This is a genomic window from Halomonas sp. DP8Y7-3 (assembly GCF_019801675.1).
Taxonomy (GTDB): Bacteria; Pseudomonadota; Gammaproteobacteria; order Pseudomonadales; family Halomonadaceae; genus Halomonas; species Halomonas litopenaei_A.
This window is the reverse complement of the sequence record NZ_JAHVIO010000004.1, coordinates 286,278-741,659: the sequence shown is the minus strand read 5'-3', so window position 1 is coordinate 741,659 and position 455,382 is coordinate 286,278. Positions and strand designations below refer to the sequence as shown.

The following is a 455,382-nucleotide window of genomic DNA, read 5'->3' as shown; positions in this document are numbered from 1 at the left end:
CGCGCATCGCTGTCGAGCACGTCCAATACCGCACACAACTGTCCCAGCACCACCTCTTCGGTGCGACCCGCATCGCGCTCTTCGAGGGTCTCGCCGAGGCAAAGCACCGGCGTCAGGCCCTGATGGAGCGCCGCCTGGACCCGGGCCAGCACTGCGGCGTCATTTTCTCCGAACAGCGTGCGCCGCTCAGAATGGCCCACCAGCACCATCTGTGCACCAACGTCACGCAGCATGGCGCCACTGACTTCACCGGTATAGGCGCCATCTGGCTTGTCGCTCAGCGTCTGACCAGCGACACGCACGGAGGATGGAAGTGCCTCTCGCGCCGCTCCGACATAGGGAAAAGGTACAGCCAGCGCTACGGTAACCGCCTCGGGCAGGTCGGCACGGGACAGCGCTTCGGCGAAGCTGTCGATCAGGCTACGCGAGCCGTTCATCTTCCAGTTGCCGGCAATCAGCGGTGCACGCATGGATCATCCTCTTTCAAGGTGGGCCGAAATGGTATAGGAGAGGCCCTGTCAAGACAACAATCATGACCGACACGCCGACCCAGCACCTGGGGCCAAGCAGCGGCCCCGATAGTGTCAGAACTGGCGTCAGCGTGCCGCCGCAAGGGGCAGGGTCAGCTCACCAGCCCACGCACATCATCGGCAAGGCGACGTGCCAGCCCCTCAACGTCCAGATGGGGGCGACCCTCGACCATGACGCGAATCAACGGCTCAGTGCCGGATGGACGCAGCAGCACTCGCCCTTCAGCCCCCAACTCCGCCTCTACGGCCTTGGTCGCAGCGTCCAGGCTAGGCTCTGCCATCACGGCCTTGGCATCAACACCCGCGGGCAATCGCACGTTGACCAGTGACTGGGGGGCTTTCTCGAAACCGTACAGCAACCGCGACAGCGGCTTCTCCTCGCGCACCATGTACGACAACACCTGCAGCGCCGAGACGATACCATCCCCCGTCGTCTGCACATGACGGCACACGATATGACCCGACGACTCGCCGCCAAGCAACCAGTTGTTGGCCGCCAGTCGCTCCATCACGTAACGGTCGCCGACCTTGGCCCGCTCGAACGGCACACCCATGCCTTCCAGCGCTGCCGCCAGCCCAAAGTTGCTCATCAGGGTGCCGACCACTCCCCCACCCAGTTCGCCTCGCTCGTGGCGGTCCTTGGCGATCAGGTAGAGCATGTCGTCGCCATCGATTTCATGACCATCGGCATCGACCATCAACACGCGGTCGCCATCCCCATCGAAGGCCACCCCCAGATCCGCCCCCTGCTGAATCACTGCGGCGCGCAACGCCGCGGGATGGGTCGAGCCGACCTCACGGTTGATATTCAGGCCATCTGGCTCGGCGCCTACCAGGGTCACCTTGGCACCCAACTCTTTGAATACCGCAGGAGCGATGTGGTACGTGGCCCCATGGGCACAGTCGAGGACGATCCGCAGCCCATGCAGGTTGACGCGGTCCGGAATGGTCGACTTGCAGAACTCGATGTAGCGCCCGGCAGCATCATCGACGCGACTTGCCTTGCCCAGCTCATCCGGCGGCACGGTGGTCAGCGTCTCTTCCAGGGCTTTTTCGATCCGCTCTTCGATCTCGTCACCCAGCTTCGCGCCTTCGGCCGAGAAGAACTTGATGCCATTGTCCTGATAAGCGTTGTGGGACGCCGAAATCACGATGCCGGCATCCGCCCTGAAGGTACGCGTCAGGTAGGCAATACCGGGCGTCGGCATTGGCCCCAGCAACATGACGTCAACGCCGGCTGCCGACAACCCTGCCTCGAGGGCCGACTCGAACATGTAGCCGGAGATCCGCGTATCCTTGCCAATCAACACGCGCGCCCGCTGCCGGCGCGGCTCGAGCACGCGCCCAGTCGCCCATCCGAGCTTGAGCATGAAGTCAGGGGTGATGGGCGCCTGCCCGACGGTGCCGCGAATTCCGTCCGTGCCAAAGTAGCGTCTAGCCATGGTGTTCTCCTTCCTCGAGAACGGCCCAAGTCATGTTCACCGCGTCCACATGGGGCCCCACATCGTGAACGCGCAATATGCGAGCACCGCGCTCGACCGCCAGCGCCGACAAGGCCAGGCCGCCCGGCAGACGCTCTTCGACAGCGCGATCGAGCACCTTGCCGATCATGCTCTTGCGAGACATGCCGACCAGCAGCGGAAGCCCCAGGGCTTCTAGACGCTCCATGCGGTGCAATAAGCGAAGATTATGCTCTACCGTCTTGGCGAAACCAAAGCCCGGGTCCAGCAAGATACGTTCCCGACGCAGCCCAGCAGCCTCACATTCTGCGACACGGGATTCCAGGAAGCGCGCGACTTCTTCCTCGACCGGTTCCGCGTAGCTCGGTGCGTCCTGCATATCGCCCGGCTCACCCAGCATATGCATCAGCACTACTGGCAACCCCGTTCCGGTCGCCGCTGCCAGCGCACCTTCGCGCCGCAGGTTGCGCACGTCGTTGATCATGCCTGCGCCAGCCAGTGCGCTTTCCCGCATTACCTCAGGCGTCGAGGTATCCACCGACACCAGGGCGTCCAGCTCGCGCACCAGCGCCTCAACCACGGGAACAACGCGATCCATTTCCTGCTGGGCGCTCACCGGAGCGGCCCCCGGTCGGGTCGACTCGCCACCCACGTCAATGATGGCGGCACCTTCCGCCAGCATCTGTTCAGCGTGACGCAGGGCATCATCGATCACCATGTGGCGCCCGCCGTCAGAGAAAGAATCAGGCGTCACGTTAAGAATGCCCATGACGCGGGGAAAGGTGAGATCGAGCCGATGACGGCCGCAGGGCAGCACGGCGGGATAACGAGATTCCATCGGTGAAAAAGTCCTGGCTGGAGACATGGTAAGACACGAGATGAGGGCCACTATCGCAGCATCGTGCGACAGCTGCCCCTGCAACGCCAGAGGCGCCCCGTGGGGCGCCTCTGTCAGGGGCAGAGCATCAGCTGCCGGCGGGGCCGCCGAGGGGGTCGGAGGGACGACGACCGGGACTGTCATCGTCTTCCTCGTCACCTTCTTCGCTGTCAGCACTGGGCTGATCATTGTCGGCAGTGGCAGCGGGATCGCCGGTCACCGGAGACCCACCACCGGAGCCAGGCTCATCCCAGTCCTTGGGTGGACGCGGATCACGACCTTCCATGATGTCCTTGAGCTGATCGGCATCGATGGTCTCGTACTGCATCAGCGCGTCGGCCATGGCATCCAGCTTGTCGCGATTGTCCTCGAGGATCTGTTGTGCCTGCTCGTAGCAGCCATCGATGATCTTGCGGACTTCCCGATCAAGGCGCGTGGTGGTGTCGCCGGACTTGAGCTTGCCGCCGCCCTGACCCGGGCCGCCGAGGAACTGATGCGACTCGTCCTCGTCGTACATGATCGGACCCATCTCTTCCGACAGACCCCACTTGGCCACCATGTTGTGGGCAAGCTCAGTGGCGCGCTTGATGTCGTTGGATGCTCCCGTCGTGACGCCATTCGGACCCAGCGTCATTTCCTCGGCGATACGGCCGCCGAACAACGAGCAGATCTGACTGATAATCTGCTGCCGCGACAGGCTGTAGCGATCCTGTTCCGGCAGGAACATGGTCACACCCAGCGCACGCCCACGAGGAATAATGGTGACCTTGTACACCGGATCATGCTCGGGCATGACCAGACCGATGATGGCATGGCCGGCCTCGTGGTAGGCGGTATTCAACTTTTCCTTTTCGGTCATGACCATGGAGCGGCGCTCGGCGCCCATCATGATCTTGTCCTTGGCCAGCTCCAGCTCCTCCATACCCACCAGACGCTTGTTGCGGCGGGCCGAGAACAGGGCTGCCTCGTTGACCAGGTTGGCCAGGTCGGCACCGGAGAACCCGGGGGTACCACGAGCGATGAAGGTCGGCTTGACGTCATCAGCCAGCGGCACCTTGCGCAGGTGGACGTTGAGGATGTGCTCACGACCGCGAATATCGGGCAACGGCACCACCACCTGACGGTCGAAGCGACCGGGGCGCAGCAGGGCCGGATCCAACACGTCGGGACGGTTGGTGGCAGCGATCACGATGATGCCTTCGTTGGCCTCGAAGCCGTCCATCTCGACCAGCAACTGGTTCAAGGTCTGCTCACGCTCATCGTTGCCGCCACCCATGCCGGCACCGCGCGAGCGACCCACGGCGTCGATCTCGTCGATGAAGATGATGCAGGGCGCCTGCTTCTTGGCCTGTTCGAACATGTCGCGAACACGGGAAGCACCGACACCCACGAACATCTCGACAAAGTCAGAGCCGGAGATCGAGAAGAACGGGACCTTGGCCTCACCAGCGATGGACTTCGCCAGCAGGGTCTTACCCGTACCAGGCGGGCCCACCATCAGCACACCACGGGGAATCGTCCCGCCCAGACGCTGGAACTTGGTGGGGTCGCGCAGGAAGTCGACCAGCTCCTCGACCTCTTCCTTGGCCTCATCGCAGCCAGCAACATCCGCAAAGGTCGTCTTGATCTGATCCTGGGACAGCAGCTTCGCCTTGGACTTGCCGAAGCTCATCGGGCCGCCTTTACCGGCGCCGCCACCCTGCATCTGACGCATGAAGAACATGAAGATGGCCAGGATCAGCAGGATCGGGAAGCTGGCAATCAGCAGCCGCGTCCATAAGCTCTGCTGTTCGGGCTTCTTGCCCACCACAGTCACGTTATTGGACAGCAGATCATCCATCAGCTTCGGATCTTCCGCCGAAGGGCGAATCGTCTGGAAGCTGGAGCCATCGTTGCGCTCACCGCTGATCGTGTAACCATCGATGGTCACACTGCGTACTTGTTCATTTTGCACCTGCTGGACGAACTGTGAGTAGTTCATCTGGTTCGGTGCATTCTCGACGCTGAAGTTGTTGAACACCGTCAGCAGCACCGCCGCGATGACCAACCACAGAATCAGGTTCTTCGCCATGTCGTTCAAGGGACCACCCTCAATTGCAAGAATCTGTCGGCCTATGGTGCCTAAGGGTTCGACACTACATGAGCCAGCCTTGTTCAGCCAGCCTGTTGCGACCGACCCAAGGTGTCACTGCGCTGATTTCAGCGAGCGCCACCAGCAGTATACCTCTGCCCCGCCGTGAATTTGGCCTCATAGCGAGCACATCTGACATTATCGCAGCATTAGTCGAAAGCTATCGCAGCTGCCTTTCGTCGTCCCGAATCTCGCCGCCACTCGCTGAGACCGACGCCTGTGTCCGGAGCCTGCTACTGGAGCGAGGGCGTGGCAGCCGGCTGCCGCTACCCCTTGAACCCCTGCGCCAGCAAGTACACCTCCCGGGAGCGCGCCCGCGAGGCACCTGGCTTGCGCGTAACAACCTTGCGGAAGGCACCACGCAGCTCCTTCAGGTACTCGTCAAAGCCTTCGCCCTGGAACACTTTCGCCAGAAAGGTGCCCTCGGGACGCAGCGTCTGCCTTGCCAAGTCCAGCGCCAGCTCCACCAGGTACATGGCCTGCGGCTGATCGATCGCCGCCATACCACTCATATTGGGGGCCATATCCGACATCACAAGGTCCACCGGGCGATCTTGCAGGCGCGCCAGCAACTCATCGAGCACACTGTCTTCGGTAAAATCTCCCTGAACGAAATCGACGCCCGCCAGGGCATCCATCTCCAGGATGTCCGAGGCGATGACAACGCCACTGTCCCCCACTCGCTCGGCCGCTATTTGACTCCAGCCGCCTGGAGCAGCGCCCAGGTCAATCACCGTCATACCGGGCTTGAGCAGCTTGTCCTTGTCATCCAGCTCAACCAGCTTGTAGCTCGCCCTGGAGCGATAGCCATCCTGCCAACTTTGCTGGACATACTGATCGTCGAAGTGCTCCTTCAGCCAGCTCGCACTCGTCTTGCTGGACGAGGGCTTCTTGCTGGAGGATTTCTTGCTGGAAGGGGGACGAGAGGCTGCCACTACACCACCTGAGAGAAGTTGCCGGGGACGATGTCCTGAAGCGGCTGACCGAGACCAATGGATGGGATGGTCTACAGGCTGCTCCGTTCGGAGTGCCGCTCACCTGGACAGAGAATGACCATGAAGCGCGGTATCGGTTCGGACGACGCCCGGGTCGAAGGCGTATCGATGGGGGTGTCCGGTAAGCGCCGACAGCGATTGAAAAAATGGATGCCGGGGGCGCCATCGACGACAATCGACAGGCGACATCGCTTTCACCGCACGGGGTTTACCCGTACCATGTGCGGTCACGCGCCCAACGGCCAATACGGAATGAAGCAAGATACCATGAGCTTGTCACAGGCACAAAAGAAAGCAATGCGCAGCATCGGCCACCACCTCGACCCGGTGGTCACGGCCTCGGAGAACGGCATTTCCGAGGGCCTGTTGGCCGAGCTCGAACGCGCCCTCAATGACCATGAACTGGTCAAGGTGAAGCTGGCGATTCCCGACCGCGACGACCGCACCGCCGTGCTGGACGAACTGGTCAACCAGAGCAAGTCCGAGCTGATCCAGAAGATCGGCAAGGTCGCCCTGCTGTATCGCAAGAACCCCAAGGCCAACCCGAAGCTGTCCAACATCACTCGCTTCGAGAACCACCACGGCCGCCACTGACAACTCAGGCTACGCGGGCAACTGCCAAGGCGCCTACGGGCGACTGAAATGGACGCCGAATGGCGACAGAACACCTTGGCAGTCGTCCTTTCAGACATCCATTGCCCGTGATGCCACTCGACCAATACCAATGGTGTTGCTCACTGCTCCGTACAAAGCTCTTCGCATGTCAGCGAGACGAGACGCCTTCTCTACTTTCCATCTGCACAAACTCTCTTGCCCACCACTGGCCCTCCCGAGCCCCTCTCATCGATTCATCTTGCCCAAGAGCAGTGGACACCCCGTTAAGGCAGTAGTCTGAACGCGTTGATCCATGCCAAGGCAAGCCCCGTAGCCAGCCCTGTACTCTAGGAAGACGACTCCCCACCCCTAGCGGAAGATAGCGACTCCCCGAAGAAGCGTTCGAGCAACATACGTAGCTTGCCACCCTCCTCCTGTCCAAGCATAGGGAAATACAGAAAATAGGTATGCTGCTGTTCGCCCCCATCTTCCAGGCAATGAACGGTAATAGCAGCCTGCCATTCTGATAGTGAGTACCCTGATACGAAGCTCATAGGAATTTTCTTGTAGCAGTATGGTATTGCCTTTCTCAGATACAACTGCTGGCCTTCGAATCGTACGACTGGAGCTAGGCCGCTATAGAGGCCTGCGATCATGATACCCACCAGCAGAAGGCAACCACCCCAGGAGAACTCAGGCATCACCACTTGAAGATACTTATTTACATCGGGTTTCTGGTTTGCTTGCACCCATAAGAAAAGCAGCATACAAGCGGCTCCACCTAGCACAAGCCATTTACTTAATGTCGTCGTATAAACCTCTGTACTTCTTTGCACTGACATCCTGTCGTCCATCTTTTTGCTCCGCTAAATCATAACGATGACACAGATAAAGCTAGAGAAATTCCAGCTCCATGGTGGCCGTACCGCCGCGTTGCGACCATAGGAACCTAGGTCTTGGCCGGCCCCAAGTGCTGATCAAGAAGCGCCAAGAATTTCTGGTGCTGACGCTCACCAAGCCCGCTACAAGATAGCCTGACCTCGTGGCTGATTTCTCGCCCCTGCTTCTCACTTCGACCTCGGATAACAACTTTTTTACCCTGAATGGTATAGTCATCCACCCCGGCATAAGGAATTGTCCGCACGCCCGAGATGAGCCCAGAAGAGGATCGCACATCAAAGGATTCTTTACCGAAACGTGCGTAAGGTACCATCGCATAGCGGATGCCCTGCCCAAACGTCGCGAGCATCGACAGAAACACCGGCCACCATGAAATTTGCTGCACCACATATGGATGAGCACTCAACACGATCCATAGCGCCACAACAATTATCAAGATACCGGTTCCGATCAGCCAGTTGGCCATCAAAGCGGAATACACTTCATGCTCGGCCTGTTCCGCCACACGATCGTCCATGACACTTCACCCCAGCTTCATATCTCTGCCGTCATTGGCTAGGTAAAGATTTCACCCCAGTATCAGCAGGCAGGCCAGCAGAAGGGGATAAAGACAGGCTAAGGAAGTGCGGCAAAGCCAACCACATAAGAAATTTCTTACATTTCACCAAAAAAACCGCCCCGCCAGGTTGCCTGGCGGGGCGGTGTCGTTGGAGCGGGAGAGTTGCGCTTAGATGTGCTCGACGCCGGTTATCTCGTACTCGACTTCGCCGCCAGGAGTGCGCACCAGCACCACTTCACCTTCTTCCTTGCCGATCAAGGCGCGGGCAATGGGTGACGTGACGGAGATGCGACGCTCCTTGATGTCGGCCTCATCCTCACCAACGATGCGGTAGGTCACCTCTTCGTCGGTATCCAGGTTCAACAGCTCGACGGTCACGCCGAAGATCACCTTGCCCGTCTTCGGCAACTTGGTGACATCGATGACCTGGGCGTTGGACAGCTTACCCTCGATCTCTTGAATACGGCCTTCGATGAAGCCCTGCTGCTCGCGGGCAGCATGGTACTCGGCGTTTTCCTTGAGGTCGCCATGCTCGCGGGCTTCCGCGATGGCAGCGATCACTGTCGGGCGAGCCTCGCTCTTGAGCTGCTCGAGCTCTTCACGCAGGCGTTGCTCACCGGCGACGGTCATCGGGACCTTGTTCATGTATTCGCTCCTGCATGCAGTTCCTGTAGCCGCCGCACGGTAACGGCATTGCCGTACTCGAGCGCCAAGCAAACGGCACTGGCCCCTGCCAGCGTCGTGGCATAGGGAACCTTGTGGGCGAGTGCGGTGCGGCGGATCACCGAGGAGTCGTTGATGGCCTGGCGGCCCTCGGTGGTATTGACGATATAGGCGATCTCGTCGTTCTTGATGGAATCGACGATGTGCGGCCGGCCTTCGTAAACCTTACTGACGACCTCAACGGGCAGACCAGCCTGTTCAAGGGCTGCCGCCGTTCCTCGGGTCGCACAGAGTGTGAAGCCCAATGTTACCAGAGAACGAGCCACTTCGATAACACCCGCCTTGTCCGGCTCGCGTACCGACAGGAACGCCTTGCGATCACCGGTCAGCGGCGGGATCGCCTCGCCAGCACCCAGCTGAGCCTTGTAGAAGGCCTCGGCAAAGGTCTCGCCAGAGCCCATCACCTCGCCGGTGGACTTCATTTCCGGCGACAGGATCGGATCCACACCGGGGAACTTGTTGAACGGGAACACCGCTTCCTTGACGCTATAGAAATGCGGCACGATCTCCCGCTCGAACCCTTGCTCCTTGAGGCTGACGCCAGCCATGCAGCGGGCGGCAACCTGCGCCAGCGAGGTGCCGATGCACTTGGATACGAAGGGCACAGTGCGCGAGGCACGCGGGTTGACCTCGATGACGTAGATTTCGCCGTCCTGCCAGGCCAGCTGGACGTTCATCAGACCCTTCACGCCCAGCTCGACGGCCATGCGCTTGACCTGCTCGCGCATCTCGTCCTGCACGTCCGCCGGCAGCGAGTACGGCGGCAGCGCACAGGCGGAGTCGCCCGAGTGCACACCGGCCTGCTCCACGTGCTGCATGATGCCGCCAATCACGACCTGATCGCCGTCGGACACTGCATCGATATCCACCTCGACCGCCGCACTGAGGAAATGGTCGAGCAATACCGGCGAGTCATTGGAGACCTTGACCGCATGGGTCATGTAGTTCTCGAGCTCGCTGGCGTCGTAGACGATCTCCATGGCCCGGCCGCCCAGCACGTAGCTCGGGCGCACCACCAGCGGGTAGCCGATTGCTTCGGCCTTGGAGAAGGCCTCATCGAAGCTTCTGGCGGTGGCATTGGGGGGCTGCTTCAGACCCAGCTTGTCGATCATCTGCTGGAAACGCTCGCGGTCCTCGGCACGGTCGATCGCATCCGGGGTAGTACCAATGATCGGCACGCCAGCAGCCTCGAGGGCACGGGCAAGCTTCAGCGGGGTCTGGCCACCGAACTGGACGATCACGCCGACCGGCTTTTCCTTGTCGGCGATCTCGAGCACGTCCTCCAGAGTCACCGGCTCGAAATACAGACGGTCAGAGGTATCGTAGTCGGTGGACACGGTCTCGGGGTTGCAGTTGACCATGATGGTCTCGTAGCCGTCATCGCGCATGGCGAAGGCGGCATGGACGCAGCAGTAGTCGAACTCGATACCCTGGCCGATACGGTTCGGACCTCCACCAAGCACCATGATCTTCTGGCGGTCGCTGACCTCGGCCTCGCACTCTTCCTCATAGGTCGAGTACATGTAGGCGGTGTCGGAGGCAAACTCGGCGGCACAGGTGTCTACCCGCTTGTACACCGGGCGGATACCGGCATCCTGGCGTGCCTTGCGCACATCGTCCTCGGAAACGCCAAGCACCTTGGCCAGGCGCGCGTCACCGAAGCCCTTGCGCTTGAGACGATAGATCTCGCCAGCATCCAGCGAGGACAGCGAACGACTGGCCAGATCCTGCTCGATCTTGACGATATCTTCGAGCTGCACCAGGAACCAGGGGTCGATATTGGTCAGTTCAAAGACGTCTTCCACGCTCATGCCGGAACGCATGGCGTCGGCGATGTAGAAGATGCGCTCGGCACCGGCAGCCTGCAGCTCGCCCTTGATCAGCGCCATGTTGTCGGCGCTGAAGTCGGTCACGATGGGGTCGAGGCCATCATTACCGGTCTCCATGCCGCGCAGGGCCTTCTGCAGAGACTCCTGGAAGGTCCGGCCGATCGCCATGACCTCACCCACCGACTTCATCTGGGTGGTCAGACGGTCATTGGCCTGGGGAAACTTCTCGAAGGTGAAACGCGGGATCTTGGTGACGACGTAATCAATGGACGGCTCGAACGAGGCCGGAGTGCGCCCGCCGGTAATATCGTTCTGCAGCTCATCCAGGGTGTAGCCCACCGCCAGCTTGGCAGCGATCTTGGCAATCGGGAAGCCGGTGGCCTTGGAGGCCAGCGCAGAGGAGCGCGATACACGCGGGTTCATCTCGATGACCACCATGCGCCCGGTCTCGGGGTCCACGCCAAACTGGACGTTGGAGCCGCCGGTCTCGACGCCGATCTCGCGCAGCACCGCGAGAGATGCGTCACGCATGATCTGGTATTCCTTGTCCGTCAGCGTCTGCGCAGGCGCCACGGTAATGGAGTCACCCGTGTGGACTCCCATGGGGTCAAAGTTCTCGATGGCACAAACGATGATGCAGTTGTCGTTCTTGTCGCGAACGACCTCCATCTCGTATTCCTTCCACCCCAGCAGCGATTCGTCGATCAACAGCTCATGGGTCGGAGAGAGCTCAAATCCGCGATGGCAGATTTCCTTGAACTCTTCCTTGTTGTACGCGACGCCGCCGCCAGAGCCGCCCATGGTGAAGGACGGCCGGATGATAGCCGGGAAGCCCAGTTCGCTCTGAATCTCCCAGGCCTCGTCCATGCTGTGAGCAATCTTGGCCTTAGGGCACTCCAGACCGATATTCTTCATCGCCTTGTCGAAGCGGTCGCGATCCTCGGCCTTGTCGATGGTGTCAGCATTGGCCCCGATCATCTCAACGCCATACTTTTCCAGGACACCGTGACGATCCAGGTCCAGTGCGCAGTTCAGCGCGGTCTGACCCCCCATGGTCGGCAGCACCGCATCGGGGCGTTCAGCCTCGATGATCTTCTCTACCGCCTGCCAGGTGATCGGCTCGATATAGGTAGCGTCGGCCATGGCGGGATCGGTCATGATCGTCGCCGGATTCGAGTTGACCAGGATGACGCGGACCCCTTCTTCACGCAGGGCCTTGCAGGCCTGGGCGCCGGAGTAGTCGAACTCGCAGGCCTGACCGATGACGATCGGGCCTGCGCCGATGATAAGGATGCTTTTCAGGTCTGTACGCTTGGGCATGGTGCTTCCCGCAAGAAAATTGGACGATGAACCGGAGTCTGGGTGAGCGCCTTAACGACGGCTTTGCATCATGTCGATGAAGCGGTCGAACAGCGGCGCCACATCGCGGGGGCCTGGGCTCGCCTCGGGGTGACCCTGGAAGCTGAAGGCCGGGCAATCGGTACGCTCGATACCTTGCAAGGTGCCGTCAAACAGGGAGCGGTGGGTCGCTCGCAGGGTGTCCGGAAGCGATGTCTCGTCGGCGGCAAAGCCGTGGTTCTGACTGGTAATCATCACATGCCCGGAATCGAGATCCTGCACCGGGTGGTTGGCACCGTGATGACCATGATTCATCTTGACCGTGGCTGCCCCACTGGCCAGCGCCAGCAGCTGGTGACCCAGACAGATACCAAAGACAGGCACCTGGGTGGTCAGAATCTCGCGGATTGCCTCAATGGCATAGTCACAGGGCTCGGGGTCGCCGGGGCCGTTGGACAGGAACACGCCATCGGGCTTCATCGCCAGCACCTCAGCCGCTGGCGTCTGCGCCGGCACCACCGTCAACTTGCACCCGCGGCTGGCCAGCATACGCAGAATGTTGAACTTGACCCCATAGTCGTAGGCCACCACATGGAAGGGGCGCTCGCCGGCAGCAGCGTTAACGTAGCCTTCGCCCAGCTGCCATTCGCCTTCATTCCATTCGTACGCTTCGCTACAGGACACCACCTTCGCCAGATCCATGCCCTTGAGCCCCGGGAAGGCACGCGCGGCTTCCAGCGCGCACGCTACGGCGTCATCGCCCTCGGCCTCGCTGCCCGCCAAGATGGCGCCATTCTGGGCCCCCTTGTCGCGCAGAATGCGCGTCAGGCGGCGCGTATCGATATCTGCGATACCGACGACATTCTGACTGGCGAGATAATCGGACAGGCTCTGGGTGGAGCGGAAGTTACTGGCAACCAACGGGAGGTCGCGGATGACGAGGCCCGCGGCGGCGATGCTGGAAGACTCGATGTCTTCGGGATTGATGCCGGTATTGCCAATATGAGGGTAGGTCAGCGTGACGATCTGTCGAGAGTAGGAAGGGTCGGTGAGAATTTCCTGATAGCCGGTCATGGCCGTATTGAACACCACTTCGCCACTGGTCTGCCCGTCTGCACCAATGGCCGTGCCGTGGAATACGCTGCCATCTTCCAGGGCCAATATTGCGGGTTTGTTCAACGCTACGTCCTCCCAAAGCTCGTCAAGGTATCCACGACCGCTGCCACCGCCCGTGACAGCCTGTCGCCAGGCCATTCGGCACCGACCCGGCCCGCCGCATGACAAGCACACGAGGGGCCGGGCCGTAAAAAAGCGGGACGAAACCCGGTGTTTGACCGGTTTCATCCCGCTTGTTGTCATTCGCTCGGAATGCACGGCCGCCACACTACGCCAGCAAGCGTCGTTAAATGCGCTTTCTGGGCGGCACTTTCATGCCCGGCTCGGCCAAAATTTTTGGAATGTTACAGCATTCAGAGGTATCTGACTACCCCCGTTCACGCATCAACCCCCGGCAGCCTTTGCCACCGAACGTTGCGACCAGACAGACTTACTCAAGCCCCAGCACATCGTTCATGCCATAGCGTCCGGCATCGCGCCCGGCCACCCAGCGCGCAGCGCGCACAGCACCGCGGGCAAAGGTCATGCGGCTAGACGCCTTGTGGGTAATCTCGATGCGCTCACCTTCCGTCGCAAACATAACGGTGTGCTCACCGACGATATCCCCTGCACGCACGGTAGCGAAGCCAATCTCCTTGGCATCACGGGGGCCGCACTGGCCGACGCGCTCGAATACACCGTGCTCCTTGAGATCACGATCCAGAGCGGCGGCAACCACCTCGCCCATGCGCAGCGCCGTGCCGGAGGGGGCATCCACCTTGTGTCGATGATGGGACTCGATCACTTCGATGTCGTAACCTTCATCGCCAAGCGCCTTCGCCGCGGTTTCCAGCAACTTCAGCGTCAGATTCACACCGACACTCATGTTGGGCGCAAACACCATGGCGACCCGGTCGCGATAGCTGTCGAGCTCGGCCAGCTCGTCATCGGACAAGCCCGTGGTGCCAATCACGATCGCCTTGCCATGCTGGGCGCAGAACGCCAGGTTGGCCAGCGTCACCTTTGGCGCGGTGAAGTCGATCAAGACGTCAAAATCATCGACGATAGCGTCCAGGGAATCGACCGCAGTCACCTCCAGCCGACCGATACCCGCGAGCTCTCCCAGGTCTGCGTTCGTCAGCGAACTGCCCGGCTCAACGATACCACCGGCGAGAGAAGCCGCTTCATCCTGGGCGACGGCGTTGACCAGGGAGCGACCCATGCGACCGGCGACGCCGACAATAGCAATACGAGGGGCGGTTGAACTCATGCAAACTCCAGCGCTGACCAATGATAAAACTGCAAGAAACTTGGCGCAGTATACCAATGCCACACCACAATGCCTTGCCCACGCTTCAATGAGGCCTCCATGTTGCCCAAGCCCCTGCCCCCACACTGCCTGGCCATCGGACTGATCATCCTGTCGTCGTGGCTCAGCGGCTGCACTACCCAGGTCGCCTCAGCCAACCTTCAGGGTGATGCCCCCGCGCCGGCAGCGCTCGAGTTCTGCGGCACCCTGGCGCTACCCGGCGAATGGCAGCCGCTTGATGATGTCTCGCCAGTGCCCCTGGGCGGGCTGTCCGCCATGGCCTGGGACAGCGATGAACAGCGCCTGTATCTGCTATCGGATCGTGGACGCCTGCACCAGGCGACCCCCGTATTTCGCGATGGCAGGCTGGTTGACCTCACGGCGCTATCGAGCCACCGACTGACGGGCCGAGACGGTCGCCGGCTGGAAGGCAAGGCGGCAGACGCCGAGTCCTTGGTCCTGATAAATGATCGCGACAACGTTGCAGGCAATACGCAGCTGCTGGTGGGCTTTGAACAGGATCACCGCGTCGAGGGCTTCACCACCATGGGGGTATCAAGCGGACGGATCATACGCTCGCCATTGACGGCCAGCGCTGCTGACAACGAGAGCCTGGAGGCGCTTGCCTGGGTGCCCGGCATCGGCCTGCTCGCGGGACTGGAAGCCCCACCGACCGACATGCCACAGCCTCCCTCCGACGACGTCTCAAGCCGCCATACGCTGCTGTTCAGCCTGCCCGGCGACGACACACCGGTCACCCGCTGGCACTACCCCTTGGCATCTGCACCTGGCAGCGCACTGACAGAGCTACTGACACTCGAAGACGCTGCCAGCACTCGCTCGCCCCGTCTGCTGGCCCTGGAGCGGGCGTTCTCCCCACCTCACCCCCTGACCATCACCCTGAGCCTGATCGAACTGCACCAACCCCCGACCGTCGACGTCACACGTCTTGCCAGCCTGTCTGCAGGAGACGGCTGGCGAATCGACAACATGGAAGGACTGGCAAGGCTGCCAGAAGGCAGCATCCTGATGGTCAGCGACGACAACTTCAGTGCACTTCAGCGCAATCTGCTGAGCTGCTTCCGCCTGCGGCAGGACCTCGCTGACACTCCCCTTCCAGCGGGACCACCAATGTCTAGCGACGGGCCACCAGCAGGTGATGATTGAAGCCCTCTGGCCCCCACAACCAAGCTGACTCGGCATCAGGAAATCGCAACGGCTCGCGCCGGACCTGCGAAAAGCCCACGCGCTGCAGCGTTTCGACCACGGTTCTGCCGGGAATGGCCACATGGTCCACCGGCAACCAGGCAGACCCCGAGCGCACCTGACCCGCCACGCGACTCCAGGGAGCCGGACGCTGCCCCGGCGCCACCCCAGGGTCATAGCGATAGCTGGTCAAGGCTTCCAGCCGCGCCATTCGCTCCGGATCGAACACATAGTCATGGGTGATATCCAGCCACACCAGCAGGCCGCCAGGCTTCAGCGCCTCGAAGAGATTGCGACACGCACGAGCCAACTGCTCTGGATCCTGAATGAAATGAAAGGCAAAGACGCTGACCAGGGTATCGAAGGGCGCCTCGGGCAGGGCTAGCGGCTGATAGGCATCCTCCACACGGAACGTCGTGCCGAGCCCACCATGGCGCTTTCTGGCCAGGGCTATCTGCGCGGGGCTGATATCGACGCCCACCACCTCACTCGCACCCTGACGACGCATATCTGCCGCCAGGTCGCCGTTGCCACACCCCACATCGAGCACCCGCTTGCCGACAACCCCTTCCTCCAGCCCCAGGTAGTGCAGCACCGACCCGGTAAAAATACAGTAGCGGGGATCTTGAGCCAGCTGGTCGTAGCGCTCGGCCAAGGCGTCGGAAAAACCGTCGCCAGATGACGCCATGGCTGGCCCACCCGCATCAGCCACGGAAGAAGAGGGTGCAAATGACTCTGAGTCAGTGGCTGGGCCTTGCTCTGGCTGTCGGTTTGTAAAGGAAGAAGAACAGATACCTGACATGACGAGCTCCATGGCCATAAACGCCGATGAGCCACCTTTACCGCCCGCCAGAGATAACGTCACGTCACATTTAGCTACAAACGCATACGAAAGCGAGATTTGCGCATTACCGCACAACTAACGAAGTGTACTTACCCCATTCGACATCCCGGCTCAGCATCCGTCCTGGGCACTGTGTGGCGCCGTTGGCGCATGTCCCGCCGCAACAGCAGCACAATGGCGGCAACGACCAGCACACTCCCAGGCAACCACAACCAGGACATGCGCGTCGGCATCTGCACGAATAGCAGCCACATCGAGACAAAAGGTACGAGATAGCCATAGGCAGTGACCCCTGCTGGGGTCAGCGTGGCCGTAGCATACTGCTGCAGCCAGAACGTCATGCCACTGGAGAACAGACCGAGATACACCAAGATCCCGAGATCTCTGGAGGTCATCTGTAGCAAAGCGGTCGAATCCCCGGCCGCGACACCCAGCATGCCGATCAGCAGCGCCCCCAGCACCAGGCTCCACAGCGTTCGCACCCCCGCATGGGGCGATAGCCAACCTCTGGCCAATCCCAGTTTCGACAGCACCGGATACAGCGCAGAAGCGATGCAGCCCAGGAAGAAGACCAGCTCCCCCGTACCTAGGCGCATATTGGCAAAGGCCCCCCCTGCCTCGGCCCACGCCAGCGCGATGGCGCCTGCCGCCCCCAGCAACAGCAGCCCCAGCAGCGATAGCGCAGGATCCTCGACGCCCACCAGTCGCCCGAGGCAGTACGCCAGCAGCGGTACGCTCACGAACAGGGTGGCCATGGACAGGGCACTGGTCAGGTGCGCCACCCAGAACATGGCGCCGAAGAAACCTGCCAGACACAGCCCCATCAGCCCATACAGCAGCAGCCCGGGACGACTGGGGCAAAGGCCTGGCGCCCGCCACACCAGCGGCAACACCGCAGCCGCTGCAATCACGAAGCGTAACGATGTCAGCGCAAGCGGCGGCAGTCCTTGACTGAGCAGCCCGACGGCCGGGAATGACAGCCCCACCAGCAATGCCCACAACACCATGCCAAGATGGGCAGGCAAGGCGCCAGCCCTCCAGGAAGACCGGGCTAGCGAGCTCATTGGCGCTCCTCCAATGTCAGCAACAGTTGACGCAGCCCATTGGCCAGGGCCTCTGCTTGCTCATCAGCGAGCCCTGAGCGCATCTGTGCCAGCGACTCCAGGTAGGCGTCGAGCAGGCCGGGGATCATGGCTCTACCCGCCTCGCTCAGCCTCACCAGCACGCTTCGGCGATCGCTGGGATGCGCCACCCGCTCCACCAACCCCCGCTCCACCAGGCGGTCGAGGCGATGTGTCATGGCCCCTGAGGTCAGCACCACAGCCTCGCACAGCTCATTGGGTGTCAAACCGTCAGGAGCATCCCGTCGATACAGAGTGGCGAGCAGGTCGAACTCACCCTCTTTCAGGCCGTGCTCGCGAAACACCGCATTCACTCGACGATCCACGTGCTTCAGCACTCGGTAAAGACGCGTAAAAATCCCCATATCCGCGGGATCCTGGGCAGGCAGCGCGCGCCGCCACTCGTCCTGAAGCCGGTCTATGGCATCTTTTTCGCCCGCAACATCCATATTGGCCGAACCTGCCGCTGGACCGATGCCCCTGTTGCCACCTGATGGTCCTGTCTCTGTCTCAGCCTCTGTCATGACCGCTCTCCATCGCCGCTCGAACAGCTATCTTTATACAAAGTATCTTTATATAAAGATAGATAGTCCGAGCCGTTTTGCCAAGGGACCGTCACCACGTTGCTGTGCCTCGCACTGCAAAGACGGATGACCAGCGACAGCACCAGCTACCTTTTCAGCAACGACATCTCGATCGCACGGGGGAGGTAGCCATGATCATCAACTGCGTAGCCTATGAAGAGGGTCGTCGGCTCTGCGACATTGATGCCAGTGAGGTGGCCGCCCACCTTGCCCATCCCCATCGCTTCGTGTGGGTCGCCCTGCATGATCCGGACGCAGACGAACTGGCCACCTTCCAGGAGGTATTCGGGCTGCACGAACTGGCGGTGGAGGATGCCCTGGCAGGCCACCAGCGCCCCAAGGTGGAAGAGTATGGGGATGCCTTGTTCGTGGTGACCCAGATGATGTCGGCGCTACAGGAGGAGATCCAGTTCGGCCAGCTGGCCATCTTCGCGGGTCCTGGCTATGTGCTGTCGGTACGCCAGCACCACCATCGCGGGTTTACCGATGTCAGGCACCGGTGCGAGCGAGAGCCAGAACTCCTCAAACAGGGGCCGGCCTTCGTGCTGTATGCGCTGATGGATGTGGTGGTAGACCGCTATTTTCCGATTCTCGAGAGCCTGGAGGCAGAGCTTGAAAGCATCGAGGAACAGATGTTCGTCAAAGGCAACGCAAGAACCAGCCTGAAACGTCTCTATCAGCTCAAGCGCAGCATCATGTGCGTCAAGCATGCGGTGAACCCGCTGGCCGAAGCCAGTGCCCATCTATTTGGCGGACGCGTGCCCGCGCTCTGCCAAGGCACCCAGGATTACTTTCGTGACGTCTACGACCACTTGCATCGCATTGAAGCTGCCGTCGACACAATCCGCGAGACGATCACCACCGCCATTCAGGTCAACCTGGCCATGATTGCCATCGACGAAGGAGAGGTGCAGAAACGCCTGGCTTCATGGGCGGCCATTTTCGCCGTGGCGACCATTCTTGCGGGCGTCTGGGGAATGAACTTCACGCATATGCCAGAACTGGACTGGCGCATGGGCTATCCCATGGCACTGGGGGCCATGGGACTATGCTGCGGCGCGCTTTATCGTCACTTTCGACGAGCCGGCTGGCTATGACAGCTTACTACTGCCAGTGAATGCTCAGCGTCTCCTTGCTGGCCATACGCTCCAGGTGGCTGGCCACCACACCCTGCAAGCGTGCCAGCTGCTCCGCGTCCTGAGCCTCAAGGTCCACCTTGAGCTGCGTCTCGGACGCGCTCATCAGACACTCGCCACCAGGGAAGACCACCCGCCCCGACGCCGCATCCACCTCGAGCTTGTGCGCCCAGTGCTTGCACAGCCGATTGATCAAGCGCTGCCCGGATGACGTCTCGACGATAGCCTGGGAATCCACCATACTGTTCACCGTTTTTACGAATACGAATACGTCGCAGTAGAATAACGCCGACTCACGCGCCACGTCAGGCAACACAGCGTTGCCTTTTCTGCGACGGAAGACACCTGGATCGCCCCCAAGCCATGTATGCAGGGCACTCGGCCGTCCTTTACCACCTGAGAACCCAGTCTCGATGAAACCTTTCATGATGTTTGGCCTAGCGGCCCTGTCCCCGTTCGCGGCTGCAGCCGCTATGGCCGATACCACTACCGTCACGGATGTGGCCGGACGCCAGGTCACTCTCGAGACCCCGGTTGAGCGAGTCATTCTTGGCGAAGGCCGCCAGATCTATCTGCTGGGCGCACTTCAGCCCGACGCTCCCTTTGCTGGCGTGGTGGGATGGCGTGAGGACTTCTCCCAGGCCGACCCGGATAGCTACTCCCGCTACGCCGAGAAGTTTCCCGAGTTGCTGGAGCTGCCGACGTTCGGCGGCTTCAAGGACGGCACCTTCGACGTCGAGCAGGCCGCCTCGCTGTCTCCCGACGTGGTCCTGATGAACCTGGAAGCTCGCGCCGCTACGGAAGACGCAGGCTACGATGACAAGCTGGCAGAGCTCGACATTCCGATCGTCTACGTGGACTTCCGCGAGGATCCGCTGGCGCATACGATCCCCTCCATGCGCCTGATGGGCGAGCTGCTCGGCAAGCAGCAACAGGCCGAGGCCTTCATCGACTTCTCGGAAGAACAGCTGGCCAAAGTGACCGATGTGATCGCGGAAGCGGATCCCGAGCGGCCCAGCGTGTTCATCGATCGCGCCGGTGGCTACTCGGATGACTGCTGCATGAGCTTCGGGCCCGGCAATTTCGGTGAATACGTCGAACTGGCGGGGGGCAGCAACATCGCCGACGGCATCATCCCCACCACCTTCGGCACCCTCAACCCGGAGCAGATCATTGCCGCCAATCCTGACCACGTGGTGGTCACCGGTGGCAACTGGGATGCCTATGTGCCTGGCGGCAACTGGGTTGGCATGGGCCCTGGCGCTGACATGGACGCGGCTCGCACCAAGCTGGAACGGCTGACGCAGCGCACTGCAATGACCGGCATCACTGCCGTGGAGCAGGGTCAGTTCCACGCCATCTGGCACCAGTTCTACAACAGTCCCTACTACTTTGTGGCAGTACAGCAACTGGCCAAGTGGCTCCACCCCGAACTGTTCGAGGACCTGGACCCCGAGGCGACCTTCCAGGAGCTGCACGAGCGCTTCCTGCCCACCGACTACGAGCCCGGCTACTGGATCACTCTGGATGAGCAATGACAGTACGGCGGTCGTCGATCACAGCGGTCGCGACGCCTATCGTTCACTGGTCCTGCGCCGCCAGATCATTCTGGCGGCGCTGGTGGCAGCCCTGGCACTCAGCCTATGTATCGACCTGGCACTTGGGCCAGCCCGCTTCACCCTCGCCGAGGTAGTCGCGGCTCTGCTGACGCCAGACCAGGTCGAGGCACAGGCGCGGGTCATCGTCTGGGAAATACGCATGCCTGTCGCCTTGATGGCCCTGGTCGTCGGTGCCAGCCTGTCCATTGCCGGCGCCCAGATGCAGACCATCCTCAGCAATCCTCTGGCCAGCCCCTTCACCCTGGGTATCTCTGCCGGAGCCAGCTTTGGCGCGGCCCTGGCGCTGGCCTTCGGCGTTGCCATCATCCCGGCGGCACTGGACTACGTCATCCCCATCAACGCCTTTGTCATGGCCATGCTCACGGCGTTCCTCATTCATGCGCTTAGCCTCAAGCGTGGCGTCACTATCGAGACCATCGTGCTGCTAGGTATCGCCATGGTCTTCATCTTCAATTCACTGATGGCGCTGATTCAGTTCTTTGCCAGCCAGCAAGCGGTATCTGCCGTCGTCTTCTGGACCATGGGCAGCCTGACCAAGGCAACCTGGCCCAAGCTATGGATCGCCCTCGGCGTCTTGCTGCTGGTGGTGCCGCTGCTGGCCCGTCACGGCTGGGCGCTGACGGCGATGCGTCTGGGCGACACCAAGGCGGAAAGCATGGGGCTGAAGCCTCGACGGCTGCGCCTCGAAGTGCTGGTGCTGGTATCCCTGCTGGCAGCGGTCTCCGTCGCCTTTGTCGGTACCATCGGCTTTATCGGTCTGGTCGGGCCCCACATCGCCCGCCTGCTGGTCGGTGAGGATCAACGCTTCTTCCTTCCGGGATCCGCCTTGTGTGGCGCCCTGATCCTGTCCATTGGCTCAGTGCTGTCCAAGGTGATCCTGCCAGGCACGGTCATACCCATCGGTATTATCACCTCGCTGGTGGGAATCCCCTTCTTCCTGTTTCTCGTGCTCAACCATAAGAAGGCCTCATGGTAAGCCTACGTCTTGATCGTCTTTCGGCGCGCTACGGTCGGCGCCAGATTCTTGCCGAGATCACTACCCCGACCTTCCATGGCGGCCAGGTCGTGGCGCTGCTGGGCCCTAACGCCGCTGGCAAGTCGACCCTGTTTCGTCGCGTCTTCGGCGTACTTAAGGGATCCGGACAGGCCATTCTGGAAGGCGCGCGGCAAGATCGCCCGATGGCCTACATGACCCAGGACAACGGCGCCAGCGCAGTGCTGACCGTCTATGAAGCGGTGTTGCTGGCTCGCATGCAAGGGCGCGGCATGAAGGTGCAGCCACAGGACCTGACCCAGGTCGAACGAGCCCTGGCGGAGCTCGGCATCGCCGACCTGAGTGAGCGGGATATCGGGGATTTGAGCGGTGGCCAACGCCAGATGGTCAATGCGGCACAAGCCTTGGTGCAGGAACCCGAGGTACTGCTGCTGGATGAACCCACCTCTGCGCTGGACTTGCACCGTCAGGTCGGGCTTCTGACCATCCTGCGGCGCCTGGCCAGTGAGCGCGAGATGCTCATCCTCGTGGCCATTCACGACCTGGGACAGGCACTACGCTTCACCGACCAGGCCATGCTGCTGGAACAGGGCCGTCTGGTGGCATGTGGTGCCACCAAAGACGTTGTCACCAGCGAGCTGCTGGAGCGGGTCTACCGCATCAGAGCCAGGGTTGAACCCTGCTCCATGGGGGTGCCGCAACTGATTGTCGAAGACGCTATCTAGGGAAGTGCTAGATTCGCCCGGCTAGCCTACTTCAACGTGTCAGGGCGCCTGCGGCGAAAGCCTAGGCGGCGCCCTTCCATCGCGGCCAGAGCCGCCCCGCCCAGCATCAGAGGCAGCGCCAGCAGAAAGCCCGACGATAGCGGCTGGCCAAATAGCCAGACGTCTGCCAATACGGGCCAGATCAGCGCAATGTATTCAAAAGGCGCCAGTCGCGACACTTCCGCGAAACGCAGCGCCAGGGTCATGCAGATATGAGCCGCGCCACCGAACAGTCCCGACAGGATCAATAGCGTCAGCGTTTCCGTCGGCAGCGCCACCCAACCCAATGGCCACGTCGCCAGTCCCGCCAGGGTGCACGCCAGCACGAAATAGAACGCGATGGCACCAGCGCCTTCAGTGCGCGAGATACGTCGCACCGTCACCAGCGCAGCAGCCGTCAACGACGCCCCCAACACGCCTAACGCATAACCGGATAGCTGGCCGGCCTTGTGGCTGTCACCGATATCCGGGACAACCAGCACGGCGACCCCAGCGACAGCCAGCATCAGCGCCAAGGCCCGCGGAAGGGTGAAGCGCTCCCCCAGCATCACGACACCGCCGATGGCCATCAGCACGGGGGCGAGCTGTGCCAACAAGGTTGCCTCTGCCACCGGCAATCTGGCCAACGCAGCGAAGGTGGCAAACATCGACGCAGCGCCAAGACTGGAACGCAGCAGGTGGCCACCAGGGCGGCGAGTGGCCAGTCCTTTAGGAAATTCGTGACGCCAGGCCAGGAACACCACGATAGGCAGTAGCGCGAAGGCGGAGCGGAAGAACACCACCTGTCCCAGCGGCACGTCGTCACTCACCCATTTCACGCAAATCAGCATCGCCGCAAACAGCAGGCCGGAGCCAATCCGCAGCACGATGCCCGCAAGCGGCCGGTCCTGATTACCCATGGCTTATGCCTTGGTGAATGCGCAGGCTTATGCCCTGTTTTAAGCGCTGGTTTAAGCCCTGATTCAGGCCCTGGCTCATGTCCTGATCCATGTGTCCCCACGTCCTTTTGTGCCTGTCTGACAAACGCCAACCCCCAGCGCATGGCGCCGGGGGTTGGCGGGTCACATCAGCCCGGGTAGTCCCGGGTCGCTGGCCAGCAGCGACTTACAGCTTCATATCTTCAAAGAACTTCTTCACACCGTCGAAGAAGCTCGACTTCTTCGGCGAATGCTGGGCATTGCTGCCACCGAGGCTGTCCTGGAAGCTGCGGAGCAGGTCTTTCTGCTCTTCGCTGAGATTAACCGGTGTTTCCACCACCACGCGGCACAACAGGTCACCCGCGGGGCCTCCGCGAACCGGCTTGACCCCCTTGCCACGCAACCGGAACAGCTTGCCTGTCTGGGTTTCTGCCGGAATCTTCAGCTTGACGCGCCCATCCAGAGTGGGCACTTCCAGCTCTCCACCAAGGGCCGCATCAACAAAGTTGATCGGCACTTCACACTGCAGGTGACGGCCATCCCGTTCGAAGATATGGTGCGGCTTGATCGCCACCTGCACGTACAGATCGCCAGGCGGGCCACCGTTGACCCCAGCCTCGCCCTCACCGTTGAGGCGAATGCGATCACCGGAATCGACGCCAGCCGGAATCTTGACCGACAGGGTGCGGGTCTCGCGCACGCGCCCTTCGCCATGGCACTTGTGGCACGGCACCTTGATGTGCTGGCCGCTGCCATGACAGGTCGGACACGTCTGCTGCACGGCAAAGAAGCCCTGCTGCATGCGTACCTGACCATGACCGTGACAGGTGGGGCAGGTCTCCTTGGTGGAGCCGGGCTCCGCACCATCACCGTCACAGCGCTCACACTCGACGTGGCGAGGCACGCGAATGTCCACACTGGTACCGGCCACGGCACTTTCGAGGTCGAGCTCCAGGTTGTAGCGCAGATCGCTGCCGCGCTGCGGGGCGTTGGGGTTGCGACGACCGCCGCCACCGCCAAAGATGTCACCGAAGACATCCCCGAAGATATCGCTGAAGCCGCCAGCCCCGGCGCCGCCGAAGCCACCACCGCCCTGACCGTCGACGCCGGCATGGCCGAACTGGTCATAGGCCGCGCGCTTCTCGCTGTCGGTCAGTACCTCGTAGGCCTCGGACACTTCACGGAATTTCTCCGCCGAGGTGTCATCGTCCGGGTTGCGGTCCGGGTGGTACTTCTGTGCCAGCCGCCGATAGGCCTTCTTGATGTCCTTCTGATCGGCACCGCGCTCGACACCCAGTACCTCGTAGTAGTCTCGCTTGGACATGGGTCTGTCCGCCTCCGTAGCGATCCTCAGCAACACCAACGCGGGAGGCAGGCTCCCGCGCTGGTGTCATCCGAGGTTCAGATGTCGTGGTTACTGCTTTTTCTGGTCGTCGTTGACTTCTTCATACTCGGCGTCGACCACGTCATCTTCCTTCTTGGCGCCAGCGCCTGCCTCGGCGTCGCCCGCCTGCTGGCCGGCATCTGCCTGCTCGGCGTACATCTTCTGCGCCAGGTTGCCGGAGGCCTCGGTCAAGGCATCAAGCTTGGCCTGGATGGCGTCCTTGTCATCGCCTTGCAGGGCTTCTTCGAGTTCCTTGATGGCGCTCTCGATAGCCTGCTTCTCTTCCTCGGACGCCTTGTCACCGGCTTCCTCGAGGGTCTTGCGCGAGGCGTGGATCATGCCATCGGCCTGGTTGCGCAGTGCGACCAGTTCTTCGAACTTCTTGTCCTCATCGGCATGGGCCTCCGCATCGCGGACCATCTGCTCGATCTCGTCATCGGACAGGCCGCTGGAGGCCTTGATGACGATGGACTGCTCCTTGCCGGTCGCCTTGTCCTTGGCGGACACATTGAGGATACCGTTGGCATCCAGGTCGAAGGCGACTTCGATCTGCGGTACGCCACGCGGTGCCGGCGGAATATCGGACAGGTCGAAGCGGCCGAGTGACTTGTTGCCGCTGGACTGCTTGCGCTCACCCTGCAGCACGTGAATGGTCACGGCTGTCTGGTTGTCATCGGCAGTCGAGAACACCTGGGTCTTCTTGGTCGGAATGGTGGTGTTCTTCTCGATCAGCGCCGTCATCACGCCACCCAGGGTCTCGATGCCCAGGGTCAGCGGCGTCACGTCGAGCAGCAGCACGTCCTTGACGTCACCGCCAAGCACGCCGCCCTGAATCGCAGCACCCACGGCCACGGCCTCGTCCGGGTTGACGTCCTTGCGAGCGTCCTTGCCAAAGAACTCGGCCACCTTGGACTGCACCATCGGCATGCGGGTCTGGCCACCGACCAGGATCACGTCGTCGATCTCGGAGGCAGACAGGCCTGCGTCCGACAGAGCGGTCTTACACGGTGCCAGCGAACGGCTGACCAGCTCTTCCACCAGTGACTCGAGCTTGGCGCGGGTCACCTTGACGTTGAGGTGCTTCGGGCCGGTGTTGTCAGCGGTGATGTAAGGCAGGTTGACGTCTGTCTGCTGCGCGCTGGACAGCTCGATCTTGGCCTTCTCGGCAGCTTCCTTCAGGCGCTGCATCGCCAGGTTGTCCCCGGACAGGTCGATACCGCTGTCGGCCTTGAACTGATCGACCAGGTAGTTGATCAGCTTGAGGTCAAAGTCCTCACCGCCCAGGAAGGTATCGCCGTTGGTGGCGAGCACTTCGAACTGGGTCTCGCCGTCGACGTCAGCCACTTCGATGATGGAGATATCGAAGGTACCGCCACCCAGGTCATAGACCGCGATGGTCTTGTCACCGCGCGACTTGTCCATGCCGTAGGCCAGGGCAGCAGCGGTCGGCTCGTTGATGATGCGCTTGACTTCCAGACCGGCAATGCGGCCGGCGTCCTTGGTGGCCTGACGCTGGCTGTCATTGAAGTAGGCCGGCACGGTGATGACCGCCTCGGTCACGGCTTCGCCAAGATAGTCCTCGGCGGTCTTCTTCATCTTCTTCAGCACTTCAGCGCTGACCTGGGGCGGCGCAAGCTTCTTGCCCTTCACCTCGACCCAGGCGTCACCGTTGTCGGCTTCGGCGATGGTGTACGGCACCATCTTGATGTCCTTCTGGACAACGTCGTCCTTGAAACGACGGCCAATCAGACGCTTGATCGCGTACAGGGTGTTTTCCGGGTTGGTCACCGCCTGACGCTTGGCCGCCTGCCCCACCAGAGTCTCGCCATCATCGGTGTAGGCGATGATGGACGGAGTGGTGCGTGCGCCTTCTGCGTTTTCGATTACCTTGGCGCTGTCGCCGTCGAGCACGGCCACACAAGAGTTAGTGGTACCAAGGTCAATGCCGATGATGCGTCCCATAGGAAATCCTCGAATTCGTGTATTGCGTAACTAAAGTTCGTGTTGCGGCGTTAACCGCGGGGTTGCCGACTATCTGGGGGGCGTTATCGCCGTTTTCAAGTCCCCATCCGCTTTCCGGCGCGACAACCCTTAACGTTTTCGGGCGTCCGGCTTAGCCGGCGGCCTGGCTGACGACCACCATGGCCGGGCGCACCAGTCTGCCGTTGAGCACATACCCCTTTTGCATCACGTCCATGACGGTGTTGGGCTCAAGTTCGGGGTTGGGCACCATGGCCATGGCCTCGTGGAACTGCGGATCAAACGGCTCGCCATGGGGTTCAACGATGTCGACACCAAACTTGCCCAGCACGTCGAGCTGCATCTTGAGGGTCATGGAAACCCCTTCGCGATGCGCTTCAGAGGCATCTTCGCCCATGGCCTCAAGGGCTTTCTCGAGGCTATCTACCACCGGCAGAAGGTCCTTGATGAACTTCTCCAGCGCGAACTTGCGGGCCTTTTCAGCCTCGGCTTCTGCACGGCGGCGAACGTTCTGCGCCTCTGCCGCTGCACGCAGCGCCTGATCCTTGGCATCGGCCACGCTCTGCTCGAGCTCCTCGACCCGTGCGGCCAGCACCTCAGCCTCAGGATTGTCACTGCCTTCCACGGCGTCGCCCTGGGCGTCATCCTCAGCCAAGTCGATGATGTCATCCAACTCGCCTTCGATCGCTTCGGCAGTCTCTGCAGACTGCTGCGGATCGCCTTCCTGTTCCTGGCGTGCGAGTTCGTCATCCAGCGGGGTCTGGGGATCTTTGGCCATGTGCAGCCTCCTGAAGCATTCCAACAATCGCGGTGGCACCGCCTGTAAAGTGATTGACCGCAAGGAAGCGTGACATCGCCTGCTTCCCTCGGCCGCAAACTGCAGGGATATATGGGGCTGGCCAGGACAATCTCAAGGGCCCCGAAGGCTGATCTGACTCACACGAACAGCCATTCGCCAATGACGGCGCCGACATCGGCACGTCGGCGTGCATTGTCGGCGTGCCTCAACTACTGTATAAAACACCAAGTCATGGATAGATAACCAGTACCCGTCTACCGCCCTCCCGGCACGGATGCGTCCATCCTTCCATCCTCACCGGGATCAAGCATTGAGCACCTACCGCTACCTGCTCCAGGTAGCGTCACCCGGAGGCCCGCATGCTGACCGAACTCTCGATCCAGGATTTTGCCATCGTCGACCACCTCGAGCTTGAGCTTGACGGTGGCATGACCGCTATTACCGGGGAAACCGGTGCAGGCAAGTCCATCCTGCTCGGCGCCCTCGGGCTCTGCCTGGGTGAGCGTGGCGACGCGGGCAGCGTCCGTCACGGACAATCTCGCGCCGACCTGAGCGCACGCTTCGATATCAGCGGCCTACCCAATGCACGCACCTGGCTGGAGAGCCGTGAGCTGTCTGCCGATGACTGCCTGCTGCGTCGGGTCGTGACCAAGAGCGGTCGCTCCAAGGCCTGGATCAATGGTCAGCCGGCTACCATCGCTGACTTGAAGTCTCTGGGCGAGACCTTGATCGAGATCCATGGTCAGCATGCCCATCAGGCGCTGCTGGCAGAGGACACCCACCTCAGGCTGCTGGATGACCTGGCCGGCCACCGCGAGTCGGTGGCACGCCTGGCCGAGCTCTACCGTGAGTGGCAGGCCACCCGCCGCCAGCTCAAGCGCCTGGCCGACGACAGCGACGACATTCGTGCGCGTCGGCAGCTGTTGCGCTACCAGGTGGAAGAGCTCGACCAGCTGGGCCTGGGCGAGGAGGAGCTCGACAGCCTGGAACAGGAACAGGAACTGCTCGCCCACGCTGAAACGCGCTTGGCAGAGACCCAGTTTGCACTGGATTGCTGTGACAATGACGAGGGTGGCGCACTGCCGTTGCTGCACCAGGCCACCCAGCGCCTTGCGGCCTTGCCGGGCAGCAACCAGGGGGCACTGGCTAACGCTCTGGCGCTGCTGGGGGATGCCAGCATCCAACTGGAAGAGGCCGGAAGAGAGCTTCACCAGGTCATGGCAAGTGTCGAACTCGACCCTGAGCGCCTGGCATGGGTCGAGCAACGACTGGCTGAAACCCACCGAATCGCCCGCAAGCACCATGTGTTGCCAGAGGAGATCGTCTCCCTGCATCAGCGCCTGTCCACCGAGCTGGAAGGCCTTGAGGGTGGCGACGAGGACCTGGAAGCACTGACCGAAAAGGCCGATGCCCTCAAGGCAGAGTGGCGACAGTTGGCGGAAAAGGTCAGCGGTGAACGCCACAAGGCGGCGAAGCGCTTTGGCAAGGAGGTTCAGCAGCAGCTGGCCTTCCTGGCTATGGGCAAGGCGCGCTTCGAGGTAGAAGTCAGCCAGCGAGATGCCGCCGCCCCCGAAGGCATGGACCGGGTGCGCTTCTTGATTGCAGCCAACCCCGGCCAGCCACCCAGACCCCTGGCCAAGGTCGCCTCGGGGGGCGAGCTGTCACGCATCAGCCTGGCGATTCAGGTCATCGCGGCACAGCACTCGACCATTCCTTGCCTGGTGTTCGATGAAGTGGATGTCGGGGTATCTGGCGCAACGGCCGAGATCGTGGGGCAGCTACTCAAGCGTCTTGGCGAAGGTGGCCAGGTATTGACGGTCACACACCTGCCACAGGTCGCCGCACAGGCGCACCACCATCTGCATATCGAGAAGAAGGCCCGCAAGGACAGCACCTCGACGCATATGGCGCTACTGGACGAGGCCGGACGAGTGGGCGAGCTGGCTCGCATGCTGGGAGGGGTCAAGCTATCCGATCAGACGCTCGCCCATGCCCGCGAGATGCTCGACGCCAGCCAGCGCGCCCACCATTGACCGGCGGACACACTGCGCACATCCGTCGACAAAAAACAGGCAGACACAACAAAGCCTCCACCCTGGGGCGGAGGCTTGAACACCTAAGCTCAGGCAAGGAGCGCCAATCTTAACGCTTGGCGATACCTTCCTGACGAGTGGCCTTGGAGCCTTTCGGTCTGACGTAGAGGACCAGCGCATGGTCCACGAGCTCAAAACCGTGCTCTTCCGCAATTTCTTGCTGGCGACGCTCGATGGTTTCATCGAAGAACTCGATGATTTCGCCACTTTCCAGGCACACCATGTGGTCATGATGCTCTTCCTGAGAGAGCTCAAAGACCGCATGGCCACCGTCGAAATTGTGTCGTATCACCAGGCCCGCTGACTCGAACTGAGTCAGGACACGATATACCGTGGCCAGGCCTACATCTTCGCCAGCTTCGAGCAACGTCTTGTACACGTCCTCGGCACTCAGGTGGTGCTGATCGGTGGCAGATTCGAGGATCTGCAGGATCTTAACGCGCGGCAGGGTGACTTTCAGTCCGGCCTTGCGCAATTCATGGTTCTTGTCGGCCATGGTTGCTCTTCGCAGTATCAGGTAGGGTCGGGTATGATCGACCGACCCCACGATAGTGAAGAACAGGCGCAAATGCAAAAGCTGACCGGAATTGTCACCCTTTCACTGGCCCTGGCACTGACCAGTGGCTGCACCTATTTCAGCGTGTACAAGCGCGACCTGGCCCAGGGCAACCTGGTGACCAACAATATGGTCGAACAGCTGCGCCCAGGCATGTCACGCCAGGAGGTCATCAACCTGATGGGCTCTCCGCTGCTGGAGGCGCCGTTTAACGCCGAGCAGTGGGACTATGTCTATCGACTGGATGAAGCCTACGGAGATGTGATGCAACGACGCGTCACGCTGACCTTTGCTGGCAACAACTTGGTCAACATCGAGCGCGATGGCGACTTCAGCATGGACCCGGACGTCGCCGGCAAGCATAGCTACGGTGTCGGACCGACCAGCGGCGGGGCCGATGACAACCCCGACGGCGAGGCCAACATCGAACCTATCTACAACCGCACCGTCGATCCCGAGCGGGAGTAAGCCCTCGAACGGATCGGCTGCAGCCCCGACGCACAGGCCCGCGACCGCTGATCATCTCAGCGGTCGCGGGCTGCGCGCTGCGCGCGGGCCTGTTTCGGATCAATCTTCAGCGGGCGATAGACTTCGACACGGTCTCCGTTACGCAGCACGTGCTGCGACGGGTCACGCAGCGTCTTGCCAAAGATGCCAAGGCTGGCATCGGTGAAGGTGTCTGCAGGCAATTCAGGAAACAGCGCCGGCAGATGTGCCGCCGCCACGGCTTGAGTGGCCGTCGTCCCAACCGGAAGTCGCAGCGCCACCAGCCTCTGCTTGTGCGGCAAGGCAAAGGCGACCTCGACCGTGATGCGCTCCTGTGCCGTCGCGGGAGCGTCAGCGTCCATACAGCTCATCAGCACGACGAGTGAAGGCATCTACCTGCTGGCCGGCAATCTGCTGAAAGACCTTGCCGAACGCCATGCCCAACAGCCGACTGGAAAACTCGAAGTCCATTTCCAGGCTGACCTTGCACACGTTGTCGCCCATAGCAGTGAACTTCCAGCGCCCGCTCATGCGCTTGAACGGCCCTTTTACCAACGACAGCTCAATCCGCTCCGGCTCGTGAAGGTCATTACGGGTCACAATGGTCTGCTCGATCCCGGCCCTGCCCAGGGTCATCTCCCCCACCAGGTGTGAAGGCTCTTCCTCAACCAGGCGGGCACGGCGACATCCCGGCAGGAACTCAGGATAGCTTTCGAAATCGTTCACAAGATCGAACATCTGCTTGGGAGTGTGCCGCACCATGGCGGATCGATTGACGGTTGGCATTGACCTCTCCGCTGACTTCCAGAAGCCCAGGGCGTATCATGAGCGGTTGTTTCGGCCTTGAATGGTATCACGCTTCCACCGCCGGACTGGACTCCCTCTTCGAGGAGCAATACCGAGGAGTCATCCAGCCACCAGGCTCGACGGTGCCGTCGTCGCCTTGCTGCAGCGGCAGGAATGGACAGATGCATCAGAGGCCACCCCGATGACGATAACGTCCTCGGGACCGACTCAGAGATCAAAGAGGTTCCATGGCCAGCAAGAAGGGAAAGGACAAGGGTCCTGGCAACAACACCATCGCCCAGAACAAGAAGGCACGCTTCGAGTACCACATCGATGAGACCTTCGAGGCCGGCCTGGCGCTGGCGGGGTGGGAAGTCAAAAGCCTGCGCGCCGGCAAGGCCCAGCTCACCGACACCTACATCTTGGTCAAGAATGGTGAGGCATGGCTATTGGGCAGCCATATCATGCCGCTGAACACGGCCAGCACCCACGAAGTGGCAGACCCCACACGAACACGGAAGCTACTGCTGCACCGCAAGGAGATCGCCAAGATCTTTTCGCGCACCCAGGACAAGGGACATACCTGCGTCCCACTCAAGCTGTACTGGAAAGGCAGCCGGGTGAAATGCGAGCTTGCGCTGGTAACGGGCAAGAAGCTGCATGACAAGCGCGCTACCGAGAAAGACCGGGACTGGCAGCGGCAGAAAGGTCGCGTAATGAGGGAACAAAATCGCGCCTGAAGCGTCAGATCTGGCACTTCCCGCAGTATCTTTGGTACACTGGCGGGGCGTTACGGGGGCGACATGGTTTCGACGCCGATGACAACCCCTGAGGTGCATGCCGAGAGCGTGATGTATCTCGTAAATCCAACATCACGATTAAATAGTCGCAAACGACGAAAACTACGCTCAGGGCGCGCTGGCAGCTTAAAACCTGTTAGCTTCTTGTCCTACCCGGCGGCGACGCGCTCATCCGTTGCCAATGGGCTATGAGCCAAGATAGGTGAGATCGCGGTTGGCGCTGTCCTCTCGTCAATCGCTAAACATACGAGGAATCGCGTTTCAGGATCCTGCCCGTCGGAGCCTGAGGCGTTAAACAAAATGACGGAACTAAGCATGTAGAGCCAATGGGCGAGTGTCGGCGGACGCGGGTTCGATTCCCGCCGCCTCCACCAAATCAAGGTTTCAGGACTTTTCAGAAAGCACCAGAAACCGCATGAAAAGGGGCCTTTGGGCCCCTTTCTTGTGTCTGGACGTTCCACAACGTTTCTTGACATGCCCCCACCAAAGGGGGCATTTATGGGGGCACATAGCCAAAGCCGCTACCCTGATGCCCCCAAAATCGTCAGCAACTGCGCCAACAGGCGCTTAGCGGGCCAATGACCTGCCCCCCATAGTTGGGGGCATCTGGCTCTACAGAATGGGGCATATGGCGATTACCACCCCGAGGTGCCCCCAATGAGCCGCCAGACCAACAAGCTATCAGCCACTGCCGTGAAGATGGCAAAGCCGAGAGCAAAGGCATTCAAGATGGCCGATGGCGGTGGCCTGTATCTGGAGGTCTCCACCAGCGGGAGCAAATACTGGCGAATGAAGTACCGCCACGCTGGTAAGGAGAAGCGGCTGGCCATTGGCGTCTATCCCGATATCTCCCTGGTAGCCGCACGCGAGGCACGAGACGCAGCCAAGCGCCAGCTTGCTCAGGGCATTGACCCAAGCACCGCCAAGCGCATCGCTCGCCAGCAGGGTGAGCAAGATGCGGCCAACACATTTATGGCCGTGGCCGCCGAGTGGCTGGAGAAGGTTCACCAGCATGACGTGGTGCCTGCCCACTACCAGCGAAACAAGCGCCGCCTGGAACGCGACGCCTTCCCTGTCATCGGCAAACGTCCTCTCTCTGAGATCACGCCGCCTGAACTTCTGGCATGTCTGCGCCGCATCGAGGAGCGCGGCCATATCGAGACAGCCCATCGAGTGAAGACGCTGTGCGGCCAGGTGTTCCGCTATGGCATTTCTACAGGGCGCGTGGAGCGTGACCCTACGCCTGACCTGCGTGGGGCCTTGCGCCCTCACAAGGCCAAACACTACGCCGCCGTGACCGATCCCAAAGAGGTGGTGGGCCTGCTGCGAGCGATTGAGGGCTACGGGGGGCAGCCAGTCACCATTGCTGCCTTGAAGTTGGCACCTCTGGTCTTCACCCGCCCAGGTGAGCTTCGGCAAGCACTGTGGAACGATATTGATCTGGAGGAAGCCACGTGGACGTTTAACGCCAGCAAAACAGGGCAAGCCCATGTCGTGCCACTGCCGACCCAAGCCGTGGGCATCCTGCACGACCTGCATGGACTGACCGGACGTGCTGAGTACGTTTTCCCAGGCATCCGCAGCAGCAAGCGACCGATGAGCAATAACACCATCAAGGCCGCACTCGACCGGATGGGCTTCAAAGGCGAGATGACGGCGCACGGCTTCAGGGCGATGGCGCGCACCATCCTGGCTGAGCGCCTGAACTACCCCGAGCACTACATAGAACAGCAATTGGCGCACGCCGTGAAGGACAGCAACGGACGCGCCTACAACCGAACCTCTCATCTGGAGCAACGTCGAGAGATGCTGCAAAGCTGGGCCGATTACCTGGACGCCCTGCGCACTGGTGCCGACAACGTGGTGCCGATCCGCGCTGGAGCCTGAGGCAAGCGGCAGCGGCCGCACCCTGTTGACTGGCTAGGGCCGATCACCCGAAAGCGTGGCAACTCCACCATGCCCGCCAGTCATCTTTTAATGGAGTAAGCGCGAAGGAGTAGCGCAATGGTCTTATCACCATGGCTGGTAGCCCCAGATATGGACTACGGAGAAGTGGCCTGCATCTTGGGCGGGTATGATCCGGCAGAAGCTAGCGAGCTTATTAAACATGGCCCTGAATTTGAATATCAAATTGCCGATGTTTACGAGTGGAAACGGCAGATGCTGAAAGCTGTCGGCAGAGGTGATTTGAAGTCGGAACTGATTCTCCTTTACGGATACTCGCCTCATGGTGATCGATCGGAAAAGACATGGTTTAGAGGAGATACTGAAGACATTTTACTTGGAGTATTTCCACACAACGAAGTTAAGATGCAGCTTCAAAGGCCAGAAGTGAACCGCTGGTTAAAGGCATCGGGTATTGATGATGTCGACATTCCATTACAGCTGCGATCCATGCCTTTACTCCCAGAGCCTGGAAAGCACGAGGGGCCGAACAGTGCGAGCAGCGCCCCACTTCACCATCGTCGCCGTCAGACCTATCTGACATTGATAGAGGCACTTGCACTTGAGGCTTTAGGCGGTGAGATACCCACTGAGCCATACAAAGCTGCCAGCATGCTTCAAGTCCTGCTTGAGCGCCACGGGCTCAGGCTGGACAAAGACCCGATAGCAAATACCGTGAAGGAAATACATGCCGCCCGAGAGGATCGGGACAGCGAGAAAGCCTGATTCGATATAGCCATATCTGGAGCCCATAAGGAACGCCGATCATTCCATTTGGGACAAAGCGTTAGAGAAGCACGTCACAGTGCCCATGCAACCCATCGCATAGGGCACCGTGATATGCCAGACACTACCAGCAAGTCCGCACTACTCCGCCGCCCCGAGGTACTGCAACGCTGCGGTATCTCTAACTCTACTCTTCACCGCCTGATCAATGCTGGCGACTTTCCGCACCCGATCCAGCTTAGCCCCCGAGCTGTAGCCTGGATCGAGGAGGAAGTCTCCATCTGGATCGACCAACGCATTAAGGCCAGCCGTTCTCAAAGCGGTACGGCATGATGGCAACCACAAGAAGCAAGGCGCGAATCCCCGAGAGAAAACAAACTCATACGAGTAGGCTACGCCAACCACACTTTCAGCACAGCAACATTGAGGTCGCGCTCGCAGACGCGCTGACCCGTTACGGCGTGGCAATAGAGCCTAAAGCCTCCGGACGCTTTGAGCGCTTCGATACGCCGGACAAGCCCAGGGGCAATGCCAACGGCTGGTACCGCATCCACTCGCCCCAGGCGGCCAGCTTCGGTATCTGGCACATGGACCTGGTAGAGACAGTGACACTCGACGGCCCCAGCGATCCAGAGGCGGTAGCAGCGGCCCGACTGGAGGCCATGCGGGCCCGTGAGCAGCGAGACGAAGAGCGACGCCAGCGGGAAGCCGAAGCCAGGGCGAAAGCGGCCCAATGGTGGGCGCAGTCTCGCCCCGCTGACCCTACTTTTCCCTACCTGACCACCAAGGGCCTACCGCCCTATAACCTGCGCCAGCGTGGCGACATGCTGTTGATGCCGCTTTTCCTCGATGGGGAGTTGGTCAACTTGGAGCGCATCTTTCCGGATGGTGCCAAGCGCCCATTGCCTGGTGGTCGTGTTCGTGGCGCTGCGAGCCTGATAGGCCAATTGGCTGGTGCTGAGCATGTGCTGGTAGCCGAGGGCTGGTCAACGGCTGCTGCCCTGCATGAAGCCATGGGCTGCCCGGTCGTGGTCGCCCGCAATGCCGACAACCTGGCCCCAGTCGCCCGCCGCCTGCGTCAGCAACTACCCGAGGGAGTGGCCATCACCATCGGCGGCGACGATGACCGACACCTACCGGCCCAGGGCCTGCCCAACAAGGGGCGTGTGTCGGCACGTCATGCAGCCCTGGCCATTGATGCTCGATTGCTCATGCCAACGTTCTGTGACGGCTGTGAGGGCTGCTCTGACTTTGCCGACGTGCGTCAGTGCAGGAAAGGAGGTCATCACCATGGCGAGTAACTGCCCAGACACCTTTGACCTGTTCGGTGACGCCTCTGAATCAGTGTCTGATACCGGACGCCTGCAAAAAGAGGTGTCCCATGTGTCCCACGTGTCCCATTCCAGTAATGACGGGGCTTCTAGCCGGGACACGTCCGAAAAAAGCGGTGTCCCGAGGTGTCCCATTGGCCACGAGGAGAGCGCCGTAAACGATGACGACGCGCCCGAGGCAGTAGGCGAACCCAAGCGCCCCAGCTTCGCCACGCACCTTACTCGCACGCAGTACGGCCCACCTGGCCTGCATTACCACGGCCAACGCCAGCCCAGGGGTGACGGCGATCCGGAACCTTTCGACATTTGGGTATGCAGCCCTATCGAATGTCTGGCAGCCACCCACGACGAGCGCGGCGACAACCACGGACTGTTGCTGCGCTTTAAGCCGCCCTATGGCGCTTGGCGAGAGTGGGCGATGCCGCAGCGACTGTTGAAGGGTAGTGGCGAAGAGATGCGCGGTGAACTGCTGGACATGGGGGTAAGGATCAATCCAGACGCCCATCGCTGGCTGACTAAGTGGCTCGCTCAAGCTGCGCCCAAGTCCGAAGTCATTGCCGCCACGCGGGTAGGCTGGCACCAATTGGAAGGTGGCCGAGTGTTCGTAATGCCGCGACGGAGCATTGCTGCCGGGGCTCTGGGCAGCCAGATCACCTTCCAGAGCGAGAACGCGGGGCAAGGTGACTGCGCCACCGCTGGCACCCTGGACGGCTGGCGCAGCCGCATAGGTGCCCTGTGCAGCGGCAATCCACTGCTGGTGCTCGCAGTCTCCGCCGCCCTGGCCGGCCCGCTGCTGTACCTCACCCACCGCCAAACCGCTGGCATTCACCTAGTGGGGGATTCGTCCAACGGCAAGACCACCGCCCTGGAAGTGGCTGCAAGCGTCTGGGGCAGTCCTGAGTTCAAGCGCACCTGGCGTGCCACAGGCAACGGCCTGGAAGGCATTGCAGCCGCCTTGAGCGACACCGCCCTGGTGCTGGACGAGATAGGGGAGGCTGACGGCAGGGAGGTAGGCGCTACCGTCTACGCCTTGGGCAACGGCACCGGCAAGGCTCGCGCCAGCCGCACGGGCAACGCCCGGCGACCTCAGCGCTGGCGTATTGCGGTGCTGAGCAGCGGCGAGCACACCCTGGCCGCCCACATGAGCGAGGCAGGAAAGCGCCCTAAGGCCGGACAAATGGTGCGACTGCTGGATATTCCTGCCAAGCGCCAGCATGGGGCCTTTGACGACCTGCATCACCTGCCTGACGGCCGGGCCTTCGCCGATCACCTGAAAACAGAGGTGACACGCCAGTACGGCCATCTTGGTCCCGCCTTCATCGAGCACCTGGTGATCGAGGGCCGCGACCTGGCTGGAGAGGTGGACAGGTTCGCTCAATTGGACGGGTTCACCACCACCAACCCGCTACAGGGACGTGCCGCCAAGGTGCTCGCTATGATCGGGCTAGCAGGAGAACTGGCCATCGAGTATGGGCTGGTGGGCTGGCAGGAGGGAGAGGCCATGGGGGCTGCTATAGACGCCTTCCAAGCCTGGTCTGCTGGCCAAGGTGGGGTGCGCACAGAGCACGAGCAAATTCTGGCCAGCGTGCGAGGGTTCATCGAGCGTCATGGCGATGCACGCTTCAGTAGCGTGTCCGCTGATCCCCTCCAATCACCCACGGTTTACAACCGGGCTGGCTGGTGGCGTGACGATGCAGAGGGGAGAACGTACCTCTTCAGCGGCGATGGGCTGGGCGAAGCGCTTCGAGGCTTCGACCTGAAGCGAGGCACCGAAGCCCTGGAGACCGCTGGCTGGCTGGTCGAGCGAGAGAGTGATAAGCGCTCCATTCGGATTTGTATCAGCGGGAGTCGTCGTCGCGTCTATGCCATCCGCCCATTTGAGGGCGAGGAGGAGGCCGCAGCATGAGCCTAAGTAACGTTTATCAAGCTCTGTCTGGGACACCTGGACACCATACAGGTCCCAGACGTGTCCAGCCGCAAACCCGCATGGTTGAGGTTTTTGGACACATGGGACACGTGGGACACCACAAAATGCAGGATGGTGGAAAGGATGCCCCAGGCAGGAGTGTCGAGGTGCTGCTAGCTGCTCTCTCTGATGCTGGTAGACACCTTGGCCACGACCTGGTGGGCCAAGTTCGGGCAAGGCTGATGATGATGGATCGTCAGTCCCGCGCCGAACTAGCTGCCGCCATTGATGACGCCTTCGAGGTGGCCCCGGACCTGACCAGCGCCCGCCAGCAGGCTCGCCGAATGCTAACCAATGCGAGCGCCCGGCAGGCAGCTATGGCTGTGTGGCCCGCCTACCCTGAACCGGAGGAGTCGGCATCCAACGTCGAGCATATGGCCCCCTGGCTGGCACTTATCGACCAACACTGTGCCCTGGTGCCCGACGATCACCGCTACCTGATTCACCACCTGTCAGGGCTGCCGGCTACCGAGGCCATGCGCCTGGCCCATCGGTATGTTGTGGCATGGACGAATGCCGCCAGCACCGAGCCTTCTCCACACCGCCAGGCGAACGCCGGCAGACGCGCGGCCAATCGCTGGATACGGGAGGGCCGCCCATAAGCGCTGAAGTCGCGATCCGAGAAGCCACCGGTTGCTGGCCAGCCTGCGCAGCATGAGGGCTGCCACATTACCCGAGGCCGAGCATGTGCTGGCCATTCAGGAGTATGAGCCCAACCATGGCTCCCTGAAGGGCTACACGGCGGTGCTGGAAGCGGTCAACGCCCGGATGCCTGGCTGCAGGCTGGCCAGTTTCATCTGGGCCTGCCTGAAAACCCTAACCGGCGTGGTGAACCTCCTGCTTAAAAACACCACGCCGCCCCCCCCTGCCGCCTGACCTGGAAGACCTGGAAGACCTGGAAGACCGCACAGTGACCGACACCATTACCCGCGACAGCCCGGCCCACCACGACTTTCGCATTGGATTTCTTGCATGGGTATTGATGTGCCAGACAGCTGTTCAGAAAATTCCCATACTCTCTCACGCTCTTCCTGAAGAGCCTCTTGGCCAATACGCGAGATTGATGAATACTCTACTTCACCCTGCATAACTCGAATATTGTATAAAATATATACGGCTGCCTCGTACATTTTTAAAATTAAACATAAGACATCTCCTATTCTTTTGTTTTCACCATAAATAACATTTCTAAGCTCCTGACTCGCTCTACTAAAAATATCTATGTGAAGCTTTATATACTGGAGCGGCCGACGCTCCTTTTGACTTACCTCACCCTTAACTATGAGCTCCTTGTCAAAAACGAAAACGCCGTCAAATTGACGCGGCCCAACAAGCTTCTCAAACGAATGTGTTCTTTTAACTTCATTATAGCTATTTTCAAGCTGTTTCATGGCCTCAATCCCGTCTTCCAGCATGCCCTTCACTTCTGAAACCCACCATTCCTTGGAAGATTTTATAGCACGCTCCTCGCGACGCTTGTTGAGAGCATGATTACAGAATGCACCTATAATAACGCCAAAAACACCAATCAATCCAGCCGCCAAGCTAGGTAACAGATCGGGCCACATAGATGGTTTGGAAACACTAATTGACACCACCTCTGGAAAAATTATCATTTGACAACCCTTTCCAATCAATAATTTAATCTTTAGAAGCCATCGGGAGATAAGATTTACATCCCCCTAACCGGACATTACGCTGATCGCTTACTGCACTGTGAAAGCTACCACAGGCTATCTAATATGGCTTAAACATAATCCCTTTTCGGGCATAAAGCCGTCAGGCGCCGACGAGGTGAGGCGGACCGTGTTCAACCTGGCTGATCTGGCCCGGGCGCTAGGGGCCAGCGAGGAGGACTTGCTAGCCCATGCCGAGAAGATGGGCCTCAAGGCTCAGCTACGCACAACCTTGCCCAACCCGTTGCGCTGACCACCCACACGGCCCCGGCAAACGCTGGGGCCTAGTTTTTCTCCACTATAAAAAAGGTCAATCCATGAGCCGTAACCCGAGACGCCTGGCCGACCCCATACGCCTGCTCGTGAGCGTTGGGCGTGAAGAGGTGGAAGCCGTCGATAGCCGGATGGAGCAAGGCCGCTACCACCGGCACCGCAACCGTGCCAAGTTCGTGCGCCTGGCCATCGAGAGGGAGCTAGCGCGATGCCAGTCTGATGATTTTAATGGTCCCTAGAAGGGCAGTGAAGGTTTCTGCGGCGTCACTAAACGAGGCTCCACCAGGATTTTTCTGTCGCCACCACCCGCCTACCGGAGGATGGTAAAATCGCTGGGGCCATAGCATCCGGACACCGGCTGCCCAACATTATTCTTATACGCACGAAATAACGAGACTTTTTTGGCGATTACGCGCCTACGCCCTCACCTGATCACCACGCCCAAAACAGGTTCTCACCCTGGTTCGCAGCGGTGCGCGCAATCGGTACTCAGCGGGCAGGATATTGAGAAATGTTAAGGTTGGGCCGCCGGTCCAATGTTAAGGTCATTAGCTGTTGGCGAACGCCGACATTGAGCCACGAGGAAAGTCGGGTCCTTCCCAGGGCCGGATTAGGCGTTCACGGGGGCGGGTAGCCGTGGAATCCAGCATTTTTTGCACGCCCCTACACCACTACCAGCGTCCACAGCCCGCATGACTGCTGCGTTTCGTATTTCTAGGGTGGTGCATGTGCAATTGGTGCAGAGAGTCGGGCACTTGCACCCCACTACCTCATAAAACCTCAGTTCAGCATAGCCTTAGGCGAATACATGCGGTAACGTAAATGTGCATTAGAAAATCTTGATCCAACATAACACCTAACTTTCTAGCTAATCGGATCGCAGGGGAGGGGCTGGTTCGCCAGCCCATGAACATAAGAAGGAACACATCATGGGTCAGCAACGCTTGGTTGCTTCGATGGGTGCTTGCTTGATGGCCAGCCTTTTGGTGGGGTGCTCGTCACCTCAGCCACGAATGGCCAGTCAACAGAACTATGAGTACGTCGCCGATATTGGGGCCGCGTACAACTATTGCGTAGGTAACCGGCTTGTCTCGCCCGAACTGGCAGGAAACACGCAATACCACATCACCAACTACCTACAGTACGCGGTGTATAACCAGGCCAAGCTAGAGAGAATAATTGCAGAGAAGGCGTCAGCACAAGGCCCAGCCTCGTGCGCTAAGATGCAAGCCTTTGTGACGCGACAAGAAAACATCCGTCAAGCCAACAACCGGATGGCAGAGCAGCAACGTCAGCAGATCCAGCAAGCCACACAGGCCATGCGACAGGACCAGGCATCGTGCAATACGATTGGTGGTCAGACGTTCTGTACCCAATACTGAAAAGAAAAGGGCCCCAGTTGGGGCCCTTGTAAAATGTATTGGCTCACAGCCGCCCACGCTCACCTCCGGGTTAGACGCGCATTCTTGTTTCTAGACCCTTTCCACCTCTCTATCTGGCTGTAGCCTCTGTAGCCGAGAAATGCCCCAAGCGCCCCTAAGACGAAAGTCCCGCTGATGGCGTTTCCCATTGCTGCAATACCCATGCTCGAACCCAGGAAAGCACCAAAAAGTGCGCAACCAATTGCTGACCCCACATGCCACCTAGTGAATCTCGCCACAACGTCACTCCCTGAAAGCGTTGAGAGAAGGATAGAACACATGGCCAAACCGGCCTAGCCAAAAGCCGCGAATCCGTCACAGACCATAGCCCGGCGTTCTACGGCAAGGGCAGCAATGGGTACCGACATTGTCAGAATCGCGCTCGACGCGCTGGCCGCGAAGCAAACCGACTTGAGTGCCGATTCTTCACCACAACCACCAGGAATCGAGAACGACAGTTGCCAAATGCGCTAGGGGTAATAGGAAAGTCTGTCACATTGTGCCGCAGACCGGCGAGGACCCTTCGATGAATCGCTAACCCAGTTTTTCCCGTTGGCCAGGATCACCAGCAACTGTGGCTTGAGCGACCGCCGCCCCACCCCGAGATGAACGGTGCTGCCGAGAATCGACTGGCGAGTGCTGAAGGGGGCAGAAATGCACGGAAGGGGGCACATATGGGGGCATGTATGAATTAAAAACATGCAACATCGCAACAATATCAAACATCTGAGTAGACTTTTAGTTGGACGCCGCCTCCACCAACACCAGAGAAATGCCACCCTTAGCGGTGGCATTTTTCGTTTTAACGGCACGCCCCAGGGCGAGTGTCGGCGCTTTCTACACACCCCGGGTTCGATTCCCGCCGCTTCCACCAACACCGACGAAAGAACCTCCCACCGGGAGGTTTTTTTGTGTCTGTGGGTATCAAAGACCGACCCCAGGGCGAGTGTCGGCGCTTTTCACACACCCCGGGCTCGATTCCCGCCGCCTCCACCAACACCAGAAAGATGCCACCCTTAGCGGTGGCATTTTTCGTTTAACAGCGCACCCCAGGTCGAGTGTCGGCGCTTTCTACACACCCCGGGTTCGATTCCCGACGCCTCCACCAACACCGACAAAAGAACTTCCCCCAGGGGGGGGGACTGCAGGCATCAGAGACAGGCCGCAGGAGAATGTCGGCACGTACACGCCCCTTCCCATGCCCTGAGTTCGTCTGCCAGCGCTTCTGCCAGGCATTACACAGGGCCCCGCTTGTGTGGCAATGCCAAGATCTGCAGAATCTCGCTTTATTTCCCATCATCAGGAGCCTACCGATGGACCGCCTTTTTATTTACGGCACACTGGGCCCAGGGCGCCCCAACGAACATGTGATGCAGCGGATTGGCGGGCAATGGGTGGCTGGCACTACCCGTGGACGGCTGCTGGAGGCCGGCTGGGGAGCCGCCATGGGCTATCCCGGCATGGTGCCGGACGCACAAGGTGAGCTGATCAGCGGTCATGTCTTCGAATCAGACAATTTGCAGCACCACTGGCAAGAGCTCGATGAGTTCGAGGGACCTGAGTACCAACGCGTACTGGTCACCGTCACTCAGCAAGACGGCAGCCAGGTTGACGCTTACATCTACGCACTTCGCGACCACGACTAGGTCATCCCGAAGCCTGCCTCTTTAGACCTCTACACCATTGACGGATAGCGAGCGCTCCCCAATGGAGCTCGCGTGGAAAGATTTGCAATGAGACACCTGTCCCCAGGTCAATAGATGGCCAAAACTTAAGACTGCCTTAAGGCCACCTCCGTCATACTGACGACGTTGGCAACGTGCCGGGCGAGGATCTGGGGTATGCGAGCATTATTGGTGGAAGACGACCCGTTGCTGGGTGACGGCATCAAGGTCGCGCTGGAGCGCGAGGGCTACGCCGTGGACTGGTTTACCCAGGGCTCTCAGGCGCTCCGGGCCATGGCGTGCGAACCCTTTTCGGTCATGGTTCTGGACCTGGGTCTACCGGACTGCGATGGGGTCGATCTACTGCGTCGCCTGCGCCTTACCAGCTCTCTGCCCGTTCTTATCTTGACCGCTCGAGATGCCATCGAGGACCGCATTCAAGGACTGGACGCCGGTGCCGATGACTACGTGCTCAAGCCATTTGACCTGCAGGAGCTGCTGGCCCGCCTGCGTGTCATCACGCGGCGCGCCGCCGGGCGCGCCAGCTCGACCGTCGACATTGGTTGCCTGTCCATCGATGAAGCTCGACACCTTGTGGACTGGCAGGGACACCAGGTCACCCTGAGTCGACGAGAATTTGCCCTGCTGTCTGAACTTGCCAGGCACCCTGGCCAGGTGCTGTCGCGGCCCCGGCTGGAAGGACTGCTGTATGGCTGGGGCGAAGAGCTCGAATCCAATGCACTTGAAGTGCATGTCCACCACCTTCGCAAGAAGCTTCACAAGGAAATGATCACCACAGTGCGCGGTATCGGATACCGCCTCAACACCGATTTCCTGGCGCCTTCCCCATGATGTCGATTCGTCGCTACCTGTTCAGAACCCTGGCGCTGACGCTGACCCTGGTGACCATTCTTTCGGTCATCGCCGCCTGGCTGATCTCGCAGAACGAGCTGGAAGAAATTCTTGATGCGCAGCTGGCCATCACCGGTCGCGGGTTGATGAGCATGCTCCCCGCCGAACCTGAGGCGGAAGATTACGAGCGCCTGGCACAGTGGATGGATCAACGTAAAGCAAGCACCAGGCTCTACGCCGAAAGCGGTGCGGTACGCAGCCTCGACCAGGCTGACGGACAGACCTTTCACCATGAAGAACGCAAGGTCGGCTTTGGCCTGTGGAACGATGCCGGCAAGCCCCTGCTGATCGGCCCAGGCTGGCATGATGCCAAGACTCAGATGACCGCTCCCGTCGAGCAAGGCTTCCGCTGGCGCTCGCTGGAGGCATCGCGTTGGCGAGTGTTCGCCCTGCACGATGACTCCCGCGGGCTATGGTTGCAGATCGGCATCGAGCGGGAGTTTTTCTCCGATATCATCGAGAGAATTGCCCTTAACCAGCTGTGGCCGATGGTCTTGCTGATGCCCCTTTGCCTATTGCTGGTGCTGCGCCATATTCGCCGCGGCCTGACGCCGATCCGTCGCTTGTCCGAGCAAGTCGAGCACCGTGATTCCGGCGACCTGGGCGAAATCCTGCTCGACGTACCCGATGAATTAAAAGGCTTGAGGGGCGCCCTGAATGACTTTCTGAAACGCCTGAAGGCCGCCCTGGAGAAGGAGCGACGGTTCACCGCCGATGCGGCGCACGAGCTACGCACCCCGTTGGCCGCCATGAAGATCCACCTCGACAATGCCATCGCTGGCGAGAGCAACGCCCTGCCCAAGGCACGTCAGGGCGTCGAGCGCCTGCAGCGCGTGGTCGAGCAGCTACTGGTGCTCGCCAGAGTCGATCGACACTCGAGTGCAGCACATGAGCAGGTGGATCTCCGCGCCCTGCTGCAGGACCTGGCCGCGGAGCTCTGGCCGCTGGCCCAGGCCCGGAATCAAATCATCGAGCTGGTCGATCTGCCCCACGTCTTCGTTGCCGGTAACGCCACAGAGATTGGCATCATGGTGCGCAACCTGATGGACAATGCGTTGCGCTATTCTCCCGACAACAGCACCGTTCATGTGACCCTGGAATCGGCGTCCTCCGGCCCGATACTGTGCATTCTCGATAGTGGTCCAGGCATCGCCGAGAGCCACCTCAATCGCGTGAGCGAACGCTTCCACAGAGCCAGCGACTCATCGGTGACCGGCAGTGGTCTTGGGCTCTCCATCGTCACCGCCATGGCACGTCAACAGGGCGTGAGCCTGTCACTCTCCAATCGGTCCCAGGGCGGCTTGTGCGCTCGCCTGGCATGGTCGTAGATCAGCTCAGGGGCGCATCATGGCGCCCCCGTCACAACGGACAACACCGCACTATTAGACGGCGAAGTATGTAAGGCATTCCTCCCTTCTTGAGCGGCACACAACACCCGTTTTCTACAAAAATGTGCACAATTCCCGCCTCTCCTGGCACGTCCTTCGCTCAACAAGTCTTTGCCCTACGCGCCAGGCCATGCTAATCAATGAGGGTGTGTTCGAAGGCTTTCCCACAAGAGACCGCCTCTACCTCATGCCTCCCCTTTTCATCAGCTACCCACAGGTAGCCCAGGCCATCCAGGGTGAACATATTCCCTGGCTCGTGGTGCTGTCTTGCCTGGTGGCGCTGGTGTCGGTCTACTCTGCCATGGCCGTGGCAGAAAGGGTCAATGCCTCCCGCTGGAAGCACCGCCGTCAGATCTGGTGGCTTGCCGGGGGCACCATGATGGGACTTGGCATCTGGAGCATGCACTTCACCGGCATGCTGGCCTATCGCCTGCCCTTTCCTGCCCATCATAGCCTGGGCCTGACCCTGGTTTCTCTGCTGCCCGCTATAGCAGCAGGGCTCATTGCGGTTGCTGCCATGGCACGCAAGGGACTTTCCACCGCGCACAAGGTGGCCGCAGGCTGCATTCTCAGTGCGGGAATTGCCACCATGCATTACACCGGCATGGCGGCCATGCAGCTACCTGCGAGCATGCGCTTTTCGCCGACTCCGCTGGTCTTGTCTCTGCTGATTTCTCTACCGTTCGGCATCGCCAGCATTCATTGCTTTCACGCCGCGAGAGACCTACCCCGTTTTCACGGCATTCGTCTCGGCAGCCTCATCGCGGCAACCTTGGCATCGCTGGCCATTTGCAGCATGCACTACTCGGCCATGATGGCCGTGCACTTCTTGCCCGAACCAGGCTGGGAGGCGATTCCCCACAGTGCTGGCCATGACGCTATCGTGGCGATCGCCGTTATCGTGCTTGCCTCGTTGTTCGCATTGACAACGCTGGCGTCGGTGCTGGTCGATCGCAAACTCCAGGACAGCGCCGCCCGCATGCAGGTGTCCCGGCGTCAGCTGGTGGATGTCATCGAGTCGATGCACGATGGCGTCGTGCTGCTCGACCAGCGCGCGCGTATGGTGATGTGCAACCACGCCTTCGAGACGTTGACCGGGGTGCCGCACACCGATCTCCAGGGCCACTCGCTGCTGCGCCTCAATACCCTGCTGCGCTTCGATCACTATCGCGGCAACATTCTGCGTTCGCTGAAAGAGAATGGCGCCTGGATCGGCGATGTGGAGGTTCGTCATCGTGCCGGCCATCGCTTTCCCGCACGCCTGAGCATCAACCGCGTGCGCGCCGAAGAAGACAGCGCAGGCCACTTCGTGGCGACCCTCAGTGATACCACGGCGCACCACAATGCCCAGCAGCGCATCCGCTATCAGGCCTATCACGATGCCCTGACGACACTGCCCAACCGCAGTTCGCTGCAAGAACGCATCCATGCGCTGCAGCTGGCCAGTGATGTCAGCGGGCGCCATATCATGCTGCTGCTTGTCGATATCGATAACTTCAAGGGCATCAACGACGCCCTGGGGCAGGCCACCGGCGATCGCCTGCTCAAGGCCCTGGCCGCCAGATTGAAGCCCTGGGCCAGACAGCCGAGCGATCTGGCACGCCTTTCCAGCAACGAATTCGCCCTGCTCTATGACGGACTGTCAGTGACGCCAGAGAGTGCCATGGACCAAGCTCGCAGCAAGGCCCGGCAGGTGCTGGAAAGCCTCAACGGCGACTACTCCCTCGCCGGAGAGCGTCACAGTTGCCACGTCAGCGGGGGCTTCCTGCTGTTTCGCGGGGGAGAGCTTGGCGTCGGCGAGCTGCTCAAGCGGGCAGGACTGGCGCTTCTTGAAAGCAAGTGCGAAGGGGTACAGCGCCCCTGTGCCTTTGAAGCCTGCATGGTTGAACGACTGGACGCACGCCTCAGGCTGGAGCGACAGCTCAAGACCGCCGTCGAGGAAGATCAGCTACGACTTCACATGCAGCCACAGGTGGATGATCTGGGCAACATCCTCGGCGCCGAGATGCTGCTGCGCTGGGAACACCCCGAACGCGGCCTGATCTCCCCCAGCACCTTCATCAGCCTGGCGGAGGAAACCGGCCAGATTGTCGAGCTGGGCAACTGGGTGCTGCACCAGACCTGCCAGCTGTTGGCCGAGTGGCAGCAGCATGAGCACCGACGACATTGGACCCTGTCGGTCAATGTCAGCGCGAGAGAGTTTCAACGCGCTGATTTTGTCTCCGGGGTCAAGGCAGCCTTGGCCAAGACCGGTGCCCCCGCCCGCCAGCTCACCCTGGAGCTCACCGAATCGCTGATGCTGGGAGAGGCCTATCCGGTGATCGATACTCTGGGCCAGCTGCGTGATCTCGGAGTGCGCTTCGCCATCGATGACTTCGGCACCGGATACTCTTCTCTGGCGTATCTCAAGCGGCTTCCCCTGGATACGCTCAAGATCGACGTTGCGTTTGTTCGCGACCTGACCGAAGACCCTACCGCAGCCCCCATCGCCCAGACCATTATCGCCCTCGCCCAGACCCTCAAGCTGGGCGTCATTGCGGAAGGCGTCGAGACCATTGCACAACAGGAGCGACTGCTGGAGCTTGGCTGTCGCTCCTTTCAGGGCTACCTTTACTCGGTCCCGCTTCCGCTCAAGCAGTTCCTGGCACTCGCGACACGCCCCTGCTTGCCGATGACCGAACCCGCGCCAAGTCAACAATAGGGCCGCCTAACTGGCATCACGACAGCGCCAAACTTGCAATACTGTCACCAATTGGCAAGATGGACACCTTGACCCGAGGCGATACCATCCCCCATGAACGACCCCCTCAACCACGACGAACGCGCATCGCTGATCTCTCCTGAAAGCCACGTCGAGGGGTTTCGCAAGGCAAGGGATGCTCGCCGCACCGAGCTCATCGAAGACTATGTCGAGTTGATCTCGGATCTGATCACCGACGGCGGTGAAGCGCGTCAGACGGATATCGCCCGTCGCCTGGGCGTGGCCCAGCCCACGGTGGCCAAGATGCTCAAGCGCCTCGACGAGGAAGGCCTGATCATCAAGCGGCCCTATCGCGGCATCTTCCTCACCGAGAAGGGGCAGGCCCTGGCGGATGCCAGTCGCGAACGCCACCAGATCGTCGAAGCGGTGCTGATCAAACTCGGCATCACTCCCGAAACCGCCAGGGTCGACGCCGAAGGCATTGAACATCACGTCAGCGCAGAAACGCTGGCGGCCTTCGAGCGCTTCCTCGAGCCCTGACAGTCTTCAACGCTGCCAAACCCTGCGCCCACGCCTGGCGTCGGCCCAAATATAGTCAACGTCCATTGATGCGATTGAGGCGCGCCTCTTGACGATTGCCCTGTATCTCGCCAAAACTTAGCCTTGTCTATAAATGATAGCCAAATGGCACGTTGGCGCGATACTCGCGCTTGCCCATCATCAAGGGAGTCCTGTTCATGCGTCGTTCGGCCCTTCTGCTTCCGCTGCTGACGGCTACCAGCCTGTCGAGTATCGGCCTTGCCCATGCTCAGGATGACGCCGCTGGGGAGGTATCGCCCCTCGCCACCGTCGTGACCATCGGGATGCTCAGTGATCTGGTCGAGCAGGTGGGCGGAGACTGTGTTGCGGTCAATACCATGATGGGTCCGGGCATCGATCCACATCTCTACCAGGCGAGCGCCCGGGACGTGCACGACCTTGATGAGGCTGAGCTGATTCTTTACAGCGGCTTTTCGCTGGAGGGTCAGCTGGGCAAGGTCTTCGAGCGATTCTCGCGCATCAAGCCCACCGCTGCCGTCAGTGAGCAGGCGATTACCGACGATCAGGTTATCCACACCCAGGACGCCTACGGCGTGGACCCCCACCTGTGGATGGATGCAGCGCTCTGGGCCCAGAACATCCCGACCATTGCCGCCCTGCTCAGCGAGCAGCGCCCTGACTGCGCTGCGGCGATCGATGCGCGTGCAGAGGCCTACCAGGCATCGCTGCTCGCGCTCGATGAGTGGATCCAGGCCAGTATCGACAGTATCCCAGCCGATCAACGCATCCTGCTGACCGCCCACGATGCGTTTGGCTATTACGGCCGCGCCTATGGCATCGAGGTTGCCGGCATTCAGGGGCTTTCCACCGCCACCGAGACCGGTGTCGCCGATATCCGACGCATGGCAGACAAGGTCGTGGCCCAGGGGGTACCCGCCATGTTTGTGGAAAGCACCATCAACCCACGCACGGTGCAGGCGGTCATCGACGCGGCTGCCGACCAGGGCCACCGTATCGCTATCGGTGGACAGCTTTACTCTGATGCCATGGGCGATGAGAACACCCCGGAAGGGACCTATATCGGCATGCTGAAGAGTAATACCGAGCAGATTGTCGCGGCACTCGGTGGACACACCGTTGCCTGGCCAGACCGCCTCGCCGACTGGACCGAGCGAGTGGCACAAGCCACCCAGATGCCCAGCGAACCTTAAGTATGTAGCGCGCGTCGCCCTGCCAGACGGGGCGACGGCGACAGGAGCGACCCCATGAGCCAGCAGCTGCACGAACCGAACCTTGCCCTGCACGTAGAGGACCTGACCGTCAGCTACCACGGCAAGCCCGTATTGTGGGACATCGACTTTGACGTGCCGCCCGGCGTGATGGCCGCCATTGTCGGGCCCAACGGCGCCGGCAAGAGCACGCTGATCAAGAGCATCCTCGGCCTGGTCCCGAGCATCGCTGGCCACGTCACCCTGCACGGCCACCCCTACCGCCAGGCCCGGCGCCGCGTCGGCTATGTGCCGCAGCGCTCGACGGTGGACTGGGACTTCCCCACCACGGCGCTGGACGTCGTCACCATGGGGCTTTACGGACGCCTGGGATGGCTCAGGCGTCCGGGGCGACGCGAGCGACGTGAGGCCATGGCAGCGCTCGAGATGGTGGGCATGGAACGCTTTGCCGAGCGCCAGATCAGCCAGCTTTCCGGCGGCCAGCAGCAGCGGGTGTTCCTTGCCCGTGCCCTGGTGCAGAACGCCGATGTCTATTTCCTTGATGAGCCCATGGCCGGCGTCGACGCGACCACGGAGCGCGCCATCGTCGATATCCTCAGGCGCCTGCGCGATCAGGGAAAGACGGTCATCGTGGTGCATCACGATCTGCAGACGGTTCGCAGCTACTTCGACTGGATGCTGATGCTCAATGTCCGCGTGATCGCCCAAGGTCCGGTGGATGAGGTCTACACCGCCGACAACCTGCGGCGTGCCTATGGGGGCCAGATTGCCCTGCTTGACGATGTCACCAGTGCCATCCCCGGCCCACGCGCCCCGGCCAATTCTGAGGAGGTGCCGGGATGAGCCTGGCCAGCCTCCTCGGTGACTACACTCTGCAGAATGTGGTGCTCGGTGCTGCCATGCTGGGACTGGTGAGCGGCGTGCTGGGCTCTTTTGCGGTGCTGCGCAAGCAGAGCCTGCTCGGCGATACCCTGTCCCATGCAGCGCTGCCAGGGGTCTGCCTGGGCTTCATCATCGCCGGGGGCCGTGAAATGGGCAGCATTCTTGCTGGCGCGCTGTTCACTGGCTCCCTGGCTGCCCTGGTGATGCTGCTGCTGACCCGCATGAGCCGGCTCAAGACCGACGCCGCTCTGGGCATCTCGCTGAGCGTCTTCTTCGCTATCGGCGTAGTGCTGCTGACGTACATTCAAGGCACGGGCAACGCCTCCCAGGGCGGCCTGGATGCCTTTCTGTTCGGCCAGGCGGCGGCCACGCTGAGAAGCGACCTGTGGATCATGGCTGCCGTGGGCGGCGTGGCCCTGGCCTTGGTCGCCGGCCTGTGGAAAGAGTTCAAGCTGGTGTCCTTCGATGCCCAGTTTGCCGCGACCCAAGGCATGCCAGTGTCGCTGCTGGATGGGTTGATGACGATCATGATCGCCCTGGCGGTGGTCATTGGCCTGCAGATGGTCGGCGTGGTGCTGATGGCTGCCATGGTCATCGCCCCTGCCGTTGCCGCCCGTCAGTGGGCCAACCGGCTCGAGTCGATGGTGGCATTGTCGGCGCTGTTCGGCATTCTCGGCGGTGTCGTGGGCGCCGTCATCAGCGCCACGGGCCCCGGCCTTGCGACGGGTCCGCTGATCATCCTGAGCCTTTCCAGCGTGGTCCTGGTGTCCCTGCTATTCGCCCCCAGACGTGGCTTCTTGTGGGAGATCCTCAAGCTGCGACGTGACCGACGCCAGCTCCGCTACCAGCGCGTGCTGACCACGCTTTACCAGCTGGCAAGCCACCACGCAGACCGCCACTATCGCTCAGAAAAACGCATGCTGGACACCTACCTGGGCGCAGATAGCCGCAGGGCTCTTGCCCGCCTGATGGCTCGCGGACTGATCATCGAGCAGGATCCTCCCCCCCATGAGCCCGGCAACAACAAACGCTGGGTACTGACGCCAGCAGGCTGCCAGGAGGCAGAACGCATTCTGGCGACGCTCGGGCAGGAGCAAGCACACTAATGGCCACCCTATTCGACAACATCCCACTGATGATCATGCTGGTCGGGGCGCTGGTGGGCATCGCCTCGAGCCTGGTCGGCACCTTTCTGGTGCTGCGCGGGACCAGCATGCTGTCAGACGCCATCGGTCACTCTATCGTGCTCGGCATCGTGGTCGTCTGGCTGGCGACCCATCAAGCCAACGGCCCGGTGCAGATCATCGGCGCAGCACTGACCGGCATCCTTACCGTCTTCTTGACCGAACTGCTGGTCTCGACGCAAAGGGTCAAGAAGGATGCCGCCATTGGTCTGGTGTTTCCCGTGCTGTTTTCGCTGGGCGTGCTGCTGATCAACCTTTACGCCAGCGACGTGCATATCGACGCCCATACGGTGCTGCTGGGGGAAATCGGCTTCGTCTGGCTCGATACCCTGACCATCGGAGGCGCGGAGGTGCCCCGCGCGCTGATCTCCATGGGCGCCATGACCTTGCTCAACCTGCTGTTCGTGGCGGCCTTTTACAAGGAGCTGAAACTCGCCACCTTCGACGAGGCCCTGGCCAAGGCATTAGGCTTCGCCCCCACGGCACTGTTCTACGTCTTGCTGATGTTGACCAGCGGTACCGCCGTCGCAGCCTTCGATGCCGTGGGTGCGGTGCTGTTCGTGGCCTTCGTCATTGTTCCGCCATCCGCGGCGTATCTGCTCACCGACCGGCTATGGAAGATCTTTGTCTATGCCTCGCTGATCGCGGCCGCCTCCAGCGTCTCCGGCTATATGCTGGCGGTGGCATGGGACGTGTCGATTGGCGGCATGATGGCCGTCATGACCGGCGTCTTCCTGGCTCTGGCCTTTCTGCTCGGTCCGCGCTATGGCCTGTGCGCCCAGTGGCTGAGCCGTCGCCGCCAGCGCGACCTCAACGAAAGCCGTACCCTGATGGTGCACCTCTATCACCACGAAGATGGCCCCGAAAAGGCAGTGGAAAACGTGACCCAGGCGCTGCGCGAGCATCTTATGTGGACACCTGCCAGGGCGCGTCGCGCGGTTGAGTTATCCCGCCAGCGCCAGCTTATCGTGCAGGAGGGTGAGCGCTTGCACCTCACCCAGGCGGGCCGGCATATGGCGCGAGAGATTCTGGAGCCAGGCGCCAAGGACGGCAGCTGATACCAGGCAGCGACGTCAACGGGGCAGCCAGAGGCTGCCCCATTGATCTAACATAGCGCCACCTATGAGTGCGCCGAGCCCACACTGCCCCCGCCACAGACGTAGAGATTCTGCCCGGTCACAAACCCGCTCCCGGGCGACATGAAGAAGCCGACAGCATTGGCCACGTCCTCGGGTCGACCAATTCGGCCCACGGGGATAGCCGCCAGCACCTTGGCCGTCACCTCCGCTCCCGGTGGATGGTTCTGGCGAAACATGGCGGTCTCGATGGGGCCAGGGCTGACCATGTTCACGGTAATGCCAGCCGGCGCCAGCTCCAGCGCGAGGCTTCGCGTAACCCCCAGCATGCCTGACTTCACCAATGAGTAGGCTGTACGGCCAGGGCGACCGAGAATCATCCGACTGCCGATATTGACGATGCGCCCCCCACCGAGGGCACGCAGTGCAGGCAGTACCTCCTGTATGCAATGCAGACAGGCCTCACAGTGAATATTCACCATCGCCCGCAGGCGCTCGAACTCCAGTGCGTCGATATCGGCAACGTAGGGAAACCCTGCGGTGTTGACCAGACCACTTACCGGCGTCTTGGCAACGACACCACGAACGGCCTCCCTCAGCGCCTTGGCATCCATCAGGTCGACCAGGATATCGACGGCACCTAGCGACGGATCGGATGCCTCCAATGACAGGTTGTATACCCGGTGACCATCGTCACGCAGGCGCCTTATCACCGCGCCACCGATGGCACCTGAACCACCGGTCACCAGGGTGACCGGCGAAGACGGGGGGGTTGGTATCGTCACGATCGACACTCCTAGGTAAGAGAGGAAACATGGAGCATGGGAAAAGAGGTAACGTCGTGGCGCTGGCCACGTTGCGCTGACAGATAGGCCGCCTCGAGCACCCACATGGTCCGCTCCAGGTCGGCGAGGGACGCCACCGGCGGTGCTTGGCAGAGGTAGCGCGCCAAGGTGGTGCGGGCGTAGTCGGCAAAATGGCGTTTGAAGGTCCACTGGGCCGGCAGGTGGAAGGCACGAGCACCACGATCATCCTCGACCCACAGCCGGTCACCGCTCAACCGGGCCAGGAAGGACTCGTGCTCCAGCTCGAAGGCAAAGCCCATATAGGCCGCGTTGTCGACTGGCTGGTTGTAGCCCACGCGGACATCGCAGTGCCGCCCGCGGCTGAAATCAAGACGAATGCAAGCATCATCTTCCACCGCTAACCCCAGGCAGTCACTCGACATCCGCGCTTCTACCGATTCAAGTTCATGCCCCATGCGTGACAGCACGAAATCGATCGGGTGATGCCCCAGGTTCATGGCTGCCCCACCTCCCGCGCGCTCAGGATCCACCAGCCAAGGAGAAGACGCAGAGTGCTGCAAAGGCGTTCGCGCCTGAACATCGAAGCGCATCGAACGAATACCCGCATGATCGCCGGGCGCCAGGGCATCCAGGGTGGCGGCCATGTCACTCAGACGATAATGAAACGGCACCGAGACAAAGAGCTCGCTAGACTCGGCCCGCTGGCGCAGGGTGGTGACGCTGACCCGATCGACGCCGCCGGGTTTTTCCAGCGAGAAAGGCATGTGATGGTCAATCAGCTGACCCGCGAGCGTCGGCAGCCGAGCGTGTTCACCAAAGGCGAAGACAAAGTCAGGCCGGGCCGACTCGCACAAGTCATCGATGCTGCCATAGCACGGAGCAGCAAGTGAGGACTCCAGGGGCGACACCAGTTCGCGCTGATCTTCATAGAAGCCGACGAACTCCGCCCCCGTCGCCTCGATGCCCGGCCGATACATGGGAAAATGCCAATGGGCAGGATTCACCACCGCGACGCGCGGACGTCGCCCCGATAGCGGCCATTCTCTGTTCATTGATGTTCCTCCGGCAGCACGGGGGAGATCCCAGCGCGACGCTGTTGCATCACCAACACGATGGCTAAGACAGCCCCGGCGAGATTGGCCCAGTGCGCCCCGTCGAAGAGAGCCACAGGAAGCAACAGGCCAATACCAGCGGTGGCCGCAAGTACCCGAGCAAGGCCTGACAAGGGGGTCATCAAGAAGCCGACGAAGGACGCCGTGATCAACCAAACGCCTGGCAGGGCGGTCGCCACGGTCAGCGCGACTTGCCAAGGCGAGCCCACCAACAACAGCGACGGCGAATAGATGAACAAAAATGGAATGATGAAGGCCACCCACCCTAGCCGCAGCGCCTCGAAGGAAGTGCGTACCGGGCTGCCTTTGGCCATGGACGCCGCCACATAGCTTGCTACCGCCACAGGTGGTGAGAGCATCGACATCAGGCCGAAGTAGAGCACAAACAAGTGAGCGGCAATCGGTTCCACTCCCAGGCGAACGATCGCCGGTGCCGCCAGGGTAGCCAGCAGCACGTAGACTCCCACCGTGGGCATTCCCATCCCAAGCACAATCGATACCAGGGCCGTCACCAGCAGTAGAATCAGCAGGCTGCTGCCGCCGAGATCCAACAAGTAGACCGAGAGCGCAAACGCCGACCCTGACACATTGATCAAGCCAATGACGATCCCCGCGGCTGCGGTGATCACCACGATGTCCATCATGGCGAGGCCCGTTTCGGCCAGCGCCTTTCCCATGTCGGAAAAGCGCGGCCGACGATCATCGCCGGCAATCGGCAACAGCTTCAACAGCACCAGCGTAAGTGCGGCCAACAGCGCCGACTCTTCAGGCGTACGGTTGAAACTGAACATGCACACCAACAGGACAACAAAGGGCGTCACATAGACCAGTGCTCGACGCCTCAGCCCGCTTGCCTTGCGCTCGGCGGCGTCCACCGGGGCGATTCGGTCACGCCCGGCGACCAGGTCCACGTAGAACATTACCGCGATGTAGTACAACAGCGCGGGCACCAGCGCATGAACCAGCACGGTGCCATAGGAAATCTGCAGGAACTCTGCCATCAGAAAGGCCGCGGCCCCCATGATCGGCGGCAGCAGCTGCCCGCCGGTGGATGAGACCGCCTCGATTGCCGCGGCCTGCTCCGACCGATAACCGGCACGTTTCATCAGAGGGATACTGACCACCCCAGTCGCTACGATATTGGCCACCGCACTGCCGGAGACCGAGCCGAAGAAAGCGGAACCGACGACCGCAGCCTTGGCCGAGCCTCCGCGATAGCGGCCCACACTGCGCATTGCCAAATCAGTGAAGAAGTCGCCACCGCCAAACCTGGCGATCAGGGTGCCAAACAGGATGAAAGCGAACACCGTGCTTGCCGAAATGGACAGAGGCAGGCCGAGGATGGCGGTGGAGTCCGTCGAGAGATAGGCAAAGATGCGCTCCCAAGCAACGGAGCGCCCCTGCAAGATGGCCGGCATACTTCCGGCAATGTGGGTCTGAAAGAGAAAGAACAGCACCACTGCCGCAAGAAAGACCCCCGCCACCCGATACACCGCGATCACCGTCAGCGTGGTAAGCAGTACACCCACGATCACCGTATCTGTGCGCATCATGGCAGATGCCATCAGCAGGTCTTCGTAGTGTCGAGCGGCGTAAAGGGTGGTCGCCAAGGCAATGATCGCAAGCCCGCCCTGGGCGAGAGCCAGAAAGGCGCCCGGCCAAGTGCGACCCAGCAAGCTGGGGGCTTGCTTGACCGCTGACAGGAAACACATGGCCAAGCCCAAGCCGAGGACCACCAGCAAGTATTGTTCGTTGTAAAACAGAAGGCCTAGCGAGCGAGGAACATCTGTCACCCAAGCCAGACCACACAGGGTCAGAAGACTCGCTAGCAGGCGCACCGCTCGTGCCTGCCAGCCCGTAGGTTGGACATCATTCATGGTGTTCTCCTGTACCACCGATACGGCGAGAGTGCGCTGTTACTGATGCGCGTCGCCCTGCCACAACTCCACTTCACGCAGGTAGCGCTCGGTGCCTGGGTGTACCGGGATACCGACATCTACCGCGAGAGCGTCCAGCGGCATGTCCGCAAAGGCCGGCACGGCCTCAGCCAGGGCCGCCTGGCGAGTATGCAGCGTCTTGACCAGCTGATAGGCAGCCTCGTCGGACGTGTGGACGGAGCCCACGATGACGAACGGCGTAGTAATAATGTCGATATCTTCACTGGCATAATCGCTCTCGTCGGCCTTGAGCGTACGAACCAGGGCCCCGGGGACATGTTCGGCCAGGAACTCGCCAAACTCAGGGTCATCGCCGAGGCCCAGATAACGCAGCCCACCGACCGAGGCATTGAGCTCAAGCTCCCGCCCTGAACCCACGGAGTGCGACACCACGTCCACTCGCCCTGCGGAGAAGTCATCCAGCGATTTAAGGGCGTTGGGGACCAGTACCGGTGAAATGTCGTCTCGGCCGAGCCCGCCTGAGGCAAGATAGGCCTCCACCACCGCCCCGTTGTTGCGCTGCTGGGTGAACCCCCAGGGGACATCGGCCCCTTGCAGGTCGGTGATCTGGTAATAGGGGGAGTCAGCTCGGACGAAGAAGCTGAAATCGAGCGGGTAGACGGTGGCAATGATCCTCAGGTCATCCACCGGGGAGGAGAACTCACCCATCCCACGATAGGCAAAGGCAGCGGCAATCGCGGTGGCGAAAGAGGCATCCAACTCGCCGCTGGCCACCATGGGCAACGTCACGGGGGGACCACCTTGGGGGACCACGGACACCCGCTCTCCGCTTTGCTCCCCCAGTTCTCTTGCCAGGGCGGCACCGCTGGCATACGCCAGCGTACCTTGGGGCAAGGTGCCGATGGCAATACCATCGGCCTGCACCAGTGGGCTCGCGACGAGCAGGCAGGTGGCGAGGATCTTGTTGTTCATTTTTTGTTCTCCGTCAGAGTGGCGTGCCCTTAGGTTAGGTGAGGCCAACGAAGATAAAAAATGACAAATAGCGCGATAACGTGACCTCTAGCTCAACTCATCGCGAGAAAGCTGGCCGCAGATGTCGATCAACGCCCTGGCAGCAAAGTCGCCGCGCCAGTCACGGCCGGTAATCACGCCTAGCGGGGCCTGGAGCAGGTCGGTCTCGAGCGCGAGTTCCACCAGCTCACCCCGGCACAGACGATCGGCAACCATCAATTCCGAGGCCGCCCAGATCGCATCGTCATTCATGGTCAAAGCAAGGCTCAAATTGACGTCTACCGTCTCGATACGATGCTGGGGCAAGGCCAACCCTCTGGCCTTGAACATCCGCGCAATCTCCGTCCAGGTAACGGTTTCCCGGGTTGGCAACAGCAGAGGGAAGCGCTCGCTGGTCAACACATCGTCCAGGCGCTGTTGCCGCGCCAGCAGGGGGTGCCCGGCGCGCACCACAAACAGGTAGCGGTCTACCAGCAGTTGCTGGAAGACCAGCTCAGCCAGGTCCTCAGGGGGAGGCAAACGGCCAAACATCATGTCGATATCGCCGCGTCGCAGCTTGTCCAGCATATCTGGGCGCACGCCAGAGGCGATCTGAACTTGTACGCCGGGACATTCACGCGCCAACCGTGACAGCGCTACCGGCAGCACCTTGGCCGCAAAGATGGGCAGGCTGCCGATCTTGAGTACCGTCACCCCCTCTCCGCGATAGCGTGGCAGCTGCTCGAAGCCCGCCTGAAGCGTGGATAGCGCCAAGTTGATACGCTCGATCAAGCGTGCACCTTCGGGAGTGGGCTGAGTTCCTCGACGCGAACCGGTAAACAGCACGATACCGGCAATCTCTTCGACTTCACGCAGCGTCTTGGACACGGCAGAGGGAGTGATATTCAGCGCTTGAGCCGCCTGCGCCGCGTTACGCGTGCGAGCCACTTCCACCACGCAGCGCAGGTGCCTCATGCTGAGATTACGTAGTTCGATGGCAGCCCCTCCTGACAGGAACGGCTGCAGTGCGATAACCGCTCGCGCAGCCTTCAAGCAGGTGGCCAGTACCTGGGGGCAGCCAGGTTCCGGCCTGCTAGATCTTGATATCGTAGTCCACGTACTTGTGCATCAGCTCGTCGTAGGTGCCGTCTTCCTTGATCTCGGCCAGGGCCTGATTGAACTGTGCGGCCAGGTCTTCGTCGCGAGGACGAAACGCCACCGCCACACCGTGGCCAAAGTAGGACTTGGGCTCACGGATCAGCTCGGAGCTGACTACTACCTCGCTGTCGGCTTCGTCCACCTGCAGGTTGGCCAGCGCCAGCGGGTAGTACATGAAGGCACTGTCCAGGCGTCCGGTCTTGACGTCCAGCGCCAGGTCCTCGGCGGTGGCATAGCGACGCACTTCCATGATGTCGCCGTAGGTATCGGTGATGAAGCGATCACGAATGGTGCCGCGCTGCACGCCAACGGTCAGGCCCTCCAGGCTCGCACGGTCGTCGGGATCCACTTCACTGCCGCGCAGCGTCACCCATACGCTGGGGTTGGAATAGTAGGGCTCGGAGAACAACACCTGCTGGCGACGCTCTTCAGTGATCGCCATGGACGACATGATGGCGTCGTACTTGCGGGCCATCAGCCCCGGGATGATGCCATCCCAGCTTTGCTCGACCCATTCACATTGACGCTGGATGCGCCGACACTTCTTCCCCAAGCTCTACCTCGAAGCCCGTCAGGGTGCCATCAGGCAAGCGGTACTCGAAGGGCTCGAACGGGATATCCACCCCCAGCTTGAGCGGCTCGTCGGCCTGGGCCGTTGTCACCAGGGTCGAAGCCGACAAAGCGGTGAGCCCCAGCAGGGCACTCAATAGCACAGGACGAGAAAACGATCGCATCCGTAAGTTCCTTTTTGCGTTATGGTTATTGGTCTATGCCTTGTGGGCACAAAGAGTCTGCCACTCTCTGTCACCCTCGCCAAGTTGCCTGCGACATGCTGACAACCACCGGTCATCATCGATAAGGAACGACAATGCTCAACGGCCGCGCTCTGGCGTATCTGTGCGAAGTACAGCGACGTGGTTCCCTGCGGGGCGCAGCCATCCACCTGAATGTGGACGTCTCCGCCATCAGTCGCTTGATCCGTCGCCAGGAAGAAGAGCTTTCGATCCCATTGCTGACCCGCCACCCAGATGGCGTCACCCTGACCGAAGCCGGCCGCCTGCTGGTGGAACACCATCGCGCTCGATGCGATGCCGAAACGGCAACGCTGTCGCGCCTGAGCGCGCTTCAGAGCCTGGATAGCGGTGAGGTCAGAGTGGCCGTCGGCGAGGGCTTTATCGCTGATCTGGTCAATGCCCCCTTGCAGACCTTCATGACGGCGCATGCTGGCATCGACATTGTGGTGGTCATGGCTGGCGTCAACGAGGCCATGGCGTTGGTCCGTGACCGCGAGGTGGATCTGGCCCTGTTGTACGCGCCACCCATGGACCCGCTGCTGCGTTGTCATGTGGAGCGCCGCCACCCTCTGGATCTGATCGTGCCTGCCGACCATCCACTGACTCGGCGCCAGGCACCATTGACCCTGGCCGAAATCAGCGATTGGCCACTGGGGCTGATGGACAGCCCCTTTGGCATGCGCCAGATGGTCGACCAGGTCGCCCATCAGGAGCGCCTCCATCTGCGTTCACGGCTGCATACCAACTCGGTCACCGTCCTGAGGAATTTCGTCAGGTCCGGTAGCGGCGTCACCTTTATGCCCGAGTTGACCGTCGCCGATGACATCGCCCAGGGGTTGATTCAGGTGCTGCCGCTGGCACATCCGGTGCTCAACGGGGCCCGCGCTCAGATCGTCAGTCGTCAAGGCCGGCCATTGCCGGTGGCGGCAGAGGCCTGCCTGGCGCATCTGCGTCGCGGCATGCGCTTCTTTGCCGATGATGCGCCACGCCTGCTGGCCCCACATCGCCAGAGCGGCGTTGCCTGAGGGCCCGTCCGACGTGCTGCCAAACGCCAGACCATGCTGGCGTTGCCAAAAGATCAACGCCTTGGGGTTTGATTAGTCAACGCGACAACGCCTAGTCTCGTTATCGATAGACAGCGTTGCCGCACAATAACACCACAACACCGGAGTCCCTCATGAGCCTGTTTCGTCCACTGCCCCTGCTTGCTGCCCTGACCACCGCCACGACAATGGGGTTGACCGCCGCCTCAGCGCTGGCTGCAACCACCGTCAACCTGAGCTATAACGGCGCTCCCGACCCGGACAAGAACGCGGTGCACGTGTTCGCCACCAACTTGAAGGAACTGGTCGAGGAAAAGACCGGAGGCGAGCTTGAGCTCAAGCTGTACCCCAACAGCATGCTGGGTGAAGAGCAGGAGCGCATGGAGCAGACCATGGCGTCGCCGAGCCTGAACATTGCGTCCTTCGCCGGCATGTCGCCCATCGTCCCCGAAGTGTTCGTCAGCGCAATCCCCTTCCTGTTCCAGGATTTCGATGACGCTCGCCAGTTCTTCGACGAAGGCAGCTACTGGAAAGCGGTTCAGGAAGACCTGGAGGGCCGCGCCGGACTGGAACTGCTGGCGGTAGTCGAGGAAGGCGGCTTCCTGGCCTTCACCAACGACAAGACGCCAATCGCCGAACCGGCGGACTTCGAAGGGCTGCGCTTCCGCGCCATGGACCCCAGCCAGGTCGCACTTTATGAGGCCTTCGGCGCGTCCGGCACGCCCATTCCCTGGACCGAGGTCTACATGGCGCTGAAAACCGGCGTCGCTGACGGCCAGATGAACCCGCCGATGTATATCATCCTCGGCAGCCTCTATGAGGTTCAGGACTACCTGACGCTAGCCAACATCCAGTACTCCGACCAGTTCCTGGTGGGCAACACCAGCATGATCAATGGCTGGGACGAGGCGACCCAGACTGCCTTCCGTGAGGCGGTCGCCGAAGCCAACCAGCTTGCTCGCGAACAGAACCAGGCCAAGGTCGATGAGCGCATTGCCTACCTGGAAGAGCAAGGCATGGAGGTCATTCGTCCTAACCCAGAGCAGCTGGAAGCCTTCCGCCAGCAGGGCCAGCCGGCTTATCTTGAGTGGCTGAAGGACCAGAACATCGAACAGCGCTATATCGACATGGCGCTCGACGACGCCGGACTTCAACTCAGCGCCCAGTAGCCCTGAGCACTTAGTACTGAACACCGGGCAGCGTCGACGACCGTCTGGCTGCCCGGCACACAGTGCACTGACCCAGACTCTCTTAACACGTGCTCTGAACAAGTGCTTTGAATAGGTGCTCTGAACAAGCGCTCTGATATTAGCGGCTCAACGTTAAGCGCTCTGATATCGGTATGGCGACATGAGTGCTCTGACGTGAGTGCGCAGGCCTGAGCGCAAGACGAAGAATGCTCCAGCACGTACAACGGCCTCCGCTCCAGGAGGCCGGTTCATCCTGTTTCACCAACCTGTGGGAGAGCCTCCCCATGTCCTGGTCCCTTGCCCAAAGCCGGCCCGTCATGGCGCTGCGGCGACTATCGCTATGGAGCGCGAGTGCACTGCTGCTCATTGATCTGCTGGCCATGCTGTATGGTGTGGCCGCGCGTTATCTAGCCGGCGGGGCCCCCATCTGGACCGATGAACTGGCCCGCTACCTGATCATCGGCGCGGTCATGCTGGCCCTTGGCAGCGTCTGGATTGAAGGCGGTCATATGCGGGTCGCGCTGATCGAGCGGCTGATTCCACGCACCCTGGGGCGCATCCTCTCGGTCTACCAGTGGCTATTGACCCTGGCACTTGCCGCTGGCGGAGCCTGGTTCAGCTTTCACTACGCGCAATCAGTGGCCATGTTCCAGAGCCAAGGCCTGGGCATCAGCCGGGCCGTGCCGGTCATGTCCGTGCCGCTCGGCTTTGCGCTGCTGACCCTGATGGCGCTGTGCCATGGTCCATTCCCGCTACCGACCCAGGACGGCGACGCCGACGCCGCTCAGCACGACCGGGGGGCCACGTCATGACGCTTGCCATGCTGGCGGTCTTTGTCGTCCATGTGCTGCTGGGCCTGCCTCTGTTCATCTCGCTGCTGGCCACCGCCGTGGTCGGTTTCGCCTTCGTCGACCTGTCGATGATTCCCCGCATGATGCCCCAGCAGTTCTTTGGCGGCATCGATGCCTTCTCATTGATGGCCATCCCACTGTTCATCCTCGCCGGCAACCTGATGAACGCCTCGAAGCTGACCGACCGGCTGATGGCGCTGGCGCGTCTGTTGGTCGGCCATCTGCGCGGCGGCATGGGCCACGTCAATGTGGTGTCCAGCGTGTTCTTTGCGGGGGTCAATGGATCGGCGGTCGCCGATACCTCGGCACTGGGCTCTCTGCTGGTCCCTGCGATGCGCAAGGAAGGCTATTCGACGGCCTTCGCCGCTGGCCTGACGGCGGGCAGCTCACTGATCGGGCCGATCATCCCGCCCAGCATCTTCATGATCCTCTATGCCTCGCTGACCAACACCTCGGTGGGCGATCTGTTCCTTGCCGGTGTGATACCCGGGCTGTTGCTGGGTGCCGCCTTCATGGCCATGAATGCTGTCTACGCGCGTCGCAAGGGGCTGCCCAAGGGTGATGGCTGGCCCGGTGCGCGCCAGCTGGGGGTGGCTGCCCTTGGCGCCTTGCCTGCCCTGATGGCCCCCTTCCTGATTGTCGCCGGCATCGTCATGGGATTGGTCACACCCACGGAATCAGGAGCGCTGACCGTGGCCTACGTGGCCCTCTATGGAGTGCTGGCTGGCAACCTGAATCTATTGGCGCTGTGGCGTGCGTTTGTCGACACGACCCGCCTCACCGCCGCCATCTTCGTCATCATGGCTGCCTCCAGCACGGTCAGCTGGCTGCTGTCCTACGCCCAGGTGCCCTACCAGTTCGTCGAGCTGTTGACCCCCTACGTCGATAGTCCGGTGATCATTCTGCTGTTGCTCAGCCTGATCACCTTCATCACCGGCATGTTCATGGAAGAGGTCTCGGCGCTGATGCTGCTGACACCGATCTTTGCGCCGGTGGCCATGATGGCAGGCATCGACCCGGTCCACCTGGGTATCATCATCACCCTCAACATCACCATCGCGCTGATCACGCCGCCGATGGGCGCCTGCGTATTCGTCGCCGCTGCCGTCAGCCGGCTGGAGATCACCGCGCTGTTTCGTACCATCTGGCCCTTCGTGGTCATCGCCCTGCTGGTCCTGGTGGCACTGATCCTGGTGCCCTCCCTGACCCTATGGCTTCCGACCGCTCTGGGATGAGAACCTCCATGACCTCCAACGAAGGCTGCAACGAGACCTGCAACGAGAGCTGCAACAACGGCATCAATAACAGCGGTGACGACCGTCATCCCTGTGCACATCCCGAGACCCCAGCCATGGCGATTCCTCTATCCGCTGAGCCTTCCTGGGCCCAACTGCGCCAGATTCCCATTCAGGGGCTGGATGAGCCCCTGGTGCCCATGAGCCTGGCCCCATCACCGGTCAAGGTATTTCCCGCCTACGCCCGCCTGGGAATTCCTGGCGCCATCAACGAGTGCTATCTGCGTGAAGGCGTCTATCGCCGCGTGCTGGCGGCGGCGCGCTCGCTGCCTGACGGCGTAGGTCTGATCGTGCTGGACGGCTGGCGTCCGTGGCGAGTTCAGCAGTACCTGTTCGACACCTTGATGGAAGCCATTCGCGGCAACCATCCAGACATTGATGAGGCTGAGCTGCTAAACCGTACCCGTGAGTTTGTGGCCGAACCCAGCACCCGTGCCGATGCGCCGAGCCCGCACCTGAGCGGCGGCGCCGTCGACGTGACCCTGTGCGATGCCGATGGCCTGCCGCTGCCCATGGGCACCTTGTTCGACGAAGCGTTGCCGGCCTCCCACACCGCTTTTCTGGAACACAAGGCCACGCTGACCGATGACGAGCGCGCGGCGCGGGACAACCGTCGCCTGCTGTACCACGCCATGACCGCTCAGGGATTCACCAACCTACCGAGCGAATGGTGGCACTTCGACTTCGGCGACCAGCTGTGGGCCCATTACGGCGGCCACGATCAGGCGCTGTACGGCCCCGCCGAACTGGACACCATCGAGAATCGCTGGCGGCGGCAGTTGTAGCGAAAAGCGGTAAGGGAAAGGGAAAGGGAGAGTGGGCAGGAGAAAGGAAAACGTTGAGGGGCAACACGGGATAACTGGCTGCGCTGGACATCTCGAACTGTGGCGCTGACGATACGCTACTTCAGCGGCTCAGCCGCCCCTCATCATCGATCACCCTGACCTTGGTCGGGCGAGAGCGAGACCATTTCCAGAACACCAGGTTGACGTCACGGGCACCGGCCCCCGTCGCCTGCGACGGTACTCGTATGCCGACAATGCCTTGCCGAATCAGCTCGTCGGCAATCTCCCAGGCGAGCACGCTTTGACGTGCGAGCCTCTTCGCCAGCCAGGCCTCGTGCATCCAGCTGTCCACGTCGGGATGGACGAGGGCACAGACATCCCGATCACACAGGTCAAGCAGCGGACCACAGTCGACCTCATAGGTACACAGCGTCAGCGGCTGTGTCTTGAAGGGCATTCCCTGTTGCACTTCCAACCAGGCGGTCTCGAACCGCGCTGAGGTGTAGAGTGCGGGTTGGCCAACACGGTTCCAGCGCCCGCCATTCAGCGCCGCCCCATCTCCGGATTCAGGTGCGTGCTGCCAGAGAGGGTTGTGCCCTCGATACACCAGTCCTTTGAAGTGAAAGCCGTGACTCCGCAGGCTCACGCATAGCCCCCCTCGGCGATATGCGACAGATACGCGCGTACATCATCGGCTCGACCTCGCCTGACCAGTTCTTCCGCCGTCATATCGCCCAGGGCCGCAATCGGGTAGCTGCGAAACCACGACCAGGCTGCGCTGATCGAGCCAGCCCAGGGCTCGATGCGTTTGAGTATTTCATAGGCCTGGCGCAACCGCTGTTGCGTCGAGACGGCCTGCAGCCGCTCCTTGCGAACGATGGCGCTCTGGCTGAGCCCGATGGCGCGAGCAAATTCGCTTTTCGTTATATGAAGCGCCTTGGGCAAGGCATCGGCGCTGATATAGCCCTCGGCATTCACCGCTTCACGAATCTCAAAGGACATATCTGACACCCATTACGACATAAATATATGTCAATATAGGTGACAAATAGGGAAGCGTCAAAACCCGCCTGCGTTCTCCCCGGCCACCCGCATTGAGCTCGCGTCTCGCCGACGCCATCGCCCGCTACACCGCCAGCACCAGACTGACGTCGTGAATCAGCTGGACGTCATTGAAGGGACCTGCCGGGCTTTCCTCGGGGATCAGCCGAAACGCGCGCTGCTCTTCCCGCGGCAGCCCCTGGTACTCGGCGATGACCTGAAACAGCCAGATTTCCTGATCCCATTCGAGTGCGCTGTCGGCCAGGTACTCAAGGGCACTGACATCTCCCGGAATCCCTCCTTGCGCGGCGCCACGATCCACCACGTCCAGGTAGAAGCGCTCTACATCCTGCTTCAGCGCCTGCTGGCGGGCCTCCACCAGGCTTTGTTCCTCCACCTGGGCGGGGCCGGCGGCCTCGACGATCTCGGGGCGGTGAACCGCAACCGGCAAGGCGTGCAGCAGGCTGGCGATCGTGTCGCTGTCGTGATGGTGGTCCAGGGCCACCGAACCCGCTGCCTGCAAGGGGCTTGCCCGATTGAACAGCTCTGGCACCTCGCTTCTGCGGGTGTAGTTGCCGGGAACAAACCCCGGATGCTCGCGCAGGAAGGCGGCCATACCGGCCACCAGTCGGCTCTGCTGCTGCTGCTGGCGAAAGCGCGCCATCAGCTCGATCAGCCGCCCCTGCACCTCACGCAGGTTGGTGTAATGCAGGCTCAGCTGCTGTTGCAGCTGGCTGATCAGCAGCTTGCGCAACGACCCATCACTGCCCACCAGTTCGATCAGCTCTTCGAAGTCGATCAACGCCATGCCGTCGAGCAGACGCACGATCTGCTTCTGGGCACGGTCGTTCTCGCGGATCTTGTCGTTGAGGCGGCTGACAAAGCCAAAATCGCTGTTGAGGCGCTGCCACAGACTGTCGATGGCGTCGGCGAAGCGGCCGTTGAGGTCGTCCACCTCCTGGCGCAAGCGCAGCATCAGGGGCCCCTGCTGGTAGTGCTCACCGCGATTGACCGCTTCACGATAGCTCTGCACCAGGTTGCGAATCTGCTCAAGGGTCTCACCGACGTCGGCGTTAACGTGGCGGCGGGTCTCATCGGCCAGCATCTCGGCGATCAGCTCGCGCACCTTGGGGGTCAGCTTGACCGCTCCGTGCTCATCCGGGCGCCACAGGATGCGCGCCGCCAGCAGCTTGCGCAGAGCGCCGTCAGTCAGCGGCTCCAGCGGCACCTCGTCACGGGAGTAGCCCTGCATCAGGACGTCGGCGTAGCGTCCCAGCAAGGAGAGACGCTCGGTGCCGGTGGCCATCAACCGGCTTTCGAGCGTGTGTTCCTCGCTCATAGCAGGGACTCCTGACGGGCCGGTGCCTCATCATCCACCGGCAGGCTTTCTTCGTCGCGAATGAAACGTACCAGCTCGACCAGATAATCGATCTTGCCGGTTACCAGATAGACCTGACGATCGGCGTGGGGCTGCAGCAGGTAGCCGTGTTCCTTGAGTCGCTTGAACACCTGCTTCATCTGGGCGTCGAGCTGCTCGCTCTGGGAACCGAAAAAAGGATCGGTGGCAAGGCGCTCCAGGCGTTCGCGCAGGCTCTGGTTGTCCTCGCAGCGAGCGCTGAACTCCGCCGGCTTGAGCACATCGCCAGGCGCCGCCAGGGCATCCTGGCCCAGCGCTTCCTGTACCAGTTGCAGCCACTCCAGCAGCGGCAGCAGGCTGTTGACGGTATCGCCCAGCTGGCGCGACAGCTGCTCGCGGGCGTCTTCGTTTAGCTGCCGCCAGGCCAGGAAGTGGACGCTGCGGTCCTCGTTGCTGGCCAGACGGCGATTGAGCGGACGCAGGTAGGTGTCGATCTGCTCGCGAACGTCGTCGTCTTCAAGTTTGCGAAAGGCGCTCTCGTCGCTGATCGCGCAGATGAACTCGCCGGCCAAAAGGCGCTCCAGCAGGGGGCCGTGTTCGATCATAGGGTGAGCTCCTCTTCACTGCGCTGCTTGAGTCGCTGGGCCAGCTTGCTGAGCCGGGGTTCGATGCGCTTGAGTCGACGGCGGCGAGGATCACTGGCGTCACGGTCGATCAGGTAGCGGTTGTGGAACAGCAGCAGCACATCGGACTCCGGGTTGGGGAAGGCGCCGACGATGTGAATGTGATTGCTGTCACAGGCCTCGAACAGTTTTTCGACGTTGTGATAGGCCAGGGTGCCGATCTCGTCGATGGGCCAGTGCACGCTGATCTCGGCCTGGCCGCGCAGCAGGCGGGTGAAGGCCAGCAGGAACTTGCACAGGATCAGGTAGGCCATGCCGTGGCTCGACGACTCGAGCAACTGGCGGTCGTTCTTGATCACCAGGTCGGTGCCGCCTTCATTAAGGTGCAGCTCCAGGCGCAGCAGGCTCTCGAAGCTGTACTGCTGGTCGCTGCGCAGCAGGTCGACCACATCGGCCAGGGCATTGAGGTAGTCGTCTCCGGGCAGGCCACCGGCGTCCTGCCAGTCACGATAGTCCTGGGCGAAGCGCTTGAGCGGCTCCCAGAAACCCAGCTCGTCGATGGTGGACTGGATCTTGACCTCGGCCTTGGTGATGCCTTCCAGGCGCAGGTCGTCGGCCACCTCTTCGGATAGCCGTCGGCTCTGGGCGCTGATGCGTCGGTTGAGGTCGCGAAAGACGGTGAAGAACTTGTCGAGGTCCGCCCCCAGGTTGCGTCCCTGCTGCACCAGCTGCTGTTGCTGGTCTTCGAGCAGGGTAAGCATCCCGCGCAGCAGCGGCAACAGCTGCCGAGGACCGACGTCGGCGCTACCCTGGAGCTCATCGCGGAGCTTGTCGCGCTCGGCGCTCAGGGTATCGATAAAGCCAGCGCTGGCGCCCTTGATCAGCTCCCCCTCGACCTGCTCGCACCCCTTGCGCAGGGCATCCATTTCGGTGGCACGCTCGCTTAGCGCTCGGTGGGCTCGCTCGATACGCTCGTGCACATCCCCGGGTGCCTGACTCTGGGGCGCCGGAGCTGGGTCCAGCGGCAGCTGCTCGACCTGCACCAGCAGCGGCTTGAGGGCGTCGATGATGCCGCTCTCGGTGCTGCGCCGGGTGGACAACTCCGCCAGCGCCTGCTGGTGGGCGCTGCGGGCAGACTGGAACTCGGCCTTGCGCTGCTCGCGCTCGCGCTCGGCGGTCTCCTTGTCACGTATCAGACGGGTTTCCTTCTCCACCAGCTGCGGCTTGCGCTGACCCCAGTCCAGGCGCATGAAGCGGCGATAGTCCTCCAGCTGCTCCTGACGGCCGGCGGTGTCGCGGATGCGCTGATCCAAGGCGGCAAGCCGCGCCTTGGTATCCCTGAGGGAGTCCAGGTCCACGCCCTGCTCCTGCAGCTCACGATCGAAGGCGGCCTCGAGCTCCTGGCGCTGGCGCTGGTGCTCCTGCTTCTGGTCGCTCAGGTACTGCTTGTGCTGGCGGATCTGGTCGTCGATGCCATCCAGGCGGCTCTGGGCATCGGCCTTCACCTCCAGTAGCTGCGCCTGATGGGTCTTGGCCAGAGTGTCGAGGGCATCACCTTTTTCCTGCTTGAGGTCATCATGACTCGCCTGCTGAGCGGCCAGTGACTCCTCCAGCGCCTGACGCCGGGTCTTCTGCTGGCGCGCATGGCGCTCCTGCAGTTGGCTGCGCGCATCCCGGGCGTAGTCCACCTCCGACTCGGCGCGCTTGACCTCCATGCGCGCTCGCCGCACGGCGTCCTCGGCAGACTGTACCCGCTCGTTGCAGGCCTTCATCTGACGCTCGGCGGCCTGTTCGGCGTTCTCTGCGCGCACCAGCGCGGCCTCGGCCTGCTCGATGGCGACGACCAGGCTCGCCTCATCCTGAGCGTACTCCGGCACGTCCACCGCGGCCAGGTCGAGCCCGACGCCGAACAGCTCATCGTGGTCGTGTTCACCGACCTTGGGTGACAGGTCGCGACGCTCCAGCAGCTCAGGCGCGATCACCTTGCCCAGACGTTGTTCCCAGCCCGGTCGGTGATAGCGCAGGAAGTGGCGCAGCGTGCCTTGCGCGGGATCACGCTGCTGGTGCAGCGCGTGACAGTGTGCCTCGGCCTTGGCCAGCTGGTGACGGGCGTCGTTGAGCTCCTGCTCCGCCTGGTCTCGACTGCGCTTGAGCGTGTCGTACTCTTCGCGCAGGGCACTCAGGGTTTCCCCGCTGGCGTCACGATCGCTCTGGGCCTGGTCGAGGCGCGCCTGGGCGAGCTCCGCTTCCTGCATCTCTTCTGCTGTGGCGGCACTGGCCGACAGCTGCGCCTTCAGTTCGGCTACCCGCTGAAGCCCTGCGTCGAGGCGTTCACGGTAGCTGTCATCGAGCTCCTGGCGCTGGGACTGGTAGCGTTGCTCCAGCTCGCTTTGCTGCTGCCACTGCTGATTGCGCAGCTCTTCCCTGGTCTCGCCCAACTCGTCGATACGGGCCTGGGCCTCCTCCTGCTGGCGGGCCAGCTCATCGGCGAGCTCACGCAGCCGGCCCTCAAGCCGTGACTGGTGCTCCTGAAAGGCGGACTGCATCACCGCCAGGTGCTCGCGCAACTGCTGACTCTGGTCGCGCCACTGGGGCAGCGACTGGACGTCTCGCTCAAGCGCCGGCATGTCGGCTTCTTCGAAGGCCTCGAAGGTGTCCTGCAGATCCGACAGCTCCCGCTGAGTCTGCTCGAGCTCGCTGGTCATCTCGCTAAGACGGTCATTCAAGGCGTCGCGCAGGTGGCCATATTCCGCTTCACGCTCCTGAAACTCCTGCTTGCGGCGAGCGATCTCCGCCTCGGTGTCGGCCAAGGTGCGCTCGGCGCGGTGGCGGTCAGCCTCGAGCTGGGGCTTCAACTGCCACAAGATGGTCTCGCGCTCGGCCACCTCATGGTCCAGCTCATCCAGCTTCGCCAACGCCCGCTCCAGCGGCTCCAGGCGTTTGGACTGACGCATCTGAGCGATCCACTCCCGCGCCTTGGTGCTGCGGATGCGCGTCACCGGCAGTTCGACGCCGTCCTCCTCGAAAATCGCCGCCAGCATGGTCTTGAGGGTGTCCATCTTGCCCTCTTTGGCGTGCACCGCACTGATCAACTTCTCCATATGGCGGATACGACGCTCAGGCTTGACCAGGCTGAACTGGGCGGCCATCTGGCGCAGTCGCAGACTGTCCTTGCGGTTGCCCTGCTGATGGGTGAAGTCGTTCTGGATGACGGAGCGGTACTCCGAGGTGGCCGTCAACTTGGCGGACATCGGCACGTTATCTCGCCTCAACTGGCTGGCCCAATCGCTGTAGCCGAGTGCTGTCACGCCACCGTTGGCTTCCACCAGATAATGACCGGGCTGATACGGCGCGCCAATAAAGCGGTACTCGATGCCGCCATCGGACTTGCGCGTCAGCACCGCCTGACAGACATTGCCGGCCTCGCGACGATACTCGTAGATCAGGTAGCTGTTGCCGTGGGGTAGATAGAAGGCGTCGAACTTCTTGCGGGTCTTGGGTACCACCTTATTGGGCAGCTCACCGTAGAACACCGGCACCAGACGCTGGAGCGTGGTCTTGCCCGAGGCATTGGTGCCACAGATATTGGTGTGACCATCGACATCCAGTTCGACCACCCCTTCCAGGTGGCCGTGGATCATCACGATGCGCAGCAGGTGAGCCATGGAGTTTCCTTGTTCGCTTGTCCGTCAGGGGGAGTATTCTGCCAGAGACCGCCCGCCCTGACAGTTCGACCAGAGTTGCCCCGGAGCAAGCTTTCGCCTAAAAGAAGTATCCCCACTATCGTCTGCCCACTACCGGAGCACCCATGAACTTCGCCACCCTCGGCCCTGAAGACAGCAACCACGCCTTGGTCCTGGCCCGCTATCTTGAGCTCCGGCGTCAGGATCTTGGGGGTAAAGACAGCCCACGCTCGCCGACCGTCCAGCTGGTAAACGACTTCCCCCAGGCCTTTCAGGACCTGGTGGACGGGCATCACGACTATGTGTTGCAGGTCAGCGCCCATTTCAGTCACGCCGACTGCGTCGGACGCTTCATGCACCGCGCCTTTCCCGTGGATAGCTTCATTGCCCCAAGCCGGCCCTTGGCACTGGTCGCACGCAAGGACGTCGCCAACCCTACAAGCGTCCTGCGTCAACCGGCGACCCGTCACTACACCGACCTAACGGGACTGGAACAACGCGACGCCCCCACCATCGTCGCCGCCCTGGAAGGCCTGCTCGACGGCCAAGCCGACGCCGCCATCGTCGCCGAGCAGGCCCTGGCCCTCTACCCGGATCAACTGCGACTGATGCGCCCCCTGGGACCAGCGCTGGACACCTGGATTCTGTACGCCAACCGACCGCTCATGGATGAGGTGCAGCAAGAGCCGGCATTGGGAAACAGTGGCGCCCTACGGGAGCATTTCAGAACGACGTTTGCGCGAAAAAAACCGACATGATGCATCAACCTCGATAACGTATGCGGTGTGGCAGGTACTTGCCGCCGCTTTCCCGATGGAAGCGCTGACGTCATCAGCCGAGCGGTACCAGGCGCCCGCAGCGCAGCACCCGGAGCTTATGCGGTATCGGTGAGGAGTTCGAGCAGCGCGTAACGCAGCAAGTCGGCGGCGCAGGCATTTATGCAGTGTTTCCCTATGGTGGAGAGTCACACAGGGGGAAGGGCCCACTTCATCACTATCATCCTCCGAACTCCCAAGCCCCGTCGTTGAGTTAGAACTCCTTCAGGCCACCGATACGTGTCGACGCTTAGTCCCCACTTGTCCCCACCTGACCAGCCATGACGCCCCCCTAGGAGATAGGGGAACCCACAGATCGGAATAATTTGTGGGAAATCGCTCACAAGGCACTGTCAGGCCGAATGGTAAGCTTGCTTTGCGAGCACCCTTGTCGCACGAATATCGTGATGGAGCGAAACCATGGAAAGGTTTTATCGACTCAGCGTACCCATTATTGCCTGCCTCGTGATGACCGGGTGTGACAGCAGTGCTTCGCAGGAAGGAATCGGAGGCCACAGGGACGCCGGCTCACCGGTTAACCAAGAGGCCGTTGCGGCACTCATCCAGAAAACCATGGATAACATGGTCTTTGTTGAAGGCGGCAGCTTCCAGATGGGAGATTTTGGGCCGCTTATGCCCAATTCTGGCGGAAGAACCTATACAGCGGATAGCGACAATAAACCCGTGCACGAAGTGACGCTGGACAGCTTCTCCATTTCCGCCGTCCAGGTATCCTACGCTGACTACGACATCTATACCGAGGCGATGGGGTTGCCAAGGATCAATACCGAAGGTATTGAAGTGGAGTATCGTGCTTCTGACGTGCCCGCCGGTGTGGATTGGTATCAAGCCAGAGACTACTGCGAATGGCTGGGTGAACAGACCGGACTTCCCTTCTCACTTCCTACCGAGGCGCAGTGGGAATACGCAGCACGCTCGCGAGGGCAATTCCTACCATTTGCCACCACTGATGGTTATATCAACCGTGGGACGAACTATCCTTCTCGGGCAGAAATCCTTGCCAGTACTCCGTCCCCACTAATAGGCCCCCAGTCAATAAAACTTATCCCTCCCAATCCATTAGGTCTATACCAAATGGGGTTGAATGGATTCGAGTGGGTTAGTGATTGGTATGATGAAAACTACTACAGTGTTTCCCCCACGAGAAATCCGACCGGACCAATAATGGGAACACAGAGAGTTCAACGTGGCGCTGATTTTGGAGAAGGAAACAGCTCTAATTTATTGATAAATCGTCGAAAGAAGAATCCGGACTTATCTTATAACGACCCAAGAGGATTATCTAGCCACAGTGCTTACCGAGTAAACACCGTAAGATGTGCCATCAATAAACAAACTTATTAACAGACACCAACCACCAAATACGACAAGCACTGCCATGTCAACTTATTAAAAAACTTTCTATCAAAGTAACGACTCATTGATAGAACAAGGTCTACCGAAAGTATACGGCATGGGATCATATTGTAACTACACATTGTGTGGTATTTTCACAAGCTCTGGAGAAAAATCTTGAAATAGGCTCTTGAGATGAGTATGTGAAACTATCATTTCTTACGATCGGCATTCCCACCCTAGTCTTCTCCCACAAACGAGCCTGCAAATGAATAAACTCTCTAGCATAGTGCGAAGATAGCGGCCTTGGTAGGCCTCTCTCACCACGCCCCATGAACTCCTCGACTATTCTCTCGCCTTCTTTCCAGGGAATTAGTTCACCTATCCGAGACGTTACTCTTTGCATGACGTTTCGATACTCGTTAACCGATTGGATCAAACGTAATACGTTCATTACCGCTTCCTTTCGGTCATTCATAAAACCAAAAAGACTTGGATCTTCCCACCACCCTTCTAAATCTCGATTTGCTGGATGATAACGATCAAAAGCATTTGTTTGCATAAGCCAATATATTACTATTCCTTTAGCATCTGGTGTGGCATGCTTCATCACATCATTACCCTCGTTTATGCTCTCAGAAAGTTTTCCTCTTGCTGAAGCATTTTCAATATCTACTCTTGTTTTTGCGAGTGTTCTAGCAAGGTCATCAATAATGTCTGATGCCTCTTCTCTGAGGTATTCGCTCAGTCGCCCCCCTTCAATTGCAGCCATGGTAACAATACTAGTTATCGCATGAAAAGCGCTTTCGTCAATAAACAGCAATCTTGAGTAATCAATATTCTTCAGCTGGTAAATTACCCATTTCACGAACTCATATATCAGTCCAGCATCCACCTCAAAATCAACTTTACCTTTAATCCCTGGCCCGAAACACACTCCTGCCTGGGCCGTTATACGAAACTTGCCACTATCATAGTAGACCGAAAAGTTTGCGGCAGCTCCGGCCCCCAGCAACCCAACAAGGCTCGGTGCGCTTTTTGCAAAAGGTTTAAACTTATTGCCTTCTTCGGGGTTCTTCCATTCAAGCTGCACCCCGAAGGTTGCGATCGCTTGGCCTCCGGCAAAGGCCGCCATCCCCCCGGCGATTTCACTATTGTCCAGCTGGGGTGCCCCTGACTGACGCACCACCGACCGCTGCTCGCCGGGTAGTCCTCGTTGGGCAAGCTGTCCTTGTACCCCACGAGTCTGCAACTGACCATCCCGCATATCGACATTCAAGCTCAGCTCGGCGGCTACGCTGGCTCCAATCCCTCCACTACAGGTGATAAACGCATGCGACCGTATCATCCCCAGGTCGATGATCCCGGCTTCATTGGGAAGCTCACAGGCCAGCATCAGGCCACCAGCGGGAGTATAAAAATCCAATGATGCCTTGGCTTCCGCCAGGACCAATTCTGCTTTTGCGTCAGCCTTGAGGGAGGCTTTTCCTTGAAAGGGGTTGAACTCTCCGCTCATACCACTTGCACCTGATGTCCAGCGCATCAACTGGGCTTCAGCAGATAGCTCAACACGCGAGCTATCCTTATCGTGTTCCTCACCCTCAAGCAATTCGTACTTCGCAGACAGGTTTTCGTTGATCGCCTCAGACCACTTGAACAGATCAACTGTCTCTTTTTCCTTCTTCAGCCAATCTTCAAACCACGGAAAATCTGCTTTCACCTTAGCTTCACCACTGACATTCACCATCTGGCGCACTAGCTTGTCAGTATCGACACGTCCGTTGGTGAGCACCGTCTGGCTAGCATTACCGCCACCACCGCTTAACGGTATCTCTTCAGATATCGCTCTGATAATATGAGACCTGGCGTACACCAGTCTGAAGTGTTCAGTTCTTGAAGCTCTTCGTTGAATAGGGATTAGCTCCATCACCTTGTTCGTTTCGCTACTTAACTCCGTCAGCGGCTCAATCACATCCTTCAGCGCACGATTTTTCTCGTCCACCTTGCGTTGCGCTGTCAGGACCTGTTGCCGCAAGGACTCTCTGTCCATAACGAACTGTTGATCACGGATGTCCGACATCATCAACGCAATATAGTTACTAGTGGCAGCGGATAGCTCATCAAGTGCATGTTGATGCTCCTCCACCACGGTTTCCATTAACCGGCACTCCTCAATAAAGTGCGCAGCTCCCTCGGGTGACACGCTCACCAACTTATCTCGCCCCACCGCATAAAACAGCAGCGGCGAGCCTCCAATCGCAACATCACGCCCTTGCGGCATCAGGCGGGTTTGGGCATTACCATCTTCCGTATCAGCGGGTAGTGTCGAAGCCTCTGTCATGTCACACGCCTCCCTGCGCATCAAAAATGTCATCCAGGTCATCAAGCCGGTCTAGAACCGTGATGCTCAGGCGCTCTGGTTGACGGGTAACTACCTTCTGCGTGCGTCCCTCTTCGTCACTACGACCTTCGACAGTCCTGCCCTCTGCAGTCACGATCCGGTACTTTGCGAAACGCAGGGGCAAATTCGTCTTCTTGTCACGCAGAACGAAAAACTCGGAAAATATTCCTTGAGGCTCGGGCAATGGAGCCAGCAACTGCTGCAAGCTTGTCGGCCCTGCAAAGCTATGCTGCGCGCCCTTCAGGTCCACCAGTCCCGGCCCGTGGATCTGAATATCCCCATCCTTGAGGCGGATATAGCCTCCGCCGCTGGTCAGCAGGATTTCCTCTTCGGCAGCGATATGCACGCTGTCCTCGGTGGAGGTGATGGTCAGCTGCTTCTCGGCGGTCAGGGCCATCTCATCTGACTGGGCCTGGATATCGACCTTGCCTTGGGCGGCGAACAGCTTGATGCCGGCGCGCTGCACGAACAGCGAGAGCGCCTCGGATATCGCACCCAGCAGGCTCCTGCCCGTGGCCAGGTTGATGTCCTCACCACTGGTGACGCTGAGCGACTTACCCTGGACAAAATGGGTGGACTGCGGGGTGCTCGCGGCGATGCCCGCAGGAGACGCCAGGTGCAACCAGGACTGCTTCAAACTCCCGGCCTGGCCGCGCCCGCCAAGGCTTGCCGTGCGTGCGCTTCCGCCGTCGAACGCGTTGGCCTGGGTGGCCTCACCCGCCACGCCCTGGGTGTCGTCGGCGGCTTGCTTCAGGTTGGCGCGGGCGGCCAAGGCGTCGGCGCTGTGCTCCACCGCACTCTGACTGAGGCTATCGGCCAGTTGCCAGGCGCTGGCGAGCTCTTGATACGCCGGGGCCAGGGCGAGCTGTTCACCGTTCGCGCCCAGTTGCCCCCAGGTCGTCAGCAGCAGTCCCTGATGGGCGCGTACAGCGCCAAAGGCGTCGCTTCTCAGCTCGAAGCCGGTACCGCGAAAGTCGCCGCGGGTGTTGCCCTGCTGGTGGATCAGGTAGCCCAGGTTCAGCTGAGTCTTGGCGTGCTCGGAATTAAGACGAACCCGCTCCTGGTCGGTGGCGTCATCGAATACCAGCTCGTTGTACGTGTTACCCCGGTAGGTCTTGGACTTGAAGCCGGATAGCAGACCGTTGGAATGCCACTCGGGCTGTTCATCACCGTTATAAACGCGCCCGGTGATCAGCGGGCGGTCCGGGTCTCCTTCGAGGAAGTTGACGATCACTTCCTGGCCGATACGCGGGACAAAGACACCGCCCCAACCGGCGCTGGCGTTGGCCTCGCTGACTCGCAGCCAGCAGCTCGACTGGGAATCCCGCTGCCCCAGCCGATCCCAATGGAACTGCACTTTCACCCGGTTGAGCCGGTCGGTGTGGATTTCCTCACCCTCGGGTCCCACCACGATGGCGGTGTGGGGTCCCCCCATGACAGGTCGAGGATGATCCAGCGCCGAGCGGTAGGGCTGGGTCAGGCGCTGGGCCTCCAGGTCCATCAGGTAGTGGCCGGTACCGGCACGCTGGTAGTCGTCACAATGAAGACTGTCGTCCTCAAGTCCGTGGGCCCGGCGGGCATCCAGCAGTTCCTGTTGCAGGCTGCCGGGCAAGGTGTGGAGGTGGGCCGAGACCGGCAGGGCATTCTCAGCGAACAGGCTGAGGCCCAACACCAGGAATTCGCGTTCGGTAGTCTCGCCGCGGTCATGTTGAGCGTGCTGGGTCAGTTCGAAGAAGCGACCGACCTGAAGCTGGCGGGCGCCGCCACTGCCAAAGAAGCGCTTGGCGCGAGATTCCAGGGCCGCGAGCCGATGCTCGGTCAGCCGCTCGCCGTGATAGTGGTCATGGTAGTAGTACTCGCCGGGGGCGTCGTAAACCTCCTCGTCCGAGAGGTTACCCTGCTTGTCGCGGGACAGCAGGTCAGTGCGCTTGACCAGGCGAGGCTGCTTGTAGTCGTAGGTGGCAAGGCTGACCCTTGTCGCCTGCTGCTGGCGACGTCCGCCCCATTGGGTAAGCGCGTCTTCGGTCTCGGTGGCGGCCTGGCGATGAAAGCGAATCTGGCGCGGCGCGACCGCCTGGCAGGTGGCCACATCGTCGGTGATCACCAGACGGTGAAGAGCGGTCTCACCGCTTGGGCTACCGGCGCTCTGGCTGTTGTTGAGGCTGCTGTTGTGGCTATCGTTGTGGCCAATGTGCTGGCCATCGCCCTGAGAATGCTCGAAGTAGTAGAACAGGCCTTCCTGTTCCATCAGGCGGTTGACGAAATGGTAGTCGCTCTCGCGGTATTGCACGCAGTAGCTGCGCGCCAGGTAGTCGCGACGTACGTCGATGCGCCAGCCGCCCCGGGCGATATCATGGCCAGAAAAGACGTCTTCGATGATCTCAAGGACGCTCTTGTCCTGAAAGATGCGGCTGTCGCGTCCCAGGTTCAGCATCGCAAGCCAAGGCACCAGGGTCAGCTGGTAGTAGAAGACGCCGCCATCCTCGCCCAATAGCGCCGCGGTCTCGACCAGACCGGACAGCGACCGGTAGCGCCCGTCGGCCTGACGAATCGCGATGGTGGCGGGCTGGGCCATCAAGGACTTGAGCTCGATATCGCCTCGCTGGGCGATCACATCGAGGCGATAGCAGAACGGGCGTGACATCTGCTCCTGCCCGACCAGACGGTGGGGGATCAGGACTGGGCCCGCTAACGTGGCACCGTGCAGTTCAAGCTGGAGCAGCCGCTCGTTCTGTAACAGCGGAATATCGAAAGAGGCGCGTAGCGCCTTCCACCAGGAGGGATCGCTCATAAATGCCAGCCTTGCTGGCATCGGCACAGCGTTCGATGGCAGGCCATCGACAAGGGATCAATATCCAATCTAGCGCACGTAATGGGCATGAAAGATCCTCTCCTGGCAACATCCATGTAGTCACAGGAGAATCCTACCCAAGCCCTCGACGTGAGCCATCAAATCGCAATGACTTTCCGAGAAAGCGACAATTTTTTATTAGAAGAACCTACAAACTTCACAATAAAACGCACGGAATAGCCGCTCATGAAAAGCAGCTATTTATCCTTTTTTCGCTCCCGTCGCTCACTCATCATCACATCATCGATGCAGGAATTATCGTCTAACGACCACCGTTTTTTCGATGGCCTTGCCCCCGTCGTAACAGCCAGAGAACGGCTCAGAGTACAGACCAGAGCACCGGACAGAGTACAGACCAGAGCACCGGTAAGAACACCGGTCAGAGCACAGGCCAGGGCACGAAGATCACGCCAAGCCCCAACGCCACCAGCACCAACCTGACCCACCAGCGGAAGCGTCCGATCAGTCCGTAGGACGTCAGCCCCAGGCCAAGCAGCACGCCAAGGGTCGTGCCCAGGGCAAGGACAATCCCACCGCCAAGATCCAAAAGCGCCGGATGCGCCACCATGGCCAATGGGATCAGGTACAGACCGACCCCCAGCGCCATGGCCTTGGCCGCGACCTTGAGCCAGTTTTCATCGGCCATGCCAGCAGCGATGAACACCGCCCCGCACACCGGCGGGGTGATGGTGGAGAGCAGCGCGAACCAGAATACGAACAGGTGAGCCGTCAGCAATGGCAACCCCAGCTCGGTCAGCGCGGGTCCAGCCACCGACACACAGATGACATAGGCCGCAGTGGTCGGCACTTCCATACCCAGTACCAGGCAGGCAAGCGCGGTCAGCAGCAGCGCCGGCCATAGCTGCCCACCGGACAGCGACAGAATGGCAGAGGTCACCTTGACCCCCAGCCCGGTGAGCGCCAGCACACCAATGACCAGGGAGGCGCACAGAATTATGGCTCCGATGACGGCAATCTGGCGACCGGCCGTCAGCGCTGCCTGGGCCAGGCGCGCGCGAAACTCCGCCCCCGACACCTTGAGCTCGGCATTCATGGCCAACAGGGCAAGCCCTGCGAAGATCGCCACGCTGGCAGCATACTGGGGCGTGTTGCCGCCGTGAAAGATACGTTCCAGCAGGATCGCGAAGGGCACCGCAAAGAACAGTGCCGTCGTGACCACCTCACGCAGCGCCGGGCGATCTTCCGCAGCCACAGGTTTCAAGTCATGGCGAGTCGCGAAGGCATTGATACCGATCCACACCGTGGCGAAGTAGAGAAACGCCGGCAGCAGCGCCGCGCCCATGATCTCGGTGTAGGGAGTCCCGGTCAGCTCGACCATGACGAAGGCGCCAGCCCCCATCAACGGCGGCATGATCTGGCCACCGGACGAGGCTACCGCTTCGACCGCACCGGCCAGCGAGCGCGGGTAGCCAAGCCGGGCCATGGAAGGAATCGTGATGGCGCCGGTGGAGGCCACATTGGCCGACGCCGAGCCCGAGATCGACCCCATCAAGGCGCTCGAGATCACCGATACCTTGGCGCCACCTCCGGTCAGACGACCCGCCGCGGCACCTGCGAGGTTCATGAATCCTCGACCCGCTTCACCGGCATTCAGCACCGCACCGAAGATCACGAAGATGGCGACCACCGACACGCTGACCCCGGTCAGCTTGCCCCACAGGCCACCCTCGGCAATGGTCAGAGAGCCCACCAGGCTTGCCATGGGCAGCCCCGGATGACCGAACTCACCGGGTAGATACTGGCCCAGGGCCGCGTAGCCCAGCGCCAACGCCGTCACCAGTGGCAATGGCCAGCCGATCGCACGCCGCGCGGCTTCCAGCGCGACGACGATTAACAGCACGCCCACCGCCATCTGCAGCGGGGTATCGATAAAGCCATACTGGCCGCTCAGGGCATCCTCGTTGATGACGATGAACAGACAGGCAGCGACACCCAGCGCCGTCAGTGCCAGGCCGCTGGCATGCTGCCAGCGAGTACGGGCGGAAAACACCAGTACCCATGGCAGCACCAGCGCCATGTGCAGAGGGCGACTGATCAGCGCCGGAGTCAGGCCATGGAAGATCAGGCCAAGGTGGAACACCACCGACAGGGTTCCCAGGCCCACCCACACAGGCGTGAGGGTGCGTCGGGCGTCGTTGTCGGTGGCCGAGCGGGCGGCATCGCTTGAACTCATGACATCACTATTTCAGCAGGGACGGTGCCATTACCCGAAGTGATCTTCGCGGCAGTGGCCAGGCCAGTTTTACGGAAAGACGATAAAGAGGAGCCAGGAAAACGCGTATTCGCCACGCAGCCGGGAATGGCATTCATGGCGAATACGCTGTCAGCTCAAGGAATGATCAGCGCTGAGCGTCAGGAATCTGAACGCCGGATTCCTCGTAGTAGCGAAGCGCTCCGGGATGCAGCGGTCCCTCGAGGTTAGCCAGCATCTGGGGAGAAATGGCCTGCCACCAGGGGGACGTCTTGGCCATCGCCTCTCGCCGTTCCCAGAAGGTCTTGGTGAGGGTGTAGGCGGTCTCTTCATCCATCGCGCTGGTGGTATAGGCCACCACCGGTAGTGACGTGGTCAGCACGTCTTCATCCACACCCGCATAGGTACCGGCGGGAATGATCTGAGGCGCAGCTCCGGTTGCCTCCACCTCGGCCTCGCTGAAGGACACCAGTCCGACATCGTGGCTCGCCGCTGTCTCGATCACATTGGGCGCGGGGAAAGAACTCGCGGTGGCAAAGGCGTCGATCTGGCCATTCTTGAGCGCATCGGGAGCGCTGCCCACGTCGGCGTCGTCGACCTCGACCTGGTCGGCAAGCTCGAACAGGTCCAGATAGCGCGCAGCCTCTCTGGCGCCGAAGGAGCCCTGGCCGATCAACAGGTGCTTGCCAGCCAGTTCATCCAGCGACAGGGTGTCCTGCTCGCCGGCCACCACAAAATGCATGGTCAGTGATGGAATCGGGAACAGCGCGCGAATCTCCTGGAAGCGCGGATGGTTGCGGTTCTCGAACGGGCCGCTGGATTCGCGTGCCTTGCTGACCAGGCCCGGGGGCGAGGTAAAGACATAATTACCGGGCCGCGCCATCACTTCCATGACGTTCTGCACCGATCCCTGGCTTTCTTCCAAGGTGAGCGTGACCTCACCCTCGGTACCGGCCTTGATGGCTTCGGATAGCTCGACCCCCATCTGGTAATAGGCGGTGCCGGCAGACGCCGACTTGTAGGTCAGGCGAGTCTGCGCACTGGCGGTGCCAGCCGCTAGACCGCTCAGCAGAAAGGTACCGGCCAGCACGGCCGTCAAGGCCCTGGAGCCTCGGCTACGAAGATGACGCATGGGGTGGTGTCTCCAGTCGACAATGGGCGGGGCCAGCACCTCTTCTTTCCTTTATAGTGCCGCGCCAGGTACACACCTGCCGGGCTTGGCCGGCCAACAGCATATTCGACTGACGCCCTTCTCGCCATGGCAGGGCCAAAATGCCGACCACGCCTGACTAAGAGACACCTCTGAATCACGAATGAGGGAGACACCCTACGGAAACGCGCATCAGAGCTTTTTGCAGAATCAGGCATGTCGAGTAAGCCTGCTATCGCTCACCAGACTTAAGCAGGTCTCTCTCTTTCCCCCACCTCGGTGGGGTTTTTTTTGCATGTCATCGATGAGCCTAGCCGGATTTCCTGGAAGTCCTCGCGCAGCGCCAGCCAACCACCTGCCTCGCCCATAAGGCGCCGCTGGTGGCTAACGCTGCCGCTACGGCAAGGCTGAAGGCGGTCGTGGGGGGAAGAGTATCGGCACTGAGTGCGAGGACGGCGCTGAAGGCCACCAGGCTCAACATGCCCAGCTGGGTGCTGGCCAGGGTGGCACGCGCTGCCGCTGCTCCGTAGCGCTGGTGCAGGGTCAGGGCGATGGTCAGCATACCGATCGGGAAGCTCAGCACCATGCCCGATACCGCGGGTGACCAGGTGCCGACCAACAGCGTGGCGAGACACACGATGGCGCCCGCCAGAGAACCCCGTAGCAGTAGATCGACCCAGCGTACCGGCGCCGATACCGACACCGATGCCAGGTGAAGCGAGCGCAGCCGTCGCATGGCCATGGCCAGACAGGCAAGAAACACGATCAGTGCCAGTCCCACACCACCGGGTAGCGCATTGGCGACCGCTGCTGCCACCCACCACAGGCCCGCGGAAATACCGGCGCTGGCCCAGGCTCCAAAGCGACCCGACGCCAGCACAAAGGCCAGACAGAAGGCCAGGGTGGCCAGCATGGCGTGCAATGACCCCAGCGCGGCATCTGCGACCAGGCCACCTGGCTGCTCCCTCAGCATGAAGAAGTAACCTGGCCCCAGCACGATCGGGGTGCCGGCCAGTACCCCGCCAATCCCGGGGCCCAGGCGGACGGCGGCCAACGAGACACCGATCACAACTGACGCGGTCGCCAGCCACTTGATCAGCAGAAGAGTCACCATGAAGGGGCTCCCGTGGACGATGGCTACATCACGTCGCCACTGTTGGGCCCAAGCGTCTGGCCAAGATACAGATCACCGTCCGGCGACGCCGCCAGCATCAGCGCCGAAGGCGCCACCTCCTCGGCTCTGCCGAAACGCCCGAGGGGCAATTCGGCTTCCTTGTCGGCGATCCACTCCGGGCTCAGCCCTTCCAGCATCGGGGTCAGGATAGGGCCAGGGGCAATCGCATTGGTCAGCACGTTGTAGGGAGCAAGGTCCCGGGCCATGGACTTGGTCAGCCCCAGCACCCCGGCCTTGGCCGCGCAGTAGTGAGACAGCCCCGTGCCGCCCTTGAGCGCCAGCTGTGAAGCCACATTGATGATGCGTCCGTTCCTGCGCTCCACCATGTGTGGCGCCACGGCCCGACTGACCAGAAAGACCCCGCGCAGGTTGATGCCAATCATGCGGTCAAAGGTGTCCGCACTCATCTCCAGAAACGGCGTTTCGTCGAGTATTCCGGCGCTGTTGACCAGCACGTCGATGCGTTGATGGCGGCCGATCACCTCAGCGACCATGGCCGCCACCGAGGCCTCGTCGGAGACATCCACGCGGTGGACGCTGGCCCGCGCATCGAGCTCATCGGCCAGCTGGGCGCAGGCATCGGCGTTACGATCCGCCAGCGCAACGACGGCGCCCTCGGCGTGAAACAGCGAGGCAATGGCGCGACCGATACCGCTGCCACCTCCCACCACCAGAGCCACCTTGCCTTCAAGCTTGAGTGTCATGAAACGATCCTCCTCTGGGGAAAGTCGGGGGTGAGCTGGCCCACCCCCGCAAGGGTGTCAGCTGGGCCAGCGCACGGTCAGGCCGCCGTCGACAATCAGCTGCTGTCCGGTGACGTAAGAGGCGTCATCGCTGGTCAGAAAGCGCACCGTGCGGGCGACCTCATCGGCGTGCCCGACACGTCCAGCGGGAATCACCTTGCCTGCCGCCGCCAGGCCTTCCGGCCCCAGGGAGTTGACCGGGTCCAATGACTGCGGGCTCTCGATCAATCCGGGAATCAGGGTGTTGACGCGAATACCTCGTGGGGCGAGCTCCACCGCCAATGACTTCACCAGCCCCACCAGGCCACTCTTGGCGGCGGCATAATGGGCATGGTCATCCCAGCCATACACGCCCCCGGCGATGGAGGACACCGCGACCATGGCGCCAGGCCCGGTCATCACCCTGGCGGCGGAGCGGAAGATCCGCATGACCCCGGTCAGGTCCACCGACAGCATGTCATTCCAGGCATCGTCGGTGAGGTCTTCCAGCGCGGCCTGGCGCAGGATTCCCGCGCCTGCAACCGCAATATCCAGTCGCCCAAAGTGCTCGACGGCGGCCTGGGCGAGCGCATCACACTGCTCGCCATCACGTACGTCCACCGCCACCGCCAGGCACTCGCCGCCGGCTTCTCGCACCGCGGCAACGGTGGTCTCGACATCATGGGGGTCGCCCGGATAATAGCCAGCAACCACCTTGACCCCCGCCTTGGCATAACTGACCGCCAGGGCTTGCCCGATGCCACTGGCCGCACCAGAGATCATGGCGACCTTGCCTTCCAGTCCATCGTCACGCATCAAGCGACTCATGCTGCCACCTCCTTGAGAACATCCTCTTCGCGGTGATCGACCTGACGCGTACCGAACATCAATAGACCACTAAGCAGCAGCGGCAGTGAGCCGGCCAGAATCGCCGCCCAGGTCATGCTGACACCAGCGGTCAGCAGCAGTGACACCAGCCCGGAACCAATGATCGCCCCCACCGGCGCCATGACGTGGGCGACGTTGGCGCCGGTGCCACGCACGTGAGCCGGAAAGGACTCCCCCATGTAGAACAGGATGGCGGCGAACGGGCCGAGCAGGAAGAACAGGGTGACCGCGTACATGGCATAGACGAAGCCATCGGTCGCCGGCCCCAACAGCATCAGCATGCTGGCGATGCCCCCGAGCAGAAAGCCCAGCAACACGGTATTGCGACGCCCGATACGATCACCTACCCAGCCATGACTGAGGTAGCCGACAAAGCCCACGGCGTTCGCCAGGATCAGGACATACAGGGAACTCTCGAAGCTGACACCCTTGGCCTCGACCAGCACGGTGGTACCCAACACCGCAAACACCTGGATCGCCATCCAGCTGAACAGCCAGACCAGCGAAAGAGAGATGGTGTGGCGACGCAGCTCTGGCGAGAACACGCCCTTGAGTCCCAGGTTCTCGCCATTGTTGACCTCGATGTCGTGTTCGGCCGCAAGGCTCGCCGCCCCGCTGTCGTCACCCGCCTTGCGCCGGCGCTCGACTTCCTTGATGGCGGCGAAGACAGGGGATTCCGGCAGCTTGATCGCCATCACGATGACAATGATCGAGGCACAGGCGGCCACGAAGAAGCTTCCTCTCCAGCCCACGATGGGCAGCAGCAATGAGGTCATCCCGGCGGCGAGCAGGGCACCCACCGGCCAGCCGCTCTGCACCAGGCTATACATGAAACCGCGCCCCTTGGCCTTCTTGTAGATCTCGTTGAGGTAGACGGCATTGACCACCTCTTCAGAAACCGCAAAGCCAGAGAAGGCGCGGATGATCATCATGGACGCCGCACCGATGGCGATCCCCGACAGACCCGAGCTGACCGCGCCCCCGATCACCAGAAAGATCAGGGTCTTCTTGCGACCGAAGCGATCGAGCATCGTGCCGACCACCAGAGAGACCAGAAAGACCCCGATGGTGGCCCAGGTATTGACGGCAGTGGCCTTGGCGGTGGTCCAACCGAAGTCCTCGGCGATCACCGGCAGCAAGGTGCCAAACAGGGTGTAGTCGTAGACCGACGCCACCCAGGCGATAAAGCAGACCAGAGAGGCATAGCCAATCTGTTTCTTGGTTATGACCGCGTTCCAGGGGGCTTCTGCGTCGGCGGGAGCCGTGCCAGGGGCACTGGAGGACACAGTAGAGGTTGGTTCAGTCATCGACGTCACCCTTTGTTCGTTATCGTTGTGGTGTGAAGGTCAGGCGGGGCGAAACGTGAAGGCTTGGAGGCTCGCCCGGCAACGGCGCCGAGCGAGAGCATCCCTTCGGTTCGTTCAGGTTCTGGGGTGGCGCTTGGCGAAGTCGTCGGCGATTTCGTCGAAGGTGCAGAAGCGCACGCCCTCGTGGCTCTGCATGTGCTCAATCAGGCGCTCGAGCATCATCAGCACCTGGGGACGCCCGGACACATCCGGGTGAATGGTCATGGTGAATACTGCGTAGTCATTCTCGCGGTAGACCCAGTCGAACTGGTCCTGCCACATTTCGCCCAGCTGCCGCGGGCTGACAAAGCCGTGGCTGTTGGGAGACTTCTTGATGAACATCATCGGCGGCAGGTCATCGAGGTACCAATTGGCGGGAATCTCGATCAGATCCGTTTCCTCACCCCGCTCAAGGGGCTTCATCCACTCCTTGGCGGACTTGGAGTAATCGATCTTGGTCCAGGAGTCGCCTACACGCACGTAGTACGGATGAAAGTCATTGTGCATCAGGCTGTGGTCGTACTTGATGCCCCGCTCGAGCAACAGCTCGTTGGTCACCGGACTGAACTCCCACCATGGAGCGACATAGCCAGTGGGGCGCTTGCCGGACAGCTTGGTCACCAGCTCGATGCTGTGATCAAGGACATCGCGCTCCTGCTCGCGGGTCATGGCGATGGGGTTCTCGTGGCTGTAGCCGTGCACGCCGACTTCATGACCCGCGTCGACCACTGCCTTCATCTGCTCGGGGAAGGTCTCGATGCTGTGGCCGGGAATGAACCAGGTGGTCTTGAGGTTGTAGCGTTCGAACAGCTTGAGCAGTCGAGGGGCGCCGACCTCGCCAGCGAACAGCCCGCGGGAGATATCGTCCGGTGAATCTTCGCCGCCATAGGAGCCGAGCCAGCCGGCCACGGCATCCACGTCGACACCAAACGCACAGAGAATTTCTTTCTTGGCCATCGTGTAAACCTCGTCTTGTCACTTGGAGTTATTGAGATCTGTTGGCGAAACCGGCCACGCCATGGGCATCTGGACACGGGATAGAGCGCAGCTCACCGCTCCAGAACATCGCCTTTCAATTGAAGACTGGATACAAAGGTCATTTTTGTCAAGACGATGGCTTTCCGCTTTCGAGGCGTAAGGGATCCATCGACAGACGCTCTCATCCACCGCAAAGAACGCACTAACGCCTTTTTTCTCAACAAAATAGAAACAACAGGAAAGAAGCACCGGGAATCTTGGAACCCGCAAGAAATACAACTAAAGTCGAAAGAAGAGGAAGCGTAAGAACGGATAAAAACGCAGAACGTCATTTTTTTGGTCATCGCATTCCGATGACATTTTTGAGCGCCCCAGCATGACGCAGCCGCGGCGAGCATCAGTGGAAGCTGAAGGGGGATAGCGGGAGAGGGAGAGAGAGGGAGAGGGAAAAGAGAAAGCCACAGGGGCTGAGCCACAGCCCCAGAAGCGGCCAGCGACAGCAGAACGAGAGGTCAGCGGCTGCCGGTCATGCTAGAGAGATAGCGACGCCGGAGACCCGACGTCAGCAGCAACAGGGGAGATCGCCACCGCCAGGGATCATACGATGCGCTGCAGGTAAGGCGGCAGTTCAGGTTCAGGAAACACTGACAGCACCTTGAGGCGACGACGGGTGCGCTCGGCCGCCGCCTGGAGGTGGGACTGCAGGCTGGAGGCGGCGGCGTCGAAGGCACCAAACAGCAGGTGATCGATCACCAACTTGTGCTCCATCAACAGGGGCTCGTCCCGGGGCACCCCCAACACCTGGAAGAACATGCGATTGACGATGACCGGCAACTGGCTCTGGGCAATCATCTCGCCGGCCTTGCGATTGCGGTAGTGACGCAGGCAGTGCTGATGCAGATCCTGCTCCAGCCGCGCAAGGGTCGCAGCGCTCTGTTGTTCAGGCGCATCGATCAGCTGCTGCACCCGTGCCTGCATGGCCTCGAGCTCGTCACGCGCCAGATGCGGCCCCGAAGCCTTCAGTGCCGCCGGCTCAAGCAGGATCCTGATCTCGTAGTCCTCGGCCACGGCCTGTGCCGTCAGCGGGCCTGCCAACCAGTGCGAGTGGCGATCCTTCTCGATCAGTCGCTGGCTACGCAGCCGCCCCAGCACCTCGCGTGCCACCGTCCTGCTGACCCCATAGTGCTCGCTGAGGGTGGTTTCCACGATGCGAAAATGGCCAAAGGCGAGGCACGTCGCCACCGCCTCTTCCACTGCAGCGTAAATCCGCTCAGCCGCGGGCCTTGTGTCTACCACCGGCGCCTGGTCGTCACACAGCCCCAAGCGCTCAGCCGTCAACGGCTCCCGGGCGGGGGACACGGCCCCAGGGTGCGGCGTTGCCACAAAGCCACGCCCTTCAAAGCGGCTGATCACCCCTTGTTCGTGCAGCAGCTCCAGCGCCTTGCGTACCGGCCCGCGACTGGTCCCGAACAACCGTGCCAGCGGTCCTTCCAACAACACCTGATTGGGCGCGACACGGCCTGAACGTATGGCGTCCCGCAGCGAATCCTGAATCATTGCATAGCGCGGCGGGCGCCCCCCACCGTGCGTGCTGGTCTTTTCTGCCGTATTCAGACGTCGCCCTCCCTGTCATTGGCGATCCACCCTGCCGCAAGGCAGCCCCATAGTCTGGCAGCTCATGCCACCCCTTTCGACCCGCTCAAAATGACACCTGTCGACGAAAGCAGCCCGGCCATCCACGCCCGATCCCATCTGGAGCGCTCGCGCCGGGGCTCTACTATGCCGAAAAAACAGCCTATTGCATTTACTTTCCGTACCAAATGCGGCTTAAGGCTAGAGGCAAAGCTTGTCAAAAAATGGTTTTTGTATCCATACTGCATTTACGCGACCTTGAGAGATCTCCTCCCCTCTCCGGCGCTATCGCTCCCAACAACAACCTTTCACACCCAGGTGCGATACCATGACAAGCACTCAACACACATCGCCGCCCCCTGCCCCTTCGACGCGCTCCGGTACGTCATCTCAAGCGACGACGCCCTCCTCGGCCAACGCCAGCGATCATCTGCTGGAGGCGGCGATCCTGCCGGTATGGCTCAATCAGCGCACCATCGGCTTTCTGGGCTTCATCTGGCTCTGGATCGGCATGGCCGTCATCATCGCCACCTTCCAGCTAGGCGCTGGCGGTGTCGCTGGCCTGCCACTGGTCCAGGTGGTCGCCATCATCTTCCTGGCCAACCTGGTCCTGGGCGTGGTGATGAGCCTGACGGCCGATATCGGGACCGAGCACGGCCTGTCGTTCGCGGTCTATCTGCGCGCTCCCTTCGGCCTCAAGGGCACCCACCTGCCCGCCGTATCACGCGGCATCGTCGCGGCTATCTGGTTCGGCGTCCAAACGTACCTGGGGGCGCTGGCCCTCAACGGCATCGTCGAATACCTGTGGGGCCTCGACAACTGGGTGCTCTGGTACCTGCTGTTCGCCGTCGTGCAGATCGTCAATACCGCCCTCGGTATCCGCGCGGTAGAGCTGCTGGCGTCGATCGCCGCGCCCTGCATCGTGGCCATCTCGGTATGGATGTACTTCACCCTGGACGTACTGGCCGAGACCCAAGGCATCAACATCTGGACCTTTGCCGGCGATCAGGACGTGGCGGCGCTGGGACTGTTCTTCGCCAACATGGCTTTCTGGTCGGCGCTCGCCGTCGATATCCCCAACCTCACCCGCTTTCTGAAGACCGAGGCGGGTGCCAGAAGCTTCTTCCAGCGCAACCGCAACGTCTTCGTGGCGCAGTTCCTGGCGCTGCCCGCCACACAAGCCTGGATTGCACTGATCGGCGGCGTCTCCTTTATTGCGGCGGGCGACTGGAACCCGGTCACCGTCATCCAGGGCCAAGGCGGCGGCTTCACCCTGATTGCGCTGCTGGCCATGGTGATCCTGGCCCAATGGTCGACCAACAATGCTGCCAACCTGATTCCGGCGGCCCTGACCTTCGTCAATGCCGGGGCGCCAAGGGTCAGCTATCCGGTCGCGCTGGTCATCGCGGGGGTGGTCGGCACCGCGTCAATGCCATGGCTGATTCTCGATAACCTGTTCACCTTTCTGAGCTACTACGGCGCCGTGCTGTCTGCCGTCGGGGGCATCATGGTGGCTGACTACTATCTGCTGCGCCGGCGTCGCCTCAATGTACCCGCGCTGTTTGATCCTGCAGGGCAGTTCCGTTTCTGTGGTGGCTTCAATCCCGCAGGGCTGATTGCCTGGCTCGCCGGTGGCACTCTCGCGCTGATCTTTCTCGAGTATGCCTACGCCGTGGGTTTCGTCACCGCCCTGGTGGTCTATGTGGTACTGATGAAGGCCTGGATCCTGCGCCGGTACCCTCAGGAGGAGATCCGCTCAGGCTTTGATGACCGCTTCCTGGCCACCTCGGTGGGACGCAACTGGGTCTATACCGAGCAGGGACGCTTCGAACGCCTGGAAACCGGTGACATCCCCGACTCCGCGCTCAAGCGCGAGGATCGCTGAGTCGTCGTCTGGTGCCGCCCGCGGCGGCGCCCACCAACCGCAACAGGAGACGTGCATGCCTGCCTCCCCCTTCACCGCCCTGGCCATCGGCGAGGCCATCCGACGCGGCGAACTCGATCCGGTCGCGCTGACCCGCCAATGCCTGACCCGGGCCGCCGACAGTGACGCCGTCTTTATCTCGCTGACCGAGCAACGCGCTCTGGTGGAGGCCGAGGCCTGTGCCCAGCGTCAGCGCTCGGGCACCCTGCGCGGACCGCTCGACGGTGTGCCGCTGGCCTGGAAGGATCTGTTCGATATCGCCGGCACCGCCACCACCGCCGGCGGCAAGGTGCAGGGCAAGACGCCGGCCGCGCGCGACGCCGAGGCGGTACGCCACGCAGCCGGCGCGGGCATGGTCGGCATCGGCAAGACCAACCTCACCGAGATCGCCTACTCGGGGCTGGGCCTGAACCCGCACTTTGGCACACCGCACCATACGCCAGCCGGCGCCGAGCCACGGGCGCCCGGCGGCTCGAGCTCAGGCTCTGCGGTGGCGGTCGCAGCAGGCATCGTGCCCGCCGCCATCGGCACCGACACCGCGGGCTCATTGCGTGTCCCGGCGGCCTTCAATGGGCTGGTGTCCTATCGCCCCTCCCAGGCCCGCCACTCGCGCCAAGGCGTGACACCGCTGGCCGACAGCCTGGACACCATCGGCGTCATCGCCACCACCCTCGAGGACTGCCTGGCCATCGACGACACGATGCGCGGAAGCGCGCCGCTGGCCCGCGCCGCCGCCGCGCCCGAACAGTCGGTGATCGTGCTCGATACAGGCTGCCTCGACGACCCGAGGGTATCCCGCGCCGTGGGCGACAATCTGGAGGCCTGCGCCAGCCGCCTTGAGGACGCCGGCTTCCACATCATCCGTCGCCGCGTGGCCAGCGTCGCCGACACCCTGGAGGCCATCGCCCGCCACGGCTGGCTGGGCGCGGCGGAGGCCTACACCGAGTATCGCGCCTTGCTGGAAGGCCCCGATGCCGAGGCCATGGACCCCCGGGTACGCAAGCGCCTGGCGGCCGCCCGCCAGATGCCCCCGGACAGCGTGGTCAGCCTGTACCGCCTGCGCCGGGCGCTCAAGACTCGGCTGCGCGAGGAGCTTGCCGGCGCGACCCTGCTGACGCCCACGGTGGCGCATGTGGCGCCCTTGCTCGCGCCGCTGGAAGCCGACCCCGAGCACTTCGCCGAGGTCAATCTGGCGACGCTGCGCCTGAGCATGGTGGCAAGCCTGCTCGACTCGCCAGCGGTGGCGCTGCCCAGCGGACGTGACGACGACCGCCAGCACACCAGTCTGCAGCTGAGCGGACCCTGCGGCGAGGACGAAGCACTGCTGCGGGTGGCCCTTGCCGCCAGCTCGGCGCTGACGGCCTAAATTACATTCATTCGGCGCCGACGGCGCCATCGGAGGTTGGCATGTGCGGACTGTGCGGTGCATTCGGCGGCGAAAGCCACTGGAGCACCACCATCGAGGACCCCGAGCAGGCCCACTTCGCGCGCAGGCGCGCCCGTGCCTACCGGGTCACCCTGATCAATCGGGTACTTGCGCCGAGTCGCATTACCATCGAGGACTTCCAGGCGGCCAGCTTCGTGTTGGCAAACGCCACCGGCAAGCGCGATATCGTGCAGGACCTGGGTGGCGTCTGGCAGCAGGCCGAGCAGATGTGCGGACGCCAGCTGGACCCGTTGGATGCCGATTTTCTGGCGTCTCTTGCCTGACACCATCGCGCGACACGAGACTCCCTTATGAGCGAGAACACTCCCCTGCTCCCCGTCCATGTGATCTCCGGATTTCTCGGTGCAGGCAAGACCACCCTGCTGAAGTCGGTCCTGGCCAGTGAGGCATTTGGCGATAGCGCAGTGCTGATCAACGAATTCGGAGACGTGGGGCTCGACGACCGGCTGATCGGTGATATTGCCGAAGACGCCGTACTGCTCTCCAGTGGCTGCGTCTGCTGCACCATCCGCGGCGAGCTGTCCGAGGCGCTCAGGCGCTTGCTGACTCGACGCCAGGACGGCGACATACCACCGTTCAAACGAATTATCCTGGAGACCACAGGCCTGGCCGATCCTGGCCCGATCGCCTCCACCATTACCGCCGATCCTGTCTTGCGACACCACCTGCGTCCCGGCACCAACCTGACGCTGGTGGATGCCGTCAATGCCGTCGACAGCCGCGCCGCTCACCCGGTCTGGGAGGCTCAGGTCGCCGTGGCCGACAAGCTGGTGATCAGCAAGACCGACCTGGTGGAGCACCATGCGCTGACACAGCTCGAATCACTGCTGGATGCGCTCAACCCCGCTGCTCAACGGATGGGCAGGGAAGCCCTCGATCAGCCCAGTGATAGCCTGTTTGCCAGCGGCCCACACCTTCAGCGGTTCACCCCTGGGCAGGTCAAGGACTGGCTGGGGCCATGGCGCAACCCCGTCCGACATGACCCCAACCATCTCGGCAACATCCGCTCCTTTCGACTGGGCCTGGAAGGCGACGTGGACTGGACGTGCCTGGGCATCTGGCTGTCCATGCTGCTTAATCGCCATGGCAGTGACATCCTCAGAGTCAAGGGGGTGCTTCACGTGCACGGAGATGACCGCCCGGTCGTGCTGCATGGCGTCCAACACACGATTCATCCGCCTGAGCATGTCGAGACGTGGCCGGCGCACGACCGTCACTCGGAGCTGATCTTCATTACCCGCGACATCGATGCCGAGCGCGTGACACAATCGCTGACGACCTTCATGGAGCGCATCAGCGATCACCCCAGCCCAAGGATTCAGCATGCCTGACACCCAGCACGACGCCCCCTATGTGCAACGTGGCCCCGTGACCCTGCGTGTGCTTGGCACCTCAGTGACGCTGCTCGAGAGCATTCGCGAGCGCGCCCGAGAAGATCTCGGTCTGCGCCTGGAGTTCACGGTGATGGACGGCGTAGCCGCCCAGAGAGCTGGCGTGCTGGCCCCCGACAGCTTTGATATCTACGATCAGTGGTTCCACAACGTCGACTTCGTATGGCCCGCAGGCGCCATTCAACCGATCGAGCTGAGCCGTCTGGAACACTGGGAGTCCATCAACGACCTGCCCAAGACCGGCCGCCTGACGCCCCATGCCCCAAGAGGTGCCGGCGGCAATCCGGTGGACCGCCTCTACGTCCAGCCCGACGGCAGCTGTGGCCCACGGCCGACGGAACACATCACCATGTTGCCCGTCAGTCACAACGTCGACAGCTTTGGCTACCGTCTAGACATGCTGCCGGAGGGACTCTCCGACGCAGAAGAGAGCTGGGCCTGGCTGCTGGACCCGCGCTGGCGCGGCATGGTCAGCCTGCAGAACGACAGCGCCATCGGCGCCATTGACGCGGCTCTGGCCGCCCAGGCAGCGGGCTTGGTGACCTTCGAGGACCTGGGCAACCTGAGCGTCAATGACATCGATACGCTGATTGACTGCCTGATCACCCTCAAGGGAAAGCAGCACTTTCGCACCTTCTGGAGCAACCAGGATCAGGCCTCCTCGGATATGGTGCGCGGCCGCGTCGGCATCGAGAGCCTGTGGTCGCCAGCGATGACGGCGCTAAAACAGCGTCAGATCAAGGTGCGCATGGCAGCGCCACGGGAGGGGTACCGTGCCTGGTACGGCGGTATGTCGCTATCTCGAGGTGTCACGGGCAGAACCCTGGACGCCGCCTACGACTACCTGAACTGGTGGCTCTCTGGCTGGCCCGGCGCGGTGATGGCCCGTCAGGGCTACTATATTTCCACGCCGGAGCTGACACGCCCTCACCTGACTACCGCCGAGTGGGACTTCTGGTATGCCGGCAAGCCGGCGGCAGAGGAACTCGCGGGCCCTTCAGGGCCGTGCGGCATGATTCACAAGGGCGAGGTACGCGACGGCGGAGATTATCTGACCCGCATGAGCCGTATCGCCGTCTGGAACACGGTCATGGACGAACACAACTACCTGGTCAGACGCTGGAACGACTTTATGTCGGCGTGAGCCTGTCGCTAGCCCAGCGCCTTGACGATCAACTGAACCCCCACCACCGCCATGGCCAGTATCACCAGCCGGTAGAATAACCGCTCGTTGACCCGGTGTTGCAGCCACAGGCCAGACCTGATGCCGAACCAGGCCACGGGCACCAGCGCCAGCGACGCCCAGATGCTGGTGAGGTTGATCTCGCCCAGCCACAGGTAGGGTGGCACTTTCATGGTGTTGACGGCGGCAAACACCAGAGTGGTGGTGGCGATGAAGGTGGTCTTGGGCAGTCGCCTGGGCACCAGGTAGAGGTTCATCGGCGGCGCCCCGGCATGGGCAATAAAGCTGGTGATGCCGGTGGCAATGCCCGCAGGCCAGGCCCAAAGGGGGGCGATCGGCTTGGAAGCCGCCGGCTTGAGCACCATGTAGACCACGAACAGCAAGGAAATCACCCCGAGCAGCAGCCTGACGTGATCCTCATCGAGACGGCCCGCCACCAGGGTCGCCACTACCACACCGATCGCCATGCCGGGTATCAGCCGCTTCACCTCGGCCATATCCTGATGCCCCCACCAGGCCTTGACCGCCAGCCCATCCATCACCAGCAGCAGGGGCAACAACAGGCCGGCAGCAGCGATGGGGTCGATGGCCAAGGCCATCAGCGGTACCGACAGGGTGCCGAACCCTCCGGCAAAGCCGCCCTTGGAAATACCGGTCAAATAGGTGGACAGGATGATCAGGCCCCAGGCGAGCCAGGAGTAATCGGGAAGCATAGCGATCCTTGCGCACGACGACGCCGAAGCAAGCCTGCTTCGGCGTCTTTATCAGGGGTCGGGGCAACCATGCACCCCAGGCCCCAGCATGCCACACCATGCTCACCTATGGCAGCGGGCAGCGGCGTTTCGCTTGCTGGCTGAGCCGCGAGGCGCTTGCCTGCTGGCGTTACTTGGCGGCCTGCATCGCCAGGGCGGTATCCAGCATGCGGTTGGAGAAGCCCCACTCGTTGTCGTACCAGGCCATGACCTTGACCAGGCGGCCGTTGACGCGGGTGTGGTTGGCGTCAAAGGTCGAGGAGGCCGGATCGTGGTTGAAGTCGATCGACACCAGCGGCTGGGCGTTGACGTTAAGTACCGGAGAATTGGCCGCCGCCTTGGCGACGATCTCGTTGATCTCTTCCTTGGTGGTGTCGCGTGAGGCAGTGAACACCAGGTCGACCAGCGACACATTGATGACCGGCACCCGCACCGCCAGGCCATCCAGCTTGCCATTCAGCTCCGGCAGCACCTTGCCCACCGCCGCCGCGGCGCCGGTCTTGGTCGGGATCATGGAGTGGGTAGCACTGCGCGCGCGGTAGGGGTCCGTGTGGTACACGTCGGACAGGTTCTGATCGTTGGTGTAGGCGTGAACGGTGGTCATCAGACCGTTCTCGATGCCCACGGCATCATTCAACGCCTTGGCCACCGGCGCCAGGCAGTTGGTGGTGCACGAGCCATTGGAGACGATGATGTCGCTGGCCTTAAGCACGCTGTCATTCACGCCGAAGACAATGGTGGCGTCGCCATCGGGGCTAGGCGCCGACACCAGCACCTTGGCGGCACCAGCGTCAATGTGCTTGCCGGCATCGGCACGCTTGGTGAACAGCCCCGTGCACTCCATCACGATGTCCACGCCAAGGGTTGACCAGGGAAGGCTGGCGGGATCACGTTCGGACAGGATAGCGATACGATCGCCGTCGACGCTCAAGCTTTCCTCGTCATGTTCTACCTTGAAAGGAAAGTGTCCATGGGCCGTATCATGACGCAGCAAGTGGGCGTTGAGGGACGGATCGCCCAGGTCGTTGATGGCCACGACCTCGATACGATCCCGGTAGCCGTTCTCGTAGAGCGCGCGAAGCACATTGCGGCCGATGCGACCAAATCCGTTGATGGCAACCTTGAGAGTCATAGCGAAAATCCCCCTGAGCGGCGAAAAACAATCTTGCGTGAAGGCCATAGAGCTCGACGGTAGGCGGGATTGATGAAGTTGCACATCCCCCGCAAGGACGTCGTCAGTGGGCACCAATGTGGTACAGACAGCGCCGGGACTCAAGCACTATTTTGCTAAACTTACAACATTTTCAGCAAAACATTGATAGAGGACACTCTAATAGTTCCCGTAATTCGCCAACTTGCTTGCGATTCAGCTCTAGAACCTTAGCGGTTCATACCTTAGTCGCACGGCATCTTCGTAGTAATATTACCTTCAACACACTATGGTATCCCTGAACATGGTGACACCATTCACCCCGCCTTTCATCGGAGGCCTCGCATGTCTCAGCCCGTCAAGGAAGTCAGCCGTGTACTCCCGGCTCGTAAACGCATCGCTCTGGTCGCCCACGATGGCAAGAAGCAGGAGCTGATGGACTGGGCCTCACGCTGGAAGGACACCTTGACGGCGCACCAGCTGGTCGGCACCGGGACCACGGCCGCCCGTCTCAGCCACACCCTGGGACTGGACGTGGAAGGGTTGATGAGCGGTCCGCTGGGCGGTGACCAGCAGATTGGCGCCAGGATCACCGAACAGGCGTTAGACCTGCTGATCTTTTTCTGGGATCCGTTCTCGCCGCAGCCTCACGACCCTGACGTCAAGGCGCTGCTGCGTCTTGCTGCCCTTTGGAACGTGCCGGTGGCCTGCAATCCCTCCAGCGCCGACTTCATGATGAGCTCCCCCTGGCTCGGCCAGGACTACGAGATGAGGATACCCGACGCCCAGGCGTGGATTTCTTCTCGTAGTGACAACAACTAATTCGTATCGAGGATTCATCCGTGTTCCAACTGACCCGAAGCGTGACCTGGCAATCGCTGCTGAAGCTGCGTGAAGAAACCGCCAACGACCGCATCCGTGACTACTTTGCCGCTGATCCCAAGCGATTCGACAAGATGAGCCTGCGCGTGGGTGGGCTCTTTCTCGACTACTCCAAGCATCAGATCTCCGACAAGGTGCTCGACAAGCTGATGGAGCTGGCAGAACACTCTGCCCTAGTGCAGCGGCGCGCGCAGATGTTCTCCGGCGATATCATCAACGTCACCGAGGACCGGCCGGTCCTGCATACCGCATTACGCAACCTGGGCGACACGCCGGTCATTGCCGACGGCAAGGATGTGATGCCCGAAATCCACGCCACTCGCGAGCAGATCAAGCGCTTCTCTGAGGAAGTGCGCAGTGGCGCCTGGAAGGGCTACAGCGGCGAGCGTATCCGCGACATCGTCAACATCGGCATCGGCGGCTCGGACCTGGGGCCCAACATGGCCAGCCGCGCGCTGCTCAAGTACCGACAGGCGGACCTGAACTTCCATTTCGTCTCCAACGTCGATGGCGCTCATATTCAGAAGGTGCTGAGAAGCCTCGATCCGGCGACCACCTTGTTCATCGTCTCCACCAAGACCTTCTCGACCCAGGAAACCCTGCTCAACGCGCGTACTGCCCGTCGCTGGTTCATCGAGAATGCGGGTGATGATGCCGACATCGGCGCTCACTTCATCGCTGCCTCGACCAACCGTAAAGCGGCCGTGGAATTCGGCATCCGCGAAGAGAATGTCTTTGAGTTCTGGGCCTGGGTCGGCGGACGCTACTCGATGTGGTCGTCGATCGGCCTGCCTATCGCGCTGGCTATCGGCTACGACGGCTTCATCGAGATGCTCGAAGGCGCCTACGAGATGGACCAGCATTTCCTGTCCGCGCCGCTGTCCGACAACATGCCGGTGCTGATGGCGCTGATCGGCATCTGGTACATCAACTTTGTCGGCGCCGAAACCCAGGCCATCGTGCCCTACGACCAGGCGTTGCATCAGCTGCCCGCCTTCCTGCAGCAGCTCGACATGGAATCCAACGGCAAGTCGGTGGATATCTTCGGGCGTCCCGTGGACTACAAGACCGGGCCCATCGTCTGGGGTCAGACCGGCTCCAACGGCCAGCATGCCTTCTTCCAGCTGCTGCACCAGGGCACTCGCTATGTGCCCATCGACTTTATCGCGTCGCTCAAGCCGGAACCCGGCGTCGAGGACCACCACTTCGCCCTGCTGACCAACATGCTGGCTCAGGCCAACGCCTTCATGGAAGGCAGTAGCCAGGGCGGCGACCTGGATCCTTACAGCTGTCCAGGTAACCGACCCTCCAGTGTGCTGCTGCTCGATGAATTGACGCCGCGCAACCTGGGCGCCTTGATCGCTCTTTACGAGCACAAGGTGTTCGTCCAGGGAGTGATCTGGAACATCAATTCCTTTGACCAGTGGGGCGTCCAGCTCGGCAAGCGGATTGCCGGTGAGATCAGCGAAAAGATCGACGAGCGCAGCCAGGACTTCGACGCCTCGACCCAGGGACTGCTGGGTCTGGTAAGAGAACACTTCAGCGCGGCAGAAACACCCAGGAACAAGCACGCTGAGAAAGCGACCAAGACGTCCCGCAAGGGCGCATCGTCCAAGCACGACGCAGCAACGAAACCCTGACGACAGCAGACCTTCAAGCTCGCTCCAGACACCCTGCGGGGCGAGCTTGACTGCGTTCAGTCTTCGCCGCGCTTCGCGCCAACCGCCGCCGTGCGTCGGGCCAATACGCTGCGTGCACGGGCATCTCCTGCCCAGGCCGCCCCAAGCCACAGTGGAACACTCACCGTCAGATAGGCCAAGGCCAGGCCGGGGCGCCCTGCGATGACCAGTTCAGCCACTTCCAGGCTGAACAGGGAAAAGGTAGTAAAGCCACCACAGAAGCCTGCCACCGCCCAAGGGTGCAGACGCGCCAGACGCCGGCTGCCACTCAGACCCGCGTGGGTGGCAAAGCGGGCGATCAGCCAGGATCCCAGCACATTGACCAGCAGGGTCGCCCAGGGAAACGGAGAAGCGACAAGCCCTGCCACCATCATACCGACGCTGAGGCGACACACCGCGCCCAGGGCGCTCCCCACCCCGACGGCCAGATACAGCCATGCCACTTCGCGGCGGATCCTCATGGGAGCGCCTCCCTGCCCAGCAGCAGGCCATCGATGAGACTACCCAGCATCCATCCGGCGGCCACCGCCGACAAGCCGACGATCAAGGTCACGCCCACGTTTGCGATGGCCGCCATCAAGCGCCCTTCTCGCAACAAGTCGAGGGTTTGCAGGCTGAACGAAGAGACCGTGGTGAAGCCACCCATGACCCCAGTGAGTAGCATCAGCGCCAGCGTTGAACCGGTCTCCAGCAGGCTTGCCAGCAGACCTATCACCAGGGCACCGAGCAGATTGACCAGCATGGTGCCCCAGGGAAACCGGCTGCCCCAGGCCGAGGCTGCCCAGCGGCTGACGAACAGCCGCCCCATGCCACCCAAGGCTCCTCCCAGCGCCACACTGGTCAGCGTCCACCCATCCATCGCCTTGCGCTCCGACAAAAGCGTCATGGTAAGCCAGTGGCTGCCCTTTGTCGTGGCGACACACCAGCAGATCCGGGGAGCGATTTACTACGCAAAACCGGCACGGCACAGAACGTTTCTGTCAAAGCAGGCTCTCAATGCAGGTGCCCGCCTGGCAGGGACGCGAAAAAAAACGCCGCCCGGGAGGGCGGCGAACTTGTGCTTGCCTAGCAGGGATGAAGCGCATGGGATGCGTTCACCGTCAATATGGCACAGAATTGGCAATACGTACAAGTTTTGTACATCATTGATGACGTACAAGCGCTGATCGAACATGTTAGCCTGCGCCAGAATCGCTCGATCATGCCCTCGCCTGTCCTCAGGCTCCATCAATTACAGGAGAAGGTTTGCGTGATGCCCTCACGACTCTGCTCTCGACTCTCACGCGTGCTGCTGCTCGCCCTGATATTGTTCGCTGGCCCAGCCTTTGCTCAGCAAGCGGATGGAGATGGCACCGCAAACGCTTCTGGCGACGGCCCAGCCTATTCGACCCTGGCTGACCTGCTGGAAAACGAGCAGTCTCGTAGCCAACTGATCCAACAGCTGCGCCAGATGGCGGAGAACGCCCCGGAACAGGCTCAAGCTGCCGGCGGCGCGGCCATCGATACCGCGGCCGATGCGACCTTGCCAAAACAGCTGGCCGATATGACCAGCCGCGTCGTCACCGAATTTGGCTTTCAGTTCGAGAACCTGGTCAATATCTTCGGAGCCATGGTGAATGGCGCCTTCTCGGAAGGTGAGCTCAACTACGAGCTCTTCACCGAAGCGGCCATCAATCTCGGACTGGTGATTCTGGCCACCTTCGTCATGTTCGTGGTCATCCGACGACTGGTCAGGCCGCTGTTCACCCGCCTGAGCCAGTATTCACAGAATGGCCAGACGCTGAATCCGACCATTCGGCTGGTGCTGTGTGTGGTCCTGGCCGTGATCGTCGACGCCGCCGTGGTCGGGCTTGCCTACGTGGGCGGCAACCTGGCCGCCACCTTCGCGATTGGTGAAACCGGAAGCCTGTCGACAAGGGCATCGCTGTTCCTGAACGCCTTCCTGGTCATTGAGCTGCTGAAGGCGGCTGTCCGCATGTTGTTCGCCTCCCGCTACGAGGGGCTACGCCTGCTGCCGATTTCCGCCGAAAATGCGTCCTACTGGAACCGCTGGATCGCGCGCCTGATCGGGCTGACCGGCTACGGCCTGATGGTCGTGGTGCCGCTGATCAACACCTATCTTTCCTACAGTGTCGGCGAGGGAATTGGCGCCCTGATCATGATCGGTGCCTACCTGTATGCCATCACCGTGGTACTGATCAACCGCACCAAGCTGCGGGATGCGCTGTTCGATTCTGCGGTGCGTTCCAGCCTGGCCGCCTCCGGCGTGGCACTGCGTATGCTGGGTCGTACCTGGCACCTGTGGGCCATCATCTACTTCTCGGTGGTGCTGGTACTGACCCTGACACGTCCCGAGGACGCTCTGCCATTTGTCTTGATGGCCACGCTGAAGACTCTCGGCATCGTGCTGGCGGCCATGCTGATCTCGCGGCTGCTGGTACAGGCAGTAGGACGCCGCATTACCCTGTCCAGCGAGCTCAACAAGAAGCTGCCGCTGCTGGAAACCCGGCTTAACTCTTACGTGCCCACCCTGCTGCGCATCGTCAACGTATTGATCCTGATCGTTGCCGCCATGGCGCTGCTCAATGCCTGGGGCGTGTTCGACATGGCCACCTGGTACGCGTCAGAAGCCGGGCGCCTGCTGGTCAGCCAGGTCATCAATGTGGTCATTATCCTGGTGGTGGCTGCCGGCACCTGGATCGCTCTGGCCAGCTTCATCGAGCACAAGCTCAACCCCTCCACTGGCCGTGGCGTGCCATCTGCCCGGGCCCAGACCTTGCTGTCGCTGTTCCGCAATGCCCTGGCGATTGCCATCGTCACCATGACGGCAATGATCGTGCTGTCGGAGATCGGCATCAATATCGGGCCATTGATCGCCGGTGCCGGTGTGCTGGGTCTGGCTATCGGTTTCGGTGCGCAGAAACTGGTTCAGGACATCATTACCGGTATCTTCATCCAGGTAGAGAACGCCATGAATACGGGTGACGTGGTGACCCTGGGCGGTATTACCGGTACCGCAGAAAAGCTCAGCATCCGTTCGGTGGGTATTCGTGACCTGCACGGCACCTATCACCTGGTTCCCTTCTCCAGTGTGGATGTGGTGTCCAACTACATGCGTGGCTTTGCCTACCATGTCGGCGAATACGGTGTGGCATACCGCGAAAACGTGGATGAAGCGATCGTTGCCCTGCGCAATGCCTTCGACGAGCTGTCGTCGGACGACCAGTGGAAGACGGAAATTCTCGAGCCTCTCGAGGTGGCGGGTGTCATCGCCCTGGCCGATAGCTCGGTGAACATTCGTGTCCGCATCAAGACCACACCAGGCAACCAGTGGGCCATCGGGCGCGCCTACAATCGCCTGGTCAAGATGCACCTGGACGAGGCGGGTATCGAGATTCCCTTCCCTCATACCACCGTCTATTTCGGCGAAGACAAGCAAGGCAAGGCACCTGCCGCCAACCTGCGTCTGGTCGAAAAGGACGTGGTATCCACCGGCAAGGAGAAAGATACCGCGCCACTACCTGGAGAAGAAGGCAGCGTCGACGCCCCTCGCGAGCACGAGACCCGCGAGTACGCTGAAACCAATGCCAAGTTCCGCGGTGACTATGACCCGGAAGGCAATTGACCTGATCTTCAGTAACAGCGAGGGCGGCCCATGGGCCGCCCTCTTTTTTTCGCTGCTGGTAACGCCTACCCCACACGTGGCTCCTGGCATCTCCCACCTGGCGCCAGGCGGCTCGCCTGTCCCATACGGTTCCTGGCAGCACCTGGCGGCTCGCCTATCGCTGGAACCACTCCCATGCAGCTCCTGACAGCTCCTGGCAGCGCTCATCCGGCACCTGAAGATGGCAGGCCTCCTGCCACGAGCTCGGGCGCCTTGTGTGACGCTCGGCCATGTTCAGCGCGACCGCCAAGGACCCACAAACGCCAGGGGCGGGACCTATTGGCCCCGCCCCTGGCTGTCGTTCTGCGGCGTCGGTCGCAGTCCTGGGATCAGGCCTGCTGGGCGTCGCTAGGTTGCGGTAGTGACGGCAACGACTTGTCGAGAAGCTCGACGCTCTGACGATAGTAGAGCTGGCTCTTGTTGTGTTCACCCAGGTTGGCATAGAGCCGTGCGAGTTCTGCACAGACCACGCCGCTCGGCCGCTGACGCTGGCTCGCCTCGAAGTACTCCTGGGCCTTGCCCCAGTACGCATTGCGCAGGGCCAGTCGACCAAGGGTCAACAGCAGGTCCGGATCATTGGGGCGTTCCTGCAGCCATTTCTCGGCGGTGACCAGTTGGCGCGAGGCATCCACACCCAGCAAGCCGTAGCGCAGCACCAGACGGCTGTCCCAGTTGGATTTGAGCGAATGGCGCAGCAGTTTCTCGGCAATCACCTGCTCGTTGCAACGCACCAGCGTCTCGGTGTACAGCACCAGCAAGTCGACGTTGCTGCGCAGGTACTCCGGCATGTCGGACCACAGGTTGCGCACTCGCTCGATATCTTCGGGGTTGCGCGTTTCCTGGAGAATCAGCTCACGATAGGCCTGCAGCTCCAGTGCCTCACGCTCTTCCCGGGAGATCAGCTGCTGGTCAGCCAGGCGCGGCAGCAGGCGACGCAGGCCATCCCAGTCGCTGACGCTGATGTACGCGGCTTTCAGCTGCTTGAGTACCTGCGGGTGACGCGGCAGGTGCCGGTCGAGACGCGTCAGAATCGCCAGCGCCTCTTCGTACTGCTGACGGTCCAGCATCAGCTGAGCCTGCATCATACCTACCGCAGGATCGGCCCCATCGGTCGAAATATGTGCACGCTTGAGCAGCGTATCGGCCTGGTCGTAGCGTCCCTGGTAGTGAGCCGCCAGCGCCGCGGACAAGTAGTTGACCAACGGCGTGCTGGAGTCGTCCGCCGCCTTGACCAGGGCCTTCTCAGCTCGCTTCCAGCGACCTTCCGCCAGCGCAACCAGCCCGCGCACGGTACGCTTCATGGCGGTGCGATTACGGGCCCGAGAATTCCACACCTTGAAACGGCTGACCGGGCGACTCATGCGCACCAGAACGCGCAAGGCAAAGTGCACAATGATGAACAGCGCCAACAGGATGACCAGACCGAACCAGAAGGAGGTCTGGAAGGAGGTGTCCCCCACCCTGACCAACCAATAGCCAGGAACGGACATCATCAGCTGGCCGAACAGCGCCCCGACCGCAAGGCCAACGACGATGAGCAGGATCAGCTTTCTCATGCGTTACCTCCCTGGCCGGATGCACCCGCCTCGAAGCGCTGCTCGATAAACCTGGCCAGCGCTTGCTGGGAGGCACTGATGTCGGGAAGCTCGGGGCGAATGGCCTGGCTCTTCAGCTCACCCAGGCGTGCAATCACAGCCTGCACCGCCTCGTTGTCGCCATCGTAGTAGCCTTGAAGCAAGGTGATGGCCTTGTCGAGGCTCGCTTCGTACAGCCCGGTTTCTTCCTTCAGCAGCGCCAGCTGCGACTGCTCCAGAACCAGACGCAGGCTTTGACGCAGGTAGGATTCCTGCTCGGGGGTGATCAGCGCCTCGAGAGCCTGGTCATGATGACGGACCGTCACCAGCTCCTTGAGTTCTTCCCCGACCCGAGCGAGCTGCTCCTGCCAGGCCCCTGCCGGCGCCTCCTCGATGGTGGTATCCGCCGTGAATTCCTCGATGTCCTGGGCCAGCGGCAATCCGGCGATCTGCTCCTGCTGGGCGTTCAGGGCCAGGTAGAGCCCTGTGCGGTCCACCTTGGGCACCGACTGCAACGCGGCAAGCTCTTCGGCAATGGCACGACGCACCGGCACCAGCGCCGGGTTATCGGCCTCTTCCAGGCGCGCGTCTGCGGTCCGCAGCAGGGCAGCGGCACCTTCCACGTCGCGCTCCAGCTGCAGGCGCTGGTTGGCCAGCCTCAGCAGATAGGCAGCCTCGGCATGAAGCCAGTCGCGCTCATCTGCATTCTGTTCCTTGGAGAGTTCCGCCAGCACGCGGTCCAGCGTCTGATTGACGTCGGACTTGTAGTCCGCGAAATCACTCTTGATCCCGTCGACCGCCTGCCCCATGGTCTCGCGGCGCTCGTTGAGCCCGCTTTCCAGCTGTGATGACAGCTCCTGGACATCGCTCAGGCTCGGCGTGTTCTGCTTGAGCTGATCGATCCGAGCCGACATGGCCTGCTGAAGCTGCCACCCCTTGAAACCGACAAAGGCCACGCCAGCGATCAACAGCAGCACCAACACCAGCGCAACGACACCGGCCTTGCCTCCACCGGAACCGCCCGAAGAGGTCGATGTGGCGCTGGTCGATGCCGCGCCTCCACCGCTACCGGCGGAGCCACCCTTGGCGCGGCCACCGGACGAGCCAGTGGACGCAGAGGAAGTCGCACCCGTCGCGGCAGCCTTCGTCTTGGCTGAGTCCGATGCGCTTGAACTCGATGCACTAGAGCTAGAAGCAGACGTCTTGGAGCGGGAGTCGCTCGACTGGGTGGAGGCAGACGCGTCCGCGCTTTGCGGCTTGGCATCAGCGGCTGGCTTGGCTGCCGACGTGGTAGCACTGGAGGCCGCATCTTTCGACGCTGAGGTCGCCTTGTCGCCAGCGCTCGACGCGGCCGCATTGTCAGAAGAGCCACTCTTGCTGCTGGCCGACGCGGCGGTGGAAGACGGCGAAGCGGACCCGGTCGAGCTGCTGTTGTTCTTGTCGCGACGCCTCGAGCGCCGCTGGGCGCCTCCCCTGCCGGCACCACCCTTGGCGGGTTCCGTGCCTGAGGTCGCGGCCTGTGCTCCTTGCTTGCCGGAGGCGGACGCCGTCTGCTGCTCGTCCTGATCGTGCTGTTGGTTGCTCATCTGTCGCTAGCCCTTTTCGAGATCTTCATTCGCCATCCTCTGGGTCGCAGGTCCTTGCTACCGCAGCTGCCAGCGCCGCAGGAGACGCGCCAGACGCCACGACCGGGACGCGAAACCCCAGCGTTTTCGCCAGTGTAGCCAACCGCTGGCTGGAAACGACCAGCGGTCGTTGAAAGGTGGCCTCTGAACACCATCTTGCCAGATGTTCCAGGATTTCTCCGCTACTGACCACCAACGCCCCGTAGTCCCCTGCAGCCAGCCGCTGCGCGGCATCCTCTGCCAGCGGCAACAGACAGCGCCGATACACTTCAACCCGCGTCAACCGCGCCCCTCGCTGAGCAAGCGTCTCACCCAGCAACGACCGCCCTCCTTCACCTGCCACCAGCAACACTCGCTGCTGATCAAGCCGCTTGAGCGACGGAAGTGCCAGCAAGGCCTCACTGGTTTCTTCCCCGACGGCCGCAGTGGGCAGACGTACCCTCACGCCCAAGGCCTGATACAGCAGCGCGGCCGTCGCCTGCCCCACGGCATACAGCTCGAGCCCTTGCGGCAGCTGCGGCCAATATCGGTCGAGCGCCTCGACCAACTGCTCGGCGGCGGCGGGGCTGATAACTATCACCTTATGAAAGTGATCGATGTCGAGCCAGGCCGTCCTTGCATCCGCCGTCTCTGGCACAGTTTCCTGCCGCATCACCTCGAGCCGAAGCGTTGACAGCCCGAACGCAGCGACGGCTTCTGCCAACACCTGGCCGCGAGCGCCCGGTCGAGTCAGCAACACCGGTGCAGACATCAGCGCGGCCCGTACACCTCAGCCAGAATATCGCTGGCTCCCTGTTCGAGCAGCTGCTCGGCCACACGAATACCCAACGCCTCCGGTTCATCTACCGAGCCGCGACCCTCGGCCCGCAGCACGCGCGTGCCGTCCGGGGTACCCACCAAGGCACGCAGCCACAGCGTCCGGCCATCATCTTCGTAGATAGCGTGGCCGCCGATGGGGACCTGACAGCCCCCTTCAAGCCGCGTATTCATAGCACGCTCGGCACGCACTCGCGTCGCCGTCTCGATATCATCAAGCGGCGCCAGCAATGACACCAGCTCGGTATCATGCATACGGCACTCGATCCCCAGGGCGCCTTGCCCACAGGCAGGCAAACACACCTCGGGGGGCAGCTCCTGGGCGATACGGTCTTCAAGGCCCAGGCGCTTTAGGCCGGATGTCGCCAGCAGAATGGCGTCAAACTCACCGCCGTCAAGCTTGGCCAGGCGGGTCTGCACATTGCCACGCAGGCTGATCACCTCCAGATCGGGGCGCGCTTCGCGCATCTGCAGCCCGCGCCTCAGGCTGGATGTGCCCAATCGAGCCCCCTCGGGAAGGTCCTCGAGGCAACCGTAGTCGTTGGACACAAACGCGTCGGTGGGCTCGGCCCCTTCGAGAATCACCGACAGCCCCAGGCTTTCGGGGAACTGCATCGGGACATCCTTCATGGAGTGCACGGCAATGTCCGCTCGTCCGTCGAGCATCGCCTCTTCCAGCTCCTTGACGAACAGTCCCTTGCCGCCGACCTTGGCCAGCGGGGTATCGAGGATCTTGTCCCCACGCGTCGACATGGGTACCAGCTCGACTTCAAGGTCAGGATGAATCGCCATCAGGCGATCGCGGACATGTTCGGCCTGCCACATGGCCAATTGGCTCTTACGCGTCGCGATACGCAGCCTGGACATCTGTTGCACGTTGCTACTCCCTGGTCGGGCTCGCGACCACATCGCCGCGTCCGCCATATTAAGTGAATGGCGTCATCATAAAGCACGGCCCCCGTCAGTAAAATCGACCTGAGCCAGCCTTGCCGTCCTTTTTGCCGCCATCTTCGCCTTCGCCCCGGTCTCAGCCCCCTGGGTCCGAGACTTTTGTTGTCGGGCTCGATATCGCCCTCGCTCGTTGGCCGACTTTCGTTACCGGGCCCGATACCGCCCTCGCCTCGTTGGCCGACTTTCGTTACCGGGCCCGATACCGCCCTCGCCTCGTTGGCCGACTCTGGTACACTCTGGCCCATACCTCGACAGCGGCTCCCGACACTGTCCTCGCCTGCAGGCCCGACGTCGCGCCCGTCGCCATCGCATCGTCATTCAGGAAGTCCTTCAATGAGCCAGACCACCAATCAGTCCTGGGGCGGACGCTTCAGTGAACCCACCGATGCCTTTGTCGCCCGTTTCACCGCCTCGGTCGACTTCGATCAGCGCCTGGCACGCCACGACATTCAGGGCTCCATCGCTCATGCCACCATGCTGGCCCAGGTAGGGGTGCTGAGCGAACAAGAGCGTGACGCCATCGTGACCGGCCTCAAGGAGATCGAGACCGAGATTGCCGAAGGCAGTTTCGAGTGGTCGGTGGCACTGGAAGACGTGCACATGAATATCGAGGCGCGCCTGACGCAGAAGATCGGCATCACCGGCAAGAAGCTGCATACCGGCCGTTCGCGTAACGACCAGGTGGCGACAGATATTCGCCTCTACCTGCGCGAAGAAATCGATCTGGTCGCCAGCGAACTGGCACGGCTGCGTGCCGGGCTGATCGAGCTGGCCGACGGCGAAGCAGATACCATCATGCCGGGCTTCACGCACCTGCAGACGGCCCAGCCGGTCACCTTTGGTCATCACCTGCTGGCCTGGCAGGAAATGCTGGCGAGGGATCATGAGCGCCTGCTGGATTGCCGCAAGCGGGTCAATATACTGCCCCTGGGCGCCGCCGCGCTGGCGGGTACCACCTACCCCATCGATCGCCACCTGACCGCTCAGCTGCTGGGCTTCGAGCGCCCCGCCGAGAACAGCCTGGACGCCGTCAGCGATCGTGACTTCGCCATTGAATTCACCGCCTTCGCCAGCTTGCTGCTGATGCACCTGTCGCGCATGAGTGAAGAGCTGGTGCTGTGGACCAGCGCCCAGTTCGACTTCATCGACCTGCCGGACCGTTTCTGCACCGGCTCGTCGATCATGCCGCAGAAAAAGAACCCCGACGTGCCTGAGCTGGTGCGCGGCAAGACCGGCCGTGTCTATGGTCATCTGATGGGCCTGCTGACGCTGATGAAGTCTCAGCCGCTGGCCTACAACAAGGACAATCAGGAAGACAAGGAGCCGCTGCTCGACACCCTGGACACCGTCAAGGGCTGCTTGCGCGCCTTTGCCGACATGGTGCCGGCCATCGAGTCCAAGGGCGATTCCATGCGCGAGGCTGCACGCAAGGGCTTCTCGACCGCCACCGACCTGGCCGACTACCTGGTACGCAAGGGCGTCGCCTTCCGCGACGCCCACGAAATCGTGGGTCAATCGGTCGCCTATGGCATCGAGAGCGGCAAGGACCTGTCGGACATGAGCCTCGACGAACTGCGCCAGTTCTCCGATACCATCGGCGACGATGTCTTTGATGTGCTGACGCTGGAAGGCTCGGTAGCAGCCCGCAACCATATCGGAGGCACCGCCCCCGACCAGGTCCGCGCCGCTGCCCAGCGGGCTCGCGATGCGCTGAAGGCCATCGCCACTGACCAAGGAGCCCGCCAATGAGCCGCGCTACCTCTGCACTGCTGCTGATACTGCTGCTGGCGATGACCAGCTTGGCCGGCTGCGGACAAAAGGGCCCGCTGTACCTGCCAGGCGACGAGGAGGCCGCAGAGCGCTACGGCCCTCGCGACAGCGTGGACCAGGACGACCAGGGTGAAGATGGCAACGCCCAGGGCCAAGGTCAGGATCAAGACGGCAACACTGAAGGGAGCGACGGCTGAGCATGGATCACTTCAACTATCGCGAGGGCGAGCTCCACGCGGAAGCGGTCCCCCTTGCGCGCATCGCTGACCAGGTGGGCACCCCCTGCTACGTCTATTCACGGGCCACCCTGGAGCGCCACTTCAAGGCCTATCAGGAAGCCCTTGGTGATCATCCACACCTGATCTGCTATGCCGTGAAGGCCAACAGCAACCTGGCCGTACTCAACGTTCTGGCACGCCAGGGAGCCGGTTTCGACATCGTCTCCGAGGGCGAGCTAGAGCGCGTCCTGGCGGCGGGCGGGGACCCCGCCAAGATCGTGTTTTCCGGGGTTGCCAAGCAACCTGGCGAAATGGCTCGCGCCCTTGAGGTCGGCATCAAGTGCTTCAATGTCGAGTCCCGTCCGGAACTCGAGGTCCTCAACCAGGTGGCCGGTCGTCTCGGCAAGGTCGCCCCGGTCTCGCTGCGGGTGAACCCGGACGTGGACGCCGGAACCCATCCCTACATTTCTACCGGCCTCAAGGACAACAAGTTCGGCATCGCCGTCGACGACGCCCTTGAGGTCTATCGTCTGGCGGCGACGCTGCCTAACCTGCGCATCGAAGGCCTCGACTGCCATATCGGTTCACAGTTGACCGAGATCGCCCCCTTCCTGGACGCCCTGGAACGCCTGCTGGTGCTGCTCGACCGTCTGCGCGAAGAAGGCATCGAGGTGTCCCACCTGGACCTGGGCGGTGGCCTTGGCGTGCCCTACCGTGACGAGACGCCCCCGGCGCCCTTCGACTATGCCTCGAAGTTGCTGGAGCGCCTGTCTCGCTGGGAAGGTGGTGAACGCCTGACGCTGCTGTTCGAGCCTGGTCGCTCGATCGCCGCCAATGCCGGCGTGATGCTGACCCGCCTGACCTATCTCAAACCAGGTGAAACCAAGAACTTCGCCATTGTCGATGCGGCAATGAACGACCTCATTCGACCGTCGCTGTATCAGGCATGGCAGGCCATCATTGAGGTCGATACGCGCCAGCAGCGCGACAGCGATATCTATGATGTGGTCGGCCCGGTATGTGAAACCGGCGACTTCCTGGGCAAGGAACGCCGTCTCGCCGTGGCGCCGGGAGACCTGCTGGCGGTGCGTTCGGCCGGTGCCTATGGCTTCGTCATGGCCTCCAACTACAACAGCCGGCCGCGCCCCGCGGAAGTGCTGGTGGATGGAGACAGCTGGCAGGTCGTGCGGCAGCGAGAACGCATTGAAGACCTGTGGGCAGGTGAATCACTGCCCGACGCCGCCGGAGAGTCGCGCTGATGCTGCTGCACTTCACCAAGATGCATGGCCTGGGCAATGACTTCATGGTCATCGACCTGGTCACCCAGCGCGCGCGTATCGAGACGGAAGACATTCGCCGCCTCGCCGATCGCCGCTTCGGCATTGGCTTTGATCAACTGCTAGTGGTGGAACCGCCGCGAGATCCCGACATGGACTTTCGCTATCGGATCTACAACGCCGACGGTAGCGAAGTGGAAAACTGTGGCAACGGAGCGCGCTGTTTCGCCCGCTTTGTGCGCGACAAGCGCCTGACCCATAAACGCCAGATCCATGTCGAGACCGCCGGAGGGCCACTGGTCCTTGACGTGCACGACGACGAACAGGTCAGCGTGGACATGGGCGCACCGCGCTTTGCTCCTGCCGCGCTGCCCTTTGACGCCGACGCTGACCAGTTGCTGCATACGCTGGAGGTGGACGGAGAGACCCTGAACATCGCCGTCGCCTCCATGGGCAACCCTCATGCCGTCATCCGCGTCGATGATGTGGCAAGCGCCCCGGTGGAGCGCCTGGGCCCGCTGATCGAGCATCATCCGCGCTTTCCGCGCCGGGTGAATGTCGGCTTCATGCAGATTCTGTCGCGCCAGAGCATCCGTCTGCGGGTGTTCGAACGCGGCAGTGGCGAGACGCTGGCCTGCGGCACCGGCGCCTGCGCCGCAGTGGCCTGCGGTATTCGCCAGGGTCTGCTGGATAGCCCGGTATCGGTGGCGTTGCCTGGCGGCAACCTGAGCATACGCTGGGCCGGAGAAGACCAGCCGCTGATCATGACCGGGCCTGCCGAGCGAGTGTTTGATGGTCGCATCCCGCTACGTTGATCTCTTACGTATTGGACGCTCCCCGACTACGCTAAGCTGCCAGCATGGCTGACACTTTGACACCGACCGTTACACAGGGAGACGCGCATGCCCCAAGCCGCCCCAGAGCCTCGCAAGACGCTGGATCCGGACCGGGTCGCCGAATGGCTGGCGCGCCATCCGGACTTTTTCGTTGGCCGTGAAGGCTTGCTGCAAAGCCTGAAGGTGCCTCATCCGGAAACTCAGGGTGCGACCTCTCTGCTCGAGCGTCTGGTCTACGATCTGCGCAAACGCGCAGAGGGTGCTGAACTGCGCCTGGAACAATTGCTCGACTCGGCTCGACACAATGAAGCCCAGTACCGTCGAACCCGAGAACTGGTGCTGGCGCTGCTCGAGGCCCAGGACAACGATGCCCTCGGTCAGGCGCTGGCGACCCAGCTGAGCGAGCGTTTCCAGACTCCGGCAGTAGCAGTCTGGTGCCCCGCCAGCTTGACCGATCGCGACCCGCGCCCACCTCAGGCGCCGCGCCACGTCCTCGACGAGCACACGGGTCAGCGCTTGACCGCTTTGCTCGATGGCCGCGCCAGCCGTTGCACACGCCTGACGCCCACCGACTGGAAGCGACTGGTGCCCCATGCCAAGGCACCGACCAAGTCCGGTTCCTGCGCGATCGCCCGCATGACCCTCGGCGAACCCCAAGGCTTCGTGGTGTTGGCCAGCGCCGACCCGGACCACTTCCGCGCCAGCATGGACACTCTGTTCACCGAGTATCTGGCCGATGTGCTGGTACGGTTGAGCGTCCGACTGAGCGAGCATGATGGCGGCTGAGCCTCCGCTTGATCGTGCGGTGGCGGACTTCTTGAGCGAGCTTGCCCGCACGGCCAGCGGCGCCACGGTCGACGCCTACCGACGAGACCTGGCCGCCTATCTGGATTGGCGGGCACAGCAGAGCCTGTCAGCGCCTGAGGATGACCTCATCACGGCCAAGGAACTGCGTCGATTCCTGGCCTCCGAGCGCAGCCGAGGGCTGGCTGCACGCAGCCTCAAGCGCCGCCGTGCCGCACTGTCGCGGTTCTGTGGTCATCTGGTGGACAGCGGACAGCTGGCGTACAACCCGGTGGGCCTGAGTCAGGGCCCCAAGGCGCCCAACGACCTTCCTCGCCCCGTCGATGTGGACCTTCTTGCCCGCTTTCTCGACACCCCCCATGACGGCTCGGTGCTGTCGGTGCGCGATCAGGCCATGCTGGAGCTGCTTTACTCCAGTGGGTTGCGCTTGGCGGAGCTATCGGCGCTGGATCTGGGGGATGTGCATGGCGCCAGCGTCAGGGTCGTCGGCAAGGGCAACAAGCCGCGCCAGGTACCCGTGGGGTCCCGCGCCAGAGCCGCCATCGAGCAATGGCTGACATTGCGAGGATCGCTGGCTGCTGATGGCGAGCGGGCCATGTTCGTCGGACAGCACGGGAAACGCCTGGGTCATCGCGCCATTCAGGCACGCCTGGTCACTCAAGCGCGCCGTCGCGGCCTCCCCGAGCACCTCCACCCTCATCGACTGCGTCACTCCTTTGCCAGCCATCTTCTCGAGTCCAGCCAGGACCTGCGTGCGGTTCAGGAACTGCTCGGCCACGCCAACCTGTCGACCACCCAGGTCTATACCCGCCTGGACTGGCAGCACCTGTCGGAGAGCTACGATCGCGCCCACCCCAGGGCTCGGCGCAGGCCGGCCAGCACCGCACCAGACCCTGATGACCCTGACCTTGTTGGAGAGACACCGTGCTAGCGCCCGCAAACCTGTCTCGGCTGGAAGCCATCACCTTTGATCTGGACGATACGCTGTGGGACAACGCCGGCGTCATGCAGCGCACCGAGCACGGCCACGTCGACTGGCTGAATACCCAGCTTACGGCGTGGCAGGCCCGCCGAGGCGAGCCTGCCACCGACCCCATCGATCTTGAGCGCTATCTCGCGGCACGCCAGGCCATGGCTCGGCAGCACTGGTCCCGACGCGGCGACTTCAGTTGGCTGCGCGAGCACAGCCTGGTTCAGCTGCTGGTCGAAAACGGCCTGGATCAGGACAGCGCCCGCGAGTGGGCGGCACGGGCCATGCAGCAGTTCCATCAGCTGCGCATCGACGTCACGCCCTTCCCCGGGGCCGACGCCATGCTGGAGCGTCTCGCCTCACGCTACCGGCTCGGCAGCATCACCAATGGCAATGTGGCCTTTGAGCGCCTGGCCATTGCACGGCATTTTCATGAACGCATCGCAGCTGGTGAAATGCTGGCCCCAAAGCCCGACCCACGCCCTTTTCTGGCCATGCTGGCGAGGTTGAACGTGCGCCCTGAACGAGCACTGCACGTGGGAGACTCATGGGAGGAGGACATCCTGCCTGCCAGACGGCTAGGCATGCAGGCCGCCTGGATCGCGCCGACACAGACGCAGGTAACGGACCTGCCTGCCGGCGTCATTCACCTGGCCTGTGTCACCGAGCTAGAGGCCCTGCTGTCCGGAGGGGGCGTGTTCTCACACCGAGAGCTCTCGAACCGTGGCTGCTGAACCACACCCCCCGCAGGCTCAGCCCTGGTCGAGCCACCCATCCAGACGTCGATGGGCGTCTTCAACCCCCTGACGCTTGAGTGCCGAGAATAACTGGACGCTGACCAGGTCTTCCCACTCGCGCAGACGAGACCGCACCTGCTGCAACGCATTCTTGGCCGCGCCCTGCTTCAACTTGTCTGCCTTGGTCAGCAGGATATGGACCGGGAGATCTCGCTCGTCCGCCACATCCAGCAGCGCAAGGTCAAATTCGGTCAGCGGATGCCGCACATCCATCACCAGCACAAGCCCGCGCAGTGATTGGCGCTTCTGCAGGTACTCCGCCAGGTGACGCTGCCACTCCAACTTTACCTTTTCAGGCACCTTGGCGTAGCCGTATCCCGGCAGGTCCACCAGACGCCGGTCCACGTTGTCGCCCAGCGAAAAGACATTGATCAGCTGTGTGCGTCCCGGCGTCTTGGACGTCCTGGCGAGCGCCTTCTGCTGGGTTATCGCATTGATGGCGCTAGATTTTCCCGCATTGGAACGACCCGCAAAGGCCACTTCCACACCGCTGTCTTCAGGGCAGCGGGCAAGGGTAGGGGCGCTGGTAAGAAATCGGGCCAAGGAGTAATTGAAAGCCATGAGATGGAAGAAATCCTGACGGTGGTCAAAAGTAGGGGCGAGGGCCCTGGCATTCCCGCCCTCAGGGTGTTTGGTTATAGTAAGCTTTGAGGCGGCTGCGACCCGGAGACCCATCTTACCATTGTGCTGCTGTTGCCAGCGACCGGCCTCAGCGCGGGCGCTTCCTCCTGCAACTCGGGCATGCCTCAAGGCCACGCCCCGCAGGACCGTGAAAACATCATAACGGCATAAGTGAACTAGCGATGAGACAGTTACTGGCAAGCCTGGCAATCTCCATCGGCGTCGTTGGCGCCGCCCATGCCGATCTTCAGAGTGACGCAGACGCCGCCGCTGGACGCGACAAGGCAACCGCCTGTGCCGCGTGTCACGGCCAGACCGGCGCCAGCATCGCGCCAACCTTCCCCAACCTGGCAGGACAGCAGGCCTCCTATCTGGCCAAGCAGATCCTCGATATTCGTGATGGCCATCGTCTGGTACCCCAGATGGCTGGTCAGGTGGACAACTTCAGCGACCAGGACGCCTGGGACGTGGCCGCCTTCTTCGCCGGCCAGGAGCCGGTGGTGGGCCAGGCCAAGGACGACGAGGCCTTGCTGGAACGCGGAGAAGCCCTCTATCGCGCGGGCGATCTCGCCAAGGGCATACCCGCCTGCAGTGCCTGCCATAGCCCCACCGGCAGTGGTATAGGCTCCGCGGTCTATCCGGCACTGTCCGGACAGCACGCGGGGTATGTGGTCACTACGTTGAAGGCCTTCGCCTCCGGTGATCGTGCCAACAGTCCTGGCGGCATGATGTCGGATATCGCCGCCAAGATGAGCGACGCCGACATGGAAGCTGTGGCCAACTACGTGCAAGGACTGCACTGACCGTCTTTCTGGCGGATCAGCGGGGCGGCTCTTGAGCCGCCCCGCTTGCGTTTGGCGACACTCAGCGGCAACCCCATGGCCATTCGGGATATTCGGGAACCCTTCTAACGTTGTAGACTCAAAACAGCGTTCGCTTTGTGGCTTCAGCCTCAGGGGAGCAGAACTGCTGCTCGCCGGTCGCGGAAGTACACCGTCTATTTCAAGGAGACATACTGACATGCTGAAGTCACTGATGATGGGCCTGGTAGGCCTGGGCCTGTCCACCATGGCTGCTGCTGCCCCGGTCACTGAAGGCAAGGACTACACCGTTGCACCCAACACCGTTCAGCTGGGCAGCGATGACAGCAAGATCAACGTGACCGAGGTGTTCTGGTATGGCTGCCCTCACTGCTACGCGCTGGAAGATCCGCTGAACGCCTGGGTGGCAGACCTGCCAGAGGACGTAGAATTCGAACGCATGCCGGCCACCCTGGGGGAAACCTGGGTCAAGCACGCTCGCGCCTTCTATGCTGCCCAACAGCTGGAGATTCTCGACGAGGTCCACGAGGATTTCTTTGACGCCATCCACCAGGAAGGCGAGCAGCTGACCGACCCGGACGATATTGCGGCCTTCTTCAGCGACTACGGCGTCAGCGAAGAGGATGCCCTCAAGGCCCTGGATGGATTCGGCGTCAAATCGCAGATCAACCGCGCCAGCGCGACCATGCGTAACCTGCAGCTGATGGGCGTTCCGGCACTGATCGTCGATGGCCGCTACATCGTATCGCCCAGCAACGCTGGCAGCCTCGACAATATGCCGCGCATCGCCGAAGCGCTGGTGGAGCAGGTTCGCGAAGAACGCGAGGCCGCGCAGTAATGAGCTCCCTGGCCGAGGAACATCACCCTACCCTCGAAGGAGGTCACCTGAGACTGGTGACCTTCAACCTTCAGGTGGGCATTCAAACCTCGGCCTACCACCATTATCTGACACGCAGCTGGCAGCACCTGTTGCCACATCCCCAGCGGCAACGTCGCCTGGACATGATGGCTGAGGTGCTGTCGCACTTTGACATGGTGGGACTGCAGGAGGTGGATGGGGGCAGCTTTCGCTCGAGCCAGGTGAATCAGCTGACCTACCTGGCACGGCAAGGAGGCTTCCCTCACCACTACCAGCAGCTGAACCGCAATCTCGGCCGTATCGCGCAACATAGCAACGGCCTGCTGTCGCGCCTGACACCTAGCCGTATCGAGGAACACCGACTACCGGGAACGCTTCCCGGCCGCGGTGCCATCCACGCTCGCTTCGGTGAGGGCCCCGAGGCGCTACACCTCTTTGTGGCACACCTGGCCCTAGGCCAGCGCACCCAGAACCTGCAGCTCGACTACTTGAGTGAATTGATCCAGCCCCTCAAGCATGTGGTGGTGATGGGCGATCTGAACTGCACACCAGAGCGCTTGCATGCCCATGATCGATTCTGCGCATCGTTGCCGCTGCATCCGGTGCATCCGCCGCTGAGCTACCCGTCCTGGCGCCCCAGTCGTGCGCTGGACCATATTCTGCTGTCGTCCTCTCTCGAGGCCGACGAGGTCGAGGTCCTCGACCGGCTGTTTTCCGACCATCTGCCCGTCGCGGTGGATATTCGCCTGCCAGATCCCTGCCTGAAGGCCATTCGCGCCTGCCATTCCCAACAACTCGCCTGAACCGAGCATCACACGACCGATACCGCGGCAAGGCTCGACTTTCGATGCCATGACAGTGCTACCTTGCCTGCCGTATAGTCAGCGTTGATGCGCGCCACCCTGTGCAACGGGTCCCGCGTGCAACACTATCCAAGACGCCAGGCCGCTCCGCGCTTCCCCGCGCGTGGATGCGCTGCCTGAAACAAGATCGCCCTGACACTATCTTGCGAGCTCACATGTCCACAACCTCCGGCTTGCCGGGGCCACTGGCGGCCCTCGACGCCTTGATCGAACGCCTGGGTAGAGGCCTCTCCTGGCTCATTCTGGCGATGATGATCATTCAGTTCCTGATCGTCATTCTGCGCTATGCCTTCAGCGTCAACAGCATTCCCATGCAGGAATCGGTGATGTACATGCATGCCACCGTCTTCATGCTGGCGGCGGCCTACACCCTGCGGCATGGCGGACATGTGCGCGTCGATATCTTTTACCGGGCCATGTCGGCACGTAAAAAAGCCCTGGTCGATCTGCTGGGCACGCTGTTCCTGTTACTTCCGGTGATGGTGTTCGTCATCGCCACCAGCCTTGGCTACGTCGGCAAATCCTGGGCCATTTTCGAGGGTTCCCCCGATGCCGGCGGCATCCCCGGCGTGTTCCTGCTGAAGACCCTGATACCGGCCTTTGCGCTACTGATGATCCTGCAGGGGATCGTTGAAATCTGCCGCAATTCTCTCATCCTTAGCGGGCGCCTGACCCCGGACGAAGCCCCCCACGATGCCAACGAGGAGCACCTGTAAATGCTGGAGTTCATGCCACTGGTGCTGTTCGCGGTCATCTGTACGGTCCTGATGTTCGGCTATCCGGTCGCGCTGTCGCTGGCCGGCACCGCGCTGGCCTTCGCCGGTCTTGGCTTCGGCCTCGAGTCCATCGGTATCGACGCCAATTTTGATGGCAGCTATCTCAACGCCTTCCCCAATCGACTCTACGGCATCATGACCAACACGACGCTGTTGGCGGTGCCGCTGTTTGTCTTGATGGGCGTGCTGCTGGAAAAGTCCCGGGTCGCCGAGACCCTGCTTGACGCCATGGCACTGCTGTTCGGCTCGCTGCGCGGGGGACTGGGCATCTCGGTGACCATCGTCGGCATGATGCTGGCGGCCTCCACCGGGATCGTCGGTGCCACCGTCGTCACCATGGGGTTGATGTCGCTTCCCACCATGCTGAAGCGTGGCTACAGCCAGTCCCTGGCCACCGGCACTATCTGCGCTACCGGCACGCTAGGACAGATCATTCCCCCGTCCATCGCCCTGGTCCTGCTCGGTGACGTGCTCTCCAGCGCCTATCAGCAGGCCCAGCTGTCCATGGGCATCTTCAGTCCCAAGACAGTGTCCGTCGGCGATCTGTTCATGGGTGCGCTGGTGCCAGGCCTGATTCTGGTGCTGGTCTACATCGTTTACGTGAGCCTGGTGGCGATGTTCAAGCCCAGCGCAGCACCCGCGGCTGATCGCCAGGAGCTGATGGCGGAAATGGGCCATACCTCGGGCCTGGGTCTACTGTTGCTCAAGGGGCTCGTACCACCCATCGTGCTGATTGTCGCGGTACTGGGTTCTATCCTGACCGGCCTGGCAACCCCCACAGAAGCGTCCGCCGTTGGTGCCTTTGGTGCTTTCGTGCTGGCCCTGGCCTATCGTCGCCTCGACATGGCCACCCTCAAGGAAGTGCTGCGCTCCACCACCCATGTCACCACCATGGTCTTCCTCATTCTGATTGGGGCGGCCCTGTTCTCGCTGGTATTTCGTGCCTACGGGGGTGAGGAACTGGTGACTCACCTGTTCGAGAACATGCCTGGCGGCGTCGTCGGTGCCACCATCATCGTGATGCTGGTCATCTTCCTGCTCGGCTTCATTCTAGACTTCATCGAGATCACCTTTGTGGTTGTGCCGATCGTCGGCCCCATTCTGCTGGCCATGGGCCTCGACCCGATCTGGCTCGGTATCATGATCGCGATCAACCTGCAGACCTCGTTCTTGACGCCACCGTTTGGTTTCGCGCTGTTCTACCTGCGCGGGGTCGCTCCGGAATCCGTTCCGACGTCTGCCATCTATCGTGGTGTGATTCCGTTCATCGTACTGCAGCTGGGAATGCTGCTGGCGCTGGCGTTCTTCCCGGGCCTTGCCACCTGGCTGCCGGAGCAGTTCTAACTCGGGATGTGCTGTTCAAGGAGGCCGGGAGAGCGCGGTCACAAGCGGCTCCCGGCTCTTTCCGGCGCTTTCAGACAGGAACATGGGGCATCATCATGGCCATGGGCGTGCGCATACCGCACGCAATGGCGCCCGCGTTGGCGATGCGTGGACGGCGCCAGTCACGTGCACCACGGCGCGGCATCTATAGTAGCTGCATCGCCATAGCGACCCTTGCCTACACGCTATATCAAAGGGCTATAGCCAAGAGCTATATCCAAGGGCTATATCCAAGAGCCCTATCAAAGGGCTATATCAACAAGACGCATGACCGAGCATCATGACGCTGCCGACATCCCGGCAGCGCCATTCACCCGCTGGCCCTACCCCGGCCGGCAGGTCCCGACAACGCCAACACCATATAAAAGGGGACTTACATGCAACGCAGCTCAATCGCCAAGGCCATTACCCTCGCCAGTGCCACCGGCCTTATGCTGATCGGTGCCCAGGCACAGGCTCAGGACACCTTCGAGTGGAAACTGGTAACGTCCTGGCCCAAGAACTTTCCCGGCGTTGGCCAAGGCCCGGAGCGCCTGGCCAAGCTGGTGGAAGAAATGTCGGACGGTCGACTGACCATTGAAGTGTTCGGCGCCGGCCAGCTGGTTCCCGGCTTCGAGGTCTTCGACGCAGTAGCGGAAGGCACCGCGCAGATGGGCCATTCCGCGTCGTACTACTGGAAGGGCAAGGCACCCGCTGCCCAGTTCTTCGCTGCCGTTCCGTTTGGCATGAATGCTCAGGAAATGAACGCCTGGCTGCACTATGGCGGCGGCCTGGAGCTGTGGAACGAGCTCTACGACGACTTCGGGGTAGAAGTCATGGCGGCCGGCGCCTCCGGGGTGCAGATGGGCGGGTGGTACAACAAGGAGATCAACTCGGTCGCCGACCTGGACGGTCTCAAGATGCGTATGCCTGGCCTCGGTGGCGAGGTCATGAACCGCATGGGCGTGGCCATCGTCAACATGCCAGGCGGCGAAATCTTCACCTCGCTGCAATCCGGCGCCATCGACGCCACCGAGTGGATCGGCCCCTATAACGACCTGGCCTTTGGCCTTCACCAGGCCGCCGAATACTATTACTACCCGGGCTGGCATGAGCCCACGGTCATGTTCGAAGCCATCATCAACGATGACGCTCTGGCAGAACTGCCTGCCGACTTGCAGGCGATCCTGCGTAGCGCGGTTCGCGACGTCAACCAGGACGTACTCGACGAGTACACCGCACGTAATAACGACGCCCTGGCAACGCTGATCAACGAGCACGACGTTCAGCTGCGCAAGCTGCCTGATGATGTCCTTGCTCAGGCTCAGGAGATTTCCGCCGAGGTCGTGCAGGAACTCGCCGACTCCAGCGATATCGCCGGCCGCATCTACGAGTCCTATCGCGAGTTTCAGGACAAGGTCGTGAATTACCACGCCATTTCCGAACAGGCCTACTACAACGCCCGTAACCCGGACGGCGGCACCAGTCTCGGCCAGGAGTAATCCGCGTCGACCATCGCCGTCAGCGGTGATATCGACAGCAGAAGGGCTGCCATTCGGCAGCCCTTCTGCTATCCCCGGCTAGGCCGGGGCTTCCGTCAAGCCTGGGTTTGGCTAAAGGGCTTGGCTAAAGTGCCCGGCTATAGGGCTTGGTGGTAGGTCCTGGTCCAGGCTCAGGCGCCACACGAGAAGTAGCTGTCCGCTAACCACAGTACCAGCGCATAGCGCCCCCCCTTGCTCACCAGAATCCACACCAACGCGCGCCACCAAGGTAGCCGCGCGATTCCCGCCAGCACGGTCAGTGGATCTCCTATTACCGGCACCCAGGCCAGCAGCAGACTGGCTTCTCCCCCCTTGCGATACCAGCGCTGCGCCCGCGCCAGTCCCTGCGGTGATGCCGGAAACCACCGCCGATCCACGTAGTGGGTGGCATAGCGCCCCAGCCCCACGTTGATCAAACTCCCCAAGGTGTTGCCCAGCGTCGCCACCCACCACAGTGCCAACGGCGACTCGCCACGGCACCACAGTGCCGTCAGCCACACCTCGGAGCCGCCCGGCAGCAAGGTCGCACTGGCCATCGCGACCACAAACAGACTGAACATGGCTCCCTCGACCTGGTCTCTTGTATCCTGTGGGTCCTGCTGACTTTCCGGTGCCGTTCATGTCCCAGCTCACAGCCATTCCCCACACTCTGACCATTGCCGGCTCTGACCCGTCCGGTGGCGCAGGTCTGCAAGGTGACCTCAAGACGCTGTCGGCGCTAGGCACCTATGCCACCAATGTGATTACCGCGGTGATCGCGCAGAATACCTGTGGGGTCCGCGAGGTGCACCCGGTGACGGCCGCCAGCATCCGCGTTCAGCTCGACCACTTGCTCGATGATGTCCGCGTCGACGCGGTCAAGATCGGTATGGTGGCAAGCCGCGACGTCGCCGAGGTGCTGCGCGAAGCGCTCGAGGCCCGGCGTCCGCGCTGGATCGTGCTGGACCCGGTCATGGTCGCCAAGAGTGGCGATATTCTGGTCGACGAGGCGGGGATTAGCGCCGTACGCGACATTCTGGTGCCGCTGGCTGACGTCATCACGCCCAACCTGCCCGAGGCTTCCGTATTACTTGACCGGCCCATCCCCACCAGTGCAGATGACATGGAAGCCATGCTGCCAGCACTGACCGCGCTATCGGCGCCCTATGTCCTGCTCAAGGGAGGCCACCTCGACGGTGACAGCTGCCCTGACCTGCTCGCCTCGCCCACCGGGGAGCGGTGGCTACCAGCGCCACGCATCGATACTCAAAACCTGCATGGCACAGGCTGCGCGCTGTCGTCTGCCATCACCGCCAAACTGGCCCACCTGCCGCACGACGCCCAGGAAGCCCAGATTATCGACGCCATCGGCGATGCCAAGCGCTGGCTGCACCAGGCACTGGATGCCAGTCGCCGGCTGTCCGTGGGGCACGGGCGGGGCCCGGTTCACCACTTCCACGCCTGGTGGTAGCCGCTACCTTCTGTTGTCGTTCAGGCTTAGGGATCAGATCATCATGCGCTGACAGCAGTGGTACCTCGGAGCGCTTGCGCGAATCGGCATGCCCACCCATGCTGAAGGTTCCTCCACTGGCGTTCTGAGGGCAGAGCCATGACTCGCTCCCTGCTGTTTGCCTGTGACCTGTCAGCCGAAAACCGCTCCGCCTTTGGCCGTGCCATTCGCCTGGCCAACGACATGGGCGCACGCCTGGACGTACTTCACGTCCTTGACCCCTATCTGCCACGGCGGGTGCTGCGTGACCTGGAAGGTGCCGTCGTCGATGACATCCATGCCATCGCCACGGATCTACGTGAAGACTATGCGCTGAATGAGCCGCCGCTGTTGGTACAGACCGTGACCGGGGCTCCCTACGCCGAAATCATACGCGAGGCCCACGAGCGCAGCGCCGAGATGATCATTCTCGGCACTCACCGCAAGCGGGGTCACCCTGACCTGATCGGTGGCACCACCCTGGCCAGAGTGTTGCTCAGCGCACCCTGTCCGGTGCTGACCGTCAGCCAACCGCCCTCTGCCCCATGGACTGACATCCTCGTGCCGGTCGACTTCTCGCTGACCTGCCGACGCACGCTACGCGAAACCCTGCGTCATTTCCCGGAGTCACGCCTCGAGCTTCTGCACGCCTGGGACGTGCCTGGCGAGCGCGAGCTGGGCTCCGACGCGGAGTTTGCCCAATGGCGCGACCGGGAAGTCATTCGCCTGCGACACCAGCTCGAACATGAAATTGATCAGCTGATGGCAGAGTTTGAACGAGTGCCTGAGCTGGAGCTGGTACTGGAGCAAGGTGATCCACTGGATGTACTGATCGCCCATCTCCGGCGCCAACCTCCTGACCTGCTGGCACTGGGCAACCGCAGTCAGGCTGGACGTCGCAGCCAGATCACCAAGCGCCTGCTGGCAGAGCCGCGCTGCGACATCATGCTGTGTCGAGCCTGGTAATCGCCGACGGGTAAGGCGCAGCAAGATATACAAAACCTGTACAAGCAACGCATCCTTTGCCATGATCTGTACAACATCGTGCCAGAGGACGTGTCTCATGCCCCCGCGCCAGCCCCAGCAACATCCGCTCACTCGACTGATTGCCGCCATCAGCCTCATGACGTGTCTGACACTGACCATGGCGCTGCCCCCCAAAGCCGAAGCCCAATCCACCACCGCGAACGCACCGCAGGTACAGGTCAAGGGCGCCAGCTTTGCGCGAACGATTGAAGGTGATCGGCGCTACGACATGCTCGGTCATGGCCTGTTCACCTATATGGTGTGGGACGCCTACGCCGGCGCCTACTACCAGGCCGCAGGCTTTCCTCGACCGGCGCCGCTATCCGATGTCCCGAGACAGTTGGTGCTGCATTACTTCCATGCCATCGACGCCGAGGACTTCGCCGAGGCGACCACTCGCACGGTGCGCGAGCAGGTCAACGAGGTGAATTTCGACAGCGTGCGCTCAGAGCTATCTCGCCTGACAGACAGCTATCGCGACGTTCAGCCTGGGGATCGCTACGCCTTGCGCTGGAGCGGCGAGCAGCTCACCCTCTCGCTCAATGGAACGCCGCTGTTCCAGAGCCCCAACCTGGAACTGGCCATCGCCATGTTCGCCATCTGGTTGGGCAGCGATCCGTTGGACGATGGCTTCCGTGATGCGCTTCTCGGGCGCTGATCGGCGCCTTCTGCCTACCCTTACCTCTCCGTGCTAGGCTGATGCCCTTTTCAGCCAAGGCACTCGCATCATGAAAGCTCTGATTCAGCGCGTCAGACGCGCCAGCGTCGATGTCGACGATCGCACCATTGGCGCCATCGATCACGGCCTCCTGGCCCTCGTAGGCGTCGAGAAAGGCGACGACGAGGCGGCGGCCGAACGGCTACTGCACAAGCTGCTGCACTACCGTGTGTTCGGCGACGACGATGACAAGATGAATCTCAACCTCCAGCAGGCCGGCGGCGGGCTCCTGCTGGTGTCGCAATTCACCCTTGCGGCTGACACACGCAAGGGCCTGAGACCCAGTTTTTCCAGCGCAGCCCCTCCTGCGGAAGGCGAACGCCTCTTCCACTACCTGCTTGATCTGGCGAACCAGCGCCACAGCCCCGTCGCCTGTGGACAGTTCGGAGCCAACATGCAGGTAGCGCTGGTCAACGACGGTCCGGTGACCTTCCTGCTGGAAAGCTAGGGGTCGTGACACGTCGCAATACGCTGACATGACCGTCGTCGAAAACGTCGCTTGATGTTCATGGAAACATTTACCACAATCATCTGTATACAATAACAACGGATGATCGTATCCATGACACACCAGCGACATGTCGCCAGCCGCTCGGTCTTCGACTTCCACGGCAGGCCCCCCATGAGCCGTGCCCTGCCGTTATCATTGCAGCACATCCTCGCCATGATCATGGGCACCATTACCGTGCCCATCATCGTGGCAGGCACCGTGGGTGCATCGGTGGCCCAAACACTGATGCTGATTCAGGTCTCCCTAATGGCGTCAGCGGTGTCCACGTTAATCCAGCTGTTTGGTGTCTGGCGCTTCGGCGCCCGCTTGCCGACCATCTTTGGCGTGGGCTTCGCCTATGTCCCCACCTTGACGGCGGTAGGCGCACAGTTTGGCCTGGAAGGTATCCTCGGCGCCCAGCTGTGTGGCGGGATCGCCATGCTGCTGGTGGGCATCGGCATTCGACCGCTGCGGCATCTCTTCCCGCCGGTGGTCGCCGGCGTGGTGGTGCTGGTCATCGGCCTATCCTTGTATGACATCGCCATCCACTACATGGCCGGAGGACGCAACAGCCCCGACTATGGAGGCGGACAGCAATGGCTGGTTGCCCTGGTCACGCTCGCCGTCGTATTGGGGGTGTCCCAATTCGGCCGAGGCTTTATCAAGCTGGCGGCGATCATCTGCGGCATCGTGGTCGGCTACGTTCTGGCACTGGCCCTTGGCATGGTCGATTTCACTGCCGTGACGCAGGCCGCCTGGTTCAGCGCCCCACGCCTGCTACCGGTATCGCTCGACTTCGCCCCTGCCGCCATCCTGTCCATGGTGATCATCTGCGTGGTCAACTCGGTCCAGACCATTGGCGACCTGTCGGCAACCACCATCGGTGGCATGAACCGTGAGCTGGGTCATCGGGAACTCTCGGGAGGACTGCTTGGCAACGGGATCTGTACCCTGGTTGGCGCGCTGTTCGCCGCTCTGCCGACAGCGTCCTTCAGCCAAAACGTCGGCATTGTGGCCATGACCAAGGTCGTCAGCCGTTCCGTACTGGCACTGGCAGCGGTATTCATGCTGGCGGCGGGGCTGATTCCCAAGTTCGGGGCGCTGATGACCACCATTCCCTATCCCGTGCTGGGGGGCGCTACCATCACGGTATTCGGGATGATCACCATGACAGGCATCCAACTGCTGACGCGGGATGAGTTGTCAGGCCGCAACATGACCATCGCCAGCCTGTCCCTGGCACTGGGGCTCGGCCTGGCCGCCGCGCCTGAAGCGATGCAGGCCCTGCCGAGTACCTTGCAGCTCGCTCTGGGCAGCTCACCGATTGTGGTGGCGGCCCTCAGCGCCGTCACCCTCAACCTGGTGCTGCCGCAGACCAGCCTGGCAGACGAGCAGGCAGAACGGCAGCGCATGGCGGCGCGAATGGATGCACAGGATGCGGCCTCGCCCGGACACACCGAGGAGGTCCCCTCAGTCTCCGCTCGCTAGCGCGTCCTGCATCTCCTCGAGTGCCTCTTCGGCGGCCAGCCACTCGGCCTCAAGGTCGTCGAGGCGGGCCTTGAGCTCGCCCTGGCGGCCCAGGCATTCGGTCAACTCCTGCTTGCGAGCGGTATCGGTGTACAGCGACGCGTCCCCCAGCCGTTCCTCGACCTCGGCGAGCTCAGCCTGCACACCCTCCATGGCCTTTTCCGCACGATCACGCTCGCGCTTCAGGGGCCTTAGCTTCTCTCTCAGCTCGGCGGCGGCTCGGCGAGAGGCCTTGCGGTCTTCCTTGGGTGCTGCCTGCGCGGCGTCCGCCTTGTCGGCCTTCTCTTCCCGGGCGATGCGCCGGGCCGTCTCCAGGCGCGTCTTCAACCAGACGCGATAGTCCTCGAGGTCACCGTCGAAGGGCTCTACCCGATGGTCCGCCACCTTCCAGAACTCGTCCACCGTGGCCTTGAGCAGATGGCGGTCGTGGGACACCACGATAACCGTGCCATCAAAGGACGCCAGCGCTTCCGTCAGCGCTTCGCGCATCTCGAGATCAAGGTGGTTGGTGGGCTCGTCCAACAGCAGCAGATTGGGCTTCTGCCAGGCGATCAAGGCCAGGGCCAGGCGCGCTTTCTCGCCCCCGGAGAAGGTATCGACCTTGGCAAAGACATCGTCGCCTGGAAACCCGAAGCCTCCCAGGAACTGACGGATGTCGCTGTCAGCGGCCTTGGGCGACAGACGCTGGACGTGCGTGAACGGCGACGCCTGCAGATCGAGGCCTTCCAGCTGGTGCTGGGCAAAGTAGCCTACGGCGAGGTGTTCGCCGGGCACACGCCGCCCCTCCAGCAGGGGCAGGTCGCCGGTCAACGACTTGATCAGGGTGGACTTGCCTGCGCCATTGGGCCCAAGCAGACCAATACGCTGGCCCGGCAACAGCGTCAGCTTGACGTTGGACAGCTGAACGCGCTGACCGCCGTCCGCCTGCTGATAGCCTAACGCGGCATCGTCGATCACCAGCAGTGGGTGGGAGGTCTTGTCTGCCGCCGGCAGGGTGAAATGAAACGGAGAATCGACGTGAGCAAGGGCGATATCGCCCATGCGCTCGAGCATCTTCAAGCGGCTTTGCGCCTGCCGTGCCTTGGTCGCCTTGTAGCGAAAGCGAGCAACGAACTTTTCGATTTCCTCCCGCCTGGCCTGCTGTTTCTCGGCCTGGGCCTGCTGCAGCGCCAGCTTTTCGGCGCGGGTGCGCTCGAAGGTCGTGTAATTGCCCCGATACAGCACCAGCTGGCGACGATCGAAGTGAACGATGTGGTCACAGACGGCATCGAGAAAGTCGCGATCGTGAGAAATCAGCAGCAGAGTCCCCGGGTAACGCGTCAGCCACTGCTCCAGCCACAGCAGGGCATCCAGGTCCAGGTGGTTGGTAGGCTCATCCAGCAGCAGCACGTCAGAGGGCATGAACAGGGTGCGCGCCAGGTTGGCGCGCATTCTCCAGCCGCCGGAGAATGCCGACAGCGGCTTGTCCAGGTCCTGCTGAGCGAAGCCAAGGCCCACCAGCAATTGGGCGGCACGGGCCGGCGCGCTGTAGCCATCCAGCGCCTCGATGGCCCCATGCAGCTCCGCCTCGCGATGATGGTCACCCTCCGTCTGGGCGGAGGCCAGAGCCGCTTCGGTGCGGCGCAGCTCGGCATCGCCATCCAGCACGTATTCCACGATGGGCCGGGTCAGCGCCTCGACCTCCTGGGCCATATGGGCGATGCGCTGACCGCCGCTCATTTCAATCGCGCCCTTGTCGGCGCCGATCTCGCCCAGGATCAGCCCGAACAGGCTCGACTTGCCGGCGCCATTGGGCCCCACAATACCGGCCTTGTGCCCCGCATGCAGGGTCAGGTCGGCACCTTCGAACAGTGGCTCGGCGCCACGTTGCAGGGTGACTTGGCGCAGTGCAATCATCATGGCTCCATCGAACTAGGCCCGTCGGGCCTGTTACCCGCGAGCATCTGACTGAAAATAAGGAAGGATGTCATCTTGCCCACCGATTCTACCGAATTCGCCGCGCAGCTGCGTCCCCGTCTAGCCTCAGACCCGCTATGGGAGTTTGCCCTGGCTCTCTATGCCAGGCCGGGGGTAGAGCCGTCGTGCCTGATCCTGCAGGACGAGCACGGCTGGGATGTGTGTGAGCTGATCTGGCGCTGCTGGCTGTTTCGCCATGGTGCCACGACAGGCCCGGTTCCAGCGGACGTCAGCGAGTGGCAGCAAACGGTGACGGTTCCATTGCGCCAGCTTCGTCGCCAACTCAAGCGTGCCGCCCAGCACGAACCGAGCATCGCGAGTGTGCGCTCAAGCATCCAGCGCGCAGAACTCGAAGCGGAGCGTCAATGCCTCGAGATGCTCATGAAAATTAGCCTTGAGGGGCTTGCTTTTACCCCCTTGCCAGAGCCAAGACCACGCCTTGAAAAAGTTCTTCTTTCTTGCAGCGAACGACAGAAAAAAACGCAATTTACGGCCCTGAGAAGCATGGAAAGCCAGCTTGACCCTCTTCCTTCAGCGCGCTAGCCTGAACTTAACTGCATGAGAATTACTGCATTTTTTGCAGAATCTAACCCGCTGAAGCCAAAGCGGTGTAGCGCGTTGTTCAGTGCGCGCTCAACCTGCCCCTAGCTCCAACACCTGCAGAGGAACCACAAGAATGAAGGCAACACAATTGTTGACCACCGCCAGTATCGGCGCACTGATGCTGGGTCTTTCCTCCACTGCCATGGCTGACAACTGGCGCTACGCCCACGAGGAGTACGAGGGCGATGTCCAGGACGTCTTTGCTCAGGCGTTCAAGCAGTACGTTGAAGACAATTCCGACCATTCCGTCCAGGTCTATCGCTTTGGCGAGCTGGGCGAATCTGACGACATTATGGAGCAGACCCAGAACGGTATCCTGCAGTTCGTCAACCAGTCCCCCGGCTTCACCGGCGCCCTGATTCCAGAAGCCCAGATCTTCTTTATCCCCTACCTGCTGCCCACCGATGAAAGCACCGTTCTCACGTTTTTCGACGAGAGCAAGGCGATCAACGAGATGTTCCCCGAGCTCTACGCAGAGCATGGGCTAGAACTTCTGCAGATGTACCCGGAAGGGGAAATGGTGGTCACCGCCGACGAGCCGATCACTTCACCGGAAGACTTCGATAACAAGAAGATCCGGACCATGACCAACCCCTTGCTGGCGGAGACCTACGACGCCTTTGGCGCCACGCCGACCCCGCTGCCCTGGGGCGAGGTGTATGGCGGTCTGCAGACCGGCATCATCGACGGCCAGGAAAACCCGATCTTCTGGATCGAGTCTGGCGGTCTGTATGAGGTGTCTCCCAACCTGACCTTCACCGGACACGGCTGGTTCACCACCGCCATGATGGCCAACCAGGACTTCTACGAGGGCCTGTCAGACGAAGACAAGCAGCTGGTCCAGGATGCGACCGATGCTGCCTACGACACCACCATCGAGCACATCAAGGGGCTTGCCGAGGAGTCGCTGGCCAAGATCCAGGACGCCTCCGACGAGGTCACCGTGACGCGTCTGGACGAAGAACAGATCCAGGCCTTCCGTGATCGCGCTCCTCAGGTTGAGGAGAAGTTCATCGAGATGACCGGCGAAGGCGGTCAGACGCTGCTTGACCAGTTCAAGGCCGACCTCGAAGCGGTGCAGGGCAGCGAGGGTTAAACCTCGTCACCACGAGACCGCTCCCAAGGGGGCAGCCGCAGTCTGGCTGCCCCCTTTTGTTTGCACGACTGCCGGTCTGCGTACACATAGCGTTGGAGGCGCTATCGGCATCAGCGCCTCGCGGCCACTACGCTGCTGGCAGGGCTACAGTGAAGACCCGTGTCTCTCACCCGGTACCCCCCGACCAAGGATTGCCACATGACCGACGAAGAATCCGAAAAGCATTATCACTCGGGGCTGCCTGGTTTTCTGGGCACCATCGACAACGCGATCAGCAAGCTGGAGGCCGCCATTCTGGCCGTCGGCGTGCTGCTGATGGCAGCTAACACCATCATCAACGTGATCGGGCGTTTTGTATTTGGCGAGAGCATCTTCTTCAGCGGTGAGCTCAACCGAATCCTGATCATCATGATCACCTTTGCCGGCATCGGCTACGCCGCGCGCCATGGCCGACACATCCGCATGTCTGCCATCTACGATGCCCTGCCGGTAGGTGGGCGCCGCGTCCTGATGGTGGTCATTGCCCTGTTCACGTCACTGGTGATGTTCTTTTTGCTCTACTACTCAGTGATCTACATCCTCGACCTCTACGACAAGGGGCGCATCCTCCCCGCGCTGGGAATTCCGATTTTCTGGATCTACCTGTGGGTCCCGCTGGGCTTCTTGATCACAGGCATCCAGTACCTGCTGACGGCCATCAAGAATCTGACGTCCCACGACGTCTACCTGTCGACAGGCGTAGTGGATGGCTACAAGGACACGGAGACCGAAGTATGAGTGATGTGACGGTAGCCGCAGGAGAAATGGCCCAATGACAACGATAATGGTCACAACCATGATTGCCCTGCTATTGCTGGGCTTTCCCATGATGATTCCGCTGATTACCGCCGCGGTGATCGGCTTCTTCATGATGTTCAACGGGCTGGATCAGATGGATACACTGATTCAGCAGATGATGGCCGGCATCAGACCAGCCTCACTGATCGCGGTGCCGATGTTCATCCTTGCCGCCGATATCATGACCCGCGGTCAGTCGGCGGAGCGACTGATCAATATGGTCATGGCCTTTATCGGCCATGTGAAAGGTGGACTGGCGGTGTCCACCGCCGCCTCCTGCACGCTATTCGGTGCAGTATCGGGCTCTACCCAGGCGACCGTGGTGGCCGTCGGCTCACCGCTGCGTCCACGCATGCTCAAGGCGGGATATTCGGACTCCTTCACCCTGGCCCTGATCATCAACGCCAGTGACATTGCTTTCCTGATCCCGCCGAGCATCGGCATGATCATCTATGGCGTCATTTCCGGAACATCCATCGGCGAACTGTTCATCGCAGGCATTGGTCCTGGTCTGCTGATTCTACTGATGTTCTCTCTCTACTGCGTGGCCTACGCGGTGATTCGCGATGTACCGACAGAACCCAAGGCGTCATGGGGCGAGAGACTGGCGTCCGTCAGACAGGCGCTATGGCCCCTGGGCTTCCCGGTCATCATTGTCGGCGGCATCTACGGCGGCATTTTCAGCCCCACCGAAGCGGCGGCTGCCTGTGTGCTGTACGCCGTGTTGCTCGAGTTCGTGGTGTTCCGTTCGCTGAAGATGGGCGATATCTATGCGATCGCCAAATCCACGGGGCTGATCACCGCCGTGGTGTTCATTCTGGTGGCCGTAGGCAATGGTTTCTCATGGATCATCTCCTTCGCCCAGATCCCCCAGGCCTTGCTGGAGGCAGCGGGTATCAATGAGGCGGGGCCCACCGGCGTGCTGATTGCGATCTGCGTGGCCTTCTTTGTGGCCTGCATGTTTGTGGATCCGATCGTGGTGATCCTGGTGCTCACGCCCATTTTTGCGCCAGCCATCGAGGCGACCGGCCTGGATCCCGTGCTGGTCGGCATCCTGATCACCTTGCAGGTGGCCATAGGGTCGGCCACGCCACCGTTTGGCTGCGACATATTTACCGCCATCGCGATCTTCAAGCGCCCCTATCTGGACGTGATCAAAGGCACGCCACCGTTCGTGTTCCTGCTGATCCTGGCAGCAGCGCTGTTGATCATGTTCCCGCAGATTGCGCTGTTCCTGCGTGATATTGCCTTCCGATAGCACAGCTACGGCTCAAGGAGAAACCGATGTTCAATCGTATCCTGGTGGCGGTAGATGGCTCCAAAGGCGCCATGAAAGCACTGGAAAAGGGCGTGGGTCTGCAGTACCTGACCGGCGCTGAGCTTTATATTCTGTGCGTTTTCAAGCATCACAGCCTGCTCGAGGCCTCGCTGTCGATGGTCCGTCCCGACAAGCTGGACCTGCCAGACGACGCGCTCAAGGAATATGCGTCCGAAATCGCCGTTCACGCCAAGAACCATGCGGTAGAACTGGGGGTTCCGCTGGAAAAGGTGCGTGCCTTCGTCAAGGGTGGCCGCCCCTCACGCACCATCGTGCGCTTTGCGCGCAAGCGAGACTGCGATCTGATCGTCATTGGGGCCCAGGGCACCAACGGCGATGCCAGCCTGATCCTCGGTAGCGTCGCACAGCGCGTTTCCGGCTCCGCCCAGTGTCCTACCCTGGTCGTCTAGTCGGTCATCAGACGGCAAGCCAAGCACGACAAACAAGACCCGGATCCCTGATCCGGGTCTTGTTCGTATGGAGTAGACTGCGACGGATGCGGAACCCTTTGCCGCCTGATACAGTCACACCAACGACATTCACACTGCGGCCGACGCCGCCAGACAAGGATTTCCATGAAGACACTGCTGACTTCCGCTTCGCTGATCGCCCTGCTGGGTGCCGCTCCGCTGGCCTTCTCTGCACCGGAAAGCAACCAGGAGAAACTCAGCTACAGCCTGGGTGTGACCTTGGGCCAGAGCATCAAGCAGGACGTGGAAGACCTCGATACCGACGCCTTCAGTGACGCCATCAACGATGTGTTCGCCGGCGGTGACCTGGACATGACCGACGAGGAAATTGCGGCGGCGTTGACCAAGTTCCAGGAGGACGCCATGGCCAAGCGCGCGGAGGAGCAGCAGAAACGCGCCGAAGAAATGGCTGAACAGGCAGACGCCAACCAGGAAGAAGGCGCGGCCTACATGGCTGACAACGCCGAGAAAGACGGCGTGACCACCACCGATTCCGGCCTTCAGTACAAGGAACTGGAAGAAGGCGACGGTGAGTCACCTGAAGCGGGTGACACTGTCCAGGTCAACTACGAAGGCAAGCTGATCGACGGCACTGTCTTCGACAGCTCCTACGAGCGTGGCGAGCCGGTCTCCTTCCAGGTCGGCCAGGTCATTGAAGGTTGGCAGGAAGCCCTGCAGATGATGAACGTGGGCGATACCTGGGAAGTCGTCATTCCGCCGGAGCTTGGCTACGGCGCCCGTGGACAGGGACCGATTGGCCCGAACGAGACCTTGATCTTCAAGGTCGAGCTGCTGGATATCAATCCCAGTGATGAAGGCTGAGGCGGTGCGCCCAGCTCGCCGGACCAACGCCAGCCTCCTCGGGGGGCTGGCGTTTTTTTTGGCGATGCCTGCGCTGGCACAGCCCCCAGCGCTCCCGGCGCTCGGTCTATCAGCCGAGCATACCGCCACCATTGGCGTGTCTTCCGGGGGTTACATGGCGGAGCAGCTGGCAGTGGCCTGGCCCTCACGCTTCGAGGCGCTGGGCCTGGTCGCCAGCGGACCGTGGGGATGTGCCCTGGGTGAACTGGGGGTAGCCCTCGGTCAGTGCATGGGGCAACGGCACGGTACAGCGGACTTGGCAGCCATTGATCGGCGCCTGCAGGGCTATCGTGAGCAATCGCGGGTAGGTGACGCAGACGATCTTGCCGAGCTGCGAGTGTACCTGTGGCACGGCGACAAGGACGGCACCATCGACCCCGCGGTAGGCCACGCAGCCGTTACTCAGTGGCAAGGCTGGCTGACTGACGAACGCCAGCTTCAGGCCGTCTTTCATCCCGACGCCGGACATGGGTGGCCCACCACCGTGGAGAGCGACATCCCTCTGGCAGACTGCAGCGAAGGAGGCCCCCCTTACCTGCTGGACTGCCATACCGATCTGGCCGGAGACTTCCTCACCTGGTGGCTTGGCGCGCTCCAGCCAGCTGAGTCAGCCGAGCCACCTGAGTCAGCCGAGCCAGCCGAGCCAGCCGAGCCAGCCGAGCCAGCCGAGCCAGCCGAGTTTGCGGGGTTTGCGAGCGACGCGCGACTTATCGCCTTCGATCAGCGCGAGTTCGACGCCAAGGGCCTGGCGGATACCGGTTTTCTGTACCTGCCCGAGGCCTGTGAACAGCAGCAGAACACGTGCAAGCTCGTGGTCGCCTTCCACGGCTGTGAGATGGCGGTGGACGACACCGACGACGAGGCGATCCAGCCGCCCGCCTTCGCCAAGGCTAGCGGTTTGAATCGCTATGCCGAGCGCCTCGGCCTGGTCGTGCTGTATCCCCAGGCGGAAGCAAGCTTGGCCAACCCGAAAGGGTGCTGGGATTGGTGGGGTTTCAGCGAGAGCACCTGGCAACAGGATCCGCTGCATGACAGCCGCGATGGCCGACAGGTCAGCGCGCTGATGAGCATGATCGATCGACTGCAGCAACGCCCTTGATGCACGTCATCCGCTCAACGCGCATCACCCCAAAGGCTGCTGGCTTATTCGGTATGCGCTTCAGCGAAAGCACCTGGCAACAGGACCCGCTGCATGACAGCCGCGATGGCCGACAGGTCAGCGCGCTGATGAGCATGATCGATCGACTGCAACAACGCCCTTGATGCACGTCATCCGCTCAGCGCGCATCACCCCAAAGGCTGCTGGCTTATTCGGCCAGCGCTCGATCAAGGGCTGCCTTTAGCGGGCCTGGAGTCGGTGAATGCAGGACACGCTCAAGGATCGTACCGTCTGGCTTGACCAGATACAGGGAGGCGGTGTGATCCACGGCGTATTCCATCTGCGAGTCTGGTGTCTCGACCTTGCGCCAGACAACGCCATAGCGCTCGCCAATGTCCGCTAGTTCGGCGGCACTCCCTGTGGCTCCGACCATGTCGTCACCGAAGGCGGCGAGATACTCCTCCAGTCGCTCCAGCGTATCGCGTTCGGGGTCTACCGAGATCATGACCGGCACCACTCGACGGCGTAGCTGAGGGGGAAGCGATAGGCGCGCCTGACGCACGACGGCGAGGCTGATGGGGCAGACATCAGGGCACCAGCTGTAGCCAAAGAACAGCACGGCGACCTGGTCATCCTGCAATGCTGACAGCGAAAACGTGCCGGTGGTGGCAGGAAGTTCGATGTTGCCGCCGACAGGCCCCGACGACGGCGTAACCTGCCAGGGTCTGAAGCTCCAGAGCAAGGCTGCCGCCACCACCAGCCCCCCCGCCAGCCCAAGGGCCCAGCGACGCCGCGCAGAAATTCGGGAGGTCATGGCAGGCTACGCTCGACTTCCAGGTCGAAAAAACTGCCCACGCGTCCTCGTGGCGTATCGAAGCTGACCCGGGCACGCCAGACCATGGTCTCGCGCGTGCAGATGCCCAGCTGCCCCTCACCGGTGAACCGACTGACGCCGTTCTCGTCTGGTGGCTCGGCGGACAGCGTAAAACGGTGCTCGCCCATGTCCATATCGACCCCTTCGAATGACACCCTCACATTGTCAGCAGCTACACCGTCGATGCGAACCGCCAGAGGCAGCGCGACGAGAGGCTGAATACTGCTGTCAGGCGCGATGGCAAGAGAGACGCTTTCCCCCTCTCCGAGGCTGGCCGAACAGGGCCCCTGGTGCAGATCGCACCCTGGGGCTGCGGGGTACCAGACCGTCTCCTGATGATCGCCAAGTTCGTAGCGCAACAGGTACCATAGGGCAACCAGCAGCGTGACCACGGTAACGGTGATCAGCATGCGCAGTCGTGGACGACGTGCGCCACGCGAGGATGAGGACTGGCGCGAATCCATGTTGGAGGACGACCTCCAGAGCAGAATGGGTGTCACCTTAGCTTATCAGCAAAATCCCGAAGCCCCCTGCGCGACAATGTCGCAGTTATCAACGCGCTGGACTGTCAACAACGCATCACCACGTCGCCTCGGGCGTCATTCGAACAAGGATCGTACATGGCTTCCATCACCGCGGCCCTTGGCCCTCTCTTCCTGCTGATATTGCTGGGTGCTCTGCTCGGGCTTGCACGTTTCCCCGGTGGCGACTTCTGGGCACGCATGGAACGGCTGATCTACTTTCTGCTGTTTCCTGCCATGCTGGTCGCCACTCTGGCACGCGCAGATATCAGCCAGGTTCCGGTGGTTCGGCTGGCCGTGGTCCTGCTCGGCACCATGCTTGCCCTATCCTTGCTGCTCTGGTGGTGCAAGCCGCGCCTTGGCCTTGACGCCGCCGCCTTTACATCGGTCTTTCAAGGGGCTGTTCGCTTCAACACCTATGTCGGAGTGGCAGGCGCGGCCGCCTTGCACGGCAGCCAGGGCGCGACCGTCGCGGCGGTAGCGCTGGCGCTGATGATTCCGACCGTCAATGTCCTGTGTGTGCTGACCTTTATTGCCGCCGGAACCCTGGGACGTTCCGGGCTCTGGCGCTCGCTGTGGGCACTGGCCCAGAACCCTCTGATTCTGGCGTGCCTGATCGGCATTGGACTCAACCTGTCTGGCATCGGGCTACCTGGCTGGTCGGCAGGTACGCTGGAACTGCTGGGTCGAGCTGCGCTTCCCCTTGGTCTGGTGGCTGTCGGCGTGGCACTTCGTCCCCAGGCACTGCTTCGCCGGGACCTGGGCCTGTGGGTATCGAGTCTGGCCAAGCTCATCCTCATGCCAGCACTGGTCCTCGCACTTGGCTGGGTCTGCGGGCTCGATCCGGTCAGCCTGAATGTGGCGCTGTTGTTTGCGGCGCTGCCTACTGCCACCTCTGCCTATATTCTCGCGCGCCAACTCGGTGGGGATGCTGAGTTGATGGCCGGGCTGATCACGGCGCAGACCCTGGCCGCGATGCTGACGCTGCCACTGTGGATGCAGCTGACCTGAGCCGTACTGGCGCGCCTCATCCATATAAAAAAGATTCTCGTTTGTGTTGACGAAGCGAATGAGAATGACTTACGCTTACTTCGTCGGCGTTGATGAGTCGCCGACACCAGATACAGGCATTGCCAGTCGCTATCTGGTTTCTCCTCCTCATTGCTAGTCACGGTCCTTTCGCCGCTTCCCCTTGGAAGCGGCTTTTTCTATTGTGGCCTATGGCCATTCCGCGATCGGCCAGGCCAACGCGATGGCATCAGCAGCGCTGGCCGCCGCCTTAAATAAAAAATATTCTTGTTTGTATTGACGCGATCAATGAGAATGATTTACGCTTACCTTGTCGGCGTTGATGAGCCGCCGACACCAGATACCAGGCGTTGTTCGTCGCTATCTGGTTTCTCCTCCTCATTGCTAGTCACGGTCTTCGCCGCTCCCCCTTGGGAGCGGCTTTTTCATTTCCCCTTTTTGTTTCCCCCTTTCCAGACCAACGCAGACCAACGACAGTCAGCCAGAGATCAACGACGCTCAGAAGGCATGAATAAAAAGAATTCTCGTTACGCTTGACGGGGAAAATGAGAATGATTTACGCTGATGTTGTCAGTGTTGATGAGCCACTGACACCAGATACAGACTCTGCCAGTCGCTATCTGGTTTCTCCTCCTCATTGCTAGTCACGGTCCTTTCACCGCTCCCCCTGGAGCGGTTTTCTTTTGTGCTCCGCCTACCCTCGAGACGCTCTCCGTCAGCTACCCGCGTTCATCTGTCGTGACTCGCGACCATGGGCAGGCCAGGGCCCGGCACCCGACAGGCGCTGTCGCAGCAAGGTCGCCAGGGCGTCTACGGCTGGCCATGACGCCGCCGCAATCCGCCTGCTGAAGTACAGACACGCGTGTGAGTGACTCAGCTCAGGAAGCCCGTCTCGCTCATCCAGTACTCGCATTCTGGGCGTCAGCCGCTGGCGGTCGAGAATGCTCACGGCCAAGCCGACTTCTACGGCCTTCTCGACGGCATGGATACTGGTACTGGTAAAGACGGCGTACCAATCACGCCCCTGGCTGTCGAGGGCCTCTACACCGAGAGAGCGGAATGGGCAGTCCAGAGGGTGCAGAGCAAGCGGCAGCGGCGCGTCATCCGTGAGACGAAATTCACGCGAGGCAGCCCACACCGGGGCGGTCTGCCACAGTGACTCTCCCGCTCCCAGCTGGTGGGGTCGGTCCAGCGCGACGGCCAGCGACAGCTCGCCGCGTTCCAGGCGACGCGCCAACTCTCCACTCGGCGCCGTCACCGCCTCCAGCAAGACATTGGGATGGCTGGCCAGGAAATCAGGCAGGATCTGCTCCACCAAATGCGGCGCATAGCCTTCAGGCATCCCGAAACGCACCCGACCACTCAATCCCTGTCCTGTCAGCCTGGCCACCAGGCTATCGTGCTGGCGCAGCAGTTCACGCGCTTCTTGGAGCAAGGCTTCACCCGCCGGCGACGGCGATACGCCCCGTGGGCCGCGTATCAACAGCCGCGCGTCCAGGCGTTCCTCCAGGCGTTTGATCTGCATGCTCAAGGCACTGACAGTGCGATGACGCAGAGCCGCAGCACCCGCCAGACTGCCCTGCTGGGCCACCGTGACAAAGCTGCGCAATGCTTCAAGATCCAACGATGGGCCCTCTCCCATACCTCCTCCAGGGTTAAGCAACATTGAAGTCAGCGTGCAAAAGCTTTCGCTACTCGAAAGTCTAGCATCTGGGCAGACTAAGCCAACGCTGACTCATCCACCGATGCCTGGAGGAGGTAACGATGCAAAGACCCACCCTTTCGCTAAACGTCGGGCACCGCGGCCTTCTCACCGCCCCCAGCACGACCGTCGGAGCTTGCTGTCTCGCAGCAGGTTTCGTGCTCTGCTGGAGCAGTGGCTTCGTGGGCAGTCGTCTGGCGGTGGAGCTGAACACTCCTGTGTTGGGCCTCTACAGCTACCGTTTCGCTCTGGCTGCGGCGCTGGCCTGGGTCGTGGTGGCCTGTCTCAGGCGACGCCCCGGATTGCGCCCGAATCGACAACAGGTTCAGCATGAACTGCTGACCGGCAGTCTGACCGTTGGCGTCTATCTGCTGGCGATGTTGATCGCCGTGGCGGAAGGGGTGAGTGCTTCGGTGGCTGCATTGATCGGAGCCCTGCAGCCATTGGCGGCTGCCTTGCTGGCCAAGCACCTGCTCCATGAGAAAAGTGAGAAGGCTCAGTGGTGGGGCATGGGACTGGCCACCTTGGGCGCCGCTGCCATGCTCACCGGTGACATGCAGAGTGCCGGTGGCGCGCCCTGGTGGGCCTATCTGCTACCGTTGCTCGCGGTGGCGGCGGTCTCTCTGGGCAGCGTGCTGACACCCCCTGACACCTCACGCCCGGGCTCCCAGCATGCGCGTCCTGAGCCACTCTCCCTGGTGCTGCGGCTAGCCCTGCAGCTGAGCGCTGCCACGCTGGTCTTTGTGGTCGCAGCACTGCTGTTGGAGCCAGGCGTGCCCACGCCTCCACCACTGACACTCGACAGCGGCGTGGCGCTGATCTGGCTGGTGCTGCTGTCGACCTTCGGAGGCTACGGCTTTTTCGTCGCCAGTCTCGGCCGCTTCGGGGTCACACCGACCTCGGCACTGATCGCGCTGACGCCCGCAGTGACACTGGCATTGAGTGTCGTCCTGCTCGGCGATCGTACCGACATGCTTGGCCTGAGTGGCCTGGTCGTGTCGTTGCTCGGTGCCCTGTGGGCGCTGGCTGCAGGGCGCCAGCGTCCAGGGCGAGGAGCCGATGCGCGGCTTACTCGGCGCGGCGGTAAATCAGGTCCCAGACACCGTGACCGAGCCGTTCGCCCCGCGCCTCAAACTTGGTCAACGGACGAAAGTCGGGACGCGGCACATAGGGTGTCGTCTCCTCGGTCGCCGTATTGACGTAGCCCGGCGCCTCATCCATGACCTCGGCCATCCACTCGGCGTAGGCCTCCCAGTCGGTCGCCATGTGCAGGGTGCCGCCCGGCTTGAGCCGCTGGCGCACCAGCTCCACAAAGGCTGGCTGAACGATACGCCGCTTGTGGTGCTTCTTCTTCGGCCAAGGGTCCGGGAAAAACAGCTGGAGGGTGGTCAGGCTGGCTTCCGGCAAACATTGCTCGAGCACCGCCAGGGCATCCTCGCGATACACCCTGAGGTTGGTCAGCCCACGCTTGTCGGCTTCATCCAGCAACTTGCCGACTCCCGGCGCATGCACTTCAATGCCGATAAAGTCAGTATCCGGATGAGTTTCAGCCTGCTCGACCAGTGATGCCCCCATGCCAAAGCCGATTTCAACGACTCTAGGGGCGCTGCGTCCAAACAACGCGTCGAGGTCCTGGCGCCCTTGATCCAGCGTCAGGCCAAGCTTCGGCCATACCTCTTCCAACCCACGCGTCTGCGCCTGGGTCATGCGCCCGGCCCTCAGCACATAGCTCTTGATACCGCGACGATGCAGCGGTGCCTCGGGCCCTTCGGGGCCAGTATTCTTGCCCTCTTGCGGGCGGTCTTGATCGGTCATGATGGTGTCTGGCGGCGTGAAAAGTGACTGGTGAGCAGCGCTTCTGCGGAAAGCGCTGCCGCCACTGCTGCACTGGCAACATGACGACAGCGCGTTCCCAAGGCCGGCTTCACACGTTGATGCGTCCAGCGAAAGGTGAGGAGGCTTCAGCGTTGCGACGAGGCATGCGCCCGGCAAGAAACGCCTGGCGCCCGGCCTGTACCGCGTGCTTCATGGCTTCGGCCATCAATACCGGCTGGCGCGCGTGGGCAATGGCGGAATTCATCAGCACCCCGTCGCAGCCCAGCTCCATGGCTAACGCGGCTTCTGATGCGGTGCCAATGCCGGCATCCACCAGCACGGGCACCTTGGCCTGCTCGATGATCAACCGCACATTGTAGGGGTTTTGAATGCCTTGACCGGAGCCGATCAGCGAACCCAGGGGCATCACCGCGCAGCAGCCGATCGCCTCGAGCTCTCGGGCAACGATGGGGTCATCGCTGGTGTAGACCATGACGTCGAAACCATCGGCTACCAGGGTTTCAGCCGCCTTGAGGGTCTCCACCACGTTGGGATACAAGGTGTTGTCATCGCCCAGCACTTCAAGCTTGACCAGCTTGTGACCATCCAGCAGCTCACGGGCAAGGCGACAGGTGCGCACAGCGTCCTTGGCGTTGTAGCAACCTGCCGTATTCGGCAGCAGGGTGTAACGCTCAGGTGGGACGACGTCGAGCAGGTTCGGCTCGCCGGCTTCCTGGCCCAGATTGGTGCGGCGCACCGCAAAGGTGACAACATCCGCGCCACTGGCGGCGATGGCATCGCCGGTCTCGTCAAAGTCCTTGTACTTGCCGGTCCCGACCAGCAAGCGTGAAGAAAAGCTGTAGCCGGCGACCCGTAGCGGGCTGTCCTGAAAGATATCGGTCATGCTCTGGTCCTTACTCGCAAAGCGATTCTGGGCCGCCGTCGAGCGGCGCACCATGAGAGTGAAGCGGGATGGCTCGCCTCAACCACCTCCGATAGCGTGGACGATCTCGATCCTGTCGCCATCGGCCAGCGGCGTCTGCGCGTGCTGGCTGCGCGGCACGATATCCTCGTTGAGTTCGACGGCGATACGCCGACCACCCAGGCCGAGCGCGTCAATCAACTCTGCCACGGTCTGTTCGCGGTCGAGGGCGTGGGGCTCACCATTGAGCTGGATCTGCATGGCCACCTCATTTTCAAGATGTCGCGGGGCCCACATTGTAGCGACTCACAGCGTCTCGGGGTACGGTTGGGGGCAGATTCCTTGCAACTGTCCCGGCCGCCGGCAGACGCTTCACGCCTCACCCACAGAGAGACCCCCTAATGCCTGATCGCCACTGGTGGATCACCCTGGCCCTGTCCGGGGCCTGCGTCGTCGGCCTCGGGGCCTTCGCCGCCCATGGTCTGCACGACCGCTTGCCCGAGCGCCTGTCGGCGGCCTTTGTCACCGGCGTGCGCTACCAGGCATGGCACACCCTGGCCGCCATGGCCGTGCTGGCATGGCGGTCGCAGTTCCCGATCCCTGCTCAATTACTGGCCCTGAAACTGTGGCTCGTGGGGGTGCTGCTGTTCTCGGGGTCGCTCTACGCCATGGCCATGGCGGGACTGGCAGGTGCCGGGCTGGGCCCACTCGGGGTGATCACCCCCATCGGCGGTACGCTGTTGCTGCTGGGATGGCTGGCCCTCGCCTGGGGACTTTGGCGCCAGCCCCGCTGATCATCAGTCAGCGTCCGGCAGCACGTAGGTCGCCGTCACATGGGCCACCGGCGCCTCATCTCCATCAGAGAACAGCTCTACCTCCCCCACCGCCAGACGTCGCCCAAGCTTGATCAACCGGGCATTGGCGATAAGGTCGCGATCACCCCGCGCGCGACGCAGAAAATGGCAGTTGAGGTTACTAGTGACGGCCATGGGTTCTGGGCCTATCTGTGCCAGGATGGCCACGTACAGACACACGTCGGCCAGGCCCATCATGGTGGGACCCGACACACTGGCACCGGGCCGCAAATGCTCGTCCTCGATGGCCAGACTCATGGTCGCACGCATCTCGGACACGGCCTCGATGGTGCCACAGCGCTGTGGGAAGACATCATCGAGAAAATCCTCGATGGCGGCGGCGGTCATCACGGTCATGGCTCTCTCCCTGAAAGCAGTCCAGCGACTTCACCATACCCCAAGGCGCGACACCATACCTCAACGCCCTTGCCACCAGGGCACAACGCAGCACCCCCGGAAACAGGGTTCCGGGGGTGCTGGTGATGCGCTCGACAACGTCTTGAGCGTCTTACTTCGCCTTGTGGACCTGGCGCCAGTGGTGCAGCAGCGGCTCGGTGTAGCCGGCAGGCTGCTCACGCCCCTTGAAGATCAGATCGCTGGCGGCCTGGAAAGCGCTGGAGTTGGCAAAGTCCGGGCTCATCGGCGTGTAGGCCGGGTCGCCTTCATTCTGCCCATCCACCACCTTCGCCATGCGCTTGAGCGTCTCTTCCACCCGCGCAGCATCCACTACGCCGTGATAGAGCCAGTTAGCAATATGCTGGCTGGAAATACGCAGCGTGGCACGATCTTCCATCAGGCCCACGTCATGAATGTCCGGCACCTTGGAAGCACCAACGCCTTGCTCGACCCAGCGCACCACGTAGCCAAGAATACCCTGGCAGTTGTTGTCCAGCTCCTGCTGAATCGCCTCATCGGACCAGTCCGCGGAGGTGACCACCGGTATCGTCAGCAGGGCCTTGAGCAGCTCTTCACGCTGCTCGCTTTCATCCAGTTCCTCGAGTTCGCGCTGCACCTGGGCCACGTCGACCTGGTGGTAGTGAAGCGCGTGCAGTGCCGCCGCCGTCGGAGACGGCACCCATGCGGTGTTGGCACCGGCCTTGGGATGACCAATCTTCTGCTCGATCATGGCCGCCATCAGGTCCGGCATGGCCCACATGCCCTTGCCGATCTGAGCACGACCACGCAGGCCACAGGCCAGTCCGACCAGCACATTGCTGCGCTCGTAAGCCTGGATCCAGTCGGCACCCTTCATGTCACCCTTGCGCAGCATCGGGCCCGCTTCCATGGCGGTATGCATCTCGTCGCCGGTGCGATCCAGGAAGCCGGTGTTGATGAACACCACGCGACTGGTGGCTTCATTGATGCAGGCCTTGAGGTTCACCGAGGTACGCCGCTCCTCGTCCATGATCCCCATCTTGAGGGTATGGCGAGCCATGCCCAGCAGGTCTTCGACGCGTCCAAACAGCGTGTTGGCAAACGCCACTTCCTTCGGACCGTGCATCTTCGGCTTGACGATATAGACAGAGCCGGTGCGCGAGTTGCGCGGCTGATCATCGCTCTTGTTGAGGTCATGCAGCGCAATCAATGAGGTCATGATGGCGTCGAGAATGCCCTCGGGCAATTCGTTGCCGTCAGCATCCAGCACGGCCGGGTTGGTCATCAGGTGACCGACGTTGCGCACGAACAGCAGCGAGCGGCCGGGCAGCGTCAGCTCGCCACCATCCGGCGTCAGGTACTGACGGTCCGGGTTCAGGCGACGGGTGAAGGAACTGCCGCCCTTCGACACCTCGGCCGTCAGGTCTCCTTTCATCAGACCCAGCCAACTGGCATAGACCCCCACCTTGTCCTCGGCGTCCACCGCCGCAACCGAGTCCTCACAGTCCATGATGGAGGTCAGCGCGGCCTCGACGACCACATCTTTGACATGAGCCGGATCGGTCTTGCCGATGGGGTGACTGTCGTCCACCTGAATTTCCAGGTGCAGGCCGTGGTGGGACAGCAGCACAGCGCTGGGCGCAGCGGCATCTCCCTGATATCCCACCAGCTTGCCGGGCTCCTTCAGACCGGTCTCGCGTCCACCTTCCAGTGAGACGACCAGGTGGCCGTCGCGCAGGAAGTACTTCACCGCATCACGATGTGAGCCTGTGGCCAGCGGCGCCGCCTGGTCCAGCACATTGCGAGCGTAGGCCACCACCTTTGCCCCACGCTTGGGATTGAAGCTCGAGCCTTTCTCGCAACCGTCCTCCTCGGAGATCGCGTCTGTGCCGTACAAGGCATCATAAAGGCTGCCCCAACGCGCATTGGCCGCATTCAGGGAGTAGCGAGCATTGTTGACCGGAACCACCAGCTGCGGGCCGGCTTGAGACGCGATCTCGCGGTCCACGTTCTCGGTTGTGACCTCGACCTTGGCAGGCGGGTCCACCAGATATCCGATGTCCTTCAGGAAGGCTTGATACGCCGCCATGTCACTGACCGGGCCGGGGTGCTCGCGATGCCAGGTATCAAGCTTGAGCTGCAGGGCATCACGTTCGGCCAGCAACTCACGATTCTCGGGCGCCAGGTCGTGAAAGATCGCGTCTACGCCTTTCCAGAAGTCCTCGGGATCAATACCTGTGCCGGGCAGCGCCTGATCATTGATGAACTGGTCCAGCTCGGCGGCCACCTGAAGGCGATGGCGAGTAATGCGTTGCGTCATGGGGTCTAGCTCCTCGTTGGGCCTTGGGTGCCCCCCTGGCACCATCCGGCCGGACAGGATGAAAGGTGACTGCTCCCGAAAGATTTTGTGGAAAATAATTCCACATGTAAACCCAAACGCTTCGTCTTTCCCCCAAGGCTAGACCAAAAGATAAGCCTGCGACGTAACCAATGATTAGGAAACAGTGGTGCCGAACAGGCGCAATCGCTAGCATGGAATGAGCAAGGATGCGTTAACAGGAAGGTTTTCAGGCCTGCCGATGGGCTGCCTCACGCTGTGCCGGACCAGATGGATGACGGCAACCACCGGCCCCATCTCGCTGTCTTACTCAGACAGGGACTGGGCAGGCAAGCGAGGGGCAGCGCGCTGGTGGCTCCCACCCAGCGTACCCGATGACTTTGTTAGCTTCGGGCTCCCGCCACACGGCCGCACCTTCCCGCGGAGGATGCCATGACCGATTACACCCCACTCGAAGACATCGAGACGCTGACGACCATCGTCAATCAGGGGGGCCGACTGTCCGCGGCTGGCGCCACCCCGGCCCTGGAGCAGGTGCTCGAACAGTACCTGTCGCACTATCGCCTCGATGCGATACTCGACGACCGGGTCACCCTGCATGCGGGCAATATCGAGACCCCGCGCTTTCGCCTATGGACGCAGGTCTGGCGTCCACGAAAGCCCAGGGGCACCGCGGTAGTGGTCCACGGTTATTACGACCACCTTGGCCTTTATCGGCATCTGCTCAAGCTGTTGCTGGAGCTCGAACTGACCGTGGTGCTGTGGGATCTACCTGGGCACGGCCTGTCCAGCGGTGAGCGTGCCGATATTGAAGACTTCGCGGACTATGGTGACTGCCTGCGCGCCCTTCAGCAGTACCTGGGGGACCATGGCCTCGCCTCTGGCCCCTGGATTGGGCTTGGACAGAGCACCGGAGGGGCGATCCTCGCCACCGACGCTCTGAGCCGCGGTGACGACGGTCACTGGTCTGCGCTGGTGCTGCTGGCACCGCTGGTCAGGCCCTGGGGATGGACCCGGGCAGCATGGGTCCACCTGCTGGTCAGCCCATTCGTCGATAGTGTGCCAAGAAAGTTTCGCCCCAATACCAACGATGATGATTTCGCGACCTTCCTTCGGGAGCAGGATCCCCTGCAGCCGGTCCGCTTACCTACCGGCTGGGTCACTGCCATGCGTCGCTGGATGCCGCGCCTGATGCAACTGCCGCCCTGTCAGCTGCCGACCCTGATCGTGCAGGGTAAAAAGGACATGACCGTGGATGGCCCATGGAATCTGGCCGTGCTCGGCAAGAAGTTCCCCCAGGCCACGGTGCATTGCCACGCCGAAGCGAGACACCACCTGGTAAATGAAGCCGAGGACATACGGCTGGAACTTTTCGAGGAAGTGCGTCACTTTTTGGAGCAACAGCTCAGCGCAGAGCCCCCCGTGAAAAGGATGTCACGACGATGCCCAGACGCCTGACCCAGAGTCGGTTCCTCCCCAACGTCTTTGCCCGCCCATCCAGCACCCGTCATTCCTTCAGCACTCTGCGATGGCTGACGTGGCTGGTGGCGCTCTGGCTCAGCGGCTGCGCGGGAGCGCCGGAGCGCCCCGATAGCTTGCGTCAGGCGCTGCTGGGACTTGGCCACCATGCCGCCGAGCAGGTCGCCCAGGCTCCTCCCCTGGCGGAGACGCCGCTGATCGATCAGGTGCTGCTGCTGTCGCCGCCCAATGTGGATGAACGTCTGTCATTGAGCGTCGCCCGCGTGCAGGAGAGCCTGACCCGCGGCCTGCTGGCCATCGACGATGGCCCCCAGGTACTGGACTGGCAACCCGGTGATACCCCCGCCGCGGACACCCAGCAGTGGCTGATCGATAGCCGCCTGATTGCCGATGGCCCGCGCCTGCGTCTGTCAGATCGAGAGCTGGTGCCCTATCGCTTTGAGCTGCGCCTGAGGCGGCCTGGCGACGGCGCGGCACTGTGGTCGACGGTGCTGAATGGCGCCTTCGACGCCGACGCGCTGTAATCACACCGGGCCATATCCCACGACATGCTCATGCTCGTGGTGGCATTCTGGCCCCACTGGTCAGGTGCCCCCCGTGTCCGGCTAACCTCGCTTGAGCAGACGGTCCAGTTGGCGGTAGCCAATTGCCTCGATCAGTTCGTCATGCCCTGGTGCGTCCTTGGCACCGAGATCGGCCAGCGTCAGCGCTACCCTCAGGACGCGGTGGTAGGCCCGGGCCGACAGTCGTAAGCGCTCCAGCGTCTGCGCCAGCCAGGCGCGCTCGGTGGCATCCAGGGCACAGGCGTTTTCCAGTGCCCTGCCCGATAAGCGCGCGTTCAACCCTCCCCGCGCCATTTGCCGCTCCCGCGCTGCCATCACCCGCGCCCGCACCATGGCGGTGCTTTCGCCAGGCTGCTGAGAGGTCAACTCTTCAACCGGCAGTCCCGGCACTTCGACCTGCAGGTCGATGCGGTCCAGCAGCGGGCCAGACAGCCGCGACTGGTAACGCTGAATCTGTGACGCCGTGCAGCTGCAGTCCTGGCGTGGATCCCCCAGGTGGCCGCAGGGGCAGGGGTTCATGGCAGCCACCAGCTGGAACCGAGCCGGAAAACGACGCTCGTGACTGGCTCGGGTGATGTGAATCTCTCCACTCTCCAGTGGCTCCCTGAGCACTTCCAGCACCTGCCGGCTGAACTCAGGCAATTCATCGAGAAACAGCACGCCGCAGTGGGCCAGGGAAATCTCGCCGGGACGCGGCCTCGACCCGCCTCCCACCAGGGACACCGCGCTGGCAGTGTGGTGGGGAGAGCGAAAGGGACGACAGCCAAAGCCTTCTGACAATGGCAGCGCACAGACGGAGCGAATGGCCGCCACTTCCAGGGCCTCATGATCTTCAAGGGGCGGCAGGATGCCGGGCAGGCGACTGGCCAGCAATGTCTTGCCAGTCCCTGGCGGACCGGCGAACAGCAGGTTATGACCGCCAGCGGCCGCTACCTCCAGGGCGCGACGCGCTTGATACTGTCCGCGCACATCACAGAGATCCAAGGCTGCCTCGACCGGCATCGACGATGCTGCCGCAGTACACGTCTGTAGCGGCACCCGTCCACTCAAGTGGGCGATGACATCCAACAGGTGGTCGGCGGGAAGCACCTCAAGGCCGCTGACCAGCGCAGCCTCCTGGGCATTGGCGGCAGGCAGGATCAATCGCCGCCCAGCCCGAAGGGTAGCCATGGCAAAGGGGAGCATGCCGGCGACAGGGCGAAGACGCCCATCCAGCGCCAGCTCTCCGGCACACTCAATACCGTCCAGCGCCGCCGCAGGCAACTGCCCCGATGCCACCAGCAGTCCCAGCGCAATAGGCAGGTCGAAACGTCCCCCTTCCTTGGGCAGATCGGCAGGGGCAAGATTCAGGGTGATACGACGCAAGGGGTAGTCGAGACCACAGGTCGCAAAGGCACTGCGCACCCGCTCGCGACTCTCTCTGACGGCGGTTTCCGGCAGTCCCACCAAGGTCATTCCGGGTAGGCCGTTGGCCAGGTGCGCCTCGACCTGAACTTCTGGAGCATCCAGCCCCACCCCGGCACGGGTCGTGATGATGGCAAGCGTCATGGGCTCCCTGCCTGACGGCTGACGTTATGGCTGTCAGTAGACCACGATCATCGGCCCCTCGCCGCCTGCGCACGCCAGAAACAGCCGGGCCGGCATATCCCTATGCCGGCCCGCTACATTCGCCAAGTGCTCTGGTAGAGATCACGCCGATGGCGTTTCACCGCCCTTGGCCGCGCCGTCCTGACCTTGGGTCGCAGGGGGTACGGGGATTTCGGCAGCTTCCTCGCTGACCGCGGGCGTTGCATCGACACCTGTCTGGCCCGCCGCTGCGCGCTCTTCGACCAGGCTCTCCAGGGCTGCGACCTGTTTCTCGAGGGCCTCGACGCGTGAGCGGGTACGCTGCAGCACATCCATCAGGATGTCGAAATCTTCACGTGAGACCAGCTCCAGGCGGTCGAAGGCGCCACGCACCACCTGTTGCACGCCCTTCTGGATGTCTTCCGGGGCCTGAGAAGCGCCCTGCAGACGCTCTCCAATCTGCTGGGCTAAACGGCTGATGCGATCCTGACTGATCATGGGGCTCTCCTTGTGCATCAAAACGGCGACTCTATTGCCGACAGCATACGCAAGCCTGACGCCCAACGCATGTCTCTTGGCTGCCTACGTTGGCTACAACGCTGGCGGGCCAGGTTGGCTAACGACGACGGTCCTTCCCGCCGTCACGACGGAACGTCGCGCGCTCACTGATGGCGCACGCGCCTCAGCGCCAAGCACCAAAGTAGTGCATCGTCATTGATGCAGTGCCGCAATTTACCCCCGCTATGCAGCCTCCCGCATATCCAACACGCCCTCAATTAACTCCAAGTTCATGTAATAAAAGATATTAGGAATAAAGTGGCACATTTCCCGCTATGACAACGTATCCATGCACCGAGCGGAAACAAGCCGCCACCCATGCACGTAGGGAGCCATGCCATGAAACTGATCACCGCCATCATCAAGCCTTTCAAGCTGGACGACGTTCGTGAAGCGCTGGCCGACAACGGCGTCCAGGGCATCACCGTGACAGAGGTCAAGGGATTTGGCCGTCAGAAGGGCCACACAGAGCTCTACCGCGGCGCGGAATATGTCGTGGACTTTCTGCCCAAGGTCAAGGTCGAGGTGGCCGTCGACGAAGCTCGCCTGGACAGCGTGCTGGAAGCGATCTGCAACGCCGCCAACAGCGGCAAGATCGGTGACGGCAAGGTCTTCGTCACGCCGCTGGAAGATGTCATCCGCATTCGCACCGGCGAACGCGGTTCGGACGCGGTCTGATGTCCGCCCCTGCCCTGACTCCCGATAATAAATAGCGAGACACTCTCATGGTTGATATCAGTGAACTCAGCTACGCGCTGGACACCTTCTACTTCCTCATCTGCGGCGCCCTGGTCATGTGGATGGCAGCCGGTTTCGCCATGCTCGAGGCCGGGCTGGTCCGGGCCAAGAATACCGCCGAAATTCTGACCAAGAATATTGTGCTGTTCGCCGTGGCCTGCACCATGTATCTGCTGGTGGGTTACTACCTGATGTATTCGTCCGACGGTGGCGGCATCATTCCCAATCTGGGCTTTCTGATCGGCACTGAGAACAGCGTCGATGCCGTGCTGGCCGGTGGCGAAGATGCCCCCTACTACTCTGCTCGCGCTGACTTCTTCTTCCAGGTCGTGTTCGTGGCCACCGCCATGTCCATCGTCTCCGGTGCCGTTGCCGAGCGCATGAAGCTGTGGGCCTTCCTGGCCTTCGCTGTGGTCATGACGGCCTTCATCTATCCAGTGTCTGGCTACTGGACCTGGGGCGGCGGCTGGTTGTCTGAAGCAGGCTTCTCCGATTATGCAGGCTCTGGCATTGTTCACATGGCGGGTGCCGCTGCCGCCCTGGCGGGTGTGCTGGTCCTCGGCCCGCGTAAGGGCAAGTACGGCAAGAACGGCGCGATCTACGCGATTCCTGGCGCCAACATGCCGCTGGCCACACTGGGTACCTTCGTCCTCTGGCTGGGCTGGTTCGGCTTCAACGGCGGCTCCGAGCTCAAGGTTTCCGACGTCGCTTCTGCCAACAACATGGCCCAGGTACTGGTCAACACCAATGCGGCTGCCGCAGGCGGCGTCATTGCAGCACTGATCCTGGCCAAGATCTGGTTCCGCAAGGCGGACCTCACCATGGCATTGAACGGTGCCATCGCCGGCCTGGTCTCCATCACTGCCGACCCGCTGTCCTCCAGCGCCCTGGGCGCCACCCTGATCGGCGCAGTAGGCGGCATCCTGGTTGTGGTCGCCATCGTGGTGCTCGACAAGCTGCGCCTTGATGATCCGGTCGGTGCCATCTCTGCCCACGGTGTTGCAGGTATCTGGGGCGTCCTGGCGGTACCGCTGAACAACGCCGACGCCACTTTCGGTGCCCAGCTGCTCGGTATTGCCGGCATCTTCGCCTGGGTCTTCACCGCCAGCCTGGTCGTCTGGCTGATCATCAAGGCGATCATGGGTGTCCGTGTCAGCGAAGAAGAAGAATACGAAGGCGTCGACCTTGCCGAATGCGGCCTCGAAGCCTACCCCGAGTTTAACGTCGCCAAGAAGTAAGCCTGAGCTTACCCGCGACTCCAGTGAGCTGGCGTGCTCCACCTGGCCCCTTCGGGGGCCTTTTTTATTGCTGGTTGCCAGGGGTATGCTTTGTCACACTAGTCAGGTCAGGCGCAACGGCGCGCCGCCCACGGGTTAGCGACGGACATGCCGCACGCCGCCCCTACACGGACAGGATGAGGAAACCGCCATGAAACTGGTGACCGCGATTATCAAGCCTTTCAAGCTCGACGACGTGCGCGAGTCGCTCTCCGAGATCGGCGTTCAGGGCATTACGGTGACAGAGGTCAAAGGCTTTGGACGACAGAAGGGCCACACCGAACTGTATCGAGGCGCGGAGTACGTGGTGGATTTTCTGCCCAAGGTGAAGCTCGAAGTCGCGGTGGATGACAGCATGACGGAACAGGTCATCGAAGCCATCGTGCAGGTCGCCAACACCGGCAAGATTGGCGATGGCAAGATCTTCGTCACTCCTCTGGAGCAGGTCATCCGTATTCGTACGGGCGAGACCGACAAGGACGCGGTCTGACCGGCGATGGCAGCTTTCTTTACGCCACCCCCCTGGAGCAGGTCATCCGTATTCGTACGGGCGAGACCGACAAGGACGCGGTCTGACTAGACCGGCAGGGACGCCGTCATTGCGACGGCTTCCTGGGGATTCCTTCCCGATACCGCTCGCTGCCGCTTACCCCCGGCGTCGCAACGGCTCTAGCAGGTCGCTCAGGCCGTTGTGGTCGATCTCGTGCATCAATGCCAGCAGACGTCCAATCTCTCCGGGGGGAAACCCGACCCGAGCAAACCACGCCAGGTAGGGCCCGGGCAAATCGGCGATCAAGGTGCCCTGATGCTTGCCGAAAGGCATCGGCAAGGTAACCAGGCGTTCCAGGTCCTGAGGATTCATCGCTGCTCCTGAGCGGGTGGGTAAGGGGAAGACGCACAGGGTACCGGCCTGCAGGCGGCGTCGCCATCGATTCGCTCCCCATTGAAAGTCTTCCCCTTCGACGCCATGGTCATTCCTAGGTATCGACAAGGAGGACGACATGACCACACTCGTGATAGGTGCCAACGGCCAGATCGGCCGCCAGGTCTGCGCCATCGCTCACCGTCAGGGACATCCGATTCGCGCCATGGTCCGCCGCGCCGAGCAGCGCGACTGGTTCGAGCAACAGGGGATCGAGACGGTCGTCGCCGACCTGGAGGACGACTTCGCCGCCGCCTTCGATGGTTGCGATCAGGTGCTGTTCACCGCCGGCTCAGGTCCGAACACCGGGCCCGACAAGACACTGTTGATCGACCTCTACGCCGCTACACGGGTGGCGGACGAGGCCAGCCGCCTGGGGCTGGACCGCATGCTGATGGTCAGCGCCATGCGAGCCGAGCAGCCGCTGCAAGCGCCGGAGAAACTCAGGCCCTACATGGCCGCCAAGTTCGCCGCCGATGCTTATCTGCGCAGCAGCAAGGTGGACCATATCATTGTCAAGCCAGGCCGGCTCACCGACGACGACGCCACCGGCCGGGTGGCCACGTCACTGGACGAGACCGGGGGCAACAACCAGATATCCCGAGCCAACGTGGCCCTCGCCCTGGTCCATCTATTGGGGCAGAGAAAGATCCGTAACCACGAAACGGTGCTGCTGGACGGCGAACGCGAGATCGCCGAGGCGCTCGGCGACTGACCACCGCCACACCGGCCAGTCCAGGCGATTCAATCCGCCAGCTCCAACGACGACGCCGATGGCAAGTGGCCATCGGCGTCGTCGTTTACGGCGTCCTGTCGAGGTGCCTTACTTCTCCACGAAGGCACGCTCGATGACGTAGTCGCCGGGCTCGCCCATGCGCGGGGAAATATTGAAGCCGAGCTCGTCGAGCAGTGCGCTGGTGTCATCCAGCATGGCCGGGCTGCCGCAGATCATGGCCCGGTCCTGCTTGGGATCGATGGGCGGCAGGCCCTTGTCGTCGGTCAGCTTGCCAGTGCGGATGTGATCGGTCAGGCGGCCCATGGTGTGGAAGTCTTCACGGGTCACGGTGGGGTAGTAGACCAGCTTCTCGCTGATCTCCTCGCCCAGGTACTCGTGAGCCGGCAGCTCCTTGGTGATGAAGTCGGCGTAAGCCAGCTCATTCACGTGACGCACACCGTGCACCAGCACCACCTTCTCGAAGCGCTCGTACACTTCGGGGTCCTGAATCAGGCTCAAGAACGGCGCCAGGCCGGTGCCGGTGGAGAGCATGTAAAGGTTACGCCCAGGCAGCAGATCGTCGCATACCAGGGTACCGGTAGGCTTGCGGCTGACCATGATCTGGTCGCCCACCTGCAGGTGCTGCAGACGTGACGTCAGCGGACCATCCGGCACCTTGATGCTGAAGAATTCAAGGTGGTCTTCATAATTGGGACTTGCCACAGAGTAGGCACGCATCAGTGGCTTGCCATTGACCTCAAGCCCGATCATCACGAACTGGCCGTTCTTGAAGCGCAGGCTGCGCTCACGAGTGGTGCGGAAGGTGAACAGGGAATCGTTCCAATGGTGAACGCTCAGCACCTCTTCCAGGGCAAACTTGCTCATGCCAACTCCTTAAAAGCGTGGGCTTATACGTTTAAAGAATAAGCCTTGATATCAAATCTTGCGGATAATTCTAAGACCGGCCATATTATCTGTTAAATGAATTGTATGGATATGTCTTATCTATTTCTTTGATATAGACAGTCTTCATCGGGAATTTTTGCTATCCGCGGCGGGTGCCTGATCCCCCCTCAAGGAGCCTCAACCATGCGCTACACCCTTCGCCAGCTGGAGGTCTTCGTGGCCGTCGCCCAGCACGAAAGCGTGTCTCAGGCAGCCCGCGCCCTGTCCCTGTCCCAATCCGCGGCAAGTACCGCCTTGGCAGAGCTTGAGCGACAATTCGACTGCCAATTGCTGGATCGCATCGGCAAACGGTTAAAGCTCAATGCCCTGGGCTTCCAACTGCTGCCCAAGGCGGTGGCCTTGCTCGACCGCGCCGAAGAAGTGGAAGAACTGCTCCGGGGACAGCAGGGCATCGGTACTCTGGATGTGGGCGCCACCCTGACCATCGGCAACTATCTGGCGACCCTGCTGATCAGCGACTTCATGCAGCGACATCCCGGCAGTCGCGTCCGCCTGCAGGTACGTAATACCCGATCCATCATTGATGCGGTGCGCCACCACCAGCTCGACCTAGGCCTGATCGAAGGGCAATGTGAAGAAGATGACGTTATCACCCAGCCCTGGGTCGAGGATGATCTGGTGGTGTTCTGCTCGCCCCGCCACCCCCTCGCCAACACGGGGCCAGTGGAACTGGACCGTCTGCTGAGAGAGCCCTGGATCATGCGAGAGGAAGGGTCAGGAACGCGCCTGACCCTGGAGCAGGCGGCACGTCATCGTCGTGGACGCTTTACCATCTTGCTGGAGCTGGAGCATACCGAAGGGATCAAACGTGCGGTGGAGTCGGGCCTGGGGATCGGTTGCGTCTCACGACTGGCGCTACGCGACGCCTTTCGGCGTGGCAGCCTGACCCCGTTGCCCACACCGGAGCTGGATCTCAGTCGTCAGTTCACCTTTATCTGGCACCGGCACAAGTACCTCACGGCCGGCATGCGGGAATTCCTTAGACAGTGCCGCCACATGACAGAGGGCATCCAGCGCAGCGACCAGATCGATCTGCCCCAGATACCGTGACGGCGCCCCACGTCGCGCCGTGCCGGTTGAACGGCCGCGACGTGGGGCCTATTTCAGCGCAGATCATCCACCGCATCGCTGATACGCGCACTGTCTGCCTTGGTCAGGTCCTTGGACAGCGTGTGTATGACCAACTTGGCAGTCGGAGCATCGAGCTTATCGCGCAGATGACCAAGGAAGCGGGGGGGCGCTACCATGATCAGCTTCTCCATGCTGTTATCCACTCGGGCCTTGTACAACCGATCGGCCACTTCTCGTGCGAACAGTACTTCGTGGTGATGCGTTGCGACGTCCTCGCTACCCGCTTGGCGAGATGACGTTGCACTGGACTCATGAACATCGCCGCCCTTGTCGGTCACTAGATCCCCCTCATGCAGCCGGCCTTCGGCATGCACGAGACTCTCCAGCTCTTCAAACCGGCGCCCTTCACGGGTGAAAATCCGCGCCCGTGACGCATCGGCTACCACGATATAGGTCGTCATGATCAGTCCTCGCCTCCCTGAGCTCTGTCACTCCGGCACAATGACCGGTACAGAATCACCATGGCAACGGACCTCAGATGCGTCAACTGATGGTTTTCGGCGACACCTGCGTCGCCCATCTCGGACACTGACCACAAGGACACTATTTGGGGTAGGATGCAGCGACTTGGCCCGCCGGCGAGCCAAGTGAGCACACACTCTCCCCCGCCGAGCAAAGATTCATATCTGTGGATAGTCCAAAACGGGCTACCTGCTGGAGGACCCAGACCATGCGCCAGTTCCTGCTACCCCGCGCCCCCCTGGCCCGGCGCACCCTGCTTTGTTGCCACCTTCTGGCCCAACTCGGTGTTCTTGCTGCCGGCCTGTGGTGGCTGATACCACGCTCTCCATGGGTCACCATGTCGAGCTGGAGTGACAGCTGGCCACCTCTGGCCGTGGGCGCGGGGGTCACCCTGCTGACCATGCTGGCCCTGCGTCTGCTGGCGGAGCTGTGGTTACTGCCCCACCACCTGAGTGCCCAGCGCCCCGGCTTTGCGCCAGGCGCCGTAGTGACGCGCTCCTATGACCGGCGTCCGGCGGTACACGATGGCGACAAGGCCTGGACATCGCAGGCACGCTCCATCGAGGACGACGACGCCGTCGTCGGCAGCGCGCGGGTGACCCGCGAGGCCGAGCCCCTCGCCCAACGCAAGCAACGCGAGCCGGGGCTGGATTTCCATCGTGCCACGCAGGAAGAGCCCGCCGGACGACGCCAGGAGCCAAGCCTCTAGCGCGCCGCCAAAGCGGCTGTCAGCATCCTCGCCATAACCGTCGCCGCCATAGCCGTCGGCACTGACAGACGAGCAGTACGCCCAGCAGCGCACCTAGCGTGTTGGCCAGCATATCCCAAGGGTCTCCCCCCAGGCGGCCAGGCACCGGGATCTGCGCAAGCTCGATCAGCACCCCGTAGCCGACGGCCAGCCCCACCGATAGCCACGCCCTGTCACAGGCCAGCGCCACCAACGCCGCCAATCCGGCATACGCCAGCAGGTGGTTGGCCTTGTCCCATGGCAGGTCTTCGGGCAACTCGCTGGCCGGCATCAAACTGCCCCAGGCGATGACCGCCGCTAGCAACAACGCCATCCCCCACCACCCGCCTGAATGACGCGGGCGCTGGCGGGTGGCGCCACTAGCGTCAGCCTGTCGCGATGTTGGCATGGTAGGCCGGGCTCAATTCATGCAGCGCGTCCATGAAGGCAGTCACGTTGCTCGGGTCGGTAAACTGGTTGATCCCGTGGCCCAGGTTGAAGATGTGACCAGGCCCTTCGCCGTAGCTATCGAGAATACGGCCGACTTCGGCACGAATCGCCTGGGGAGTGCCAAACAACACGTTCGGGTCCATGTTGCCCTGCAAGGCCACCTTCCGGCCGACCCTGCCGCGCGCATTGGAAAGCTCTGTGGTCCAATCCAATCCCAGCGCATCCGCCCCGGTGTCCGCCAGGTCCTCGAGCCACTGCCCGCCATTCTTGGTAAACAGGATCACCGGCACCCGGCGACCGTCATGCTCCCGCTCCAGTCCCGCCACGATCTGCTCCATGTACTTGAGCGAGAACTCGCGATAGGCCGGCGTCGACAGCGTCCCTCCCCAGGTATCGAAGATCTGTACCGCCTGTGCACCGGCACGAATCTGCGCATTGAGGTAGTCCGTCACGGCATCCGCCAGCGTATCCAGCAATTGATGCATAACGTCGGGGGTGGCGTAGAGCATGCTTTTGACGTGACGGAAGTCCTTGCTGGAGGCTCCCTCGACCATGTAGGTCGCCAGCGTCCAGGGACTCCCGGAGAACCCGATCAGCGGCACCCGACCATTGAGCTCACGCCGAATGGTGGAGACCGCGCGCATCACATAGTCGAGATCTCGCTCGGCATCCGGCGCCTGCAGCGCAGCCACGTCAGCGGCGGTTCTCACCGGCTTGCGGAACTTCGGACCTTCTCCAGTCTCGAAGTACAGCCCAAGGCCCATGGCGTCGGGGATCGTCAGAATGTCCGAAAACAGGATGGCGGCATCCAACGGAAAGCGTTCCAACGGCTGCAGCGTCACCTCACAGGCACGATCGGTATCGCGGCACAGGTCCATGAAGCTCCCGGCCTCGCCACGCACCCGCTTGTACTCGGGCAGGTAGCGACCCGCCTGGCGCATCATCCATACCGGTGTCCGGTCCACTGGCTGCCGTGCCAGAGCGCGCAAAAATCGATCGTTCTTCAGTTCCATGCAGGCATCATCCAACAGGAGATTTGCCCGCATTGTACCGCAATGACTGGCTGACGAGAGGCCCCTGCGACCGTGTGTCGTGGCTTACCCGAGTGCTTCCCGTGAGCCCAGCGCGAGTTCCTGATAGACTAAACGCCCCTTGACGGCCCGACCGTTGTCTTGACTTCGAGGTACCTCGTGACGATCCGCTTCATCGCCGCCTCCCGCCTACCCACCCCCTGGGCGACGTTCACCATGCACGGCTTCGAAGATGAAGCCACGGGCAAGGATCATATTGCCCTGACACTGGGCGATATCGACGATGGCGCCCCGGTGCTTGGTCGCGTGCATTCTGAATGCCTGACGGGGGACGCCTTGTTCTCGATGCGCTGCGACTGTGGCTATCAGCTGCAAGAGGCGCTCAAGCGTATCGCTCAAGAGGGGCGCGGGGTGATCCTCTACCTGCGCCAGGAAGGTCGCGGCATTGGTCTGCTCAACAAGATCCGCGCTTACCATCTGCAGGATCAGGGCGCCGACACGGTGGAGGCCAACGAGCGGCTGGGATTCGCTGCCGACTTGCGACGCTATGACCTGTGCGTCCCCATGCTCGACCACCTTGGCGTGCAAGGCCTCAAGCTGATGACCAACAATCCCAGAAAGGTCGATGCCCTGACCCAGGCCGGGGTGCAGGTGGTGGAGCGCGTAGCCCTGACCACCGGGCTGAATCCCCACAATGAGCACTACCTGTCGACCAAGGCTGGCAAGCTTGGACACATGATGGCCCTTGGTGATTTCACTCAAGCAGACGACGTGGACATCGAAAGAAAGTCCTGAGGTTGTAAGGAACCTGAAGGCGGCCCCGACAGAGGATCAAACGTCAACATGGCGTTCCATGGATTCCTACTGATGAGGTGTCACCATGAAATTCAAGTACCTGCTGCCCCTTGCTGCCATCGCCGCTCTTCCCTTGACCGCACAGGCTGATGCTCGCGCCACCGATCTCGCCAGGGCGCTCAACAGCGAACCCCTGTCCATGCGCGACGCGATGGCCAAGCCGGGGGACGACATCATCAATGCGCATATCGCCAGTGACAGCACCGAGGCCCTGCGCAAGGCTCGCCTCCGCCTACAGTCCCGTCATGTCGACATGACCAACTTCATGCTGAACCTTGATTTAAGCCGAGCTGCTACAAAGTAAGGCTTTATTTTCAACACCCTAAAGACATACGACCGTTTTAATAGAAACCGTCAATCAGCATCATTGAAGACCTTGGCTGGCACACAGTACCGCTGCCCAGCATACTCACTTCAGCGTTCGGCGGGGCCAGCAAGCGCTCACACTGTGAGCTACCTTCAGGCTCCGCTGTAACGGCAAGGAGAGACATCATGAAACGCGCTCTACGACTCGTTACCGTCACCGCTGTTCTCGCCGTCGTCCTGCCCGCTACGGCCATCGCAGCGCCACCCAAGTACGCTCTGGCGCAGCTGGACACAGTGGACGGAGATAGCACACAGCATCAGCTCCGCACCCGTATGCCGGCGATGATCGAGGCACAGCAGCCTAGCCAGGTGCAACGCTATAGCTGAGAGCCCTGATCTTTCTCCGTAAGAGCGGGTCCGTAAGAACGGGTCCGTAAGAGCGAGTCAGCAAAAACGAGCCCGGAGAAGCGAGTCCTGAAAGTCGCGCCATGGAACGAAGCGGAGTTAGACCAAGGTTGAAAAGGTATTTGACAGTTAGTTAGTCTGTTAATATTATGTCGCCAAGCAATAGCCATCCCCATCAGCGACCGACAGGTTCGACGCTACACCTGACCAAGGCGGTGGATGGCTAAGCACTCGTGACAGCCAAGACACGGTAGGCCCAGATGGGCCAAAAAATGCCGGAAAAATTAAAACGACCGTTTTATTTTAAACAGGTCGACCAATGAGAAGGGGGCCAAGCGGCCCGCAAGGAGAGACATCATGAAAGCCAAGATTACCGCCACAGCCCTGCTGATCGCTGCTGCCCTGCCACTGACGGCAAACGCTGATCCTGCCACTGACCGCGCGCAACACATCAACGCCGAGCCGCTGGCACAGGTATCAGGCGCCGCTGTCGATGCAGCACACCAGGTCGGCAACACCCATATTGCCGACAACGGCAGCAATGCCATGGCCAATGCCCGCCTCGAGCTACTGCGTGAGCAAGACAAGCGCACCGACTTCGCCATGAGCGAGCATGACCTGGATCTGGCTCGTCAGGCCACTACCGGTTAACGTTTTCGGCGGAAATTAAAACGACCGTTTAATTAAGGCCAGATCACCGTGTCATCGAGTCGACGACATCGATGGTGACGACACACGATCACCGGTGAGATGGCCTCTTGATCCATGGTTGCGCCGATCGTTTCGGCGTGAACAACAAACGAAAGCCGCGACTCGCTGACCATAGACATGGGATGGGTCACGGCAGCAACACCACTCACGACATCACTGACACAGTTTGACCGATAGAAGCTCCCTGGAGAGCTTCCACAGGAGAGAGACCATGAAAGCCAAGATTGCCGCTACCGCCCTGCTGATCGCCGCCGCCCTGCCGCTGACCGCCCAGGCCGATAATGCCAGTGAGCGTGCCCAGGCGCTTAACGCTGAGCCGCTGTCCCAGCTCACTGCTGACGCCGTGAACGTCGCCAATCAGGTGGGCAACACCCATATCGCCGACAACGGCAGTGACGCCATGGCCCACGCCCGTCTTGAGCTGCTGCGCGAGCAAGCCAAGCGCACCGATTTCGCCATGAGCGAGCACGACCTGGACCTGGCTCGTCAGGCCACTACCGGGTAATGTTTTCGGCTGAAATTAAAACGACCGTTTTATTCAGACCAAGAAATGCCACAGCCTCGGTGCCCACGGCATCGAACTGACCGACAGACGATCTGTCGAGAGCTTCCACAGGAGAGAGACCATGAAAGCCAAGATTGCCGCTACCGCCCTGCTGATCGCCGCCGCCCTGCCGCTGACCGCCCAGGCAGACCGGGCCAGCGAGCGTGCCCTGGCCGTTAACGCCGAGCCGCTGTCCACGATTGATGCTGGCGCACTTGAAACAGCACACCGTGTTGGCAATGCGCATATCGCTGACGACGCCAGCAACGCCATGGCCAATGCCCGGCTGGAACTGCTGCGCAACCAGGCACGCCATACTGACTTCGCCATGAGCGAAGACGATCTGGACCTGGCTCGCCAAGCCACCACTGGCTGATCAGGAGATGTTGCCGAGCGAAGCTAACCGCTCGATACCTGACCCTCCTGCTCCGCTAAGCGCAAAGGCCCCGCCCACCTGGATGTTGCCAGGCAGACGGGGCCTTTTGCTGTACTGCTCTCGGCCATCGCCTGCCTGCAGGGCGCCAGCAGCGATGTTCGATATGTCTTCAGCGCTACCCTGGCGCCACGCTGCCAGCGTAGACCTGAACCAGCACGTTACTCGCGGTACGTCACTTCATCCCTCACCCCGTCACTGCGGGGCTGCCACAAGAGCTTCAACAGCAGCGCCAAGGACAGCATCACGGCAATGCCACTGACAGCGCCCATCCACACCGTGCCACTGATTCCTGCCACAAAGAACGCCACTAGCCCGGCGATGCCGGCGGTCATGGCGTAGGGCAGCTGGGTCCGCACATGGTCGATGTGGTCGCAGCTTGATCCCGCCGACGAGAGAATGGTGGTATCGGAAATGGGCGAGCAGTGGTCACCAAAGATGCCTCCGCTCAGCACCGACGCGATCGCCAACGCCATCGGCAGATCCATGGCCGCGGCTACCGGCATGGCAATCGGGATCATGATGGCAAAGGTCCCGTAGGACGTGCCGGTGGTGAAGGCCACCACGGCGCCAATCAAGAACAGCAACACCGGCACCAGGCTGGGCGGAATACTGGCCTCGGTCAGACTCACCAGATAGTCAGCTGTGCCCAGCTCCGATGTGACGCTGCCGATGGACCAGGCCAACGCCAGAATGATGTACACCAGCGTCATGCTCTTGATGCCTTCCACGACGATATCCATCGCCTCGCGGAAGTCGAACAGGCGCTGGCTCATGCCCATGGTCAAGCCGACCATCACCGCCACCAGGGTCGCGATCAGAATCGACTGACCGCCGTCGGCGCTGCCGACCGCTGTCACCAGGTCGTTGTTCGGGAAGTCACCGGTCCACAGAAACAGCGGTGGAATCATGGCCAGCAGAACACCGATAGGCACCAGCATGTTGCGCTTGCGGGCAGTATCCTGTGGCGCCTTGAGCTCCATCGCATCGGTATCAGAGGGCGGCTTGGCGGTGTCCTCCATCAGTTTTCCGGTCTCACGGGCACGGCGTTCCGCCCGCGCCATGGGGCCAAAGTCCCATTGGGTGATGACAATGAAGAAGATCATGCCCAGCGCCAGCCAAGCGTAGAAGTTCAGCGGAATCGACGACAGATAGATCAGGTATTCCGAGCCACTCAACTCCATCTCGCCAAGCTGGGTGCCAATCAGGCCCATGACAAACACCACCCAGGTGGATACGGGGCCCAGCAGGCACATCGGCGCCGAGGTCGAATCGACGATATACGCCAGCTTTTCGCGGGAGACCTGCATGCGATCGGTGATGGGACGCATCACGCTGCCCACTGTCAACGCATTGAAGTAGTCTTCAAAGAAGATCAGCATGCCAAGCCCCAGGGTGCTGCCTTGTGCGCCTCGCGCACTGGCCACCTTGCGGGAAATGGCGCGGGCAATGGCATGGGCCCCGCCGGTACGCTGCAGGACACTGATCAGCACGCCGAACAGGCCACAATAGATCAGTACGGTGGCATTCCACTCGTCACCGATACTCGGCACGATGAAGTCAGAAAAGCTGTTATAGAGGCCGGCTGCGGGATTGTAACCAGCCAGCATGGTGGCCCCGAGCCAGACACCGCAGAACAGTGCGGGTATGACATTGCGTGTCGCCAGCGCCAGCAGAATCGCCAGCAGCGGCGGCAGCAGGGATAAGAGTCCGAAGGACATCGGGAGTCTCCTGGGTTCTTGTCGGTCTTGGCCCGAGGGGGCAACACCATGGGAGGTGGCGTCGCGCGGGCAGCGGGGCATCCTAGGCGCTAACGGCACAAACGGCAACCGCGCTGTCCCATCCCCGCAACCCATCCTCTTTAGGTGCAAGTCGACACGCCGTTCAACCAGGCTGACGAGTCTCCACCTCGACCCCTTTCATGCCCTCCTCAGTGTAGCGCTCCCCTGCCACGGCCTCCCGGTGAAACCAGTCGTTGAGACTCGCCAGATCGGCGTCACTCAAGGACAGCGACAGCGCTCCTAGATTCTCGTCCAGGCGGTTCAGCTTGCGGGTGCCGGGGATGGGGATGATGGCGTCGTCCTGAGCCAGTAGCCAGGCGAGTGCCACCTGGGCGGGGGTGGCACCTCGCTGCTGTGCCAACCCTTCCAGCCGATCCAGCAGGGCGATGTTACGGGCCAGGTTCGGCGCCGAGAAACGCGGTGCGTGGCGTCGAAAATCGGTCTCGCTGATGTCAGCACGACGTCGAATCTGGCCGCTGAGGAAACCGCGACCCAGCGGTGAGTACGCCACCAGTGACACCCCCAACCGCTGGCACGCAGGGAGCACGCTGTCCTCCACTCCGCGACTCCAGAGTGAGTACTCACTCTGGACCGCAGCAATGGGATGCACCGCCGCAGCCCGCTCCAGGGTGGCAGGTGACACCTCACACAGCCCCAGCGCACGAACCTTGCCCTGGGTGACTAGCTCGGACATGGCGCCGACGGTCTCTTCGATCGGCACCTCGGGATCGAGACGGTGGGCGTAGTAGAGGTCAATCGTGTCAATCCCAAGGCGTGCGAGAGAAGCCTCACAGGCAGCGAGAACATACTCTGGGCGCGTGTTGATCGACCGGGCGTAGTCGCCAGGCCTGCGCACGATGCCAAACTTGGTGGCAATCACAGCGCTGTCTCGCCTACCGTGCAGCGCCTTGCCCAAAAGTTGCTCGTTATGGCCCTGGCCGTAGGTGTCGGCACTGTCGAACAGGCTCACGCCTCGCTCCAGGGCCTCGTGAATCAACCGGGTGGCGTCACGGTCATCACTGGCACCATAGAATTCGGACATGCCCATGCACCCTAGCCCCAAGGGCAGAACGTGCAGGTGGTCACCCAGTGAACGTGGGGAATGTGAGGGAGAGGTCATCGCAGGCTCCATTACGTAAGGCGGATCACGTCAGACACGTTGTCTGACCTGTTGCATGATCCTGGCCGTGGGCCCGCGGGAGAATTGCTGATAGATTGATACTTGCAGCGTATCAATCCCTGGCGTCCACGTGACACCTCCCGGTCATCCACGATGGATCGACCGCCGGGGGGCAGTGGCGTCCTTGCTTCTCTTCACTAACCTGACGAGCGCCCCATGCCGCCCAGCAGACAATGGTTCAAGCGTTGCGACCGGCTAATCAGCTTTCTCGCCGTTGCCGATACTGGGCACTTTCGCCAGGCCGCCGACAGGCTGCATCTCACTCAGCCTCCGCTGACGCGCCACATCCAGGCGCTGGAACAGGAGCTGGGCGTCACGCTGTTCACCCGCACCACTCGTCAGGTGCGCCTGACCCCGGCAGGAGAGCGCCTTGCTCGCCGGCTGCGCCCCTGCTTTGAGGAAATAGAAGCCGCCTGGCACGACGCCAGCGCACCTACCGACCAGCCCTGCCCCATTGCCATCGGCATGACGCCCGCAGTGGATGATGGCCTGCTGCCCTCCCGCGCATGGCTCGAGGCGCACCTGGACCAGACCGTGGACATCGAGCGCCAACCGTCCAGCAGGCTGCTGTCACGCTTGCTGAAGGATGACGCGAGGCCGCTATCCTTGGCCCTTGTCGGTCTGCCCATCACCCTCCCAGAGCCATTGGAGTGCCACATCGTCGCCGACGACCCGCTATGGGTGTTGATGTCCGACGCCCTTGCCGAGCGGCTTGGAGAGGACCGGGACGTGGATCTTTGCAGGCTGAGCGACCGTCCCCTGTTCTGGTTTTCCCGCAGGGACAATCCGGACTACTTCGACCACTGCGAGCGCCTGTTTCGCATTCACGGCTACCAGCCCCAGCGACTGCGTGAGCCCGACGACCATCACCAATTGCTGGCGCTGGTCGCGGCAGATGAAGGCATCGCCCTGGCGCCCCAGAGCTTTCTGGTCACCCAGCGGCAGGGCGTGACCTCGCGACCATTGTCGCCTCGCTGGAGCGACCTGCGCACTCGCCTCGCCCTCGCCTGGAACCGACATGACGACGCGTCCTGCCGACTGGCACAGCGCCTTGTGGCGGCCCTGCAGAGCAACTGAGGCGTAAGCAGAGCGACTGAGGCGCGAGCAGCACGGCTCAGCCGCGTCGTCCAGGTACGGTCAGGCCTGGCCCCGGGCCTGCCGGATGCGCTGATAGGCATTGCCGATCTCGACGGTGCGGGCCTCGGCGACCTCGCGCATGCTGTCCGGCAGTCCCCGGCTGGCCAGCTTGTCAGGATGGTTTTCGCTCATCAGCTTGCGATAGGCGCGCTTGATTTCGGCATCGCTGGCCTCCGGGCTGATACCCAGCACCTTGTACGCGTCCTCCAGCGGGCTCTGGCTTTCCTGAGTGGCGCCCGCCCCATGGGAGGCTCCACCGCGCAGCATGGCCTCGATCTGGGCTATTTCCGCCTCACTGCAGCCAAGGCCGCGGGCCACCCGCATCAGCATGTTGTGCTCGGCTGGGTGCAGCACACCGTCTGCTGCAATGGCCGACAACTGCACCTGCAAAAAGATCTGTCGCAGCGCACCGCGACCACGGGTCAGGCGTGCCACTCTGGCGATCTCGGCATCCAGATCGAAGTCACTGGCCCGTCCGCGTTCGAATGCGGCACGGGCACTGGCCTTGGTGCTTTCAGGCAAGCGCAGGCGCACCAGCAGTTGCTCGAGCACCTGACGCTCTTCCCCGCTGACCTGACCGTCTGCCTGGCACACGGCGCCCATGACGGCGAAGGTGGAGTCCATGAACTGGCGCTGCATCTCGGCCAGACCCTTGCCGAGCATCACGCCGCCGCGCAGACGTCCGCCCAACCACCAGCCGATGCCGCCACCGATCAACATGCCCAGCGGGCCTCCGGTCAGCAGCCCAATTACCGCCCCGATAACAATGATGGTCAGCATAATTCCTCTCTGTCGGAGCCGTGTTTCAGTCCACGGCGTGCTGTCTGCTCAGGTGGCGCTGGCAGGTGCTTGAACGGTCATCGACTCGCCATCACGCCCACCCACCACCATGGGGGTACGCGAGGCAGGATACCACCGCCACCCGGACGCGGGCGAAAGCGTGCGCCGCCCACCTTTTCATCGAATGGTCATGGGAGTCACCGATACTGGCCGCCAGGTTAACGACGAATGCACTGCCCAGGACGTCTTATGCGACTTTCCTTCACTCGACTCGCCATTGTTGGCGCTATTGTTTCGGCTTGCGCCAGCGTCAGCGTGGCGTCCCACGCCGTGGCGCCGACCCACTGCGCACTGACGCCATCGATCTCTATGTTGCCGGTCTCTGTGCTACCGACCCATATGCGATCGGCCCCCATGTAGGGGGCCGATCGCGTCGTGCTCTGAAGGGACGGTAGGCTGACTCAGCCGAGGCGCTGCCGAATCGCCGCTTCAATTCCCTCAGCGTCCAGACCGCAGTCTCGCAGCAATTCAGCCGGCTTGCCGTGCTCAGCAAAGACATCCGGCAGGCCCAGGTTGAGCACCGACACAGAGACCCCTTCGGCCAGCAACAGCTCATTGATGCCGCTTCCGGCACCGCCCGCCACGACGTTCTCCTCCAGGGTCACTACCAGCTCGTGAGCGCGGGCCGCCTCGAGCACGGCGTCCCGGTCCAGCGGCTTCACACTGCGCATATTGATGTGGCTGGCATCGAGCCGCTCCGCCACTTCGGCAGCAGGACCATTCAAGCTGCCAAAGGCCATCAACACTACGCCCTGGCCCTGGCGACGCGGTTCGGCCACCCCGATCGGCAGCGGCTCAAGGTGATCGGGAATCGCCACGCCTGGCCCCGTACCGCGCGGATAGCGCACCGCCGCTGGACCCGGGTGGTGATAGGCCGCACTGAGCATGGCGCGGCATTCTGCCTCGTCAGCCGGGGCCAGCACCACCATGCCGGGCACACAGCGCAGGTAGGATAGATCCAGGGCACCGTGGTGGGTGGGACCATCCTCCCCGACCAGGCCTGCGCGGTCGATGGCAAAGGTCACGTCCAGATCCTGCACCGCCACATCGTGAATCAATTGGTCGTAGCCACGCTGGAGGAAGGTGGAATAGATCGCGACCACGGGCTTCATGCCTTCGCAGGCCATGCCGGCGGCCAGGGTCACCGAGTGCTGCTCGGCAATGGCCACGTCGTAGTAGCGATCCGCATACTCCTTCGAGAAGCGGATAAGGTCAGAGCCTTCGCGCATGGCCGGCGTGATGCCGATCAGGCGCTCGTCTGCCGCGGCCATGTCGCAGATCCAATCGCCAAAGACACTGCAGTACTTCTTCTTTGGCGGCGCGGGTGGCGTTGCCACCTCAGCTTCCCGAGCCTTGGCCGCATCGGGCGTCTCGAGCTTGGTAATGGCGTGATAGCCAATAGGATCGGACTCCGCCGGCAGGAAGCCACGGCCCTTGCGCGTCTTGACGTGCAGAAACTGCGGCCCCTCGAGATCACGCATGCTGGTCAGGGCGGCACTCAAGGCATCAAGGTCGTGACCATCGATCGGCCCGACATAATTGAACCCCATCTCCTCAAACAGCGTGGCCGGGCTGACCATGCCCTTCACGTGTTCTTCCGTACGGCGTGCAAGCTCCAGGGCACCCGGCAGATGAGACAGCACCTTCTTGCCGTTCTCGCGCATGCTCAGGTACGGCTTGCTGACCAGAATGCGGGCCAGGTAGCTGGCCACACCGCCGACATTCTCGGAAATCGACATTTCATTGTCGTTCAGCACCACCAGCAGATTGGCATCCACATGGCCGGCATGAGCCAACGCCTCGAAGGCCATGCCGGCGGTCAGGGCGCCGTCACCGATCACCGCGCAGACGCGACGATCCTGGCCCTGGGTACGTGCCGCCAGCGCCATGCCCAGAGCCGCCGATATCGAGGTACTGGAATGGCCGACGCCAAAGGTGTCGTACTCCGATTCGGCTCGCCGCGGGAAGGCCGCCAGGCCACCGTAGCGGCGTATGCCGGTCATCGCTTCGCGACGACCGGTCAGGATCTTGTGCGGGTAAGCCTGATGACCCACATCCCACACCAGGCGGTCATGGGGCGTACGAAAGGCATGATGCAGGGCGACGGTCAGTTCGACCACGCCAAGGCCGGCACCAAAGTGGCCGCCGGAAACACCAACGCTGTAGAGCAGGTAGGCGCGCAGTTCATCCGCTACGCGCTTGAGCTGGTCTGCGGTCATCGCACGCAGCGCAGCCGGGGTATCCAGAGTATCGAGCAGCGGCGTTGCCGGCCGCTCGGTGGGAATCGTGTCGAACAGCTTCATGGTAGCCCTGTGGTCGTCAGTGATCGCGTTCGATCATGTAGCGGGCGAGCCCTGCCAGAGGCGCCGCCGACTCGCCCAAGGGGGCGATGGCCTCGAGCGCCTCATCGATCAGTGCCGTCGCCTTGGCCCGAGCTCCCTCAAGCCCGAGCAGGGCGGGATAGGTCGGCTTGTCACGGGCCGCATCGGCACCCGACGTCTTGCCCAGCGTATCGGTGTCACCCGTGACATCAAGCACATCGTCATGTACCTGAAAGGCCAGGCCGATAGCGGCGGCATAGACATCCAGGGCGGCCAGGCGCGCGTCGTCTGCGGGCACCGCGATCAAACCGCCAAGCCTGACGGCGGCGCGAATCAGCGCGCCGGTCTTGTGGCGATGCATGGTTTCAAGGCTGGACAGGTCCGGGCGTTCGCCCACTGCCGCCAGGTCCAGCGCCTGTCCGGCCACCATGCCATCACGCCCGGACGCTTGCGCCAGCGTGGCCACCAATGCCCCCAGGCGAGGAGACGTAGAGCTGGCGAGCAACTCGAAGGCCAGTGTCTGCAGGGCATCGCCGGCAAGAATCGCAGAAGCCTCATCGAACGCCTTGTGCACCGTGGGCTGACCGCGGCGTAGGTCGTCATCGTCCATGGCCGGCAGATCGTCATGCACCAGCGAGTAGGCATGCACCAGCTCAATGGCCGCAGCAGGAATGTCGAGATCGTCGTCGTTGGCGCCCAGCGCCCGACCGGCGGCATAGACCAGAATCGGGCGAAGCCGCTTGCCGCCGACAAGCAGACCATGGCGCATCGCCGCTTCGAGTCTCGGCTCGACCGACTGGCGACCCACGAACAGCGTCTCCAGGCAGCGATCGACTCGCGCCCTGTCGGCGGCCAGACGGGCCAGCATGGTATCAGCGTTCACCCGCGTCCTCCCCGATATCAAAGGGCGACAGCTGCATCCCCCCCTCGGCGTTCTCCGTCAGACTGCGAACCTTGAGCTCCGCATCGTCCAGGCGTTGCTGAGCATGGCGGGTCAAGGCCACGCCCTGCTCGAACGCCTTCAACGACTCCTCGAGCGACAGCTCCCCCGACTCCAGCCGTTCCACCAGGTGCTCCAGTTGCCCCATGGCCGCGGCAAAGTCCTGAGGCTCGGCATCTTGCTGTGATGGCTGGCGGTCCTGCGTTGCCATGCGCCCCTCCAGACAGTGGGCCAGGGACTGACCCGAAATGGCTTGGTCACGGCCATCGCCGACCGTGCGGGACACCGTGACGCCATCGCCAGGCACCCGGTCACCCTAAAGGGCGACAGTATACACGCTCTGCCCCTGGGGTCGTCTGCCCCGCGTTCCTTGCGCCTTGGTCGAAGACGTCACCGCGTTGGCCAGCGTACATGCACAAGACTCATGCTGCGGTGCAAGGATTTTCAACGTGGCAAAGGCTGCATGTGGTAGGCTATCGACCCTGATTTAGCGCCTTCTCCGCCAACCAGCCGCTGGCTGCCGCCACTTCCAAGAGGTTGATTCGACCATGGCCAAAACGTCCCTGGACAAAAGCAAGATCAAGATCCTGCTGCTCGAGGGCGTCCACCAGAGTGCAGTGGACAATTTTCTCAATGCCGGATACACCAACATCGAGCATCTGCCGACCTCGCTGGACGAGGCCACGCTGATCGAGAAGATCCGGGACGTGCACTTCATCGGTATCCGCTCCCGCACTCAGCTCAATGAGCGGGTGTTCGCGGCAGCCGAAAAGCTGGTCGCGGTTGGCTGTTTCTGCATCGGCACCAACCAGGTCGACCTGGGTGCGGCACTGGTGCGCGGCATCCCGGTATTCAATGCGCCCTACTCCAATACTCGCTCGGTGGCGGAACTGGTGCTGGCCGAAGCGATCATGCTGCTGCGCGGTATTCCCGAAAAGAATGCGCGCGCCCACCAGGGCGGCTGGCTGAAAAGTGCCAAGAACAGCCACGAGGCTCGTGGCAAGACCCTGGGCATCGTCGGCTATGGCAGCATCGGGTCGCAGCTGTCGGTACTGGCAGAAGCGCTTGGCTTTGACGTCATCTACTACGACGTCATCACCAAGCTGGCGATGGGCAATTCTCGCCAGGTCGCCAGTATGGAGGAGCTGCTGGCCCGCTCCGATGTGGTCAGCCTGCACGTGCCGGACCTGCCGTCCACGCGCTGGATGATCGGCGAAGAGCAGATCAGCCTGATGAAGCCTGGCGCCATCCTGATCAATGCCGCCCGCGGCAGCGTGGTGGTGATCGAGGCGCTGGCCGAGGCCATCAAGGAAGGCCGCCTCAATGGCGCCGCCATCGATGTCTTCCCGGTCGAGCCGAAGGGTAACGACGACATCTTCGAAAGCCCGCTGCGGGGTCTGGAGAACGTCATTCTTACCCCGCACATCGGCGGCTCCACCCTGGAAGCCCAGGAAAACATCGGCGTCGAAGTGTCTGAGAAGCTGGTGACCTTCTCCGACAATGGCACCAGCATCACCTCGGTCAACTTCCCCGAGGTGGCCCTGCCGGCCCATCCGGACAAGCACCGCCTGCTGCACATCCACGAGAACGTGCCTGGCGTGATGTCCGAGATCAACCGCGTGCTGTCCGAAAATGACATCAACATTTCCGGCCAGTACCTGCAGACCAATGAAAAGGTCGGCTACGTGGTCATCGATGTGGACAAGGCCTATGGCCCCCAGGCCCTGGAGGCGCTGCGCGAGGTCAATCACACCCTGCGTACCCGGGTTCTCTATTCCGAGACCAACTACGCCGACTAGGCCGCCGGACGCTGTTCCAGCTCGACGACGCCGCGCTCCTTCGGGAGGGCGGCGTCTTGCTGTCGTCCCAGGATGAGCGACAGACGACATTTCATGCCAACAAGACCTATCCTGATCTCTCCCCGCTGAGCGCTTCACAAGGATGCCTGATGCCGACCGGACTGGCCTACCTGATCGTGGTACTGGTGTGGGCCTCGACGCCCCTCGCCATCAAATGGAGCGCAGAAGCCGGCGCCCCCATCGGCAGCGTCATGCTGCGCATGGGGCTGGCGCTGGTGGCCGGCATCGTGCTGCTGCTGGTGTTGCGCAGAACACTGCGCACAGACCGCCGCGCGCTGGTCAGCTACGCCGCCGCCATTCCGGGTGTGTTTGGCGCCATGGCGCTGAGCTACTATGCCTCCCAGTTCTTGCCATCGGGCATGCTCTCGGTGATGTTCGGCATGGCCCCTCTGATCTCTGGCATCATCCTGCAAGCGCTGCCGGGCAGCACGCGGCTGAAGCGCTGGCACTGGATTGGCTGCGGCCTGGGAGTGACAGGCCTGGCGGTGGTCTTTCTCGACAGCCTCGCCCTCGGCAGCGGCCAGCAGCTGGTGGCCCTGGTCATGATGCTGTCCGCCGTCACGCTGTTCAGTGGCAGTGGCATAGCGGTCCAGCGCATCTCTGCGGGACTTCACCCTCTCGAGCAGACCGTCGGCGCCCTGGCGGGCTCCATGCCGTGCTTTCTGGTGCTGTGGCTAGCCAGTGGCGAGCCCCTGACCATCCCCCTGAGTGACCGCGGCCTGTGGGCAGTGCTCTATCTCGCCCTGTTTGGCTCCTTGATCGGTTTCCTCTGCTACTACCTCATTCTGTCGCGGCTGCACGCGGCCAGCGTTGCATTGGTCACGCTGATCACTCCGGTTCTGGCGCTATCTCTTGGCATGCTGTTCAACCAGGAGACCCCTTCAGCCTCCATGCTGGCCGGCGCCGCGCTGATTCTCGTCGCGCTTGGCGCCTATCTGTTCGGTGACCGCCTGAGCCGCCGTCGGGCGGCTCGGCATCACGGCGACACTTGACCCTTATGAGCGTCGGCTTGACAACTCATCAGGCCACGGCCATTTTGTACACAATAAATGACAGCGATTGCGTACCAGGACTGTGCACTCATATCGCACATCTGCTGTCATACACGGCCACCGTCGGTTCCATGGAGGTGCAGTCGGACACAGACCGCGCACACCTCCATCGGTAGCCATCCTTGAAGGCACCTGAACCAGGTATTCGGCCAGACGCCATGCGGTGACGGCTCCTGGCAGCGGTTCGTGTCATGTGCACTACCGCGTGCCGAAAGCGCCTCACCCTGCCTGGGTAACCCTTCGCTTCGCGAAGGAGGAATGCATGCATTCACACACACCCACGACATGGATCCGGCAACCGCTGGCCACCAGCGACCCCGCCGCTACAGCAGGCGTCGTGGTGCAGGGCTCACGTATTGTCGAGAAGCTCGGCGCGGGCCAGGTGCCCAGCGTAGCCGTCGACGAGGTGTTCGATGCCTCCCGGCACGTGCTGCTGCCCGGACTGGTCAATACCCATCACCACTTCTACCAGACGCTGACACGGGCCTACTCGCCTGCGCTCAACAAGGAACTGTTTCCCTGGCTCACTACCCTGTACGACGTCTGGGCCCATCTGGATGAGGCTCAACTGGCGCTGGCCAGCGAACTCGCCATGGTGGAACTGTTGATGAGCGGTTGCACCACCGTGGCGGATCATCACTATGTGTTTTCCGGGGCCCTGGAACATGCCATCGACGTACAGGTCGAGACAGCTAATCGGCTGGGGGTGCGGGCAGCGCTGACGCGAGGCTCCATGAGTGTGGGTCGCGATCAGGGCGGCCTGCCACCTCAATCCGTCGTCCAGGACGAAGCCACCATTCTCGATGAGAGCACCCGCCTGATCGACGCCTATCACCAGCGCGTCGATGGCGCCATGATTACCGTGGCATTGGCACCTTGCTCCCCTTTCTCGGTCAGCCGCGAACTGATGATCGACAGCGCCCGCCTGGCCGAGGCCAAGGACGTTCGTCTGCATACCCACCTGGCCGAAACCGAAGACGAGACCCACTACTGCCAGAAACTGTTCGGCATGCGTCCGCTGGATTATCTGGAAGATACCGGCTGGCTCAGCGATCGCACCTGGCTGGCCCATGGCATTCACTTCAACGACGACGAGGTCAGCCGACTCGGCAAGGCGGGTACCGGTATCGCTCACTGCCCCTCTTCCAACATGGTCCTGGGCTCCGGCATGTGCCGAACGCTGGAGCTGGAGGCCGCCGGAAGCCCGGTAGGGCTTGCCGTGGATGGCTCGGCCTCGGCGGACCATTCCAATCTAGCCGAAGAGATGCGCCAGGCCATGCTGATCGGCAGGCTACGTTATTCCCCCAGCCAGGTGCGTCACCAGGACGTGATTCGCTGGGCCACAGAAGGCTCCGCCCGCTGCCTGGGCCGAACCGACATCGGCGGACTTGACGCTGGACAACAGGCGGACCTGGCGCTGTTTCGCCTGGACGAGCCTCGTTTCTCCGGCGCAGAAAACCCGCTTGCGGCGCTACTGCTGTGCGGCGCACATCGGGCCGATCGCGTCATGGTGGCCGGCCGCTGGCGAGTCGTCGACGGGCTGCCCGTCGACGTCGACCTGGGCGCACTGCTGGCCCGTCATGGCGAGGCGGCGGCGCGGCTTCGCCAAGCGGTCTAGCCAGCAGGGCAACACGGCAAGATCGATACCGACACCACGGAGCCCTGCTGCGTGGCATCGTTCTTGCAACGCCATTGTTCACCACCGCTGCATCACGGCAGTCAGTCACCAGGACTGACACCTGATGCGGTGGACCGGACTCATCGCCCAGGCCAGGGGACGGCCTGGCACTACAACGACAACAGGAGAGGATCCCGCCATGCATACGCAAGAATCCACTGGCGATAACCGCGACCGGCCCACGGTTCGCTCCACCCACGACGTCAATGCCATGCCGCCACTGGGAAGGGCGATACCGCTTGGCTTGCAGCATGTGCTGGCGATGTTCGTCGGCAACGTGACCGTTCCCATCCTGATTGCCGGTGCTGCGGATCTGCCGGCGGATCAAACCACCTTCATGATCCAGGCGGCGATGTTTGTCGCCGGTGTCGCCACCTTGGTGCAGTCACTCGGTATCGGCCCCATTGGTGCTCGACTGCCTATCGTGATGGGCACCAGCTTCGGCTTCGTGCCGGTTCTGATTCCCATCGCCGTAGGCATGGGCCTGCCAGCAGCGCTCGGAGCTGCACTCTGCGGCGGTATCGCCATGGCCCTGGTAGGCCTGTTTCTCCCGGTCTTTCGCTTTCTGTTCCCGCCAGTGGTCACCGGCACCTTTGTGGTCATGCTGGGTACACTGCTGATGCCGGTGGGCTTTGCCTACTGGGGTGGCGGCTTCGGCGCGGCGGACTTTGGCGCCACCCATCACCTGCTGCTGGGCGCCCTGGTACTGATCGTCACCTTGGGCCTGCACCAGTATGGACGCGGCATCTGGTCCGAAACGGCACCGTTGATCGGCCTGGTCGTCGGTTACGTGGCGGCCACCAGCTTTGGCTTGATTGATTTTTCAGGCATCGGCACAGCTGACTGGCTGTCCCTTCCTGTGCCCCTGGCCATCGGCATCGAGTTTCATCTGGCTGCCGTTCTTCCCGTGGTGCTGCTGGCCATCGTCACCTGCGCCGAATCCATCGGTGATATTGTCGGCACCACTGCCGGAGGCCTGGACCGGGAGCCGACGCCCAAGGAACTGTCCGGTGGTGTCATGGCGGACGGCATCTCCAGCGTGTTCGCCGCCATCTTCAACGCCTTTCCGCAGATCAGCTTCAGCCAGAATGTGGGCATGGTCGCCCTCACCGGCGTCGTCAGTCGCTACGTGGTCGCCATTGGCGGTGCCTTCCTGCTGCTGGCCGGGCTCATCCCCAAGCTGGGCGCGATTGTCTCCAGCATTCCCAACTCCGTGCTGGGTGGGGCCGTGTTGATCATGTTCGGCATGATTGCCAGCGCCGGCATCAAGATGCTGTCTCACATCGACTTCAACAAACGCAACATGGTGATCATCGGCGTATCGCTTTCCGCCGCGGTGGGTCTACCCGCCCAGGAGGGGCTTTACGCCAACCTGAACGAGAACCTTCAAGCCATCATTGAGTCGGGGCTGATTCCTGGTGCGCTATTCGCCATCATCCTCAACCTGGTTCTACCGAAAAGCGACCGAGTGTTCCGTGACGACGTCTAAGCCTCAGCGCCATCACCGGCAGCGACCGAACTGAACCGGCCCTGCTCACGACATCCTTCTCCCGCGCAGAAACAGCACCCACGAGCCCCAACCAGGGCCCGTGGGTGCAGCCACGTGTCCAGACTCAGCAGCTTCTGACGTCACGGTAGCGATGCCGCCGGTAGACCTTGACGCGCTGGCCCTGCAGCGTCGTCATCCCTTCCCATTGGAAACCTGCATGCTGAGCCACTCGCGTCGATGGCACATTGGCAGGATCAATGACCGCCACCAATGACTCGCTGTCGGTGACCGTAAAGGCATGGGTGACGACAGCACGCGCCACTTCAGTAGCCAGGCCCCTACCCCAATGACGCACCGCATAGCGATAGCCAATCGCCAGTTCCTGCTCGCCATCCAGGGTCTCGTGATCGAAACCGCAAAACCCCATCAGGGCACGGGAGACCGGATGCACCACGGCCCAATAGCCAAACCCCTTCTGCCTGTACGTCTGACGACACGCCTCGATAAATGCCTGACTACGCGCAACGTCGCAGACCCCACCGAGGGAATAACGCATGACCCTGGGATCTGCCAACAGCCGGCTCAAGGCGGGCAGGTCGTACGCTTCGAAGGGGCGCAGGCGGCTGCGCGGCGTGGCCAGCACGTCGCCGCTCATCGGTATCGGCGGTTGCTCGTCATTGTGCATGCGGGCTCCGTATCGTCAGGCATGCCATCGAATCTACGCCATCCTGGCAGCGCCTGACCATGGTCTAGCACGAGCCTCTGGGTCTGGCCTCCCTCACGATCTATCACCACCGGGCTCGATCACTCGCCCGATGATCGCGTTCCTTGGTCTAGCCCTTTGGTCGAAGCACGCCCCGACAACCGGTGCTCCCGCGCTAGTCTTGCCAGGTTCGCCCTCGTTGGAGCCACCACGATGTCCGCCTCACCCTCTGCGCTACCTGCCAACGACGACGCTGCCGTCGTCCGCCACGACGACCGCGGGATCGTGCACCTGACCCTCAATCGTCCCGCCAGCTTCAATGCACTGTCCCAGGACATGCTGACGGCGCTGGATGATGCCTTTACGACCATCTCCCCCAGCCCTGACCTGCGTGCCGTGGTGATCGCCGCAGAGGGCCGGGCGTTCTGCGCCGGCCACGACCTGAAGGAGATGCGCGCCCTGGAAGATGAAGACGCCTACCGCCAGCTGTTCGCCCAATGCTCGCGGGTGATGCAGCGCCTGCAGGACTGCCCGGTCCCCGTCATCGCCCGGGTTCAAGGCCTGGCCACTGCCACGGGTTGCCAGCTGGTCGCGAGTTGCGACATGGCGGTCGCCTCCAGCAGCGCGCGCTTCGCCGTATCTGGCATCAACGTGGGTCTATTCTGCTCGACACCCGCCGTTGCCCTGACCCGCAACATCGGCCCCAAGCAGGCGGCTGAGATGCTGTTTACCGGTGACTTCATTGATGCCGAGCAGGCGTTGGCGTGGGGATTGATCAACCGTGTCGCCGAACCCGACGCGCTCGATGACTGCCTTGAGGCACTGCTGGATAACCTGCGCGCCAAGAGCCAGGTGGCGCTGTTTACCGGCAAGTCGATGCTGGCCCGCCAACGGGCACTCCCCTTGGGCCAGGCCTACGCCTATGCGGGGGAGGTCATGGCGGCCAACATGATGGCCGAGGATGTGGCAGAGGGCATCGACGCTTTTGTCGCCAAGCGCCGCCCCCGCTGGACACATCGATAAAGGGCGCTCGACTCACGACGTTCTCCTTTCATCCTTCACTTTTCACCCAAGGACTGGTTATGGAAGCGTTTTCCGTAAACGCGACAAGACGCTGCACCTGCAGGTATGCTAGCCCTTCAGCAACAGGTTCATGGCTAGCCCCAGGAGAAGACAGGTGACGGAGAACAAGCGCAGAGCAGCCGGGCGACCGGCCACCGGCAAGACCAGCGGAGGCCATAGCCAGTCGCTGGTGCGGGGACTCAATCTGCTGGAGCTGCTGGCCATGCGCCCCGGCGGGCTGGCCCTGTCCGATATTGCCGAGCAGGCCGACCTGGCCCCCTCTACGACGCACAGGTTACTGCAGGCACTGCTGAGCCAGGGCTTCGTGACACAGGACGAAACCCTTGGCGTGTGGCGCATCGACGTCAAGACCTTCCGCATCGGCAACAGCTTTCTCGAGGCTCGCGACTTTGTTGCCACCAGCCGCCCTTACCTGCGCAGGCTAACCAGAGACACCGGCGAAACGGCCAACCTGGGCGTACGCGATGGAACAACCGCGGTATTTCTGGCCCAGAGCGAATCCCCCCAGATGATGCGCATGATCACCCGCCTGGGCTCTCGTGCACCGCTGCATGCCTCGGGCGTGGGCAAGGCACTGATGGCCTGGCTGCCCGATGATGATCTAGAGCGGGTCCTGGCAGAACGTGGACTGGACCGCGTTACCGTCAATACTCTGTCGAGCCCTTCGGAGCTGCGCCGCGCCATGGCCGAGATTCGTCAGCGTGGATACGCCTGCGACCGCGAGGAACATGCCATCGGCCTGCACTGTGTGGCGGCCTGCATCCATGACGAACTCGGCACGCCTCTGGCCGCCATTTCGGTGTCGGGTCCGGTAGCACGCATCCCCGATGAGCGACTGGACGCGCTGGGCGAAAGAGTGCGCGATACCGCTGCCGAGATTACCGCACAACTGGGCGGGCGCGTTCCCGAGGCCGACGAGTTCAAGCCCTGATATCTCTACCGGCATCATTCCGTCATCCTCCACAGGAGCTGTCATGAGCGACGCCTGGCGTCAGTACAAGAGCGCTCCACCCGCCGGTACCGTGCTGCTGGAATGCTCCCGCCTGCCCCCTGGTGACAGTCAGTGCCTGTCCCTGGAAAGCGATAGCGGTCGGTTTCCTCTGATCATCGCCCGTGATGCCGGCGGAGAGGTGCGCGCCTACGTCAACGCCTGCCCCCACCAGTACCTGCCCCTGAACGGGCGCAGCGACACGATAATGAGTCGGGACGGCGAACTGCTGATCTGCACCCATCACCAGGCCTGCTTTCGCCTCGACAGCGGTGAAGGCATCTCCGGCCCCGCCCAGGGCGAAGCGCTGGACCCGGTACCCGTGGTTGAGAAAGATGGCTGGTGGGTGATAGGTGAATGAAAACGCTATCCGCGCTTTCACACCGAAGAGCGACCCGCCACAGTGATCATGACGCCACCCTTAGGACGTGGCTTCGCAGTGACGCATCAAGAATGCGAGCCCTCCGTCTGGCGGCGGAGCTGGACCTGGAAGATTGGTGCCTAGCCGCAGGCTTTGTGCGAAATCTGGTCTGGGATAAGCTTCATGACAAGCTGACGCCCTCCCCTCTCAACGACCTTGACCTCATCCACTACGCGCCCACCAGGACGTGCCAGAACAGCGACGCGGCCATCCAGCACTTCCTTGAACAGCAATCCCCCTTGCCTTGGTCGGTCAAAAACCAGGCAAGAATGCACATTCGCAATCATGACGCCCCCTATACGTCGACCGCGGATGCCATGAGCTATTGGGTGGAGCTGGAAACAGCGGTTGGCGTCAGGCTCTCACGCGATCAAGAGATCGAACTGATTGCCCCCTTCGGACTGGCGCCACTTTTCGCCGGCACCATTACACTCAACCCGAAAAGCGGCAAGGCAGACGCTTTTCGCCAGCGCGTCGAGGAAAAGGCCTGGCTTGCCCATTGGCCGAAGCTGAAGGTCCAGCAGCACCCGTGACGCTACGCCGTCTGCCCGATCTCTCACCAAGTGAGGCTGATCATCACGGCGAGGGAGCGCCGTCGTAGGTCTCCCCTCTCAAGCACAGGTCAGCCATAGATAAGGCACAGATCAGCCACAGATCAGGCAAAGATCATTCCCCAAGAGAGGAATCACACCCCTGCTCCAGCTGATCGAGCCGGTCTTCAAGCCGCCCGACCAGACCCATCAGGTCGCGATATTCCTCGGCGCTGAGCGTGGCCACGACATCGGCTTCCCACTGCCTAGCCTCGGGAATCAGCGTGGACAACAGCGCCCTTCCAGCCGCCGTCAGGCGTAGGTGCTGCACCCGCTGGTCATGATCCGCGGGTTGGCGCAGGATGAACCCTCGCTCCTCCAGCGCCTGCACCGCGCGAGAGATACGCACCTTGTCCATGCCCGTGGCCTGGGCGATCTGCTTGGCCGACAGCTCATCCAGATGGGACAGCCACGCCAGCACCCTCCACTGGGCAATGGTCAGCTGGTAGCGCTCTGCGTACATCTGCGCCAGCGCCTGGCTGAGCCTGTCCGCCAGGCGATTCAGCCGATAGGGAAGAAACTGCTGCAGATCCAGCCTAGCAATATCGGTATTGGTAGCGGTATCGCGCTCACGCGAGCCCATGGCGTCTTCCCCGGAGGATACGTTCGGCCGCCGACGTGAACGCCAGCTTATGGATGAATACCGAACGATAGCCGGGATAGGCAGGAGCAGCAATGCGGTGACACCCCTGTAGTGACACCCCTGTAGTGACATCCGTGTGGTGATACGAACGTGGCGCTTGCGACCGTCACTCATGATGCCATCCAGTATGCCCCCCTGAGTCGGCGGGCTTAACACCCGACTCAGCTCACCACGACGCGATCCCGGCCTTCCCGTTTACCGACATACAGCGCCTTGTCGGCCCGCTTCAAGAGCGCATCCAGGTCCGTATCCCCTGGTCGCATGTCGGCAATGCCGATCGTCACGCTCAAGGCCAGCATGCTCATGTCGGAACGCGAGGCGAGCCCGGCGATAGCCTGCTGCAGGCGGGCAGCCACCTGTTTCGCATCGTCAAGGCGAGTGTCCGGCAGCGCCACCACAAACTCTTCGCCGCCGAAACGCCCGATAATGTCCTGTGGGCGCAGCGACTGCTGACAGGCCTCGGCAATTTCGATGAGGACCTGATCCCCCTGGCTGTGGCCCCAGGTGTCGTTGATGACCTTGAAGTGATCGACATCCAGCATGAACAGGCTAAGCGGAATGCCTTCCACGCGGGAGCGCTGAAATAGGGTCTGGGCACGCTTCATGAAGTGGCCTCGGTTAGCCAGGCCGGTCAATGCGTCCTGCTCGGCCAGCCGCCTCAGCTGTGACTCCAGAGAACGCCGATGGGCCATTTCCCTGAGCAGCTGCCGATTGTGGCCGCGCTCCTCATGCAACAACGCAAACTGCTTGCGCTGCAGGTATTCCACCCGAAGCAGCGCAAAGAATCCCACTACATTGGCCATGATCAGCAGCAGCGTGATGCGCAAGATGACCACCGCAGAGACATCCGTCGCCAGCACCACAGCCACCAGAAAGCCCACGCTGAGGTACAGGCTGGCGCCGGTCACCACCGTCAACAGGTTAGGAATCAGCAGATAGAACGCCATGATCGCCACGATGACCGCCAGCATCTGCGTCGACAGCGTATCAGGGCGCAGCGGAACGATAAGGATAATGCCGGTCGCCAATATCCAGAGCGGCAGGGCGTGCAACCACAGGCGCTGGCTGTAGTTGCCCCAACGCCCTATGGCCATGGCCAGTGCCAGACAACAGCCGACGACAATGGCCCGCATGATGACCAGCGCATAAAAGGCAACGCTTTGACCGACATAAAAATAATCGGAAATGGTGAACATACCAAAGATCATCGCCGCCACGACAATCGCCAGGCGCGACTCAAAGCGAACCCTTGGTTTTATGGTGCGGCGATATACATCTTCACGGTCACGCTCGCGAAACTGCCCGGTCATCCAGTACACCTGGTGATCGGTTCTCTCTCTGAACTCAGGTGCCATCAATGACATCTCATCTCCCTGTCTGCCTCCCCGCCTATACCTGGCAGGTGTTGCCGGCGTCGCCTTGCCGGTCGGCAGAACGCGAGCCTGCAGCTCGTGCAACAGCCTGAGCGGCTGCTGTCCCCAGCAGAACCCCTAAATCATTATTTTATTAAATTAAACAAACGCTTATATTAAAATACAAACCATTGAAATTACACAAGTAAAGATCACCTGCAGTGAAAACCAACATCGATTTTAGGCCGTTAATCGTATCCGTACAGCGATGGTTGAACGAGACCGAAGTGCACTTTAGCCGCCGTGTTATCACGTCTTCACCACCGACAAAAATGTGCTTGTTCAGCATGAAAAAGTCCCGCTAGCAAGACGTTCTGCCGGAAAGTGGAAGCGCATAAACTTCACGCTCAGCTTGTGCGAGCCGTGTCGGAGAACACTCTTTGGGCGTATTCCACTAAAGTCACGTGCCAATTAGTTTCTTTTGAAACTATATTAAAAGGACATCAGCAGTCGTCTCTTCGATGGAGGTGTCTTTCATGTCTCCCCGCCCTGGACGAAGCTCTCTGACCTACCAGAGTGGCTTTCGTAACCACTTCACCAGCGAGGCACTGCCTGGCGCCCTGCCCCAAGGGCAGAATTCGCCCCAGCGATGCCCTTACGGGTTGTACGCCGAGCAGCTCACCGGCTCGGCCTTTACCGCGCCACGTAGCCACAACCTGAGAAGTTGGCTCTACCGCATCCGCCCGTCGGTGGCCCAAAGCGCCTACCATCCATTGGATAGCGGTGATCTTGCCACCGCGCCGCTATCACGGCCCGCCGCAGACCCCAACCAGATGCGCTGGGACCCAGCCCCTATGCCCGAGGCGGTCACCGACTTCATCGACGGCCTGACCACCATCGCGGTCAATGGCGACGCCGGCACCCAGACCGGCTGCGGCGTCCACCTCTATGCCTGCAACAGCGACATGACCGAGCGCTTCTTCTACAGCGCCGACGGTGAGCTGCTGATCGTGCCCCAGCTCGGCACCCTGCGCCTGCGCACCGAGTTCGGCACCCTGGACGTAGGGAATGGCGAGATCGCGCTGATCCCCCGCGGGGTCAAGTTCCAGGTACGCATTGTTGAGGGCGACCAGGCCCGAGGCTATGTCTGCGAAAACTACGGCAGTCCGCTGGAGCTGCCGGGGCTTGGCCCTATCGGGGCCAACGGCCTGGCCAATCCGCGCGATTTCCTGTCCCCCGTCGCCGCCTATGAGGAGGTCAGCGGAGACATCGAGCTGGTGGCCAAGTTTTCAGGCAGGTTATGGGCGGCACGGCTCGACCACTCGCCACTGAACGTGGTGGCCTGGCACGGCAACCTGGCGCCCTGCAAGTACGACCTGGCCAACTTCAACACCATCAACACGGTGAGCTTTGACCACCCGGACCCATCGATCTTCACCGTGCTGACTTCTCCGTCGGATACCCCGGGCATGGCCAATATCGATTTCGTGATCTTTCCGCCACGCTGGATGGTGGCCGAAAACACCTTCCGCCCGCCCTACTTCCATCGCAACCTGATGAGCGAATTCATGGGCTTGATCCATGGCGAGTACGACGCCAAGGCTGGGGGCTTCCTGCCCGGCGGCGCCAGCCTGCATAACTGCATGTCGCCCCATGGCCCCGACGCCGAGAGCTTCGAGAAGGCCTCGAACGCATGCCTGGAACCCCACTACCTGGGCGCGACTCTGGCCTTCATGTTCGAGAGTCGCTACGTGTTCCAGCCCACTGAAAAGGCTCTGGCCGCCGACTTCCGCCAACGCAACTACGTGAGCGTATGGCAGGGACTGCGCTCCCACTTCGACCCGAACCGGCCCTGAGCCACGCGACAACAAGGAATCCTGCGATGAAACTGGCTAGCCTCAAGAGCGGACGCGACGGCGAACTGGTGGTCGTCTCCCGTGACCTGACTCGCGCCGTGCGCGTTCCCCAGATCGCCACCACCCTGCAACAGTTGATGGAAGATTGGGACACCAACGCGCCCCAGCTCGAGGACATCTACCGGCGGCTCAATGACGGCGAGCTGGATCAGGCCTTCGAGCTCGACCATCACTCACTGCACTCGCCGCTGCCACGCACCTACCACTGGGCCGATGGCTCGGCCTATCTCAATCACGTACAGCTGGTACGCCAGGCGCGCAACGCCGAGATGCCAGAGACCTTCTGGAGCGACCCGCTGATGTACCAGGGCGGCGGCGACCGCTTTATCGGTCCCTTTGACGATATCGAGGCGATCAGCGAGGACCATGGCATAGACTTCGAGGGTGAGCTTGCCGTCATCACCGACGACGTGCCCATGGCGACCAGCCCCGAGCAGGCGGCCGGACATATCAAGCTGATCATGCTGGTCAACGACGTCAGTCTGCGTGGCTTGATTCCTGGAGAGCTGGCCAAGGGCTTCGGCTTCTTTCAGGCCAAGCCGGCCTCGAGCTTCTCGCCGGTCTGCGTCACCCCGGACGAGCTAGGCGAGGCCTGGCGCGACGGGCGCGTGCACCTGCCGCTGACGGTTCACCTCAACGGCGAGATGTTCGGCGCGCCCGAGGCCGGGCCCGACATGATTTTCAGCTTCCCCCGACTGGTGGCCCACGCCGCGCGCACCCGCCACCTGGGTGCCGGTGCGGTGATCGGCTCCGGCACCGTGTCCAACCCGGACCCGGATGGCGGTCCCGGCAAGCCGGTGGCCGACGGTGGCGTAGGCTATAGCTGCCTGGCCGAGGTACGCATGGTGGAGAAGATTCTCCACGGTGACAGCACGACACCCTTCATGCGCTTCGGCGATCGCGTGCGCATCGAGATGTTCGACGACAGCGGCCACAGCATCTTCGGTGCCATCGACCAGCGAGTGGTGAAGTACACACCCTGATCCCACCAGCGGATACTCCACATGCAGCTCTACGGCTATTTCCGCTCTTCGGCGGCCTATCGGGTGCGTATCGTCGCCAACCTCAAGGGCATCTCCCTCGACTATCATCCGGTCGACCTGAGCAAGGGCGAGCAGCGGAACAGCGCCAGCCTGGCGCGCAACCCCCAGGGGCTGGTGCCGACCCTGATCACCGATGATGGGCAGCCGCTGACCCAGTCCCTGGCGCTGTGCGAATATCTGGACGAATGCTATCCCGATCCGCCGCTGCTGCCCGGCGATGCCGCACAGCGGGCGCGCATCCGCGCCCTGGCCCAGGTCATCGCCTGCGATATCCATCCGCTCAATAACCTGCGGGTGCTGACGCATCTGACCGGCGCGCTAGGCCTGTCCCAAGACTCCCGGCTGGCCTGGTACCGCCACTGGGTCGCCACGGGGCTGACAGCGGTCGAGACCATGCTTGAGCCTCATAGAGGCAGGTTCTGTGTTGGCGATCAGCCGACCCTGGCCGACGTCTGCCTGGTGCCTCAGGTGTTCAATGCCGAGCGATTTGACTGTGACCTGTCCGCCTATCCCGCGATACAAGCGATCTGCGAGCAGGCTCGCTGTCTACCAGCGTTCGCCAAAGCGGCACCCGAGGTTCAGCCCGACGCGCGCTGAGATCGGCTACACTACTCGGCTACGCTGCTCCGCTATCTTAGCCAGCTACCTTAGCCAGCTACCCTGGTCAGCCACCCGAGGCCCCACCAGGCGCTGCCGGTATGGCCGAGCAGCCCGCCATATCATCGTGAAGGGAGCGTCGCGCGGCGCTCCCTTCGCGTTCCCTGACACTTGCCATCGCCGATCTGGAGCTGCACGTGCTGAACCCGACATCCCGCGCCACGGTAGGCCTGCTGGCCGCGCTGACCGCTCTGGGGCCGCTGGCCACCGACATGTATCTTCCCGCCATGCCCGCCATGCGTGAGGCCCTCGGTACCGGCGCCGACCAGATCCAGTTGACCCTATCGCTGTACCTGATTGGCTTTGCCATGGCGCAACTGCTGTGCGGCCCACTGTCGGACCGTTTCGGCCGCAAGCCGATTCTCGCCGCCGGCATGGGTATCTTCCTGCTGGCAAGCCTGGCCTGCGCGTTCGCCCCCAACATCGAGACACTGCTGGTGGCGCGCTTCTTCCAGGCCCTGGGCGGCTCTGCCGGACCGGTGCTGGGCCGGGCCGCAGTACGCGACATCCACGGCCCCTTCGAGGCCAGCCGTATCCTTTCCTACATGGCCAGCGTCATGGCCCTGGCCCCGGCGCTGGCACCGGTGGTGGGCGCGGGCCTGCTGGTGTGGTTCGGCTGGGACGCGATCTTCCTGGCACTGGCGTTCTACGCCCTGGCCATGCTCGGGCTGATCGCGATGATGCCGGAGCCGCTGCCCAAGGATCGCCGCCAGTCGATCAAGCCCTCGGCACTGGCTACCACCTTCCGCTCATTGCTCGGACAGCGAGACTTTATCGGCTATACCCTGGCCAACGCCGCGGCTTTCTCCGGCCTGTTCGCCTTTCTATCAGGCTCATCCTTCGTGCTGATCGACTACATGGGTGTCAGTCCCGATGTCTACGGCTATCTGTTCGCCGCTATCGTGCTGGGCTTCTTTATCGGCTCGATGGCAAGCGCCAAGCTCAGCCGTCGGCGTAGCCGACACCAGCTGCTGACGGTAGCAACGCTGATCGCTGCCCTGGGCGGTATCACCATGGCCTTGCTGTCAGTGGCCGGGGTGCATACGCCCTGGGCGGTCATCGTCCCCAACATGGTCTACATGGTCGGCTTCGGCATCATCATGCCGCAGACCATGGGAGGCGCCCTGGCGCCCAACCCCCATTGTGCGGGCTCGGCCTCGGCGCTGTTCGGGTTTATCCAGATGAGTATCGCCGCCGCCGCAGGCGCGCTGGTCGGCCAGTTACACGACGGCACCTCCCATAGCATGGCGATCGCCATCGGGCTTTCCGGGATGCTGGCGCTGGTCTGCTACCGCTGTATTGTGACCAGACCTCCTGCGGCTCCAGTAGGCACGGCCGCCACCGAGAACTGACCAGCAGGCGCTTACGCCAAGCGGCCCCGTGGAGGTGAACTGACCCGACGGGGCCGCTGGCATTGCGGCGCTGCTACTGGCGCCAGGCGCGCACGAAGGTCCAGGTGCCGATGCCCCAGGCGCCATTGACCAGAAAGCCAATGGGAAACACGGCAAGATCGATACCGCGCCCCTTGAGCGGAAAGACCACCAGCATCGCCACCAGCGTCAGCGCGATACCGCCGAACAGGCCCGCCTTCCACCAGCCTCCGCGCTCAATACGTGCTGCCGCAAACACCAGCATCATGACCAGGCCCCAGACACCGCCCCAAAAACTTGCAGAAAACCAGGCGGGGACGTCGAGAGGGGCGACCGGCGTCATGGAATAAGGTGAAAAGGGGATCACTCCGTAGGCATTGAGCAATCCCACCACAGGTTGGTGGAAGCAGATGACGGCAAGAAATCCGGCGGCGAAGGCAAGGGCAAGATGGCGGGACATGGCGACTCCTCCTGAGAAGCGTGGACAGGGATCATTCTCTGACACCAGCAGCGTCCGGCTGGTGTTCATCAGACTCCCACGGCGGCCTATATCGCTCAAGGGCCATCAGGAAAAGCGCCGCGTCCGCCATCGTGGCGGGTTGGCTCCCCATGCCTCACTGTGCATGTCTTCAGCGGGCGCTAGCCACCTGGCTGAGGATAGAGTCCCCCCTCGCCGATCAACACGGCCTGGCCGGCAATCTCGATGCTCACCTTGTCCTTGTCATCGCGCTGGGCGCGCGCATGGATCAGGCTAGACCGCCCCATCGCATCGCCCTGATGGATTCGCCAGTCGGCGCTCTTGCCCTTCATTTCTGTTCCTAGAAAACCTGCCAGTGCGGCCGCAGCGCTGCCCGTTGCCGGGTCCTCGACAAAGCTGCCCCCGTGACGGGAGAACATTCGCGCGTGAAGCGTGCCGGCGCCCTTCGCCTGTCTGGCGTTGTCGGCACTTACGTAAAAATAGACCTGCTCCACGCCGCTGGGCGAAACGTGAGAATGCCAGACACTCGAGGCCAGCTGAATGCCCGACAGGGCATCGACACTGGCCAACGGAACCAGGTGGAACGGCAGCCCACAGGACGCCTGGACCGGATCACCCGCGATGTCATCCGGGGCGAGACCGGCAAGCTCGGCCGCGTTGGCTTGTCCCAGGGTACTGGTGCCAACCTCCGGGGCACGGGCAGTGCGAAAGCGCGCCAGATCGCCTTCATAGGTCACCTTCAGGGGCCCTGCGGCAAGGTCCAGCACCAGTTCGCTGCGGGCGTTATCCACCAGTCCCTGGGCCGCCAGCAGGTGCGCCGTGCCAATGCAGGGATGCCCGGCAAAGGGCAGCTCCCTGTCGGGGGTAAAGATGCGCAGTGGAAAGTGAGCGCCGGCCTGGGCCCGCCCGACGAACACCGTCTCGGCCAGGTTGAGTTCATTGGCGATCGCTTGCATGCGCTCCGCCTCAAGGCCATCGGCATCGAGAAATACCGCCAGGGGGTTTCCGGCGAAGGGCCGGTCGGTAAACACATCGAGCAGATAATAGCGGGTCAAGGACGGTAGCATCGGCGACTCCACGGGAAGCAGGTTGGACCAGCAACAGGCAACATTCACCCGGGCCAGGTAGCGCCTTCCAGCATACTGGCCTGGGCCGCTTTCTCGCCAGCACATGGCGCGCCACTTTTCTCTACGGCAAAGTCAGCGCCAGGCCACGGCAACGGGGGCTATCAGGGGTTCCGAGCTGACCCCAGACAGCTGAGAGGCTTATCGAGGCTGAACTGACTGTGCTCCGGCGTTACACTAGCGCCCGTTCCCACTGCCGAGGCCGCTGTGATGTCCCACCTGCTCTCCATCGATTCCCTGTCCCGCGACGATATCGACCACCTGATGCGGGTGGCGGCCACCATGGAACCCATTGCCCAGCGGCGCAAGGTCACCAGGGTTCTGGAAGGCGCGGTACTCGGCAACCTGTTCTTCGAGGCCAGCACCCGCACCCGCGTCAGCTTCCACACCGCCTTCTCGCGGCTTGGCGGTAGCGTCTGTGACACCACCGGCTTTACCTTCTCGTCGATGGCCAAGGGAGAATCCCTCTACGATACCAGCCGGGTGATGGCAGGCTATTGCGACGCGATCGTGATGCGTCACCCGGATCAGGGGTCCGTGGCCGAATTCGCCAGCGCCACCCATGTACCGGTGATCAACGCAGGCGACGGTCCCGGCGAGCACCCGAGCCAGGCGCTGCTGGACTTCTACACCATCGACAAGGAGTTCAACCGCCAGGGCAAGGCGCTGAAGGGCGCTCATGTGCTGATGACCGGCGACCTGAAGTTCGGCCGTACCGTGCATTCGCTGATCAAGCTGCTGGCACTATACGCACCGATGCGTATCACGCTGGTGGCGCCGCCCGGGCTGGAGATGCCGCAACATCTGATCGAGCGCGTCAGCCGTCAGGGGTTGGACGTGAAAGTGCGCGACAGCCTGGCGGGCGATTTCTCCGACGTCGATGTGGTCTACACCACTCGCATCCAGAAGGAGCGCTTCACCGCCGAGATGAGCGAAGGCTTCAACCTGTCGCGGGATTTCACCGTCCATCGCGCCTTCATGGACAGCCGCTGCAACCCCTCGACCATCATCATGCACCCACTGCCCCGTGACAGCCGGCCAGAAGCCAACGACCTGGACGTGGACCTCAACGGAGACCCGCGCCTGGCGATCTTCCGTCAGACCGACAACGGCATCCCGGTGCGTATGGCGATCTTCGCGACGCTATTGAAGGTCGAGCATCTGATCGAGCGAGACATGCGCGATGTTCCCTGGTTCGTGCCAGCCACCGTCGGGGTCGATGACGCAGCGTTCTAGGCCGATCGTCCCGGGCTGCACTCATCCGGCGGGCGCCTGAAGGAAGCACTATGCGCCCGCCGCGCAGCACCCGGAGCCTATGCGGTATAGGTGACGAGTTCGAGCAGCGCGCAACGCAGCGCATCGTCGGCGCAGGCATCTATGCAGTGTTTCCGGAACTCCCGCCGTGGGCGTCAGCGCCTCCCGCCTTCTCGCCGGGCCTTCCCACGCGTCCAGGCAACGCTTCGACACCATCTCCATGACCGCCCGTCGATGGCCAACAGCCCAAGGGCGATCAGCCCCAGGCCCGCCAGGTGGCGCCACTCCAGGCGCTCGTCCAGCACCCACATTCCCAGCAGAATGGCGCTGGCCGGGATCAGCAAGGTGACCAGCAGCAGGTTCGTTGCCCCCGCACGCTCCAGCAGTCGAAAGTAGATCAGATATGCCAGGGCGGTCGAGAAGAGTGCCAGGCTGACCACCGCCGTCCACGTTGCCAGCCCCGGCCAGGGTGATTGCCAGAAACGCTCTACCCCCAAGGCCAAGGGCATCAGCACCAATGCCGAGGCCGTGACCTGGCCACAGGCGGCGATCAGGGGCGGACAGCCCAGGGTACGAAAACGGCGCCCGAAGACCCCGGCAAAGGCATAGGACAGGGCGCCAGCCAGCACCGCAAGCGCTGCCCATGCGTGGCTCTCGGTACCCGCGTGAACCTCGCTGCCCAGCATATACACCACACCGGCAAAGCCGATCGCCACACCCAACAGCCGACCTGCGCTCAGGGGCTCGTCACGGGTAAGAAAGTGCGCCACGACGAGGGTAAAAAATGGCGTGGTGGCATTGAGAATCGACGCCAAGCCACTGGCAATAACCCCCTGCCCCCAGGTAATCAGGCTGAACGGCAGCATGTTGTTGAGCAACCCCATGCCAAAGAAGGCAGCCCACAGGCCTGGGTCCAGGGGCATGCGCTGGCCTCGCAGCAGTATCAGGGCGTTCAGCGCCACAGCAGCCAGGCCCACTCGCAGGGCCACGATGGTGAGCGGCCCAAGTTCCGCGACGGCCACTCCCACGAAAAAGAATGAGCCACCCCACAATATCGACAAGCCCAGCAATAGCGCCCACTCCATGGGCCCCATGATGCGATCGATCATCTTCATTGCAACGACTCCGGTCGGGACACCCTGGCAGCCTATGTCGGTGAAGCGGCGAGGGAACTTCGTTTGTTGCTGCGAAAGTCGAGATAGCGTCGAGGTGGGGAATAGACAGAAACGAGATAATGGTCACGCGACTCGACGCCACCCCAGAGGCCTTCCCTGCCTGGCGGTGGCGATCGGCGTGGTAGAGTGGCAGATGGGCGGGGCGGCACACGAGGTAACGGGCATGTCACGCCACCAGTGTGCAGGTGTTTTGAAAGCAAGAGGCGGAGTGTGTCAGGCGCCGTCGGGGCGCATCTTGTCCCCATGAAGATTGCCGCAGCCTCTGCAGGAGCCCGCCATGAACGAGATACCCGAAGATGGTCCGCAACGCTTCGCTTCCGATGAGGCCAGATGGGCCGCGGTACTGGCCCGCGACGTCGCCGCGGTGGATGCCTTCATCTACGCCGTGCGCACCACCAGAATCTATTGCCGCCCTACTTGCCCATCGCGCCGTCCGCGCCGAGAGAACGCCGAGTTTTATGCCGATGCGGCCGCCGCCGAGCAGGCCGGGTACCGGCCCTGTCAGCGCTGCCATCCCCAGGCCGCCTCCTTGCCCCAGCGGCACGCTCAGAGTGTCGCCAGGGCCTGTCGACTGATACAGCACGCTGACACGCTGCCATCGCTTGACGAACTGGCCCAGGTGGCGGGACTAAGTCGTTTCCACTTCCATCGTGTCTTCACTGCCGTCACCGGGCTGACGCCCAAGGCCTACGCGGCCGCTTGCCGCAGCGAACGGGTTCGCCAAGCGCTGACTCGGCAAGACACGGTCACCGACGCGATCTATGCGGCGGGCTTCAATTCCAGTGGACGCTTCTATGCCAGTGCCGAACGTATCCTGGGCATGGCCCCCAAGCGCTACCGTGAGGGCGGCAAGGGCATGGAGATTCAGTTCGCCCTGGGAGAATGCTCACTGGGCACGATACTGGTGGCGACCAGCGACAAGGGCATCTGTGCCATTTCCTTGGGGGACGATGCGGAACAGCTCTTGCAGGCGTTTCAGGAGCAGTTCGCGAACGCCAATCTGACCCCCGGCGACAAGCGCTTCGACGCCTGGGTGGCCAAGGTGGTGGCATTCGTCGAAGAGCCTGGTGTCGGACTGTCACTGCCGCTGGATATTCGCGGGACCGCCTTTCAGCAGCGGGTCTGGCAGGCGCTGACCGAGATTCCCCTTGGCAGCACCATCAGTTACGCCGAGTTGGCAGAGCGGATCGGCTCGCCCAAGGCGGTGCGAGCCGTGGCAAGGGCCTGCGCCTCCAACTCCCTCGCACTGGCGATTCCCTGCCACCGGGTCGTGCGCAGCGATGGAGCCCTGTCCGGCTACCGTTGGGGCGTAGACAGAAAGCGCACCCTGCTGATGCGAGAGTTGGCACAAGGAAAAGCCGCTAAGTGAACGGGAAATACGGGGCATCGAGAGAGAGGAGGCCCCTCAGCGGCTGGGCAGGCCTTCCTCTTGGGCGAAGTAACCCTCCAGGATGAGGACGGCGGCGATGCCATCGACGCTCTCCTTGCGGAAATTCCCCCCATGTCCCTGCTCACGGGCGATGGCCTTGGCCTCCCGGGTGGTGCCGCGCTCGTCGAACATCTCGCACTCGACACCGTAGCGGCCAAACAGCCGCTTGCCGAATTTGCGCGCGCGGGTGCTCATCTCGCTCTCGCTGCCGTCCATGTTGAGCGGCAGCCCCACCACAAAGCGGTCGGGCTGCCACTCCTCCACCAGCGCGCTGATATGATCCCAGTCGGGAATGCCGTCCCGCGCCGGCAGCGGAGACAGCTCCCGAGCACTGCGCAAGAGCTCGTTGCCGACCGAGACACCAATACGGCGGGTGCCAAAGTCAAAGGCCAGGATCAGGCGCTCGCCCGGGGCGCGCTTGGAGCCGGCCATCAGCCGTGCCCGGCTTCACGGGTCATCAGGTTGAGGTCGACACCAAGGATGCCGGCACTGGCCGTCAAGCGCTGTTCCGGCGGCGTCTCGAACAGCACATGGGCGCTACCTTCCACGGTGAGCCAGGCATTCTCCATCAGCTCGTTCTCGAGCTGACCGGACTCCCAGCCAGCGCAGCCAAGGCACACCAGAAACTTCTCGGGGCCTTGGCCCTGGGCCAGTGCCTGGAGCATGTCCATGGACGTGGTCAGGGCGATGTCATCGGTGACCTGGATACTGGAGTCCCAAGGTTCGGCGGAGCCGGTATGCAGAATGAAGCCGCGATCCTTGTGAACCGGACCACCGTAATACACGGGGGCCTCGGCAATGGCGCCTTCCTCGACACTGATTTCCAGCTGCTCAAACAACGCTTCGAGGGTCAGGTCGGTGGGCTTGTTGACGATCACGCCCATGGTGCCGTTGTCATCGTGATCGCACAGATAACTCAGCGTTCCTGCGAAATTCGGGTCTTCCAGATGCGGCATGGCCATCAGGAAATGATTCTTCAAGCTTTGCATGTGTCTCCCAGGCGGTCTCGCGCGCCATCCAGATGCATGGCCGGGGAAGGGCTGTCAGCCCATATGCCCCGGCAGAATGCCCCCATTGTACCATTCGGGGGCATCGCACTCAGTGACTATCGCGCTCAGCGACAGTGGGCCAGGCAAGCGTTGTCCGGCGCCACCCCGCGAGCCGAGTCAGCGCCCGGCGTGATACGCAGCCACACGACGCTCGATGGCGTCCATCAGCAGTCCAGCGATGTCCGTGCCGCGCTGGTCATCGATCTCGCGCACGCAGGTGGGGCTGGTCACGTTGATCTCGGTGATGTAGTCACCGATCACATCCAGCCCAACGAACATCAGCCCCTTTTCCTTGATCACCGGTTTGACCTGCTCGACCAGCCAGTAGTCGCGGTCGGTGAGCTCGCGGCTGACCCCTCGGCCACCGGCGGCCAGATTGCCGCGGGTCTCGCCAGCGGAAGGGATACGAGCCAGACCGTAGGGTACGGGTTCGCCGTCCACCAGCAGGATGCGGGTATCACCGTCCTTGATCTCGGGCAGGAAGCGCTGGGCCATGATCTGGCGCTGGCCGCGTTCGGTCAGAGTCTCGATGACCGCGCCAAGATTGCGGCCTTCGGGGCCGATGTGGAAGATCCCGCTGCCACCCATGCCGTCCAGCGGCTTCAGGATGACGTCGCCGTGCTCGGCCTGGAAGGCGCGGATCTCGCTGTCGCGACAGGACACCAGGGTCGGTGTACAGCACTGCGGAAATTGCTGGGCGAACAGCTTCTCGTTGCACTCGAACAGCGGCCGAGTGGGGTTGACCACCAGTACGCCTTCGCGCTCGGCGAAGGCCAGCAGGTGCACGGCATTGAGGAAGTGGCTATCCACCGGCGGATCCTTGCGCATCAGGATCACGTCAAGCTCGGCCAGGGGGAGTGACTCGGCCTCGCCCAGGTCGTACCAGTGGGTCGGATCACGGTGTACCTGGAGCGGGCGCTGCCGGGCATACGCCCGTCCTTCCCGCAGAAACAGGTCTTCCTGCTCCATGTAGGACAGGCTCCAGCCACGATCCTGAGCGGACCATAGCATGGCGAGGCTGGTGTCTTTCTTGTAGGTCAGCTGGTCGATGGGGTCCATCACCACGCCGACGCGAAGGGGGCGATTGGTCATTCGGGCGTCGTCCGCTAGCGGTTGATGACGTCAAGTATGCCCGACACCCCCGGCGCCACCAAGGTCAGTCACTGTCGGCAACCGAGCCCGATTCCCTGGGCGCCAGCCGCACGCCGCTGTCCTCGATGACGATCAGTCGGCGCTTGTAGAGCCTGCCGATCGCCTGCTTGTAGGCATTCTTGCTGACGCCCAGGCGTGCCTTGATCTCTGCAGCCTGGCTCTTGTCGGACAGGGGCAGATATCCCCCGGCATCTCGCAACGCCTTCAGTACCTGCTCCCCCACCACGTCCAGGCGGGCCTCGCCGGGAGGCAGCAACGACAGATCCAGCCGTCCATCCTCGCGCACGCGCTTGATGTAGCCCGTCAAGCGCTGGCCGCGACGCAGCGGGCGGCTGATCTCGTCATGGTACAGAAGACCCCAGCAGCGGTGATCGACCACCGCCTTGACCCCGAGCTCGGTGGTATCGGCAATGATCAGCACCACCTGGTCACCGGTGCGGTGCTCGTCGCTATGATCGCTGAGGTAGCGCTCAAGCCGCTGAGAGGCCACCGGACGACCGCTGTGATCCTCGCTGACCTTGACCAGCACACGGCGCCCGACCGCGGGCGTCAGGCGCTGTTCGCTGCGGGGCAACAGCAGGTCACGCTCGTGCCCCCAATCGAGAAAGGCACCGAAGTCGGTGACCTGCACCACACGCAGGTCGGCCACCTCACCCACCATCACCTTCGGCGCGCCATGGCCCTGACGGGTCCGTGAGGAGGAAGAACGGCTATTGCTGGAGCGCGGCGGCGCCCCGCGATGGCGGGAATCGGACATGGGGAAGGGTTCCGCAAAAGTGTGCAGCGCCTATTATGGCGACTACCGCGGGCACATGATACCGCCCGCGGCAGACCCTACGATCAGGCAGCGTCAGCAACGCTGCCCTTCAGTTCGGCCAGCGGGGGCCCCGGCGCCCCAGGCGACGGCTGTTGGCCGACGTCTTGCGTCCCAGCGGCCGGATGGCTGCGGTCCATACCTGATCAGGGCTGTGGCCTTTCATCACGGCCCGCTGTGCGGCCAGGGCCGACTGGGTGAACGCCGTCATCTTCTCCGTGACCATGCGCACATCCTCGTTGGGCGCCACCGCCCACAGACCTCGCATACCCAGCAAGCGCATACCCATGACCCACTGCGCTTCGACCATCATCTGGGTCATTTGCATGCCCATCAACCAATAGCCAAGGGGGGATCCCCACTGAGCGGACGACATTCCGGCAGAACGTCTTGCCATGGCGCGACTCCTTCATCATCGGGCAGAAGTACCCTTTGCAGGGTAGGCGAAAAAGCATACTTCCTTACGATAGCGGAGAATGCTCCCCTTCAGGCATCACGTTCAGGCATCAAGGCGGTAACAGCGCACCGCGTTGTCGTGGAGAATCCGCTGGCGAGCCTGGGGCGCGGCCTGGGCGATGGCCCGCTCCACCATGGCCAACCAGGTGGCGTAGCTGGCATTGAGCCCGGTCACCGGGAAATTGCTGGCAAAGATGCAGCGCTCGGGCCCGAAGATGTCGATGGCCTCGGCCAGAATGGCGATATTGGCCTGTTCATCCCAGGCCGCCATGGGACTACCCAGCTCCGAAAGCTTGACCGTGACCCGCGAGTTGTCGGCCAACCGGTGCATGCCCCGCCGCCACTGGGCAAGCCCCTCGGGGGAGCGGTCCCAGGGCAGACCGGTATGGTTGAGAATCACCTCGAGTGCGGGCGTCGCTTCCAGCGTCTCGGCGGCCTCTTCCAGATGCCAGGCAGGCACACGCAGATCCCAGGACAGCGACCGCTCCTCCAGCAAGCGCAGCCCCCGGGTCCAGCCAGGATCTCTGAGCGAGCCAGGCTGGCCGACGATCTCGCCCACCTGGTCAGGCCGCGCCGCGGTCACCGGCTTGGCGCGCACGCCACGAAACAGCGGCGAGGCCATCTGCGCCTCGAGCTGCGCCTCGCAATCGGCGCTGGCGAAGTCGGCCCAGCCCACCAGCGCCACCGGCAGCCCGTGGCGCTCGGCATGCTCGGTCAACCAGGAGGTTTCCCGGGCGGGATCGCTGCGCTCGGCCTCGGCCTCGCAGTGCACCGTGCCGACCAGGCGATAACCTTTCGGCACCAGCGCCTTGATGTCCGGCGCCTGGAAGGGTCGGCGAAAGGCCTGATAGTCGCCGAGGAAGAAGTGGGGATTGATCTCGTCCTCGAGCCAGGGGTAATGCACGCTGCCATCCAGCGCCCAGAAGTGATGGTGGGCGTCGATCAGGTCCTGAGTTGCCATGATGTCTCCTTATCCTGCGAGCCAGTAGAGCGGCGCGGTGATGATCTGCGGGAAGGCCACGAACAGCAGCAGGATCACCACATAGGCCAGGGCGAAGGGCATGACGCCCGCCACCGCTTTCTCGAACTTGAGCTGGCCCACGCTGGTGATGACGTTGAGCACGTTGCCGACAGGCGGCGTGATAAGCCCGATGGCACAGTTCAGTACAAACATGATGCCGAAGTAGACCGGATCGATGCCGGAGATCTTGACGATGGGCATCAGGATCGGTGTCAGCACCAGAATGGTCGGCGTCAGGTCCATGACCATGCCAACGATCAGCACGATGGCCATGATCGCCAGCATCAGCAGCCGCGGGTTGTCGGCCAGGGGTGCCAGCAGGTCCGCCACCAGCATCGGTAGCTGGGCGATGCTGATCAGCCATGAGGCCACGCTGGCAGCGGCGATCAGGAACATCACCACGGCGGTGGAACGCGCCGCCTGGACCAGCACCTGGTACAGCTCGGACAGATTCAGCTCACGGTAGATCAAGGTCGACACGACAATGGCGTAGACCGCCGCCACCACTCCGGCCTCGGTCGGGGTGAAGATGCCGGTCTTGATGCCCCCGATGATGATCACCGGCAGCATCATCGCCCAGAAGCTCTGGCGCAATGCCTTGAGGCGCGCCTTGCCGGACGCCTTCTCGGCCACCACCAGGTCTTCCTTGCGGGTCATGAACAGCCACATCACCACCAGGGTGACGCCCATGATCAGCCCCGGCACGATACCTGCCAGAAACAGCTTGGTGATGGAGATGCTGCCCGCCACGCCGATGATGATCAGCGGAATCGACGGGGGAATGATCGGCGCGATGATGCCCCCGGCCGCCATCAGCCCCGACGAACGCCCCAGCGGGTAGCCCGCCTCGCGCATCATCGGCAGCAGCATGCTGGCCAGCGCCGCGGTATCAGCCACCGCCGAACCGGACAGGCTGGCCATGACGATAGCGGCAAAGATGGCCACAAAGCCGAGCCCGCCCTTGCGATGGCCGACCAGGCTCATCGCCAGCACCACGATGCGCTTGGACAGGCCACCCCGGGACATCACCTCGCCCGCCACCAGGAAGAACGGAATCGCCAGCAGGGTATAGCTGTCGGCGCCGTTGACCAGGTTCTGGGCCAGAATCTGGGAGTCGAACAGCCCCAGGTGGAGCATCAGCACCACCGCACTGACCAGCAGTGCGAAGGCGATCGGCAGGCTGAGACCGATAGACGCCAGCAGTGACGTCAGAAACAGACCGATGGTCATGGCAATTCCTCCCCAGAGACAGCCGGGCGGCTCAACGAGGCCGGCGCTACCAGCCGAAACAGCAGGATCACCGACATCAGCCCCCCCGCCACCAGCCCCGCCAGATAGAACACCCCCACCGGGATACCGCTGATCGGCGAGACGTTGCTCCAGTTGAGCAGGGTCTGGGCGTAGCTACCCTTGAGCAGCATCAGGCAGCAGCCCAGCATGACCAGAGTTACCAGGCGAGCCAGCACGGCCTGCAACGGCGCCGGCAGGCGGTCGCTGAAGGTGGTCACACTCAGATGCTCGTGGCGCATCAGGCAGACCACGGTGCCCAGGAAGGTCACCCAGACGAACAGGAAGCGCGACAGCTCGACGCTCATGGAGATGCCGCTGTTGAAGCCATAACGCAGCACCACGTTGGTGAATACCAGCGTGATCATGGCCACCAGCGCCAGCACCATCAGGGCATTGAGCAGGCGCTCGGTAACCCGTGACAGTCGCATCAGCGACGCCGCCGCGCCGTGGGCGGGCGGATCGTGTTTCACGGAGGACGGAGAGGATGGCGACATGGCGTCGACCTCCTTGCAGTCGGGGCGGACACTCCGCCCCGGAGATACCTACCTGGCGTTGGCGCCTGTTAACGGGCCTCGGCCAGGGCCTTGTCGAAGTCAGCCACGAAGTCGGCAGCCAGGGCGTCACGATGGGCCTCGATCACTGGCGCCAGGCGCTCGCCCATGGCGCGACGCTGCTCCAGCGGCACCGCGTTGACGGTCATCTTGTCGGACAGCTCTGCCAGCAGCCGGTCATTCAGCTCGCGGCTGGCCTGACGCTGATACAGAGTGGCCTCCCGCGCTGCCTCGGCGATGGCCTCGCGCTGGTCGTCGGTCAGGCCGTCGAGGAAGCTGGCCGAGCCGATCAACACCTGGGCGTCGTAGGCATGGGCGGTCTGGGACAGGTACTGCTGCACCTCGAAGAAGCGCTTGGACTCGATCACGCTATAGGGGTTTTCCTGGCCGTCGACGGTGCGCGTCTCCAGCGCGGTGAACAGCTCATTCACCGGCATCGGCACGGCGTTGGCGCCCAGGCCATTGAACATGTCGATGTACAGCTCGTTCTGCATGGTGCGGATCTTCAGGCCCTCCACATCGTCGGCGGCCTCAACCGCCCGGCGGCTGTTGGTGATATGGCGAAAGCCGTTTTCCCAGAACTCGTAGCCCACCAGGCCCTTGTCGGCGAGGCTCGCCAGCAGCTCACGCCCGGCGGGGCCGTCGAGCACGGCGTCGGCATGTTCGCTGTCGTCGAACTGGAACGGCAGGCTGACGATGCTGAAATTGGGGTTGAGGCTGGCCAGGGTGGCGGTAGACGGTGCGGTGAAGGCCAGGGTGCCCGCCTGCAGCATCGAGGTCATGTTGACGTCGTTGCCGAGAATGCCGTTGCTGAAGACCTGAACCTTGACCTCGCCATCGGTCTTCTGCTCGACCAGCTCGGCGAAGCGTTTTGCCCCGAGGGTCTGGGGGTGGGTATCGGGCAGGCTGGTGCCCATACGCGCGGTGACCGCGGCCTGACTGGTACCGCCAAGACCGAGGCCGGCGACCAGCGCTGAAGCGAGCAGAATGTGCTTTGCGGATATCATGTTGGGGCTACCTTTTTCGTTATTCGTTAGGGGGTTCATTCGCCGCCCTGGGGTTGATACCAGGCTTGATACCAGGGTTGATGCCAGGGCCAGCGGCAGGTGTAGTCGTCAGGGGTGATCGTCAGGGGTGATCGTCAGAGATGAGCGCCAGGCGGGAGTCGTCCAGGCCATAGCAGCGCACGGCGTTATCGCAGAACATCGCCAGACGCTGCTCACGGGTATAGCCCGCACTCACCGCCTTGAAGGCGTCGAACAGCTCGGCGAGATCGACAACGAGGCTGTCCACCGGGAAGTTGCTGGCGAACATGCAGCGCTCGGGGCCGAACAGCTCGATGGCGGTATGCAGCAGTTCACGATTGTCGGCGAGCCGCCAGGGCTGGTCCGCAAGGCCAATGCCCGAGAGCTTGAGCATGACCTGGGGATAGACGGCGACCTTGTGCATGGCGGCGCGCCAGCCTGCCAGAGTTGCGGGATCGCGATCTCCCGGAACACCGGCATGGTTGATCACCACCGGCATGTCGGGGTGGCGCTCGAGCAGTGTCACAAGCTCGCCCAAATGCCACCAAGGCACCTGCAGCTCGAAGATCCAGCCCCGCCGCGCCAGGGCCGCCACGCCGGTCTGATAGCGCGAGCATTCCAGCGAACCGGCCAGGCCATGACCCGGCCGATAGTCTTGCCGTCGCATGCTGGTCGGCTTGTGGCGCACCCCCTTGACCAGCGGATAGTCGGACAGCGCCGCCAGCTGCTCCTCGATATCGTCACGGTCCAGCCAGGCTTGGGCCAGCATGGCATTGGGCCAGCCTGTCGCCTGATGCAGGCGCTGGATCCAGGCCGCCTCACCCACGGCCTGGTCCGGCGCCCACTCGGCCTCCATGTAGACGCACCCCAGCACTCGGTGAACGCCGGCCAGGCGCCGGTACTCCTGTGGCAGAAAGGGACACCGAATGGCCCGGTAATCGCCGTAGCGAAACGGGATCAGCGGCTCGTCACACAGCCAGGGATGGTAATTTTGGGTCGGGTCCCAGAAATGCAGGTGCGCATCGACGATCGGCAGATCGCGATCCTCACCGCTTTCCAGAAAGCGCCGGCGCGCTACGTCAAGCTGCATGACCACTCCTCCTGCTGGGGCGCCCTGGGCTACTCGGCCTTGGCGGCGACGATGGCATCGATCAGTTCGCTGCCGTACTCGTCGGCGAAGGTCGAGCGCACCGAATCCGCCACCGCCTCGCGCATGGAATCTCGATCCGGGGATTCGACCACCTGCATGCCCTGCTCCTTGAGGAAGGCCAGGTCGTCGGCCATGCCATCCGCCAACAGGGCACGCTCGTAACTGGCGGCTTCCCGGGCGGCCTCCACCAACAGACGACGCTGGTCCTCGGGCAGTCCTTCGAACTTGGCCTTGTTCATCACCAGCGGGGCTGCGGTGTAGGCGTGGGCCGTCAGCGACAGGTGGTCCTGCACCTCGTAGAAGTTGGCCGAGCGGATCAGGCTGACCGGGTTCTCCTGACCGTCCACGGTGCGGGTCTCCAACGACGTGAACAGCTCAGTGAAAGGCATCGGCGTAGGGTTGGCCCCGAGCGCCTGGAAGGCCGCGATATGGGCCGGATTCGGCGTGGTGCGCAGCTTCAGCCCCTCGATGTCGGCGGCGGTTTCCACCGCCCGGCGGGAGTTGGTCAGGTTGCGAAAGCCGATCTCCCAGAACGCCAGCCCGGTCATGTCGTGCTCGCCGAGTTTGTCCAGCAGCGACTGACCGACGTCGCCGTCCAGCACCCGGTAAGCGTGGTCGTAGTCGTCAAACAGGAACGGCAGGTCGAGCACGTTGAGTTCGCCCACCAGGCCGGTGTAGTAGGGATTGCCGGTCAGTGCGATATCGACGCTGCCGCTGCGTACCCCACTGACCAGGGCGGTGTCGCTGCCCAACTGGCCACTGGGGAAGACACGCACTTCCAGCTCGCCATCGCTGCCCTCCTTGACCAGTTCGGCGAAGCGCTCGGCGGCCTTGTGCTGGGCATCCTGCACCGGGTGGGTGTGGGCGAAAGTCAGCGTCGCGGCAGACACCGAGGCCGCGCCAAGGACACAACCTCCGGCCAGGGCAGCGAGCGCGGTAGAACGAAGGGTCGGAGCAAAGGCGTTCAGGGACGTTATCATTATCGTATCCTCGAGGAGGTGATAGACACCGCCACGTCATCCAGGCGCGGCGGTGATCTGCGCTAAGCGCTTCGGCGTTTACAGTGCAGTGGGCCGGGTCTCGGCCTCGGGGGCTGCCTCCTCCTGAGCCAGCAGATTACGTAATGGACGGCCAAAGGCCGGCAACTCGATCTCGTAACGATCCCCCGGTGCCACCTGGATGCCGTCGGCGAAGCTCAGGGTGGCGGTACCGAAGAAATGCACGTGCACATCCCCAGGGGCGCGAAAGCCTGCGTACTTGAAGTGGTGGCGCTCCAGGTTGGCGATGCTGTGGGACATATTGGCCTCGCCGGTGAGAAACGACTTCTCCCAGCGCACCTCGCCGGCACGGGTGATACGGCTCACCCCTTCCAGATGCTCGGGCAGCTCACCGATATGCAGCTCCGGCCCGAAGCTGCACTGACGCAGCTTGGAATGGGCCAGCCACAGGTAGTTGTGGCGCTCGGTGACATGGTCGGAGAACTCGTTGCCGATGGCGAAGCCGACCCGGTAGGGGCGCCCGTCGGACCCATTGACGTACAGCCCGACCAGCTCCGGCTCCTCACCGGCATCCTCGGCAAAGGCCGGTGACGTCAGCGTAGCCTCTGGGGCCACCACCCAGCGTCCGTCCCCCTTGTAGAACCACTCGGGCTGGGCGCCGCTCTCACCCGGGCCAGGCTTGCCGCCTTCGACCCCCATCTGGAACATGCGCATGGAATCGGTCAGCTCGGCTTCGCTGGCACCCTCGATCTTGGCATGCATGGCGCTGCGGGTATCGGCGCTGCCCAGGTGGGTCAGGCCGGTACCGGTCACCAGACAGTGGGCCGGGTCCGGATGGGTCAGCGGCGGCCGCAAGCGTCCTTCGTCGACCAGTGCCTGGTAGTCGACGCTGCCCGTCTCCAGGCGTGCCTCGATCACGCTGGCGAGAGACGTCCCCGTGTCGATGGCCTGCAAGGCCAGGGCATAGACCCCCCCATCGATATCGATGGGGGTGACCCGCTCAGGGCTATCGACCAGCGCAGCGCGCAGGCGACCCTGCTCTTCATACTGGATCACACGCATGGTCGTCTCACTCGATGATGGTGAACTGGTCGAAGTACTGTTCGTTGAGCTCGAGCCCCAGACCAGGCAGGTCGTCATCCAGATCGAGGAAGCCATTGACCGGTTCGGGGTCACCCTTGAACAGGTAATAGAACAGTTCATTGCCGATTTCGACGTCATGCACCGGGAAGAACTCTGACATCGGAGACGCCAATGTCGACATGGTCAGATGGTAGTTGTGCATCTGGCCGGCATGGGGGATGACCGGCACGCTGAACGACTCGGCGATGGCGTTGATCTTGCGCGCGGCGGTGATACCACCGACCCGGTTGGTGTCGTACTGCACCACTGATACGGCGCGCTTCTCCAGCAGCTGGCGGAAACCATAGTGGTTGAACTCATGTTCGCCACCGGAGATCGGAATGCTGGTCAATGCATTGAGTTCGGCGTAGCCATCGATGTCATCTGCCAGCACCGGTTCCTCGAGCCAGCGCGGCTCGAAGCGCTCGAGCTTCGGCAGGATGCGCTTGGCATATTCCAGGTTCCAGCCCATATAGCACTCGAGCATCAGGTCGATGTCGTCGCCGATGACCTCGCGCACCGCAGCGACGCTCTTGAGGTTTTCGCGTACCCCTTCCGGGCCGTCCTTCGGGCCATAGCCAAAGCGCATCTTCATGGCCTTGAAGCCCTGGTCCAGATAGGACTGGGCCTCACGCTGCATCTCATTGAGGTCGGTGCGATAGAGCTTGGAGGCGTAGCAGGGAATCTTCTCCTTGGTGCGTCCGCCGAGCAGCTTGAACACCGGCTTGCCGACCGCCTTGCCCATCAGGTCCCAGATGGCGATATCGACGCCGGAAATCGCCGCCATACCGATACCACGACGACCCCAGGCATGGGTCGAGCGATACATGCGCTGCCACAGGTACTCGTAGTCGAAGGGGTCTTGGCCAATCACCAGCGGCGCCAGATATTGATCGATGATCGCCTTGGCGATGCGCGGTGCCAGGGCCACATTGCCGAGGCCAACGAGGCCAGCGTCGGTCTCGACCTCTACCGTGGTCCAGCCGTGGAAACGGAAGGTCCCCATGGAGTCGCCCTTGTCCCACAGCTCGTCCATGGCGTTGGAGCAGAAGTGCGCCTGGGGCGCTACCGTATGACCGTTCCACTCAAAGACTCGGGTACGTACGTTTGTGATCTTCATGTCGGTTCCTGTCGCATTCTTGTCATGCCGCCCAAGCTGCCGATGCTCGTATCGCCATCACCGCTATCGGCAAGAGTTGCCGCCAAGGCCGATGGCCGGGGCTGGTTAAAAGGGCTGGTTCATAGGGCTGGTTAAAAGGGCTGGTTAAAAGGGCTGGTAAATAGAGAAGCCGTCGATCAGTTGAGGCACATGGCCTTGACCAGGTTGAAGGCGTTACGAGTCGGGGTCAGGTTGGCCTTGCCCTGGCCCGCGATATCGAAGGCGGTGCCATGGGCCGGCGACCCTACCGGCACCGGCAGGCCACCGAGAATGGTCACGCCACGATCGAAGCCCAGCATCTTGATCGCGATCTGGCCCTGGTCGTGGTACATGGTGACTACCGCGTCCAGCTCGCCATCACGGGCCTTGAGAAACACCGTGTCAGCAGGGAAAGGCCCCACGATGGGGTAGCCCTTGGCGACGCATGCCTCCACCGCCGGGGCGATGATGTCGATCTCTTCGCGGCCACAGGTGCCACCCTCGCCGGCGTGGGGATTGAAGCCCGCCACCGCGACCCTGGGCGCGTCGAAGCCGGCCTTTTTCAGGGTGTCGTGGATCAGGGTGGCCGCTGCGACGATGCGTTCTTCGGTGATGTAGGTGTGGGCGTCCTTGAGCGGCACATGGGACGAGATACGCGAGGTCCAAAGCGTTCCCAGGGTATTGAACTCACTGAAGAAGGTGGTCACCCCCAGCTTCTCGACGAACCAGTGCAGCTCGTCCTCGTGGCCCAGCCCACCGAGCTTCATGGCGTACTTGTTGAGCGGCGCAAAGCAGATACCGTCGACCTCGCCGGCCTTGTGGGCCTCGATGCAGCGGCTCAGCACCGCCAGCACCGAGGCGCCACCCGCGGCGTTGGCCTCGGCGTAGGCGGTCTGCTCAGGCGACACCGTGTCCATCTCGAGAAATACCGGACCACTGTGATCGCGGGCCTCCTTAAAGCTCTCCACCTCGGGCAGTTCGAGGTTCACCCCAGCCACGCGCTGGCCTTCCTGCCATAGCCAGCGGTCGCCAATCAGCACGGTATGGCAGCCCTGGGTGGCCTCGCCCTCGGCCAACAGCTTGGCCACCAGTTCCGGGCCGATACCGCCAGGGTCACCGAGGGTCAGCGCGATCAGGGGAGTCTTCTGGGTCATGTCGTTATTCCTTGTTCGATTGTCTGTAGCGCCAGTAAGGCGGAAGTTCGAAAGCGTCAGCCGTAGAAGGCATGGACCAGGCTCATGGGGATCGCCGGCACGTAGGTGACCAGCATCAGCACCACGAACAGCACGAAGATCATCGGCAGGTTGACCTTGGTCACCTCCCACATGTCGGTCTTGGCGATCGAGCAGGAGGTCGCCAGCACCGAGGCCACCGGCGGCGTCTGCTGGCCGATGGCCAGGTTGAGCGTCAGGATCAGGCCGAAGTGAATCGGGTCGATGCCGATCTGCTGGACCAGCGGCATCACGATGGGCACCACCAGAATGATCGCGGCGGCCCCGTGCAGGAACATGCCGAGCAGCAGCAGCAGGATGTTGAGCAACGCCAGTACCGCCACCGGGTCGCTGGTGATGGCGGTAATCTGGCGCGCCAGCTCCTGGGGCAGCTGCATTTCAGTGAGAAACAGCCCCAGCACCGCGGAGGTCGCCACCAGCAGCATCACCACCGCGGTCTGGATCACGCCTTCGATCACCGCGCGGTAGAGAATCTTGAGATTGAGCTCGCGGTAGACCAGGCCGCCGATGACCAGCGCGGCCAGCACCGCGATACCTGCTCCCTCGGTGGCGGTGACAAAGCCGCCGAAGATGCCGCCGAGGATGATCACCGGCAGGGTCAGCGCCCAGAAGGCTTCCTTGAACGCCTTGCCCAGGCGCGACAGCGAAAAGGCCTCTTCGCGGGGCAGGTCGTACTTCACCGCGTAGTAGTAGCAGGCCATGGCCAGGCCGACGCCGCCCAGGATGCCGGGAATGATGCCGGCCACGAACAGCTTGACGATGGAGGTGTCGGCGATGGCGCCGTACAGGATCATCGACAGCGACGGCGGAATGATGATCGCCAGCGACGCCGAGGATGAGGTGATGGCCGCAGAGAAGTTGGCGTTGTACTTGCGCCGCTTCATCTCGGGAATCAATACCGAACCGGTGGCCGCCACGTCAGCCACGGCGGACCCCGAGATTTCGGCGAAGAACATCGACACCCCGACGTTGACCATGGCCAGGCCGCCACGGACGAAGCCGACCATGGCGGAGACCAGGTTGATCAGGCGCAGCGAGATGCCGGAGGTATTCATCAGGGCGCCGGCAAAGATGAACAGCGGAATGGCGATCAGCGGAAACTTGGTGGCGCCGTTGAACAGCGTCAATGGCACATTGACCAGGGAATCGACGCCCATGAAGACGGCCACCCCGACCACGCCCACGGTGCCGATGGCCACCGCGATGGGCACATTGATCAGTACCAGCGCGAACAGCGCGGCGATCACGATCAAAAGCGTCATGAGCGGTGCTCCTTCAAGTCTTGCTCGGCGATGCGGATCGCCTCTTCGATGGCTTCCTCTTCGCTGTCGATACCGGCACGTACCTTGTTCCACGCCACCGGTAGGCTCAGCAGTTCACACAGGATGAACAGCACAGCGCTAATCGGAATCACCGACTGAGTCACATCCAGCCCGATCGACGGCAGCGCCACCAGGCTGTCCCAGGCCAGGATCGGCAGCACCAGGTAGCCGTAGTAGCCCACCGCCAGAAAGAAGCCGACAACGATGATCTCGGAAAGCACAAACAGACTGCTGCGAAGGCCAGGGCTGGCCTTGGCGACGAGACCGGGAAAGCCCATGTGGGCACGCTTGAGCGCGGCCAGACAGGCGCCGTAGAAGCTCAACCAGGCCAGGTTGATGGAGGCCACCTCGTCGTACCAGGGCAGATTGCCGCCAAAGGTACGCAGTGCCACGGCGACCAGCACGATGGTCGTCAGTGTCAGCAGCAAGGTGACGGTGAAGCACTCCAGCAGGCGTTCCAGCCACAGGCGTGCCGTGTCGAGCGGCGTCATGGTCTCGATCTCCAGCAGGGATAGATGGGCAGCGGGTATAGCAACAACAGAGAAAGGACAGTAGCCACCAGGGATGCCATGGCGACGTCCCTGGTGGCACCCGGCCGGTTATTCGCCGGCCAGGCCCAGCGCCCGATCGATCAGCGCCTGGCCGCCGTCCACCTGACTGGCAAAGGCTTCATAGACCGGTGTACTGGCTTCCACGAAAGCGCCGCGGTCGACCATGTTGACCTGCATGCCGGCCTCCTCCAGCACCGACACCAGCTCGCCGTCCAGCGCTTCACCCTTGGCCAGCGCCCACCCCTGGGTTTCCACGGCCACCTCCTGGATGGCGCTGCGCACGTCCTCCGGCAGTTTTTCCCAGCCGCCCTTGCCGGCGGTCAGCCAGATCGGCGAATAGACGTGGTTGGACAGCGACAGATAGTCCTGTACTTCCTGGAACTTGGCGCCGTCGATATTGGACAGCGGGTTCTCCTGACCATCGACGACGCCGGTCTGCAGCGCCACGAATACCTCGGAGAAGGCCATCGGCGTGGGATTGGCCCCCCAGGTCTCGAACATGCGTGTACGCCACTCGCTCTGGGGGGTACGCAGCTTCAGACCATCCAGGTCCTCCGGCACATTGACCGGACGCTCATTGTTGGTGATCTGGCGAAACCCGTTCTCCCAGGTCGACACGATCTCAAGCCCCTGCTCACGAGCATCCTCGGCCAGGTCGGTCATGACGATGTCTTGATCCACGGCCACCAGGTGCTGGCGATCCTTGACCAGAAACGGCAGATCGAACAGCGCGAAGCTCGGCGCCACCGACGACATGATCGATGAGATGGCGGCCAGGTCGACGGTACCAAGACGCAGCTTCTGGATCAGTTGGCGTTCATCGCCGATCTGACCACTGTGGTAGTACTCCACCTGGTGGGCGTCGCCCAGGCGCTCCTGCAGCGCGTCGGCGAAGTACTGGGAGGTCTGGCCTTGCAAGCTGCCGGGCGCGCCACCGATGGCGAAGACGATCTTGTCAGCCTGGGCAACGGTGGACGCCAGGGCCAGCGTCAGAGCGGAGAGAGCGAGCGTGCACTTGTTCATGGGATGCTCCTGAGCGTTGGTATCGTTGTTATGTCGATATGATTGTTATTGGGAGTGCCGGTCATGGCCGCTGGAGTCGCCTGCTGGCCCCCGCCATGGCGAGGCTCCGCTGCCATCTGGTCTAGTGGTTGGATTACCAGACCAGTTGAAACGAAATCTAGGCGTGACGTTCCAGACCAGTCAACTGCTTTGGCGTAAAACTAGACCTTTGTCTAGCAGATAGTCGCAACGAACAAGAGATACGTTTCCGTCGAGATTGATCTGGTCTAACATGCAGACCAGAAAGCCGTGGAAAGCGCGAGGCCCGCGCCAGCCCGACGACAGCCAATGCCATCGCGGCATCATCCACTACCGAAACGAACGACAGAGCCGACGGCGGATACCGCGCCGGAGGTTGCCGGACGACGTCGACGCATGAGAGGGACCACGCCATGGAAAGCTCGGCCTTTGCCTTCGAGAAGACCCTGAAGAACAAGACAAAAAAAGACATCCTGGCGGACAAGCTGGTGGGCATGATCTTGGACGGCCTGCTGCGAGACGGCGATGTGATGCCAAGTGAGCGAGACCTGGCGCAGCTGTTCGGGGTCAGCCGTGAAACCGTGCGCGGCGCCATGTCGCTGGTCAGCGGCTATGGCCTGATCAGCGTCTCCCACGGCGCCAAGACGCGAGTGTGTGCCACCGACCGGGACCTGGAGGCCTATCGGCGCCAGCACGGGTTCGATGAAGGGCATGCCGTCAACCGTCATGACGTCGACAGCGTATTTGAAAGCCGTATCGTGGTGGAGGCAGCGATTGCCCGCAAGGCCGCCATGAATATCGACGACGATGGCCTCATGCGCCTTGAGCGCCTGCTGCACGCCCAGGCCGACATGTTCGATTCACCGGTGCCTTTCCAGCTATCGGACCAGAACTTTCACAAACTGATCTCGGAGTACGCCCGCAACGAGATCCTCGCCGGCTACAGCGAGGAACTCTACGCCTACGGCCTCAATGTGCGTCGCCAGGTGATGATCGAACCCGGCGCCATCGAACGCAGCTACCGGGAACACTGCCACATACTCGACGCCTTGAAGCGTCGCGACCCCGACGCCGCCGAGCGCGCCATGCTGGCCCACCTGGACAGCGTCTACCGCACCACCCGGGCCAAGCTGGGGCAGGAGGCGTAAGCGGCCTCCAACACGGTACAGGCCCACAACGAGCAAGCCCGGCGCATTGGCCGGGCTTGCCGACAAGCGTCAAGCTGAAAAGTCAGCAAGCGCTCACATATCCCCAAACCTCGATTGAAGCAGGGTCAATGCCACCACTGGGGCGGTTTCGGTGCGCAGGATGCGTGGTCCCAGCGTGAGGGCAGCGAACCCCTTGGCGCTCGCCGCCTCAACCTCGGCGAGGGACAGGCCGCCTTCCGGGCCGATCAGCACACAGGCGCGGTCGACGGCGTCAACGCGATCGAGGACCCCAGGCGTACCGGGGTGCAGCACCAGTTTCAGCGGCTCATCGCGCTGGCCAAGCCAGTGCTCCAGTGTCTGAGGCTCATGTACCGGGGGCACCGTGGCCCGCCCGCACTGCTCACAGGCACTGACCGCCACGGCTTGCCAATGCGCCAGCTTCTTGGCCTCGCGCTCCCCCTTCAGACGCACATCACCGTGCTCGGTGTACAACGGCGTGATCGCCGCTGCTCCAAGCTCGACCGCCTTCTGGATGGCATAGTCCATCCGATCCCCCTTGGAGATCGCCTGGCCAAGGTGAACCGACAGGGGCGACTCGCCGCTACCGTCTCTTACCTCACGTATGTGAACGCTTACTTTCTTTCGGTCGGCCTCAGCGATGCTGGCGCAAGCCTCCTGGCCTTGGCCATCGAACAGTACCAGCGAATCGCCTGGCTTGAGCCGCAGTACGCGCCCCACATGTCGCGCGGCTCCTTCGGGCAGAACGACGTCGCCGCCAGCGACAAGCGCGGCGGCGACGTGAATGCGGGGGCCCCGGAAGGCGATATCGCTCATCAGTGAGCGGTCGGCGCCTGTTCGCCCTGAGCCGCACCTTGCTGCTCGGCTTCGCGACGCTTCTTCTGGGCGTACAGTGCTTCGAAGTTGACCGGCGCCAGCATCAGCGGCGGGAAACCACCGCGGTTGACCAGGCTGTCAACACACTCGCGAGCATACGGGAACAGCACATTGGGGCAGAAAGCACCCAGGGTGTGGTCCAGCTGGTCGCCTTCGATACCCGTGATGCGGAACAGGCCAGCCTGCTCGATCTCGGCGAGGAAGCAGGTGGTGCCGCTCTCGCTATGGGTCACCTGGGCGGTCACCTTGATCACCACCTCGTACAGACCCTCGCTGACCTTGGCGCTGCGCGTATCCAGGTCAAGTCCGACCTTCGGCTTGAACGGCTGGCCAAAGACGCCTGGGGAGTTGGGCGCTTCGAAGGAGATGTCCTTCACGTAGATGCGCTGCAGAGAAAACTGCACCTGCGGCTTTTCCTGATCCTGCTGACCGGCGGCCTGGGCACCGGCGTTCTGGTTGTTGTCATCTGCCATGGTAAAAATCCTTGAAACGGGTAATCAGAAATCAGTGCGGGCGATCATTTCTTGACGATGGGCAGGTTATCGGTCTGCCACTGGGTCATGCCACCCTTGAGCTTGAACACACGCTCGAAACCGGCTTTTTTCAGCTTGGCCGCTACGGCGCCAGAGCTCTGGCCATGCTTGCACACCACTACGATGGGCGATGACTTGACCTTGTCGAGCTCGTTAAGGCGATTGTCGAGGTTGCTCTGGGGGATATTGCGCGCACCGGCAATATGCCCTGCCTTGAAGTCGTTCTTGTCGCGCACGTCGAGGATCACGGCGTCCTCGCGGTTGACCATCTGAGTGGCCTCACTGGTCGTGACGCCACCGGCATTGGCATTGCGCAGCTCATACAGCAGCCAGGCCGTCAGCACGGCCAGGAAGGCCGCCACCAGCAGCGGATGGTTCTGCACAAATTCGAACAGCTGATCGATCATGGGCTCGGCTAACTCTTGTCGGATGCAAAGATGGTGAAGGCCTGGGGCGCAGGATCAAGGCGCGGGGTCAGACACCACCTGCGAAGCGCTCGATCACCGCCAGGGAAGCACGCCAGCATCGCCTGCGTCTCCCCTGACCGCCGCGGGGCGGCCAGTATACACGACTCAGCGCTGATGCCTCGCGGTCAGTGCCCCCTCGGGGCAATGACGCTTGACGCCAGCGTGCGATATGATGCCGCAAGGAAGTTCGTGTCGCGAGCCCGTTCGCCTACGCCATAAGCCCGTCAGCGACGTTTGGCATGCCATGCTGCACGCTTCCCGCAACGCCAGGCACCAGCGTTAATTCACGACACCCCAGGACATCCCCCGTCATCCACCGCGATGACCACAGAGAAGGATGCCGGGCGAGGTCACCTTGAGCTAGAGGCTATTCCTCATGACGGACACTGCGACCGCACCGCGCCCGGTGGCGCTGATCATTCTCGACGGCTACGGACACAACGAAGATACCGCGTCCAATGCCGTTGCCGCCGCCGACACTCCTCATATGGACCGCCTGTGGAAGGAGCGTCCCCACACGCTGATCCACACCGATGGGCGCCATGTGGGCCTGCCGGACGGCCAGATGGGTAACTCAGAGGTCGGCCATATGAACCTGGGTGCCGGGCGTATCGTCTATCAGGACTTTACCCGCATCACCAAGGCCATCGAGGACGGTGAGATTGACCACAATGTCGTTCTGACCGCACCGATCGACGCTGCCGTCAGTGCCGGCAAGGCCGTCCATCTGTTGGGGCTACTTTCCCCTGGTGGCGTACATAGCCACGAGGACCACCTGCTGGCCATCGCCGAGATGGCCGCCCGCCGCGGCGCCACCCGCATCTACCTGCACGGGTTCCTGGACGGCCGCGACACAGCGCCCAAGAGCGCCCAGGCGTCGATCGAGCGCGCCAACGCCAAGCTCGCTGAGCTGGTGGGCAAAGATAACGGCTATGTGGCGTCGATCATCGGTCGCTACTTCGCGATGGACCGTGACAACCGCTGGGAGCGAGTGGAAAAGGCCTACCGCCTGATTACCGAAGGCCACGGCGAGCAGCAGGCCGAAAGTGCCGAAGCGGGTCTCGCCGCCGCCTACGAACGTGGTGAAACCGACGAGTTTGTGGCCGCTACCAGCGTGCGGCCCAACGGCGAGGCCGTCACCGTCAACGATGGTGACGCCCTGCTGTTCCTCAATTTCCGCGCCGATCGCGCCCGCGAACTCACCCGCGCCTTTGTGCTCGAGGACTTCGACGGCTTCAACCGTCAAGCACGGCCGACACTGGCCGCCGATGGTCTGGTCATGCTGACCCAGTACGCGGCAGACATTCCCGCTCCCTCGGCCTTCCCGCCCGCAGACCTGACCAACACCCTGGGTGAGGTGATGGAGCGTCGCGGCAAGACCCAGCTGCGTATCGCCGAGACCGAAAAGTACGCGCACGTGACGTTTTTCTTCTCCGGCGGCCGCGAGCAGGAATTCGAAGGTGAGAAGCGCGCCCTGATTCCTTCCCCCCAGGACGTCAAGACCTACGACGAAAAGCCCGAGATGAGCGCCTTTGAGCTGACCGACACCCTGGTCGAGGCCATCGATGGCGGCAGCTATGACCTGATCATCTGCAACTACGCCAACGGCGACATGGTCGGCCACACCGGCGACTTCAACGCCGCCAAGGCCGCCATCGAGGCAGTGGACAAGTGCGTAGGCCGTGTGGTCGAGGCGATCGAGAGAGCGGGGGGTGCCTGTCTGATCACCGCCGACCACGGCAACGCCGAACAGATGGTGCATCCGCAGACAGGCAACCCGCAGACCGCCCACACCACCTTCCCGGTGCCACTGGTGTATGTCGGCAGCCGCGAGGCCCGGCTCAAGGATGGCGGGCGCCTGTGCGATCTTGCTCCCACGCTGCTGACGATGATGAACGAAACCGTGCCTGAGGAAATGACCGGCGAGGTGCTGATCGAACTGTCGTGAGACGCTTCTTCGTACCCTTTCGTCAAGGCCGACCCGCCGCCCTTGCACGCTCAGCCATGACGCCGTCTCCCACGAGGCGGCGTCATGGCCTCGCAAGCACGCCTCATGGCCGCTGCGGCACGTTTCTGCTTGCCGCCGCCCTGTGGCTGGGCGGTCTGCCTACCCCACTGACCGGGATGACGGTGGCCTCCTTGCCCGCTGCCTTCGCCAGCCCCGATGAGCGCGAGGCCCAGGCCACCCTGGACGCCATCGGTGAGCGCATTCAGGAGGCCAATCGGCGCCTGGCCAGCACCGATAGCGCTCGCGACGATGCCAGCGCTGACCTGCGTGAGGTGGAAACCGCCCTGGCCGACACCCACCGACAGCTGGATGAGCTGCAGGCCGAGCGCCGGGATATCGACCAGGAAATGGCCGAGCTGGAAAGACGCCGAGAGTTGATGGAGGCGGAACGCGAACAGCAGCAGGCCGCCCTGGCTCGCCAATTGGACGCGCTGTATCGCATGGGAACCACACCACAGCTGAAGCTGCTGCTGAATCAGGACGACCCTGCCCGGCTCGACCGCCTGCAGGCCTACCTCAACCATCTGGCCGAGGCACGCAACCAGCGACTGGATCTGCTGGCACAGCTCAACCGACGCCTGGACGAGAACCGGGACGCGCTGGAGCAGCGCACACAGCGCCTTGCAGCGCTCAGGGCCGACGTTGAAGCCCGCAGCCAGTCCCTGGCCCGCCAGAGCCAGGAACGCCAGGCCCTGGTGAACGAGCTGGACCAGCGTTATGACACCGAAGCATCGCGCCTGGCAGCGCTCGACCAGGACAGGGCCCACGCCGAACGCGTGCTGCGCGACGTACAGGAGGCCATGACCCGGCTGGAGCGACCGCCCCCGTCCACCGCCATCGAGCGCACTCGCGGCGATCTGCCATGGCCGGTACAGGGCATGATGTTGAGCCGTTTTCACCAGTCCCGTGGCGTCCACCGCAATGGCATCCTGATCCAGGCAGCCTCGGGCACCGCTGTCGAGGCAGTGCATGCCGGGCGCGTGGTGTTTGCCGACTGGATGCGCGGCTTTGGCAATCTGTTGATCATCGATCACGGCGATCAGGTAATGACGCTCTATGCCCACCTGCAGCAGTTCGAGACGAGCGTCGGCAGCAGGGTCGAGCGCGGCCAGGTGCTTGGCCGCGTTGGCGTCAGCGGCGGCCGGGACGCCCCCGGACTGTACTTCGAGGTCCGCCGACGCGGCAGCCCGATTGACCCTAGCGGCTGGATCGCGCGGCGCTGATCCCTGCCATTTCCATACCACCTGCCTGGGGCTATGCTTGAACCTTGCCCCTACGTCGAGCGGAGACCGCATGTTCCAACACCGAGCCGCACATCGCCCCTCGCGCCCTGCGACCGTCACCGGGCTCGGCCTGGCGTGGTGCCTCACCGCCCTGCTGGCCTGGCCCGGCACCAGTCTGGCCCAGACCAGCAGCGCCGACGATGCGCTGCCGATCAACGAAATACAGGCCTTCTCGGAGGTCTTCGAGCGGATCAAGCGTGGCTATGTCGAGGAAGTCGACGATGCCACCCTGCTCAAGAATGCCATGCGCGGCATGTTGTCCGAGCTCGACCCGCATTCCAGTTACCTGGACGAGGACGCCTTCCGCAACCTGCGCGAGACCACCCAGGGCGAATTCGGCGGCATCGGCATCGAGGTCGGGCTCGACGACGGCCAGCTCACGGTCATCACACCGATCGATGATACGCCGGCCCAGCGGGCTGGCCTGGAGGCACGCGATGCCATCCTGCGCATTGATGACACCCCGACGGACCGCCTGACGCTGCAGGAAGCCGTGGACATGATGCGCGGCGACCCAGGTACCGACATCCGCCTCACCGTGGTGGGTGCCGGCGAAGGAGCCCCAAGGGAAGTCACCCTGTCTCGTGAGATCATCCGCACCGACAGCGTGAAGAGCGACGTGCTGGAGCCCGGATACGGCTATCTGCGCATCAGCCAGTTCCAGTCGCGCACCGGTGAGCAGGTCGAAGATGCCCTGGCCGAGCTGCGTGACGAGGGCGCCCAGTCGGGTATCGTGCTGGACCTGCGCAATAACCCTGGAGGCGTTCTGCAATCAGCGGTGGACGTGGCCGACGCCTTCCTCGACAGAGGCCTGATCGTCTATACCGAAGGGCGCTTGGCCGACAGCGACATGAGCTTCTCCGCCACTCGTCGCACCGTGGCGCCCGACGTGCCTCTGGTCATCCTGATCAACGGTGGCAGCGCATCCGCCGCCGAGATCGTGGCAGGCGCGCTGCAGGACCAGCGTCGCGGCGTGGTAATGGGCACCGAGAGCTTCGGAAAGGGATCGGTGCAGCAGATCCTGCCCCTCGGCAATGGAGAAGGGCTGAAGCTGACCACGGCGCTCTACTACACCCCCAACGGGCGCTCGATTCAGGCCCAGGGCATCGAGCCCGATGTGGAAGTCGTGCGGGGCCGGCTCGAGGTCGCGGAAAGCAGCGGCTTGAGGATTCGTGAAGCCGACCTGCAAGGGCACCTAGGCGAGGATAGCCAGCGAGACAGGAGCGACCAGAGCGACAGACTGGCTGGAGACTATCAGCTCGGCGAGGCCCTGAACCTGCTCAAGGCGCTGAATGTCATCAGCCAGCGCACCCCTCAGTAAGACGCAGGTGGCCAGGTCATCCTGGCCACCGTCTCCTGGGCCATCACCAGGGCCCTCACCAGAGCCATCACCTAGTCAATAACGCCTACCGACCGGTGCGGACTGTCATCAGCGACACGACGCCGGCAGGCGCCCGCGCGACCCGGTTGCCTGCTGCATGATCAGGCGCTTGAGCAGCGACACTCGATCGACGCCAGACAAGCCCAGGTTGCGCAGCAGGGTAATACCGGGGTGGCGGCTTCCGAAGAGCCGTCTGAAGCCATCCATCATCACCAGCATCATGCTGTTGTCACCGCGCCTGCGGCGCTCGTAGCGCGCCAGCAGGCGAATGTTGCCCGGAGACACGCCTCGGCGCCGGCCCTCCAGCAATTCCTCGGCCAGCACTGCCGCATCCAGAAAGCCCAGATTGACCCCCTGACCGGCCAACGGGTGAATGCTATGGGCAGCATCACCGACCAGCGCCAGGCCTGGCTGGTGGTAGCGCTCAGCGTGACGCTGGCTCAGCGGAAAACGGATCGCCTGGTCGAGGACCTCGACCGCGCCGAGGCAGTGATCCACGGCAGCCCCCATAGCCTGTCCCAACGCCTCGGACGGCATCTCACACAGCTGCTGCGCATGCTCAGGAGAGGTCGACCAGACGATCGAGCAATAGTGGCTGTCGCCGTCGACCGTCAGCGGCAGAAAGGCCAAGGGTCCGCTGGGCAGAAACGCCTGGCGCGCTACCGCGCCATGCTGACGCTCGGTCCTGACGGTGGTGACCACTGCCTGATGCCCTGTGTCATGTTGGCTGACCTCAATCCCCGCCAACTCGCGTAGTGGTGATCGCGCCCCATCCGCCCCAACCATTAGCGGCGCCGACAGCGTTCTGCCATCCTCCAGGCCCACCTCACGCATATCATCCCTACCGGCCAGACTGACGATTCGCTGGCCATAAAAGCGCCTGATCTGCGGCAGCGCGTCCAGGCAAGCTTCCAGTGAAGCCAGCACCAGGTCGTTCTCGACGATGTGGCCCAGTACCGAAACCCCCGCCTGGTCGGCGCGAAAACGAATCTCGCCGGAGCCCTCGGCATCCCACACCTGCATGCCGGTGTAGGGCGTTACGCGCCGTGATGTAATGTCCGTCCACGCACCAATCCCCTGAAGCAGCCGCTGGGATACAGGCGTCAAGGCGCTTACCCGAGGGGCAGGCGACGCCAGCGGCAGCCTCTGCCGGTCAAGAGGGCCAGGGCGTGGGTCGACCATCGCCACCGACCAGCCGGCGCGTCCCAGCAGTACGGCTAGAACCGCACCGACCATGCCGATGCCCGACACCACGACATCATAGGCTTCTGGCGCCGTCGCACTGGCCGCGTGTTGATCTTGCTCGCTCACCTTAGCCCCCGCCTGTTCTCGAATGCTGAACCATTGCCTGACGCCATCGCGCTGGCAGGCACAGTGTACCGCCATGCCCCTGGCTTCGCTCGCCGCCTTGCTGTCTCATCCTCCTGATGGAGATGCCGCGCTTCCGTGAGGGAGGCCAAATACATCAGCCGAACGCCACTAGGCAGCCGCAGCGCAGCGGATCATCGGCGCAGGCAGTTATGCCCTAACGCTCTATCCCCATCGCTCGCCTGGTCAAGGTCCCGCGCAGCGGGCCACTCAGGTTGAGCCCGATCAGGCCCGCTGCACGAGCATGGGACAGCAGCGGCTGGTCGATGCCAAACAGTCGGATCAGTCCGTCACTGAAGCGCACCACATTACGCTGGTCCGCCTGGCGCCTCCGTTCGAATGCCGACAAGGTGTCACTGCTTCCCGGGGCATGGCCATCTTCCAGCCCTCGGTCAATCGCCTCGACCAGGTCCATCACGCCTCGCAGGGCGAGATTGAAGCCCTGTCCCGCGACCGGGTGGAGGGCATGGGCGGCATTTCCCATCACCGCCAGGCCAGGCCGAGTCGTCTCACGTGCGGTCACCAGTGACAGCGGGTAGACGTGTCGCTTGCCCACCTTGACGAAGGCACCAGCGCGGTCGCCGAAAGCCCGCTGCAACTCGTCGAGAAAACCCCGGTCAGACAGCGCCAGACGACGCTGCTCGCTTTCCCTGGCATGGGTCCACACCAGCTCCATCGACTGCCCGGGCAAAGGCAGCAGCGCCATCGGCCCTTCGCGGGTGAAGCGCTCATAGGCGACGCCCCCATGGGGCCGGGAGACCGCCACATTGGCGATCAGCGCAACCTGCTCGTAGGGCGTGGCATCACTTTCGATGCCCAGCGCCTCTTTCAAGCCTGATCGACCGCCGTCAGCCATGACCGTAAGGCCTGCCTGCAAGGTACGACCTGATGACAGCACCAGTCGGTGTCCGGCAGCACAGGCAGAGATGTGCTCGACCGTTGCGGGACAGTGCCAGTCCAACGGCAGCTCGGCGAGGCGGTGATGCAACACCTGCCCCATCCACGCATTAGGGATCACATAGCCCAAGGCATCGACGCCCATTTCATGCGCACGCAGCCGTGTCGCCCCCAATCGCCCTTTCTCACTGACATGAATCAATGAGATGGGGCTCGCCTGGGGGGCCATGGCCGACCACACACCCAAGGTCTCGAAGTGCGCCGCGGTCCCTGCCGCGATAGCGCTTGCCCGGGCATCGAAGCTGGGCTGCCAGTCACTGGCTGGGGCCGTCGCAGCGGACATTGGCGAGGCTTCGATGACGGCTACCCGCAAGCCACGATCGTGGATCAACCGCGACAGTGCGACGCCCAGGCTGGCGCCGACCAGTCCGCCACCAATAATCGCGACATCCACCTGCTCAACGCCGGCCGACACCTCCTCGCGTGCCACCCCCAAAGGCGCACTGGCGCTCGCCATTTGGCCGGGGGCATCACCTCCGGTATCCGCACCAGCCTGGGCGTTGTCTTGCGCATCGGCAGCCGCTACCGCCTGGGGTGCCGCCTGATCCTGGGGACGACCTTCGGTCATACTGTAATCCTGTAAATATTTTACGTAACAAGCTTTCTGAACACGATAAGGCGATCAGAAAATAACCACATTGTGTAACAATAAAGCCAGCAGCTAGTAGCCAAAAAGTCGCTCCTGGCATCGCTGATTCCCCCTGCCAGACACAAGGTCCTGCCAGGGCCACCTTGCCGGCCAAGCGCCCTCAGAGTCCTTTCCGGTCGATCTCGATCAACTGCCTTGGCCACCTGACGAGACCCTCTAAGTTGGCTGCCAGCAATAAACAGCAGCATTGCCTGACCGTCACACCAGCAAATGGCGGCAGTGACAGCATCGACCAGTGGCGTCTCGGTGCTGCCGACAGCAGCAGAGAATGGCCGCTGACGACGTCGCATGTCGCACGGGCGCGATAGGACACGAGATTCAAGCTGTCGGCGGTTTTATCTATTTTCGATACCGTTAGCACCACGATCACAACAAAATAACCAGCAATACGCAGCATAGCAGGCTCTGCGTCAGAGTGAAGGTTGCGTATCGAGAAGGGGTTCACTGGACGGCAGAGGGCATGACCAGGCGAGAGCGCAGCAGGGCAAGGCGCTCAACCAGTGAGCGGACGAGCAAGGCGACGTAAAGACAACGGCAACAACAACGAGCAGGGGAGAGCGGAGAGATCTAGCCGCCGCGGCTATCGCTTGGGCGCTCAGGGCAAAGGCCGCGGCGAGGGGGGAAACGGACGGTGCAGGCGACACCCGCTGACACCTGGTCCGTGGCAGGGCGTGCCCAGGCAGCGGTAGAACGCCACCTGGGAGCGCGCCTCAATGGGTGGTCGGCGGCTCTTCGTCGACCTTTTCCACTTGCGGCGTGCCCGGATGCTGTTCGGTATAGAGCAACATCGCCGCCATGCGCGCATGCTCGGTCAAGGCGAACAGGTCGTTTTCGTTTTCCGCGCTGTCATCGATATCGGTGTCGATGGCCGCCAGGCCTGCCAGGTCGTCGATGGCTTCCGCCAGCGCCGCCGACCATGCCTTGCGCGGTTCTTCACCGGCATCCTCAACGACCTCAAGAAAACCGAGCGTCCACTCCTTCAGGCCCTGCGCGCGCTCGGCCAGGGAAAACAGCTCGTCAGGCAGCAGCGGCTCAAAATTCAGCTCGCTGGCTGACAGCGCATCCAGGGTCTGGCGGCGCCAACCCAGCAGACGTTCAGCGCTGGCTTCATCCTTGGGCTGGTCGACCCCCAGGGTTAAACAGACCTGCTGCAACCAGCCTTCCGCCGTCAGATCGTGGAGCCCCAGCTCGGCACACAGACGGCCATCCAGAAAGGCCGGCGACTGCATGCTTCCGTGCAGCAGGAAGGTATCGGCAATGGTGGAAAAATCCTGGCGTTCGTTAATCAGTGACATAGCAATTTCCGCTGAAAGAGACGGCATCGGGGAGGGGACTGGGAGGACCGCAGCAACGCCTGGCACCCCCACGCTATCGACGAAGGTCCCGAGGTCATGATGCCTCGCGTTGACCCCCCGCTGACGGCTCTCTTATAGTGACTCGCAATCGATACCCCTGATGGTAACGCATTCTGCCCCTTCGGCGCTGCGTTGACCGAGGCCCTTCCGGAGCCAGGCCCATGACAGATACCACGCGGCATACCACCGACATTACGCTGCTGGAGCGCCCCTATACCATTGCCTGCGCCCCAGAGGAGCAAGAGGGCCTTGAGCGCGCTGCGCGCTACCTGGACCAGGCTATGCAGGGTATTCACGCACGCGGCAAGATGGTGGATCGCGAGAAGATCGCGATCATGGCGGCACTCAACCTGGCCCATGAGCTACTTGGCTTGCGTGACGAGAAGCGCGCCAGTGAGGCCAGTCTCAGTGAGCTGAACACCCGACTGGAGCAGGCCTTGGCCACCGCCCCAGCCCGCGAATCACGTGACTGAGACGCCACGACGCACGTGACTCAGACACACTACGGGGCCACACCCGCCAGCGACGGTTTGCACTGGGCGCTTGTCCCTCATTGGCATCTTCGCTTTGGAGCAGCCTCGCTGTCTGTTAGCATGGAGCTGTTCCCTGGGGTGTGCGCCAGTCGTTATAGTCCCTCGAGCCTATGAGCAGTACCCAGGGGGCCAATAGCTAGCCGGGCCCGTGTGCATGTCCGTGCGACGGAAAGCCTGACGGCTCGGCTGCGGCCACCCACCTTGAACCTATGGGTTCAAGGGCCAGAACGACAGCGGCATTCTGGGGAACCTTGAACGATGAATCTGTGCTCCAACCACGAAGCTCAGACAGAGCTCGGGCACTTGTCACGCACCGAGCTGCGACGCGAGCTGCGTCGCCGACGCCGCGACTTGAGTCAGCAGCAGCAACAGACGGCGAGCCAGGCATTGGTCGCGAGACTGCGTCGCCTGCCGGAGCTGTTGACCGCTCGACACGTGGCGCTCTACCTGCCCAACGACGGGGAAATCGATCCTCGGCCCCTCATTCGCTGGCTGCATCGCCGCCGTGCCCAGGCCTACCTCCCGGTACTGCGCCCCTTGGCGGCCAACTGCCTGTGGTTCGTTCGCTACGACGCCCGCACCCCCATGGTGACCAATCGCTTCGGCATATCCGAGCCGGACAGCCGTTTTGGGGCGCATCCGTCACACCGTATGCCTGCCTGGGCTCTCGATGCCATCCTGCTGCCTCTGGTCGGCTTTGACTCGTCAGGGCAGCGCATGGGCATGGGAGGGGGCTTTTACGACCGCACCCTGGCCTTTGCCCATCCAGCGCAATACAACGGCGGCCCCAGGCCTCGCCTGATTGGGCTCGCCCATGATGTACAGCGAGTGGACCACCTACCGATCGCCTCCTGGGATGTCCCCCTGGATGCCATCGTCAGCGATGCAGGCGTCATTCGTCCTGCGCACTGAAACAGCCGCGGCTCAGGTCCTGAAACGCATCCGGCCGCCCATGGTGGGCGGCCGGATCGCGATATCTGCCGATGTCGTGCTCAATGGCGCGGGAGATCTCTCCCTCTGGTCGGTTTCAGCCGCCGACCAGCGCCTGGGCATAGCCGGTGGCGACGACTCCCAGACCGAAAACCAGCACCAGTGACATGATCAAATCGGGCTTGCGTCTCATTCCTGACTCCGTATATACGGCCGCCTGCCGTATTGTCTTGATGTTATAGGTCGAAGCAACTAAGGAAACACTGCATAAATGCCTGTGCAGACGATTCGCTGCGTTGCGCGCTGCTCGAACTCCTCACCTATACCGCATAGGCTCCGGGTTCTGCGCTGCGGGCGCCTTGCACCTCATTCCGCTCGGCTGATTTATTCAGCGCTTCCCAAGCTCAGACTATAGGCTGGGCACTTATGCATGGCAATTACCACTCTAGTGGCATGACGCACGTCTACAGACCAGCTCTGGCCCAGCAAGTAAGTCAGCGCTCGCGCGCAGGATACGCCGCTTGATCCCAACTGCCAAGCTCTCTTGGCACGCTATTCACTGTCCTCCGTCATGACATGCGCGGATGACGGCATTCCCCTTCGACAAGGCCCTGCTGGCCACCGTTACTCATTCAGTGTCAGTGGCGCTGACAGGGCCGATACAGTGCTGTGCTCGGGGCGCTTGGCGATGCCCTGAAGCGATGCCAAGAAGCCATGCCCCAACGCTATGCCATGAACAGTTGGTAGGCGGGATTGTCGCTTTCCTTCCAATAGCGATAGCCAATGGCATCGAAATGCTCTTCCACATGACTGCGATCGCCGTTGGGAATCTGCATACCGACGAGCACTCGACCATAGGCCGCGCCATGATTGCGATAGTGGAACAGCGAAATGTTCCAGTCCTGGGGAAGGTGGGTCAGGAAATTCATCAGCGCCCCGGGACGTTCGGGGAACTCGAAGCGATAGGCTTCTTCAACAAACTCGGTGCGGGGTCGACCTCCGCCAAGGTGGCGAATATGCAACTTCGCCAGCTCGTTGTCGGTGAGGTCCTCGACCGGATAACCCGCCTCGAACAGACGGCCGATCAACGCCTGGCGATCCTCACCACCGGGCTTGACCTGCACACCGACAAAGATATGGGCCTGGTCGGCGTCGGCGTAGCGATAATTGAATTCGGTCACCATACGCTTGCCGATGGTACGGCAGAACTTCTTGAAACTGCCTGGGCGCTCAGGAATCGTCACCGCCAGGATCGCCTCACGCTGTTCACCCAGCTCAGTCCGTTCGGCAATATGCTGAAGGCGGTCAAAGTTGGTGTTGGCGCCAGAGTTGATGCATACCAGCGTCTGATCCTGGGCGCCGCTCTCCTGGATATATTTCTTCAGTCCAGCCAGCGACAGCGCCCCCGAGGTCTCTGACACGGCACGGGTATCCTCGAAGATATCCTTGACCGCCGCACACATCTCATCGGTGTTGACGGTAATTACGTCATCGACCAGGTCGCGCATCAGTGAAAAAGGCACCTTGCCGATCTGCGCTACGGCTACGCCCTCGGCGAATACCCCCACCTGGTCCAGCACCACCCGTTCACCCGCCTCAAGGGCAGCCTTGAGACAGGCACTGTCCTCGGACTCGACCCCGATGACCTTGATCTCAGGGCGCAGGTACTTGATGTAGGCCGCCATGCCGGCGATCAATCCGCCGCCGCCCACCGGAATGAAGACGGCGTCAATGGGGCCGCTATGCTGGCGCAGAATCTCCATGGCGACGGTCCCCTGACCGGCGACCACGTCGATGTCGTCAAATGGCGGGATGTAGGTATAGCCGTGCTGCTCCACCAACTCGTGAGCATGCTCTGCAGCAGCGGCGAAGGCATCGCCCTTGAGGATGACCTTGGCGCCCCAGCCTCGCACGGCGGCGACCTTGATTTCAGGGGTGATGCGCGGCATTACGATCACCGCCTTGACGCCCATCAACTTGGCGGCAAGCGCCAGTCCCTGAGCGTGATTTCCCGCAGAGGCCGCGATCACGCCTTTGGCCTTCTGCTCGTCGCTGAGGTGGGCCATACGGTTATAGGCGCCGCGAATCTTGAACGAGTGCACCGGCTGCAGATCTTCACGCTTGATCAGAATCTGGTTGTTGAACCGTCGAGACAGCATGGGAGCCGGGGAAATCGGCGTTTCACGGGCCGCTTCATAAACCCGGGCCTGGAGGATCTTCTTGACGGTAGCTTCGAGCATTCTGGTATCCAGCGTGAGGGGGCAAGCAAAGCCCCTATTGTTAGCATCGCGCTGCACCTGGCGTCCAGCGCCAGTCGCCTCGGCTGCTGTCTGTGCACGTTTACCCTATAATGATCGCCGCCCACCCATTTTGAAGACCCCTGCGCAGGTATCTCATGACCCAGGACGAACTCAAGGACGCTGTCGCGGCAGCCGCCATCGATGAAGTGCGCCCGATGCTTGGCAAAGACATCGTGATCGGCGTCGGCACCGGCTCGACCGCGAACTTCTTCATCGATCGACTCGCAGCGCTGCGCGGCGACTTCCGCGGTGCCGTCGCCAGTAGCGAGGCCAGCGCCAAGCGCTTGAAGGACCATGGCATCGATCTGTATGAACTGAACGAAGTTGGCACACTGCCAGTCTATGTGGACGGCGCAGACGAAGTGAATGCTCACTTACACATGATCAAGGGCGGGGGTGCCGCACTGACCCGCGAGAAGATCGTGGCCGCCTGTTCGACCACCTTCATCTGTATCGCCGATGCGTCCAAGCGAGTGGAACGACTTGGCGACTTCCCGCTGCCGATCGAGGTGATCCCGATGGCCAGGTCCTACGTGGCGCGTGAAATGGTCAAGCTGGGTGCGGACCCGGTCTACCGCGAGGGCGTGGTGACTGACAACGGCAACCAGATCATCGATTGCTATGGTCTCGAGATCGACGATGCCGTCGCCCTCGAGCGCCAGATCAATGCCATCGTCGGCGTTGTCACCAATGGGCTGTTTGCGGCTCGTCCCGCCGACGTGCTGCTGCTCGGCAGTGCTGAAGGCGTCAGTCGTCAACTGCCGGCGTAAGCTCCCGTGCGCGCTCACTGCTTCGTGCATCGATAAGCGCATCCAGCCCATCGAGGGTCGCGTCCAACGCACCTCGATGGGTATCAAGCACGTGCTGCCCGGCCTCACTGAGCCGCTGACGCTGTTCACCATCTTCCAGTAACGCCGCCACTCGCTCACTCAGTTCCTCGGCGTCGGCAACCTCGACCAGCGCTCCGGCATCTCGCAACGCCTGGGCGACGTCCGCGAAGTTCTCCAGATGCGGCCCGGTAACCACCGGCACCCCCATCATGGCGGGCTCCAGCAGGTTGTGTCCTCCGATCGGCACGAGGCTGCCCCCCACAAACGCAAGGTCGGCACACCCGTAGAGGGCCTGCAGCTCGCCCATGCTGTCACCGAGATACACATGGACCCGAGCGCTGGGCACACGTCCGCGGGAACGGCGGACGGTGTCGAAACCGGCCTCACGGCACAGTTCGGCGACGTCATCAAAGCGCTGCGGATGCCTCGGTACCAGCACCAGCAACGCATCCGGGAAGCGCTCCAGCAGCCGTCGATGCACCTCCAGCAACTGCTCGTCTTCACCCGGATGGGTCGATCCTGCGACCCAGACCGGGCGATGACCAATGGCTGCGTGCAAGCGCTCACTCACCACCTGAGAGGCGGGATCCACCGTCATGTCGAACTTCATCGAGCCGACGACCTGAATATTCTGGGGCGCCATGCCTAGCGCGATGAAGCGCTCAGCGTCGTCTCTGGACTTGGCCGCCAGCCAATCGACACAGGACAGCGCCTGGGCCATCAGCGGGCGCAGCCGGCGATAGCCGCGAAAGGCGCGTGGCGACAGTCGTCCATTGACCACCGCCACGGGAATGCTCTGCTGGACACAGGCGTTGAGCAGGTTAGGCCACAGCTCGGTCTCGAAGAAGATGGCCTGCTGCGGTGCCAGGCGCTGGACGAAACGGCGCGCCGCGCCAGGAAAGTCCAGCGCCACGAAAACGTGGCTCAAGGGGGCCGCAGCCTCCGCCTCAGGCACGTCCTCGGCCAACGAGGCCACGCGCTCGGCGCCGGTGGCGGTCATGGTGCTGACCACCAGCCGATGATCAGGGTGCCGCAAGCGCAGCGCTCGAATCAGCGGGCGGGCGGCGACAACCTCTCCTACCGATGCGCAATGGAGCCAGAGCCTTGGACGCTCATCGGCGAAGGGCAGCAAACAGCCAAGGCGCTCTGCTCGAGGTCGTCCCACCAATTGTTCCCGCCATACTCGTCGCCAGATCACCGGCGAGAGCAGGCAAAGCGCGCCTGAATAGGCAAGCCGCGGCCAGCGCATGCTCAGCCCTCGCGGTCGAGGATGGTCGATATCATGGCGGTGGTGGAGACACCGTCCTCAAAGCCCAGCACCTTGACCTCGCCACCGGCAGCGCGGACCGCCTCGCCGCCCGCGATATCCTCGGGCCGATAGTCCCCCCCCTTGACCAGCACATCCGGCAGCACGGCTTCGATCAGCCGTGCCGGAGTCTCTTCGGCGAAGGGCACCACCCAGTCGACGGCCCCCAGGCCCGCCAGCACTTGCATCCGACGGTGAAGCGGGTTGATCGGTCGCTTGGGTCCCTTGAGCCGACGGATAGACTCGTCATCGTTTACCGCCACGATCAGGCGATCACCCAGCTGTCGAGCGTGCTCCAGGTAGGCCACATGGCCTGCGTGCAGAATGTCGAAGCAGCCGTTGGTCATGACGACCCGTTCACCGCGCGCCTGAGCTGCGCGCACCGCAAGCACCAGCGGACATTCTTCGATGACGCCGAATTCGGCCAACTTATCGCCATGCAGAGCGGTATAAAGCTCGGCAATCGACAGGGTCGCGGTGCCGGGCTTGGCCACCACCAGGCCCGCCGCCAGGTTGGACAAGGTCATGGCCTCGGCAAAGCCATGCCCGGCGGCAAGAGCCAGCCCAAGCACGGCAATCACGGTATCGCCGGCACCGGTCACATCGTAGACCTCACGTGCTCGGGTCGGCAGGTGCAAGGGATCTTGCCCTTCGCGAATCAGCGTCATGCCCTTTTCGCTGCGGGTGATCAGCAGCGCTTCCAGGTCCAGCTCCTGGCGCAGCGCTTCTCCCTTGCTGGCCAGGATGTCATCGCTCGGGCAAGGCCCGACCACCGCCTCGAACTCGGCCAGATTGGGGGTAATCACGCTGGCACCGCGGTAGCGGCGAAAATCGCTGCCCTTGGGATCCACCAGCACGCGCTTGCCGGCACGGCGCATCTCGGGAATGACCGCTTCGACATTGGCCAGGGTGCCCTTGCCATAGTCGGACAGGATCACCAGGTCGAAACTGTCGGTGGCCTCTACCAGTCGCGGGGCCAGTTCGCTGGTATCGATCTTGTCGAGCCCGTCCTCGAAATCCAGGCGGATCAGCTGCTGGTTGCGGCTCATTACCCTAAGCTTGGTAATCGTGGGCACACCAGGAGTACGATGGAAGTGAGTACTTACTCCTACCTCCTCCAGGCGAGTCGTCAGGCGGTCGGCATTGTCATCGTCCCCGACCAACCCAGCCAGAGCCGCATGAGCGCCCAGCGAGGCAATGTTCAGCGCAACGTTGGCGGCGCCCCCGGGACGATCTTCGCACTCTTCCACCCGCACCACCGGCACCGGCGCCTCGGGCGAGATCCGCGAGGTTCCCCCATGCCAGTAGCGGTCCAGCATGACGTCGCCCACCACCAGTACGCGGGAGCGCTCAAGCGCGGTCAAATCAAGCTTCATCGGGGGACTCCCTATCGAGGTCGGAGCGGGAAGAGGCGGCAGTATCGGCCAGCAGTCGGTCTAGCTGCGCAATGACGTCGTCAGCGCTGATCAGGGACATCGCGTCCGGGTGACGCACCCGCTGCCCCCAGGTGATGGTGGCAGCGTCCTCGTGCAGGAACTGGCGCACGGCGTCGGGGTAGCGATTGACCACATAGTCTCGCCACAGGTATGGGGCGGCACGATCCGGATTGGTCGTCGCAAACAGGCCCACCACCGGTGTGTTCAGGGCATTGGCCATATGCACGGGTCCTGAATCCGGAGCGATGACCGCACGGGCCCGATCGATCAGCGCCAGCAGGCCCTTGAGCGACGTGCCACCGATGGCGTCGATCACCGCATCACTCTGGCACAGGCCCTGGATGCGCGAGCCCATCTCTCTTTCCTGGGTGCTGCCACCACCGGTCATGACGGTCTTCAGGCCATATTGGGTCCAGGCATGCTCGACCACGGCGGCGTAGCCTTCTGCCGACCAGTTGCGGAAATTGCGCAGACGCGGGTTTGCACAGGGGCTGATCAACACGTAGCCCGCCTCCCCGGTCAGCTCACGGGCTTCCTGGTAAGCCGCCTCGGGTATCGGCAGGCGCCACTCCAGGCTGTCATCCTCGACGCCCATCAAGCGAGCAAAGTCCATGAAGGACTCGAGAACGTGAGCGCGATCACGCGGGGCCAGCTGACGATGGGTAAACCAGTACTGACGATCCTTGGCGCGAGCCGGATCAAAACCCACCCGAACATCGGCCTTGAGTCCCAGTGACAGCACACTGGCCCGCAGCGCTTGCTGCATGTGCAGCAGCACATCAAACCGGGTATCGGCCAGTTCTCGCCACAGCGCGCGCATGCCCTTGAGGCCAGTGGACTTGTCGTAGACGATGAACTCGACCCCTGACAAGCCCGTCAGTAGACTGTGTTCGCCCTTGCCGATGATCCAGGTGATCCGCGCTTCGGGCCATTGGCGCTGCAGGGCTCGAACCGTGGGCACCAGGTTGCAGACATCTCCCAGGGCGGAGAGACGCAGCACGCCGATGTGGGCTGGACGAGCGGGCAGAGGATGCTTCATGCGGTTGGCAACGTATCAATCAGGAAAGGTGGGCATTTTATACGATGCCACTAGTTTATGTGACGCTGGTCTAACGCCACAAATCGGAGCGTCCTTGCTGGACCCGGAATACTGGCGAGACAGTGGTCATGTCGTCGGCCAGGCGCCTGGTCGAGGCCAGAGTCTGTTTCTCGATCTGGGCGAGCAGCAATGGGTGCTGAGACCCTATCGGCGTGGCGGTATGGTGGCACGCCTGTCTCGCAGTCACTACCTGTGGACCGGCATCGAACGCACCCGCGCCTTCCGCGAGGTAGAACTGACCGCTACGCTGTTTGACGCCGGGCTGCCGGTGCCACGGCCGATCCTGGGGGGCGTCATACGTCAGGGGCCCACCTATCAGGCCGCGCTGATCACCCAGCGCCTGCCCCAGACTCGTGCTCTGGCCGAGGCGCTGGCCAGCCACGAGGTCGATGCCGAGCTGCTGGCCGACGTCGGACGCGTGATCCGGCGGTGCCACGACCAGGGCCTGGACCATGTCGACCTCAACGCACGTAACCTGCTCATCGACACCACAAGGCAGGTCTGGCTGATCGACCTTGATCGCTGTCGCCTGCGCCGCCCCGGGCGCTGGCAGGACGCCAACCTGGCACGTCTGGGCCGCTCCCTTGAGCGCTTCTGTGCAACCTCAACAGCCGCCGCCCAGGCACTGGCAGACATCCAGCGAGGCTACCGTTCTGAGGAAGGCTCTGGCTCCCACTAAGCGTCGATGACGTCAGCGTAGACATCGATCAGTCCCTCGACGTGGCGTGACAGCAGGAAATGCTGTTTCACCCTGAGCCTTGCCTCGCTGCCCAGACGCGCTCGCAGCTCACTGTCGGCCGACAGCTCGGCCATCGCAGATGCCCATTCCTGGGGCGCCTGGGGATCTGCCAGGCGGCCACTGTGGCTATCGATAAGTTCAGGAATGGCACCACTGCGTGAGCCGATCACCGCCTTGCCTGCCGCCATCGCTTCGATCACTGTCAGTCCGAAGGCTTCATTGCGTGACGGCACGCACACCACGTCGAGCACTTCGAATAACCGCGCGAGATCCCGCCGAAACCCGGTGAAGGTCACCCTCGATGACAGTCCCAACTCCTCGACTCGCGCCTGGAGCTCCGCTACGTACTCCTCGCGGCTACCCTCTTCTGCTGCCAGACCGCCAACGATGACCCCGTGCACGTCGAGTGCCGGATGTTCGCGCAGCAGCAGAGCCAGCGCTTCGATGAACACCTGCTGTCCCTTGCCGGGTGTCAGCCGACCCGCCACCCCGATGGTCACCGCCTTGGCCGGCAGGCCCAGGCTACTTCGAAGGGCGCGCCGCTCACCCGCATCCAGGCGCGGTGCCAACGCCGCCGGATCGATCCCCAGATACAGCCGCTGGATACGTTCGGCGGGCAGTGGAAAGGCCTTGAGGTTACGACGACGGGTCGCGTCACTGATCGACAGCAATCGATCGACCTTGCCGTAGGCCCAGCGGTGGTAGAGGTCCTTCTTCGGCCGCGTGACGCCCATATGGTCGGTAAAGATCACGCCCAGGCTCGGCCTCAGCGTCGCCAGCAGTGCAGCGAGTCGCAGATCGCTGGACTTGTGGCAATGCAGCAGACGAATGTCGTGCTCGCGCAGATACGCCAGCCAACGCCCCACGGCAAACAGCGCTGACGTGCGCGAGGCAGCGGTCAGAGGGACGACACCAGCGCCTTCGAGGCTTTGCGCTACCCGTGAGTCCGCCAGTGCCAGAGCGTGCGTCTCCCACCCACGGGCGGCCAGCTCCGGTATAATCCTCGCCGGATACATTTCCAGTCCGCCCCAGCCGTCCGACAGGCAGATATGCATGACCTTGTGACTCAAGGTGGTCTCCTTTCCGATGGCGGGCTCGGGAGCCCTGATGACATCAACGACGGCCACGGCCGACGCAAGCACCCCTCGACTGCTGGTGGTGCGCAACGACAAGCTTGGCGACTTCATGCTTGCCTGGCCAGCCCTGGCCACGCTGAAGGCAGCACGCCCGGCACCACATATTACCGCGCTGGTGCCATCCTACACGGCGCCCGTCGCCAGGCTATGCCCGTGGATCGACGAAGTGATCCTGGACCCAGGCGACGAGGCGCCGAAAGCGCAGCAGCGTCAGCTGCTCGCATCTCTGCGCCAGGGGCACTTCACGGCACTGCTGACGCTGTTTTCCACCACGCGGATCGGTTGGCTAGGGTTGCGTGCCGGGATTCCGCTGCGCATGGCCCCCGCGACCAAGTGGGCGCAGCTATTCTACAACCGCCGGATCACTCAGCGCAGATCCCGTTCTGACCGGCCCGAATACGTCTACAACCAGCAATTGGCAGAGGCGATGGTCGAGGCCTTGGCGCTGTCACCGGGCGAAGCCGTCCGCCCACCCTTCTGGCCTCAACCCGAGGGAGACAGGGAACAACGTCGCCTGGCACTGGCCAGCCAACTTGGTCTTGCCTCCACCGGGAGCTGGATCTATCTGCACCCTGGCAGCGGGGGGTCAGCGGTCAACCTCAGCCCCGACGCCTACGCCCAGCTGGCACAGGACGTCGATCGCCGCATGCGGCAGCAGGGCGCCACTCAGCCCCACTGGATCGTCACCGCTGGGCCCGGGGAAGACGCGGTAGCGAATACTCTCGTCGCCCGCCTGGAAAGCGCTGGCCTAAGCGCCCGGCGTCTGCCCCCTGCCGCAGGGCTCGCTGACTTTGCCTGCAGTATCGCCGCCGCTGACGCCTTCGTTGCCGGCTCCACCGGCCCGCTGCATATCGCGGGCTGTCTCGACGTGATCACGGTAGGCTTCTACCCGTCCCACCGTTCAGCGACACCGCTGCGCTGGCAAACCTGCAATGCCCCTGAACATCGGCTGGCCTTTCACCCGCCCCCAGGGGACCAGGCTCGCGACATGTCCGCGGTAGACCTGGACGAGGCCGCAGCAGCCATCGCGGCGACACTGGTCGACGCCGACAGGCGAGCCACGTCATGAGTCGTGTCTTGCCAACCCAGTGTCGCTAGGCCTGTCTCGCTAGGCCTGATTTGCCAAGCCTGATTTGCTAAGCCCAGGACCAACGGCACCCATCGACTTTTGTTGTGCACACCCGCATAGTCCTGACACGCTGATGCACACTGGACACCGCGTCTACTGTCCGTCAGCGGGTCGTTCGCTTCATCTTTCGCATCACCACAGCAGGCATGTCGCCATGACTCCGATTACCGGCATCATCATTACCCTCAACGAACAGGACAATGTCGAAGGGGCCATCGCGTCGCTGCAACCCGTGTGCGATGAAATCATCGTGGTGGACTCCGGCAGCGACGATGACACCGTAGCGCTGGCCGAGGCGGCGGGTGCGAAGGTGATTCATCAACCCTATCTGGGGGATGGGCCGCAGAAGGCCTTTGCCGTCCCCCAGGCACGACATGACTGGATCCTGGCGCTGGATGCCGATGAACGGCTCGATGACGACGCTATAGCCGCCATTCGCGAGCTGACCTTGGAAGACCCACAGACGGCCTATCGCTTTCGTCGACGCAACTTCGCAGGTCGACACTGGATACGTGCCGCGGGCTTCTATCCTGATCCGGTGACGCGGTTATACAACCGCACGACCTCGGGCTATCTGCCCAAGAAGGCGCACTCATCCGTCAAGGCGCCAACGGTGGTCGATGTCGATGCTCACCTGAGCCATTTCACCTACCGTGACCTGTCACACTGGATGCAGCGGATCGATCAGCTGTCGACCCGGGATGCCTGGGCGATGAGGGAACGGGGTGTCACCCCCTCTGCGCTTCGCCCCAGCCTGCATGCGCTCACCGCCATGCTGCGCAAGCTGGTGCTGAAGGGAGGTCTGCTGCAGGGTCAGGATGGTATGACCGTCGCGATCACGACGGCATTCCATGCGTACATGAAGTATGCAAAGCTGAACGAACTGTACGAAAACGAGCGAGCCGAGCGCCAGGGAAGCCGTCCAACCGGGTCGTCAGGTAACGACGACTCGACGTCGACGCGCTAGTGCGTCAAGCGAAGGATTCGCACCTCCGCGGTCAGCACTGCTGATTCGCGACTCCCGGGCGACAATGGCTTCATGGATTGACCTTTGGGCGCCTCGAACATGCCTGTACCTTTCCCTATCACGTCTCCCTGGCTGCGCTGGGCCGTCCACCTGCTGCTGGGCCTGGCCATAGGTCATGCCGTGGTCATGGTCACGCGCCTGCCCGGTTGGTGCCTGCCGATACCGGCGATCATCTGGTGCCTGGTGGCTGGCTGGAAGCGCTGGGGCGATCCGCCACCGCCTCGCTTGCGTATCCGGGTCATCCCCTGGGCGTTGGTTCCACTGGCGTTCTGGGGGATCTATGTCTATCTGGCCAGCAGCTTCGGACAGGTGGATATGGGTGCTGTCTACTTTCACCTCCAGGCGGGCATCTCGCAGCATGGGGGCAGCGAGCGGACGATTGCCGCCATCATCTATACCTTGGCCATGGTGCTGATCCTTGCCGGCTATACCTGGCTGGTGCGGGCCGATTACCGCTGGCAACGCTGGGACCACTGGCTGGCCTTCGTGCTGCTGCTGGGCAATCCCATGTTCTACTCCATGGGCCAGCGCGGCGCCGCGGTGGTCACAGACCCAGGGACCTGGCTCGATCGTCGCTACGTGGATCCGGTCATTCTCAAGGCGCCCCAGCGCCCGCCCAACCTGCTGCTGATCTATCTTGAAAGCCTGGAGCGCACCTACTCGGACACGGCGCGCTTTGGCGACGCCTACGCCGACCTCGCGGCACTGGAGCCCCAGGCCGTCGTCTTTGACAACGTGCGCCAGATCGATAATACGGGCTGGACCATGGCCGGCATGATTGCCAGCCAGTGTGGCACGCCGCTGATGCCAGCGGGGCTGCTGCATGACAGTCAGTTCGATCCCCTGCACCACGTGGTTCCTGGAGTCGACTGCCTGGGGGATTTGCTCGCACGCCTCGGCTACCGTCAGACCTTCATGGGCGGAGCCAGCACCGAGTTCGCCGGCAAGGGGTTGTTCTACACCGACCACGCCTACCAGCGCGTACTGGGCCGAGAGCAGCTGGTGGAGCGCCTGGATGACAGCCAATACCTCAACAGCTGGGGGCTCTACGACGATAGCCTCTACGAGATGGCGGTGGATGAGATACGCCGCCTGGACCGCCAGCAGGGGCCATGGAACATGACGCTGCTGAACCTGTCCGCCCATGCCCCGGCGGGCTATCCGTCCCAGGCGTGCGAGGCCGAACAGGGTGTGCACGACGGTGTCGATATCCTGTACGCGGTGAAGTGCTCAGGCTGGCTCACCCGGCGTCTGCTTGAGCAGCTGGAAGACGAGCAACTGCTGGACAACACCCTGGTCGTCATTGCCAGTGACCACCTGACTATGCGCGTGTCCGCCTGGGACCAACTGATCCAGACCCCCAGGACCAACACCTTGATGATGATGGGCAACGCGTTGACACCTGCCCGTATCTCGACCCAAGCGACGACCATGGATACCCTGCCGACACTGCTGGAAGCCATGGGGTTTACCATCGACTGGCACCGAGCAGGCCTTGGCGTCTCCCTGTTTTCAGGCGAGCCAACGCTGGCAGAGCAGGTAGGGCTGGAAGCCCTCAACGGCTATATGCGTGAAGAAACCGCGCTGCAGGAGCGTCTCTGGGAAGGCCTTGCGCCCGCCTATCGCACCAGCGGACAGCCGGATGCGCCACCGGAAGCTCCGCACCAACCTTGATGGCGATCCCCGAACGGCGATCAGGCGTTGATACGAGACGGTGTATCGAGAAGCTGCTGATCCGCCGTGATCGCTTCCAGCAAGGTGTCAGGGGTAATCTGCTTGAGGCAGTTGGTGTGGCCCAACGGACACTGACGTTCGAAGCAGGGCGAGCAGGACAGTGCCAGGTAGTGAATCCGCGCATTGCTGGTCAGAGGCGGCGTGTACGCGGGTGACGAGGATCCATAGATGGCCTGGATGCGAGTCCCTACCGCCGCGGCCACATGCATCAGCCCGGAGTCGTTGGTCACGACCTGACGACAGTCGCCCAGCAGGTCGACAGCATCTTCCAGGCGCGTCGCACCACACAGGTTGTGGGCGTGCTCGAGGCCGCTGACAATCTCTTCTCCTGCGGCGCGATCCTTGGGCCCACCCAGCACCCTGACCTCAAAGCCTTGCGTGATCAGTTCAGCGGCTAGCCGATGAAAGTAGGCCAGGGGCCACTGCTTGGCGGGGCCGTACTCTGCACCAGGCATCATGCCGATGGCCGGCCGCACGCCAAGGCCGTGTTCACGATGCAGGCGGGCCAGGTTGTCGGCATCCTGCCGCAATAACGGCCTGGGTATCTCAAAGTCACCCGCCGTGGCAGTGGCCGCCGGCAGGCCCAGCGAGACAAAACGCTTGACGGTCTGGTCGAGAACGCGACGATTCAAGGTCCTGCGCTCGGTCAAAAGCCCGTAGCGATGTTCACCGGTGAACCCCACCCGCCGTGGCACCCGGGCCAGAAACGGCACCAGCGCTGACTTCCACGAGCGGGGCAACACCAGGGCCAGGTCGAAGCGGCCTTTCAGCGACTGTGCCAGACGATGGCGCGGCGCAAGGCCAAAGACGCCATGACCGACGCCCAGCTCCACCACTTCGTCAATCTCATCCATGCGCTCGAGGATGGGCCGGGACCAGGACGGCGCCACCACCGCCAGGCTGGCAGCCCCCTGCTGCTTGAGCGTCATGAACAGGCTCTGGGCCATGACCATATCGCCCACCCAGCTCGGACCAACGACCAACAGACGCTGACCGGACAGGCGCGTCCCTGCCCGGTGCGGTGGAGCAGCGTGGGCTGCATCAGCCATTCAGCCACTCCAGATAGCGTGTCACGCCTTGTGCCACCGTATGGAACTCCTTGTCATAGCCGACCTCGCGCAGACGAGAAATATCGGCGCGGGTGTAGCTCTGATAGCGTCCCTTGAGTTCATCCGGAAAGTCGATGTACTCGATCTTGCCCTTGCCGTAGAAGTCGATCACCGTCTCGCCGATGGCCTTGAATGGCTCCGCCCGGCCACTGCCGAGGTTGAAGATGCCAGACACCTCGGGGTTGTCCAGGAACCACAGGTTGACGTCGACCACATCCCCGACGTAGACGAAGTCGCGGCTCTGCATGCCCGCTTCATAGCCGTCCCATGCGCCAAACAAGCGCAGGTCTTCACCGGCGCTGATCTGGGTGTGGTGATGGTACGCCACGCTGGACATCTTGCCCTTGTGCTGTTCGCGCGGGCCGTAGACGTTGAAGTAGCGGAAGCCGACTACCTGGGTCGTGAGGGTGTCCTGACGCGAGCGTACGTACTGGTCGAACAGCAGCTTGGAGTAGCCGTAGACGTTGAGCGGTTTTTCGTGTTCCGGCGACTCCACGAACACCTCGCTTCCACCGTAGGTGGCCGCCGAGGACGCGTAGAGGAACGGAATGCCTTCCTGCTCGCAGAAATGCAGCAGCTCCTTGGAGTAGGTGAAGTTATTTTCCAGCATGAAGCGGCCATCCCACTCGGTGGTATCCGAGCAGGCGCCCTCATGGAAGATCGCCTCGATGGGCGGCAGCTGATTCAGCTCTCCGCGCATGTGGGCCTGCACCCTGGCGAGAAACTCGTCCTTATCCATGTAGTCGCCCAGCGTCAGGTCCGCCAGGTTGACGAACTTGGTGCCATCCCTCAGGTCATCGACCACCAGGATGTCTGTGCGTCCACGGTCATTGAATGCCTTGACCAGATTTGAGCCGATGAAGCCGGCTCCGCCTGTCACTACGATCATGGGGAAACCTCTGTTGGCGCTGTGCCTATAACCGAATTGCCTGTGATTGTATACTTGACGGCTCGTGAATTCATGGCCAACGGTGCTTCCCAATGACACAGTCGACGCCAGACGTGGCAACCTTCCAGGGCCTGATCCTTGCCCTGCAACAGTACTGGGCCGAACAGGGCTGCGTGATCATGCAGCCACTGGACATGGAAGTCGGTGCGGGCACCTTTCACCCGGCGACCTTCCTGCGCTCCATCGGACCCGAAACCTGGAACTCCGCGTACGTTCAACCGTCACGCCGACCCACCGATGGCCGCTACGGCGAAAACCCCAATCGCCTGCAGCACTACTACCAGTTTCAGGTGGTCATGAAGCCGTCCCCGGCCAATCTTCAGGAACTCTACCTGGGTTCGCTGGAGCGACTTGGCATCGACCCCCTGGTGCATGACATTCGCTTCGTCGAAGACAACTGGGAGTCCCCCACCCTGGGTGCCTGGGGCCTCGGCTGGGAAGTCTGGCTCAATGGCATGGAAGTGACCCAGTTCACCTACTTCCAACAGGCAGGTGGCATCGAGTGCTTCCCGGTTACCGGTGAGCTGACCTACGGTCTCGAACGTATCGCCATGTACCTGCAGGACGTGGACAGCGTCTACGACCTGGTATGGGCCATTGCCCCGGACGGCACACGCGTCAGCTATGGTGACGTCTATCTGCAGAACGAGCGCGAGCAGTCGACCTACAATTTCGAGCACGCCGACGTACCCGCCCTGTTCGGCAACTTCGACCATCAGGAAAGCGAGTGCCAGAAGCTGCTGGCAGCCAACCTTCCGCTGCCGGCCTACGAGCAAGTGCTGAAGGCCTCTCATACCTTCAACCTGCTCGACGCCCGTCACGCCATCTCGGTCACCGAACGCCAGCGCTATATCCTGCGCGTGCGCACCATGGCCCGTGACGTGGCCCACGCTTACTACGCCTCACGCAAGGCAGCCGGCTTCCCGCTGGCGCCGGAAGCACTACGGCGTGAACTTCTCGACGACGAACCCCTTGCCGCCCAGGGAGACGCATAAGCATGGCTGCCCATACCCTCCTGGTTGAACTCGGTGTGGAAGAACTTCCGCCCGGAGCCATCGACACCCTTTCCGATGCCTTCGCCGAAGGCATCCGCCGCGGCCTGGTCGATGCCGACGTCGACTTTCAGGCGATCGCCGCCTACGCCTCACCACGACGGCTGGCCGTGACGGTGGAAGCCCTGGCCGACAAGCAGCCCGACCGTGAGATCGAGAAGCGCGGCCCCGCTCTCGCTGCAGCGTTCAAGGACGGTGAGCCGACCAAGGCTGCTCAGGGCTTCGCACGTTCCTGTGGGGTCGAGGTGGACCAGCTGATTCATCTTGAAACCGACAAGGGCACCTGGCTCGGCTTTCGTGAACAGCAGCAGGGGGAAAGCACGGTTGCCCTGCTGCCCGCCATCATCGACAAGGCCGTGTCGGCGTTGCCGGTTCCCAAGAACATGCGCTGGGGCGCTTCTCGCGTAGAATTTTCCCGCCCGGTGCACTGGCTGGTGGCGCTGTACGGTGACGAGGTCGTACCGGCTACCGTACTTGGACTTGAGGCAGGTCGCGACACTCGTGGACACCGTTTTCATGCCCCGGAAGCCATCAGCCTGGGGCATGCTGACGACTATCTGAAGGCGCTCGAGGATGCCTGGGTGCTCGCCGATCGGACCCGGCGCCGCGAACGCATCCGCGAACAGGTACTGGCCGAAGCCGAGTTGCTCGAAGCCACCGCGGTGATCGACGAAGACCTGCTCGTGGAAGTCAGTGGCCTGGTGGAATGGCCAGTGGCGCTGACCGGCAGCTTCGATGAGCGCTTCCTCGACGTCCCTGCCGAATGCCTGATTTCCTCCATGAAGGCCAACCAGAAGTACTTCCACCTGCTTGATGAGGAAGGCAAGCTGAAGCCCGCCTTCATCACGGTGTCCAACATTGACAGCCGCGAGCCGGACAAGGTCATCGCGGGCAACGAGAAGGTCATCCGTCCGCGCCTGGCGGATGCCGCCTTCTTCTACGACACCGATCGCAAGCAGCCCCTGGCCAACCGGATCGACGGCCTGGCCAACGTGGTCTTCCAGAAGCAGCTGGGCACCCTGGCCGACAAGGCCGCCCGCAGCGCCGAGGTCGCCGCTCACATTGCCGGCCAGATTGGCGGCGATGCCTCACGTGCACGCCGAGCCACCACCCTTGCCAAGTGTGACCTGGTCACCGAGATGGTCCTCGAGTTTCCGGAGCTCCAGGGCATCATGGGCCGCTACTATGCGCAGAATGATGGGGAAGACCCGGAGGTCGCCCAGGCGCTTGAGGAGCAGTACCTGCCCCGCTTCGCATCGGATGCCATTCCTGCCACTCTGACCGGCAAGGCGCTGGCGATCGCTGATCGACTGGATACCATCACCGGTATCTTTGGCATTGGGCAGCGTCCCAGTGGCACCAAAGATCCTTTCGCGCTTCGCCGTGCCTCCATCGGCGTGCTGAACATCATGGTCAAGGGCGAGCTCAATCTTGATCTACGCGAGCTGCTGGAACTGGCGGTGGCACAGCACGCTTCGTTGCCCAAGGCCGAGGGTCTGGTAGAGGACGTGCTGGGCTATATGCTCGACCGCTTCCGTGCCTGGGCCCAGGACGAAGGCATTGGTGCTGAAGTGTACCTGGCCGTGCGTGCCCGCCCGGTGACTCGTCCCCTGGACTTTGCCCGCCGTCTGCGCGCCGTGGCGCATTTTGCCGGCCGTGACGAGGCCGCGGCACTGGCCGCAGCCAACAAGCGCGTCAGCAATATCCTGAGCAAGCAGCAGCACGATGGTAGCGTGTCAGTGGACGAGAGCCTTCTCAGTGAAGACGCAGAGAAGGCACTGCAGCGTGCTGTCAGTACCTGTGATAGTGAAGTCACCCCGCTGTTTCAGCAGGCGCGCTACAGCGATGCCCTTGATGTGCTGGCAAGCCTAAGAGCCCCGGTGGATGCCTTCTTTGATCAGGTGATGGTCATGGCCGACGACGAAGCCGTTCGCGCCAATCGCCTGGCTCTGCTTGCGAGCCTGCAGGCGCTGTTCCTGGAAGTTGCCGACATCGCGGAGCTTCAGCAGTAACAGGACGTTGTTCTCGACAGGTAGTTTCGGTACAGGCCGACCCAACATGGGTCGGCCTTTTTCATGTCCTTCGCCAGCGGGAAGGAAGGTACCGCTCAGGGGCTGAATACAGGACATAAGGGCTGACAATGTTTCACGTGAAACATCGCCTTTTCGCCAGAGGTGGTTCCTCCTGGGCAGAGCTGACCGCCAACTCTGACGGAACGTCAGGACACCGTCCATGAGGCCAGCTCTTCATCGACGATCACCACGTGCTTGCCCAGCGCCTCCTGAGGGCCGGCACCATCACGCCATTCGGGTTCTCGAAACACCTCCGACCAGCGGTTCGGAGGTGTGCGTCTTGCGATTCTCGGACGCAAGTGATGGCGCTGCATGTGATCCAGTAGGCGCTCGAAATCCAACCGGCTACCCACACTGATGCCTTCAAACTGGAGCAGCTTTCGGATAGCAGGACCAATAACGTCACCGCGAACGTTGCTGCCCTCAAGGAAACCCAGCAAGGCAACGCGGCCATTGGTCGCCATCGATGGCAAGATAATATCTACCAGAAACTGGCCGCCCACCGTATCCAACGCGACGTCCACACCCTGGCCATCCGAGGCTGACAGGATACTCTCCACCAGATCGTCGCTGTCCTGGTGACGATGGATCACAGCAGCCGCTCCCATGGCCATAAGTTGAGGGGAAAGCTCCGGCCTCGACGTAACGACCAACGCTCGCGCCCCGGCGGACGCGGCAAGTTCAAGCGCCTGCAGTGAGACATTGCCAGTTCCGGGCAACAGTACATGCTGCCCTTCCAGCCCAACGAGCCCTCGTAACGCTCTCCAAGCAGTGACGCCAGAGATGGCCAGTGCCGCCGCCTCCTCCAGGCGCCACCCCACCGGTACGCGCAGCAGCGCGCGACGCGGCATCACCACTTCCTCCGCCAGCCAACCGTCACTTGGCCCACCCACCTTGGAGTCGTGAAAAGCGGGACGGAAGGGCCCTGACCGCCAGTCGACGACATAGTGACCAAGCACGGCATCGCCATCCTTCAAGTCATCGACCTCGGCTCCGGTCTCGATCACGACGCCCGCCCCTTCTGACAGAGGAATATAGGGTCGGCGCATATTTGGCAGGTAGTTCCCTGCCTGAAGCGCCACATCACGAAAGTTGACCCCTGCCGCAGCGACTCGAATTCGCACCTCATCCGGCCTCAGTACTGGACGAGCGTCATATTGCGCCTTTACCCCCTCGGGCCCCGTGTGTACTGAGCGAAGTGCTTTGACGGAAACTCCCGCTCCCCCACCCTCTGTCATGGTCATCGCCTTACTCCCCTCATTCCTGGAAGCGTTAAGCATCAGGGACAACATTGACCAGCACCATCGAAGCATCCGCAAACGGGTGTTGCGCTACACTCAAGAATCAGAGAATACCTCGTCGGTCGACGAAGGCCCCCTGTCCCAGGAAGACTCCGATGCCGTCTCACCATGACACCCAACTGTCCGGCCTTATCGCACTTCTCGAGGTGGCACGGCATGGCTCGCTCAGAGCTGCAGGAGAGCACCTCAACCTCACCAGTGGAGCGATCAGTCGTCGACTAGATGCCTTGGAAGATCGCCTTGGTGTCCCGCTGCTGCTGAGGACAACTCGGCGCGTGACCCTGACCGACGCGGGCCATGCCTACCTGGAGCAGGCGGTACCGGCCCTCGGCATACTGGAAAACGCCGAACAGTCCCTCAAGGGCCAGCAAGATCATCCTGCGGGAACGCTGAGAGTCTCACTCCCCGTCAACTTCGGTCGCCTGCACATTGCGCCGATCCTTCCCGACTTTCTCATCAGATACCCGGATATCCGTCTGGAAGCAGACTTCGATGATCGTTTTGTCGATATTCTGGAATCAGGTCATGACCTGGCCGTTCGGGTTGGATCTCTCGAGGATTCAAGACTCGTCGCCTTCCCCCTCGCCTCTGACGAACGGCTTCTGGTGGCATCGCCCCATTACCTGCAGCGCTATCGAACGCCCTTGCATCCGCTTGATCTGCTCGAGCACAACTGCCTTCACTACACGCGGTTCCAGGGCATTCAGCGATGGCGCATGCGTAGGGGGGAGGACGTCCACAGCCTCCCTATACGAGGAAGCTTCCGTTCCAACTATGGACATGCACTCGTTATCGCTGCCGAAGCTGGCCTCGGTATCCTGCACACGTCCAGAGCGATCGTTCAGAACCAGATAGAACAGGGACGCCTGACGAGGGTTCTTGCTGACTGGTCGCTACCGGATATCAGCGTGCATGCTCTCACGCCAAATCGTCATCCTCCCCTCCGTGCCCGCCTGTTCATTGAGTTCTTGCGCACGGCGCTGAATCACTCAACGTATCGTCCCCTGCAGCATGACAGCTAGTGAGAAGCCACCCGACGACAACGGCATTGCGGTGATTGTTTCACGTGAAACATCGCTCTACACTGCTGTGATCCTGCTCAGCACTCGCCATCCACACACTACTTCCAGCAGACGCCGATATGCCCCAGGGACTCGTCATTCTCGATCGTGACGGAGTGATCAACCGTGACTCCGACAACTACATCAAATCACTGGATGAGTGGGTGGCTTATCCAACGGCCATTTCGGCTATCGCACGTCTGACACAGGCGGGCTGGCAAGTTGCCGTTGCTACCAACCAGTCAGGCATCGGCAGAGGATATTATGATGTCGCGACTCTCGAGCTGATGCATGCGCGGATGACCTCTCTGGTTGAAGCTCAGGGCGGCAACATTGACCATATTGCCTACTGCCCCCACGTCGACACCGACCAGTGCGACTGCCGCAAGCCACTACCGGGTCTGCTCCTGCAAATCCAGTCGGCATTAGGCTTGGAAACCCTGAGAGGGTGCTGGATGGTAGGTGATAGCCTGCGTGATCTTCAGGCGGGTGACGCGGTGGGCTGTCGCCAGGCCTTGGTTCGCACCGGTAAGGGTGAGCGGACGCTTGCTAAGCACCCGGAGCTTCAGGCAGCGACGAGTCACGTTACGGTCTATGACGACCTCGCCCACTTCGTCGACGTGTTGCTATCTGCGACCCAACACGCCGACTGAGCCACAGAATATACAAAAGAGGCCGGACAGTTTGTTCATACACTACACGGCTGCTCGGTTCTCGGCATGTGCGGTATCAGACTAGCTGGCATTCGATCATATCGATGTTTCACGTGAAACATGTCGGCGTAGAACGGATCCTGTTGTCTATCTGACGCCCCCTCCAAGCTCCTGTGAGAAACGCGCAGGAGCTTAGCGTCACCTTCGTTAATTCAATGAGTTATGAAACATCATCATGGCAAAGCCAGCGCTGCCCACGTCACCTTTTAACGTTGCCAGGTCCATCTTTTCTGGGTTTTCACGCCATCCCTTCTGTTAGCGTAAGCAGCTTGCTCCTCCCCTTGGCGGCTTGCCATCAACGCGCTCCGCTATTCTTTTCTCCTCTCCTCTTCTCTTCCCTTCCCTTCCCTTCCCTTTAAGAGGGTCCCACCGCCAAATTGGGACACAACCCACAGAAGGCTTACGCTATCTAGAAATATTATTCACAGGCGCGTTTCGAAAAAGGCATCAACAGACGTTTTACGCGCAACGTTATCCACAGCTGGAATCCAGGAAATATTATGTGTATCAATAGGCTTCCATCGCGCCTCCAGACGCTGTCCACAGGGGGATTGATCTGGGAGGCTTGATCTAGAATGTCCGGTCAGGGATTCGTCATCCGGGCTCTTCACCGCGACTCTGCAACATGCATCCCGGCAAGTTTTATCCATCGCTCACGAAAAAGCCCGACCTGAGAACAGATCGGGCTCTTCCTGGGACGATGTTTCACGTGAAACATCGAAGCTACCATGCTCCAACTGGACGATCTACACGTCCAGATTGGCCACCAGAGCATTGCGCTCGATGAAGTCACGGCGTGGCTCAACTTCATCGCCCATCAGGGTGTTGAACATCATGTCCGCCGCCACGGCATCCTCGATCGACACACGCAACATGCGGCGGGTGTTGGGATCCATCGTGGTTTCCCAAAGCTGTTCCGGGTTCATCTCCCCCAGACCCTTGTAGCGCTGAATAGAAAGGCCACGCTGGGATTCATGCATCAGCCAGTCCAGCGCCTCATAGAAGGTCTTCACGGGCTTCTTGCGCTCACCCCGTGCCACGTACGCTCCCTCTTCAAGCAGCCCTTCCAGAGTCTCACCCAGGCCTGCAATGGCCTTGTAGTCAGCGCTGGTGAAGAAGTCGAGTCCCCACACATAGTCGGTGGTTACACCGTGAGCGATCAGCGTCACGGCAGGCAGGAAGACTCCCCTTTCGTCATCTTCCTGGAGCGAGAAGGTATAACGCGGGCCACCTTCATAGGCGACCAGGTCATCCATTTCCTTCTGCAGGTGCTCGATCCAGTTCTGCATGGTAACTCTGTCACGCAGACTGTTTTCACCGTCGAGCTTGGCCGCGTGCACAATCTTGCGCAGCACCTCGCTGGGATAGACCCTGGACAGACGATCGATCCGCTTCATCACGTCACGATACTGATTCACCAGGGTTTCAAGCTGAGCGCCAGTAATGCCCGGGGCATCCTCGCTGACACACAGACGCGCACCATCCAGCGCTGTCGTGGTCAGGTAGTCAGTCATCGCCTGCTCATCCTTGAGGTAGAGCTCTTGCTTGCCGCGCTTGATCTTGTACAGCGGCGGCTGAGCAATAAAGACATGACCACGCTCGATCAGCTCGGCCATCTGCCGGAAGAAGAACGTCAACAGCAGCGTACGGATGTGCGATCCATCCACATCGGCGTCGGTCATGATGATGATCGAGTGATAACGCAGCTTATCTGGGTTGAACTCCTCACGCCCGATACCGCAGCCAAGCGCGGTGATCAGCGTACCCACCTCGGCGGAGGACAACATCTTGTCGAAACGTGCTTTCTCGACATTAAGAATCTTGCCCTTCAGCGGCAGGATGGCCTGGGTGCGTCGATCACGCCCTTGCTTGGCGCTGCCACCGGCAGAGTCACCCTCTACCAGGTAGAGTTCAGACAGGCCGGGATCCTTCTCCTGGCAGTCTGCCAACTTGCCGGGTAGGCCAGCGATATCCAACGCGCCCTTGCGGCGAGTCATATCGCGGGCCTTACGTGCAGCCTCTCGAGCCCGGGCAGCGTCAAGCATCTTGTTGACGATCGCCTTGGCCTCATTCGGCCGCTCTACCAGATATTCCGAGAATGATCTTCCAAGCTCTTGTTCCACCGCCGTTTTTACTTCGGAGGAAACCAGCTTGTCCTTTGTCTGGGAAGAGAACTTCGGGTCAGGTACCTTGACCGAGATGATCGCCGTCAAACCCTCACGGGCATCATCGCCGGAAGTGCTGACCTTCATCTTCTTCAACAAGCCTTCAGACTCGATGTAATGATTCAGTGTGCGAGTCAAAGAAGCACGGAAGCCCGCCAGGTGCGTACCACCATCCCGCTGCGGGATGTTATTGGTATAACAGAAGATATTCTCGGCAAAGGTGTCATTCCACTGCATCGCCACCTCGACCGCGACACCATCTTCCCGCTCCACATTGAAGTGGAAGACAGGATTCAGCACGGTCTTGTTCGTATTGAGGTGATCGACGAAAGCCTTGAGCCCGCCTTCGTAGTGAAACAGTTCTTCCTTGCCGCTCCGTTCATCAAGCAGGCGGATGGCGACCCCAGAGTTCAGGAAGGACAGCTCGCGCAGACGCTTGGCCAGGATATCGTAGTGGAATTCGATATTACCGAATGTCTCAGGCGACGGGCGGAAGTGGACACGAGACCCGGTCTTCTCGGTCTGTCCCACGACGCTAAGCGGAGCATCAGGCACACCGTGACGATACACCTGCTCGTGTACCTGTCCAGCGCGCCAGATGGTGAGCTTGAGCTCTTCGGACAACGCGTTGACAACAGACACGCCTACGCCGTGAAGGCCGCCGGAGACCTTATAGGAGTTGTCATCGAACTTACCGCCAGCGTGCAGGACCGTCATGATGACCTCTGCAGCGGACACGCCTTCCTCTTCGTGGATATCCGTCGGAATGCCGCGGCCGTTATCGCTCACGGTGATGGATTCATCCGGATGGATGATCACCTTGATTTCGCTACAGTGTCCGGCCAGCGCCTCGTCGATGGAGTTGTCCACCAGCTCGAACACCATGTGATGCAGGCCAGTACCATCATCGGTATCGCCGATGTACATCCCGGGCCGCTTGCGTACGGCATCCAGGCCTTTCAGTACCTTGATGCTCGATGAGTCGTAAGCTTGTTCGCTCATTGACCACTCCGTCATGAAGTCTGTCTGTCTATGGCCTGCAGCTGGCCTCGTCCATCGGCGAGATGTTTCACGTGAAACATTGCCAAGGGTGTATCGGGCTGCCACAGGTCGGCCAGCACCTCGTGATCCACGCTGGTAATAAAGGCCTGGCACCGCATCCGCTCCAGCCACTGGCAAAAGACCTTGCGATGGTCATGGTCCAGTTCGGCGGGCAGATCGTCGATCAGGTAAAGACAGGTTCTCCCCGTCAACCTTTCCAGCATCCTTCCTTGTGCAAGCTTGAGTGCGCTCACGACGAGTTTCTGCTGTCCTCGTGAAAGCACTTCTACAGCCGGACGCTTGCCGAGCCTGATGGAGAGGTCTGCTCTCTGCGGACCCTGCTGGGTAAATCCCATCTGACGATCAGTGTCCCTGGCACCTTCCAATACCTCGGACAGCGAGCGCTGACGATCCCACCCACGGGTGTAGCGCAAACGTAATTCCGGCAGGCTAATCAAGCCTTCGAGGGTTTCGTGGAAGATGGGAGAAAAGGCATCGACCCACTCATCGCGCAGTGCGTCCATCCTCTCCCCTGAAACTGCCAGCTCATGCTCCCAGACTGCCAGCGTCTGGGCGTCCATTCTACCATGCCTGAGCAGGGCATTCCGATGTTTCAAGGCCCGTCTAAAGCGCTGCCAGGCTCCCAGAAAGTCATGTTTCACGTGAAACACTCCCCAATCGAGAAACTCGCGACGCCCGGCTGGAGGACCTTCCAACAAACGGAATGCATCCGGATTGATCAACTGGAGGGGGAGCGTTTCGACAAGCTGTGACAGGCGCTCGACGCGCTCACCGCCAATACGCAAGGTAAGCTCACTCTCATGCCGGCACCGACGCAGTCCGATGGCCACCGGAGGATCTCCGGCCAGACGCCCATGCAGGACGAGCGTATCGACCTCGTGATGCAGCACCTGGGCGAGCTTGCGGGCACGGAAGGAGCGCCCCATGCCCAGCAGGTGAATCCCTTCAAGCAGGCTGGTCTTGCCACTGCCATTCCGGCCAGTGATCAAGTTGATTCCTGGCGAAGGCAAAACATCAAGGGCCTGCAGATTACGCAGGCCCTGAAACACCAAACGGTCTAACGGCATGTATCAGCCTTGAGCACGGCACATGACATCAAAGGCGCATCGGCATCACGACGTAGAGCGCATCACCACCACCCGGCTCTTCCATCAATGCACTGCTGTTAGGGTCGCCCAAGGTCATCTGCACCCGGTCTTCACCGACAGCATTGAGAACATCGATCAGATAGCCGACGTTAAAGCCGATCTCCATGGCAGGTCCGCTGTACTCGATAGCAATGTTCTCTTCGGCTTCTTCCTGCTCAGGGTTGTTGGCCATCACCCTCAAGTTGCCTTCCTCAAGGTTCAGACGAACGCCACGATACTTCTCGTTGGAAAGAATCGCGGTGCGCGACAGGACCTGACGAAGCTCGGCTCGCTCGGCAATGAAGACCTTGTCACCGCCCTTCGGGACCACTCGCTCATAGTCCGGAAACTTCCCGTCTACCAGCTTGGAGGTGAAGGTAAAGTCACCGGTGTGGGCGCGAATATGGGTCGAGCCGAGGGTCAGACTGACGGGCTCTTCCGAGTCATCCAGTAGACGCACCAGCTCCAGGACGCCCTTGCGAGGCACGATCAGCTTCTGGGAAGCACTGACCTGGATGTCGGCGGGCCGAGAGCACACCGCCAGACGGTGGCCGTCGGTCGCGACGGAGCGAACCAGGTTAGGGGCGAACTCCAGCAGCAGACCATTCAAGTAATAGCGCACATCCTGCTGTGCCATGGCGAATGAGGTCGCATCGATAAGCTGCTTGAGCGTCCCCCGCGGAAGCGCCAACTCTACGCTGCTCTGGCCATCTTCGATATTCGGAAACTCAGCCACCGGAAGCGTCGACAAGGTAAATCTCGAACGCCCACTTCGCAGAACGGCACGACCATCCTCGATGGACAGCTCAAGCTCAGACTGATCCGGTAGTGACTTGCAGATATCCATCAGCTTGCGCGCCGGAACTGTGATCGCGCCGGGCTCGTCGACCTGGCTAGCGACAGTACGGCCGACCAGCTCAACCTCTAGATCGGTACCGGTCAGCGCAACTTCGTCTTGCTCGACCTGGATCAGCACATTGGAAAGCACCGGCAAGGTCTGCCGACGCTCGACCACGCCGGCGACCAGCGTCAACGGCCGCAGTAGCGCTTCGCGGGAGATGGAAAATTTCATGTCGGCTCCACTTCTTGTCCGAGAGAGTGAGACGGGGTATCAGTCAGTGACATACATACGGCGCCACAGGCGCTGCGTGTCTTGGTGGCATAGTATCGCCCAGGGTCAGACGTCATCGATACATCCATGGCCCCCGGGCAACCCCTCTGGGGTGTGATGACACAGCAGTGAATGCCGTGGGTGGCCACTCAGCCTCAGCTTGTCAGCAACCGCAGCAGGTTCTTGTAGTCTTCACGGATGTCGGCATTTTCTTCCTGCAGCGCCTGCACCTTTCGGCAAGCATGCAGCACGGTGGTGTGGTCACGGCCCCCAAAGGCATCCCCGATTTCGGGCAGGCTATGGTTCGTCAGCTCCTTGGCCAATGCCATGGCGACCTGGCGCGGGCGAGCCACTGAACGCGAACGTCGCTTCGACAGAAGGTCGGCCAGCTTGATCTTGTAATACTCAGCGACAGTGCGCTGAATATTGTCCACGCCTACCTGCTTGTCCTGGAGGGCCAGCAAATCCTTGAGCGACTCCCGAATAAAGTCCTGGGTAATCGGCTTGCCCATGAAGTGCGAGTCAGCGATGACTTTCTTCAGGGCACCTTCCAGCTCGCGCACATTCGAACGGATCTTCTGGGCAATGAAGAACGCCGCATCGTGGGGCAAGTCGACCTTTGCCTGATCCGCCTTCTTCATCAAGATCGCGACTCGCGTCTCGAGCTCGGGTGGCTCGATGGCAACCGTCAGGCCCCAGCCAAAGCGAGACTTGAGGCGTTCCTCGACCCCACTGATCTCCTTGGGATAGCGGTCAGACGTCAGAATCATCTGCTGACCGCCTTCAAGCAGCGCATTGAAGGTATGGAAAAATTCTTCCTGGGAGCGTTCCTTGCCGGCAAAGAACTGGATGTCATCGATCAACAGCGCATCGACACTACGATAGAAACGCTTGAAATCGTTGATGGCATTCAGCTGCAGCGCCTTGACCATATCGGCAACGAACCGCTCGGAATGGAGATACACCACTCTGGCGTTCTCGCGGCGCCCTGCCAGCGCGTTACCGACCGCGTGCATCAAGTGTGTCTTACCAAGACCCACCCCACCGTACAGGAACAGGGGATTGTAGGCACCGCCGGGGTTTTCCGACACCTGGCGAGACGCGGCTCGAGCCAGCTGGTTTGACTTGCCCTCGACGAAGGTCTCGAAGGTGAAGTTGGGGTTCAGGCCGCTGGAGTGCTTGAGGCTACCCTCTACCTGTACCTGACGCTCCCCTCCAGCGGAGCGCGCCACCGGGTCGTTGCCCTCGTCCCGCAGCCGATCGACTTCCCTTTCATCGCCGACATCGCCACGGGGTGGGGTATGCACCGCTGGGGCACGTGGCGCGCTGGCGGAGACCGGATCACCCAGATCCCGCGTCTGGGGAGCGGGCGACGCTGCCCGTCGGCTACCCACAGTGAGCATCACTTTGGGCGGCTTTGCCGGCGCAAGCTCCCGCATCAACTCACTGATTCGCTTTGCATACTTGTCACTGACCCAATCGCGCACAAAGCGATTGGGTGCCAGCAGCCGAAGCTGATTGGACTCCCCTTCTTCCGCCTGCAATGGGCGAATCCAGGTGTTGAACTGCTGGGAACTCAGTTCATCCTGAAGGGTTTGTAGACACTGTTGCCAGAGAGCGAGCGACACGCGAGCTACCTTGGTTGAAGAACGACCGCATATTGTAGCTGCGTCTGAACGAGTTATCCACACGACTTGAGGACCTGAAAAACATTGTGGACAACACATGTTTGCTACCCATGATGAGTCGGGGACAAGCTGAACGCATCATCCGTGCTGTGGATAATCTCGCATCCTGTCCACCTTCCTTGCACCGGCTGCCCTCAGCTGCTCAACGTCTTCTCCACATTCTTATTTGCAACGCAACATAATGATATGTTGATAGTTGTATGGCTTATCCACAATCTTTATCCCCAGTAATAATCACAGCATCAGTCAAGAACTTCCTTTAGTAGTAGTGTTAAGGAAGCGCTGCTCTGTGAAGTCACAAGCCCCCACATCGCCAGCGACCGGCGCGCACTCCTCGATGTCGGGCGGTCAGTGAAAAGATTGCACCCGGGGCTTGAAATCACTAAAATGTCCGGTCTTGAGCCGAATACCCCCGGAGGCCCGAGCGGATTCCGGGCGCCTCTGGATGTCTATCCGTTCCAAAAAACCACTGTGGGATTAACGAGTTATGAAGCGCACATTCCAACCGAGCGTTCTCAAGCGCAAGCGCGCGCACGGCTTCCGTGCTCGCATGGCTACCAAGAACGGCCGCGCCGTTCTGGCACGTCGCCGTGCCAAAGGCCGCAAGCGCCTGAGCGCCTAAGCAGGTCCTGCGTGACCTGTCTGACCTTTCCCCGGCACTGCCGCTTGCTGACTGCCGGGGACTACCGCCGTGTGTTTGATGGGGCGGTGTACAAGGTTCACGGCAAAGGCCTGATGGCGCTGGCTGTTCCTAATGAACTGGGGCACCCGCGCCTGGGCCTTGTCTTCAGCAAGAAGAACGTACGCCGAGCGGTAGATCGCAACCGACTGAAGCGACTGGCTCGAGAGTCCGTTCGCCATGCCCAGCACCGACTTCCCTCTGTGGATATCGTCCTGCTGGCCAGACGTGGCATCAACGAGGCCGACAACGATACCGTGCAGCGACAATTGTTCGGTATGTGGCGTCGCCTTGAACGAGAGGCTGAAAAGTCACGACTCTCGAAAGATCCTCGCCAGGCCGGTGCTGCCCAGCCAGAGCCGCAGCGACGCCGCAGCTAGGTAGTGAGAGACTGTGCAATGCCGACCACACTCCGTCTGAGCATGAGCGAGTCCCTCTCCTGGCCCCTTGACGTCACCTCTCGCGACGCGGAACGTCTTCGTACGAATCTTGGCCTGCCTCTGGCAGGCTTTCGTGTATTTCACGCAGGCGTCTCGCGTGACGCCATCGGCATGTTCACTTCCCTTCGGGCAGACCCCTCATGGACGTAAAACGACTACTCCTGCTGATACCCCTGGCGGTGCTCGCCTATCTGATCATGGTGCAGTGGAACCAGGATTATGGTCAGCCGCCGAGCACTCCCGATGCTCCGGCTATCACCAGCAACGCAGCAGATGCCAGCGACGCTTCTTCTTCTCAAGGCCTCGCGGCACCCAGTTCCGCCAATGATGTTGGCAGTGAACTGCCGGGCAGCAGCGAGCCCGCCGCCAATAGTCGAGATCTCGTCGCGGTCATCACCGACGTGCTCGACGTACGCATTGATCCTCAAGGTGGCGATATCGTCTACGCCGCCTTGCCGCAGCACCTGATGAGCCAGGACGGAGATCGTCCTTACGTGCTGCTGTCCAACAACAGCACGCTGAGCTACGTCGCACGTTCAGGGCTTCAGCTTGATGGCAACAGCGGCCGCATCGCCTTTGCCCCGGAGAAGACCGAATATCGCATGGTCGATGGCCAGGACAGCCTGCAAGTCGACATGACCGCCACCGTCAACGGCATCGATATCATCAAGCGCTTTACCTTCAAGCGTGACGACTATGCGGTCAATGTGTCCTACCTGCTGGCCAATGGTGGCGAGTCCGCCGTCAGTGCACGCTTCATCGGGCAACTGGCACGGGACAACAACCCCGATCCTTCAACGGGTCCCAAGATGGGCATGCGTTCCTTCCTGGGTGCTGCCTATTCGTCACCGGACAACCGCTACGAAAAGATCGATTTCGAGGACATCCAGGCCGGGAACTTCCAGAATCGTGAAGTCGAGGGCGGCTGGGTCGCCATCATTCAGCACTACTTCACCTCTGCCTGGGTGCCGCCGCAGCAGCAGGACAATCTTTTCTACGCTGCCACCGATAGTCAGGACCGTAACGTCGCCGCCTTCGCTGGTCAGTCTCAGACGCTGGAACCGGGGGCAGAAGCCAGCCTTGGCGCGACCCTGTACATGGGCCCCAAGGTCCAGGAGCGCCTCGAGGCCGTTGCCCCCAACCTGGAGCTGACGGTCGATTTCGGCTGGCTGTGGTTTATCGCCAACCCGTTGTTCTGGCTGCTGGATCATATCCACAGCCTGATCGGCAACTGGGGCTGGTCCATCGTGATCCTGACCATCATGGTCAAGGCTGCCCTGTGGCCGCTGTCTGCCAAGGCCTACAAGTCCATGGCACGCATGCGCAAGCTGGGTCCGGAAATGCAGCGTCTCAAGGAGCGCTTCGGCGATGATCGCCAGAAGATGTCTCAGGAGATGATGAAGTTCTACCAGAAGGAAAAGATCAATCCTCTGGGTGGCTGTTTGCCGATCCTCATCCAGATGCCGGTGTTCATCGCGCTTTACTGGATGCTGCTGGAATCCGTCGAACTGCGCCATGCACCGTTCATGCTGTGGATTCAGGATCTGTCGGTGAAGGACCCGTACTTTGTGCTGCCGATCCTGATGGGGGCATCAATGTTCGTGCAGCAGCTGCTCAACCCGACACCTCCGGACCCGATGCAGGCGAAGATCATGAAGATGCTGCCGATCGTCTTCACCTTCTTCTTCCTGTGGTTCCCTGCAGGTCTGGTCATCTACTGGGTGTGCAACAACTGCATCTCGATCGTTCAGCAGTATGTGATCACCCGCAAGATCGAGGACGACCCCGAGGTCGGCAAGGGCTTGAAGACCAAGTAAGCCCCGTGTGATCAGCAAGTGAACCCCCGCCTCGGCGGGGGTTTGTCGTTTCAGGCCGGCGAGCCTGACAGGCGTGTCCCGCCAGGCTGGCAATGCGCTGTCAGGCACCCGACAATAGGCCCAATCCTTCAGGAGCTTGGATATGACCGCCCCGCTTTATACCCAGGACAGCATTTGCGCACTTGCTACCCCGCCCGGGCGTGGAGGCGTCGGCATCATTCGCGTGTCAGGCCCTGCCTGTCGGGACATCGCCAAGGCGATGCTGGGCCATCAACCTGAGCCACGCCAAGCGTTCTATGGCCCTTTCAGGGGCGCTGACAGCATTATTGATGAGGGTATTGCGCTGTTCTTCCAGGGCCCCCACTCCTTCACCGGAGAAGACGTGCTGGAACTGCAGGGGCATGGCGGTCCGATGATCATGGATATGCTGCTGGAGCGCTGTGTCTCCCTCGGCGCCCGGCTGGCAAGGCCAGGCGAATTCTCTGAACGCGCCTTCCTCAACGACAAGCTTGACCTGGCCCAGGCAGAAGCCATCGCCGACCTGATCGACGCCAGCTCTCGGACAGCGGCAGAGAACGCTCTGCGCTCCCTGCAGGGTGAGTTTTCCAGCCGCGTCCAATCGCTGGTTCAGCGACTGATCGAGCTGCGCATGTACGTCGAGGCGGCCATCGACTTCCCTGAGGAGGAAATCGACTTTCTTGCCGATGGCCACGTCGCCGCCAAGCTTCAGCAATTGATGGACCAGCTGGCCGATGTGCGAGCCAGCGCCGGCCAAGGTGCCTTGATGCGCGAAGGCATGAGCGTGGTCATTGCCGGACGCCCCAATGCCGGCAAGTCGAGCCTGCTCAACGCGCTGACAGAGCAGGATACGGCGATCGTCACCGACATCGAAGGCACCACCAGAGACGTCCTGCGTGAGCATATCCACCTGGACGGGATGCCGCTGCATATCATCGATACGGCGGGCTTGCGGGACACCCCGGATGCGGTGGAGAAGATCGGGGTTGCACGGGCCTGGAGCGAAATAGAGAAGGCCGACCGCGTGCTGCTGCTGGTGGATGCCACGACCACCAGTGCCACCGACCCTATGCAGATATGGCCAGAGTTTGTCGAACGACTGCCAGACCCTGCTCGCCTCACCCTGGTACGCAACAAGGTTGACCAGAGTGGTGAAGCAGCAGGGCTCGATCTATCCACAACCCCACCTACCCTCCGGCTGTCAGCCCGCTCTGGCGAGGGTGTGGATAACCTGAAGTCCCATCTCAAGAGCATCATGGGCTTCCAAGCCACCACCGAAGGTCGGTTCTCCGCACGACGGCGACACCTGGATGCCCTGGACAGGGCCAAGGAGGCCATGGATAACGGCAATGCCCAGCTCATGGGCCATGGTGCCGGCGAGCTGCTGGCCGAGGACCTGCGAGACGCGCAGCAAGCCCTGGGAGAGATCACGGGTGAATTCAGCGCCGATGACCTGCTGGGCGAGATCTTCGGCAGCTTCTGCATAGGGAAGTGAAACGGCCAAAAAGATCGAAAAGCATCCAATTAAATACAAATAAGACATTGTTTTATAAAGAAATTTATTATATTTCTTTGCAGGCAATTTGATCCGTTTTGCCCCCTCTTGCTCCGTGTGTGCTCCGAGTATAAGTTTTCGGAGCACTCGGAGCACAAAAGGAGCAAAACATGAAAATCACTATCCAGAAACGCGAACCAGACAAGAACGGCCACCGTGCCTTGCGACTGGTCTACTATCACGGTTCCAAGACGGGTCAGAACGGTTCTCGGGCGCAGAAGCGCTCATATGAGCCCCTGAACCTGTTCCTCTACGACAAACCCCGCCTTCCGGCGGAGCGTGAGCACAACAAGACCGTGAATCAGAAGGCTGAGGCCATCCGGGCAAAGCGGCTGTTGGAAATCGAGTCGTCACGGCATGGACTGGATGATCGGACCAAGCTGTCTGCCAGCTTCTTCGATTACTTCGACCAGTTGACCGACGAGAAGGCTTCCGGGAGCAAATCCAACCATTCGATCTGGATCTCCACCCGTCATCACCTGCACCGATACCATGGCTTGTCTGAGCTGACCTTTGAACAAGTCGATAAGCGGTTCCTGGAGGGGTTTCGGCACTACCTACAGCATGAAGCCACCACTAAATCCGGTACCAAACTGGCCAAGAACACGACCAGCAGTTACTTCAACAAGGTTCGGGCAGCGCTCAACCAGGCCTATCGGGATGGCATTGTCCGCGACAACCCGGTTCAACAGGTTAAGTCCATCAAGCCGGAAAACACGAAACGGACTTACCTGACCTTGGAAGAGGTCCGGGCTCTGACCAAAGCCGAGTGCCGGTATGACGTGCTGAGGCGGGCTTTCCTGTTTTCCTGCACTACTGGCCTTCGCTGGTCAGATATCCACAAGCTGGTCTGGGGTGAGATAGAGGAATTCGCCGATGGCCACTACCGCATCATTTTTCGGCAGAAGAAGCTGGTGAACGCCGGGAACTCACTGCAATACCTGGATCTTCCAGACTCAGCGGTGAGATTGTTGAACCTTGAGAATCGCGGTAAGCCAGGCGATAGGGTTTTCAAGGGTCTGAAGTATGACTCCTACACCAACGTTGCATTAGCGCAGTGGGTCATGCGGGCAGGAATCACCAAGAACGTCACCTTCCATGCCGGACGGCACACCTTTGCGGTCAATCAACTGGCCAGGGGTGTGGATATCTACTCGTTGTCCCGGCTTCTGGGCCACAGCGAGCTCAGAACCACGGAGATCTACGCGGACATACTCGAAACTCGCCGTACAGAGGCCATGAGGAGTTTTCCTGACATATTTGAGGAGACACTGGACGAGGTTGGGGAATGTGCAGCCTAAGTGACGAGAGGGGCTTTCACAGCCCCTCTTTACACCTGCCCCACATCAAACACTCCGCCGTCCTGGTCTTCGGTGGCTCACCAGGTGCTGAGCAGCCGACTGTTCAATCTCTTCCGCCGTCGCGATCCGATTGGACTGGAGCCATTTCAGGATATCTGCACGGCGAAAGAAAATCCGGTGACCATTTGGCTTGAAATGAGGAATCTTCTTTTGGGAGGTTAGCTGGTACAGGGTGCTTTTCTTCAGCCCCGTGTATTCCGCACAGTCTTCAAGACTCATGATCTCCTTGTCGACCTCCGGGGCCTTGCTGCCATTAATGTGGTCCAAAATGATTTTTTTGAGGACCAACATGTCCTGCAATACTCGCTGTAACATTTCTTTTTCTGTCATCGCTCTACCCCTACACCGCCATAACCAAAGTGGGAAAACTGGGAAATTGGGAACACCACGTCAGTTCTCATGTTCAATCCTCTCCAGTTCTTCAAGTTGCCGTCTAACTTGGTCAGGCCTGAGCGCGAAAAACCGCTGAAAATCTCCGTTGACCCTGGTTTTGTAGGTCCCCCGGGAGCGCTCATTACTCACCAAGCAGTCACGCTGTAACAGCACCTCCACTTCCCTCATGTAATGGGTCGGCAGCCCGAGCCGCTTCAGGAAGTGCGATTTATAGATCAACCACAACTCGCGCCCCTCGTGTGAGCGTCGAAAACCAGCTCCCCCCTGGCCACTCGCTTGTTCAATATTACTGAGACTACGCTCCCAGACTTTCATTGCCCGCTCCAGCGCTTTGAGAAGCCGGAATTCCTCAGAGTTTCTGGAGTGGCCTCTATTATCCAGCCAAGCCTTCAGAGTTCTGTGGACTGCCGATAGAGACTCCTCTTCGGACCATGGGAGGATGAAATTCCTGCTACCGAGACAAAGTGCTGCACCAATCAAGGCAAAACGCCGGATGACACGTTGCACCTGGGATGCCATCTGATCGTTTGCCCAAGCACCGCTCAGACGACCAACCTCATGATTTAGATACTGACTTAGCTCAGTGTGACGTTCGGTCAGCAATGACACCCACTCCCGAATGACAGTGCCGTGGTAGCGCTGACAAGATGATTTCAGCTCGTCCACAAACTGTTGCGGATGATTGTGGCCATGTAATTCCTCGAACGCACCGTAGGTGCCAAACACCGGGAGCTCCACCAGACGAATCTGCTGGCCTGCGCGCAACGGTTTACCTATCTGCTGAAGCAGCTCTGCAATCCAGACTTCGCCGCTACTCAACACCAGCGTTCGCCAATGCGAGGTCGCGGCCAGCTCGCCGGAGACGTTAGCCCGTAACTTCCCTGCGCCGTTCATGATCTGATATATCGCCGTATCGATGTCTTCCGGACGGGCCATTCCGATTTCATCCAGCGGCAGCAGCATGTCGTTGTGCTCTGAAGAGACTGCCGCTAATCCGTTGCTGGTTGAGATCCAACTGCGGACATAGCGGTTGCTCCCGTAGACGCTGGCCGCCAATTGCAACAAGGTCGTCTTCCCAGTCGACGATGCTCCAACCAGATGGATGGCGCCATTTTCCATACCAGCAGACGCAATCAGTGGCCCAGCCAGTGCCGTTCCAATGCTGAATATCGCAAGTGGATTACCTCGGCATAGCTGACCGACATAAGTCTGCCAGTCGCTGAGACTGCCGGCCTCCTCTAAAGTTGGAGAACCTGATAACTGGCCTACAAAATGGTGGGGCTCGTCAGCAGAGCCGATCGTCCAGTTACTGGTAGCAAATACTCCACCGTGCCAGCCCGTTCGATTAACCACCGTCGCCGGTTCGGCCAGAGCCATCTGTTCCAACAGATAGTGTTGAAGTCGGTTCCAGCTTGCCTGCCCTGGTGTTAATGGATAACCGCTATCAACCAACATATCTCGCACCTGTCGGGCATTATCGCTGTTGAGGTCTCGGGCATAGACGACCTCGCGTAGCTTCACACCATCGAAATTCTGCCATTCCAGCAACGCTCCGTGTCCGTGCCGTTTGTCGGTTAACCTGGTTCGAGCCATCACCTGAATCCAGCCACCGATACGCTGCCAGTGATCCCCTGATAAGGCATAGAGCCCATCTTCTTGAAGTTTGTATTGCATCAGCTCCACCCTCTCACAGCTTGTCGAGCCAAGCTTTTACATCTTGATAGCGAAAGCGAACGGCCCTGCCATGGGGGTTCGGCTTCACTGGTGCCGGGAACCGACCTTGTTTTACATAACGGCGTAGCGTTGCCTGCGATGTCTTCAGAACAGTGCAGACCTCCTCATAGGTCAGCAGACGCTCAGTCGTGGTGTTTGATTGTTTCTTCATGACTACTCCAGTTGGGTTGTGAATCGTTCGGAGCAATCATCGGAAATATTCGTCTTAGGGGAGAACCGCGGAATTTCCCAAAAAGGGCGCAAAGGAGAGGTCGGATAATAAGCCATTGATTATTAATAGATAAAAATCACAAGAAACCAGAAAAAGAACGCCATAATCGCAAAATTAGGGCTTACACGAGTGGATTTTGTGCATTTAATGATCAAGTTAGCTGCATGACTTTCACATGTGAAAGTCATTTTCCGGTCTCAGAAGCATTTTTTGATTCACTGATGACTGTACGAATTCGAATCACACATTCTTCTTTGAGAAAGGCCTTTGCGAGGCCGTTTCGGGCAAGGCTGAATAGCACCAGGTGCTCGCTAACCGAAATAGCCTCATGAAGGCCCTTTCAGAGGCCCATTCACGCCAAATCAGTAAACGTCGAGTCTGGAAAACATCAACAAGTGCCCAGCGAGTCTTTTTCGAGGCGCTTAGGACCAGCCGCATAAGCACTGGCAGGGAGGTTACTGGACTGAAAGCCCGTCGTTTCCATCTGATTTGGAAAACTCACGCACTGGGATTCCTACGACAACTTATCCAGATTAATAGCGTATGTGCTGCTCATATCTCCAAGAGGCGACCTATTAGAGCGCATGGAATGAGCTCAAAGTTATCCAAATCAGATAGGTATGTGTAGCGATTGGAAAGTCCTCCAGGGCGGTAATCCTCTCGTCCTGGAGAAATATCGGAGCAGGCTTGCGTAGATGCCGGCACTAATGACACGTCAGGACAGGCTTACGCATTCCGTAACTCTTCAAACTTACTCCGAGGCAGCCACTCAATTGCCAGATCACTGCCGCAAACTTTTACAACGCCCTGGCTAGCGTTCGGTTTATCGTGTTTGGCGCGATACACCAGCAAGGTGTCCAGCAGCTCCATCAAATGCATTTTGAAGCCGGAATCCTTCAATGAATCGTGATCAGCCTCCTCGAATCGCCAACGAGCATGATCGAGACGGTTATCATCGGTATCACTCAGAAAAAACACTTCCCCTTCTGCTCGATTATCTGCCAAGTACTGTTCCGCCAGTTGGTCTAGTCGGGTTTGATCGAAGTTAGCGTCGTAGCTCATATCTCGTTTCCTCCTGATAAAGTCGTGCTGTCAGCACAACTCAAGCCTGTTAAAAGTTCGTCCAGAACGCCCCGTTGTGGGCTGTTAGAAAAATCGGCAAGGTGGATGATGCCTTGGTACTCAAGGGCTTCGGCGTATGTCATAACCCGAGGAAATATCTTGCTTTTCAGTGCAGCAGGCTCTGAAAGCTTCAGAGTCGGCATCAGGTCCTCTATAGAGCGATCAGCATGCTCTGTCAGCAGGCAGCCCACATGGAGCATCTTGGAGCCGTAAAACAGCATAAGAACCGCCTCTTTGGCCCATGGCCCGGTCTCCAGTCGATAGAAAGCGCCACGGTTACGCGTCCCATTACCCGCTCGGAAAAAATTAAATCTAGGCGCGTACAGGAGGCCGGAAGCATCTTTTTGAAAAGCGGTATGGACGAAGGGCCTCAGCAACTCTACGTTTTCCGGCCCAATCCTGGTCATGTCACCTTTACTGACAAACGGCTCGAATAGCTCTTCGAGATTGCTTGTTAATGCTTGTTCAAGCCAACTTGCGTGTATGGCAGGTAATTCTCTGGTCAACTGGATTGCCTGCTCGTGGTGTCGCTTTCCCTCGGCAATGCCCTCTTCGAGAATGTCTTTTAGCGTTTTCACCTTGCTCACATACTCCTTCGTTGCCCGTTCTACCACTGCCTGATAATCCCGCAACGCCCAAGCGATGTGAGATTGCCGGTCGACAGCGTTGACGCATGACTCAAGCCAAGTATGAATACTGTCTTGTTGGGTATTTTTCCGGTAACTGAGATTTTGATAGTGAGCGACCGGTTGGCTGCTGGTGTTGAGCAAACGGGATGTCCGGTGACAAACCGTTAACCCACCCAAACCAAAGGCAGAGGGGGCCTGTCGATTTTTAGTCAGGTAAATAAACAGCGTCTCGTCTGCCTGTGCCGGATCCGTGGCATTAATCACCTCAAGGTAACGCGCAACCTGCCGGGGCTGGTCCTGCGCATTGAGTTTGTTTTCGACAACGATCTGACGTTTACCATCAGTTATCCACAGGTCAATCTGATCTCCCTGGCCATCCGGACAATGTTCTTTCAGCACGGTTACGGATGTCGGATCCAGCCAATCCTGTCGTCCGATAGCCTCCAGGAACAGTTCCAGAAACCGCGTTCCCTGATAATGCTTCCCCTTCGGATTCAGCAGAGCATAGATAAACCGGGTATGAAGCCGGACTTCATCATTGACTGACAGAACCGAGCTGAGCAGATTGAAGTCATTCAATCCCTTTCGTTTTTGTTCTGCTTGTTCCTCGTCAAACGCTTCCAGCGCAGCGAAGAGTTCTTCCCATGATTCCATTTCGCCTGCCTTATCCCGTCTCAACGCTGGTTTTGACCTGGTTATACACAGCCCGCATCAGGTACTGGGACGCGATATTGCGGAAGGACTCGTCGTTCATCAGGCGTATAAAGATGTCTTCGTTGCCGTCCATTCGCTCTACAAACAAGTTCTCAAGCTGCTTGTTAAATACCGGTTCGAAATTCTCCAGGCTGTTGGCCATGACGGCCTGCCGTAGCTGTTCGTTGGCAACGGCGGTTTCCTTCACCTGATCGAAGAACAGCTGATCCGCCGGGGTAAATTCAGTACCAAATCGCTCATTGAGCTTGTCGACCAGCGTCGATAACTGCACCTCTTCCTCGGCCTGGCCGGTGCCGACCTCTGTCGGGCCATACAAGGCTTCCGGCTCGCCTACTTTCAGGTCGATGGCTCCTTCACTGATTTTCTGAAGCCGGTAGTACTTCAGCTCTACCTCGTCATCAACCTGCACCGTGCGCGTATCGGTGGTGTAAGGCAGCTTGGTGAGCAGGAAGCGGGAATAGGTGTACAGCTTCTCGTGGTCCGAGTCCTGATAAGGAATAATCTGGGCAACGAAGCCGTACAGGTTACGGAAGCTGACCAATTGCCCCTTGAACAGGGCTTGGTCTTCCTCGCTCAATTTCTTGAAACGCTCGACAGCCAGGTCAATCAGACTGTTCAGTTTCTTGTGTTCGCCGCCCGTCGGGTTCAGTCGGTTCCGGAACCAGATCTCGCACCACGCGCTCACCTCACCCTCTGTAAAAATCTGCCAGGTGGACAGGGTGTGGGCCAGGTTGTTGAGCTGCTGAGGGTCGGTATCCTCTTCCTTGGTGGTCACCTCGTAATAGGGTTTGAACGCCTTGTAGATTTCATCCGGCTCATTCACGAAGTCCAGGACAAAGGTATCTGTCTTGCCCCTGGCCGTTCGGTTAAGCCGTGACAGCGTTTGCACCGCCTGAATGCCTGACAGCTTCTTATCCACATACATGCTATGAAGCAGTGGCTGGTCAAAGCCGGTTTGGTATTTTTCAGCGACCAGTAACACCTGATATTCCTCGGTGTTGAATTTATCCGGTAGCTCAGACTCCTTGATGCCCTCGTTCATACCGACTTCGGTAAATGTCTTGTCAGCATATTCCTTGAGAGCGATTTCTCCCGAGAAGGCTACAAGGGACTTCACATCCGTATAGCCTTTAGATTTGATGTACTTGTCGAAGCCCAGCTTGTAGCGCACCGCATGTTCACGAGAGCTGGTCACTACCATGGCCTTTGCCCGACCACCGATTTTGTGGCGGGTATGGGTGCGGAAGTGCTCAACGATCACCTCGACCTTCTGCGCTATCTCATAGTCGTGGAAGGAAACAAAACGAGCCAGCGCCCTTGCAGCCTTGCGGCGCGGCACTTCAGGGTCATCCTCCACCTTCTGGATCAGCTTGTAATAACGTTTGTAGCAGGTGTAGTGGGCCAGCACGTCAAGGATAAACCCCTCTTCAATGGCCTGCCGCATACTGTAGTGATGGAACGGAGCTTCGCCGTTTCGTCCCGGCTCGTTGAACACCGCCATGGTCTTGAATTTGGGGGTTGCGGTGAACGCAAAAAAGCTCAGGTTTGGCTGCTTAGCACGTTTGAGCTGCTCACGGATGAGCTCCTTTTTGGCCTCGTCGCTAAGGCTTTCGTCTTCCATGTCCAGTAATTGCTCAGCGATGGCTGACTCGATGCCATCCTTGTTCAGGATCTTCCGCAGCTCCATGGCCGTTTCGCCACTCTGGGAGCTGTGGGCCTCATCCACAATCACCGCGAAGCGTTTGCCTTCCGTCGAAATTGAGATGCCTTTGCCTTTCTGCTCCAGCGTGCGGATGGCCTGACTGATGAAGGGGAACTTCTGGATAGTCGAGATGATGATCGGCACCCCGTCAGCCAGCGCCTTGGCCAGTTGCTGAGTATTCTCGTCGATCTTCTGAACAACGCCCAACTTGTGCTCGAACTGGAAGATGGTGTTCTGCAATTGCTGGTCGAGTACCCGGCGGTCGGTAATCACCACCACGGAATGGAATACCTTCTCGTTGTTAGCATCGTGCAGACTGGACAAACGATGAGCCAACCATGCAATGGAGTTGGATTTACCGGAACCCGCAGAGTGCTGTACCAGATAGTTATGGCCGGAGCCCTTGGCTTTTGCGTGCTGGGTCAGAGACCTTACGGCATCCAGTTGGTGATACCGGGGGAAAATCAGCGTTTCCTTGCGGTGGCGCTTGATTCCCTTTTCGGTCACGACCGTTTTATCCTCAACCTGAAGGTGCAGAAAACGGGCGAGGATATCCATCAGGCTGTCCCGCTCCAGCACCTCTTCCCAGAGGTAGGCGGTACGAACATCACCTTCCATGGGCGGGTTGCCAGCGCCGTGATTAAAACCCCGGTTGAAAGGCAGGAAAAAGGTATCCTTACCCTCCAGGTGGGTCGTCATAAACGCTTGCTCGGTATCTACCGCAAAATGCACAAGGCAGCGATTCTTGAAGACAAACAGCGGGTCTTTGGGGTTCCGCTCGAAGCGGTATTGAGACTTGGCATTTTCAACGGTCCACCCGGTCGCCGACATGGCATTTTTCAGCTCCAGTGTGGCAACTGGGAGGCCGTTCACAGCCAGTACCATGTCCGGAATTGCGCCCGTCTTGGTATGTACCTGACGAACCACGGTAAGCCTGTTCGCGGCGTAGCGTTCAGCCGCGCCGGTATCAATACTGGTATTGGGAGCAAAATAAGCCAGCTTCACCGACTTGCCGACGCATTTGAATCCCTCGCGCAACACGGTCAATGCGCCTTTAGCGGCCAGTTCCTTGGTGAGCGCATCCAGGAGCATACTCTCGGCTTTGCTCGCATCCAGGTTGTTCAAACGCTCCCAGATCTTGGGTTGTGTCTTCTGCACAAATCTCACGACATCCGCCGGGAACAAGGCGGTTTCAGCATCGAAACTGGCGGGATCTCCCTTCTGATAGCCACCCTGGTTGATCAGCGCCTGCTCGATGGCGTTCTCGAAGTCGATTTCTTTGTGCATAACCTATGTTCCTTTTTAAAACTTGGCTGGGTTCCAGCGACTACTCTTGCTCAGAATCATCGTTCTGCTGCTTTCCCAGCTTCTTCTGCGCGTTTTCTACTTGTTTGACGCTTTTATCCGGCGTGGGCAGGTTTTCTGGCATGGTGCCGCCCAGTTCGCCAATGGTTTGCCGAACCTTTTGGCCTACCTCGAAATGGGTTTTGTTGGCGTTCTGCTTACCCTGAATGTTGTCCCGGCGAAGCTTCTCTTCTGCCTGTGTAGCACGGAACAGGTTGGCAGCGAGCTCTGTGCTCCCCATGTAGTCCAGAATTTTGTGGCTCTTCTTGAGTCCTTTCCTGGCATGTAAATCCTTGGCGCCCAGACCCCCGTATAGCCCTTTGTAGCCATGATCCTGAAAAATGGCGTAATCCAAGGGGGTCTCTACACCAGCATCCTGGGCAGCCGCAGCCAGGTACTTGTTGTGGGCGATAAGCTCCTTACGGATTGCCAGGCGCTTCTCATCCTCGGAGAGGGATGTGAACTGCTCGCTGTCCTCCAGCTCCTGTCGGCGTGTCTGGATAGCAAAGTAGGTCTGGCCGTTGGCGATGACCGGCTTCGTGGGATCGCCGTTCTGTACGATCAGGTAGCAGGCATAGCGTGACAGGTGGACATCCGGTACCTCACGTTGCGCTCCGGAGCCGATACCAACCATTTTGCGCACGTCCGCAAAATGGTCTGCAACGATGTTCCCGGACCTTTCACAGGCATGTTTGGCCTTATCAATAACCGGGACAAAATTCCGCCACTGCGGATATTCCAGCAGGGGTGCCAGCTCCCTGGCTGACCAGAACTCGTTACCATGCTCATCCTCTCTGCGGATGCCTTCAAAGCTCTTGTGGTGAGTATTGGTGGACGGCGTATCAGCCATGGGCAACCTCCCTTTGCTCAGTGGTAGTGGGTATGCAAAAGTCCCGCACGTCGATCTTGCCAGTGACGGCGTTGGTGATCAGGGCAGAGCGGTATTCCTGCAACCGTTCAATGACTGCCTTTGTTTTTTCTTCTTGAAGTGAAATCCTATCGCTTTTTTCCGTCAGTACCTTAACGATAGCTCTTTGCTCGTCGATTTCTGGAAGCACGAATTGGTAGGATTTAACGGACGCCTGGGGAATATTGTTTGCCAAGCCATCAGCACCGCTTATCGATAACTCAATTTGTTCCCGGATATACTTTGATTTCATTGCAAAAACAAAGAAATCAGGATCAATTAACTTTTCATTGAGCGAAATTCGGTACGTCTTGTCAGAAAAAATGAGATTAGCTCTACAAGACTTTATTCTTGCGACCGAACCGATGAGATGCTTTGAGCCGCTGGCTCGACACATCAAAATGTTGCCAGGTTTTACTTCCAGAGACTCAATAGGTGTCAGTGATGCTGGTAGAGTCTTATGTTGTCGTTCGTCAAATATCCCATAGTTGACACAACCCGATTTCAAAACTCCCCATTCGTCCTTAGATGCTTCACGAGCTTCACAAGAAGGGCTCCAACCCTGCTCAAAACGAATTATAAGACGAACAAGCAGAACTCTATGCCAATGGCCTGGAATCTCCCCCAGCCAATCAACACCTGAATCCTTCATCGATACCGACGGGTCGAGCCCTTTAGTTACTGCCTGACTGATTAAAGCCGTGCGTTGTTCAGCCAGTTTGTCCAAAAGAGACTGCTTTTTGGCAATCAGTAGATCAATCTGTGCAGTTTTGTGGTCAAGAAAACGACCAATAGTCTTTTGTTCCTCTATTGGGGGAACAGGCGAGACTGCATTCGCGATTGCATTTTGTGGCAATCCAAACCGCGTCACACCATTTGCGGCAACGATAAATTGGGCATTAAATCCCTTGGACTGGAAAAGTCTTAATAAAAACCGACCATCCAGATGCTTTGGTTTAATCTGCGTTAGGTGATAACCACATACTAAATTTTTAACATTTTCCGATGCTGAAGCTGGAATGGCTATATCATTACGATCTTCAGAGTCCTTTGTAACTATTACGTCGCCGAGCTCGACTGTAAATTTCTTGATTTCCTCTTTGGTCGCTGTCGCTCCCATGAAACTTAATGAGCCGTCGATATGCTCATTTTTATATACGTCAGTGTAATTACACAATAAAACAGGCACTTCATCTTCGATGGTTTTTTTATCTACATTACTAGGCTGGACTACAGCTAAAAACTTCAGTTTTTTTGTTGTCCAATGTGCTGGAATATCCCCCAACCAGCGAGAGCCTGAATCTATATATTCTTTATACGTTGGGAACACCATCAAACCACCTCCGCCAACATAGCGACGATTTCCCTTTCCAATTCACTAATTTCACCAGCGATTTCTTCAAGCGGGCGTGGTGGCTCATACACATAGAAATGTCGGTTCAGCGGAATTTCGTAACCAACCTTAGTTTTGCTATGATCAATCCAGGCATCCGGCACATGGGGCAATACCTCAGCAGCCAGGTAGGCCTCGCAATGGTCCTTTACCAGCGCAAGCAGCTTGTCATGATCGGTTTCGTTGTCGTATTTCAGCGGTAAGGGCAGGCTGATATCGTTGGGCAGAATCACATTCTCGGTATCACGCAACTCCGGATCTGGCTCTGGATTGCCCTTCTTGTCACGACAAATGTCAGCCTCTGGGTCTCGTTCTGACAGCGCGGCCAGTATCGCCTTCTTCACCGGAGCACCTACCTTGAGGTCGGCCTTCTTAAAAGCCTTGTTCAAAACGGCTTCGAATTCGTCCCGGTTCTGATAAAGGATGTTGCCATCCAAACCCTCCAGCAGGTCTTTGATGGCAACCTGAGTCTGTTTACCTGCCTCAATTTCCGCCTGATAGGCCGCTTGGTCCTTGCGCTTTTTACTGGTGGCCAAGTTAGCAAAGGCCCGCTGCTCGTCGAGTCGAGCAATTCTCTGAGAGCTGGCCTGGAAATTCAGCCTTAGAGGGCGTTCCACTGTGATTTTCAGATAGCCAAACTCGTGGTTATTAAAGATCTTGCTGACGGTACGGGTTTCGGTTCCGGTCGGCCTTGATGATCCTTTGGTATGTACCGGCGCTACGGAGGTCGCCTCATGCTGATGTTCGGCGTAGAGGCGAACCAGTTCTCGGATATGCTCCTCAGCCAACTCATTTCGCTTGTTACCCAGGCTTTTGTCCATCTTTTTGTAATGGCGGGTGCCGTCGATTAGCTGCACTTTGCCACGACGGTGTTCCGTCTTGCGGTTACTGACAATCCAGACGTAGGTATAAATGCCGGTGTTGTAGAACATCTGATCTGGCAGGGCCACGATGGCATCGAGCAGGTCGTTTTCGATAATCCAACGTCGAATATTGCTCTCACCACTACCGGCATCGCCGGTAAATAACGGGGAGCCGTTGAAAACCACGGCTATCTTTGAGCCGTCACCACCTTCATTAATGCCATCCACCAGTTTCGGCGGGTTGTGCATCTTGGAAATCATGTGTTGCAGGAAAAGCAGCGAGCCATCATTGATTCGGGGCAGACCGGCACCAAAGCGCCCGTAAAAGCCCTGGTCGTCGTACTCCTCACGAACGAAATCTTCTTCCGGCTTCCATTCAACCCCAAAAGGCGGGTTGGAAAGCATGTAGTGGAATTTCTTCTCCTGGTGGCCATCGTGCGGTACGAAGCCGTTGTTTTTGTTCTTGGCGTCTTTCACGCCCAGCGTGTCCCCATAGATGAGGTTGTCGATGGGTTCGTCTTTGATCAGGAGGTCTGAGCAACAAATGGCGTAGGATTCAGGATTGTACTCCTGGCCGAACAGCTCGATGTGGGCATCGGGGTTCAATCCTTCATGGGTACCGTCACCGCAAATGTACTTTTCAGCTTCCGAGAGCATGCCACCGGTACCGGCTGTGGGATCGTAGATGCTTCGGTAAATGCCTGGTGCGAAAATGCCTTCCTCATCGGTAAACAACAGTTGCACCATCAACCGGATGACTTCACGGGGAGTAAAGTGGTCCCCGGCCTCTTCGTTGGCTTGCTCATTGAACTTTCTGACAAGCTCTTCAAACAGATAGCCCATCTGTAGGTTGCTGAGGGTCTTAGGTGAGAGATCAATTTCGTTGCTACAGAACTCTTTGAGAATCAGGAAAAGGCGGTTGGCCTCATCCAGCTTGGCGATTTCCGCCTCGAAATCGAACTTATCAAAGATGTCCCGAGCGCGGGGTGAGAAACCCTGGATGTAGGCAATCATGTTGCCCGCAATGTTCGGCGGATCAGCCAGCAGCTTATCGAAGGTGAAGCCGCTGGTATTGAACAGTTCCTGTTTGCGGCCACTGGTGGCAATGCGCGAAAGCGCCTTTTCCAGTGCAGGGCCGGTTATGCCGCGGGCTTCCAGGCGTTCCTTCTCAGCCAGTACCTTTTTCTGGTTTTCCGCCAATACCAGGTCAAACCGACGCAGGACGATCATTGGTAGCATTACCCGCCGGTACTGGGGTGGCCGATACGGGCCTCGCAGCTTGTTAGCGATGTTCCAGATGAAGCCGACAAGGTTTTGATGATGGTTTTGTTGCATGCTGTTCTCGCTATTTAATATCTGTTGTTAACTACTTGGCGCTGCCTCGTCACCGGTGCCGGCATAGCCAGGTGCCAGGACAGCGTTAGCGCAGTGTTCAAGAATGTTGTGGTTACGCAGCCACAGGTGATATTCCTGCTCTGGCAGCCGATGATCGGGGCTACAGTCCACGTTCCAATGGCGTAGCAGGTAGCCAGCACGAGCGGCACGGATGCTGAGCTGTCGGACCGGCTGGTTGTTCTGCCGGGACATATTAAAATCCAGCGCAATAGCCTCCGGATGACTGTGGCACGGGTGCGGGATGAGCTCTAAGGTCAGTTGCTCATTCCATTCGGCATCCGACGTTTGATGCTCATGCTCTGCGATATCCGCTTTATCGATGGACTTTTCACAGATATGGGCGCTGGTGATGCGATTGCACACAAAATCTCGGAATGCACCGCGTTTTCGGCAGTAGCCGCGCATGTGCCAACGCTGGCCGTTGTTGACGATGCTGTGCGGCACAACCACACGCTCGCTAGCGCCTGAACTGAGGGACTGGTAGGTCATCCGCACAGCCTGTTGTTGGCTGATGGCCCGGCTCACTGTCGACAGCACATCCTGTGGTGGCGCGATCAAATCTGGTGCATCCTCACAGAAACCGGACTGGCCAGGAGTCACCGATAGCCCGTCGCCAAAGCCGTGAGCCAGGGTTTTCAAGGCGGCATGGGGCTCATGGTGGAACAGAGGCTGATAGTTGTCGGTACGGTAGTAGCGCTTGTTTTCGTGACGGAGGATCAGGTTCTCGTGGGCTAGTTCACGGTAGAGAGTGAAGTCCCGGGTGCTGGAGGCGACTGCGGTGCCGAAGTGCGCCATTAGCTCACTTCGGCCCACTGAGCCGTGGTATTGCAGGCAAAAATCAATGAACGCCAAGCGCTCGCGCTGGGCGTGTGAGTGATTTTCGAGCTTTAAGGCGGCGTTTCCCGGCACGTTTGCACCTTTTCTGACTAAACATGGTTAGCCACCTTATTACACAAACCTATATTATGCAATCATTTTGATTTGTCCTATAGAACTTTCACATGTGAAAGTTTTGGCTCCTTTCCAGATGGAAAAATGGGTGCATAAAGCCCGCCGGAGGGGGACGGGCCTGAATGGTTTTTTGTTTAGGATTCCGGGGGCCGAAGGCCATCGAAGTGCGCCTCCAGACTGTCCAGCTGCTTCAGGTTTGCCCTGACGAGACGGCGCATGTGAGTGAGGTTTGCATTCATGATACGCACTATCTCAAACCCGGCTTCGGTCTCCTCAATGATGGGCCTCTCCCAGTCGTGAGCGCGGTTAAATGCGGGTTTTGAGTACCGGTGTTTCAGGGCTCGGCGGATGTGTTCACTGAAAACCGCATGCCCCTTACCGTTTTTCACTCTTACGAAGGTGTTGTAATACCAGTGCATTTCCAAGCTGCCGTGCAGCATTCTCACCCGGCAGCCGTGATGGCCAGGGTAGCCTCTCGTTTCCTTGGTTCGATGAGCCTCATTATGCGCCCAGAAATGATCCGACAGCCGCTGAGCGAGGTAGCGTAGGCGTGCTCGCTCCATATCCAGGCTTTTGGATAGCGATTGTAAATACTGTCTGCATTGATCAAGCGCCATTCGGCGTCCCTGGTGATGGTCAAACTCCCCGGCGCGCGCCACCTCATGCCACTTATCGGTGATTTCCTGAATGGTTTTGGGTTTGCTCATTAGCATTCTCCTGTTGGTTGATGTTCAAGAGAAATGCTACTGGCCGCAGAGACAAACCCACGGGTCTGTAATTTGCCAATTTGGGCAAAAGTAGCCGTTTACCCCAGATCATCTGGAATTTTTATCGACCGGGCGGCGTCCTTTAAATTTCCGGTTGAGAAATGCTTCCAGCCGGTCAGCGTTCAGGTATGTGATGCCGCAGATCGCCAGAATAACGGCGACAAAGCCGAGGAAAGCAATGAGTGTGACGGACATATCGATCATGTGAGTTCTCCTGTTTTCGTTCTTTGAGTACAAATTGCAGCCGATGCTGCATCTGACTGCCTTTGTTCCTTTGCGACAGAGGCAATCAGATGGCGCGAACAACCCAGGATGTCCTGGATTTCGCTATAGCTATGGCCGGTGCGCAGTAAACTAGCGATGTGTTGCCGCCTCTTCAGATCAGGTTGACGCCCCTGATACTTACCCTCGCTGCGGGCCTTGTTGATCCCCTGGTTTTGGCGTCGACGCCTATCCACGTAATCTTTGCGGGCTACCGCTGCCAACATGTCGAGCATCATGCTGTTGACAGCGGGTAAGATAGAGTCGGTAAAGCTGGTGTTGTCTTTCTTGTCCAGTGCCAGCCAACTCGTTGGTAACTCGGGCGAGACAATCGCCAATCGCTTGGCGGCCAGCTTCTGCTTGAGCGTATCCCAGTCCTGCTGTTTCAGGCGGGCAAGCCGGTCTATCTGTTCTACTAGCACAATGTCACCTTCACCGGATTCGGCAATCAGTCGCATCAGTTCGGGGCGATGCAATGTGGCACCGGAGACGTTCTCGGTATAAAAGGCAGCAATGCGCTGACCGTGTTGCTCGGCAAACTGGATTAGCGATGCTTTGGCCCGCTCGGCATTTTGTTCCGGGGTCGATGCTCTCAAATAGGCGCGTATAAACATTAAGGCCTCCTCAGTCTGTTATAAGTGGTTCCGCTTGGCCGGACTGTTTTAAATGGTTCCTTGTCATGTTGAACGGCCTGAATTGTTGGTTCTCATGATGTGTACCCATAAGGAATCACCTCAAGAGTCGAAAAACTGCCCGAACGGATCATCCTCTCGGAGGATCGGATTGACTCTGAAGTCATCGAACAGATCGCCTGCGCCTTCTTGACTCCCGGTGTCGGAGGTTGTCGTGCTGCTTGGACCTTCTTCCCTACCACCGCCTCGACCAAACGACGCCATCTTTTTCTCGAATTCAGGAAACGTCATTTGCCCATCGAGTCCCTTGGCGAAAACCGTCTTGTAAGCATCGACTGCGGCCAGTGCGAAGCTTATGAATAGTGCGACCACCCAGAGCGCGAACAATAGATACCATGCGTAAAGTGCTGCATCGGTACCTCTAAAGGCGAGCTCCACAACGCCGATCCCGGCGAGCCCCACTGCTACTATTTTTGTCACCCTCACCATGGTTTCAGTCCCCGATAGTTCTTTACTTCGAAGCTATCAGAACCTGAGAAAATGCAAGTTTTGATCGGCGTCAGGCCGCTCTGGCTTGCCCGGCCAGCCATGGCAGTTTCACTTTGTTGTAGGTATCGTTCGTCATCACCCTCAAATCTTCCACGTCCAGATGTGGAACCAGCAACGCCGTGCCTTGGTATCGAACTCGCGGGAAGTTGGTTGGCTGGAATACGCCATGAGGGAGGTCGTCCTCATCGCCCAGCCACTGTCTGAGCCGGAGATCGATACACCAGCCCTGTTCAAGCTCGATCCAACAATGGGGAGCAGTGACCATTCGGCTCAGTCGGTCCTCTGCGTATCCGATACGGCATTGATGGAAGATGCCTTGCTCTCTCAGGGCATTGCTGATCACAGAGGTCATGCAGTCGCTATCGATTTTGGCGTCTTCAAGCGGCAACAGCGCGAACTCCAGTTGATCATGCCAGTCATTCATGATCTGGCTCCTTGAACATCAGTCGCTGCCCCTGCTCGTACAGCACAGGGTACGGTAGCGGTTCGCCATCCTGGGTGACGGTGCCGGGAGGAAAGTACACCACCATCCAGGATGGTAAGGCACCACTGATCGTGCGGTAGAACTCGTCCACAGGGAAGCTGAGTTGCTCATCTGACTGCCGGAAAACAAGGCGGGAATAATTCTCTGGATGATTAGCCGCAATGTTGTAGCTTTCAGGCTCAGCGCCTTCCACGTAGGCCGGAGACTTCCAGCGATTCGGCGTTTTGATGTTGTAAGCAACCACACATTGACCAGCACCGCATCCATGCTCAGTGCTTTCAATCGACCAGAGCATCAGTGGATGGCCGTCAATCTCAGGCGTTTCCACGTTACTGAGTTTGGTGGCACTCAACGCCATATCATTGGCAGCTAGCCGGATGGCCTGGTCAACCAGATCTACATACTGCTCATAGGCCTGAGCCTCTGAAGTGGCCATAGACGCAGGCATCCATCCCATCAGGCTTGGTCTCGCCGATGGATTGTCCGGTGTCATCAGGATGTCGGTAGCGTTGAACAAAAACGTCTGGCTACCCGATAGATGTCGAAGCGGTGCATCGAATGAGGTCGCCAGGCTGGCGAGATCCAGTAATGGCACCAACATGCCTTTATTGTAGGAGCGGGTACCATCCTCAGAATCCCGCAAGTCCATATCGTAGATGCCACCGGCTCTCGCCAGGTTTAAGGCCCGAGACTCTTCCGGATTGTAAGCTCGTGGGGTAGCCGCGCAGCCAGCCAGGGCAGCGGCCAATATTGCTGTAGTTAAGGGTGCTAATCTTTTCATTATGTCCTCCTGCTTTTATTAAATATTCTCATGAGATTGATAATATGCAAGAGGAAACTAAAGATAATATTTATAAATCAATGGTTTGCACTAACAGAGCCGGAGTTGGCTATGAACGTTCGTATTTTGGTGTTTTCACTGGCGGGAGCGGGACCCCGCGCTGAGTCTGCTGATTCGGTACTGGCGCTTTCGACAAGGAGATTACCTAATGAATCAAATCATTGATTTAACAGACGTGAACTTTGAGCAATCCGTGGTCCAGAGTGATCGGCCAGTGTTGGTCGATTTTTGGGCTCCGTGGTGCGGCCCCTGCAAAACTGTTACGCCGATGCTGGAGGAAATTGCTGATGAGCTGGGCGATCAGTTAACCATCGCCAAAGTGAACGTGGACGAGAGTCCGTAGATTGCTGCCAAGATGCGTATTCGGAGCATCCCGACTCTTGCTCTTTTTAATGAGGGCGGTGTAATTGCACAGAAAACAGGTGCCGGAAGTTTGAGTGAATTGAGAGCCTTTCTTAAAGGTAACTTATTAAGTGCATAGTACAAGCCTCCTGCTTGGGCGGTTTTTTTGCATCTCGGGAAAAGTCTGATGAAAACCCAAGAACTGCAACTGTTGTACGTGTTGGATGCCATCATGACAGAGCGTTCAGTGACTCGCGCGGCCGATCGTCTCGCTATGACACAGCCGGCAGTGTCCAATGCTATTTCCAGAATGCGTCAAATTTGGAACGATCCTTTATTTGTACGCAAGGGCAGGAACATCGAGCCAACCTCCTATACCTTGAGTCTCTGGGACCTGGTTAGTGATCCTATGTTTGCGCTCATCAACGCGGTCAGTGCGACACAGTTTGATCCAGGAACCTCGAAACACAGGTTTCGAATTGCAGTAACCGATATGTTCGTGGAGTTGGTCTGGCCTCAGCTGATTGAACTGCTTGAGCGTGAGGCGCCGGGAGTGGACGTCCATGCCGTTCCGTACACGCTGGAGGGAACGCACCATGATCTTAGGGAAGCTCATGTTGATCTGGCTATAGGTGTTCTCACTCAGCACGACCATAGTCTACGAAGTACGTGGTTATTCGAGGGTAGCTATTTGCTCGCTATGCGTGGAGACCACCCGCTTGCCGGAAGACCAATTATCATGGATAAGTTTCTGAGTGCCCGTCACCTAATTGTAACAATGTCAGGGGATGCGCACGGGTTCGTCGATAGTTATCTGAATAAGAAGGGACATAGCAGGCGTATAGCATCGACGGTAAATCATTTTTCGATTGTACCGAAAATATTGCGAGCGTCAGACTTGATTGCGGCAGTACCCGAGTTGATCAGTCAGGATTACGGTTTTGTGAACGGGTTGTGGATGGGTGAGCTTCCTTTCAGCGTGGATCCTACCAGCCTGTATCTAATCTGGCATGCTCGTGATCCCGGTATTGTCTGGTTGCGAACACACGTTGAAAGACTTCTTCAAGAGCGCTGGCATGACATCATGACCAAGTCCCCATGCAGCCACCTCACCTCCAAAGCGATTGCATAGGCAAAGCATTCTATCGATCAGAGCCATGCTTGCCGGAAGACTGTTTGATTGATCAGGGCGGTCCTTAAGACCGCCCTTTCTCAACTGGTAACGGGAATAACGCTTGTGCTCGAGGCAACAAAATATTACGCCAACTTGTACACACCACCCCTGGCAATAGCCGATTGATAAGCAGGTCTGGAGTGAAGTCGTTCAAGCCAGGCTTGCAGATTGGGGCGCTGGCTCAGTAATTGAAAAGACTTGGCAACTTCACCAATAAAGCTCATCTGAATGTCGGCGGCACTAAACGTATCGTTCACCAGATAGCTTTGTCCTTTCAGTGAGTTTTCGATAAAGCCCAGATGGTTGTCCAACTCGCTATTGATCCGCGGGTGTAGGGGGACGCCATTGTTGCCAAGAGGATCAACGTAAATTTTCAGGAGCAAAGGAAGCATTGCTGATCCTTCGGCATAGTGAAGCCATTGCACGTATTGATCATATTCCTTGGTGGTGCGGGGCGGCTGCAGGTCAGCCCCGTCATAGTGCCGGAGGAGGTAGTCAATAATCGCACCAGATTCATGGATGATGGATTGCCGATGTTCAATGACGGGAGATTTGCCTAGTGCGTGAATCTGAAATAATTCCTGTGGTGCCAAGTGGGTATCAGGGTCTCTTTTGTAGCGTTTAATATCGTATTCGAGGCCCAGCTCTTCGAGCAGCCAGAGAATCCTCTGCGAGCGTGAGTCATTTAGATGATGAACAATAATCATAATTTCCTTCCGTTTATGGTGTATGCAGATTGCTTCACTAGTTAAGGTGGCTGGGCGTAAAATGTCTTAAAGTCTTAATATCATGTATTATAGACGACTGGTCTAATGCTAGTAAATACTGAGTTCACAGGTACCATTCAGGGTTGCGGTAAAGAGGCTGGATAGAATAACTGGCTCTTGTGAAGTGTGATCTATTGACAACTTGCACAAATCCCGCCACAGCTACCTGGCAGCCGTCGGCGGGGTAAAATCTGGCCACGCTGTCACCACCTGACCGAGCCACACGATGAAGCAGATCTCTTTCGCCCAGGCAGAGCACCAGAACAAGAAGAAAGTGACCCGCCGCGAGCGGTTCCTGGCCCAGATGGAGGCGCTGGTGCATTGGCAACGGCTCATCGACGCGCTGTCGCCGTCCTACTTCCCGAACGCAGCGGGCAAGCGCGGCCGCCCGCCTATTGGCTTGTAGCGCATGCTGCGGATCTACTTCTAGCAACAGTGGTATGCGCTCGCAGACGAGGCGCTCGAAGATTCAATATACGATAGCCAGGCGATGCGTGACTTCGTGGGTATCGATTTGGCCATCGAGAGCGTACCGGACGCGACCACGCTGCTGCGCTTCCGTCATCTGTTGGAGAAGCATGCGCTGACCCAGCGGTTCTTCGAAGAGATCAACGCCCACTTGGCTGAGCAGGGCCTGTTCATGCGCGAGGGCACCATCGTGGCTGCGGCTCCTTCCACCAAGAACAAGGCCAAGCAGCGCGATCCGGAGATGAAGCAGACCAAGAAAGGCAACCAGTGGTACTTCGGCCTGAAGACCCATATCGGCGTCGATGCCGTCACCGGACTGACTCACAAAGTCGTCGCGAACTCGGCCAACGTCGCCGATGTCACCATGGCCGATGCTCTGGTCCGGGAGAATGACAAGCGGGTATACGGCGACGCGGGTTACACCGGCATGTGGAAGCATCTCGACGAAGAGAAGGATGCCCCGGATTCCAAGTGCTGCATTGCCGCCAAGCGCGGCGCGATCAAGAAGATGGACGACAGCCCGATGAAAACGCTCCTCCTGGCAATCGAGAAGTCCAAGGCCAGCATCCGCGCCAAGGTGGAGCACCCGTTTCATGTCATCAAGAACCTCTTCGGCTACCGGAAGGTTCGCTACAAGAGGTTGGCCAAGAACGAGGCCCAACTGTTCACCCTGTTCGCCCTCGGCAATCTGGTGCTGGCAGGACGATGCTCAGGACTTACCGACGGGGCCAATGCGTCTTGAATCTGGCTTGGCAGCCGGATACCCCGGCTGCCAGGGAAAGCAAACCAGCTGAGGTGGTCAGCAGGTGGTCGCTGATCGCTTCATGTGCCCATGACTGAATTGTTCAGCGGTTCCCTAGACAATTGGTCTAGTGCGGCCTAAAATCACCCCATGGAATCAAAAACAGTTTCTCATGATGTGCGAAAGCACGTTCTTAAAACGGCAGAAGTCATCATCAGTGGTAAGGGCTTCAGTGCTGTTGGATTAAATGAAATTTTGAAAGCCTCTGGTGTTCCCAAAGGGTCTTTCTATCACTACTTTGGGTCTAAAGAGGCTTTTGGTGAGGAGCTTCTCAAAAGCTATTTTTCTGAATACCAGAGTTCCCTGGATTCGTTGTTGTCCCGCCCCGGCATGTCGGGGGCTGAGCGTCTTCTGAGTTATTGGGAATCCTGGTTAGAAACGCAATCCACGTGTGACCCCAAAGGCAAGTGTTTAACGGTAAAGCTTGCAGCCGAAGTTTGCGATTTATCAGAAGCCATGCGCAACGTATTAGCCAGAGAGACTGGTCGGGTTATTGCCAGACTAGCGCAAACCGTCGAGGAAGGAATCTCGGATGGGTCTCTGCCAGCCACACTTAACCCCAGAGGAACGGCTACTACTCTTTATCAGCTTTGGTTAGGCGCCAGTCTGCGTGGCAAGATCACCCGTGACCGGGAGCCGATGGAGTCCGCTTTGGAAGCGACCAAGGTGTTGCTGGGCCAAACCTGACTTTTTTTGAACTAAAACTATACGACCGGTCTACTTATTCTTGGAGAAAATGCTATGAAAACAGTCACTCTTCATGCTCCAGGTGGGCTTGATTCACTGGAGCTAAGAGACACTCCAGACCCGGGTCAGCCGGGACCGGGGCAGATACGGGTTGCAATACGTGCCACCTCTCTGAATTACCATGACCTGTTGGTCGCGAATGGTAGTATCCCGACGGAAGACGGTCGGATTTTAATGTCAGACGGGGCCGGCGTTGTTGAGGCCGTCGGTGAAGGCGTCACAGAGTTCCAGATAGGTGATCATGTTGTTTCCGGTTTTTTCCCTCAGTGGCAGGACGGGCAAGCCTACGACAGAGTTGGAAATTTTGCAGAAACACCGGGCGATGGCGTCGATGGCTTTGCTGCAGAGTACGCGGTTCGCGCAGCCACTGATTTTACTCACGCTCCTGCTGGGTGGAGTCATGCGGAAGCGGCGACTATCACTACTGCGGGATTAACAGCGTGGCGCGCTTTGGTTGTAGAGGGCAACTTGAAGGCTGGTCAAAGCGTTTTGGTGCTGGGAACCGGCGGGGTCTCAATCGCAGCTCTGCAAATTGCCAAAGCAATGGGGGCCAGGGTCATTGTGACCTCTTCGTCAGATGCAAAGCTCGCAAGGGCTAGAAAGCTCGGAGCGGATCAAACCATTAACTATCGACGTTGTCCGGATTGGGGGCATGAGGTTCTCTCATTAACCGAGGGTCGAGGCGTCGACCATGTTGTTGAAGTAGGTGGGCCTGGTACTCTCAGTCAGTCTTTTCAGGCGGTTTGTGTAGGCGGCCACATAGCCCTGATAGGTGTTCTAACCGGTCGTGAGGGCCAGGTTCCTACGGGGCTGCTCATGGCGAAGCAGGCCCGGCTTCAGGGTTTGATTGTCGGTAATCGGCGGCAACAACAGGACTATATTGCCGCTCTTCAGCAAAATGATCTGCGCCCGGTGATAGATCAAAGCTTTCGTCTGGACCAATTAGCGGAGGCATTTGCCGTTCAACAAAGTGGCGGTCATTTTGGCAAGATCGTTGTTGAGTGGTGAGAGCTGTCGTGACGGCTAATCGGGTGATGTTGCGTCCGAGGCTCGGTTAGGGAAGCTGCGAATAAGTCCGCCGCATGGGATAATGCCCGCTGCACACGATTGAGGACGCCCCGATGGATCAGCAACTTACATTCGCGGACAGCGAGTTCAGCAGCAAGCGCCGTCAAACCCGCAAGGAAAAGTTTCTGGGCCGAATGGACAAGCTGATCCCGTGGGCGCGTCCCGAAGCCGTCATCGACCCTCATTATCCCAAGGCTGGCAATGGCCGTCGACCGTATCCCTTGTCTACAATGCTTCGCATTCACTGCATGCAGCAGTGGTATAACCTCAGTGACCCCGCCATGGAAGATGCGCTGTATGAGATCGCGTCCATGCGGCTGTTTGCTCGATTGTCATTGGACAAGGCCATCCCCGATCACACCACTATCCTGAACTTCCGTCATCTTTTGGAGCGCCAAGGTCTGGCTCGACAGATTTTTGAAGAAGTAAACCAATGGCTGTCTGAAGCCGGAGTCCTGCTGAAAGAGGGCTCACTGGTCGATGCCACCATCATCGAATCTCCCAGCTCCACCAAGAACAAAACGGGCGAACGCGATCCCGAGATGCACCAGACCAAAAAAGGGAATCAATGGCACTTCGGGATGAAGGCTCACATCGGGGTTGATGCCCCTACCGGCATCACGCACAGTTTCACGACAACTGCGGCAAACGAACACGACCTCAATCCGGCCGACCAGCTTCTGCACGGTGAAGAAACATTCATCTTTGCTGATGCGGGTTACCGGGGCGCCGAAAAGCGAGATGAGCTGAAAGATGTCAGCGCGGGCTGGTACATCGCCGAACAGCCAGGAAAGCTGAAGACACTCAAACAACACCCTCGGATCAATAAGGTCAGAATCCGCACCGAGTATCTGAAAGCCAGTATCCGTGCGAAAGTTTAGCATCCGTTTCGGATCATCAAGTGCCAGTTTGGTTTTGTAAAAGCCCGCTACCGTGGCCTGAAGAAAAACGACTGCAAGTTGGCCATGCTGTTCGCGCTGGCCAACGTTGTACGGGTGGACCAGATGTTGAGAGCGCAAGGTTAATCCGCCTGTACTGCCTGAAAAGGCGGTTACAGAGGGTTAAAAAGGGTGAAAAGTGCTGAATTTTTGCCTCTAAGGCAGTGATAACGACGTTTCAGAGCCTTGAGTCGGACTTATTCGCAGCTTCCTTAGCATTAGGCTAATGTGAAGCGTTGTCTCTTTGCCGTCCAGCACACTGGTGTTGAGGCGGCTTTTTTGGGTCTAGATATTCGGAAACTCTTGCTGAAGAAGGGTCAGTATCCAACTGTGCAGCGGATCCTGACTGGAACGAGAATGCCAGGCTGCGATCACATCGAAACACGGAGGCGATTGGTCGAGCTCGATCTCTTTCACCAGTGGGTTTGGCAAAATGCGTGATGGTAGGAATGCGATGCAGTCGGTTGATGCCACGCAAACCGGTGCGGCAGAGAAGCTTGGGACAGACATAACGACATTGCGTTTATAGCCATTACTGGCAAACCACTCATCGGCTGAGCCGATCAGGTTGGCTCGTGTCGGAGAGACAATGAGTTGGGGCAGTCCGGCAACGTCACCTATCGTAAGTCGCCGGGCGAGCAAGGGAGAATCTTTTCGGGTTACGCAGACATGGTGTTCTGAAAAAAGCCATTGCGTCTGACAGCTTTCAGGAACAAATGCCGGAAAAGTCAGCGCGAGGTCCACGTCTCCCGATGCCAGTAACGCATAGAGTCGATCACTTTCAAAATCTCGCACGATTAACTTCAATCCCGGTGCCAGCTTTCGTAACTTCATCATCAATCTTGGCAATACAACCGCTACAGCGTAATCCGTCGCTGAGATCACGTAGGTCGTTTCCACAGTGGTCGGATTGAAGTCGTCAGGCGCCATCAAACGATCAAGACTCTCAAAAACAGCGTTAACTCGTGGTTCTAGCTGTTCAGCAAGTGGCGTGGGTATGACCCCTTGTCCGGATCGTATGAACAGTCGATCCTGAAAGATATCTCTGAGTTTACTGAGCTGAGCGCTGACGGCTTGTTGGGTCATGCCCATCTGACTCGCGGCTCGCGTGACATTCCTCTCTTTTAACAGAATTTTGAACACTCGCAGCTGCTTCAGGTCGACTCGGTTAATATCACTCATATTTGTATCTATCACCAATAAATACTGTTTCTATTTGTTATTATATCCGCATAGCATGCTCTTGTCATGACTCGCCACCCAGCGGCCTGGAATCTAGACACCGGTCTGTTATGGGTGACGTGTTGATCCTATGCTGCGATAAGGTGAGAGCATTTCATGAGTCATAGTACTGGTAACGAATTGATTCAACGGTCAATAAAGACCGACTATAAGATGTTCATTGACGGGCGCTGGGTGACAAGTCTGTCCGGACGTTCTTCTCCTTCGATTAACCCGGCCACAGGCGCCGTGTTGACCAACATACCGATGGCCAACAAAGAAGATGTTGATGCTGCAGTGAAATCAGCGCGTAAAGCGCTGGCTGTTTGGGGTCAAACATCTCCCCAGGAGCGTCAACAGGCGTTGCTTGCAATTGCGAGCAGACTCGAAGCGCGAGCAGAAGAGTTTGCAATCCTTGAGACGCTTGACAATGGCAAGCCGGTCCGAGAAACCAGACAGATTGACGTCCCCCTGGCGATTGATCATTTTCGGTATTTTGCCGGTGTGATTCGTTCTCACAGCGATGAAGCTGTGCAGCTCGATAACAACACATTGAGCCTGGTGTTAAATGAACCTGTTGGTGTGGTTGGCCAAATCATTCCCTGGAACTTTCCGCTATTGATGGCAGCCTGGAAATTAGCGCCCGCGCTTGCAGCTGGCAATACTGTTGTCATCAAGCCATCCGAGATGACGTCTATAACCCTTCTTACATTGGGTGAAATTCTCAATGATGTACTGCCACCAGGAGTCGTAAATATTGTTACCGGTCAGGGTGCAGAAGCGGGACAAGCTCTTCTTGATCACCCAGACGTGGATAAACTTGCTTTTACGGGATCGACGGCGGTTGGGTACCGCGTGGCGAAGGCTGCGGCAGAAAAGCTGATCCCGGCCACTCTGGAGTTGGGCGGTAAATCAGCCAACATCGTGTTTCCCGATGCCAACCTGGAGAAAGCCCTGGAAGGAGCTGCTCTCTCTATTCTTCTCAATCAGGGAGAGGTCTGTGAGGCCGGGGCCCGTTTATTCGTTCATCACTCCATCTTTGAAAAATTCATTGGAGCGCTAAAAGAGCGTTTTGAACAAATCAGAGTAGGAGATCCTTTGGATCCTCAAACCCAAATGGGAAGCCAGGTCAGTGAACAGCAGATGGCGAGGATTCTGGGGTATGTCGACCTGGCGTCGCAGGAAGGCCTCAATGTTCTTACCGGTGGAAAGCGCTTGACCGGTGGGGCGCTGGGCCGCGGAAGTTTTATCGCGCCGACCATCATCACGGGTGCATCAAACAATATGTCAGTGGCTCAGGAAGAGATTTTCGGCCCAGTGTTGGTGGTTATGTCATTTGAGGATGAAGCTGATGTTATCGCGTTGGCGAATGAATCCGATTATGGCTTGGCCGGGGCCGTCTGGACTCAGGACATCAATCGGGCCCTGCGAGTAGCTCGTGCAATTAAAACTGGACGGATGTGGGTCAACACTTATCACGAATTGCCCGCGCACGCACCCTTTGGTGGATATAAAAAATCTGGTATTGGCCGCGAAACTCACAAGATGATGCTCGATAGTTACACCGAGAAGAAAAACATAATCATCAGCTTGAATGAGTCCACGTACGGCCTATTCTAGGGGCTTTTAGAGAGACCCTAAAGCAACATTAGAAACATACTTGAAAGGAATTAAAGTGATGAATGTAAGTTCTCTTTTTGAGTCGGTGAAATTGGGCCGTTTAAATCTGAAAAATCGCATTGTTTTGCCCCCTTTGACGCGATCAAGAAGTACGCAGCCCGGAAACATTCCAAATGATCTCATGGCCACCTATTACGCTCAGCGAGCCACAGCCGGTTTTATGGTAACCGAAGGCGTGCAGATTGAGCCGCGAGGTCAAGGCTATGCCTGGACTCCAGGTATCTTTACCGCAGAACAGATCGAGGGCTGGAAAAAAGTGACCCGCGCTGTTCATAGTCAGGGTGGCACAATTTTTTGTCAATTGTGGCACGTAGGACGGGTTTCCCATCGTTCGCTGCAGCCTGATGGGCAGGCACCTGTTGCCCCATCCGCGATTCGCGCCGAAGGCGTAAAAGTTTTTGTTGAAACAGGGCCTGGGACGGGCGCGTTGGCAGATCCTGACGAGCCTCGTGAGTTAACCACGGCGGAGGTGCAGGAATTAGTTGCTATGTATGCGCGTGCAGCTCGTAACGCTGTTGAGGCCGGTTTTGATGGGGTAGAAATTCATAGTGCTAATGGCTATCTGGTCAATCAGTTTATCTCGGAGCATTCAAATCACCGGACCGACCAGTACGGCGGAAGCCTGAAAAACAGACTCCGGTTTCTTGAGGAAATCGTGTCTGCTATTTCTGCAGAGGTAGGCGCGGAGCGCCTTGGGGTACGTTTTGCTCCATTGTTCGAGAGTACCGAGGAGGAACGAGTATATCTGGGGCTGGTTGAATCAGACCCGCATGAAACTTATCTGGAGGCTGCAAAGCTTCTGGAGAAGCGGGGGGTGGCCTATATCTCTATTGCCGAAGCGGACTGGGACAACGCACCAGAGCTTCCGGAAAGTTTCTGCGTGGCTCTGCGAAACGCGTTCAGCGGTGTTTTGATTTTTGCTGGCCGTTACACGCCTGAAAAAGCAATTCGCATGCTTGAGGCAGGTTATGGTGATCTGTTCGCTTTTGGTAAACCGTTCATAGCGAATCCTGATCTACCTGATCGAATTCGGAAGGGCTTGCCCTGGAACGATGTAGATCCGACAACGATGTACGGTGGAACTGATAAAGGATATACCGACTATCCGACTGTTGGGTCCCATCTCGATTCCCTCTCCAGAGAGAGTGTTACTGAACAGGTTTAAACAATGTCCCATGCAAATCCTCTTCCGAATCGGAAGGGGATTTGGTTGTTTTAAGTCCCGATGTACGAAGAGGGCGAAATCATACTTTCAGCAAAATTCATCATTTCAGGTGATGGTAAGCATATAGCGCCGTAATTATTCATATGAAAATCATTCCTTGATAATCAATCAGCAATAGTAGATCGGCACGTTCAATAGTTTGAATTTTAGCCTCTCATCTGCTGCATCGTTGGAGTTCACGTCCGTTAAGGAAATGACCGATGAGTATTCATAGTACTGACCTTCTAGAGTGTATTGATTTGCGTAACCAAGCTGGTGAGGAAGAGGGGAGGTTTCCCAAGCGCTGGTATAAGCCCGTCACTGCAGTGATTCACAGCCAGAATGGTGATAAGCGAGTGATGAAGAAATACCCTAACGGAGTGTTTCCTTTATCATTGTATTTTCGTATGTTGGCGAATCATGAATACCGAATGCTCATTAGGGCGGATGGAGCCGCGTTCACCCCCAGTTTGGCAAGCCGTTGTTCTGACGATCCGTGGACGATCACATATCGATATATCGATGGCATCGGTTTGAAAGATGCCTTCAGAAAATCAGCGATTCCTGAAGATTTCTTCGTGAAGCTCTACGTATCTGTGCAGCAGTTGCATCGGTACGGCATTGTCCATCTGGACCTGGGTAATTCTGGTAACGTGTTGTGCTCGACTTCCGGGGATCCCAAAATAATCGATTTTGGATCTGCTCTTCCTCTGTATCTGCTCCCTCGTTCTATCGGAAGCTGGGCACGCAAGAGAGACTTGCTGGGTGTATTAAAGCTCTGGTATCGGTTTGATCGGAGGAGCATGCCAGAGGCTACGCTCAGATTTTTTCGGACAAACTATAAAAAAAATATCTACACCCCAAAGCGCTTTCTAAAAGCGTTGAAGCGCTGTTTGGCTAATCCCTCGCAAGCTCGGCAAGGGTCGTCGCCCGTAGCCGCCATTGTCGGGTTGTTCATTTCTCTGCTTTTGTTGACGTTCATCATTTAACGTGATGTTAGGACCTTATCTTGAGCTGTTTCTTGACGGAGCTATACGACCGGTCTAATCTATCGGTTTGATATCTTTTAGATTTAATGGCGACAAGAGGGCACCATGCAGACGGTGAAAGTAAACAATCAGACCCATGTTGTGGATGTGCCCGGTGACATGCCATTGCTCTGGGTGTTGCGGGACATTCTCAAACTGACGGGTACCAAGTTCGGCTGCGGGATTGCCCAGTGTGGCGCCTGTACGGTCCATATGGATGGCCAGCCCATCCGTTCCTGTGTCATGCCGGTGGGCGATGTCTCGGGCCGCGAGATCACCACCATTGAGGCCATCGGCGAGCAACCGCTGGCGCAAAAGGTCCAGCGTGCTTGGCTCGATCATGAGGTTGCCCAGTGCGGGTATTGCCAGTCTGGCCAGATTATGTCTGCGGTGGCGTTGCTGGCCAACAACAACCGCATCGACGATCACGCGATTGACCAGGCGATGGCGGGCAACATCTGCCGTTGTGCCACGTACACCCGGATTCGCAGTGCCATTCAGGACGTCAGCGAGAGTGTAGGAGTCTGGCAGCCATGAGCGATAACCATCTGACACAGGAAAGCGCATCCCGCCGGCAGTTTCTGAAAGGCAGCGCGGCGGCCATGGGCGGGCTTATGGTAAGCGCATGGCTGCCACCGTTTGCGCCCAAAAGTGCCGCCGCAGCGGCCGTCGCTACCCAAAAGGGCGCCCTGGGCGACCGCTTTGCCGAAGGCTTTGGTGCCTTCGTCCGGGTTGGACATGATGGCCGGGTTGCGGTGATCTCACCCAAAATCGAGATGGGGCAGGGCATTCACACCGGCATTGCCATGATGGTCGCCGAGGAGCTGGAAGTCGGGCTTGACCAGATTGACCTGCAGGAGGCACCACCTGATGCCGACCTCTATACCGACACGTTGCTGCAGTTTCAGGCTACGGGAGGCTCAACCTCGACCCGCTATACCTGGGAGCCTCTGCGGCGGGCCGGAGCGACTGCACGAATGTTGCTGGTTGAGGCTGCCGCCTCGGTCTGGAAGGTTGAGGCGGGGCAGTGCCAGGCCCGGGACGGTCAGGTGCTCGGGCCGGATGGTCAGGCGCTCGGTTATGGAAAGCTGGTAGATCTGGCCGCGACCTATCCCCTGCCCGAGACCGTGGAACTCAAGCAGCCGGAGGAATTCCGGCTGATCGGAACACCGGCGCAACGTCTGGATACCCCCGCGAAAGTGAATGGTGAGGCAAAATTCACCATTGATCTGGAAGTCCCGGGCATGCTGATTACCTCGGCCCGGGCCTGCCCGGTCTACGGCGGTACTGTGCGCCAGGTTTCTGATCGCGCAGCGCGGGCGATTCCCGGGGTAAAGGACGTTGTGGTTCTGGAGAATGCAGTAGCCGTTACGGCCACGAATACCTGGGCGTGTTTTGAGGCTCTCAAGGCCCTGGACATTGAGTGGGACTACGGCGCCAACCGTGAACTCGATTCCGCCCGGGTTGGTGAGAAACTGCACGAGGCCAGCCGCCGTGATGGGGTGGTGGCGGCCGAGAACGGCAACATTGACCAGTCACTGGATACGGCAGCGACGCAATTTGAGGCCGTTTATGAACAGCCGTTTCTGTCCCATTCCCCGCTTGAGCCGATGACCTGCGTGGCCCATGTGCAGGCGGACGGTTGCGATCTCTGGGTGGGTACCCAGGTGCCCGGCCTGGCACAGCAAACCGCCGCGTCGATCACCGGGCTCAGCCCGGAGCAGATCCGGATCCATAACCAGTGGATTGGTGGTGCGTTCGGGCGCCGGCTGGATTTTGATTTCATCACCCAGGCCGTCCAGATTGCCAGCAAGGTGGATTATCCGGTCAAGCTGACCTGGAGCCGGGAAGAAGACATGACCCACGATATGTACCGTCCCCGGTACGTTGACCGCATGACCGCCGCCATCGGGGACGATGGATATCCGGCGGGATGGCGCCATCGCATTGCCGGAGGTTCGATTATTGCGCGCTACCTCGGTGGCTTGCCAGACAATGGTGTGGATTTCGATGCCGTTGAAATCGCGGTGGACCCGGTGTACCACCTGGATGATCTCAAGGTCCATTATATTCGGGAGGAGCCGGAGGTGGTGCCCATCTCCTGGTGGCGAGGAGTGGGGGTGTTGCGGGGCATTTATGCCGTCGAATGCTTCATCGATGAGCTGGCTCACAACGCCGGGATCGACCCGCTGACGTACCGCAAAACACTGCTCCAGCATCGCCCCAGGGTAGTCTCGGCACTGGATCGGCTGGCTGGGCAGAGCAACTGGGGCGACCCTCTGCCCGAGGGCCGAGGGCGCGGCCTGGCGGTCGGTGAAGTGTTTGGCAGTGTGGTGGCGACAGTAGTGGAGCTGTCGGCGGTGGGCGACAAGGGCATCCGTATAGACCGCCTGGTGACGGTGGTGGATTGTGGCCTGGTAACTAACCCCACCTCTGTAAAAGCGCAAATGGAAGGCGGCACGCTGTTTGGGTTGTCGGCGGCGCTGTTCAATGAAATCGAGATCGAGCAGGGGCAAGTACAGCAGGAAAACTTCCACGAGTATCGCCAGTTGCGTATGGGCGAAGCTCCCTCGGTGGAAGTGGATATTGTGCCCAGCGCGGAGGCACCGGGAGGCGTGGGTGAAGCAGGTACTGCGCTGATTGGTCCGGCGCTGGTCAACGCTGTTCATGCCGCATTCGGTGATCGTGTGCGCCAGTTACCGCTGACTCGTTCAGGCTATTACATTGTTTAAGGGAGGCGCTGTGAGAACGCTGGTTTATGGTTTGCTCGCGTATCTGATGACCGGAGCCGGGATGTCCCTGGCAAGTGAAGATGCGGCGATGCTTGAAAAAGGCAAATACCTGGCCAAGGCGAGCGACTGCGTGGCTTGCCACACCGCGCCCGGCAAGGAACCCTATGCCGGCGGGTTGGCCTTCGAACTGCCGTTTGGCACGCTGTATTCGCCCAACATCACGCCAGACCGGGAAACCGGTATCGGCGGCTGGAGCGATGAGCAGTTTGTCAAAGCCCTGCAAGAGGGTATTGGCCCGGAGGGCGATCATTACTACCCCGCCTTTCCCTATACGTCGTACACCAAAATGCCGCGCGAGGATATTCTGGCCATCAAGGCCTATCTGTTCAGTCTGGACCCGGTAGAGCAGTCTGCCCCGGAGAACGATATCGCGTTCCCCTTCAATCAGCGCTGGGGGCTGTATTTCTGGAATCTGCTCTTTCTCGACGAAGGCCGCTTTGAGCCCGACCCGGATCGCAGTGAGGACTGGAACCGGGGTGCCTATCTGGTCACAGGCCCCGGACACTGCGGGGAGTGCCATACACCGAGAAATCTGTTTCAGGCCATGGATAGCAGCGAGCGCCTGGCCGGGGCCGACTTGGGAGGCTGGCGTGCGTACAACATCAGCGGTAGCGATTCCCATGGCATTGGCACCTGGACAGAAGAGCAGCTGGTGAACTATTTCAGGCAGGGCTATGCCGAGGGCCTGGGCGTTGCCGGCGGCCCCATGGCAGAGGTCGTCGAGCTGAGCCTGCGGCACCTGAACGACCGGGATCTGCGGGCGATAGCGACCTATCTGAAACAGACCGAGCCACAGGCCACCGGCTTGCCCCGGCCGACGCCCCTGGCAGACACATTGGCGGCGCCGGAGCAGCCCGGGCTGGGCAGCAAGGTGTTTGCCGAGGCCTGTGCCAGCTGTCATCAGTGGAACGGAGAGGGTAACCAGTCGCCGGCTGCGACCCTGGCGGGCCTGAAAACGGTTCACGATCCGAAGGCGCGGAATCTGATGGGTATACTGATGGAAGGCAATCCGGCGTCCTCGCTGCCGGTGAACCACCGGATGCCGGATTTCGGAACCGTTTACAACGATTATGAGCTGTCGGCCCTGGCCACCTTCGTTCTGCAACACTTCGGTGGCCTGGACGCGGAGGTGACACCGGAGCAGATCCGGGAACGTCAGGCTGCGGCCTTGCATTAAACCTACACGGGTATTCCAGGATGTCGGGATTGGTGTCGCTGTTAGAGGCGATCGAGAATCAGGAGCGCGCCGGCGAGGAGTTCGTTCTCGCGACGGTGGTGAAGGTCGAAGGCTCGGCCTACCGGCGGCCGGGCGCGCGTATGCTGATTTCCTCGATGGGACAGTCGGAAGGCACGGTCAGTGGTGGCTGTCTGGAGCAGGATGTCATCCGTAAGGCCTTCTGGCTGACCTCAGATGGGCCGACCGTGCGCAGTTACAGCACGGACGAGGAGGGCGAGGCCAGTGATACCTCCTATCATTTCGCACTAGGGTGTGATGGCAAGGTGCATTTGCTGTTTGAGCGGGTTACTCCCGACATCCAGTCCGATTTGGTGGATATCCTTAAACGTGTGAGAGCCGATATGCAGCAGGCGGTGGTTGCCACCGTCATCGGGGCGCCCGATGATTCCAGGGTTACCATTGGTGAGCGCCTGATACTTGCGCACTCGGGTGAACTGAAGGGCGGCCTGAGGGATGACGCTATCCGGCCGTCTGTTCTTGCCGATATGAAGTCGGTGATGGCGAACGGTCGATCTCGGGTACAAAAATATCGTGGTCCAAACGGCAGCATTGAAGTGTTTATCGAGCTGGTGTCACCACCACAAAAGCTCGTGGTTTTCGGTGCTGGGCATGACGCTCAACCGCTGGCCAAGTTTGCAAAAATGCTGGGCTGGCACGTCACTGTCATCGATGGTCGCGCCACGTTCGCCGTCCCGTCACGGTTTCCTGCGGCTGACGAGGTACGGGTAGTTGAGAGTCATGATTCGCTGTTATCGACAGAAGAGCTCCTTGATAACGCGGCCGTCGTTATCATGACGCATAGTCTTGAGCAGGACAAAAACTGGCTATCGCTGGCCTTGAGAAGCCGCGCCAGTTATGTCGGGCAGTTGGGGCCACGATACCGGACTGAACGCTTGCTGTCCGGGATGGATGAGTGGAATGGGTCGGAAGTGATACGAGAAAAATTGCATTATCCCGTGGGGTTGGATTTGGGGGGAGACACCCCTGAAAGTGTCGCTATGGCGATAGTATCGGAAATCAGTGCCGTTCTGCGTGGGCGCAGTGGCGGCATGCTCATGCACCGAAGTGGCGCAATTCACTAGCCGCTTGAGGGCGCAATCGAGTTGATAGGCCGCCGAATGGCGGTTTGAAGAACATTTTTTTGTCGGGCGAATATACGACCGGTCTAATAAACAGGAGGTCAATAATGAAGGTTTTTTACAAAACGGCTGCCACGGCATCTGGCGGGCGGTCAGGAACGTCCACACTGAATGACGGAAGCTTTTCCGTGCAAATGGTACCGCCTGGTAGCAACGTTACCGGTGTTAATCCTGAACAGTTGTTTGCTCTTGGCTATGCCGCCTGTTTTGACAACGCCATGCAGCTCATGGCGAAGCAACTGAAGGTGGACGCACAAGGGGCCAAAACCTCGATCGAAGTGGGCATAGGCCAACTAACCGAGGGCGGTTACGGCCTTGAAGTCGATATTACAGCTCATTTGCCCGGGATGGCCAGTTCGGACGCCGAGCGATTAATCGAAGCGACGCATGAGCTCTGCCCATACTCTAACGCGATTCGCGGCAACGTGGATGTTCGCCTACACATAGAAACGGAGACAACCGAATAATGAAGAACTTTAACTTCAGAAACCCGACTCGAATATTATTCGGTAAAGGCACCATCGCAGATATTAAAGACCACGTTCCCGCTGATGCGAGAGTTCTTGTTCTATACGGTGGTGGCAGTGCGGAACGGACCGGTGTGCTGGCTCAGGTACGTGATGCACTCTCTGCCCATACGTTTTATGAGTTTGGCGGCATTGAGCCGAACCCACGCTACGCTACAGCGCTGAAAGCAGTTGAAACGATCCGGGAAAAGGATGTGACATTCGTGCTTGCCGTCGGCGGAGGATCCGTCATCGACGCAGCCAAGTTTATTGCAGCGGCTGCAGACTATGACGGTGATCCCTGGGAAATCCTCACGACACGTGGTTCAGTTATCACGAGAGCGATCCCATTCGGCACTGTGCTAACGCTGCCTGCAACCGGATCTGAGATGAACTCAGGCGCAGTGATTACGAATGCTGAAAAAGGCGCTAAGCTTCCATTTAGCAGCCCTCATTGTTATCCCACATTTTCGGTACTCGATCCCGAGGTTACCTACACCCTACCTCCCCGCCAGGTCGCGAATGGCGTGGTAGACGCGTTTGTCCACACAGTTGAGCAGTATCTGACATACCCTGTTTCTGCTTTCGTCCAGGATGGTTTCGCTGAAACTCTGCTGCGTACCTTAATCGAGCTTGGACCCAAGGCACTCGAGACACCGGATGATTACGATACCCGCGCCAACCTGATGTGGACAGCAACGATGGCTTTGAATGGATTGATTGGAGCCGGGGTACCGCAAGACTGGGCCACTCATATGATTGGTCACGAAATTACCGCGCTGAATGATACCGATCACGCTCGCACGCTGGCGATTGTTCTGCCTTCACTTCTGAATGATCAACGTGTCCCGAAACGAGAAAAACTTCTTCAGTATGCCCGTAATGTTTGGGGGATTGTTGATGGCGGTGAGGAGGACCGCATTGATGCTGCCATTGAAGCGACACGGGAATTCTTTCAGCGGATGGGGATAAAAACACAGCTGCGGGATTATGGCATCGCCGAACCCGAAATTGATCAGATTGTCACCGGCCTACAGGAGCATGGCATGACTGCACTCGGGGAATACGGTGTGATTGCTCCTGAAGATGCCCGTCGGATACTCGAAGCAGCACTGTAGGGAGAGCAATCATGACAAACATTGAAACGGTGAACCGAAAGTTCGTGCTTGCGAAACGTCCGAAAGGCGAGCCGACGAAAGACACACTTAAACTTGTCAGAGAGCAGATTCCCTCGGTTGGGAATAATCAGATGCTCTTGCGCACGGAATTCCTGTCTCTTGACCCCTACATGCGGGGCAGGATGAGCGATGCACCCTCCTACGCGGCCCCGGTGGAACTGGGCGAAGTCATGGTCGGCGGAACAGTCGCAAGGGTTGTGTCGTCTCATATCGAGGGCTTCTCGGCGGGAGACTGGGTGTTAAGTGGCAATGGTTGGCAGGACTATTCGCTGTCAGACGGGGAAGGGGTGATTAACCTGGGTTCCTCACCGGCACATCCGTCCTGGGCGTTGGGGGTGCTAGGCATGCCCGGGTTCACTGCCTGGGCCGGATTAACACAGATCGGTCGGCCGCAGTCCGGAGAAACCATAGCGGTGGCTGCAGCAACCGGCCCGGTAGGTGCCACTGTTGGTCAGATCGGTAAGCTCCTTGGGTGCCGCGTAGTTGGTATTGCCGGTACCCCGGAAAAGTGTGCTTATGCGGTCGAAGAGTTGGGGTTTGATGCGTGCCTTGATCACACTTCACCTGACTTCGCAGACCAGCTAACCAACGCGTGTCCGGACGGTGTTGATGTCTATTTCGAGAATGTAGGCGGCAGGGTCCTCGATGCTGTGGTTCCGCTTCTGAATACCAACGCGAGGGTACCGGTATGTGGACTTGTATCGCAGTACAACGCCACCGAACTACCGCAGGGCCCAGACAGGATGAACTGGCTGATGTCGGTGATTCTGCGCAAAAGGCTCAAGGTGCAGGGATTCATTATCTTCGAGGATTTCGGCCATCTCTACCAGGACTTCGCTGAAGTAATGGGTGACTGGGTCGAAGCCGGAAACATCAAGTATCGAGAAGAAATCATTGATGACTTGGAAAATGCCCCCGAGGCATTCATAGGCCTTCTCAGGGGCGAAAATTTTGGTAAACGGGTTATCCGCGTAGGTCGTCGCGCATAACACAGAATCTGTGATTAATTGAGGCAAGCGATGAAGATATTAATGGTACTGACTTCACATGATGAGCTGGGGGATACCGGCGAGAAAACTGGCTTCTGGCTTGAAGAACTGGCTGCGCCCTATTACGCCTTCAAGGACGCGGGAGCGGATATCGTATTGGCGTCGCCCAATGGAGGACAGCCGCCGTTAGACCCGAAAAGCAATGAGCCTGATTTTCAGACGGATGCTACGCATCGTTTTGACGCTGATACCGAAGCCGTCGCAGCCCTGGCTTCAACGGTCAAACTCGCAGACGTGGCGGTTTCCGATTTCGACGCCGTATTCTACCCTGGCGGCCATGGCCCGCTGTGGGATTTGGTTGAGAACTCCGAGTCCATCGCGCTCATCGAAAGCGCAATTCGCGCGGATAAACCCGTGGCTGCAGTTTGTCACGCCCCGGGAGTACTCCAACACGTTAAAGACAACAATGGATTCCCCCTCGTTAGGAATAAGCGGGTGACCGGGTTCACCAATACAGAAGAGGAGGCGGTCGGCCTCACTAACGTAGTTCCCTTCCTCGTGGAGGACATGCTGAAAGAACATGGAGGCAGCTACAGTTGTGGTGATGACTGGCAGTCATATGTGGTTACTGATGGTCTTTTGGTCACCGGGCAAAATCCAGCTTCTTCGGAGGCTGCTGCCCAAGCGTTGTTAACGCTTATAGCATCCAACTAATCTGGACTCAGGGCGTTATTACCCTCGAAAGCTGAACCAAACCAGCGAAGTCGGCCGGGATATGATTCAGGCTGGCCCTTTTCCCTCACCGGGCCCACTTGCCTTTTGGCATCCAAGAGACAAGTGGGCACTCGATAATGTAATCCCTCATGAAAAAGCTACTCATCCTGTCTTTTGGAATGTTCGCTATTGGCACCGGTAGTTTCATTATGGCGGGCCTGCTACCCGAGGTTGCAGAGAGCCTTAATGTCAATGTCGGAACAGCTGCAGGCATGATTGCCGCCTTTGCTGCTGCATATGCATTGATGACACCTATTTCCGCCACGCTACTTGTGAATTTTTCTTACAAGCCAATTCTGATCTTTGGTATGGCTGTCCTGGCTGTAGGGCATATCCTATCTGCAGCATCTTCTGATCTTGAACTGATAATTGCTGGCCGAGCCTTGGCGGGCTTTGGTTGTGCCTTGTATATGCCAATTGCCGGAGCTGCAGCCACCGCAATAGTTGCACAGGAATACTGGGCGCGTTCATTATCCTTGATAACAGCCGGGCTGAGTGCCTCGACCGCTATTGGGGCGCCATTGGGAATTGCCCTCTCAACGAGTTTTGGTGACTGGCGGCTTGGTATGTGGTTCGTTGCCATCCTGGCCAGTTTGGCAGCTATCGGACTGGTATTTTTACTTGACCCTGCCCTTAAGCCAGTCACAAGAAAGAGACCCTTGGATCTTCTAAAACCGATCAAGAGACTCTCCATTTTGGGAGTCCTGGGAACAACCTTGTTCCTGATGACCGGGTCATACATCGTGCATAGCTACGCCAGTGTTCTTCTTGAGCCCGCCACCGCTGGTAATGGCCAGACTTTGGCTTTATTGATGGCTTGCTGGGGTGTTGCAGCGACTATAGGAACCTTCTCTGCGGGTAGATTAACTGACAAATGGGGCGGCAGGACGGTCATCTTTGCAGGGCTCGGATTACTGGGCCTGGACTTCTTGATTTGGCCATTGCTTTCATCTTCGCCCGTAATGGCGGTGGTGCCCATTGTGGTATGGGGCGCCTTGGCCTGGGGCTGTTTGGTGCCTTTGCAGCACCAACTAGTTAAAACTGCGCCATCCAGTGCGCCGATTGTTCTTGGCCTGAACACATCCGCCATCTATCTGGGAGTTTCGTTCTCCACATTTATTGGAAAGCATGTATACCAAACACTCGGAACCGAATCTCTGAATGTAGTTGCAGCGGGCTTTATAGTTCTTGCCTTCGGGATATACAGCTTTAGTCACCACATCAGTTTGAATGATAAAGCCAATATAACGTGATGATTATTTTGAACGCTTTGAAGTAAAGATTATTCCTGCCACGCGTCACTCCGGCATTGATTTAACAATCCACTCGGTGCCGGCTTGGACTTCCCCACAGTTAAGTGGGCACGCATCGCTAACTCCCAAGCAGGAGAAAACCGATGCCGGAAATGATCACGGGGAAGAAAAACCAGCAGTACAGCACTGAGTTCAAAGTCAAAGCGGTGGAATGGAGCCACCAGGCCCACCGGAGTGTTAAGGGCGTAGCGGAAGCGCTGGATATTCATCCCTTCATGCTGTCACGCTGGCGAAAGGAATACCGTGAGGGAAAGTTCGCCATGAAGCGTGTCAAAAAAGCACCCGCCCAAGCCAAGCAGCAAATCAAAGAGCAGGATGAGATCAACCGCCTGAAGCGCCAGGTCACCGAGCTTCATGAGGAAAACGACATCCTAAAAAAGTTTCAACGTTTTCAGGCCGAGGAACGACGGAAGCGTTCCGGTTCGTCTGGAAACACCGACGGGAACACGGAGTAAAGACGCTGTGCCGCCACCTGAATGTCTCGCGGTCCGGCTACTACGCCTGGGTGAACCGAAAGCCCAGCCAGAGAGTGTCAGAGAACGCCGATCTGCTGCTCAAGATCCGTCGCACCTATAACGCGAGCAACGGCCGGTATGGGAGCCCTCGCGTGTATCAGTCGCTACGACGGGAAGGCATTGAGGTCGGCGAGAACCAGGTGGCTCGCCTGATGCGGGAATGGGGCATGAAGGCGCGTGTCACGCGCGTCTATCGGCAAATGACCAAGCGCCGAGACTCGGCCAAAACACTCCCCAACTACCGACTGGAAGCGCCCAGGCCAGAGGCGACCAATCAGCACTGCAGCAACGATGTCACCTACATCAAGATGGGCCGGAAGTACGTGTTTCTGGCCGTTGTCTTGGATCTGTTCTCCCGTCGCATCGTCAGTTGGCGACTGGGTGAGAATCTGAATGCCGACTTCTCGCGAGCGACCCTGAGAGAGGCTTTCAAGACGCGACAGCCGGCGCTCGGCTTGTTGTTCCATACGGATCGGGGCATCGAGTACCGGGCCCACAAGACGCAAGCGCTTCTGAAGCAGCACCAGGTCCGTCACAGTATGAATGGACCGGGACAGTGCACCGATAATGCTATAGTGGTCAACTAATCCCGGACAGTATTTTAAGTTTTTCCTCAGCAGCAACAGGCGAAATGCCACCATTGAATGCATGAGGTCGTTGCCGGTTGTAGTGTCCTAGCATTTGCCACGCCGGCTCATGCTTTGGGTCATCCGGTAGCGCCAGGGCCTCTGGCGGAACTTACGGCTAGCGTATTGGCTTCCCTGATCCGAATGGAACATGACTTTTTCTGGTCGACCACGCTGTTCCCAGGCGTGATCCAGAGCTTTTACAACCAGATTGGCATCCGGACTGGAGGACATGACCCAGCCAACAACCCGGCGAGCGTACAGATCCAACACGACCGCCAGATAGCTCCACCGCTGGCCACTCCAGATGTAGGTGATATCACCACACCAGACCTGGTTGGGTTGGTCTAACGCAAATTCACGAGCCAGATGGTTTGGGATATCCGGCCGTTCAACAGTGGCCTGTTTGTAGGCGTGAGGGCCTGGTTGTTTGCAGATCAGCCCCAGTTCGTTCATAAGGCGCCGAACCTTGAAGCGGCCAACAGTGATGCCTTCGTCGCTGAGCATGTCCTTAATCGTCCGGCTGCCAGCAGAGCTGCGGCTCTTGGTGAACAAGCGGTTTACCTGAGCCTTCAGGGCCAGACGCTCAACGTCAATGTGGCTCCGCCGGTGGCGGTACTCGTAATAGTTGGAACGACTGACATCAAACGCTTCACAGACCAATTCCGTAGACTCCTGCTCCCTCAATCGGTCTATCAGCGCGTACGATTCATCTCGTCCGACATCAAGAGAGTGGTTAATATGTCCTACTCCCGTTCAGCCGATTACAGCGGGCTTCCAGCTCTTGGATACGGCGTTGCTCCGGGGTTAGGGCCTTGCCCTTCGGGGTGATCCCTTCGCGCTCATCCGTTAGCTGTTGAACCCATCGCCGGAGGGCGCTTTCACCCACTCCCAGGGACGTACTCGCCTGGGCAATGCTGTAACCTTGATCCAGCACCAAGCTGGCTGCTTCCTGCTTGAATTCAGGAGTAAAGGAACGTCGCTTTCTGGTCATCAGACACCTCGTTTATGGTGGCGATCTTACCACCTTCGTTGGTGTCCGGAATCATTGAACCACTGCAAACATCCCATAACTCAACCGCGTGTTGAATGTTCAGTCAGAACTCCGGTGTATTTCCCAGAGCCGCTGCCAGCTTGATAGCCATAGGCGCGGTCAGGGTGCCTTTGTCGTGAACAATCCGACTGAGGGTATTTCTGTGCACACCCATTGCTTCAGCCAGTTCACTGATTTCAATGTTCATCGGCTCCAGGAGCTCGGTGACCAGCATTTGGCCCACGGTCACCGGACGACGTTTTGTAGTTCTCATAACTATAGTCTCCACTAACCCTTGTACGCATGGGAGGCTAGATACGCATCCAAGACGGTACTGTCTTCCCAGCGAAAGATCAGGCGATACTGTTTGTATACCTTGTTTGAACACCATCCAGACAGGTTTACCTGCAATTGCTGTGCGTCAACATCGTTTAAATGAGAACGAACCTGTTTGGAGAGTGATGTTATTATATCTAAGGCTAACATGAAGGTGCTACGAGGCAGCCTCAACAGCTGGATATCACAATTGAAGCGTATGCAGGGTTCCCAGTTTCCCACTTATCCCAGTATTGAAATGGGTGATCAGGAGCCGGTTCTGAAAAAAACACAAATATTTGCGCTTTTATCGCAGTTTTTTTGCACTCCGCATGTGCTCCATGCATGTTTATAAATTATTGTTTTTGTTTGGGTTATTAGATTCTGCATCGGGAAGTGACAGCGCTCGTCAGACCGCATACGCCCTTCTCAAGCCGCTACGGCACAATGCCGGGGGTCGCTGCGTACAGAAGATAGTGAGCGACTCTCTACACTGGAGGGACATGCTGCCCCCTTCAGGAGTCGCTCATGAAAGCGCTAGTCATGTCAGCCGCCCTCGGACTTGCCTGCCTATCGGCCAACGCCTCGGCAGACTGGAACCTGATGGATGACGAATCACGCCTGTGGTTCGGTTCAGTGAAGAATGAAAGCGTCGGTGAAACGCATGTCGTTGACTCGCTAACGGGCAATATCGACGACGACGGCAAGGTGGCTATCGAGGCCACCACCGCCTCTCTCGATAGCGGTATCGATATTCGCGATGAGCGCATGCAAGAGCACCTGTTCCCGACTCCTAGCCTGGCGATCAGCAGCAACCTGGACCCCATGCAGTTTGCGTCGCTGATGCCCGGCAACACGCTCTTGGCCCGGGTACCCGTTAGCGTCACTCTAGGCGCTGCTGGCAGCGACTATGACGCCACAGTGATGGTCGTTCGACTTTCCGAATCGCGCTGGCTGGTCGTCTCCGATCAGCCGATCTGGGTCGACGCCTCCTCACTGGGGCTCGTCCAGGGTATCGCCACCCTTCAAGATATCGCCGGCCTGTCTTCCATCGCGCGGACGTCGCCGGTGGGTTTTCGGCTGCTGTTCGAATCGCCCTAGGCGCGGTTCGCATCCGTCCGGGAGCTGCTGGTGTGGCGCCAGGTAGCAACTCTATGGTGGCTCAGAACCTGGGCCTGGCGCCCTACTCTTCTACCCACCAGTGCTGTTCATGACGAGCCTGAGGTCCCAGCAATGGAAGCCAGGTGTCGATGGCAGCGCCCATGCGCTGGTCGACGCCCCAGGGAGGATTAGCGATCAACATGCCGCTGCCGTACATGCCGTGACGGGATTCGCCAGGAGGGGCCAGGCTGACCTCGCTGCGCCACAGTTTGCGCACACCGCTTGAGCGCAGCTCCTCCAGCATGTCCTGATGACGTCCAGCCGGCAGCAGTGGGTACCACAGCATGATCACGGCATGCCGAACCTTGCCGAGCACATGTACCAGGGTCCTGGCCACCTCCTGGTACTCGGACTTCTGCTCGAAGCTGGGATCCATCAACACACAAAGCCTTGGTGTTTTCACCGGCACCAGGGATTTCAATCCCGCCAGTCCATCACCATGGATGCGTTGGATAAGCGGCAGCGTGTCAGCATCCACCAGCGATTGCTGGGTCAAATGGCCGTGCTCACCCGGGTGCAGCTCAAACAAGCGAAGGCGGTCCTGCTTGCGCAGACGATGCCCCAGCCACCAGGGCGAACCAGGATAGTGGGACAATCCTGTCGACCCTGATTGCAACGAGGCGACAGCATCGAGCCAGGCACTCAACAGCTCCTGCTCTTTCACGTCGCCTTGGTGACGAGATACCCACAGCCGCTGAACACCGGTTTCGTACTCTTTGAGACGTGCCGTTTCAGCGGCAGCGAGAGGATAGCTACCTCGTCCCGCATGCGTATCTACAAACGTAATAGCACTATCTTTACGTAATAAGTGTTCGGTAACACTGTAAAGCCATAAATGCTTGTGAACATCGGCGAAATTGCCGGCATGGTAAGCGTGTTGATAAGAGAGCATGGCATTCCGCCTGGTGTGCATCGCGATGGGGAATCCGCGGTCATCCATCGCAGGATAAAGAGGACTATGATAGCGGGACAATCGCCCAGAGGTCGCGGAAGGCATCTGCCGAATGCCTGACCGCTCCAGCCAACACAAAGGCCCGCGTCCTTTCGGAGCGCGGGCCTTGATGTCGACGGGCCTGGAATCAGGCGTGTCGTCTTATCCCTGCTGGCCGGTCGGCGTCAGGGTGATCTCGACGCGACGGTTCTGCGCGCGACCTTCCTCGGTATTGTTGCTGGCCACCGGCTGGTTTTCACCATAGCCGCTGACATAAAGGCGGTTGGACGCCACGCCCTGGCCTTGCAGGTAACTGCCGACGGACTGCGCGCGTCGCTCGGACAGGCGCTGGTTGTAGCTGGCGTCACCGGTAGAGTCGGTGTGGCCAGCGATGTTGATGCGGGTTTCCGGATACTGGGTCAGGACATTCGCCACATCATTCAATGCGCTGGTGGCACTGCCGGTGAGATCGGCGGAATCGAAGCCGAAGGTCACGCTACTCGGCATGTTGAGCACGATGTTGTCGCCTTGGCGCTCTACACCGATACCGGTGCCCTGCATGCTCTGGCGCAACTGCTCTTCCTGGCGGTCCATGTAAACGCCAATCCCGCCACCAACAGCAGCACCGGCGGCGGCCCCGATCAGCGCACGGTCGCGCTTGCTGGTGCTACCGTCACCACTGATGGCACCTGCCGCTGCGCCCACTGCGGCGCCCACGGCAGCGCCGATACCGGTGTTGTTACGATCGGTCTGGCCAGTGTAAGGGTCCGTTGTGGAGCAACCAGCCAGAATCACGGCGGCAGCCAGTGGGGCAATCAGTCGAATCTTGCGGCTCATAGCGTCAACGTCTCCTTCCATGTATTACATTGTCCCTTTCAGTCATCGCTGAACAGGGTCAAAAGGTCGTTCAAGAATAATAGACCTTGGGCAGAAGCTTGAACCCTGGCGGCATCTTGCACAATAAGTCCCTTTTCACGCGCCCTGTCGATCTTCGGCGACAGTTCATCAAACGGACGTCCTGTGCACGCCTGCCAGGTCTCAACCGGTACGCCCTCCACCAGACGCAGTGCGTTCATGGCGAATTCCAGCGCCACCTCATCATCTGTGACACGTCGATGTCCAGCAATGAAGCCCCGGGGATCGTTCAAGCGGCGCAGATACGCCTCTGGCTGGCGGGTCTTCCAGCGCCGCTCGATGGCGAACCCGGTCGCGCCGGGTTGGCTGATCTTGGCGTGAGCCCCGGCACCGATGCCGAGATAATCCCCAAAGCGCCAGTAGTTGAGGTTATGTCTCGCGCGTCTGCCTGACTGGGCATAGGCTGAAATTTCATAGCGTTGAAAGCCAGCGGCCTCCAGGCGCTCATGACCTTCATCCTGGATATCCCAGAGCACTTCTTCCTCGGGCAGCGTCGGCGGATGAGCATGAAACTCGGTGTTGGGTTCCAGCGTCAGCTGGTACCAGGAGAGATGCTCCGGCGCCAGGGCAATGGCCTGCTCGAGATCTGCCAGAGCCAGCTGCGGCGTCTGCCCGGGCAGGCCATGCATCAGATCCAGATTGAGATTATCAAAGCCCGCCTCACGCGCCTCGGTCACCGCGTGAAGCGCATCTTCACCGCTGTGAATGCGCCCCAAGGCCTTGAGCTGTTCCTGATGAAAGCTCTGGACACCGAGGGAAAGACGATTGATACCCGCCTCTCGGTAGGCCGCGAAGCGGCCCCTCTCGAGGGTCCCCGGATTGGCCTCGAGGGTGATTTCGATGTCAGCGGCAAAGGGCAGCCGCTTGCGCGCTTCATCGAGCAGACGCTGATAAAAGTGGCCGGACATCAAGCTCGGCGTCCCTCCACCAATAAAGATACTGGTGAGCTCACGCCCCTGGGCCAGACCAGCGTCGTTGTCGAGATCGGCCAACAAGGCAGACAGGTACGCCTCTTCCGGCAACTCTGCCTGTCGGCCAACGCCGTGTGAGTTGAAGTCACAGTACGGACATTTGCGCACGCACCAGGGTACGTGCACGTACATCGACAGTGGGGGCAGGGTAGCCATCGTCACTGCTTGGCCCGTTCGAGTTCGGCCAGCAGCTGAGACAAGGCACGACCGCGGTGGCTGAGCCGGTTCTTTTCGGCAGCGCTCAGCTCTGCCGCGGTTGCGCCCTGGTCAGGAAGCCAGAACAGCGGATCATAGCCGAATCCACCTTGCCCGCGCGGATGGGCAAGAATTTCGCCGCGCCAGTGAGACTGCACGATCAACGGCACGGGATCCTCGGGATGCTCGAGCAATACCAGTACGCACCAGTAACTGGCACCACGGCTGCCTTCAGGCACGTCGGCCAGCGCCTCAAGCAATGCATCGTTGTTGCGGTCATCATCCTTGGGCTCGCCAGCAAAGCGCGCCGAATAGATCCCCGGACGTCCGGCCAGGGCATCCACTGCCAGTCCTGAATCGTCAGCCAGGGCTGGACGGCCACTCACTCGGCTGGCTTCTCGCGCCTTGAGCAACGCGTTCTCGACAAACGTCAGCCCCGTCTCCTCGACCTCTTTCACGTCGAAATCCGATTGGGCCTGCACCTTGATACCCAAGGGGGCCAACATCTCGCCCAGCTCCCTTAGTTTGCCGGCATTGCCGCTTGCCAGCACGAGTTCTGTCAGGTGGCTCATGGTCTCGCTCATTGGTGGAAAGTATCTTGAAATCCCCGGCGATACGCCGGAATGTTTGCCTATACTCTAGCATGGGCAAGATGAGTTCCGATTCAGCACAAATACTGATACGTGAACCAGAAAAATGCCGCCATATCATGCCGTCAAAGGCGGGTAGAGCCCCTCGTCCGGTCGTTGTTTTGTTCACGGGAGCCGTTTTTTGGCAAACTTTACTGTGCAGGTGTTACAGAATCTTACAAAAGATATAAAATAGGCGCATAATGACCAACACGACTTAGTCATGCCCATCCGCCGAGGGCAGACGGCAGCGGATGCACGGAGACACGACGATGAGCCACGCCACAGGACAGATAGTGCTGGTGACTGACCACAACCCTCAGTCGCTGCTCTTTATCAATTACATCAAGGATCAGTTCCACTGCCCTGTATCCATCGCTGCACCTGCCGACACCATTGATGTCGATGACTCCCAGCCGGTGCTGGTGTTGATGGATGCCGACCATGTGGACGACACCGCCATGCAGCACTGGCAGGATGTCAGCTCTCACCATCATGGGCTGTTGCTCACTGCCTTCAACCTGCGTGATGAAGAGCATGCGCTGGAGGTGCTCTCCTTTATGCATCTACGTGGTGTCTTCTATCGTCAAGACAGCCTGGAGAGCATCTGCAAGGGGATCGCCAAGCTGTTCGAGTCCGACGACCTGTGGATGTCGCGGTCGCTGATGACCCGGCTCATCGAGTTTTCGCGACGCCAGCAGCTCAATGCCTATCGTCCTGCCTGTGGACTGACCCAGCGGGAAATGGAAATCATCGGCCTGCTGGGGTCGGGGGCATCCAACATGGAAATCGCCGAGCGTCTTTGCGTCAGCGAACACACGGTAAAGTCCCACCTCTATAACGTGTTCAAGAAGATTCGGGTCAGCAACCGCCTGCAAGCCGTCAACTGGGCTCGCCAGAACCTCGGCGCCCCGCCCCCCAGACGTAGCACTGCCATGCGCTGATCACTGCCATGCGCTGATCAAAAGAAAAACGGACGCCGGCCATTGCCGGCGTCCGTGCTCTGCACTCATGCCATAGTCAATGATGTGATCGTCAAGCCTTGGGTAGACACTCACGGCCTCTGCTGGCTCGCTACCATCGTCGCGCCGACCACTCGCTACCATCAACGCGCCGACCACTCGCTACCACCATCGCGCCGACTAGAGGACGCGAATGTGCTCTTCAATCAGGCTTGCCAAGGTCTCTGCAGCATTGTCTGCTGTACTATCGAGGCGCACCAGATGCAGCCTTTCCTCGTCAGTGAAGTCCTCGAACGCATCCTGCTGCGCTGCCAGCACGGCAAGACTCAGTGATTCGTCCCGTTCATTGCGAACCGCCCGCTTGCTGATACGACGTCGCAGGGTCTCGTCATCGGCTTCAAAGCTGACCAGCAGTACCGGCAGGCCTCTGGCTTCCGCCTGCCATCGCAACAGCTCACGCTGACCGCGCTCGAGGAAAGTCCCGTCGACGCACACCATATAGCCGGCATCCAGCAGGATACCCGCACAGGTCGCCAGCCGCTGATAGGTCTTGTCTGTTGCCTCTCGGGTGTAGATATCCACAGGCAGACCATCGCCCTCGGCCTGTGGACTAAAACCATGCAGCAACATGCGCTGCACGTCTGAACTCAGTCTTACCGCTCCGAGGCGACCCACCAGTGTCTTGGTGAAGCGGCTCTTGCCACTGCCGGAGACGCCTACACCGATCACCAACGGAGGGAACCGGAACTCGGCATGTCGCTCCGCCAACGTCAGATAGCGACGGAAGGCATTCATGGTCTCGGCCATCAGCGCGGGTCGCTCATGACCCGACGTGAAGCGACGTTGCAGCACACGACGCATGCCCGCCATTGCCTCGATGACCTGCAGCAGCGACAGAATCCGCGCCAGCTCGTAGTCGCCGCTGCGGCGCAGGTAACCGTCCAGAGCCTGATGCGACAGCGTCATCTCTCCGCGCAGCTCCAGCTCAACCCTGAGGCTTGCCAGATCATGGCCTGGGTCGGCCATCTCAGGATAGTCAAAGGGCTGCGGGTCCTGGGCAGCACTCTGGGCCACCACCAGGCGGCCGTTATCGCAAAGCCGTACATCGGAATACTCCATGTACCAGCGGCTCGGGCGCAAACGGTCCTGGCGAACTTCGATGATCGGGGCCAGTCGATCGAACTCCTGGTCCAGCCACACCTTGAGTGACGCCAGACGTTGTACGTCCTCGTCACCGGACAGCAGGGCCTTGCAGGCGCTGTGTTCTGCCTCGCTGCGTTGTTTCAGCACGCTTAGCGCATCGGGCAGTGCCACCTCGGGCGGCAACGGCTCGGCGTGAAACTCTGCCAGCACATCCAGCAGTTCTTCCAGGGTAAAGGGCTCCAGCGCGGTGTCCGGCGAAGCGGCGTCATTGCCAGTCATGGTCGGCTCCTTTCAGGCCTGGGTCGTCATCTGTGCAAAGGCGTGTTCTGCGGCGTCCAGAGTACGCTGAATATCTTCCGGCGTGTGAGCGCTGGACATGAAACCGGCCTCATAAGCGGAGGGCGCCAGATAGACCCCTTGATCCAGCATGGCGGCAAAGAAACGGCGGAAGGCATCCGCATCACAGGCAGTGGCCTGGGCAAAGTTCTCCACGCTGCTCTGGGCGGTGAAGAACAGGCCGAACATGCCCCCCGCACGCTGCGTGATGAGATCCACACCCGCCGCTCTTGCCCGGCTTTCCAAGCCGTTGCAGAGGGTCTCGACACGCTGTGCCAGCGCATTATGGAAGCCAGGCTCACGCAATTTCTTCAGCAGGGCCACCCCCGCGGCCATCGCCAAGGGGTTACCCGCGAGGGTGCCCGCCTGGTAAACCGGCCCTAACGGAGACAGTTCGCTCATGATCTCGCGGCTGCCGCCAAAGGCGCCTACCGGCATGCCCCCACCGACGATCTTGCCCAGGCAGGTCAGGTCAGGCGTCACCCCATAGTGGGCCTGGGCGCCACCCAGAGCCACCCGGAACCCGGTCATCACCTCGTCAAAGATCAATACGCTCTGATGGCGGTCACACACCTGACGCAGTGTCTTGAGGAAGTCCGGGTTGGGCGGAATGCAGTTCATGTTGCCGGCCACCGGCTCGACAATGATGCAGGCAATCTGGCTACCGATTTCCTCGAAGCAGCGTTCCACCTCGTCGCTGTCATTGTAGGACAAGGTAATAGTGTGCTCAGCCAACGCAGCGGGTACCCCAGGGGAACTCGGCTCGCCATGGGTCAAGGCGCCGGACCCTGCCTTCACCAGCAGCGAATCACTGTGACCGTGATAGTTACCCTCAAACTTCACGATCTTGTCACGCCCGGTGTAGCCGCGAGCCAGGCGAATCGCCGACATGGTCGCCTCGGTACCGGAATTGGTCATGCGCACCATCTCGATGCTCGGGATGATCTCGCAGATCAGGTCCGCCATGGTCGTTTCGACCGCGGTGGGGGTACCGAAGGACAGCCCCTTGTCCAGACGCTCACGCACGGCGCCAAGCACATCAGGATCGGCGTGACCGGTGATCATCGGCCCCCAGGAGCCGACGTAGTCGACATAGCGCTTGCCTTCGACGTCAACAAGATAGGCGCCTTGCGCACTCTCCATGAACACTGGCGGACGATGCAGCCCCTTGAACGCGCGCACCGGTGAATTGACGCCACCGGGGATGTGCCGACAGGCCTGTTCGAAGAGCTCAGCGGATGTGGTCATGGAAACCTCTTTGCCCAAGTGTAAGTTCTGTCGTCGGTGCTAGGCACCGATACGGTGAATGAAGGCCTGTGGATAACCCTGTGGAGGGCATGGGATAACCCGGTGAATGTGGCCCAAATGTCTCGCAAGTTGCCCGATTCGGTGACATATGACGCAGGCTACCCATCATACCTTGACCTCGTCTGGCGAAAAGCGTGGCGTCGGCATTTTCCACAGCCTGCGAGGCAGCGACTGGCCGTGGCCAGGATCCCAGCCGTGGGCCAGCGCCTGCCAGGCGAAGACCTGGGCCTGTTCGCAAGCCTGTACCAGAGTTTCACCTGCCGCCAGCCGCGCTGCCAAGGCGGAAGCCAAGGTGCAGCCGGACCCATGATAGCTTGCAGGTAGTCGTGGCCACGTCCACTGACGATCGCTATCGGGCGTATGCAGGGTGTGAGACACCGTGTCGCGCGCCTTGCCGGGTTCGGGGTCATCGGTGCCGGTCACCAGCACGGCCTGACATCCCTGGTGCATCAGGCTGACACAGCGTTCCGTGTCATCCTGATAGTCGGCTCCGGCCAGCCGTGCCAGTTCACCACGGTTCGGGGTCAGGATATCGATCATCGGGAGCAATTGCTGCCGATAGGCATCGATCAACTCCTGGGTCGCCAGTGATGCTCCGCCTCCCGCTCTCAACACAGGATCTGCCACCACGGGAATTCCCGGTCGCCGCTTGATCACGTCAACCACTGCATCGAGCCCTTCCAGATCCGCAATCAAGCCAATCTTGATCGCCGCAATCGGCAGCGAGGCCAGTGCCTTGGCCGCCTCTCTGATGCAAGACGCCGGCAGCGGATGCAGCGAGTGCACATCACGCAGATCCTGTACCGTCAGTGCGGTAGGAATGGTCATCGCCCAACCGCCGCAAGCCGCCACGCTCTCGGCATCAGCGACCAGCCCAGCACCTCCGGTAGGGTCATGGCCCGACAGCACCAGCACTGTCGGCAGATGGGGTGAATATTCCGCGTTCAAGCTATTCAAAAGGGTTTCACCACAGCCAGGATGATGATCGCTACCAGCGCCAGCACCGGCAGCTCATTGAAGACACGGAAAAACGTGGCACTGCGTCGGCAGCGGTCTGCTGCCAGCTGCTTCAGGTAGATCAGGCAAACATGGTGATAGGCCACCAGCGCTACCACCAATGCCAGCTTGGCATGCAGCCAGCCCTGACTCATCCAGCCAGGGTTGAGCCATACCAGCAGGGCGCCAAACAACAGCACAGCCACCATGGAGGGGGTCATGATGCCGCGATACAGCTTGCGCTCCATGACCATGAAGGTGTCCATGGTTGCGTACTCACCCTTGTCTCTAGCCTGGGCGTGGTACACGTACAGGCGGGGGAGATAGAACATCGCCGCAAACCAGGTCACGATGGACATCAGGTGAAAGGCTTTTATCCACAGGTACATGTCAACTCCTCAGGCTGTGGATGAATCAGACAGGCGGTAGTACCGCTCGATGGCGTCACGGGTGATGATACCGGAAATTCGTTTCTGCTTCGGTCGATAACCATGTTCTACATAGAGTCCATCGACCTTGCTTTCGTTCAGCACGTTCAATGCTTCCGTCAGTGTTGCCTGTAGGTGGATGGGCACCAGGTCGAGTCGCTGACCGGGTATTTCCAGCAGGTCGAGCAACGCCTGCTTGTCCTCGGCCTGCTCGGTTTCCGGTGGAGGCGAGCGCAGGGGGGAGCGATCCACGTTCTTGCCAGCAATGCTCTCCGCTGGCGATTCTGCCTCTATCAACGCTTCCATCATGCTGTCGTCCGGATCACTGACCTTATCCTTGGCCGCTGCCTCCCGCTCATCTTGCTCGATCAAGTAGCGCGCCAGATCCGCGGCCTTGAGGGCAAGGGTCGGTTTGTCATCCGTGGATCGCTCGATAATGATCCAGACAGGCTTGGCCTCCAGCAAGGCGCGAGCTTGTCCCTCGGAGACACGCCGCTTGGTTCTCACCAAGCTGCGTTCCATGACCGCAGGCACCGACACCCGGGACAGTGCTTGCATCAACGGTTGCTGGAGCGGATGCAGGCCGTGCAGCTTGACGCTGATAAAGAAGCCATCGCAACGACACAATTGCCGGGTGGTGAGGCCCGCAACGACCACTGCCAGCATGCCCGGTAGCAGGATGTGCGGAATATGGGTCAGCTCCAGCAGTGCCATCAACGCAGCGAGAGGCGCCTGCAGCACCGCTCCCATCATTGCCGCCATGCCAATCATGGCGAACAGGCCGGGATCGGCCGCCTTTTCAGGCCACAGCCAGGTCCCGGCCAGACCGAACATGGCTCCCGCTGCTGCGCCAATCACCAGCACCGGGCCAATGATGCTGACCGGCACACCGCAACCTACCGCGAACGCCGTCAGCAGCAGCTTGCCAAGCACCAGGGCCAACAGAATGTCGAGTGCCAGCCGATTGAACAGGGCATCTGACAGGCTGTCATAGCCGATGCCTTGTACCTGGGGATAGCACCAGGCCAGTAACGCCGCCAGGGCACCGACCATCGTCAACCGCCACCACAGCGGCAGGCGTGCCAGTCTCTCGGAACGGGACACGTGAATGAACAACCCCGCCAGCAATCCGATGCCAAAGGCCATGACGGCAATCCAATAAATATTGAATAGCGATCCCAGGGCCAGGTCGGGCACCGCGAAGGCGGGCTCGGCGCCATACACCAGCTGCGATACCAGAGCCCCCATGCAGGCCGCCAGGATCACCGGCATGAAGCCGACAATGGTGTACTCCATCATCACCACTTCCATGGCGAAGATCACCCCGGCGATAGGGGTATTGAAGGAAGCCGCGATACCGGCCGCGGTACCGCAGGCCACCAGCACACGCAGACTGTTGTGAGGAAGGCGCAGCAACTGGCCAAGCCCACTGGAGGCCGCGGCGCCCAGGTGAATCGCGGGCCCCTCCCTCCCGGCAGAGAGACCGCCTACCACCGTCACCACCCCGACCCACCATTGATTCAGCCAGTTACGCAGCGGAAAGCGTCCCTGGTGATAGGTCAGGCGCTCGATGACATGGCTCACCCCAATCTTGCGGGCCGCCAACGGCTGACGCCACAACGCAAACCCGATGATGGTCACCGCCAGGATCGGGAGTACCATGCGCAGCCCGGTAGACAGCTGTTCGAAGGCCTCAGGGTCGTCATGGGGCATGACCAGCATCGCCCCCAGCATCAGTGCAAGGCGAAACACCACCATCAAACTACCGGTGATCAAGCCGGTCGCAATGCCCAGTACACACAGTTGCGGCAGGGCATCGACGCTCGCCAGCTGGCGGCGGAAGGCATCGAGACTGAGATCTGGCAGGCGCATGGCTTCCTTGTTTCCTTCCGTGAAGGCAGAGGGCGGGTCCCTGTCACACCCAAGTGGCCAAGGCTCGAGTGAAGTGACTGTCTCTTGTGTATCATAGAACGGGACCCGGCACCCAGACGGCTGGCATGACTTGGCTCTGCCCCGGGGACCTCCCGAATGCGTCGGGGCCTTGGCGCCAGGCCGGTATTGCGCCGGCAATGGGCTACTTATCGTTCAGGCAATGCGCTGATAGAGCAAAGTGCAAAGGAGCATCACGTGATCAAGGTTGGAATCGTCGGCGGTACCGGCTACACCGGTGTCGAACTGCTCAGACTGCTGGCTCGCCACCCTGGCGTCGAGGTGGATGCCATCACCTCACGCAGCGAAGCAGGTCTCGGCGTGGCCGAACTGTACCCCAACCTGCGCGGTCACTATGACGGACTGTGCTTTAGTGAACCTGACCCAGAGCGTCTCGCAGCCTGTGATGCGGTATTCTTCGCCACGCCCCACGGCGTTGCTCATGCGCTGGCGGGGGATCTTCTCGAGCGCGGCACTCGCGTTATCGACCTGTCAGCAGATTTTCGCCTGCGCGACGCTGACGTGTGGGCCGAATGGTACGGCCAGCCTCATGGTGCTCCAGGACTGCTTGAAGAAGCCGTCTACGGCCTGCCGGAAGTCAATCGCGACCAGATCAAGCAAGCGCGGCTGATTGCTGTACCGGGTTGCTATCCTACCGCCGTACAGCTCGGCTTCCTGCCGCTGCTGGAAGCAGGGCTGATCGATCCTGAGCAGCTCATCGCCGACTGCAAGTCCGGGGTGACCGGTGCGGGCAGAGGCGCAAAGGTTCCCTCCCTGCTGGCCGAGGCGAGCGAATCCATGAAGGCCTACGGCGCTTCTGGTCATCGCCATCTACCTGAGATACGGCAGGGTCTTGGGGATGCCGCAGGCCAGGATGTTGCCCTGACCTTCGTGCCACACCTGACACCGATGATCCGTGGCATACATGCCACGCTCTACGGACAGCTCACCGGCGATCCTGGCGACCTTCAGCAGCGCTTCGAAGAGCGCTTCGCCAATGAACCCTTTGTCGATGTGATGCCCGCAGGCAGCCATCCGGAGACCCGCAGTGTCAAAGGCGCCAATCTCTGCCGTATCGCCGTCCATCGCCCTGGCAACGGCAATACGGTTGTCGTGCTTGCGGTCATCGATAACCTGGTCAAGGGGGCGTCGGGGCAGGCCATCCATGCGCTCAACCTGATGTTCGACTTTGATGAGACGGCGGGACTCGATGCCCCAGCCATCATGCCCTGACCGACGGAAACCCTGCCCCGACGGTTTTCCGGGACAGACAGGTCACCACGGGAAGATGGCGCGATAGGTCGCGAGAGACATGAGAAGGAACACGCTGTCGTGCCGTCACGCTGGCGGCGCGGCGCTACCTCCTTGGAAAAGTTGACCCTTTTACTCTGGTTTAGGGATAATACCCGGTGTTGTTCGTCTCTGGCGCCTGACGCCAGGAATGACACTCCATGTGACCTGACCCCCGGAGCTCCTAATGAGCGGTGCCGAATCCTTTGTTCCTACTCCGTTGCTGCTGTCCGACAACGCACAGCGTCGTCTCAAGGCGCTGATGGCCGAGGACGGTGCCGAAAAGATCGCCCTGCGCGTGTATGTCACAGGTGGCGGCTGTTCAGGATTTCAATACGGCTTCGACGTCGCCGACAGCTTCAACGACGACGACACCGAAATCCCTTTCGGCAGCGTTTCGCTGGTGGTTGACCCGCTGTCCTACCAATACCTGGTGGGCTCGACCATTGACTACGAAGAGGGCCTGGCCGGGGCTCGCTTTCTGGTCCAGAACCCCAACGCCACCACGACCTGTGGCTGCGGTGCATCGTTCATGGTGTAACCCGCCGCAAGCCAGACATCTGACGCAGCCCAAGGGCTGCGTCTTTCGTTGCAGGCTAGCGACTCCTTAGGTTCTCCCCAAGACTCCCTTCAGACCCGGTTCCCTCGGCCTGGTCGATCCCCGGGCATGCCCCTGGCAACACGCCCAGCGTTGGCCCAGCGGATTCTTCCCCAGCTTGACCCCCTCGCCGCAACTCGCCATGGTAGTTACGGATTTCACAATAACGTCAACTGGGGAAAACCATGAAAACCGCCCTTACCTCTGCTGCACTGGCCTCTGCCCTGATGACCTTCGGTATCATCGGTACCGCCCAGGCCGAGACCCTGAACGTGGCCACCGATCCCAGCTTCGTACCGTTCGAGATGATGGATCAGGAAACCGGCGAAATGGTCGGTTTCGATATGGATATCATCAAGGAACTGGCCGAGCGTGCCGGCTTCGACTACGAACTGCGCACCATGGACTTCAACGGCATCATCCCAGCCGTCCAGACCGGCAATGTCGACATCGCGATTGCGGGCATCACCATCACCGATGAGCGCGCTGAAATCGTCGACTTTTCCGATGCCTACTATGATTCCGGTCTCAAGATTCTGGTCAGCGCCGACGAGGAAGGCGTGGCAGAGATTGGCGACCTCGCCGGAATGCGAATCGGCACCAAGATCGGCTCTACCAGCTACGACTTCCTGCAGGAAAACCTGGGCGAAGATGCCGAGATCACGCCGTATCCGGGCACTCCTGACATGTACATGGCCTTGCTGGGAGGTAGCGTCGATGCCGCCTTCTACGATGCGCCCAATGTCGGCTACTTCTCTCAGACTCGTGGCGAAGGCAAGGTCAAGGTCGTAGGCCCGCTCTATGAAGGCCAGCAATACGGCATTGTCTTCGTCAAGGGCAGCGAGTGGGTCGAGCCGGTCAACGAGGCGCTGGCAGCCATGAAGGAAGACGGCACCTACGACGAGATTCACACCAAGTGGTTCGGCGCTCCTAGCGAGTGACATAGACCCGCTTAACGCGGTGAAAGCACTGGCCAATTGCCCGCGACGGGGCTGCCCAGCGTCTAGGCAGTAACGTGATGGCGAGAGGACAGTGCTTTCCAGGGGCCGGAGCCATACCGGCCCTTTTCGATCCTGCCCGGACGTCACTTCGAGGCGCAGTCTCGACCCTCGCGTCAAGGCAAGCGGCCTTGTCCTGATCTCATAAGCATGACGGAGACCCACTCGTGGACGTCAATTTTCAATTCGACTGGTCGGCAGCCCTGTCCTCCATTCCTCAGCTGCTGACCGGCATCCCCTACACGCTGATGATCTCCTTCGGTGGTCTCGCCATCGGTTTTATCATCGGCATCATCTTTGGTCTGTTAAGAATCTCGCGACACGCATGGCTACGCATTCCTGCGGTGGCCTATATCGAGATCTTCCGTGGCACGCCCGTGCTGGTTCAGGTCCTGTTTATCTTTTACGGCCTGCCCAGCCTGCTGGGAGGCCCCATCGATGCCATTACCGCCGGTATTGCTGCCATCGCCGTCAACTCAGGCGCCTATATCTCGGAAATCGTGCGCGGAGGCGTTCAGTCCATCGAACGCGGCCAGGGCGAAGCGGGACTGTCTCTTGGCCTGTCACAGCGCCAGACCTTCCGCTACATCATCTGGCCACAGGCATTCAGACGCATGATCCCTGCTCTCGGCAACCAGGCCATCATCAGCATCAAGGACACCTCTCTGTTCGCGGTCATCGGTGTCGGAGAACTGGTACGTCAGGGCCAGATCTATATCGCGACGACCTTCACCGCACTGGAGGTCTATTTGATGGTGGCACTCATGTATCTCGCCATCACCCTATCCTTGTCGTTTGCCCTGCGCATGCTTGAGCGCAAGGGCCTGGTGGGTCAGTGAGGAGCCGTCATATGGAAAATCACCGTCAGTCCCAAGCTTCTCAGTCTTCTGCTTCGATGCCCCAGGGCGAGCCCATCGTCCGCATTGGCAAGTTGAACAAGCACTTTGGCTCCCTGCACGTGCTCAAGAACATCGACCTTGAAGTGGCGCAGGGAGAAGTGGTCGTGATCATCGGCGCCAGTGGCTCCGGCAAGTCGACCTTGATTCGCTGCGTCAATGGCCTGGAAGAATTCCAGCAGGGCGAGCTGCGCGTCGATGGCAACGATCTCAAGCCCCATGGCAAGGCCAGTCGCGCCCTGCAGACGATCCGCACCGAAGTCGGCATGGTCTTCCAGCAATTCAATCTGTTTCCGCACTTAAGCGTCCGTGACAACGTCACTCTGGCGCCGATGAAAGTGCGCAACATGGCGCGAGATGCCGCTGAGGCGACGGCTGAGCGCTTGCTGGACAGGGTCGGGATCAAGGACCAGGCAAGCAAGTATCCGACACAGCTGTCAGGCGGCCAGCAACAGCGCGTCGCTCTGGCCCGAGCACTGGCCATGGAGCCGCGCCTGATGCTCTTCGACGAGCCCACCTCTGCACTCGATCCGGAGATGATCGGTGAGGTCCTGGACGCCATGCGTGAGCTCGCCAAGGAGGGCATGACCATGATGATCGTGACCCATGAGATGGGCTTCGCTCGCGAGGTCGCCGATCGGGTCATCTACATCCACAAGGGTGAAATCGTGGAGCAAGGCAAGCCTGAAGATATCTTCGACAACCCGCAAAATGAGCGTACCCAGAGCTTCCTGTCACGGGTACTCAAGCACTGACAACGCTTCCTGAAGCACTGAAAACGCCCTGTCGAGATATCGACAGGGCGTTTTTTTGGCTGTGGACAACTTTTTTACGCATTCGCCGCTAACCCAGTCATGGCGCCGACTACGAGGTATCCGCTGAAATGTTCACCGTCACGAGGACAACGCTGCCTGAGCACGGTGGATAACACGTGGACCCTCACGCTTGTGGGCAACCTCGGCTTTCATCCACAGCCTAAGAACATGGCGTCAAGAGCTGGTACGCCTCTTGTCCAACAATCGATCAACATTTCAAGCTATTGTAACAATTAGGGTTTTATAGGTTTTCCACAAATTTTGTCCACACCAGTAGTTACTACCACTACAGAACTTCCTTTCTTATTCTTCTTATTTTTTTATAGGAGAAAAACCAAGTGAGGATCTGGCCGACGAGGGTGTGGAAAACCCTGACGTTTACCCACAGGAGGGTTTATACTGGCGGGCTAATTTTTGCATGACCCATCATTTCCGACGCTGGCGCGCTGCGCCGAACGAGGTGAACCTTGGAGTATCCCGACCGCTTTGACGTCATCGTCATCGGCGGTGGCCATGCTGGAACGGAAGCTGCCCTGGCCTCTGCCCGCATGGGTTGCCAGACCCTGCTGTTGACACACAACATCGAGACCCTTGGTCAAATGTCCTGCAATCCCGCTATTGGTGGGATCGGCAAGAGTCATTTGGTCAAGGAAATCGACGCTCTCGGCGGCGCCATGGGCTTGGCGACGGACCTGGGCGGTATCCAGTTCCGTGTGCTGAATGCACGCAAGGGACCCGCGGTGCGCGCCACTCGTGCTCAGGCCGATCGCGTGCGCTACAAGGCTGCGATTCGTGGAATGCTGGAAAATCAGCCGAATCTGACGCTGTTTCAGCAGGCTGCCGGTGATCTGATCGTCGAACAGGACACGGTACGTGGCGTGGTTACCGAAACCGGGCTGCGTTTCCTGTCAGACACCGTCGTGCTGTGCACCGGAACCTTCCTCGGAGGGGTCATTCACATCGGCTTGGACAACAGCCGCGGTGGCCGCGCTGGCGACCCGCCCTCCAACGCATTGGCAGAACGTCTTCGCGCTTTGCCCTTCCGGGTTGACCGACTCAAGACAGGGACACCACCGCGTATTGATGCCAAGAGCGTTGATTTCGCTCGACTCGAGGAACAGCCGGGTGATGCCCCAACGCCGGTGATGTCCTATCTCGGTTCGCGGGAGATGCATCCTCGTCAGGTCAGTTGCCACATTGCGCACACCAATGAGCGGACCCACGAGATCATCTTCAACAATCTCGATCGCTCGCCGATGTTTTCGGGAGTGATCGAGGGCGTCGGTCCTCGCTACTGCCCATCCATTGAAGACAAGGTCCACCGTTTCGCTGACAAGAACAGCCACCAGGTCTTCATTGAACCCGAAGGACTGGATACGCACGAGCTATACCCAAATGGTATTTCTACCTCGCTGCCCTTCGACGTCCAGCTCCAGGTGGTCCGTTCCATCGAGGGCCTCGAGCGTGCGCACATCACACGCCCGGGCTATGCCATCGAGTATGACTTCTTCGATCCGCGGGATCTGAAGCACTCGCTGGAAACCAAATTTATCCACAACCTGTTTTTTGCCGGCCAGATCAATGGCACCACCGGCTACGAAGAAGCCGGTGCCCAGGGGCTATTGGCAGGCTTGAACGCCGCCCGTCGGGCGAAATCCCTGGAAGCCTGGTGCCCGAGACGCGATGAAGCGTATCTGGGGGTGCTGGTGGATGACCTGATCACCATGGGCACCAAGGAGCCCTATCGCATGTTCACCTCCCGCGCCGAATACCGGCTGCTGCTGCGGGAAGACAATGCCGATATGCGATTGACCGAACACGGCCGTGAACTGGGACTGGTCGACGACGAGCGCTGGTCCCGTTTCAGCGAGAAGCGCGAGGCGGTAGAGCGGGAAAGTGCACGCTTGAAAGCCACTTGGGTTCAGCCTGGCAGCGATGCGGCGAAGTCGATCGAAAGCGTCACCGGCAAACCCCTTGGTCGCGAATACAGCCTGATGGATCTGCTCAAGCGTCCCGAGCTTGGATATGCCGATGTGGCGGGTGCCAAGGGAGATCCTGTCAGTGACGACACCGTGGCCGAACAGGTTCAGATTCAGGCCAAGTATCAAGGCTATATCGATCGTCAGCAGGACGAGATCGACAAGCTCAAGCGCCACGAATCCATGGCACTGCCGGCAGATCTCGATTACGCCCGCGTCGAAGGGTTGTCCCACGAGATTCGCCAGAAGCTGGCGGAAGCGCGGCCCGAGACCCTGGCTCAGGCCGGACGCATCAGTGGGGTGACCCCTGCTGCGGTGTCGATCCTGCTGATCCATCTCAAGAAGCGTCGGCTGCTGGATGATCAGAAAGTGGTGACAGGATGACAGCGTCCATCGATAGCGCGCTGGAGGGGCGTCTGCGCGCCCGCTTGGTCGAGGGTCTCAAGACCCTCGAGATTGCCGTCAGCCCCTACCAGGTCGATCATCTGGTCGCCCTGGTCGTCTTGTTGCACAAGTGGAATCGGGCCTATAACCTCACCGCGGTGCGAGACCCCCTGGAAATGGTGTCCCGCCATCTGCTGGACAGCGCTGCCGTGCTGCCCTGGGTCGAGGGGCCGCGGATCCTGGATGTCGGCGCTGGGCCCGGTCTTCCGGGGCTGGTACTGGCAATACTCAGACCTGATCTGGACATCAGTCTGCTCGACAGCAACGGCAAGAAGGTTCGCTTTCAGCGCCAGGCAGTGATGGAGCTGGGGTTGACCCGGGTGACCCCGATCCAGGCCCGAGTGGAGTCCTTTGCGCCGCCAGCGGGCGGTTACGACCAATTGATCTCCCGTGCCTTCGCCAGTCTCGAGGATTTCATCGGCATGACACGCAGCCTGCTGGCGCCTAGCGGCCAGTGGCTGGCCATGAAAGGACCGGCAGTAGATGGCGAGCTTGAGCGGCTGGATGATGATATTCGCGTGTTGTCACGTCATCCGTTGAGAGTGCCGTTCGCCGATGGGGGACGAGAACTGGTTATGCTGGAACCCGACGCCGGGGATCGCTAGGCTCAACCTTGGAACGACCTGTCGGGCCCAATTTGGCTGGCCTGCCACCCGAGAATTTCCACGCAAGGATGACGTCGTGACGAAAATCATCGCCTTGACCAACCAGAAGGGTGGGGTCGGCAAGACCACCTCTGCCGTCAATCTGGCCGCCAGCCTGGCGGCGCTCGATCGCCGGGTGCTGCTGGTCGATCTTGATCCCCAGGGGCACGCCACCATGGGCAGTGGCGTTGATAAGCATAGCCTCGAAGGCAGCGTGCTGGACGTCATCCTGGGCGACAAGCGCCCCGTGGAAGTCATCCTTGACTGCCCAGAGGCGGGCTATGCGCTGCTTCCGGGCAATGGTGATCTGACCGCTGCCGAGGTTGAGCTGCTGGACCGTGGAGAAGGGCGCGAGCGTGCCCTGGGCAAGGCATTGTCCGAGGTGGCAGGCGAGTATGACGTGGTCATGATCGACTGCCCGCCGTCATTGAACATGCTGACCGTCAATGCGCTGACGGCAGCGGACGGGGTACTGATTCCGCTGCAGTGTGAGTTCTATGCTCTCGAAGGGCTGTCGGCGCTGCTGGACACGGTTGAACAGATCAAGGACAGCGTGAATCCGGGGCTCGAAATCTATGGCATCCTGCGCACCATGTTCGACGCCCGCAATAGCTTGACGCGAGACGTCAGCAAGCAGCTGCGTGACTACTTCGGTGATGCCCTGCTGAAGACGACGATACCGCGTAACGTGCGGGTTGCCGAAGCGCCCAGTCATGGCCTGCCTGTCACCAAGTACGCGCGCTTTTCAAGGGGTAGCCAGGCCCACCGGGTACTTGCCAAGGAATTGATTCGCCGGTTGTCACTGTAGCCGCGCGGCGGGACGGTCGACTTTTCAAAGCGTGCTGTGATGAGGATGAATCGATGACACGCAAACGCGCCCTGGGACGGGGTTTGGACGCGCTGATCGGGGCGGGCGCCAGACGCCGTGAAAGCCTGGATCTTCCCGAGGTCGACGCTGAATTGATGGAAGCCGAGGATGGCGGCGCCGATGCTGTCGCGCCGGCCATGGCGGAAGAACGACTTGAACGCCTGCCGCTGGGACAGCTCAGCCGAGGAAAGTATCAGCCCAGGCGCGACATTCAGCCTGAGGCGTTGGAGGAGCTGGCTGACTCGATCCGCGCCCAGGGCGTGATGCAGCCTATTGTCGTTCGCCCTATTGGCACCGATCGCTACGAGATCATTGCCGGTGAACGCCGCTGGCGTGCCTCGCAGTTGGCTGAGCTGGATGTGATTCCTGCGGTCATCCGCGACGTCTCCGACGAGGTGGCGCTGGCGCTGGCGCTGATCGAGAACATCCAGCGCGAGAACCTCAACCCGGTCGAAGAAGCGTTGGCGCTCAAGCGCCTGCTCGATGAATTCGAGTTGACCCAGCAGCAGGTGGCCGACGCCGTGGGGCGCTCCCGCGCCCAGGTCACCAACCTGTTGCGCCTGCTGACCCTGGATGGCGAAGTCCAGACCCTGCTTGAGCGCGGTGATCTTGATATGGGGCATGCCCGTGCGCTGCTGTCGCTGCCTGCGGCCAAACAACGCAAGGCGGCTCACGAAGTGGTCAACAAGGATTTGACCGTGCGTGCCACCGAAGCACTGGTGAAGCAACTGGCCAGCGGCAAGCCAAAGGCGGCCAAGGCATCTCCACAGCAGGACGTGTCGCGGCTGGAGACGCGCCTGGCGGACCTGCTCGGTGCACCGGTCAAGATCAGTCACGGCAAGGCGGGCAAGGGCAAGGTGACGATCCAGTACTCCAGCCTGGATGAGCTGGATGGCATCCTCGAGCATATTCGCTGAAGAGAGCGGATAGGCGCGGCATAGGTGTGTGCGATTTCGCGCAGTAAACCACTTAGGTCGCTAACAACTTTAGCGACCAGTTCTCCGCATTTGGTCGTAAGCCAGCGCGAAGTGACGACAAATCGTTGCGTCTTTGGTTGAAGCCCCAAGGGGGCTTCCCTATAATCGCGCCGGAGTCTGTCGGTGGTCTGTCGCCGACAACACGATGAATATTGAATGCGCGCAATGCGGCGCGTCGGGAGAATCACTTGGCGGCCAGGATTCAACGACCCCAGGTGCAGCGTCTGCTGATGGTGCAGCTTGCCACCGTTGCGCTGATCAGCGCGGTTGCCGCTGTGACCAGCGGTGTGCCGGGGACATCCTCTGCGGCCCTGGGTGGGCTTGTGGCCTTCCTGCCCAACGTGTTCTTTGCCTGGTGTGTGTTCCGCACGCAAGGGGCGCGTCATTCAAAGATCATCGTCAACAATTTCTATCGTGCGGAAGCCGGCAAGTTCGGTTTGACGGCGGCGCTGTTCACTCTAGTGTTCATCGCAGTGCCTCCCTCAAACCCGACTTTTTTCTTTGGCGCTTATGTGGTGACGCTGTTCGTTCATTGGCTGGGGCCCTGGCTAGTGAAACGACCGTCGCACACCTGACAACGAGGCAGACATGGCAGGCACGAATCCGACCCCTACGGAATATATCCAGCACCACCTGCAGAACCTGACCTTCGGGCTGCATCCCGACAATGGCTGGTCCATCGCGCATTCCGCTCAGGAAGCGTCCGACATGGGCTTCTGGGCCGTTCACCTGGACACGCTGGGCTGGTCCGTGGGCCTGGGCCTGATCTTCCTGTGGCTGTTCAAGAAGGCCGCCAACACGGCGACCACCGGTGTGCCTGGCGCGCTGCAGAACTTTGTCGAGCTGATGGTCGAGTTCGTCGACAACTCGGTCAAGGACACCTTCCACGGCAAGAGCAAGCTGATCGCGCCGCTGGCGCTGACGATCTTCTGCTGGGTGTTCCTGATGAACCTCATGGACCTGGTGCCGGTAGACTTCCTGCCGATGCTGGCGGCCAAGATTGGCGCCATGTTCGGAGCCGATCCTGCCCACGTCTACTTCAAGGTGGTGCCGACCACTGACGTCAATGCCACCCTGGGCATGGCGCTGTCGGTGTTTGGCCTGATCATCTTCTACACCATTCGCACCAAGGGCTTCTCCGGCTTCATTGGCGAGCTGACCCTGCACCCGTTCAACTCACCGAACAAGCTGGTTCAGGCGCTGTTCATCCCGGTCAACTTCCTGCTGGAGTTCGTGACCCTGCTGGCCAAGCCGATTTCCCTGGCCCTGCGACTGTTCGGCAACCTCTACGCCGGTGAGCTGATCTTCATCCTGATCGCCATGATTGGCCTGTGGCAGCTGCCGCTGCACTTCACCTGGGCGGTGTTCCACATTCTGGTCATCACCCTGCAGGCCTTCATCTTCATGATGCTGACCATCGTCTACATGAGCATGGCGGTGGAAAAGCACTGACGGTTTCGCATTACCCCTAACCCTTAACCCTAACCCACTGATAAACCTTAGTTTCAACTAAAAACTGGAGAGACCACCATGGAAGCACAAGTTCTGGGTATGACCGCCATCGCCGTGTCCCTGCTGATCGGCCTGGGTGCCCTCGGTACCGCTATCGGCTTCGGTATCCTCGGCGGCAAGTTCCTGGAAGGCGCTGCACGTCAGCCGGAAATGGTTCCGATGCTGCAGGTCAAGATGTTCATCGTCGCCGGCCTGCTGGACGCCGTGACCATGATCGGTGTGGGTATCGCGCTGTTCTTCACCTTCGCTAACCCGTTTGTCGGTTAATGTCCGACCGCTCGTCATGAGCCGTCGAACCCTTAACCCCAAACCCGTAACGCGAGAGGTGCTGGCGTGAACCTGAACCTTACCCTAGTCGGCCAGGCTATCGCCTTTGCGTTCTTCGTCTGGTTCTGCATGAAGTTTATTTGGCCGCCGGTCATGCAAGCTCTGCAGGAACGCCAGAAGAAGATCGCCGATGGCCTGGATGCTGCCAGCCGTGCGGCGCGGGATCTCGAAGTGGCCGAGAAAGAGGCCGACGAGACTCTGCGCAAGAGCAAGCAAGAGGCGGCCGAGATCCTGGAACAGGCCCAGAAACAGGCCAACCAGAAGCTCGAACAGGCACGCGAAGACGCCCGCCTCGAAGGCGAGCGCATGATTGCCAAGGCCAAGTCTGAAATCGAGCAGGAAGTGGCACGCGCGAAAGAAGATCTGCGCGCACAAGTGTCACGCCTGGCGGTGCTGGGCGCTGAGCGAATTCTGGAGTCCTCCATCGACGAGAAGCAGCACGCTGCCATCGTCGACAAACTCGCCAAAGAGCTCTGAGGAGGTGCCCCATGGCGGAAACGTCAACTATCGCTCGCCCATACGCCAAGGCTGCCTTTGAGCACGCCGTGGCCAAGGACGCGCTCGAGGACTGGTCCGGCATGCTGGCCCGCGTCGCGCAGGTCGTCAGCGATGACGACATGCGCGGCCGAGTGCTCGGCAACCCCAAGCTGTCCAGCGCACAGAAGGCTGATGTTGTCGTCGACGTCTGTGGTGACGCCGTCAATGACGACCTCAAGAACTTCGTTCGTCTGGTCGGCCAAAAGGGTCGCCTGACGGCGCTCGGCGCCATCGCCGAGCAGTTCGAGGTGCTCAAGGCCCAGCAGGAAAAGCGGGTCGAGGTGGAGATTGTCTCTGCCTTTCCGCTGGCCGAAGCCCAGGAACAATCGCTCGCGAGTGCACTGGCCAAGCGTCTGAACCGCGAAATCTCCATTACCACTCAGGTGGACAAGACGCTCCTGGGCGGCGTGATCCTGCGTGCCGGCGACACCGTCATTGACGGTTCGGTACGCGGTCGATTGAACCGCCTCCAGGAAGCCCTTTCCGCCTGAGTCTGAGGGACATGGCATGCAGCAACTGAATCCTTCCGAGATCAGCGACATCATCAAGCAGCGCATTGAGAAGCTTGACGTCGCATCCGAAGCCCGTAATCAGGGTACGATCGTCAGCGTGTCTGACGGTATCGTGCAGATTCACGGCCTCGCCGACGCAATGTTCGGTGAGATGATCGAATTCCCCGGCGGCATCTTCGGGATGACCCTGAACCTCGAGCGCGACAATGTCGGTGCCGTGGTCCTGGGTGATTACCTGCAGCTGGAAGAGGGCATGACTGCCCAGTGCACCGGCCGCATCCTCGAGGTGCCGGTGGGCCCCGAGCTGCGTGGTCGCGTGGTCGACGCCCTCGGTAACCCCATCGACGGCAAGGGCGACCTGGGCACCAAGGAAACCGACGCGGTCGAGAAGGTCGCGCCTGGCGTCATCACTCGTCAGTCCGTTGACGAGCCGATCCAGACCGGTTTCAAGTCCATCGACGCCATGGTGCCGATCGGCCGTGGTCAGCGTGAGCTGATCATCGGTGACCGCCAGATTGGTAAGTCGGCGATCGCCATCGATGCCATCATCAACCAGAAAGGCACTGGTGTTACCTGTGTCTACGTGGCCATCGGTCAGAAGCAGTCGACCATCGCCAACGTGGTGCGCAAGCTCGAAGAGCACGGCGCCATGGAGCACACCATCGTGGTTGCTGCCGGCGCCGCCGACCCGGCCCCGATGCAGTTCCTGGCCGCCTACTCCGGCTGCACCATGGGTGAGTACTTCCGTGACCGCGGCGAAGATGCCCTGATCGTCTATGATGACCTGTCCAAGCAGGCCGTGGCGTACCGCCAGGTGTCTCTGCTGCTGCGTCGTCCGCCGGGCCGTGAAGCCTTCCCTGGTGACGTCTTCTACCTCCACTCTCGCCTGCTCGAGCGTGCCGCTCGCGTGAACGCCGACTATGTCGAGAAGTTCACCAATGGTGAAGTGAAGGGCAAGACGGGCTCGCTGACCGCTCTGCCGATCATCGAGACCCAGGCCGGTGACGTGTCTGCGTTCGTTCCGACCAACGTGATCTCCATCACCGACGGTCAGATCTTCCTCGAGACCGACCTGTTCAACTCGGGTATCCGTCCGGCCATCAACGCTGGTCTGTCGGTATCTCGTGTGGGTGGTTCTGCTCAGACCAAGATCATCAAGAAGCTCGGCGGCAGCGTCCGTCTGGCGTTGGCCCAGTACCGCGAGCTCGCGGCCTTCTCCCAGTTCGCCTCCGACCTGGACGAAGCGACCCGCAAGCAGCTCGAGCACGGTCAGCGCGTTACCGAGCTGATGAAGCAGAAGCAGTACTCGCCTATGTCGGTTGCCGAGATGGCCATCTCTCTGTTTGCCGCCAACGAGGGCTTCCTCGATGACGTCGACGTCAACAAGGTGCTGGACTTCGAGCATGCGCTGCATGAGTACATGAAGTCCGAGCATGGCGCCTTGATCGACAAGATCAACGAGTCCGGCGACTACAACGACGAGATCAAGGACGGCCTGAAGCAAGGTCTCCAGAAGTTCAAGTCTTCTCAGAGCTGGTAAGCGCCCTCTGGCCCGCCTGACGGCGGGCCAGCTGGTCGAACAGGATTCTGAGGGTCACCGAACAAGGGTAGATCGCCATGGCAGTCGGAAAAGAGATTCGCACGCAGATTGCGAGCATCAAGAACACGCAGAAGATCACTAATGCGATGCAGATGGTGGCGGCGTCGAAGATGCGCAAGACCCAGGAACGGATGTCGGCAAGCAAGCCTTATGCCGAACAGATCCGTTACGTGGTGGGTCATCTCGCCCAGGCCAACCCGGAGTACAAGCATCCGTGGATGGAAGAGCGTGAGGCCAAGCGCGTCGGTTACATCGTCGTCTCCAGCGATCGCGGTCTCTGCGGCGGCTTGAACGTCAACCTGTTCAAGGCGACGGTCAAGGATGCCCAGGCATGGCACGAGAAGGGCGCTGAGCTCGACTTCTGTGCCCTTGGCAGCAAGGCCAGCAGCTTCTTCCGCAAGTACGGTGGAAGTCTGGTCGCGGCCAAGAGCGGCCTCGGCGAGTCGCCGAGTCTTGATGATCTGATCGGTAGCGTGAAGGTGATGCTGGATGCCTACGATGCAGGCAATCTGGATCGTCTTTACGTCGTGCACAACGAATTCGTCAACACCATGACCCAGAAGCCGGTCGTCCGTCAGCTGCTTCCGCTGACCGAGGACACCGCCAAGGTCGAGGATGACGACGAGAACAAACGTCCCAACAGTTGGGACTACCTGTATGAGCCGGATGCCAAGGCGCTGCTCGACAGCCTGCTCGTGCGCTACGTGGAAGCGCAGGTGTATCAGGCAGTGGTCGAGAACACAGCGTGCGAGCAGGCGGCACGCATGGTTGCCATGAAGAGCGCGACCGACAACGCGGGCAACCTCATCGATGATCTGGAGCTGGTGTACAACAAGGCCCGTCAGGCGGCCATTACCCAGGAAATCTCCGAGATCGTTGGCGGTGCCGCCGCTGTTTAAAGGTATGCAGGTTTCATTTGCAGGTTTTAGAGAGGAACCAAGATGAGCGGACGTATCGTACAAATCATCGGCGCGGTGATTGACGTAGAGTTTCCGCGGGACGACGTGCCCAAGGTCTACGACGCGCTGAAGGTCTCCGACAAGGAAACCATCCTCGAAGTCCAGCAGCAGCTGGGTGACGGCGTGGTGCGCTGCATCGCCATGGGCTCTACCGAAGGGCTCAAGCGCGGCATGAACACCGAGAACACCGGTGCGGCAATTTCTGTTCCGGTGGGCCAGGAAACCCTGGGCCGGATCATGAACGTGCTGGGCGAGCCGATCGATGAAGCGGGTGACATCGGCGAGCAGGAACGTATGCCGATCCACCGCGGAGCTCCGGGCTATGCGGACCAGGCAGCGACCAACGAACTGCTCGAGACGGGTATCAAGGTCATCGACCTGGTGTGTCCGTTTGCCAAGGGCGGTAAGGTCGGTCTGTTCGGCGGTGCCGGTGTCGGCAAGACCGTCAACATGATGGAACTGATTCGTAACATCGCCACCGAGCACAGCGGTTACTCCGTGTTTGCCGGTGTTGGTGAGCGTACTCGTGAAGGTAACGACTTCTATCACGAGATGCAGGAATCCAACGTTCTCGACAAGGTGGCACTGGTCTATGGCCAGATGAACGAGCCGCCCGGCAACCGTCTGCGCGTCGCGCTGACCGGTCTGACCATCGCCGAGAAGTTCCGTGACGAAGGTCGTGACGTTCTGCTGTTCGTCGACAACATCTATCGTTACACCCTGGCCGGTACTGAAGTATCCGCACTGCTCGGCCGTATGCCGTCTGCGGTGGGTTATCAGCCGACGCTGGCCGAGGAGATGGGCGTTCTGCAGGAGCGTATCACCTCCACCAAGACGGGCTCCATCACCTCCGTCCAGGCCGTCTACGTGCCTGCGGATGACTTGACCGATCCGTCTCCGGCCACCACCTTCTCGCACCTGGATGCCACGGTCGTACTGGCGCGCTCCATCGCCGAGCTGGGTATCTACCCGGCCATCGACCCGCTGGACTCCACCTCTCGCCAGCTCGATCCGCTGGTCGTGGGCGACGAGCACTACAACGTGGCTCGCGGTGTGCAGGGCGTGCTCCAGCGTTACAAGGAGCTCAAGGACATCATCGCCATCCTGGGGATGGACGAGCTGTCCGACGAAGACAAGCAGATCGTGGCACGGGCGCGTAAGATTCAGCGCTTCCTGTCGCAGCCGTTCTTCGTTGCTGAGGTCTTCACCGGCTCTCCGGGCAAGTACGTGTCCCTGAAGGAAACCATTCGTGGCTTCCAGGGCATCCTTGACGGCGAGTACGACGAGCTGCCCGAGCAGGCCTTCTACATGGTCGGCACCATCGACGAGGCCGTCGAGAAAGCCAACCAGATGAAGTAATCCCTCTAACCGGGAGACGTCATCATGACGAAAACCATCCAATGCGAGATCGTCAGTGCCGAAGGCTCGGTCTACTCCGGTAGCGCCGAGCAGGTGGTGGCGGCTGGCATCCTGGGGGATCTTGGTATCCTGGCCGGCCACACGCCGCTGCTGACCGAGTTGGCACCTGGTCCCGTGCGCGTGCTCAACGAAGGCCGCGAGGAGAACTACTACGTCTCCGGCGGTTTTATCGAAGTGCAGCCCGAGAAGGTGATCGTGCTGGCCGATACAGCGGTTCGCGCATCCGATCTGGATGAGGCGTCCGCCGAAGAGGCGCGCAAGCAGGCCCTGAAGGCCATGGAAGACAAGTCTGCGGAAATGGATTACACCCGTGCCGCAGCGGAGCTTTCCGAGGCCATGGCTCAGCTGCGTACCATCCAGCAGCTGCGTCGCAAGGCTGGCAAGAGCTAACCGCTCGCGCCCCGGCAAGCAAGCCCCCGCCCCCCGAGTGGTCTCCACTCGGGGGGCGTTTTTTTGCTGGGTAAGGTGGTCGCCGCCAGGGTGGCTGACGGAGCGGCTGCTGGAGCAGGGCACGAAGGGCGACGAGACGGCTTATGCGCAGTCCTTGCTCATGATCAGTGCCGGTAGATCTGCGTTGCTGGAGCGCTTTTGTCACGAGAGCGTGGCATCATATCGACTTTCGTTTAATGCTCTGGGGCAGCATGCCTCCCGGCAGGTGCTGACAGCATGGCGAGTCCTCCAAGACGGCCGTGTCGCCGATCATGTCACGGCTCATGCCACTGCCCTTGCCACCGAGCACGCTGGTTGAAGCATGTTGCCACGCCCCGGGTCTGCGCATAGGCCGCACGGCACGTCGCAGCGCCACATTCAGGCCTCTTTCTGTCACGCCCAAGGAGACGCCCATGACATTGACTGCTTCCTTGATGCAGCACCAGCAGGCCCTGTTGGCGGCCCTGGCGCAAGGTGACAGTGAGGCGCTGGACGCCCGCTTGCCTCAGGTACGGTCGGCTGATCTGGCGGATATCCTCGAGCAGATGCTGGAAGATGAGGCCCAGGTGGATAGCGCCTTGGCGCTGCTCAAGAGCCTGCCCATGGAGCGCCAGGCCAGCGTTTTTGGACACCTGCCGAACGATGCCCAGGATGAAATGGCGGGGCGGGTAGAGGATGCCTGGTTGTCGCGCATCCTCGACAAGATGGGGTCCGATGAGCGAGCCGATCTGTTCAAGGTGCTGGGAGACGACCGCAAGGAGGCGCTGCTGCGCCGCATGGCCAGGCGTGAGCGGGAAGCGTTGAAGCGCCTTGCGAGCTACGAAGAAGGCACCGCTGGTGCGCTGATGACCGCGGATTATGTGGCGATCCCGATGGGACTCACGGTCTCTAGAGCCATGATGAGGGTGCGCCAGACCGCCCCCGACGCGGAAACCGTGTATCAGCTGTACGTAGTGGATGAACAGGGGCGTCTGGCAGGCACCATGTCGTTGCGTCAGCTGATGGTGGCAAGGCCCCAGGCGACCATCGATGAACTGATGATACGTGACGTCATCAGCATCAATGTGGATGCCGAGCAGGAGGAGGTCGCGCGGGTGGTGGCACGCTACGACCTGCTGGCCCTGCCGGTGATTGATGGCGACGCGCGGCTGGTGGGTATCGTGACCCACGACGACGCGCTGGATGTGGTCGAGTCCGAGGCCACCGAGGATATCCACAAGGGGATGTCCATCGGCCAGCTGGAGGGTGGGGTTTCGCGAGTGCCGTTGTGGAGCCTCTATCGCAAGCGGGTCACCTGGCTGGTGCTGTTGGTGTTCGGTAACCTGTTTTCTGGCGCTGGTATCGCCCATTTCGAGGACACCATCGCGGCTCAGGTGACCCTGGTGTTTTTTCTGCCGCTGCTAATTGGCAGTGGCGGGAATGCCGGTGCCCAGGCCGCCACCTTGATGGTACGTGGCATGGCGACCGGCGATGTGGGGATCAAGGACTGGGGCAAGCTGCTGGGGCGAGAGTTGCTGGTCGCGGGATCGCTCGGTCTGACCATGGCGCTGGCGGTGGCCCCCATCGGCGTGATGCGGGGCGGTGAGGCGGTTGCCATGGTGGTCGCCATCAGCATGATCTGCATCGTGCTGTTTGGCAGCCTACTGGGCATGTGCCTGCCGTTTGTGCTGGACCGCCTGGGCTGGGATCCAGCGACGGCCTCTGCTCCGCTGGTGACCACCTTGATCGATGCCTCCGGTGTGGTCATCTACTTCTCGATTGCCGCCCTGATACTGACAGGCTCTTGATGGCCCTCTTGCCGGGAGCTCTGCCTCATCTTCCAGCGTGTGAACGGTGGTGACGCGCCAACAGCACGGTAGGTTGTCGGTGGTTGACCCAGGTGGGGAAAACGCTGCCCGTGGGCTCCGCTTCAAGGCTCTGGGCGGACATCCGGCGCGGCGGCGTGTATGCTCTTGCACGCGTTTGCCTGTCACCCTTTCATGCTTACGGGTTATCCGATGGATTGGCTACAGATAGTTGTACTTTCCCTGGTTCAGGGAATTTCAGAGTTCCTCCCCGTCTCCAGCTCCGCTCACTTGATTCTGGTTCCGGTGTTCAGCGATTGGCCCGATCAAGGATTGGCCTTTGATGTCGCCCTGCATCTGGGGAGTCTGGCGGCCGTACTCATCTACTTTCGCGATGACATCCAGCGCATGATCGTGAGCTGGTGCAGAAGTGTCGCTGGCCGTGGCACCGATCAGGACGGCAAGCTCGCCTGGTGGGTCATCCTTGCCACGATTCCCGTCGGCGTGGCAGGCCTCCTGTTCAAGGACATCATTGAACAGTACGCGCGCTCCCCCATGGTGCTGGCATTCGGTTTGATCGCCTTTGGTCTGTTGCTGGGTCTGGCTGACTGGCGCTTCCGTGGGTCCCGCAGTGAATATCAGCTGAGCTGGAAAGACGCCCTGTGGATTGGCATCGGTCAGGCGTTGGCGCTGATCCCGGGTACCTCGCGTTCCGGCATTACCATTACCGTAGCGCTGTTGCTTGGCATGGGCAGAGAGGCCGCGGCACGCTTTTCCTTCTTGCTGTCGATTCCGGTCATCATCCTGGCTGGCGGGCTGGAAGCCTGTGAGCTGCTGCAGTCCGGTATCGATGTGCACTGGGGAGATCTGGCGATAGGCACCTTGCTGTCCGGCGTCAGCGCCTATCTGTGCATCCACTTCTTTTTGTCATTCATCAAGCGTATCGGCATGCAGCCTTTCGTCGTCTATCGCGTGCTGCTGGGCATCGCGCTGATCTGGCTGTTTGGTTGATGCTCAAGGAGGCCCCCATGATCAGCGCCAAGACTGTGCGACGTTGCTGGCTTTTGCCTGTGCTTGCATCACTGTTGATCGGTTGCAGCGATGAGCCCGACACCACCACGTCGGCGGTGACCCTGGAAGGCGACATCTTTGGCACCTTTTACCAGATCACCGTGGCGGATCCGCTGACCGAACAGCAGCTGGAAGAGATCGAGCAGGGCGTGCTCGACGAAATGCACGATGTCGATGCTTCCATGTCGACCTGGCGGGATGACTCCGAGCTCAGTGCCTTCAATCAGGCCCCGTTGGCTCAGTGGCAGCCGATCTCCGACGAGTTCATGGAGGTCCTGGCCATCAGCCAGTCGGTCAGCCAGCAAAGTCACGGTGCGTTCGATGTGACCGTCGGCAGTCTGGTCAATTTGTGGAGTTTCGGTCCTGAAGCCGAACCCGAACAGATTCCCGATGAGGCGGTGCTGCAGCAGCGCCTGGCCGAAGTTGGCATGGATGCCCTCGAGATTGATACCGACACTGCCCAGGCCAGACGCCTGCGCGACGTCTATGTGGACCTTTCCGGCGTCGCCAAGGGGTTTGCCACGGATGAAGTGGCGGCGTTTCTCGACCGCCAGGGCATTGCCAACTACCTGGTCAACCTGGGCGGCGAGGTCAAGGTGAAAGGCCACCGTGACGGTGGTGATGGCCTATGGCGCATCGGTATCGAGGTACCCGAGAACGGCACTCCCAAGGCACAGCATGTGGTCGGTCTGGACGATATCTCGGTAGCCACCTCAGGCGACTATCGCCATTACTTCGAGGTGGATGGCAAGCGCTATTCCCACACCATCGATCCGCGCACTGGACGTCCGATCACCCATCGCCTGGCGTCGGTCAGCGTGGTGCATCCCTCCAACGCCTGGGCAGATGCCTGGGCCACCGCCATCAGCGTGATGGGCGAGCGGGAGGGCATGCAGGCGGCGATTGCCGCGGAGCTGCCGGTCGTCATGCTGGTACGTCAAGGCGAGGGATGGGAGAGCTGGGTCAGTCCCGCCTTCGTCGAGCGGTTTGGCAGTGATGTCGTCGACAAGCTTGGTCTCAAGGTAGTGTCCCAGGACGACATCCCGCTAGAATAGAAACACTGTTCGCAAGAAGGCGCGACCTGGCGCTGACCAGACTATGCTGTCTCAAGGGCAGCGGTCCCTGCTGGTCAAGGTCATGGCGTTCTGGTCCGTCCGGATCTTTTTCTCTCCTCTACACGACAAGGAGTCACAATGAGCCTCGATGTGGTGATTCTGGCCGCCGGACAAGGCACCCGCATGCGCTCCAGCCTGCCCAAGGTACTGCATACCCTGGCTGGAAAGCCGATGGTGCGTCACGTGGTGGACACTGCGTCGGGACTTGGCGCACAGCGTACCCACGTGGTCATCGGACACGGCGGTGAGCGGGTGCGCGAGGCGCTGGCCGATACAGGAGTGGGATTCGCCCATCAGGCGGAACAGAAAGGGACCGGACATGCCGTGGCCCAGGCGCTGGGACAACTGGGAGATGGCAAGGTCCTGGTGCTGTATGGCGATGTGCCGCTGATTCGTCGCGATACGCTGACGTCATTGCTCACCCAGGTGAATGATCACAGCATGGGCCTTTTGACGGTCACTCTGGAAGATCCCAGCGGCTACGGACGCATCGTGCGCGATGAGCAGGACAATGTCGTGGCCATCGTCGAGCAGAAGGATGCCAACGACGAGCAACTTGCGATCCGTGAGTGCAACACCGGCATCATGGCCATGACCAGTGCGCAGTTAAAGCGCTGGCTGCCCGAGCTGTCCTCCGACAATGCACAGGGTGAGTACTACCTCACCGATGTGATTGCCATGGCGGCTGCCGAGGGTGTCCGCGTTGCTACCGCTCAGCCGTCGCGTCCGATCGAGGTGGAAGGCGTCAACAACCGGTCTCAGATGGCCCGGCTCGAGCGTGCCCACCAGCACAGCATCGCCGAGTCATTGATGGCCAGTGGTGTGGCCCTGGCCGACCCTGCACGACTCGATGTGCGTGGGCGTCTGAGCTGCGGTCACGATGTCTTTATCGACGTAGGCTGCGTGTTCGAAGGCGAGGTTGAGCTGGGCGAAGGCGTGCGGATTGGACCCTACACGGTGATTCGTAACAGTCACATTGGTGCCGAAAGCGTGATTGAGGCGCATAGCATCATTGATGGCGCCGTATTGGCGGGACTCAATCAGGTCGGCCCCTTCGCCCGGCTGCGTCCTGGCTCGCGACTGGCGGTCAAGGCCAAGGTGGGCAACTTCGTCGAGACCAAGAATGCCGAGGTCGGAGAAGGCAGCAAGATCAACCACTTGAGTTATGTGGGCGACGCTCGCCTGGGCCGTGAGGTAAATATCGGTGCAGGTACCATTACCTGCAACTATGACGGTGCCAACAAGCATCGTACCGAGATCGGCGATGCCGCCTTTATCGGTTCCAATTCAGCGCTGGTGGCGCCGGTCAGTGTCGGTGAGGGGGCGACGGTAGGCGCTGGCTCGACCATCAGCCGAGACGTGGCCGATCACAGCCTGGCGGTGACCAGGGCACGCCAGATTGCCAAGGCCAACTGGCCGCGGCCGTCCAAGGACGATGAGTGAGGGTGTCCGTGCCCTGATGCGTAGCTGCTGTAAATCATGATGTTTTTCAAGGAGTGACCCCTATGTGTGGCATCGTCGCCGCGGTTGCCCAGCGCAACGTACAGAATATCTTGCTCGAGGGACTCAAGCGCCTCGAGTATCGCGGCTACGATAGCGCCGGAATGGCGGTGCGAAGCCCCATGGGTAGGCTCGATCGTCAACGTGCCGTGGGCAAGGTAGCGGCCCTGGAAGAACGCCTGCAGGCGACGGGCTTGCCCGGTCACAGTGGCATCGCCCACACCCGCTGGGCGACCCACGGCCGTCCCAGCGAGCCCAACGCACATCCTCACCAGTCCCGGGACCGCCTGGCGGTGGTGCATAACGGCATCATCGAGAACCATGAGTCGCTGCGCCAAGAGCTCAGCGATCAGGGCTATCAGTTCGAATCCGAGACTGACACCGAAGTCATCGCCCATCTGCTGGAGCGCGAGTCGCGCCGCGACGGCAATCTCTTGAGTGCGTTTCAGCGGGTTGTCGCCGGGCTGGATGGTGCTTACGCGCTGGCGGTCATGGCGGTGGATGAGCCGGGGGTCGTGGTGGGAGCGCGCAAGGGCAGCCCTCTGGTGGTGGGGGTCGGTATCGACGAGGCGTTCCTGGCCTCTGATCCGCTGGCGCTGTTGCCCGTCACCGATCGCTTCATCTACCTGCTTGAGGGTGATGTGGTCAGGCTGTCGGGTGACGGTCAGATTGAGCTGTTTGATGCCGACGGCGTTGCGGTTCAGCGTGAGATCCACACCTTCGAGCACGGTGATGGAGCGGCCAGCAAGGGCGCCTACCGTCACTTCATGCTCAAGGAGATTCACGAGCAGCCGGAGGTGATCGCCGCCGCTCTGGAAGGGCGTCTGGGGGATCGCAGCGTGCTGGTGGAAAGTTTCGGTCCCGATGCCGAGCGCCTGTTCAAGGACGTTCGCCAGATTCACATCGTGGCCTGTGGTACCAGCTACCATGCGGGAATGGTGGCGCGGTACTGGCTGGAGCGCTACACCAATGTGCCCGTGCAGGTGGAGGTGGCGTCCGAGTATCGCTACCGTCAGGTAGTGGTTCCCCAAGGTACCCTGTTCGTGACGCTCTCCCAGTCGGGGGAGACGGCGGATACCCTGGCCGCCATGCGCTTTGCCATGCAGCAGCAGAACTACCTGGGTAGCCTGGGGATCTGTAACGTGCCGGGGAGTTCGCTGGTACGTGAGGCCGACCTGACCCTGATGACCCAGGCGGGTCCCGAGATCGGCGTGGCCTCTACCAAGGCCTTCACCACCCAGCTGACGGCGCTGATGCTGTTTGCGCTGGCGCTGGGACGGGTGCGTGGCATGGACGAGAGCGAGCAGGCCGAGATCGTCGATGCGCTCCGTTCGCTGCCCACCCTGTGCAGCCAGGTACTGGGTCTCGACCGGGACATCGAGGCCATGTCCATGGCCTTTGCCGAAAAGCATCATGCGCTGTTCCTGGGCCGTGGTGCCCACTTTCCCATCGCCCAGGAAGGTGCGCTCAAGCTCAAGGAAATCTCCTATATTCACGCCGAGGCCTATCCGGCGGGCGAGCTCAAGCATGGCCCGTTGGCACTGGTGGACAGCGACATGCCGGTGATCTCGGTAGCCCCCAACGACGAGCTGCTCGACAAGCTCAAGTCCAACTTGCAGGAAGTCAGGGCAAGGGGCGGAGAGCTGTATGTCTTCGCTGACGAGAACGTGGGTCTGCATGAAAGTGACGGTATCCGCGTCCTGCATCTGCCCCATGTGCATGATGCCTTGGCGCCGATCCTCTACACCCTGCCACTGCAGCTGCTGTCCTACCACGTGGCGGTACTCAAGGGCACCGATGTGGATCAGCCGCGCAACCTGGCCAAGTCGGTGACCGTGGAATAGCCACGGGGCCAGCGGTAAGCCACAAGAGTGGTTCTCTACCATAGACAAGCGACGGCGCCGAACACTCAGTGTTCGGCGCCGTCGCTTCGAGACCTCGTCAACGCTGCCGCATCCGCTGCACAATACCCTTCGACATGTGTGCAATGGCGTGCATTGCGAACTGCTGCGGTGCAGAAAATGTGTCTTTGGCGTAAGGCTAGTTCCCTGAAAAAAGGGATAAAATCCTCTCTAGTGTGCCAATAGATACCATTATGTGCTTAGCCTTATTGAGCACATAATCAAACACCATGGATGCATCTTCGTTCCTATAGTCGCTTATCAAGCGCTTGTGATGTTGGCCGGTAGCGGTGAAGCCCATCTCCTGAGCCTATAACGATAACGACCGAGGACTGGCGATGATCAGACGATGCTCCAGCGGCCCCTTACGCTCCCCTGTCATGCTCTCTCCTGTGGTGCTCTCGGCTGCCATGCTGACCGGCGTTTCTGTGCTCGCCATGGTGCCTATGAAGGCCGTTGCCCAGACCACCATGCAGGAACTCAACGAGCTAAAGGCCCAGATCGAACTGCTGAAACAGCAGCAACAGGCGGCGATGGCGCTGGTCGAGCAGCAGCAGGCCCAGATCGACAGCCTGATCAGCCAACAGACCCATATGCAGCATGAGGTGGCCGAGGTCAGCGACAGCGTGGTCAGGCGCACCGACGACGGCGACTTTCTGGTGGGCGAGACGACGGTGGCCATCGGTGGTTATATCAAGGCCCAGGCGGCTTTCTCCGACAACGGTTTGAGCGACGGCAAGGCCAACGAGACGGTGACGGCGGGGCTGTTGCGTGCCACCGATGATGACAAGGACAATCGGGTCAGCCTCAGTGCACGTGAAACACGCTTCAATATTGGCACCTCCACGCCGGTGGGGGGCGATACCATGAACACCTTCATCGAGATGGACTTCTACGGTGCCGACGATGAAGCCAACGAATTTGTGTCCAACTCCTACGCCCCCAGGTTGCGGCACGCTTACTTGAGCTGGGGAAACTGGCTGGCCGGCCAGACCTGGTCGACCTTCATGGACGTGAAGGGACTCGGGGAGCTGGACGCCTTCAGTACCCATACGGGCTCCATCTTTGTGCGACAGCCTCAGCTCCGTTACACCTACCCGCTGGACTGGGGCAATCTACAATTCGCGGTGGAGAACCCTGAGGATGGCGACGACGACCAGGACACCCCGGATATGGTGGCCCGAGTCAACGTGGATCAGGACTGGGGACATGTCTCTGCTGCCACCGTCGTCCGACGCTTCAGCCTGGACGATGCCGAGGATGACGACAGTCGCTGGGGGGCCGGTTATAGCCTGACCGGGCGTTTCCCGGTGTTCGAAAAAGATGACCTTATGCTCCAGGCCAACTACGGCAACCTGGGGCGTTACATGGCCCTGGGTGCCTATCCCAACGCCAAGGTCGAGGATGGACAGCTCAAGATGGTCGAGTCCTGGGGGGCGTCCGCCATCTATCGGCACTACTGGACCGACACCTTGCGCTCAAGCGTTGCCTACTCGGCCACGGAACTCGACAGCCATGGCAGCGGCAATGATACGGACAGCTACGACAGCGTTTTTCTCAACCTGATGTGGTCTCCCTTCGCCAATACCACTCTGTCAGCGGAGTACCAGCGCTACGACCTGGATGAGGTCGACGGGGACACCTTCGATCTAGACCGCGTGCAGCTCTCTGCCAAGTACGACTTCTAGGCAAGGTTCCACCCTCGATGGCGCACCACGATGTACCCAACGGAGACCAGGGGGGCATGCAACCGTGAGAAAGCTGTCATGAAGAGCCGTCATCGCGGATGGCGTCCGGTCTCGGTAGATAAGGCTTTGTCCGAAAAGTCGACGAGCGAACGTTAGACAAGGCAAAAATCGGTGAGAAAGCGCAGTTTACGAGGTGTAAATGAGCATTTTGACCGGGCTGGCGTACCAGCTGATTTTTAACGCCGTATCACCAAGCGAAGGCACTTTTCGTGCAAGCCCTAGGGAGCTCGCGCTGTCGCCGGACGATAATAGGTTGGGGTGGTATCCTGTCGCCCCTGATGGCTCGGCGAGAGCAAGACCTTGTGTGAATCTCCACCTGAACGCCCGCTGCATATCGGCTTGCCCATGTGGGCGAATCCCGACTGGCGAGGCGGGCTTTATCCCCCCCATGCTGGTCGCGACGGATGGTTGTCAGACTACGCCGAAGTATTCAATGCGGTGGAGGGCAACACGACCTTCTACAGCGGTACGCCTAGACCTGACACCGTAGATGCCTGGTCGCGGCAGGCGCCTGCGGGCTTTCGTTTCTGCTTCAAGCTGCCCCAGCAACTGACCCACGGCAAGCGACTCAGGCAGGTGGGGCAAGAGGTGGAGGCATTCCTGGAGGCGCTGGCGCCTCTTCGGGACAGGCTTGGGCCCGTCATGATCCAGCTACCGCGAGACTTCGGTCCGGACGAAATCCCGGCACTGGCGCAGACGCTCGAGGACTGGCCGTCCGACTACCCCTGCGCGGTGGAGCTGCGACACAGTGAGTTTTTCCACAAGGGGACCGCTGAACGGGATATCAACGCGCTGTTGATAAGTCATGGTGTCGATCGCGTCATGCTCGACGTGCGGCCGCTGTTTTCAGGCCCACCGATGGACCATCCCGGGCTGATCCAGGCAAGGCGCGAAAAGCCAAGACGCCCACTACATGTGCTCTCCACAGCAAATTTTCCTGTCATTCGTTACATCGGGCATCTTGACAAGGACGTAAATGAGCACTATTTCGCGCCCTGGGTACGGCAGCTATGCCTGTGGATAAAACAGGGGAAAACCCCTTTCCTGTTTGTGCATACCGCTGACAATCGTCAGGCCCCAGAACTGGCTAGAGTGCTCTACGCCAGAATCGCAAGGGAAATGGGGTGGCCAGAACTCTGCGCTTTCCCCGGAGATCGACAGAATCTGCTGCTTTGACCAATGTTGGCTGGCGTTTGTTGGTGTCATACGCTAGTTTGGTCGGCTGTTCGTCACTTGCCATGGGCCAGGGCGGCCGTCGCCTTACCTCGGACGACGACCCACCTGAACCCAACGGTCTCGACCAGCGCCCAACCGGCGTTGGGGAAGAGTGTTGTGCCGGCAGTGATCCTGCTGACATCCGTCAGACCCCTTGATTATCGGTAGTACCGTGACCCGGGCTATCGAGGACGTGGCGACTACAAACACAACGCCGTCATTGCATCCGATCGATCAATGACGACACGTATCCTCAGGGTGATTTATGTCCAAGACTACACATGCGCAGTGGTCATCGCGCTTGTCCTTCATTCTTGCTGCTACCGGCTCGGCCGTTGGTCTCGGTAACATCTGGAAGTTTCCTTACATGGTGGGCGAGAGTGGCGGTGCCGCCTTCGTTCTTGTCTACCTTCTGTGTATTGGCCTGATTGGCCTGCCTATTCTGGTGACCGAGTGGATGATCGGTCGGCGTGGGCAAAGCAACCCGGTCAATGCCATGGCCAGCGTGGCCAAGCAGGCCGGTCAGCCCAAAATCTGGGCGTTGGTGGGTATCTCCGGTGTGATCGGTGCCTTCCTTATCCTGTCGTTCTACAGCGTGATCGGCGGTTGGTCCCTGTACTACACCCTGGGTAGCGTCACTGGCGACTTCAGCGGTCAGGATGCCGACGGCATCGGCGCCCTGTTCGGTGGCATGCTGGCGAGTCCTGGTCTGCTGTTGCTGTGGCACTCCATCTTCATGTTGCTGGTGATCGGCATCGTGGCGCGGGGCGTCACCAAGGGCCTGGAAGGTGCGGTCAATGTACTGATGCCCGCGCTGGCGCTGCTGCTGGTCGTGCTGGTGGGTTATGGCATGACCACTGGCCACTTTGGCGAAGCGCTCAACTACCTGTTCAATCCGGATTGGTCAGCGCTGAACGGCGAAGTGGTGCTGGCAGCTCTGGGACATGCCTTCTTCACGCTGTCTCTGGGCATGGGCATCATGATTGCCTATGGCTCTTACCTGGGCGAAAAGGTGGATCTGATCAAGACCGCTCGCACCGTCGTTATCATGGATACCGTGATCGCACTGGGCGCGGGCCTGGCCATCTTCCCCATCGTGTTCGCCAATGAGCTTGACCTTGCCTCTGGTCCCAGCCTGATCTTCGTTACCTTGCCTCTGGCCTTCGGTAACATGGGCGGCGGCTTGATTCTTGGCCTGATGTTCTTCCTGTTGTTGACCTTTGCGGCCCTGACATCGGCCATTTCGCTGCTGGAGCCGGTGGTGGAATTCGTGGAAGAGCGTACGCCCCTGTCGCGTTCGGCCTCGACTGTCGTCGCCGGTATCGGTGCCTGGGCGCTGGGCATTGCCGCGCTGTTGTCGTTCAACCTGTGGAGCGAGCCGGTACTGTTTGGCCTTGGCGTTTTCGATCTGCTCGATAAACTGACCAGCAAGTTCATGCTGCCGTTGACCGGTCTCGGCGCCATTGTGTTCGCTGGCTGGTTCCTCAGCCGCGAGGGTGTCGCAGAAGATCTGGGCCTATCCGGCGGCAAGGAAATGGTGTGGGTGGCTCTCACCCGTGTTGTCGCGCCCATCGGCGTTATCGTGGTGTTTATCTCGAGCCTGTAAGCCGCTCGTCAGATCGGCGTCGCTGTGGCGTCGATCGACTCAGTGCTTCCAAGACCCGGCCTTGTGCCGGGTCTTGGCGTTTTCGCCGATCTCTTTCGATGCCTGTTGTGCATTGTGCGGCTAAAGGCACATCGCAAGCGCATCGAGCCGCGTTTGGCCAGGGCTCGGGTTAACTGGGCTTTGGTTAACTGGGCTCTGTTTAATCTGGGCTCGAGCTGGGCAGGGGTCGTCGTGAGTAGGGGGGAGACGCTGCTACGCCCATTTTTTAGGGCGGAGCCGATCACCTGCCCTCATGGCGGGGCAAGATGGGGAATGGCATGCCCAGAGAGGACGTTGCCATTCATTGGCGTCAGGCAGGAACGTCGGTGGTGGCAGGCCTGCCTGAGCTGATGAGACTGTCTGGCTAGTGCATTTCGTCTTCGTTGCCGTCTTCCGGCAATTCGGCGATGTCTTCAGAAAGGCGCTTGAATTCGCGATGCAGCTCGATGCCGCGGCGGGCCCTGAGGTTACGCTGGGCCGCGCTACGGGAGCGCTTCTCGTGTTCGGCGACTTCCATGCTCATGAAGATGTCGAGGAGTTCACTCTTTACGGAGGTTAACCGTTCGACATTACGCATGATCGACTCTCCTATGCAGTGAATGTGCCGGCATCCAGGACGCTGCGCGACACTGCCCTTTTACTATACCCCGGTTGACAAAAAGATGACGGTGTGGGTGTCAATTCTGCAACGCTCTACCAACGCTTGATAAAAAAGTGCCTTTGTTCAAACCATTGGCCTCTATCAGGGGGATGTCGATTGGTTGGGCAATCCTCGCCGGCATCGGGCATACTGGAATGCAACACCGGCCCGACAGCCATGGAGCTGTATGTCATGCTGCCATGCACGATGTCGGGCGGGACAAGGCTCAAGGCCTGCTACCTCGGGGCCTCCCGTCAGTCAAAGGAGTAAAGGGTGAGTCGCGCGCTGTTTGATGAAATGCGACGTCGCATGGAACACTTCCGGCGGTCAGAGCAGAAGGTGGCACGCTTCGTTCTGCGTAACCCCGATGAAGTTATCCACATGCGTATCGTCGATCTTGCCACAGAGGCAAAGGTCAGCGAGCCCACGGTCGTGCGCTTCTGTCGCGCACTTGGCTGTGACGGGTTTCAGGATTTCAAACTGAAGCTAGCGCAGATGCTGGCGTCAGGTAGCCAGTTCGCTCAATTCTCGATGAATGACAGCGACTCCGTGGCCGAATTCTCCCACAGCATCTTCGACTCGACGGTGGGCACCCTGCTGTCGATTCGCGATCGCCTGGACAATGATGCGTTGAACAGGACCATCAACGCGCTGGCCATGGCCAATCGTGTCGAGTTCTATGGTTTCGGCGCGTCTGGTGCAGTGGCCTTCGATGCGCAGCACAAGTTCTTCCGGCTGCAGATTTCTACCGCTGCCTATGCCGACCCCCATATGCAGAACATGTCGGCGGTGACGCTCAAGGAAGGCGACGTGGTGGTGGCCATTTCCCAGACCGGGCGTACCCGCGCCCTGGTCGCCAGCGTCAAGCTGGCACGGGAGGCGGGAGCCACCGTGGTCGGCCTTTGCCCGAGCGGATCGCCGCTGGCGGATGAGGTAGACCTGCCGCTGTTTATCGATGTGCTCGAAGACACAGAAATTTATACGCCGATGAGCTCGCGGATTGCGCACCTGGTGCTGATCGACGTGTTGGCGGTAGGTGTCGCCAAGACCCGAGGTCCCAAGTTGGCCGAACAGCTCAAGGCGGTAAAGCGAAGCCTGAACCCGTTGCGTTACCCCGAATCCGACTCATCTTGACGCGTACAAGCGGAGACTGACGACCCGCGCCTTGGGGTCGATGGTCTGCTGTCCTTTTATCCAGCATCGCTATGGTAGACTGGGCGCCCACTTTCTCTCCAGCGGTGCCTTCTCCATGGACGACGTCACGGCGATCATTGACGGCCTCAATTCGGCGCAGCACGAGGCGGTATGCGCTCCTCAGGGCAACATGCTGGTGCTCGCCGGCGCGGGCTCCGGCAAGACCCGCGTGCTGGTGCATCGTATCGCCTGGCTGATGCAGGCCGAGGGGCTGTCACCCTACGCCGTACTGGCGGTGACCTTCACCAACAAGGCCGCCAGGGAGATGCGCACGCGTCTTGAGGCCCTTCTGGGACTCTCGCTGAGGCATGTCTGGGTGGGCACCTTCCACTCGATTGCCCACCGCTTGCTGCGTACTCACTGGCAGGATGCTCGTCTGCCCCAGCACTTCCAGATCATCGATTCCGATGATCAACTGCGTCTGATCAAACGCCTGTTGAAAGATAACCAGGTCGACGACGAGCGTTTCCCGCCGCGCCAAGTGCAGTCCTTCATCGGTGGTTGCAAGGAAGAAGGGCTTCGGCCACACCAGGTACGTACCAACGGCGACGCCTATGTCGAGCAGATGGTATCGCTTTACGACATCTATCAGTTGACCTGTGAACGTGGTGGTCTGGTCGATTTTGGTGAGCTGTTGCTGCGCAGCCTGGAGCTCTTGCGTGACAATCCTGCATTGCTGGCCCATTACCAGGAACGCTTTGCCCATGTGCTGGTGGATGAGTTCCAGGACACCAACACCTTGCAGTACGCCTGGTTGAAGCTTCTTACTGGGCAGCGCACGCCGATGACGGTGGTGGGTGATGACGATCAGTCGATCTACGGTTGGCGTGGGGCCAAGGTGGAGAACATCCGTCGCTTCGAGCAAGAGTTTGCGGATACCAAGACCGTCCGACTCGAACAGAACTATCGCTCTACCAGCGCCATCCTTGATGCGGCCAACGCGCTGATCAAGCAGAACTCTGATCGCATGGGCAAGGAGCTATGGACGGCTGGCAGTCGCGGCGAACCCATTTCCGTGTATGCCGGTTTCAATGATATGGAAGAGGCACGCTTTATCGTCGATACCATCAAGGAAAAGGTCGATGAAGGGTTCCAGCGCCAGGAAGTGGCCATTCTGTATCGCTCCAATGCTCAGTCTCGAGTGATCGAGGAGACCTTGATTCGCCAGGGCATGCCGTATCGCATCTACGGGGGGCAGCGGTTCTACGAGCGCCTTGAGATCAAGAACGCCTTGGCATATCTGCGCCTTTTGCTGAACCGTGACGATGACGCGTCCCTGGAACGCGTCATCAATGTGCCCGCTAGAGGTATCGGTACGCGCACGGTAGAGGGGTTGCGCGATCGTGCGCGCCGCGCGCAGGTATCGCTGTGGCAGTCCATCCATGACACCCTGGCCGACGGCTCTCTCAAGGGGCGTGCCGCCAACGCCGTGACGGCATTTGCCGATCTGATCGAAGGTCTCGACAATGACACCTCGGGGATGGCGCTTCACGAGATCATCGCCCACGTTAACCAGCGCACGGGACTGATTGACCACCACCTCAGCGAGAAGGGCGAGAAGGGCCAGGCTCGAGTCGAGAACCTGGAAGAACTGATCAATGCCGCGCGGGCGTTCTCCCAGGGCGAGACATTGGATACCGTGGAGGCTGGCGAGGGCATGGTGGCGCTCGAGGCCTTTCTGGCCGAGGCGGCGCTCAACGCTGGCGAGCACGAGGCCGACGAATTCGAAGACAGCGTGCAGCTGATGACGTTGCACTCCGCCAAGGGGTTGGAGTTCCCGGTGGTATTTATTGCGGGAGTCGAAGAGGGGCTGTTTCCCCACCGCATGTCCCTGGAAGAGCCCGGCCGCCTCGAGGAAGAGCGCCGACTCTGCTACGTCGGGGTGACCCGGGCGATGAAGAAGCTGTATCTGACCCATGCCGAGATTCGCCGCATGCATGGCAAGGAAACCTTTCAGCGGCCGTCTCGTTTCCTGCGCGAGTTGCCCGAGTCGCTGCTGGAGGAAGTGCGTCTTCGCGGCCAGGTATCGCGTCCCGTCAGCGCGCGGCCGACGCCGCCACGCTTTGCCCAGTCCGGTGTCGAGGCCAGCGGTGACCTGCCTGCACTGTCATTGGGGCAGCGGGTTCGCCACCCGGTATTTGGTGAGGGCGTCATCCTCAATGCAGAAGGTGAGGGGGAGCGTGCCCGGGTGCAGGTCAGCTTCGAAGGCCACGGGGATAAATGGCTGGTACTCGGGTTTGCCAAGCTCGAGGCGCTGTAGCCCACTGCCGTCTTTGCCAGCTGCGCTCTTGAGCGCAGCGTCTCAGGCCTGGCTTGCAGGCTAATTTCTCTTTCCCGCATACTTCCCGGCGGACACCACGCCGGGGAGAGCAGCCTTCGACCCTGCTGCTTTGATGCCGGCGTCGACATAACACGCTTCAGGAGCTCGCCCCATGGAACGCCGTTCCTTTCTCAAGACCGCCGGCCTCGGCGCTGCAGGCGTCGCCGCCGCCCCCTTTGTCAGCACCGCCAGTGCCCAGGAAACCATTACCTGGAACATGGTCACCTCCTGGCCCAAGAACTTCCCCGCATTGGGAACCGGTGCCAATGACCTGGCCGAGCGGATTGAGCGGATGTCCGGCGGGCGCATGAAAGTTAGGGTTCACGGTGCAGGCGAGATGGTGCCGGCCATGGAAGTCTTTGACGCAGTGTCTCAGGGCACCGCCGAAATGGGACATTCCGCTTCCTATTACTGGCGTGGCAAGGTGGCGGCATCCCAGTTCTTTACCGCCGTGCCATTCGGCATGACCACCACCGAGACCAACGCCTGGCTCTACAATGGCGGTGGTCAGGAATTGTGGGACGAGCTGTATGCCGGGCATAACCTCAAGCCATTTGCGGTGGGCAATACCGGGACCCAGATGGCCGGCTGGTTCAAGAAGGAGATCAACTCACTGGAAGATATGCAGGGGCTCAAGCTGCGTCTGCCCGGTCTTGCCGGTGAAGCCATGTCAGGCATCGGGGTCACCACGCTGACGATTCCCGGCAGCGAGATTTTCACTTCGCTGCAGACCGGTGTGCTCGATGCTGCAGACTGGGTCGGACCGTACAACGACTTGGCCTTTGGTCTGCACCAGGTCGCGGATTTCTACTATACCTCTGCCTGGAACGAGCCGAGTGCTATCCTTGAGGGGACGGTCAATCTGGATGCCTGGAACGCGCTTCCCGACGACCTCAAGGCCATCGTGACCGAGGCGGCGAGAGCCTCCAACCTGGCGATGATCAGTGAATTTGCCTTCCGCAATGCCGAAGCCCTAGACGCGCTGGTCAATGAGCACGGCGTGCAGCTGCGTGCCTTCCCTGACGACGTGATCACGGCGTTGCACGAATCGTCGGAGCAGGTATTGCAGAAGCAGGTGGACAGTGACGAGGCGTCTGCGCGCATTTACGAGTCATACCGCAACTTCCAGGCCCAGGTGCGCAAGTTCTCGGATGTGGGCGAGTTTGCCTATCTCAAGGCGCGGGACAACGTGCTGTCTTGATGTCTGAACGCCCGGGCAACGGTGGACGAGTGCCGTTGCCCGGTGGCAGGCCGCCGGATCAAGCATGCACGCCTCGGATGCGGCCATTGTCGTCCAGTGCCACCAGCACGTGGCGTGCTTCGGTGACCTTGTGGAGGTCGTCCTCGCTGTCGTGAGCTGTACGAACCCATACCTCCACATCAATCTTGATCGAACTGTGGCCAATGTCACCGACTTGGGTGTAGACGCAGACCAGAGACCCCACACGCACCGGGCAGAGAAAGTCCATTCCCTCGATCGCCACGGTGGCGGTTCGTCCCCGTGCCTCTTGGCTGGCGGTCCACTCTGCGGCCTGGTCCATCAGGCGGGCTAACCAACCAGCGGGAATGTCACCGTGCGCGTTGGTGTCCTGGCGAGTCGCCGCGAGCTTCAAGGTCAGTTGACCCTTTGGCACAGGAACGTCATCGACTTCGGTCATCATGATGAGTGGCATCCGGCGTGAGTTGTTGTCATCGCTGACGTTCGCAAGCAAACGCCATCGTCGCTGACGTCATGAAACCACCCCGGAGCGATATACTCCACCGTTCGTGCGTTACCCTGCAGGGACGTCGCGCCGAGGACCACCACGCCCAGAAGCTTTGATAGACGTTCTGGCAGAAGCTCTGGCAGAAGTTCTAGGTGGTTGCCTTGGCAACCGTGTGGCACGGATGATGTGAAAACTCAGGAAGATAGCCGAGCGAAGGCGTCATTCTGTCTGACGTGATGCTGAGCCAATGCCGGGAGGCCAGATGTCCAGCGTGTCCCATTTTGCTGCCACCAGCAGGCGCATCGTGATGCTCCTGTGGCTGGGCTGGGTGGCATGGTTACCCTTGCCGGCGACGGCACACGATGTCGCGGGGGCATTGAACGCAGTAGGTTCGGACACCATGGCCGAGCTGATGCTGCGCTGGGGGGAACAGTTCGAAGAGCAGCGTCCAGGCGTTCGTCTGCAGCTGCAAGTGGCAGGATCCGCCAGTGCTCCACCCGCGTTGATTGCCGGCACTACGCTGTTGGGCCCCATGTCGCGGCCCATGCAGGATGATGAGAAGGCAGCATTTGCGGCACGTCACGGCTATGCCGTCACTCCCGTGGTCGTGGGCAAGGATGCCCTGGTCGTGGTGGTCAATCGGCATAATCCCCTCGAGCGTCTGAACCGCCAGCAGCTCGACGCCATCTTCTCCGATACGCTGGCCTGTGGTGCGGAAGAAAGCATCGACCACTGGCAGCAGCTGGGGCTGGATGATCCCCAGGGCAGCATCCATCTGTACGGTCGTAATGCGGTCTCCGGTACTCACGGTCTGTTTCGGCGTCGTGCGCTGTGTGATGGTGAGTTCAAGGTATCCGTCACCGTCTCGGCGGGATCGGCAGCGGTGGTCGCCGCTGTCGGTGACGACCCGCGAGGCATCGGGTATGTCGGTTTGAATCATTTGAACGCTGACGTGCGTGAGGTGGCCATTGCCGATGGCCAGCGTGACGTGAGACCTGAGCGTCAGGCGCTGCGGGATGGGGACTATCCGTTGGTTCGCGACTTGCTCATTTACGTCAACCGGCCCCCGGAAACACCGCTGCCGGAGGTAGAGCGTGCCTTCCTGGACATGGTGCTGTCGCCGTCGGGTCAGCGCGTGGTGAAGGAACTGGGCTTCGTGGCGCTGTCTCCCTCGGCATTGATGGCACAGCGACGAGCGCTGGGGCTACCGGCGTTGGCACGAGAGGAACGTTGATCAAGCCGCCTTCTGTCATCCAGATGTCATGAAGATGTCGTAATCTTCCGCTATGCAACAATGGCTGGCCTAGATGTCTGATCCTACCTCCACCAATCCTCTCTATCGGTCCCGCCAGCGGCGAGATCGACTGGCCACCCTGCTGATCACGGCAGGGGGGATCGGTGTGCTGTTGACGGTCATTGCCATCGCGGTATTTCTGCTGGTGGAGGTGGTGCCCCTGTTCTGGCCCGGGGCAGACGGAATGTCTCTGAGTGCGCTGTGGTCGGCCCCCGGCACCAGTGGCGAAGCTGAGTTTCGCTGGCTGCCTCATCGCCTCGAAGAGGGGGTGGTTGCCCAGGCCAGTCTGGCGCCGTTGCTGTGGGGGACGCTTGAGGCCGCTATATGGGCGCTGATAGTGGCCATACCGTTGGCACTAGGCGCGGCGGCCCACTCGAGTCTGTATATGACGCCGGGACTGCGTGCGCGCATGAAGCCGACCCTGGAGCTGATGGAAGCCATGCCCAGCGTCGTACTGGGTTTCATTGCCGGGCTGGTGCTGGGCCCCTGGGTGGAACGCCATCTGGCCGAGGCAGTGTCCGTCGTGCTGCTGCTGCCCATCGCGATGATCACGCTGGCGCTGGGCCATCGTCGGCTACCGGTCCCCGTGCAGCGGTACCTGACGCTGAATTCGGCCGCCTTGTGGTTATTGCCCTGCCTGTTGTTGCTGGTACTCGCCGCGGTGCAGCTTGCCCCGCTGTGGGAGAGCTGGTGGTTCGGTGGCGACCTGCGCGAATGGGTCGAGCAGCGCTGGGGTCTCGATGTTCAGGCACGTAACGCCATGATCGTGGGGCTGGCGATGGGGTTTGCCGTGATCCCCGGCATTTATGCGCTGGCCGAGGATGCGCTCAGTGATGTGCCGCGAAACCTGGCGGAAGGCGCCCAGGCCATGGGTGCCACGCGCTGGCAGACCCTGACCCGCGTCATGCTGCCGATTGCCCTCCCGGGGATCTTCTCCGCCATCATGATCGGGGCCGGTCGAGCGGTGGGAGAAACCATGATCGTGTTGATGGCCAGCGGTAACAGCGCCCTGATGACGGCGACGCCGTTGGATGGCCTGAGGTCGCTGGCCTCGAGCATTGCTATTGAACTGCCCGAAGCGGCACCAGGCGGCACTCACTACCGTTTGCTGCTATTGGCGGCCCTGGCGCTGTTTCTGTTTACCTTTCTGATGAACACCCTGGCCGAGCTGGTGCGTGCAAGACTCAGGCAGCGCTTCCGGCGTTCGCGGGGTGATAAATGAAGATTCCCGGCCATACGGCGGTCGGCAGCAAGACGCTTAGACGTCCGCATGAGGGGCCCTGGGCGTGGTTGGCTGCGGCCTCGGTAGCGCTGTCGATATTGATGCTAGGCGCCTTGATTGTTCTGCTCAGCGTGAAGGGGCTGGCCAACTTCTGGCCGTCGACCCTGCATGAGGTCACCCTTGATGACGGCGACACGGTCATAGGCGTGCCTTTTGAGCAGCGCACGCTGCCCGGTGGCGAAGGCGTCGAGCGGCGCTACTGGATAGCCAATCGCGATGATGGCGGTGGCATCTGGCGCTGGTTGAGCGTCCCGCGGCTGGCGAGTGACCAGACGCCTGATGACCTGGTCGTGCTCGAGCGACGTCACTGGGGCACCTTCTTCGGTCGCCTGGTGGCAGTGAGGCTGGAGGGTGAACGGCTGACGGGAGAGGCCGCGTGGCTGGCCATGGAGCAGCGGCTCAAGGAGCTTGATGCCCTGCGCCAGGCCCGACAGCAGTTGACCCGTGATGACATACTGCCGTTGATCCGGCGCATGGAGCGCGAGCCGTCGTCGAGCGAGGCACAGCACCGCCTGGATGACCGGCAACTGGAAGCGTTACAGGCGCGGGCGACGGAGCTTCGTCGGTTGCAGCAGGGCGGGGTACTGGTGCTGGAGAACAGCCAGGGCCAGCGTCAGGAGCAGCCCTTGGAGGAAGTGCTGGATGCCTGGCGCCCCAACGCCATGGCCTGGTACGAAAAACTGGGCCACTGGGGAGGAGAACTGTGGCAATTCCTGTCCGAGGGGCCCAGGGATGCCAACACGGCCGGTGGCGTGTGGCCTGCGATCTTCGGCACTATCTTGATGGTGTTGCTGATGTCGGTGCTGGTCACGCCCTTCGGTGTGCTGGCTGCCGTCTATCTCAATGAAGTGGCCCATCAAGGTCGCTTGACTCGGCTAGTGAGGATTGGCGTGCGCAATCTGGCCGGGGTGCCCTCCATCGTGTACGGCGTGTTTGGCCTCGGGGTCTTCGTCTATGGTGTCGGTGGCAGCATTGACCGGTGGTTCTTCGACTCTTCTCTGCCATCGCCGACCTTTGGTACCGGCGGATTGCTGTGGGCATCGTTGACCCTGGCGCTGTTGACCCTGCCAGTCGTGATAGTGGCCACTGAAGAGGGCCTGTCACGGATTCCCCTGCACCAGCGCGAGGGGGCACTGGCACTGGGGGCAACACGCTTCGAGACCTTGACTCGGGTGGTGCTGCCGATGGCCATGCCGGCCATGCTGACAGGACTGATTCTGGCGGTGGCCCGGGCCGCAGGAGAAGTGGCACCGCTGATGTTGGTCGGCGTGGCAAAGCTTGCACCACAGGTTCCAGTGGACGGTGAGTTTCCTTTCCTCCACCTTGAAAGAAAGTTCATGCACCTTGGCTATCACATCTACGATGCCGCCTTTCATTCCAGCGATGTTCAGGCCGCCATGCCGCTGGTCTATGCCACGGCTCTGTTGTTGGTAGTGGTTATTTTGGTGCTTAACCTGACTGCAATATTCATGCGGCATTATCTGCGCAAGCGTCATGGTGCGCCGGTGCGTCGATGATGCAGGGAGAGTCAATGTCCATCGATGGAAGGCTGCCCCAACGCCAGCTCAGCCAGGCCTCCCTGGGAAGTCGGCGCGGGGCGGTCATGGCGTTTTCGGAAGCCGATACGTGCCTGGATATCCAGGGGCTAAGTCTGGCCTATGCGGGCAAGCCCGCATTGAAGGATCTGACGCTGCGCATCCCGCGGCACCGAGTGACGGCCTTCATCGGGCCGTCGGGCTGCGGCAAGTCGACGTTGCTGCGGGCACTTAACCGGCTGCATGACCTCAACGAGGACGTCAGCCGGCGCGGCAGTATCTATCTCGATGGGCACGACATCCATGATTCGCGAGTGGCCGTGTCGGAGTTGAGGCGACGGGTAGGCATGGTCTTTCAGGCACCCAATCCTTTTCCCATGTCGATCTACGACAATGTCGCCTTTGGTTTGCGACTGCAGGGGGGACTCAGCAAGCGGCGCATCGATGATGTGGTCGAGTGGGCGCTGAAGTCAGCCGCACTGTGGGAAGAAGTGAAGGGGCGCCTGCGTGCGTCAGCCTGGTCACTGTCAGGTGGTCAACAGCAGCGACTGGTGATTGCGCGGACCCTGGCGGTAGAGCCCGAGGTGCTGCTGCTGGATGAACCCGCCTCCGCTCTCGACCCGATCTCGACGCTCAAGATCGAGGAATTGATTCGCACGCTGAAGCCACATCTGACCCTGGTACTGGTCACTCATAACATGCAGCAGGCGGCACGCGTGTCCGACTATACGGCGTTCCTGCATAACGGTGAGCTGGTGGAGTACGGACCGACCGACACCCTGTTCACGCACCCGCGCCTGAGGCGCACCGAAAACTACATCACCGGACGTATGGTGGGCTGATCGCCCCCTGCACCTCCCTTCAGGAGACCTCCATGGATATCACCAGCGATACCCACAGTCAGCATATCTCGCGCCAGTTCAATCACGAGCTTGAAGAGCTCAAGACCCACCTGATGGCCATGGGTGGCCTGGTCGAGAAGCAGGTGCAGGATGCTGTCAGCGCACTGCTCGACTCCGACTCGGCGTTGGCCTCCCGGGTGGTCGACAATGACCGCGCGGTCAACGATATGCAGATCAAGATTGATGACGAGTGCACCCGCGTGCTGGCCCGCCGCCAGCCGGCCGCCTCGGACCTGCGCCTGGTGCTGGCGGTCATCCGCGCCGCATCCGATCTCGAGCGTATCGGTGATGAAGCCAGCAAGATCGCCCGTAACGCCATCGAACTGGTGGACGGCAACAATGGCACTCGCGGGTTCGTCGAGGTGCGCAATATCAGCGAGCACGTTCGCCACATGATGCGCGATGCACTGACCTCCTTTGCCCGCTTCGATACTGAGCTTGCGATGCAGGTGGTGCAGGAAGACGAGCGCGTCGACAGCGAGTATCAAAGCGCCATGCGATCGCTGATGACCTTCATGATGGAAGATGCGCGGTCTATCTCGCCAGTGCTCGCCATCATGTGGATTCTGCGAGCCCTAGAGCGCGTGGGTGACCACGCCAACAACCTGGCCGAGTACGTCATTTACCTGGTCAAGGGCCTAGATATCCGTCACGTCTCGCCGGACAAGATTGACCCGGATCTGCTGGACGACGACGCCTCGTCTTGACCTGAACGCCGCAAGCGGCGTCAATAGGCCGGCCCTGTCAGGGTCGTTGCCGGTACCCTGAACTGCGGGCCATCGTCGAGACGATGGCCCGCAGTCGTTATGGCCTTGTTGATGTCATTGCCAAGGATAGAAGTCATGCTGAATGCTATTGAGGCGGTTCGTCGCGGTACGCGGCTGGTCTATAGCCGTGGACTGCGCCGCTACGTCTTTCTTCCCATTCTGGTCAATCTGCTGGTCTATGCCGGCATGCTCAGCTATGTGCTGGGTGAGTTTGGTGGCTGGCTCGACAGCTGGATGGCCATGGTCCCAAGCTGGCTGGAGTGGCTCGACTGGCTGATCTGGCCCCTGTTCGTGGTCAGCCTGATCGTGATCGTGTTCTTTTCGTTCACCCTGGTGACCCACCTGATTGCAGCCCCCTTCTACGGCTTTCTGGCAGCGCGTGCCGAGGTCGAGCTGACGGGGCAGGAGCCCAGCGACGACCGCGGTTGGCTCAAGACCGGTGTTGATGCACTCGGGCGTGAACTGCTCAAGCTGGCGTATATTCTGCCGCGCATGATAGGCCTGTTCATTCTGAGCTGGATCCCGGTGGTGAATCTGGTGGCACCGCTGCTCTGGGCGGCCTTCAGCGCCTGGACCATGGCGATTACCTATCTCGACTATCCGATGGACAATAACAAGGTCAGTTTTCCCGATATGCGCAAGCGACTGTCGGCGCGCTGGTGGCCGAGTATCAGCTTTGGCGGCCTGGTGACGCTGATCACCTGGATACCACTGGCCAATCTGTTTCTGATTCCCGGCGCAGTGGCCGGGGCTGTGCTGATGTGGGATCAGCACTATCGCCAACTGCCGATGGTGCGTCGCTGATGGCGACCTGTCACCTGGCCGGTGCGGGATGTTGACAGGGTTGCCTGGGCTGGCCATCTACCTGTTGGCGGCGGTGGCCGAGATCGCCGGCTGCTTCGCGGTATGGCGCTGGTGGAGGGCGGATGGTGCGGCCTGGTGGCTGTTGCCCGGTCTGTTCAGCCTGGCGCTGTTTGCCTGGCTGCTCAGCCAGGTAGACGCTGACTATGCTGGACGCGCCTTTGCCGCGTACGGCGGCGTGTATATCGCGGCATCGTTGGGCTGGATGTGGTGGGTGGAGCAGCGCCCCCCCGATCGCTGGGACATGATGGGGGCGGCGCTTTGCCTGGCGGGCGCTGCGGTTATCTTGCTGGGTCCCAGGAGCTGAAAAGACACAGTGATGCCAGCCTGGCTTGAAGCGGGGCTGGTGTGTCCCTGGGTCGGGGTCAGGGCGAGGCGGCCGTCTGGCGGTTTTCCTGCACTCGGCTCGAGGGGAAGATACAGCGGAAGGTGGCGCCTTCACCCGGATGTGAGTCGATGTCGAGGCGCGCATCGTGGCGCAGCAGCACGTGCTTGACGATGGCGAGGCCTAGTCCGGTGCCACCGGTCGCCGTGCTGCGTCCCTTGTCTACCCGATAGAAGCGCTCGGTGAGGCGCGGAAGGTGCATCGGGTCGATGCCGTCGCCGTCGTCCTCCACCTCAAGACAGGCGCCATCACCGTAGGCCCGCCAGCGTAGCTGGATACGTGCGCCATCGCCGGCATAGCGCACGGCATTGAAGGCCAGGTTGGAAATGGCACTGTGAATTTCCTTCTCACTTCCCTTGAGCCCACGCGGATCGTCGATGGACACCTCGATCTGCTGGCGCCCACCAGACAGCGCCTGTGCATCTCGCTTGACGGTCTGCAACAGAGTGGTGGGGTCGAGCCGCGTGTGGTCATCGCCGCCCTGATCGTTTTCCAGTCGCGACAGCAGCAGCAGATCATTGACCAGGTTCTGCATCCGACGGGTCTGGTTCTGCATCTGCGCCACCCCCTTGCCGAGCCGTTCGGGCAGCATGTCGGCCATGTCGCCGTAGGTCTCGAGATAGCCGGTCAGTACCGTCAGTGGCGTGCGCAGCTCATGGGAGACGTTGGCCACAAAGTCTCGGCGCATCTGTTCCAGGCGATGCAGGCGTGTGATATCGCGCGCCATGACCAGGCGTTCATCGTCACCGTACAGGGTGATCTGGAACTGCAGGATCATGTTCTCGTCGATGGGCGATGGCAGGCTCAGCGGCTCACGATAGTCCCGCTCGTTGAAATAGCCGACGAAGCGCGGATCACGCAGCAGGTTGGTGATATGTTGACCACGGTCCAGCGCCGGCTTCAGGCCTAGCATGCGCTCGGCAGAGCTGTTCCACCATTCGAGATCGCCATGGCGATCCAGCATGACCACACTGTCGCGCATCGCTTCAGAGGACTCCTGGATACGCTGAAGCGTTGAGCGCAGGCGTCGTTGGGTAATGCGCTGGCCCTTCTGGTAGCGATAGAGTCGATCAAACAGCTCGCCCCACAGACCGCTGGCGGTAGGAGGTTCCTGCTGGGGACGATGGGTCAGCCAGTCGTGCATGGCGTGCAGGTTGCGCAGATGATAGGCGAGACCAAGCGTCAGGCCCGCTCCGACGCCGACACTCGTCAAGGAAAAGGGCCAGCCCAGCAGGGCGCCGATGCCGACCAGCAGGGTCAAGCGCCAGACTTCTCGTCTCCACAGTCGACCCACGTCAGCTCCTGGCTCCGTTCACCTATGTCCTCCTGTCTGCCGCCAGCCGTACAGGCGCTATCAAGCCTGCGTGGAAGGGAGGCAAGACGTCACATCTTGGCCGAAAAACGGTAGCCGGTGCCGCGCACGGTCTGGATCAGCTGCTGATGTGGCTCGCCAAGGGCCTTTCGCAGGCGGCGAATGTGCACGTCGACGGTGCGTTCCTCGACGTAGACGTTGCCACCCCAGACCTGATCAAGCAACTGGCCGCGGGTGTAGGCGCGTTCCTGGTGGGTCATGAAAAACTGCAGCAGGCGGTATTCGGTGGGCCCCATGTCGAGCGACTTGCCGTCGACGCTGACGCGGTGGCTGACAGGATCGAGCTTGAGCCCGTCGACTTCCACCGGGTCTTCAACGCCGCGGGGAGTGGCACGACGCAGCACCGCTTTTAGACGGGCGACCAGTTCCCGGGGAGAGAACGGCTTGGTGATGTAGTCGTCTGCACCTGCTTCAAGCCCCTGAATCTTGTTGTCCTCCTCACCCTTGGCGGTGAGCAGGATGATCGGCAGCTCGGCGGTGGTTTCTTCCCGCTTGAGGCGGCGTGCCAGCTCGATGCCACTGGTTCCGGGCATCATCCAGTCCAGCAGCAGCAGGTCTGGCTGATCGTCCACGATAATCGCGTGAGCCGCCTGGGCATTGTCGGCCTCGAGGACCCGGTAGTCGGCCATTTCCAGAGCCACCGCGATCATTTCGCGGATGGGCGCTTCGTCGTCGACGATCAATACGGTCTTGGCTGTCATCCCGGGCCTCTTGTTCAGGGTCTTCCTATCAACGGTGACAGATGACACCACGTCAATGTGACATTTAGATGACATTGGCCGACCTGTCGAGCCCTCGTCAGCTCGACAGGGTCATCCCAGGTCGGGATAGAGACTCAGCGCCAGGCCGGCAAACAGCAGCAGGCCCGACCAGTGATTGTTGAGAAAGGCCTGGAAGCAGCGATCGCGATCACGCTCCTTGATGAGTTTCTGCTGGTGGATAAAGGTAGCCGCCATGGCCAGCCATCCCAGCCAATAGAAACCGCCGATATTCAGTAGAGCGCCCGCCCAGGCCAGCAGGCCCAGCGTTGCCAGCTGCAGCAGCGCGATGATGCGAGTGTCCCAGCGACCAAACAGCACTGCGGTCGACTTGATGCCGATCTTGAGATCATCGTCACGGTCCACCATGGCGTATTCGGTGTCATAGGCCACCGTCCACAGTACATTGGCGGTGAACAGGATCCAGCCGACCGTGGGTACCTCGCCCAGCACGGCACCGAATGCCATGGGAATCGCCCAGGAAAAGGCCGCCCCCAGCACCACCTGGGGAAAGTGGGTGTAGCGCTTCATGAAGGGATAGCTGGCGGCCAGCACGGCGCCGATCAGCGACAGCCATACGGTAAAGCCGTTGGTCAGCCATACCAGCACGAAGGCCGCTGTCAGCAGACCGACGAACAGGATCTTGGCTTCCTGCTCGCTGATACGCCCAGTCGCCAGAGGGCGGTGTTTGGTACGTTTGACGTGACCGTCGAAATGGCGGTCCGCATAGTCGTTGACGACACAGCCTGCTGCTCGCATCAGGTAGACGCCAGCGACAAAGATCAGCAGGGTGTCGCGGGCGGGAATGCCGTCCGCCGCTACCCACAGCGCCCACAGTGTTGGCCACATCAGCAGCCAAGTGCCGATGGGGCGATCCAGACGCATCAGCGCCAGGAAGTCGGGAATTCGGGCGAGGCGTCCGGGGGGACGCAGCAGGGAGCGGTCCATCGTGGTCTCTCGAGGGCTAGTGGAAAGTCGCTGTCACAGGCATCGTGGCGGGCACGCTTTTGTCGTGTCCGCATCCGCTAGTGTGGCGTTGAGCGTCGAAACAAGACGAGACAGTTCATCCATGGGTGTCGCCGGGAGCGACCATTTGCTGCCAGGTCTGGTCAGCGCTTGTCGACATAACGGACCAAGCCTAGCGCGGGGAGACGGGCGTGACCAGTACAGCGCGGTCGCTGTCTAGCCTGGAGACGGGTCCAGTGACAGCGCCTCGGCCATGGCGGGCAGAAAGCTCTCTTGCACCAGCATCACCCAGCCCCCGTGGCAAAACAGAGAGCGCCGTTGCCAGATACCGCGGTATCCGTGGATAGGACGAGATATCCGGCTGATCTCGATCGGACTGCGGCGAAGATCCGGCTGCTGAAACAGCCAACTGCCCAGCGAGTTTTCGCCAAGGCCGGCAAAGGGCGCCTGTTGATCGCTCACCCGTGGTGCCACTGAGCGTGCCACCACCCAAGGGACCTCGTCGACGCACAGCGCGACCTCGCGCAGCCAGGCCTGCTGGCCGGCCGCCAGTCCCAATGCCTCGGCCTCGTCCGGCCATGGCTGCCCCAGGTACTGGTCGAGCAGACGCACGTGAAAGCGTCCCTCGCCAGCGGCCGCCATCAGTCTCTCCGTCAGTGAGTCGCGGGAAGCCAGCCACTCCAGCCAGCGCTCAGAGATGGCATGCGACGATGCGGGGATGTCGCGCCACTCGGGAGTCGATCGCGGGCACTCGGGCTCGACATGGCAACGGGACGGGGTGACATGAGGATGCTGTGACATGGGGCCTTGAGGTCCTTGCTGCACCGGACGTCGTGCTCCGGTAGATGGGCGCATAGTGTACCATGGTGCACAGGAGTCACTCGCTGGAGCCCCCGCTGGGCACTCCGGTTTCTTGAATGACCGCAGGGCGGTCGTCGGCAGAGTCGAAGTACGTGATGCAAGCACCCTTGACCATCATCGGCACTGGCATGGCAGGCATTGGCCTGGTGCGCCAGGTGCGCGCACTGGACGCCCGGCGTCCGATCACCCTGATCACGGCCGATAGCGGCGATGACTACTCCAAACCCTTGTTATCTACGGGCTTTGCCAAGGGCTTGGCGGCGGATCGGCTGGCGGCCCGTTCGGCCCTGGAGCTGGCCGATCAGCTGAATGTGGTGGTGCGCACCCATACCTGGGTAGACCGCATCGATACAGCGTCCTCGTGCCTGTGGATTGGCCAGGAACGGCTGCCCTGGTCGGACCTGGTGCTGGCCACCGGTGCCAGTCCTGTCGCTCCCTTCGCCATTCCGGCAGAGCTCAGCGGCCGCGTGTTCTCGATCAATGATCTCGATGACTACCGCCGCTTCTCGGCCATTCTTGACGGCCTGGAGCGTCCGGCGCGAGTGGCGGTGATCGGGTTGGGCCTGGTGGGCTGCGAGTTCGCCAACGACCTCCAGGCGGGCGGACACCAGGTCGTCATGGTTGGCCCGGAGCCCACCTTGCTGCCGAGGCTGCTACCCCAGCAGCCGGGCCAGGCGCTGGGCAATGCGTTTCGTGACGCTGGCATCGAGATCAGAAGCGGGCGCCTGGTCGACAGCGTAGCGCGTCAGGCTGCGGGCGATGAACAGGAGATCGTCCTTCGGCTCGATGACGGCCAGACGCTGAGCGCTGATCTCGTGCTGGTCGCTACGGGGCTCAGGCCCCGCAGCCAGTTGGCCGAAGCGGCGGGCATCCGTACCGGCCCCGACGGCATCCAGGTGGATCGCTATCTATCGACGTCCTGTCCGCGTATACACGCACTGGGAGACGTGGCATCGGTGGACGGCGTCAACGCGATGTATGTGCAGCCGTTGCAGGCATCGGCCAAGGCCCTGGCCGCTACCCTGTGCGGCAGCCCGACCCCGGTGAGCTACGGCCCATGGCCCGTGCTGGTCAAGACACCGCTGCTGCCGGTGGTGGCGTTGCCGCCGGCAAGTGAGCGAGTGCAATGGCGGATCGAGGCCGATGGCGATGACATCAGCGCCCTTGCCGAGGACGAACAGGGGCAGCTCAAGGGGTTTGCGTTGACGGGAAAATGCGTTCGTCGGAAAGTCGAACTGGCGCGGGCGGCACCGCCGTTGCTAGGCTAGGTTCGTTGATGGTGGCTGGGCCACCGTCGTTGAAGGTGCCATCGTTGCAGTGTGTGATACTGATTCTGATTCGTGTAACACGAATGGACGGTGTCACGTCGATGGATTTCGAGTGTCATCTCACCACAACAAGGATGCACTGATCGATCCGTGACGTTCATTGCCGGCATCGTATGGGAGCGTTGGCATGGCAGGACCTGGAAGGGTCCAGGTGGACACACGGACAGTGTTTCCATAACAATGATCCCGGTGCCATGGCACCGGGTAGTCAAGCCAAAATTAGGAGGGCTGTATGCGCAAGCCAGAACTCGCCGCGGCAATTGCCGAGCGCGCTGATCTATCCAAGGACAAGGCCAGCCAGGTGCTGAACGTGATTCTCGACGAGATCACCGGCAGTGTTTCCTCGGGCCAGGATGTGTCTTTGATCGGCTTCGGCACCTTTACCGTGCGCGAGCGTGCCGCGCGGACCGGCAAGAATCCCCAGACGGGTCAGCCGTTGAAGATTCCCGCCAGCAAGACAGTCGCCTTCAAGCCCGGCAAGGGCCTCAAGGACGCCGTCGCCCGCTGAGGCGACGCTTGCCATTGTCAGAAATGGCAGCGAATGGCTGATATCGCGGCTCGCTTGGCGGGCCGCGCCTTCCTATTCCAGCGTGAGGCAACATGACTCTGAGACTGATGTTGTGGCTGCTGGGTGTCATGCTGAAGCGGGCACTCAAGCGCAAGGCGCGCTTTCGTGAGCGGCTGGAAGAAAAAGGTGGGCTCGACTGGGGTATCGCGACAGAGGACCTGTCGATCGCTCGTTACTACCGCATGCGGCCCAGCGGTATCGAGACCCAGCGAGGACTCCCCGTCGACCTGGACCTCGAGCTGCGCTTCCAGGATAGCCAGACAGCGGTGAAGGTGTTGCGTCGGCCCACCCAGCAAGTGTTTTTCGACGCCATGATGTCGGGACAGTTGCGCCTGGTAGGGGACGCTCAGGATATGGACAGATTGCAGCGTCTGCTCAAGCATCTGTAGGGGGATGACGGCCACCATTGCGTGGCTCGTGATCGCGCGGAGCAGGCCCACCGCCAGCGAGTGAATCTTGGCACCCGCATCCACCGCACCTTGATCTTGTGACAGAACTTGATAGTGCTGCAGGCATTGATGACATCCCGTTTCAGGGGGCATCACCCGCCGTCTTCCTGCACGCTTCCCACGACATGCCTTGTGGCTCTGCGCGGTCTACACCTGCCCATAGCGCCCAGCTTCTTCTCCCAGCCAGCGCCTGATCAGCGGGCGACTGGCCCCAGGATCGCGTGCCAGTAAGGCGTCTGCCAGTGGGGTGATCTGTGGCAGCAGGTCGGCGTCGCGTTCCAGGTCGGCAATCTTCATCTGAGCCAGGCCTGTCTGGCGGGTGCCCAGCACCTCGCCTGGACCACGAATTTCCAGATCCCGCTCGGCAATGCGAAAGCCATCGGTGGTTTCTCGCATCACCGCCAGGCGCTGCTTCGAGGTGTTCGACAGCGGCGGGTGATAGAGCAACACGCAGTAGCTTTCGGTGCTGCCTCGACCGACGCGTCCACGCAGCTGGTGAAGCTGGGAGAGCCCGAGACGTTCAGGGTTTTCGATGATCATCAGGCTGGCGTTGGGCACGTCGACACCGACTTCAATGACGGTGGTCGCTACCAGCAGGTCCAGCTCACCGCCCTTGAAGGCAGCCATGGTAGCGGCCTTGTCGGCGGCTTTCATGCGACCGTGTACCAGCCCGATGGACAGCTCAGGCAGGGCCTCTGTCAGCTCCTGATGGGTCACCTCGGCTGCCTGACAGGTCAGCGCCTCGGATTCCTCGATCAAGGTACACACCCAGTACGCCTGCCTTCCTTCGGCACAGGCGTTACGAATTCGTGCAATGACGTCGGGCCGACGCTCATCCGGCACCACGGCAGTGGTCACCGGAGTTCGGCCGGGCGGTAGTTCATCAATCACCGACACATCAAGATCGGCATAGGCACTCATTGCCAGGGTGCGTGGGATCGGCGTCGCAGTCATGACCAGCTGATGGGGCGTCAGACCACCTTGCTCGCCTTTCTCGCGCAGTGCCAGGCGTTGGTGGACGCCGAAGCGATGCTGCTCGTCGATGATGGCCAGGCCAAGGCGGTCAAAAGAGACGTCATCCTGAAAGATGGCATGGGTGCCGACAATCATCCGCGCCCGACCATCGGCGATAGCCGCCTTGGTATCCAGTCGTGCCTTGCCCTTGAGCTTGCCCGACAGCCAGGCAACGTCGATGTCCAAAGCGTTGAACCAGTCGCGAAACGCCCGATAGTGCTGTTCTGCCAACAGTTCCGTCGGCGCCATGATGGCGGCCTGGCAGCCTCCGGCAATGGCGGTCAGGGCGGCCATGGCAGCGACCACGGTCTTGCCTGAACCCACGTCACCCTGGACCAGCCGCAGCATGGGGGCAGGCTTGGCCAGATCGACGCCAATCTCGTCGAGCACCCGCCGCTGGGCCCCGGTCAGAGAAAAGGGCAACTGTGCCAGAAAACGCGTCTTCAGACTGCGTCCGCTGGGCAAACAGGGGGCGCCGTCGGACTGAATGCGCAGGCGCACCTCGCGCAGGCTCAATTGATGGGCCAGCAGCTCTTCCGTGGCCAGGCGTTTGCTGGCCGGATGGCGGCCGTCGCTCAGGGCGTCGACATCGCTGTCCGGGGGTGGGTGGTGCAGGGTCTTCAGGCTGTCCTGCAGTCCGACCAGGGAAAACTGTTGGCGAATGTCGTCTGGTACATAGTCGGGCAAGGCTGCTGGGTCGGCCTCGAGCATGGCCATGGCCTGGTCGATCAAGGCGCGCAGCCTGGCCTGATGGAGACCCTCGGTGGTGGGATAGATGGGGGTCAGATGATCTTCCACGGGTGGCTCGTCACCCCCGATCAGGCGGTACTCGGGGTGGTAGATCTCCAGCCCCGTGGCACCGGCGCGGGCTTCACCGAAGGCGCGCACCCGTGTGCCTGGACGGAATTGCTGCTGCTGGGCAGGAGAAAAGTGAAAGAAGCGCAGGCTGAGAATGCCGCTGCCATCCTTCAGTCGCACCAGCAGACTGCGGCGCCGACCGCGGATGACGTCAGCGGCACTGACATCTCCCTCGACGACCGCTTCATGGCCCCCGCGCAGGGTCGCGATGGGGGTGATCCGCGTGCGGTCCTGGTAGCGCAGCGGCAGATGAAAGAGCAGATCCTCGACGGTCTCCACTTTCAGCCGCGCGAGCTTCAGTGCCAGCGCCTCGCCCACACCCTTCAGTGATGTGACGGCTTCGTTCAGGCGACTCACGCCGTCTCCTGGTCGGCGGCGCGGCAGCGGGCGATGGCGTCAGTGACCGCATCGATCGCCTTGGGCCGCGGAAAGCTGGCGCGCCAGGCGATCGCCACCGTGCGCCCCGGGGGCTCGCTGAACGGTCGGCTGATCAACATGCCGCTCTCATAGTGGCTGGTACCAATGGCGGAGCGTGGCAATACCGTGATGCCAAGACCCGATGCGACCATGTGGCGAATGGTCTCCAGGGACCCGCCTTCTGCGGTCAGCGTGTTGTTGGGACTGTTGAGCTTCTGGCTGATGGCCGGGCAGGCTTCCAGGATCTGGTCACGGAAGCAGTGACCTTCACCCAGCAGCAGCAGGCGTTCTTCCAGCAAGTCTTCCTTGGCGATGCTCTTGCGCTTGGCCCAGCGATGATCTGACGGTAGCAGAACCTCGAAGTCTTCTTCATACAGCGGCTTGGTGACCACGTCGGTCTCGGTAAACGGCAGGGCGACGATGATGGCATCCAGCTCGCCGTTCCTCAGCTTGCGCCGCAGCCCACCGGTGAAGCCTTCCTCGATATAAAGAGGCATCTGGGGGGCGCCTCGGGTCAGCTCCGGAATCAGATGCGGGAACAGGTAGGGCCCGATGGTGTAGATCGCACCAATGCGCAGGGGACTGGCCAGCTGGTCACGTCCGGCCGTCGCCAGTTCCTTGATGGCGCTGCTTTGTTCCAGCACGCGCTGAGCCTGCTCGACGATCTTTTCGCCGAGGGGTGTGACCTGTACCGTGGACTTGGATCGCTCGAACAGGGCGACCTCCAGCTCCTCTTCCAGCTTTTTCACCGCCACCGAGAGTGTCGGCTGGGAGACAAAGCAGCGCTCTGCGGCACGCCCGAAATGGCGCTCCTGGGCCAAGGTTACGATATAGCGGAGTTCTGTTAGAGTCATATGGTGCCGATCGGCATCCTCTGTTCGGGGTATTGATCAAGGCGCCAGACGCTGGATGCGCGGGTCTCCGGACCGGAGCCTCATAGGGATTTTATATCAGGGGGACGCGGTAAAGGTGAAGACGACGACGTTGATTGTTGGTTGTGGCGACATTGGCATAGCGCTGGGCCGTGAACTTCTGGCCAAGGAACATCGGGTCATTGGTGCTCGGCGCCACCCCGAACGGCTGGCCGAAACGGGCATCGAGGGAGTGACGGTGGATCTCGCCGATCCTGAATCCGTGACCGCCCTACCGGATGCTGACATCGTGGTATACGTGGTCAGCGCCGACCGCTTCGAGGAAGATGCGTATCGTGCGGCATATCCGGAGGGGCTGAAAGCGGTCCTGGGCACCCTATCTGAACGTGATGTCCCGCCCCGCCATGTGTTCTTCGTATCCTCCACCAGCGTGTACGCCCAGCGTGACGGAGAAACGGTCGATGAACAGAGCCCTACCGAGCCATCCGGCTTTTCCGGCGTGTTGATGCGGGAAGCCGAACAGGCGTTGATCGATCACTCGCTACCGGGAACCGTGGTGCGCTTTTCCGGCATCTATGGGCCTGGCCGCGACCGTCTGATTCGGCAGGTCAGTGAAGGACGGATTGCGCCCGCCACGCCCCCCATGTACTCCAATCGCATTCATCGCGACGATTGCGCCGGGGTGCTGGTGCACCTGATCGACAAGGCGTTGCAGGACGACGCCCTGGCCCCGCTCTATCTGGCCAGTGACAGCGAACCGGCCCCGCTCAATGAAGTGATGACGTGGTTGGCCAAGCAGTTGAAGGTCGAGTGCACCGAGACCATTCAGTCCCCGCTGCGGCGCAGGGCCAGCAAGCGTTGCGATTCTCGTCTGCTGATCGAGAGCGGCTACCGTTTTCGTTACCCCAGCTTTCGCGACGGCTACGCTCAGGTGCTCAAGGAAGGGGGCTTCCTGCAGGTGGATCCCGTCGGCTGAGATTGCCTGGAAATGTCAGGGCCCGCGACATATGTCACGGGCCCGGTCGCTAGGACAGCTCGACAAGACGCTGATGGCACAGCGAGTCATCACGGTGCCTATGGGCTTGGCTAGTAGGCCAGACGCCAATTCAACCCATACAGCTCGAAGCCGTCATTGGGTTCCTTGATACTGGCGTTGGAGTAGTGGGTGATGCTGACTGACAGGTCACCATAGACCCCCATTCTTACGCCCAGAGCCAAACGATCTTCGAACTGAAAGGCGCTGCCCAGGTCTCGGTCCTCGATGTGGGTATCGACAAAACCTGACGCGCCAATACCTCCCTCGACGAAGACGTGTTCCCAGCTGTAGCGAAGTGCCGGACGAACATAAAACGCCTGGTTATCGCTGCGTTCATCCCCCTCGAAAAGAATGAATCCTGTGCCCAGGCGAAGATCCAGTGCCGGATGATAGTGGCTGAGGTCAAAGGTCCAGTCGTAGCCCAGGTCCAGGGCTCCTGTCCCTTCACTGGTGGAGCCGAGACCAAGCGTCGGACCAGCCATGGCTGGAGTGGCAAGGCTGGCAAGCAGGCAGACGGCCAGCGGACGAGCAAGTATGTTTGGCATGAGTTTTCCCTGGTTCTTTTCATCCCTTGTTATTGGCCTGCGATGTCCCTGCAAGCCTTCACCCGAGACAGGGTGAACCTGTCTGTCACGCATGTGCGGTCGGTGCGGACCGCGGGGGGCTGGCAGCACGTTGGGCAAAGGTGCTGGCAACTCTGTGTATGATCGATGCCATAAAGATGCGTCAGTTTGTGCCAATAGAGCCACCAACTGACGGTGATTCACCCTGATGATTCGCCTTCATGCCTTGCTGGAGGCCAAGAGCGTGTAGTGGCTTCCCTCATGGCTTAAAGATGACTGTATTAGGTGAATAGAAGTATAGGACCAGCAGAATTTGTCCACGGATAAAGCTTGTGCCGCAGGCGCCATTGCTCTACGCCGTAGCGATACATGGGGACGAAAATGAGAAGGCCGGTGAGCCAGTCCCATGTCAGCGAGCTGACGAGACAGCGCTGCCTGTTGCAGCAGCAGGTTCTGAGGTGGTTGCCCGGGGCCGATCCAGACAATGCCGGGAGCCGTAAAAACACCGAGGGTATCGAGGACGAGCCGGCCGTTCACGGGCGGGTAGTGTTCAACAAACTGGCGAAGGCGTGCGCTTGTCGTCGCATCCTGTTCACCCAGGAAGGCCAGGGTCAGGTGAATATTGGCATCGGCAATGCGGCGGCCGCCACAGTCAGCCTCCAGCGCTTCGGAGAGGGCACCCAGGCGCTTGCGCAGGGCGTCGTCAGGGAGCAGGGCGATGAACAGTCGCATGATGGGCTGGGCCAGCGAGGAGCCATGCCGGTACCTTGATGACGCCACAGGCACCGGCAGGCGTGAGGGTCATCAGTCGCCGATGACCATGACCGCTTCTGCTTCGAACTGGCTGCCCTTGGGCAGTGCCTTGACGCCCACCGCCGCACGGGCCGGGTATGGCTTGGTGAAGATCTCTTCCATCACCTTGTTGACCGTGGCGAAGTTGTCCAGGTCCACCAGATACAGGTTGAGCTTGACGATGTCCTGCAGTGAGCCAGCGGCTTCTTCGCAGACGGCTTTCATGTTGGTGAACACCTGGCGCGCCTGGGCCTCGAAGTCATCCGACACCAGCTCCATGGTGGTCGGGTCGAGGGGGATCTGGCCTGACAGGTAGACCGTGTTGCCGGCCTTGATCGCCTGGGAGTAAGGACCGATGGCGGAGGGGGCTTGATCGGTGTTGATAACAGCCTTGTTGCTCATTATTGACTCCTGATGTCATGTCGATGGCGACAGCCACGTGGCGAACGGCCATGGGATTCATGGCCTGTTGGCGCCACCCAGGTCAGTTGCCGAGACGAGAAATCTTGCCGATATGGGAGAGATTACGCAGTCGCTTGATGATGCGCGCCAAGTGAATGCGATCCCGCACAGAAAGCGTCAGATTGACGATGGAGAGACGAGCGTCTCTCTCTTCGATACCGATGCGCTCGATGTTGGCGTCGGCATCGGTGACCAGTCCGGCCAGTTCTGCCACCAGGCCGCGACGACTCTCGACCTCCAGGCGCAGTGCCACCTGGAAATCTTCATCAATGGTGTCCGACCAGTTCAGGGTGAACAGCTTTTCCGGATCGCTCTTCAGCTCCTGCAGATTGCGACACTCGGAGCGATGTACCACGATGCCCTTGCCCACCGATAAGTGGCCGATGATCGGATCGCCCGGTAGCGGATAACAGCAGCGCGCAAACTTGATCACCATGCCTTCCACGCCACTGATAGTGACGTTGGAGCTGTCGCTGCTGTCGCGATTCTGCGTGATCCGCTCGCCCCGCTGCAGCTCCACCAGGCGCCGCGCGATGACGTGGGTCATGCGGTTGCCAAGCCCGATGGCTTCCAGCAGATCGGACTCGTTCTGGATCTCCATTTCCTTGAGCAGGCGAGCCATGACGTCGTCACCCAGATCTTCAAGGTGTACCTCGAATTCCATCAACGCCCGGGTCAGCAGACGGCGACCAAGCTGCACGGCTTCGGTGTGCTGTTGGTGCTTCAAGGCGTGACGAATGGCCGAGCGGGCCTTGGCCGTGACCACGAAATTGAGCCAGGCAAGGTTAGGCTTGCCGCCAGGAGAGGTGATGATCTCCAGCGTCTGGCCGCTTTCGAGGCGGGTCGACAGCGGCGCCAGGTGACGATCGATGCGACAGGCGATGCAGGTGTTGCCGATCTCGGTGTGCACCGCATAGGCAAAGTCGATCACGGTAGCGCCCTGGGGCAGCTCCATGATGTCGCCCTTGGGGGTGAACACGTAGATATCGTCCGGGAACAGGTCGTTCTTGACGTGCTCGATGAACTCCAGGGAGTCGCCGGCATGGCGCTGCATCTCCAGCAGGCCCTTGACCCATTCGCGGGCCCTGGCACGGCTGCCCTCGGCAATCGGATGCGAGGTCTGGCCTGCCTTGTAGAGCCAGTGGGCAGCGATGCCGTTGTTGGCCATGGCTTCCATTTCACGAGTGCGGATCTGCACTTCGATGGGCATGCCGTTGGTGCCGAACAGGGTCGTGTGCAGGCTCTGGTAGCCGTTGGCCTTGGGGATCGCGATGTAGTCCTTGAAGCGTCCGGGTACCGGCTTGTAAAGGTTGTGCACCATGCCCAGGATGCGATAACAGCTGTCGACATCGTCGGCGATGATGCGAAAGCCGAACACGTCCATGATCTCGGCGAAGGACTTTCGCTGGTCGCGCATCTTGCGGTAGATCGACAGCAGATGCTTCTGGCGACCGATGACGGTGCCCTTGAGTTCGTGCTCGTCGAGCCGAGTCTGCAAGGCGTTCTGCACCTGGCGAATGGCGGAGCGACGATTGCCACGGGCGCTGGCCACGGCACGCTTGATTCGCTCGGCCCGCATCGGGTGGATAGCCTGAAAGGACAGGTCCTCGAGCTCGACGCGAATGGTGTTGATGCCAAGGCGGCTGGCAACGCGAGCATAGATTTCCAGGGTTTCCCTGGCGATGCGACGCTTCTTGTCAGGTCTGAGCGCACCGAGGGTGCGCATATTGTGCAGACGGTCGGCCAGTTTGACGATGATGACCCGGATGTCCTGGGACATCGCCAGCACCATCTTCTGGAAGTTCTCAGCCTGGGCGACGGCCTTGTCCTCGAAGGTGATCTGGGTCAGCTTGGATACACCGTCGACCAGGTCGGCCACGGGCTCGCCGAACTGTCTGGCCAGGGCCTCCTTGGGGACGCCGGTATCCTCGATGACGTCGTGCAGCATGGCCGCCATCAGACTCTGATGGTCCATGTGCATGTTGGCGAGGATATTGGCCACCGCCAAGGGATGAGTCACATAGGGTTCACCGGAACGCCTGCGCTGGCCGTCATGGGCCTGTTCAGCGTAGTAAAAGGCACGCCTGACCTGCTGGATTTCCTCGGCGGGCAGATAGCCTCCGAGTCGGTCAGACAGATCGTCGATGGTGAACATGTGGCGTGCCCCGACTGCGTGATGAGGACCCCGTGGGATGGCCAACGGCCATCCCCGGCGCGATCATTCCTCGGAGGGCGAGGCGTGAGAGTACTCGGGACGGAAGCGGCTGGGAGCCTCGACCGGCTCGTCCAGTACGCTGTCATCGATCAGGCCGTCGGCGATTTCACGCAGGGCCATGACCGTGGGCTTGTCGTTTTCCCAGGGCAGCAGGGCATCGCGGGAGCCGCGGGCCAGCTGACGGGAGCGCTGGGTGGAAATCATCACCAGCTTGAAACGGTTCTCGACATGTTCCAGACAATCTTCGACGGTAACTCGCGCCATTGGGCCCTTCCTGATCTGACAGACAGTGTGTCGGGCAGGTGCTGGCCTTTCGCGGTCGGCGAGACGGACTATGCCCCCGCCGACGATTGCGCCCGGGGGTTGCACCTGCGAAGTGACAGGCTAGATTACTCGAGTCACGCCGCTTCTGACAAGACGCTGGACGGTCGTTGCAGTGCCGAACCGCTTGCCCACCGGCGTGGTGGTGAGGAGGTACCTCAATTGTGTGGCTGCGTATCGGTCAACAGCGCTTCGAGCAGGGCAGCATGACGCTGATTCTGGCGCGGGGTCGCTAGGCGCTGGGCGACGACCAGTGCACGCAGTTCGTCCAGCGCCGTGGTGAAGTCGTCATTGATCACCAGGAAGTCGTATTCGTCATGGTGAGACATTTCACTGACGGCTTCACGCATGCGCGCGCTGACGACCTGATGGTCATCCGTACCACGGCTCGACAGGCGACGCTCGAGCTCTTCCCGGGAGGGCGGCAGAATGAACACCGAGACCGCGTCCGGCATCTGCGCCCTGACCTGACGAGCGCCCTGCCAATCGATCTCGAGGATGACGTCCTGACCTGCGGCCAACAGGGTTTCCACGGCGCTTCGCGAGGTGCCGTAGCAGTTGTCGAAGACCCGTGCGTGCTCGAAGAAGTCGCCCTTGTCGATCATGGCGTCGAAGGTCGGCATGTCGACGAAATGGTAGTTCACGCCATCTACTTCGCCCGGTCGCTTGGCTCGGGTCGTATGCGAGACCGATACCTGAATGCCGTCGAGGCCCTCGATCAATTCTCGCACCAGGCTGGTCTTGCCGGCGCCGGAAGGGGCGGAAATGATGAATAGCGTACCTTGGGACATGGGCGGGGTCTTCACCTGAGGGATTCGGAACAGAGAGTGCAATATGAGGGCAACCGAGGGCCCGAAGTATGGCACAGTTGCCGTCCGGGCTGCACCCGTCGACGCCGGAGAGGGAGATCTTGCACGCGGTGCCTGATACAGGGAATGAACATGAAGAAACCCTCTTGGAGGGCGTCGTTGACGGGCATGCTGATTCGCCTGTTCGCACGCCTGGTGACATCGCCACGGCCAATCTGGTCGGGAATCGCGCCGATAGCGCGCCAGCGGCTGTATTACGCCAATCACTCCAGTCATGGCGACTTTGTCTTGATCTGGACCACCTTACCGCCGCGCCTGCGAGCGCGAACTCGCCCGGTGGCGGGGGCCGACTATTGGCTGGCGTCGCCGCTGCGCCGCTTTTTGATTCATGAGGTGTTTCAGGGCGTGCTCATCGCGCGTCAGCGCAACACAGACCAGACGGCGACGCAGCCACAGGGAGACCCCCTCGAAGACATGGGCGCTGCACTGGCAGCAGGCGACTCCTTGATCCTGTTCCCTGAGGGCACGCGTAACACCCGTGAGGATGGCATGCTGCCGTTCCGTTCCGGGCTTTATCACCTGGCCCAGCGCCATCCCGAGGTCGAACTGGTACCGGTATGGATCGATAACCTCAACCGGGTGCTGCCCAAGGGCGAGGTGGTTCCCCTGCCCCTGCTGTGCACCCTGACCTACGGGGCACCCCTGCCGCGTATTGATAACGAGAGCCGCACAGACTTCCTGGCGCGTGCCCAGGAGGCGCTGATGGCGTTGGCGCCGAACGCGCAAGAAACATCGCTCCAGGGAGGCGCGTCGCATGAATGACATGGTGATCCCCGCAGGCCTGGGAACGCTGCTGGCGGCGATTGCCGGCATCCTGGTGGTCGCCAGTACCATCGGTTTCGTGTTGGCGAGGCGTTACTCCCCGGGTGGGGAGAATGAGGTGATCGAGAACCTCAACCAGCGTATTCGTTCCTGGTGGCTGATGGCGATACTGATGGGTATCGCCCTGCTGGGCGGACGAACAGGCGTGGTGCTGCTGTTCGCCTTTGCCTCCTTCTCCGCGCTGCGCGAATTTCTCAGCCTGATCCCTTCTCGACGCGCCGATCACTGGGCGTTGGCGCTGGTGTTCTTCGTGGTGCTGCCCGTGCAGTACGTGTTTATCTGGCAGCAGTACTACGGCATGTATTCGATCTTCATTCCGGTGTATGCCTTCTTGCTGCTGCCGGTTGTCGCCGCGATCAGGGGCGATAGCCATGGCTTTCTCGACCGAGTCAGCGAGGTGCAGTGGGCCTTGATGGTGTGCGTGTTCTGCGTATCGCACGTGCCCGCATTGCTGACGCTGGATATTCCCGGTTTTGAAGGGCGCAATGTCCTGCTGATTGCCTTTCTTATCGTCGTCGTCCAGCTCAGTGACGTGCTGCAGTACGTGTGGGGCAAGCTGATAGGTCGGCGCAAGATCGCGCCACGCTTGTCCCCATCGAAGACGCTTGAAGGGTTTGTCGGAGGGGTGGCGAGTGCCACCCTGATCGGTGCCGGACTGGCCTGGATGACCCCGTTTACCTTGCTCCAGGCGGCCTTGCTGGCACTGATGATCGCGTTGCTGGGCTTCGTTGGAGGGCTGGTGATGTCAGCGATCAAGCGTGATCGCGGGATCAAGGATTGGGGACACCTGATCGAAGGACACGGTGGCTTTATCGATCGCCTGGATTCAGTGATCTTTTCCGCGCCCATCTTCTTTCATGTGGTGCGCTACTTCTGGTCTGTCGCCTGAGCTGACTCGCTGCCTCAGCCTTGTGGGCGTCGTTATGACAGCGCCGGTCCTCAGGGGACCGGCGCTGTCGTATGAACCACCCGGCGGAGCGGGTCGGGAGTGTGCCCGGTCGAGATCGTCGGTCAGTCGCCGCCTCAGGCGTTGTTGTCGGCCGCCTGCGCCCGTGCGGCACGACGGGCGTCGCTGCGTTTTTCTGCCCGCAGCCCCAGCATGAACACCACCAGGCCGCCAAACGCCAGCCCTGCACCCACCAGGCCACTGGATGACCAGGGAGCGCCCGCCTTGATGGCCACACCACCGAGATAGGCACCCAAGGCATTGGCACAGTTGAACGCAGCGTGGTTCATCGAGGCCGCCATGGTCTGAGCGTCGCCGGCGACGTCCATCAGGCGGGTCTGCAGGGCAGGCCCCAGCGCCATGCTGGTGCCGACCAGGCCGACAAACAGTATGCCGGTGTAAAGGTTGTTGGCGGCAAAGTAGAAGGCGGCCTGGACGACCAGACACCACAGCAGGATTCTGGGCACCGCCTTCATCAAGTGGCGATCGGCGGCGCGTGCACCCACCAGGTTGCCGATGATGCCACCGATGCCGAAGATCGCCAGGACCCAGGGTCCGATGGACTCGGGCATGTCGGCCTGGGCGCGCAAGGTGGGGACCACGTAGCTGAAGACCGAGAACATGCCGCCAAAGCCGATGCTGGCAACGCCCAGAGTGTAAAGCACGCGTTGTTTCACCAGGGCTGTCAGCTCGCGCTTGGGACTGGCCTTGACGTCATGGGGCTGGCGCGGCACGAACAGCCGAATCATGCCCATGGTGAGGAAGGCGATGACACCGACCGCATGAAAGGCAAACTGCCAGCCCATCCACTGACCGGCCCAGGTCGCCAGGGGGGCGCCGATCACGATGGCACTGGTCAGACCCAGCATGACACGACTGATGGCCCGCGCTCGCTCCTCGACCGGGACCGCGGCGGCGGCGACCAGAGCGGCGACGCCGAAATAGGCGCCGTGGGGCAAGCCCGCAATGAAGCGCAGCCCGACGAAGGGCCAGAAGCTGGTGGCTAGGGCGCTGGCGATATTGCCGATGGCGAAGACCAGCATCAGGCAGATCAGCAGTGTACGCCTGGGCACCCGTGCCGCCAGCGCCGAGATCAATGGAGCGCCGACAACCACGCCGAGGGCATAGGCGGAAATCGCGTAGCCCACGTCAGCGGAACTGACCGACAGGTCCTGAGCGACCCGCTCCATCAACCCCATGATCACGAATTCGCTGGTACCGATGCCGAAGCCACCAAGGGCAAGGGCGAGCTCCGCCAGGCGAGGATGCCGTGCACGAAGATTGGTGATGGAGATTGCCATGGGACCTCCCGACAAACGAAAACGATCCCGACGGGATGTCGAGATCGTAAATTTACGACGAAAGTATAAAGCAAGTAGCAGGCGTGTTCTACCGTCTGTATGGTCCTTTCTCGGCGACAATGATGACAATATTCTCGAATATGCCGACCTTTTGTCGCCAGTACGCCGGTGGTGGCAGGCCTGCGCAGAGCGCACGGCTGGCGATTTCATCGCTGATCAGATTCGGAGCTTTACTACATAAACGGCACGACCTGGCTTGGACGAGACCTTCACTCAGCTTGGTGTGTCGTTAGGTGAAAAAGTTTCATCTCTCGCCAGCCCACTGATTTTCTGTGCACTTTTTTCTCAGGGAACTGACACCACCCGGTGTGGATGATCCGTTCACTCAGATTATTCGATGATGATCAAAGAGTTACGGATAGGTGCCGGAGGTTGTTGGAGCCAGGGCAGCCACAGACGGTTGGCCGTGAAACAACTACCTTGATAATCCATTACGCTGCGGCTAATTCCGCTGAAGAGGGTTCTGCCGGTGAGCGGGACCGTCTCGTTCTGGCGCATCGTCCCTGCTGCTGATGGCAGCAAAGGGTGACTCCATGAAGGTGATACTGAGGCAAACGATAACGTCTTCTTCCGCTCGCGCCAAACCGCTGACAGTAGCGGGAGTCTGGCGGGTGCAGGCGGGAGGTCAGCAGCTGTTGGTCGCGCCCAATGCGCGCTGGCCGGCGCTGCGTGCGACGCTTGATGACAGTGCTGACGATAGTGCTGACGGCCAGGCGATGGATGTTGCCCGAGGGAGCCTGCACGGTGTCTGCCAGAAAGGCCGGCTGTTTCAGCAGCAGTATCCCGACGTGCCGGTACTGCTGGATGCGGGCCGCTATCTGGTGGTCGACCTGGACCGAGCCACGGCGCGTCAGATCAACGCTGGGCTCGATGACCATCAGGAGCCGTGTTTTCGCCTGTTTCCGCTGAACAAGGACACTGTTCTGTTCCATCAGGCCAAGCCCACCGCGGTTCCTGAGACTCGCGCCACGTCGCTGACTGCCCTGGTGAACTCGGCCTCGCGTTCACGCTATGACCAGCTGATCAGACAGCTGGTGTCCTGGCCCACTCGGCATTCTACCAGCGCCAGCTATGGCGAGGCCGCAGACTGGGCGGAAGGCCAATTTGCTGGTGCGGGTTTGTCCTGTTCGCGTCAGACCGTATCGGTCCCGACAGGGGGCACCAGTAGCAATGTGGCAGCCGCGCTGGCAGGGGTTGGCGCGCATCCCCGGCACTGGCTGGTCGTGGCGCACCTGGACAGCGTCAATCATCAGGGAGGACCGTCGGCGCCAGCTCCGGGCGCCGACGACAACGCCAGCGGATCGGCGGCGGTAGTGCTGATGGCCGAGGTGCTGGCTCAGCACTCGTTCGACGATGACATCAGCTTTGTCCTGTTCGGCGGAGAAGAGCAGGGACTGCACGGTAGCCGTCAGTGGGTCGCGGGACTGTCGAGTAGCGAGCGGCAACGGATCGCGGGCGTGCTCAATATGGACATGATTGGCTCGGTCAATGCGACGCCTCAAGCCGTCCTGCTGGAAGGCGCGCCGCTCAGCCAGGACATGATCGATGGACTCAGCACAGCGGGAGCGCAGTTTACGGATCTTGAGCTGCAGGTCTCGCTGAATCCCTTCGCGAGTGACCATGTGCCCTTTATTGATGCGGGCATTCCGGCGGTATTGACCATTGAAGGTGCCGATGGAACCAATGCCAATATCCATGGGCCTGGTGACGTGCTGGCCACGGTCGATATCGACTATGCGATGAAGATCATCAGCATGAACCTGGCCTTTGTGGCCGAACGCGCCGGGCTACGGTCGTCGATGCAGCCTCCCGCGCCGCTGCCGCTATGTGTTTGCCGCGGCGACGAGCGCCATCATCGGGGGGACCCGTGGCGTCACTTCGAGGCCCACCGGCAGGCGCTGCTGGCGCAGTACCGTCGTCTGCAGGCGTCGGCACAATGGCATCCGTCCCTCGACGCCGGGTGGCAATGGGCCTTGGCGACGAAGGCCTCTGCATGACCGCGCTGGAGCGTAGAACAACACCTCATAAGGAGGCAGCCATGACGATGCCGCTGTGCGGAGACTGGGTGGAAGTGAAGGAGGAGGGAGTGAACGGCTGCATGATTCTGCGCCATCCCGATTCACCGGCGATCGCCCCGTCGCGCATGCCTCGTCGGCGGCTTTGCCTCCACCCTGATGGCTCTGCCGAGTGCTACGGCGGCAGCGCATCCGACCGGCCCTGTCGTGATGCCACGGGACATTGGCAGCAGCAAGGACAAAAGCTGCAGCTGACGTTGCCCGGATGGGAAGGCGATTACGACATTGATGCAGTGGAAGAGGACATTCTGATCATCACCAAGCGATAGGCTCCTGGCGCAACCCGCCCGAGGCGAATGGGACGAGCGTTGTGGGGCCGCAGGAGGCCAGCCTGCCGCTGGCCAATGAGTCCGTACTCACAACGCTGGCCTCCTGGCTGGCGGGGAGCAAGTCATGTCTGAAGAAATGAACCATCCAAGAGGATGTCGCTGCTGTGGCACCATGGCGCTGCACCGGCGCCTGCTTGACGAAGACCCAGGCTACGCCCGTCGCCGGGCGCGCATCGAGGAGCACGCCTTTCGCGCCATGCGTGGCACCATGGCACAGCGTCCGGGATGCACGCGCATACCGGTGGTGGTGCACGTGGTCTACAAGACCGATACCCAGAACATTTCCAGAGAGCAGATCGACAGCCAGATCGAGATCCTCAACCAGGATTTCCGCAAGACCAACGCCGATATCTCCAGCGTACCGGCGCCGTTCGCCCCGTTGGCGGCGGATGCCAGACTGCTGTTTGCCCTGGCCACCACCGATCCAGACGGCAACGCCACCGACGGCATCACCCGTACCCAGACCGAGGTCAGCGGGTTCTCGGGGGATGACAAGGTCAAGGCCGACGCCACCGGCGGCAAGGATGGCTGGCCCTCTGATGAGTACCTCAATATCTGGGTCTGCCCGCTGAGCGGAGGTCTGCTCGGCTATGCCCAGTTCCCGGGAGGCCCCGCCGCCACCGACGGCGTGGTCGTGACCTACACGGCCTTCGGCAACATGGGCACCGCCCAGGCACCGTTCAATCTGGGGCGTACGGCCACCCATGAAATCGGCCACTGGCTCAATCTGTTCCATATCTGGGGGGATGATGGCACCGGCTGTTCCGGCTCCGACTTCGTCGACGATACGCCCAACCAAGGCGGCGCCAACGTGGGCAAGCCCAGCTTTCCCAAGGTGTCCTGCGACAACGGTCCCAACGGCGACATGTTCATGAACTACATGGACTACGTCGATGACGACACCATGGTGATGTTCACCGAAGGCCAGGTGGCACGGATGCAGGCCTGCCTTGACGGACCCCGCAGCGCCATCGGCGAGACGGTGTCCTGTACCCCGGTATTGCCCAAGTTTCCGCCCAAGGACAGCCCCAAGGAGCTGACCAAGGAGATCGTCAAGGAGCTGGCCAAGGACCCGATCAAGGACCCGGCCAAGGAAACCGGCAAGGAGCTGCCCAAGGATCGCCCGAAGGAGGTGATCAAGGATTTTCCCAAGGAGGGACCGAAGGATGGTGGCAAGGATCTGTTGAAGGACGGCATCAAGGAGCCGCCGAAGGAGCTCAGCAAGGAAAAACCCAAGGAGCTGCCAAAGGACCTGGCCAAGGACAAGCCCAAGGACCTGGCCAAGGATCCAGGCGTCGACCCTGGCAAGATCAAGCCGCTGGATCCCCCCAAGCAGGTCTACGAAGCCCCTGGCAAGGCCCTGCTCGAGGGCGGCAAGCAGGCCTTCGAGAACCCGCAGCCCGGAGGCTGGGGCAGTGTACCGGTGCAACCCGCCATGCCGGTGCAGCTTGGCACGCCGCTGCAGCCCTTCGTGCTGGCGACCGGCCAGCCTCCTGCCGGAGCGTCATTGAAGCCGCCCACCAGTGACGGTGCAGACAATGGTCAGGCGCTGCTCGCTGAGTACGCGCAAATGCTGGCCTACTACGCCCAGCTTCACCAGATGGGCATGCTCGATCAGCAGGGGATGATGGCCTGGCAGCAGGCCTGGGAAGCCTACCTCCAACTTGGCGGCCAGTAGCTCCCGTTCACATGGCGAGCGTCACCCTGGCGCCCGCCATGTTTCACGTAGCGGTCTCATTGCCCATGGGAGCTTTCCATGATTCTGATCCTGTCCTTTGCCGACAACACCCACGTCGAGCGTGTGCTGGAACATCTGCATTCACCGGTGGACGTCATCGACGTCGCCGACTTTCCCCAACGGCTTGGCATTCTCGCCTACGCCGGTGCCAGCGGCGACAGCCTGTGGTTGACGCTGCCCGATGGTCGGCGTCTGGCACTGGATGAGGTGCGCTCGGTGTGGAATCGACGTCTGCGCCCCTTTGACCTGGACCCGGCGTTGGGCGATGGCACCGAGCGCCTGTTCGCCTGGTCTGAAACTCAGGAAGCGGTTCAGGGCCTGTGGTACGCCATGGACGGCTTCTGGATGAATGATCCTCTGGCCGACGAGCGTGCCCAGCGCAAGCTTGCTCAACATCGACTGGCCCACCGGCTGGGGCTGGAGATACCCGATACTCTGATTACCAACCGTCCGGAGGCCGCCGCGGAATTTGTCGGCCGACACCTGGAGGGTGGCGTGGTGCGCAAGGCCTTTCGCAATATCGTCGAGGCCCCGCGAGAGACCTTGAAGGTCGGTGAGGCCGAGATCGCCCAGCTCGATGCTGTGCGCCTGGCCCCGGTGATCTTCCAGGAATATATCCCGCTGGCGCTGGATATTCGGGTCACCGCCGTGGCCGGCGAGATGTTCGCCACCGCCTTTGAAAGTGAGCCTCAGTATGAGGTCGACTACCGCGGCGGGGTGGGCAGCGCCAGGGTGTTTGCCTATACCCTGCCGACCGAGGTGGAGGCGGGTCTCAGGGCGCTGATGAAGGCCTTCGGCCTGGCCTATGGTGCCATCGATCTACGAGTGACCCCGCAAGGACGTCACGTCTTTCTCGAGGTCAACCCTGCCGGCGAGTACCTGTTCGCCAGCGAGCGCACCGGCCAGCCCATTCCCCAGGCGATCGCTGCCGCCCTGGAGCGTGGCGGCGGCGAGTGGTAGCCGTCAGGACTCCTGCGAACGTCAGTAGGGACCATCGGCGGAAGAGGGGGAAGCGGGGCCGAGCGAAAAATCAGCCGCCCGCTGTCGTACCGCTTGCATCAGCAGGCTGACGTCCAGCCCGACCGCTACAAACTGGGCACCAAGGGCCAGGTAGTGCCTGGCCTGATCCGGGTCACCGGTCAGCACACCGGCAGCTTTGCCGCTGTGCTTGACCCGCGTGATGGCGGTGTCGATGGCTGCTTGCACCTCGGGGTGGGACGCATTGCCGAGATGCCCCATGGAGGCAGCCAGATCAGCGGGACCGATGAATACGCCATCGACACCATCCACGGCACAGATGGCTTCGAGGTTATCCAGCGCTGTTACGCTTTCCGCCTGAACCAGCAGGCAAACCTCGTCATTGGCGTGCTGAAGATAGTCCGTACGGGCGCCCCAGCGGGATGCGCGAACGATGGGTGAGGCTTCTCCGCGGATGCCCTGTGGAGGGTAGCGGGTGGCCGCCACGATGGCGCGGGCTTGCTCCGCCGTGTCGACCATGGGCACCAGCAAGGTCTGTGCACCGATATCCAGTACTTGCTTGATCAATGCCGTTTCGCCCTGCACCACTCTTACCACTGGGTGGCCACCGGCGGCCGTCACCGCCTGCAGTTGGAAAAGCAGTGAACGCAGGTCATTGGGGCCGTGCTCGCCATCTATCAGCAGCCAGTCAAAGCCTGCACTGGCGCACATTTCAGCGCAATACGGGTCGCCCAGCGATAGCCACAGGCCGATGCGATGATGACCCTCGGCCATCGCGACCTTGAAGGGATTACCCGCCGAGGGGGCGTGCCGTGAAGTCGTTGTCATTGTCGGTGTCCTTTCGAGCGTGTGAGCAGCGCTGACGCGATGGCCATTTATCTGTCTCTGTGTGCCGATACTCTTACGCGAATTGCCACCTCATCGCCAGCACACGGTCTAGCGCAGTCATCCCTCATCCCTCATCCCTCAGCCATCGACATCAGGCGGCGCAGCACCGTCGGATCCTGGCGCAGGCCATCGTGTTCGTACTCGTTGGTGATCCAGTAGCGCAGGTGGGGAATGGCCTTGGCGGTGGCCAACGACAGTTCGGCGTCCACGTACATGTCGTCGAAGTAAATCAATGCCATCACCGGGACCTGATTGGCGGCCAGTTGGTGGCGATCGTAGAAGGGTTGGGACAGGCGGCGCTGTGCCAACCGGTGTACGGCGTCGCGAAACGGCCTAAGGGCCTGGATGTCGTCGAACATCCAGGGGTAGATCATCTCGCCGGTCAAGCTGAGCGGACGCCGCGTTTCGTCGAAGATATCGCCGCGCTGGCGTTCGGCGGACCAGTTGCAGGTGCCCTCGGGGCGGGCGTAGATATTCTCGTGAATGGCGGCAAACAGCGGGTTCTCGTCAAACCCGGTCAGCGTCATCACCTCCACCAGGAAGTGGTGATTGAGGTGGCGACGGTCATCATCGCTGAAGGCTTCTTCCAGCAACCAGTGCAGGCGCTCGGCACCGTCACCCATGCCGAGCATCAGGCCCAGGCTCTGCAAGCGGCGGACGCTGAACGGATCACCATTGGGCAGGCGCACATCGTGGTCGAGCAGGTGATCGGCGATGGCATCGAGCTGGTCCTTGTCAGCCGGAAAGCGCGCCAGATAAGCGTCCAGCTTGGCCGCCACCCGCCGATGGGTACGTCGATAGACCTCGTCGGGGTCGGCTTCGATGGCAGGGAGCCCGCCGGTGATATAGCACCTCTCGAGTCCCTGAGGCGCATAGGACAGGTAGGTCAGTGTAAGGAAACCGCCGTAGCTCTGGCCCAGGGTCGCCCAGCGCGCCCCTTGATAGCGAGTCTTGCGCAGGTGCTCGAGATCCGCCACGACCGCGTGGGCATCGAAGCAGGCCAGATAGTCCGCAGCGGTTTCGGCATCGTGGAAGGCGGCCATGATGTCGCCGGTGATACGCGAGCTACGCCCCGTACCCCGCTGATCCGGCAGGATCACCCGGTAGTGCTTCAGCGCCTCGTGCAGCCAGCCAGGCCCATGGGCTGAGGGGCGGGGAGACTTGCCCCCCGGCCCCCCCTGGAGAAACACCAGCAGTGGCAGATCCTCATCCTGACGCTGTGCGGCAGAGACCTCGCGATAGAACAGGCTGAGGGTGTCGCCGTTGTCCGGGTGGGACCAGTCAACGGGCACGGTCAGTCTATGGTCGGTGATATGCAGGCCCTGGATGGCGTGGTCGGTCGGCATGTTGGTTTCCTGCGTCCTGAATCGATGCAACAACCGGGCGGCGATGGCCGCCTGGCACGTCGTGTGCGGAGTGTGTCCCCTGTGGCAGGGGCGGGGCGAGGGCAGACTCAGTCGGCGCCGCGCATCGCCCGGCGGATGAAGGGCAGGCAAAGAGCCAGCAGCAGGGCGCTACCCCCGCCAATCGCCGCCATGGCGATAAAGTAGCCGACTTCGCTGTCCTCGGTATAGAAAGCGCCCAGCTTGCCGCCGGCAGCGAAGCCAAGTGACAGCGACAGGAAGAACAGCGCCATCATCTGTGTCTGGAAGGAGCGCGGCGCCAGTTTCGTGGTCACCGACAGGCCAATGGGGGACAGGCACAGTTCAGAGGCGGTGAAGCCCAGCAGCAACAGCACCAGCATGATCAGGGGCATGCTCGAACCGTCCTCACCGAGAAACGGCAGGTACCCCAGGAAGGTCGCACCGATGATGGCCATGGCAATGACGAACTTGCCGGCAGACGAGGGTTGGCGTTTGCCCAGCGTCGTCCACAGCCAGGCAAAGACACCGGAGAACAGAATGATGGTCAGCGCCTGTACCGATACCAGCCAGCCAACGGGAATCTCCCAACCGAACACGACGCGATCCACGCGCTGGTCGAAGAAGGCAGTGATCACGGTATAGGACTGGCTGTAGAGCGCCCAGTAGGCGGCACTGGTCAGAAACAGCGGGATAAAGGCCAAGACTCGGCTGCGCTCTTCGCGGGTGACCTGTGACGAGCGCAGGATGGTGGCGAAGTAGGCGACAGTGGCGACGGCAATGATGGCCAGCATCACTTCGGACAGGTTGTTGGCGCGTACCAGCCCGCCCAGGGTGGCTACGACCAGAACGGTGATCGCGATCACCGCCATGACCAGATAGCGTTTGAGGGTCGTGGGCGCGACAGGGTTCGGGGCAACCTTCTGGTCATCCGGCAGGCCCTTGCGACCCGCGGTGTACTGCGCCAGGCCGATGGCCATACCGACCGCTGCGATACCGAAGCCGACATGAAAACCGGCCTTTTGCTGAAGCAGCCCGGTCAGCAGAGGGCCGACGAAGCCACCGATATTGATGCCCAGATAGAAGATCGAGAACCCTGCGTCTCGCTTGGGACTGCCCGCTTCGTAGAGCGCGCCCACCAGCGCCGAGCAGGTGGCCTTGACCCCACCGCTGCCCAAAGCGACTAGCATCAGGCCTGCTGTCACGCCGTAGACCCCTGGCAGGATCGCCAGGGCAATATGGCCGAGCATGACCACGATGCCGGAGTAGAACAGGGTGCGCTCAGCCCCAAAGACCCGGTCGGCTAACCAGCCACCAAGAATGGTCGCCAGATACACCGAGCTTCCGTAAGCGCCGACGATGCCGATGGCCACCGATTGATCCATCGCCAGGCCACCACGGCTGGCCTCGTAGTACAGGTAGATCAGCAGGATCGCCTGCATGCCATAGAAAGAGAAGCGCTCCCACACCTCCATGCCGAACAGGGTGGCCAGTGGCCAGGGATGGCCGAAAAAACGGCGCTCTTTGCCGGAATTCCCGGCAGGATTGGAGGTTTCCATGGAGTAACTCCCGATGGTTAGCAATATCGAACGGATAATGCGCAATGACGTGGTGAAAACCCTAAGGTTTGTCACGCGTCAGCGCAAAGTTCGTGTCCCTAGACGGCAAAGCTTCGCCGCAAGGTCGCAAATGCTGCCGACGCCGCAACACCGCTGGACGTCAGGCGCTAACGCGATGGGTTGCCTTGGGTAGAAAGAATGTTCTACTCTTCAAGGTAGAACATTCTTTCTACCACGAAGAGTAGGTAGCGCCGCTACCACCTTCTCCAGGACAGTGCATGAATCGAGAACAGATTGCCGAAGGGCTGGAAACCGCCTTTAGTCAGCGTGGCTTCGCCGAGCCCAGCGTGCCGGAGCTCAAGATTGCCTCGGGCGTCAGCTTGAGGACCTTGTATCGGCACTTCCCTTCCAAGGAGGCCATGGTCATCGGCGCGCTGGACCACCGACACGCGCGGTATCTGGCGCTGCTGTCACAGTCGCTGTCCGCTCCGGGGGCGGAAGCAGTCTGTGTGCTGTTTGATCGGCTAGGGAGGTGGATGGCCGACAATGCTCCCCACGGCTGTATGTCGATGAGTGCCTTTGCGGCGTTTCCCGGCAACGTCCACATCACCGACTCGGTCATGCGCCACAAGCGAGAGGTGCGTGAACTGATGGGCAGTGCCAGCGGCAGGCCTGACCTGGCGGCAGAACTGTTTTTGCTCCACGAAGGTGCCTCCAGTGCCTGGCCCACTCAGGGTGATGCTGCCATCCACGCGGCCCAGCGAGCCGCTCGACGACTGTTGGGAGATGTCTGATGAACGATGTTCCATGCCACATGATGAAAGGCGTTCAGCTGCTGGGCCATGGCGGCCCTGAGATGCTGGTATACCGTGAAGACCTTCAGGTGCCTCAGCCTGGCCCTGGAGAGGTGCTGATCAAGGTAGCGGCTGCCGGGGTCAACAACACCGATATTAATACGCGCCTTGCCTGGTACTCCAAGGGTGACGGTGACAGCGAAGATGCCAGCTGGTCTGGTCAGCCTCTGCGGGTCCCGCGTATTCAGGGCGCTGATGTGTGTGGCCGGATCGTCGCGGTAGGTCGTGGTGTCGACGACTCGCGGGTGGGCGAGAGAGTGTTGATTGAACCTTGTGTCCGCGAGAGTGCTGGACAGGAACTGGCGGCTCCTTGGTATTTCGGTTCGGAATGTGATGGCGGTTTTGCAGAGTTCACCAAGGTGGCGTCTCGACATGCCTACCGTATCGAGAGTGCGCTCTCCGACGTTGAGCTGGCGTCCTTCCCCTGTTCCTACTCCACCGCGGAAAACATGTTGACCCGGGCCCAGGTGGTGGAAGGCGACAAGGTCCTGGTGACAGGGGCTTCCGGAGGTGTGGGGTCTGCAGTGGTCCAGCTGGCCAAGGCCCGAGGAGCTGATGTAATCGCCATGACCGGGAAGGGCAAGGCGCAGATCCTGCGTGAGCTGGGTGCCAACCAGATCGTGCTGAGGGATCAGCCGTTGTCTGAGCATGTCGCTGCGAATAGCGTCGACGTAGTGATCGATCTGGTAGCGGGCGAGCAATGGCCTGAGTATTTGAACGTGCTGCGCCCGGGGGGACGTTACGCTGTTGCGGGCGCCATCGCGGGCCCTCTAGTGGAGCTGGACGTTCGCACGCTCTACCTCAAGGACCTCAGCCTGTTGGGCTGTACCGTGTTGGCTGAGGAGGTCTTCGGCAACCTGGTCGAGCGTATCGAGCAGGGGCAGGTTGCCCCCCTGGTGGCAGCAACCTTTACGCTTGATGACATCGCTACGGCGCAGCAGCGCTTTCAGGAAAAGCATCACGTGGGGAAGCTGGTGCTGGACGTCGGCAGCCAGCGTTGATGGGGTGATTCCGCGCTAGCGAGGGAGTCCAGAGAAAACCATGAAGGTCTCTGGAGGCCGCCGTCGAGATCATGCTGATCCTGCAATGGCCTCCAGAGCTTGCCGTCATGCCGGAAAGGCAGGTAATGCGACGCTACAGCTGCATTGCGTTGGCTTGGTTTGCGCTCGTCGGCAGTCCATCAACGAAGCGTGCGATGCGCTGGCAGGCGTCTTCAAGCTGCGCCTCGGACACGGCGAAGGATAGCCGCACGAAGCCTTTGGCGCTGCTGCCGAAGGCTTCCGCATCCAGTACCGAGACTCCAGTGCTGCGGAACAGCTGCCAGGCGAAGTCGATGCTCGAAAGCCCCGTCTCGCGGATGTCCACCAGCATGAACATACCCGCCTCGGGCGCCTTGATGCCAAGCCGCGAGCACTGTCCCAGACCCTCCATCACTATCGCCCGGCGGCGCCGGTAGACCTCGCGCGCCTGGTCGACAACGTCGTCGTCCAGCTCCAGGGCACGCAGAGTGGCCTGCTGAACGAAACCTGGCAGGCCATACAGCATGCTCAGCAGCAGGTTATCCAGATGCCCGATCAGCGTCTTCGGTCCCACCACCCAGCCGGTACGCCAACCGGTCATGGCATGGGATTTCGACAGGCTGTTGATGACAATGGTCCGCTCCTGCATACCCGGCAGGCTGGCAATGCTTTGATGGTCGCAGTCATAGGTCAGCTGACCGTAGACCTCGTCGGAGATCACCCACAGGTCATGGCGCCGCGCGATCTCGGCGATTGCCTCGAGCTCTTCCGGGCGGTAGACGTTGCCCGTGGGATTGTTGGGCGTGGCAAAGGCGATGCCGCGGGTGTTGGGCGTCAGCGCCGCTTCTATCGCCTCTCGGGTCAGCCGGAAGTCGTCATCGGCATGCTGGGCGATGGGCACCATGCGTGCCCCGGACGCCTGCAGGCTGGCGGCATAGGTCAGGTACATGGGTTCGGGGACGAGCACGTCGTCGCCGTGTTCAAACAGACACAGGGCGGTGGCGAACAGCCCATTTTGTGCCCCCGCCACCAGCGTCACCTCATCGGCGGAGACCGGCGTGCCCTGGAGGCGGCGCTGTTTGGCGGCGATGGCATGGCGCACCTCTTCACGCCCGGTCACTGGGGTGTAGTGGGTATCGCCAGCCGCCAGCGCCTCCACGGCAGCTTCGATGATGCGGGGGTCGGTGGTGAAGTCGGGGTCGCCGATACTCAGCACAATGACGTCTTCACCCCGTTCGGCGGCGTCACAGGCCGCGAAGTGGATGTCCCAGGCGGTAACGGTCTCGCCGGCGATACGGCCCACCAATGAGGAATATTTCATGCAAAGCTCCTGAGCTATTGAGCCAGGCTTTGGCGAGTGCCTGGCGTAGACGATCTGGTGTCAATGGTCTGGCGTAAATGCTGTGAGGTCATGGGACCCATCGGGTGTCCTGAGCGCGTCAGGCGGATACCTGCCCCCCCTGGTCCAGCGGGGTTTTTCCGGCGATCTTGCACAGTTCTGCTCCGGGGGGCAGATAGCGACAGGATGTGCGCATGTAGACGACGCCCTGACTGGCGCTGACCACCGGCGTCACCTCCGCCGTGAGTGGGTCGACCAGATCCGCCAGCCGCTGGCCGACGTCAACGCGATCCCCGGGGGCCACATGAAAGGCCACCACTCCCGCCACCGGTGCCTTGATGGTCAGGGCGCCCTGGAACGGGGTGGGCTCGGCCTTCAAGGCGGGCGCCGAGGGAATCTCGTCAGCGATGAAGCCTTGCTGGACCAGGTAGCGATACAGGGCAATGGCATCGGCCCGTGCGGTGTCGTGGTCTACGTCCTGCTCTCCGCGCAGTTCCACGGTGGCGGTAACGCAGGCCGCGGGAACCGGGAAGCGATCCTCAAAGTGGTCGGCCAGCCGCCACCAGGGCTGGCCGCAGGCCTCGTCGAAGGAAAAGGATCCGGTGCCTGTCCCCAGCAGCATGGCCTCAGCGCCCAGGTAGCGGGCCAACGGCTCGAGCTGTGGCCAGTAGGGGGCTTCCAGATACAGATGAACAATCGCCTGGGCATCGCAGTGCAGGTCCAGCACCAGGTCGGCGTCATGGGCCAGACGCAGTTGGGCCTGCTTGAGTGACCGGATATCGCTGTCACAGGGCAGCCTGTCGATGGCCCCCGCCAGGGCCTGGCGGATGATCCGGCGGTTGTCCTGGGGGGAAGGGCCGAGTTGCCCTTCCAGCGCCGCCATCAGGGGGGTGGCCAGATCCGGATAGTCACGATTGAAGTTGAGGCCGGTGGTGAAGTCGAAGCGGCCCATGGCATCGTGCATCAGGCGTTGGCCCAGGGCGATGGGGTTGGCCACCGGGACCAGGACGATCTCCCCGCGCAGCAGGTGGCTGTCTTCGGCCTTGGCGATCAACTGGCGCAGGTGGTGGAGCACCAGCATGCCGGGAATTTCATCGCCATGCAGGCTGGCCTGCAGGTAGGCCTTGCGAGCCCCTTCACCAAAGTGAAGGCTGGTCAGGGTTCGTTCCACTCCATGCACCGCTGGCAGCAGCGGGCAGCGCTGTTCACGCATACTCGGTATTCCCGTCCTGATGGGTCGTTGGTGGGGCCATGTCCTGTGTCACGGACGCTTGTGGACGCGCATCGTGGTGGGCCTTTTCTATGTCGGTTGGCCACACCACGCAAGCATCCAGCGTTTCCTGCAGCGTCAGCGGGTCGATGCCTCCTAGCGGGGCGATCATGATCAGGCGGCTGCAGGCGTCTGCCATGGAGGTATCTGCCAAACCACTGTCTCCAAGGGGCGCTATATCGATACGGCTGCCGACCAGGTGCACCGCTACCGCGCGACCGTTCATCTCTTCTGGGTAGCAGATCCCCTTGGCCCGGTAGATGGAAGTAGGCAGTGCGCGCAGCGCTTCTCGCAGCGCCTGCAGCCGGACGGGATAACGGCTGGTCCAGTGGGTGCTGGTGAAACGGGCGGCATGGTCCTCGCCGGCGCCCTGGCGTGGAGCGACCAGGCCACCGGGGGATGATGGCATCGCCCGCAGCGATATGGGGCGCTGACCCACATCGACGCCCAGTACCATCGAGAGCGGCACCTGTCCCCGCTGGGTCTTGTATAGACGAACTCCCGGGTAGAGCCAACGGCGCTCGAAGGCGTCGATCTGCGCATCGCTGGCCAGATCGGTCTTGTTCAGTATCACCATATCGGCCACATCCAGCTGCTCCGTGGCCAGTCTCGCCATATCGCCGTCCAGGCGATCGAACTGTTCGGCGTCGACCACCGTGAGAATACTGTCGATGATGACCCTGTCTCGAAAGATCGGGTAGCGCAGCGTACTGGCGATCTTGGTCGGATTGGAGACACCGCTGGCCTCGATCACGATGTGCTCCGGGCGGCCTGCCTGCATGTTCAGCAGTCCCGTCAGCTGATCGATAAGATCGCCCTCCACCGTGCAGCAGATGCAGCCGTTGGCCAGGCTGACGGTGGTCTGGGTTTCGCTGATGATCAAGTCCTTGTCGATATTGATGGCGCCAAAGTCATTGACCATCACCGCGACGCGCCGACCGCTGGTGGCATGCAGCAGGTGGTTGAGCAGGGTCGTCTTTCCCGCCCCGAGAAACCCGGTGATCAAGGTGACGGGAACGACAGGGAGTGAAGATGCCATGGGCCGTCTCCTGGGCGTTAGGCTTTAGTCATCGCAGCGTGTTGTCTCAGAACGCCGGCGGCGGCTGAGTCCACACGGCTTCGAGCTCGCTCTGCTGGAAGTCACCTGCGGCGTCCCAGGTCGGGCGGCCTTCCAGCAGTGTCCACTCCACCTGGGTGGCATGAATGCCGCCACGGGCGGGCACCTCGAACAGGTTGCGGTCCAGCACGATCAGGTCGGCGGACTTGCCAACCTCGATGGAGCCGGCCTGGTGCTCCATGCCCATGGCGTAGGCGCCATTGAGGGTCGCCACGCGGATGGCCTGCTCCAGGCTGATGGGGGTGCCGTGGAAGGTCTCGTCGTCCTGTGACCAGGGATTGGCGCGAGTGACCATGGCTTCCAGCCCGATCCACGGGTCCGGGTTCGAGACCGGCCAATCGGTGCCCATCACCGCGACACCGCCTGCCTGCAAGACGCCGGCAAAGTTGTAGGCGCGCTGCATGCGCTGCTCACCGAACACGGCACGTGCGTAGGCGAACGATGAGGGGAACCAGCCCACCGGCGAGAATTCGGCAATCGCATCCAGCTCGGCGAAGCGCGGCAGATTGGCGTCGAGCAGGGTGGTGCTGTGGGCGCACTGGTGGCGCATGCGCAGGCCGCCATTACGACGCTTGGCCTCGGCGATGGCATTGAGAAAAATGTCCGAGGCGCCATCGCCGGTGCAGTGGGCGATGACTCGAATGCCTCGGCGATCCATGTCGGCGATCATGTCGCAGACGTGCTCGGGGGTCAGGTTCAGATGCCCTTGCCAGTCCTTCTCGCCGGGCCATGGGCTCGACAGATAGGACGAACGGGATTCATGGGTGCCGTCGAAGTGAAACTTGACCGCGTTGGCGTTGAGTCGGGCGCTGCGATAGAAGTGACGCTCACCGGCCAGCAGCTCCCAGCGACGCTTGACCGGGAAGATGTCATCCTGCCAGCTGATGGCGGCTTCGACCCGTGCGGTCAGGCGGCCTTCCTGATCCAGACGCTTGAGTGCATCCAGCCGATGCTCGCAGACGTGCACGTACTTGGTGCCGACCACCCCGCGTGAGCTTTGGAAATGCACCCCATCGCGGTAGGCGCGGTAGAGCGCCTGGGCCGGTGTCGGCGGCATGGCGGCATGGATCATGGCGTAGGCGCCGTCGACCAGAATACCGGTGGGTTCTCCGCTGATGCTGTCGCGCTCGATGTAGCCATGGCGGGGGTCGCTGGTGTCCGCCGTGATGCCCGCCAGTTCCAGCGCCTTGGAGTTGGCCAGCATGCAACCCCATGAGCGATCGAGAATGGCCACCGGCCTGTCGGCAATAACACTGTCGAGCCAGTGGCGGTCCGCCGTCAGCCCGGCCTGCTTGAAGGTGTAGCGGACGAAATAGGCGCCGTAGATCCAGCCTTCGGGCGTCTGCTCGGCATAGTCGAGGATCGCCTGCCGGACCTGGGCGGGCGTCGGGTCCTCGATGCCCACATCCAGATAGCCGGCATAGTCAGGGGCCAGCGCAAGATCCGGATGGGTATGCATGTCATACAGACCAGGCATGGCAAAGCGACCTTTCAGGTCCACCACCCGGGTGTGGGGGCCGATGATTGCGGCAACGTCGGTGTTATCACCCACCACGAGGAAGCGCCCATTGGCAATGGCGACTGCCTGGGCCCAGGGCTGGGCCTCATTGACGGTATAGATACGGCCGTTGGTAAGGACCAGGTCAGCCTGTGGAAGCTCGCTGCCCATGTGAGGGGCGGAAAGTGGTGCGGCATTCGCCATGACATCGATTTCCTGAAGATAATCATCGACAAGGGGCCGTGAGGCCCCTGACGTTCACAAGTACCGACGCGTGTAGTGACAGCGTGGGGATGGGCACGGTGCTGGGGGCCACCGTGCCGTTTTCGTCAACCGAGCAGCAGGTGGCCGAGCAGTGACAGCACCGGCAAGGACACCAGCACCCGCAGCAGATAGATCCACACCAGGTCCAGAAGGCTCAGGCCGATGTTGGCTCTGACGAGCACGATGGCCACTTCGGTGAAGAACACGATCTGATTGACAGCGACACCGGCCAGGACAAAGCGGGTGACTTCACTTTCGATGCCAGCCCCTAGCAGTGACGGCATGATGCTGTCGATCAGGCCCGCCAGCAGCGCGGGCGCTGCCTGTTCAGCTTCCGGCAGCGCCAGCAGGTCGAGCAGCGGTACCAGTGGCAGCGAGAGGATGTGGACGATATCGGTGAACTGCACCAGCGCCAGCCCCGTGCAGCCGATGACCATCATCGCCGGGTATATCGTGATGATGATGTCGCCGCCGACATGCAGGCCACGCTTGACTAGCTCCAGCGGGGAAGCAGCGTGCTCGGCGCGCTCCACCGCGCGACGCACGCCCAGAGCCAACAGGCTTTCTCCTGTCTGGCGGTCTTGCACCTGTTGCTGGCCTTCCGGTGGAAAGTAGGAGTGAGGCTTGCGTGACAAGGGAGGCAGGCGCGGGATGACCAGGGCGCAGACGAAGCCCGTGACGGCAACGCTGGCGTACCAGATCAGGAAGTGCTGCTCGAGACCGATCAGCTTGATCAGCAGGTACGCGTAGGCCAGGGAGACGATCGAGAAGTTGGTCGAGATGATGCAGGCTTCACGCATGGAGTAGAAGCCGTTGCGGTACTGTTGCGTCGTCAGAATGATGCCGACACTCGATGATGACAGCCAGGACGCCAGGCTATCCACCGCGGAGCGGCCGGGAAGGCCGAACAGGCGCTCGAACGCACGGCTCAGCAGGCTGCCGACGAACTCCATCAGCCCGTAGTCGGTCAGCAGCGGCAACAGCACCGAAGACAGCAGGCAGATCGCCACCACCACGGGGCCCACGTCGTACAGCAGCACGCCGCCGGTGTCGCGGTGCCAGATCCACTCAGGGCCCCACTGGAAGTACACCATGACCATCAGAATGGCGCCGGTAACGCGTACCAGCGTCCACACCGGGCCAGGATTGAACAGCTGGATGAACCTGTTTTGGTTGTGCTTCAGCGTCGTCAGGCTGACCACCACGGTGGCGATGGTGGGGATGACGGTGACCAGTACCGTACCTTCCACCATGATGGGTTTGATCACGGCGTTGATGATGTCGACGATGAAGGCAATCATCACCGTGATGCGGCCATCGACAAAGACGGGAGTCAGAAACAGCAGAATACCGAGGAGGGTCGGCAGGAGGAACTTTAGCAGTTGGGAGCGACGATACTGACGTAATATCTGAAAAAGTCCACCGGAATGCGCTTTTATTTCGGGGATATCGTGCATGTGGTTACCAGTTTATTCGTTGTTGTCGAGTATCAGTCTAGGAAGCTTGGCGAGAACCGAATAACGATTTATTCTTCACATGTCATGCGCAAATGGAATGAACTTTCGTGGCCCGTCAACTGCCCACCATGGTGTCTCTCGCCTGCTTCGAGGCAACCGCACGTCATCTCAGCATGACCCGGGCGGCGGAAGAGATGAGTCTGACCCAAAGCGCGGTCAGTCGTCAGATCCGAAATCTCGAGGAGATGCTCGGTTGCGAGCTGTTTCGGCGGGTGCGTCAACGGCTAGAGCTGACCGGTGAAGGTGCCGATTACTTGCGTGAAATTTCACCTTCCATGGATCAGATCGAAGCCGCTACAGCAAAGCTGCTGGCGCGCTGGTCGGGGCAGTGCCACGTGGGAGCAGAGCCCTCCTTCGCCATGCGCTGGCTGTTGCCACGGTTGCCGGCGTTTCAGCAGCGCCATCCGGACATTCAGATCGAAATCATGAATGACTTGAGGCGGCTCTATGAACGCCGAGATGGCTTCGACGTGGCGATTCTCTATGGGGATGGGCAGTGGCCCGATCTGGAGTGCCGACTGCTGATGCCGTGCTCGCTGGTGGCGGTATGTACGCCCACGCTGCGCGACCGCTATGGCGTGATCGATCACACCGAAGAGTTGCTCCGCTACCCGCTGATTCACCACACCTGCGTCAGCTCGGCACGGCTATCGTCGACCTTTCTCTGGCTGGAGGCGGCTGGGCTCAGTGGGGAGCAGATCGAAGCGCTGCCGGGGCAGCGCTTCGAGCACTTTCGCTTTGTGCTGGATGCCGCGTTGCACGGGGTGGGAGCCACCGTGCTACCTGACTACTTTGTGGACCAGGAGCTGGCCGATGGGCGGCTGGTGGCGGCGTCCACGACACCCCTGATGATCGGCAACTACTACGTGGTGACGCCACGCGGACGACATCCCGATCATCGTATCGAGGCCTTTAGCCACTGGCTGCTGTCTTCCATCCAACAGGCTGATGGTTAGCCTGCAAGAGCGGATGATCAGGCAAAGTCGCCCTCTTCACGCACCTCGATCAACCACGGGCCGTCGGCCTCTTTGGCCTGTTGCAGCAGACGCTCAAGGTGGTCGAGGCCGGTCGCGGTATGGGCCTCGCAGCCGTAGCCCCGCGCGATGGCCACCAGGTCAGGCGTATAGATATCCACCCCTATTGTGGGAATTTCCCGCTCCTGCATATAGCGCTTGATCTCGCCGTAGCCCTGGTTGTTCCACAGCAGGATGACGATGGGCGTCTTGGTTTCCACCGCCGAGGCCAGTTCCGGCAGGGTGAACTGGATGCCCCCATCACCGATCAGCGATACGACGTGGCGATGGGGAGCAGCCAGCTTGGCGCCTATGGCGGCGGGAAGGCCGTAGCCCAAGGTGCCGTAGCCGGTTGATGAATTGAACCAGCTGCGCGGCGACTCGGCCTCGTAGAGGAAGTTGCCCGAGTAGACCGGCTGGGTTGAATCTCCCACGACGATAGCGCCTGGCAGCGTGCGCTGGACCAGCTCGAGCACGCGTTGCTGGGTGCGCCAGGCAGGCGGCCACTCGGGGGCGAGCTGACGCTGGATGTCCGCCACCCGCTGCTGTCCTGGCGTCGGCGTCGCGGCGGCCGCTGGGGTGGCTGATGGGGTGGCCGATGGGATAGAAAGACGCTCGAGCAGCGCCTGCATAAAGCGCCCGGCGTCGCTGACGATGGCAAGGTGCGCAAGGTGGTTACGTTGCAGCTGCTCGGCATCGATGTCGACGCGAATCAAACGACCGTCGATCCTGAAGTTGCCGTCGAAGACGGCGTCATAGTCGGTCTCGCCAAGCTCTGTGCCGATGGCCAGTACCACGTCCGCCTCTCGTACCAGCTTGCGCACAGGGTCCAGGGACTGGGTGGAGCCCAGCGCCAGTGGATGACCCTTCGGCAGTAGACCCTTGGCATTGACGGTGCAGGTGGTGGGGGCATCCAGCGCCTCGACCAGCGCACGGGCAGCCTCTGCATGGTCGGCAGCACCGCCCCCAAGCAGGACGACCGGCTGCTGGGTCGCTGCCAGCAGCTCGGCGGCGGCGTCCACCAGCGCCGCATCCGGTGCGGGAGGGGCTGGCAGTGCGGCAGCCTCCAGCATCAGGTGATCGGCGGGGGCGGTGATGACATCAATCGGAATTTCGATATGCACGGGTCTTGGGCGAGCCCCGCGGAACACCGCAAAGGCTCTGGCCAGTACCCGTGGCAGCTCGTCGGGCTGCTGCAGGGTATGGCTGAAAGCACTGACCCCAGCGACCATGTTGCGCTGGGAAGGCAGCTCGTGCAGACGGCCCTCGCCAAGGCCAAGCTGCTCGCGTCGGTTGACGCTTGAAATCACCAGCATGGGCACGGAATCCGCGTAAGCCTGGCCCATGGCGGTCAGTATATTCGTCATTCCTGGACCAGAAATGATGAAACAGGTGCCTGGTTTTCCTGTTACACGTGCATAGCCATCGGCCATAAAGCCAGCACCCTGCTCGTGACGTGGTGTCACATGAGTGATTCGGGTGGCAGGCAGTCCTCGGTAAAGTTCTACCGTGTGGACACCGGGAATGCCGAAGACGGTATCAACACCATAAGCCTCAAGTAGCTGAACCAATGCTTCGCCACAGGTCAACATGTCGCCTTTCCTTCTTGTTGGAGTCGGGCACCGGAGATTAGCGCCTGGTGACAGGTTTGCGCTACAAAAAAACCCGCGTTTTGAAAAGAAAGGGGCGCGCTGAATGGCGAAGCACAGTAGAGATATCGTTCAGTGACCGGGAAAATGCATTGTTCATTTTTCAGCAATATGCTTTATTGATCCTATCGCACGCAAAATTGCGTGCAATCCTGATCCGGCCTATATTGGTCACATAACAACACTAACAATCACGGCCTCGGTGCAGCATGGCGAGGCCTCAGGAGAGACAGGATGTTGCCGCAGCGCGACCTCATCGGCTATGCCGATACTCCCCCCGGCGGGCGTTGGCCCAACGGCGCCCGTCTGGCGATCAACGTCGTCGTCAACTACGAGGAGGGCTCCGAGCGCTCCTTCGCCATGGGCGATGATGACCAGGAATCGATGACCGAGTGGGGCAGCTACGTGACCCCCGCCGGCACCCGTAACCTGGCCATGGAATCGATGTACGAGTACGGCTCCCGGGTCGGCATCTGGCGAATTCTCGATATCCTGCGCGAGGCCGGGGTACGCTCGACCTTCTTTGCCTGTGCCGTGGCCCTTGAGCAAAACCCCCGCGTCGCGCGGGTGGCGAGTGCCGATGGCCATGAATTCTGCAGCCACGGCTATCGCTGGGAAGAGGTCTTTCGCTTGAGCGAAGACGAAGAGCGTGAGCATATTCGACTGGCCATCGACTCCATCACCGCCACCACCGGCAAGCGTCCTGTTGGCTGGTACTGTCGCTACGGACCCAGCGTGCATACTCGGCGCCTGCTGTTGGAAGAAGGTGGTTTCCTGTATGACGCCGACGCCTACAACGACGACGTGCCCTACTTCACCGAGGTGGAGGGCAGGCGTCAGTTGGTGGTGCCCTATACCACGGACATGAACGACTTTCGCTTCTGGCTCTCGCCAGGACTGACCTCCGGTCGCGAATTTCTCGACAACCTCAAGGAAGGCTTCGACGTGCTGTTCGAAGAGTCAGCGAGGGGGCCGCGAATGATGTCCGTGGGGCTGCATCCGCGGATGGTCGGGCGGCCCGGAAAGATCCGCGCGCTCAAGGATTTTATCGCCTACGCCCAGGCTCACGAGGGGGTCTGGTTCGCGACCCGGGAAGAGATCGCCAGAGCCTGGCTGGAGCGTGAATCAGGCGCGTGACGCTTGATCCAATCGCTGGCCTGAACAGCAGCATCGCTACGACAGTGCCTGGTCTCGGCACCCGGTCCCAGGGCCGGCACAGAGACAACCGCGCTTCCGCCGCTTGGGGGCGCACAAAAAATAGCCACTCCCGCAACAATGACAACAAGCAGAGGAACGTCCCATGACCCTTTTTTCCAAGACGCCACGCGTAGTGACCCTGGCCGCCGCCCTGGGCCTGAGCCTTGCCGCTGGCAGCGCCATGGCCGAGACCCTCAAGGTCGGCGCCAACATCGGCAACCTGCCCTGGGAATTCCAGGACGATAGCGGTGACTACGTCGGCTTCGAGATCGACCTGGTCAACGAGGTCGGCAGCCGCCTGGGCTACGACGAGGTCGAGATCAGCAACATTCCCTTCAACGGCCTGTTCTCGGCGGTACAGTCCGGGCGTATCGACGTGGCGGTGTCCTCCATCACCATCACCGATGAGCGTCTCGAGTCGGTGTCCTTTGCCCAGCCCTACTACGACAGTGACCAGTCTCTGGCGACTCACACCAGCAAGGGCATCACTGGGCTCGAGGACCTGGACGGCAAGGTGGTTGGCGTAGACACCGGTTCCACCGGCGACATCTGGACCAGCGAGAATCAGGAGCAATACGGCATCAAGGAGATCCGCCGCTACGAGGGCCTGCAGCCGGCCATGCTTGACCTGTCCAGCGGCCGCCTCGACGCCTACATTTCCGACATTCCGGCGGTGCAGTACTACGTGCGCGACAAGCCCAACTTGGAAGTGGTCAGCCGCATTCCCAGCGGTGAGCAGTACTCGATGATGTTTGCCAAGGATGCCGAGCTTGCCGCCAAGGCCAGTGAGGTGATCACCGAGCTCAAGCAGGAAGGCTTTATCGCCGAACTGCACGAAACCTGGTTCGGCGCCGCGCCGGATGCCGGCACCAGCACCGTCGACGTGCGTGATATGCCAAGCGCCAAGTGATGTCGGGGCCGTGGCGCCCGCGCGCCACGGCCCACCCACCCTCGGCCGTGGAGGCTGGTTGAATGGACCTGGTCCAGACATTCTTTAACTGGGAGGTGCTGGTACGCACCTTCCCGATGCTCGTCCAAGGGCTCGGCATGACAATCGCGCTGGGCTTCTTGAGCATCCTGCTGGGGCTGATCGGCGGGCTGGGGCTGGCGCTGTTGCGCCTCTACGGCCCCAAGCCACTGCGCTTTCTGACCATTGCCTACATCGATGTGTTTCGCTCGCTGCCGGTGCTGGTGTGGCTGGTCATCGTCTACTACGCACTGCCGTTCGTCGGCATCACCCTGTCACCGTTTGCTGCAGCCTGTACCGCCCTGACCATGATCTCCAGCGCCTACGCCGCGGAGATCTATCGCGCCGGCATCGAGGCGGTGCCTCGGGGCCAGTTCGAGGCCGCCCAGTCGATCGGCCTGAGTCAGTATCGGGTGATGTGCGACGTGGTCCTGCCCCAGGCGATCCGCCTGATCATTCCGCCGCTGACCAGCAACTGCATCAACGTGATGAAGGACACCGCCCTGGCCTCGGTGGTGGCGATGCCCGACCTGCTCAAGCAGGCGACCCAGGCTCAGGCCCTGGCGGCCAATCCCACCCCGCTGATTGGCGCAGCGCTGCTGTATCTGGTGGTGCTGTTGCCGCTGGTGAGGCTGGTCGGCTTGCTCGAAAAACGCTTCGCCCAAGGCCGAGCTTGAAGGAGATTGTCATGATTGAACCGACCCAGCCGGTGTCGCAGGCCCCTTCCGCTGCGTTTGACCGCCAAGCCGCCGCCGCCCGCAGAACCCTCATCTCGCTCAAGGGCGTGAACAAGCACTACGGTGATTTCCATGCGTTGAAGAATATCGACCTGGAGGTGGCGGAAGGCGAGGTGGTGGCGATTCTCGGCCCTTCCGGATCAGGCAAGTCGACCCTGATTCGCTGCATCAATCATCTGGAGGCCTACAGCGCCGGCGACATCTACGTCGATGGCACCCGGGTCCAGCCCGGCCCCGAGCTGATCGAGGTGCGCAAGGGCGTGGGCATGGTGTTCCAGAGCTTCAACCTGTTTCCCAACATGACGGTGCTGGAGAACGTCACCCTGGGGCCGATCCGGGTACGTGGCATGAGCCCAGGGGCTGCCCAGGCCAGAGCCAAGGAATTGCTGGAGAAGGTTGGCATCGCCGAGCAGATGTACAAGTACCCGAGCGCCCTGTCTGGCGGCCAGCAGCAGCGGGTCGGTATCGCCAGGGCACTGGCCAATGAGCCGCGGGTGCTGCTGTTCGATGAGCCGACGTCGGCGCTGGACCCCGAGATGGTCGGCGAGGTGCTAGACGTCATCAAGACCCTGGCCGGAACCGGTGTGACCATGCTGCTGGTGACCCACGAGATGGGCTTCGCCCGCCATGTGGCGGACCGGGTGATCTTTATGGAGGCCGGACAGATCGTCGAGGAAGGCGCTCCCGAACAGATCTTCTCTGCGCCGCAGGAAGATCGAACCCGCGCCTTTTTCCAATCGGTGCTGGCGCACTGAGGCGTGGCCTCGACCCTGTTTCTCTTAACCCAGCTTCTCTCGACCCAGCTTCTCTTAACCCAGTTTCTCTCGACCCAGCTTCAAGGATTCCCCATGGCTTTCGAATCACATTCCGCCCCCCCGCTTGATCTGGAAAGCATCAGAGCCCAGTTTCCCTCCCTTGCCAGTGACTGGGTGTTCATGGATAACGCCGGTGGTGCTCAGGTGCCGCGTGTCGTGGTGGATCGCATCAGCGACTATCTGCTGGGCGACAATGTTCAGCTAGGGGCCAGCTACGCCCCCAGCCAGCACTCCAAGGCCAAGGTCGACGCCGGTCGCCGGGCGGTGGCGACGCTGGTCAATGCGCAGCATGTGGAAGAGCTGGTGTTCGGGCCGAGCTCCACCATTCAGTTCCGGCTGCTGGCGGACGCCATGGCGAGCCAGTTCGCCCCGGGCGATGAAATCATCGTGACCAATACCGACCATGAAAGTCACATCGGTCCCTGGCGACGTCTGCAAGCGCGAGGCGTCAAGCTGCGCTTCTGGAACTGCCATCCCGAGACCCTGGAACTGGAGCTCGACAGCCTGGCCGAACTGCTCAACGAGCGAACCAAGCTGGTCTGCGTGACCCATGTCTCCAACCTGCTCGGCACCATCAATCCGATCAAAAAGATCGCCGCCATGGCTCACGACGCCGGTGCTCGCATCTGCGTCGATGGCGTGGCCTTCGCGCCCCACCGTGCCATCGATGTCCAGGACTGGGATGTCGACTACTACGGCTTCAGTCTCTACAAGGTATTTGGGCCGCATCACGCCGTGCTTTACGTCAAGAAAGAGTGCCTGCTGGAGCTGGACAGCATCTATCACCATTTCTTTACCAAGGACCAGATACCGGGAAAAGTGGAGCCGGGAAATCCCAACTATGAGCTGACCTACAGCGCTACAGGAATCCTCGAATATCTGACATCGCTTTCCCCTAAAGACGACGGCGTATCCTTGCGCAATAGGCTGGAAGATGCCTTCGACAGGATCGCAACACATGAGGCGAAAATCGGCAAGAAACTGATCGACTATCTCAATCAGAAAGAGCGCGTCCGTATCATCGGAAGAGCGGATGCTGACATCGATAAACGTGTCGCGACGATCAGTTTTATTGTGGAAGGAAGCCAGTCTGACGATATCGTCAGGCGCATCGATGACGCGAAGGTCGGTATTCGCTACGGAGACTTCTATGCGCGTCAGCTGGCCGAGGACCTCGGACTGATAGAGATCCAAGGTGTCGTGCGGGTCTCGATGGTGCACTACAACACCGAAGACGAGGTGGACCGGTTGATCCAGGCCCTGGACGCGGTGCTGTAGTAGACGATCGCAATAGACAGAAGCGAGGCCTGGTGACAGGGGCCTATGGCCGACGAAAACGCCCACCATCGCTGACAAGGCCCATCAGGCCTGGTCAGTGATGGCGGGTGTCGGTGGCGATATCGTAGATGTTGGCCTCGGCGCGTCGCTGCTCGGACAGTTCCAGGCTGTAAAAGATATGCCGGCAGTGTTCCATCATCGACTGGGCGGCGCCCTCGGCGTCGCCGGCCTCGATCATATCGACCAGGGACTGGTGCTCATGGGTCAGGCATAGCACCCCACTGGGGCGTTCGTAGAGTGACTGGATAATACAGAAGCGACGGATGATGGGGCGCACGATGGCGATCAGCTCTTCATTGCCGGTCAGCTCCGCCAACAGCAGGTGAAAGTCGCCGGAGATGCGGTTGACGCTCGGCTTGCGTTCCTCGAACACCTGATGCTCCAGGGCCAGATGCTGACGCAGGGTGGCAATGCCGCTGGCATCGATGCGCTCGCAGGCGATGCGTGCCACCGCCGCTTCGATGTGCAGCCTCGTCTCGAAGATATCGTAGGCTTCCTTGACGGACGGCAGTGAGACAAAGGCGCCTCGATGCATCTCGAAGCGTACCAGCCGCTCCGCCGTCAGCCGGTTCAGCGCACGCCGAACGCGGCTTCTTGGCGTGTTGAACGCCGTGGCAAGCTTCGCCTCATTGAGGCGCTCGCCGGGACGAAGGCGCTTGTCGATCAGCGCATCAACGATGCGGTCATAGACAAGCTCTTCAGCCAGCGCTTCGGGCTTTTCATGTGGGGATGAAGTTGCGTCTGTCGACATGGCTGCGTCTCGCCATCCCTTTCTCCTTGGTGCTGGCTCCCAGATGCGGGAAAGCCTGTCCAGGCAAGGTGAAAAGTGGAATAAGAAAAAGACAAACCAGCATATGACGCTGGTCTATTTCTTTCCAGAGACTACCATGACCATGGCCGCCACGTCATACCGCTTCTACCAAAGAATGTCTCCCTGTCATCACCTGCTGTGTGACAGCCTAGAGTCCTCAATAGCGAGGCAAATAACGATTGGCTATTGGGCGGCGAGATCGTCGATTTTCTGCCCCTCAATAAAGGCGATAAGGTTGCTGAAGGCATCGCCAAAGTACAGCTCATAGCCATCTTTTTCCACGTAGCCAAGGTGGGGCGTTGCCAGCACATTTGGCAGGTGCAGAAGAGGGTCTTCGACCACCGGTTCCTGCTCGAACACATCCACCGCCGCCATGCCGGGGCGTCCGGTGCGCAGCGCCGCCTCCAGGGCGCCAGAGGCGATCAGCTCAGCGCGACTGGTATTGACCAGCAGCGCACAGGATTTCATCGCCGCCAGGTCAGCGTTACCGACGATACCGCGAGTCGCCTCGTTCAGGCGCAGGTGCAGGCTAAGCACGTCGCTGCGCTCGAACAGCTCGCGTTGGCTGGCGACGACCTCGATGCCGGCCTGGCGGGCACGCTCACGGGAGCCCTCTCGCCCCCATGCCAGCACTTTCATGTCGAAGGCTTGGCCGTAGCGAGCGACACGGGCACCGATCTTGCCGTAGCCCAGGATACCGAGGGTTCTGCCTTCCAGGGCGGTGCCCAGCGTACGCTGCCAGCGACCCGCCTTGAGGTTGGCGACTTCCTCGGGAATATGCCGCATGGCGGCCAGCACCAGCGCCCAGGTCAGTTCCGCCGCGGCGGTGGGCGAGCCGCGGCCTGCCAGCACCGTTACACCATGCTCGCGACAGGCCTCGAGATCGATATGGGCCACGCCACCTCCGGTCTGGCTGATGACCCGGAGCTTCGGCAGCCGCTCGAGCAGTGCGCGGGTGATCCGGGTTCGCTCGCGGATCAACACCAGTGCCTCCGCGTGGTGAAAGCGTTCAACCTGGGCATCCAGCGACGTCAACGTGTCGTTGAACAGCGTGACCTGGTGGCCGGACAGACGATCAAAGGCCGACAGCTGGCGAACGACATCCTGGTAGTCATCGGGAATCACGATGTTCATGGCGGGCTCCGGGGTGAGGCGCAGCGAGACGAGGGAGTGACAAGCATGCCACAGGAGATGAGTCGCGCCCTACTGGGGCTGCATTGCTGGCTGCCAGGCGGCAATGGGCATTGCTATCCACCAGGGCCAGTGGGATCTTGGGAAGCCTTGGTGGAGCGGGCCTCTCGCCTGTCTCGCTTCAGCGGGTGTTGGCCCTCAAGGATTGTCGACCCTCGAAGATTGTTGACCCTCGAAGATTGCGCCCTGCATTCAGGACCAGCCCATGACCCATACTCAGGATTTCCGCACCATCCACACAACCGCCGTCAGTGGCTTCGACGACGCCCTGCTGGAGCAGGTTCGCGCTCGCTTTCATCACGTGGATCACTGCCCCTACACCGGCCCCCGGGTCTTTTTCGAGAATGCCGGTGGCTCGTTGACCCTCAAGGCGGTGGTCGCGCGCATGGCGGAAGTGGCCGCCTTGCCGGATAACGACCATCGCGACAATGAGGCGTCTCGAGCTATCTCGGCCATGATCGACGACGGACGCCAGGCCATGGGCTGCCTGCTGGGCGTCGAGGATGGCGTCGTGTTCGGCGGTGAGACCGGCACCGAGTGTCTGTTTCGGGTGATTCGCGCTGCCGCCACTGCCGCGCCACCAGGTGGCAGTATGGTCGCCTGCGAACTGGAACACCCCGCGACCTTTGACGCCACCGCTCTGTGGGCCAAGCGCACCGACAGACAGCGCCTGACGGTGCCCTTTGACCCTCATACAGGCAGAGTGACGGCCGAGGAGTATGCCCGCGTTGTTCAGCCTGATACCCGCGTCGCGACGATTCTTCACACCAGTCCGGTCACCGGTATGACCCAGGACGTCGCTGCCATTGCCGCAGCGATCCGGTCTATCGCGCCGGACTGCTACATCATCGTCGATGGAATCCAGCATGCACCCCACGGAGCCCTGTCGGTATCGGCCTATGGCGTCGACGCCTACGCGGTGTCGCTGTACAAGGTGTTTTGTCCCTTCAACGATGGCTACGCCTGGCTCTCTCCGCGCCTGAGTGTCGTGGACCATGATCGTCTAGCGGGCAAGCCGGACGACGCCTGGGAACTGGGTAGCCGCGACCCTGCTGCCTGGGCGGGTGCCAGCGAGATGGTGGCGTATCTCGAGTGGCTGGGCGGGAACTTCACCACGGTGAAGGGTCGTCGAGAGCGATTGCTGGCGGCCGGCCAGGCCATGCATGACCAGGAGGCGGCGCTGATGCAGCGGCTGATCCATGGTGGTGACGGCGTTGCCGGACTCAAGGAGCTGCCCGGCGTGACCTTGATCGGCGAGGTCGATAGCCCCTGGCGCGAGGGCGCGGTGTCGTTCTGCGTGGAAGGGCGTGACGCCCTGGACATCGTCGCCGAGCTTGGCGAGCGCGGTATCCGCGTCCACGCCCGCAAGGACGACGCCTATTCGGGCAATATCCTTCGTCCCTTGGGCCTGCCCTCAGTTACCCGAGTCTCGCTGGCCCACTACAACACGCCTGAGGAGGTCGATGCTTGCCTGAGCGCGCTGGCAGAGGTGGTAACGGGCCGGTGACATTGGGTCGGCAAGGGCGGAAGAACCGCAGGTGCTAGCTCTTTTTGATCGAGTGTTTTTTCATACAGAGCAGCTGGCTCGGGACTTCCGACTAAGGGGCTTCTAACGAGAGGGCTTCTAACTAAGGGGCCTCTTACTAAGGGCTCTGGCGTCGAGCGATGCAGGTGCATTCACGACCGTCTATCTTTACTTAAGATAGTATGTATGACGTATTGTCGTCTTTGTTGCCTGCCTGCCCGCGCTCGAAGGAGAGAACCCGCCATGCCTCATGATGTCATTGCCCAGATCACGCTGTCCCATGTGCTGTTGCCGTTGAAGCGTCCCATCAGTGACGCCAAGGTGATGACCGGGGTGCAGAAGCCGTTGACGGAAGTGTCCTTGACCTTCGCCGAGATCACCACGCGGGACGGGCACACCGGCATGGGCTTTGGCTATGTGCTGCGAGCCGGCGGCAAGGCTCAGTTTTCCCATGCCCAGGAGCTGGCCCCTTTTCTGATCGGCGAGGACCCAAACGATATCGCCCGGTTGTGGCATAAGCTGGCGTGGCAGGGAGCGTCGGTAGGTCGCTGTGGGGTGGCGGTGCAGGCCATCGGGGCCTTCGATACGGCGCTATGGGACTTGAAGGCCAAGCGTGCGGGACTGCCCTTGGCCAAGCTGCTCGGTGCTCAGCGCGAGGCCGTGCCCACCTACAACACCTCGGGGGGATACTTTGGTACCCAGATAGAGGAGGTCTGTGCCAACGCCGACCGCGCCCTGGCCAACGGGATCGGCGGGGTGAAGATGAAGGTCGGCCAACCCGACGTGGCCGAGGATATTCGGCGGGTCGTCGCGCTGCGCAAGCATTTGGGCGACGGCGTGCCGATTATGATCGATGCCAACCAGCAGTGGGATAGAACCACCGCTCTGCGCTTCGGACGTGCCGTCGATGAGTTGGGGTTGGTCTGGATCGAGGAGCCTCTGGACGCCCATGACTATGAGGGGCATGCCTGGCTCAATGCCCGGCTCGACACCCCCATCGCCACCGGCGAAATGCTGACCAGCGAGGAGTCGCTGAGGCGACTGATCGAGCGTGAGTCGGTGACCTACCTGCAGCCCGATGCGCCCCGTTTTGGCGGAGTCTCGCCGTTCTTGAACGTGGCAAGTGCTGCTGCCCAGGCCAATCTCAAGTTGGCGCCGCACTTCGTGATGGAAATCCACCTGCCGCTGGCGGCGGCGTATCGCGGTGATACCTGGGTCGAGCACTTCGAATGGTTCGAACCGCTGTTCGACGAGCGCATCGAGATCCGTGACGGCAGCATGCACCTGCCCAAGGGGCCGGGATTTGGCCTGACCATCAGCGAGCAGACGCGCCACTGGATCGTGGCCAGCGAGCGTTTCGGTGCATCGTAGTCGGCTGGAAGGTAGGTGCCTTTGCTGAGATGGTCTCGGTCCACGACCGTGTCAAAGGCGGCGAGTTATCGTGATAGCGTGCCTGATCAGGCAGACATTACCGTGGCTCATTGAGGCCGACTCTTGGCTCTGAGCTGCCGGGTCTTGCTTGGCGCGCCTCCCTTTCCATCAGTTCGGCTCCTGACCCTGGTCATCCACCTGGTAAGGCGGCGCATCATCGCCCATCAGCACGGGTTTGCCATCCTGCCAGATCACCGCGTACTGGCCCAGTCGCCGCTTGCGCTCCAAGGTTTCGGCGACTGCGTCGCGGAGGCTTTCGAGCATAGTTTGGGTATCTGGTGTCGGCTGAGTCATGGTCGTGCCTCCTTGACGAGGGCGTTGTAGTGAAGGTCATTAAGTATGTGGCGCTGTACGCCGGTCTGTTCAAACACTGGCTCCGGCGTTCCTCCGGCGTTCATAAAGCAGCGCGCACGAGTTACGTTTGGAGCATAAAGTGTCAGCAGACTACGCGGGAATCGACGCTGAATGTCCTTCACCGGGATATGGAAGCGCCTTTCTCAGGCGCCTCTGCCCATCACTCAATATTCTGAATTTGAAGATGTAATTTGATGTATTTTTTATTTATAAAACAGTTGGTTAGTTTTATTTTATGCATAGTTTTTTATTTGTTCCTACCCATCTTACTCCCCATCTGGTAGGAGAGAGACAGTCCTAGCTGAGAGCAAATGCAAACCTACCACAATCAGCTCAAGGTGACGCTCTCGCAGGGGGCTTCGTGCGTGCGATGAAATGTCCACCACCTCTGGGCTGGTATTGAGAGTAATGTCAGCAGCGTAGTGGTGAAAATGCCGCTACTGACCTTGGGGGCGTGCATGATGTCCTGTTCAAGGCTTCCCAGACACCGTTCGCTGCGGGGAACCTTCTTCTTGTTCTGTTGCTGAGCCTGAGCGACAGAAATCTGCTTCATCGGTTGGCTTTGGTCAGACAGTGGCAAGAAAGCCAGGTTTTACCCTGCGGTTGACTCTCCGTCAGCTGCGGAGGTGTTTACGCAGCGCTTCCCTAGCCCCACAGCTACTCACTCTGCGACGGAAATGGGGCTCCCTCGCTTTCTTCCGCCTGATGACGTCGTTGCTCCGGCGTCCATAACGTCTTGAGATAGTTCACCACGGAGCGGATCTCGGCGGGGGTCAGGACATTCTCGAAGGCCGGCATCGTCAGTCGCTCGGTCTTGTTCCAGGGGTCGCGCCATCCCTCGGCGATGATCCGGTAGAGCATCGCATCGGAGTGTTTCCAGGTATGCCCCTCCGGCCCGTGAGGGGGAGCGGGCAATTCGCCCTGGGCATTCTGGTGCTCCCAGTTCGGCTGGCCCTCGCCCTCGCTGCCGTGGCAGCTGGCACAGTACTGCTGGTAGATCCTTTCTCCCTCTTCCAGCCGAGAGGTATCGCGCGAAGAGGGGCCACCCCCCGCCATGGCCTGCCCGGCGGCACTCATCAGCAGCCACGTTGTGACGAGGATCCAGAGCTTACGCATCGGGGGGTGTCCAGGTTTGGCCCTGATCTTCGCTGCGCATGAGCTCCCCCTCGCGATCCAGGGCATAGAGCGTTCCCTGCGGCGCAAGCGTAAGCGTGACGAACGTCGGGCCATCACCCTTTACTTGCTGCCACTCCTGGCCGCCATTGTCGCTGCGCCACAGGCCTTGCTCCGTGGCCACATAGACGTGTTCGGGATCGTCGAGCTTGTAGGCCAGATCATAGACTCTGCCGGCATCGAGCTCCCCGGTCGGTCGCCAGCCGCAGAAGCAATCCATCGACAGGCGAACCGCATCGTCGGACACCGCATAGAGCCAGCCAGTCTGCATGCTCCCCTCCATATCGGAGTGGATGAGCCGGCGAACGGGTTGGGCAGGACCGCTATCCATCTTCTTCCAGGTCGTGCCGGCATCCTCACTCTGGTAGAGGCCGTCGTCGGCAATCACCACATAGAGTGTCTCGGGCTGATGGCGGTGCACGTCCAAGGCGGTAACGTCCTGGTTAGGCAAGCCATCGTTGAGTTCCTGCCAGGTTTCTCCATGATCGGTGCTGCGCTGCACCCCGATCGAGGGGCCGGCGATATAGAGGGCCTGTTCGGCTGTTGCCGGTTCCGATACCGTTACCAACCGTCCCTCCGCTACTTCGTCGGGCAAGGGAATCATCGTCCAGGCCGCCCCGCCATCCGTGCTTTCGAAAAGCTGGTTGGCCTGTACTTTGAGCAGCCGTTCGCCTGTTTGGTCATAACTCAGCGACGGCAATGCCTCCTCGGCGGCCCCGGCCATACTGACGAAGCTCAGACTGGCCATGACCCAGCTCGTCAGTGACAGGGCACGCCAGAAGCGACCCGTGATTTTGTTCATTGCAATATTTCCTCGAATAATGGCTAGCCGATGCTGCCTAGCGCCGGAAAGGTGCGCAATAACCAATAGGACAGCTCGGTCAGTTTGCCGGTGATCATCAAGATGCCCATCAGGATCATGATCAGCCCGGCCGCCAGATGCATGACTCGGCCCCAGCGGCGCAGGAATGGCTGGTGGTGCAGGAAGCGATCGAGCGACACCGCCGTCAACAGAAAGGGCACCCCCAGGCCCAGCGAATAGATGCCGAGCAACGCCATTCCGCTCGAGGCATTGGCCGTCGAGGCGCTGACGGTCAGAATGGCGCCCAGGATCGGGCCGATGCAGGGGGTCCAGCCGAAGGCGAACGCCACACCTAGGAGGTAGGCCGCACCAGGCCCCCCGCCCGCTTCCTTGAGGCGGCCGATCAACCGCCATTCCCGCTGTAACCAGTGCAGCGGAATGAGCCCGGTCATGAAGGCACCGAACAGGATGACGATGAGACTGCCGACCAGGTTCGCCTCCTGGCGATAGATCAGCAGCAGACGCCCGATGGCCGTGGCACTGGCGCCCAGCATCAGGAATATCGTGGTGAACCCGAGCACGAACCAGATCGACTGGGTTAACACCCGGAGTCGCTCCCGTCGATCCGCTTCCCGTATCTGCCCCAGCGAGCGCCCGGCGACGAAGGAGAGATAGCCAGGCACGAGCGGTAAGACACAGGGCGAAGCGAACGAGATCAGGCCCGCCAGAAAGGCCGTCGCCAGGCCGATATTGGCAAGCTCCAGCATCCTCCCCTATCCCGCGGCTAGGCTTGGAGCTTGGATATGGGCCGCTCGGACGGCACCTGGTGATTCGCCGCTTGGCGATTGGCGGATGTCGTCTCCGTGGGTACCGCGGTAGAGGCTTCCACCCCGGCTTGTGTATCAGTGACTTCGTCCTGGTCGGTCGACTTGTTTGTCTTGTCCTTGCATTTCATCATGCACAGTCCTAATCCGCACATGACAAGGCAAGGCAAGAGGCTCACCAAGAGAGGCGCGAGCCCAAGCAGGACCAACTGATCCCAGCCCATGGCAAGACCACCAGCCACCGCCACAGCGCCCAGCAGCATCCAGCGGCGTGGGCCTGTTACCAGGCCTTTCAGTCCGGCTTTCTCTTGGCCCTTTTGGGGCTTGTCGTCACAGCAACTCATGGCGCGTCCTCCTGGGTGGTTTCTATGGTTTCGGCAAGAAAGTCGATCATTTCAGGGGTATCCCACTCGGCCTCCCCGACCAGGCGTCCGATCTCCCTGCCCTGGCGGTCGAGCAGAAGCGTCGTGGGAATACCCACGGCACTGAGGTTCGCGCTGGCCATGCCGGTTGGATCGACGTAGGGAGCGAGATGCTCGATCCCCACCTCCTGATAGAATTCGTTGACGACCTCGATGCCTTTGCGATCGATCGAGAGTGCGACGACCTCGAAATCTGTCCCACCCAATTCAGCCTGGAGGGCATCCAGGGTGGGCATTTCCTCGCGGCAAGGGCCACACCATGTCGCCCAGATGTTGAGCAGGATCAGCTTTCCTCCGAAGGTGGTCAGCGTCAGCGGAGTACCGTCGCCAGCCTCGAAGCTGATTTCCGACACCTCGCGTGGGCTTTCCCAGAGAAGAAACCCATTCGGCCCCACACGTTTGGGTGGTTCGGCGACGGCCAAAGAAGTGATCATTCCCCACAATGCCACCGCTACCCAACTGGTCCCGATCAGTTGTCTCATCACCAAGGCTCACCTTCAGTGGGTGGCGTAAACTTCAGGGGTATCGGTCGGCTGAAAGGCCAGGGTGTAAACCTCCAGTGGGCCCTGTTTCTCGCCCGACATCCCCGGTGAGCCAAGTGGCATTCCGGGTACGCTCAGGCCTTTGATGAAAGGTTTCTCTTCGAGTACCTGGGTGACGCTTTCCACGGGTACGTGGCCCTCGAAGACATAGTTGTCGATGAGCGTGGTATGGCAACCCTGCAGTTTCTCGGAAACATCGTGTTCGGCTTTCATCTTCGCGAGATCGTGAGTATCGATTGTCTCCACTTCGAACCCGTTTCGTTCGAGATACTTGGCATATTCGGCGCAACAGCCACAGTTGGGGTTCTTGTAGAGGGTTGCCGACGTCTCGGCTGCCAACCCTGTCAGGGGGAAGGTCAATAGAGAAGCGATGGTCAGCGCTTTCCAGTGTTTCATACGCTAAGGCTCCATAGAGTTCACGAGAACGTTCGGCAGCGAGGCCGGCTATACTCTCGCGGCATTAATCGAAGGTGTTGACGACAGTATGGCGAATGCGATCCCACACACCGGTGGATAATGTCTCTGGTCCTTCTGCCAACACCTTTACATAGGAAACTAGGTGCTCCGGATCGAATTTGAGCCCATGAAAGCGGGCCCGTATCCGTCCTGATTGGTCGATGACATGAGTCACAACGCCATGCGCCTGGACGCCCTCGGCCACATCGTCGAATTTCAGACCGTAGGCTTCCGCGACCTGGCGTGTGGTGTCGACAAACTCATTTTCGCTTCGATAAAGAAACCGCCAGTTGGCGGGGTCCAGATCGAAATTTTCACCGTAGGCCCGCATGTTGTTGTGCGTGCCGGCAAAGTCCTCGCTGTCGGTAGCGATGGTGATAAATTCAACATCATCTCGTAGGCCGGTATCGTTGACTCGCTCTTGCACCTCGGCAATCAGGTTCATGTGCACCGGGCAGGCTTCCTGGCAGCGGGTGTAGATAAAATTGAGCACCACGACGCGACCTTCCAGGTCGGAAGATGCCACGATGTTGCCCTCAACACCGGCCAGGGAAAAAGTCGGGGCCGGCTGGTCGACAAACTGGGCGTAGCGTTCCCGCTCTTGCAACTCTGCCTCGGCATCTTCAAGGGAATGAGCAAAGGACGAAGCACTTGCCACCAGCCAGAGAATGGCTAATGGAGCATAGATGCATTTACGCAAATGCTGTTCTCCCCTCGCTCCACTAAAATGTAAATGGCTGCTCCTCTGCGGAGCAGCCCCTGGCGATCTCACGTCAGGCGTTACTGTCGGTTTCATGACCCTGTTGCATTTTATCCATCATGGCATTGCATTTTTCCATCATGGTATTCATGTCACTCATCATCCCCATCATGCCACCTTCTTGCATCATGTCCCCATGCATGCCCTTGCCCTCCATTGGCTCCTGCTGCGGATCTTCCTGTGCAAGGAGCGAGCCGGTCCCGAAGGCACTGGTGGCGATGATAGCGACAGTCAGGACTGCAGTGTGACGTTTCCGCATGACACTCTCCTCGATCTTCTTGGGACTCACCTTTCCACCAGCAAGGCTGATGGCACGGCTTGGCTTTGATTTCCACCCTGCAGCAGCGCTGCTTCTTGGAAAGGTATCCTTGAAGCCTACTTCAAGGTCAAGCCCTTATTTTTTGGCGTTTCCGCGTCATGCGGGCGGCCACCCATTGAGCGCTATAACCAGGCCTTGACCTTTGGGCGGCCTCACGGTTGTAGGCTGACTGAAACTGAGTAGGTAAGGAAAAGGCAATGCGAGTCACTGAACTGGCTCGGGCTGGTGGGGTCACTGCGGAAACGGTACGTCACTACACACGTGAGGGGTTGTTACGACCGCAACGGGACCCGCGCAACGGCTATCAACTCTATGACGAGGAGGCACTGGGTCGCCTGCGCCTCATTGATTGCCTTCGCTCGTTGGGAGTCGGCCTCCCAGAAATCAAGCAGATATTGACCTGGGCGGACCAAGACAGCCCTCCGGTTGTTGATAGGCACACGCCGCTGGCTGAACAAGGGCGCCACATTTGCATGAGGATTCAAGAACTTCAGGCGATAGCGCGATGGCTGGATAGCATCGGCCACGATGATGGTCCCGAGGCCCCTAGCCTGAAGCAACTGATCGAATCGCTGGGATCGGAGCAACCGGCCATCGTCACGGATGGTCCGCGCATTGGCCATCAGTGATGCGACGGCGCCATGCTGGCCATATCGTCCATGCCGGTCATGGAGTGCAGATGCCAGAGTTGCCAGACGGCAAACGCTATGATCAGCAACGCCGCCAGCGTGCGGGTCGCTGGATGGCGAATCCATAGCGAGACGCGGCGGGCTGCCATACCGGTCGCCAGGACGACGGGCAGGGTGCCGAGCCCGAAGGCCCCCATCATCGTCGCGGCGCGTAGCGGCTCGGCCACGGCCAGACTCCAGGCCAGCATTGAATAGATCAGCCCGCAGGGCATCCAGCCCCAGATCGAGCCCAGCGCGAAGGCCTGGGGCACCTTCACGACGGGCATCAAGCCTCGACCAAGCGGTTCGATACGCCGCCACAGCGAGCGACCCAGGGCTTCGACACGTAGCAACCCCTTCCACCAGTTGGCGATATACAGCGCCATCAGAATCAGCATGACCGCCGCCAGGATACGCAGCACCATGGCGATGCCGTCCAGGGCATGGTTGAGCACGGAACCGAGCAGCGCCACCAGGGCACCGGCGAGCATGTAGCTGGTGATGCGGCCCAGGTTGTAGCCGAGCAGGAGGCCCGCCAGGCGGCTCGGCTGCCGCATGCTGGGGGGCACGGCAAAGGTCAGGGCACTCATGATCCCGCCACACATGCCGATGCAGTGCGCCCCTCCGAGCAGGCCGAAGACGAAAGCCGCCGCCAATGGCGGTAGGCTCAGGCCGGTGGGATCCATTCAAGGCGCTCTATTTTCGCTATCCCCAGTACCACGAGGAGGAGAATCGAAGGCTGCCGGAGGCGACCCGTGAAGCGCGTCGAGCTCGACCTGCTCGGGTGGATAGCAAAGTCCCCGATCGGAGCAGCCCTGAAAGGTCACCGTGATGGCCAGCGGCCCGGTAGCGGCATCGCTCGCCTCGATGGGCGCACTAAATACCACCTGGTCATAGAACACCTCGATCTCCCCCAGAGACGCGTGCACCATGGGTTCGCCGGGGGGAATTGCCAGCTCACCGAAGCTGACGTCCGCGTCGCGGCTGTCCAGGGCGAATTGGTGGCGATGGAGGTAATAGTCCTCGGCATTGAGGAAGCCGACATAGAGCCGTTCATCGTCTCGCCAGGCGCTAGCCCGGAAGGCTTCATCGGCCGGCAGGAATTCCCGTTGAGCCGAGTTACTGAAGGTGGAGCCTTTGCCACCGCCCACGGGAAACTCTCCACGGGCCGCTACGGGTGTAGCGACGAACAGCAGCACCAGTAGAAAAGCGAAGGCCGTGTTCATGAGGTCGCCGCCGCCTTCGCCCTATCCACTGGCTGACGCCTCGACCAGATGACCAGGGCCAGCCCCGCAATGAGCATCGGTAAGGTCAACAGTTGCCCCATGGTCAGCCAGCCGAAGGCGATGAACCCCAGTTGGGGGTCGGGCAGGCGCACGAACTCCACGCCGAAGCGGAAGGTGCCATAAAGCACCAGGAACAACCCCGAGATGAGCCCTCGCTGGCGCGGTCGGCGCGACAACCACCACAGCACGGCAAACAGTACTACCCCTTCCAGGGCGAACTCGTAGAGCGCTGAAGGGTGGCGCGGCTCCGGCCCCAGCCCCATCATGGGAGGGAAGACCATCGCCCAAGGGATATCGCTGACCCTTCCCGGCAACTCGTGATTGATGAAGTTGCCGAGGCGCCCGGCACCCAGGCCGATCGGCACTAGCGGGGCGATGAAATCGGTCAACTGAAAGAAGGCCAGGCGGTGCTTGCGGGCAAACAGCCATGCCGCGAGCAACACACCGGCCAGGCCGCCATGAAAGCTCATGCCGCCGTCCCAGATTCTGAAGAGCCACAGTGGGTTGGCCAGCAGTTGCTCGAGCCCGTAGAACAGCGCATAGCCCAGACGACCACCGAGGATGATCCCCATGGCACCGTAAAAGATCAGATCGCCGATATCATCGTGATTCAGGTCCAGGCGGTGGGCACGACGACGCCCCAGCCACCAGGCGGCGACCAGCCCGACTACGTACATCAGGCCGTACCAGTGAATCTGTACTGGCCCCAGAGAAATGGCCACGGGATCAATCTGAGGATATTGCAGCATAAGCCTTCCTTATCTGACCGTTACCGGCCGCGTTATCAATAAAAGTAACTTTCAGCACGCTCGATGACTCATTGCTGCCATTTTTCTATCTCCTGAATAACTTTCTCAACATCCTCGGGAGTGATATAGCCCGTATGCTTATAGCGGATAATGCCCTCGGTATCGACGAGGAAAGTCTCTGGCACACCATAGACACCTAGCTCGAACCCAAGATCGCCATCCGGATCAAAAATATTGACTTCGAAAGGTCGTCCAAAATGGTCAAGAAACTCCAGCCCCTTGGCACGGGTGTCCTTGTAGTTGATGCCAATCAAGCGCACACCACGTTCGGCCAGTGTCAGCAACTGGGGCATCTCTTCCTTACAGGTTGGACACCACTCCGCCCAGACATTGACCAGCGTGACCTCACCCTTGAGGAGGGACTCGTCAACACGGCGTGAGGGGGCTTCCAGAGTTGTCAGGGTAAAGGGTGGGAAATGCTTGGCCAGTAGAGCCGAATCGCGAGCGAAAGGATTCATTTCCAAACCACGATAGAGGAAGAACCCCAGTCCCAGGAAAACCAACAGAGGAATAAGCAGTAACAGTCGCCGTTTCACGTATGCGTCTCACAGGATGTCAGCTGTCATGGTTCATGTATTCCGAGCCCAGACGAGTTTTGCCAGGATCGGCAGGAGCGTGATGCCACTGATCAGAATCAACGCGACCGCGAGGCCGTGGGAGTCGGTAGCTATGAGTATCTCCCCGAACATGACGATCAACTACGCCGTCGGAAGTACGCCAGCCAGCGTGGCAATCAAGAAACGCCACCGACCACGCAACAGAAACCTTTTGTACAATGGAGGGTTCTTCATGGAAAAAGACCCCGTTTGTGGCATGAGCGTCGATCCCGCCTCGACGGAGAGCGTCGAGCATCGCGGTGAGCGTTACTATTTCTGTAGCAAGCAGTGCGACGAGCACTTTCGCGAGGATCCAGGCGCCGTGCTTGCCGCCACCTCGGCGGCTGCGTCGAAGCCCAGTGGCAAGGCCAATTATTTCTGCCCCATGTGTTCTGGCGTAGAGAGCGAGGAGCCGGGGGAGTGTCCCAAGTGCGGCATGGCGCTGGAACCCGTCAAGCCGCAACCGTCGTCGAGGGTCCAGTATACCTGCCCCATGCATCCGGAGGTGCGGCAGGATGAGCCCGGCGACTGCCCCAAGTGTGGCATGGCACTCGAGCTCACCCGCGTTTCCGGAGAGGAACGCAGCTTCGAGTTTCTCGAGATGTTCCGACGCTTCTGGGTGGGCGGCCTGCTGACGCTGCCGGTGTTGTTCGTCGCCATGGGCAGCGTGCTGCCCGGTATCGGCCCTTGGGTGGATGAGGTGCTGCCCGCCGGCAGTGGTCACTGGATCGAACTGATCTTTGCCACGCCCGTGGTGCTATGGGCCGGATGGCCATTCTTCCTGCGTGGTTGGAAGTCCCTCGTCACACGCAACCTCAGCATGTTCACGCTGATCGCCCTCGGTGTGGGGGCGGCCTATGGCTACAGTGTCGTCGCCACGCTCGCCCCTGGGATATTCCCGGCCACTTTCCGTGACGCCGATGGCTCGGTCGGCGTGTATTTCGAGGCGGCGGCGGTGATCGTCGTGCTGATCCTGCTCGGTCAAGTGATCGAGGCCCGCGCCCGCGAGAAGACCGGCAGTGCGCTGCGCGCGATCCTCGATCTCGCGCCGCCGACCGCACGACGCATCGATGCCGAGGGCAATGACGAGGAGGTCTCGCTCGACGAGCTGTGTACCGGTGACCGTCTACGGGTACGCCCCGGTGACAAGGTGCCGGTCGATGGCGAGGTGCTCGAAGGCCACAGCACGCTGGACGAATCGATGGTGACCGGGGAGTCCCTTCCCGTCGAGAAGCGCGAGGGCGACACGGTCATCGGCGGCACCGTGAGTGGTCAGGGCAGCTTCGTCATGCGCGCCGACAAGGTCGGCGAGGACACGGTGCTTTCGCAGATCGCGGAAATGGTGGCCGAAGCGCAGCGTTCGCAGCCGCCCGTTCAGCGGCTTGCCGATGTGGTCGCCGGCTATTTCGTCCCCGCGGTGGTTATCGTGGCGATCCTGGCATTTATTGCCTGAGGGATCTGGGGGCCACCGCCGGCGATGGCCTACGCGGTGATCGCCGCGGTATCGGTGCTGATCATCGCGTGTCCCTGTGCGCTCGGCTTGGCGACGCCGATGTCGATCCAGGTTGGGGTCGGTCGCGGGGCCCGGGCGGGCGTGTTGATCAAGAATGCCGAGGCACTGGAACGTTTCGAGAAAGTCGACACCCTGGTCGTCGACAAGACCGGCACCCTCACAGAGGGTAAACCCCGGGTCGTATCCCTCAAGCCCGTTTCCGGCAGTGATGAAGCGCAGTTGCTGCAACTTGCCGGCAGCCTCGAGCGAGGCAGCGAACATCCGTTGGCCGAGGCCATTGTCAGTGCTGCGCAAGAGCATCATGTCGAGCTGAGCGATGCCAGCGATTTCGAGGCGGTGACCGGCATGGGGGTCACCGGTCGGGTCGAAGGACGCGAGCTTGCGCTTGGCAATGCCCGGCTGCTCGAAACACGTGGTGTGGAGGCGCGGGAATGGACGCAGCGTGCCGAGACGCTGCAAGCCGAAGGGCAAACCGTGATGTTCCTGGTGGCCGATGATCAGGTCATGGGACTCATCGGTGTCGCGGACCCGATCAAGGAAACCACCGCACAGGCGATCCGGACGCTCAAAGAGGATGGCCTGCGCCTGGTTATGCTCACCGGCGACAACCGTACCACCGCCGAAGCCGTGGCGCGCCAACTTGGTATCGACTAAATTGAAGCGGACGTACTGCCGGAAGATAAAGGGCGTATCGTGCGCGAGCATCGCGAGGCCGGGCGCGTGGTCGCCATGGCCGGCGACGGCGTCAATGACGCCCCCGCCCTGGCCGAGGCTGACCTCGGTATCGCCATGGGCACGGGGACCGATGTCGCCATCCAGAGCGCGGGGGTGACTCTGGTGAGAGGGGATCTCTCCGGCATTGTTCGCTCCCGCCATCTCAGTCGCTGGGTGATGCGCAATATCCGCCAGAACCTGTTTTTCGCCTTCGTCTACAACAGCCTGGGGGTGCCTCTGGCCGCCGGGGCGCTGTTTCCGTTCACCGGCTGGCTGCTCAGTCCCATCTACGCCGCCGCCGCGATGAGCCTGAGCTCGGTCTCGGTCATCGCCAACGCACTGCGGCTACGCGCCGCCAAGCTATGAGCCGGGGCCGCCGACAACCATAGAGGAGGGGGAGCATCATGGCTTATGTCGACCTGCAGCGACGTAGCGTATTGCGCCGCATCGGCGGTGTGGCGGCGTTGTCGACCCTGGTGGGGGCCGGGGTATGGACCGGGAGATATCGCCCCGCTCTGCGGGCGGCGTCCGCGTCAACGGCCATGGAGGGGCCCTTCGACGTCGACCTGCGTGTGCGAGCCCGTCCCGACAAGGTGGCTATCCTGCCCGGTGCGCCGAGCGACGTCTGGCGCTACACGGCCGAGCGAATCGTCGGGCCTGAAGATACCCTGACGCCCGTGGGTGAGAGTTATACGGGGCCATTGATTCGCCTGCGTCGTGGTCAGCGCTTGCGGGTACGCATCGACAACGATCTCCCCGAAGACACCACCGTGCATTGGCATGGTCTGCACGTACCACCGGACGTGGATGGTCAACCGCGCCTGCCGATCGCGCCAGCGACGAGCATGGCGGTCGCCTTCGATGTCGTGGATCGTGCCGGTCTGTACTGGTACCACCCCCATCCTCACGGCCCCGATGGTGGCCGGGTTGGCTTTCAGAGTTACGCCGGCCTTGCCGGTCCACTGATCATCAACGACGACGCCGAGCGTGCCTTGGAGCTCCCCGACGGAGAGCGGGAACTGGTCCTCATCCTGCAGGATCGCACCTTTAGCAATGGCAATGAGCTTCAGTACATCGACGATGGTGGCATGGGGGCGATGATGACCCGCATGCAGGGCTTTCGCGGGGAGCGGGTACTGGTGAACGGCCACCCGGACGCGCGACGCGAGGTGTCCACGCAGCCATATCGATTGCGCCTGCTCAACGGCTCCAACTCGCGCATCTACAAGCTGGCCTGGAGCGATGGCCGGGCGGTGACCGTCATCGGCACCGACGGTGGCCTGCTCGCCAAGCCCGAGCGGCGCCGCTCGGTCACACTGGCGCCGGCCCAACGGATCGATCTGTGGGTCGATTTTGGCGACACCGAGCCGGGAGAGTCCGTACAGCTGGTGAGCGAGGAGTACCAACTCGGCATGATGGGCGAGCGAATGGGCGACATGATGGACCGGGGCATGATGGGCGATCGAATGGGCGGCATGATGGATCGAGGGATGATGGGTGATCGAATGGGCGAGATGATGGATCGAGGCATGATGCGCGACATGATGGGAAGCGAGCGGCTCTCGCTAGTTACCTTCGCCGTCGTCGCACGGGCGAACGATGCGGAAACCCTGCCGGAACGCTTGGCTCAAGACCTGCCGGCCTCCCCGGTTCAGGCCGATACGCCAGTACGCCGCTTCGAGCTGGGCATGCGCATGATGCAGGGGTTCACGATCAACGGCCGGCAGATGGAGGGCGCGACGGTGGCAGATGACGAGATCGTCCGGCTGGCGCAGACGGAGATCTGGGAGTTCGTCAACAACACCATGATGCCGCACCCCATGCACGTTCATGGACTGCAATTCCTGGTTCAGGAGCGGATATCGGCGGGCGGCAAGACGGACCTGCACGATGGGATCATCGACGCGGGATTGCATGACACGGTGCTGGTGTTCCCGGAGGAACGGGTGCGCATCGCTCTGACCTTCAAGGACTTCGAGGGGTTCTACATGTACCACTGCCACACCATGGAGCATGAGGATGCCGGTATGATGCGCTACTTCAAGGTGGTGGCATAACGAACCGGTCTGGTTTCGATCACACCGTATTTCGATCACCTGGCAACCACACGGGATGACGATACAGATGTCCTTCTACGAGAATCGTGTTCTGCCGCATTTCCTCCACCTGGCGTGTGGCAACACGGTGGTCGATCGTCAGCGGGCGGCCGTGGTGCCGCAAGCCCGGGGCCGTGTTCTGGAGGTGGGTATGGGGTCCGGGCTCAATATTCCCCACTACGATCCGGACCGGGTCGAGCTGGTCTGGGGGCTCGAGCCTTCCGAAGGCATGCGACGCAAGGCCCGCCACAACGTCGCCAGCGCACAGTTCGAGGTGCGCTGGCTGGACCTGCCGGGCGAGGAGGTCCCTCTCGACGACAACAGTGTCGATACCGTGGTGCTCACCTACACCCTGTGCACGATTCCGGACTGGCACCGGGCGTTGGAGCAGATGCGTCGCGTGCTCAAGCCGGGTGGCCAACTGCTGTTCTGCGAACACGGCACGGCGCCCGACGAAGCCGTACGCCAGTGGCAGCGCCGTATCAATCCCCTGTGGCGCAGAGTGGCGGGGGGCTGCCATCTCAACCGCGACATACCCGAGCTTATCGGGCACGCAGGCTTCGGTATCCAGCGGATGGAGACGGGCTATCTTTCGAAGGTCCCGAGGTTCGCTGGCTTCAATTTCTGGGGGGGTGCTGTTCCCCGCTGATCAAGCTCGCGTGTAATGAGGCGATTCCCCGAACAACTGGCCATCCACTTCGATGGCGGTGCCATCCACGAACACTGGCACATAGCTCAGGGTCTTGACCTGATAGTCCAGGATCGGCGGCGCCAAGTGCCTTGCCCAGTAGCGAGCGATGCTCTGGAGCGCGTCGAGGTGGACCGTCCCCATGCGTACCAGGTATTTGCCGAGGCGGCCTCTCGCCGGCACGGTCTCGATGCCCAGCAGCTTCGCCGTGACCGGATCCTGACGAAAGGCGTCCAGATCGGACGCGCGCCATTGCCCGTGGCGAGGGAGGCCACCAGGCTCCAGAGTGTCTTCGCAACACTGGCGTCGTGCTTGAGGTGACTTTGCTAGGTGAACTGGCTCAGCAGGCCACTGAATAGCTATTAATAGACATTATTTAACCCTTGAGCGCCAGAATGCGCCTGGCACCGTTGAGCACAATGACCCCCGCGATGGTGCCGATAATCAGATCCGGATAATTGGTTCCGGTCCACGCGACCAAGGCGCCGGCGGTGATGACCCCCAGGTTGATCACCACGTCATTGGCCGAGAATATCCAGCTTGCCTTCATGTGCGCCCCGCCCTCTCGATGTTTGGATATCAGCAGCAGACAACTGGTATTGGCAATCAATGCGACGAATGCAATCGCCATCATCATCAGCGATTCAGGCTCGCTACCGAATACAAAGCGCCTGACCACCTCTGCGAGTACGCCAACCGCCAGAATCAGTTGGAGCACACCTGCAAGATGCGCGGCACGCACCTGCATTTTTACGCTATGCCCAACCGCATACAGGGCGAGCCCGTACACGGCCGCATCGGCAAAATTGTCCAGGGATTCTCCAATCAGGCCGGTGGAGTGCGCGATCAGGCCGGCCGTCATTTCCACCACGAACAGGACCGCATTGATACCGAGCAACCAACGCAGGGTGCCGGACTCCTGCGCGGCAGAGGCCGACGTGTCACCGACCGCCTTGATCGACTCAGGATCGGCAGCGGCCGTTTCCTGAAGCGAGGCTCCTAGCCCCAAGGTTGTCAGTTTTGCGGTGATGGGCTCGACCTCGCCGTCATGCACGACCTCTAATCGGCGGTTCGACAAGTCGAAGGACAGCACCCGAATCTCCTCAAAGCCGTTCAGGGCAAGGCGAATCATTCGCTCTTCCGATGGACAGTCCATCTTCGGCACGGCATAAACGCTGACCCATTTCCCCGATGCTTCGGAGGAGCGACGCATATCGGTATCCGCTATGGGCGTCGCATCGCCGCCACAGGGGGCTCCACAGGTTTTGCTCATGATACGACTCCACTTGAATATTATCGGGCTATCATTTAAAACCATATAGTCACTATAAGGTCAACAGAGCGGAGAGAATCCGTTGAGGAGGAGCTTGGTGCGTATTGGTCAGTTGGCAGAGTTGGTAGGGGTCGATACACAGACGATCCGCTTCTATGAACGACAGGGCCTGTTACCGTCGCCTGATCGGCAGGAGAACGGTTACCGTGTCTATACCGAGGAACATGGTGAGCGGCTGGCTTTCATTTGTCGCTGCAGAATCCTGGACCTGTCGCTAGCAGAGATTCACGAGCTACAGAGGTATCAGGACGACCCTCACCAACCTTGTGCCGCCGTGAACGCTTTGCTCGATGATCACATCTCTCACGTGCGCTCGCAGATAACCGCTCTACAGGCGCTTGAGAAACAACTCGTTTCACTGAGAGCGAGTTGCAACGATGGCCGGGAAGTTGAGGCGTGTGGGGTTCTTGCTGGAATTAGCGAGGGAAGCATGCACCAACAGTAGGTTGACGCATCAACCATTAAATCCGGATACCCTCCCCAGCCGTGCATTAGAATGTACGAGAGTCTGAAGAAACGCCCCAGCGATCCTGTTCGCCAGGGCGCCGCTGTGCTGATGTATTGAACGCTACTCAGTCGCGGTTAGTCACCATTGCCCACTCGCAGGGCCACGAAGTAGGTGCGGCCTTCGCGGTTGAGCAGAACAGGCACCGCTTGATCATCTGGCAGGCGGGTCAGCATCTCCTTCAGCTGTTCCGGACTCTCTACCGGCTGCTGGCCCAGTCTGACCAGCACATCGCCGGGGCGAATGCCGACGGCAGCGGCATGTCCGGCGGGGGCCACCTTGACGATGCGCACCCCGTGATCGATGCCAAGCCGACGCTTCTCCATGTCGTTCAACGGCTGAACCGCGATGCCCAGTCGAACCGGGTCGCCATCGGATTGACCGGGGCCGGCATCCGGCCACTCGCCAACTTCCACCGTGATGGTCTCCTGCTGACCATCGCGCAACACGGAGAGATCAACGTCTTCGCCGGGGGCCGTCTCACCGATCAGGCGCGGCAGCGTGGTGGAGTGGTCCACTTCCTGGCCGTTCACCTCAAGGATGACATCACCGGCCTTGAGGCCGCCTTCTGTCCCAGGGCTGCCGGGCTCGACCTGGGCAATCAAGGCACCCTCGGCCTGCTCCATGCCGAAGGACTCCGCCAGGTCCTTGGATACCGGCTGGATGCTGACGCCCAGCCAGCCGCGGCTCACGTACCCCTCTTCACGGAGCTGGTTGGCCACATCCAGTGCCACATCAATGGGAATGGCGAAGGAGAGGCCCATGTAGCCTCCACTACGGGTCAGGATCTGGGAATTAATGCCCACGACCTCACCGTCGAGGTTAAACAGTGGTCCGCCCGAGTTGCCCGGGTTGATCGCCACATCGGTCTGGATGAAGGGAACGTAGACGTCTTGGGGCAGGGTGCGGTTGATGGCACTGATGATCCCGGACGTCACCGAGTGGTCGAAGCCGAAGGGTGAGCCTATGGCGGCGACCCACTGGCCGACCTGGAGGTTGTCGGAGTTGCCCAGTTGCAGGGTGGGTAGGTTATCCGCCTCGACCTTGAGGACCGCCACATCGGTCTTCTCGTCGGCCCCCACCAGCTCGGCCGAGAGTTCGCGACGGTCGTTGAGGCGCACCAGAATCTTGTCGGCCTCCTTGACCACGTGCGCGTTGGTCATGATGTAGCCGTCTTGATCGAAGATGAAGCCCGACCCCAGTGACCGACGCGGCTCTTCATTGCGATTGGGCGCACCGCCAGGTGGCATCGGGAAGCGGTCGTCGAAGAAGTCACGGAGGATCTCCGGCACCTCCTGCCCCCCAAATTGCCGTGAGGACGTCATGGACCTCTCGACCTTGCGGGAGGTGGAGATGTTGACCACGGCCGGCGCGGCCTCGTCGACCAGTTCCGTGAAGTCCGGCAGCTGTGGCTCGGCGAGGGCTGGCGTTGCCACCATCAGCAGTAAAGCTAAGCTCATCAGCCAGGCGTGCGAGTAAGGCTTGGGTATCACAATGGGCTCCTTCCGGGGGCATGGAACATGGTAGCCAACTTGGTACAGTGCCCACTATGCAAAGTTCCGTACTCCTAACCCCGGCTCGGCCTTCAACAGAGTTCGGGCTTGAAGCTTGAGTTGCTATAGGTTTTATACTGCTGGGTCATCAGGTGACACCACAAGGATGACGCATGGGACATCATCACGATCATCCCCATCTTGCCCCCACCTCTGGTGACCGTCGGGTGAGTATCGCCATCTGGGCCAACGGGATATTGACCCTTGCCCAGATCGTTGGGGGCATTCTGGCGGGAAGCCTCTCGCTGATCGCGGATGCGCTGCACAATTTTTCCGACATGGCTGCGCTTGTCATTGCGTTTGCTGCCCGCAAGATCGCGAGACGACCGCCCGACTCACAGATGACGTTTGGCTATGGCCGAATCGAGGTTGTCGCAGCGCTGATCAACTACACCACCCTCATTATCGTTGGCATTTATCTAATTTACGAAGGCTTCATGCGCATGATCAACCCGCCAGAGATTCAGGGCTGGATAGTCGTTATCATTGGCATTGTCGCTCTTCTTGTCGATGCGCTAACGGCCTTGCTCACCTGGTCGATGCAAAAACATAGCGTCAATATCCGCGCCCTCTTCCTGCACAACCTGTCTGATGCCTTTGCGTCCATCGCCGTGATCATCGGGGGCTCACTGATTCTGCTGTATGACATGCGTTGGGTAGACCCCGCGATTACGATCGGTATTGCACTCTATATTCTCTATCTTGCCTTTACGGAGATAGGTACCCCTATCCGGACACTGATGCTGGGCTCGCCACCCGATGTCGATGGTCAATCCGTCATTGATCTCCTGCGCAGCGTCGAAGGGGTTGAGGATGTGCATCATGTTCACCTATGGCAAATGCAGGAGAATACCGCCGCGCTTGACTGCCACGTGGTGACGACGGAAGCCGGCTGGCAGCAGCTCGAGGCGATCAAGGCGGATATCAAAGCTCAGCTGAAAGCGCGCTTTGGCATTGGCCACTCCAGCTTGGAATTCGAGCATATTGATTATGCACATCAGGATGCCAACCTTTATGGGCATGGATAACACGCCACTATTCGCCGACTTAGGCACCCAACAGCGGCTGAGCTCCACTCAGCAGTATCCTGAGCTTTTTTAAACCTAACTCTTTGAAATTGAGAGAAAAATGTACAAAAAGGCGACGTTTATCCTGGCCGGAGCGTTGATGCTGACGGCCATCATCGTGATCGTGTCGAGGCCCTCGTTGTTGGGCATGGGCGCCGAGACGGCGAGCCGAGAGGGTGCACAGGCCGAGAATTCGCTGGTGCGCGCGCACTCGCCGGTCCTAGGATCGGAAGAGGCACCGGTGACGGTCGTGGAGTTCTTCGACCCGGCCTGTGAGGCCTGCCGTGCCTTCTATCCGCTGACCAAACGCATCCTGGAAGCCTACCCCGAGAAGGTGCGGCTGGTGGTGCGCTACACCCCCTTCCACGGAGACGTATCCGAAACCGCCATTCGCGTGCTCGAAGTGGCCAGGCGCCAGGATGCCTTCCAACCGGTGCTGGAGGCGCTGCTGGCTCGGCAGAGCCAGTGGGCGGCTCATGGCAGTGTCGATGAGGAAGCGATCATGGAGATCGCCAGCGAGGCCGGACTGAACAGAGCCACAGCCGAAGAGCAGCTCAATTCACCAGAGGTACAGGCGGTCTTCGACCAGGACAAGGCTGACGTCGAGGCCAACCAGATCAGCAAGACGCCGACCTTCTTCGTCAATGGCGAGCTGTTGGACCCCTTCGGCATGCAGGAGCTGGTCGACGCCGTTAACCGTGAGGTAGCCGAGGTCTCCGGCGAAGGGGATGCATCATGACACGACGCTGGTTGCTAGCGGGACTGATGGTCCTGAGCCCCGTGTTGGCTGAAGCCCGTTGGCAAGAGCGTGCCGGATTATCACCGGCCAAGCCGGTATCGGCCAGGGCACAAGGTCGCGTCGCCCAAGAGCTCACTGTGGCACCAGGGGATACCCTGGACGCACTGCTGCAGCAGCTTGGCGTGGATGCCGAGATGCGCACCCAAGCGGCGACCTCGCTGGCGAACAGGTTCGACCCGAGACGATTGCTGCCCGGAGATCGTATCACTTTCACCTCTATGGCGACGGGACAGCCGGTGTCGGTGGCCATCGAGCGTGACTCGGGTATTCAGTACGTCGTCACCCTGGGTGAGCGTCCGTCGACGCGCATTGTCCAGCCTCGCCTCGACACCCTGACCTTGGGTCGTGAAGTAGATGTCAAGACGTCACTCTATGCCGCCTTGGAGGCTGAGGAGATACCCAGGCGTTTCGCAGCAGAGCTTGACATGCTGCTGGGCGGACTCATGGACACACGCCGTGATATCGCGGGGGGCGAGCGCCTGCAATTACTGTGGGAAGAAGATCGCCGTGAGGATGGCACTCGAGTCGGGCCTCCCCGTCTGACCTATATGAGGTTGGTTGACCAGGGGGAGCGGCTGGAGGTGCTGTGGCCGGCGGACCAGAGAACCACCGTGATGCTATTTAAAAATGGTAGCCTCTTGGACTCCTTGCAGATTCCGGTTCTCGGCGCACGCCTGACATCTCCCTTCGGCAACCGGCGCCATCCCGTATCCGGAGAGGTCCGACGTCATGACGGTATCGATCTTGCCGCGCCTCGCGGCACCCCGGTCATGGCCACCGCACGGGGGCGCATTTCCTTCATCGGTCGCCGGGGAGGTTATGGTCGTGTCGTCGAGATAGAGCACGAGACGGGCACCATCAGTCGCTATACGCACCTCAGCCGGTTCGTCGCCAGGCTGGCGGTCGGGGACTCCATCAAGGCCGGCGAAAAACTGGGTGAGGTAGGGGCCTCCGGACTCGCCACGGGGCCCAACCTGCACTACGAGGTGAGAGTGGATGACCGCCCCGTGGATCCTCTCGAGGAAGGGCAACTCATCCTTCTGAGTGAGTCACCCACACGCCAGGAGTATCGCAGCGCACTTTTCGAGGCTCGGACACGTCTGCAAAAAAACATTGGAACGTCCGCTGCTCCCGATCTGGCCGCATTGGACAATCGATAAGCCACCAGGCGGGCTTGCGATGCAACCCGCCTCGGTGGGCACGATCTGCCTATCGTCATGAGACCCTACCGCCTCAGCGGCAATCGCTTCACCCGGGAAGGGGTTATGGAAGGTATCTCGACAGTCACGCTGGGTTTTTAGGCAGCCTCACCGCCGGCGTGATGGTGTATGTCATTGGCCATGAGATCACTCCCGAGACCATCGCAGCGGTCACCAGAACAAGGCGACCCTGGGAGTCTCAATGGAGCATGGTGATCATGCTGCTCCTGAATGTCTCAACTAGGGCACGCTGGGACGCGCAGGAGGTTACCCAAAGTCGTGAGCGCCTTTGTGGGCTGTCTCACTGATACACAGCTGGTGATCACTCAGCACCTCGATGATCCGGCAGCTTTCGACTTTCCCCCCATCACACTGGCTCACCATCCGCCTGAGCTCGTCACGCAGTGCCGAGAGCCGCTGCAGACGTGACTCCACTTCCTCCAGGTGATGCTTGGCAACGGCATCGACCTCCTGACAGGACATGTCGGGCTGGTCGGACATCGCCAGTAGCTCACGTACCGCATCCACCGAGAAGCCGAAGTCCCGGGCATGGCGAATGAAGGTCAGCCGTCTGACGGCGCGCTCGTCGTAGCGACGCTGACCCCCTTCAGTCCGTAAGGTGTTTTCCAGCAGCTCGATGCGCTCATAGTAACGCACCGTTTCAGGCTGGCAGCCGGTACGGCGAGCCAACTCCCCGATACCGATGGCATGGCTAATCTCCGGCATCCTGATGCTCCTCTTGCATGACTTGAACCTGTAGTTGCTACAGGGATTATGCTTCCGGACAAGATTAAGACATTCGGAGAGGCAGCGCCATGACCGAACCAACGCAAGGCACCATCCCGTCGACGCTGACACTGCAGGTGGAAGGCATGGACTGCGGCGGCTGCGAGCGCAAGGTAGAGGCCGCTCTGGGCCGCCTGGAGGGCATCGGGGAGGTGTCGGCCAGTTCGGTCACCGGATCGGTGAGGATTCACCCTCAACAGGATACGACGCCTTCTCATGAGGCGATCGAGCGGATCCTTAACGAGCTCGGCTACCAGCTTGCCACCGATGATGAGGGAGATGAGGCGGATGCCGCTCCGGCCTCTTGGTGGCAGACCGCCAAGGGACGCTTGGTGCTCGTCACGGGGGGGCTGCTGGCTCTGGCCTTCGTTCTCCGCCTGGTCTGGCCTAGCCTAGGCAACTGGCCCTTCGTCGCGGCCACCCTGGTGGGGTTGGTGCCCATTGCACAAGGCGCCTGGGGTGCGCTGAAGATGCGCAACCCCTTCACCATCGAGATGCTGATGAGCATCGCCGCCTTGGGGGCCCTGGCCATCAATGCCGCCGCCGAAGCGGCGGTGGTGGTCTTCCTGTTCGCCGTAGGCGAGTTGCTGGAGGGGGTGGCCGCGTCGAGGGCGCGACGCAGCATCTCGGCCCTGGCGGACCTGACGCCGTCCACGGCGAGGCTGATGGAGGATGGGGATACCCGTGAGGTCTCGGCCGCCTCGCTCACGCCTGGGCAGCGAGTCCTGGTGCGACCGGGCGACCGCGTGCCCTGCGATGGACGTATTCTGACCGGCGAATCCGACCTGGATGAGTCACCGATCAACGGGGAGTCGGTGCCCCGCACGCGGGCGCCGGGGGACGACGTCTTTGCCGGCACGGTCAACCTCGATGCCGCCCTGGAGGTGGAGGTAACCCGCGGCGCCGAGGACAACACCATCGCACGGGTCATCCGCCTGGTGGAGGAGGCCCAGGCCGCCAAGGCGCCGGTGGCACGTTTCATCGACCGCTTCGCTCGCTACTACATGCCGGCGGTGGTGGGGCTCGCCCTGCTGATGGCGGTGGTGCCGCCGCTGGTCTCGACCATGGCCTGGTCGGAATCGATCTATCGCGCCCTGGCCCTGCTGTTGATCGCCTGTCCCTGTGCTCTGGTGATCTCAACCCCCGCGGCGATCGCTGCCGGCCTCTCGGCGGGCGCCCGGCGGGGCCTGCTGATCAAGGGCGGCGCGGTGCTCGAACAGCTGGGTAAGCTGCGGACGGTGGCGCTGGACAAGACCGGCACCCTCACCGCCGGCACCCCCAAGGTCACCGACGTGGAGGACTGGGCCACTGGCCAGGGCACGCAAGAGATCCTGAGGCTGGCGGCTGGGATGGAACGTGACTCCAGCCACCCCATCGCCACGGCCATCCTCGCCCACGCTGAGCAGTTGGGCCTTTCCCTTCCACTGGCGAGTGAGAGCCGCGCCCTGTCGGGCCGAGGGGTCTCCGGTCGGGTCGAGGGGCGTGAGTTGAGCCTGATCACCCCCCGCCACCTGGCAGAGCAGGCCGCCCTCGATCACGATCTGACCGCTCGGATCGCCGAGCTGGAACACGCCGGCAAGACTCTCGCCGTGCTGGTCGAAGGCGAGCGCCCGCTGGGCCTGATCGCCGTGCGCGATGAACCTCGCGACGATGCCCGGGAGGGGCTGACGGCGCTGTCGCGCCTGGGCGTGCAGGCGGTGATGCTCAGCGGTGACAATGCGCGTACCGTCGCGGCCATCGGTGACAGCCTGGGCATCGAGGCACATGGCGAGCTGATGCCCGAGGAAAAGGCCCAGCGCGTTCGTGACTGGCAGGCCGCCGGCCGAGGCCCAGTCGGCAAGGTGGGCGACGGTATCAACGATGCGCCGGCGCTGGCCGCGGCAGAGGTGGGCATCGCCATGGGCGGCGGCACGGATGTGGCACTGGAAACCGCGGATGCGGCGCTGCTCAAGAACCGCGTCGGCGGCATCGCCGAGCTGATCGCCCTGTCCCGGGCCACGCTGCGCAACGTCAAGACCAACGTCGCCCTGGCGCTGGGCCTGAAGGCCATCTTCCTGGTGACCACGGCGCTGGGCATCACCGGCATGTGGATCGCGGTGATGGCGGATACCGGCGCCACCGTGCTGGTGACCCTGAACGCCATGCGGCTGCTGGGCTATCGCTTCTCGCCAGGCAATAATGCCACGACTGGCTCGGCAAGCCCGCGCTACCAGGAAGCCACGTCATGAGGACAGAGCGGATACCGACAGTGCCGCGCCGCTGGTACTGGTTGGCATTGGCCGTTATGGTCGGCCTGGCCGACCAGGCCATCAAGGGGCTGGTGCAGGCGCTGATGCCGTATGGCCAGACCATCCCGCTAGCCCCGTTCTTCAATTGGGGCCACTGGTGGAACACGGGAGCGGCCTTCAGCTTCCTCGCCGATGCAGGCGGCTGGCAGCGCTATCTCTTCTTGGGCCTGACAGGGATGGTGACTATTGTCCTGACGATCCTGCTGTGCAGGCCCAGGCCCCGTCTGGAGGCGCTGGGGTACAGCTTGATGCTGGGTGGCGCGCTGGGCAATGGCATCGACCGCCTGGTACGAGGGTATGTCGTAGACTACCTGGACGTCTACTGGCATGAGTGGCACTGGCCCGCCTTCAACCTGGCGGATATCGCCCTGTTCCTGGGTGTCATCGCCTTTGCGATTGCGGCCTTACGTGAGCGTCCCTCCCCCAGAGCGTCTGAGTAACGGCATGGATGCAGAGAACCTGCCAGTCCGGTACATGACGCTTGCCGGCCGGATCTCTCCGGCCCTCGGCTGTTTCCTGGCCCTGACCGCCGGGGGACTGACCACTCTCAGCGCCGCGCCCTTTGCGCTGTGGTGGCTGGGCCCGGTGGCGGTGGCACTGGTCTATTCCGGCATCCATGTCCTGACACCCGCTCAGGCCGGCCTCCGCGGCTGGTGCTATGGGGTGGGCCTGTTCGGCTCCGGTGCCTCCTGGGTCTTCGTCGCGATCCACGACTACGGCTATACGGGGGCGCCCCTGGCGCTCTTCCTCACCGGCCTGTTCGTGGCCAGCCTGGCGCTGTTCTTCGCCGTCCCCTTCTGGCTCTATCGCCGCGTCACGGGCCCACGCCTGGCCTTCCTCAGCTTCGCCGGCATCTGGGTACTCAGCGAGTGGCTGCGCACCTGGCTGTTTACCGGGTTTCCCTGGCTGCTGCTGGGCACGTCCCAGGTAGACTCGCCGCTGGCGGCCTGGGCCCCGGTGGGCGGGGTCTATCTGCTGTCGCTGATCACCGCCCTGACCGGCACCCTGGGCGTGGAACTGCTGAGACGACGCTGGTGGGCCGCGGCGCCCATCGCTGTTCTCTGGCTAGCCCCGATGGCCTTGCCGACCCAGTGGACCTTCCCGGCCGGCGAGCCGCTGCGGGTCGCCCTGCTGCAGGGCAACCTGGATCAGGCGATCAAGTGGACTCCCGAGGGGCAGCGCGAGGCGGCCAGTATCTATACGGCGTTGACCCTTGCACAGTCCAACGACTTCGACCTGGTTGTCTGGCCCGAGGCGGCCCTGCCGATGCTCGAGGAGGAGGCCCGGCCAATACTGGAGCGGGTGCAGTCCAACCTCGCCCCCGACACCGCCTTGCTCACCGGCATCCTGCAGCGCGACGGCGGCGACTACTACAACGGCGTGATCGGCCTGGGTAACGCCGAGGGAAAGTACCGTAAGGCGCGCCTGGTGCCCTTCGGCGAGTACCTGCCGTTGGAGAGCCTGCTCGCCGGCACCATCGCCTTCTTCGACCTGCCCATGCCCACCATGACGCCTGGCACCGACGATCAGGAACCGCTGCGCGCCGCCGGAACCACCATCGGTAACGCCATCTGCTACGAGATCATCTATGCCGACCGGGTGGCCGAGCAGGCGCGCGACGCCGAGCTGCTGCTGACGGTCTCCAACGACACCTGGTTCGGACGCTCCATCGGCCCCCTGCAGCATCTGCAGATGGCCCGCCTGCGCGCCCTGGAGAACGGCCGCTATCTGATCCGCGCCACCAGCAACGGGGTGACCGCCATCGTCGATACTCAGGGCCGTGTCACGGCCCGCGCACCACAGTTCCTGGCGACGAGCCTCCGCGGCGAGGCGCTGCCCATGGTGGGGAACACACCGTTCACACGTACCGGTAGCTGGCCGACCTGGGTGTTGGCCGCCTTACTGGTGCTGCTTGGATGGAAACTCAACACACGTCGGTCTGGATGATAATAGTCCAGTCGAAAAGGGAGAGAATAATGGCTTTATCGGAACGTCACTCTAGTACAGCGAGGAAAGGTCCATGGTGGCAGCTCCGAGCACGCTCAGTGGTGGGGGTGCTGGTCGGTTGGCTGGCACTCATTAGCGTTGCTCAGGCCGAAGAGGAGAACGAGTGGCCCCGCGGCCACTATCCGCTGCCTGAGGAAGGCAATGTGATCGGCGACACCTACCGCATAACGGTGGATGATCGAGGAGATACCCTGCTCGATATCGCCAGGCGACACAACCTGGGGTACAGGGAGATCGTGCGAGCCAATCCGGATGTGAGTCTCTGGATTCCCGGCGAGGGTACCGAGGTGACCATACCCGGGCGCTTCATCCTGCCCGATGCTGAGCGCACCGGGATCGTCATCAACATCGCCGAGCTGCGCCTCTACTACTATCCGGAGGTTGACGATGGTGAAACGCCACGCGTTGAGACCTATCCCATCGGCATCGGTCGTGAAGGCTTCGGTACCCCCCTCGGTGTCACCGAAACCACCATGAATATCGAGAACCCTGCCTGGTACCCACCCGAGTCGGTCCAGCGTGAAGCCAGGGCACGCGGTGAGAAGGCGCCCAGCGTGGTGCCTCCGGGTCCGGATAATCCACTGGGGGATCATGCCATTATCCTGGGTTTCGACGGTTACTTGATTCATGGCACCAACCAGCCGGATGGTATCGGCATGCGTGCCAGCCGTGGCTGTATTCGCATGTTCCCTGAGGACATCGAGTCGATTTTCGACCGCGTGCCACCGAACACCCAGGTCCAAATCGTCAACCAACCCATCAAGATCGGCTGGGAGGAAGAGCAGCCGCTGGTTCAGGCATTCCCGCCGCTGGAAGAAGAAGGGCACAGCATGTCCGCGTTGGAAGACACCGTCACACGCCTCAACCAACGCGGTGTCGAGGGCTTGAGCTTCGATGATGGACAGCTTCGCGGCCTATTGGATGACCCCAGCGGTCGCATGGTGTCCCTGAACCCCAAGCCGGCGCCGGAACCGGATAGAAAGCACGACACTGGCTACAAGGGTATCTACGCAGAAATCGCGCTGCGTAGGCCATGACGACGACATGGCGAGTCTTGTCAGTCTCGTGAGCTGACTCGGTCGTGGCTTATCCAAGGTCTATCGCCCTCTGCATGGCCACTGGCGGTGCGTTGGGGCTCGGCCTTCCTCGCCTACCAGGCACCGAGCTGCGGGCTCTGGCTTTGCCTGCGTTTATAGGCCCACCTTGCCGCATGGTGCGGCGGGCTCCTAAGCTCACCATTGGCGTGCCGATTCTGGGGAGGGAAGGGCTATCGAGCTCGACGTCGCTCTGGGCTACCTGCTGCCGTGGGAGTTCTCACTGACCTGGTCGGCGAGCTGCCTGCTGGCCATCGTGCTCTACCTGCGAGGCCTGCGGCAGCGCAGACGGCGCGGCGAGGCCACCGGCGCGGGCCGAATCCTGGCCTACCTGCTGGGTGTCGCCACCATCTATGGCGTCACCCAGACTCATTACGACTACCTCGCCCAGTACATGTTCTTTACCCATCGGGCCCAGCACCTGGTGCTGCATCACGCCGGCCCCCTCCTGATCGCCCTGGCCGCCCCCTTGCCGGTACTGGCAGACGGCTTGCCGACTCGAATCAGACCCTTCCCCGGGTGGAGCCTGGCCGCGCGCCTGCTGCGTCCTGTTTATCGGACTCTGCAGCATCCACTGATCGCCCCCCTACTGTTCGTCGGGCTGATCTATTTCTGGCTGATTCCCGAGATCCACTTCGACGCCATGCTCAGCGCTGATCTCTATCAGGTGATGAACTGGAGCATGGCGCTGGATGGGTTGCTGTTCTGGTGGCTGATCCTGGATCGCCGCTCGCCGCAACAAGGCGGTCTCGGCTATGGCAAGCGTGTCGCCATCCTGTTGGCGGTGATCCCCCCGCAAATTCTCCTGGGCGCCTATATCACCTTCAGTCGCGACGTGATCTTCGATGTCTACGAGGTTTGCGGTCGCGCCTGGCCGCTGGATCCTCTGACTGACCAACTCCTCGGCGGCCTGCTGACCTGGATTCCCGCCTCGATGATGAGTGCCATTGGGGTTCTGATCATTCTCAGCTTTCTGTTCCGTGACGCCCGCAAGGAGGATGCCGCTGATGTCTCTCACGCCACACGCTAGTCTGCCGCGCCTGGCGAAACGCTGGTGCTGGGCCTTCCTGCTGCTGATCGCGACGCCCGGCACGGTGGCTGCTGCCGAACTGCAGGTCAGCGAGGCGCGTCTTCGGCTTCTGCCCGGGGACCTGCCCGCGGCAGGCTATTTCACCCTCACGAATACCAGTGAGAAGGGCGTCACCCTGACAGGAGCGGATAGCCCCGCTTTCGGCAATGTCACCATGCATCGCACTGTCAATCAGGATGGCATCACCAGTATGCAACCCGTCGCCCAATTAGAACTGGCAGCGGGGGAGCAGATCGAGTTCGCACCGGGGGGCTATCATCTCATGCTCATGAAACGGACTCGCCCCCTCGTTGTTAGTGACGACATCGAGGTGAACCTTCATTTCGCCGGCGAGCAGCGACAGCGTGTCACCTTCCGCGCCGTGGCGCCGACAGCACAGTAGGGGGAGCAGGATGCACCGATGGATCATGGCACTATTCGTGACCCTATGGCTTGCGGGCTGCAGCGAGCCGCCTTGGCAGACCAAGGATATCTCGGGGCTCATGCCTCCCCTGGCGTTCGAGCTTGTCGACGAGAACGGCAAAGACGTCAACGCCGATCAGTTCCTCGGCAAGAGCACACTGCTGTTCTTCGGCTTCACTCACTGCCCCGATGTCTGTCCCACCACCCTCGCGCGCCTCGACGCCGCCACCCAACGCATGGGTGAGGCGGCGCGCGACGACATTCAGGTGCTCTTCGTCTCGGTCGACCCTCGTCGCGATGACGCCGAGACGTTGCGAGAGTACACGGATGCCTTCGGCCCCCAGTTCATCGGCCTCACGGGGGATAAAGCGGCCCTCGATGAACTGACACGCCGCTATCGGGTGACCTACGGGTATGGCGAAGAGGACAGCGAAGGCAACTATGATGTGTCGCACTCCAGCGCTGTTTTCGCCTTCAATGATCAGGGAGAGGCGCGCCTGCTGATCCGCGACAGCGATCCTATGGAGGCCGTGGTTGCCGACCTCGAAAGGCTTGCCAGCGGTGCCTGAGTAGTCACTGTCCATCGCCCCTATCTTCCGTAGAGGATCGGTACGGTTCAGGGGGCTGCCGAGGGGGGCTTGGCTAGGAGTACGGTGCAAGGTTCGTCGTTGCGCCTTGAGGCAGCCGAACACGACGTTCGATCACATTTTACTCCTGGAAATTGGATGGGGAGCTGCAAGGGCTATGTGTGAGAGGGCTCCGGGATCAACTTGCCTGGCACCCATCTCAGGTACACCACCATGCCGAACAGCTCGACCAGCGACTGGAAGACGATGACCACCACGGCGGCTTGCCAGGCATCGGGCAGCGTCAGGGCGATGGGTAGCACCACGAAGGAGTTGCGTGTGCCGAAGCTGAAGGTCAGAGTCCTGGCTGATGGCGCGGAGAGCCGGAAGAGCCTGCCGAGGGTCTTGCCCAGGATGGCGGCAAAGGCCAGGTAGGCGACGAAGATCGGCAGCACTTGCAGCAAGACCCCGCCGAGGCCGGCCACGGTCGTCACCTGGGAGGCCGCGATGACAAAGACCACCAGTGCCAGCAGGGGTACGGGCAGTAGGCCCAGGCCATGAACCCACCGTCTGGCATTGAGGTGACGCTCGGCCAGCCGCTCGGTCACCCAGGCCAGGGCCAAGGGGGTGAGAATCAATCCCGCGAAGGCGCTGAGGAGGTGGGTGCTGATCGCTGCCTGGAACCACTCCGCGCCCAGAAAGAGCCAGAGATAGACCGGTAAAGCCAGCAACTGCACGAGCAACAGCGCCGACGTGGCGCGCATGAAATTCGTGAAAGCGGTGCAGCGGCTGGGATTCAGCCTGGACGAGATCGGGCAGCTACTGGCTCTGGAGGATGGTGCTCATTGCAGCGAGGCGGCGGAACTAGCGTCACAGCGACTTGACGACGTGCGCGCCAGGCTGGCTGATCTGACCCGCATCGAGGCGGCCTTATCCCGGCTGGTCGATGAATGCCATGTGCATCAAAGAAAGGTGTCGTGCCCGTTGATCGCTGCCCTGCATGACTGGTAGGTCATGACGGGGCTCGTCAATGTGGTGCTGCCAGCTTCTGGCATTCCATGCAGCCATCTGTTGAAACTGACAGTCTCGAAGAACTCCGACATGCGGTGCAGCGAAGACCTTGACAGCTGTTGGCGGCCAGCCGGTCGTCCATGATGGAGTTGATACGGCTGTTGGGTGGAAATTTCATGCGTGGCCGCCGTGGTCAGTGGGCTGTGGGTAGAGACGGCGACGTTATCGCGCCATGCCGCTCTGTGCGGCGTTTATGCCGCTACCTGATGATTTCGTATCTCACGGTATAAAAGCGGCCCGGGGCCGCTGTGCGCCATTTGTAAGGCAGGGGGTGGTGATCGAGACGACAAGTCGCCTCTACTGTCTCGGCCATGTAGCCGCCTGGCTTAAGAAGCCTGAGGTATCACAGCTAACGAGGGGGATCGGGAAGAGCGGATGTCAGAGGTCCGTGTGATAGGCTTTGCGAGATATTCGATGGCGAAAAGGCACGAGGTAGGGAATGACGGATCATGGTCAGGATAACCACGAGTCTCATCCAGTGGGACACGAGGTAGCCAATACCAAGCACCGGCGGCAGAGGTTTGGCCTGAGTGAGCATTGGCGTGAGCAAGCTCGGAAGGTGGCTTCTGGTGAGCTTGATGATGCCGCAGAGACTTCGCCTACGCCCGATACAGGACCCTCTTCCTCATTTCCCAATGCATCACACGATGATGAGCCACCGGCCACTTTAAAGTCCCTCTTTAGTGACCCCGATCTCCAAGCTGCGCTCAATGCTCCTTGGCCTTCCTGGCCGGCAGCGCCTGATTTGAGCAGTGAATCTGGTGCTGGGGGCATGGGGTTATTTGGAGCGCGCCAAGCGCCAAAGCAATCTCGTCACGATAGACAAGTAGCCGATGTCATGTCCATGCTTCAAGGACAGTTTTATCTCACTACTAATGAGTCGAGAAGCCCACTGCTGACTGATAAGTTTACGGGCGAGACTTTGCCACATTTCGACCCAAAGATCCTTGAGAGGCTGAAGGGAGAGTATTGGAGAACCTCCATAGGAAGGCAGCAGGATGTCTCCTATGGTGTCATCAGGTCTGCCATCAGCAATTTTGTTTATGGTGCTATCCCCGAGGCTGTTCTACCGGTTTACGGTCGTGCAGGCGTTGACTTGAACAGTGGTCGACGTGCGCTGATCTTGGGGAATCAATGCTTGATTTTTTCACCGGGCTTATCGAGCTATGAGATACGGACTGGGATTCCCCATGTCATGCCTCGAGAAAGCTTGCCGGTGTGTGTTCCTGATAACGTTGGGAATGTGCTTCCTCAATCGATATCTACTTTATTCGATGTCACTTCGCTGCCGAAAGATAGTGACCTGTTGGTGATTGCCTGGATGGTCATGGCCTGGCGCTCAGATAGTGCGCCCGTGTTGCTTGAGTTGTTAGGTGAGCCTACTCCTGAGCTGATCGATTCACAGAAGATGCTGAAGACGGTCATAGACCCGGCGAGTAGTCTGTTTGAGATCGAGGTTCCCAAGTCGATAAAGCAAGTGGATATTCGGGCGCAGTGCCATTACCTGATGAGTTTCCATCGAGTGGATTCGCTGTCCAAAACACAGCAGAAAGGCTTGCTTTCGATCATGCAGGGAAAGGCAATGGAGTGGCGCACGAAAACGAAGCGTTCTGGGGTAGATCTTTCCGTCCGTTGTGCGGTCATGCTGAATAGCAGCGAGAGTGTAGTGACCTATGCACCGCTATCCGACGCTACCTTGAGCATAGAGCTGGATGATGCAGGAGGGGGCAAATCTCAAAATGCTGTGGAGGATCGCAGCATGGCGGAGAGAACCATCATTCATGGCCTTCTCCAAATATTTGGCTATGTTAACCAGTTCTGGAGCCATGTTGAAAATGATCGACAATGCGACCGCTATGGTGGTTTGCGAGACCTATGCCGGATAGGTGTACTGGTGGCTGATGCTTTGGGTCGAGATACTGCCGAATTCTGGCAACAACTTGATGCCAACCAGCAAAGTCGTCGCGATTATGAGCTGGAGGAAAATCCTGTCGCGATGGCCGTGAAGCGTCTCATCGATGCGTCGGAAGATGGACGGATAGAGGCCACGGTCAAGGATTGGCTTGTGCTGCTCGATGGGTATCGCCCTGAGCCTGATCCTTCAGGTTCCTGGCCTGTCACGTCCCGAGGGTTGGCGGCCAAGTTCAAGCAGAGCAGGGCCTTGCTTGCGACGTTCGGGGTTCAGCTTGTCCCTCTCGAGAAACGTGGCCCCTATGGGCGCTGGCGTGCCTCATGCGATGCCTCTCGCCAGAAGTAGCGATGGGCTGCCTAGAGCGTGCAAACTGGTATTGGGTTAGACATTGTGACTTATAAATCTAAAAAAACATGAAAATCGACATCCTGCGGCGCTCATGTTGTACGATAATCCATCGCAATGTCTCAATCTCCATCGCTTTGGTGGGTCTCTACCCACTGTCTGAGCAGGGCATGGCCAACCCCCGAGGGCAGTCGTCGCCCCTGCTCCCACTCCTGCAAGGTTCGCACGCTGACTCCCAGATCGGCCGCCAGCGCTGTCTGGCTCATGCCACGAATCCGGCGTAGGGCCATGACGTCACGTAGCAGTCGACGGGTCGGTTCCTTGCGTTCCATCCTGGCGAGGCGACGATCTCCCCAGGGATCGTGGGATGACGATTCTTCTTGGCTGCCACGGGTGTTGTGAGGGAACGAGAGGGAGGGAAACATCGAAGTCGGAAACATTGCAGGCACCATGTTGAGAGAGGTAGGACGGGTCCGCCTAGGACGGACCCATACCATGTCACTCAATCACCAAAGACGACTGCCATCGAAGACATGCGCCCTCTGGCCGAACGGTTTACTGAAGGCCTTGCACAGATAGCTGGCCATGAATACCGCCTCATTCATGGCTATCCAGTCATCCCGATGCAGGGCGCAGGACCAGGGCTCTTTTGTGACCGGGTCTTTGCAGACATGGATCAGCTGATGGAAGCGTGGATCGTCATGATCGAACCCCATTGCCTTCAACCAGGAACGCATCATGCGGTGGTAGAGGTTGTTGAATGAGTAGACCCCGAACCAATCTGGACCGAACGCCCCCAGGCTGTCGTAGGCGTTCCTGTTGAGCATGATCATCAGGTGGTAGTGCGGCTTGTCGCTGTTGACCTGCTCGCGTGCCCACAGGTAGTGCAGCTGGGTCGGGTACTTGGTTTGCCTCCGCTTGAGCTCGTAGCGGAAGAAGTAGAAGAACCGTGCCAGCACGGCGTTGGTCTCATGCATCGGCAGACGCGGCATCTCATCCGGGAAGTGGAGATCCACGCGAAAGATGAAGGTGGAATGGTTGATCCGTGTCACGGCGTCAAGGGTCTGCAAGGACCGTTCCAGGTAGTTCACGACCAGTGGGCCATCTGTCCAATGCTGGACGTCAAAGCCTCGATAGATGTCTTCGTAGTGAAGGCGCAGCTTGTCGTTAAGCGGATGGCAGAGGGGGTGATGTTGAAACATGAGGAGATACCTCGCTGTGGGAATGGTGAAAGATTCCGCAGCGATGGTCTTGTCGATCGATAGGAGGATAATAGGAAGCGGTATGTACTGACCTTGATGTGATGCTGTCGCTCACTTGAACTTCATCATCAGGCGTTTTCCAGTCGCCTGTGAGGTCAATCCCTAGAAGGTCATGTTGGGTGATGGTTTCATTGGGAGTGGTCTGTATGGGACCACTCCTCGGATGATCCTTCATGATCCTGGATGGGCTTTCACAAGTGAGCCCATCATGACCTAGTGACCTATCCCTGTAGACCCTGTTAGGAGTCTAGTGAATCTCCCTATAATACTTACCCGTCAGTGACGCATGTCGGAACCCCAGGGAAACGCTATCCCTGGACATGCCAATCGCCCCAGTTTTCTGGCGAATGAGGTGTCACTAACTTTCTCGGGAAATTCCGTTATCGATCCGTACAAGACACCGCGACGCGATGACGTCACGGTTTCGCTGCATCCCATCTCACAGCGCTGTAAAATATTACGTCGTCCTGGCTTGTCATCCTGGGAAACATCGGACGGATGTTCTGAAACATGCTCAGGAAGCCGACGGAGGCCGGAAAACCCGGCTTTTTCCCGTAGCTGACGTATACCTCGATGATGTTGCGGGTGTGTCGCCCAGGATCTTGCCCGTTGTCGATTCAATCGAATTTCAAACCTGTACTACCTCCTTGAAGCCCCAGACGGGTGGCTTCGTTCTCATGTCTTTTTCGATGGAAGAGGTAATGTCATGTCCATGTCTTGTCCCAGCTGTGGCGCGTTGCGGGTCGTGTCGCGCCATCGCGGGCGGAAGGTAGGAGGCTCCACGGGGGCGGTGGCCGGTACCGCCAGTGGGGCGGCCGGCGCCTGGAGTGGCGCCGAGGCCGGAGCCCTGGTGGGCGCAGTAGGCGGTCCGGTCGGGATCGCTGTCGGCAGTATCGCCGGAGCCGTCTTTGGTGGATTGGTCGGTGGCACGGCAGGCGGTGTCGCTGGGGCACGGCTGGGTAGTCAGCTGGATGATCAGGTGCTCGACAATCTCGAGTGCCGTGCCTGCGGCCACACCTTTCGTCCCCATATCGATTGACCCCTAAAGATCCGTCTCACGAGTCCATCGCTGCTCAGCGATGATCCCGCGACTCCCTTTATCAACATGCTCACGGTCGGCCTGCTTCCTTGGGGAGCGGGCTGTTATGCAGTGCTCGACTCTCAAGGAGCTTTCCCCATGGCACACCTGATCGAACAAATGGCCTACGTTGGCGATACCCCCTGGCATGGCCTGGGCCAGCAGCTGTCTCGTCATCAGCCGCTGGAAGTCTGGCGACAGCAGGCCGGCATGGACTGGCACATCGAGGAATCCCTGGTGCGCTTCATTGCCGACGGCGCTGGCCACCTGGGCAGCATCCATTCCTTCCCCGAGCAGAAAGTGCTCTACCGCTCCGATACCAAGGATCCACTGTCGGTGGTCTCCCAGCGTTACAAGGTGGTGCAACCGGAGGAGGTGTTGGAGTTCTACCGTGATCTCACGGAATACGCGGGATACGAATTGGAGACGGCCGGGGTGCTCAAGGGTGGCCGCAAGTTCTGGGCCCTGGCGCGCAGCGGCCTGGGCGGGGCATTGAAGGGCCAGGATCAGGTCAACGACTACCTGCTGCTGGCCACTTCCTGCGACGGCTCGTTGGCCACCGTCGCCACCCCGACGTCCGTGCGGGTGGTCTGCAACAACACCCTGACCATCGCGGTGGATGGCACCTCCCAGGGCGTGAAAGTGCCACATAGCACCGAGTTTCGCCCTCAGCTGGTCAAGCAGCAGCTGGGGATCTCCGTGTCCCAGTGGGACGACTTCATGTACCGCTTGAAGACCCTGGCTGAGCGCAAGGTCAGCCAGGAGGAAGCGAGAACCTACTTCCAGTCGGTGGTCTGCAACGCCGAGGCGCCGATGGACGATCCGTCCAAGCTGCCCAACGTTCGCGCCCTCAATCGCGTCCAGAAGCTCTATCAGGGTGAGGGGCGCGGCTCTCAGCTGTGCACGGCGCAAGGCACCGCCTGGGGCTTACTCAATGCGGTCACCGAGTACGTGGATCACGAGAAGCGCGCCCGCAGCAACGACTACCGCATGGACTCCGCCTGGTTCGGCCAGGGCGCCGGCCTCAAGGACAAGGCGCTGGAGTCTGCCCTTGCGCTGGTGGGCTGATCATCACTCAGCAAAACATCCACCCAGCCTTTCCCTCATCGCGGCAGAGCGCCCGGCCCCTTCAAAGGCCGGGCGCTACTGTTTCAGGAGATACCAATGCAATCGCCCATGACGTTCGAGATATGCCGGGCCCTGACCCAGCTGACCCGTCAGCTGCTGGAGGCCGGCGAACAGGCAACCGAAACCCACGTTCTGGCCAAGGGGCAGGTCTATCGCGTGGCCGTGTCCCTGGAGCCGGTCCCGATCGAGCAGCTCCCTGACGTCATCCAACGCTATCGATAACGGAGGCCATCATGGCAACCCCTATTCATCCCAAGACCGCCAACCAGGCACCGGTCGCACAGGCCACCCAGGACAGCACCGCGATCATCCAGGTGATCGAGCGGGCCGCACTCAATCCCGAGGTCGACATCGACAAGATGGAGCGTCTGCTCCAGATGCAGGAGCGTGTGCTCGACCGCCAGGCGCTGATGGCCTACAGCGCCGCGATGGCGGCCATGCAGACCGAACTGCCGAGCATCGCCGAGCGTGGCAAGACCAACAACGGTCACTACGCCACCTTGGAGGACATCGTCGATACCGTGCGCCCGATCATGAAAAAGTACGGCTTCGCGGTGAGCTTCCGCATTCAGACCCAGGAACGCGGCATCCAGGTCACCGGCGTGCTGATGCACCAGGACGGCCATCGGGAAGAGACCAGCATGCTGTTGCCGGCCGATACCAGCGGCAGCAAGAACGCCGTTCAGGCCTTCGGCTCCTCTACCAGCTACGGCAAGCGCTACGTGCTCTGCGCACTGCTCAACATCACCACCCGCGGCCAGGACGACAACGGTCAGGCCGCCGCCCCGGTCAAACTCGTCACCCCTTTCCAGGCCGGGCAGATCCGGCAGCTGATCGCCGCCTGTCCTCCTGCGACCCAGGAGTGGTTCGTCGGCAAGTACGGCGACGCTGAGCAGGTGCCGCGCGGCGACTTCGACAGATTGCGTGCCTCCCTGCAGAAGCGGGCGCAGCCCAACCATCAACATCACTGATCGGGCGGCGAAGGGACCTCCCCTCGCGGCCTATGCCGTGTCATCGAGAAGGAGAACGTCATGCAGATACTGGCGCTGGACCAGGGCACGCCCGAGTGGCATGCCGCCCGTCTGGGTATCGTCACCATGTCCGAGCTGAAGACTCTGCTGGTCAAGGGCAAGGGACCGGGCGGCTTCGGTGCCGGGGCCCTCAGCTACATGCATCAACTGATCGGAGAGCGCATCACCGGCGAGCCGTCCGATGCCTTTCAGGGCAATGCCCACACCCAGCGCGGCCATGAGCTGGAGCCCGTGGCCCGGGAGCTCTATCACGAGGCCACCGGTCTGCCCCGCCTGGCGCAGGTCGGCATCATCCTCAACCACGGTGTGGGCTATTCGCCGGACTGCCTGGTGGATACCAATGGCTTGGTGGAGATCAAGACCAAGCTGCCCAAGTACCAGATCGAGCTGCTGCTGGCCGACGAGCTACCTCAAGAGCACGTCGCTCAGTGCCAGGGCGGCCTGTGGGTCAGCGAGCGGGAATGGATCGACTTCGTTAGCTACTGGCCGGGGATGCCGCTGTTCGTGAAGCGGGCCTACCGGGACGAGGTGATGATTCGCACCATCGCCGAGCGGGTCGAGGCCTTCTACGAGGAGCTTGATCGTCGCATGGCCATGGTCATGGCGGCCTGATGCCTGATGAAAACCTGGTGGATTTACACGCCTAGTGGTTGGCAGTGAGGAGGTGGTGTCCTTCGCTGAGAGGGGATGCCTTTGAAAAAATAACATGATAATGCCGACACAGCTTCCTGCTTAGGAAGCTGTGTCGGCTGGTGGAGCGGTATTTTTTTAGTCGGCGGGAATGTTGCGGCTAGGTGGAATGACGAGCGTGTTTTTTTACCCTATTTATGCAAGGTCTCTTTCGGCTATTTTTTCTAGGATCCAGTCCTGAATTTCTTCCTCTACCCAGGCGACATTTCTTTCTCCCAAGGATACTGGTTTTGGGAATCTTTCTTCGGAAATGTATTTGTAAATGGTGGAGCGTGCAAGACCTGTAAGGCTGGTGACATCTTTAAGCTTGATTAGTCTCATGGCGCTTTCTCCAGAATTGGCTCATGAGATGTTGTTGGTGTGTAGAAATTTACGTTGTGAGTTAGGGAAGATTTATTGCAGGGCCAAGAAGATTTGCGACCTTGATAATCGCTTCTTTTCGCTCGTCGAAGTAGTCGTAACGGTCGTAGATGCCTTCGACGCCCTTGAGCTTGTGATTCAAGCAACGCTCCGCGACATGCCCCGGTACACCAACGGCAGCGAGCAAGCTGCGGCAGGTGCGGCGTAGATCATGCACAGTAAACTCGGTGATATCGCCCATCCGGTTCTCTGGTTGCGGCTTCTTGCCAGGCTCCTTGCCAAATAGCTTGGCAATGGCACGATTCAGCGTGTCTTTGCCCATGTGGGCCCGCTTACTGCTGCGGCGATTAGGAAAGACATAGTCCGAGCCGCAGGCACGGATCTTGAGCTCTTCCAGCCAGCCGATGGTTTGCGGTGGGAGGGGAATGACGATCCCGGCGCCTGTCTTACTGCGCTCACCGCTCAGGTTCCACCGGCCGTTCTTAAGGTCGAATTCTGACCACTGGGCTTCGGTAAGTTCGGTCTTACGTACCCCCAGGACGAGCAGTAGCGCGCAGGCGAGGTAGTTGTCGCGGCTGAAGCTGTCGCTATTGTCTCTGAAGGCTTGGAAAACGTTGCGAATCTCATCGAGGCTCAAAACCCTATCGCGGCTTTTCTCAATACCGCCTGCGTCGTTGACGTTGAAAGCGGATGCTGGGTTGTAAGTTAAAATTCCCAGTTTTATGGCGTGGTTGAACATCTGTTTAAGATACATCAGTGTGTCATTAGCTATTGTCGGCCTACCGCTATTTGTTACTCTTCTAATTATTTCACGGATATCAATTGGGGTGACAGCATCCAGCGATCTACCCCCGATGAGGGGCGCCACTTCTTTTTTGTATATCCGCTTTGGGATAGCTGGGTGCTTGAGTCTTCTCTCTAGCTCTGGGTACCAGTCAGCAAACAGGTCCTCCACTGTCCTGATCAAGGCTTGGCTATCGCGTTTGCGTTCCTCGATGGGGTCAAGGCCTTCGCGTATAGACTTCTGGTTTTCAACCGCTTTCGTCCGAGCCTCGGCGAGAGAGAGGTGGGCATGTTTGCCCAGCGTCATCTCACGCCGCTTGCCAAACAGCGTGTATCGCAACATCCAGTAAGGAGTTCCTTTCCTCGGTATCATCAGGTATAGGCCGTTGCCGTCGCTGTAGCGCCCTGCTTTACCCTCCTTGACAAGCGACTGGCTCTTCTTGGCGGTAAGGCTTCCCATTATTTCCTCTCGTCCCCCGCGGAAAATAAAACAAACGACCGTTTGATAACTACTCGGGCTAGGCTTGGGCTAGATAGTCGGCTTAATGTCATATGAGCTCGTCACTGGCGCCTAGTGGGCCTTTTTCCAACGGCATTTAGAGTGCCAGCGGGCACCCCCCCACTTGCTCCCGGTCATGCACTCGGATCGACATAGCTGGGGAGTATCTGTAAGGGTATGTGTCGGAGGGAGGAGAGGCAATACTTTTTCTCCCCGTTTTACTCCCCTATATGATCTGGATTTCCGGGGAGGTTGGTGGAACTTGGTGGACTTCTTGCACCTTTTTTCCATTTAAAAACATTGGTTTAATGGTTTTTGATGGCCTTTGGTGGATTCTACTCGATGTTCTGAATTTGCTCGCGCATCTGCTCGATCAACACCTTCAATTCCACCGCGCAGCGGGTGGTGTCGGCGACTACGGACTTGGATGACAAGGTGTTGGCTTCGCGGTTCAGTTCCTGCATCAGGAAGTCCAGGCGGCGGCCGATGGGGCCTTTCTGGCGGAGCTGGCGGCCTACCTCGGTGACGTGGGTGTCGAGCCGGTCCAGCTCTTCGGCGACGTCGGCCTTCTGTGCCATCAGCACCACTTCGGCTTCCAGTCGCTGGGGGTCCAGCTCGACCTGCAGGCTGGCGAGCTTGTCTTCCAGCTGAGTGCGCTGACGTTCGAGTATGTCGGGCATTTTTTCCCGGACTTCCGCCACCAGGTCGTGGATTGCGCTCAGCCGCTCCTCGATCAGGGTCTTGAGCTGCTCGCCTTCACGGGCGCGACCTTCCACCAAGTCATTCAGCGCCTGCTGGAACATCTGCTGGGCGGCGGACTTGACCGCCTCGATATCCAGGCCGCTGCTTTCCAGCACCCCCGGATGGCCGAGCATGGCCAGTGCATCAGGCATATGCACTTCAGGAATGACGGCACGCACTTCGCCCAGCGCGGATGACAGTGCTCCCAGGCGTTCGCGGTTGACGCTCAGACTCGCCCCTGACTCGCTTGCCTCGAAGCGCAGCGTGCATTCGATCTTGCCTCGGGCCAGGCGCTTGCGCAGGGCGTCGCGAAAGCCGGGTTCCAGGTCTCGCAGGGCTTCCGGCAGGCGAAAGTGCGGTTCCAGGTAGCGCTGGTTCACGCTGCGCAACTCGAGCTGCAGGCTACCCCAGTCGGCTTCCAGGTCCTGGCGCGAGAAGGCGGTCATGCTGTGAACCATGGTGATCTCCTGATTGGGCGGCTGCGGCAGTGGTGGCAACGGGGACGGACACCAGGACAGGGTGCGGCTCATGCCTTTGGCTGATGGCGGTTGTCTGGTGGTTCTCGGCAGTGTACCCGATTCGTCGGCCAAGGCGTGTAGAATGGTCGGCCCTGTTTTCATTCCATGATCGGTGTCGTCGCCCCGGTCAGGTCGCGTTGTCTACCTGGCCTAGGCGTGATGTCGACCAAGAGAGGTGCCATGTCCTCCGACATTCGTCGTCCCAGCGGACGCGCTTTTGATCAGACCCGCGAGATTCGCCTGACCCGTGACTATACCCGCCATGCCGAGGGCTCGGTATTGGTGGAATTTGGCGATACCAAGGTGCTGTGCAACGCCAGCGTCGAGGCCGGTGTGCCCCGTTGGCTGCGAGGCAAGAAGCAGGGCTGGGTGACGGCCGAATACGGCATGCTGCCCCGGGCCACCCACTCACGCAGCGGACGCGAGGCGTCACGCGGCAAGCAGGGCGGTCGCACCCTGGAAATCCAGCGCCTGATCGGACGCTCGTTGCGCGCCTCGGTCAATCTCAAGAAGCTTGGCGAGTTCACCATTACCGTGGACTGCGACGTGATCCAGGCCGATGGCGGCACCCGCACCGCTTCCATCACCGGTGGCTGTGTGGCACTGATCGACGCGGTGCGCTACCTGCAGCGTGAAAAGCTGATCAAGACCGATCCCTTCGAGCAGCTGGTAAGCTCGGTGTCGGTGGGGCTCTACCGCGGTCAGCCGGTGGTGGATCTCGACTACCCGGAAGACTCCAGTGCCGATACCGACATGAACGTGGTACTGAGCGAAGCAGGTGAGCTGATCGAAGTACAGGGCACGGCCGAGTCAGGCACTTTCTCCCGCGCTCAGCTCAACGCCATGCTCGACCTGGCCGAGAAAGCCGGTCATGAGCTGTTCGAGCATCAGCGCGAGGCACTGGGCAACCGGAGCTGAGTGCCGACCATCCAGCGGTGGCGCCACCCAAACGATGACGCCGGCCCCCCATCTTCACAGGGGGCCGGCGTTTTCGTGCCAGGCCCCGGACCAGGGCCTGACGGCGACGTAGGGAGGCTTACAGCTGCAGGTCGTACTCGACGATCAACGGTGCGAATTCAGAGAAGGTCGCATCGTAGTCGATCCAGGCATCGGTGATATGCCGGCGGAAGTTCGGCCCGACGATCTGGTAGTCCAGGCGCCAGCCCTCCTGGCGGGAGCGCGGCTGATCCTGATCCAGCGCCGGCCACCAGGTGTATTCATCACCATCGCGGTTGATCTCGCGGAAGGTATCGATGAAGCCGGTGGGGCCGAACACCTGGTCCATCCAGGCGCGCTCTTCGGCCTTGAAGCCTGGCGTCGTCTGGTTGTCGGACCAGTTGGCCAGATCGATGGTCTTGTGGGCGATGTGCCAGGTGCCGCAGATGATGTACTCGCGACGTTTGCGAGCCATCTTGGACAGATACTCCTGGTACTGCGCCATGAATGCCTGCTTGGCGGCGGGGTCGCTGCCATCAGGCATCAGGAAGCTGGCGATCGAGAAGCGATCGTAGTCGGCCTGCAAGAAGCGGCCTTCGTGGTCGCACTGGGGAAAGCCCAGGCCGTACATGATGGCCTTGGGGATTTTGCGGCAGTAAAGGCCGACCCCTGCAAAACCGTCCTGCTCGGCGTCGAGGAAGTAGCCCTCGTAGCCCTCAGGGTAAAGAATGCTGTCGTCCAGCTCGAAGCTTTTGGCCTTGATGTTCTGGACGCAGACAACGTCGGCGTCCTGGTTGGCAAGCCAGTCGAGAAAGCCTCGACCGACGGCCTCGCGGATGCCGTTCACATTGATAGTGGCGATTTTCATACGTGGTCCCTTTTGCGTCGCGCGTGTATGATACCCGACGTTTCGACGTTTGGGTAAATGGCCGTTCGAGAAAAACGTGATAAGGCCAGGCAATTGGACAGGAGGCCTCGTGGCTGACAAGGCACCACAACAGCCAGGCGCGGCGCGCCTTCACCCCTACCAGCGGGAATTCATCGAATTCGCCATCGGCGAGGGCGTACTCAGCTTTGGCGAGTTCACCCTGAAGTCCGGGCGGGTGAGCCCGTACTTCTTCAATGCCGGCCTGTTCAAGACCGGGCGTGCTCTGGCCAGTCTCGGCCGCTTCTATGCCAAGGCCATCGAGCACAGCGGTATCGACGCCGACGTCCTGTTTGGCCCCGCTTACAAAGGCATCTCCCTGGCTGCCACCACGGCAGTGGCATTGGCCGATCATCATGACCGCGACATGCCCTTTGCGTTCAATCGCAAGGAGGCCAAGGATCATGGTGAGGGCGGTAACATCGTGGGGGCCGCGCTGTCTGGCCGCATCATGATCATCGATGATGTGATCACCGCGGGTACCGCGATTCGCGAGGTAATGGGCCTGATCGACGACGCCGGTGCTCAGGCGGCGGGCGTGGTGGTCGCGCTGGATCGTCAGGAGCGCGCCAGCGACGACACCGACAAAAGCGCTATTCAGCAGGTCAAGGCCGAGTTTGGCATCCCGGTGGTCAGCATCGTGGGGCTCGACCAGGTATTGGCCTACCTCGAAGAAACCGGGGGCGATACCCTCCAGGTTCACGCCGACGCCATTCGCGCCTATCGCGAACGCTATGGGGTCAGCGCCTGACGCTTGTTCGCATCCCTGCGCCGAGGCCTGTGTCCACCGAGGGCCTCGGTGATCTCCCTGCCTCACATCGTCCTCCGCCATCCTGGTGATGTCTCATGCTCGACGTGGTGCTGTATCAACCCGAAATTCCGCCGAATACCGGCAATCTGATTCGGCTGTGCGCCAATACCGGATTTCGTCTGCACCTTATTGAGCCGCTAGGTTTCACCCTAGACGATAAGCGGCTCAAGCGCGCGGGCCTGGACTACCATGAATGGGCTAGGGTCAGGGTGCACGCCGACTGGGATGCCTTCGTCGGTGAGGTGGCGCCAGAGCGCATCTTTGCCGTCTCCACCCGTGGACGTCGCGGCTACCACGAGCCCGACTATCGCGCTGGTGACGCCCTGGTATTCGGCCCCGAGACCCGTGGCCTGCCACAGGCCATGCTCGATGCGCTGCCCGCGTCTCAGCGCCTGCGCATCCCGATGCTCGAGGATAGTCGTAGTCTGAACCTGTCCAATGCCTGTGCGGTGCTGGTGTTTGAAGCCTGGCGACAGCTCGACTTTGCCGGTGCGCTGCAGCTGGACCCGGTAGCCGAAGCGCCGCAGGCGGTCAATGCAGGTGCCCATGGCGGCGCCCAGGAAGACGCATGAACGCTCCCGTGAAGACCATCCGTGAACGTATCCGGGGCCTCAACCCGCGTCAGCGTGAGGCCGTCCACTACATCGATGGGCCTTGTCTGGTCTTGGCCGGCGCCGGTTCCGGTAAAACCAGCGTGATCACCACCAAGATCGCTTACCTGATCCAGGAATGCGGCATGAGCGCCCGCCGTATTGCCGCGGTGACCTTTACCAACAAGGCAGCCCGGGAAATGAAGGAGCGGGTCAGCTCGATGCTGCAGGGCCGCGAGGGCCACGGCCTGACCGTCTCCACCTTTCATACCCTTGGCCTCAATATCATCCGCGGTGAGCTCAAGGCGCTGGGCTACAAGCCGGGCTTTTCGCTGTTCGACCCGGAAGATGCCAAGGCGCTGCTGCGCGACCTGATGAACAAGGATGCCCAGGTCGACGCCGACCAGATCAACCAGGTCCAGGCAGTGATCTCCAACTGGAAGAATGACCTGGTGCTGCCGGGGCAGGCGCTGTCCCATGCCGCCACGGAAGACGAACAGTACGCGGCGCGGGTCTATGAGGCCTATGTGCGTCACCTCAAGGCGTACAACGCGGTGGACTTCGATGACCTGATCCTGCTGCCGGTGGTGCTGCTGCGTGACGATCCTGAGGCGCTGGCGCGCTGGCGGCGCAAGATTCACTACATGCTGGTAGATGAATATCAGGACACCAACGTCAGCCAGTACATGCTGGTGCGCATGCTGATGTCCGAGCGCCAGACCTTTACCGTGGTTGGCGATGATGACCAGTCCATCTATGCCTGGCGCGGCGCCAGGCCGGAAAACCTGGTTACTCTGGGGGAGGATTTTCCGCGGCTTAACGTCATCAAGCTGGAGCAGAACTATCGCTCCACCGGCATCATCCTGCGCGCCGCCAACACGCTGATCGCCAACAACCCCCACGTCTACGACAAGACCCTGTGGTCGGACATGGGCCAGGGCGATCCCATTCGAGTGGTGGTAACCCGCCATGAAGAGGCGGAGACGGAGCGCGTGGCCAGCGAGATCCTGACCCGGCGAATCAAGGAGCGCGCCGAATGGCGGGACTTCGCCGTGCTTTACCGCGGTAATTTCCAGGCGCGCCTGCTGGAGTTGAAGCTGCAGCACTACCAGATTCCGTACAAGCTGTCCGGCGGCACCTCGTTTTTCTCCCGTGGCGAGATCAAGGACGCCATGGCCTACCTGCGGCTGCTGATCAATCCAGCAGACGACAATGCGTTCTTGCGAATCGTCAACGTGCCGCGCCGCGAGATCGGCCCGACGACACTTGAGAAGCTCGCCAACTACGCCACCGAGCGGGGCGTATCGCTGTTTGCCGCCTGCCATGAGCTGGGGCTTGCCGAACAGTTGCCGGCCCGCGCGGTGGAGCGCCTGACACGCTTTACCCACTTCATCGACGGCGTACGTCGACGGATGGACCAGGGTGACGCCATCGCGGCCATTCGCGAGATGATGCGCGAGATGGACTACGAGGCCTGGCTCTATCAGAACGCCAGTGCTCCCACCATTGCCGAGCGGCGCATGGCCAACGTGTGGATCCTGATCGACCAGCTGGAAAAGTCGATGCAGTCGGACCCTGAGGAAAACACCGCCAGCATCGAAACCGAGACGGACGACGTGGAGTCAGCCATTTCGCGCCTGGTGCTGCGCGATATCCTCGAACAGCAGGCCGAAGAGGATGACTCGGACAGGGTGCAGCTGTTGACCATGCACGCGTCAAAAGGCCTCGAGTTTCCCCACGTCTACCTGATGGGGTTGGAGGAGGAGCTGCTGCCCCACCGAAACTCCATCGAAGCCGGCACGGTGGAAGAAGAGCGCCGCCTCGCGTATGTGGGCATCACCCGCGCCCGACGTACCCTGACCATGACCCTGGCCCGCCAGCGCAAGGCCTACGGTGAGCTGATGGACTGTGTGCCCAGTCGCTTCCTGGATGAACTGCCGCCGGATGACCTGGAGTGGGAAGGGCGCGCCGATCGGGAGGATCCGGATCGAAAGCAGGAGCGCGGCAAGAGCGCGATTGCGGGGCTTCGCTCGCTACTGGATTAACGTTATCCACACCCTTTTTTGCAGCAGGCGGTGTGGATAAAGGGTTGCGGTGAAATGATGGGGGTGAAGGGTAGCGCCAACGACGGCGGGGCGCCCTTGGGCGCCCCGCCGCATCTCGTGATGAGATAGCCAGTCATGAGCTGGCCAGTGATGAGTCAGCCCTTACTGAACCATGTAGTGAACCGCGGCCTTGATCTCATCGTCGGACAGGCTCGGATTGCCTCCCTTGGGCGGCATGGCATTGAAGCCGTTGATGGCGTGGTCGTACAGGGTCTCGAAGCCCTGGGCCAGACGCGGCTCCCAGGCGGCAGCATCACCGCGCACCGGGGCGCCAGCGATACCCGCCTCATGGCAGGCCATGCAGATACCACCATAGACCGCAGCGCCGTCAATGGCGGCAACAGCGGGATCCATCTCCACTGCAGCGCCGTCAGCTGCCGCTTCGTCGTTTGCTGTCTGGTCGTCCGCTGCCTGGTCTTGCACTGCAGGATCGCTGGCGGCGGTGTCATCGGCAGCCGTGTCCTCAGCCGCCGTCTCTTCTGACGCGGCAGCGTCTGCCGAGGCATCTTCGGTGGCAGCTGCGTCGGCTGCCGGCACGTCCATCACCGGTTCCACCAGGTAGGCCACCGCTGCATGGACTTCCTCGTCGGAAAGGTTGGGGTTGCCGCCGCGGGCAGGCATGGCATTGAAGCCATTCAGCGCATGATCCAACAGCGTGTCGAAGCCTTTGGTGGTGCGCTCGGCCCAGGCGGCTTCGTCGCCGCGCTTGGGCGCGCCGGCGACGCCGGTATCATGGCAGGCCATGCAGATGCTGCCATAGACGGCTTCGCCGTCGGCGCCACCCGATGCACCGCCGCCGTCGCCCCCTGCTGCCGCCATGGCCGCGCTGCCGCAGTCCTGGCCCTCGAGGCAGAGCGATCCCACCGGTGCCAGGCGCTCGGCCATGGCGTCCCGTGCGGCGTCGTCCTGCGCCATTGCCTGGCTTGTGGCCAGGCCCAGGGTGATCAGGCACCCCAAGATCAGCTTGCTGGATTTCACTCTCACCACCTCTAGTGACGGTCTACTGAATCACAGTTTTTGTATCGGTGGCGCCGAGCTCTTGATACCCCCTCGCCGGGCGTCACGCTGTGCCGGCAGTATAGCGACAACGCCGAAAGCGGGAAAATGCCCCACCCTGGCGCAAAGGCGCGCGATAGCCCGTAGCGTGCGCCATCGGGTGGACACTGAGTGGCGCCCGATGTAGGATATGGCTCGCCGTGTGGCAGCTGTCCACGGCATCGCGCGCCCTTAGCTCAGCTGGATAGAGCGTTGCCCTCCGGAGGCAAAGGTCAAAGGTTCGAATCCTTTAGGGCGCGCCATAGAATTCAAAGGCTTACGACACGTTCGTAAGCCTTTTTTCGTTTCGGGAGAAGGGGCGTTTCAGGCTTGCTGGCGGTCCTTCTGAGCTGTGCAGAGCAAGGCTTTCATACGCGTCCCATCTGCTTGAAACAGCGGGTTTTCTGATCGAAAGAGCACGTTTTGCTCGATGTTTGTCCCGGCCGAGAGTCAGCGCTTTCGATGATCCAGGTCATGTTTGTAGTGACGAAGACGACGCATCTGCCAGCGGGGAGGCGTGGTCCGTCCTCGGATGGGTGGCCGAGTCGTCTACCTTGAAGCGCCCCACCAGTGCGGCCATCTCTCGGGCGCGTTGATCCAGTGCCTGGCCTGCCGCCGCCACCCTTACCACCAGGTTGGCGTTTTGCTGGGTCACGTCTTCCAGCTGTGCCAGTGCCTGGTTGACCTGCTCAATGCCCAGAGACTGCTCGCTAGCGGCGATAGAGATCTCGGAGACCAGCGTCGCCGTGCGTTGGGCATGCTCCGAAATGGTGTCCAGGGCCTCGCTGGTAGACACCACCAGCTGCTCCCCCCGATCGACTCGCTGCGTGTTCGTGTTGATCAACTGGCGGATGAGGGTGGCCTCTTCGGCACAACGACTGGCGAGCTTTCTGACCTCCGAGGCCACCACGGAAAATCCTCGTCCTTGATCACCGGCACGTGCCGCTTCGACAGAGGCGTTAAGGGCAAGGATATTGGTCTGGAAGGCAATATCGTCTATCGCTTCCACGATCTTGGTGACCTCCTTGTTGGCGTCACGTATGTCTGCCATGGCCTCACGGGTCTGGGCGGCATTGTGGCTGACGTTACTGGCTCTACTGGCCACCTCTCGGGTCATTGCCTGGGCCTGCTGAGCGGAGTCCGAGGTCTGTTTCACGGTCGCCGTGATCTGTTCCATGCTGGAAGCGGTCTCGACCAGTGAGGCGGCCTGCTGTTCCGTTCTGCTGGCCAGGTCCTGATTGTCCCGGGCAATTTCGCCACTCACCGCCTCGACGGCACTGGAACCGCGCTTCAGGTTGATCACCAGGCTCGCCATGTTGCTCAAGGCGCCGTTGAAGGCCCGATACAGTGTCGACAGTTCATCGGCGCCAGCCACCTCCAGGCGCCTGGTCAGGTCATCTTTCTGTTTGCTGATCTCCGCCACCGCGGTCGACAGTGGCCGCACCACGCTGCGTGCCGTGATGAGCGAGAAGGTCAGGGTGATGATCACCACCGCCAGCATGACAAGCCCCTGGTAGATCAGTTGCTCGAGGGCTTGTTGCTGAAGGTGTTCGGTCGTCTCGTAGAGCGTCTGCTCGGTATTCATGGCAACGTCTTTCAAGCCATCGATAAAGGCTGTCTGGGCGTCGAACCAGGTGTGGGGATCGATACCGAAGCCACCACTTGTCGACTTGTCGAAGACCACCTCGCGCATGGTGGCGAGCTCTGTGCCCAGAGGACTGTCGAGTAACTCCTGCAGCGCGAGCTGGCTGTTCTGGGGCGACAGCTCAAGGAAGTTCTTCCTGTGGACGTCGGATTTCACGATCAGCGCGAGGAGCTTTCTGAACATGCTGGTCGACAGGGAGTCGGCGCTGAAGGCAGCGGCCAGCACCGCACGCTCGATCCCGGCAAGCTCCTTGATGTTCAGCAGATCGTAGTAGGCGGTCAATTGCCGCGAGACGTCTCCCTGATCAATGCCGAAGGTCTCCTTGGCGACGATGTCGATCAGCGCCTCGTTGATCGCGCTGTAAGCATCCGTGACGTCCTCGGCACTTGCCGCGAGGTTGTCGGCGCGCTGGCGCAGCTGGTCCGTCTCCTGGAGCAGGCCCAGTGCATGCTTGACCTGCGCCTCAACCCTGGCGTCGTGCTGAGAAAAGTCGATCGCAGCGACATGGTCGTTAAAGGCTTCCGCTTCGGCGCTGGTTGCCTGCCGCTGTCCAGGCAGCTCCGTGCGGTAGTTGACGCCATGGCTGCTGACAAACGCAGCGGTCATGCCCCGCTCACGCTGAAGCTGATGCACCAGGTTGCCCGCATATCTGCTGAGAGTGGCCATCTCCTGCAGATCCTCCATCTCGGCAACGACTGCCATGCGGTCGATGACCGTCGTGATGGTGATCCATGTGATGGCCAACAAGGGGATAGACAGCACGAGGAGGAATTTACCTCCCATGCTCAGGCGATTGAGAAGTGGTGTCATGGGTACGGGCTCGCGATGAAAGAGTGCTATCGCCTGCCGCAAGGAGGAAGGGGCGAGTGCTCACTTCCCCCATGACGGCTGCGAGTAGCGGTGATGCGAGGGTTATCGACCTGTGATGAAGCAAGGTTGAGGAGCTTGTGCCATTGCCGCTGGGGGGGATGATCTGAGTCACCGGAACGGGCTTTTTACACCGAAGAGGTAGTGCGTTTTCTTCACCGGTAGCGTTAGTCGTCGCCGTGTCGCAGCGCGTTGTCCTGGCCGTGGAGCAGCGGGTGGCCGACATGCAGTGACGGTCTTGAATAAGCCATGCTTATTCAAAGAATAAAATCTCGAAAATTGTCTTATACATCCCCCTGTCCGACTCTCTTGTGATGCCGGTAGGCCTGCGTCCTGCTGGTCCCGTTTCCCACAATCACAACATCACTCGGGCAGACTCATGAACTCAAGAACACTTGGTGTGCTGGCGCTTGGCGCCTTTGCCGGACTGTCTTCTTCCGCTCACGCTCTCGATATCAAGCTGGGCCACGTGCTGGCACCCACCCATAGCTGGCATATCGCCGCGGAAGGCTTCGCCGACGACGTGCGCGAGGCGACCGAAGGGCGCGTCAATTTCCAGGTCTTTCCCAGTGGCCAGCTCGGCAACGAGAAGACCATGGTGGAAGGCATGCAGATTGGCAGCGTTCCGGCGGGAGTCATCGGGTGCGGCTCCTTCCAGCCGCTCGATGCACGCTTTGGCATCGTCGAGCTGCCCTATTCCTGGGCGGACCGCGAAGACGCCTATGCCGCCTACGACGGTGACCTGGGTAGCGCGCTGGAAGAGATCGCCGCGGGTTACAACATGAAGATTCTGTCCTGGTGGGAAAACGGTTTCCGCCACGTCACCAACAACCGCGCCCCGGTGGAAACGCCCGAGGACCTGGCCGGCCTCAAGATTCGGGTGACGCCGGACAAGATGCGCCTGGACACCTTTACCGCCCTTGGCGCGAGCCCCGCTCCCCTGTCCTTTGGTGAGCTCTACTCGGCACTCCAGCAAGGCGTGTTCGACGCTCAGGAGAATCCGCTGTCCATCATCCACTCCTCGTCGTTCTTCGAGGTGCAGGACTATGTCTCGTTGACCGGACATGTCTGGGCGCCCGCCTGCCTGACCGTTGCCAATACGGTATGGCAGCGACTGTCCGAGGAGGATCAGACGGTCGTCCAGACGCTGGCGAACCAGTGGCGGGATGAGCAGCGTCGCATGACCCAGGAAGATGACTCGCGCCTGGTGGCCGAGCTCGAAGCAGAAGGCATGAGCGTCAACCAGGTCGATACCGCGCCCTTCAATGCGGCGGTACAGGGTGTCTGGTCAGACTACGAAGACGTGTTCGGCAGCGAGCTGATGGGTCTGGTCAAGCGCTATCGTGAAGGTCAGTGAGCCCCATGGGACTCGCGACTCTCGCTCGTTTCGTCTCGCGCCTGAGCCTGGCGCTTGCCGGTATCGGTGCCGCCATGCTGGCGGCACTGGTGGCCTACTCGGTGTTCATGCGCTGGGTGGTAGGGGCTCCGCCACACTGGGCAGAAGAGCTGCCCCAGCTGGTACTGGTCTGGACGGCTCTGCTGGCCGGAATCGCCTGCACCCACAAGCGCAGCCATCTGAATGCCGGTCTGCTGCCGCTGTTGGTCACTGCCCCTTCACTACGCCGCGTGATCACGCGCATGACCGACCTTTTGCTGTTGGTCATGCTGCTGATACTGGCCAAGGCCGGGTGGGACCTGGCCTGGTTGACCATGTCCCAGACCACCACCGCGCTGCAGCTGCCGGCCGGGCTGGTCTACCTGTCGGTCCCGGTCTGCTGTGGGGCGATGGCGTTGATGCAGTGTGGCCACTTGCTGGCCCCCGCGCCGGTGACTGAGGAGCGTGCATCATGACCCTGGGAGCCCTGACCCTGGTGGGCGTTTTCGCCCTGGCCATCCTGATCGACATTCCGATTGCCTTCGGCCTGATCCTGGCGGTGCTGTCGTACCTGCTGATGTTCGGTGCCGCGCCAATGATGGTATCGGCCCAGCAGTTCGTGGCCGGCATGGAAAGCTTCACCCTGCTCGCCATTCCGCTGTTCGTGCTGGCCGCCCAGCTGATGAACCATGCAGGTCTGACCCAGCGCCTGGTGCGCCTGTGCATGGCTCTGGTGGGCGATATCAAGGGCGGACTGGCGGTAGTGGCGGTGCTGGCGTGCATGATGTTCGGTGCGCTGTCTGGCTCCGGCGTGGCTGACGTCATTGCCATCGGCAGCATGCTGCTGCCGGCGATGCAGCGCAGCGGCTATCACCGTGGCTTCAGTAGTGCCCTGGTCGGTACTGCCAGCTCCATCGGTACGGTCATACCGCCCAGCATCGTCATGATTGTCTACGGTACGACCTCCAACACCTCCGTCGGCAAACTGTTCATGGGCGGTGTGATCCCCGGGCTGCTGCTGACCCTGGCCCTGGTAGGCGTGGCCATCTACGTCTCTCGGCGCAACGGCTGGAGCGGCGGCACCCGGCCCGAGCCAGGCGAGCGTCGCCGGGCATTCATTGCCGCCTTGCCGGCCCTGCTGGTACCTGTGCTGATTATCGGAGGCATTCGGTTTGGCGTCTTCACGCCTACCGAGGCGGCTGCCTCGGCCATCGTCTACGCGCTGATCGTCGGCACCCTGATCTACCGCAGCCTGAGTCTCAAGGACATCGTCGACAGTGTCATCGCCACCGCCGAGACCTCCGGGGCGATCCTGATCATCATCGGGGCGGCCGGCATGTTTGCCTGGGGTTTGACCTACGAGCAGGTGCCCCAGGCCATCGCCGCGCTGATTGGTGACATCACCGACAGCCGCTACGGCGTATTGCTGCTGCTGACCGCCGTGTTGCTGGTGCTCGGCTCCTTCATGGAGAGCATCGCGATCATCATCATTGTCACCCCTATCGTGATGCCGCTGCTCGGTCAGTATGGCATTGACCCGGTCCACTTCGGGGTGCTGCTGACGGTGAATCTGGCGATTGGTGCGAATACTCCGCCGCTGGGTGTCGACCTGATGGCAGCCTGCCGTATTGCCGGTATCAGCGTCATGGAGTCGCTGCGCTATCTGGGACTGATGCTGGGGGCCATGGTGGCGGTGCTGCTGCTGATCACCTTCGTGCCGGACATCGTCCTGTTCCTGCCCAACTTGATGGAGTGACCGTCATGAGTGCCACGACGTCGATCAGCGCTCCTCTCAGCGCCTGCCGTAGCTGGCTGTTCGTGCCAGGACATGACCCGCAGCGTCTGGAAGAGGCGCTGGCAAGTGGCGCCGAGGCGATCATTGTCGACCTGGAGGAGTTCACCCCCGCGCCGCAGCGCTCCCGTGCCTGCATCGACTTTGCGTTCTTTGCCGAGCGTTGCCGTCAGCGGGGGCGCCTGCCCATGGCGCGCATCAACCCGCTGGCGCAAGGCGGTGATGGCGAACTGGCGGTGCTGATGCGTGGGCTGCCGGCCGCCATCTTCCTGCCCCAGGTCGAGTCGTCCATGGACGTCGTGCTGCTGGCGATGGCCATGGCACGGGAAGAGCGCCGCGGCCGCCTGGAGCAGGGGTCGACGGCGCTGATTCCGACATTGGAGAGCCGCGTTGGCGTGCAAGCCGCCCAGCACATCCTCAAGGCCAGCCCAAGAGTCACGGCGGCGCTGCTGGGTACCGGCGACCTGTCTCGGGACCTGGGGGTGGCCGCCGACGCTGACGTGAGTCACCGCGTCCAGGTGCTGGCCCCCTGGCGCGAGCGCTTCTTCGCCGCCTGTGCCGAGGCCCAGTGCCTGGCCATCGATGGCCCATGGCCCTATCCGCAGGGCATCGACGACGATCTCGCCTGGGCCAGGTCCCGTGGCATTCGCGCGCGCTGTGTGGTGCTGCCAGACCAGGTGGCCACCGTTCATCGCGTCCTCGGTGACGCCTGAATTGCCTTTTCATACCAACAACGATATCGAGAACTCTGACATGAGCCAGCCAGCGACAACTGCCGTGACTTCTGCCTCTCAACCACGCCGCAACGGTGGTCAGATCCTGATGGATCAACTGCGGTTACACGGCGCGCGCCGAGTCTTTCTGGTGCCTGGTGAAAGCTATCTACCGTGCATTGATGCCTTGAACGAGCACCGTGGTGCCATCGACCCCATCGTCTGTCGACAGGAAAGCGGCGCGGCCTATATGGCCGAGGCCTACGGCAAGCTGACCAACGAGCCCGGCATCTGCTTCGTCACACGAGGACCCGGAGCCACCAACGCGTCCATCGGCGTGCATACCGCTTACCAGGACTCCACGCCGATGATTCTGTTCGTCGGCCAGGTGGGGAACGATTTCGTGGAGCGTGAGGCCTTCCAGGAGATCGACTACCGTCGCATGTTTGGCCCCATGGCCAAGTGGGTGGCGCAGATTGATGCCACCGATCGCATCCCCGAGTACATTGCCCGTGCCTACCGTGTGGCCACCAGCGGTCGACCGGGGCCGGTGGTGCTGGCGCTGCCCGAAGACACCCTGTGGGGCGAAGCGGAGGTTGCTGATGCCCGGCCCATGGCAGCCTTGCATAGCTATCCCTCACGCGATCAGTTGGCTGAACTGAAGGCGCGCCTGGCCGAGGCCGAGCGTCCCTTCCTGTTGATTGGCGGCAGCGGCTGGACGAGCGAGGCCCAGGCGCAAATGGTCGCCTTTGCCGAGCGCTTCGACTTGCCGGTGGGCGTCGCCTGGCGCCGGCTGGAATGCTATGACCAGCACGATGAACGGTTCGCCGGACATGTCGGCTTTGCCATGGATGACGCCCTGCGCGAGCGCCTGAAACACAGCGACCTACTGATCGCTGTCGGCACTCGCATGGGGGAGGCGACCAGCGAAGGCTACTCCTGGATTCAGTCGCCGAGTCCTCGCCAGACGCTGGTGCATGTCTATCCGGACCCGGAGGAGTTGGGCCGGGTCTATCATGCTGACCTCGCGATCAACGCTGACGTGGTCGGATTTGCCAGCGGCCTGGACGCGCTGGCCCCTGATGCGCCGCCACGTTGGGCCGAGCAGACCCGTGCCGCCCGTGCCGATTATCTGGCAACCCTTGAGCCGCAGCCCGCGCCGGGACCGCTGAGCCTCGACCGTGTCGCTTGCAGCGTGGACCGTCGGCTGCAGGGACAGGGCTGCGTCACGGTGGGGGCAGGCAACTACGCGCTTTATGCCCACCGCTACGTGCGCTTTTCCGGCCTCGGCAGTTCGCTGGCGCCGACCGTAGGGTCAATGGGCTATGGGCTGCCGGCCGCGATCTCATACAAGCTTGAATACCCTGATCGTCCTGCCGTGTGCTTCGCCGGGGACGGCTGTTTCCAGATGAACCTGCAGGAGCTGGGGGTCGCACTGCAGTATGGCGTGGGTATCGTGGTGCTGGTGTTCAACAACGGCATGTGGGGCACCATTCGCGCTCATCAGGAAAATGACTTTCCAGGACGTGAGATTGCGCTGACCTTTACCAACCCGGCGTTTACCACCCTGGTGGAGTCCTACGGTGGCCTGGGCGAAGTCGTTGACCGTGACGCGGACTTCGACGGCGCCTTTGAGCGTGCTTTGGCCTACGCCGAGCGTGAGCGGCGCCCAGCCCTGATCGAGCTGCGCTACGAAACCGACGGCATCGCCCCCGGTAAACGTCTAAGCGCGATTCGCGAGGCGGCCCTGAGCCGGTGATAGCCCTGCTTATAGCCCTGCTTATCGCCCCGCTTATCGCCCCGCTTATCGCGCAGATGGCTAGCCTGGCTCGTCGGGGCTGAGCGAGGCGGCGAGCGGAGCCAAAGCGGCATCGGCCATGTCGATACCGGTCGTCAGCCGAGCTTCCATCGGCACCTTGGCCATGCAGGTCTGAAAGAACTCGATGAAGGTCGTCTCGGCAACACTGGCGCGACCTTCACGATGCCACATCACGTGCAGGTCGATGTCGGCCACGCCGGCGTAGGGCGGCAATGGCCACAGGTCGCCGTCCGCGACCTCTCGGGCGACCAGGTGTTCCGGCAGACAGCCGATGCCCCATCCCGCCATGACCATGCGCTCGATTTCCTGCAGGCGACTGGACTGGCCTACCACCGGGCCCTTGAGACCGTGCTGGGCGCGAAACACGGCCAGCGGCGACAGCACTCCGTCGAGCTGTTCGCTACCGAAGGACACGTAGGCCTCACGCTGGAGTTCGTCCATCGGCAGGTTGTCCCTGCCGAACAGCCGATGGCTGCGGCCACAGAACAGGCGATAGCGCTGACGGGCCAGAATCTGGCTGTCGAGATTATCCGGGCAGCCCTGGGCCAGACAGATGCCCAGGGCGCTCTGGCGCTGGGACAGCACATGCTGCACCTCCTGACTGGACATGTCCTCGATCTCGAAGGTGATCTGCGGATAGCGACGATGGAAGGCGGCCAGCACGCTGTCGAGAAAGCGACATTGAATGCCGGTGATAAACGCCAGTGAGACGTGGCCGGCGACCTCGGGATCCGCCTCTCCCACCGAGGCCGCCAGGCGCGCTACGTTGGCGTAGATATCCACCGCCTCGCGATAGACCAGCTGGCCCGCCTGGGTCACCCGAAAGCGATGGCTGTCGCGCTCGATCAGCTTTTGCCCGAGCCGCTCCTCCAGGCGTTTCAGCGACAGGCTGACCGCCGGCTGCGACAGATACAGGCGCACGGCGGCCTTGCTGACGCTTTCTTCCTGCACGATGACGATGAAGGTACGTAGCAGATTCCAGTCCAGAGTATCGTGAATCGGCCGCATCGCTGGCTCCTTTCGCTATGGTGGGCGTTGTTGTTGATATTGGGCTTGTCATCGCTGCTGGCATCCCTGCTGGTATCGCTGTTGTTGCTGTTGTGAGCGATGCCGAGGGCACGGACACCAGGCGTGGCATGACGCCCTGGCACATCGGTTGCACCTTTTTGGTGATTTTTCCGCTGTGGCTCAGCTTAAAATGCGCCGTTACTTCTAGCGAGTTTATGTGTGTATTTTTTTGCATAAATCACATAAATTCTAAGTATTAAAAATCGAAAAACTCCGTGGC

The 455,382-nt window shown here is 61.0% G+C and carries 422 protein-coding genes, 1 tRNA gene, 2 other RNA genes and 9 pseudogenes (1 of these 434 cut by a window edge); 233 read left to right on the top strand and 201 right to left on the bottom strand.

Annotated elements, in window-relative coordinates:
* The 5 genes from tpiA to rlmE all read right to left on the bottom strand — a co-directional run.
* A protein-coding gene (gene tpiA / locus KUV86_RS08575; protein ID WP_222484424.1) for a triose-phosphate isomerase crosses the window boundary here: on the bottom strand, positions 1-470 show its 5' portion. Its footprint begins 277 nt before the window's first position; only the first 470 of its 747 coding nucleotides appear in the window; the start codon lies at positions 468-470; its stop codon lies beyond the left edge, outside the window.
* A 152-nt stretch (positions 471-622) separates the two neighbouring features.
* Complete coding sequence (glmM, locus tag KUV86_RS08570; RefSeq protein WP_206942485.1) at positions 623-1,972, bottom strand: phosphoglucosamine mutase; 1,350 nt, start codon at positions 1,970-1,972, stop codon at positions 623-625.
* Complete coding sequence (gene folP, locus KUV86_RS08565) at positions 1,965-2,759, bottom strand: dihydropteroate synthase (RefSeq protein WP_222162494.1); 795 nt, start codon at positions 2,757-2,759, stop codon at positions 1,965-1,967. Before folP ends, glmM begins: the two co-directional genes overlap by 8 nt.
* A 196-nt stretch (positions 2,760-2,955) precedes the next feature.
* The gene (gene ftsH, locus KUV86_RS08560) at positions 2,956-4,947 is read right to left on the bottom strand and encodes an ATP-dependent zinc metalloprotease FtsH (protein ID WP_222162144.1); all 1,992 of its coding nucleotides are present in this window, start codon (positions 4,945-4,947) and stop codon (positions 2,956-2,958) included.
* 317 nt (positions 4,948-5,264) lie between these two features.
* Positions 5,265-5,933 (bottom strand): 23S rRNA (uridine(2552)-2'-O)-methyltransferase RlmE, encoded by a 669-nt coding sequence (rlmE, locus tag KUV86_RS08555; RefSeq protein ID WP_206942483.1) that lies wholly within the window; start codon positions 5,931-5,933, stop codon positions 5,265-5,267.
* A 327-nt stretch (positions 5,934-6,260) separates the two neighbouring features.
* Here rlmE and yhbY point away from each other — a divergent pair, with 327 nt between their 5' ends.
* Positions 6,261-6,587: a ribosome assembly RNA-binding protein YhbY gene (gene yhbY, locus KUV86_RS08550; RefSeq protein WP_206942611.1), complete on the top strand. Its 327-nt coding sequence runs from the start codon at positions 6,261-6,263 to the stop codon at positions 6,585-6,587.
* A 347-nt stretch (positions 6,588-6,934) separates the two neighbouring features.
* Here the strand turns inward: yhbY and KUV86_RS08545 are convergent, their stop codons facing one another.
* The 6 genes from KUV86_RS08545 to dapB all read right to left on the bottom strand — a co-directional run bounded on the left by KUV86_RS08545 (position 6,935) and on the right by dapB (position 14,301).
* Complete coding sequence (locus KUV86_RS08545) at positions 6,935-7,441, bottom strand: hypothetical protein (protein WP_222484422.1); 507 nt, start codon at positions 7,439-7,441, stop codon at positions 6,935-6,937.
* A gap of 95 nt (positions 7,442-7,536) precedes the next feature.
* Positions 7,537-8,004, bottom strand: coding sequence for a hypothetical protein (locus KUV86_RS08540; RefSeq protein ID WP_222484420.1), 468 nt, complete (start codon positions 8,002-8,004; stop codon positions 7,537-7,539).
* 210 nt (positions 8,005-8,214) lie between these two features.
* Positions 8,215-8,691, bottom strand: a complete 477-nt coding sequence (gene greA, locus KUV86_RS08535; RefSeq protein ID WP_206942482.1) for a transcription elongation factor GreA — start codon at positions 8,689-8,691, stop codon at positions 8,215-8,217.
* Positions 8,688-11,918, bottom strand: a complete 3,231-nt coding sequence (gene carB, locus KUV86_RS08530) for a carbamoyl-phosphate synthase large subunit (RefSeq protein WP_222484419.1) — start codon at positions 11,916-11,918, stop codon at positions 8,688-8,690. The genes greA and carB overlap by 4 nt, the downstream gene beginning before the upstream one ends.
* 51 nt (positions 11,919-11,969) lie before the next feature.
* Positions 11,970-13,115: a glutamine-hydrolyzing carbamoyl-phosphate synthase small subunit gene (carA, locus tag KUV86_RS08525; protein ID WP_222484418.1), complete on the bottom strand. Its 1,146-nt coding sequence runs from the start codon at positions 13,113-13,115 to the stop codon at positions 11,970-11,972.
* A gap of 367 nt (positions 13,116-13,482) precedes the next feature.
* Positions 13,483-14,301: a 4-hydroxy-tetrahydrodipicolinate reductase gene (gene dapB / locus KUV86_RS08520; protein ID WP_222484417.1), complete on the bottom strand. Its 819-nt coding sequence runs from the start codon at positions 14,299-14,301 to the stop codon at positions 13,483-13,485.
* A gap of 99 nt (positions 14,302-14,400) precedes the next feature.
* Here dapB and KUV86_RS08515 point away from each other — a divergent pair, with 99 nt between their 5' ends.
* Positions 14,401-15,507: an esterase-like activity of phytase family protein gene (locus KUV86_RS08515; protein ID WP_222484416.1), complete on the top strand. Its 1,107-nt coding sequence runs from the start codon at positions 14,401-14,403 to the stop codon at positions 15,505-15,507.
* Here KUV86_RS08515 and KUV86_RS08510 read toward each other — a convergent pair.
* The 3 genes from KUV86_RS08510 to KUV86_RS08500 all read right to left on the bottom strand — a co-directional run bounded on the left by KUV86_RS08510 (position 15,476) and on the right by KUV86_RS08500 (position 17,876).
* Complete coding sequence (locus KUV86_RS08510) at positions 15,476-16,234, bottom strand: class I SAM-dependent methyltransferase (RefSeq protein WP_222484415.1); 759 nt, start codon at positions 16,232-16,234, stop codon at positions 15,476-15,478. The two genes, KUV86_RS08515 and KUV86_RS08510, sit on opposite strands and share 32 nt — an antisense overlap.
* Positions 16,235-16,479: 245 nt before the next feature.
* Positions 16,480-17,454 carry a DMT family transporter gene (locus KUV86_RS08505; protein WP_261397569.1) on the bottom strand — a complete coding sequence of 325 codons (975 nt, stop codon included), beginning with the start codon at positions 17,452-17,454 and terminating at the stop codon, positions 16,480-16,482.
* Entirely contained in the window at positions 17,451-17,876 is a 426-nt protein-coding gene (locus tag KUV86_RS08500) for a MarR family winged helix-turn-helix transcriptional regulator (RefSeq protein ID WP_222484413.1), read from the bottom strand. The genes KUV86_RS08505 and KUV86_RS08500 overlap by 4 nt, the downstream gene beginning before the upstream one ends.
* Before the next feature lie 350 nt (positions 17,877-18,226).
* On the opposite strand from KUV86_RS08500, the gene corA reads away from it, so the two are divergent.
* Positions 18,227-19,192, top strand: coding sequence for a magnesium/cobalt transporter CorA (gene corA, locus KUV86_RS08495; protein WP_222238017.1), 966 nt, complete (start codon positions 18,227-18,229; stop codon positions 19,190-19,192).
* A 7-nt stretch (positions 19,193-19,199) separates the two neighbouring features.
* Here the strand turns inward: corA and KUV86_RS08490 are convergent, their stop codons facing one another.
* On the bottom strand, positions 19,200-19,472 hold the full coding sequence (locus KUV86_RS08490) for a DUF2218 domain-containing protein (RefSeq protein WP_206942460.1): 273 nt from the start codon (positions 19,470-19,472) through the stop codon (positions 19,200-19,202).
* Between the two features lie 184 nt (positions 19,473-19,656).
* Here KUV86_RS08490 and KUV86_RS08485 point away from each other — a divergent pair, with 184 nt between their 5' ends.
* From KUV86_RS08485 to KUV86_RS08475, 3 genes are read left to right on the top strand one after another with little or no spacing between them, the layout of a single operon-like run.
* Positions 19,657-20,769 carry an ABC transporter substrate-binding protein gene (locus tag KUV86_RS08485; protein WP_409995512.1) on the top strand — a complete coding sequence of 371 codons (1,113 nt, stop codon included), beginning with the start codon at positions 19,657-19,659 and terminating at the stop codon, positions 20,767-20,769.
* Positions 20,759-21,826 (top strand): FecCD family ABC transporter permease, encoded by a 1,068-nt coding sequence (locus tag KUV86_RS08480; RefSeq protein WP_206942458.1) that lies wholly within the window; start codon positions 20,759-20,761, stop codon positions 21,824-21,826. The genes KUV86_RS08485 and KUV86_RS08480 overlap by 11 nt, the downstream gene beginning before the upstream one ends.
* On the top strand, positions 21,820-22,569 hold the full coding sequence (locus tag KUV86_RS08475) for an ABC transporter ATP-binding protein (protein ID WP_222484411.1): 750 nt from the start codon (positions 21,820-21,822) through the stop codon (positions 22,567-22,569). The genes KUV86_RS08480 and KUV86_RS08475 overlap by 7 nt, the downstream gene beginning before the upstream one ends.
* Before the next feature lie 26 nt (positions 22,570-22,595).
* Here the strand turns inward: KUV86_RS08475 and KUV86_RS08470 are convergent, their stop codons facing one another.
* The 4 genes from KUV86_RS08470 to grpE all read right to left on the bottom strand — a co-directional run bounded on the left by KUV86_RS08470 (position 22,596) and on the right by grpE (position 27,667).
* Positions 22,596-23,507 (bottom strand): DMT family transporter, encoded by a 912-nt coding sequence (locus KUV86_RS08470; RefSeq protein ID WP_206942454.1) that lies wholly within the window; start codon positions 23,505-23,507, stop codon positions 22,596-22,598.
* A 205-nt stretch (positions 23,508-23,712) separates the two neighbouring features.
* Positions 23,713-24,849, bottom strand: coding sequence for a molecular chaperone DnaJ (gene dnaJ / locus KUV86_RS08465; RefSeq protein ID WP_206942452.1), 1,137 nt, complete (start codon positions 24,847-24,849; stop codon positions 23,713-23,715).
* Positions 24,850-24,939: 90 nt separating this feature from the next.
* Positions 24,940-26,871 (bottom strand): molecular chaperone DnaK, encoded by a 1,932-nt coding sequence (gene dnaK / locus KUV86_RS08460; RefSeq protein ID WP_206942450.1) that lies wholly within the window; start codon positions 26,869-26,871, stop codon positions 24,940-24,942.
* A gap of 151 nt (positions 26,872-27,022) precedes the next feature.
* The gene (gene grpE, locus KUV86_RS08455; RefSeq protein WP_222162151.1) at positions 27,023-27,667 is read right to left on the bottom strand and encodes a nucleotide exchange factor GrpE; all 645 of its coding nucleotides are present in this window, start codon (positions 27,665-27,667) and stop codon (positions 27,023-27,025) included.
* A gap of 380 nt (positions 27,668-28,047) precedes the next feature.
* On the opposite strand from grpE, the gene recN reads away from it, so the two are divergent.
* The gene (recN, locus tag KUV86_RS08450; protein ID WP_222484410.1) at positions 28,048-29,721 is read left to right on the top strand and encodes a DNA repair protein RecN; all 1,674 of its coding nucleotides are present in this window, start codon (positions 28,048-28,050) and stop codon (positions 29,719-29,721) included.
* A gap of 109 nt (positions 29,722-29,830) precedes the next feature.
* Here the strand turns inward: recN and fur are convergent, their stop codons facing one another.
* The gene (fur, locus tag KUV86_RS08445) at positions 29,831-30,277 is read right to left on the bottom strand and encodes a ferric iron uptake transcriptional regulator (RefSeq protein ID WP_206942445.1); all 447 of its coding nucleotides are present in this window, start codon (positions 30,275-30,277) and stop codon (positions 29,831-29,833) included.
* 72 nt (positions 30,278-30,349) lie between these two features.
* Here fur and KUV86_RS08440 point away from each other — a divergent pair, with 72 nt between their 5' ends.
* Complete coding sequence (locus KUV86_RS08440) at positions 30,350-30,805, top strand: outer membrane protein assembly factor BamE (protein ID WP_222162497.1); 456 nt, start codon at positions 30,350-30,352, stop codon at positions 30,803-30,805.
* A gap of 56 nt (positions 30,806-30,861) precedes the next feature.
* Here KUV86_RS08440 and KUV86_RS08435 read toward each other — a convergent pair whose 3' ends face one another.
* On the bottom strand, positions 30,862-31,185 hold the full coding sequence (locus tag KUV86_RS08435; protein ID WP_222162153.1) for an RnfH family protein: 324 nt from the start codon (positions 31,183-31,185) through the stop codon (positions 30,862-30,864).
* On the bottom strand, positions 31,175-31,609 hold the full coding sequence (locus KUV86_RS08430; RefSeq protein WP_206942443.1) for a type II toxin-antitoxin system RatA family toxin: 435 nt from the start codon (positions 31,607-31,609) through the stop codon (positions 31,175-31,177). Before KUV86_RS08430 ends, KUV86_RS08435 begins: the two co-directional genes overlap by 11 nt.
* 248 nt (positions 31,610-31,857) lie before the next feature.
* Here KUV86_RS08430 and smpB point away from each other — a divergent pair, with 248 nt between their 5' ends.
* From smpB to KUV86_RS08385, 9 genes are all read left to right on the top strand, one after another.
* Positions 31,858-32,349 carry an SsrA-binding protein SmpB gene (gene smpB, locus KUV86_RS08425; RefSeq protein WP_206942442.1) on the top strand — a complete coding sequence of 164 codons (492 nt, stop codon included), beginning with the start codon at positions 31,858-31,860 and terminating at the stop codon, positions 32,347-32,349.
* A gap of 54 nt (positions 32,350-32,403) precedes the next feature.
* Positions 32,404-32,783, top strand: a transfer-messenger RNA (tmRNA) gene (gene ssrA / locus KUV86_RS08420).
* Positions 32,784-33,066: 283 nt separating this feature from the next.
* On the top strand, positions 33,067-34,296 hold the full coding sequence (locus tag KUV86_RS08415) for a tyrosine-type recombinase/integrase (protein WP_222484408.1): 1,230 nt from the start codon (positions 33,067-33,069) through the stop codon (positions 34,294-34,296).
* 117 nt (positions 34,297-34,413) lie between these two features.
* On the top strand, positions 34,414-35,079 hold the full coding sequence (locus tag KUV86_RS08410; protein ID WP_222484406.1) for a hypothetical protein: 666 nt from the start codon (positions 34,414-34,416) through the stop codon (positions 35,077-35,079).
* Positions 35,080-35,193: 114 nt separating this feature from the next.
* Positions 35,194-35,412 carry a helix-turn-helix transcriptional regulator gene (locus KUV86_RS08405; RefSeq protein WP_222484403.1) on the top strand — a complete coding sequence of 73 codons (219 nt, stop codon included), beginning with the start codon at positions 35,194-35,196 and terminating at the stop codon, positions 35,410-35,412.
* A gap of 128 nt (positions 35,413-35,540) precedes the next feature.
* Positions 35,541-36,380 (top strand): toprim domain-containing protein, encoded by an 840-nt coding sequence (locus tag KUV86_RS20075; RefSeq protein ID WP_222484401.1) that lies wholly within the window; start codon positions 35,541-35,543, stop codon positions 36,378-36,380.
* The gene (locus KUV86_RS08395; protein WP_222484400.1) at positions 36,370-38,316 is read left to right on the top strand and encodes a DUF927 domain-containing protein; all 1,947 of its coding nucleotides are present in this window, start codon (positions 36,370-36,372) and stop codon (positions 38,314-38,316) included. The genes KUV86_RS20075 and KUV86_RS08395 overlap by 11 nt, the downstream gene beginning before the upstream one ends.
* Before the next feature lie 167 nt (positions 38,317-38,483).
* Positions 38,484-38,978: a hypothetical protein gene (locus KUV86_RS08390; RefSeq protein ID WP_222484399.1), complete on the top strand. Its 495-nt coding sequence runs from the start codon at positions 38,484-38,486 to the stop codon at positions 38,976-38,978.
* Positions 38,979-39,009: 31 nt separating this feature from the next.
* Positions 39,010-39,252: a hypothetical protein gene (locus KUV86_RS08385; protein ID WP_222484398.1), complete on the top strand. Its 243-nt coding sequence runs from the start codon at positions 39,010-39,012 to the stop codon at positions 39,250-39,252.
* Positions 39,253-39,299: 47 nt separating this feature from the next.
* Here the strand turns inward: KUV86_RS08385 and KUV86_RS08380 are convergent, their stop codons facing one another.
* A complete protein-coding gene (locus KUV86_RS08380; RefSeq protein WP_222484397.1) occupies positions 39,300-39,992 on the bottom strand; it encodes a hypothetical protein in 693 nt (230 codons plus the stop codon).
* A gap of 190 nt (positions 39,993-40,182) precedes the next feature.
* On the opposite strand from KUV86_RS08380, the gene KUV86_RS19965 reads away from it, so the two are divergent.
* The 12 genes from KUV86_RS19965 to KUV86_RS08325 all read left to right on the top strand — a co-directional run bounded on the left by KUV86_RS19965 (position 40,183) and on the right by KUV86_RS08325 (position 53,304).
* Positions 40,183-40,305: a hypothetical protein gene (locus KUV86_RS19965; RefSeq protein ID WP_261397568.1), complete on the top strand. Its 123-nt coding sequence runs from the start codon at positions 40,183-40,185 to the stop codon at positions 40,303-40,305.
* A 64-nt stretch (positions 40,306-40,369) separates the two neighbouring features.
* Complete coding sequence (locus tag KUV86_RS08375) at positions 40,370-40,564, top strand: hypothetical protein (protein ID WP_222484396.1); 195 nt, start codon at positions 40,370-40,372, stop codon at positions 40,562-40,564.
* Positions 40,565-41,254: 690 nt separating this feature from the next.
* On the top strand, positions 41,255-41,707 hold the full coding sequence (locus KUV86_RS08370; protein ID WP_222484395.1) for a hypothetical protein: 453 nt from the start codon (positions 41,255-41,257) through the stop codon (positions 41,705-41,707).
* Positions 41,708-43,059: 1,352 nt separating this feature from the next.
* Positions 43,060-43,392 (top strand): gamma-glutamylcyclotransferase, encoded by a 333-nt coding sequence (locus KUV86_RS08365; RefSeq protein ID WP_222484393.1) that lies wholly within the window; start codon positions 43,060-43,062, stop codon positions 43,390-43,392.
* A 195-nt stretch (positions 43,393-43,587) separates the two neighbouring features.
* The gene (locus tag KUV86_RS08360) at positions 43,588-44,262 is read left to right on the top strand and encodes a response regulator transcription factor (protein ID WP_206942402.1); all 675 of its coding nucleotides are present in this window, start codon (positions 43,588-43,590) and stop codon (positions 44,260-44,262) included.
* Positions 44,259-45,650 (top strand): ATP-binding protein, encoded by a 1,392-nt coding sequence (locus KUV86_RS08355; RefSeq protein ID WP_222484391.1) that lies wholly within the window; start codon positions 44,259-44,261, stop codon positions 45,648-45,650. The genes KUV86_RS08360 and KUV86_RS08355 overlap by 4 nt, the downstream gene beginning before the upstream one ends.
* Positions 45,651-45,897: 247 nt before the next feature.
* Positions 45,898-48,411 (top strand): EAL domain-containing protein, encoded by a 2,514-nt coding sequence (locus tag KUV86_RS08350; RefSeq protein WP_222484390.1) that lies wholly within the window; start codon positions 45,898-45,900, stop codon positions 48,409-48,411.
* 93 nt (positions 48,412-48,504) lie between these two features.
* A complete protein-coding gene (gene mntR / locus KUV86_RS08345) occupies positions 48,505-48,951 on the top strand; it encodes a manganese-binding transcriptional regulator MntR (RefSeq protein ID WP_206942395.1) in 447 nt (148 codons plus the stop codon).
* 197 nt (positions 48,952-49,148) lie between these two features.
* Positions 49,149-50,162: a metal ABC transporter solute-binding protein, Zn/Mn family gene (locus KUV86_RS08340; protein ID WP_222484388.1), complete on the top strand. Its 1,014-nt coding sequence runs from the start codon at positions 49,149-49,151 to the stop codon at positions 50,160-50,162.
* 54 nt (positions 50,163-50,216) lie between these two features.
* Positions 50,217-51,023 carry a metal ABC transporter ATP-binding protein gene (locus KUV86_RS08335; RefSeq protein WP_206942391.1) on the top strand — a complete coding sequence of 269 codons (807 nt, stop codon included), beginning with the start codon at positions 50,217-50,219 and terminating at the stop codon, positions 51,021-51,023.
* Positions 51,020-52,168 (top strand): metal ABC transporter permease, encoded by a 1,149-nt coding sequence (locus tag KUV86_RS08330; protein WP_206942389.1) that lies wholly within the window; start codon positions 51,020-51,022, stop codon positions 52,166-52,168. Before KUV86_RS08335 ends, KUV86_RS08330 begins: the two co-directional genes overlap by 4 nt.
* The gene (locus KUV86_RS08325) at positions 52,168-53,304 is read left to right on the top strand and encodes a metal ABC transporter permease (protein ID WP_222484386.1); all 1,137 of its coding nucleotides are present in this window, start codon (positions 52,168-52,170) and stop codon (positions 53,302-53,304) included. Before KUV86_RS08330 ends, KUV86_RS08325 begins: the two co-directional genes overlap by 1 nt.
* 62 nt (positions 53,305-53,366) lie before the next feature.
* Here the strand turns inward: KUV86_RS08325 and KUV86_RS08320 are convergent, their stop codons facing one another.
* The 7 genes from KUV86_RS08320 to KUV86_RS20140 form a co-directional block, all read right to left on the bottom strand.
* On the bottom strand, positions 53,367-54,107 hold the full coding sequence (locus KUV86_RS08320; protein WP_222484383.1) for an SDR family oxidoreductase: 741 nt from the start codon (positions 54,105-54,107) through the stop codon (positions 53,367-53,369).
* Positions 54,108-54,118: 11 nt separating this feature from the next.
* Positions 54,119-55,180: a Gfo/Idh/MocA family protein gene (locus tag KUV86_RS08315; RefSeq protein ID WP_222484381.1), complete on the bottom strand. Its 1,062-nt coding sequence runs from the start codon at positions 55,178-55,180 to the stop codon at positions 54,119-54,121.
* A complete protein-coding gene (locus tag KUV86_RS08310; RefSeq protein WP_222484379.1) occupies positions 55,177-57,117 on the bottom strand; it encodes a TRAP transporter permease in 1,941 nt (646 codons plus the stop codon). Before KUV86_RS08310 ends, KUV86_RS08315 begins: the two co-directional genes overlap by 4 nt.
* 39 nt (positions 57,118-57,156) lie before the next feature.
* On the bottom strand, positions 57,157-58,110 hold the full coding sequence (locus tag KUV86_RS08305) for a TAXI family TRAP transporter solute-binding subunit (RefSeq protein ID WP_222484377.1): 954 nt from the start codon (positions 58,108-58,110) through the stop codon (positions 57,157-57,159).
* 87 nt (positions 58,111-58,197) lie between these two features.
* Positions 58,198-59,181: a LysR substrate-binding domain-containing protein gene (locus KUV86_RS08300; RefSeq protein WP_222484375.1), complete on the bottom strand. Its 984-nt coding sequence runs from the start codon at positions 59,179-59,181 to the stop codon at positions 58,198-58,200.
* A 40-nt stretch (positions 59,182-59,221) separates the two neighbouring features.
* Positions 59,222-59,839, bottom strand: coding sequence for a transporter substrate-binding domain-containing protein (locus KUV86_RS08295; protein WP_409996342.1), 618 nt, complete (start codon positions 59,837-59,839; stop codon positions 59,222-59,224).
* The gene (locus tag KUV86_RS20140; RefSeq protein WP_409996341.1) at positions 59,802-60,020 is read right to left on the bottom strand and encodes a hypothetical protein; all 219 of its coding nucleotides are present in this window, start codon (positions 60,018-60,020) and stop codon (positions 59,802-59,804) included. Before KUV86_RS20140 ends, KUV86_RS08295 begins: the two co-directional genes overlap by 38 nt.
* 134 nt (positions 60,021-60,154) lie before the next feature.
* Between KUV86_RS20140 and KUV86_RS08290 the strand changes: the two genes are divergently transcribed.
* From KUV86_RS08290 to KUV86_RS08270, 5 genes are all read left to right on the top strand, one after another.
* Complete coding sequence (locus KUV86_RS08290) at positions 60,155-61,105, top strand: LysR family transcriptional regulator (protein ID WP_206942383.1); 951 nt, start codon at positions 60,155-60,157, stop codon at positions 61,103-61,105.
* 152 nt (positions 61,106-61,257) lie between these two features.
* Complete coding sequence (gene dctP / locus KUV86_RS08285) at positions 61,258-62,292, top strand: TRAP transporter substrate-binding protein DctP (protein WP_222162158.1); 1,035 nt, start codon at positions 61,258-61,260, stop codon at positions 62,290-62,292.
* A 305-nt stretch (positions 62,293-62,597) separates the two neighbouring features.
* Complete coding sequence (locus KUV86_RS08280) at positions 62,598-63,125, top strand: TRAP transporter small permease (RefSeq protein WP_206942379.1); 528 nt, start codon at positions 62,598-62,600, stop codon at positions 63,123-63,125.
* The gene (locus KUV86_RS08275) at positions 63,122-64,399 is read left to right on the top strand and encodes a TRAP transporter large permease (RefSeq protein WP_206942377.1); all 1,278 of its coding nucleotides are present in this window, start codon (positions 63,122-63,124) and stop codon (positions 64,397-64,399) included. Before KUV86_RS08280 ends, KUV86_RS08275 begins: the two co-directional genes overlap by 4 nt.
* Before the next feature lie 116 nt (positions 64,400-64,515).
* Positions 64,516-65,244 carry a M15 family metallopeptidase gene (locus KUV86_RS08270; protein ID WP_222162498.1) on the top strand — a complete coding sequence of 243 codons (729 nt, stop codon included), beginning with the start codon at positions 64,516-64,518 and terminating at the stop codon, positions 65,242-65,244.
* Between the two features lie 121 nt (positions 65,245-65,365).
* On the opposite strand, the gene KUV86_RS08265 is transcribed toward KUV86_RS08270, so the two are convergent.
* The 5 genes from KUV86_RS08265 to KUV86_RS08245 form a co-directional block, all read right to left on the bottom strand.
* On the bottom strand, positions 65,366-65,890 hold the full coding sequence (locus KUV86_RS08265) for an RES family NAD+ phosphorylase (RefSeq protein WP_222484374.1): 525 nt from the start codon (positions 65,888-65,890) through the stop codon (positions 65,366-65,368).
* Positions 65,887-66,246: an XRE family transcriptional regulator gene (locus KUV86_RS08260; protein WP_222162160.1), complete on the bottom strand. Its 360-nt coding sequence runs from the start codon at positions 66,244-66,246 to the stop codon at positions 65,887-65,889. Before KUV86_RS08260 ends, KUV86_RS08265 begins: the two co-directional genes overlap by 4 nt.
* A gap of 124 nt (positions 66,247-66,370) precedes the next feature.
* On the bottom strand, positions 66,371-67,624 hold the full coding sequence (locus KUV86_RS08255) for a hypothetical protein (RefSeq protein WP_222484373.1): 1,254 nt from the start codon (positions 67,622-67,624) through the stop codon (positions 66,371-66,373).
* The gene (locus tag KUV86_RS08250; RefSeq protein WP_222484372.1) at positions 67,621-68,247 is read right to left on the bottom strand and encodes a condensin complex protein MksE; all 627 of its coding nucleotides are present in this window, start codon (positions 68,245-68,247) and stop codon (positions 67,621-67,623) included. Before KUV86_RS08250 ends, KUV86_RS08255 begins: the two co-directional genes overlap by 4 nt.
* Positions 68,244-71,930, bottom strand: coding sequence for an ATP-binding protein (locus KUV86_RS08245; protein ID WP_222484371.1), 3,687 nt, complete (start codon positions 71,928-71,930; stop codon positions 68,244-68,246). Before KUV86_RS08245 ends, KUV86_RS08250 begins: the two co-directional genes overlap by 4 nt.
* Before the next feature lie 143 nt (positions 71,931-72,073).
* Between KUV86_RS08245 and KUV86_RS08240 the strand changes: the two genes are divergently transcribed.
* Both KUV86_RS08240 and KUV86_RS08235 read left to right on the top strand, forming a co-directional pair.
* Positions 72,074-72,706, top strand: coding sequence for a hypothetical protein (locus KUV86_RS08240; protein ID WP_261397567.1), 633 nt, complete (start codon positions 72,074-72,076; stop codon positions 72,704-72,706).
* A 477-nt stretch (positions 72,707-73,183) separates the two neighbouring features.
* Positions 73,184-74,128 carry a formylglycine-generating enzyme family protein gene (locus tag KUV86_RS08235; protein WP_222484370.1) on the top strand — a complete coding sequence of 315 codons (945 nt, stop codon included), beginning with the start codon at positions 73,184-73,186 and terminating at the stop codon, positions 74,126-74,128.
* Positions 74,129-74,243: 115 nt separating this feature from the next.
* On the opposite strand, the gene KUV86_RS08230 is transcribed toward KUV86_RS08235, so the two are convergent.
* From KUV86_RS08230 to KUV86_RS08185, 10 genes are all read right to left on the bottom strand, one after another.
* On the bottom strand, positions 74,244-76,460 hold the full coding sequence (locus KUV86_RS08230) for a hypothetical protein (RefSeq protein WP_222484369.1): 2,217 nt from the start codon (positions 76,458-76,460) through the stop codon (positions 74,244-74,246).
* A gap of 1 nt (position 76,461) precedes the next feature.
* A complete protein-coding gene (locus tag KUV86_RS08225; protein ID WP_222484367.1) occupies positions 76,462-79,311 on the bottom strand; it encodes a type VI secretion system Vgr family protein in 2,850 nt (949 codons plus the stop codon).
* A 439-nt stretch (positions 79,312-79,750) separates the two neighbouring features.
* A complete protein-coding gene (locus KUV86_RS08220; RefSeq protein ID WP_222484365.1) occupies positions 79,751-81,565 on the bottom strand; it encodes a TRAP transporter permease in 1,815 nt (604 codons plus the stop codon).
* Positions 81,566-81,731: 166 nt separating this feature from the next.
* On the bottom strand, positions 81,732-82,715 hold the full coding sequence (locus KUV86_RS08215; RefSeq protein ID WP_206942338.1) for a TAXI family TRAP transporter solute-binding subunit: 984 nt from the start codon (positions 82,713-82,715) through the stop codon (positions 81,732-81,734).
* A gap of 328 nt (positions 82,716-83,043) precedes the next feature.
* Positions 83,044-83,847, bottom strand: coding sequence for a hypothetical protein (locus tag KUV86_RS08210; RefSeq protein ID WP_222484364.1), 804 nt, complete (start codon positions 83,845-83,847; stop codon positions 83,044-83,046).
* 23 nt (positions 83,848-83,870) lie between these two features.
* The gene (locus KUV86_RS08205) at positions 83,871-84,611 is read right to left on the bottom strand and encodes an SDR family NAD(P)-dependent oxidoreductase (protein ID WP_222484363.1); all 741 of its coding nucleotides are present in this window, start codon (positions 84,609-84,611) and stop codon (positions 83,871-83,873) included.
* Between the two features lie 57 nt (positions 84,612-84,668).
* Positions 84,669-85,457, bottom strand: a complete 789-nt coding sequence (locus tag KUV86_RS08200) for an SDR family NAD(P)-dependent oxidoreductase (RefSeq protein ID WP_222484362.1) — start codon at positions 85,455-85,457, stop codon at positions 84,669-84,671.
* Positions 85,454-86,824, bottom strand: coding sequence for an MFS transporter (locus KUV86_RS08195; protein ID WP_222484361.1), 1,371 nt, complete (start codon positions 86,822-86,824; stop codon positions 85,454-85,456). Before KUV86_RS08195 ends, KUV86_RS08200 begins: the two co-directional genes overlap by 4 nt.
* A 114-nt stretch (positions 86,825-86,938) precedes the next feature.
* On the bottom strand, positions 86,939-87,820 hold the full coding sequence (locus KUV86_RS08190; RefSeq protein ID WP_206942328.1) for a polysaccharide deacetylase family protein: 882 nt from the start codon (positions 87,818-87,820) through the stop codon (positions 86,939-86,941).
* A gap of 618 nt (positions 87,821-88,438) precedes the next feature.
* Entirely contained in the window at positions 88,439-89,398 is a 960-nt protein-coding gene (locus KUV86_RS08185) for a GntR family transcriptional regulator (protein WP_222484360.1), read from the bottom strand.
* A gap of 403 nt (positions 89,399-89,801) precedes the next feature.
* Between KUV86_RS08185 and KUV86_RS08180 the strand changes: the two genes are divergently transcribed.
* Genes KUV86_RS08180 through KUV86_RS08160 form a run of 5 tightly spaced genes read left to right on the top strand, consistent with a single transcriptional unit; the run spans position 89,802 to position 95,379 of the window.
* Positions 89,802-91,358, top strand: coding sequence for an NCS1 family transporter (locus KUV86_RS08180; protein ID WP_224907803.1), 1,557 nt, complete (start codon positions 89,802-89,804; stop codon positions 91,356-91,358).
* Between the two features lie 55 nt (positions 91,359-91,413).
* Positions 91,414-92,763, top strand: a complete 1,350-nt coding sequence (locus KUV86_RS08175) for an amidase family protein (RefSeq protein ID WP_222484358.1) — start codon at positions 91,414-91,416, stop codon at positions 92,761-92,763.
* Between the two features lie 41 nt (positions 92,764-92,804).
* Positions 92,805-93,107 (top strand): hypothetical protein, encoded by a 303-nt coding sequence (locus KUV86_RS08170; RefSeq protein ID WP_206942323.1) that lies wholly within the window; start codon positions 92,805-92,807, stop codon positions 93,105-93,107.
* A 27-nt stretch (positions 93,108-93,134) separates the two neighbouring features.
* A complete protein-coding gene (locus KUV86_RS08165) occupies positions 93,135-94,175 on the top strand; it encodes a CobW family GTP-binding protein (protein ID WP_222484357.1) in 1,041 nt (346 codons plus the stop codon).
* A complete protein-coding gene (locus KUV86_RS08160; RefSeq protein ID WP_224907805.1) occupies positions 94,168-95,379 on the top strand; it encodes a PotD/PotF family extracellular solute-binding protein in 1,212 nt (403 codons plus the stop codon). Before KUV86_RS08165 ends, KUV86_RS08160 begins: the two co-directional genes overlap by 8 nt.
* 8 nt (positions 95,380-95,387) lie before the next feature.
* Here the strand turns inward: KUV86_RS08160 and KUV86_RS08155 are convergent, their stop codons facing one another.
* Together KUV86_RS08155 and gap are read right to left on the bottom strand one after the other, a co-directional pair.
* The gene (locus KUV86_RS08155) at positions 95,388-96,131 is read right to left on the bottom strand and encodes a sulfite exporter TauE/SafE family protein (RefSeq protein ID WP_222484355.1); all 744 of its coding nucleotides are present in this window, start codon (positions 96,129-96,131) and stop codon (positions 95,388-95,390) included.
* A 169-nt stretch (positions 96,132-96,300) separates the two neighbouring features.
* Positions 96,301-97,302 carry a type I glyceraldehyde-3-phosphate dehydrogenase gene (gene gap, locus KUV86_RS08150; protein WP_222484353.1) on the bottom strand — a complete coding sequence of 334 codons (1,002 nt, stop codon included), beginning with the start codon at positions 97,300-97,302 and terminating at the stop codon, positions 96,301-96,303.
* A gap of 363 nt (positions 97,303-97,665) precedes the next feature.
* Between gap and KUV86_RS08145 the strand changes: the two genes are divergently transcribed.
* Positions 97,666-98,142 (top strand): methylglyoxal synthase, encoded by a 477-nt coding sequence (locus tag KUV86_RS08145; protein ID WP_222162175.1) that lies wholly within the window; start codon positions 97,666-97,668, stop codon positions 98,140-98,142.
* Positions 98,143-98,162: 20 nt separating this feature from the next.
* Entirely contained in the window at positions 98,163-99,842 is a 1,680-nt protein-coding gene (pgi, locus tag KUV86_RS08140; RefSeq protein ID WP_222484352.1) for a glucose-6-phosphate isomerase, read from the top strand.
* 56 nt (positions 99,843-99,898) lie between these two features.
* On the opposite strand, the gene KUV86_RS08135 is transcribed toward pgi, so the two are convergent.
* Both KUV86_RS08135 and crcB read right to left on the bottom strand, forming a co-directional pair.
* Complete coding sequence (locus KUV86_RS08135; RefSeq protein WP_222484351.1) at positions 99,899-100,342, bottom strand: fluoride efflux transporter FluC; 444 nt, start codon at positions 100,340-100,342, stop codon at positions 99,899-99,901.
* Positions 100,339-100,767 carry a fluoride efflux transporter CrcB gene (crcB, locus tag KUV86_RS08130; RefSeq protein WP_224907807.1) on the bottom strand — a complete coding sequence of 143 codons (429 nt, stop codon included), beginning with the start codon at positions 100,765-100,767 and terminating at the stop codon, positions 100,339-100,341. The genes KUV86_RS08135 and crcB overlap by 4 nt, the downstream gene beginning before the upstream one ends.
* A 366-nt stretch (positions 100,768-101,133) precedes the next feature.
* Between crcB and ybiO the strand changes: the two genes are divergently transcribed.
* Positions 101,134-103,506: a mechanosensitive channel protein gene (gene ybiO, locus KUV86_RS08125; RefSeq protein ID WP_222484350.1), complete on the top strand. Its 2,373-nt coding sequence runs from the start codon at positions 101,134-101,136 to the stop codon at positions 103,504-103,506.
* Positions 103,507-103,874: 368 nt separating this feature from the next.
* Here the strand turns inward: ybiO and KUV86_RS08120 are convergent, their stop codons facing one another.
* A complete protein-coding gene (locus KUV86_RS08120) occupies positions 103,875-105,101 on the bottom strand; it encodes a heme biosynthesis HemY N-terminal domain-containing protein (protein ID WP_206942309.1) in 1,227 nt (408 codons plus the stop codon).
* Positions 105,098-106,102 carry a uroporphyrinogen-III C-methyltransferase gene (locus KUV86_RS19960; RefSeq protein ID WP_224851901.1) on the bottom strand — a complete coding sequence of 335 codons (1,005 nt, stop codon included), beginning with the start codon at positions 106,100-106,102 and terminating at the stop codon, positions 105,098-105,100. The genes KUV86_RS08120 and KUV86_RS19960 overlap by 4 nt, the downstream gene beginning before the upstream one ends.
* A gap of 19 nt (positions 106,103-106,121) precedes the next feature.
* On the opposite strand from KUV86_RS19960, the gene KUV86_RS19955 reads away from it, so the two are divergent.
* A complete protein-coding gene (locus KUV86_RS19955; protein ID WP_261317400.1) occupies positions 106,122-106,685 on the top strand; it encodes a hypothetical protein in 564 nt (187 codons plus the stop codon).
* Positions 106,686-106,730: 45 nt separating this feature from the next.
* On the opposite strand, the gene KUV86_RS08110 is transcribed toward KUV86_RS19955, so the two are convergent.
* Together KUV86_RS08110 and hemC are read right to left on the bottom strand one after the other, a co-directional pair.
* Positions 106,731-107,495 (bottom strand): uroporphyrinogen-III synthase, encoded by a 765-nt coding sequence (locus KUV86_RS08110; protein ID WP_222484348.1) that lies wholly within the window; start codon positions 107,493-107,495, stop codon positions 106,731-106,733.
* Complete coding sequence (hemC, locus tag KUV86_RS08105; RefSeq protein WP_242520844.1) at positions 107,495-108,427, bottom strand: hydroxymethylbilane synthase; 933 nt, start codon at positions 108,425-108,427, stop codon at positions 107,495-107,497. Before hemC ends, KUV86_RS08110 begins: the two co-directional genes overlap by 1 nt.
* Before the next feature lie 417 nt (positions 108,428-108,844).
* On the opposite strand from hemC, the gene argH reads away from it, so the two are divergent.
* From argH to KUV86_RS08070, 7 genes and pseudogenes are all read left to right on the top strand, one after another.
* On the top strand, positions 108,845-110,260 hold the full coding sequence (gene argH, locus KUV86_RS08100) for an argininosuccinate lyase (RefSeq protein ID WP_206942301.1): 1,416 nt from the start codon (positions 108,845-108,847) through the stop codon (positions 110,258-110,260).
* A pseudogene (gene lptM, locus KUV86_RS20135) lies at positions 110,257-110,373 on the top strand (LPS translocon maturation chaperone LptM); the annotation flags it as partial. The gene argH and the pseudogene lptM, both read left to right, overlap by 4 nt.
* Positions 110,374-110,480: 107 nt before the next feature.
* A complete protein-coding gene (gene lysA / locus KUV86_RS08090) occupies positions 110,481-111,758 on the top strand; it encodes a diaminopimelate decarboxylase (RefSeq protein WP_222237984.1) in 1,278 nt (425 codons plus the stop codon).
* On the top strand, positions 111,758-112,591 hold the full coding sequence (gene dapF, locus KUV86_RS08085) for a diaminopimelate epimerase (RefSeq protein WP_206942295.1): 834 nt from the start codon (positions 111,758-111,760) through the stop codon (positions 112,589-112,591). The genes lysA and dapF overlap by 1 nt, the downstream gene beginning before the upstream one ends.
* Positions 112,592-112,678: 87 nt before the next feature.
* On the top strand, positions 112,679-113,398 hold the full coding sequence (locus KUV86_RS08080) for a DUF484 family protein (protein ID WP_206942293.1): 720 nt from the start codon (positions 112,679-112,681) through the stop codon (positions 113,396-113,398).
* Positions 113,388-114,347, top strand: a complete 960-nt coding sequence (locus tag KUV86_RS08075) for a tyrosine recombinase XerC (protein WP_222484496.1) — start codon at positions 113,388-113,390, stop codon at positions 114,345-114,347. The genes KUV86_RS08080 and KUV86_RS08075 overlap by 11 nt, the downstream gene beginning before the upstream one ends.
* A complete protein-coding gene (locus KUV86_RS08070) occupies positions 114,341-115,120 on the top strand; it encodes an HAD family hydrolase (protein ID WP_315900971.1) in 780 nt (259 codons plus the stop codon). Before KUV86_RS08075 ends, KUV86_RS08070 begins: the two co-directional genes overlap by 7 nt.
* Before the next feature lie 18 nt (positions 115,121-115,138).
* On the opposite strand, the gene yihA is transcribed toward KUV86_RS08070, so the two are convergent.
* Positions 115,139-115,744: a ribosome biogenesis GTP-binding protein YihA/YsxC gene (yihA, locus tag KUV86_RS08065; RefSeq protein WP_222162183.1), complete on the bottom strand. Its 606-nt coding sequence runs from the start codon at positions 115,742-115,744 to the stop codon at positions 115,139-115,141.
* A gap of 242 nt (positions 115,745-115,986) precedes the next feature.
* On the opposite strand from yihA, the gene KUV86_RS08060 reads away from it, so the two are divergent.
* The 6 genes from KUV86_RS08060 (at position 115,987) to KUV86_RS08035 (ending at position 121,987) form a co-directional block, all read left to right on the top strand.
* Positions 115,987-116,607 (top strand): c-type cytochrome, encoded by a 621-nt coding sequence (locus tag KUV86_RS08060; protein ID WP_206942289.1) that lies wholly within the window; start codon positions 115,987-115,989, stop codon positions 116,605-116,607.
* Between the two features lie 217 nt (positions 116,608-116,824).
* Positions 116,825-117,463, top strand: coding sequence for a thiol:disulfide interchange protein DsbA/DsbL (locus KUV86_RS08055; RefSeq protein WP_222237982.1), 639 nt, complete (start codon positions 116,825-116,827; stop codon positions 117,461-117,463).
* Positions 117,463-118,287, top strand: coding sequence for an endonuclease/exonuclease/phosphatase family protein (locus KUV86_RS08050; RefSeq protein ID WP_206942286.1), 825 nt, complete (start codon positions 117,463-117,465; stop codon positions 118,285-118,287). The genes KUV86_RS08055 and KUV86_RS08050 overlap by 1 nt, the downstream gene beginning before the upstream one ends.
* A gap of 215 nt (positions 118,288-118,502) precedes the next feature.
* Positions 118,503-119,063, top strand: a complete 561-nt coding sequence (locus KUV86_RS08045) for a TRAP transporter small permease subunit (protein ID WP_206942285.1) — start codon at positions 118,503-118,505, stop codon at positions 119,061-119,063.
* Complete coding sequence (locus KUV86_RS08040) at positions 119,064-120,467, top strand: TRAP transporter large permease subunit (protein WP_206942284.1); 1,404 nt, start codon at positions 119,064-119,066, stop codon at positions 120,465-120,467.
* Between the two features lie 416 nt (positions 120,468-120,883).
* The gene (locus KUV86_RS08035; protein WP_206942283.1) at positions 120,884-121,987 is read left to right on the top strand and encodes a TRAP transporter substrate-binding protein; all 1,104 of its coding nucleotides are present in this window, start codon (positions 120,884-120,886) and stop codon (positions 121,985-121,987) included.
* Positions 121,988-122,157: 170 nt separating this feature from the next.
* On the opposite strand, the gene KUV86_RS08030 is transcribed toward KUV86_RS08035, so the two are convergent.
* Positions 122,158-122,586, bottom strand: coding sequence for a YqaA family protein (locus KUV86_RS08030; RefSeq protein ID WP_206942282.1), 429 nt, complete (start codon positions 122,584-122,586; stop codon positions 122,158-122,160).
* Positions 122,587-122,645: 59 nt separating this feature from the next.
* On the opposite strand from KUV86_RS08030, the gene thiD reads away from it, so the two are divergent.
* From thiD to KUV86_RS08005, 5 genes are all read left to right on the top strand, one after another.
* Positions 122,646-123,476, top strand: a complete 831-nt coding sequence (gene thiD / locus KUV86_RS08025; RefSeq protein ID WP_222484347.1) for a bifunctional hydroxymethylpyrimidine kinase/phosphomethylpyrimidine kinase — start codon at positions 122,646-122,648, stop codon at positions 123,474-123,476.
* A gap of 138 nt (positions 123,477-123,614) precedes the next feature.
* Positions 123,615-124,460, top strand: coding sequence for a universal stress protein (locus KUV86_RS08020; protein WP_206942271.1), 846 nt, complete (start codon positions 123,615-123,617; stop codon positions 124,458-124,460).
* Between the two features lie 97 nt (positions 124,461-124,557).
* Positions 124,558-125,178, top strand: a complete 621-nt coding sequence (locus tag KUV86_RS08015) for a chalcone isomerase family protein (RefSeq protein ID WP_222484345.1) — start codon at positions 124,558-124,560, stop codon at positions 125,176-125,178.
* A 70-nt stretch (positions 125,179-125,248) separates the two neighbouring features.
* Positions 125,249-125,686 (top strand): D-aminoacyl-tRNA deacylase, encoded by a 438-nt coding sequence (dtd, locus tag KUV86_RS08010; RefSeq protein ID WP_222237980.1) that lies wholly within the window; start codon positions 125,249-125,251, stop codon positions 125,684-125,686.
* A gap of 114 nt (positions 125,687-125,800) precedes the next feature.
* Entirely contained in the window at positions 125,801-127,216 is a 1,416-nt protein-coding gene (locus tag KUV86_RS08005; RefSeq protein ID WP_222484343.1) for a uracil-xanthine permease family protein, read from the top strand.
* Here the strand turns inward: KUV86_RS08005 and KUV86_RS08000 are convergent.
* Positions 127,199-129,151 carry an ABC-F family ATP-binding cassette domain-containing protein gene (locus KUV86_RS08000; protein ID WP_222484494.1) on the bottom strand — a complete coding sequence of 651 codons (1,953 nt, stop codon included), beginning with the start codon at positions 129,149-129,151 and terminating at the stop codon, positions 127,199-127,201. The genes KUV86_RS08005 and KUV86_RS08000 overlap by 18 nt on opposite strands.
* A 75-nt stretch (positions 129,152-129,226) precedes the next feature.
* Here KUV86_RS08000 and KUV86_RS07995 point away from each other — a divergent pair, with 75 nt between their 5' ends.
* From KUV86_RS07995 to KUV86_RS07965, 7 genes are all read left to right on the top strand, one after another.
* Positions 129,227-129,754 (top strand): TIGR02444 family protein, encoded by a 528-nt coding sequence (locus tag KUV86_RS07995; RefSeq protein ID WP_222484341.1) that lies wholly within the window; start codon positions 129,227-129,229, stop codon positions 129,752-129,754.
* A 133-nt stretch (positions 129,755-129,887) separates the two neighbouring features.
* Positions 129,888-130,910, top strand: a complete 1,023-nt coding sequence (gene dctP, locus KUV86_RS07990; RefSeq protein WP_206942265.1) for a TRAP transporter substrate-binding protein DctP — start codon at positions 129,888-129,890, stop codon at positions 130,908-130,910.
* A 198-nt stretch (positions 130,911-131,108) separates the two neighbouring features.
* Positions 131,109-131,687 (top strand): TRAP transporter small permease, encoded by a 579-nt coding sequence (locus tag KUV86_RS07985; protein ID WP_222484338.1) that lies wholly within the window; start codon positions 131,109-131,111, stop codon positions 131,685-131,687.
* 34 nt (positions 131,688-131,721) lie between these two features.
* Positions 131,722-133,005: a TRAP transporter large permease gene (locus KUV86_RS07980; RefSeq protein ID WP_206942263.1), complete on the top strand. Its 1,284-nt coding sequence runs from the start codon at positions 131,722-131,724 to the stop codon at positions 133,003-133,005.
* Positions 133,006-133,031: 26 nt separating this feature from the next.
* Entirely contained in the window at positions 133,032-133,475 is a 444-nt protein-coding gene (locus KUV86_RS07975) for a universal stress protein (protein ID WP_206942262.1), read from the top strand.
* A gap of 165 nt (positions 133,476-133,640) precedes the next feature.
* Complete coding sequence (locus tag KUV86_RS07970) at positions 133,641-134,357, top strand: FKBP-type peptidyl-prolyl cis-trans isomerase (RefSeq protein ID WP_222484336.1); 717 nt, start codon at positions 133,641-133,643, stop codon at positions 134,355-134,357.
* A gap of 64 nt (positions 134,358-134,421) precedes the next feature.
* The gene (locus KUV86_RS07965; protein ID WP_261397587.1) at positions 134,422-135,495 is read left to right on the top strand and encodes an alpha/beta hydrolase; all 1,074 of its coding nucleotides are present in this window, start codon (positions 134,422-134,424) and stop codon (positions 135,493-135,495) included.
* 208 nt (positions 135,496-135,703) lie between these two features.
* Here KUV86_RS07965 and KUV86_RS07960 read toward each other — a convergent pair whose 3' ends face one another.
* Both KUV86_RS07960 and KUV86_RS07955 read right to left on the bottom strand, forming a co-directional pair.
* Positions 135,704-136,309, bottom strand: coding sequence for an SCO family protein (locus KUV86_RS07960; RefSeq protein WP_222484334.1), 606 nt, complete (start codon positions 136,307-136,309; stop codon positions 135,704-135,706).
* Positions 136,306-136,833, bottom strand: coding sequence for a hypothetical protein (locus KUV86_RS07955; protein ID WP_222484332.1), 528 nt, complete (start codon positions 136,831-136,833; stop codon positions 136,306-136,308). Before KUV86_RS07955 ends, KUV86_RS07960 begins: the two co-directional genes overlap by 4 nt.
* A gap of 156 nt (positions 136,834-136,989) precedes the next feature.
* Between KUV86_RS07955 and KUV86_RS07950 the strand changes: the two genes are divergently transcribed.
* The gene (locus tag KUV86_RS07950; RefSeq protein WP_206942255.1) at positions 136,990-137,901 is read left to right on the top strand and encodes an AEC family transporter; all 912 of its coding nucleotides are present in this window, start codon (positions 136,990-136,992) and stop codon (positions 137,899-137,901) included.
* 733 nt (positions 137,902-138,634) lie between these two features.
* On the opposite strand, the gene KUV86_RS07945 is transcribed toward KUV86_RS07950, so the two are convergent.
* Positions 138,635-139,561, bottom strand: a complete 927-nt coding sequence (locus KUV86_RS07945; protein WP_206942253.1) for a LysR substrate-binding domain-containing protein — start codon at positions 139,559-139,561, stop codon at positions 138,635-138,637.
* 122 nt (positions 139,562-139,683) lie between these two features.
* Here KUV86_RS07945 and KUV86_RS07940 point away from each other — a divergent pair.
* Positions 139,684-140,631: pseudogene (locus KUV86_RS07940) on the top strand (DMT family transporter); the annotation flags it as partial.
* Between the two features lie 58 nt (positions 140,632-140,689).
* On the opposite strand, the gene trmB reads toward KUV86_RS07940, so the two are convergent.
* The 3 genes from trmB to thiS form a co-directional block, all read right to left on the bottom strand.
* Positions 140,690-141,436: a tRNA (guanosine(46)-N7)-methyltransferase TrmB gene (gene trmB / locus KUV86_RS19945; RefSeq protein WP_224851906.1), complete on the bottom strand. Its 747-nt coding sequence runs from the start codon at positions 141,434-141,436 to the stop codon at positions 140,690-140,692.
* A gap of 109 nt (positions 141,437-141,545) precedes the next feature.
* Positions 141,546-142,340, bottom strand: coding sequence for a thiazole synthase (locus KUV86_RS07935; protein WP_206942249.1), 795 nt, complete (start codon positions 142,338-142,340; stop codon positions 141,546-141,548).
* 78 nt (positions 142,341-142,418) lie between these two features.
* Positions 142,419-142,619 carry a sulfur carrier protein ThiS gene (gene thiS, locus KUV86_RS07930; RefSeq protein WP_206942247.1) on the bottom strand — a complete coding sequence of 67 codons (201 nt, stop codon included), beginning with the start codon at positions 142,617-142,619 and terminating at the stop codon, positions 142,419-142,421.
* A 140-nt stretch (positions 142,620-142,759) separates the two neighbouring features.
* Between thiS and KUV86_RS07925 the strand changes: the two genes are divergently transcribed.
* The gene (locus tag KUV86_RS07925; protein ID WP_206942245.1) at positions 142,760-143,152 is read left to right on the top strand and encodes a DUF423 domain-containing protein; all 393 of its coding nucleotides are present in this window, start codon (positions 142,760-142,762) and stop codon (positions 143,150-143,152) included.
* A 3-nt stretch (positions 143,153-143,155) separates the two neighbouring features.
* Here KUV86_RS07925 and KUV86_RS07920 read toward each other — a convergent pair whose 3' ends face one another.
* Complete coding sequence (locus tag KUV86_RS07920) at positions 143,156-143,569, bottom strand: PaaI family thioesterase (RefSeq protein ID WP_206942244.1); 414 nt, start codon at positions 143,567-143,569, stop codon at positions 143,156-143,158.
* 151 nt (positions 143,570-143,720) lie between these two features.
* Positions 143,721-145,907 carry a malate synthase G gene (locus KUV86_RS07915; RefSeq protein ID WP_222162195.1) on the bottom strand — a complete coding sequence of 729 codons (2,187 nt, stop codon included), beginning with the start codon at positions 145,905-145,907 and terminating at the stop codon, positions 143,721-143,723.
* A gap of 450 nt (positions 145,908-146,357) precedes the next feature.
* Between KUV86_RS07915 and KUV86_RS07910 the strand changes: the two genes are divergently transcribed.
* Complete coding sequence (locus tag KUV86_RS07910; protein WP_206942242.1) at positions 146,358-147,383, top strand: alpha/beta hydrolase; 1,026 nt, start codon at positions 146,358-146,360, stop codon at positions 147,381-147,383.
* Complete coding sequence (locus tag KUV86_RS07905; protein WP_261389608.1) at positions 147,368-147,928, top strand: hypothetical protein; 561 nt, start codon at positions 147,368-147,370, stop codon at positions 147,926-147,928. The genes KUV86_RS07910 and KUV86_RS07905 overlap by 16 nt, the downstream gene beginning before the upstream one ends.
* 81 nt (positions 147,929-148,009) lie before the next feature.
* Here KUV86_RS07905 and KUV86_RS07900 read toward each other — a convergent pair whose 3' ends face one another.
* Together KUV86_RS07900 and KUV86_RS19940 are read right to left on the bottom strand one after the other, a co-directional pair.
* Positions 148,010-149,515, bottom strand: a complete 1,506-nt coding sequence (locus KUV86_RS07900) for a YifB family Mg chelatase-like AAA ATPase (protein WP_222162199.1) — start codon at positions 149,513-149,515, stop codon at positions 148,010-148,012.
* Between the two features lie 141 nt (positions 149,516-149,656).
* A complete protein-coding gene (locus KUV86_RS19940) occupies positions 149,657-150,031 on the bottom strand; it encodes an accessory factor UbiK family protein (RefSeq protein ID WP_224907822.1) in 375 nt (124 codons plus the stop codon).
* 399 nt (positions 150,032-150,430) lie between these two features.
* Between KUV86_RS19940 and KUV86_RS07890 the strand changes: the two genes are divergently transcribed.
* From KUV86_RS07890 to glnK, 3 genes are all read left to right on the top strand, one after another.
* The gene (locus KUV86_RS07890; RefSeq protein ID WP_206942240.1) at positions 150,431-150,769 is read left to right on the top strand and encodes a P-II family nitrogen regulator; all 339 of its coding nucleotides are present in this window, start codon (positions 150,431-150,433) and stop codon (positions 150,767-150,769) included.
* 47 nt (positions 150,770-150,816) lie between these two features.
* Positions 150,817-152,067, top strand: coding sequence for an ammonium transporter (locus tag KUV86_RS07885; RefSeq protein WP_206942239.1), 1,251 nt, complete (start codon positions 150,817-150,819; stop codon positions 152,065-152,067).
* Between the two features lie 190 nt (positions 152,068-152,257).
* Positions 152,258-152,596, top strand: a complete 339-nt coding sequence (glnK, locus tag KUV86_RS07880) for a P-II family nitrogen regulator (RefSeq protein WP_206942236.1) — start codon at positions 152,258-152,260, stop codon at positions 152,594-152,596.
* A gap of 156 nt (positions 152,597-152,752) precedes the next feature.
* Here glnK and KUV86_RS07875 read toward each other — a convergent pair whose 3' ends face one another.
* Positions 152,753-152,968, bottom strand: a complete 216-nt coding sequence (locus KUV86_RS07875; RefSeq protein ID WP_045993906.1) for a DUF3820 family protein — start codon at positions 152,966-152,968, stop codon at positions 152,753-152,755.
* 139 nt (positions 152,969-153,107) lie between these two features.
* Here KUV86_RS07875 and KUV86_RS07870 point away from each other — a divergent pair, with 139 nt between their 5' ends.
* Positions 153,108-153,743 (top strand): SDR family oxidoreductase, encoded by a 636-nt coding sequence (locus KUV86_RS07870; protein ID WP_222484328.1) that lies wholly within the window; start codon positions 153,108-153,110, stop codon positions 153,741-153,743.
* Between the two features lie 108 nt (positions 153,744-153,851).
* Here KUV86_RS07870 and KUV86_RS07865 read toward each other — a convergent pair whose 3' ends face one another.
* On the bottom strand, positions 153,852-154,628 hold the full coding sequence (locus tag KUV86_RS07865; protein ID WP_045993904.1) for a ferredoxin--NADP reductase: 777 nt from the start codon (positions 154,626-154,628) through the stop codon (positions 153,852-153,854).
* Between the two features lie 204 nt (positions 154,629-154,832).
* Here KUV86_RS07865 and KUV86_RS07860 point away from each other — a divergent pair, with 204 nt between their 5' ends.
* Positions 154,833-155,759, top strand: a complete 927-nt coding sequence (locus KUV86_RS07860) for a LysR family transcriptional regulator (RefSeq protein ID WP_206942223.1) — start codon at positions 154,833-154,835, stop codon at positions 155,757-155,759.
* Positions 155,760-155,812: 53 nt separating this feature from the next.
* Here KUV86_RS07860 and KUV86_RS07855 read toward each other — a convergent pair whose 3' ends face one another.
* Positions 155,813-156,241 carry a host attachment protein gene (locus tag KUV86_RS07855; protein ID WP_206942221.1) on the bottom strand — a complete coding sequence of 143 codons (429 nt, stop codon included), beginning with the start codon at positions 156,239-156,241 and terminating at the stop codon, positions 155,813-155,815.
* A gap of 269 nt (positions 156,242-156,510) precedes the next feature.
* Here KUV86_RS07855 and KUV86_RS07850 point away from each other — a divergent pair, with 269 nt between their 5' ends.
* Positions 156,511-157,011 carry a hypothetical protein gene (locus tag KUV86_RS07850; protein WP_222484326.1) on the top strand — a complete coding sequence of 167 codons (501 nt, stop codon included), beginning with the start codon at positions 156,511-156,513 and terminating at the stop codon, positions 157,009-157,011.
* 19 nt (positions 157,012-157,030) lie between these two features.
* Here the strand turns inward: KUV86_RS07850 and KUV86_RS07845 are convergent, their stop codons facing one another.
* Entirely contained in the window at positions 157,031-157,363 is a 333-nt protein-coding gene (locus KUV86_RS07845) for a VanZ family protein (RefSeq protein ID WP_242520802.1), read from the bottom strand.
* 52 nt (positions 157,364-157,415) lie between these two features.
* The gene (gene hemE, locus KUV86_RS07840) at positions 157,416-158,492 is read right to left on the bottom strand and encodes a uroporphyrinogen decarboxylase (RefSeq protein ID WP_206942215.1); all 1,077 of its coding nucleotides are present in this window, start codon (positions 158,490-158,492) and stop codon (positions 157,416-157,418) included.
* A gap of 177 nt (positions 158,493-158,669) precedes the next feature.
* Here hemE and ribA point away from each other — a divergent pair, with 177 nt between their 5' ends.
* The 6 genes from ribA (at position 158,670) to KUV86_RS07810 (ending at position 161,707) form a co-directional block, all read left to right on the top strand.
* On the top strand, positions 158,670-159,305 hold the full coding sequence (gene ribA, locus KUV86_RS07835) for a GTP cyclohydrolase II (RefSeq protein WP_206942213.1): 636 nt from the start codon (positions 158,670-158,672) through the stop codon (positions 159,303-159,305).
* Between the two features lie 85 nt (positions 159,306-159,390).
* Positions 159,391-159,669, top strand: a complete 279-nt coding sequence (locus KUV86_RS07830) for a hypothetical protein (RefSeq protein ID WP_206942211.1) — start codon at positions 159,391-159,393, stop codon at positions 159,667-159,669.
* A gap of 188 nt (positions 159,670-159,857) precedes the next feature.
* Complete coding sequence (locus tag KUV86_RS07825; protein WP_222484325.1) at positions 159,858-160,058, top strand: hypothetical protein; 201 nt, start codon at positions 159,858-159,860, stop codon at positions 160,056-160,058.
* 375 nt (positions 160,059-160,433) lie between these two features.
* Complete coding sequence (locus tag KUV86_RS07820; RefSeq protein ID WP_206942208.1) at positions 160,434-160,727, top strand: hypothetical protein; 294 nt, start codon at positions 160,434-160,436, stop codon at positions 160,725-160,727.
* A gap of 271 nt (positions 160,728-160,998) precedes the next feature.
* Positions 160,999-161,292, top strand: coding sequence for a hypothetical protein (locus tag KUV86_RS07815; protein ID WP_206942206.1), 294 nt, complete (start codon positions 160,999-161,001; stop codon positions 161,290-161,292).
* Positions 161,293-161,413: 121 nt separating this feature from the next.
* Positions 161,414-161,707, top strand: a complete 294-nt coding sequence (locus KUV86_RS07810) for a hypothetical protein (RefSeq protein ID WP_222484323.1) — start codon at positions 161,414-161,416, stop codon at positions 161,705-161,707.
* A gap of 218 nt (positions 161,708-161,925) precedes the next feature.
* On the opposite strand, the gene KUV86_RS07805 is transcribed toward KUV86_RS07810, so the two are convergent.
* Together KUV86_RS07805 and KUV86_RS07800 are read right to left on the bottom strand one after the other, a co-directional pair.
* Positions 161,926-163,485, bottom strand: coding sequence for a Na+/H+ antiporter NhaC family protein (locus KUV86_RS07805; protein WP_206942202.1), 1,560 nt, complete (start codon positions 163,483-163,485; stop codon positions 161,926-161,928).
* A 163-nt stretch (positions 163,486-163,648) separates the two neighbouring features.
* Positions 163,649-164,665, bottom strand: coding sequence for an aldo/keto reductase (locus KUV86_RS07800; RefSeq protein ID WP_222484321.1), 1,017 nt, complete (start codon positions 164,663-164,665; stop codon positions 163,649-163,651).
* A gap of 216 nt (positions 164,666-164,881) precedes the next feature.
* Between KUV86_RS07800 and KUV86_RS07795 the strand changes: the two genes are divergently transcribed.
* Entirely contained in the window at positions 164,882-165,802 is a 921-nt protein-coding gene (locus KUV86_RS07795) for a LysR family transcriptional regulator (protein WP_222484320.1), read from the top strand.
* 60 nt (positions 165,803-165,862) lie between these two features.
* Here the strand turns inward: KUV86_RS07795 and djlA are convergent, their stop codons facing one another.
* The 4 genes from djlA to KUV86_RS07775 form a co-directional block, all read right to left on the bottom strand.
* The gene (gene djlA / locus KUV86_RS07790) at positions 165,863-166,642 is read right to left on the bottom strand and encodes a co-chaperone DjlA (protein WP_206942196.1); all 780 of its coding nucleotides are present in this window, start codon (positions 166,640-166,642) and stop codon (positions 165,863-165,865) included.
* 461 nt (positions 166,643-167,103) lie between these two features.
* Positions 167,104-169,005, bottom strand: a complete 1,902-nt coding sequence (gene dxs / locus KUV86_RS07785) for a 1-deoxy-D-xylulose-5-phosphate synthase (protein ID WP_206942187.1) — start codon at positions 169,003-169,005, stop codon at positions 167,104-167,106.
* Positions 169,006-169,021: 16 nt separating this feature from the next.
* A complete protein-coding gene (ispA, locus tag KUV86_RS07780) occupies positions 169,022-169,891 on the bottom strand; it encodes a (2E,6E)-farnesyl diphosphate synthase (protein ID WP_222484490.1) in 870 nt (289 codons plus the stop codon).
* 4 nt (positions 169,892-169,895) lie between these two features.
* On the bottom strand, positions 169,896-170,174 hold the full coding sequence (locus tag KUV86_RS07775) for an exodeoxyribonuclease VII small subunit (RefSeq protein ID WP_206942185.1): 279 nt from the start codon (positions 170,172-170,174) through the stop codon (positions 169,896-169,898).
* Positions 170,175-170,511: 337 nt separating this feature from the next.
* Here KUV86_RS07775 and serA point away from each other — a divergent pair, with 337 nt between their 5' ends.
* The 4 genes from serA (at position 170,512) to KUV86_RS07755 (ending at position 176,041) form a co-directional block, all read left to right on the top strand.
* Positions 170,512-171,762: a phosphoglycerate dehydrogenase gene (serA, locus tag KUV86_RS07770; RefSeq protein WP_206942183.1), complete on the top strand. Its 1,251-nt coding sequence runs from the start codon at positions 170,512-170,514 to the stop codon at positions 171,760-171,762.
* A gap of 149 nt (positions 171,763-171,911) precedes the next feature.
* The gene (locus tag KUV86_RS07765) at positions 171,912-172,814 is read left to right on the top strand and encodes a DMT family transporter (protein WP_206942182.1); all 903 of its coding nucleotides are present in this window, start codon (positions 171,912-171,914) and stop codon (positions 172,812-172,814) included.
* A 322-nt stretch (positions 172,815-173,136) separates the two neighbouring features.
* Positions 173,137-174,492 carry an 8-oxoguanine deaminase gene (locus tag KUV86_RS07760; RefSeq protein WP_222484319.1) on the top strand — a complete coding sequence of 452 codons (1,356 nt, stop codon included), beginning with the start codon at positions 173,137-173,139 and terminating at the stop codon, positions 174,490-174,492.
* Positions 174,493-174,691: 199 nt separating this feature from the next.
* Positions 174,692-176,041, top strand: coding sequence for a uracil-xanthine permease family protein (locus KUV86_RS07755; RefSeq protein ID WP_222162211.1), 1,350 nt, complete (start codon positions 174,692-174,694; stop codon positions 176,039-176,041).
* A gap of 124 nt (positions 176,042-176,165) precedes the next feature.
* Here the strand turns inward: KUV86_RS07755 and KUV86_RS07750 are convergent, their stop codons facing one another.
* Positions 176,166-176,726: a GNAT family N-acetyltransferase gene (locus tag KUV86_RS07750; protein ID WP_222484318.1), complete on the bottom strand. Its 561-nt coding sequence runs from the start codon at positions 176,724-176,726 to the stop codon at positions 176,166-176,168.
* Between the two features lie 231 nt (positions 176,727-176,957).
* On the opposite strand from KUV86_RS07750, the gene KUV86_RS07745 reads away from it, so the two are divergent.
* The 4 genes from KUV86_RS07745 to KUV86_RS07730 all read left to right on the top strand — a co-directional run bounded on the left by KUV86_RS07745 (position 176,958) and on the right by KUV86_RS07730 (position 179,769).
* A complete protein-coding gene (locus tag KUV86_RS07745; RefSeq protein ID WP_222484317.1) occupies positions 176,958-177,767 on the top strand; it encodes an enoyl-CoA hydratase in 810 nt (269 codons plus the stop codon).
* 154 nt (positions 177,768-177,921) lie between these two features.
* Positions 177,922-178,758, top strand: coding sequence for an IclR family transcriptional regulator (locus KUV86_RS07740; protein WP_222162214.1), 837 nt, complete (start codon positions 177,922-177,924; stop codon positions 178,756-178,758).
* Between the two features lie 43 nt (positions 178,759-178,801).
* Entirely contained in the window at positions 178,802-179,176 is a 375-nt protein-coding gene (locus tag KUV86_RS07735) for a Rieske (2Fe-2S) protein (RefSeq protein WP_222484316.1), read from the top strand.
* Between the two features lie 92 nt (positions 179,177-179,268).
* Entirely contained in the window at positions 179,269-179,769 is a 501-nt protein-coding gene (locus KUV86_RS07730; RefSeq protein ID WP_222484314.1) for a nucleotidyltransferase family protein, read from the top strand.
* Positions 179,770-179,902: 133 nt separating this feature from the next.
* Here the strand turns inward: KUV86_RS07730 and KUV86_RS07725 are convergent, their stop codons facing one another.
* The gene (locus KUV86_RS07725) at positions 179,903-180,409 is read right to left on the bottom strand and encodes a MarR family winged helix-turn-helix transcriptional regulator (protein ID WP_222162217.1); all 507 of its coding nucleotides are present in this window, start codon (positions 180,407-180,409) and stop codon (positions 179,903-179,905) included.
* A gap of 221 nt (positions 180,410-180,630) precedes the next feature.
* Entirely contained in the window at positions 180,631-181,833 is a 1,203-nt protein-coding gene (locus KUV86_RS07720) for a GGDEF domain-containing protein (protein WP_224907831.1), read from the bottom strand.
* 524 nt (positions 181,834-182,357) lie between these two features.
* On the opposite strand from KUV86_RS07720, the gene hmgA reads away from it, so the two are divergent.
* The 4 genes from hmgA (at position 182,358) to KUV86_RS07700 (ending at position 186,789) form a co-directional block, all read left to right on the top strand.
* On the top strand, positions 182,358-183,677 hold the full coding sequence (gene hmgA / locus KUV86_RS07715) for a homogentisate 1,2-dioxygenase (protein WP_222484312.1): 1,320 nt from the start codon (positions 182,358-182,360) through the stop codon (positions 183,675-183,677).
* Between the two features lie 26 nt (positions 183,678-183,703).
* A complete protein-coding gene (locus KUV86_RS07710) occupies positions 183,704-184,720 on the top strand; it encodes a fumarylacetoacetate hydrolase family protein (protein WP_222484310.1) in 1,017 nt (338 codons plus the stop codon).
* A 21-nt stretch (positions 184,721-184,741) separates the two neighbouring features.
* Entirely contained in the window at positions 184,742-185,377 is a 636-nt protein-coding gene (gene maiA, locus KUV86_RS07705) for a maleylacetoacetate isomerase (RefSeq protein ID WP_222484309.1), read from the top strand.
* Between the two features lie 197 nt (positions 185,378-185,574).
* Complete coding sequence (locus tag KUV86_RS07700) at positions 185,575-186,789, top strand: multidrug effflux MFS transporter (RefSeq protein ID WP_206942165.1); 1,215 nt, start codon at positions 185,575-185,577, stop codon at positions 186,787-186,789.
* Positions 186,790-186,862: 73 nt separating this feature from the next.
* Here KUV86_RS07700 and KUV86_RS07695 read toward each other — a convergent pair whose 3' ends face one another.
* A complete protein-coding gene (locus KUV86_RS07695) occupies positions 186,863-187,267 on the bottom strand; it encodes a hypothetical protein (protein WP_206942163.1) in 405 nt (134 codons plus the stop codon).
* 179 nt (positions 187,268-187,446) lie between these two features.
* Positions 187,447-188,352: a PhzF family phenazine biosynthesis protein gene (locus KUV86_RS07690; RefSeq protein WP_222484308.1), complete on the bottom strand. Its 906-nt coding sequence runs from the start codon at positions 188,350-188,352 to the stop codon at positions 187,447-187,449.
* A 264-nt stretch (positions 188,353-188,616) separates the two neighbouring features.
* On the opposite strand from KUV86_RS07690, the gene pyrB reads away from it, so the two are divergent.
* Positions 188,617-189,645, top strand: a complete 1,029-nt coding sequence (gene pyrB, locus KUV86_RS07685) for an aspartate carbamoyltransferase (RefSeq protein ID WP_222484307.1) — start codon at positions 188,617-188,619, stop codon at positions 189,643-189,645.
* Between the two features lie 173 nt (positions 189,646-189,818).
* Here pyrB and KUV86_RS07680 read toward each other — a convergent pair whose 3' ends face one another.
* Positions 189,819-190,778: a DMT family transporter gene (locus KUV86_RS07680; RefSeq protein WP_222484303.1), complete on the bottom strand. Its 960-nt coding sequence runs from the start codon at positions 190,776-190,778 to the stop codon at positions 189,819-189,821.
* Positions 190,779-191,115: 337 nt separating this feature from the next.
* On the opposite strand from KUV86_RS07680, the gene ada reads away from it, so the two are divergent.
* On the top strand, positions 191,116-192,207 hold the full coding sequence (ada, locus tag KUV86_RS07675; protein ID WP_222484302.1) for a bifunctional DNA-binding transcriptional regulator/O6-methylguanine-DNA methyltransferase Ada: 1,092 nt from the start codon (positions 191,116-191,118) through the stop codon (positions 192,205-192,207).
* Between the two features lie 36 nt (positions 192,208-192,243).
* On the opposite strand, the gene ruvX is transcribed toward ada, so the two are convergent.
* The 17 genes from ruvX to KUV86_RS07590 all read right to left on the bottom strand — a co-directional run bounded on the left by ruvX (position 192,244) and on the right by KUV86_RS07590 (position 208,161).
* A complete protein-coding gene (ruvX, locus tag KUV86_RS07670) occupies positions 192,244-192,699 on the bottom strand; it encodes a Holliday junction resolvase RuvX (RefSeq protein ID WP_206942154.1) in 456 nt (151 codons plus the stop codon).
* Complete coding sequence (locus KUV86_RS07665) at positions 192,699-193,256, bottom strand: YqgE/AlgH family protein (protein WP_206942153.1); 558 nt, start codon at positions 193,254-193,256, stop codon at positions 192,699-192,701. The genes ruvX and KUV86_RS07665 overlap by 1 nt, the downstream gene beginning before the upstream one ends.
* 177 nt (positions 193,257-193,433) lie before the next feature.
* Positions 193,434-194,408, bottom strand: a complete 975-nt coding sequence (gene gshB / locus KUV86_RS07660) for a glutathione synthase (protein WP_222484301.1) — start codon at positions 194,406-194,408, stop codon at positions 193,434-193,436.
* A gap of 64 nt (positions 194,409-194,472) precedes the next feature.
* Complete coding sequence (locus KUV86_RS07655; protein ID WP_206942151.1) at positions 194,473-195,225, bottom strand: S1 RNA-binding domain-containing protein; 753 nt, start codon at positions 195,223-195,225, stop codon at positions 194,473-194,475.
* Positions 195,226-195,334: 109 nt separating this feature from the next.
* Entirely contained in the window at positions 195,335-195,679 is a 345-nt protein-coding gene (locus tag KUV86_RS07650) for a hypothetical protein (RefSeq protein ID WP_222484300.1), read from the bottom strand.
* A gap of 102 nt (positions 195,680-195,781) precedes the next feature.
* A complete protein-coding gene (locus KUV86_RS07645) occupies positions 195,782-196,699 on the bottom strand; it encodes an amidohydrolase family protein (RefSeq protein WP_222484299.1) in 918 nt (305 codons plus the stop codon).
* Positions 196,700-196,708: 9 nt separating this feature from the next.
* Positions 196,709-197,989, bottom strand: a complete 1,281-nt coding sequence (locus tag KUV86_RS07640; protein WP_222484297.1) for a TRAP transporter large permease subunit — start codon at positions 197,987-197,989, stop codon at positions 196,709-196,711.
* Positions 197,986-198,543 carry a TRAP transporter small permease gene (locus tag KUV86_RS07635; RefSeq protein WP_222484295.1) on the bottom strand — a complete coding sequence of 186 codons (558 nt, stop codon included), beginning with the start codon at positions 198,541-198,543 and terminating at the stop codon, positions 197,986-197,988. The genes KUV86_RS07640 and KUV86_RS07635 overlap by 4 nt, the downstream gene beginning before the upstream one ends.
* Positions 198,544-198,611: 68 nt before the next feature.
* Entirely contained in the window at positions 198,612-199,607 is a 996-nt protein-coding gene (locus tag KUV86_RS07630; RefSeq protein WP_222484292.1) for a DctP family TRAP transporter solute-binding subunit, read from the bottom strand.
* A gap of 121 nt (positions 199,608-199,728) precedes the next feature.
* The gene (locus KUV86_RS07625; RefSeq protein WP_222484290.1) at positions 199,729-200,715 is read right to left on the bottom strand and encodes an amidohydrolase family protein; all 987 of its coding nucleotides are present in this window, start codon (positions 200,713-200,715) and stop codon (positions 199,729-199,731) included.
* A 29-nt stretch (positions 200,716-200,744) separates the two neighbouring features.
* Positions 200,745-201,755, bottom strand: coding sequence for a TRAP transporter substrate-binding protein (locus tag KUV86_RS07620; protein WP_222484288.1), 1,011 nt, complete (start codon positions 201,753-201,755; stop codon positions 200,745-200,747).
* A 78-nt stretch (positions 201,756-201,833) separates the two neighbouring features.
* Entirely contained in the window at positions 201,834-202,835 is a 1,002-nt protein-coding gene (gene araD1 / locus KUV86_RS07615) for an AraD1 family protein (protein ID WP_222484285.1), read from the bottom strand.
* 7 nt (positions 202,836-202,842) lie between these two features.
* On the bottom strand, positions 202,843-204,015 hold the full coding sequence (locus KUV86_RS07610) for an L-rhamnonate dehydratase (RefSeq protein ID WP_222162244.1): 1,173 nt from the start codon (positions 204,013-204,015) through the stop codon (positions 202,843-202,845).
* Positions 204,016-204,191: 176 nt separating this feature from the next.
* A complete protein-coding gene (locus KUV86_RS07605) occupies positions 204,192-205,187 on the bottom strand; it encodes a 4-hydroxythreonine-4-phosphate dehydrogenase PdxA (RefSeq protein ID WP_222484283.1) in 996 nt (331 codons plus the stop codon).
* 56 nt (positions 205,188-205,243) lie between these two features.
* Positions 205,244-206,527 (bottom strand): TRAP transporter large permease, encoded by a 1,284-nt coding sequence (locus KUV86_RS07600; RefSeq protein WP_222162246.1) that lies wholly within the window; start codon positions 206,525-206,527, stop codon positions 205,244-205,246.
* Positions 206,524-207,078 (bottom strand): TRAP transporter small permease, encoded by a 555-nt coding sequence (locus tag KUV86_RS07595; RefSeq protein ID WP_222162247.1) that lies wholly within the window; start codon positions 207,076-207,078, stop codon positions 206,524-206,526. Before KUV86_RS07595 ends, KUV86_RS07600 begins: the two co-directional genes overlap by 4 nt.
* A gap of 108 nt (positions 207,079-207,186) precedes the next feature.
* Complete coding sequence (locus tag KUV86_RS07590) at positions 207,187-208,161, bottom strand: TRAP transporter substrate-binding protein (protein ID WP_222162248.1); 975 nt, start codon at positions 208,159-208,161, stop codon at positions 207,187-207,189.
* A gap of 431 nt (positions 208,162-208,592) precedes the next feature.
* On the opposite strand from KUV86_RS07590, the gene KUV86_RS07585 reads away from it, so the two are divergent.
* A complete protein-coding gene (locus KUV86_RS07585) occupies positions 208,593-209,327 on the top strand; it encodes a FadR/GntR family transcriptional regulator (RefSeq protein ID WP_222162249.1) in 735 nt (244 codons plus the stop codon).
* Between the two features lie 93 nt (positions 209,328-209,420).
* On the opposite strand, the gene KUV86_RS07580 is transcribed toward KUV86_RS07585, so the two are convergent.
* Genes KUV86_RS07580 through KUV86_RS07570 form a run of 3 tightly spaced genes read right to left on the bottom strand, consistent with a single transcriptional unit; the run spans position 209,421 to position 211,161 of the window.
* Positions 209,421-210,161, bottom strand: a complete 741-nt coding sequence (locus KUV86_RS07580) for a 16S rRNA (uracil(1498)-N(3))-methyltransferase (protein ID WP_222484281.1) — start codon at positions 210,159-210,161, stop codon at positions 209,421-209,423.
* Positions 210,161-210,694, bottom strand: a complete 534-nt coding sequence (gene secB / locus KUV86_RS07575) for a protein-export chaperone SecB (protein ID WP_206942134.1) — start codon at positions 210,692-210,694, stop codon at positions 210,161-210,163. Before secB ends, KUV86_RS07580 begins: the two co-directional genes overlap by 1 nt.
* 44 nt (positions 210,695-210,738) lie before the next feature.
* Entirely contained in the window at positions 210,739-211,161 is a 423-nt protein-coding gene (locus KUV86_RS07570) for a rhodanese-like domain-containing protein (RefSeq protein ID WP_206942132.1), read from the bottom strand.
* Between the two features lie 436 nt (positions 211,162-211,597).
* On the opposite strand from KUV86_RS07570, the gene gpmI reads away from it, so the two are divergent.
* From gpmI to KUV86_RS07555, 3 genes are all read left to right on the top strand, one after another.
* Positions 211,598-213,169, top strand: coding sequence for a 2,3-bisphosphoglycerate-independent phosphoglycerate mutase (gene gpmI, locus KUV86_RS07565; protein WP_206942131.1), 1,572 nt, complete (start codon positions 211,598-211,600; stop codon positions 213,167-213,169).
* A gap of 56 nt (positions 213,170-213,225) precedes the next feature.
* Complete coding sequence (locus tag KUV86_RS07560) at positions 213,226-214,452, top strand: murein hydrolase activator EnvC family protein (protein WP_308126690.1); 1,227 nt, start codon at positions 213,226-213,228, stop codon at positions 214,450-214,452.
* Between the two features lie 70 nt (positions 214,453-214,522).
* Positions 214,523-215,833, top strand: coding sequence for a S41 family peptidase (locus KUV86_RS07555; RefSeq protein WP_222484279.1), 1,311 nt, complete (start codon positions 214,523-214,525; stop codon positions 215,831-215,833).
* Positions 215,834-215,941: 108 nt separating this feature from the next.
* Here KUV86_RS07555 and KUV86_RS07550 read toward each other — a convergent pair whose 3' ends face one another.
* From KUV86_RS07550 to KUV86_RS07535, 4 genes are all read right to left on the bottom strand, one after another.
* The gene (locus tag KUV86_RS07550; protein ID WP_409996343.1) at positions 215,942-217,129 is read right to left on the bottom strand and encodes a UbiH/UbiF/VisC/COQ6 family ubiquinone biosynthesis hydroxylase; all 1,188 of its coding nucleotides are present in this window, start codon (positions 217,127-217,129) and stop codon (positions 215,942-215,944) included.
* Between the two features lie 289 nt (positions 217,130-217,418).
* Positions 217,419-218,675, bottom strand: a complete 1,257-nt coding sequence (gene ubiH, locus KUV86_RS07545; protein ID WP_222484486.1) for a 2-octaprenyl-6-methoxyphenyl hydroxylase — start codon at positions 218,673-218,675, stop codon at positions 217,419-217,421.
* A 292-nt stretch (positions 218,676-218,967) separates the two neighbouring features.
* A complete protein-coding gene (locus KUV86_RS07540) occupies positions 218,968-219,264 on the bottom strand; it encodes a hypothetical protein (RefSeq protein ID WP_222484276.1) in 297 nt (98 codons plus the stop codon).
* 313 nt (positions 219,265-219,577) lie between these two features.
* Positions 219,578-220,162 carry a UPF0149 family protein gene (locus KUV86_RS07535; protein WP_222484275.1) on the bottom strand — a complete coding sequence of 195 codons (585 nt, stop codon included), beginning with the start codon at positions 220,160-220,162 and terminating at the stop codon, positions 219,578-219,580.
* A 221-nt stretch (positions 220,163-220,383) separates the two neighbouring features.
* Here KUV86_RS07535 and KUV86_RS07530 point away from each other — a divergent pair, with 221 nt between their 5' ends.
* The 3 genes from KUV86_RS07530 (at position 220,384) to KUV86_RS07520 (ending at position 221,667) form a co-directional block, all read left to right on the top strand.
* Positions 220,384-220,695 (top strand): cell division protein ZapA, encoded by a 312-nt coding sequence (locus tag KUV86_RS07530; protein ID WP_206942127.1) that lies wholly within the window; start codon positions 220,384-220,386, stop codon positions 220,693-220,695.
* A 127-nt stretch (positions 220,696-220,822) separates the two neighbouring features.
* Positions 220,823-221,007, top strand: a non-coding RNA gene (gene ssrS / locus KUV86_RS07525) — 6S RNA.
* A 6-nt stretch (positions 221,008-221,013) separates the two neighbouring features.
* Positions 221,014-221,667, top strand: a complete 654-nt coding sequence (locus tag KUV86_RS07520; protein WP_222484274.1) for a 5-formyltetrahydrofolate cyclo-ligase — start codon at positions 221,014-221,016, stop codon at positions 221,665-221,667.
* 743 nt (positions 221,668-222,410) lie between these two features.
* Here the strand turns inward: KUV86_RS07520 and ilvA are convergent.
* Positions 222,411-223,925 (bottom strand): threonine ammonia-lyase, biosynthetic, encoded by a 1,515-nt coding sequence (ilvA, locus tag KUV86_RS07515; RefSeq protein WP_222162256.1) that lies wholly within the window; start codon positions 223,923-223,925, stop codon positions 222,411-222,413.
* A gap of 155 nt (positions 223,926-224,080) precedes the next feature.
* Between ilvA and rpiA the strand changes: the two genes are divergently transcribed.
* Complete coding sequence (gene rpiA / locus KUV86_RS07510) at positions 224,081-224,755, top strand: ribose-5-phosphate isomerase RpiA (protein ID WP_222484273.1); 675 nt, start codon at positions 224,081-224,083, stop codon at positions 224,753-224,755.
* Here the strand turns inward: rpiA and waaA are convergent.
* The 3 genes from waaA to KUV86_RS07495 are packed head-to-tail and all read right to left on the bottom strand — an operon-like array spanning position 224,733 to position 228,596.
* On the bottom strand, positions 224,733-226,064 hold the full coding sequence (gene waaA, locus KUV86_RS07505) for a lipid IV(A) 3-deoxy-D-manno-octulosonic acid transferase (RefSeq protein ID WP_222484272.1): 1,332 nt from the start codon (positions 226,062-226,064) through the stop codon (positions 224,733-224,735). The genes rpiA and waaA overlap by 23 nt on opposite strands.
* Positions 226,065-226,066: 2 nt before the next feature.
* Complete coding sequence (gene hldE / locus KUV86_RS07500; protein WP_206942119.1) at positions 226,067-227,497, bottom strand: bifunctional D-glycero-beta-D-manno-heptose-7-phosphate kinase/D-glycero-beta-D-manno-heptose 1-phosphate adenylyltransferase HldE; 1,431 nt, start codon at positions 227,495-227,497, stop codon at positions 226,067-226,069.
* Positions 227,487-228,596, bottom strand: a complete 1,110-nt coding sequence (locus KUV86_RS07495; protein ID WP_206942117.1) for a glycosyltransferase family 9 protein — start codon at positions 228,594-228,596, stop codon at positions 227,487-227,489. The genes hldE and KUV86_RS07495 overlap by 11 nt, the downstream gene beginning before the upstream one ends.
* 94 nt (positions 228,597-228,690) lie before the next feature.
* On the opposite strand from KUV86_RS07495, the gene KUV86_RS07490 reads away from it, so the two are divergent.
* Positions 228,691-229,335, top strand: coding sequence for a 3-deoxy-D-manno-octulosonic acid kinase (locus tag KUV86_RS07490; protein WP_315900968.1), 645 nt, complete (start codon positions 228,691-228,693; stop codon positions 229,333-229,335).
* Here the strand turns inward: KUV86_RS07490 and KUV86_RS07485 are convergent.
* Positions 229,332-230,465 carry a glycosyltransferase family 4 protein gene (locus KUV86_RS07485; RefSeq protein ID WP_261397565.1) on the bottom strand — a complete coding sequence of 378 codons (1,134 nt, stop codon included), beginning with the start codon at positions 230,463-230,465 and terminating at the stop codon, positions 229,332-229,334. The genes KUV86_RS07490 and KUV86_RS07485 overlap by 4 nt on opposite strands.
* Before the next feature lie 37 nt (positions 230,466-230,502).
* Between KUV86_RS07485 and KUV86_RS07480 the strand changes: the two genes are divergently transcribed.
* The 3 genes from KUV86_RS07480 to KUV86_RS07470 all read left to right on the top strand — a co-directional run bounded on the left by KUV86_RS07480 (position 230,503) and on the right by KUV86_RS07470 (position 234,361).
* Positions 230,503-231,600, top strand: coding sequence for a glycosyltransferase family 9 protein (locus KUV86_RS07480; protein ID WP_222484270.1), 1,098 nt, complete (start codon positions 230,503-230,505; stop codon positions 231,598-231,600).
* Between the two features lie 214 nt (positions 231,601-231,814).
* Positions 231,815-232,627 carry a glycosyltransferase family 2 protein gene (locus KUV86_RS07475; RefSeq protein ID WP_222484268.1) on the top strand — a complete coding sequence of 271 codons (813 nt, stop codon included), beginning with the start codon at positions 231,815-231,817 and terminating at the stop codon, positions 232,625-232,627.
* A gap of 99 nt (positions 232,628-232,726) precedes the next feature.
* Positions 232,727-234,361 carry a sulfatase-like hydrolase/transferase gene (locus KUV86_RS07470; RefSeq protein ID WP_206942109.1) on the top strand — a complete coding sequence of 545 codons (1,635 nt, stop codon included), beginning with the start codon at positions 232,727-232,729 and terminating at the stop codon, positions 234,359-234,361.
* Between the two features lie 20 nt (positions 234,362-234,381).
* On the opposite strand, the gene waaF is transcribed toward KUV86_RS07470, so the two are convergent.
* Together waaF and rfaD are read right to left on the bottom strand one after the other, a co-directional pair.
* Positions 234,382-235,470, bottom strand: coding sequence for a lipopolysaccharide heptosyltransferase II (gene waaF / locus KUV86_RS07465; RefSeq protein ID WP_222484267.1), 1,089 nt, complete (start codon positions 235,468-235,470; stop codon positions 234,382-234,384).
* Entirely contained in the window at positions 235,463-236,419 is a 957-nt protein-coding gene (gene rfaD / locus KUV86_RS07460; RefSeq protein WP_206942106.1) for an ADP-glyceromanno-heptose 6-epimerase, read from the bottom strand. Before rfaD ends, waaF begins: the two co-directional genes overlap by 8 nt.
* Before the next feature lie 92 nt (positions 236,420-236,511).
* Between rfaD and glyQ the strand changes: the two genes are divergently transcribed.
* Together glyQ and glyS are read left to right on the top strand one after the other, a co-directional pair.
* Positions 236,512-237,474: a glycine--tRNA ligase subunit alpha gene (gene glyQ, locus KUV86_RS07455; protein WP_206942105.1), complete on the top strand. Its 963-nt coding sequence runs from the start codon at positions 236,512-236,514 to the stop codon at positions 237,472-237,474.
* 2 nt (positions 237,475-237,476) lie between these two features.
* Positions 237,477-239,543 (top strand): glycine--tRNA ligase subunit beta, encoded by a 2,067-nt coding sequence (gene glyS / locus KUV86_RS07450; protein WP_222484266.1) that lies wholly within the window; start codon positions 237,477-237,479, stop codon positions 239,541-239,543.
* Between the two features lie 206 nt (positions 239,544-239,749).
* On the opposite strand, the gene KUV86_RS07445 is transcribed toward glyS, so the two are convergent.
* Positions 239,750-240,841, bottom strand: a complete 1,092-nt coding sequence (locus tag KUV86_RS07445) for an alcohol dehydrogenase catalytic domain-containing protein (protein WP_261397586.1) — start codon at positions 240,839-240,841, stop codon at positions 239,750-239,752.
* A 158-nt stretch (positions 240,842-240,999) separates the two neighbouring features.
* Here KUV86_RS07445 and KUV86_RS07440 point away from each other — a divergent pair, with 158 nt between their 5' ends.
* The gene (locus KUV86_RS07440) at positions 241,000-241,926 is read left to right on the top strand and encodes a LysR family transcriptional regulator (RefSeq protein ID WP_222484264.1); all 927 of its coding nucleotides are present in this window, start codon (positions 241,000-241,002) and stop codon (positions 241,924-241,926) included.
* Positions 241,927-242,045: 119 nt separating this feature from the next.
* Positions 242,046-242,618 (top strand): D-glycero-beta-D-manno-heptose 1,7-bisphosphate 7-phosphatase, encoded by a 573-nt coding sequence (gene gmhB, locus KUV86_RS07435; protein ID WP_222484263.1) that lies wholly within the window; start codon positions 242,046-242,048, stop codon positions 242,616-242,618.
* 806 nt (positions 242,619-243,424) lie between these two features.
* Here gmhB and gyrB read toward each other — a convergent pair.
* From gyrB to dnaA, 4 genes are all read right to left on the bottom strand, one after another.
* Entirely contained in the window at positions 243,425-245,845 is a 2,421-nt protein-coding gene (gene gyrB / locus KUV86_RS07430; RefSeq protein ID WP_206942100.1) for a DNA topoisomerase (ATP-hydrolyzing) subunit B, read from the bottom strand.
* Between the two features lie 11 nt (positions 245,846-245,856).
* Complete coding sequence (recF, locus tag KUV86_RS07425; protein WP_222162268.1) at positions 245,857-246,972, bottom strand: DNA replication/repair protein RecF; 1,116 nt, start codon at positions 246,970-246,972, stop codon at positions 245,857-245,859.
* 28 nt (positions 246,973-247,000) lie between these two features.
* Positions 247,001-248,104, bottom strand: a complete 1,104-nt coding sequence (dnaN, locus tag KUV86_RS07420) for a DNA polymerase III subunit beta (RefSeq protein ID WP_206942097.1) — start codon at positions 248,102-248,104, stop codon at positions 247,001-247,003.
* A 194-nt stretch (positions 248,105-248,298) separates the two neighbouring features.
* Positions 248,299-249,771: a chromosomal replication initiator protein DnaA gene (gene dnaA / locus KUV86_RS07415; protein WP_222484262.1), complete on the bottom strand. Its 1,473-nt coding sequence runs from the start codon at positions 249,769-249,771 to the stop codon at positions 248,299-248,301.
* Positions 249,772-250,318: 547 nt separating this feature from the next.
* On the opposite strand from dnaA, the gene rpmH reads away from it, so the two are divergent.
* From rpmH to KUV86_RS07390, 5 genes are all read left to right on the top strand, one after another.
* Positions 250,319-250,453 carry a 50S ribosomal protein L34 gene (gene rpmH / locus KUV86_RS07410; protein ID WP_008959105.1) on the top strand — a complete coding sequence of 45 codons (135 nt, stop codon included), beginning with the start codon at positions 250,319-250,321 and terminating at the stop codon, positions 250,451-250,453.
* A gap of 11 nt (positions 250,454-250,464) precedes the next feature.
* Positions 250,465-250,890 (top strand): ribonuclease P protein component, encoded by a 426-nt coding sequence (gene rnpA, locus KUV86_RS07405; protein WP_206942095.1) that lies wholly within the window; start codon positions 250,465-250,467, stop codon positions 250,888-250,890.
* A 200-nt stretch (positions 250,891-251,090) separates the two neighbouring features.
* The gene (gene yidC, locus KUV86_RS07400; protein ID WP_206942094.1) at positions 251,091-252,767 is read left to right on the top strand and encodes a membrane protein insertase YidC; all 1,677 of its coding nucleotides are present in this window, start codon (positions 251,091-251,093) and stop codon (positions 252,765-252,767) included.
* 142 nt (positions 252,768-252,909) lie between these two features.
* Entirely contained in the window at positions 252,910-254,280 is a 1,371-nt protein-coding gene (gene mnmE, locus KUV86_RS07395) for a tRNA uridine-5-carboxymethylaminomethyl(34) synthesis GTPase MnmE (protein WP_222162270.1), read from the top strand.
* 170 nt (positions 254,281-254,450) lie between these two features.
* The gene (locus KUV86_RS07390) at positions 254,451-255,641 is read left to right on the top strand and encodes a site-specific integrase (RefSeq protein WP_222484261.1); all 1,191 of its coding nucleotides are present in this window, start codon (positions 254,451-254,453) and stop codon (positions 255,639-255,641) included.
* Between the two features lie 45 nt (positions 255,642-255,686).
* On the opposite strand, the gene KUV86_RS07385 is transcribed toward KUV86_RS07390, so the two are convergent.
* The 16 genes from KUV86_RS07385 to KUV86_RS07310 form a co-directional block, all read right to left on the bottom strand.
* A complete protein-coding gene (locus tag KUV86_RS07385) occupies positions 255,687-256,031 on the bottom strand; it encodes a helix-turn-helix transcriptional regulator (protein WP_222484260.1) in 345 nt (114 codons plus the stop codon).
* A gap of 60 nt (positions 256,032-256,091) precedes the next feature.
* A complete protein-coding gene (locus tag KUV86_RS07380; protein WP_222484259.1) occupies positions 256,092-257,768 on the bottom strand; it encodes a DUF927 domain-containing protein in 1,677 nt (558 codons plus the stop codon).
* Positions 257,769-257,781: 13 nt separating this feature from the next.
* A complete protein-coding gene (locus tag KUV86_RS07375; protein ID WP_023011906.1) occupies positions 257,782-257,979 on the bottom strand; it encodes a helix-turn-helix transcriptional regulator in 198 nt (65 codons plus the stop codon).
* A gap of 786 nt (positions 257,980-258,765) precedes the next feature.
* Positions 258,766-259,101 (bottom strand): hypothetical protein, encoded by a 336-nt coding sequence (locus KUV86_RS07370; RefSeq protein ID WP_222484258.1) that lies wholly within the window; start codon positions 259,099-259,101, stop codon positions 258,766-258,768.
* Positions 259,098-260,444, bottom strand: a complete 1,347-nt coding sequence (locus tag KUV86_RS07365) for a PD-(D/E)XK nuclease family protein (protein ID WP_222484257.1) — start codon at positions 260,442-260,444, stop codon at positions 259,098-259,100. Before KUV86_RS07365 ends, KUV86_RS07370 begins: the two co-directional genes overlap by 4 nt.
* 10 nt (positions 260,445-260,454) lie before the next feature.
* Entirely contained in the window at positions 260,455-263,493 is a 3,039-nt protein-coding gene (locus tag KUV86_RS07360; protein ID WP_222484255.1) for a type I restriction endonuclease subunit R, read from the bottom strand.
* 40 nt (positions 263,494-263,533) lie between these two features.
* Positions 263,534-264,400 carry a DNA damage-inducible protein D gene (gene dinD / locus KUV86_RS07355; RefSeq protein ID WP_222484253.1) on the bottom strand — a complete coding sequence of 289 codons (867 nt, stop codon included), beginning with the start codon at positions 264,398-264,400 and terminating at the stop codon, positions 263,534-263,536.
* Positions 264,393-265,790 carry a restriction endonuclease subunit S gene (locus KUV86_RS07350; RefSeq protein WP_222484251.1) on the bottom strand — a complete coding sequence of 466 codons (1,398 nt, stop codon included), beginning with the start codon at positions 265,788-265,790 and terminating at the stop codon, positions 264,393-264,395. Before KUV86_RS07350 ends, dinD begins: the two co-directional genes overlap by 8 nt.
* Positions 265,790-268,048: a class I SAM-dependent DNA methyltransferase gene (locus KUV86_RS07345; protein ID WP_222484249.1), complete on the bottom strand. Its 2,259-nt coding sequence runs from the start codon at positions 268,046-268,048 to the stop codon at positions 265,790-265,792. The genes KUV86_RS07350 and KUV86_RS07345 overlap by 1 nt, the downstream gene beginning before the upstream one ends.
* 27 nt (positions 268,049-268,075) lie before the next feature.
* Positions 268,076-269,017: a helix-turn-helix transcriptional regulator gene (locus KUV86_RS07340; RefSeq protein ID WP_222484246.1), complete on the bottom strand. Its 942-nt coding sequence runs from the start codon at positions 269,015-269,017 to the stop codon at positions 268,076-268,078.
* Between the two features lie 176 nt (positions 269,018-269,193).
* Positions 269,194-269,766 carry a conjugative transfer protein MobI(A/C) gene (mobI, locus tag KUV86_RS07335; RefSeq protein ID WP_222484243.1) on the bottom strand — a complete coding sequence of 191 codons (573 nt, stop codon included), beginning with the start codon at positions 269,764-269,766 and terminating at the stop codon, positions 269,194-269,196.
* A gap of 108 nt (positions 269,767-269,874) precedes the next feature.
* Positions 269,875-270,030: a hypothetical protein gene (locus KUV86_RS07330; protein WP_222484241.1), complete on the bottom strand. Its 156-nt coding sequence runs from the start codon at positions 270,028-270,030 to the stop codon at positions 269,875-269,877.
* Complete coding sequence (locus KUV86_RS07325; protein WP_222484239.1) at positions 270,027-270,701, bottom strand: recombinase family protein; 675 nt, start codon at positions 270,699-270,701, stop codon at positions 270,027-270,029. The genes KUV86_RS07330 and KUV86_RS07325 overlap by 4 nt, the downstream gene beginning before the upstream one ends.
* A 120-nt stretch (positions 270,702-270,821) precedes the next feature.
* Positions 270,822-271,208, bottom strand: a complete 387-nt coding sequence (locus tag KUV86_RS07320; protein ID WP_222484237.1) for a hypothetical protein — start codon at positions 271,206-271,208, stop codon at positions 270,822-270,824.
* A 70-nt stretch (positions 271,209-271,278) separates the two neighbouring features.
* Positions 271,279-271,692 carry a hypothetical protein gene (locus tag KUV86_RS07315; RefSeq protein ID WP_222484235.1) on the bottom strand — a complete coding sequence of 138 codons (414 nt, stop codon included), beginning with the start codon at positions 271,690-271,692 and terminating at the stop codon, positions 271,279-271,281.
* Positions 271,685-272,533 (bottom strand): hypothetical protein, encoded by an 849-nt coding sequence (locus KUV86_RS07310; protein ID WP_222484233.1) that lies wholly within the window; start codon positions 272,531-272,533, stop codon positions 271,685-271,687. Before KUV86_RS07310 ends, KUV86_RS07315 begins: the two co-directional genes overlap by 8 nt.
* A 208-nt stretch (positions 272,534-272,741) precedes the next feature.
* Here KUV86_RS07310 and trxA point away from each other — a divergent pair.
* Positions 272,742-273,074: pseudogene (gene trxA / locus KUV86_RS07305) on the top strand (thioredoxin).
* A gap of 48 nt (positions 273,075-273,122) precedes the next feature.
* Complete coding sequence (locus KUV86_RS07300; RefSeq protein WP_222484232.1) at positions 273,123-274,067, top strand: LysR family transcriptional regulator; 945 nt, start codon at positions 273,123-273,125, stop codon at positions 274,065-274,067.
* 125 nt (positions 274,068-274,192) lie between these two features.
* On the opposite strand, the gene KUV86_RS07295 is transcribed toward KUV86_RS07300, so the two are convergent.
* Positions 274,193-274,816 carry a glutathione S-transferase gene (locus tag KUV86_RS07295; RefSeq protein WP_110651752.1) on the bottom strand — a complete coding sequence of 208 codons (624 nt, stop codon included), beginning with the start codon at positions 274,814-274,816 and terminating at the stop codon, positions 274,193-274,195.
* A gap of 286 nt (positions 274,817-275,102) precedes the next feature.
* Between KUV86_RS07295 and KUV86_RS07290 the strand changes: the two are divergent.
* From KUV86_RS07290 to KUV86_RS07275, 4 genes and pseudogenes are all read left to right on the top strand, one after another.
* Positions 275,103-276,086, top strand: a pseudogene (locus KUV86_RS07290) (IS5 family transposase).
* 150 nt (positions 276,087-276,236) lie between these two features.
* Entirely contained in the window at positions 276,237-276,833 is a 597-nt protein-coding gene (locus KUV86_RS07285) for a TetR/AcrR family transcriptional regulator (protein ID WP_110651750.1), read from the top strand.
* A gap of 54 nt (positions 276,834-276,887) precedes the next feature.
* Positions 276,888-277,901: a zinc-dependent alcohol dehydrogenase family protein gene (locus tag KUV86_RS07280; RefSeq protein ID WP_110651748.1), complete on the top strand. Its 1,014-nt coding sequence runs from the start codon at positions 276,888-276,890 to the stop codon at positions 277,899-277,901.
* Between the two features lie 113 nt (positions 277,902-278,014).
* A pseudogene (locus tag KUV86_RS07275) lies at positions 278,015-278,986 on the top strand (IS5 family transposase).
* 198 nt (positions 278,987-279,184) lie between these two features.
* Here KUV86_RS07275 and KUV86_RS07270 read toward each other — a convergent pair.
* Positions 279,185-280,081 (bottom strand): LysR family transcriptional regulator, encoded by an 897-nt coding sequence (locus KUV86_RS07270; protein ID WP_222484231.1) that lies wholly within the window; start codon positions 280,079-280,081, stop codon positions 279,185-279,187.
* Positions 280,082-280,237: 156 nt separating this feature from the next.
* Between KUV86_RS07270 and KUV86_RS07265 the strand changes: the two genes are divergently transcribed.
* From KUV86_RS07265 to KUV86_RS07200, 14 genes and pseudogenes are all read left to right on the top strand, one after another.
* Positions 280,238-281,740 carry an aldehyde dehydrogenase family protein gene (locus tag KUV86_RS07265; protein ID WP_222484230.1) on the top strand — a complete coding sequence of 501 codons (1,503 nt, stop codon included), beginning with the start codon at positions 280,238-280,240 and terminating at the stop codon, positions 281,738-281,740.
* A gap of 58 nt (positions 281,741-281,798) precedes the next feature.
* Positions 281,799-282,965, top strand: a complete 1,167-nt coding sequence (locus KUV86_RS07260) for an alkene reductase (protein WP_222484229.1) — start codon at positions 281,799-281,801, stop codon at positions 282,963-282,965.
* 260 nt (positions 282,966-283,225) lie between these two features.
* On the top strand, positions 283,226-283,993 hold the full coding sequence (locus tag KUV86_RS07255) for a hypothetical protein (RefSeq protein ID WP_222484228.1): 768 nt from the start codon (positions 283,226-283,228) through the stop codon (positions 283,991-283,993).
* A gap of 105 nt (positions 283,994-284,098) precedes the next feature.
* Positions 284,099-284,569: a (2Fe-2S)-binding protein gene (locus KUV86_RS07250; RefSeq protein WP_206856383.1), complete on the top strand. Its 471-nt coding sequence runs from the start codon at positions 284,099-284,101 to the stop codon at positions 284,567-284,569.
* Positions 284,566-286,764, top strand: a complete 2,199-nt coding sequence (locus tag KUV86_RS07245) for a xanthine dehydrogenase family protein molybdopterin-binding subunit (protein ID WP_222484226.1) — start codon at positions 284,566-284,568, stop codon at positions 286,762-286,764. The genes KUV86_RS07250 and KUV86_RS07245 overlap by 4 nt, the downstream gene beginning before the upstream one ends.
* A gap of 61 nt (positions 286,765-286,825) precedes the next feature.
* Positions 286,826-288,001 (top strand): cytochrome c, encoded by a 1,176-nt coding sequence (locus KUV86_RS07240; RefSeq protein ID WP_222484225.1) that lies wholly within the window; start codon positions 286,826-286,828, stop codon positions 287,999-288,001.
* Positions 288,002-288,021: 20 nt separating this feature from the next.
* A complete protein-coding gene (locus KUV86_RS07235) occupies positions 288,022-289,143 on the top strand; it encodes an XdhC family protein (protein WP_222484224.1) in 1,122 nt (373 codons plus the stop codon).
* 104 nt (positions 289,144-289,247) lie between these two features.
* Positions 289,248-289,667: an organic hydroperoxide resistance protein gene (locus KUV86_RS07230; protein WP_222484223.1), complete on the top strand. Its 420-nt coding sequence runs from the start codon at positions 289,248-289,250 to the stop codon at positions 289,665-289,667.
* Positions 289,667-290,824: an iron-containing alcohol dehydrogenase gene (locus KUV86_RS07225; protein ID WP_222180566.1), complete on the top strand. Its 1,158-nt coding sequence runs from the start codon at positions 289,667-289,669 to the stop codon at positions 290,822-290,824. The genes KUV86_RS07230 and KUV86_RS07225 overlap by 1 nt, the downstream gene beginning before the upstream one ends.
* 11 nt (positions 290,825-290,835) lie before the next feature.
* Positions 290,836-291,873 (top strand): NADP-dependent oxidoreductase, encoded by a 1,038-nt coding sequence (locus KUV86_RS07220; RefSeq protein ID WP_222180565.1) that lies wholly within the window; start codon positions 290,836-290,838, stop codon positions 291,871-291,873.
* Between the two features lie 30 nt (positions 291,874-291,903).
* Positions 291,904-292,587, top strand: coding sequence for a type 1 glutamine amidotransferase domain-containing protein (locus KUV86_RS07215; protein ID WP_222484222.1), 684 nt, complete (start codon positions 291,904-291,906; stop codon positions 292,585-292,587).
* Positions 292,588-292,736: 149 nt separating this feature from the next.
* Positions 292,737-293,900 (top strand): MFS transporter, encoded by a 1,164-nt coding sequence (locus KUV86_RS07210; protein WP_110649715.1) that lies wholly within the window; start codon positions 292,737-292,739, stop codon positions 293,898-293,900.
* A gap of 143 nt (positions 293,901-294,043) precedes the next feature.
* Positions 294,044-294,415, top strand: coding sequence for a transposase (locus KUV86_RS07205; protein WP_162619537.1), 372 nt, complete (start codon positions 294,044-294,046; stop codon positions 294,413-294,415).
* A pseudogene (locus KUV86_RS07200) lies at positions 294,394-295,062 on the top strand (IS3 family transposase); the annotation flags it as partial. The gene KUV86_RS07205 and the pseudogene KUV86_RS07200, both read left to right, overlap by 22 nt.
* On the opposite strand, the pseudogene KUV86_RS07195 reads toward KUV86_RS07200, so the two are convergent.
* The 3 genes and pseudogenes from KUV86_RS07195 to KUV86_RS07185 all read right to left on the bottom strand — a co-directional run bounded on the left by KUV86_RS07195 (position 295,055) and on the right by KUV86_RS07185 (position 296,620).
* A pseudogene (locus tag KUV86_RS07195) lies at positions 295,055-296,095 on the bottom strand (IS3 family transposase). The pseudogenes KUV86_RS07200 and KUV86_RS07195 sit on opposite strands and share 8 nt — an antisense overlap.
* 103 nt (positions 296,096-296,198) lie before the next feature.
* Complete coding sequence (locus tag KUV86_RS07190) at positions 296,199-296,408, bottom strand: HigA family addiction module antitoxin (RefSeq protein WP_162619536.1); 210 nt, start codon at positions 296,406-296,408, stop codon at positions 296,199-296,201.
* A gap of 14 nt (positions 296,409-296,422) precedes the next feature.
* Positions 296,423-296,620, bottom strand: coding sequence for a type II toxin-antitoxin system RelE/ParE family toxin (locus tag KUV86_RS07185; RefSeq protein ID WP_110649713.1), 198 nt, complete (start codon positions 296,618-296,620; stop codon positions 296,423-296,425).
* A 357-nt stretch (positions 296,621-296,977) separates the two neighbouring features.
* On the opposite strand from KUV86_RS07185, the gene KUV86_RS07180 reads away from it, so the two are divergent.
* Positions 296,978-297,550, top strand: a complete 573-nt coding sequence (locus KUV86_RS07180) for a YceI family protein (RefSeq protein ID WP_222484221.1) — start codon at positions 296,978-296,980, stop codon at positions 297,548-297,550.
* Between the two features lie 82 nt (positions 297,551-297,632).
* Here KUV86_RS07180 and KUV86_RS07175 read toward each other — a convergent pair whose 3' ends face one another.
* The 4 genes from KUV86_RS07175 to rdgB form a co-directional block, all read right to left on the bottom strand.
* A complete protein-coding gene (locus KUV86_RS07175) occupies positions 297,633-298,502 on the bottom strand; it encodes a 23S rRNA (adenine(2030)-N(6))-methyltransferase RlmJ (protein ID WP_206942091.1) in 870 nt (289 codons plus the stop codon).
* Positions 298,503-298,703: 201 nt separating this feature from the next.
* On the bottom strand, positions 298,704-299,378 hold the full coding sequence (locus tag KUV86_RS07170; protein WP_206942090.1) for an OmpA family protein: 675 nt from the start codon (positions 299,376-299,378) through the stop codon (positions 298,704-298,706).
* Positions 299,379-299,416: 38 nt separating this feature from the next.
* Entirely contained in the window at positions 299,417-300,583 is a 1,167-nt protein-coding gene (gene hemW, locus KUV86_RS07165; protein WP_222484220.1) for a radical SAM family heme chaperone HemW, read from the bottom strand.
* Between the two features lie 2 nt (positions 300,584-300,585).
* Positions 300,586-301,194, bottom strand: a complete 609-nt coding sequence (rdgB, locus tag KUV86_RS07160) for an RdgB/HAM1 family non-canonical purine NTP pyrophosphatase (RefSeq protein WP_222484218.1) — start codon at positions 301,192-301,194, stop codon at positions 300,586-300,588.
* 329 nt (positions 301,195-301,523) lie between these two features.
* Here rdgB and KUV86_RS07155 point away from each other — a divergent pair, with 329 nt between their 5' ends.
* Positions 301,524-302,195 (top strand): LuxR C-terminal-related transcriptional regulator, encoded by a 672-nt coding sequence (locus tag KUV86_RS07155; RefSeq protein WP_206942087.1) that lies wholly within the window; start codon positions 301,524-301,526, stop codon positions 302,193-302,195.
* 198 nt (positions 302,196-302,393) lie between these two features.
* Here the strand turns inward: KUV86_RS07155 and KUV86_RS07150 are convergent, their stop codons facing one another.
* The 5 genes from KUV86_RS07150 to KUV86_RS07130 all read right to left on the bottom strand — a co-directional run bounded on the left by KUV86_RS07150 (position 302,394) and on the right by KUV86_RS07130 (position 308,296).
* Entirely contained in the window at positions 302,394-303,635 is a 1,242-nt protein-coding gene (locus tag KUV86_RS07150) for an AAA family ATPase (protein ID WP_206942086.1), read from the bottom strand.
* 12 nt (positions 303,636-303,647) lie between these two features.
* Positions 303,648-304,940, bottom strand: a complete 1,293-nt coding sequence (gene hemL, locus KUV86_RS07145) for a glutamate-1-semialdehyde 2,1-aminomutase (protein ID WP_222237904.1) — start codon at positions 304,938-304,940, stop codon at positions 303,648-303,650.
* A 165-nt stretch (positions 304,941-305,105) separates the two neighbouring features.
* Positions 305,106-305,957: a hydroxymethylpyrimidine/phosphomethylpyrimidine kinase gene (locus tag KUV86_RS07140; RefSeq protein WP_261397563.1), complete on the bottom strand. Its 852-nt coding sequence runs from the start codon at positions 305,955-305,957 to the stop codon at positions 305,106-305,108.
* Positions 305,954-306,385, bottom strand: a complete 432-nt coding sequence (hemJ, locus tag KUV86_RS07135) for a protoporphyrinogen oxidase HemJ (protein ID WP_206942082.1) — start codon at positions 306,383-306,385, stop codon at positions 305,954-305,956. Before hemJ ends, KUV86_RS07140 begins: the two co-directional genes overlap by 4 nt.
* 9 nt (positions 306,386-306,394) lie before the next feature.
* Entirely contained in the window at positions 306,395-308,296 is a 1,902-nt protein-coding gene (locus KUV86_RS07130; RefSeq protein WP_222162273.1) for a chloride channel protein, read from the bottom strand.
* A 255-nt stretch (positions 308,297-308,551) separates the two neighbouring features.
* On the opposite strand from KUV86_RS07130, the gene argC reads away from it, so the two are divergent.
* The 26 genes from argC to KUV86_RS07000 all read left to right on the top strand — a co-directional run bounded on the left by argC (position 308,552) and on the right by KUV86_RS07000 (position 337,097).
* A complete protein-coding gene (gene argC, locus KUV86_RS07125; protein ID WP_222162274.1) occupies positions 308,552-309,586 on the top strand; it encodes an N-acetyl-gamma-glutamyl-phosphate reductase in 1,035 nt (344 codons plus the stop codon).
* A 244-nt stretch (positions 309,587-309,830) separates the two neighbouring features.
* Positions 309,831-310,184: an iron-sulfur cluster insertion protein ErpA gene (gene erpA / locus KUV86_RS07120; protein ID WP_206942076.1), complete on the top strand. Its 354-nt coding sequence runs from the start codon at positions 309,831-309,833 to the stop codon at positions 310,182-310,184.
* Positions 310,185-310,426: 242 nt separating this feature from the next.
* Positions 310,427-311,182 carry a transporter substrate-binding domain-containing protein gene (locus KUV86_RS07115; protein WP_206942074.1) on the top strand — a complete coding sequence of 252 codons (756 nt, stop codon included), beginning with the start codon at positions 310,427-310,429 and terminating at the stop codon, positions 311,180-311,182.
* Between the two features lie 224 nt (positions 311,183-311,406).
* Positions 311,407-312,078, top strand: coding sequence for an amino acid ABC transporter permease (locus KUV86_RS07110; protein ID WP_206942071.1), 672 nt, complete (start codon positions 311,407-311,409; stop codon positions 312,076-312,078).
* Between the two features lie 11 nt (positions 312,079-312,089).
* Entirely contained in the window at positions 312,090-312,890 is an 801-nt protein-coding gene (locus KUV86_RS07105) for an amino acid ABC transporter ATP-binding protein (protein ID WP_315899929.1), read from the top strand.
* Positions 312,891-313,417: 527 nt separating this feature from the next.
* Positions 313,418-315,313, top strand: a complete 1,896-nt coding sequence (mnmG, locus tag KUV86_RS07100) for a tRNA uridine-5-carboxymethylaminomethyl(34) synthesis enzyme MnmG (protein WP_206942070.1) — start codon at positions 313,418-313,420, stop codon at positions 315,311-315,313.
* Positions 315,310-315,978, top strand: a complete 669-nt coding sequence (gene rsmG / locus KUV86_RS07095) for a 16S rRNA (guanine(527)-N(7))-methyltransferase RsmG (RefSeq protein WP_222484216.1) — start codon at positions 315,310-315,312, stop codon at positions 315,976-315,978. The genes mnmG and rsmG overlap by 4 nt, the downstream gene beginning before the upstream one ends.
* Before the next feature lie 76 nt (positions 315,979-316,054).
* Complete coding sequence (locus tag KUV86_RS07090) at positions 316,055-316,825, top strand: ParA family protein (RefSeq protein ID WP_206942068.1); 771 nt, start codon at positions 316,055-316,057, stop codon at positions 316,823-316,825.
* A 53-nt stretch (positions 316,826-316,878) separates the two neighbouring features.
* Positions 316,879-317,802, top strand: a complete 924-nt coding sequence (locus tag KUV86_RS07085) for a ParB/RepB/Spo0J family partition protein (protein WP_222484214.1) — start codon at positions 316,879-316,881, stop codon at positions 317,800-317,802.
* Between the two features lie 248 nt (positions 317,803-318,050).
* Positions 318,051-318,437 carry a F0F1 ATP synthase subunit I gene (locus KUV86_RS07080; protein WP_206942066.1) on the top strand — a complete coding sequence of 129 codons (387 nt, stop codon included), beginning with the start codon at positions 318,051-318,053 and terminating at the stop codon, positions 318,435-318,437.
* Between the two features lie 13 nt (positions 318,438-318,450).
* A complete protein-coding gene (atpB, locus tag KUV86_RS07075) occupies positions 318,451-319,314 on the top strand; it encodes a F0F1 ATP synthase subunit A (RefSeq protein WP_206942065.1) in 864 nt (287 codons plus the stop codon).
* A gap of 78 nt (positions 319,315-319,392) precedes the next feature.
* On the top strand, positions 319,393-319,641 hold the full coding sequence (gene atpE / locus KUV86_RS07070; RefSeq protein WP_045992712.1) for a F0F1 ATP synthase subunit C: 249 nt from the start codon (positions 319,393-319,395) through the stop codon (positions 319,639-319,641).
* Positions 319,642-319,707: 66 nt separating this feature from the next.
* On the top strand, positions 319,708-320,178 hold the full coding sequence (locus KUV86_RS07065; RefSeq protein ID WP_045992711.1) for a F0F1 ATP synthase subunit B: 471 nt from the start codon (positions 319,708-319,710) through the stop codon (positions 320,176-320,178).
* Positions 320,179-320,189: 11 nt separating this feature from the next.
* The gene (locus tag KUV86_RS07060; protein WP_206942064.1) at positions 320,190-320,729 is read left to right on the top strand and encodes a F0F1 ATP synthase subunit delta; all 540 of its coding nucleotides are present in this window, start codon (positions 320,190-320,192) and stop codon (positions 320,727-320,729) included.
* A gap of 16 nt (positions 320,730-320,745) precedes the next feature.
* The gene (atpA, locus tag KUV86_RS07055; RefSeq protein ID WP_206942062.1) at positions 320,746-322,290 is read left to right on the top strand and encodes a F0F1 ATP synthase subunit alpha; all 1,545 of its coding nucleotides are present in this window, start codon (positions 320,746-320,748) and stop codon (positions 322,288-322,290) included.
* Positions 322,291-322,367: 77 nt separating this feature from the next.
* Entirely contained in the window at positions 322,368-323,249 is an 882-nt protein-coding gene (atpG, locus tag KUV86_RS07050; RefSeq protein ID WP_206942061.1) for a F0F1 ATP synthase subunit gamma, read from the top strand.
* 42 nt (positions 323,250-323,291) lie between these two features.
* On the top strand, positions 323,292-324,668 hold the full coding sequence (gene atpD / locus KUV86_RS07045; RefSeq protein WP_206942060.1) for a F0F1 ATP synthase subunit beta: 1,377 nt from the start codon (positions 323,292-323,294) through the stop codon (positions 324,666-324,668).
* Between the two features lie 24 nt (positions 324,669-324,692).
* Positions 324,693-325,118 carry a F0F1 ATP synthase subunit epsilon gene (locus KUV86_RS07040; RefSeq protein ID WP_206942059.1) on the top strand — a complete coding sequence of 142 codons (426 nt, stop codon included), beginning with the start codon at positions 324,693-324,695 and terminating at the stop codon, positions 325,116-325,118.
* Positions 325,119-325,570: 452 nt separating this feature from the next.
* Positions 325,571-326,944 carry a magnesium transporter gene (gene mgtE, locus KUV86_RS07035; RefSeq protein WP_222484212.1) on the top strand — a complete coding sequence of 458 codons (1,374 nt, stop codon included), beginning with the start codon at positions 325,571-325,573 and terminating at the stop codon, positions 326,942-326,944.
* Between the two features lie 210 nt (positions 326,945-327,154).
* Entirely contained in the window at positions 327,155-327,952 is a 798-nt protein-coding gene (locus KUV86_RS07030; protein ID WP_222484210.1) for an undecaprenyl-diphosphate phosphatase, read from the top strand.
* Positions 327,953-327,969: 17 nt separating this feature from the next.
* Positions 327,970-329,067 carry an FAD:protein FMN transferase gene (locus tag KUV86_RS07025; protein ID WP_206942056.1) on the top strand — a complete coding sequence of 366 codons (1,098 nt, stop codon included), beginning with the start codon at positions 327,970-327,972 and terminating at the stop codon, positions 329,065-329,067.
* 138 nt (positions 329,068-329,205) lie between these two features.
* Positions 329,206-330,570: a bifunctional UDP-N-acetylglucosamine diphosphorylase/glucosamine-1-phosphate N-acetyltransferase GlmU gene (glmU, locus tag KUV86_RS07020; protein ID WP_222162279.1), complete on the top strand. Its 1,365-nt coding sequence runs from the start codon at positions 329,206-329,208 to the stop codon at positions 330,568-330,570.
* Between the two features lie 62 nt (positions 330,571-330,632).
* A complete protein-coding gene (gene glmS, locus KUV86_RS07015) occupies positions 330,633-332,471 on the top strand; it encodes a glutamine--fructose-6-phosphate transaminase (isomerizing) (protein ID WP_222484208.1) in 1,839 nt (612 codons plus the stop codon).
* Between the two features lie 395 nt (positions 332,472-332,866).
* Positions 332,867-334,216, top strand: coding sequence for a DcaP family trimeric outer membrane transporter (locus KUV86_RS07010; RefSeq protein ID WP_222484206.1), 1,350 nt, complete (start codon positions 332,867-332,869; stop codon positions 334,214-334,216).
* Positions 334,217-334,621: 405 nt separating this feature from the next.
* Positions 334,622-335,452, top strand: coding sequence for a DUF72 domain-containing protein (locus tag KUV86_RS07005; protein ID WP_222484480.1), 831 nt, complete (start codon positions 334,622-334,624; stop codon positions 335,450-335,452).
* 304 nt (positions 335,453-335,756) lie between these two features.
* Positions 335,757-337,097, top strand: a complete 1,341-nt coding sequence (locus KUV86_RS07000) for a sodium-dependent transporter (protein WP_206942050.1) — start codon at positions 335,757-335,759, stop codon at positions 337,095-337,097.
* 403 nt (positions 337,098-337,500) lie between these two features.
* On the opposite strand, the gene KUV86_RS06995 is transcribed toward KUV86_RS07000, so the two are convergent.
* On the bottom strand, positions 337,501-337,713 hold the full coding sequence (locus KUV86_RS06995) for a PA3496 family putative envelope integrity protein (protein ID WP_206942048.1): 213 nt from the start codon (positions 337,711-337,713) through the stop codon (positions 337,501-337,503).
* 336 nt (positions 337,714-338,049) lie between these two features.
* Here KUV86_RS06995 and hexR point away from each other — a divergent pair, with 336 nt between their 5' ends.
* The 3 genes from hexR to KUV86_RS06980 all read left to right on the top strand — a co-directional run bounded on the left by hexR (position 338,050) and on the right by KUV86_RS06980 (position 342,491).
* Positions 338,050-338,910 (top strand): transcriptional regulator HexR, encoded by an 861-nt coding sequence (gene hexR, locus KUV86_RS06990; RefSeq protein ID WP_206942046.1) that lies wholly within the window; start codon positions 338,050-338,052, stop codon positions 338,908-338,910.
* A gap of 115 nt (positions 338,911-339,025) precedes the next feature.
* Positions 339,026-341,230, top strand: coding sequence for a DNA helicase II (gene uvrD / locus KUV86_RS06985; RefSeq protein ID WP_206942571.1), 2,205 nt, complete (start codon positions 339,026-339,028; stop codon positions 341,228-341,230).
* Between the two features lie 172 nt (positions 341,231-341,402).
* Positions 341,403-342,491 (top strand): TRAP transporter substrate-binding protein, encoded by a 1,089-nt coding sequence (locus KUV86_RS06980; RefSeq protein ID WP_222162282.1) that lies wholly within the window; start codon positions 341,403-341,405, stop codon positions 342,489-342,491.
* A gap of 58 nt (positions 342,492-342,549) precedes the next feature.
* On the opposite strand, the gene KUV86_RS06975 is transcribed toward KUV86_RS06980, so the two are convergent.
* Positions 342,550-342,948 carry an acyl-CoA thioesterase gene (locus KUV86_RS06975; protein WP_206942570.1) on the bottom strand — a complete coding sequence of 133 codons (399 nt, stop codon included), beginning with the start codon at positions 342,946-342,948 and terminating at the stop codon, positions 342,550-342,552.
* A gap of 310 nt (positions 342,949-343,258) precedes the next feature.
* Between KUV86_RS06975 and KUV86_RS06970 the strand changes: the two genes are divergently transcribed.
* From KUV86_RS06970 to KUV86_RS06940, 7 genes are all read left to right on the top strand, one after another.
* Positions 343,259-344,230, top strand: coding sequence for a phosphate ABC transporter substrate-binding protein (locus KUV86_RS06970; protein WP_224907864.1), 972 nt, complete (start codon positions 343,259-343,261; stop codon positions 344,228-344,230).
* A gap of 73 nt (positions 344,231-344,303) precedes the next feature.
* Positions 344,304-345,512: an ABC transporter permease subunit gene (locus KUV86_RS06965; RefSeq protein WP_222484204.1), complete on the top strand. Its 1,209-nt coding sequence runs from the start codon at positions 344,304-344,306 to the stop codon at positions 345,510-345,512.
* Positions 345,509-347,089 carry a phosphate ABC transporter permease PstA gene (gene pstA, locus KUV86_RS06960; protein WP_222237896.1) on the top strand — a complete coding sequence of 527 codons (1,581 nt, stop codon included), beginning with the start codon at positions 345,509-345,511 and terminating at the stop codon, positions 347,087-347,089. The genes KUV86_RS06965 and pstA overlap by 4 nt, the downstream gene beginning before the upstream one ends.
* 86 nt (positions 347,090-347,175) lie before the next feature.
* On the top strand, positions 347,176-347,949 hold the full coding sequence (pstB, locus tag KUV86_RS06955; protein ID WP_206942567.1) for a phosphate ABC transporter ATP-binding protein PstB: 774 nt from the start codon (positions 347,176-347,178) through the stop codon (positions 347,947-347,949).
* A 32-nt stretch (positions 347,950-347,981) separates the two neighbouring features.
* The gene (gene phoU, locus KUV86_RS06950) at positions 347,982-348,716 is read left to right on the top strand and encodes a phosphate signaling complex protein PhoU (protein ID WP_206942038.1); all 735 of its coding nucleotides are present in this window, start codon (positions 347,982-347,984) and stop codon (positions 348,714-348,716) included.
* Between the two features lie 135 nt (positions 348,717-348,851).
* Positions 348,852-349,580 (top strand): sulfate transporter CysZ, encoded by a 729-nt coding sequence (cysZ, locus tag KUV86_RS06945; RefSeq protein WP_222484202.1) that lies wholly within the window; start codon positions 348,852-348,854, stop codon positions 349,578-349,580.
* 28 nt (positions 349,581-349,608) lie between these two features.
* Complete coding sequence (locus KUV86_RS06940; protein ID WP_206942033.1) at positions 349,609-349,944, top strand: YnfA family protein; 336 nt, start codon at positions 349,609-349,611, stop codon at positions 349,942-349,944.
* Between the two features lie 58 nt (positions 349,945-350,002).
* Here the strand turns inward: KUV86_RS06940 and phoR are convergent, their stop codons facing one another.
* From phoR to KUV86_RS06920, 4 genes are all read right to left on the bottom strand, one after another.
* A complete protein-coding gene (gene phoR, locus KUV86_RS06935; protein ID WP_206942032.1) occupies positions 350,003-351,316 on the bottom strand; it encodes a phosphate regulon sensor histidine kinase PhoR in 1,314 nt (437 codons plus the stop codon).
* 89 nt (positions 351,317-351,405) lie between these two features.
* Entirely contained in the window at positions 351,406-352,095 is a 690-nt protein-coding gene (phoB, locus tag KUV86_RS06930; protein WP_206942029.1) for a phosphate regulon transcriptional regulator PhoB, read from the bottom strand.
* A gap of 111 nt (positions 352,096-352,206) precedes the next feature.
* The gene (gene ubiA, locus KUV86_RS06925; protein WP_222484200.1) at positions 352,207-353,100 is read right to left on the bottom strand and encodes a 4-hydroxybenzoate octaprenyltransferase; all 894 of its coding nucleotides are present in this window, start codon (positions 353,098-353,100) and stop codon (positions 352,207-352,209) included.
* A gap of 234 nt (positions 353,101-353,334) precedes the next feature.
* Complete coding sequence (locus tag KUV86_RS06920; RefSeq protein ID WP_206942026.1) at positions 353,335-353,919, bottom strand: chorismate--pyruvate lyase family protein; 585 nt, start codon at positions 353,917-353,919, stop codon at positions 353,335-353,337.
* A 155-nt stretch (positions 353,920-354,074) separates the two neighbouring features.
* Between KUV86_RS06920 and KUV86_RS06915 the strand changes: the two genes are divergently transcribed.
* From KUV86_RS06915 to KUV86_RS06905, 3 genes are all read left to right on the top strand, one after another.
* Complete coding sequence (locus KUV86_RS06915; protein ID WP_222484198.1) at positions 354,075-355,247, top strand: FAD-dependent oxidoreductase; 1,173 nt, start codon at positions 354,075-354,077, stop codon at positions 355,245-355,247.
* A 292-nt stretch (positions 355,248-355,539) separates the two neighbouring features.
* Positions 355,540-355,815: an HU family DNA-binding protein gene (locus tag KUV86_RS06910; protein ID WP_045991652.1), complete on the top strand. Its 276-nt coding sequence runs from the start codon at positions 355,540-355,542 to the stop codon at positions 355,813-355,815.
* A gap of 92 nt (positions 355,816-355,907) precedes the next feature.
* The gene (locus tag KUV86_RS06905; protein WP_206942024.1) at positions 355,908-356,264 is read left to right on the top strand and encodes a hypothetical protein; all 357 of its coding nucleotides are present in this window, start codon (positions 355,908-355,910) and stop codon (positions 356,262-356,264) included.
* 207 nt (positions 356,265-356,471) lie between these two features.
* Here the strand turns inward: KUV86_RS06905 and recG are convergent, their stop codons facing one another.
* Together recG and KUV86_RS06895 are read right to left on the bottom strand one after the other, a co-directional pair.
* On the bottom strand, positions 356,472-358,553 hold the full coding sequence (recG, locus tag KUV86_RS06900; protein WP_222484196.1) for an ATP-dependent DNA helicase RecG: 2,082 nt from the start codon (positions 358,551-358,553) through the stop codon (positions 356,472-356,474).
* Positions 358,550-359,467, bottom strand: coding sequence for a hydrogen peroxide-inducible genes activator (locus KUV86_RS06895; protein ID WP_206942022.1), 918 nt, complete (start codon positions 359,465-359,467; stop codon positions 358,550-358,552). The genes recG and KUV86_RS06895 overlap by 4 nt, the downstream gene beginning before the upstream one ends.
* Positions 359,468-359,582: 115 nt before the next feature.
* Here KUV86_RS06895 and KUV86_RS06890 point away from each other — a divergent pair, with 115 nt between their 5' ends.
* On the top strand, positions 359,583-360,461 hold the full coding sequence (locus tag KUV86_RS06890) for an SDR family oxidoreductase (RefSeq protein WP_206942021.1): 879 nt from the start codon (positions 359,583-359,585) through the stop codon (positions 360,459-360,461).
* A gap of 110 nt (positions 360,462-360,571) precedes the next feature.
* On the opposite strand, the gene KUV86_RS06885 is transcribed toward KUV86_RS06890, so the two are convergent.
* From KUV86_RS06885 to gmk, 6 genes are all read right to left on the bottom strand, one after another.
* Positions 360,572-361,066, bottom strand: coding sequence for an acyloxyacyl hydrolase (locus KUV86_RS06885; protein WP_222162291.1), 495 nt, complete (start codon positions 361,064-361,066; stop codon positions 360,572-360,574).
* A gap of 237 nt (positions 361,067-361,303) precedes the next feature.
* Positions 361,304-361,816 (bottom strand): RNA 2',3'-cyclic phosphodiesterase, encoded by a 513-nt coding sequence (thpR, locus tag KUV86_RS20130; protein WP_206942019.1) that lies wholly within the window; start codon positions 361,814-361,816, stop codon positions 361,304-361,306.
* A 72-nt stretch (positions 361,817-361,888) separates the two neighbouring features.
* The gene (locus KUV86_RS06875; RefSeq protein WP_206942017.1) at positions 361,889-362,278 is read right to left on the bottom strand and encodes a RidA family protein; all 390 of its coding nucleotides are present in this window, start codon (positions 362,276-362,278) and stop codon (positions 361,889-361,891) included.
* An 82-nt stretch (positions 362,279-362,360) separates the two neighbouring features.
* Positions 362,361-364,493, bottom strand: a complete 2,133-nt coding sequence (locus KUV86_RS06870; protein ID WP_206942015.1) for a RelA/SpoT family protein — start codon at positions 364,491-364,493, stop codon at positions 362,361-362,363.
* Between the two features lie 63 nt (positions 364,494-364,556).
* Positions 364,557-364,817 carry a DNA-directed RNA polymerase subunit omega gene (gene rpoZ, locus KUV86_RS06865; protein WP_206942013.1) on the bottom strand — a complete coding sequence of 87 codons (261 nt, stop codon included), beginning with the start codon at positions 364,815-364,817 and terminating at the stop codon, positions 364,557-364,559.
* 215 nt (positions 364,818-365,032) lie between these two features.
* Positions 365,033-365,665, bottom strand: coding sequence for a guanylate kinase (gmk, locus tag KUV86_RS06860; RefSeq protein WP_206942011.1), 633 nt, complete (start codon positions 365,663-365,665; stop codon positions 365,033-365,035).
* 150 nt (positions 365,666-365,815) lie between these two features.
* Here gmk and KUV86_RS06855 point away from each other — a divergent pair, with 150 nt between their 5' ends.
* A complete protein-coding gene (locus KUV86_RS06855) occupies positions 365,816-366,505 on the top strand; it encodes a lysophospholipid acyltransferase family protein (protein WP_222484193.1) in 690 nt (229 codons plus the stop codon).
* A complete protein-coding gene (locus KUV86_RS06850) occupies positions 366,498-367,454 on the top strand; it encodes a phosphatidate cytidylyltransferase (protein WP_222484191.1) in 957 nt (318 codons plus the stop codon). The genes KUV86_RS06855 and KUV86_RS06850 overlap by 8 nt, the downstream gene beginning before the upstream one ends.
* A 134-nt stretch (positions 367,455-367,588) precedes the next feature.
* Here the strand turns inward: KUV86_RS06850 and KUV86_RS06845 are convergent, their stop codons facing one another.
* Complete coding sequence (locus KUV86_RS06845) at positions 367,589-368,812, bottom strand: MFS transporter (protein ID WP_206942010.1); 1,224 nt, start codon at positions 368,810-368,812, stop codon at positions 367,589-367,591.
* A gap of 593 nt (positions 368,813-369,405) precedes the next feature.
* Here KUV86_RS06845 and KUV86_RS06840 point away from each other — a divergent pair.
* The 4 genes from KUV86_RS06840 (at position 369,406) to KUV86_RS06825 (ending at position 373,974) form a co-directional block, all read left to right on the top strand.
* On the top strand, positions 369,406-370,869 hold the full coding sequence (locus tag KUV86_RS06840) for a M28 family metallopeptidase (RefSeq protein WP_222484190.1): 1,464 nt from the start codon (positions 369,406-369,408) through the stop codon (positions 370,867-370,869).
* A gap of 41 nt (positions 370,870-370,910) precedes the next feature.
* Positions 370,911-371,216, top strand: a complete 306-nt coding sequence (locus KUV86_RS06835) for a hypothetical protein (RefSeq protein ID WP_206942007.1) — start codon at positions 370,911-370,913, stop codon at positions 371,214-371,216.
* Positions 371,217-371,340: 124 nt separating this feature from the next.
* On the top strand, positions 371,341-372,954 hold the full coding sequence (locus tag KUV86_RS06830; protein WP_222484188.1) for a zinc metalloprotease: 1,614 nt from the start codon (positions 371,341-371,343) through the stop codon (positions 372,952-372,954).
* Positions 372,955-373,032: 78 nt separating this feature from the next.
* The gene (locus tag KUV86_RS06825) at positions 373,033-373,974 is read left to right on the top strand and encodes a RimK family alpha-L-glutamate ligase (RefSeq protein ID WP_222484186.1); all 942 of its coding nucleotides are present in this window, start codon (positions 373,033-373,035) and stop codon (positions 373,972-373,974) included.
* A 21-nt stretch (positions 373,975-373,995) separates the two neighbouring features.
* On the opposite strand, the gene hpaI is transcribed toward KUV86_RS06825, so the two are convergent.
* The 3 genes from hpaI to KUV86_RS06810 all read right to left on the bottom strand — a co-directional run bounded on the left by hpaI (position 373,996) and on the right by KUV86_RS06810 (position 377,800).
* Complete coding sequence (hpaI, locus tag KUV86_RS06820) at positions 373,996-374,820, bottom strand: 4-hydroxy-2-oxoheptanedioate aldolase (protein ID WP_222484184.1); 825 nt, start codon at positions 374,818-374,820, stop codon at positions 373,996-373,998.
* 131 nt (positions 374,821-374,951) lie between these two features.
* Positions 374,952-376,226, bottom strand: coding sequence for an alpha/beta fold hydrolase (locus tag KUV86_RS06815; protein ID WP_222484183.1), 1,275 nt, complete (start codon positions 376,224-376,226; stop codon positions 374,952-374,954).
* Between the two features lie 107 nt (positions 376,227-376,333).
* Entirely contained in the window at positions 376,334-377,800 is a 1,467-nt protein-coding gene (locus KUV86_RS06810) for a peptide MFS transporter (RefSeq protein WP_206942002.1), read from the bottom strand.
* Between the two features lie 278 nt (positions 377,801-378,078).
* On the opposite strand from KUV86_RS06810, the gene KUV86_RS06805 reads away from it, so the two are divergent.
* Together KUV86_RS06805 and KUV86_RS06800 are read left to right on the top strand one after the other, a co-directional pair.
* The gene (locus tag KUV86_RS06805; protein ID WP_222484182.1) at positions 378,079-378,594 is read left to right on the top strand and encodes a TetR/AcrR family transcriptional regulator; all 516 of its coding nucleotides are present in this window, start codon (positions 378,079-378,081) and stop codon (positions 378,592-378,594) included.
* Complete coding sequence (locus KUV86_RS06800) at positions 378,594-379,655, top strand: alcohol dehydrogenase family protein (protein WP_222484181.1); 1,062 nt, start codon at positions 378,594-378,596, stop codon at positions 379,653-379,655. The genes KUV86_RS06805 and KUV86_RS06800 overlap by 1 nt, the downstream gene beginning before the upstream one ends.
* A gap of 133 nt (positions 379,656-379,788) precedes the next feature.
* Here KUV86_RS06800 and KUV86_RS06795 read toward each other — a convergent pair whose 3' ends face one another.
* The 5 genes from KUV86_RS06795 to KUV86_RS06775 form a co-directional block, all read right to left on the bottom strand.
* On the bottom strand, positions 379,789-380,994 hold the full coding sequence (locus tag KUV86_RS06795) for a pyridoxal phosphate-dependent aminotransferase (protein ID WP_222484180.1): 1,206 nt from the start codon (positions 380,992-380,994) through the stop codon (positions 379,789-379,791).
* Between the two features lie 118 nt (positions 380,995-381,112).
* Positions 381,113-382,225 (bottom strand): succinylglutamate desuccinylase/aspartoacylase family protein, encoded by a 1,113-nt coding sequence (locus KUV86_RS06790; protein ID WP_222484179.1) that lies wholly within the window; start codon positions 382,223-382,225, stop codon positions 381,113-381,115.
* Positions 382,218-383,321 carry a CobW family GTP-binding protein gene (locus KUV86_RS06785; protein WP_222484177.1) on the bottom strand — a complete coding sequence of 368 codons (1,104 nt, stop codon included), beginning with the start codon at positions 383,319-383,321 and terminating at the stop codon, positions 382,218-382,220. Before KUV86_RS06785 ends, KUV86_RS06790 begins: the two co-directional genes overlap by 8 nt.
* Positions 383,322-383,367: 46 nt before the next feature.
* Entirely contained in the window at positions 383,368-385,101 is a 1,734-nt protein-coding gene (locus KUV86_RS06780; protein WP_222484175.1) for an amidohydrolase, read from the bottom strand.
* A gap of 125 nt (positions 385,102-385,226) precedes the next feature.
* Positions 385,227-386,618, bottom strand: coding sequence for a YjiH family protein (locus KUV86_RS06775; RefSeq protein WP_222484174.1), 1,392 nt, complete (start codon positions 386,616-386,618; stop codon positions 385,227-385,229).
* A gap of 107 nt (positions 386,619-386,725) precedes the next feature.
* Between KUV86_RS06775 and KUV86_RS06770 the strand changes: the two genes are divergently transcribed.
* The gene (locus KUV86_RS06770) at positions 386,726-387,634 is read left to right on the top strand and encodes a LysR substrate-binding domain-containing protein (protein ID WP_206941989.1); all 909 of its coding nucleotides are present in this window, start codon (positions 386,726-386,728) and stop codon (positions 387,632-387,634) included.
* 17 nt (positions 387,635-387,651) lie between these two features.
* Here KUV86_RS06770 and KUV86_RS06765 read toward each other — a convergent pair whose 3' ends face one another.
* On the bottom strand, positions 387,652-389,283 hold the full coding sequence (locus KUV86_RS06765; protein ID WP_222484172.1) for a 5-guanidino-2-oxopentanoate decarboxylase: 1,632 nt from the start codon (positions 389,281-389,283) through the stop codon (positions 387,652-387,654).
* A gap of 291 nt (positions 389,284-389,574) precedes the next feature.
* Here KUV86_RS06765 and KUV86_RS06760 point away from each other — a divergent pair, with 291 nt between their 5' ends.
* The 5 genes from KUV86_RS06760 to KUV86_RS06740 all read left to right on the top strand — a co-directional run bounded on the left by KUV86_RS06760 (position 389,575) and on the right by KUV86_RS06740 (position 394,334).
* Entirely contained in the window at positions 389,575-390,477 is a 903-nt protein-coding gene (locus KUV86_RS06760; protein ID WP_222484169.1) for an allantoinase PuuE, read from the top strand.
* 163 nt (positions 390,478-390,640) lie between these two features.
* Positions 390,641-391,447 carry a transporter substrate-binding domain-containing protein gene (locus tag KUV86_RS06755; RefSeq protein WP_206941983.1) on the top strand — a complete coding sequence of 269 codons (807 nt, stop codon included), beginning with the start codon at positions 390,641-390,643 and terminating at the stop codon, positions 391,445-391,447.
* 62 nt (positions 391,448-391,509) lie between these two features.
* The gene (locus KUV86_RS06750) at positions 391,510-392,181 is read left to right on the top strand and encodes an amino acid ABC transporter permease (RefSeq protein WP_222162311.1); all 672 of its coding nucleotides are present in this window, start codon (positions 391,510-391,512) and stop codon (positions 392,179-392,181) included.
* Positions 392,182-392,192: 11 nt separating this feature from the next.
* Positions 392,193-392,996 (top strand): amino acid ABC transporter ATP-binding protein, encoded by an 804-nt coding sequence (locus KUV86_RS06745; RefSeq protein ID WP_222162312.1) that lies wholly within the window; start codon positions 392,193-392,195, stop codon positions 392,994-392,996.
* 93 nt (positions 392,997-393,089) lie between these two features.
* The gene (locus KUV86_RS06740) at positions 393,090-394,334 is read left to right on the top strand and encodes a cysteine desulfurase-like protein (RefSeq protein WP_222484167.1); all 1,245 of its coding nucleotides are present in this window, start codon (positions 393,090-393,092) and stop codon (positions 394,332-394,334) included.
* Between the two features lie 94 nt (positions 394,335-394,428).
* On the opposite strand, the gene KUV86_RS06735 is transcribed toward KUV86_RS06740, so the two are convergent.
* Positions 394,429-395,145 (bottom strand): GntR family transcriptional regulator, encoded by a 717-nt coding sequence (locus tag KUV86_RS06735; RefSeq protein WP_222484165.1) that lies wholly within the window; start codon positions 395,143-395,145, stop codon positions 394,429-394,431.
* A 243-nt stretch (positions 395,146-395,388) separates the two neighbouring features.
* On the bottom strand, positions 395,389-396,339 hold the full coding sequence (locus tag KUV86_RS06730) for a D-2-hydroxyacid dehydrogenase family protein (protein WP_222484163.1): 951 nt from the start codon (positions 396,337-396,339) through the stop codon (positions 395,389-395,391).
* A 262-nt stretch (positions 396,340-396,601) separates the two neighbouring features.
* Between KUV86_RS06730 and KUV86_RS06725 the strand changes: the two genes are divergently transcribed.
* Together KUV86_RS06725 and KUV86_RS06720 are read left to right on the top strand one after the other, a co-directional pair.
* On the top strand, positions 396,602-397,903 hold the full coding sequence (locus KUV86_RS06725) for an aminotransferase class V-fold PLP-dependent enzyme (RefSeq protein ID WP_222484161.1): 1,302 nt from the start codon (positions 396,602-396,604) through the stop codon (positions 397,901-397,903).
* Positions 397,904-398,164: 261 nt separating this feature from the next.
* A complete protein-coding gene (locus KUV86_RS06720) occupies positions 398,165-399,292 on the top strand; it encodes an L-talarate/galactarate dehydratase (protein WP_261397561.1) in 1,128 nt (375 codons plus the stop codon).
* 168 nt (positions 399,293-399,460) lie between these two features.
* Here KUV86_RS06720 and KUV86_RS06715 read toward each other — a convergent pair whose 3' ends face one another.
* The 8 genes from KUV86_RS06715 to KUV86_RS06680 all read right to left on the bottom strand — a co-directional run bounded on the left by KUV86_RS06715 (position 399,461) and on the right by KUV86_RS06680 (position 404,944).
* Positions 399,461-399,646: a hypothetical protein gene (locus KUV86_RS06715; RefSeq protein WP_206941963.1), complete on the bottom strand. Its 186-nt coding sequence runs from the start codon at positions 399,644-399,646 to the stop codon at positions 399,461-399,463.
* A 717-nt stretch (positions 399,647-400,363) separates the two neighbouring features.
* Positions 400,364-400,822 carry a c-type cytochrome gene (locus tag KUV86_RS06710; protein WP_035414159.1) on the bottom strand — a complete coding sequence of 153 codons (459 nt, stop codon included), beginning with the start codon at positions 400,820-400,822 and terminating at the stop codon, positions 400,364-400,366.
* Positions 400,815-401,627 carry a WD40/YVTN/BNR-like repeat-containing protein gene (locus KUV86_RS06705; protein ID WP_242520795.1) on the bottom strand — a complete coding sequence of 271 codons (813 nt, stop codon included), beginning with the start codon at positions 401,625-401,627 and terminating at the stop codon, positions 400,815-400,817. The genes KUV86_RS06710 and KUV86_RS06705 overlap by 8 nt, the downstream gene beginning before the upstream one ends.
* 77 nt (positions 401,628-401,704) lie before the next feature.
* On the bottom strand, positions 401,705-402,448 hold the full coding sequence (locus KUV86_RS06700) for a cytochrome c biogenesis CcdA family protein (RefSeq protein ID WP_181248616.1): 744 nt from the start codon (positions 402,446-402,448) through the stop codon (positions 401,705-401,707).
* Between the two features lie 397 nt (positions 402,449-402,845).
* Complete coding sequence (locus tag KUV86_RS06695) at positions 402,846-403,409, bottom strand: TlpA family protein disulfide reductase (RefSeq protein WP_071211088.1); 564 nt, start codon at positions 403,407-403,409, stop codon at positions 402,846-402,848.
* 15 nt (positions 403,410-403,424) lie between these two features.
* Entirely contained in the window at positions 403,425-403,865 is a 441-nt protein-coding gene (locus KUV86_RS06690; RefSeq protein ID WP_035414165.1) for a DUF411 domain-containing protein, read from the bottom strand.
* A 64-nt stretch (positions 403,866-403,929) separates the two neighbouring features.
* Entirely contained in the window at positions 403,930-404,625 is a 696-nt protein-coding gene (locus KUV86_RS06685; protein ID WP_231498566.1) for an SCO family protein, read from the bottom strand.
* A gap of 73 nt (positions 404,626-404,698) precedes the next feature.
* Positions 404,699-404,944, bottom strand: coding sequence for a hypothetical protein (locus KUV86_RS06680; RefSeq protein ID WP_035414167.1), 246 nt, complete (start codon positions 404,942-404,944; stop codon positions 404,699-404,701).
* A gap of 257 nt (positions 404,945-405,201) precedes the next feature.
* On the opposite strand from KUV86_RS06680, the gene KUV86_RS06675 reads away from it, so the two are divergent.
* The gene (locus KUV86_RS06675) at positions 405,202-405,633 is read left to right on the top strand and encodes a MerR family transcriptional regulator (protein WP_081919054.1); all 432 of its coding nucleotides are present in this window, start codon (positions 405,202-405,204) and stop codon (positions 405,631-405,633) included.
* Here the strand turns inward: KUV86_RS06675 and KUV86_RS06670 are convergent.
* The 4 genes from KUV86_RS06670 to KUV86_RS06655 all read right to left on the bottom strand — a co-directional run bounded on the left by KUV86_RS06670 (position 405,627) and on the right by KUV86_RS06655 (position 408,303).
* On the bottom strand, positions 405,627-406,358 hold the full coding sequence (locus KUV86_RS06670) for a sulfite exporter TauE/SafE family protein (protein WP_035470139.1): 732 nt from the start codon (positions 406,356-406,358) through the stop codon (positions 405,627-405,629). The two genes, KUV86_RS06675 and KUV86_RS06670, sit on opposite strands and share 7 nt — an antisense overlap.
* Positions 406,359-406,898 (bottom strand): protein-disulfide reductase DsbD domain-containing protein, encoded by a 540-nt coding sequence (locus KUV86_RS06665; protein ID WP_035470142.1) that lies wholly within the window; start codon positions 406,896-406,898, stop codon positions 406,359-406,361.
* Complete coding sequence (lgt, locus tag KUV86_RS06660) at positions 406,895-407,707, bottom strand: prolipoprotein diacylglyceryl transferase (RefSeq protein ID WP_035414172.1); 813 nt, start codon at positions 407,705-407,707, stop codon at positions 406,895-406,897. The genes KUV86_RS06665 and lgt overlap by 4 nt, the downstream gene beginning before the upstream one ends.
* A gap of 68 nt (positions 407,708-407,775) precedes the next feature.
* A complete protein-coding gene (locus KUV86_RS06655) occupies positions 407,776-408,303 on the bottom strand; it encodes a DsbE family thiol:disulfide interchange protein (protein ID WP_035414173.1) in 528 nt (175 codons plus the stop codon).
* Between the two features lie 253 nt (positions 408,304-408,556).
* Between KUV86_RS06655 and KUV86_RS06650 the strand changes: the two are divergent.
* The 3 genes and pseudogenes from KUV86_RS06650 (at position 408,557) to KUV86_RS06640 (ending at position 413,335) form a co-directional block, all read left to right on the top strand.
* A pseudogene (locus KUV86_RS06650) lies at positions 408,557-410,956 on the top strand (heavy metal translocating P-type ATPase).
* A gap of 38 nt (positions 410,957-410,994) precedes the next feature.
* The gene (locus KUV86_RS06645) at positions 410,995-412,647 is read left to right on the top strand and encodes a multicopper oxidase family protein (RefSeq protein WP_035470148.1); all 1,653 of its coding nucleotides are present in this window, start codon (positions 410,995-410,997) and stop codon (positions 412,645-412,647) included.
* A gap of 67 nt (positions 412,648-412,714) precedes the next feature.
* The gene (locus tag KUV86_RS06640) at positions 412,715-413,335 is read left to right on the top strand and encodes a class I SAM-dependent methyltransferase (RefSeq protein WP_035470151.1); all 621 of its coding nucleotides are present in this window, start codon (positions 412,715-412,717) and stop codon (positions 413,333-413,335) included.
* On the opposite strand, the gene KUV86_RS06635 is transcribed toward KUV86_RS06640, so the two are convergent.
* Both KUV86_RS06635 and KUV86_RS06630 read right to left on the bottom strand, forming a co-directional pair.
* Positions 413,336-413,518, bottom strand: a complete 183-nt coding sequence (locus KUV86_RS06635) for a hypothetical protein (RefSeq protein ID WP_035470154.1) — start codon at positions 413,516-413,518, stop codon at positions 413,336-413,338.
* A gap of 232 nt (positions 413,519-413,750) precedes the next feature.
* On the bottom strand, positions 413,751-414,647 hold the full coding sequence (locus tag KUV86_RS06630) for a cation transporter (protein WP_035414185.1): 897 nt from the start codon (positions 414,645-414,647) through the stop codon (positions 413,751-413,753).
* Positions 414,648-414,744: 97 nt separating this feature from the next.
* On the opposite strand from KUV86_RS06630, the gene cadR reads away from it, so the two are divergent.
* Positions 414,745-415,152 carry a Cd(II)/Pb(II)-responsive transcriptional regulator gene (gene cadR / locus KUV86_RS06625; RefSeq protein ID WP_035414187.1) on the top strand — a complete coding sequence of 136 codons (408 nt, stop codon included), beginning with the start codon at positions 414,745-414,747 and terminating at the stop codon, positions 415,150-415,152.
* Between the two features lie 137 nt (positions 415,153-415,289).
* On the opposite strand, the gene KUV86_RS06620 is transcribed toward cadR, so the two are convergent.
* A complete protein-coding gene (locus KUV86_RS06620; protein ID WP_051895595.1) occupies positions 415,290-416,672 on the bottom strand; it encodes a DegQ family serine endoprotease in 1,383 nt (460 codons plus the stop codon).
* 206 nt (positions 416,673-416,878) lie between these two features.
* Here KUV86_RS06620 and KUV86_RS06615 point away from each other — a divergent pair, with 206 nt between their 5' ends.
* From KUV86_RS06615 to KUV86_RS06605, 3 genes are all read left to right on the top strand, one after another.
* Complete coding sequence (locus tag KUV86_RS06615; RefSeq protein ID WP_035470160.1) at positions 416,879-417,793, top strand: cation diffusion facilitator family transporter; 915 nt, start codon at positions 416,879-416,881, stop codon at positions 417,791-417,793.
* Positions 417,794-417,893: 100 nt separating this feature from the next.
* Entirely contained in the window at positions 417,894-418,571 is a 678-nt protein-coding gene (locus KUV86_RS06610; protein WP_035470163.1) for a DsbA family protein, read from the top strand.
* Positions 418,568-419,791 carry a M23 family metallopeptidase gene (locus KUV86_RS06605; RefSeq protein ID WP_197037084.1) on the top strand — a complete coding sequence of 408 codons (1,224 nt, stop codon included), beginning with the start codon at positions 418,568-418,570 and terminating at the stop codon, positions 419,789-419,791. Before KUV86_RS06610 ends, KUV86_RS06605 begins: the two co-directional genes overlap by 4 nt.
* Positions 419,792-420,097: 306 nt before the next feature.
* On the opposite strand, the gene KUV86_RS06600 is transcribed toward KUV86_RS06605, so the two are convergent.
* Entirely contained in the window at positions 420,098-420,556 is a 459-nt protein-coding gene (locus KUV86_RS06600) for a MerR family transcriptional regulator (RefSeq protein WP_035470166.1), read from the bottom strand.
* Positions 420,557-420,645: 89 nt separating this feature from the next.
* Here KUV86_RS06600 and KUV86_RS06595 point away from each other — a divergent pair, with 89 nt between their 5' ends.
* The 7 genes from KUV86_RS06595 to KUV86_RS06565 all read left to right on the top strand — a co-directional run bounded on the left by KUV86_RS06595 (position 420,646) and on the right by KUV86_RS06565 (position 428,066).
* Entirely contained in the window at positions 420,646-422,844 is a 2,199-nt protein-coding gene (locus tag KUV86_RS06595) for a heavy metal translocating P-type ATPase (protein WP_035470168.1), read from the top strand.
* Positions 422,841-423,344: a signal peptidase II gene (gene lspA, locus KUV86_RS06590; RefSeq protein WP_035470171.1), complete on the top strand. Its 504-nt coding sequence runs from the start codon at positions 422,841-422,843 to the stop codon at positions 423,342-423,344. Before KUV86_RS06595 ends, lspA begins: the two co-directional genes overlap by 4 nt.
* 4 nt (positions 423,345-423,348) lie before the next feature.
* Positions 423,349-424,851: an apolipoprotein N-acyltransferase gene (gene lnt, locus KUV86_RS06585; RefSeq protein WP_035470174.1), complete on the top strand. Its 1,503-nt coding sequence runs from the start codon at positions 423,349-423,351 to the stop codon at positions 424,849-424,851.
* Between the two features lie 29 nt (positions 424,852-424,880).
* Positions 424,881-425,948: a L,D-transpeptidase family protein gene (locus KUV86_RS06580; RefSeq protein WP_045993870.1), complete on the top strand. Its 1,068-nt coding sequence runs from the start codon at positions 424,881-424,883 to the stop codon at positions 425,946-425,948.
* Between the two features lie 313 nt (positions 425,949-426,261).
* Entirely contained in the window at positions 426,262-427,035 is a 774-nt protein-coding gene (locus KUV86_RS06575) for a cytochrome c oxidase assembly protein (RefSeq protein WP_071211138.1), read from the top strand.
* Complete coding sequence (locus KUV86_RS06570) at positions 427,013-427,477, top strand: copper chaperone PCu(A)C (RefSeq protein WP_035470183.1); 465 nt, start codon at positions 427,013-427,015, stop codon at positions 427,475-427,477. Before KUV86_RS06575 ends, KUV86_RS06570 begins: the two co-directional genes overlap by 23 nt.
* Before the next feature lie 25 nt (positions 427,478-427,502).
* Positions 427,503-428,066 carry an SCO family protein gene (locus tag KUV86_RS06565; protein WP_231498569.1) on the top strand — a complete coding sequence of 188 codons (564 nt, stop codon included), beginning with the start codon at positions 427,503-427,505 and terminating at the stop codon, positions 428,064-428,066.
* 173 nt (positions 428,067-428,239) lie between these two features.
* On the opposite strand, the gene KUV86_RS06560 is transcribed toward KUV86_RS06565, so the two are convergent.
* Complete coding sequence (locus tag KUV86_RS06560) at positions 428,240-428,827, bottom strand: hypothetical protein (protein WP_231498570.1); 588 nt, start codon at positions 428,825-428,827, stop codon at positions 428,240-428,242.
* On the opposite strand from KUV86_RS06560, the pseudogene KUV86_RS06555 reads away from it, so the two are divergent.
* Together KUV86_RS06555 and KUV86_RS06550 are read left to right on the top strand one after the other, a co-directional pair.
* Positions 428,814-429,074 (top strand): annotated as a pseudogene (locus KUV86_RS06555) (MerR family DNA-binding protein); the annotation flags it as partial. The gene KUV86_RS06560 and the pseudogene KUV86_RS06555 sit on opposite strands and share 14 nt — an antisense overlap.
* 499 nt (positions 429,075-429,573) lie before the next feature.
* Positions 429,574-431,391: a hypothetical protein gene (locus KUV86_RS06550; RefSeq protein WP_146164642.1), complete on the top strand. Its 1,818-nt coding sequence runs from the start codon at positions 429,574-429,576 to the stop codon at positions 431,389-431,391.
* Between the two features lie 122 nt (positions 431,392-431,513).
* Here KUV86_RS06550 and KUV86_RS06545 read toward each other — a convergent pair whose 3' ends face one another.
* Both KUV86_RS06545 and KUV86_RS06540 read right to left on the bottom strand, forming a co-directional pair.
* Positions 431,514-431,831 (bottom strand): helix-turn-helix domain-containing protein, encoded by a 318-nt coding sequence (locus KUV86_RS06545; RefSeq protein ID WP_231498571.1) that lies wholly within the window; start codon positions 431,829-431,831, stop codon positions 431,514-431,516.
* Positions 431,832-431,897: 66 nt separating this feature from the next.
* Positions 431,898-432,593, bottom strand: coding sequence for an inovirus-type Gp2 protein (locus KUV86_RS06540; protein WP_035470195.1), 696 nt, complete (start codon positions 432,591-432,593; stop codon positions 431,898-431,900).
* Between the two features lie 766 nt (positions 432,594-433,359).
* Here KUV86_RS06540 and KUV86_RS06535 point away from each other — a divergent pair.
* From KUV86_RS06535 to KUV86_RS06515, 5 genes are all read left to right on the top strand, one after another.
* Complete coding sequence (locus tag KUV86_RS06535) at positions 433,360-433,692, top strand: hypothetical protein (RefSeq protein WP_035470198.1); 333 nt, start codon at positions 433,360-433,362, stop codon at positions 433,690-433,692.
* Between the two features lie 138 nt (positions 433,693-433,830).
* A complete protein-coding gene (locus KUV86_RS06530; protein WP_035470200.1) occupies positions 433,831-434,799 on the top strand; it encodes a DUF932 domain-containing protein in 969 nt (322 codons plus the stop codon).
* Positions 434,800-434,895: 96 nt separating this feature from the next.
* Complete coding sequence (locus KUV86_RS06525) at positions 434,896-435,081, top strand: hypothetical protein (protein WP_035470203.1); 186 nt, start codon at positions 434,896-434,898, stop codon at positions 435,079-435,081.
* An 11-nt stretch (positions 435,082-435,092) separates the two neighbouring features.
* A complete protein-coding gene (locus KUV86_RS06520; protein WP_035470206.1) occupies positions 435,093-435,830 on the top strand; it encodes an ERF family protein in 738 nt (245 codons plus the stop codon).
* A gap of 60 nt (positions 435,831-435,890) precedes the next feature.
* Positions 435,891-436,502: a lambda exonuclease family protein gene (locus KUV86_RS06515; protein WP_035470208.1), complete on the top strand. Its 612-nt coding sequence runs from the start codon at positions 435,891-435,893 to the stop codon at positions 436,500-436,502.
* A 213-nt stretch (positions 436,503-436,715) separates the two neighbouring features.
* Here KUV86_RS06515 and KUV86_RS06510 read toward each other — a convergent pair whose 3' ends face one another.
* From KUV86_RS06510 to KUV86_RS06500, 3 genes are all read right to left on the bottom strand, one after another.
* Positions 436,716-436,901 carry a helix-turn-helix transcriptional regulator gene (locus KUV86_RS06510; RefSeq protein ID WP_035414227.1) on the bottom strand — a complete coding sequence of 62 codons (186 nt, stop codon included), beginning with the start codon at positions 436,899-436,901 and terminating at the stop codon, positions 436,716-436,718.
* A gap of 61 nt (positions 436,902-436,962) precedes the next feature.
* Positions 436,963-438,183, bottom strand: a complete 1,221-nt coding sequence (locus KUV86_RS06505; protein WP_035414229.1) for a tyrosine-type recombinase/integrase — start codon at positions 438,181-438,183, stop codon at positions 436,963-436,965.
* Positions 438,184-438,557: 374 nt separating this feature from the next.
* A complete protein-coding gene (locus tag KUV86_RS06500; protein ID WP_222484156.1) occupies positions 438,558-439,421 on the bottom strand; it encodes a YicC/YloC family endoribonuclease in 864 nt (287 codons plus the stop codon).
* 240 nt (positions 439,422-439,661) lie between these two features.
* Between KUV86_RS06500 and rph the strand changes: the two genes are divergently transcribed.
* Positions 439,662-440,399 (top strand): ribonuclease PH, encoded by a 738-nt coding sequence (gene rph / locus KUV86_RS06495; RefSeq protein WP_206941954.1) that lies wholly within the window; start codon positions 439,662-439,664, stop codon positions 440,397-440,399.
* A gap of 118 nt (positions 440,400-440,517) precedes the next feature.
* Here rph and KUV86_RS06490 read toward each other — a convergent pair whose 3' ends face one another.
* On the bottom strand, positions 440,518-441,285 hold the full coding sequence (locus KUV86_RS06490) for an exodeoxyribonuclease III (protein ID WP_206941952.1): 768 nt from the start codon (positions 441,283-441,285) through the stop codon (positions 440,518-440,520).
* A 109-nt stretch (positions 441,286-441,394) separates the two neighbouring features.
* On the opposite strand from KUV86_RS06490, the gene pyrE reads away from it, so the two are divergent.
* From pyrE to rep, 3 genes are all read left to right on the top strand, one after another.
* The gene (gene pyrE, locus KUV86_RS06485; protein ID WP_222484154.1) at positions 441,395-442,093 is read left to right on the top strand and encodes an orotate phosphoribosyltransferase; all 699 of its coding nucleotides are present in this window, start codon (positions 441,395-441,397) and stop codon (positions 442,091-442,093) included.
* A gap of 95 nt (positions 442,094-442,188) precedes the next feature.
* Entirely contained in the window at positions 442,189-442,725 is a 537-nt protein-coding gene (gene trmL / locus KUV86_RS06480; protein WP_222484152.1) for a tRNA (uridine(34)/cytosine(34)/5-carboxymethylaminomethyluridine(34)-2'-O)-methyltransferase TrmL, read from the top strand.
* Positions 442,722-444,788: a DNA helicase Rep gene (rep, locus tag KUV86_RS06475; RefSeq protein WP_222484151.1), complete on the top strand. Its 2,067-nt coding sequence runs from the start codon at positions 442,722-442,724 to the stop codon at positions 444,786-444,788. The genes trmL and rep overlap by 4 nt, the downstream gene beginning before the upstream one ends.
* A gap of 162 nt (positions 444,789-444,950) precedes the next feature.
* Here rep and KUV86_RS06470 read toward each other — a convergent pair whose 3' ends face one another.
* On the bottom strand, positions 444,951-445,826 hold the full coding sequence (locus tag KUV86_RS06470) for a c-type cytochrome (protein WP_315900967.1): 876 nt from the start codon (positions 445,824-445,826) through the stop codon (positions 444,951-444,953).
* A gap of 243 nt (positions 445,827-446,069) precedes the next feature.
* Here KUV86_RS06470 and KUV86_RS06465 point away from each other — a divergent pair.
* Positions 446,070-446,146 (top strand) — tRNA-Arg (locus tag KUV86_RS06465).
* A gap of 209 nt (positions 446,147-446,355) precedes the next feature.
* Here KUV86_RS06465 and KUV86_RS06460 read toward each other — a convergent pair.
* Entirely contained in the window at positions 446,356-448,338 is a 1,983-nt protein-coding gene (locus KUV86_RS06460; protein ID WP_222484150.1) for a nitrate- and nitrite sensing domain-containing protein, read from the bottom strand.
* A 436-nt stretch (positions 448,339-448,774) separates the two neighbouring features.
* On the opposite strand from KUV86_RS06460, the gene KUV86_RS06455 reads away from it, so the two are divergent.
* The 5 genes from KUV86_RS06455 to KUV86_RS06435 all read left to right on the top strand — a co-directional run bounded on the left by KUV86_RS06455 (position 448,775) and on the right by KUV86_RS06435 (position 454,034).
* Entirely contained in the window at positions 448,775-449,752 is a 978-nt protein-coding gene (locus KUV86_RS06455) for a DctP family TRAP transporter solute-binding subunit (protein ID WP_206941943.1), read from the top strand.
* A gap of 5 nt (positions 449,753-449,757) precedes the next feature.
* Complete coding sequence (locus KUV86_RS06450; RefSeq protein ID WP_222484149.1) at positions 449,758-450,246, top strand: TRAP transporter small permease; 489 nt, start codon at positions 449,758-449,760, stop codon at positions 450,244-450,246.
* A complete protein-coding gene (locus KUV86_RS06445) occupies positions 450,243-451,526 on the top strand; it encodes a TRAP transporter large permease (RefSeq protein ID WP_206941939.1) in 1,284 nt (427 codons plus the stop codon). The genes KUV86_RS06450 and KUV86_RS06445 overlap by 4 nt, the downstream gene beginning before the upstream one ends.
* A 5-nt stretch (positions 451,527-451,531) precedes the next feature.
* Positions 451,532-452,275, top strand: coding sequence for an HpcH/HpaI aldolase/citrate lyase family protein (locus KUV86_RS06440; RefSeq protein WP_222484148.1), 744 nt, complete (start codon positions 451,532-451,534; stop codon positions 452,273-452,275).
* 64 nt (positions 452,276-452,339) lie between these two features.
* Positions 452,340-454,034, top strand: coding sequence for a thiamine pyrophosphate-binding protein (locus KUV86_RS06435; RefSeq protein WP_315900966.1), 1,695 nt, complete (start codon positions 452,340-452,342; stop codon positions 454,032-454,034).
* Positions 454,035-454,094: 60 nt separating this feature from the next.
* Here the strand turns inward: KUV86_RS06435 and KUV86_RS06430 are convergent, their stop codons facing one another.
* The gene (locus KUV86_RS06430; RefSeq protein ID WP_222484146.1) at positions 454,095-455,102 is read right to left on the bottom strand and encodes a LysR family transcriptional regulator; all 1,008 of its coding nucleotides are present in this window, start codon (positions 455,100-455,102) and stop codon (positions 454,095-454,097) included.
* Positions 455,103-455,382 lie beyond the last annotated feature (280 nt).

What these genes read in the sequence shown, in the direction of transcription:
- glmM (WP_206942485.1), bottom strand. Translation starts at nt 1,972, where the DNA reads ATGGCTAGACGCTACTTTGGCACGGACGGAATTCGCGGCACCGTCGGG.
- folP (WP_222162494.1), bottom strand. Translation starts at nt 2,759, where the DNA reads ATGGGCATTCTTAACGTGACGCCTGATTCTTTCTCTGACGGCGGGCGC.
- yhbY (WP_206942611.1), top strand. Translation starts at nt 6,261, where the DNA reads ATGAGCTTGTCACAGGCACAAAAGAAAGCAATGCGCAGCATCGGCCAC.
- KUV86_RS08545 (WP_222484422.1), bottom strand. Translation starts at nt 7,441, where the DNA reads ATGGACGACAGGATGTCAGTGCAAAGAAGTACAGAGGTTTATACGACG.
- KUV86_RS08540 (WP_222484420.1), bottom strand. Translation starts at nt 8,004, where the DNA reads ATGGACGATCGTGTGGCGGAACAGGCCGAGCATGAAGTGTATTCCGCT.
- greA (WP_206942482.1), bottom strand. Translation starts at nt 8,691, where the DNA reads ATGAACAAGGTCCCGATGACCGTCGCCGGTGAGCAACGCCTGCGTGAA.
- carB (WP_222484419.1), bottom strand. Translation starts at nt 11,918, where the DNA reads ATGCCCAAGCGTACAGACCTGAAAAGCATCCTTATCATCGGCGCAGGC.
- dapB (WP_222484417.1), bottom strand. Translation starts at nt 14,301, where the DNA reads ATGAGTTCAACCGCCCCTCGTATTGCTATTGTCGGCGTCGCCGGTCGC.
- KUV86_RS08515 (WP_222484416.1), top strand. Translation starts at nt 14,401, where the DNA reads ATGTTGCCCAAGCCCCTGCCCCCACACTGCCTGGCCATCGGACTGATC.
- KUV86_RS08510 (WP_222484415.1), bottom strand. Translation starts at nt 16,234, where the DNA reads ATGGCGTCATCTGGCGACGGTTTTTCCGACGCCTTGGCCGAGCGCTAC.
- KUV86_RS08505 (WP_261397569.1), bottom strand. Translation starts at nt 17,454, where the DNA reads ATGAGCTCGCTAGCCCGGTCTTCCTGGAGGGCTGGCGCCTTGCCTGCC.
- KUV86_RS08500 (WP_222484413.1), bottom strand. Translation starts at nt 17,876, where the DNA reads ATGGGGATTTTTACGCGTCTTTACCGAGTGCTGAAGCACGTGGATCGT.
- corA (WP_222238017.1), top strand. Translation starts at nt 18,227, where the DNA reads ATGATCATCAACTGCGTAGCCTATGAAGAGGGTCGTCGGCTCTGCGAC.
- KUV86_RS08490 (WP_206942460.1), bottom strand. Translation starts at nt 19,472, where the DNA reads ATGGTGGATTCCCAGGCTATCGTCGAGACGTCATCCGGGCAGCGCTTG.
- KUV86_RS08485 (WP_409995512.1), top strand. Translation starts at nt 19,657, where the DNA reads ATGATGTTTGGCCTAGCGGCCCTGTCCCCGTTCGCGGCTGCAGCCGCT.
- KUV86_RS08480 (WP_206942458.1), top strand. Translation starts at nt 20,759, where the DNA reads ATGAGCAATGACAGTACGGCGGTCGTCGATCACAGCGGTCGCGACGCC.
- KUV86_RS08475 (WP_222484411.1), top strand. Translation starts at nt 21,820, where the DNA reads ATGGTAAGCCTACGTCTTGATCGTCTTTCGGCGCGCTACGGTCGGCGC.
- KUV86_RS08470 (WP_206942454.1), bottom strand. Translation starts at nt 23,507, where the DNA reads ATGGGTAATCAGGACCGGCCGCTTGCGGGCATCGTGCTGCGGATTGGC.
- dnaJ (WP_206942452.1), bottom strand. Translation starts at nt 24,849, where the DNA reads ATGTCCAAGCGAGACTACTACGAGGTACTGGGTGTCGAGCGCGGTGCC.
- dnaK (WP_206942450.1), bottom strand. Translation starts at nt 26,871, where the DNA reads ATGGGACGCATCATCGGCATTGACCTTGGTACCACTAACTCTTGTGTG.
- grpE (WP_222162151.1), bottom strand. Translation starts at nt 27,667, where the DNA reads ATGGCCAAAGATCCCCAGACCCCGCTGGATGACGAACTCGCACGCCAG.
- recN (WP_222484410.1), top strand. Translation starts at nt 28,048, where the DNA reads ATGCTGACCGAACTCTCGATCCAGGATTTTGCCATCGTCGACCACCTC.
- fur (WP_206942445.1), bottom strand. Translation starts at nt 30,277, where the DNA reads ATGGCCGACAAGAACCATGAATTGCGCAAGGCCGGACTGAAAGTCACC.
- KUV86_RS08440 (WP_222162497.1), top strand. Translation starts at nt 30,350, where the DNA reads ATGCAAAAGCTGACCGGAATTGTCACCCTTTCACTGGCCCTGGCACTG.
- KUV86_RS08435 (WP_222162153.1), bottom strand. Translation starts at nt 31,185, where the DNA reads ATGGACGCTGACGCTCCCGCGACGGCACAGGAGCGCATCACGGTCGAG.
- KUV86_RS08430 (WP_206942443.1), bottom strand. Translation starts at nt 31,609, where the DNA reads ATGCCAACCGTCAATCGATCCGCCATGGTGCGGCACACTCCCAAGCAG.
- smpB (WP_206942442.1), top strand. Translation starts at nt 31,858, where the DNA reads ATGGCCAGCAAGAAGGGAAAGGACAAGGGTCCTGGCAACAACACCATC.
- KUV86_RS08415 (WP_222484408.1), top strand. Translation starts at nt 33,067, where the DNA reads ATGAGCCGCCAGACCAACAAGCTATCAGCCACTGCCGTGAAGATGGCA.
- KUV86_RS08410 (WP_222484406.1), top strand. Translation starts at nt 34,414, where the DNA reads ATGGTCTTATCACCATGGCTGGTAGCCCCAGATATGGACTACGGAGAA.
- KUV86_RS08405 (WP_222484403.1), top strand. Translation starts at nt 35,194, where the DNA reads ATGCCAGACACTACCAGCAAGTCCGCACTACTCCGCCGCCCCGAGGTA.
- KUV86_RS08395 (WP_222484400.1), top strand. Translation starts at nt 36,370, where the DNA reads ATGGCGAGTAACTGCCCAGACACCTTTGACCTGTTCGGTGACGCCTCT.
- KUV86_RS08380 (WP_222484397.1), bottom strand. Translation starts at nt 39,992, where the DNA reads ATGATAATTTTTCCAGAGGTGGTGTCAATTAGTGTTTCCAAACCATCT.
- KUV86_RS08375 (WP_222484396.1), top strand. Translation starts at nt 40,370, where the DNA reads ATGAGCCGTAACCCGAGACGCCTGGCCGACCCCATACGCCTGCTCGTG.
- KUV86_RS08370 (WP_222484395.1), top strand. Translation starts at nt 41,255, where the DNA reads ATGGGTCAGCAACGCTTGGTTGCTTCGATGGGTGCTTGCTTGATGGCC.
- KUV86_RS08365 (WP_222484393.1), top strand. Translation starts at nt 43,060, where the DNA reads ATGGACCGCCTTTTTATTTACGGCACACTGGGCCCAGGGCGCCCCAAC.
- KUV86_RS08360 (WP_206942402.1), top strand. Translation starts at nt 43,588, where the DNA reads ATGCGAGCATTATTGGTGGAAGACGACCCGTTGCTGGGTGACGGCATC.
- KUV86_RS08355 (WP_222484391.1), top strand. Translation starts at nt 44,259, where the DNA reads ATGATGTCGATTCGTCGCTACCTGTTCAGAACCCTGGCGCTGACGCTG.
- KUV86_RS08350 (WP_222484390.1), top strand. Translation starts at nt 45,898, where the DNA reads ATGCCTCCCCTTTTCATCAGCTACCCACAGGTAGCCCAGGCCATCCAG.
- mntR (WP_206942395.1), top strand. Translation starts at nt 48,505, where the DNA reads ATGAACGACCCCCTCAACCACGACGAACGCGCATCGCTGATCTCTCCT.
- KUV86_RS08340 (WP_222484388.1), top strand. Translation starts at nt 49,149, where the DNA reads ATGCGTCGTTCGGCCCTTCTGCTTCCGCTGCTGACGGCTACCAGCCTG.
- KUV86_RS08335 (WP_206942391.1), top strand. Translation starts at nt 50,217, where the DNA reads ATGAGCCAGCAGCTGCACGAACCGAACCTTGCCCTGCACGTAGAGGAC.
- KUV86_RS08330 (WP_206942389.1), top strand. Translation starts at nt 51,020, where the DNA reads ATGAGCCTGGCCAGCCTCCTCGGTGACTACACTCTGCAGAATGTGGTG.
- KUV86_RS08325 (WP_222484386.1), top strand. Translation starts at nt 52,168, where the DNA reads ATGGCCACCCTATTCGACAACATCCCACTGATGATCATGCTGGTCGGG.
- KUV86_RS08315 (WP_222484381.1), bottom strand. Translation starts at nt 55,180, where the DNA reads ATGAACAGAGAATGGCCGCTATCGGGGCGACGTCCGCGCGTCGCGGTG.
- KUV86_RS08310 (WP_222484379.1), bottom strand. Translation starts at nt 57,117, where the DNA reads ATGAATGATGTCCAACCTACGGGCTGGCAGGCACGAGCGGTGCGCCTG.
- KUV86_RS08305 (WP_222484377.1), bottom strand. Translation starts at nt 58,110, where the DNA reads ATGAACAACAAGATCCTCGCCACCTGCCTGCTCGTCGCGAGCCCACTG.
- KUV86_RS20140 (WP_409996341.1), bottom strand. Translation starts at nt 60,020, where the DNA reads ATGCGATCGTTTTCTCGTCCTGTGCTATTGAGTGCCCTGCTGGGGCTC.
- KUV86_RS08290 (WP_206942383.1), top strand. Translation starts at nt 60,155, where the DNA reads ATGCTCAACGGCCGCGCTCTGGCGTATCTGTGCGAAGTACAGCGACGT.
- dctP (WP_222162158.1), top strand. Translation starts at nt 61,258, where the DNA reads ATGAGCCTGTTTCGTCCACTGCCCCTGCTTGCTGCCCTGACCACCGCC.
- KUV86_RS08280 (WP_206942379.1), top strand. Translation starts at nt 62,598, where the DNA reads ATGTCCTGGTCCCTTGCCCAAAGCCGGCCCGTCATGGCGCTGCGGCGA.
- KUV86_RS08275 (WP_206942377.1), top strand. Translation starts at nt 63,122, where the DNA reads ATGACGCTTGCCATGCTGGCGGTCTTTGTCGTCCATGTGCTGCTGGGC.
- KUV86_RS08270 (WP_222162498.1), top strand. Translation starts at nt 64,516, where the DNA reads ATGGCGATTCCTCTATCCGCTGAGCCTTCCTGGGCCCAACTGCGCCAG.
- KUV86_RS08260 (WP_222162160.1), bottom strand. Translation starts at nt 66,246, where the DNA reads ATGTCCTTTGAGATTCGTGAAGCGGTGAATGCCGAGGGCTATATCAGC.
- KUV86_RS08255 (WP_222484373.1), bottom strand. Translation starts at nt 67,624, where the DNA reads ATGAGCGAGGAACACACGCTCGAAAGCCGGTTGATGGCCACCGGCACC.
- KUV86_RS08250 (WP_222484372.1), bottom strand. Translation starts at nt 68,247, where the DNA reads ATGATCGAACACGGCCCCCTGCTGGAGCGCCTTTTGGCCGGCGAGTTC.
- KUV86_RS08245 (WP_222484371.1), bottom strand. Translation starts at nt 71,930, where the DNA reads ATGGCTCACCTGCTGCGCATCGTGATGATCCACGGCCACCTGGAAGGG.
- KUV86_RS08240 (WP_261397567.1), top strand. Translation starts at nt 72,074, where the DNA reads ATGAACTTCGCCACCCTCGGCCCTGAAGACAGCAACCACGCCTTGGTC.
- KUV86_RS08235 (WP_222484370.1), top strand. Translation starts at nt 73,184, where the DNA reads ATGGAAAGGTTTTATCGACTCAGCGTACCCATTATTGCCTGCCTCGTG.
- KUV86_RS08230 (WP_222484369.1), bottom strand. Translation starts at nt 76,460, where the DNA reads ATGACAGAGGCTTCGACACTACCCGCTGATACGGAAGATGGTAATGCC.
- KUV86_RS08225 (WP_222484367.1), bottom strand. Translation starts at nt 79,311, where the DNA reads ATGAGCGATCCCTCCTGGTGGAAGGCGCTACGCGCCTCTTTCGATATT.
- KUV86_RS08220 (WP_222484365.1), bottom strand. Translation starts at nt 81,565, where the DNA reads ATGAGTTCAAGCGATGCCGCCCGCTCGGCCACCGACAACGACGCCCGA.
- KUV86_RS08215 (WP_206942338.1), bottom strand. Translation starts at nt 82,715, where the DNA reads ATGCGTCATCTTCGTAGCCGAGGCTCCAGGGCCTTGACGGCCGTGCTG.
- KUV86_RS08210 (WP_222484364.1), bottom strand. Translation starts at nt 83,847, where the DNA reads ATGGTGACTCTTCTGCTGATCAAGTGGCTGGCGACCGCGTCAGTTGTG.
- KUV86_RS08205 (WP_222484363.1), bottom strand. Translation starts at nt 84,611, where the DNA reads ATGACACTCAAGCTTGAAGGCAAGGTGGCTCTGGTGGTGGGAGGTGGC.
- KUV86_RS08200 (WP_222484362.1), bottom strand. Translation starts at nt 85,457, where the DNA reads ATGAGTCGCTTGATGCGTGACGATGGACTGGAAGGCAAGGTCGCCATG.
- KUV86_RS08195 (WP_222484361.1), bottom strand. Translation starts at nt 86,824, where the DNA reads ATGACTGAACCAACCTCTACTGTGTCCTCCAGTGCCCCTGGCACGGCT.
- KUV86_RS08190 (WP_206942328.1), bottom strand. Translation starts at nt 87,820, where the DNA reads ATGGCCAAGAAAGAAATTCTCTGTGCGTTTGGTGTCGACGTGGATGCC.
- KUV86_RS08185 (WP_222484360.1), bottom strand. Translation starts at nt 89,398, where the DNA reads ATGATTCAGGATTCGCTGCGGGACGCCATACGTTCAGGCCGTGTCGCG.
- KUV86_RS08180 (WP_224907803.1), top strand. Translation starts at nt 89,802, where the DNA reads ATGACAAGCACTCAACACACATCGCCGCCCCCTGCCCCTTCGACGCGC.
- KUV86_RS08175 (WP_222484358.1), top strand. Translation starts at nt 91,414, where the DNA reads ATGCCTGCCTCCCCCTTCACCGCCCTGGCCATCGGCGAGGCCATCCGA.
- KUV86_RS08170 (WP_206942323.1), top strand. Translation starts at nt 92,805, where the DNA reads ATGTGCGGACTGTGCGGTGCATTCGGCGGCGAAAGCCACTGGAGCACC.
- KUV86_RS08165 (WP_222484357.1), top strand. Translation starts at nt 93,135, where the DNA reads ATGAGCGAGAACACTCCCCTGCTCCCCGTCCATGTGATCTCCGGATTT.
- KUV86_RS08160 (WP_224907805.1), top strand. Translation starts at nt 94,168, where the DNA reads ATGCCTGACACCCAGCACGACGCCCCCTATGTGCAACGTGGCCCCGTG.
- KUV86_RS08155 (WP_222484355.1), bottom strand. Translation starts at nt 96,131, where the DNA reads ATGCTTCCCGATTACTCCTGGCTCGCCTGGGGCCTGATCATCCTGTCC.
- gap (WP_222484353.1), bottom strand. Translation starts at nt 97,302, where the DNA reads ATGACTCTCAAGGTTGCCATCAACGGATTTGGTCGCATCGGCCGCAAT.
- KUV86_RS08145 (WP_222162175.1), top strand. Translation starts at nt 97,666, where the DNA reads ATGTCTCAGCCCGTCAAGGAAGTCAGCCGTGTACTCCCGGCTCGTAAA.
- KUV86_RS08135 (WP_222484351.1), bottom strand. Translation starts at nt 100,342, where the DNA reads ATGAGGATCCGCCGCGAAGTGGCATGGCTGTATCTGGCCGTCGGGGTG.
- crcB (WP_224907807.1), bottom strand. Translation starts at nt 100,767, where the DNA reads ATGACGCTTTTGTCGGAGCGCAAGGCGATGGATGGGTGGACGCTGACC.
- ybiO (WP_222484350.1), top strand. Translation starts at nt 101,134, where the DNA reads ATGCCCTCACGACTCTGCTCTCGACTCTCACGCGTGCTGCTGCTCGCC.
- KUV86_RS08120 (WP_206942309.1), bottom strand. Translation starts at nt 105,101, where the DNA reads ATGAGAAAGCTGATCCTGCTCATCGTCGTTGGCCTTGCGGTCGGGGCG.
- KUV86_RS08110 (WP_222484348.1), bottom strand. Translation starts at nt 107,495, where the DNA reads ATGTCTGCACCGGTGTTGCTGACTCGACCGGGCGCTCGCGGCCAGGTG.
- hemC (WP_242520844.1), bottom strand. Translation starts at nt 108,427, where the DNA reads ATGTCCAGGCTGCGTATCGCGACGCGTAAGAGCCAATTGGCCATGTGG.
- argH (WP_206942301.1), top strand. Translation starts at nt 108,845, where the DNA reads ATGAGCCAGACCACCAATCAGTCCTGGGGCGGACGCTTCAGTGAACCC.
- lysA (WP_222237984.1), top strand. Translation starts at nt 110,481, where the DNA reads ATGGATCACTTCAACTATCGCGAGGGCGAGCTCCACGCGGAAGCGGTC.
- dapF (WP_206942295.1), top strand. Translation starts at nt 111,758, where the DNA reads ATGCTGCTGCACTTCACCAAGATGCATGGCCTGGGCAATGACTTCATG.
- KUV86_RS08080 (WP_206942293.1), top strand. Translation starts at nt 112,679, where the DNA reads ATGCCCCAAGCCGCCCCAGAGCCTCGCAAGACGCTGGATCCGGACCGG.
- KUV86_RS08075 (WP_222484496.1), top strand. Translation starts at nt 113,388, where the DNA reads ATGGCGGCTGAGCCTCCGCTTGATCGTGCGGTGGCGGACTTCTTGAGC.
- yihA (WP_222162183.1), bottom strand. Translation starts at nt 115,744, where the DNA reads ATGGCTTTCAATTACTCCTTGGCCCGATTTCTTACCAGCGCCCCTACC.
- KUV86_RS08060 (WP_206942289.1), top strand. Translation starts at nt 115,987, where the DNA reads ATGAGACAGTTACTGGCAAGCCTGGCAATCTCCATCGGCGTCGTTGGC.
- KUV86_RS08055 (WP_222237982.1), top strand. Translation starts at nt 116,825, where the DNA reads ATGCTGAAGTCACTGATGATGGGCCTGGTAGGCCTGGGCCTGTCCACC.
- KUV86_RS08050 (WP_206942286.1), top strand. Translation starts at nt 117,463, where the DNA reads ATGAGCTCCCTGGCCGAGGAACATCACCCTACCCTCGAAGGAGGTCAC.
- KUV86_RS08045 (WP_206942285.1), top strand. Translation starts at nt 118,503, where the DNA reads ATGTCCACAACCTCCGGCTTGCCGGGGCCACTGGCGGCCCTCGACGCC.
- KUV86_RS08040 (WP_206942284.1), top strand. Translation starts at nt 119,064, where the DNA reads ATGCTGGAGTTCATGCCACTGGTGCTGTTCGCGGTCATCTGTACGGTC.
- KUV86_RS08035 (WP_206942283.1), top strand. Translation starts at nt 120,884, where the DNA reads ATGCAACGCAGCTCAATCGCCAAGGCCATTACCCTCGCCAGTGCCACC.
- KUV86_RS08030 (WP_206942282.1), bottom strand. Translation starts at nt 122,586, where the DNA reads ATGTTCAGTCTGTTTGTGGTCGCGATGGCCAGTGCGACCTTGCTGCCG.
- thiD (WP_222484347.1), top strand. Translation starts at nt 122,646, where the DNA reads ATGTCCCAGCTCACAGCCATTCCCCACACTCTGACCATTGCCGGCTCT.
- KUV86_RS08020 (WP_206942271.1), top strand. Translation starts at nt 123,615, where the DNA reads ATGACTCGCTCCCTGCTGTTTGCCTGTGACCTGTCAGCCGAAAACCGC.
- KUV86_RS08015 (WP_222484345.1), top strand. Translation starts at nt 124,558, where the DNA reads ATGCCCCCGCGCCAGCCCCAGCAACATCCGCTCACTCGACTGATTGCC.
- dtd (WP_222237980.1), top strand. Translation starts at nt 125,249, where the DNA reads ATGAAAGCTCTGATTCAGCGCGTCAGACGCGCCAGCGTCGATGTCGAC.
- KUV86_RS08005 (WP_222484343.1), top strand. Translation starts at nt 125,801, where the DNA reads ATGACACACCAGCGACATGTCGCCAGCCGCTCGGTCTTCGACTTCCAC.
- KUV86_RS08000 (WP_222484494.1), bottom strand. Translation starts at nt 129,151, where the DNA reads ATGATTGCACTGCGCCAAGTCACCCTGCAACGTGGCGCCGAGCCACTG.
- dctP (WP_206942265.1), top strand. Translation starts at nt 129,888, where the DNA reads ATGAAGGCAACACAATTGTTGACCACCGCCAGTATCGGCGCACTGATG.
- KUV86_RS07985 (WP_222484338.1), top strand. Translation starts at nt 131,109, where the DNA reads ATGACCGACGAAGAATCCGAAAAGCATTATCACTCGGGGCTGCCTGGT.
- KUV86_RS07980 (WP_206942263.1), top strand. Translation starts at nt 131,722, where the DNA reads ATGACAACGATAATGGTCACAACCATGATTGCCCTGCTATTGCTGGGC.
- KUV86_RS07975 (WP_206942262.1), top strand. Translation starts at nt 133,032, where the DNA reads ATGTTCAATCGTATCCTGGTGGCGGTAGATGGCTCCAAAGGCGCCATG.
- KUV86_RS07970 (WP_222484336.1), top strand. Translation starts at nt 133,641, where the DNA reads ATGAAGACACTGCTGACTTCCGCTTCGCTGATCGCCCTGCTGGGTGCC.
- KUV86_RS07965 (WP_261397587.1), top strand. Translation starts at nt 134,422, where the DNA reads ATGCCTGCGCTGGCACAGCCCCCAGCGCTCCCGGCGCTCGGTCTATCA.
- KUV86_RS07960 (WP_222484334.1), bottom strand. Translation starts at nt 136,309, where the DNA reads ATGACCTCCCGAATTTCTGCGCGGCGTCGCTGGGCCCTTGGGCTGGCG.
- KUV86_RS07955 (WP_222484332.1), bottom strand. Translation starts at nt 136,833, where the DNA reads ATGGATTCGCGCCAGTCCTCATCCTCGCGTGGCGCACGTCGTCCACGA.
- KUV86_RS07950 (WP_206942255.1), top strand. Translation starts at nt 136,990, where the DNA reads ATGGCTTCCATCACCGCGGCCCTTGGCCCTCTCTTCCTGCTGATATTG.
- KUV86_RS07945 (WP_206942253.1), bottom strand. Translation starts at nt 139,561, where the DNA reads ATGGGAGAGGGCCCATCGTTGGATCTTGAAGCATTGCGCAGCTTTGTC.
- trmB (WP_224851906.1), bottom strand. Translation starts at nt 141,436, where the DNA reads ATGACCGATCAAGACCGCCCGCAAGAGGGCAAGAATACTGGCCCCGAA.
- KUV86_RS07935 (WP_206942249.1), bottom strand. Translation starts at nt 142,340, where the DNA reads ATGACCGATATCTTTCAGGACAGCCCGCTACGGGTCGCCGGCTACAGC.
- thiS (WP_206942247.1), bottom strand. Translation starts at nt 142,619, where the DNA reads ATGCAGATCCAGCTCAATGGTGAGCCCCACGCCCTCGACCGCGAACAG.
- KUV86_RS07925 (WP_206942245.1), top strand. Translation starts at nt 142,760, where the DNA reads ATGCCTGATCGCCACTGGTGGATCACCCTGGCCCTGTCCGGGGCCTGC.
- KUV86_RS07920 (WP_206942244.1), bottom strand. Translation starts at nt 143,569, where the DNA reads ATGACCGTGATGACCGCCGCCGCCATCGAGGATTTTCTCGATGATGTC.
- KUV86_RS07915 (WP_222162195.1), bottom strand. Translation starts at nt 145,907, where the DNA reads ATGACGCAACGCATTACTCGCCATCGCCTTCAGGTGGCCGCCGAGCTG.
- KUV86_RS07910 (WP_206942242.1), top strand. Translation starts at nt 146,358, where the DNA reads ATGACCGATTACACCCCACTCGAAGACATCGAGACGCTGACGACCATC.
- KUV86_RS07905 (WP_261389608.1), top strand. Translation starts at nt 147,368, where the DNA reads ATGCCCAGACGCCTGACCCAGAGTCGGTTCCTCCCCAACGTCTTTGCC.
- KUV86_RS07900 (WP_222162199.1), bottom strand. Translation starts at nt 149,515, where the DNA reads ATGACGCTTGCCATCATCACGACCCGTGCCGGGGTGGGGCTGGATGCT.
- KUV86_RS19940 (WP_224907822.1), bottom strand. Translation starts at nt 150,031, where the DNA reads ATGATCAGTCAGGATCGCATCAGCCGTTTAGCCCAGCAGATTGGAGAG.
- KUV86_RS07890 (WP_206942240.1), top strand. Translation starts at nt 150,431, where the DNA reads ATGAAACTGATCACCGCCATCATCAAGCCTTTCAAGCTGGACGACGTT.
- KUV86_RS07885 (WP_206942239.1), top strand. Translation starts at nt 150,817, where the DNA reads ATGGTTGATATCAGTGAACTCAGCTACGCGCTGGACACCTTCTACTTC.
- glnK (WP_206942236.1), top strand. Translation starts at nt 152,258, where the DNA reads ATGAAACTGGTGACCGCGATTATCAAGCCTTTCAAGCTCGACGACGTG.
- KUV86_RS07875 (WP_045993906.1), bottom strand. Translation starts at nt 152,968, where the DNA reads ATGAATCCTCAGGACCTGGAACGCCTGGTTACCTTGCCGATGCCTTTC.
- KUV86_RS07870 (WP_222484328.1), top strand. Translation starts at nt 153,108, where the DNA reads ATGACCACACTCGTGATAGGTGCCAACGGCCAGATCGGCCGCCAGGTC.
- KUV86_RS07865 (WP_045993904.1), bottom strand. Translation starts at nt 154,628, where the DNA reads ATGAGCAAGTTTGCCCTGGAAGAGGTGCTGAGCGTTCACCATTGGAAC.
- KUV86_RS07860 (WP_206942223.1), top strand. Translation starts at nt 154,833, where the DNA reads ATGCGCTACACCCTTCGCCAGCTGGAGGTCTTCGTGGCCGTCGCCCAG.
- KUV86_RS07855 (WP_206942221.1), bottom strand. Translation starts at nt 156,241, where the DNA reads ATGACGACCTATATCGTGGTAGCCGATGCGTCACGGGCGCGGATTTTC.
- KUV86_RS07850 (WP_222484326.1), top strand. Translation starts at nt 156,511, where the DNA reads ATGCGCCAGTTCCTGCTACCCCGCGCCCCCCTGGCCCGGCGCACCCTG.
- KUV86_RS07845 (WP_242520802.1), bottom strand. Translation starts at nt 157,363, where the DNA reads ATGGCGTTGTTGCTAGCGGCGGTCATCGCCTGGGGCAGTTTGATGCCG.
- hemE (WP_206942215.1), bottom strand. Translation starts at nt 158,492, where the DNA reads ATGGAACTGAAGAACGATCGATTTTTGCGCGCTCTGGCACGGCAGCCA.
- KUV86_RS07830 (WP_206942211.1), top strand. Translation starts at nt 159,391, where the DNA reads ATGAAATTCAAGTACCTGCTGCCCCTTGCTGCCATCGCCGCTCTTCCC.
- KUV86_RS07825 (WP_222484325.1), top strand. Translation starts at nt 159,858, where the DNA reads ATGAAACGCGCTCTACGACTCGTTACCGTCACCGCTGTTCTCGCCGTC.
- KUV86_RS07820 (WP_206942208.1), top strand. Translation starts at nt 160,434, where the DNA reads ATGAAAGCCAAGATTACCGCCACAGCCCTGCTGATCGCTGCTGCCCTG.
- KUV86_RS07815 (WP_206942206.1), top strand. Translation starts at nt 160,999, where the DNA reads ATGAAAGCCAAGATTGCCGCTACCGCCCTGCTGATCGCCGCCGCCCTG.
- KUV86_RS07810 (WP_222484323.1), top strand. Translation starts at nt 161,414, where the DNA reads ATGAAAGCCAAGATTGCCGCTACCGCCCTGCTGATCGCCGCCGCCCTG.
- KUV86_RS07805 (WP_206942202.1), bottom strand. Translation starts at nt 163,485, where the DNA reads ATGTCCTTCGGACTCTTATCCCTGCTGCCGCCGCTGCTGGCGATTCTG.
- KUV86_RS07800 (WP_222484321.1), bottom strand. Translation starts at nt 164,665, where the DNA reads ATGACCTCTCCCTCACATTCCCCACGTTCACTGGGTGACCACCTGCAC.
- KUV86_RS07795 (WP_222484320.1), top strand. Translation starts at nt 164,882, where the DNA reads ATGCCGCCCAGCAGACAATGGTTCAAGCGTTGCGACCGGCTAATCAGC.
- djlA (WP_206942196.1), bottom strand. Translation starts at nt 166,642, where the DNA reads ATGCTGACCATCATTGTTATCGGGGCGGTAATTGGGCTGCTGACCGGA.
- dxs (WP_206942187.1), bottom strand. Translation starts at nt 169,005, where the DNA reads ATGAAGCTGTTCGACACGATTCCCACCGAGCGGCCGGCAACGCCGCTG.
- ispA (WP_222484490.1), bottom strand. Translation starts at nt 169,891, where the DNA reads ATGCTGGCCCGTCTGGCCGCCGACAGGGCGCGAGTCGATCGCTGCCTG.
- KUV86_RS07775 (WP_206942185.1), bottom strand. Translation starts at nt 170,174, where the DNA reads ATGGCAACGCAGGACCGCCAGCCATCACAGCAAGATGCCGAGCCTCAG.
- serA (WP_206942183.1), top strand. Translation starts at nt 170,512, where the DNA reads ATGGCCAAAACGTCCCTGGACAAAAGCAAGATCAAGATCCTGCTGCTC.
- KUV86_RS07765 (WP_206942182.1), top strand. Translation starts at nt 171,912, where the DNA reads ATGCCGACCGGACTGGCCTACCTGATCGTGGTACTGGTGTGGGCCTCG.
- KUV86_RS07760 (WP_222484319.1), top strand. Translation starts at nt 173,137, where the DNA reads ATGCATTCACACACACCCACGACATGGATCCGGCAACCGCTGGCCACC.
- KUV86_RS07755 (WP_222162211.1), top strand. Translation starts at nt 174,692, where the DNA reads ATGCATACGCAAGAATCCACTGGCGATAACCGCGACCGGCCCACGGTT.
- KUV86_RS07750 (WP_222484318.1), bottom strand. Translation starts at nt 176,726, where the DNA reads ATGCACAATGACGAGCAACCGCCGATACCGATGAGCGGCGACGTGCTG.
- KUV86_RS07745 (WP_222484317.1), top strand. Translation starts at nt 176,958, where the DNA reads ATGTCCGCCTCACCCTCTGCGCTACCTGCCAACGACGACGCTGCCGTC.
- KUV86_RS07735 (WP_222484316.1), top strand. Translation starts at nt 178,802, where the DNA reads ATGAGCGACGCCTGGCGTCAGTACAAGAGCGCTCCACCCGCCGGTACC.
- KUV86_RS07730 (WP_222484314.1), top strand. Translation starts at nt 179,269, where the DNA reads ATGCGAGCCCTCCGTCTGGCGGCGGAGCTGGACCTGGAAGATTGGTGC.
- KUV86_RS07725 (WP_222162217.1), bottom strand. Translation starts at nt 180,409, where the DNA reads ATGGGCTCGCGTGAGCGCGATACCGCTACCAATACCGATATTGCTAGG.
- KUV86_RS07720 (WP_224907831.1), bottom strand. Translation starts at nt 181,833, where the DNA reads ATGTCATTGATGGCACCTGAGTTCAGAGAGAGAACCGATCACCAGGTG.
- hmgA (WP_222484312.1), top strand. Translation starts at nt 182,358, where the DNA reads ATGTCTCCCCGCCCTGGACGAAGCTCTCTGACCTACCAGAGTGGCTTT.
- KUV86_RS07710 (WP_222484310.1), top strand. Translation starts at nt 183,704, where the DNA reads ATGAAACTGGCTAGCCTCAAGAGCGGACGCGACGGCGAACTGGTGGTC.
- maiA (WP_222484309.1), top strand. Translation starts at nt 184,742, where the DNA reads ATGCAGCTCTACGGCTATTTCCGCTCTTCGGCGGCCTATCGGGTGCGT.
- KUV86_RS07695 (WP_206942163.1), bottom strand. Translation starts at nt 187,267, where the DNA reads ATGTCCCGCCATCTTGCCCTTGCCTTCGCCGCCGGATTTCTTGCCGTC.
- KUV86_RS07690 (WP_222484308.1), bottom strand. Translation starts at nt 188,352, where the DNA reads ATGCTACCGTCCTTGACCCGCTATTATCTGCTCGATGTGTTTACCGAC.
- KUV86_RS07680 (WP_222484303.1), bottom strand. Translation starts at nt 190,778, where the DNA reads ATGAAGATGATCGATCGCATCATGGGGCCCATGGAGTGGGCGCTATTG.
- ada (WP_222484302.1), top strand. Translation starts at nt 191,116, where the DNA reads ATGAACGAGATACCCGAAGATGGTCCGCAACGCTTCGCTTCCGATGAG.
- ruvX (WP_206942154.1), bottom strand. Translation starts at nt 192,699, where the DNA reads ATGGCCGGCTCCAAGCGCGCCCCGGGCGAGCGCCTGATCCTGGCCTTT.
- KUV86_RS07665 (WP_206942153.1), bottom strand. Translation starts at nt 193,256, where the DNA reads ATGCAAAGCTTGAAGAATCATTTCCTGATGGCCATGCCGCATCTGGAA.
- gshB (WP_222484301.1), bottom strand. Translation starts at nt 194,408, where the DNA reads ATGACCAATCGCCCCCTTCGCGTCGGCGTGGTGATGGACCCCATCGAC.
- KUV86_RS07655 (WP_206942151.1), bottom strand. Translation starts at nt 195,225, where the DNA reads ATGTCCGATTCCCGCCATCGCGGGGCGCCGCCGCGCTCCAGCAATAGC.
- KUV86_RS07650 (WP_222484300.1), bottom strand. Translation starts at nt 195,679, where the DNA reads ATGGCAAGACGTTCTGCCGGAATGTCGTCCGCTCAGTGGGGATCCCCC.
- KUV86_RS07645 (WP_222484299.1), bottom strand. Translation starts at nt 196,699, where the DNA reads ATGGCAACTCAGGACCTGATCGACGCCCACCATCACTTCTGGGCGCTG.
- KUV86_RS07640 (WP_222484297.1), bottom strand. Translation starts at nt 197,989, where the DNA reads ATGACCATCGGTCTGTTTCTGACGTCACTGCTGGCGTCTATCGGTCTC.
- KUV86_RS07635 (WP_222484295.1), bottom strand. Translation starts at nt 198,543, where the DNA reads ATGTCGCCATCCTCTCCGTCCTCCGTGAAACACGATCCGCCCGCCCAC.
- KUV86_RS07630 (WP_222484292.1), bottom strand. Translation starts at nt 199,607, where the DNA reads ATGATATCCGCAAAGCACATTCTGCTCGCTTCAGCGCTGGTCGCCGGC.
- KUV86_RS07625 (WP_222484290.1), bottom strand. Translation starts at nt 200,715, where the DNA reads ATGCAGCTTGACGTAGCGCGCCGGCGCTTTCTGGAAAGCGGTGAGGAT.
- KUV86_RS07620 (WP_222484288.1), bottom strand. Translation starts at nt 201,755, where the DNA reads ATGATAACGTCCCTGAACGCCTTTGCTCCGACCCTTCGTTCTACCGCG.
- araD1 (WP_222484285.1), bottom strand. Translation starts at nt 202,835, where the DNA reads ATGCGTGTGATCCAGTATGAAGAGCAGGGTCGCCTGCGCGCTGCGCTG.
- KUV86_RS07610 (WP_222162244.1), bottom strand. Translation starts at nt 204,015, where the DNA reads ATGAAGATCACAAACGTACGTACCCGAGTCTTTGAGTGGAACGGTCAT.
- KUV86_RS07605 (WP_222484283.1), bottom strand. Translation starts at nt 205,187, where the DNA reads ATGACCCAGAAGACTCCCCTGATCGCGCTGACCCTCGGTGACCCTGGC.
- KUV86_RS07600 (WP_222162246.1), bottom strand. Translation starts at nt 206,527, where the DNA reads ATGACGCTTTTGATCGTGATCGCCGCGCTGTTCGCGCTGGTACTGATC.
- KUV86_RS07595 (WP_222162247.1), bottom strand. Translation starts at nt 207,078, where the DNA reads ATGACGCCGCTCGACACGGCACGCCTGTGGCTGGAACGCCTGCTGGAG.
- KUV86_RS07590 (WP_222162248.1), bottom strand. Translation starts at nt 208,161, where the DNA reads ATGAACAAGTGCACGCTCGCTCTCTCCGCTCTGACGCTGGCCCTGGCG.
- KUV86_RS07585 (WP_222162249.1), top strand. Translation starts at nt 208,593, where the DNA reads ATGGAAAGCTCGGCCTTTGCCTTCGAGAAGACCCTGAAGAACAAGACA.
- KUV86_RS07580 (WP_222484281.1), bottom strand. Translation starts at nt 210,161, where the DNA reads ATGAGCGATATCGCCTTCCGGGGCCCCCGCATTCACGTCGCCGCCGCG.
- secB (WP_206942134.1), bottom strand. Translation starts at nt 210,694, where the DNA reads ATGGCAGATGACAACAACCAGAACGCCGGTGCCCAGGCCGCCGGTCAG.
- KUV86_RS07570 (WP_206942132.1), bottom strand. Translation starts at nt 211,161, where the DNA reads ATGATCGATCAGCTGTTCGAATTTGTGCAGAACCATCCGCTGCTGGTG.
- gpmI (WP_206942131.1), top strand. Translation starts at nt 211,598, where the DNA reads ATGACGGACACTGCGACCGCACCGCGCCCGGTGGCGCTGATCATTCTC.
- KUV86_RS07560 (WP_308126690.1), top strand. Translation starts at nt 213,226, where the DNA reads ATGACGCCGTCTCCCACGAGGCGGCGTCATGGCCTCGCAAGCACGCCT.
- KUV86_RS07555 (WP_222484279.1), top strand. Translation starts at nt 214,523, where the DNA reads ATGTTCCAACACCGAGCCGCACATCGCCCCTCGCGCCCTGCGACCGTC.
- KUV86_RS07550 (WP_409996343.1), bottom strand. Translation starts at nt 217,129, where the DNA reads ATGGTCGGTGCGGTTCTAGCCGTACTGCTGGGACGCGCCGGCTGGTCG.
- ubiH (WP_222484486.1), bottom strand. Translation starts at nt 218,675, where the DNA reads ATGGCGAGCGCCAGTGCGCCTTTGGGGGTGGCACGCGAGGAGGTGTCG.
- KUV86_RS07540 (WP_222484276.1), bottom strand. Translation starts at nt 219,264, where the DNA reads ATGCTGCGTATTGCTGGTTATTTTGTTGTGATCGTGGTGCTAACGGTA.
- KUV86_RS07535 (WP_222484275.1), bottom strand. Translation starts at nt 220,162, where the DNA reads ATGTCACTGATTAACGAACGCCAGGATTTTTCCACCATTGCCGATACC.
- KUV86_RS07530 (WP_206942127.1), top strand. Translation starts at nt 220,384, where the DNA reads ATGACAGATACCACGCGGCATACCACCGACATTACGCTGCTGGAGCGC.
- KUV86_RS07520 (WP_222484274.1), top strand. Translation starts at nt 221,014, where the DNA reads ATGAATCTGTGCTCCAACCACGAAGCTCAGACAGAGCTCGGGCACTTG.
- ilvA (WP_222162256.1), bottom strand. Translation starts at nt 223,925, where the DNA reads ATGCTCGAAGCTACCGTCAAGAAGATCCTCCAGGCCCGGGTTTATGAA.
- rpiA (WP_222484273.1), top strand. Translation starts at nt 224,081, where the DNA reads ATGACCCAGGACGAACTCAAGGACGCTGTCGCGGCAGCCGCCATCGAT.
- waaA (WP_222484272.1), bottom strand. Translation starts at nt 226,064, where the DNA reads ATGCGCTGGCCGCGGCTTGCCTATTCAGGCGCGCTTTGCCTGCTCTCG.
- hldE (WP_206942119.1), bottom strand. Translation starts at nt 227,497, where the DNA reads ATGAAGCTTGATTTGACCGCGCTTGAGCGCTCCCGCGTACTGGTGGTG.
- KUV86_RS07495 (WP_206942117.1), bottom strand. Translation starts at nt 228,596, where the DNA reads ATGAAGCATCCTCTGCCCGCTCGTCCAGCCCACATCGGCGTGCTGCGT.
- KUV86_RS07480 (WP_222484270.1), top strand. Translation starts at nt 230,503, where the DNA reads ATGACATCAACGACGGCCACGGCCGACGCAAGCACCCCTCGACTGCTG.
- KUV86_RS07475 (WP_222484268.1), top strand. Translation starts at nt 231,815, where the DNA reads ATGACTCCGATTACCGGCATCATCATTACCCTCAACGAACAGGACAAT.
- KUV86_RS07470 (WP_206942109.1), top strand. Translation starts at nt 232,727, where the DNA reads ATGCCTGTACCTTTCCCTATCACGTCTCCCTGGCTGCGCTGGGCCGTC.
- waaF (WP_222484267.1), bottom strand. Translation starts at nt 235,470, where the DNA reads ATGGCTGATGCAGCCCACGCTGCTCCACCGCACCGGGCAGGGACGCGC.
- rfaD (WP_206942106.1), bottom strand. Translation starts at nt 236,419, where the DNA reads ATGATCGTAGTGACAGGCGGAGCCGGCTTCATCGGCTCAAATCTGGTC.
- glyQ (WP_206942105.1), top strand. Translation starts at nt 236,512, where the DNA reads ATGACACAGTCGACGCCAGACGTGGCAACCTTCCAGGGCCTGATCCTT.
- glyS (WP_222484266.1), top strand. Translation starts at nt 237,477, where the DNA reads ATGGCTGCCCATACCCTCCTGGTTGAACTCGGTGTGGAAGAACTTCCG.
- KUV86_RS07445 (WP_261397586.1), bottom strand. Translation starts at nt 240,841, where the DNA reads ATGACAGAGGGTGGGGGAGCGGGAGTTTCCGTCAAAGCACTTCGCTCA.
- KUV86_RS07440 (WP_222484264.1), top strand. Translation starts at nt 241,000, where the DNA reads ATGCCGTCTCACCATGACACCCAACTGTCCGGCCTTATCGCACTTCTC.
- gmhB (WP_222484263.1), top strand. Translation starts at nt 242,046, where the DNA reads ATGCCCCAGGGACTCGTCATTCTCGATCGTGACGGAGTGATCAACCGT.
- gyrB (WP_206942100.1), bottom strand. Translation starts at nt 245,845, where the DNA reads ATGAGCGAACAAGCTTACGACTCATCGAGCATCAAGGTACTGAAAGGC.
- recF (WP_222162268.1), bottom strand. Translation starts at nt 246,972, where the DNA reads ATGCCGTTAGACCGTTTGGTGTTTCAGGGCCTGCGTAATCTGCAGGCC.
- dnaN (WP_206942097.1), bottom strand. Translation starts at nt 248,104, where the DNA reads ATGAAATTTTCCATCTCCCGCGAAGCGCTACTGCGGCCGTTGACGCTG.
- rpmH (WP_008959105.1), top strand. Translation starts at nt 250,319, where the DNA reads ATGAAGCGCACATTCCAACCGAGCGTTCTCAAGCGCAAGCGCGCGCAC.
- yidC (WP_206942094.1), top strand. Translation starts at nt 251,091, where the DNA reads ATGGACGTAAAACGACTACTCCTGCTGATACCCCTGGCGGTGCTCGCC.
- mnmE (WP_222162270.1), top strand. Translation starts at nt 252,910, where the DNA reads ATGACCGCCCCGCTTTATACCCAGGACAGCATTTGCGCACTTGCTACC.
- KUV86_RS07390 (WP_222484261.1), top strand. Translation starts at nt 254,451, where the DNA reads ATGAAAATCACTATCCAGAAACGCGAACCAGACAAGAACGGCCACCGT.
- KUV86_RS07385 (WP_222484260.1), bottom strand. Translation starts at nt 256,031, where the DNA reads ATGACAGAAAAAGAAATGTTACAGCGAGTATTGCAGGACATGTTGGTC.
- KUV86_RS07380 (WP_222484259.1), bottom strand. Translation starts at nt 257,768, where the DNA reads ATGCAATACAAACTTCAAGAAGATGGGCTCTATGCCTTATCAGGGGAT.
- KUV86_RS07375 (WP_023011906.1), bottom strand. Translation starts at nt 257,979, where the DNA reads ATGAAGAAACAATCAAACACCACGACTGAGCGTCTGCTGACCTATGAG.
- KUV86_RS07370 (WP_222484258.1), bottom strand. Translation starts at nt 259,101, where the DNA reads ATGAGCTACGACGCTAACTTCGATCAAACCCGACTAGACCAACTGGCG.
- KUV86_RS07365 (WP_222484257.1), bottom strand. Translation starts at nt 260,444, where the DNA reads ATGGAATCATGGGAAGAACTCTTCGCTGCGCTGGAAGCGTTTGACGAG.
- KUV86_RS07360 (WP_222484255.1), bottom strand. Translation starts at nt 263,493, where the DNA reads ATGCACAAAGAAATCGACTTCGAGAACGCCATCGAGCAGGCGCTGATC.
- dinD (WP_222484253.1), bottom strand. Translation starts at nt 264,400, where the DNA reads ATGGCTGATACGCCGTCCACCAATACTCACCACAAGAGCTTTGAAGGC.
- KUV86_RS07350 (WP_222484251.1), bottom strand. Translation starts at nt 265,790, where the DNA reads ATGGTGTTCCCAACGTATAAAGAATATATAGATTCAGGCTCTCGCTGG.
- KUV86_RS07345 (WP_222484249.1), bottom strand. Translation starts at nt 268,048, where the DNA reads ATGCAACAAAACCATCATCAAAACCTTGTCGGCTTCATCTGGAACATC.
- mobI (WP_222484243.1), bottom strand. Translation starts at nt 269,766, where the DNA reads ATGAGCAAACCCAAAACCATTCAGGAAATCACCGATAAGTGGCATGAG.
- KUV86_RS07330 (WP_222484241.1), bottom strand. Translation starts at nt 270,030, where the DNA reads ATGATCGATATGTCCGTCACACTCATTGCTTTCCTCGGCTTTGTCGCC.
- KUV86_RS07325 (WP_222484239.1), bottom strand. Translation starts at nt 270,701, where the DNA reads ATGTTTATACGCGCCTATTTGAGAGCATCGACCCCGGAACAAAATGCC.
- KUV86_RS07320 (WP_222484237.1), bottom strand. Translation starts at nt 271,208, where the DNA reads ATGGTGAGGGTGACAAAAATAGTAGCAGTGGGGCTCGCCGGGATCGGC.
- KUV86_RS07315 (WP_222484235.1), bottom strand. Translation starts at nt 271,692, where the DNA reads ATGAATGACTGGCATGATCAACTGGAGTTCGCGCTGTTGCCGCTTGAA.
- KUV86_RS07310 (WP_222484233.1), bottom strand. Translation starts at nt 272,533, where the DNA reads ATGAAAAGATTAGCACCCTTAACTACAGCAATATTGGCCGCTGCCCTG.
- KUV86_RS07300 (WP_222484232.1), top strand. Translation starts at nt 273,123, where the DNA reads ATGAAAACCCAAGAACTGCAACTGTTGTACGTGTTGGATGCCATCATG.
- KUV86_RS07295 (WP_110651752.1), bottom strand. Translation starts at nt 274,816, where the DNA reads ATGATTATTGTTCATCATCTAAATGACTCACGCTCGCAGAGGATTCTC.
- KUV86_RS07285 (WP_110651750.1), top strand. Translation starts at nt 276,237, where the DNA reads ATGGAATCAAAAACAGTTTCTCATGATGTGCGAAAGCACGTTCTTAAA.
- KUV86_RS07280 (WP_110651748.1), top strand. Translation starts at nt 276,888, where the DNA reads ATGAAAACAGTCACTCTTCATGCTCCAGGTGGGCTTGATTCACTGGAG.
- KUV86_RS07270 (WP_222484231.1), bottom strand. Translation starts at nt 280,081, where the DNA reads ATGAGTGATATTAACCGAGTCGACCTGAAGCAGCTGCGAGTGTTCAAA.
- KUV86_RS07265 (WP_222484230.1), top strand. Translation starts at nt 280,238, where the DNA reads ATGAGTCATAGTACTGGTAACGAATTGATTCAACGGTCAATAAAGACC.
- KUV86_RS07260 (WP_222484229.1), top strand. Translation starts at nt 281,799, where the DNA reads ATGAATGTAAGTTCTCTTTTTGAGTCGGTGAAATTGGGCCGTTTAAAT.
- KUV86_RS07255 (WP_222484228.1), top strand. Translation starts at nt 283,226, where the DNA reads ATGAGTATTCATAGTACTGACCTTCTAGAGTGTATTGATTTGCGTAAC.
- KUV86_RS07250 (WP_206856383.1), top strand. Translation starts at nt 284,099, where the DNA reads ATGCAGACGGTGAAAGTAAACAATCAGACCCATGTTGTGGATGTGCCC.
- KUV86_RS07245 (WP_222484226.1), top strand. Translation starts at nt 284,566, where the DNA reads ATGAGCGATAACCATCTGACACAGGAAAGCGCATCCCGCCGGCAGTTT.
- KUV86_RS07240 (WP_222484225.1), top strand. Translation starts at nt 286,826, where the DNA reads ATGTCCCTGGCAAGTGAAGATGCGGCGATGCTTGAAAAAGGCAAATAC.
- KUV86_RS07235 (WP_222484224.1), top strand. Translation starts at nt 288,022, where the DNA reads ATGTCGGGATTGGTGTCGCTGTTAGAGGCGATCGAGAATCAGGAGCGC.
- KUV86_RS07230 (WP_222484223.1), top strand. Translation starts at nt 289,248, where the DNA reads ATGAAGGTTTTTTACAAAACGGCTGCCACGGCATCTGGCGGGCGGTCA.
- KUV86_RS07225 (WP_222180566.1), top strand. Translation starts at nt 289,667, where the DNA reads ATGAAGAACTTTAACTTCAGAAACCCGACTCGAATATTATTCGGTAAA.
- KUV86_RS07220 (WP_222180565.1), top strand. Translation starts at nt 290,836, where the DNA reads ATGACAAACATTGAAACGGTGAACCGAAAGTTCGTGCTTGCGAAACGT.
- KUV86_RS07215 (WP_222484222.1), top strand. Translation starts at nt 291,904, where the DNA reads ATGAAGATATTAATGGTACTGACTTCACATGATGAGCTGGGGGATACC.
- KUV86_RS07210 (WP_110649715.1), top strand. Translation starts at nt 292,737, where the DNA reads ATGAAAAAGCTACTCATCCTGTCTTTTGGAATGTTCGCTATTGGCACC.
- KUV86_RS07205 (WP_162619537.1), top strand. Translation starts at nt 294,044, where the DNA reads ATGCCGGAAATGATCACGGGGAAGAAAAACCAGCAGTACAGCACTGAG.
- KUV86_RS07190 (WP_162619536.1), bottom strand. Translation starts at nt 296,408, where the DNA reads ATGAGAACTACAAAACGTCGTCCGGTGACCGTGGGCCAAATGCTGGTC.
- KUV86_RS07185 (WP_110649713.1), bottom strand. Translation starts at nt 296,620, where the DNA reads ATGTTAGCCTTAGATATAATAACATCACTCTCCAAACAGGTTCGTTCT.
- KUV86_RS07180 (WP_222484221.1), top strand. Translation starts at nt 296,978, where the DNA reads ATGAAAGCGCTAGTCATGTCAGCCGCCCTCGGACTTGCCTGCCTATCG.
- KUV86_RS07175 (WP_206942091.1), bottom strand. Translation starts at nt 298,502, where the DNA reads ATGCTCTCTTATCAACACGCTTACCATGCCGGCAATTTCGCCGATGTT.
- KUV86_RS07170 (WP_206942090.1), bottom strand. Translation starts at nt 299,378, where the DNA reads ATGAGCCGCAAGATTCGACTGATTGCCCCACTGGCTGCCGCCGTGATT.
- hemW (WP_222484220.1), bottom strand. Translation starts at nt 300,583, where the DNA reads ATGGCTACCCTGCCCCCACTGTCGATGTACGTGCACGTACCCTGGTGC.
- rdgB (WP_222484218.1), bottom strand. Translation starts at nt 301,194, where the DNA reads ATGAGCCACCTGACAGAACTCGTGCTGGCAAGCGGCAATGCCGGCAAA.
- KUV86_RS07155 (WP_206942087.1), top strand. Translation starts at nt 301,524, where the DNA reads ATGAGCCACGCCACAGGACAGATAGTGCTGGTGACTGACCACAACCCT.
- KUV86_RS07150 (WP_206942086.1), bottom strand. Translation starts at nt 303,635, where the DNA reads ATGACTGGCAATGACGCCGCTTCGCCGGACACCGCGCTGGAGCCCTTT.
- hemL (WP_222237904.1), bottom strand. Translation starts at nt 304,940, where the DNA reads ATGACCACATCCGCTGAGCTCTTCGAACAGGCCTGTCGGCACATCCCC.
- hemJ (WP_206942082.1), bottom strand. Translation starts at nt 306,385, where the DNA reads ATGTACCTGTGGATAAAAGCCTTTCACCTGATGTCCATCGTGACCTGG.
- KUV86_RS07130 (WP_222162273.1), bottom strand. Translation starts at nt 308,296, where the DNA reads ATGCGCCTGCCAGATCTCAGTCTCGATGCCTTCCGCCGCCAGCTGGCG.
- erpA (WP_206942076.1), top strand. Translation starts at nt 309,831, where the DNA reads ATGAGCGGTGCCGAATCCTTTGTTCCTACTCCGTTGCTGCTGTCCGAC.
- KUV86_RS07115 (WP_206942074.1), top strand. Translation starts at nt 310,427, where the DNA reads ATGAAAACCGCCCTTACCTCTGCTGCACTGGCCTCTGCCCTGATGACC.
- KUV86_RS07105 (WP_315899929.1), top strand. Translation starts at nt 312,090, where the DNA reads ATGGAAAATCACCGTCAGTCCCAAGCTTCTCAGTCTTCTGCTTCGATG.
- rsmG (WP_222484216.1), top strand. Translation starts at nt 315,310, where the DNA reads ATGACAGCGTCCATCGATAGCGCGCTGGAGGGGCGTCTGCGCGCCCGC.
- KUV86_RS07085 (WP_222484214.1), top strand. Translation starts at nt 316,879, where the DNA reads ATGACACGCAAACGCGCCCTGGGACGGGGTTTGGACGCGCTGATCGGG.
- atpB (WP_206942065.1), top strand. Translation starts at nt 318,451, where the DNA reads ATGGCAGGCACGAATCCGACCCCTACGGAATATATCCAGCACCACCTG.
- atpE (WP_045992712.1), top strand. Translation starts at nt 319,393, where the DNA reads ATGGAAGCACAAGTTCTGGGTATGACCGCCATCGCCGTGTCCCTGCTG.
- KUV86_RS07060 (WP_206942064.1), top strand. Translation starts at nt 320,190, where the DNA reads ATGGCGGAAACGTCAACTATCGCTCGCCCATACGCCAAGGCTGCCTTT.
- atpA (WP_206942062.1), top strand. Translation starts at nt 320,746, where the DNA reads ATGCAGCAACTGAATCCTTCCGAGATCAGCGACATCATCAAGCAGCGC.
- atpG (WP_206942061.1), top strand. Translation starts at nt 322,368, where the DNA reads ATGGCAGTCGGAAAAGAGATTCGCACGCAGATTGCGAGCATCAAGAAC.
- atpD (WP_206942060.1), top strand. Translation starts at nt 323,292, where the DNA reads ATGAGCGGACGTATCGTACAAATCATCGGCGCGGTGATTGACGTAGAG.
- KUV86_RS07040 (WP_206942059.1), top strand. Translation starts at nt 324,693, where the DNA reads ATGACGAAAACCATCCAATGCGAGATCGTCAGTGCCGAAGGCTCGGTC.
- mgtE (WP_222484212.1), top strand. Translation starts at nt 325,571, where the DNA reads ATGACATTGACTGCTTCCTTGATGCAGCACCAGCAGGCCCTGTTGGCG.
- KUV86_RS07030 (WP_222484210.1), top strand. Translation starts at nt 327,155, where the DNA reads ATGGATTGGCTACAGATAGTTGTACTTTCCCTGGTTCAGGGAATTTCA.
- KUV86_RS07025 (WP_206942056.1), top strand. Translation starts at nt 327,970, where the DNA reads ATGATCAGCGCCAAGACTGTGCGACGTTGCTGGCTTTTGCCTGTGCTT.
- glmU (WP_222162279.1), top strand. Translation starts at nt 329,206, where the DNA reads ATGAGCCTCGATGTGGTGATTCTGGCCGCCGGACAAGGCACCCGCATG.
- glmS (WP_222484208.1), top strand. Translation starts at nt 330,633, where the DNA reads ATGTGTGGCATCGTCGCCGCGGTTGCCCAGCGCAACGTACAGAATATC.
- KUV86_RS07010 (WP_222484206.1), top strand. Translation starts at nt 332,867, where the DNA reads ATGATCAGACGATGCTCCAGCGGCCCCTTACGCTCCCCTGTCATGCTC.
- KUV86_RS07005 (WP_222484480.1), top strand. Translation starts at nt 334,622, where the DNA reads ATGTGGGCGAATCCCGACTGGCGAGGCGGGCTTTATCCCCCCCATGCT.
- KUV86_RS07000 (WP_206942050.1), top strand. Translation starts at nt 335,757, where the DNA reads ATGTCCAAGACTACACATGCGCAGTGGTCATCGCGCTTGTCCTTCATT.
- KUV86_RS06995 (WP_206942048.1), bottom strand. Translation starts at nt 337,713, where the DNA reads ATGCGTAATGTCGAACGGTTAACCTCCGTAAAGAGTGAACTCCTCGAC.
- uvrD (WP_206942571.1), top strand. Translation starts at nt 339,026, where the DNA reads ATGGACGACGTCACGGCGATCATTGACGGCCTCAATTCGGCGCAGCAC.
- KUV86_RS06980 (WP_222162282.1), top strand. Translation starts at nt 341,403, where the DNA reads ATGGAACGCCGTTCCTTTCTCAAGACCGCCGGCCTCGGCGCTGCAGGC.
- KUV86_RS06975 (WP_206942570.1), bottom strand. Translation starts at nt 342,948, where the DNA reads ATGACCGAAGTCGATGACGTTCCTGTGCCAAAGGGTCAACTGACCTTG.
- KUV86_RS06970 (WP_224907864.1), top strand. Translation starts at nt 343,259, where the DNA reads ATGTCCAGCGTGTCCCATTTTGCTGCCACCAGCAGGCGCATCGTGATG.
- KUV86_RS06965 (WP_222484204.1), top strand. Translation starts at nt 344,304, where the DNA reads ATGTCTGATCCTACCTCCACCAATCCTCTCTATCGGTCCCGCCAGCGG.
- pstA (WP_222237896.1), top strand. Translation starts at nt 345,509, where the DNA reads ATGAAGATTCCCGGCCATACGGCGGTCGGCAGCAAGACGCTTAGACGT.
- pstB (WP_206942567.1), top strand. Translation starts at nt 347,176, where the DNA reads ATGGCGTTTTCGGAAGCCGATACGTGCCTGGATATCCAGGGGCTAAGT.
- phoU (WP_206942038.1), top strand. Translation starts at nt 347,982, where the DNA reads ATGGATATCACCAGCGATACCCACAGTCAGCATATCTCGCGCCAGTTC.
- cysZ (WP_222484202.1), top strand. Translation starts at nt 348,852, where the DNA reads ATGCTGAATGCTATTGAGGCGGTTCGTCGCGGTACGCGGCTGGTCTAT.
- KUV86_RS06940 (WP_206942033.1), top strand. Translation starts at nt 349,609, where the DNA reads ATGTTGACAGGGTTGCCTGGGCTGGCCATCTACCTGTTGGCGGCGGTG.
- phoB (WP_206942029.1), bottom strand. Translation starts at nt 352,095, where the DNA reads ATGACAGCCAAGACCGTATTGATCGTCGACGACGAAGCGCCCATCCGC.
- ubiA (WP_222484200.1), bottom strand. Translation starts at nt 353,100, where the DNA reads ATGGACCGCTCCCTGCTGCGTCCCCCCGGACGCCTCGCCCGAATTCCC.
- KUV86_RS06920 (WP_206942026.1), bottom strand. Translation starts at nt 353,919, where the DNA reads ATGTCACAGCATCCTCATGTCACCCCGTCCCGTTGCCATGTCGAGCCC.
- KUV86_RS06915 (WP_222484198.1), top strand. Translation starts at nt 354,075, where the DNA reads ATGCAAGCACCCTTGACCATCATCGGCACTGGCATGGCAGGCATTGGC.
- KUV86_RS06910 (WP_045991652.1), top strand. Translation starts at nt 355,540, where the DNA reads ATGCGCAAGCCAGAACTCGCCGCGGCAATTGCCGAGCGCGCTGATCTA.
- KUV86_RS06905 (WP_206942024.1), top strand. Translation starts at nt 355,908, where the DNA reads ATGACTCTGAGACTGATGTTGTGGCTGCTGGGTGTCATGCTGAAGCGG.
- KUV86_RS06895 (WP_206942022.1), bottom strand. Translation starts at nt 359,467, where the DNA reads ATGACTCTAACAGAACTCCGCTATATCGTAACCTTGGCCCAGGAGCGC.
- KUV86_RS06885 (WP_222162291.1), bottom strand. Translation starts at nt 361,066, where the DNA reads ATGCCAAACATACTTGCTCGTCCGCTGGCCGTCTGCCTGCTTGCCAGC.
- thpR (WP_206942019.1), bottom strand. Translation starts at nt 361,816, where the DNA reads ATGCGACTGTTCATCGCCCTGCTCCCTGACGACGCCCTGCGCAAGCGC.
- KUV86_RS06875 (WP_206942017.1), bottom strand. Translation starts at nt 362,278, where the DNA reads ATGAGCAACAAGGCTGTTATCAACACCGATCAAGCCCCCTCCGCCATC.
- KUV86_RS06870 (WP_206942015.1), bottom strand. Translation starts at nt 364,493, where the DNA reads ATGTTCACCATCGACGATCTGTCTGACCGACTCGGAGGCTATCTGCCC.
- rpoZ (WP_206942013.1), bottom strand. Translation starts at nt 364,817, where the DNA reads ATGGCGCGAGTTACCGTCGAAGATTGTCTGGAACATGTCGAGAACCGT.
- gmk (WP_206942011.1), bottom strand. Translation starts at nt 365,665, where the DNA reads ATGTCCCAAGGTACGCTATTCATCATTTCCGCCCCTTCCGGCGCCGGC.
- KUV86_RS06855 (WP_222484193.1), top strand. Translation starts at nt 365,816, where the DNA reads ATGAAGAAACCCTCTTGGAGGGCGTCGTTGACGGGCATGCTGATTCGC.
- KUV86_RS06850 (WP_222484191.1), top strand. Translation starts at nt 366,498, where the DNA reads ATGAATGACATGGTGATCCCCGCAGGCCTGGGAACGCTGCTGGCGGCG.
- KUV86_RS06845 (WP_206942010.1), bottom strand. Translation starts at nt 368,812, where the DNA reads ATGGCAATCTCCATCACCAATCTTCGTGCACGGCATCCTCGCCTGGCG.
- KUV86_RS06840 (WP_222484190.1), top strand. Translation starts at nt 369,406, where the DNA reads ATGAAGGTGATACTGAGGCAAACGATAACGTCTTCTTCCGCTCGCGCC.
- KUV86_RS06835 (WP_206942007.1), top strand. Translation starts at nt 370,911, where the DNA reads ATGACGATGCCGCTGTGCGGAGACTGGGTGGAAGTGAAGGAGGAGGGA.
- KUV86_RS06830 (WP_222484188.1), top strand. Translation starts at nt 371,341, where the DNA reads ATGTCTGAAGAAATGAACCATCCAAGAGGATGTCGCTGCTGTGGCACC.
- KUV86_RS06825 (WP_222484186.1), top strand. Translation starts at nt 373,033, where the DNA reads ATGATTCTGATCCTGTCCTTTGCCGACAACACCCACGTCGAGCGTGTG.
- hpaI (WP_222484184.1), bottom strand. Translation starts at nt 374,820, where the DNA reads ATGACAACGACTTCACGGCACGCCCCCTCGGCGGGTAATCCCTTCAAG.
- KUV86_RS06815 (WP_222484183.1), bottom strand. Translation starts at nt 376,226, where the DNA reads ATGCCGACCGACCACGCCATCCAGGGCCTGCATATCACCGACCATAGA.
- KUV86_RS06810 (WP_206942002.1), bottom strand. Translation starts at nt 377,800, where the DNA reads ATGGAAACCTCCAATCCTGCCGGGAATTCCGGCAAAGAGCGCCGTTTT.
- KUV86_RS06805 (WP_222484182.1), top strand. Translation starts at nt 378,079, where the DNA reads ATGAATCGAGAACAGATTGCCGAAGGGCTGGAAACCGCCTTTAGTCAG.
- KUV86_RS06800 (WP_222484181.1), top strand. Translation starts at nt 378,594, where the DNA reads ATGAACGATGTTCCATGCCACATGATGAAAGGCGTTCAGCTGCTGGGC.
- KUV86_RS06795 (WP_222484180.1), bottom strand. Translation starts at nt 380,994, where the DNA reads ATGAAATATTCCTCATTGGTGGGCCGTATCGCCGGCGAGACCGTTACC.
- KUV86_RS06790 (WP_222484179.1), bottom strand. Translation starts at nt 382,225, where the DNA reads ATGCGTGAACAGCGCTGCCCGCTGCTGCCAGCGGTGCATGGAGTGGAA.
- KUV86_RS06785 (WP_222484177.1), bottom strand. Translation starts at nt 383,321, where the DNA reads ATGGCATCTTCACTCCCTGTCGTTCCCGTCACCTTGATCACCGGGTTT.
- KUV86_RS06780 (WP_222484175.1), bottom strand. Translation starts at nt 385,101, where the DNA reads ATGGCGAATGCCGCACCACTTTCCGCCCCTCACATGGGCAGCGAGCTT.
- KUV86_RS06775 (WP_222484174.1), bottom strand. Translation starts at nt 386,618, where the DNA reads ATGCACGATATCCCCGAAATAAAAGCGCATTCCGGTGGACTTTTTCAG.
- KUV86_RS06765 (WP_222484172.1), bottom strand. Translation starts at nt 389,283, where the DNA reads ATGTTGACCTGTGGCGAAGCATTGGTTCAGCTACTTGAGGCTTATGGT.
- KUV86_RS06760 (WP_222484169.1), top strand. Translation starts at nt 389,575, where the DNA reads ATGTTGCCGCAGCGCGACCTCATCGGCTATGCCGATACTCCCCCCGGC.
- KUV86_RS06755 (WP_206941983.1), top strand. Translation starts at nt 390,641, where the DNA reads ATGACCCTTTTTTCCAAGACGCCACGCGTAGTGACCCTGGCCGCCGCC.
- KUV86_RS06750 (WP_222162311.1), top strand. Translation starts at nt 391,510, where the DNA reads ATGGACCTGGTCCAGACATTCTTTAACTGGGAGGTGCTGGTACGCACC.
- KUV86_RS06745 (WP_222162312.1), top strand. Translation starts at nt 392,193, where the DNA reads ATGATTGAACCGACCCAGCCGGTGTCGCAGGCCCCTTCCGCTGCGTTT.
- KUV86_RS06740 (WP_222484167.1), top strand. Translation starts at nt 393,090, where the DNA reads ATGGCTTTCGAATCACATTCCGCCCCCCCGCTTGATCTGGAAAGCATC.
- KUV86_RS06735 (WP_222484165.1), bottom strand. Translation starts at nt 395,145, where the DNA reads ATGTCGACAGACGCAACTTCATCCCCACATGAAAAGCCCGAAGCGCTG.
- KUV86_RS06730 (WP_222484163.1), bottom strand. Translation starts at nt 396,339, where the DNA reads ATGAACATCGTGATTCCCGATGACTACCAGGATGTCGTTCGCCAGCTG.
- KUV86_RS06725 (WP_222484161.1), top strand. Translation starts at nt 396,602, where the DNA reads ATGACCCATACTCAGGATTTCCGCACCATCCACACAACCGCCGTCAGT.
- KUV86_RS06720 (WP_261397561.1), top strand. Translation starts at nt 398,165, where the DNA reads ATGCCTCATGATGTCATTGCCCAGATCACGCTGTCCCATGTGCTGTTG.
- KUV86_RS06715 (WP_206941963.1), bottom strand. Translation starts at nt 399,646, where the DNA reads ATGACTCAGCCGACACCAGATACCCAAACTATGCTCGAAAGCCTCCGC.
- KUV86_RS06710 (WP_035414159.1), bottom strand. Translation starts at nt 400,822, where the DNA reads ATGCGTAAGCTCTGGATCCTCGTCACAACGTGGCTGCTGATGAGTGCC.
- KUV86_RS06705 (WP_242520795.1), bottom strand. Translation starts at nt 401,627, where the DNA reads ATGGCCAGTCTGAGCTTCGTCAGTATGGCCGGGGCCGCCGAGGAGGCA.
- KUV86_RS06700 (WP_181248616.1), bottom strand. Translation starts at nt 402,448, where the DNA reads ATGCTGGAGCTTGCCAATATCGGCCTGGCGACGGCCTTTCTGGCGGGC.
- KUV86_RS06695 (WP_071211088.1), bottom strand. Translation starts at nt 403,409, where the DNA reads ATGAGACAACTGATCGGGACCAGTTGGGTAGCGGTGGCATTGTGGGGA.
- KUV86_RS06690 (WP_035414165.1), bottom strand. Translation starts at nt 403,865, where the DNA reads ATGAAACACTGGAAAGCGCTGACCATCGCTTCTCTATTGACCTTCCCC.
- KUV86_RS06680 (WP_035414167.1), bottom strand. Translation starts at nt 404,944, where the DNA reads ATGCGGAAACGTCACACTGCAGTCCTGACTGTCGCTATCATCGCCACC.
- KUV86_RS06675 (WP_081919054.1), top strand. Translation starts at nt 405,202, where the DNA reads ATGCGAGTCACTGAACTGGCTCGGGCTGGTGGGGTCACTGCGGAAACG.
- KUV86_RS06670 (WP_035470139.1), bottom strand. Translation starts at nt 406,358, where the DNA reads ATGGATCCCACCGGCCTGAGCCTACCGCCATTGGCGGCGGCTTTCGTC.
- KUV86_RS06665 (WP_035470142.1), bottom strand. Translation starts at nt 406,898, where the DNA reads ATGAACACGGCCTTCGCTTTTCTACTGGTGCTGCTGTTCGTCGCTACA.
- lgt (WP_035414172.1), bottom strand. Translation starts at nt 407,707, where the DNA reads ATGCTGCAATATCCTCAGATTGATCCCGTGGCCATTTCTCTGGGGCCA.
- KUV86_RS06645 (WP_035470148.1), top strand. Translation starts at nt 410,995, where the DNA reads ATGGCTTATGTCGACCTGCAGCGACGTAGCGTATTGCGCCGCATCGGC.
- KUV86_RS06640 (WP_035470151.1), top strand. Translation starts at nt 412,715, where the DNA reads ATGTCCTTCTACGAGAATCGTGTTCTGCCGCATTTCCTCCACCTGGCG.
- KUV86_RS06635 (WP_035470154.1), bottom strand. Translation starts at nt 413,518, where the DNA reads ATGGGGACGGTCCACCTCGACGCGCTCCAGAGCATCGCTCGCTACTGG.
- KUV86_RS06630 (WP_035414185.1), bottom strand. Translation starts at nt 414,647, where the DNA reads ATGAGCAAAACCTGTGGAGCCCCCTGTGGCGGCGATGCGACGCCCATA.
- KUV86_RS06620 (WP_051895595.1), bottom strand. Translation starts at nt 416,672, where the DNA reads ATGAGCTTAGCTTTACTGCTGATGGTGGCAACGCCAGCCCTCGCCGAG.
- KUV86_RS06615 (WP_035470160.1), top strand. Translation starts at nt 416,879, where the DNA reads ATGGGACATCATCACGATCATCCCCATCTTGCCCCCACCTCTGGTGAC.
- KUV86_RS06610 (WP_035470163.1), top strand. Translation starts at nt 417,894, where the DNA reads ATGTACAAAAAGGCGACGTTTATCCTGGCCGGAGCGTTGATGCTGACG.
- KUV86_RS06605 (WP_197037084.1), top strand. Translation starts at nt 418,568, where the DNA reads ATGACACGACGCTGGTTGCTAGCGGGACTGATGGTCCTGAGCCCCGTG.
- KUV86_RS06600 (WP_035470166.1), bottom strand. Translation starts at nt 420,556, where the DNA reads ATGCCGGAGATTAGCCATGCCATCGGTATCGGGGAGTTGGCTCGCCGT.
- KUV86_RS06595 (WP_035470168.1), top strand. Translation starts at nt 420,646, where the DNA reads ATGACCGAACCAACGCAAGGCACCATCCCGTCGACGCTGACACTGCAG.
- lspA (WP_035470171.1), top strand. Translation starts at nt 422,841, where the DNA reads ATGAGGACAGAGCGGATACCGACAGTGCCGCGCCGCTGGTACTGGTTG.
- lnt (WP_035470174.1), top strand. Translation starts at nt 423,349, where the DNA reads ATGGATGCAGAGAACCTGCCAGTCCGGTACATGACGCTTGCCGGCCGG.
- KUV86_RS06580 (WP_045993870.1), top strand. Translation starts at nt 424,881, where the DNA reads ATGGCTTTATCGGAACGTCACTCTAGTACAGCGAGGAAAGGTCCATGG.
- KUV86_RS06570 (WP_035470183.1), top strand. Translation starts at nt 427,013, where the DNA reads ATGTCTCTCACGCCACACGCTAGTCTGCCGCGCCTGGCGAAACGCTGG.
- KUV86_RS06565 (WP_231498569.1), top strand. Translation starts at nt 427,503, where the DNA reads ATGGCACTATTCGTGACCCTATGGCTTGCGGGCTGCAGCGAGCCGCCT.
- KUV86_RS06560 (WP_231498570.1), bottom strand. Translation starts at nt 428,827, where the DNA reads ATGCGCGCCACGTCGGCGCTGTTGCTCGTGCAGTTGCTGGCTTTACCG.
- KUV86_RS06550 (WP_146164642.1), top strand. Translation starts at nt 429,574, where the DNA reads ATGACGGATCATGGTCAGGATAACCACGAGTCTCATCCAGTGGGACAC.
- KUV86_RS06545 (WP_231498571.1), bottom strand. Translation starts at nt 431,831, where the DNA reads ATGTTTCCGACTTCGATGTTTCCCTCCCTCTCGTTCCCTCACAACACC.
- KUV86_RS06540 (WP_035470195.1), bottom strand. Translation starts at nt 432,593, where the DNA reads ATGTTTCAACATCACCCCCTCTGCCATCCGCTTAACGACAAGCTGCGC.
- KUV86_RS06535 (WP_035470198.1), top strand. Translation starts at nt 433,360, where the DNA reads ATGTCCATGTCTTGTCCCAGCTGTGGCGCGTTGCGGGTCGTGTCGCGC.
- KUV86_RS06530 (WP_035470200.1), top strand. Translation starts at nt 433,831, where the DNA reads ATGGCACACCTGATCGAACAAATGGCCTACGTTGGCGATACCCCCTGG.
- KUV86_RS06525 (WP_035470203.1), top strand. Translation starts at nt 434,896, where the DNA reads ATGCAATCGCCCATGACGTTCGAGATATGCCGGGCCCTGACCCAGCTG.
- KUV86_RS06520 (WP_035470206.1), top strand. Translation starts at nt 435,093, where the DNA reads ATGGCAACCCCTATTCATCCCAAGACCGCCAACCAGGCACCGGTCGCA.
- KUV86_RS06515 (WP_035470208.1), top strand. Translation starts at nt 435,891, where the DNA reads ATGCAGATACTGGCGCTGGACCAGGGCACGCCCGAGTGGCATGCCGCC.
- KUV86_RS06510 (WP_035414227.1), bottom strand. Translation starts at nt 436,901, where the DNA reads ATGAGACTAATCAAGCTTAAAGATGTCACCAGCCTTACAGGTCTTGCA.
- KUV86_RS06505 (WP_035414229.1), bottom strand. Translation starts at nt 438,183, where the DNA reads ATGGGAAGCCTTACCGCCAAGAAGAGCCAGTCGCTTGTCAAGGAGGGT.
- KUV86_RS06500 (WP_222484156.1), bottom strand. Translation starts at nt 439,421, where the DNA reads ATGGTTCACAGCATGACCGCCTTCTCGCGCCAGGACCTGGAAGCCGAC.
- rph (WP_206941954.1), top strand. Translation starts at nt 439,662, where the DNA reads ATGTCCTCCGACATTCGTCGTCCCAGCGGACGCGCTTTTGATCAGACC.
- KUV86_RS06490 (WP_206941952.1), bottom strand. Translation starts at nt 441,285, where the DNA reads ATGAAAATCGCCACTATCAATGTGAACGGCATCCGCGAGGCCGTCGGT.
- trmL (WP_222484152.1), top strand. Translation starts at nt 442,189, where the DNA reads ATGCTCGACGTGGTGCTGTATCAACCCGAAATTCCGCCGAATACCGGC.
- rep (WP_222484151.1), top strand. Translation starts at nt 442,722, where the DNA reads ATGAACGCTCCCGTGAAGACCATCCGTGAACGTATCCGGGGCCTCAAC.
- KUV86_RS06460 (WP_222484150.1), bottom strand. Translation starts at nt 448,338, where the DNA reads ATGACACCACTTCTCAATCGCCTGAGCATGGGAGGTAAATTCCTCCTC.
- KUV86_RS06455 (WP_206941943.1), top strand. Translation starts at nt 448,775, where the DNA reads ATGAACTCAAGAACACTTGGTGTGCTGGCGCTTGGCGCCTTTGCCGGA.
- KUV86_RS06450 (WP_222484149.1), top strand. Translation starts at nt 449,758, where the DNA reads ATGGGACTCGCGACTCTCGCTCGTTTCGTCTCGCGCCTGAGCCTGGCG.
- KUV86_RS06445 (WP_206941939.1), top strand. Translation starts at nt 450,243, where the DNA reads ATGACCCTGGGAGCCCTGACCCTGGTGGGCGTTTTCGCCCTGGCCATC.
- KUV86_RS06440 (WP_222484148.1), top strand. Translation starts at nt 451,532, where the DNA reads ATGAGTGCCACGACGTCGATCAGCGCTCCTCTCAGCGCCTGCCGTAGC.
- KUV86_RS06430 (WP_222484146.1), bottom strand. Translation starts at nt 455,102, where the DNA reads ATGCGGCCGATTCACGATACTCTGGACTGGAATCTGCTACGTACCTTC.